This window comes from Candidatus Velamenicoccus archaeovorus (assembly GCF_004102945.1).
Taxonomy (GTDB): Bacteria; Omnitrophota; Gorgyraeia; order Velamenicoccales; family Velamenicoccaceae; genus Velamenicoccus; species Velamenicoccus archaeovorus.
This window is the reverse complement of record NZ_CP019384.1, coordinates 1,093,626-1,554,998: the sequence shown is the minus strand read 5'-3', so window position 1 is coordinate 1,554,998 and position 461,373 is coordinate 1,093,626. Positions and strand designations below refer to the sequence as shown.

General features: G+C 54.2%; 446 protein-coding genes, 12 tRNA genes and 3 rRNA genes (2 of these 461 running past the window's edge). 438 read left to right on the top strand and 23 right to left on the bottom strand.

What is annotated here, in order from left to right; all coding sequences use genetic code 11:
- The 23 genes from BU251_RS07150 to BU251_RS09610 all read left to right on the top strand — a co-directional run.
- Positions 1-195, top strand: the 3' portion of a protein-coding gene (locus tag BU251_RS07150) for a TMEM165/GDT1 family protein (protein WP_128700371.1). Its footprint begins 78 nt before the window's first position; 195 of the gene's 273 nt are visible here — the last part of the coding sequence; the start codon falls outside the window, past its left edge; its stop codon occupies positions 193-195.
- Positions 192-971 carry an N-acetylmuramoyl-L-alanine amidase gene (locus BU251_RS07145; protein ID WP_128700369.1) on the top strand — a complete coding sequence of 260 codons (780 nt, stop codon included), beginning with the start codon at positions 192-194 and terminating at the stop codon, positions 969-971. The genes BU251_RS07150 and BU251_RS07145 overlap by 4 nt, the downstream gene beginning before the upstream one ends.
- 187 nt (positions 972-1,158) lie before the next feature.
- Positions 1,159-2,208: a 2-hydroxyacid dehydrogenase gene (locus BU251_RS07140; protein ID WP_128700367.1), complete on the top strand. Its 1,050-nt coding sequence runs from the start codon at positions 1,159-1,161 to the stop codon at positions 2,206-2,208.
- Positions 2,209-2,219: 11 nt separating this feature from the next.
- The gene (locus BU251_RS07135) at positions 2,220-2,531 is read left to right on the top strand and encodes a cupin domain-containing protein (protein WP_128700365.1); all 312 of its coding nucleotides are present in this window, start codon (positions 2,220-2,222) and stop codon (positions 2,529-2,531) included.
- A gap of 343 nt (positions 2,532-2,874) precedes the next feature.
- Positions 2,875-3,294, top strand: a complete 420-nt coding sequence (locus tag BU251_RS07130; protein WP_128700364.1) for an EamA family transporter — start codon at positions 2,875-2,877, stop codon at positions 3,292-3,294.
- Positions 3,291-3,806 (top strand): NUDIX hydrolase, encoded by a 516-nt coding sequence (locus tag BU251_RS07125; protein WP_128700362.1) that lies wholly within the window; start codon positions 3,291-3,293, stop codon positions 3,804-3,806. The genes BU251_RS07130 and BU251_RS07125 overlap by 4 nt, the downstream gene beginning before the upstream one ends.
- Positions 3,807-3,843: 37 nt before the next feature.
- The gene (locus BU251_RS07120; RefSeq protein ID WP_128700360.1) at positions 3,844-4,170 is read left to right on the top strand and encodes a hypothetical protein; all 327 of its coding nucleotides are present in this window, start codon (positions 3,844-3,846) and stop codon (positions 4,168-4,170) included.
- Positions 4,171-4,801: 631 nt separating this feature from the next.
- Positions 4,802-6,094, top strand: a complete 1,293-nt coding sequence (gene purB, locus BU251_RS07115) for an adenylosuccinate lyase (RefSeq protein WP_128700358.1) — start codon at positions 4,802-4,804, stop codon at positions 6,092-6,094.
- A 313-nt stretch (positions 6,095-6,407) separates the two neighbouring features.
- Positions 6,408-9,323, top strand: a complete 2,916-nt coding sequence (gene purL / locus BU251_RS07110) for a phosphoribosylformylglycinamidine synthase subunit PurL (RefSeq protein WP_128700356.1) — start codon at positions 6,408-6,410, stop codon at positions 9,321-9,323.
- Positions 9,324-9,327: 4 nt separating this feature from the next.
- A complete protein-coding gene (locus tag BU251_RS07105) occupies positions 9,328-10,020 on the top strand; it encodes an LOG family protein (protein WP_228767795.1) in 693 nt (230 codons plus the stop codon).
- A gap of 149 nt (positions 10,021-10,169) precedes the next feature.
- On the top strand, positions 10,170-10,943 hold the full coding sequence (gene purQ / locus BU251_RS07100) for a phosphoribosylformylglycinamidine synthase I (RefSeq protein WP_128700355.1): 774 nt from the start codon (positions 10,170-10,172) through the stop codon (positions 10,941-10,943).
- Between the two features lie 9 nt (positions 10,944-10,952).
- A complete protein-coding gene (gene purF, locus BU251_RS07095) occupies positions 10,953-12,380 on the top strand; it encodes an amidophosphoribosyltransferase (RefSeq protein WP_128700354.1) in 1,428 nt (475 codons plus the stop codon).
- Between the two features lie 3 nt (positions 12,381-12,383).
- Positions 12,384-13,394 carry a phosphoribosylformylglycinamidine cyclo-ligase gene (gene purM, locus BU251_RS07090; RefSeq protein WP_128700353.1) on the top strand — a complete coding sequence of 337 codons (1,011 nt, stop codon included), beginning with the start codon at positions 12,384-12,386 and terminating at the stop codon, positions 13,392-13,394.
- A gap of 52 nt (positions 13,395-13,446) precedes the next feature.
- Entirely contained in the window at positions 13,447-14,730 is a 1,284-nt protein-coding gene (purD, locus tag BU251_RS07085; RefSeq protein ID WP_128700352.1) for a phosphoribosylamine--glycine ligase, read from the top strand.
- Positions 14,731-14,781: 51 nt separating this feature from the next.
- The gene (gene purE, locus BU251_RS07080; RefSeq protein WP_128700351.1) at positions 14,782-15,270 is read left to right on the top strand and encodes a 5-(carboxyamino)imidazole ribonucleotide mutase; all 489 of its coding nucleotides are present in this window, start codon (positions 14,782-14,784) and stop codon (positions 15,268-15,270) included.
- Entirely contained in the window at positions 15,267-16,328 is a 1,062-nt protein-coding gene (locus BU251_RS07075) for an L-threonylcarbamoyladenylate synthase (protein WP_128700350.1), read from the top strand. The genes purE and BU251_RS07075 overlap by 4 nt, the downstream gene beginning before the upstream one ends.
- Positions 16,325-16,789: a ribose 5-phosphate isomerase B gene (gene rpiB / locus BU251_RS07070; RefSeq protein WP_128700349.1), complete on the top strand. Its 465-nt coding sequence runs from the start codon at positions 16,325-16,327 to the stop codon at positions 16,787-16,789. The genes BU251_RS07075 and rpiB overlap by 4 nt, the downstream gene beginning before the upstream one ends.
- Before the next feature lie 86 nt (positions 16,790-16,875).
- On the top strand, positions 16,876-18,156 hold the full coding sequence (locus BU251_RS07065) for a serine hydroxymethyltransferase (RefSeq protein ID WP_128700348.1): 1,281 nt from the start codon (positions 16,876-16,878) through the stop codon (positions 18,154-18,156).
- Positions 18,156-18,611 (top strand): deoxycytidylate deaminase, encoded by a 456-nt coding sequence (locus tag BU251_RS07060; RefSeq protein ID WP_128700347.1) that lies wholly within the window; start codon positions 18,156-18,158, stop codon positions 18,609-18,611. The genes BU251_RS07065 and BU251_RS07060 overlap by 1 nt, the downstream gene beginning before the upstream one ends.
- 592 nt (positions 18,612-19,203) lie before the next feature.
- Positions 19,204-19,665, top strand: a complete 462-nt coding sequence (nrdR, locus tag BU251_RS07055; RefSeq protein ID WP_128700346.1) for a transcriptional regulator NrdR — start codon at positions 19,204-19,206, stop codon at positions 19,663-19,665.
- Between the two features lie 11 nt (positions 19,666-19,676).
- Entirely contained in the window at positions 19,677-20,105 is a 429-nt protein-coding gene (locus BU251_RS07050) for a bifunctional nuclease family protein (protein WP_228767794.1), read from the top strand.
- Positions 20,106-20,125: 20 nt separating this feature from the next.
- Positions 20,126-21,604 carry a tRNA nucleotidyltransferase/poly(A) polymerase-related protein gene (locus tag BU251_RS07045; RefSeq protein WP_128700345.1) on the top strand — a complete coding sequence of 493 codons (1,479 nt, stop codon included), beginning with the start codon at positions 20,126-20,128 and terminating at the stop codon, positions 21,602-21,604.
- On the top strand, positions 21,601-22,416 hold the full coding sequence (locus tag BU251_RS09610) for an NUDIX hydrolase (RefSeq protein WP_320416944.1): 816 nt from the start codon (positions 21,601-21,603) through the stop codon (positions 22,414-22,416). Before BU251_RS07045 ends, BU251_RS09610 begins: the two co-directional genes overlap by 4 nt.
- Positions 22,417-22,477: 61 nt before the next feature.
- Here the strand turns inward: BU251_RS09610 and BU251_RS07035 are convergent, their stop codons facing one another.
- Positions 22,478-23,095 carry a hypothetical protein gene (locus BU251_RS07035; RefSeq protein ID WP_128700344.1) on the bottom strand — a complete coding sequence of 206 codons (618 nt, stop codon included), beginning with the start codon at positions 23,093-23,095 and terminating at the stop codon, positions 22,478-22,480.
- Positions 23,096-23,121: 26 nt separating this feature from the next.
- Positions 23,122-24,090 carry a tRNA dihydrouridine synthase DusB gene (dusB, locus tag BU251_RS07030; RefSeq protein WP_128700343.1) on the bottom strand — a complete coding sequence of 323 codons (969 nt, stop codon included), beginning with the start codon at positions 24,088-24,090 and terminating at the stop codon, positions 23,122-23,124.
- A gap of 240 nt (positions 24,091-24,330) precedes the next feature.
- Here dusB and bamD point away from each other — a divergent pair, with 240 nt between their 5' ends.
- The 3 genes from bamD to BU251_RS07015 are packed head-to-tail and all read left to right on the top strand — an operon-like array spanning position 24,331 to position 26,521.
- Positions 24,331-25,278 carry an outer membrane protein assembly factor BamD gene (bamD, locus tag BU251_RS07025; protein WP_164908912.1) on the top strand — a complete coding sequence of 316 codons (948 nt, stop codon included), beginning with the start codon at positions 24,331-24,333 and terminating at the stop codon, positions 25,276-25,278.
- Entirely contained in the window at positions 25,275-25,823 is a 549-nt protein-coding gene (gene lptE / locus BU251_RS07020; protein WP_128700341.1) for an LPS assembly lipoprotein LptE, read from the top strand. The genes bamD and lptE overlap by 4 nt, the downstream gene beginning before the upstream one ends.
- Positions 25,817-26,521, top strand: a complete 705-nt coding sequence (locus BU251_RS07015; RefSeq protein WP_128700340.1) for a DNA polymerase III subunit delta — start codon at positions 25,817-25,819, stop codon at positions 26,519-26,521. Before lptE ends, BU251_RS07015 begins: the two co-directional genes overlap by 7 nt.
- Here the strand turns inward: BU251_RS07015 and rpsT are convergent.
- Positions 26,493-26,756 (bottom strand): 30S ribosomal protein S20, encoded by a 264-nt coding sequence (rpsT, locus tag BU251_RS07010; RefSeq protein ID WP_128700339.1) that lies wholly within the window; start codon positions 26,754-26,756, stop codon positions 26,493-26,495. The two genes, BU251_RS07015 and rpsT, sit on opposite strands and share 29 nt — an antisense overlap.
- Before the next feature lie 255 nt (positions 26,757-27,011).
- Between rpsT and murJ the strand changes: the two genes are divergently transcribed.
- The 16 genes from murJ to BU251_RS06930 all read left to right on the top strand — a co-directional run bounded on the left by murJ (position 27,012) and on the right by BU251_RS06930 (position 46,636).
- The gene (gene murJ / locus BU251_RS07005; RefSeq protein WP_164908911.1) at positions 27,012-28,586 is read left to right on the top strand and encodes a murein biosynthesis integral membrane protein MurJ; all 1,575 of its coding nucleotides are present in this window, start codon (positions 27,012-27,014) and stop codon (positions 28,584-28,586) included.
- Entirely contained in the window at positions 28,565-29,815 is a 1,251-nt protein-coding gene (locus BU251_RS07000) for an excinuclease ABC subunit UvrC (protein WP_128700337.1), read from the top strand. Before murJ ends, BU251_RS07000 begins: the two co-directional genes overlap by 22 nt.
- Before the next feature lie 125 nt (positions 29,816-29,940).
- A complete protein-coding gene (locus BU251_RS06995) occupies positions 29,941-30,240 on the top strand; it encodes a methylated-DNA--[protein]-cysteine S-methyltransferase (protein ID WP_128700336.1) in 300 nt (99 codons plus the stop codon).
- 150 nt (positions 30,241-30,390) lie between these two features.
- Positions 30,391-31,512: a type IV pilus twitching motility protein PilT gene (locus BU251_RS06990; RefSeq protein WP_128700335.1), complete on the top strand. Its 1,122-nt coding sequence runs from the start codon at positions 30,391-30,393 to the stop codon at positions 31,510-31,512.
- A gap of 98 nt (positions 31,513-31,610) precedes the next feature.
- Complete coding sequence (prfB, locus tag BU251_RS06985; RefSeq protein ID WP_128700334.1) at positions 31,611-32,684, top strand: peptide chain release factor 2; 1,074 nt, start codon at positions 31,611-31,613, stop codon at positions 32,682-32,684.
- Positions 32,677-35,526, top strand: a complete 2,850-nt coding sequence (gene secA / locus BU251_RS06980) for a preprotein translocase subunit SecA (RefSeq protein ID WP_128700333.1) — start codon at positions 32,677-32,679, stop codon at positions 35,524-35,526. Before prfB ends, secA begins: the two co-directional genes overlap by 8 nt.
- Positions 35,527-35,592: 66 nt before the next feature.
- Positions 35,593-37,089, top strand: coding sequence for an apolipoprotein N-acyltransferase (gene lnt / locus BU251_RS06975; RefSeq protein ID WP_164908910.1), 1,497 nt, complete (start codon positions 35,593-35,595; stop codon positions 37,087-37,089).
- Positions 37,090-37,330: 241 nt separating this feature from the next.
- Positions 37,331-38,530, top strand: a complete 1,200-nt coding sequence (locus BU251_RS06970) for a tetratricopeptide repeat protein (protein ID WP_128700331.1) — start codon at positions 37,331-37,333, stop codon at positions 38,528-38,530.
- A 345-nt stretch (positions 38,531-38,875) separates the two neighbouring features.
- A complete protein-coding gene (locus BU251_RS06965) occupies positions 38,876-40,204 on the top strand; it encodes a hypothetical protein (RefSeq protein ID WP_128700330.1) in 1,329 nt (442 codons plus the stop codon).
- 249 nt (positions 40,205-40,453) lie between these two features.
- Positions 40,454-40,945: an adenosine-specific kinase gene (locus BU251_RS06960; protein WP_128700329.1), complete on the top strand. Its 492-nt coding sequence runs from the start codon at positions 40,454-40,456 to the stop codon at positions 40,943-40,945.
- A 56-nt stretch (positions 40,946-41,001) separates the two neighbouring features.
- On the top strand, positions 41,002-41,970 hold the full coding sequence (locus BU251_RS06955) for a lysophospholipid acyltransferase family protein (RefSeq protein WP_128700328.1): 969 nt from the start codon (positions 41,002-41,004) through the stop codon (positions 41,968-41,970).
- A 22-nt stretch (positions 41,971-41,992) separates the two neighbouring features.
- Entirely contained in the window at positions 41,993-42,547 is a 555-nt protein-coding gene (locus tag BU251_RS06950; RefSeq protein ID WP_128700327.1) for a biotin transporter BioY, read from the top strand.
- A 182-nt stretch (positions 42,548-42,729) separates the two neighbouring features.
- Positions 42,730-43,170: a CBS domain-containing protein gene (locus BU251_RS06945; RefSeq protein WP_128700326.1), complete on the top strand. Its 441-nt coding sequence runs from the start codon at positions 42,730-42,732 to the stop codon at positions 43,168-43,170.
- A complete protein-coding gene (locus tag BU251_RS06940) occupies positions 43,167-44,570 on the top strand; it encodes an ArsB/NhaD family transporter (protein ID WP_128700325.1) in 1,404 nt (467 codons plus the stop codon). Before BU251_RS06945 ends, BU251_RS06940 begins: the two co-directional genes overlap by 4 nt.
- A gap of 15 nt (positions 44,571-44,585) precedes the next feature.
- On the top strand, positions 44,586-45,977 hold the full coding sequence (locus BU251_RS06935; RefSeq protein ID WP_128700324.1) for an ArsB/NhaD family transporter: 1,392 nt from the start codon (positions 44,586-44,588) through the stop codon (positions 45,975-45,977).
- A gap of 17 nt (positions 45,978-45,994) precedes the next feature.
- Positions 45,995-46,636 (top strand): DUF502 domain-containing protein, encoded by a 642-nt coding sequence (locus tag BU251_RS06930; RefSeq protein WP_128700323.1) that lies wholly within the window; start codon positions 45,995-45,997, stop codon positions 46,634-46,636.
- 19 nt (positions 46,637-46,655) lie between these two features.
- Here the strand turns inward: BU251_RS06930 and BU251_RS06925 are convergent, their stop codons facing one another.
- Together BU251_RS06925 and BU251_RS06920 are read right to left on the bottom strand one after the other, a co-directional pair.
- Positions 46,656-48,893 carry a spermine/spermidine synthase domain-containing protein gene (locus BU251_RS06925; protein ID WP_164908909.1) on the bottom strand — a complete coding sequence of 746 codons (2,238 nt, stop codon included), beginning with the start codon at positions 48,891-48,893 and terminating at the stop codon, positions 46,656-46,658.
- A 439-nt stretch (positions 48,894-49,332) separates the two neighbouring features.
- On the bottom strand, positions 49,333-49,647 hold the full coding sequence (locus BU251_RS06920) for a hypothetical protein (protein WP_128700321.1): 315 nt from the start codon (positions 49,645-49,647) through the stop codon (positions 49,333-49,335).
- Here BU251_RS06920 and BU251_RS06915 point away from each other — a divergent pair.
- The 51 genes from BU251_RS06915 to BU251_RS06675 all read left to right on the top strand — a co-directional run bounded on the left by BU251_RS06915 (position 49,646) and on the right by BU251_RS06675 (position 100,926).
- Positions 49,646-51,949, top strand: a complete 2,304-nt coding sequence (locus tag BU251_RS06915; RefSeq protein ID WP_128700320.1) for a vitamin B12-dependent ribonucleotide reductase — start codon at positions 49,646-49,648, stop codon at positions 51,947-51,949. The two genes, BU251_RS06920 and BU251_RS06915, sit on opposite strands and share 2 nt — an antisense overlap.
- A 567-nt stretch (positions 51,950-52,516) precedes the next feature.
- Positions 52,517-53,176 (top strand): hypothetical protein, encoded by a 660-nt coding sequence (locus tag BU251_RS06910; RefSeq protein ID WP_128700319.1) that lies wholly within the window; start codon positions 52,517-52,519, stop codon positions 53,174-53,176.
- An 88-nt stretch (positions 53,177-53,264) separates the two neighbouring features.
- Complete coding sequence (locus BU251_RS06905) at positions 53,265-54,005, top strand: hypothetical protein (RefSeq protein WP_128700318.1); 741 nt, start codon at positions 53,265-53,267, stop codon at positions 54,003-54,005.
- A gap of 118 nt (positions 54,006-54,123) precedes the next feature.
- Positions 54,124-54,966 carry a hypothetical protein gene (locus BU251_RS06900; protein WP_128700317.1) on the top strand — a complete coding sequence of 281 codons (843 nt, stop codon included), beginning with the start codon at positions 54,124-54,126 and terminating at the stop codon, positions 54,964-54,966.
- Between the two features lie 344 nt (positions 54,967-55,310).
- On the top strand, positions 55,311-55,598 hold the full coding sequence (locus tag BU251_RS09540) for a zinc ribbon domain-containing protein (RefSeq protein WP_228767792.1): 288 nt from the start codon (positions 55,311-55,313) through the stop codon (positions 55,596-55,598).
- Positions 55,598-55,939 (top strand): DUF2085 domain-containing protein, encoded by a 342-nt coding sequence (locus tag BU251_RS09640; RefSeq protein ID WP_128700316.1) that lies wholly within the window; start codon positions 55,598-55,600, stop codon positions 55,937-55,939. The genes BU251_RS09540 and BU251_RS09640 overlap by 1 nt, the downstream gene beginning before the upstream one ends.
- A 201-nt stretch (positions 55,940-56,140) precedes the next feature.
- The gene (locus tag BU251_RS06885; protein WP_128700315.1) at positions 56,141-56,674 is read left to right on the top strand and encodes an HNH endonuclease; all 534 of its coding nucleotides are present in this window, start codon (positions 56,141-56,143) and stop codon (positions 56,672-56,674) included.
- Between the two features lie 68 nt (positions 56,675-56,742).
- Entirely contained in the window at positions 56,743-57,204 is a 462-nt protein-coding gene (locus BU251_RS06880) for a hypothetical protein (RefSeq protein ID WP_128700314.1), read from the top strand.
- A 67-nt stretch (positions 57,205-57,271) separates the two neighbouring features.
- Positions 57,272-58,174, top strand: coding sequence for a lipase family protein (locus BU251_RS06875; protein WP_128700313.1), 903 nt, complete (start codon positions 57,272-57,274; stop codon positions 58,172-58,174).
- Positions 58,175-58,202: 28 nt separating this feature from the next.
- Complete coding sequence (locus tag BU251_RS06870; RefSeq protein WP_128700312.1) at positions 58,203-58,691, top strand: hypothetical protein; 489 nt, start codon at positions 58,203-58,205, stop codon at positions 58,689-58,691.
- Positions 58,692-58,743: 52 nt separating this feature from the next.
- The gene (locus tag BU251_RS06865) at positions 58,744-59,220 is read left to right on the top strand and encodes a hypothetical protein (RefSeq protein ID WP_128700311.1); all 477 of its coding nucleotides are present in this window, start codon (positions 58,744-58,746) and stop codon (positions 59,218-59,220) included.
- Positions 59,221-59,501: 281 nt separating this feature from the next.
- Positions 59,502-60,401 (top strand): class I SAM-dependent methyltransferase, encoded by a 900-nt coding sequence (locus BU251_RS06860; protein WP_128700310.1) that lies wholly within the window; start codon positions 59,502-59,504, stop codon positions 60,399-60,401.
- A gap of 29 nt (positions 60,402-60,430) precedes the next feature.
- The gene (locus BU251_RS06855) at positions 60,431-60,985 is read left to right on the top strand and encodes a DUF488 domain-containing protein (RefSeq protein ID WP_128700309.1); all 555 of its coding nucleotides are present in this window, start codon (positions 60,431-60,433) and stop codon (positions 60,983-60,985) included.
- Positions 60,985-61,449: a pyridoxamine 5'-phosphate oxidase family protein gene (locus tag BU251_RS06850; protein WP_128700308.1), complete on the top strand. Its 465-nt coding sequence runs from the start codon at positions 60,985-60,987 to the stop codon at positions 61,447-61,449. Before BU251_RS06855 ends, BU251_RS06850 begins: the two co-directional genes overlap by 1 nt.
- A gap of 61 nt (positions 61,450-61,510) precedes the next feature.
- Positions 61,511-61,672: a hypothetical protein gene (locus BU251_RS09450; protein WP_164908908.1), complete on the top strand. Its 162-nt coding sequence runs from the start codon at positions 61,511-61,513 to the stop codon at positions 61,670-61,672.
- Positions 61,673-61,747: 75 nt separating this feature from the next.
- Positions 61,748-62,428, top strand: a complete 681-nt coding sequence (locus BU251_RS06845) for a hypothetical protein (RefSeq protein WP_128700307.1) — start codon at positions 61,748-61,750, stop codon at positions 62,426-62,428.
- Positions 62,429-62,434: 6 nt separating this feature from the next.
- Entirely contained in the window at positions 62,435-63,133 is a 699-nt protein-coding gene (locus tag BU251_RS06840) for a DUF6498-containing protein (protein WP_128700306.1), read from the top strand.
- 5 nt (positions 63,134-63,138) lie between these two features.
- Positions 63,139-63,900 (top strand): hypothetical protein, encoded by a 762-nt coding sequence (locus tag BU251_RS06835; RefSeq protein WP_128700305.1) that lies wholly within the window; start codon positions 63,139-63,141, stop codon positions 63,898-63,900.
- Between the two features lie 36 nt (positions 63,901-63,936).
- Entirely contained in the window at positions 63,937-64,419 is a 483-nt protein-coding gene (locus BU251_RS06830; protein WP_128700304.1) for a hypothetical protein, read from the top strand.
- 125 nt (positions 64,420-64,544) lie between these two features.
- Entirely contained in the window at positions 64,545-65,003 is a 459-nt protein-coding gene (locus BU251_RS06825) for a hypothetical protein (RefSeq protein WP_128700303.1), read from the top strand.
- A gap of 19 nt (positions 65,004-65,022) precedes the next feature.
- Positions 65,023-65,601, top strand: coding sequence for a flavodoxin family protein (locus tag BU251_RS06820; RefSeq protein ID WP_128700302.1), 579 nt, complete (start codon positions 65,023-65,025; stop codon positions 65,599-65,601).
- A 216-nt stretch (positions 65,602-65,817) separates the two neighbouring features.
- Positions 65,818-66,309: a hypothetical protein gene (locus BU251_RS06815; RefSeq protein WP_128700301.1), complete on the top strand. Its 492-nt coding sequence runs from the start codon at positions 65,818-65,820 to the stop codon at positions 66,307-66,309.
- A gap of 25 nt (positions 66,310-66,334) precedes the next feature.
- Positions 66,335-66,826: a hypothetical protein gene (locus tag BU251_RS06810; protein WP_128700300.1), complete on the top strand. Its 492-nt coding sequence runs from the start codon at positions 66,335-66,337 to the stop codon at positions 66,824-66,826.
- 22 nt (positions 66,827-66,848) lie between these two features.
- A complete protein-coding gene (locus BU251_RS06805; protein ID WP_128700299.1) occupies positions 66,849-67,499 on the top strand; it encodes a SagB/ThcOx family dehydrogenase in 651 nt (216 codons plus the stop codon).
- A gap of 122 nt (positions 67,500-67,621) precedes the next feature.
- Positions 67,622-68,419, top strand: coding sequence for a cache domain-containing protein (locus tag BU251_RS06800; RefSeq protein ID WP_128700298.1), 798 nt, complete (start codon positions 67,622-67,624; stop codon positions 68,417-68,419).
- A gap of 9 nt (positions 68,420-68,428) precedes the next feature.
- Positions 68,429-69,109: a hypothetical protein gene (locus tag BU251_RS06795; RefSeq protein ID WP_164908907.1), complete on the top strand. Its 681-nt coding sequence runs from the start codon at positions 68,429-68,431 to the stop codon at positions 69,107-69,109.
- 281 nt (positions 69,110-69,390) lie between these two features.
- Positions 69,391-69,918 (top strand): hypothetical protein, encoded by a 528-nt coding sequence (locus BU251_RS06790; RefSeq protein ID WP_128700296.1) that lies wholly within the window; start codon positions 69,391-69,393, stop codon positions 69,916-69,918.
- Positions 69,919-70,224: 306 nt separating this feature from the next.
- Positions 70,225-71,466 carry a cation:proton antiporter gene (locus BU251_RS06785; RefSeq protein ID WP_128700980.1) on the top strand — a complete coding sequence of 414 codons (1,242 nt, stop codon included), beginning with the start codon at positions 70,225-70,227 and terminating at the stop codon, positions 71,464-71,466.
- A gap of 22 nt (positions 71,467-71,488) precedes the next feature.
- Complete coding sequence (locus BU251_RS09445) at positions 71,489-71,644, top strand: hypothetical protein (RefSeq protein ID WP_164908906.1); 156 nt, start codon at positions 71,489-71,491, stop codon at positions 71,642-71,644.
- A gap of 119 nt (positions 71,645-71,763) precedes the next feature.
- On the top strand, positions 71,764-72,246 hold the full coding sequence (locus BU251_RS06780; protein ID WP_128700295.1) for a flavodoxin family protein: 483 nt from the start codon (positions 71,764-71,766) through the stop codon (positions 72,244-72,246).
- Between the two features lie 96 nt (positions 72,247-72,342).
- Positions 72,343-73,446, top strand: a complete 1,104-nt coding sequence (locus BU251_RS06775) for a hypothetical protein (protein ID WP_128700294.1) — start codon at positions 72,343-72,345, stop codon at positions 73,444-73,446.
- Positions 73,430-73,909 (top strand): nucleoside deaminase, encoded by a 480-nt coding sequence (locus BU251_RS06770; RefSeq protein WP_228767791.1) that lies wholly within the window; start codon positions 73,430-73,432, stop codon positions 73,907-73,909. The genes BU251_RS06775 and BU251_RS06770 overlap by 17 nt, the downstream gene beginning before the upstream one ends.
- A gap of 14 nt (positions 73,910-73,923) precedes the next feature.
- A complete protein-coding gene (locus BU251_RS06765) occupies positions 73,924-74,847 on the top strand; it encodes an extracellular catalytic domain type 1 short-chain-length polyhydroxyalkanoate depolymerase (protein WP_228767790.1) in 924 nt (307 codons plus the stop codon).
- Positions 74,848-75,151: 304 nt separating this feature from the next.
- The gene (gene apgM / locus BU251_RS06760; RefSeq protein WP_128700292.1) at positions 75,152-76,435 is read left to right on the top strand and encodes a BPG-independent phosphoglycerate mutase family protein; all 1,284 of its coding nucleotides are present in this window, start codon (positions 75,152-75,154) and stop codon (positions 76,433-76,435) included.
- Positions 76,436-76,721: 286 nt separating this feature from the next.
- The gene (gene mnmG / locus BU251_RS06755; protein WP_228767789.1) at positions 76,722-78,617 is read left to right on the top strand and encodes a tRNA uridine-5-carboxymethylaminomethyl(34) synthesis enzyme MnmG; all 1,896 of its coding nucleotides are present in this window, start codon (positions 76,722-76,724) and stop codon (positions 78,615-78,617) included.
- Positions 78,598-79,260, top strand: a complete 663-nt coding sequence (locus BU251_RS06750; RefSeq protein WP_128700290.1) for a methyltransferase family protein — start codon at positions 78,598-78,600, stop codon at positions 79,258-79,260. The genes mnmG and BU251_RS06750 overlap by 20 nt, the downstream gene beginning before the upstream one ends.
- 83 nt (positions 79,261-79,343) lie before the next feature.
- Positions 79,344-79,811: a prepilin-type N-terminal cleavage/methylation domain-containing protein gene (locus BU251_RS06745; RefSeq protein WP_128700289.1), complete on the top strand. Its 468-nt coding sequence runs from the start codon at positions 79,344-79,346 to the stop codon at positions 79,809-79,811.
- Positions 79,812-79,821: 10 nt separating this feature from the next.
- Complete coding sequence (locus BU251_RS06740) at positions 79,822-80,565, top strand: hypothetical protein (protein ID WP_228767788.1); 744 nt, start codon at positions 79,822-79,824, stop codon at positions 80,563-80,565.
- Complete coding sequence (locus tag BU251_RS06735; RefSeq protein ID WP_128700287.1) at positions 80,492-81,187, top strand: GAF and ANTAR domain-containing protein; 696 nt, start codon at positions 80,492-80,494, stop codon at positions 81,185-81,187. Before BU251_RS06740 ends, BU251_RS06735 begins: the two co-directional genes overlap by 74 nt.
- Before the next feature lie 25 nt (positions 81,188-81,212).
- A complete protein-coding gene (locus tag BU251_RS06730) occupies positions 81,213-82,892 on the top strand; it encodes an NAD+ synthase (RefSeq protein WP_128700286.1) in 1,680 nt (559 codons plus the stop codon).
- A gap of 142 nt (positions 82,893-83,034) precedes the next feature.
- Positions 83,035-83,730, top strand: a complete 696-nt coding sequence (locus tag BU251_RS06725; RefSeq protein WP_164908905.1) for a type 1 glutamine amidotransferase — start codon at positions 83,035-83,037, stop codon at positions 83,728-83,730.
- Positions 83,731-84,030: 300 nt separating this feature from the next.
- Positions 84,031-84,516, top strand: coding sequence for an Lrp/AsnC family transcriptional regulator (locus BU251_RS06720; RefSeq protein ID WP_128700284.1), 486 nt, complete (start codon positions 84,031-84,033; stop codon positions 84,514-84,516).
- Positions 84,517-84,768: 252 nt separating this feature from the next.
- Entirely contained in the window at positions 84,769-85,917 is a 1,149-nt protein-coding gene (locus BU251_RS06715) for a pyridoxal phosphate-dependent aminotransferase (protein WP_228767787.1), read from the top strand.
- Positions 85,918-86,190: 273 nt separating this feature from the next.
- On the top strand, positions 86,191-88,386 hold the full coding sequence (locus BU251_RS06710; RefSeq protein ID WP_128700282.1) for a glutamine synthetase III family protein: 2,196 nt from the start codon (positions 86,191-86,193) through the stop codon (positions 88,384-88,386).
- A 144-nt stretch (positions 88,387-88,530) separates the two neighbouring features.
- Positions 88,531-90,003: a glucose-6-phosphate isomerase gene (locus BU251_RS06705; protein ID WP_164908904.1), complete on the top strand. Its 1,473-nt coding sequence runs from the start codon at positions 88,531-88,533 to the stop codon at positions 90,001-90,003.
- A 23-nt stretch (positions 90,004-90,026) separates the two neighbouring features.
- A complete protein-coding gene (locus BU251_RS06700) occupies positions 90,027-91,280 on the top strand; it encodes a glucose-1-phosphate adenylyltransferase (RefSeq protein WP_128700280.1) in 1,254 nt (417 codons plus the stop codon).
- A gap of 262 nt (positions 91,281-91,542) precedes the next feature.
- Positions 91,543-92,100 carry a LemA family protein gene (locus BU251_RS06695; RefSeq protein WP_194946675.1) on the top strand — a complete coding sequence of 186 codons (558 nt, stop codon included), beginning with the start codon at positions 91,543-91,545 and terminating at the stop codon, positions 92,098-92,100.
- A gap of 126 nt (positions 92,101-92,226) precedes the next feature.
- Positions 92,227-93,870 (top strand): zinc metalloprotease HtpX, encoded by a 1,644-nt coding sequence (locus tag BU251_RS06690; RefSeq protein ID WP_128700279.1) that lies wholly within the window; start codon positions 92,227-92,229, stop codon positions 93,868-93,870.
- A 27-nt stretch (positions 93,871-93,897) separates the two neighbouring features.
- Positions 93,898-94,524: a phosphoribosyltransferase gene (locus tag BU251_RS06685; RefSeq protein WP_128700278.1), complete on the top strand. Its 627-nt coding sequence runs from the start codon at positions 93,898-93,900 to the stop codon at positions 94,522-94,524.
- Between the two features lie 279 nt (positions 94,525-94,803).
- Entirely contained in the window at positions 94,804-99,351 is a 4,548-nt protein-coding gene (gene gltB, locus BU251_RS06680; RefSeq protein WP_128700277.1) for a glutamate synthase large subunit, read from the top strand.
- A gap of 162 nt (positions 99,352-99,513) precedes the next feature.
- Complete coding sequence (locus tag BU251_RS06675; RefSeq protein ID WP_128700276.1) at positions 99,514-100,926, top strand: glutamate synthase subunit beta; 1,413 nt, start codon at positions 99,514-99,516, stop codon at positions 100,924-100,926.
- 136 nt (positions 100,927-101,062) lie between these two features.
- Here the strand turns inward: BU251_RS06675 and BU251_RS06670 are convergent, their stop codons facing one another.
- Positions 101,063-101,452, bottom strand: a complete 390-nt coding sequence (locus tag BU251_RS06670; RefSeq protein ID WP_164908903.1) for a PilZ domain-containing protein — start codon at positions 101,450-101,452, stop codon at positions 101,063-101,065.
- A 157-nt stretch (positions 101,453-101,609) separates the two neighbouring features.
- On the opposite strand from BU251_RS06670, the gene BU251_RS06665 reads away from it, so the two are divergent.
- The 49 genes from BU251_RS06665 (at position 101,610) to BU251_RS06430 (ending at position 144,404) form a co-directional block, all read left to right on the top strand.
- The gene (locus tag BU251_RS06665; protein WP_164908902.1) at positions 101,610-102,134 is read left to right on the top strand and encodes a cob(I)yrinic acid a,c-diamide adenosyltransferase; all 525 of its coding nucleotides are present in this window, start codon (positions 101,610-101,612) and stop codon (positions 102,132-102,134) included.
- Entirely contained in the window at positions 102,121-102,759 is a 639-nt protein-coding gene (gene pncA, locus BU251_RS06660; protein WP_128700273.1) for a bifunctional nicotinamidase/pyrazinamidase, read from the top strand. The genes BU251_RS06665 and pncA overlap by 14 nt, the downstream gene beginning before the upstream one ends.
- 47 nt (positions 102,760-102,806) lie before the next feature.
- On the top strand, positions 102,807-103,475 hold the full coding sequence (locus BU251_RS06655) for an HAD family hydrolase (protein WP_128700272.1): 669 nt from the start codon (positions 102,807-102,809) through the stop codon (positions 103,473-103,475).
- 342 nt (positions 103,476-103,817) lie between these two features.
- Entirely contained in the window at positions 103,818-104,243 is a 426-nt protein-coding gene (locus BU251_RS06650; protein ID WP_128700271.1) for an archease, read from the top strand.
- 14 nt (positions 104,244-104,257) lie between these two features.
- The gene (locus tag BU251_RS06645; RefSeq protein WP_128700270.1) at positions 104,258-105,718 is read left to right on the top strand and encodes an RtcB family protein; all 1,461 of its coding nucleotides are present in this window, start codon (positions 104,258-104,260) and stop codon (positions 105,716-105,718) included.
- 60 nt (positions 105,719-105,778) lie between these two features.
- The gene (locus tag BU251_RS06640; protein WP_128700269.1) at positions 105,779-106,339 is read left to right on the top strand and encodes a PH domain-containing protein; all 561 of its coding nucleotides are present in this window, start codon (positions 105,779-105,781) and stop codon (positions 106,337-106,339) included.
- On the top strand, positions 106,340-107,611 hold the full coding sequence (gene serS, locus BU251_RS06635) for a serine--tRNA ligase (RefSeq protein ID WP_128700268.1): 1,272 nt from the start codon (positions 106,340-106,342) through the stop codon (positions 107,609-107,611).
- Positions 107,612-107,792: 181 nt separating this feature from the next.
- On the top strand, positions 107,793-108,410 hold the full coding sequence (locus BU251_RS06630) for a hypothetical protein (RefSeq protein ID WP_128700267.1): 618 nt from the start codon (positions 107,793-107,795) through the stop codon (positions 108,408-108,410).
- Between the two features lie 312 nt (positions 108,411-108,722).
- Positions 108,723-108,812: transfer RNA gene (locus BU251_RS06625), tRNA-Ser, on the top strand.
- Positions 108,813-109,085: 273 nt separating this feature from the next.
- On the top strand, positions 109,086-110,456 hold the full coding sequence (locus BU251_RS06620) for an ATPase, T2SS/T4P/T4SS family (protein ID WP_128700266.1): 1,371 nt from the start codon (positions 109,086-109,088) through the stop codon (positions 110,454-110,456).
- Positions 110,457-110,950: 494 nt separating this feature from the next.
- Positions 110,951-111,040: transfer RNA gene (locus BU251_RS06615), tRNA-Ser, on the top strand.
- Between the two features lie 116 nt (positions 111,041-111,156).
- Positions 111,157-111,381: a four helix bundle protein gene (locus tag BU251_RS09635; RefSeq protein WP_420885794.1), complete on the top strand. Its 225-nt coding sequence runs from the start codon at positions 111,157-111,159 to the stop codon at positions 111,379-111,381.
- Positions 111,382-111,730: 349 nt separating this feature from the next.
- Complete coding sequence (locus BU251_RS06605) at positions 111,731-113,068, top strand: NCS2 family permease (RefSeq protein WP_128700264.1); 1,338 nt, start codon at positions 111,731-111,733, stop codon at positions 113,066-113,068.
- A gap of 19 nt (positions 113,069-113,087) precedes the next feature.
- On the top strand, positions 113,088-114,044 hold the full coding sequence (locus BU251_RS06600; RefSeq protein ID WP_128700263.1) for a radical SAM/SPASM domain-containing protein: 957 nt from the start codon (positions 113,088-113,090) through the stop codon (positions 114,042-114,044).
- Positions 114,025-114,948 (top strand): bile acid:sodium symporter family protein, encoded by a 924-nt coding sequence (locus BU251_RS06595; RefSeq protein WP_164908901.1) that lies wholly within the window; start codon positions 114,025-114,027, stop codon positions 114,946-114,948. Before BU251_RS06600 ends, BU251_RS06595 begins: the two co-directional genes overlap by 20 nt.
- On the top strand, positions 114,949-115,869 hold the full coding sequence (locus BU251_RS06590) for a tetratricopeptide repeat protein (protein ID WP_128700261.1): 921 nt from the start codon (positions 114,949-114,951) through the stop codon (positions 115,867-115,869).
- Between the two features lie 113 nt (positions 115,870-115,982).
- A complete protein-coding gene (locus tag BU251_RS06585) occupies positions 115,983-116,846 on the top strand; it encodes a tetratricopeptide repeat protein (protein WP_128700260.1) in 864 nt (287 codons plus the stop codon).
- A complete protein-coding gene (mutY, locus tag BU251_RS06580) occupies positions 116,846-117,907 on the top strand; it encodes an A/G-specific adenine glycosylase (protein ID WP_128700259.1) in 1,062 nt (353 codons plus the stop codon). Before BU251_RS06585 ends, mutY begins: the two co-directional genes overlap by 1 nt.
- Positions 117,908-117,975: 68 nt before the next feature.
- Positions 117,976-118,668, top strand: coding sequence for a response regulator (locus BU251_RS06575; RefSeq protein ID WP_128700258.1), 693 nt, complete (start codon positions 117,976-117,978; stop codon positions 118,666-118,668).
- On the top strand, positions 118,665-119,852 hold the full coding sequence (pnpS, locus tag BU251_RS06570; RefSeq protein ID WP_128700257.1) for a two-component system histidine kinase PnpS: 1,188 nt from the start codon (positions 118,665-118,667) through the stop codon (positions 119,850-119,852). The genes BU251_RS06575 and pnpS overlap by 4 nt, the downstream gene beginning before the upstream one ends.
- Positions 119,853-120,191: 339 nt before the next feature.
- Positions 120,192-120,356, top strand: a complete 165-nt coding sequence (locus BU251_RS09440; protein ID WP_164908900.1) for a hypothetical protein — start codon at positions 120,192-120,194, stop codon at positions 120,354-120,356.
- A gap of 23 nt (positions 120,357-120,379) precedes the next feature.
- Entirely contained in the window at positions 120,380-120,571 is a 192-nt protein-coding gene (locus BU251_RS06565; RefSeq protein ID WP_128700256.1) for a hypothetical protein, read from the top strand.
- A gap of 128 nt (positions 120,572-120,699) precedes the next feature.
- Positions 120,700-121,989 (top strand): putative porin, encoded by a 1,290-nt coding sequence (locus tag BU251_RS06560; protein WP_164908899.1) that lies wholly within the window; start codon positions 120,700-120,702, stop codon positions 121,987-121,989.
- Between the two features lie 36 nt (positions 121,990-122,025).
- Positions 122,026-123,057, top strand: a complete 1,032-nt coding sequence (gene pstS, locus BU251_RS06555; RefSeq protein WP_128700254.1) for a phosphate ABC transporter substrate-binding protein PstS — start codon at positions 122,026-122,028, stop codon at positions 123,055-123,057.
- Positions 123,058-123,073: 16 nt separating this feature from the next.
- Entirely contained in the window at positions 123,074-124,000 is a 927-nt protein-coding gene (pstC, locus tag BU251_RS06550) for a phosphate ABC transporter permease subunit PstC (RefSeq protein WP_128700253.1), read from the top strand.
- The gene (gene pstA, locus BU251_RS06545; protein WP_128700252.1) at positions 123,997-124,845 is read left to right on the top strand and encodes a phosphate ABC transporter permease PstA; all 849 of its coding nucleotides are present in this window, start codon (positions 123,997-123,999) and stop codon (positions 124,843-124,845) included. The genes pstC (BU251_RS06550) and pstA (BU251_RS06545) overlap by 4 nt, the downstream gene beginning before the upstream one ends.
- A 9-nt stretch (positions 124,846-124,854) precedes the next feature.
- The gene (gene pstB / locus BU251_RS06540) at positions 124,855-125,613 is read left to right on the top strand and encodes a phosphate ABC transporter ATP-binding protein PstB (RefSeq protein WP_128700251.1); all 759 of its coding nucleotides are present in this window, start codon (positions 124,855-124,857) and stop codon (positions 125,611-125,613) included.
- Positions 125,613-126,323: a phosphate signaling complex protein PhoU gene (gene phoU, locus BU251_RS06535; RefSeq protein WP_228767786.1), complete on the top strand. Its 711-nt coding sequence runs from the start codon at positions 125,613-125,615 to the stop codon at positions 126,321-126,323. The genes pstB (BU251_RS06540) and phoU (BU251_RS06535) overlap by 1 nt, the downstream gene beginning before the upstream one ends.
- 190 nt (positions 126,324-126,513) lie before the next feature.
- Positions 126,514-127,371, top strand: a complete 858-nt coding sequence (locus BU251_RS06530; protein WP_128700250.1) for a PstS family phosphate ABC transporter substrate-binding protein — start codon at positions 126,514-126,516, stop codon at positions 127,369-127,371.
- 117 nt (positions 127,372-127,488) lie between these two features.
- A complete protein-coding gene (pstC, locus tag BU251_RS06525) occupies positions 127,489-128,358 on the top strand; it encodes a phosphate ABC transporter permease subunit PstC (RefSeq protein ID WP_128700249.1) in 870 nt (289 codons plus the stop codon).
- Positions 128,355-129,218 carry a phosphate ABC transporter permease PstA gene (gene pstA / locus BU251_RS06520; protein WP_128700248.1) on the top strand — a complete coding sequence of 288 codons (864 nt, stop codon included), beginning with the start codon at positions 128,355-128,357 and terminating at the stop codon, positions 129,216-129,218. The genes pstC (BU251_RS06525) and pstA (BU251_RS06520) overlap by 4 nt, the downstream gene beginning before the upstream one ends.
- A 66-nt stretch (positions 129,219-129,284) precedes the next feature.
- On the top strand, positions 129,285-130,043 hold the full coding sequence (locus BU251_RS06515; protein ID WP_128700247.1) for a phosphate ABC transporter ATP-binding protein: 759 nt from the start codon (positions 129,285-129,287) through the stop codon (positions 130,041-130,043).
- Between the two features lies 1 nt (position 130,044).
- Positions 130,045-130,800 (top strand): phosphate ABC transporter ATP-binding protein PstB, encoded by a 756-nt coding sequence (pstB, locus tag BU251_RS06510; protein WP_128700246.1) that lies wholly within the window; start codon positions 130,045-130,047, stop codon positions 130,798-130,800.
- 98 nt (positions 130,801-130,898) lie between these two features.
- Positions 130,899-131,588, top strand: a complete 690-nt coding sequence (gene phoU / locus BU251_RS06505; protein ID WP_128700245.1) for a phosphate signaling complex protein PhoU — start codon at positions 130,899-130,901, stop codon at positions 131,586-131,588.
- 104 nt (positions 131,589-131,692) lie between these two features.
- On the top strand, positions 131,693-132,133 hold the full coding sequence (locus BU251_RS06500; protein WP_128700244.1) for an RrF2 family transcriptional regulator: 441 nt from the start codon (positions 131,693-131,695) through the stop codon (positions 132,131-132,133).
- A gap of 193 nt (positions 132,134-132,326) precedes the next feature.
- The gene (locus tag BU251_RS06495; protein WP_128700243.1) at positions 132,327-132,515 is read left to right on the top strand and encodes a YezD family protein; all 189 of its coding nucleotides are present in this window, start codon (positions 132,327-132,329) and stop codon (positions 132,513-132,515) included.
- A gap of 130 nt (positions 132,516-132,645) precedes the next feature.
- A complete protein-coding gene (locus BU251_RS06490) occupies positions 132,646-133,494 on the top strand; it encodes a DUF3034 family protein (protein WP_128700242.1) in 849 nt (282 codons plus the stop codon).
- Positions 133,495-133,589: 95 nt separating this feature from the next.
- A complete protein-coding gene (locus BU251_RS06485) occupies positions 133,590-134,888 on the top strand; it encodes an O-acetylhomoserine aminocarboxypropyltransferase/cysteine synthase family protein (protein ID WP_128700241.1) in 1,299 nt (432 codons plus the stop codon).
- A gap of 98 nt (positions 134,889-134,986) precedes the next feature.
- Positions 134,987-135,913: a cysteine synthase A gene (gene cysK, locus BU251_RS06480; protein ID WP_128700240.1), complete on the top strand. Its 927-nt coding sequence runs from the start codon at positions 134,987-134,989 to the stop codon at positions 135,911-135,913.
- Between the two features lie 17 nt (positions 135,914-135,930).
- Complete coding sequence (gene metX, locus BU251_RS06475) at positions 135,931-137,067, top strand: homoserine O-acetyltransferase MetX (RefSeq protein ID WP_128700239.1); 1,137 nt, start codon at positions 135,931-135,933, stop codon at positions 137,065-137,067.
- A complete protein-coding gene (gene metW / locus BU251_RS06470; RefSeq protein WP_128700238.1) occupies positions 137,064-137,663 on the top strand; it encodes a methionine biosynthesis protein MetW in 600 nt (199 codons plus the stop codon). Before metX ends, metW begins: the two co-directional genes overlap by 4 nt.
- 136 nt (positions 137,664-137,799) lie before the next feature.
- The gene (locus BU251_RS06465) at positions 137,800-137,976 is read left to right on the top strand and encodes a tautomerase family protein (RefSeq protein WP_128700237.1); all 177 of its coding nucleotides are present in this window, start codon (positions 137,800-137,802) and stop codon (positions 137,974-137,976) included.
- A gap of 216 nt (positions 137,977-138,192) precedes the next feature.
- On the top strand, positions 138,193-139,929 hold the full coding sequence (locus BU251_RS06460) for a 2-oxoacid:acceptor oxidoreductase subunit alpha (RefSeq protein WP_164908898.1): 1,737 nt from the start codon (positions 138,193-138,195) through the stop codon (positions 139,927-139,929).
- Complete coding sequence (locus tag BU251_RS06455) at positions 139,929-140,777, top strand: 2-oxoacid:ferredoxin oxidoreductase subunit beta (RefSeq protein WP_128700235.1); 849 nt, start codon at positions 139,929-139,931, stop codon at positions 140,775-140,777. Before BU251_RS06460 ends, BU251_RS06455 begins: the two co-directional genes overlap by 1 nt.
- A 98-nt stretch (positions 140,778-140,875) precedes the next feature.
- The gene (gene tal, locus BU251_RS06450; protein WP_164908897.1) at positions 140,876-142,051 is read left to right on the top strand and encodes a transaldolase; all 1,176 of its coding nucleotides are present in this window, start codon (positions 140,876-140,878) and stop codon (positions 142,049-142,051) included.
- 139 nt (positions 142,052-142,190) lie between these two features.
- Positions 142,191-142,282: transfer RNA gene (locus BU251_RS06445), tRNA-Ser, on the top strand.
- Between the two features lie 236 nt (positions 142,283-142,518).
- Positions 142,519-142,782, top strand: a complete 264-nt coding sequence (locus tag BU251_RS06440; RefSeq protein WP_128700233.1) for a hypothetical protein — start codon at positions 142,519-142,521, stop codon at positions 142,780-142,782.
- A gap of 84 nt (positions 142,783-142,866) precedes the next feature.
- Complete coding sequence (locus BU251_RS09530) at positions 142,867-143,094, top strand: hypothetical protein (protein WP_128700232.1); 228 nt, start codon at positions 142,867-142,869, stop codon at positions 143,092-143,094.
- Complete coding sequence (locus BU251_RS06430) at positions 143,070-144,404, top strand: spermidine synthase (protein ID WP_228767785.1); 1,335 nt, start codon at positions 143,070-143,072, stop codon at positions 144,402-144,404. Before BU251_RS09530 ends, BU251_RS06430 begins: the two co-directional genes overlap by 25 nt.
- A gap of 74 nt (positions 144,405-144,478) precedes the next feature.
- On the opposite strand, the gene BU251_RS06425 is transcribed toward BU251_RS06430, so the two are convergent.
- Complete coding sequence (locus tag BU251_RS06425; RefSeq protein WP_128700230.1) at positions 144,479-145,486, bottom strand: serine hydrolase; 1,008 nt, start codon at positions 145,484-145,486, stop codon at positions 144,479-144,481.
- Positions 145,487-145,703: 217 nt separating this feature from the next.
- Between BU251_RS06425 and BU251_RS06420 the strand changes: the two genes are divergently transcribed.
- The 5 genes from BU251_RS06420 (at position 145,704) to BU251_RS06400 (ending at position 147,724) form a co-directional block, all read left to right on the top strand.
- Positions 145,704-145,777 (top strand) — tRNA-Arg (locus BU251_RS06420).
- A gap of 425 nt (positions 145,778-146,202) precedes the next feature.
- Positions 146,203-146,643, top strand: a complete 441-nt coding sequence (gene tadA / locus BU251_RS06415; protein WP_228767784.1) for a tRNA adenosine(34) deaminase TadA — start codon at positions 146,203-146,205, stop codon at positions 146,641-146,643.
- 17 nt (positions 146,644-146,660) lie between these two features.
- Positions 146,661-147,089, top strand: a complete 429-nt coding sequence (locus BU251_RS06410; protein ID WP_128700228.1) for a hypothetical protein — start codon at positions 146,661-146,663, stop codon at positions 147,087-147,089.
- 31 nt (positions 147,090-147,120) lie between these two features.
- Positions 147,121-147,209: transfer RNA gene (locus BU251_RS06405), tRNA-Ser, on the top strand.
- Positions 147,210-147,481: 272 nt separating this feature from the next.
- The gene (locus tag BU251_RS06400; RefSeq protein WP_128700227.1) at positions 147,482-147,724 is read left to right on the top strand and encodes a hypothetical protein; all 243 of its coding nucleotides are present in this window, start codon (positions 147,482-147,484) and stop codon (positions 147,722-147,724) included.
- Here BU251_RS06400 and BU251_RS06395 read toward each other — a convergent pair.
- Positions 147,696-148,091 (bottom strand): response regulator, encoded by a 396-nt coding sequence (locus tag BU251_RS06395; RefSeq protein ID WP_128700226.1) that lies wholly within the window; start codon positions 148,089-148,091, stop codon positions 147,696-147,698. The two genes, BU251_RS06400 and BU251_RS06395, sit on opposite strands and share 29 nt — an antisense overlap.
- A gap of 410 nt (positions 148,092-148,501) precedes the next feature.
- On the opposite strand from BU251_RS06395, the gene dnaX reads away from it, so the two are divergent.
- Positions 148,502-150,166, top strand: coding sequence for a DNA polymerase III subunit gamma/tau (gene dnaX / locus BU251_RS06390; RefSeq protein WP_128700225.1), 1,665 nt, complete (start codon positions 148,502-148,504; stop codon positions 150,164-150,166).
- Between the two features lie 2 nt (positions 150,167-150,168).
- Complete coding sequence (gene recR, locus BU251_RS06385) at positions 150,169-150,771, top strand: recombination mediator RecR (RefSeq protein WP_128700224.1); 603 nt, start codon at positions 150,169-150,171, stop codon at positions 150,769-150,771.
- Positions 150,772-150,797: 26 nt separating this feature from the next.
- Here the strand turns inward: recR and BU251_RS06380 are convergent, their stop codons facing one another.
- Positions 150,798-152,015: a glycoside hydrolase family 1 protein gene (locus BU251_RS06380; RefSeq protein ID WP_128700223.1), complete on the bottom strand. Its 1,218-nt coding sequence runs from the start codon at positions 152,013-152,015 to the stop codon at positions 150,798-150,800.
- Between the two features lie 58 nt (positions 152,016-152,073).
- Here BU251_RS06380 and BU251_RS06375 point away from each other — a divergent pair, with 58 nt between their 5' ends.
- From BU251_RS06375 to BU251_RS06360, 5 genes are all read left to right on the top strand, one after another.
- Positions 152,074-153,357, top strand: coding sequence for a flippase (locus BU251_RS06375; RefSeq protein ID WP_128700222.1), 1,284 nt, complete (start codon positions 152,074-152,076; stop codon positions 153,355-153,357).
- A gap of 40 nt (positions 153,358-153,397) precedes the next feature.
- Positions 153,398-153,562, top strand: coding sequence for a hypothetical protein (locus BU251_RS09630; RefSeq protein ID WP_420885786.1), 165 nt, complete (start codon positions 153,398-153,400; stop codon positions 153,560-153,562).
- A gap of 254 nt (positions 153,563-153,816) precedes the next feature.
- Positions 153,817-153,904: transfer RNA gene (locus BU251_RS06370), tRNA-Asn, on the top strand.
- Between the two features lie 473 nt (positions 153,905-154,377).
- Positions 154,378-154,647: a toxin gene (locus tag BU251_RS06365; RefSeq protein WP_128700221.1), complete on the top strand. Its 270-nt coding sequence runs from the start codon at positions 154,378-154,380 to the stop codon at positions 154,645-154,647.
- On the top strand, positions 154,634-154,882 hold the full coding sequence (locus BU251_RS06360; protein ID WP_128700220.1) for an antitoxin: 249 nt from the start codon (positions 154,634-154,636) through the stop codon (positions 154,880-154,882). Before BU251_RS06365 ends, BU251_RS06360 begins: the two co-directional genes overlap by 14 nt.
- 122 nt (positions 154,883-155,004) lie before the next feature.
- On the opposite strand, the gene BU251_RS06355 is transcribed toward BU251_RS06360, so the two are convergent.
- Positions 155,005-155,727 (bottom strand): RluA family pseudouridine synthase, encoded by a 723-nt coding sequence (locus tag BU251_RS06355; RefSeq protein ID WP_320416943.1) that lies wholly within the window; start codon positions 155,725-155,727, stop codon positions 155,005-155,007.
- A 488-nt stretch (positions 155,728-156,215) separates the two neighbouring features.
- Here BU251_RS06355 and BU251_RS06350 point away from each other — a divergent pair, with 488 nt between their 5' ends.
- Genes BU251_RS06350 through BU251_RS06340 form a run of 3 tightly spaced genes read left to right on the top strand, consistent with a single transcriptional unit; the run spans position 156,216 to position 158,477 of the window.
- Positions 156,216-157,373 carry an alpha/beta hydrolase gene (locus BU251_RS06350; RefSeq protein WP_164908896.1) on the top strand — a complete coding sequence of 386 codons (1,158 nt, stop codon included), beginning with the start codon at positions 156,216-156,218 and terminating at the stop codon, positions 157,371-157,373.
- 20 nt (positions 157,374-157,393) lie between these two features.
- Positions 157,394-158,005: a hypothetical protein gene (locus tag BU251_RS06345; protein ID WP_128700218.1), complete on the top strand. Its 612-nt coding sequence runs from the start codon at positions 157,394-157,396 to the stop codon at positions 158,003-158,005.
- Between the two features lie 4 nt (positions 158,006-158,009).
- The gene (locus BU251_RS06340; protein ID WP_164908895.1) at positions 158,010-158,477 is read left to right on the top strand and encodes a pyridoxamine 5'-phosphate oxidase family protein; all 468 of its coding nucleotides are present in this window, start codon (positions 158,010-158,012) and stop codon (positions 158,475-158,477) included.
- 79 nt (positions 158,478-158,556) lie between these two features.
- Here the strand turns inward: BU251_RS06340 and BU251_RS06335 are convergent, their stop codons facing one another.
- A complete protein-coding gene (locus BU251_RS06335) occupies positions 158,557-159,339 on the bottom strand; it encodes an SDR family NAD(P)-dependent oxidoreductase (RefSeq protein WP_128700216.1) in 783 nt (260 codons plus the stop codon).
- Positions 159,340-160,045: 706 nt separating this feature from the next.
- Here BU251_RS06335 and BU251_RS06330 point away from each other — a divergent pair.
- The 8 genes from BU251_RS06330 (at position 160,046) to BU251_RS06295 (ending at position 165,525) form a co-directional block, all read left to right on the top strand.
- Complete coding sequence (locus BU251_RS06330; RefSeq protein ID WP_128700215.1) at positions 160,046-160,666, top strand: Hsp20/alpha crystallin family protein; 621 nt, start codon at positions 160,046-160,048, stop codon at positions 160,664-160,666.
- Between the two features lie 100 nt (positions 160,667-160,766).
- Positions 160,767-161,015: a hypothetical protein gene (locus BU251_RS06325; RefSeq protein WP_128700214.1), complete on the top strand. Its 249-nt coding sequence runs from the start codon at positions 160,767-160,769 to the stop codon at positions 161,013-161,015.
- A gap of 27 nt (positions 161,016-161,042) precedes the next feature.
- The gene (locus BU251_RS06320; RefSeq protein ID WP_128700213.1) at positions 161,043-161,459 is read left to right on the top strand and encodes a hypothetical protein; all 417 of its coding nucleotides are present in this window, start codon (positions 161,043-161,045) and stop codon (positions 161,457-161,459) included.
- A 52-nt stretch (positions 161,460-161,511) separates the two neighbouring features.
- Positions 161,512-162,618 carry a glycoside hydrolase family 10-like protein gene (locus BU251_RS06315; RefSeq protein ID WP_164908894.1) on the top strand — a complete coding sequence of 369 codons (1,107 nt, stop codon included), beginning with the start codon at positions 161,512-161,514 and terminating at the stop codon, positions 162,616-162,618.
- A gap of 12 nt (positions 162,619-162,630) precedes the next feature.
- Positions 162,631-163,023: a septal ring lytic transglycosylase RlpA family protein gene (locus tag BU251_RS06310; protein ID WP_128700211.1), complete on the top strand. Its 393-nt coding sequence runs from the start codon at positions 162,631-162,633 to the stop codon at positions 163,021-163,023.
- Positions 163,024-163,134: 111 nt separating this feature from the next.
- On the top strand, positions 163,135-163,989 hold the full coding sequence (locus tag BU251_RS06305) for a hypothetical protein (RefSeq protein WP_128700210.1): 855 nt from the start codon (positions 163,135-163,137) through the stop codon (positions 163,987-163,989).
- Positions 163,990-164,157: 168 nt separating this feature from the next.
- Positions 164,158-165,024, top strand: coding sequence for a VIT1/CCC1 transporter family protein (locus BU251_RS06300; protein ID WP_128700209.1), 867 nt, complete (start codon positions 164,158-164,160; stop codon positions 165,022-165,024).
- Positions 165,025-165,051: 27 nt separating this feature from the next.
- Positions 165,052-165,525: a hypothetical protein gene (locus BU251_RS06295; RefSeq protein ID WP_128700208.1), complete on the top strand. Its 474-nt coding sequence runs from the start codon at positions 165,052-165,054 to the stop codon at positions 165,523-165,525.
- Between the two features lie 79 nt (positions 165,526-165,604).
- Here BU251_RS06295 and BU251_RS06290 read toward each other — a convergent pair whose 3' ends face one another.
- Positions 165,605-166,159, bottom strand: coding sequence for a Spy/CpxP family protein refolding chaperone (locus BU251_RS06290; RefSeq protein WP_128700207.1), 555 nt, complete (start codon positions 166,157-166,159; stop codon positions 165,605-165,607).
- Between the two features lie 395 nt (positions 166,160-166,554).
- On the opposite strand from BU251_RS06290, the gene BU251_RS06285 reads away from it, so the two are divergent.
- From BU251_RS06285 to BU251_RS06235, 12 genes are all read left to right on the top strand, one after another.
- Entirely contained in the window at positions 166,555-166,926 is a 372-nt protein-coding gene (locus BU251_RS06285) for an ArsR/SmtB family transcription factor (RefSeq protein ID WP_128700206.1), read from the top strand.
- Complete coding sequence (locus BU251_RS09435; RefSeq protein WP_164908893.1) at positions 166,910-167,059, top strand: hypothetical protein; 150 nt, start codon at positions 166,910-166,912, stop codon at positions 167,057-167,059. The genes BU251_RS06285 and BU251_RS09435 overlap by 17 nt, the downstream gene beginning before the upstream one ends.
- A complete protein-coding gene (locus BU251_RS06280; protein WP_128700205.1) occupies positions 167,050-168,009 on the top strand; it encodes a permease in 960 nt (319 codons plus the stop codon). The genes BU251_RS09435 and BU251_RS06280 overlap by 10 nt, the downstream gene beginning before the upstream one ends.
- Positions 168,010-168,154: 145 nt before the next feature.
- Complete coding sequence (gene corA / locus BU251_RS06275; RefSeq protein WP_128700204.1) at positions 168,155-169,129, top strand: magnesium/cobalt transporter CorA; 975 nt, start codon at positions 168,155-168,157, stop codon at positions 169,127-169,129.
- Positions 169,130-169,168: 39 nt separating this feature from the next.
- Entirely contained in the window at positions 169,169-169,555 is a 387-nt protein-coding gene (locus BU251_RS06270) for a DUF3568 family protein (protein ID WP_128700203.1), read from the top strand.
- 467 nt (positions 169,556-170,022) lie between these two features.
- Entirely contained in the window at positions 170,023-170,409 is a 387-nt protein-coding gene (locus BU251_RS06265; protein ID WP_128700202.1) for a DoxX family protein, read from the top strand.
- 36 nt (positions 170,410-170,445) lie between these two features.
- Entirely contained in the window at positions 170,446-170,691 is a 246-nt protein-coding gene (locus tag BU251_RS06260; RefSeq protein WP_128700201.1) for a bacteriophage holin, read from the top strand.
- A gap of 98 nt (positions 170,692-170,789) precedes the next feature.
- A complete protein-coding gene (locus BU251_RS06255) occupies positions 170,790-171,809 on the top strand; it encodes a hypothetical protein (protein WP_128700200.1) in 1,020 nt (339 codons plus the stop codon).
- 210 nt (positions 171,810-172,019) lie between these two features.
- Positions 172,020-172,697 carry a prepilin-type N-terminal cleavage/methylation domain-containing protein gene (locus BU251_RS06250; protein ID WP_128700199.1) on the top strand — a complete coding sequence of 226 codons (678 nt, stop codon included), beginning with the start codon at positions 172,020-172,022 and terminating at the stop codon, positions 172,695-172,697.
- Positions 172,684-173,301 carry a type II secretion system protein gene (locus BU251_RS06245; RefSeq protein ID WP_128700198.1) on the top strand — a complete coding sequence of 206 codons (618 nt, stop codon included), beginning with the start codon at positions 172,684-172,686 and terminating at the stop codon, positions 173,299-173,301. The genes BU251_RS06250 and BU251_RS06245 overlap by 14 nt, the downstream gene beginning before the upstream one ends.
- Before the next feature lie 8 nt (positions 173,302-173,309).
- Positions 173,310-175,040 (top strand): DUF4900 domain-containing protein, encoded by a 1,731-nt coding sequence (locus BU251_RS06240; protein WP_128700197.1) that lies wholly within the window; start codon positions 173,310-173,312, stop codon positions 175,038-175,040.
- Between the two features lies 1 nt (position 175,041).
- Positions 175,042-175,335 carry a hypothetical protein gene (locus BU251_RS06235; RefSeq protein ID WP_128700196.1) on the top strand — a complete coding sequence of 98 codons (294 nt, stop codon included), beginning with the start codon at positions 175,042-175,044 and terminating at the stop codon, positions 175,333-175,335.
- Positions 175,336-175,410: 75 nt separating this feature from the next.
- On the opposite strand, the gene BU251_RS06230 is transcribed toward BU251_RS06235, so the two are convergent.
- Positions 175,411-176,181, bottom strand: a complete 771-nt coding sequence (locus tag BU251_RS06230; RefSeq protein ID WP_128700975.1) for a sulfide-dependent adenosine diphosphate thiazole synthase — start codon at positions 176,179-176,181, stop codon at positions 175,411-175,413.
- A 275-nt stretch (positions 176,182-176,456) separates the two neighbouring features.
- Between BU251_RS06230 and BU251_RS06225 the strand changes: the two genes are divergently transcribed.
- The 7 genes from BU251_RS06225 (at position 176,457) to BU251_RS06195 (ending at position 188,436) form a co-directional block, all read left to right on the top strand.
- Positions 176,457-177,212, top strand: coding sequence for a polysaccharide deacetylase family protein (locus tag BU251_RS06225; RefSeq protein ID WP_128700195.1), 756 nt, complete (start codon positions 176,457-176,459; stop codon positions 177,210-177,212).
- Positions 177,187-178,866, top strand: coding sequence for a phospholipid carrier-dependent glycosyltransferase (locus BU251_RS06220; RefSeq protein WP_128700194.1), 1,680 nt, complete (start codon positions 177,187-177,189; stop codon positions 178,864-178,866). Before BU251_RS06225 ends, BU251_RS06220 begins: the two co-directional genes overlap by 26 nt.
- On the top strand, positions 178,863-180,263 hold the full coding sequence (locus BU251_RS06215; RefSeq protein ID WP_128700193.1) for a PIG-L deacetylase family protein: 1,401 nt from the start codon (positions 178,863-178,865) through the stop codon (positions 180,261-180,263). The genes BU251_RS06220 and BU251_RS06215 overlap by 4 nt, the downstream gene beginning before the upstream one ends.
- A 273-nt stretch (positions 180,264-180,536) precedes the next feature.
- Entirely contained in the window at positions 180,537-180,737 is a 201-nt protein-coding gene (locus BU251_RS06210; protein ID WP_128700192.1) for a cold-shock protein, read from the top strand.
- Positions 180,738-181,060: 323 nt separating this feature from the next.
- Positions 181,061-184,186, top strand: a complete 3,126-nt coding sequence (locus tag BU251_RS06205) for a UvrD-helicase domain-containing protein (protein ID WP_128700191.1) — start codon at positions 181,061-181,063, stop codon at positions 184,184-184,186.
- On the top strand, positions 184,183-187,014 hold the full coding sequence (locus tag BU251_RS06200) for a PD-(D/E)XK nuclease family protein (RefSeq protein ID WP_128700190.1): 2,832 nt from the start codon (positions 184,183-184,185) through the stop codon (positions 187,012-187,014). The genes BU251_RS06205 and BU251_RS06200 overlap by 4 nt, the downstream gene beginning before the upstream one ends.
- 147 nt (positions 187,015-187,161) lie before the next feature.
- Positions 187,162-188,436 carry a translocation/assembly module TamB domain-containing protein gene (locus tag BU251_RS06195; RefSeq protein WP_128700189.1) on the top strand — a complete coding sequence of 425 codons (1,275 nt, stop codon included), beginning with the start codon at positions 187,162-187,164 and terminating at the stop codon, positions 188,434-188,436.
- Positions 188,437-188,459: 23 nt separating this feature from the next.
- Here the strand turns inward: BU251_RS06195 and ispH are convergent, their stop codons facing one another.
- Positions 188,460-189,308 (bottom strand): 4-hydroxy-3-methylbut-2-enyl diphosphate reductase, encoded by an 849-nt coding sequence (ispH, locus tag BU251_RS06190; protein ID WP_128700188.1) that lies wholly within the window; start codon positions 189,306-189,308, stop codon positions 188,460-188,462.
- 308 nt (positions 189,309-189,616) lie between these two features.
- On the opposite strand from ispH, the gene BU251_RS06185 reads away from it, so the two are divergent.
- The 8 genes from BU251_RS06185 to BU251_RS06150 all read left to right on the top strand — a co-directional run bounded on the left by BU251_RS06185 (position 189,617) and on the right by BU251_RS06150 (position 198,873).
- A complete protein-coding gene (locus tag BU251_RS06185; RefSeq protein ID WP_128700187.1) occupies positions 189,617-190,480 on the top strand; it encodes a tetratricopeptide repeat protein in 864 nt (287 codons plus the stop codon).
- Between the two features lie 645 nt (positions 190,481-191,125).
- The gene (locus tag BU251_RS06180) at positions 191,126-191,932 is read left to right on the top strand and encodes a sulfide-dependent adenosine diphosphate thiazole synthase (RefSeq protein ID WP_128700186.1); all 807 of its coding nucleotides are present in this window, start codon (positions 191,126-191,128) and stop codon (positions 191,930-191,932) included.
- A 142-nt stretch (positions 191,933-192,074) separates the two neighbouring features.
- Positions 192,075-192,821 (top strand): ZIP family metal transporter, encoded by a 747-nt coding sequence (locus BU251_RS06175; protein WP_128700185.1) that lies wholly within the window; start codon positions 192,075-192,077, stop codon positions 192,819-192,821.
- Positions 192,822-192,824: 3 nt separating this feature from the next.
- A complete protein-coding gene (locus tag BU251_RS06170; protein WP_128700184.1) occupies positions 192,825-193,751 on the top strand; it encodes a cation diffusion facilitator family transporter in 927 nt (308 codons plus the stop codon).
- Positions 193,752-193,753: 2 nt separating this feature from the next.
- Positions 193,754-194,470: a cytochrome c biogenesis CcdA family protein gene (locus tag BU251_RS06165; RefSeq protein WP_128700183.1), complete on the top strand. Its 717-nt coding sequence runs from the start codon at positions 193,754-193,756 to the stop codon at positions 194,468-194,470.
- On the top strand, positions 194,467-195,624 hold the full coding sequence (locus BU251_RS06160) for a redoxin domain-containing protein (protein ID WP_128700182.1): 1,158 nt from the start codon (positions 194,467-194,469) through the stop codon (positions 195,622-195,624). The genes BU251_RS06165 and BU251_RS06160 overlap by 4 nt, the downstream gene beginning before the upstream one ends.
- A 113-nt stretch (positions 195,625-195,737) precedes the next feature.
- Entirely contained in the window at positions 195,738-197,990 is a 2,253-nt protein-coding gene (locus BU251_RS06155) for a sensor histidine kinase (RefSeq protein ID WP_128700181.1), read from the top strand.
- Positions 197,980-198,873, top strand: coding sequence for a DUF192 domain-containing protein (locus BU251_RS06150; protein ID WP_128700180.1), 894 nt, complete (start codon positions 197,980-197,982; stop codon positions 198,871-198,873). The genes BU251_RS06155 and BU251_RS06150 overlap by 11 nt, the downstream gene beginning before the upstream one ends.
- An 89-nt stretch (positions 198,874-198,962) precedes the next feature.
- Here BU251_RS06150 and BU251_RS06145 read toward each other — a convergent pair whose 3' ends face one another.
- A complete protein-coding gene (locus BU251_RS06145) occupies positions 198,963-200,870 on the bottom strand; it encodes a DEAD/DEAH box helicase (RefSeq protein WP_128700179.1) in 1,908 nt (635 codons plus the stop codon).
- 159 nt (positions 200,871-201,029) lie between these two features.
- Between BU251_RS06145 and BU251_RS06140 the strand changes: the two genes are divergently transcribed.
- From BU251_RS06140 to alr, 37 genes are all read left to right on the top strand, one after another.
- A complete protein-coding gene (locus tag BU251_RS06140; RefSeq protein WP_128700178.1) occupies positions 201,030-201,614 on the top strand; it encodes a hypothetical protein in 585 nt (194 codons plus the stop codon).
- Between the two features lie 70 nt (positions 201,615-201,684).
- Positions 201,685-202,290 carry an acyloxyacyl hydrolase gene (locus BU251_RS06135; RefSeq protein WP_128700177.1) on the top strand — a complete coding sequence of 202 codons (606 nt, stop codon included), beginning with the start codon at positions 201,685-201,687 and terminating at the stop codon, positions 202,288-202,290.
- 146 nt (positions 202,291-202,436) lie between these two features.
- Entirely contained in the window at positions 202,437-202,892 is a 456-nt protein-coding gene (locus BU251_RS06130) for a GatB/YqeY domain-containing protein (RefSeq protein WP_128700176.1), read from the top strand.
- Positions 202,893-202,995: 103 nt separating this feature from the next.
- Entirely contained in the window at positions 202,996-203,682 is a 687-nt protein-coding gene (locus BU251_RS06125) for a Crp/Fnr family transcriptional regulator (RefSeq protein WP_128700175.1), read from the top strand.
- A gap of 95 nt (positions 203,683-203,777) precedes the next feature.
- Complete coding sequence (locus tag BU251_RS06120; RefSeq protein ID WP_128700174.1) at positions 203,778-204,554, top strand: 4Fe-4S binding protein; 777 nt, start codon at positions 203,778-203,780, stop codon at positions 204,552-204,554.
- Positions 204,555-204,610: 56 nt separating this feature from the next.
- Positions 204,611-205,897 carry a hydroxylamine reductase gene (gene hcp / locus BU251_RS06115; protein ID WP_128700974.1) on the top strand — a complete coding sequence of 429 codons (1,287 nt, stop codon included), beginning with the start codon at positions 204,611-204,613 and terminating at the stop codon, positions 205,895-205,897.
- Between the two features lie 285 nt (positions 205,898-206,182).
- A complete protein-coding gene (gene nspC / locus BU251_RS06110; RefSeq protein WP_128700173.1) occupies positions 206,183-207,286 on the top strand; it encodes a carboxynorspermidine decarboxylase in 1,104 nt (367 codons plus the stop codon).
- 35 nt (positions 207,287-207,321) lie between these two features.
- Complete coding sequence (locus BU251_RS06105) at positions 207,322-208,569, top strand: saccharopine dehydrogenase family protein (protein WP_128700172.1); 1,248 nt, start codon at positions 207,322-207,324, stop codon at positions 208,567-208,569.
- 252 nt (positions 208,570-208,821) lie between these two features.
- On the top strand, positions 208,822-209,202 hold the full coding sequence (locus tag BU251_RS06100; RefSeq protein WP_128700171.1) for an S-adenosylmethionine decarboxylase family protein: 381 nt from the start codon (positions 208,822-208,824) through the stop codon (positions 209,200-209,202).
- A 346-nt stretch (positions 209,203-209,548) separates the two neighbouring features.
- Complete coding sequence (gene lysS / locus BU251_RS06095) at positions 209,549-211,012, top strand: lysine--tRNA ligase (RefSeq protein WP_128700170.1); 1,464 nt, start codon at positions 209,549-209,551, stop codon at positions 211,010-211,012.
- Positions 211,013-211,015: 3 nt separating this feature from the next.
- Positions 211,016-212,197, top strand: coding sequence for a lipoprotein-releasing ABC transporter permease subunit (locus BU251_RS06090; protein ID WP_128700169.1), 1,182 nt, complete (start codon positions 211,016-211,018; stop codon positions 212,195-212,197).
- A 56-nt stretch (positions 212,198-212,253) separates the two neighbouring features.
- Positions 212,254-212,871, top strand: coding sequence for an ABC transporter ATP-binding protein (locus BU251_RS06085; protein ID WP_228767783.1), 618 nt, complete (start codon positions 212,254-212,256; stop codon positions 212,869-212,871).
- A 99-nt stretch (positions 212,872-212,970) separates the two neighbouring features.
- Entirely contained in the window at positions 212,971-213,843 is an 873-nt protein-coding gene (ilvE, locus tag BU251_RS06080; protein ID WP_128700167.1) for a branched-chain-amino-acid transaminase, read from the top strand.
- Entirely contained in the window at positions 213,833-214,384 is a 552-nt protein-coding gene (locus BU251_RS06075) for a UvrB/UvrC motif-containing protein (RefSeq protein ID WP_128700166.1), read from the top strand. Before ilvE ends, BU251_RS06075 begins: the two co-directional genes overlap by 11 nt.
- A 135-nt stretch (positions 214,385-214,519) precedes the next feature.
- Positions 214,520-215,569 carry a protein arginine kinase gene (locus BU251_RS06070; RefSeq protein WP_128700165.1) on the top strand — a complete coding sequence of 350 codons (1,050 nt, stop codon included), beginning with the start codon at positions 214,520-214,522 and terminating at the stop codon, positions 215,567-215,569.
- 24 nt (positions 215,570-215,593) lie between these two features.
- Positions 215,594-218,020, top strand: coding sequence for an ATP-dependent Clp protease ATP-binding subunit (locus tag BU251_RS06065; RefSeq protein ID WP_128700164.1), 2,427 nt, complete (start codon positions 215,594-215,596; stop codon positions 218,018-218,020).
- A 126-nt stretch (positions 218,021-218,146) separates the two neighbouring features.
- Positions 218,147-218,941 carry an MlaE family ABC transporter permease gene (locus BU251_RS06060; RefSeq protein ID WP_128700163.1) on the top strand — a complete coding sequence of 265 codons (795 nt, stop codon included), beginning with the start codon at positions 218,147-218,149 and terminating at the stop codon, positions 218,939-218,941.
- 122 nt (positions 218,942-219,063) lie between these two features.
- Positions 219,064-219,843 carry an ABC transporter ATP-binding protein gene (locus BU251_RS06055; RefSeq protein WP_320416942.1) on the top strand — a complete coding sequence of 260 codons (780 nt, stop codon included), beginning with the start codon at positions 219,064-219,066 and terminating at the stop codon, positions 219,841-219,843.
- Between the two features lie 274 nt (positions 219,844-220,117).
- The gene (locus tag BU251_RS06050) at positions 220,118-220,750 is read left to right on the top strand and encodes an MlaD family protein (protein WP_128700162.1); all 633 of its coding nucleotides are present in this window, start codon (positions 220,118-220,120) and stop codon (positions 220,748-220,750) included.
- A gap of 149 nt (positions 220,751-220,899) precedes the next feature.
- On the top strand, positions 220,900-222,273 hold the full coding sequence (radA, locus tag BU251_RS06045; protein ID WP_194946673.1) for a DNA repair protein RadA: 1,374 nt from the start codon (positions 220,900-220,902) through the stop codon (positions 222,271-222,273).
- A gap of 65 nt (positions 222,274-222,338) precedes the next feature.
- Positions 222,339-223,349 (top strand): PIN/TRAM domain-containing protein, encoded by a 1,011-nt coding sequence (locus BU251_RS06040; RefSeq protein ID WP_128700161.1) that lies wholly within the window; start codon positions 222,339-222,341, stop codon positions 223,347-223,349.
- Between the two features lie 340 nt (positions 223,350-223,689).
- The gene (ispD, locus tag BU251_RS06035; protein ID WP_128700160.1) at positions 223,690-224,388 is read left to right on the top strand and encodes a 2-C-methyl-D-erythritol 4-phosphate cytidylyltransferase; all 699 of its coding nucleotides are present in this window, start codon (positions 223,690-223,692) and stop codon (positions 224,386-224,388) included.
- A 70-nt stretch (positions 224,389-224,458) separates the two neighbouring features.
- Complete coding sequence (ispF, locus tag BU251_RS06030; RefSeq protein ID WP_128700159.1) at positions 224,459-224,941, top strand: 2-C-methyl-D-erythritol 2,4-cyclodiphosphate synthase; 483 nt, start codon at positions 224,459-224,461, stop codon at positions 224,939-224,941.
- Positions 224,942-225,025: 84 nt separating this feature from the next.
- Positions 225,026-225,712 carry a serine O-acetyltransferase EpsC gene (gene epsC, locus BU251_RS06025; RefSeq protein WP_128700158.1) on the top strand — a complete coding sequence of 229 codons (687 nt, stop codon included), beginning with the start codon at positions 225,026-225,028 and terminating at the stop codon, positions 225,710-225,712.
- A gap of 1 nt (position 225,713) precedes the next feature.
- On the top strand, positions 225,714-227,162 hold the full coding sequence (gene cysS / locus BU251_RS06020; RefSeq protein WP_128700157.1) for a cysteine--tRNA ligase: 1,449 nt from the start codon (positions 225,714-225,716) through the stop codon (positions 227,160-227,162).
- Between the two features lie 17 nt (positions 227,163-227,179).
- Positions 227,180-227,821: a dTMP kinase gene (gene tmk, locus BU251_RS06015; protein WP_164908892.1), complete on the top strand. Its 642-nt coding sequence runs from the start codon at positions 227,180-227,182 to the stop codon at positions 227,819-227,821.
- On the top strand, positions 227,773-228,756 hold the full coding sequence (locus BU251_RS06010) for a DNA polymerase III subunit (protein ID WP_128700155.1): 984 nt from the start codon (positions 227,773-227,775) through the stop codon (positions 228,754-228,756). Before tmk ends, BU251_RS06010 begins: the two co-directional genes overlap by 49 nt.
- Before the next feature lie 102 nt (positions 228,757-228,858).
- Positions 228,859-229,641 (top strand): PSP1 domain-containing protein, encoded by a 783-nt coding sequence (locus BU251_RS06005; protein ID WP_128700154.1) that lies wholly within the window; start codon positions 228,859-228,861, stop codon positions 229,639-229,641.
- A complete protein-coding gene (metG, locus tag BU251_RS06000) occupies positions 229,638-231,131 on the top strand; it encodes a methionine--tRNA ligase (RefSeq protein WP_128700153.1) in 1,494 nt (497 codons plus the stop codon). The genes BU251_RS06005 and metG overlap by 4 nt, the downstream gene beginning before the upstream one ends.
- A 117-nt stretch (positions 231,132-231,248) precedes the next feature.
- Complete coding sequence (locus BU251_RS05995; protein ID WP_128700152.1) at positions 231,249-232,019, top strand: TatD family hydrolase; 771 nt, start codon at positions 231,249-231,251, stop codon at positions 232,017-232,019.
- A gap of 2 nt (positions 232,020-232,021) precedes the next feature.
- Positions 232,022-233,176, top strand: coding sequence for a DUF362 domain-containing protein (locus tag BU251_RS05990; RefSeq protein ID WP_128700151.1), 1,155 nt, complete (start codon positions 232,022-232,024; stop codon positions 233,174-233,176).
- 5 nt (positions 233,177-233,181) lie between these two features.
- A complete protein-coding gene (gene mtnA, locus BU251_RS05985) occupies positions 233,182-234,240 on the top strand; it encodes an S-methyl-5-thioribose-1-phosphate isomerase (RefSeq protein WP_420885793.1) in 1,059 nt (352 codons plus the stop codon).
- Positions 234,215-235,129: a thiamine-phosphate kinase gene (thiL, locus tag BU251_RS05980; protein ID WP_128700149.1), complete on the top strand. Its 915-nt coding sequence runs from the start codon at positions 234,215-234,217 to the stop codon at positions 235,127-235,129. The genes mtnA and thiL overlap by 26 nt, the downstream gene beginning before the upstream one ends.
- A 329-nt stretch (positions 235,130-235,458) precedes the next feature.
- On the top strand, positions 235,459-235,923 hold the full coding sequence (tsaE, locus tag BU251_RS05975; protein ID WP_128700148.1) for a tRNA (adenosine(37)-N6)-threonylcarbamoyltransferase complex ATPase subunit type 1 TsaE: 465 nt from the start codon (positions 235,459-235,461) through the stop codon (positions 235,921-235,923).
- A complete protein-coding gene (locus tag BU251_RS05970; RefSeq protein ID WP_128700147.1) occupies positions 235,920-236,453 on the top strand; it encodes a hypothetical protein in 534 nt (177 codons plus the stop codon). The genes tsaE and BU251_RS05970 overlap by 4 nt, the downstream gene beginning before the upstream one ends.
- Positions 236,450-237,136, top strand: a complete 687-nt coding sequence (gene tsaB, locus BU251_RS05965) for a tRNA (adenosine(37)-N6)-threonylcarbamoyltransferase complex dimerization subunit type 1 TsaB (RefSeq protein WP_128700146.1) — start codon at positions 236,450-236,452, stop codon at positions 237,134-237,136. Before BU251_RS05970 ends, tsaB begins: the two co-directional genes overlap by 4 nt.
- A 224-nt stretch (positions 237,137-237,360) precedes the next feature.
- Positions 237,361-238,494, top strand: coding sequence for an alanine racemase (gene alr, locus BU251_RS05960; RefSeq protein WP_128700145.1), 1,134 nt, complete (start codon positions 237,361-237,363; stop codon positions 238,492-238,494).
- A gap of 171 nt (positions 238,495-238,665) precedes the next feature.
- Here alr and lptG read toward each other — a convergent pair whose 3' ends face one another.
- The 3 genes from lptG to BU251_RS05945 are packed head-to-tail and all read right to left on the bottom strand — an operon-like array spanning position 238,666 to position 241,582.
- Positions 238,666-239,760 carry an LPS export ABC transporter permease LptG gene (gene lptG, locus BU251_RS05955; protein WP_128700144.1) on the bottom strand — a complete coding sequence of 365 codons (1,095 nt, stop codon included), beginning with the start codon at positions 239,758-239,760 and terminating at the stop codon, positions 238,666-238,668.
- Positions 239,748-240,842: an LptF/LptG family permease gene (locus BU251_RS05950; RefSeq protein WP_128700143.1), complete on the bottom strand. Its 1,095-nt coding sequence runs from the start codon at positions 240,840-240,842 to the stop codon at positions 239,748-239,750. Before BU251_RS05950 ends, lptG begins: the two co-directional genes overlap by 13 nt.
- A gap of 2 nt (positions 240,843-240,844) precedes the next feature.
- Positions 240,845-241,582, bottom strand: a complete 738-nt coding sequence (locus BU251_RS05945; RefSeq protein WP_128700142.1) for a ComF family protein — start codon at positions 241,580-241,582, stop codon at positions 240,845-240,847.
- Between the two features lie 111 nt (positions 241,583-241,693).
- Here BU251_RS05945 and pyrE point away from each other — a divergent pair, with 111 nt between their 5' ends.
- The 14 genes from pyrE (at position 241,694) to recJ (ending at position 257,101) form a co-directional block, all read left to right on the top strand.
- On the top strand, positions 241,694-242,281 hold the full coding sequence (pyrE, locus tag BU251_RS05940) for an orotate phosphoribosyltransferase (RefSeq protein ID WP_128700141.1): 588 nt from the start codon (positions 241,694-241,696) through the stop codon (positions 242,279-242,281).
- A gap of 267 nt (positions 242,282-242,548) precedes the next feature.
- A complete protein-coding gene (locus BU251_RS05935) occupies positions 242,549-243,799 on the top strand; it encodes a BaiN/RdsA family NAD(P)/FAD-dependent oxidoreductase (protein WP_128700140.1) in 1,251 nt (416 codons plus the stop codon).
- Between the two features lie 32 nt (positions 243,800-243,831).
- Complete coding sequence (locus BU251_RS05930; RefSeq protein ID WP_164908891.1) at positions 243,832-245,154, top strand: Maf and M48 domain-containing protein; 1,323 nt, start codon at positions 243,832-243,834, stop codon at positions 245,152-245,154.
- Between the two features lie 2 nt (positions 245,155-245,156).
- Positions 245,157-247,715: a magnesium-translocating P-type ATPase gene (gene mgtA / locus BU251_RS05925; RefSeq protein ID WP_128700138.1), complete on the top strand. Its 2,559-nt coding sequence runs from the start codon at positions 245,157-245,159 to the stop codon at positions 247,713-247,715.
- Between the two features lie 188 nt (positions 247,716-247,903).
- Positions 247,904-247,987: transfer RNA gene (locus tag BU251_RS05920), tRNA-Leu, on the top strand.
- Between the two features lie 338 nt (positions 247,988-248,325).
- A tRNA-Phe gene (locus tag BU251_RS05915) sits at positions 248,326-248,398 on the top strand.
- 362 nt (positions 248,399-248,760) lie between these two features.
- Entirely contained in the window at positions 248,761-249,447 is a 687-nt protein-coding gene (locus tag BU251_RS05910) for a hypothetical protein (RefSeq protein WP_128700137.1), read from the top strand.
- Positions 249,448-249,502: 55 nt separating this feature from the next.
- Entirely contained in the window at positions 249,503-250,690 is a 1,188-nt protein-coding gene (gene trpB / locus BU251_RS05905) for a tryptophan synthase subunit beta (RefSeq protein WP_128700136.1), read from the top strand.
- A complete protein-coding gene (gene trpA / locus BU251_RS05900) occupies positions 250,677-251,474 on the top strand; it encodes a tryptophan synthase subunit alpha (protein WP_128700135.1) in 798 nt (265 codons plus the stop codon). The genes trpB and trpA overlap by 14 nt, the downstream gene beginning before the upstream one ends.
- Complete coding sequence (locus tag BU251_RS05895; RefSeq protein ID WP_164908890.1) at positions 251,467-252,738, top strand: M16 family metallopeptidase; 1,272 nt, start codon at positions 251,467-251,469, stop codon at positions 252,736-252,738. The genes trpA and BU251_RS05895 overlap by 8 nt, the downstream gene beginning before the upstream one ends.
- A gap of 200 nt (positions 252,739-252,938) precedes the next feature.
- Positions 252,939-253,079, top strand: coding sequence for a DUF5679 domain-containing protein (locus BU251_RS09430; RefSeq protein WP_164908889.1), 141 nt, complete (start codon positions 252,939-252,941; stop codon positions 253,077-253,079).
- Positions 253,080-253,145: 66 nt separating this feature from the next.
- Positions 253,146-253,493 carry a ribosome silencing factor gene (gene rsfS, locus BU251_RS05890; RefSeq protein WP_164908888.1) on the top strand — a complete coding sequence of 116 codons (348 nt, stop codon included), beginning with the start codon at positions 253,146-253,148 and terminating at the stop codon, positions 253,491-253,493.
- Entirely contained in the window at positions 253,453-255,147 is a 1,695-nt protein-coding gene (argS, locus tag BU251_RS05885) for an arginine--tRNA ligase (protein WP_128700132.1), read from the top strand. Before rsfS ends, argS begins: the two co-directional genes overlap by 41 nt.
- A 262-nt stretch (positions 255,148-255,409) precedes the next feature.
- On the top strand, positions 255,410-257,101 hold the full coding sequence (gene recJ / locus BU251_RS05880) for a single-stranded-DNA-specific exonuclease RecJ (protein WP_128700130.1): 1,692 nt from the start codon (positions 255,410-255,412) through the stop codon (positions 257,099-257,101).
- Positions 257,102-257,245: 144 nt separating this feature from the next.
- On the opposite strand, the gene BU251_RS05875 is transcribed toward recJ, so the two are convergent.
- The gene (locus BU251_RS05875) at positions 257,246-257,479 is read right to left on the bottom strand and encodes a large ribosomal subunit protein bL28 (RefSeq protein ID WP_128700128.1); all 234 of its coding nucleotides are present in this window, start codon (positions 257,477-257,479) and stop codon (positions 257,246-257,248) included.
- A gap of 261 nt (positions 257,480-257,740) precedes the next feature.
- Here BU251_RS05875 and BU251_RS05870 point away from each other — a divergent pair, with 261 nt between their 5' ends.
- The 14 genes from BU251_RS05870 (at position 257,741) to BU251_RS05805 (ending at position 273,250) form a co-directional block, all read left to right on the top strand.
- On the top strand, positions 257,741-258,076 hold the full coding sequence (locus BU251_RS05870; RefSeq protein ID WP_128700126.1) for a peptide chain release factor family protein: 336 nt from the start codon (positions 257,741-257,743) through the stop codon (positions 258,074-258,076).
- Positions 258,077-258,154: 78 nt separating this feature from the next.
- Positions 258,155-258,433, top strand: a complete 279-nt coding sequence (locus BU251_RS05865; RefSeq protein WP_128700125.1) for a hypothetical protein — start codon at positions 258,155-258,157, stop codon at positions 258,431-258,433.
- A gap of 155 nt (positions 258,434-258,588) precedes the next feature.
- Positions 258,589-260,760 (top strand): Tex family protein, encoded by a 2,172-nt coding sequence (locus BU251_RS05860; protein WP_128700123.1) that lies wholly within the window; start codon positions 258,589-258,591, stop codon positions 260,758-260,760.
- Positions 260,761-260,846: 86 nt separating this feature from the next.
- Positions 260,847-261,947: an aminopeptidase gene (locus BU251_RS05855; protein WP_128700122.1), complete on the top strand. Its 1,101-nt coding sequence runs from the start codon at positions 260,847-260,849 to the stop codon at positions 261,945-261,947.
- Between the two features lie 39 nt (positions 261,948-261,986).
- Positions 261,987-262,655, top strand: coding sequence for a hypothetical protein (locus BU251_RS05850; RefSeq protein WP_128700120.1), 669 nt, complete (start codon positions 261,987-261,989; stop codon positions 262,653-262,655).
- Positions 262,656-262,804: 149 nt separating this feature from the next.
- Positions 262,805-263,071 carry a 30S ribosomal protein S15 gene (rpsO, locus tag BU251_RS05845; RefSeq protein WP_128700118.1) on the top strand — a complete coding sequence of 89 codons (267 nt, stop codon included), beginning with the start codon at positions 262,805-262,807 and terminating at the stop codon, positions 263,069-263,071.
- A gap of 8 nt (positions 263,072-263,079) precedes the next feature.
- The gene (pnp, locus tag BU251_RS05840) at positions 263,080-265,182 is read left to right on the top strand and encodes a polyribonucleotide nucleotidyltransferase (protein ID WP_128700116.1); all 2,103 of its coding nucleotides are present in this window, start codon (positions 263,080-263,082) and stop codon (positions 265,180-265,182) included.
- Positions 265,183-265,448: 266 nt separating this feature from the next.
- Entirely contained in the window at positions 265,449-267,668 is a 2,220-nt protein-coding gene (locus BU251_RS05835; RefSeq protein WP_228767782.1) for a DNA translocase FtsK, read from the top strand.
- A complete protein-coding gene (locus tag BU251_RS05830) occupies positions 267,655-268,506 on the top strand; it encodes a helix-turn-helix domain-containing protein (protein ID WP_164908887.1) in 852 nt (283 codons plus the stop codon). Before BU251_RS05835 ends, BU251_RS05830 begins: the two co-directional genes overlap by 14 nt.
- 60 nt (positions 268,507-268,566) lie before the next feature.
- Positions 268,567-269,886 (top strand): MiaB/RimO family radical SAM methylthiotransferase, encoded by a 1,320-nt coding sequence (locus BU251_RS05825; protein ID WP_128700112.1) that lies wholly within the window; start codon positions 268,567-268,569, stop codon positions 269,884-269,886.
- The gene (gene pgsA / locus BU251_RS05820) at positions 269,883-270,461 is read left to right on the top strand and encodes a CDP-diacylglycerol--glycerol-3-phosphate 3-phosphatidyltransferase (protein WP_128700110.1); all 579 of its coding nucleotides are present in this window, start codon (positions 269,883-269,885) and stop codon (positions 270,459-270,461) included. The genes BU251_RS05825 and pgsA overlap by 4 nt, the downstream gene beginning before the upstream one ends.
- The gene (locus BU251_RS05815) at positions 270,458-270,913 is read left to right on the top strand and encodes a phosphatidylglycerophosphatase A family protein (RefSeq protein ID WP_128700108.1); all 456 of its coding nucleotides are present in this window, start codon (positions 270,458-270,460) and stop codon (positions 270,911-270,913) included. Before pgsA ends, BU251_RS05815 begins: the two co-directional genes overlap by 4 nt.
- A gap of 593 nt (positions 270,914-271,506) precedes the next feature.
- The gene (locus BU251_RS05810) at positions 271,507-272,655 is read left to right on the top strand and encodes a GspE/PulE family protein (protein WP_128700106.1); all 1,149 of its coding nucleotides are present in this window, start codon (positions 271,507-271,509) and stop codon (positions 272,653-272,655) included.
- Between the two features lie 7 nt (positions 272,656-272,662).
- Positions 272,663-273,250, top strand: a complete 588-nt coding sequence (locus tag BU251_RS05805; RefSeq protein ID WP_128700104.1) for a cyclic di-GMP-binding domain-containing protein, MshE-related — start codon at positions 272,663-272,665, stop codon at positions 273,248-273,250.
- A 158-nt stretch (positions 273,251-273,408) separates the two neighbouring features.
- Here the strand turns inward: BU251_RS05805 and thpR are convergent, their stop codons facing one another.
- Positions 273,409-273,975, bottom strand: coding sequence for an RNA 2',3'-cyclic phosphodiesterase (thpR, locus tag BU251_RS05800; protein WP_164908886.1), 567 nt, complete (start codon positions 273,973-273,975; stop codon positions 273,409-273,411).
- Positions 273,972-274,436, bottom strand: a complete 465-nt coding sequence (locus BU251_RS05795; RefSeq protein WP_128700100.1) for a CinA family protein — start codon at positions 274,434-274,436, stop codon at positions 273,972-273,974. The genes thpR and BU251_RS05795 overlap by 4 nt, the downstream gene beginning before the upstream one ends.
- A gap of 440 nt (positions 274,437-274,876) precedes the next feature.
- Between BU251_RS05795 and BU251_RS05790 the strand changes: the two genes are divergently transcribed.
- From BU251_RS05790 to BU251_RS05435, 72 genes are all read left to right on the top strand, one after another.
- Positions 274,877-276,100, top strand: a complete 1,224-nt coding sequence (locus BU251_RS05790; protein ID WP_128700099.1) for a bifunctional 3,4-dihydroxy-2-butanone-4-phosphate synthase/GTP cyclohydrolase II — start codon at positions 274,877-274,879, stop codon at positions 276,098-276,100.
- A 195-nt stretch (positions 276,101-276,295) separates the two neighbouring features.
- On the top strand, positions 276,296-276,760 hold the full coding sequence (gene ribH / locus BU251_RS05785; RefSeq protein ID WP_128700097.1) for a 6,7-dimethyl-8-ribityllumazine synthase: 465 nt from the start codon (positions 276,296-276,298) through the stop codon (positions 276,758-276,760).
- Positions 276,761-276,967: 207 nt separating this feature from the next.
- A complete protein-coding gene (gene nusB / locus BU251_RS05780) occupies positions 276,968-277,396 on the top strand; it encodes a transcription antitermination factor NusB (protein ID WP_128700095.1) in 429 nt (142 codons plus the stop codon).
- Between the two features lie 54 nt (positions 277,397-277,450).
- Positions 277,451-278,278, top strand: coding sequence for a PHP domain-containing protein (locus tag BU251_RS05775; protein WP_128700094.1), 828 nt, complete (start codon positions 277,451-277,453; stop codon positions 278,276-278,278).
- On the top strand, positions 278,260-279,348 hold the full coding sequence (gene ribD, locus BU251_RS05770) for a bifunctional diaminohydroxyphosphoribosylaminopyrimidine deaminase/5-amino-6-(5-phosphoribosylamino)uracil reductase RibD (protein ID WP_128700092.1): 1,089 nt from the start codon (positions 278,260-278,262) through the stop codon (positions 279,346-279,348). The genes BU251_RS05775 and ribD overlap by 19 nt, the downstream gene beginning before the upstream one ends.
- 9 nt (positions 279,349-279,357) lie before the next feature.
- Positions 279,358-279,951: a riboflavin synthase gene (locus BU251_RS05765; RefSeq protein WP_128700090.1), complete on the top strand. Its 594-nt coding sequence runs from the start codon at positions 279,358-279,360 to the stop codon at positions 279,949-279,951.
- Between the two features lie 229 nt (positions 279,952-280,180).
- Positions 280,181-280,255 (top strand) — tRNA-Pro (locus BU251_RS05760).
- A gap of 319 nt (positions 280,256-280,574) precedes the next feature.
- A complete protein-coding gene (locus tag BU251_RS05755; RefSeq protein ID WP_128700088.1) occupies positions 280,575-280,847 on the top strand; it encodes an acylphosphatase in 273 nt (90 codons plus the stop codon).
- Positions 280,848-280,850: 3 nt separating this feature from the next.
- The gene (locus BU251_RS05750) at positions 280,851-281,579 is read left to right on the top strand and encodes a metallophosphoesterase family protein (RefSeq protein ID WP_128700087.1); all 729 of its coding nucleotides are present in this window, start codon (positions 280,851-280,853) and stop codon (positions 281,577-281,579) included.
- A 10-nt stretch (positions 281,580-281,589) separates the two neighbouring features.
- Positions 281,590-283,593: an NAD-dependent DNA ligase LigA gene (gene ligA / locus BU251_RS05745; protein ID WP_128700085.1), complete on the top strand. Its 2,004-nt coding sequence runs from the start codon at positions 281,590-281,592 to the stop codon at positions 283,591-283,593.
- The gene (locus BU251_RS05740) at positions 283,590-284,105 is read left to right on the top strand and encodes a hypothetical protein (protein WP_128700083.1); all 516 of its coding nucleotides are present in this window, start codon (positions 283,590-283,592) and stop codon (positions 284,103-284,105) included. Before ligA ends, BU251_RS05740 begins: the two co-directional genes overlap by 4 nt.
- Positions 284,102-284,686 (top strand): MBL fold metallo-hydrolase, encoded by a 585-nt coding sequence (locus BU251_RS05735; protein WP_128700081.1) that lies wholly within the window; start codon positions 284,102-284,104, stop codon positions 284,684-284,686. The genes BU251_RS05740 and BU251_RS05735 overlap by 4 nt, the downstream gene beginning before the upstream one ends.
- 2 nt (positions 284,687-284,688) lie before the next feature.
- Positions 284,689-285,573, top strand: coding sequence for a site-specific tyrosine recombinase XerD (xerD, locus tag BU251_RS05730; RefSeq protein WP_128700079.1), 885 nt, complete (start codon positions 284,689-284,691; stop codon positions 285,571-285,573).
- Between the two features lie 49 nt (positions 285,574-285,622).
- A complete protein-coding gene (locus BU251_RS05725; RefSeq protein WP_128700077.1) occupies positions 285,623-286,933 on the top strand; it encodes a CCA tRNA nucleotidyltransferase in 1,311 nt (436 codons plus the stop codon).
- Positions 286,934-287,413: 480 nt separating this feature from the next.
- The gene (gene rbfA / locus BU251_RS05720; RefSeq protein ID WP_128700075.1) at positions 287,414-287,830 is read left to right on the top strand and encodes a 30S ribosome-binding factor RbfA; all 417 of its coding nucleotides are present in this window, start codon (positions 287,414-287,416) and stop codon (positions 287,828-287,830) included.
- Complete coding sequence (locus BU251_RS05715; protein WP_128700073.1) at positions 287,784-288,749, top strand: DHH family phosphoesterase; 966 nt, start codon at positions 287,784-287,786, stop codon at positions 288,747-288,749. Before rbfA ends, BU251_RS05715 begins: the two co-directional genes overlap by 47 nt.
- Positions 288,746-289,438 carry a tRNA pseudouridine(55) synthase TruB gene (truB, locus tag BU251_RS05710; protein WP_128700071.1) on the top strand — a complete coding sequence of 231 codons (693 nt, stop codon included), beginning with the start codon at positions 288,746-288,748 and terminating at the stop codon, positions 289,436-289,438. Before BU251_RS05715 ends, truB begins: the two co-directional genes overlap by 4 nt.
- The gene (gene ribF / locus BU251_RS05705) at positions 289,380-290,345 is read left to right on the top strand and encodes a riboflavin biosynthesis protein RibF (RefSeq protein ID WP_164908885.1); all 966 of its coding nucleotides are present in this window, start codon (positions 289,380-289,382) and stop codon (positions 290,343-290,345) included. The genes truB and ribF overlap by 59 nt, the downstream gene beginning before the upstream one ends.
- Positions 290,346-291,099: 754 nt before the next feature.
- Positions 291,100-291,540 (top strand): division/cell wall cluster transcriptional repressor MraZ, encoded by a 441-nt coding sequence (gene mraZ, locus BU251_RS05700; RefSeq protein ID WP_128700067.1) that lies wholly within the window; start codon positions 291,100-291,102, stop codon positions 291,538-291,540.
- Positions 291,541-291,563: 23 nt separating this feature from the next.
- Complete coding sequence (locus tag BU251_RS05695) at positions 291,564-291,926, top strand: PilZ domain-containing protein (protein WP_128700065.1); 363 nt, start codon at positions 291,564-291,566, stop codon at positions 291,924-291,926.
- A 96-nt stretch (positions 291,927-292,022) separates the two neighbouring features.
- Positions 292,023-292,919, top strand: coding sequence for a 16S rRNA (cytosine(1402)-N(4))-methyltransferase RsmH (gene rsmH, locus BU251_RS05690; RefSeq protein ID WP_128700970.1), 897 nt, complete (start codon positions 292,023-292,025; stop codon positions 292,917-292,919).
- A gap of 85 nt (positions 292,920-293,004) precedes the next feature.
- Entirely contained in the window at positions 293,005-293,400 is a 396-nt protein-coding gene (locus BU251_RS05685; RefSeq protein WP_128700063.1) for a hypothetical protein, read from the top strand.
- 66 nt (positions 293,401-293,466) lie between these two features.
- Positions 293,467-295,179, top strand: coding sequence for a peptidoglycan D,D-transpeptidase FtsI family protein (locus tag BU251_RS05680; RefSeq protein WP_128700061.1), 1,713 nt, complete (start codon positions 293,467-293,469; stop codon positions 295,177-295,179).
- Positions 295,172-296,626 (top strand): UDP-N-acetylmuramoyl-L-alanyl-D-glutamate--2,6-diaminopimelate ligase, encoded by a 1,455-nt coding sequence (locus BU251_RS05675; RefSeq protein WP_128700059.1) that lies wholly within the window; start codon positions 295,172-295,174, stop codon positions 296,624-296,626. Before BU251_RS05680 ends, BU251_RS05675 begins: the two co-directional genes overlap by 8 nt.
- Before the next feature lie 44 nt (positions 296,627-296,670).
- The gene (locus BU251_RS05670) at positions 296,671-298,044 is read left to right on the top strand and encodes a UDP-N-acetylmuramoyl-tripeptide--D-alanyl-D-alanine ligase (RefSeq protein ID WP_164908884.1); all 1,374 of its coding nucleotides are present in this window, start codon (positions 296,671-296,673) and stop codon (positions 298,042-298,044) included.
- Positions 298,045-299,136: a phospho-N-acetylmuramoyl-pentapeptide-transferase gene (gene mraY, locus BU251_RS05665; protein ID WP_128700055.1), complete on the top strand. Its 1,092-nt coding sequence runs from the start codon at positions 298,045-298,047 to the stop codon at positions 299,134-299,136.
- The gene (locus tag BU251_RS05660) at positions 299,133-300,389 is read left to right on the top strand and encodes a Mur ligase family protein (protein WP_128700054.1); all 1,257 of its coding nucleotides are present in this window, start codon (positions 299,133-299,135) and stop codon (positions 300,387-300,389) included. The genes mraY and BU251_RS05660 overlap by 4 nt, the downstream gene beginning before the upstream one ends.
- Before the next feature lie 149 nt (positions 300,390-300,538).
- The gene (gene ftsW / locus BU251_RS05655; protein WP_128700053.1) at positions 300,539-301,633 is read left to right on the top strand and encodes a putative lipid II flippase FtsW; all 1,095 of its coding nucleotides are present in this window, start codon (positions 300,539-300,541) and stop codon (positions 301,631-301,633) included.
- A complete protein-coding gene (locus BU251_RS05650; RefSeq protein ID WP_128700051.1) occupies positions 301,630-302,700 on the top strand; it encodes a UDP-N-acetylglucosamine--N-acetylmuramyl-(pentapeptide) pyrophosphoryl-undecaprenol N-acetylglucosamine transferase in 1,071 nt (356 codons plus the stop codon). Before ftsW ends, BU251_RS05650 begins: the two co-directional genes overlap by 4 nt.
- Entirely contained in the window at positions 302,697-303,509 is an 813-nt protein-coding gene (locus BU251_RS05645; protein ID WP_128700049.1) for a peptidase MA family metallohydrolase, read from the top strand. Before BU251_RS05650 ends, BU251_RS05645 begins: the two co-directional genes overlap by 4 nt.
- Positions 303,506-304,867: a UDP-N-acetylmuramate--L-alanine ligase gene (murC, locus tag BU251_RS05640; protein WP_128700047.1), complete on the top strand. Its 1,362-nt coding sequence runs from the start codon at positions 303,506-303,508 to the stop codon at positions 304,865-304,867. The genes BU251_RS05645 and murC overlap by 4 nt, the downstream gene beginning before the upstream one ends.
- Positions 304,839-305,741 (top strand): UDP-N-acetylmuramate dehydrogenase, encoded by a 903-nt coding sequence (gene murB / locus BU251_RS05635; protein ID WP_128700045.1) that lies wholly within the window; start codon positions 304,839-304,841, stop codon positions 305,739-305,741. The genes murC and murB overlap by 29 nt, the downstream gene beginning before the upstream one ends.
- Positions 305,731-306,684 (top strand): D-alanine--D-alanine ligase family protein, encoded by a 954-nt coding sequence (locus tag BU251_RS05630; protein ID WP_128700043.1) that lies wholly within the window; start codon positions 305,731-305,733, stop codon positions 306,682-306,684. Before murB ends, BU251_RS05630 begins: the two co-directional genes overlap by 11 nt.
- A 7-nt stretch (positions 306,685-306,691) precedes the next feature.
- On the top strand, positions 306,692-307,492 hold the full coding sequence (locus BU251_RS05625) for a cell division protein FtsQ/DivIB (protein WP_128700041.1): 801 nt from the start codon (positions 306,692-306,694) through the stop codon (positions 307,490-307,492).
- Between the two features lie 7 nt (positions 307,493-307,499).
- Positions 307,500-308,762, top strand: coding sequence for a cell division protein FtsA (ftsA, locus tag BU251_RS05620; RefSeq protein ID WP_128700040.1), 1,263 nt, complete (start codon positions 307,500-307,502; stop codon positions 308,760-308,762).
- Positions 308,763-309,243: 481 nt separating this feature from the next.
- On the top strand, positions 309,244-309,954 hold the full coding sequence (locus BU251_RS05615) for a YggS family pyridoxal phosphate-dependent enzyme (RefSeq protein ID WP_164908883.1): 711 nt from the start codon (positions 309,244-309,246) through the stop codon (positions 309,952-309,954).
- Positions 309,951-310,778, top strand: a complete 828-nt coding sequence (gene proC / locus BU251_RS05610; RefSeq protein ID WP_128700036.1) for a pyrroline-5-carboxylate reductase — start codon at positions 309,951-309,953, stop codon at positions 310,776-310,778. The genes BU251_RS05615 and proC overlap by 4 nt, the downstream gene beginning before the upstream one ends.
- A gap of 22 nt (positions 310,779-310,800) precedes the next feature.
- On the top strand, positions 310,801-311,661 hold the full coding sequence (gene mtnP / locus BU251_RS05605; protein WP_128700034.1) for an S-methyl-5'-thioadenosine phosphorylase: 861 nt from the start codon (positions 310,801-310,803) through the stop codon (positions 311,659-311,661).
- 25 nt (positions 311,662-311,686) lie between these two features.
- The gene (gene ileS / locus BU251_RS05600) at positions 311,687-314,476 is read left to right on the top strand and encodes an isoleucine--tRNA ligase (protein WP_128700032.1); all 2,790 of its coding nucleotides are present in this window, start codon (positions 311,687-311,689) and stop codon (positions 314,474-314,476) included.
- A gap of 539 nt (positions 314,477-315,015) precedes the next feature.
- Positions 315,016-315,420, top strand: a complete 405-nt coding sequence (locus tag BU251_RS05595) for a TraR/DksA family transcriptional regulator (RefSeq protein ID WP_128700030.1) — start codon at positions 315,016-315,018, stop codon at positions 315,418-315,420.
- A gap of 111 nt (positions 315,421-315,531) precedes the next feature.
- Positions 315,532-316,029 carry a signal peptidase II gene (lspA, locus tag BU251_RS05590; protein ID WP_128700029.1) on the top strand — a complete coding sequence of 166 codons (498 nt, stop codon included), beginning with the start codon at positions 315,532-315,534 and terminating at the stop codon, positions 316,027-316,029.
- On the top strand, positions 316,010-316,756 hold the full coding sequence (locus BU251_RS05585; protein WP_128700027.1) for a prolipoprotein diacylglyceryl transferase: 747 nt from the start codon (positions 316,010-316,012) through the stop codon (positions 316,754-316,756). The genes lspA and BU251_RS05585 overlap by 20 nt, the downstream gene beginning before the upstream one ends.
- A gap of 24 nt (positions 316,757-316,780) precedes the next feature.
- Positions 316,781-317,686, top strand: coding sequence for an RluA family pseudouridine synthase (locus BU251_RS05580; RefSeq protein WP_128700025.1), 906 nt, complete (start codon positions 316,781-316,783; stop codon positions 317,684-317,686).
- A 164-nt stretch (positions 317,687-317,850) separates the two neighbouring features.
- Positions 317,851-319,146, top strand: a complete 1,296-nt coding sequence (gene aroA, locus BU251_RS05575; RefSeq protein WP_228767780.1) for a 3-phosphoshikimate 1-carboxyvinyltransferase — start codon at positions 317,851-317,853, stop codon at positions 319,144-319,146.
- Between the two features lie 133 nt (positions 319,147-319,279).
- A complete protein-coding gene (locus BU251_RS05570) occupies positions 319,280-320,362 on the top strand; it encodes a rod shape-determining protein (protein WP_128700021.1) in 1,083 nt (360 codons plus the stop codon).
- Positions 320,363-320,423: 61 nt separating this feature from the next.
- On the top strand, positions 320,424-321,221 hold the full coding sequence (mreC, locus tag BU251_RS05565; RefSeq protein WP_128700019.1) for a rod shape-determining protein MreC: 798 nt from the start codon (positions 320,424-320,426) through the stop codon (positions 321,219-321,221).
- Positions 321,214-321,699: a hypothetical protein gene (locus BU251_RS05560; protein WP_128700017.1), complete on the top strand. Its 486-nt coding sequence runs from the start codon at positions 321,214-321,216 to the stop codon at positions 321,697-321,699. Before mreC ends, BU251_RS05560 begins: the two co-directional genes overlap by 8 nt.
- A gap of 5 nt (positions 321,700-321,704) precedes the next feature.
- Positions 321,705-323,390 carry a penicillin-binding protein 2 gene (mrdA, locus tag BU251_RS05555; RefSeq protein WP_164908882.1) on the top strand — a complete coding sequence of 562 codons (1,686 nt, stop codon included), beginning with the start codon at positions 321,705-321,707 and terminating at the stop codon, positions 323,388-323,390.
- A complete protein-coding gene (rodA, locus tag BU251_RS05550; protein WP_128700013.1) occupies positions 323,387-324,487 on the top strand; it encodes a rod shape-determining protein RodA in 1,101 nt (366 codons plus the stop codon). The genes mrdA and rodA overlap by 4 nt, the downstream gene beginning before the upstream one ends.
- Before the next feature lie 365 nt (positions 324,488-324,852).
- Positions 324,853-326,604, top strand: coding sequence for a TIGR03960 family B12-binding radical SAM protein (locus BU251_RS05545; protein WP_128700012.1), 1,752 nt, complete (start codon positions 324,853-324,855; stop codon positions 326,602-326,604).
- Between the two features lie 137 nt (positions 326,605-326,741).
- Entirely contained in the window at positions 326,742-328,115 is a 1,374-nt protein-coding gene (locus BU251_RS05540; RefSeq protein ID WP_128700010.1) for a sensor domain-containing diguanylate cyclase, read from the top strand.
- A gap of 60 nt (positions 328,116-328,175) precedes the next feature.
- Positions 328,176-328,625 carry a GspE/PulE/PilB domain-containing protein gene (locus tag BU251_RS05535; protein WP_128700008.1) on the top strand — a complete coding sequence of 150 codons (450 nt, stop codon included), beginning with the start codon at positions 328,176-328,178 and terminating at the stop codon, positions 328,623-328,625.
- Between the two features lie 95 nt (positions 328,626-328,720).
- On the top strand, positions 328,721-330,454 hold the full coding sequence (locus BU251_RS05530) for a GspE/PulE family protein (RefSeq protein WP_128700006.1): 1,734 nt from the start codon (positions 328,721-328,723) through the stop codon (positions 330,452-330,454).
- 178 nt (positions 330,455-330,632) lie between these two features.
- Positions 330,633-332,324, top strand: coding sequence for a GspE/PulE family protein (locus tag BU251_RS05525; protein WP_164908881.1), 1,692 nt, complete (start codon positions 330,633-330,635; stop codon positions 332,322-332,324).
- Between the two features lie 190 nt (positions 332,325-332,514).
- On the top strand, positions 332,515-333,582 hold the full coding sequence (locus BU251_RS05520) for an HD domain-containing phosphohydrolase (protein WP_164908880.1): 1,068 nt from the start codon (positions 332,515-332,517) through the stop codon (positions 333,580-333,582).
- Positions 333,583-333,612: 30 nt separating this feature from the next.
- The gene (locus BU251_RS05515; protein WP_128700000.1) at positions 333,613-334,806 is read left to right on the top strand and encodes a type II secretion system F family protein; all 1,194 of its coding nucleotides are present in this window, start codon (positions 333,613-333,615) and stop codon (positions 334,804-334,806) included.
- A 585-nt stretch (positions 334,807-335,391) separates the two neighbouring features.
- Entirely contained in the window at positions 335,392-335,814 is a 423-nt protein-coding gene (locus tag BU251_RS05510; RefSeq protein ID WP_128699998.1) for a type IV pilin protein, read from the top strand.
- A gap of 275 nt (positions 335,815-336,089) precedes the next feature.
- Positions 336,090-337,178, top strand: a complete 1,089-nt coding sequence (pilM, locus tag BU251_RS05505) for a type IV pilus assembly protein PilM (protein WP_128699996.1) — start codon at positions 336,090-336,092, stop codon at positions 337,176-337,178.
- Positions 337,175-337,732, top strand: coding sequence for a PilN domain-containing protein (locus BU251_RS05500; protein WP_128699995.1), 558 nt, complete (start codon positions 337,175-337,177; stop codon positions 337,730-337,732). Before pilM (BU251_RS05505) ends, BU251_RS05500 begins: the two co-directional genes overlap by 4 nt.
- A gap of 37 nt (positions 337,733-337,769) precedes the next feature.
- On the top strand, positions 337,770-338,381 hold the full coding sequence (pilO, locus tag BU251_RS05495) for a type 4a pilus biogenesis protein PilO (RefSeq protein WP_128699993.1): 612 nt from the start codon (positions 337,770-337,772) through the stop codon (positions 338,379-338,381).
- 3 nt (positions 338,382-338,384) lie between these two features.
- On the top strand, positions 338,385-338,756 hold the full coding sequence (locus BU251_RS05490; protein WP_128699991.1) for a hypothetical protein: 372 nt from the start codon (positions 338,385-338,387) through the stop codon (positions 338,754-338,756).
- Complete coding sequence (gene pilQ / locus BU251_RS05485; RefSeq protein WP_128699989.1) at positions 338,757-340,352, top strand: type IV pilus secretin PilQ; 1,596 nt, start codon at positions 338,757-338,759, stop codon at positions 340,350-340,352.
- Between the two features lie 118 nt (positions 340,353-340,470).
- A complete protein-coding gene (locus BU251_RS05480; protein WP_128699987.1) occupies positions 340,471-340,785 on the top strand; it encodes a TIGR03936 family radical SAM-associated protein in 315 nt (104 codons plus the stop codon).
- 51 nt (positions 340,786-340,836) lie between these two features.
- Positions 340,837-342,321, top strand: coding sequence for an Rne/Rng family ribonuclease (locus BU251_RS05475; RefSeq protein WP_128699985.1), 1,485 nt, complete (start codon positions 340,837-340,839; stop codon positions 342,319-342,321).
- Between the two features lie 273 nt (positions 342,322-342,594).
- Positions 342,595-342,903 (top strand): 50S ribosomal protein L21, encoded by a 309-nt coding sequence (rplU, locus tag BU251_RS05470; protein WP_128699983.1) that lies wholly within the window; start codon positions 342,595-342,597, stop codon positions 342,901-342,903.
- Positions 342,904-342,998: 95 nt separating this feature from the next.
- The gene (gene obgE / locus BU251_RS05465; protein ID WP_128699981.1) at positions 342,999-343,973 is read left to right on the top strand and encodes a GTPase ObgE; all 975 of its coding nucleotides are present in this window, start codon (positions 342,999-343,001) and stop codon (positions 343,971-343,973) included.
- Positions 343,933-345,024, top strand: a complete 1,092-nt coding sequence (gene proB, locus BU251_RS05460) for a glutamate 5-kinase (protein WP_128699979.1) — start codon at positions 343,933-343,935, stop codon at positions 345,022-345,024. Before obgE ends, proB begins: the two co-directional genes overlap by 41 nt.
- A gap of 2 nt (positions 345,025-345,026) precedes the next feature.
- Positions 345,027-346,310: a glutamate-5-semialdehyde dehydrogenase gene (locus tag BU251_RS05455; RefSeq protein ID WP_128699977.1), complete on the top strand. Its 1,284-nt coding sequence runs from the start codon at positions 345,027-345,029 to the stop codon at positions 346,308-346,310.
- A 116-nt stretch (positions 346,311-346,426) separates the two neighbouring features.
- Entirely contained in the window at positions 346,427-346,996 is a 570-nt protein-coding gene (gene nadD / locus BU251_RS05450) for a nicotinate-nucleotide adenylyltransferase (RefSeq protein ID WP_128699975.1), read from the top strand.
- Positions 346,993-347,655, top strand: a complete 663-nt coding sequence (gene rpe, locus BU251_RS05445; RefSeq protein ID WP_128699973.1) for a ribulose-phosphate 3-epimerase — start codon at positions 346,993-346,995, stop codon at positions 347,653-347,655. Before nadD ends, rpe begins: the two co-directional genes overlap by 4 nt.
- Positions 347,645-349,102: a phosphoglucomutase/phosphomannomutase family protein gene (locus tag BU251_RS05440; protein WP_128699971.1), complete on the top strand. Its 1,458-nt coding sequence runs from the start codon at positions 347,645-347,647 to the stop codon at positions 349,100-349,102. The genes rpe and BU251_RS05440 overlap by 11 nt, the downstream gene beginning before the upstream one ends.
- 82 nt (positions 349,103-349,184) lie before the next feature.
- The gene (locus tag BU251_RS05435) at positions 349,185-349,793 is read left to right on the top strand and encodes a lysophospholipid acyltransferase family protein (RefSeq protein WP_128699969.1); all 609 of its coding nucleotides are present in this window, start codon (positions 349,185-349,187) and stop codon (positions 349,791-349,793) included.
- 27 nt (positions 349,794-349,820) lie between these two features.
- Here BU251_RS05435 and BU251_RS05430 read toward each other — a convergent pair whose 3' ends face one another.
- On the bottom strand, positions 349,821-350,024 hold the full coding sequence (locus BU251_RS05430; RefSeq protein ID WP_128699967.1) for a hypothetical protein: 204 nt from the start codon (positions 350,022-350,024) through the stop codon (positions 349,821-349,823).
- 113 nt (positions 350,025-350,137) lie between these two features.
- On the opposite strand from BU251_RS05430, the gene BU251_RS05425 reads away from it, so the two are divergent.
- The 81 genes from BU251_RS05425 to BU251_RS05025 all read left to right on the top strand — a co-directional run bounded on the left by BU251_RS05425 (position 350,138) and on the right by BU251_RS05025 (position 432,725).
- A complete protein-coding gene (locus tag BU251_RS05425; protein WP_128699965.1) occupies positions 350,138-351,685 on the top strand; it encodes a 30S ribosomal protein S1 in 1,548 nt (515 codons plus the stop codon).
- Positions 351,686-351,770: 85 nt separating this feature from the next.
- Entirely contained in the window at positions 351,771-352,976 is a 1,206-nt protein-coding gene (tyrS, locus tag BU251_RS05420; RefSeq protein WP_128699964.1) for a tyrosine--tRNA ligase, read from the top strand.
- A gap of 655 nt (positions 352,977-353,631) precedes the next feature.
- Positions 353,632-355,224, top strand: a 16S ribosomal RNA gene (locus BU251_RS05415).
- Positions 355,225-355,538: 314 nt separating this feature from the next.
- Positions 355,539-355,611, top strand: a tRNA-Ile gene (locus BU251_RS05410).
- Positions 355,612-355,636: 25 nt separating this feature from the next.
- Positions 355,637-355,712 (top strand) — tRNA-Ala (locus BU251_RS05405).
- A gap of 289 nt (positions 355,713-356,001) precedes the next feature.
- Positions 356,002-359,738, top strand: a 23S ribosomal RNA gene (locus BU251_RS05400).
- Positions 359,739-359,922: 184 nt separating this feature from the next.
- Positions 359,923-360,039: ribosomal RNA gene (gene rrf / locus BU251_RS05395) — 5S ribosomal RNA — on the top strand.
- Together the 16S, 23S and 5S rRNA genes with 2 tRNA genes alongside form the textbook arrangement of a ribosomal RNA operon.
- A gap of 138 nt (positions 360,040-360,177) precedes the next feature.
- A complete protein-coding gene (locus BU251_RS05390) occupies positions 360,178-360,576 on the top strand; it encodes a type IV pilin protein (RefSeq protein ID WP_128699962.1) in 399 nt (132 codons plus the stop codon).
- A gap of 10 nt (positions 360,577-360,586) precedes the next feature.
- Positions 360,587-360,970 carry a type IV pilin protein gene (locus tag BU251_RS05385; protein WP_128699959.1) on the top strand — a complete coding sequence of 128 codons (384 nt, stop codon included), beginning with the start codon at positions 360,587-360,589 and terminating at the stop codon, positions 360,968-360,970.
- Positions 360,971-360,983: 13 nt separating this feature from the next.
- Positions 360,984-363,086, top strand: a complete 2,103-nt coding sequence (recG, locus tag BU251_RS05380; protein WP_164908879.1) for an ATP-dependent DNA helicase RecG — start codon at positions 360,984-360,986, stop codon at positions 363,084-363,086.
- Between the two features lie 593 nt (positions 363,087-363,679).
- On the top strand, positions 363,680-364,081 hold the full coding sequence (locus BU251_RS05375; RefSeq protein ID WP_128699955.1) for a hypothetical protein: 402 nt from the start codon (positions 363,680-363,682) through the stop codon (positions 364,079-364,081).
- A 374-nt stretch (positions 364,082-364,455) separates the two neighbouring features.
- Positions 364,456-364,872 (top strand): pyridoxamine 5'-phosphate oxidase family protein, encoded by a 417-nt coding sequence (locus tag BU251_RS05370; RefSeq protein ID WP_128699953.1) that lies wholly within the window; start codon positions 364,456-364,458, stop codon positions 364,870-364,872.
- Positions 364,873-364,884: 12 nt separating this feature from the next.
- Positions 364,885-365,562 (top strand): class I SAM-dependent methyltransferase, encoded by a 678-nt coding sequence (locus tag BU251_RS05365; protein ID WP_128699951.1) that lies wholly within the window; start codon positions 364,885-364,887, stop codon positions 365,560-365,562.
- Between the two features lie 201 nt (positions 365,563-365,763).
- Positions 365,764-365,979 carry a hypothetical protein gene (locus tag BU251_RS05360; protein ID WP_128699949.1) on the top strand — a complete coding sequence of 72 codons (216 nt, stop codon included), beginning with the start codon at positions 365,764-365,766 and terminating at the stop codon, positions 365,977-365,979.
- A 118-nt stretch (positions 365,980-366,097) separates the two neighbouring features.
- The gene (locus BU251_RS05355) at positions 366,098-367,231 is read left to right on the top strand and encodes a hypothetical protein (protein ID WP_128699947.1); all 1,134 of its coding nucleotides are present in this window, start codon (positions 366,098-366,100) and stop codon (positions 367,229-367,231) included.
- 12 nt (positions 367,232-367,243) lie between these two features.
- On the top strand, positions 367,244-367,804 hold the full coding sequence (rsmD, locus tag BU251_RS05350; protein WP_128699945.1) for a 16S rRNA (guanine(966)-N(2))-methyltransferase RsmD: 561 nt from the start codon (positions 367,244-367,246) through the stop codon (positions 367,802-367,804).
- A 246-nt stretch (positions 367,805-368,050) separates the two neighbouring features.
- A complete protein-coding gene (gene coaD, locus BU251_RS05345; protein ID WP_128699943.1) occupies positions 368,051-368,536 on the top strand; it encodes a pantetheine-phosphate adenylyltransferase in 486 nt (161 codons plus the stop codon).
- A gap of 26 nt (positions 368,537-368,562) precedes the next feature.
- On the top strand, positions 368,563-368,976 hold the full coding sequence (locus tag BU251_RS05340) for a YceD family protein (protein WP_128699941.1): 414 nt from the start codon (positions 368,563-368,565) through the stop codon (positions 368,974-368,976).
- A gap of 132 nt (positions 368,977-369,108) precedes the next feature.
- Complete coding sequence (gene rpmF / locus BU251_RS05335; RefSeq protein WP_128699939.1) at positions 369,109-369,330, top strand: 50S ribosomal protein L32; 222 nt, start codon at positions 369,109-369,111, stop codon at positions 369,328-369,330.
- Between the two features lie 3 nt (positions 369,331-369,333).
- On the top strand, positions 369,334-370,341 hold the full coding sequence (gene plsX / locus BU251_RS05330) for a phosphate acyltransferase PlsX (protein ID WP_128699937.1): 1,008 nt from the start codon (positions 369,334-369,336) through the stop codon (positions 370,339-370,341).
- Between the two features lie 4 nt (positions 370,342-370,345).
- A complete protein-coding gene (locus BU251_RS05325; protein ID WP_128699935.1) occupies positions 370,346-371,341 on the top strand; it encodes a beta-ketoacyl-ACP synthase III in 996 nt (331 codons plus the stop codon).
- Between the two features lie 33 nt (positions 371,342-371,374).
- Entirely contained in the window at positions 371,375-372,307 is a 933-nt protein-coding gene (gene fabD, locus BU251_RS05320) for an ACP S-malonyltransferase (RefSeq protein WP_128699933.1), read from the top strand.
- Between the two features lie 61 nt (positions 372,308-372,368).
- A complete protein-coding gene (gene fabG / locus BU251_RS05315) occupies positions 372,369-373,109 on the top strand; it encodes a 3-oxoacyl-[acyl-carrier-protein] reductase (RefSeq protein ID WP_128699932.1) in 741 nt (246 codons plus the stop codon).
- Between the two features lie 60 nt (positions 373,110-373,169).
- On the top strand, positions 373,170-373,412 hold the full coding sequence (acpP, locus tag BU251_RS05310) for an acyl carrier protein (protein WP_128699931.1): 243 nt from the start codon (positions 373,170-373,172) through the stop codon (positions 373,410-373,412).
- 233 nt (positions 373,413-373,645) lie between these two features.
- A complete protein-coding gene (fabF, locus tag BU251_RS05305) occupies positions 373,646-374,887 on the top strand; it encodes a beta-ketoacyl-ACP synthase II (protein WP_128699929.1) in 1,242 nt (413 codons plus the stop codon).
- An 89-nt stretch (positions 374,888-374,976) separates the two neighbouring features.
- Complete coding sequence (leuC, locus tag BU251_RS05300) at positions 374,977-376,272, top strand: 3-isopropylmalate dehydratase large subunit (protein ID WP_128699927.1); 1,296 nt, start codon at positions 374,977-374,979, stop codon at positions 376,270-376,272.
- A 27-nt stretch (positions 376,273-376,299) separates the two neighbouring features.
- The gene (locus BU251_RS05295) at positions 376,300-376,806 is read left to right on the top strand and encodes a 3-isopropylmalate dehydratase small subunit (RefSeq protein WP_128700969.1); all 507 of its coding nucleotides are present in this window, start codon (positions 376,300-376,302) and stop codon (positions 376,804-376,806) included.
- A 190-nt stretch (positions 376,807-376,996) separates the two neighbouring features.
- Positions 376,997-378,046: a 3-isopropylmalate dehydrogenase gene (locus BU251_RS05290; RefSeq protein WP_128699925.1), complete on the top strand. Its 1,050-nt coding sequence runs from the start codon at positions 376,997-376,999 to the stop codon at positions 378,044-378,046.
- A 133-nt stretch (positions 378,047-378,179) separates the two neighbouring features.
- Positions 378,180-378,680, top strand: a complete 501-nt coding sequence (locus BU251_RS05285) for a hypothetical protein (protein WP_128699923.1) — start codon at positions 378,180-378,182, stop codon at positions 378,678-378,680.
- Positions 378,667-379,677 (top strand): aspartate-semialdehyde dehydrogenase, encoded by a 1,011-nt coding sequence (locus BU251_RS05280; protein ID WP_128699921.1) that lies wholly within the window; start codon positions 378,667-378,669, stop codon positions 379,675-379,677. Before BU251_RS05285 ends, BU251_RS05280 begins: the two co-directional genes overlap by 14 nt.
- Positions 379,678-379,808: 131 nt before the next feature.
- The gene (gene truA, locus BU251_RS05275) at positions 379,809-380,612 is read left to right on the top strand and encodes a tRNA pseudouridine(38-40) synthase TruA (RefSeq protein ID WP_128699919.1); all 804 of its coding nucleotides are present in this window, start codon (positions 379,809-379,811) and stop codon (positions 380,610-380,612) included.
- On the top strand, positions 380,605-382,179 hold the full coding sequence (locus BU251_RS05270; RefSeq protein WP_128699918.1) for a hypothetical protein: 1,575 nt from the start codon (positions 380,605-380,607) through the stop codon (positions 382,177-382,179). The genes truA and BU251_RS05270 overlap by 8 nt, the downstream gene beginning before the upstream one ends.
- Positions 382,180-382,225: 46 nt before the next feature.
- The gene (rplM, locus tag BU251_RS05265) at positions 382,226-382,654 is read left to right on the top strand and encodes a 50S ribosomal protein L13 (RefSeq protein WP_320416940.1); all 429 of its coding nucleotides are present in this window, start codon (positions 382,226-382,228) and stop codon (positions 382,652-382,654) included.
- A gap of 199 nt (positions 382,655-382,853) precedes the next feature.
- Positions 382,854-383,252, top strand: coding sequence for a 30S ribosomal protein S9 (rpsI, locus tag BU251_RS05260; RefSeq protein WP_128699916.1), 399 nt, complete (start codon positions 382,854-382,856; stop codon positions 383,250-383,252).
- Positions 383,253-383,671: 419 nt separating this feature from the next.
- Complete coding sequence (gene argC, locus BU251_RS05255; protein ID WP_128699914.1) at positions 383,672-384,694, top strand: N-acetyl-gamma-glutamyl-phosphate reductase; 1,023 nt, start codon at positions 383,672-383,674, stop codon at positions 384,692-384,694.
- On the top strand, positions 384,691-385,887 hold the full coding sequence (argJ, locus tag BU251_RS05250) for a bifunctional glutamate N-acetyltransferase/amino-acid acetyltransferase ArgJ (RefSeq protein WP_128699912.1): 1,197 nt from the start codon (positions 384,691-384,693) through the stop codon (positions 385,885-385,887). Before argC ends, argJ begins: the two co-directional genes overlap by 4 nt.
- A gap of 108 nt (positions 385,888-385,995) precedes the next feature.
- The gene (gene argB, locus BU251_RS05245; RefSeq protein WP_128699911.1) at positions 385,996-386,850 is read left to right on the top strand and encodes an acetylglutamate kinase; all 855 of its coding nucleotides are present in this window, start codon (positions 385,996-385,998) and stop codon (positions 386,848-386,850) included.
- A gap of 35 nt (positions 386,851-386,885) precedes the next feature.
- On the top strand, positions 386,886-388,079 hold the full coding sequence (locus BU251_RS05240) for an aspartate aminotransferase family protein (RefSeq protein WP_128699909.1): 1,194 nt from the start codon (positions 386,886-386,888) through the stop codon (positions 388,077-388,079).
- Positions 388,080-388,253: 174 nt separating this feature from the next.
- Positions 388,254-389,219: an ornithine carbamoyltransferase gene (gene argF, locus BU251_RS05235; protein ID WP_128699907.1), complete on the top strand. Its 966-nt coding sequence runs from the start codon at positions 388,254-388,256 to the stop codon at positions 389,217-389,219.
- A 74-nt stretch (positions 389,220-389,293) separates the two neighbouring features.
- Entirely contained in the window at positions 389,294-390,469 is a 1,176-nt protein-coding gene (locus tag BU251_RS05230; protein ID WP_128699905.1) for an argininosuccinate synthase, read from the top strand.
- A 375-nt stretch (positions 390,470-390,844) separates the two neighbouring features.
- On the top strand, positions 390,845-392,212 hold the full coding sequence (gene argH / locus BU251_RS05225) for an argininosuccinate lyase (RefSeq protein ID WP_128699903.1): 1,368 nt from the start codon (positions 390,845-390,847) through the stop codon (positions 392,210-392,212).
- The gene (lysA, locus tag BU251_RS05220; RefSeq protein WP_128699901.1) at positions 392,205-393,467 is read left to right on the top strand and encodes a diaminopimelate decarboxylase; all 1,263 of its coding nucleotides are present in this window, start codon (positions 392,205-392,207) and stop codon (positions 393,465-393,467) included. Before argH ends, lysA begins: the two co-directional genes overlap by 8 nt.
- On the top strand, positions 393,464-394,294 hold the full coding sequence (gene dapF / locus BU251_RS05215) for a diaminopimelate epimerase (RefSeq protein ID WP_128699899.1): 831 nt from the start codon (positions 393,464-393,466) through the stop codon (positions 394,292-394,294). Before lysA ends, dapF begins: the two co-directional genes overlap by 4 nt.
- A gap of 82 nt (positions 394,295-394,376) precedes the next feature.
- Positions 394,377-395,255, top strand: a complete 879-nt coding sequence (gene dapA, locus BU251_RS05210; protein ID WP_128699898.1) for a 4-hydroxy-tetrahydrodipicolinate synthase — start codon at positions 394,377-394,379, stop codon at positions 395,253-395,255.
- A 188-nt stretch (positions 395,256-395,443) separates the two neighbouring features.
- Entirely contained in the window at positions 395,444-396,166 is a 723-nt protein-coding gene (gene dapB, locus BU251_RS05205; protein WP_128699896.1) for a 4-hydroxy-tetrahydrodipicolinate reductase, read from the top strand.
- A 6-nt stretch (positions 396,167-396,172) separates the two neighbouring features.
- Positions 396,173-397,351 (top strand): LL-diaminopimelate aminotransferase, encoded by a 1,179-nt coding sequence (locus BU251_RS05200; protein ID WP_164908878.1) that lies wholly within the window; start codon positions 396,173-396,175, stop codon positions 397,349-397,351.
- 10 nt (positions 397,352-397,361) lie between these two features.
- A complete protein-coding gene (gene folK / locus BU251_RS05195; protein WP_128699894.1) occupies positions 397,362-397,859 on the top strand; it encodes a 2-amino-4-hydroxy-6-hydroxymethyldihydropteridine diphosphokinase in 498 nt (165 codons plus the stop codon).
- On the top strand, positions 397,843-398,037 hold the full coding sequence (locus tag BU251_RS05190; RefSeq protein ID WP_128699892.1) for a PspC domain-containing protein: 195 nt from the start codon (positions 397,843-397,845) through the stop codon (positions 398,035-398,037). Before folK ends, BU251_RS05190 begins: the two co-directional genes overlap by 17 nt.
- A 12-nt stretch (positions 398,038-398,049) precedes the next feature.
- A complete protein-coding gene (gene panC, locus BU251_RS05185; protein ID WP_128699890.1) occupies positions 398,050-398,907 on the top strand; it encodes a pantoate--beta-alanine ligase in 858 nt (285 codons plus the stop codon).
- Between the two features lie 33 nt (positions 398,908-398,940).
- Positions 398,941-399,753 (top strand): aspartate dehydrogenase domain-containing protein, encoded by an 813-nt coding sequence (locus tag BU251_RS05180; protein ID WP_128699888.1) that lies wholly within the window; start codon positions 398,941-398,943, stop codon positions 399,751-399,753.
- Positions 399,754-399,787: 34 nt separating this feature from the next.
- Positions 399,788-400,033 (top strand): hypothetical protein, encoded by a 246-nt coding sequence (locus BU251_RS05175; RefSeq protein WP_128699886.1) that lies wholly within the window; start codon positions 399,788-399,790, stop codon positions 400,031-400,033.
- A 290-nt stretch (positions 400,034-400,323) separates the two neighbouring features.
- On the top strand, positions 400,324-403,167 hold the full coding sequence (gene uvrA / locus BU251_RS05170) for an excinuclease ABC subunit UvrA (RefSeq protein WP_128700966.1): 2,844 nt from the start codon (positions 400,324-400,326) through the stop codon (positions 403,165-403,167).
- The gene (locus tag BU251_RS05165) at positions 403,164-405,647 is read left to right on the top strand and encodes a tetratricopeptide repeat protein (RefSeq protein ID WP_128699884.1); all 2,484 of its coding nucleotides are present in this window, start codon (positions 403,164-403,166) and stop codon (positions 405,645-405,647) included. The genes uvrA and BU251_RS05165 overlap by 4 nt, the downstream gene beginning before the upstream one ends.
- A gap of 77 nt (positions 405,648-405,724) precedes the next feature.
- On the top strand, positions 405,725-406,420 hold the full coding sequence (locus BU251_RS05160) for a MotA/TolQ/ExbB proton channel family protein (RefSeq protein ID WP_128699882.1): 696 nt from the start codon (positions 405,725-405,727) through the stop codon (positions 406,418-406,420).
- Positions 406,417-406,821, top strand: a complete 405-nt coding sequence (locus tag BU251_RS05155) for an ExbD/TolR family protein (RefSeq protein ID WP_128699881.1) — start codon at positions 406,417-406,419, stop codon at positions 406,819-406,821. Before BU251_RS05160 ends, BU251_RS05155 begins: the two co-directional genes overlap by 4 nt.
- Positions 406,814-407,467, top strand: a complete 654-nt coding sequence (locus BU251_RS05150; protein WP_128699879.1) for a hypothetical protein — start codon at positions 406,814-406,816, stop codon at positions 407,465-407,467. The genes BU251_RS05155 and BU251_RS05150 overlap by 8 nt, the downstream gene beginning before the upstream one ends.
- A 572-nt stretch (positions 407,468-408,039) precedes the next feature.
- The gene (locus BU251_RS05145) at positions 408,040-408,240 is read left to right on the top strand and encodes a winged helix-turn-helix domain-containing protein (RefSeq protein WP_128699877.1); all 201 of its coding nucleotides are present in this window, start codon (positions 408,040-408,042) and stop codon (positions 408,238-408,240) included.
- Between the two features lie 95 nt (positions 408,241-408,335).
- The gene (locus tag BU251_RS05140; RefSeq protein ID WP_128699875.1) at positions 408,336-408,725 is read left to right on the top strand and encodes a hypothetical protein; all 390 of its coding nucleotides are present in this window, start codon (positions 408,336-408,338) and stop codon (positions 408,723-408,725) included.
- A gap of 260 nt (positions 408,726-408,985) precedes the next feature.
- Positions 408,986-409,168, top strand: a complete 183-nt coding sequence (locus BU251_RS05135; protein WP_128699873.1) for a helix-turn-helix domain-containing protein — start codon at positions 408,986-408,988, stop codon at positions 409,166-409,168.
- A 12-nt stretch (positions 409,169-409,180) separates the two neighbouring features.
- Positions 409,181-410,770 (top strand): type IV pilus biogenesis protein PilM, encoded by a 1,590-nt coding sequence (pilM, locus tag BU251_RS05130; RefSeq protein ID WP_128699871.1) that lies wholly within the window; start codon positions 409,181-409,183, stop codon positions 410,768-410,770.
- 61 nt (positions 410,771-410,831) lie between these two features.
- Positions 410,832-411,395, top strand: a complete 564-nt coding sequence (gene pilO / locus BU251_RS05125; RefSeq protein WP_128699869.1) for a type 4a pilus biogenesis protein PilO — start codon at positions 410,832-410,834, stop codon at positions 411,393-411,395.
- Positions 411,396-411,426: 31 nt separating this feature from the next.
- Complete coding sequence (locus tag BU251_RS05120; RefSeq protein WP_128699867.1) at positions 411,427-411,912, top strand: hypothetical protein; 486 nt, start codon at positions 411,427-411,429, stop codon at positions 411,910-411,912.
- Positions 411,909-413,453, top strand: coding sequence for a secretin N-terminal domain-containing protein (locus BU251_RS05115; protein WP_128699865.1), 1,545 nt, complete (start codon positions 411,909-411,911; stop codon positions 413,451-413,453). Before BU251_RS05120 ends, BU251_RS05115 begins: the two co-directional genes overlap by 4 nt.
- A 4-nt stretch (positions 413,454-413,457) precedes the next feature.
- On the top strand, positions 413,458-415,170 hold the full coding sequence (locus BU251_RS05110; RefSeq protein ID WP_128699863.1) for a GspE/PulE family protein: 1,713 nt from the start codon (positions 413,458-413,460) through the stop codon (positions 415,168-415,170).
- Entirely contained in the window at positions 415,170-416,411 is a 1,242-nt protein-coding gene (locus BU251_RS05105) for a type II secretion system F family protein (RefSeq protein ID WP_128699861.1), read from the top strand. The genes BU251_RS05110 and BU251_RS05105 overlap by 1 nt, the downstream gene beginning before the upstream one ends.
- A 117-nt stretch (positions 416,412-416,528) precedes the next feature.
- Positions 416,529-416,957, top strand: a complete 429-nt coding sequence (locus BU251_RS05100) for a type IV pilin protein (RefSeq protein WP_128699859.1) — start codon at positions 416,529-416,531, stop codon at positions 416,955-416,957.
- A gap of 186 nt (positions 416,958-417,143) precedes the next feature.
- Complete coding sequence (locus tag BU251_RS05095; RefSeq protein ID WP_128699857.1) at positions 417,144-418,115, top strand: radical SAM protein; 972 nt, start codon at positions 417,144-417,146, stop codon at positions 418,113-418,115.
- Between the two features lie 28 nt (positions 418,116-418,143).
- Positions 418,144-418,671, top strand: a complete 528-nt coding sequence (locus BU251_RS05090; protein WP_128699855.1) for a type IV pilin protein — start codon at positions 418,144-418,146, stop codon at positions 418,669-418,671.
- A 133-nt stretch (positions 418,672-418,804) separates the two neighbouring features.
- Positions 418,805-419,332 (top strand): type IV pilin protein, encoded by a 528-nt coding sequence (locus BU251_RS05085; protein ID WP_128699853.1) that lies wholly within the window; start codon positions 418,805-418,807, stop codon positions 419,330-419,332.
- A gap of 28 nt (positions 419,333-419,360) precedes the next feature.
- Positions 419,361-419,765 (top strand): type IV pilus modification PilV family protein, encoded by a 405-nt coding sequence (locus tag BU251_RS05080; RefSeq protein ID WP_164908877.1) that lies wholly within the window; start codon positions 419,361-419,363, stop codon positions 419,763-419,765.
- Positions 419,766-419,787: 22 nt separating this feature from the next.
- Positions 419,788-420,306: a hypothetical protein gene (locus BU251_RS05075; RefSeq protein ID WP_128699849.1), complete on the top strand. Its 519-nt coding sequence runs from the start codon at positions 419,788-419,790 to the stop codon at positions 420,304-420,306.
- 76 nt (positions 420,307-420,382) lie between these two features.
- Positions 420,383-420,458, top strand: a tRNA-Ala gene (locus BU251_RS05070).
- A gap of 356 nt (positions 420,459-420,814) precedes the next feature.
- Positions 420,815-421,966, top strand: a complete 1,152-nt coding sequence (gene amrS / locus BU251_RS05065; RefSeq protein ID WP_228767779.1) for an AmmeMemoRadiSam system radical SAM enzyme — start codon at positions 420,815-420,817, stop codon at positions 421,964-421,966.
- A 31-nt stretch (positions 421,967-421,997) separates the two neighbouring features.
- Complete coding sequence (amrB, locus tag BU251_RS05060; protein ID WP_164908876.1) at positions 421,998-423,542, top strand: AmmeMemoRadiSam system protein B; 1,545 nt, start codon at positions 421,998-422,000, stop codon at positions 423,540-423,542.
- A 2-nt stretch (positions 423,543-423,544) separates the two neighbouring features.
- Positions 423,545-424,198: a sulfite exporter TauE/SafE family protein gene (locus BU251_RS05055; protein WP_128699845.1), complete on the top strand. Its 654-nt coding sequence runs from the start codon at positions 423,545-423,547 to the stop codon at positions 424,196-424,198.
- Positions 424,199-424,206: 8 nt separating this feature from the next.
- On the top strand, positions 424,207-424,953 hold the full coding sequence (locus tag BU251_RS05050) for an RsmE family RNA methyltransferase (RefSeq protein ID WP_128699843.1): 747 nt from the start codon (positions 424,207-424,209) through the stop codon (positions 424,951-424,953).
- Positions 424,950-426,320, top strand: coding sequence for a tRNA (N(6)-L-threonylcarbamoyladenosine(37)-C(2))-methylthiotransferase MtaB (gene mtaB, locus BU251_RS05045; protein WP_164908875.1), 1,371 nt, complete (start codon positions 424,950-424,952; stop codon positions 426,318-426,320). The genes BU251_RS05050 and mtaB overlap by 4 nt, the downstream gene beginning before the upstream one ends.
- A 160-nt stretch (positions 426,321-426,480) precedes the next feature.
- The gene (locus tag BU251_RS05040; RefSeq protein WP_128699839.1) at positions 426,481-427,926 is read left to right on the top strand and encodes a hypothetical protein; all 1,446 of its coding nucleotides are present in this window, start codon (positions 426,481-426,483) and stop codon (positions 427,924-427,926) included.
- A 100-nt stretch (positions 427,927-428,026) separates the two neighbouring features.
- A complete protein-coding gene (locus BU251_RS05035; protein ID WP_128699837.1) occupies positions 428,027-428,767 on the top strand; it encodes a hypothetical protein in 741 nt (246 codons plus the stop codon).
- Between the two features lie 146 nt (positions 428,768-428,913).
- Complete coding sequence (locus tag BU251_RS05030) at positions 428,914-429,753, top strand: fimbrial biogenesis chaperone (protein ID WP_128699835.1); 840 nt, start codon at positions 428,914-428,916, stop codon at positions 429,751-429,753.
- 50 nt (positions 429,754-429,803) lie between these two features.
- Positions 429,804-432,725 (top strand): SdrD B-like domain-containing protein, encoded by a 2,922-nt coding sequence (locus BU251_RS05025; protein ID WP_164908874.1) that lies wholly within the window; start codon positions 429,804-429,806, stop codon positions 432,723-432,725.
- A 195-nt stretch (positions 432,726-432,920) separates the two neighbouring features.
- Here the strand turns inward: BU251_RS05025 and BU251_RS05020 are convergent, their stop codons facing one another.
- Complete coding sequence (locus BU251_RS05020; RefSeq protein ID WP_128699832.1) at positions 432,921-433,238, bottom strand: hypothetical protein; 318 nt, start codon at positions 433,236-433,238, stop codon at positions 432,921-432,923.
- Positions 433,239-433,804: 566 nt separating this feature from the next.
- On the opposite strand from BU251_RS05020, the gene recA reads away from it, so the two are divergent.
- The 28 genes from recA to larC2 all read left to right on the top strand — a co-directional run.
- Positions 433,805-434,881, top strand: a complete 1,077-nt coding sequence (recA, locus tag BU251_RS05015) for a recombinase RecA (RefSeq protein ID WP_128699831.1) — start codon at positions 433,805-433,807, stop codon at positions 434,879-434,881.
- An 18-nt stretch (positions 434,882-434,899) separates the two neighbouring features.
- Positions 434,900-435,370: a regulatory protein RecX gene (locus BU251_RS05010; protein WP_128699829.1), complete on the top strand. Its 471-nt coding sequence runs from the start codon at positions 434,900-434,902 to the stop codon at positions 435,368-435,370.
- The gene (alaS, locus tag BU251_RS05005) at positions 435,367-437,952 is read left to right on the top strand and encodes an alanine--tRNA ligase (protein ID WP_128699827.1); all 2,586 of its coding nucleotides are present in this window, start codon (positions 435,367-435,369) and stop codon (positions 437,950-437,952) included. The genes BU251_RS05010 and alaS overlap by 4 nt, the downstream gene beginning before the upstream one ends.
- Entirely contained in the window at positions 437,949-439,181 is a 1,233-nt protein-coding gene (gene hisD / locus BU251_RS05000; protein WP_128699825.1) for a histidinol dehydrogenase, read from the top strand. Before alaS ends, hisD begins: the two co-directional genes overlap by 4 nt.
- 48 nt (positions 439,182-439,229) lie before the next feature.
- Positions 439,230-439,829, top strand: a complete 600-nt coding sequence (locus tag BU251_RS04995; RefSeq protein WP_128699823.1) for an imidazoleglycerol-phosphate dehydratase — start codon at positions 439,230-439,232, stop codon at positions 439,827-439,829.
- Positions 439,822-440,436, top strand: a complete 615-nt coding sequence (gene hisH / locus BU251_RS04990) for an imidazole glycerol phosphate synthase subunit HisH (protein WP_228767778.1) — start codon at positions 439,822-439,824, stop codon at positions 440,434-440,436. The genes BU251_RS04995 and hisH overlap by 8 nt, the downstream gene beginning before the upstream one ends.
- Positions 440,430-441,206: a 1-(5-phosphoribosyl)-5-[(5-phosphoribosylamino)methylideneamino]imidazole-4-carboxamide isomerase gene (locus tag BU251_RS04985; RefSeq protein WP_128699821.1), complete on the top strand. Its 777-nt coding sequence runs from the start codon at positions 440,430-440,432 to the stop codon at positions 441,204-441,206. Before hisH ends, BU251_RS04985 begins: the two co-directional genes overlap by 7 nt.
- Before the next feature lie 167 nt (positions 441,207-441,373).
- Positions 441,374-442,138 (top strand): imidazole glycerol phosphate synthase subunit HisF, encoded by a 765-nt coding sequence (gene hisF / locus BU251_RS04980; protein WP_128699819.1) that lies wholly within the window; start codon positions 441,374-441,376, stop codon positions 442,136-442,138.
- Between the two features lie 13 nt (positions 442,139-442,151).
- Positions 442,152-442,502 (top strand): phosphoribosyl-AMP cyclohydrolase, encoded by a 351-nt coding sequence (gene hisI, locus BU251_RS04975; protein WP_128699818.1) that lies wholly within the window; start codon positions 442,152-442,154, stop codon positions 442,500-442,502.
- A 45-nt stretch (positions 442,503-442,547) separates the two neighbouring features.
- Positions 442,548-444,047 carry an anthranilate synthase component I gene (gene trpE / locus BU251_RS04970; protein WP_128699816.1) on the top strand — a complete coding sequence of 500 codons (1,500 nt, stop codon included), beginning with the start codon at positions 442,548-442,550 and terminating at the stop codon, positions 444,045-444,047.
- A gap of 274 nt (positions 444,048-444,321) precedes the next feature.
- Positions 444,322-444,564 carry a 30S ribosomal protein S16 gene (gene rpsP / locus BU251_RS04965; protein WP_128699814.1) on the top strand — a complete coding sequence of 81 codons (243 nt, stop codon included), beginning with the start codon at positions 444,322-444,324 and terminating at the stop codon, positions 444,562-444,564.
- 52 nt (positions 444,565-444,616) lie between these two features.
- Positions 444,617-444,898 carry a preprotein translocase subunit YajC gene (gene yajC / locus BU251_RS04960; RefSeq protein WP_128699812.1) on the top strand — a complete coding sequence of 94 codons (282 nt, stop codon included), beginning with the start codon at positions 444,617-444,619 and terminating at the stop codon, positions 444,896-444,898.
- A gap of 569 nt (positions 444,899-445,467) precedes the next feature.
- Positions 445,468-447,651 carry a protein translocase subunit SecD gene (gene secD, locus BU251_RS04955; protein WP_128699810.1) on the top strand — a complete coding sequence of 728 codons (2,184 nt, stop codon included), beginning with the start codon at positions 445,468-445,470 and terminating at the stop codon, positions 447,649-447,651.
- A gap of 28 nt (positions 447,652-447,679) precedes the next feature.
- Complete coding sequence (gene mfd, locus BU251_RS04950; RefSeq protein ID WP_128699808.1) at positions 447,680-449,575, top strand: transcription-repair coupling factor; 1,896 nt, start codon at positions 447,680-447,682, stop codon at positions 449,573-449,575.
- A 244-nt stretch (positions 449,576-449,819) separates the two neighbouring features.
- Positions 449,820-450,725: a peptidylprolyl isomerase gene (locus BU251_RS04945; RefSeq protein ID WP_128699806.1), complete on the top strand. Its 906-nt coding sequence runs from the start codon at positions 449,820-449,822 to the stop codon at positions 450,723-450,725.
- Positions 450,726-450,751: 26 nt separating this feature from the next.
- Positions 450,752-451,705: a 4-hydroxythreonine-4-phosphate dehydrogenase PdxA gene (pdxA, locus tag BU251_RS04940; protein ID WP_128699804.1), complete on the top strand. Its 954-nt coding sequence runs from the start codon at positions 450,752-450,754 to the stop codon at positions 451,703-451,705.
- On the top strand, positions 451,702-452,511 hold the full coding sequence (gene rsmA / locus BU251_RS04935) for a 16S rRNA (adenine(1518)-N(6)/adenine(1519)-N(6))-dimethyltransferase RsmA (protein ID WP_128699802.1): 810 nt from the start codon (positions 451,702-451,704) through the stop codon (positions 452,509-452,511). The genes pdxA and rsmA overlap by 4 nt, the downstream gene beginning before the upstream one ends.
- A 143-nt stretch (positions 452,512-452,654) precedes the next feature.
- On the top strand, positions 452,655-452,942 hold the full coding sequence (gatC, locus tag BU251_RS04930; protein ID WP_128699800.1) for an Asp-tRNA(Asn)/Glu-tRNA(Gln) amidotransferase subunit GatC: 288 nt from the start codon (positions 452,655-452,657) through the stop codon (positions 452,940-452,942).
- 199 nt (positions 452,943-453,141) lie between these two features.
- The gene (gatA, locus tag BU251_RS04925; protein ID WP_128699798.1) at positions 453,142-454,581 is read left to right on the top strand and encodes an Asp-tRNA(Asn)/Glu-tRNA(Gln) amidotransferase subunit GatA; all 1,440 of its coding nucleotides are present in this window, start codon (positions 453,142-453,144) and stop codon (positions 454,579-454,581) included.
- A 6-nt stretch (positions 454,582-454,587) separates the two neighbouring features.
- Positions 454,588-456,018 (top strand): Asp-tRNA(Asn)/Glu-tRNA(Gln) amidotransferase subunit GatB, encoded by a 1,431-nt coding sequence (gatB, locus tag BU251_RS04920; protein ID WP_128699796.1) that lies wholly within the window; start codon positions 454,588-454,590, stop codon positions 456,016-456,018.
- Positions 456,015-457,337, top strand: coding sequence for a S41 family peptidase (locus tag BU251_RS04915; protein ID WP_128699794.1), 1,323 nt, complete (start codon positions 456,015-456,017; stop codon positions 457,335-457,337). Before gatB ends, BU251_RS04915 begins: the two co-directional genes overlap by 4 nt.
- Complete coding sequence (locus tag BU251_RS04910; RefSeq protein ID WP_164908873.1) at positions 457,330-458,223, top strand: divergent polysaccharide deacetylase family protein; 894 nt, start codon at positions 457,330-457,332, stop codon at positions 458,221-458,223. Before BU251_RS04915 ends, BU251_RS04910 begins: the two co-directional genes overlap by 8 nt.
- A gap of 9 nt (positions 458,224-458,232) precedes the next feature.
- The gene (gene tsaD / locus BU251_RS04905) at positions 458,233-459,231 is read left to right on the top strand and encodes a tRNA (adenosine(37)-N6)-threonylcarbamoyltransferase complex transferase subunit TsaD (protein ID WP_128699791.1); all 999 of its coding nucleotides are present in this window, start codon (positions 458,233-458,235) and stop codon (positions 459,229-459,231) included.
- Between the two features lie 170 nt (positions 459,232-459,401).
- Positions 459,402-459,872 (top strand): MgtC/SapB family protein, encoded by a 471-nt coding sequence (locus BU251_RS04900; RefSeq protein WP_128699788.1) that lies wholly within the window; start codon positions 459,402-459,404, stop codon positions 459,870-459,872.
- Positions 459,841-460,350 carry a polymer-forming cytoskeletal protein gene (locus BU251_RS04895; protein ID WP_128699786.1) on the top strand — a complete coding sequence of 170 codons (510 nt, stop codon included), beginning with the start codon at positions 459,841-459,843 and terminating at the stop codon, positions 460,348-460,350. The genes BU251_RS04900 and BU251_RS04895 overlap by 32 nt, the downstream gene beginning before the upstream one ends.
- An 11-nt stretch (positions 460,351-460,361) precedes the next feature.
- Entirely contained in the window at positions 460,362-460,664 is a 303-nt protein-coding gene (locus BU251_RS04890; RefSeq protein ID WP_128699784.1) for a helix-turn-helix domain-containing protein, read from the top strand.
- Positions 460,661-461,335, top strand: a complete 675-nt coding sequence (gene larB / locus BU251_RS04885; protein ID WP_128699782.1) for a nickel pincer cofactor biosynthesis protein LarB — start codon at positions 460,661-460,663, stop codon at positions 461,333-461,335. Before BU251_RS04890 ends, larB begins: the two co-directional genes overlap by 4 nt.
- Positions 461,332-461,373 carry the 5' end (the start) of a nickel pincer cofactor biosynthesis protein LarC2 gene (gene larC2 / locus BU251_RS04880; RefSeq protein ID WP_128699780.1) on the top strand. The gene runs 1,089 nt beyond the window's last position, so 42 of the gene's 1,131 nt are visible here — the first part of the coding sequence; the start codon lies at positions 461,332-461,334; the stop codon falls past the right edge of the window. The genes larB and larC2 overlap by 4 nt, the downstream gene beginning before the upstream one ends.

Here is a 461,373-nt window from a genome sequence, read left to right as displayed (position 1 = left end):
CTGACCATGGCTGCAAAATCCCAGAGGCCCTGGGTGGTCTGGCTGGGTTCTGTCAGCGCCTACATCGTGGTGACGGCGATCTCCGTCTTTTTGGGGGCTATTTTGTCGCGGTTCCTTAAACCCGAATGGCTGAAGATGGCGGGCGGCTTTATTTTTGTGGTCATGGGTATTCTTTTGTTCTTCGATAAGATATGATGCGCATACGGACCCGTTTTTCTTCTTTATATTCCCTCTTCTATGGATGTGTCTGTGCCGGCCTGGCGCTGATTTTGTCCTCCTGCGCGACTGTTCCTCCGTCGACAGAGATGGTCTACAAGCCCGTTTTCGAGGCCGGCCCGCGTCAGGACCTGTATCATGTCATCGGCCCTGCGGAGACGGTTTACCGTATCGGCCGGATGTATGATGTTCCTGCGGACGCCATCTTGAGAGCCAATCACATCACCGACCCGCGCAGCCTCAAGATCGGCCAGAAGATTCTGATCCCCGGCGCCGCGCCTCTGCGGCCTGTTATTCCTCTGTTTAAGTCGTCGAAGTGGAAATATATCGTGATCCATCACAGCGTGACCGATGACGGCGATGCGACGTCCCTCGACAGAATCCACCGCCGCCGCGGGTTCGACAGAGGTTTGGGATACGATTTTGTGATCGATAACGGCACCAGGACGCGGCGGGACGGACAGATCGAGGCTTCGCCACGCTGGATCAAACAGATGGACGGCGCGCACTGCAAGGCCGGGGGCATGAACCAATGCGGCATCGGCATCTGTCTTGTCGGCGACTTCACACACGAGCAGCCCACAAAGGCGCAGATGGATTCCCTCGTTCTGCTCGTCGAGACCCTGAGGAATTATTATCGCATACCGTTGTCGCGCGTCATCCGGCACAAGGACGCTTCCGGCGCCAGGACCGAGTGTCCCGGCAACAGCTTCCCGTGGCATGAATTCAAAGAGCGGCTCAGGAAAGGCGAGTAACGAAGGGCGCTGGTCGGACGAATAAGTCCGACCGTTTAGCGCGGCCGCCGAGAATTTCCAAGATGTTTTATTTAGGTCGGTGAGGCGGCCCGGTGGCGCGCGCCTGTCTTGGACTGTCTCGCCTTCGGCAGGGCAAGGCCAGACAGGCAGGCGCCTAAACCAAGCTAAAGATGTCGAGAGAAAAGCCATGAAGTCTCCCAGGATCGCTTTTTTCGATACCAAGCCTTACGACAGGAAATTCTTCGACGCGGCCGGAAAAAAATTCGGTTTTCCTGTCACCTATTTTGAAGAGCATCTCGGTCCCGGGACGACGGCTTTGACGCGGGGCTTCGATACGGTCTGTATCTTTGTCAACGACGTCGTCAATGCCGACGTCATCAAGGCGCTCCATCGGAACGGCGTCCGTCTCATCGCCCTGCGGGCCTCGGGATATAACAACGTGGATTTCAGGGCGGCATTCGGCAAAATCCATGTCGTGCGCGTGCCGGCTTATTCGCCGCATGCCGTCGCAGAGCATGCCGTGGCGTTGATGCTGGCCTTGAACCGCAAGACACATCGGGCGTATCACAGGACCCGCGACAACAATTTTTCCATTCAGGGGCTTTTGGGATTCGACATGTTCGGCAAGACCGCGGGCGTCATCGGCACGGGCGCGATCGGCCGGGAGCTCATCCGGATCCTTAAAGGCTTCGGGATGCATGTCTTGGCTTATGACCCCGGTCCGGACGAGGCTTTTGCTGCGGAAGCGGGATTTTCCTATACGGATCTCAAGACCCTCTATAAAAAATCCGACGTCATCTCACTGCATTGTCCCCTGACCCGGCAGACATACCGTATGATCAACGCCAAAACTATCCAGACGATGAAGACAGGCGTCATGATCGTCAATACGGGCCGCGGCAAGCTGATCGATACCCGGGCCTTGATCGAGGCGCTCAAAAACAAAAAAGTCGGCTACGCGGGCCTCGATGTTTATGAAGAAGAGAACGAATATTTCTTCGAGGATTTCTCTTCGGATGTGATTTCGGACGACGTCCTGGCGAGACTGCTGACGTTTCCCAATGTCCTGGTGACGGCGCACCAGGGGTTTTTTACGCAGGAGGCCCTGACGAATATCGCCCGCACCACCTTACAGAATATCGATGATTTCGTGCGTGGTCGCCTTCTGACGCATGAGATCTGTTATCGTTGTTCCAGGAAGGTCTGCGTTAAAAAAACAAAAGGGAAGTGCTTCTAGGAGAAGACGGAATGCTTAGACATGTGATTGAATTGAAAGAAGACGTCGCCTACGCGTCTCAGGCCGTCGTCAGCAAGACCCTCGTCGATAAAGCGGCGGGGACCATGACGCTTTTTGCTTTTGATGCCGGGCAGAATCTAAGCGAGCATACGGCGCCTTTCGATGCCGTTGTCCAGGTCCTGGAGGGGCAGGCCAGGCTTTTGATCGGCGACGACGAAGTCGTGGCGTCGGCCGGAGGTCTCGTCATCATGCCGGCAGGCGTGCCTCACGCGGTATTTGCCAAAGAGCGCTTCAAGATGCTCTTGACGATGATCAGGGAATAGGATTACGCGGTTAAATTTCTAATAACCGATGCTGAAGGAATTTCTAATCCTTCACAGGCATCCCCGGCTTTAACCTGTGGGATGCCCGTCCCTAAAGATCGGCGGGTCCGCCTAAGCAGTGGTGGCGGGCGCTTGAAAATTTTTGCCAGGACTCGGCCAGCGAAGCTGGCCAGTCCGCAAAAACTTTTTTCGCAGGCCCGGAGTTGATTTTGCGCCGCAGAAAGCGGCGCACCGCCACAGAAGGTGGCGCACTTGCCAGTCCAATGAGGCAAGGTGCGGCCCTTTCCGATAGGGCCAGGTGCAAGGAATAGAAACCTTGTTATAGGCAAAATCAAGGAGACGCATGAAATCTTATTATTTTGCTTTGTTGACGGCTCTCGTCTGGGGTTTGGTGCCGGTTTTTGAAAAGATGGGGTTGTCGCGGCTGACGCCTGCGGCGGGCATCTTTGTCCGGTGCCTGGCGGTTTCTTCGGGAGCGATCGTTCTTCTCGTCGCGCGGCCTCAAATCCTGTCCGAGCTGGCGCATACGCCTTTGCGCAACATCGGCCTGATCGTCTTTGGCGGTTTTACCGCTAATTTTATCGGCCAGTTGTTGTTTTACAACGCGCTTAAAGGCGGCGATGTGTCCCGGGTCACTCCTATTGCAGGGGCCTATCCTTTGATCGCTTTTCTTATGGGGATCCTTGTCTTGGGAGAGGCATTGACGACGGCGAAGATGTTCGGGATCGGCTTCGTCCTTTTGGGGGTATTTTTGTTGCGATGAAAAATGATGCGAAAGCCCTGATTTACCGCGGCCGCGTCTTTGACCTCGTTCGGTGCCTGAGGAGGCTGCCGGATGGCCGTATGACAGACGTAGAGGTGATCGAGCATCCGGGGGCGGCCCTGATCGTTCCGTTCCTGGACAGGGATCGCGTGATCTTGCTCAGGCAGTTCAGGCCTGCCGTCGACACCTGGCTTTATGAGTTCCCTGCCGGCACGCGGGAAGGCCGCGAATCGCTCCTGGATTGCGCGCGCCGGGAGATCCAGGAAGAGACGGGATATGCCGCGTCCAGGATTTCTCTTTTGGGAAGGATTTATCCGGTTCCCGGTTACGCAACGGAAAGGATATCCATTTATAAAGCCGAGGGGCTCAAGGTCTCCCCCAGGGCCAAAGACCGGGATGAAGTCTTCGACTCAAAGATTTTTACGAGGCGCCAGATGCGGGAGCTTTGGCGGCGCGGCAAGATCCTGGATGCCAAGACGATCTGCGCGCTGGCCTTTTGCGGCTGGTTTTAAAAAGGACCGGCGGCATCCATAACATTTATTGAAAACCATGAAGATTTATTTCCATTCGGAGCGTTTTCAGCTTGGCGGTTGGCCGCAGAGGGTGGCGGCTTTTTTTATCATGCTGGGGGGCCTGGCGTTTTTGGCCGGCGGCCTTCTTCTGGTGGCCCTTTTGGTGCGATGGGCATTTGCGCAAGGGATCTTCTTCGGCTTTGTGTTCCTTTTCCTTGTTTTCCCCCTGATCGGTCGTTTTCTCTTTTTCCTCTTTTTGATCGGTCTGCCTGCTTTCTTGTCCTGGTTTTTTTCCTTGGGGAGCCCCAAGCGGGAGCCAAAAGATGACGATGTGATTGACGTTCCACACAAAATAGTAAAATGATGTAAATTATTATTTTACATATACTTAAGTTTGTTTATAGACAGATGCCCCCAGCGGCATCTTTTTTTATAGTTTTTTGCAACGAAGGTCCCTAATGGGATTGACTCTTGTCCTGAACTCTGCTATAGTAAGCCCCGTTAAGAGAATTGATTTTGAGAGAAATAAATGCCTGGTTATAGGCAAAAGAAGGAATAAACGTTACTCCTCGCCTAAGCGCTCGGAAATTTTCCACCAGGGGGGCTTCGCCACCCGGTGTAAAATTTCTCTCGCAGGCTCGGAGTTAATTTTGCAAGGGATAGAAACCCTGTTATAGACAAAATTAAGGAATAAGCGTTTACCCCTTGCCTAAACGCTTGAAAATTTTTGCCAGGATGGGTCGGCAAAAATTTTCTTCGCAGACTCGGGGTTGATTTTGCGCCGCAGAAAGCGGCGTACTGGCCCTTTCCGATAGGGCCAGGTGTAAGGAAAAGTTACCCTGTTATAGGCAAAATCAAGGAATAGACGTTACTCCTCGCCTAAGCGCTCGGAAATTTTCCACCAGGGTGGGCCGGTGTAAAATTTCTCTCGCAGGCTTGGAGTTAATTTTGCAAGGGATAGAAACTCTGTTATAGACAAAATTAAGAGGTGACGCATGATCGAACGCTATTGTCTGCCGAAGATGGCCAAGGTGTGGAGCGAAGAACACAAGTTCGATATCATGCTGGCTGTCGAGCTCTGTGTGTGCGAAGCTTGGCAAAAGCTGGGGCGCATTCCCAAAAAGTCCATCGCTGCCATCAAGGCCAAGGCCAAGATCGACATCCAGAAGATCAAGGAGATCGAAGAGAAGACCAAGCATGATGTCGTCGCCTTTGTCAATAACCTTTCCGAGAGTCTCGGGACGGACGCCAAATATATCCACATGGGGCTGACATCCAACGATGTGTTGGATACGACCCTGGCCCTGCAGATGCGGGATGCTTTTAATATCCTTATCGAAGACGTGGAGAGATTGCTGCCGATCCTGGCGAAAACAGCCAAAAAATATAAAGAGACCCCCTGCATCGGCCGGACGCACGGCGTGCACGCCGAACCGACGACCTTCGGTCTTAAAGTAGCCCTCTGGCACGACGAGATGAAGAGGAATCTCGAACGGCTACGGGCCACGCAGCACGGCATTGCCGTCGGCAAGCTTTCGGGGACCATCGGTACGTATTCCAACATCGAACCCGAGGTCGAAGAATATGTCTGTTCCAAACTGGGCCTCGGGGTTTCTTACGGCTCCACGCAGGTTGTCCCGCGCGACCGTCATGCCGCCTGCCTCATGAGCGTGGCGATGACAGGATCTTCTCTGGAGAAGTTTGCCATCGAGATCCGGCATCTGAGCCGCACCGAGGTCCAGGAAGCCGAGGAGCCGTTCGGTAAACACCAGAAAGGGTCTTCGGCCATGCCGCACAAGCGTAACCCCGTCATCTGCGAGCGGATTTGCGGTTTGAGCCGCCTCCTGCGCGCCAATGCCATGGCCGGCCTTGAGAATATCGCCCTGTGGCATGAGCGCGACATCAGCCATTCGTCGGTGGAGCGCGTGGTCCTGCCGGATTCGACGATCGCCTTGGACTATGTCCTCAATCTTTTTATCGAGGTGGCTGAGGGGCTCGATGTGTATCCTAAGAACATGCTCGTCAATCTGGGGCGGACCAACGGTCTGATCTATTCCCAGTGCGTGCTTCTGGCGTTGATGAAAAAAGGCCTGAGCCGGCCGGTGGCTTACGATATCGTCCAGAAGAATGCGTTTACGTCGCGTTCGCTCAACAGGGATTTTAAGGGCGTCCTATTGAGCGATCCGAAGGTCAAGCGTCACCTGAGCACCGGTGAGATCGAAGCGTGCTTCGACATCAGGTATTATCTGCGGCACATCAACAGGATCTTCAAGAACCTGGGTTTGTGACAGGCCGGATGGTCTACCGTTTTTGTCTCTGTTTGAGAGTACATTCTTGTGTGCGCCGGTTGTTTTGACCGGTATTCCACACGAAAAGTTCGGATGGAAACAGGGGATGGCCTTCGGAGGACCGTTGCGCCTGCGTTGGCCCCGTTAGAGACAGGCCTCGCCAAGAAATTCAATTTTTTTCAGATTGTTCGGAACCCGCTTATAGCGTTGGCCATATGTTAGGGCGAAACGGCGTCTCTGACAGGATTGATTTTTGTCGTTTTTTCTGCTATAGTAAATCTTCCGTTTTTCTCGAAAAAAAGGTCCTTCCACAATGTACTGGCGCGTAGAAATCAAGGAAAAAGAGGGGGTTTTCAGCGGTTTCTGTGAAGGCCTTCTGGCGGATATCGCCCACCTCGGGTATCAAGGCGTCACAGACGTCCGTCTCCACCACATCTATTTTCTCGTCGGGTCGCCGACAGAGACGGAAGCCCGGCGCATCGCCGCAGAGCTCCTGACCGACCAGGTCATTGAGGATTTCGAGGTCTATGCGCAGGACCAGACCCCTTTGACCCCCGCAGGATATACCCCTTTGCAGATTATTTATAATCCCGGCGTCATGGAGCCCGTGGAAGAATCCACGTTGAGGGGTATCCGTGATCTGGGGATCTCAAGCGTGAATGCCGTCCGCACGGCCAAGAGGTATTTTTTCAAAGGGACGGTGGGCCGCCGGGACCTCATGTCCATAGCCGAGAAGCTCCTCTACAATAAATTGATCCAATCCGTTCTGCCGGAAGACCAGCACAGCCTGCGCGATTTTTCGAATATCCCCGATTATGCGTTTTCCCTTAAGATCGTCGATATCGTGGATCTTTGCGATAAGGAACTGGAGCGCTTGAGCCGCACGGGCCAGCTTTATCTTAATATCGAGGAGATGCGCGCGATCCAGCGCCATTTCCGTTTGCTCAAGCGCAATCCCACGGACTGCGAGCTCGAGACCCTGGCGCAGACTTGGTCGGAGCATTGCGTCCACAAGACGTTCCGCGGCCGGATCGATTACCGCGAGAAGGCGAGCGGTTCCTGCCATGTCAGGAAGATCGGCAGCCGTGTCATCCCGAACCTTCTCAAAGAGACGATCGTGAAGGCGACGCAGCAGCTCAAAAAGCCCTATTGTGTTTCTGTTTTTAAGGACAACTCCGGTGTCATCCGTTTTGACGACCGCTTCAATCTTTGTTTCAAGGTCGAGACCCACAATCATCCCTCGGCCTTGGAGCCATATGGAGGCGCTAACACCGGTATCGGCGGCGTCATCCGCGATCCCCTCGGGACGGGTCTGGGGGCCAAGCCCATTTTGAACACTGACGTTTTCTGTTTCGGGCCCCTGGATTATCCGGCACAAAAGCTTCCTCAGGGGGCTTTGGCTCCCCGCCGCGTCATGAAAGGCGTGGTCAGCGGTGTCCGGGATTACGGCAACAGGATGGGGATTCCGACGGCCAACGGCGCGGTCCTTTTTGACGAGCGTTTTGTCGGCAATCCTCTGGTGTATTGCGGGACAGTCGGCATCCTGCCTAAAGACAGATCTTTCAAGAAGGTCTCTGCCGGCGAGGTGATCGTTGTCGTCGGCGGCAGGACCGGCCGTGACGGCATCCACGGCGCAACATTCTCCTCGGGCGAGCTGACGCACGAGTCCGAAAGCCTGTCTTCCGGGGCTGTCCAGATCGGCAATGCGATCACCGAAAAGAAGGTGCTCGATGTTCTCCTTCTGGCGCGTGATGAAGGGCTTTATGAGGCGATTACGGATTGCGGCGCCGGCGGCTTGTCCAGCGCCATTGGGGAGATGGGCGCGGAGTGCGGGGCGCGCGTCATGCTGGAGAAAGTGCCTTTGAAGTATCACGGGTTGAGTTATACCGAGATATGGATCTCCGAGGCCCAGGAGCGGATGGTTTTGGCTGTCGCCAAAGACAAGGTCGAGAGGCTCGTCGATCTCTTCCGCCGGCAGGATGTGGAGGCGACCGTTATCGGGGAATTCACGGATTCAGGCCGGCTTGAGCTTTTCTATGACGGACACAAGGTATGCGATCTGGACATGGCCTTCGTGCACGATGGCCTGCCGCGCACGACCAAACGCGCCTCCTGGCAGGCGCCGCGCATCAAAGAGAAAGCGCGCCGTCCCAAAAAAGACCTTACACAGGATTTGCTGGGGCTTTTGTCCATGCCCAATATCGCCTCCAAGGAATGGGTCATCCGTCAGTATGACCACGAGGTGCAGGGCGGTACGGTGGTCAAACCCCTCGTCGGCGCCGCCAATGACGGGCCGTCGGATGCCTGTGTCATTAAACCGCGTTTCGATTCTCTGCGCGGATTTGCAGTTTCCAACGGCATTAATTTTAAATATGGCGACCTGGATCCTTACTGGATGGCGGCCGGATGCATCGATGAGGCCTTGCGGCAGTTAGTGGCCGTCGGATGCCCCCTCGATGAAGTGGCGATCCTGGATAATTTCTGCTGGGGGAATCCCGATAAGCCGGACCGGCTGGGCGCCCTTGTGCGCGCCGCCTACGGATGTTATGACGCGGCCAAGGCCTTCGGCGTTCCATTCATCTCCGGCAAGGACAGTTTTTACAATGAATTCACGCATGGCAAAAGGACCATCGCGATCCCCGGGACGCTCTTGATTTCGGCGATAGGCGTCATGGCCGATGTCGGCCGCTGTGTCACGATGGATCTCAAGACGCCAGGAAACCTGATTTATGTCGTCGGAGAGACGCGGCCGGAGCTCGGCGGTTCGCATTATTACGAGCGGATCAAGGCCAGGGGCGGCCAGGTGCCCGTGGTCGATTTTGCCGGGGCGCGCAGGCTCATGCACCGTCTGGCGGCGGCCTCGGCCAAGGGGTTCGTGTGTTCCATCCATGACTGCTCCGAAGGCGGCCTGGGCGTTGCGTTGGCGGAGATGTGCCTGGCCGGCGGCCTGGGCGCAAATCTTTTCTTGAGCGACGTTGTTTGGAGCGGCCGTCAGAAGCGCAACGATTCCATTCTTTTTTCCGAGTCCCACTCGCGTTTTATCGTTGAAGTCGAGCGTCAGCACGGCAAGGTCTTTGAGCGCGCCCTCAAGGGTTCTATCTTTCGTCTGGCCGGCTGTGTCACCGAACATCCGGTCTTGAAGATTTTCGGGCTCAAGGGTGAAGGGTGCGTAGAAACTCCCGTGGTTTCTCTGAAAGCGGCCTGGCAGGAGCCTTTGAAATCCGTTTGATCCCATGAACAAGACAGGAAAACATAGATCAAAAACAGAGGCCATCAATTTCCATATGCGGATCGATGAATTCGAGGAAGGCGATCGCGCGCGGGTGCAGCGCATTGCTAAAGAGTTTGACAGGGGTTTTCGCGCCCTTTCAAAATTCAGGAATGCGGTTTCGATCTTTGGGTCTTCGCGATTGACGCCGAAGGATGAATACTATAAGCTTGCGGAGAAGACGGCGTATCTGTTGGGCAGGGCGGGCTATGAGATTATTTCCGGCGGGGGCCCCAGCATCATGGAGGCTGCCAATAAGGGCGCCTCGCGCGCCGGCAGCGCCTCCATCGGCCTCAATATCTATATTCCGACGGAACAAAAGGCCAATCCTTATATCAATACGCTTTTGGAGTTCCATTATTTCTTTGTGCGCAAGGTGATGTTCGTGCGTTACGCCAAGGCATTCGTCATCTTTCCGGGAGGATACGGGACCATGGACGAGTTGTTTGAGTCCGTGAACCTCATCCAGACGGGGCGCATCCCGCAGTTTCCCGTCATTTTGGTCGGCGGGCGCTACTGGCGGGGATTACTGCATTGGATCATGTCCGTGATGCTGCGCCGCGGCTGCATTGGCGAGAGCGACCTGAGCCTTTTTTCCCTGGTCGACAAACCCGAAGATGTGGTCCATATCATCAACAAGTTTTATCACAGACTGTAACATAATAACCAACTTCCAAGCTACAATAATCAAACAATGACCAATAACCAAATTTCAATAATCAAAGAGATGGCTTTTGGAAGATTGGTTATTGGTGTTTGGAATTTTTTTGATGATTGTATCCTGGTTATTGGTGATTGGCTCCTATTATGGTTAAACCTAAAGTTTTGATCCTCAAGACAGCCGGCACGAACTGCGATCTGGAGACGGCCTTTGCCTTTGAGACCGCCGGCGCGGCGCCGGAAGCGGTGCACATCAACGAACTGGCCCGCGGCGAACGCCGCCTGGCCGATTTTCAGATCCTGGCGATCTCAGGCGGTTTTTCCTACGGCGACGACATATCTGCTGGCAAGATCCTGGCAAACGAGTTAAAATATAAACTGTTTGATGACCTGCGCGCTTTCATCCAAAGGGAGCGCCTGATCATCGGTATCTGCAACGGCTTTCAGGTCCTGGTCAAGGCCGGACTGCTGCCGGGTCATGCGGCATGCGCCCAGGAAGCGACCCTCGCCCCCAATGATTGCGGTGTTTTTCAGGATAAGTGGGTGCATTTGAAGGTTGAGGAGAGCCGGTGTGTCTGGACACGGGGGTGTCCAGAGGTCATCTATCTGCCGATCGCGCACGGTGAAGGAAAGTTCATCCCCAAGAGCGAAGAGATTTTGACGCGCCTGCGGGAGAATCGTCAGGTCGTCTTTCGCTATGGCGACGATAAGGGGAAGACAGGAGATTATCCCGTCAATCCCAACGGTTCCATCGATGCCATCGCCGGCATCTGCGACGAAACAGGCCGTGTCTTCGGTCTCATGCCCCATCCGGAAAGGCACCTTATCAGTCTGCAGCATCCACGATGGACGCGTCTGGGCACCAAGAGGCACGGCGACGGGTTCCAGATATTTTTGAACGCAGTTAATTATTTCAAATGACGGCCTGCCATGAACGATCATCCTAAGCATTACTGCGGTCTTTTCGGTGTCTTTGGCGTTCCTAATGCCAGCTACCTGATTTATCTGGGACTCTACGCCCTTCAGCACCGGGGAGAAGAGTCCTGCGGGATCGTGACCAGCGACGGTGAGGAGCTCAGCATCCATAAGGACATGGGGTTGGTATCCGACGTCTTCAACGACGAGAATCTGCGTTTATTGAAAGGCGACAGGGGGATCGGCCATGTGCGTTATTCCACGACCGGTTCCAGTCTCGTTAAGAATGCCCAGCCGTTGTTCGTGGATTATCTGGGTAATTCGCTGGCCGTGGCGCATAACGGCAATCTTGTCAATAGCTCTTCTTTGCGCAAGGAATTGGAGCGGACCGGGTCGATCTTTCAGACGACATGTGACAGCGAGGTCATCGTTCATCTCATGGCCCGTTCCTCTTCGCGTAACGTCGTCACCAAGCTCAAGAGCGCCCTGAAGAAGATCAAGGGCGCCTATTCCCTGGTGCTCCTGACGGAAAAAGAGCTGATCGGCGTGCGGGACCCCGAAGGTTTTCGGCCGCTGTGTCTGGGCAAAAAGGGCGAGAGCTGGTGTTTGGCCTCCGAGACGTGCGCCTTCGACCTGATCGAGGCGAAGTTCGTGCGGGAGGTGGAACCCGGTGAGATCGTCGTCATCACCGACAAGGGCTTGACATCGGCGAGATTTGCCGCCCGGGCGAAGAGGAATTCCTGCTGTATCTTTGAACATATCTATTTTGCCAGGCCCGATTCCATTATTTTCGGAGAGACCGTGCATCTGGTGCGTCAGAAATTGGGTGAGACCCTCGCCAAAGAGCATCCGGTCGACGCTGATTACGTCATTCCCATCCCTGATTCCGGCACGTCCGCCGCTCTCGGTTTCAGCCATGCCTCGGGGATCCCTCTGGAATGGGGGGCGATCAGGAACCATTATGTCGGGCGCACGTTCATTCAGCCGCACCAGAAGATCCGCGACCTCGGCGTCAAAGTCAAGATCAACATCCTGCGCGAGGTGGTCGCCGGAAAAAAAGTCGTCATTGTCGACGATTCCATCGTGCGCGGCACGACTTCGCGCATCCGCGTCAAGAATTTCCGGGCCGCAGGCGCGCGAGAAGTGCACATGCGCATTTCCTGTCCGCCGCACCGTTTTCCATGCTTCTACGGTATCGACTTTCCTTCGCCGGACGAGTTGATCGCCAACCGCTATTCGGTGAATGAGATTCGCGACTACCTCGGGGTTGACAGCCTGGGTTATCTGAGCCTGGAAGGGATGCTTTCCGCCGTCAAGATGCCGGCGCACAAATACTGTGTCTCTTGCTGGGTTGGAAAATATCCTTTCAAGGGGGCCGGCACCCTCAAGAATGTCTTGGAAAAAAAATGCGTATGCCAGCGTATCGAAATAAAAGAAGGATGAGACATGAGCCTGAATTATAAACGAGCGGGTGTGGATATCGATAAGGCCAACCTTTTTGTGGATGGCATCAAGGGGTTGGTCCAAAAAAGCCAGCGGCGGGAGGTCATGGGGGGGATCGGCGGGTTCGGGGCGTTTTTTGATTTGGCGAAGACCAAATACAAGGATCCCGTGCTTGTCTCTTCCTGCGACGGCGTCGGCACGAAGCTTAAGATCGCCATCGCCGCCCGGATCCATCATACCGTCGGTATCGACCTGGTAGCCATGAGTGTCAATGACGTTTTGTGCAGCGGGGCGGAACCCTTGTTTTTTCTGGATTATATTGCGACGGGCAAGATCGAGCCCGGTGTCCTGAAAGACGTCGTGCGCGGTATCGCCGAGGGGTGCCGTCAGGCCCATTGCGCCCTTGTGGGCGGCGAGACTGCGGAGATGCCGGGGATGTATAAGTCGGGAGATTATGACCTCGCTGGATTTTGTGTCGGTATCGTCGAGAGGAAGAATATTCTCGGCAGCCCGCGCGTCGTCCTGGGGGATGCCGTGATCGGCCTGGAGTCTTCCGGGTTGCATTCCAACGGTTTTTCGCTCGTGCGCAAAGCCTTCACGCCCCTGGAATTGCGCGCGCGCGCGCAGGAATTCCTCAAGCCCACGCGTATCTATGTCAAGCCGGTTTTGTCCGTCTTGAAAGCTTTTAATTCTTCGTCCTGCAACATCAAGGCCCTGGCCCATATCACCGGCGGCGCGTTTTATGACAAGGCCGGCCGGGCCGTGCCTTCCAAGATGACGATGATCATTTACAAGAACGCCTGGGTGCGTTCTCCGATCTTTGAAGAATTGCAGCATTTGGGTAAGATCGACGAGAAAGAGATGTTCCGGACGTTCAATATGGGTATCGGCATGATCGCTGTTGTGCGGGACGCGGTCAAAATGGATATCGTGCGGGCATTTTCCAGGCATGGCGTCAAAGCCGCCATCATCGGCGAGATCGTCAGCGGCGTCGGCGGCGTCGCCGTTGTGTGATGGTCGTGCCATTTTCGCCGCGGGGGAAGGCTGGGCACGGGCAGGAGGTCGTGTGAAGGTTCTTGTGGTTGGATCCGGCGGCAGGGAACACGCCCTGGTATGGAAGATCACGCAGTCGCGTCACGTCAGCAAGATCTATTGCGCGCCGGGCAACGGCGGCATCGCCGGCCTTGCCGAGTGCGTGGCGATCAAGGCCGACGATATTGCCGGGCTTCTGGATTTTGCGCAGAGCCGCCTTGTCGACCTCGTCGTGGTCGGTCCTGAAGCGCCCCTTGTGGATGGCATTGTGGATGTGTTCCAGGATGCGGGGCTGAAGGTTTTCGGGCCGCGCCGCCGCCCGGCGCGTCTTGAGGCGAGCAAGCTCTTTGCCAAGGAGATCATGGCGAAGTATCGCGTCCCGACGGCCGCGTTCGCCGTCTGCCGCACGGCCGCGGAGGTCGTCTCGGCTGCAGGCCGTTTCGGATTCCCCGTCGTCCTGAAGGCCGACGGCCTGGCGGCAGGCAAGGGGGTTGTGATCTGCCGGTCTGGGGAAGAGGCGGCTGCAACCGCAGACGAGATGCTGGTCAAGAAGATTTTCGGCGCCTCGGGCGAGACCATCGTCGTCGAAGAATTCCTACAGGGTGAAGAAGTTTCCATCCTGGTGTTGACGGACGGCGAAGACGCGGTGCCCCTGGCGTCGTCGCAAGACCATAAAAGGGTTTTTGACCACGACCAGGGTCCTAATACCGGAGGCATGGGGGCTTATTCGCCGGCGCCGATCGTGACCCCGGGCGTGATGGATGAGATCATGAAAACTGTGGTCAAGCCGGTGATCTATGGCATGGCCAAGGAAGGCATGCCTTATACGGGCATTCTTTACGCCGGCCTCATGATGACGGCGAAGGGTCTGAAGGTCCTGGAGTTCAACGTGCGGTTCGGAGACCCTGAGACACAGGCCGTCCTGGCGCGGTTGCAGTCGGATATTATCGAAGCGGTCCTCTGGTCCGTCGACGGCGGGCAAGAAATCCCCTTGTTGCGCTGGGAGAGGCGTCCGTCTGTTTGCGTGGTCATGGCCTCCAAGGGATATCCAGGGTCTTATGAGACGGGCAAGGCGATCAGCGGTTTAGGCGAGGCGGCCCGCATGCAGGATATCGTTGTTTTTCATGCCGGGACCAAAGAAGACGGCGGCCGGATCGTCACCAGCGGCGGCCGCGTCCTGGGCGTGACCGGCCTCGGGAGTACGCTCAAGGAAGCCATCGCGCATACCTATGAAGCCGTCGGCAAGATCCGCTTCGAAGGCGCACATTACCGCACGGATATCGGCTGGCGGGCGCTGGAGAAAAAGCAGACAGGCTGATTTTACCGACTACCGACTACTGTCTACTGATTACTTAAATAAGGGGTATATATGAAGAAGCCTGAAGTTGCGATCGTCATGGGCAGCGTTTCTGATCTGGAAACAATGCAGGGCGCTATCGATATCCTGAAAGAATTTCGTGTTCCCATCATGGCCAAGGTGCTTTCGGCGCACCGTACCCCCAAGGAACTGGAAGCCTTTGTTGTGGCGATGGACCACTTGGGCGTCAAGGCGTTTATCGCGGGTGCGGGCGGCGCGGCCGCGCTTCCGGGCGTTATCGCGTCCTTGACGGCGGTGCCTGTTTTGGGCGTTCCCATCGAGACAAAAAGTTTGAAAGGGCTGGATTCGCTTCTGTCCATCGTGCAGATGCCGGCGGGGATCCCCGTCGCGACATTCGCCATAGGAAAGTCCGGCGCCAAAAATGCCGCTCTTTTTGCCGTGGCGCTCTTGAGCCAGGCATCCAAGACGGCATCGGGACGGCTGAAACGTTTCCGCAAGAAACAGGCGCAGGCCGTCAAGGCAACGAGGTTGAGCGTTTGACGAACACTAAAGTTTGCAAAATCGATCCGCTTCACATCGAGCCCCTCGTGATCCAGGAGGCGGCTGCCGTCCTCGAGAGGGGCGGTCTTGTCGTTTTCCCGACAGAGACGGTTTACGGCATCGGGGCCAACCTTCTGCATAAAGGGGCGATGGGAAGGCTTAAAAAAATCAAGGAGCGGCCTCAGGATAAACCATTCACCATCCATATATCCGACAGGAACGATGTTGAGAAGTATGCTGTCGATGTTTCACCGCGGGCCTGCAAGCTGATGGTGCGTTTTTGGCCTGGGCCGCTGACCCTTGTTTTGTGCGCCCCGCATGATAAGACCGTGGGTCTGAGGATGCCGAAGAATGCCATTGCGCTGGCTTTGTTGGGCAGCGTGGATTTTCCTGTTGTTGCTCCGTCGGCAAACAGGGCGGGCCAGCCGGCCCCCCGTGATGCCGCAGGTGTTTTGGCCGGCCTGGAGGGCCTGGTCGATCTTGTCCTGGACGGCGGCACGACCGAACTAGGCCGTGAATCGACGGTTGCAGATCTTTGCAGGCTTCCTGCCGCGATCTTGCGGGAGGGGATCCTGCCGGCAGACGCTGTCCTGCAGGAGGCTTCCAAGAAAACGGTGCTTTTTGTCTGCACGGGGAATTCCTGCCGGTCGGTGATGGCCGAATATCTTTTGAAGAAGTATCTTGTTGACCACGGCCGCAAGGACGTGGATGTCATCTCTGCGGGGACGTTTGCGTTCTTGGGGATGTTGCCGACGCACGAGACGGCCAAACTGATCCACGGCATCGGCCTCGATGCCTCCGAACACAGGGCTCGGCGCGTTACCGACGAGCTGGTGCGTCAGTCCGATATCATCCTGACCATGGAGCGCCGGCACCAGGAGGAGCTCATGAGGCAGTTTCCTTCCGAGGCCGGAAGGATCCATCTTTTGGGCGAGTATATCGGTCTGGAACCTTTCGAGGCGGAGATAGAGGATCCTATCGGCAAGTCCGAAGGGTTTTATGCGGATTGTTTTTCAACGATCAAGAATGCCGTCCAAAAATTAGGAGCTTTGCTATGAACTGCGTATCCAGGATTGCCGTCGGCTGCGATCACGGCGGCTATCGGCTCAAAGAAGCTATCGTCAGGCATCTCAGGAGAAAAGGTCTTTGTGTCCTGGATATGGGCGCGTTTTCCGAGGAGTCCATGGATTATCCCGATACGGCCTACAAGGTGGCCCGTGCGGTCGCCGGCAAGCGCGCGTACCGCGGGATCCTGATCTGCAAAAGCGGCATCGGCAATTGCATCGTGGCTAACAAGGTGGCAGGAGTGCGCGCCGCGCTCTGCCATCAGCTCCGGGCTGTCAGGCTTTCGCGGCAGCACAATGACGCCAACATCCTGGTTTTGGGTTCTTTTTTTGTCAAGGGGCCCATGGCCAAAAAGATGGTCGACGTGTGGCTCGCCACGCCTTTCGAAGGCGGCCGCCACGCCCGGCGCCTTAAAAAAATAGAAAAAATCGAACGGATGAATAGAAGCAGATGACAGGCGATCCGTGTAATCATTTCTAAAAATCTGTGTCATCGGACTCGCGGAGTTTTTTCGCGAGCCAAGGAAAGGATTGAAAAGTTATGCGTCCGACCATAGCCAGTTCTTTGAAAGACGTCGATCCGGAAGTCTACAAGATGATTGCGCGAGAACTCTATCGCCAGCATCGCAATATCGAGCTCATCGCCAGCGAGAATTTTACCTCCATGGCCGTCCTGGAGGCCCAGGGGTCTGTCTTGACCAACAAGTATGCCGAAGGATATCCCAAGGCCCGCTGGTACGGCGGTTGCGAGCATGTCGACGGCGTCGAAGACCTGGCGCGCGAACGCGCCAAACAACTGTTCGGCGCCGACCACGCCAATGTCCAGCCGCATTCGGGGACACAGGCGAACATGGCCGTTTATATGGCGGCGATCAATCCCGGCGATACGGTTTTGGCGATGGATTTGGCCTGCGGCGGCCACTTGTCGCACGGTTTGAGCCATAATTTTTCCGGCATGTTTTATAAGATCGTTTCTTACGGCGTCAGCCCCAAGACAGAGACGATCGATTACGACGAGGTGGCGGACCTCGCCTTGCGCCATAAGCCGCGCATGATCCTGGCGGGGGCTTCGGCATATCCCCGCATCATCGATTTCAAGAGGTTCCGCGAGATCGCGGATTCCGTCGGCGCTTATCTTTTTGTGGACATGGCCCATATCGCCGGCCTCGTCGCCGCCGGCCTGCATCCGTCGCCCGTTTCTTATGCGGAATTCGTGACGACCACGACGCATAAAACTTTACGCGGCCCGCGGGGCGGCATGATCCTCTGCCGCAAGGATTTTGCCAAAAAGATCGACAGCATCGTTTTTCCCGGCACCCAGGGCGGGCCGTTGATGCATGTGATCGCAGGAAAGGCCGTTGCCTTGAAAGAGGCCCTGGGCCCGGAGTTCAAGAAATACCAGCAGAAGATCGTCGTGAATGCCAAAGGCCTGGCGGATGAGCTGGCCCAGAAGGGCCTCAGGATCGTCTCCGGCGGAACGGACAACCATCTTCTCTTGGTCGATCTGACCAGCAAGGACCTTTCCGGAAAAGAAGCGGCGGCCATGCTGGATGCCGCGCGCATCACCGTCAACAAGAACCTGATTCCTTTTGATAAAAGAAGCCCGTTTCAGACGAGCGGCCTGCGGCTGGGGACGCCGGCTGTCACGACCAGGGGCATGGGCCTGCGTGAAATGCGCCAGATCGCCGCCATGATTTTTGAGGTGATCTCGGCCCGAGGCCAGGAAGAGGCGGTCGCCGCCGCAGCCAAAAAGGTAGAGGCCCTGATCAGGAAATTTCCGTTGTATCAACCATTATTGAAGAAATTCAAGGGAGCATTGTGATGAAAAAAAAGGACCGCAGGCCGGGGTGGGATGAGTATTTCATGGGGATCGCCGATCTGGTGGCCCAGCGCTCGACGTGCCTGCGCCGCAAGGTCGGGGCCCTTGTCGTCAAAGACAGGCGCATCCTGGCTACGGGCTACAACGGCACACCCTCGGGGATCAAGCATTGTTCGCAGGTGGGATGTTTGCGCGCTAAACTCAAGATCCCCTCAGGGGAAAGGCATGAACTCTGCCGCGGGCTGCACGCCGAGCAGAATGTCCTTCTTCAGGCCTCTTTGCATGGAGTTTCTCTGAAAGACAGCGCGATCTACGTGACGAACCAGCCTTGCATCATCTGCGCCAAGATGATCATCAATGCCGGCATCAAGGAAGTGGTGATGGCGGGTCATTATCCTGACCCGATGGCGCTGAGTTTCCTGAAAGAAGCCAGGATCAAGGTGAGAAAAGTAAAATAGTAAGCGGGTGCATGCGTAAACGGGTGCACGGGTTAAAAGAGAAAAGCTTGTTTTAGTTCTCGATTCGCTAACCCGCTTACCCGTCAACCCGCCAACCCGTTCATTTTTGTTTTTTGGAGCGAAGCGATTTCTCGCTACAGGCAAAATTAAGGAATAAGCGTTACTCCTCGCCTCGACGCTCGTAAATTTCACGCCAGGGTAGACCGGCGTGAAATTTCTTTCGCAGGCTCGGAGTTAACTTTGCAGGGAAAAATACCTCATTATAGGCAAAGTTAAGGAATAAACGTTGACTCCGCACTTGGGCGCTTGAAAATTTCCGCCAGGGTAGGCCGTCGGCCTGGGCGCAGCCGGCCAGGACGGCCATCCGGCGTAAATTTTCCTGGTCTGCTGTTTCAGCAGATCGAGTAAGTGCGGAGTTAACCCAGAAAGGGTAGGCCTCCGCATGCCGCAGAAAGCTGCACCCCGCTTTAATAGGATAAGCGGGTGCGTCCCGCTGGACGGCATACTGGCTCATCCGATTGAGCCAGGTAATACCAAGTAAGCGGAGGGCCTAATTTTGTAAGGAATTAATACCCGGTTATAGGCAAAATTAATGAAATGTCCCTACTGCGGTTGTGTTGACGATAAAGTGATTGATTCGCGCGCGAGCTCCGAAGGCAATGCCGTGCGCCGCAGGCGGGAATGCACCAAATGCGGCCGTCGCTTCACCACCTATGAGGTTGTTGAGGAGACGGCCCTGATGGTCGTCAAGAAGGATGGCCGCCGGGAGGCCTTCGACCGCAAAAAGATCCTCTCGGGGATATTGAAGGCCTGCGAGAAAAGACCTGTTTCCCTGGAGAAGATGGAAGAGGTGGTGACCGGTATCGAACGCGAGATCTCCAGGAAGTTCGACCGGGAGGTCCGCTCCAGGGATGTGGGCGAACTCGTTATGGACAGGCTGGCGTCTCTGGATGAAGTCGCTTACGTGCGCTTCGCCTCTGTCTATCGCCAGTTCAAGGACGTCAACCAGTTCATGTCGGAATTGCGCGATCTTTTGAAAAAGGCGGGGAAATAGGCGGCGCGCCTATGGAAGGGATGGCCATGATCGAGATGGAACTGAACAAGATCATTATCGACGAAAAGAGACCGGATCAGATCATCGTCTTGAAAGAGAAGAACGGCTCGCGGCTGATGCCTATCATCATCGGATATCTCGAGGCCAACGCGATCAAATTGAAAGTGAGCGGTGTTACGCCGCCAAGGCCCTTGACGCACGACCTTCTGTTTTCCGTCATAGAGGGGCTGGGGGCTTCTGTCGCCAAAATCTTGATCGACGCGCTCGAGAACAATACTTTCTATGCCAAACTCGTGCTGCGGCTTTCAGGCGAAGCGTCCGAGAAGATCATCGACGCCAGGCCCTCGGATGCTGTCGCCATGGCCGTGCGCGCCCATGCGCCTATTTTTGTCGAGGAGGAAGTCATCAAGCGTTCCGAGGTTTTTCATCAGCAACCCTGATTTCCCTCTCGGCATTTCCCATGAAAACCAGACCCAAGATTATCCCCGACCATCCGGTGTTTCGTTCCCGGGCCTTCCGGACCACGGCGGCACTGGCCGTTTCCCAAAAAAAAGAGGTCTATCTGGTCGGCGGCTTTCTGCGTGATCTTTTTGCCGGATACAAAAAGCCGTCTTTGGACCTCGATTTTTCCGTAGAAAGCGGCGCTATTGATTTCGGCAGGATGCTGGCCCGTCGCCTCAGGGCGGGTTTTGTCGTTTTGGACCGTGAGCATGGATGCTGCCGCCTCGTTTTCAAGGGGGGCGTAGCCGGGCCGGCCGCGACGTTTGATTTCGTTGATTTTCGGGGCCGCGATTTTGAGGCAGACCTGAAAAAAAGGGATTTTACGGTCAACACGCTGGCCGTGCGGCTGCCATTCAAGAGGACGGGGCTTCTGGACGTCTGCGGCGGCCTCAAAGATTTGCATGCCAAGACGGTCCGTATGGTCGGTCCGTCTTCTTTCGACGAAGACCCGCTGCGCATCCTGCGGGCCTTTTCTTTAAGCGCGACATTGGGTTTTGCCATCGAGCCTGCGACATTGAGGCTGGCACAACTCAAGAGGGAACAACTAAGGGGGGTCGCGGGCGAGAGATTACGCGATGAATTTTTCAAGGTCCTGGCTGCCGGCGATGCCTGGCGGCATATCCGCAAGATGGACCGCCGGCGCGTGCTGGAGAATGTTATCCCTCAGATCCGTGTGATGCATAACGTCAAACAGGGAGGGTACCATCATCTGGATGTTTGGGGCCATTCCTTGGAGACGGTGCGAAAGCTCGAGGAGCAATTAGGGCGTTTCAGGGGCGACCGGGACGTGGCACGCTACCTGGATGAACCGATGACGACGGGCCGCAGCCGCAGGCAGTTGATCAAACTGGCGGCGATGCTGCATGATATCGGCAAGCCCAAGGCCCATGAGGTAAAGGCAGGCAAGACGATGTTTCACGGTCATGAACGCATCGGCCGTATCATCTCGGACGCCGTTTCGGAGAGGCTCAGGCTTTCGACGCGCGAACGCTTCGCCCTGGATACGATCATTTTTTGGCATCTGCGGCCCGGCTACCTGGCCGACAATAAGGTCTTGACCAGGCGCGCGGTCCACCGGTTCTTCCGCGACACCAAAGAGGAGGCGGTGAGCGTCCTTTTGGTCTCCATTGCCGATCAGCGGGCGACGCGCGGGCCGTTGGCTACGCCGGAGAGCCGCAAGAGGCACGAAAAAGTGTCGTTTGCGCTCATCGGCGAGTATTTTGATTCTTTGAAGCAGAAGCCTTTCGTCAGGCTCATCAACGGGACGGACCTTATCCGGAGACTCAGGTTGGAACCGGGTCCGGTTTTTTCAACTATCCTTGATGCTGTCGAGGACGCCCAGGTGGAGGGCCGCGTGCGCACGAAGCCGCAAGCGATTGCCCTGGCCAAGATGATCGCGGAAAAAGAAGCCGGCCGTCCCGGGAGAAAGGAACGATGAACATCAGAGATATCGAAGTTGAAGTTGCCGTCCGCCTGCCGCACGGCCTGAAGGTCGATCGGATGGTCATTTCCGGCCAGGCGCCTTTGCATCGGAGCAAAACGGGTAACGTCGTCGTGTGGCCCCTGGATGAGGATCGGCCGGCAGGCCCTTTCGAGTTGAGGGTGGCTTATGCCTCTGTCCTTAAGAGATGTTCCACAGGGCGGGGCAGGACGGTTGTCCTGCCGTTTTATGCCGCCGGCCTTGAGCTTCCTGCCGCATCCAGGATCGCGGCGCAGGAGATTTTCCGTTTCATCCGCGCGACGGGGCAATCGCATCTGCCGGGGGCGATTATCTTATGGGTCAAGAGCCCCCGCGATGCCGCACGCGTGAAGGCGATCGTCGAGGGATATCTGGGGCATATCCGCAATGTCCTGGCATGGGGTCCTTTTGTGACGGTGGATACGATCATCGAGATTGGCCACGGCATCGTCCTGATCCGGCGCAAGAACCCGCCGTTCGGCTGGGCCCTGCCTGGAGGATTCGTTGATTACGGAGAGAGCCTTGAGGAGGCAGCGGCGCGTGAAGCCGCCGAAGAGACCAGGCTTCGTGTTTACGATTTACGGCAGATGCATACCTATTCGGCGCCGGGACGCGATCCGCGTTTCCAGACGGTGACCACTGTCTTTGTGGCAAAAGCCAAGGGCAGGCCGAAGGCCGCCTCCGATGCGGGGGCTGCTGGCGTTTTTTCCTCCAAGGAATGGAAAAAACTCGACCTTGCTTTTGACCACCGGCAAGTGTTGGAGGATTATTTGAGATTCAAGAAGGGCTAGAGGGATGCGAGGTTTTTTCTCTTGCTTCGACACTTTGATACTTTGACACCATGACACTTTTTTAAAACTCATCCTGCCAGATGTCTTTCTTTTCTCCCTGCTCTTTTTGCTCCAGTCGTTCCTGTCCGGCCACAATTTTTTGTTCCGTTTCTTTTTCTTTGTAGATCGTGTAGATCAAGACAAAGGCGATCAATCCCAGCATAAGCCAGATGCCGTAATTGGCGACTTCTTCCAGGATCCTGTCGATGAGCTTCAGGTGTTTCTTTCGTTCGGAGATGGCTTTGGCCTTGGCGTTGAGCATGGCTTTATATCTGGCTTCGTAATTTGGGACGGTGATGTCAGGAGGCTTGATGTCGACCAGGTTTTTCATCTCCGGCATGGCGGCCGGCCCTACGGGAGCGCCGAGGCCCGACGTCGGGAGGGCGGCGGGCACGACGACGGCCGGTGTCAATTCGGTGGACGCGGGTATCTTGGGCGCCTGCCACGGGTTTGACGAAGATGCCGGGGCCGGGACGGGAACGGATGTTGCTGCCGACGGGGCCTTGATCGGTGTTTTGGAAATTTCGTCCTGTGTGACGTAATCCGTAGATGCGTCGCCGAATTTAGCCGCCCCGGCGGACAGCATCATCGCATTCCATGCGAGGAACATCACAGCTATGGATGTGGCGTATCTCTTCATGTCACTCCAATTTTAGCATATCTTGTTCATGATGCCAACTGGCGCGCATGGGCGATCATGTCCAGGAATTCTTCGCGTGTTTTGATATTGTTGATCCGTTGGCGGACGGATCGCACGAATCTCCGGCCTTTCAGGTACCATCCGACGAATTTGCGCATCAGGGCGATGCCGTTCTTTTCTCCGTGTTCGGTGACCATCATCTCCATGTGCTGCTGCATGACGCTTAAAATTTCTTCGGTCTCCGGCGCCGGCAGGAGGCGTCCTTGTGAGAGATATTCTTCTATCTGGCGGAAGATCCACGGGTTGCCGAGGCCTCCGCGGGCCACGAGGATGCCGTCGCAGCCCGTTTCATCGAACATCTTTTTGGCATGGGCGGCAGACCAGATGTCGCCGCTGGCGATGACGGGGATCCGTACGTTTTTTTTGACAGCGGCGATGACGGCATAGTCCACAGTCCCTTTGTAAAACTGTTGACGATCGCGTCCGTGGATAAAGATGGCGGAAACGCCTGCGTCTTCGGCAGCGCAGGCGGCATCGGTCGCGTTGCGGCTGTTTATGTCCCAGCCGCTGCGGATTTTGACCGTTACGGGTTTTTTCCATGCCTTGACCATGGCCATGAGAATGTTTTTGAGCTTCGGGATGTTCTTGAGGAGGGCGGCGCCTTCCTGACGGCGGCATACCTTGCGGACGGGGCAGGCCGCGTTGAAATCCAAGAGGTCGAAATCGTAGGGAGCGATGACATCCATGGCCCGCAGAAGATAGGGGATCTCTGCGCCCAGAAGTTGGATGCCGATGGGTCTGTCCATGGGGTCTGTTTCGAGCATCTTTTTTGTTTTTTTGTTTTTATAGGAGATCGCGCGCGCGTTGATCATTTCGATGAAGGTGAAAGAGGCCCCAAACTGCCTGCAAAGCAGGCGAAAGGAAGAGTCGCTGATGCCGGCCAGGGGTGCCAATAGGACATTGGAGTGCAGGCGAAGGTCGCCGATTTTGAACATGGGGGTATTGTAACAGGCCTCCAGGGATAGTCAATAGCGGCTCCGGCGCCTGGGATGTCTGCCGCGCCGGCCGGGCTTCATGCGTTGACAAAGCCGATGGGCTATGATAAATTATAGCTTCTTGCGTGGTCTGGCGCCGGTCCCCGGACGGGTACCGGACGCAAGAATGGGTAGGCTGATCATGCCGGCGCGTCGCCGGCGGTAAATATAATAATAAACAGAATGGAGCTTTTAGGTAAGATGGCTATGATGAAAAAGGCGTGTGTGACGCTTATCCTTTTTTTTCTCTTTTCTCAAACTTCTTTTGGCTATTGGATTTGGACGCCTGAATCAAAGAAATGGACCAATCCCAAATACGCCCCGAAGGAGAGTCCCCAGGAGCAGTTGAAGTTTGCCCTCGGCTATCTTGAGATCAAGGATTACGAGACGGCCTATAATGAGTTTAAAAAGCTCGTGAAGTATTATCCGGACGCCCTGGAGGCCCCCGAGGCGCAGTTTTATATGGGGCGATGCCTCGAAGAAACGGGGAAATTTTACGAAGCTTTTCAGGCCTACCAGAAGGTCATCGACAAATATCCTTTTACGGAAAGGACCGACGATGTTCTCCAGCAGGAGTATATCCTTGCCCAGAGGCTGTTGGACTACCGCAAGAACGTCGCCGGGATCAGTTTCACGGGTGAAAATGCGGCCCTGGAGATATTCCACAAGGTCATTGAAAACGCCCCTTACGGTAAGTATGCCGCCGCCAGCCAGTACAAGATCGGCCTGACGTTGAAGGCCAAGGGGGATTTTACCGAGGCGACGGATGAATTTCAAAAGGTGCTGGATAATTATCCCACGAGTGAGTGGGCAGAGCCGGCCAAGTTCCAGATCGCCGTCTGCGCGGCCCGTTCGTCCTTGGACGCTTCTTATGACCAGAGCATGACCCAGGAAGCTGTGGATAAGTTCAAGGTTTTTTTGACGACGCACCCGGACGCCGAGCTTTCGGACCAGGCGGAACAGCGCATCGATGAGCTCCGGGATAAAGAGGCCCAGTCCAATTACGAGGTGGGCTTGTTTTATGAAAAACAGAAGGCTCCCGACAGCGCCAAGATTTATTATCAGTATGTCGTCGACAATTATCCCAGTTCCGCCTGGGCGAAAAAATCCGTGGAACGGCTGCAGGCCTTGGAGGAGAAGAAAAAATGAGACATCTATCTTTGATGGTCTGTGCCGCGGTCCTTGCTTTGACCAGCTGCGGATGCGGCTATACCACCCGCGGCTATATCACCGAGGCGGGTTATAAGACGGTTTATGTCGAACCTTTTATCAACAAGATCAACACGACCTCTGAATATGCCGAGGGTTCACGGTTCCGCACCTATTTTCCTTTGTTGGAAAATAAGATCACCAATGCCGTCGTGGACCGCTTTAATTTCGAGGGGTCCCTCAGGACCGCCCAGCGGGAGGAGGCGGATCTCGTGCTTTCCGGTTCCCTTGTCAATTACCGCCGGGAGACCCTGCGCACGGCCTCGGGCGACGACAATCCCGAAGAATACCGCGTGACGCTTTTCGTCAATATCAAGCTTGTCGAGAACAGGACCGGCAAGGTGCTCTGGGAGAAGAACGATTTCGCCGGCGATGCGACGTATTTCGTGAGCGGCACCATGGCTACCTCGGAATCCCAGGCTGTCCAGGATGCTTCGATCGACCTTGCCCGCAGGATCGTGGAGACCACCGTTGAAGCATGGTAGCGCCAGCCGCCTATCTATTTGTAGGCTCTGATGAGCTGCACAAACACGAGAAGCTTGAGCTCATCGCCAAAGAATTATTCCCGCCCGAACTTCGCGACCTGAACGCGACGCTTCTTTACGGCGACGACCATCAGATCTCCCCGCAAGACTTTAAGGAATGCCTCTCTCTTTTGCCGACGGAAGGTGCTCGCGCGCGTCTCCTGGTTTTGCGCATGGCGCACAAATTGGGGAAGTCTTTGCGCGAGGCCCTTGTCAGGAATATCGCCGCCAAACCGCAGAAGACCATTGTCGTCATCGATATTCCCGAGGCGCGCGGCGATATGTCTTCTGAGACGCAGGATTTCATCGAGGCGCTCGAAGGCGCCGGCGCGCGCCTCGTGCGTTTCAAGGAGGATGTGCCGCTGAACGTCTTTGATTTGGGCCGTTGCATCACGGAACAGCAGGCCGGCCGGGCCCTGCAGGTCCTGGAGGAATTGCTGCGTCATCGGGAGCGGGCAGAGAAGATCCTTGGAGGGCTTTCTTGGCAGTGGGAAAGATTTTTTTCTCAAAAAAAAATCGGGCCTAAGGGGTATGCACGGGGGGTCAAGCTCATGCTCGATGCGGACCGGAAGCTCAAGTCTTCCGTATCCGCATACGCGCGTAATCACGCGATCCTGGAGATTATGGTGGTTAAGCTTTCTTGTTTAGAACGCGGCTAAGATAGGATTTGCGACGGGAAGCCGTGTTCTTGTGCAGGATGCCCTTGCTGACAGCCCGGTCGAGCTTCGCGAAGACCGCTTTCAGCTGGGCCTTGGCTTCATCGATCTTTCCCTGCGTTACGAGGGAGCGGAAATTCTTGATCTCTTTCTTGATCTGCGACCTTTTCTCCGCGTTCGCCAGGGATCTTGTTTTATCGACTCTCAAGCGTTTTGATGCGCATTTTCTTTGTGGCATAGCTTTTCTCAGCTCCTTTGAATGACGGCAGGGCTTACGAAGCGTTTTTACGACGTAAGTCGTTTGCCGGAATTAATCCTGGGTTTCTTGCTTTGGAATTCCTGGATGGAGGACCTTTTTGGTCAAGTTTATCCAGGAATATCGGACGCCCCATTCGACGATCTGTTTTTGCGGCCGACGATAAGTAAGGGGTTTTATATCATAGAAGGCCGCCATTGTCAATAGTAGAAAACGCCGTTGGGCGCTGTCAAGGCCATGAGTGAACACAAGACGATATTCAAATCAGCCGCCGCCATCAGTGCGATGACGATTATCTCCCGTATCACGGGATTTGTGCGTGATGTCTTGATCGCGGGTGTTTTCGGGACAGGGCCGGCGGCCCAGGCTTTTTTCGTCGCCTTCCGCATCCCGAATATGTTCCGGGACATCCTGGGGGAGGGGGCGGGGAATGCCGCTTTTGTGCCTGTTTTTTGCGAATACCTGGCCGTCAGGAGCCGGCAGCACTTCCAGAGGCTTGTCAACAGCCTTTTTACGCTCGTTTTGTCCATTTCTTTGATCATTGCGGTCTCGGGGATCATTTTGGCCGATCCCTTGATACATGTGGTCGCGCCTGGCTTTGCAACAGACCCCGCCAAGCTCCATCTGACCATCCGTCTGACGCAGATCCTTTTTCCCTACCTTGTCCTTGTGGTTGTTTCGGCGTATTTGATGTCTGTCGCCAACGCCATGAAATCGTTTGCCGTCCCGGCGGCCTCTCCCGTTGTCTTTAATTGCGTCTTGATCGCCTGCCTGGCGCTTTTTATCAGACAGGATAGTTTTTTCCAGATTTACCTCTTGGCCTTGGCTACGCTTTTAGGAGGGACCGCTCAGGTCGCCATGCAGATGCCGTCTCTCATGCGCCGCGGCGTATCCCTGCGATGGCAGCCGGAGACGACGCGTTTCTGGAAAGAGGAAGGCGTTGTCAAGGTGGGCCGCCTGATCGTTCCGCGCCTCGTCGGCACGAGTATCTATCAGATGAATATTTTCATAGATACGATTTTTGCTTCGTTGTCCACCTATGCCGGCGAGGGGGCGATCGCGGCCATCTATTACGCCAACAGGATCATCCAGTTCCCTTTTGCCATTTTCGGCGTCGCCGTCTCGAATGCCGCGCTCCCTCAAATGTCCGCCCACGCAGCGCGTAAGGATGCCGCCGCCATGAACCAGACCCTGGATGTCTGTCTCAAGAGTCTCCTATTGGCGATGTTGCCTGTGGCGGTTGGGATCCTGGTTTTTGCCGGTCCGGTGGTGACGGCGGTCTTTGAGCGCGGCAGTTTCGGGGCCTATTCCGCCTCGATCACGACGACGGCGCTTTTCTTTTACGGTCTGGGTCTTGTGTCGTATGTGGGGGTGCGGTTTCTGTCACATTTTTTCTATGCGCTCCAGGATACGCTGACGCCGGTGAAGACGTCCGCGGCCGCACTGGTTTCCAATGTTGTCCTGAATGCACTTTTCATTTTCGTCTTCGGCATGAAGATCGCGGGGCTCGCTCTGGCCAGCAGCATCTCTGCATTTTTAAATTTTTATCTTTTGTATCGGCATGTCAGGCGGCGCACGGGGTACAGGATCCGTCCTCTCCTGGAAGGACTGTTCGTGCGCGTTCTGGCGGCTTCTGCGGGATGCGCGGCCGCCGCATTCTTTATCTGGCAGAATGTTTTTGCTTCCCGCGCCACCCTCGTTTCTCTGTGCGCGTCAGTCCTTGTGGCCTGTGTGGTCTACGCGGGATTGTTGTGGCTGCTCGGCGTCGGCGAACTTAAAAGGCTTGCGATATGGTTGATAAGGAAAAAATAAGAAGTTTTCCGGATTCCCCGGGCGTCTATTTCATGAAAGACCGCGCCGGCGAGATCATTTATGTCGGCAAGGCGGTTTCGCTCAAAAAAAGAGTGGCGTCCTATTTTAACCGCTGTCCCCCCGCCGCCGGTGCCGGCCTGAAGACGGACGTCATGATGTCCTATGTGGAAGACATTTCGTATCGGCAGGTGCCGACGGAACGAGAGGCGCTGCTTCTCGAAGCCGAGCTCATCAAGAAATACCAGCCTCGGTTCAATATCAGCTTAAAAGACGACAAGAGCTATCCGTATATCGTCGTGACGCGCGAAACTTTCCCTCGTGTTTTTATCGGCCGCAGGCGCGGCCGCCTGATGGACGAGGCGGATCTTTTCGGCCCTTATACGAGCGCGTCTCTTTTGCGTCGGGCGCTCAAGATCCTGCGCAGGAGTTTTCCGTTCTGCAGCTGCCGCAGGTTTCCCAAAAAACCCTGCCTGAATTTTGATCTGGGGTTGTGCCCCGGTCCCTGCCAGGGCAGGATCGGCCGCAGGCGTTATCGGACGATCATCCGGTCGCTGGAGGATTTTCTGACCCAGAAAGACACGGAACTGATTGAGGGGCTTTCGCGGCGCATGCAGGCGCTTGTGGCCCGCGAGCGTTTCGAGGAGGCGGCGAAACTGCGCGACCAGCTGGAGGCGTTAAGCATCCTTGTTTCCCTGAGAAAAAGTCCGCTCCGGGGGCCGCAGAAGGAGGACGACTGGATACGGCTGGGATTGAAGAGAGAGCCCCGCCGGATCGAAGCCTTCGATGTTTCCAATACCGCAGGGGGAGAGGCCGTGGGGTCCATGGTGTCTTTTTTTGAAGGCCGGCCGGACAAGGACAATTACCGCCGTTTCCGCATCAGGGCTGTCGTCGGGATCGACGATTATGCCATGATTCGCGAGGTCGTCGGCCGCAGGTATCGGCGGCTCCTGGAGGAACACCTGAGCCTGCCTGATCTTGTTGTTATCGACGGCGGCGCCGGCCACCTGGCGGCCGCCAGGGGGGCCTTACGGGAATGGGGGCCTGCGCTTCCCATCATTGCTATCGCCAAAGAGGAGGAATTGATTTATACTGGTATGCGTCCGAAGCCGCTGGCGTTGGAACGCTCCAGTCCTGTCCTGCGGCTGATCCAGGCGGTCCGCGACGAGGCGCACCGCTTCGCCAGAAAATATCACATTCTGCTGAGAAAGAAGAAGATGATGGAAGAATAACAGGCGAATGACCAGTGGCAAAATCCGAATGACGAATAAATGACCAAAGAACCGACGACAAAGTTCAGGCCTTGAAGCATTAGAGATTGATTGGTCGTTGGAAATTCGATATTGGAGTTTTAAAAATGCGCCAGAAACTGACTCCTTTTCAAAAAGCAGTTTATGCGGCGACCATGGAGATCCCGCTGGGTGAAACCAGGTCTTATGCCTGGATCGCGCGGCGCATCGGCTCACCCAAGAGCAGCCGCGCCGTGGGAAATGCGCTGAATAAAAATCCCTATGCGCCCTTTGTGCCGTGCCACCGCGTGATTTCTTCCGATGGGTCGCTCGGAGGGTTCAGGGGCGGCCTTGTCAAAAAATTGAGGCTTCTTAAGCAAGAAAGAAAATTCAGCAGGGCCAAGAAGTCAATGGTAGTGAGTAGATAGTCGTCAGTAAAAGAAGAAGACAAAAAAAGAAATGGGAAGAATAAAATATTTCTACACAACCTCAAGAATCACCCTCTCATTTTAAATACAAGATTTTAAAGACTTTTTTGGTTTTTTACCGGCTACTGAATACTTTTTCAAGGGGGGACCATGAAGATCAGGGATGTCTTAAGGGTGATGTGCGATCGGGATGCCTCGGATGTTTTTCTCAAGGTCGACAACGTTCCCTACCTGCGTATCTATGGAGAGTTGGTCCCTTTGACGGATATACCGGTCCTGGGGGCCGCAGATCTTCAGCACATTGTTGCCGAAATTGCGGATGAGACCCACAAAAAGATGCTCCAGAATGTCTTCGATACGGATTTTGCCATGGATGCCGAAGGTCTGGGTCCTTCCCTAAGCGGAACAGGGAGGCCCGCCCCTTGCGGATTGGACCGTTTTCGCGTCAGCATCTTCATGCAGCGCGGTGTACCGTCGATCGTCATGCGCCGCATTAAAAAAGCCGTCCCGGATTTCGACGCTCTCAATCTTCCCAAAGACGTCTTGGAGCGTCTCTCCCAAGAGAGGCGTGGGTTGATCCTTTTGACGGGCCCGGCGGGCCACGGCAAATCCACGACGATCGCCAGCATGATCGAATACATGAATACGACCCAGGCGAGACACGTCTTGACCGTCGAAGACCCTATTGAATTTACCTTTACGGACAACAAGAGCGTCATCAACCAGAGGGAACTTGGCCTGGATGTTTCGTCTTATCCCGTTGCTTTAAGGCAGGTGACGCTGCAGAGCCCTGACGTCATTTTTATCGGTACGATCCGCGACCTCGACACGATGTCCGCCGCCCTCAACGCCGCGGAAATGGGCATCCTTGTCTTGAGCACCGTGCACACGGTTAACGCCGCCCAGACCGCTCAGCGCATCCTGAATTTCTTCCCGCCGCACCAGCATGCGGAGATCCGCATGCAACTGTCGTTTTTGCTTAAAGGTGTTGTCTCTCTGCGCCTGGTGCCGCGCGCCGATGGTTCCGGCCGCATCCCCGCCTGCGAGACGATGCTCTTGACGCCGACCATCAGCCGTCTCCTGCGCGAAGGCGCTTTTGCCGACATTACCCGTTTTCTGGAAGAGGGCGCCTTGTTCGGTATGCAGAGCTTCAAGCAGTCTTTGGCCAAGCTCGTCAAAGAAGGCAAAATCGGAGTCGAGGAGGCCTATAAGTATGCCGACAGCCGCGAAGACCTGGATCTGGAAATAAAAGGCATTAAGAGGTTGATGTGAAGCGGGCTATGCGTTAAAATAAGTCTTCGTTTATAACTAAATGTAAGGACAGAGGTGAGTTTGACAGATGCGTGAAGATATTGCACAAAAGATAACGCTTGTCCAGGAAACCCTCGAAAGACTCCGGGGGTATCTTTGACATCGATGACAAAGACCGTCAGATCGCCGAGCTGCAGGCGAAGATGACGGATGAGGCTTTCTGGCAGAATCCCTCGGCAGCGAATCATGTCGTCCGGAACCTCAAGGCCCTCAAGAATATCTCGGAGTCCTGGCATAAGCTCGAGCGCCGCCTCAAGGAAACATCAGAGCTGTTCCATATTTCCGGAGATGAGGGAGAGGATTTCCTGGTCCATCTTGATGTTGATCTCAATGCCCTGAAAGAAGAGCTGGATCGTCTCGAATTTCTTACGCTTTTCAGCGGCGAATACGACGCCAACAACGCGATCGTCAGCATCAATGCCGGGGCCGGCGGCACGGAGTCCTGCGACTGGGTGTCGATGCTTTTGCGCATGTACACGCGCTGGGCCCAGGGGCACGGCTTTGAGGTGACGGTGACGGACATCCTGCCCGGGGAAGAGGCGGGAACCAAGAACGTGACTGTGATCGTGCGCGGCGCATACGCCTACGGATATTTGCGGCCGGAGGTGGGCGTCCACCGCCTGGTGAGGATCTCGCCTTTCGACGCCAACAAGCGGCGCCATACGTCGTTTGCGTCCGTCGATGTGATCCCGGAATTTGAAGGCGATGTCGAAGTGGACATCAGGCCCGAGGACCTGCGGATCGACGTCTACCGCGCCGGAGGCAAGGGCGGCCAGCACGTCAACACGACGGATTCGGCCGTTCGGATCACGCATCTGCCGACCGGTACCGTTGCGCAGTGCCAGAACGAACGTTCCCAGCACCAGAACAAACAGGTGGCCCTGGGGATCCTTAAGTCCCGGCTCTACGCACTCAAGCGCAGGGAACAAGACGAAAAGATGTCCCGGGAACACCAGGAGAAGAGGAAGATCGAATGGGGTTCGCAGATCCGTTCGTATGTCCTGCACCCCTATAACTTGGTCAAGGACCATCGCACGGACTACGAGACGGGTGACGCCAACGGCGTCCTCGACGGGAAGCTCGACCCGTTCATCGAGATTTACCTGCGGGACATGAAGACAAGACGTGATTAATTTTATCCTTTCAAAGATCATTGGCACCCAGAATGAGCGCATGCTGCGTACGCTCTCTTTGGTCGTCGAGGAGATCAATGTCCTTGAGCCGCAGATGAAGGCGCTGCCGGATGCCGGACTGAAGGCCAAAACTGCGGCTTTCAAAAAGAGGATCACCGACCAGATGCGCGCCGCCGGCTACGCAGAGGCGGAAGGCGAGCCGAAGAAAAAGATCCTCCGGGATATCCTGGATGAGATCCTGCCCGAGGCGTTCGCCGTCGTGCGCGAAGCGTCCGTGCGCACCATCGGCCTGCGCCATTTCGATGTGCAGCTGATCGGCGGCATCGTTCTGCACCGCGGCGGCATCGCCGAGATGGCGACGGGCGAAGGCAAAACCCTCGTCGCAACCCTGCCGGTGTATCTCAATGCCCTTGCCGGTCTCGGCGTCCACGTCGTGACCGTCAATGACTACCTGGCCCGGCGCGACCGCGAGTGGATGGGGCCGATCTATGAATTCCTGGGTCTTTCCGTCGGGGTCATCCAGCACGATCAGCCTTTCGAGGAAAAGATTTCCGCCTACAACTGCGATATCACCTACGGCACGAACAACGAATTCGGGTTTGATTATCTGCGCGACAACATGGTGACGCACCCCCGGCAGATGGTCCAGAGGCCGCTTCATTACGCCATTGTCGACGAGGTGGATTCCATCCTGATCGATGAGGCGAGGACCCCCCTCATCATTTCCGGCCCCACCGACGACTCGGTCGACAAATATTACACCATCAACCGCATCATCCCCGGGCTGAAGCGGCGCCTGATCCTTGAAAAAGACGAGATAGACGCCAAATACAAAGGGGAGGACCTTTCGGCGGGTTATGATGCCGTCGTCGATGAAAAGAACCATACCGTCAACCTGACGGAAAGCGGCATGGCCAAATGCGAGGAGCTTCTGGGGGTCAAGAGCCTCTATGACGATCTTTCCGGCGAATGGGCCCATCATATCATCCAGGCGATCAAGGCGCACGACCTTTTCAAGCGGGACGTGGATTACGTCGTCAAAGACGGCAAGGTCATCATCGTCGACGAATTCACGGGGCGCCTCATGCCGGGCCGCCGGTGGTCCGACGGCATGCACCAGGCCGTGGAGGCCAAGGAGAACCTGCGTATCGAGCGCGAGAACCAGACGTTGGCCACGATCACGCTGCAGAATTATTTCAGGATCTATGATAAGCTCGCCGGCATGACCGGCACCGCTTTCACCGAGGCCAACGAGTTCAAGCAGATCTACAAGCTCGATGTCGTCGTGATCCCGACGAACCGGCCGCTGTCGCGCACCAACTATTCCGACGCGGTCTTTAAGTCCGCCCGCGAGAAGTTTAACGCCGTCGTCGAAGATATCAAGACCTGCTATGCCAAGGGGCAGCCTGTCCTTGTCGGCACCATTTCCATCGAAAAATCCGAGACGCTTTCCAGCATGCTCAAAAAAATCGGCATCCCGCACAATGTCCTGAATGCCAAATACCACGAGATGGAGGCGCAGATCGTCGCCCAGGCGGGCCGCCACAAGGCTGTGACCATCGCGACCAACATGGCCGGCCGCGGCACGGACATTCTTTTGGGCGGCAATCCGCAGAACATGACCAGAAACATCCTCGCGGCCCAGAAGATAGAGCCGCATACGGACGCCTACAGGGAAGAATACGAAAAGATTTACGCGAAACTCAGGGAAGAGGCCCAGAAGGAGCATGACCGCGTCGTTGAAGCTGGCGGCCTGCATGTCATCGGCACCGAGCGTCATGAGGCCAGGCGTATCGACAACCAGCTGCGCGGCCGCTCGGGCCGCCAGGGCGACCCGGGGTCGTCGCGGTTTTATGTTTCTTTCGAAGACGACCTCATGCGGCTCTTCGGTTCAGACCGTCTCATCGGCATCATGGACAAGATGGGCGTCGAAGACGGGATGGTCATCGAGAACATCTTCATCACGCGGCGCATTGAGGACGCCCAACGCCGCGTCGAGGCCTACAACTTCGAGATTCGCAAGCACCTGTTGGAATACGACGACGTCATGAACAAACAGAGAGAGGTCGTCTATAGCGAACGTCGCTTGATCCTGGAAGGCGGCGCCGCGGCCCTCAAGGATTTCCTTTATGAAATGATAGGGGATTGTATTGGACGGAATATTCCCGCCTACTGCCCGGAAGGACAGATGCCTCAGGATTGGAACTGGGCCGGCCTGGATGCGTGGCTGAAACAGAAATTCGGTCCCGGCATCGCCGTCAATCCCGAGGAGCTCGCCGCCCTGGATCCCGCCGGCGTCAGAGAAGAACTGGCGGCCAAGGTCCAGGAGGTTTGGGAGAAGAAGGAACAGGAAGTTGGCGCAGACAAGCTTGAACCGATGCAGCGCATGGTCATGCTTCACGTGATCGACAGCCGCTGGAAGGACCATCTTTATGGCATGGACTGCCTCAAGGAGGGTATCGGCCTGAGGGCCTACGGCGCGCGCGATCCCCTGATCGAATATCAGAAAGAAGCCTACAACATGTTCATCGAGATGATGGAACGTATCAAAGATGAGGTTGTGGAACTCGTCTTCCGCATGCAGATCCTTGAGCAAAAAGAAGAACTCAGGGGGGTCTTTACCTCCTTACCCCAGAAGACGGAACACAGGGAGTTCGGCGGTTTATCAGCGACAAGCGCGCAGGTGCGCATGTCGCAGGAGGATGAGGGCGGGGCAGTCGGTGAGGAGGCGCCCGCCCCTTCCAGGACAGTCCGGCATGAAGGTCCCAAGGTCGGCCGCAACGACCCGTGTCCTTGCGGCAGCGGGAAGAAATACAAGAAGTGCTGCGGCGCCAACGGTTGAAGTTGACGGATTTGTTTCTGGCGTGATGGGAGGGACATGTTTTTTTCGCGCTGGCAAGAGGATTTCATGAAATCGAAATGGACGCCGTGGCTGTTGGCGTTGTTGAGCGCCGCCCTTCTGCGGCTATCGTTTCCCAGGCCGGGGATCTGGCTGTTGGCCTGGGTCGCCTTCGTGCCGCTCTTTTTTTCTCTCGAGCGCAGGGATACGGCGCAGGTTTTTTTCATGGGTCTTGGTGCCGGTTATGTCTATAATGTCGCGCTCCTTTTTTGGCTGATCCATGTGACGGTCACCGGTATGCTTGTCTTGTGCGCCTACCTGGCTTTGTATCCGGCCGTCTTCTGCCTGGCATGGGCCTATAGCCGCCGCTATTTTTCCTTCGGCATGCGTCTGGTGTTTGCGCCGGCCGTCTGGGTCGCCCTGGAATACGTGAGGGCGCACCTGTTTACGGGTTTCCCCTGGGCGCTTTTGAGCTATACGCAGACACCTGTCGTCATCGCCCTCCAGGTCGCCGACCTCTTCGGCAGCTGGGGCCTTTCGTTCCTCCTCGTCTTTGTGAATGTTTTCATTTTTGAAGGACTGGCGGCGCCGGGAGCCTTGCCCCTGCGTTCGAAACGGTTCCTTGTTCCTGCCGCCGTGATCGTCATGTGGTTTTCTTATGGTCTCTGGAGGATATCCCAGTCTCCCGTCGAGGCATGCCCGCTCCGCGTGGCCGTCATCCAGGGGAATATTCCCCAGGAGATCAAATGGGTGGAGCGTTTCAGCGACGGGATTTTCCGCAAGCATGCCCTTCTGAGCGAGTTGGCGGTCTTGAAGGAAGAACCGGGGCTGGTCGTCTGGCCGGAAACATCTTTTGCGGATTATCTTGATCCCGGCGTGAATGATCGTGAATTGAGCGATTTGGCCGCTGAGTTGCATGTGCCGCTTGTGATCGGCGCGGTCCGGCTTGAGAACATGCGTTATTACAACAGCGCCCTCCTTTATGATGCGCAGGGGCGCCTGGAGATGGTCCATGACAAATTGCACCTGGTCCCGTTCGGCGAATATCTCCCGACCCGCCGCTATCTGCATTTTCTGGAAGATGTCGTGCCGATCGAGGATTTTACGCCCGGCGATGATTTTCACCTGTTTTCCGTGCCCGCCGCCGGCTGTCAAGGATTACGGTTCGGCGTTCTCGTCTGTTTTGAAGATATCTTCCCTGAATTGAGCCGGGCGTTCGTTGTCCGGGGCGCCGATTTTCTTGTGAACATGACGAATGATGCCTGGTTCGGGGACACATCGAGTCCCTATCAGCATATGCAGGCGTCGGTGCTGAGGGCTGTCGAGAACAGGGTGTATGTCGTGCGGGCGGCCAATACGGGCGTCTCCTGCGTCATCGACGATGCCGGCCGCCCTGTCGCCGACGTCAGAGATGCCGGCGGCAAAGAGACATTTGTCTGCGGCGAGGCCGCGGCGGTCATCGGCGCGACCCGTCGAACGAGCCTGTATACGCACGTCGGCGATGCGTTGATTATCGTTGTCAGCTTCATAATTTTTGGTATGATAGTGTGGCGGAGGTCGAAATGACGGCATGACTTAGGCCCTTCCTTTATATGGTATAAGGAAGGCCTACCCTTTCTGGGTTAGCGAGCGGAGCGCTGCTAAGTTATCTGCCGGAATTCGACCCAGCACCAATTTTACCTACGAGCCAGAAGCATGGGAATATACGCCTGTTTCTTGGTATACGCCTATGGTTGTAAAAGGTTGTCAGTAAAATTAGTGCTGGGTTCAATTCGCGCATACCATTTACGTTCACATGGTTCCGTAAATGGTACGCTCATTGAAGGAGGCGGAGTTGAGAGACACCTTCAAAATAGCCGTCTTGCTGATGACCGGACTCTTTCTGGCGTTTTCAGGCATAGTTCGGGCGGCAAAGCCGGATGATGCGGATGTCCGCCGGGAGTTGGCTGTGCATTACTTCCGCGGCGTCGTGAATTACGAGGCCGGCCGCTTTGAAGACGCCCTGAATGAATTCAGGACGGTATCTTCCATAGACCCTTATTATAAGAACACGCAGAGATACATCACGGATTCCATGACCCATCTGGAGCAGTACCGTGAAGACCTGCTTTTGCCCAAGGATAATTCGTCCTACGAGGCCAAGGGCGTCGATCTGTATTTTCTGGGAAAGATGTATTACGAAAAACACGATTACGACCGGGCCCTGGAGGCATTCAAGGCCATTCTGGACCAGAACCCAAGCGATAAATTCGCCCTTTATTATGCCGAGCTTTGCGAGCAGGCGCTGGGCCCCAAGGCCAAGAAGGATTCTTCTATCTACGGACCCAGGAAGCGCGCCGAAGAAGTGATGGGGATGGAGAAGGAGGTCGCCTACATGAAGGAAGATATCTCCGCCCAGGAGGACATGGATACATTCCTGGAGGAGAAGGCCCAGAGTCGCGCGGACCTCGACGAGATGATCAGAAAAAAAGAGCGGCAGTTGAGCCGGCAGGAGGCGATCCTGGAAGAGGAGAAGCAGGGGTATCTCGCCGAGGCGAAGCTTGCCAAGAAAGCCAGGAAGCTCGATGCGGAGACGGAGAAGTGGCGGCGCAAGAAAGAAGAGGTTTCTGCAGGCAAGCCCGGGGTGCCGGCAGAGCTTATCGAATTCCCTATTTATTTGAACAAAGCGGCTGCCTATTACGAGAATATGAAAGATGCCTTGCGGACCAGTCGCTGGAATTCTGCGGGATTGAATGCCATCCAGGCATCTTTGTATTATTGTGACGCGCTCTTGATTTATTTTTACGGGATCAAAAGCGCTTATCCGGAACATGAGAATATTGTGTGGCTGATGGTGGACCATGTCAATCGTACGGATGCCGAAGAGAACATCCTGCGGTTGAGGGCGATCCTGAATATGAGAGATCTCATGGAAAATGAAGACAGGCCCCTGACGCGGTCGGAAGCCATCTTTCTTGCCGAGAAGGCGGAGCGGCTGATCGAATGGTGCCGCTCGATTTTGCCGTAAAAGAAGAAAACCTCGATATAGGCGAAATGAAGGAAAATAACGTTACTCTGCGCCTAGGCGCTCGTAAATTTCACGCCAGGGCAAGCCGGCGTGAAATTTCCTTCGCAGGCACAGAGTTAACCCCACAAGGGGGTAGGCCTACGCAATTCCGAATAAGCGGAGGGCCTAATTTTGTAAGGAAAGTTTACCCTGTTATAGGCAAAATTAAGGAAATAAACGTTGACTCCGCACTTGGGCACTTGAAAATTTCCGCCAAGGCGGGCCGGCGGAAATTTTCTGCGTAAGTGCGGAGTTCATTTTGTAAGGAAAGCTTACCCTGTTATAGGCAAAATTAAGGAGTTCGGAATGAAATCATTTTCTCGGTTCACGGTCTTGGTTGGATTGCTAGCGGTTTTCCTTTTTTCGGCGATGCGTCTGGAGGCGGCGGATCCGGTTGTCGTCGAGCTCCACTTCCAGAACGGCGTTAAATACTATAAACGCGGCCTCTATGACCGCGCCGCCGAAGAATTTGAAAAGACGCTGAGCATGGAACCCGGCCACGAGGAGGCCAAGATCTATCTGGAGAAGGTTCATTTGATCCAGAAGAACCAGACGAAGGTGGAGGCGAAGGCGAGCAAGAATGCCGAGCTCAAACAGCTCTATCAGGACAGCCGCCGGCTTTACGCGGCGCATAAATACCAGGAAGCGATCGAAGTATGCAACAAGATCCTTCAGATCAAGCCGATCGATGACTACGCGTCTTATTATCGGGAAGAGTGTGAGATCAAGATATCGCAGCAATTGAAGCGCGAGAAGAAGATCCAGGACAAAGAAAAGCTGAAGGCGGCTAGGAGACAGGCCAAGATCGACAGGGCAAACGAGAAGAAGGAGAAGGCGGCCGCACGCAAGGCTGCCCGCGAGGCCGCTCGCCGGCCGGTAGACAAGACGGACCATGAGGCGGTCGTTCAGCAGGATTTGGCGGCTTACGAGGTGGAAGCGACGCCGCGGGCCAAACCCGAAGGTGAGATAGAAAAGCCCATTGACAGGAAGATGCGTCTGCGCCAGGAGAAGCTGGCCGAGAAAGAGCGGCGGCGCCAGGAAAAACTTGAGGCCATAGCGGAGAAGAAGAAAGAAAAAGAGGAGCGTCTCGCCGCCAAGAAAGCGGCCGCCGAAGAACGCCGCGCCGCCAAGGAAGCGGCTGTTAAGGAGCGGCGCGCCGCCAAGGAAGCGGCCGTTGAAGAACGGCGTCAGGCCAAGATAGATGCCAGGGTGCGCAAGGCCCTGGAGAAGAACCAGGGGGTTTCCGGAAAAGAAACTGCTGAAGAGCGCCGGCAGGCCAAGATGGAAGCCGCTCAGCAGAAGCGGGCCAGAAAGCAGGCGGAGGCCGCTCAGCGCCGGCAAAACGCCATAGACCATAAACAGGATGTCCGCGTGGAAAAGGCGCTCAAGAAGGAATCGGCCAAGCAGTTGGACCAGGCGCGCAAAGACAATAAAGAGCTCTTTTTGAAGGGTGTTGATCAATACGGCAAGAGGAAGTACGGGGAGGCGATCGCCACCTTTGAGTCTCTGATCGCGGCCGAAAGCAGCACGACCGGATCCATCTACTCCGGTACGGCGAGACGCCTGATGGAAAAGGCGCAACAAAGGCTTAAAGGCGAAGGTAAGGACAAGCAGATTGAAAACAACGAGAATTAGCGGTTTGCGGGTTAGTGGGTAAACCCCGTTAAAGAACGAGTTCTCTAACGGGGTAAACGGGTTAATCCCGTTTGCCAGAATTCCCTGCCCGCTTGGGCGGGCGAGGCTGGGCCCGTGGATTGGTTTTGTCTTGCAGACAAAACCATGGCGGAGCGGGATGTCGCCCCACGGGCGAATCAAAAAGGACCACGGGCCTGCCCTTGGCCTTGAGGCCAGGCTGAGCCCGTGGGGCTCCAGAAAAGAAGGCCTATGGAACCTAAGATAGAGATTGTCAAGATCGAGAAGCCCGAGCAGGTCAATGTGATCCTGGGACAGTCCCATTTCATCAAGACCGTCGAGGATCTCTACGAGGCGTTGATCGGATCGGTGCCGGGCATCAAGTGCGGCATTGCGTTTTGCGAGGCGTCGGGCGCCTGCAAGGTGCGCGCCGAGGGTTCGGACGAAGCCATGAAGCGGCTGGCCGTGGATAACGCGCTGAAGCTGGGGTGCGGTCATTCCTTTATCATCTTTTTGGACGGTTCTTTTCCTATCAATGTCCTGAACGCCATCAAGTCTGTGCCGGAGGTCTGTGGTATTTTTGCCGCGACGGCCAATCCTCTTGAGGCGGTCGTCATGGAGACCGCCGCCGGCCGCGGCATCATGGGTGTCATCGATGGGGTGTGTCCGAAAGGCGTTGAAGATGAGGCGGACATCCGCTGGCGCAAGGATTTCCTAAGAAAGATCGGATATAAAATCCAATGAGGTCTCCAACGGCTCCATGATGCCGGTTGCCGGACTCGTTGTCAGAAGGAATTTTTATGACTCGTAAAGAATTCTGCCGTTGGATGGCTTATTCCTCCGGCCGCGTCGTCATCGGCTTCTGTGATTTTGTCGGCGGCATCGTGCCGCTTGGGCTTTTGTATGCCTTCGGCCGTTTTTTCGGTTGGGCGGGTTATGCGTTTGCCGTCAAACATAGGCGGATCGCCATCGAGAGCTTGACAATGGCCTTCGGCAAGACCAAGACGCCGCAGGAGATACGCCGCATCTGCCGGGAATGCTTCAATTCAATGGCCTGCCTGGCTGTTGAATTTTTCATGTTCATGAAACACCCCGAACGCATCAAAAAATTTGTGGATATCGAGGGCATTGACAATCTCAAAAAAGCCCTCGCTGAAGGCAAGGGGGTTGTCGCGATCAGCGCACATTTCGGCAGTTTTCCCCTGCTCTTGTCGCGGCTGGCCCAGGAGGAGTGCAAAGTCAACGCCGTCATGAGACATATGCGCGACCAGAAGCTCGACGAGCTTTTCGAGGACAAGAGGCGCCTGATGCGCGTCGGTTCTATTTACACCCAGCCCCGCCAGACGTGTGTCAGCCAGAGTCTTAAGGTCCTGCGGGACAATGAGGTTCTTTTCGTCCAGCTCGACCAGAATTTCGGCACCGGCGGCGTCTTTGTGGATTTCTTCGGCGTCAAGGCCGCGACAGCGACGGGGCCCATCGTCTTTTCCATGCGCACGGGCGCGCCGATCGTTCCCATGTTCATTTACCGTCTTGGCGGCCCGCGGCATCGTATCGTGATCGAGCCGCCGATCCATGTAGATGAGAGCGGCACCAAGAGTGAACGGCTCTTGCACGCAGTTGAGCGGCTGACGGCCTTGATCGAAAAATATATCCGTCAGCATCCCCATGAATGGGGATGGATCCATAAACGCTGGAAAGCCAGGCCCAAGGAGGAGAAACAAGGGGCCATGGCTGCCGCAGCGGGCGATGTTGATATAGATATAGCATAAACACCGATAAGGAGAATCAAAAATGACGACGTTCGATATGATGCTTTCAAAAAAGAGCGCCTTGGCTGTTTCCGCCCTGAAGATCGGCGGCCTGACGGTTCTTTTGTGTTTTTCGTCTTTCATCAAACTGCCCCTGTTTTTTACGCCTGTCCCGGTGACGCTCCAGACGTTTGTTATTTTTCTGGCCGGCGGCCTCTTGGGTCCTGTCGAGGCCTTTATTTCCGTTGCCGCCTACATCGCCATCGGCATTTTCGGCGCGCCCTTCTTTGCCAATGCCGGATGGGGAGTCCCGTATCTGTTGGGTCCGACGGGCGGTTATCTTTTGGGCTTCCTGGCTGCCGCCTGGATGATCAGCAAGGTCCGCAACTTATTCTCATTAAGGACGGTAGTTGCGAATTTCATTTGTATGGCATTCGGCATGGTCGTGATCCATGCCTGCGGCGCATTGTGGCTGATGGCAGGTTTGCGTATGATGACTTTGCAGGCTTTCTTTTTGGGAAGCATGCCTTTTATTTTGCCTGATCTGATGAAGGCGTGGATCGCGGCATGGATCTGCGTGAGGCTCTATAAACGATAAATCGTTTGGAATAGAGTCACCCCGCCAGAGGCGGAGTGAAGTTGGTAGAGTACTCCTTGCTTAATCGCGCATCAATTTTGTTCACATGCGCCTCGGCCTCGCCGGTGGCAGGCCAAGGCGTTCACAAAATTGATTGCGCAAGCATCGGAGTCATTCTGCCAGAGGCAGAATGAGGAGGTCGTATGAAGATCAGCGAGATCATGACCAGGGAAGTCAGGACGCTCTCATCCGATACGCCCGCCGTTGAAGCGCTCAAACATCTTTTTGAAAATAAGATCAGCGGCCTGCCGGTCGTGGACGGTGAAGGCAGGCTCATCGGGATGTTTACGGAAAAAGACATCCTGCGGGCTATCCTGCCTAGCTATGTTTCGCAGGTCGGCCGTTTCGTCTACGAAAACAGCCCCAAGACCATCAAATGCAAGGTGGCCAAGCTCGCCGGAGCCAAGGTCGGCGAGCTGATGCGCAAAGAGGTCGTGAAGGTTTCCGAAGAGGCCCCCGTGTGCGAGGTGGCCCATATCATGCTGACGCAGAACGTCCGCAGGGTTCCTGTTGTCGATGCCGAAGACAGGATCAAGGGGATTGTGGCGCGTTCCGACGTCCTGGACCAGCTGCTTAAAGGATGAAAAAAATCGTCCTCAAATTCGGCGGTCTTCTTTTTGTCTCCGTGGCCTCGGGCCTCATGAGCCACGCCTGTGGCCTGAATGCGCACCAGGCTCTTTCGCTCGCCATCTTCGTCGCGTCCATCATGGGGACGCTTTTTTTCTGGGAGTTCCGGCTCAGTTTCGCATTTTTGGGGTCCGGCCTGCTTCTGGTCGCCAAGGCGATCGACCTCGACAGTTTTCTGAAATTGACGTCCCTGGACGTGATCCTGTTTTTGGCGGGGATGATGATCGTCGTCAGCCTGCTCAAGGACGCCGGGTTTTTCGCGTGGCTGGTCGCGTTGATCCTCAGGGCCAAAAATCTTTCCGGTAAGAAGTTCACGTTTTTGGTCATGGTTATCTCGGGCCTGCTCGCCTGCGCCGTGGACGAAGTGACGTCCATCATCTTCATGGTCGCGGCGATCCTGGAGATCTGTGATTATTACGAGGTAACCCCGACGCCGTTCATTATCATTTCGGTCTTGGCGACCAATATCGGTTCGGCCGCGACGGTCATGGGCAACCCCATCGGTATCCTGATCGCGACCAAGGCGAACATGAGCTTCGAGGATTTTCTCCTGACGCCATTCCCTATTGCGCTCGTCGCTCTTCTGGTGACGATCCTGATCGTTTTTCGCTGGTACAACCGCGCCATCACGGAATTCGACCGGCATATCGACGAGATGAGGGCCGATGATATCCTTTTGAGGCTGATCTCCGTGCCCATGGACCGGCACCTGAAGTCGTCGTTGACCATCTTCGGCGTCATGATGGTCACGATCGTCCTCCATCGGCGCTTGGAGGTGCTCTTGGGCCTGACCGAGAACACGATCCTTCTGATCGCGCCGATGCTCACCGCCGGCGTCATCATGGTCTGGAAGCGGCACAAGGCGCGCGAATACGTCGAGCGCGGCATCGAATGGTGGACGCTTTTGTTCTTCATGCTCCTTTTTGCGCAGGCCGGGACCCTACGGCATACCGGCACGACCGACGTCTTTGCGCGGCTGTTCGCCGATTTTGCCAAAAACAACCCTGGAGGGCTCCTGGCGTTCGTCCTGTGGAGCTCCAGCATCGGTTCCAGCGTTCTGGACAATGTCATCATCGTCGTCACCTACGTGCCGATCATTAAGAGCTTTTTTACTTTGGGTTACGGCGCGCCGCCGCTCTGGTGGGCGCTTTTGTTGGGCGGATGCTTCGGCGGCAACATCACCCTGATCGGCTCGACGGCCAACATCGTGGCCATCGGCCTGTTGGAAAAGGAAAAAAACATCCGCATCAGGTTCAGGGACTGGTTCGGTATCGGCTTGACCGTCGGTCTGGTGACGACGATGGTCGCCTGGGCCATGTTGTTGCTGAAGAATTATTGCTGCACGTTTAAGATTTGACGTCGGAGTTCTTGCATGCGCACGGCATTCATTAAATTTCTTACGCTTATCGCCGCATCCATCCTGGTCAGTACGGTGAGCAGCCGGGCGGGCATGAGTCATGCGCAGGCGCTGTCTTTGGGGATTTTTACGGCGTCCATCTGCGGCACGCTTTTTTTCTGGGAGTTCCGCCTTAGTTTCGCCTTTCTGGGGACGTCCATCCTGATCTTGACCCGGACCATCGATATCGAGCACCTGGTCAGGTTCAGCTCGCTGGAAGTGATTCTTTTTCTGGTCGGCATGATGATCATCGTCGGATTGATGAAAGACGCCGGCTTCTTCGCCTGGGTCGTCGAGTTGATCTTAAAGATGCGCAACTTGACGGCCAGGAAGTTCGTGATCGCCATATCGCTTTTTTCGGCGGTGCTGTCGGCGACGACGGGTGAGGTGGTCTCCATTATCTTCATGGTCGCGGCCATCCTGGAGATATGCGATTATTTCGAGGTCGACCCTCTGCCGTACGTCATCATCTCGATCTTCACGACCAACATCGGCTCGGCCGCGACCGTCCTGGGTAATCCCATCGGTATCCTGATCGCGACCAAGTCCAGCCTGACCGCCGAGGATTTCCTGGTGAAGGCCCTGCCTTTGTCCGTCGTCTGCCTGGCTGTGACCATCATCGTTTTCGACTTCTGGTACAGGAAAAAACTCAATGAGTTCGACAAAAAGATCAAGGAGCTCGGCGCCAACGAGATCCTGATCCGTCTGATCTCCGTGCCCCTGGCGCGTGAGCTTAAGATCAGCCTCTTTATCTTGGGACTAACGGTCTTTCTGATCACCGTTAGCCACCGTATTGAGCTGTTCTTCCATCTGGAAAACAATGCGGTTTTGTTGACGATCCCGTTGATCATATCGGCTTTCATCATGATCTGGAAGTGGCACAAGGCGCGGGAATTCGTCGAAAAAGACGTCGAGTGGTGGTCGCTGTTGTTCTTTATGTTCCTTTTCGCCCAGGCCGGCACCCTTCAACACACCGGCGCTACCGATGTCTTTGCGCAGGGGATGATCCATCTGGCGCGCGGCAGCCATGATGTCCTCCTGGGCCTGATCCTTTGGTTTTCGTCCATCGGCTCCAGCATCATGGACAACGTCGTCATCGTTGTCGCCTTTATCCCCATCATCAACAGTTTTCATGCGCTGGGCAAGGGGATGGAGGCGTTTTGGTGGGCGCTTTTGTTCGGGGGGTGTCTGGGCGGCAACATCACCTTGATCGGTTCGACGGCCAACATCGTCGCCATCGGCATCCTGGAAAAAGAGAAACATATCAAGATCGGATTTTTGGATTGGCTCAAAATCGGCCTTGTGATCGGCCTACTCACGACAGGGTTGGTGTGGGCGATTCTCTTGTTTTTTCCGGTCTTCGGCTAAGACTTCGTGAGGTGCATATGAAACCACTTGGGAAGAGATATTTTTTGACGGGCCTTTTGATCGTCCTTCCGGTTTTGGCCACCGTCTATCTTTTTGTTTCGCTTTTTTTGTTTTTCGACAATATCCTCGGCCGTTATATCTCCAAGCTGACGGAGGCGTATCTTGGGTTTTCTATTCCCGGCCTCGGGCTGCTCGTCTTTATCATCCTGATCTTTTTGACGGGGCTCCTGGCGACCAATCTCATCGGCCGGCGTCTGATTACCTATTTCGAAGGCCTGTGGCTCAAATTTCCCCTCATCAAAAACATCTATCCGGCGTTCAAACAGATCTCGAAGTTCTTGTTTTCCCATAAGTTCGGCGAAGGCGTCCAGCGCGTGGCTCTCACAGAGTGGCCCCGCAAAGGCATGTATGTCCTGTGTTTCGTCACAAACCAGTCTATCCCTTATTTTGACGCGAAGCTGGGGAGGGAAGAGTATTGCAACGTCCTTATTCCGACGGTGCCGAACCCTGTTACGGGATTCTATGTGATCGTCGCCAAAAAAGAGCTGATCTTTCTTGATTTGACGGTCGAGGAGGCGGTGAGGCTGGTCATTTCCGGAGGCGTCTTGAATCCCAGGGATCTGTTGCGGCATGAAGCGTCTTCAGAAGGCGAACTGTGACCGGGCGCCGGTAGAGGCATCATCCCATCCGTTCCGCAGAGAGCACGATCCAGCCGTTTATCACCTTGATTACCCATAACAACAGAAGTGTCAGGTCGATGCCGCAGGCGGGAATAAGAAAAAGCGGCGTGGCAAGGGCGCCTATACTGGCGCCGGCGAGGTCCATGCCATAGATCCATCCGGCAGCGCGGCCGGGGCTTTGGTCTGATTCGTGCCGGAGACGGCAGAGGAGCTCATGGATCATGGGTAGTTCGATGCCGACCAGGAGGCCTGCGCAGGCGCTGAGGAGGCCAAAGAGTCCAGCGCCGCCGGGGGGCCCGACCCGGTATTCGACGGCCCGGATGATGAAAAAGGCGAGCAATGCAACGAGCGTTGCCGTCGCGCACTCGACGAGGGCCAGGCGCTTGAATGACAAGAGTTTTTCCTTGTTGCGCAGGGCGTAGAGCGCGCCGAGGGACGCGCCTGCCATGAAAGAGGCGGTCAGGACCGCCAGCCACTGGAAGATATACCCCAGGAAGCTCTGGAAAAGGAAGATGACGCTCACCTGGACGCCCATCGCAAAAAATCCGCTGGAGAAGACTGTGAATCCTAATAGAGAGCCGCGCCTGCGCGGCTTTTTTGATCCTACGGACCAGGCGAACAAGAAGAGCATGACAGTAAGGAATATCGTTTCAGGCGCGATGTGTCTAAAGCCGCTGAAGACCCGCGGCAGTTTTTTGCTGAATTGCGCATAATAGAGCGCCAGGCCGTCGTAGAGGCCGCAAGGCCGCAGGTCGGTGTTGATGCAGGCATTTTTGCGGGCGGCGGCAATGGTTTTTTCGAACCATGCCCGATAGGCTGGATCAAGCCGCAACGCCAGGTAGGCGGGTTCCAGGAGGCTGGCGGCGATGCCGAGTTGCCGCATCCGTTCGGCCATCTGGCCGGGGTTGAAGAGAATAGGTTTTTTTGAGGCGATAAAGATATTGTAGCCGTCGCCGGGAATGACAAAGACGTGTCCGAAGACATCCGCGGCCGTAGCCAGAAGCGAGGCGTTGATCGCGGCCAGTTCCCGGCTCAAGGCGGACAACGAACCCCAGGTTTTGAATACAGCCATGCCGTTGTCGTCAAGATGGTCTTTGAGCTCTTTGAAAAATTCTTTCGTGGCGTAGCGGTTGATGGACAAGGAGGTGGGGAGGCTTGTGTTGACAAAGATGGCGTCGAAGACGCCCTGCTTCTTTCTCAAATAGCTGCGGCCGTCAAGCAGCTCGATGAGGAGGCGTTTGTCGGAGAGTTCGCTGGCGACGGGTTCGATGCCAAGCGAGCGAAGAATGCCGATGAGGAGAGGGTCTATTTCGGCATAGACGATCTGCCTGAACGGATATTTTTCGGCTTCTTTGAGCAGCCCGCCCGCGGCATTGCCTAAAAAGAGGACGGAAGCCGTGCGGCCTGCGGCAAGCAAGGGAAGGTGGATGAAATCCTGCGTGAAATAGTCCTCGGGCGCAGGGACGTTGATCAACGGCAGGCCGTCGTAGTAAACCGTGCGCTGCTCCTCGTTCTGCACGACGGCGATATTGCCATAGACGGAATTTTCATAAGCGGTGAGGCGTTGCCCCTGCCATTGGAGTTCGAGCGTTTTTTTCTGCAATCCTGAAGCATGGATCAGCGCGGTCGTGCCGTAGCACAATATGAGAAATGAGAGGATCGCCGGTCCTTTCCTGCGTTTCTCCAAAAACAGCCCGAAGGCGACGGCCGCGGCAGCCACCCACACAAAGAGGGCGATCTGGATGCTGGTGAATATCCTGATGAGGACAAAACTGAACAGCCCGCCGGCCGCGAGCGCTCCCGCGCACTCCAGCGCATAGACGCGGCCGACGGACCTGACGCTGCGGAACGCCACGCTGAACATGGCGCCATCGCAGAAAGACGATACGGACAGCGCGGCAAAGGCGATGAGGACGATCTGCCCGAGACTGAGCACTTCGCCGAACGGCACAGACAAGAGGATTTTCGAGGAGCGCACAAGAATGACGGCGGCGGCGAGCCAGACGCCCGAGAGAAGCTGGAGCGTGGCGAAAAGCGGCTCCGGTTTGCTGATGCGCTGCAGATAGGCCGCAACAATACTGCCCAAGGCGCCGCAGAGGAGCCACGCGCTCAAGATGATGCCGAAGGTCAATTCGTTGCCGTAGAAGACGACAAGGAGCTCGCGCACCAAAAGCGCCTGGGCGATGACGGCGATGGCGCCGCGAAGAAGAATGGCGAAAGAAAAAAGGCGGTTCATGTTTGTATGATAACAAGGGGAATGATTTTTGACAATAGAGGGAATCATGGCCGGTCTTTTTCTCGCTCAACTGGTCCTCGCTTGCGCTGTGGTCCAATTCGCTCCAAAAAGACCGGCCATGATTTGGTGAAACATATTCTTTCGCTGTGCTTCGTTTCGCTCAAACCTGAATATGATGAGGTGCCCTAGTCGGCTCATTAAAAAAACAGGTTTGTCTGGTTGACAAAACAGTTTTTAGTTGTAGAATGAGGGACACATTGAAAAAATAAAGACAAAAAAGGGGATCATCCCTTGTTCCAGATAAACAGGAAGACAGGGACTCGGGATGGTTCGCCGGCAAAACAAATTTCGAGGGCGAACCATGGGCAAAGGCAGACGTAAAAGACTGGGCAAGTTGAACTGGCGTTCAAAAAAAGCTAACCACGGCCGCAAGCCGAATTTAGGTTAATGAGCGCCGTCGAATTTCCGCCGTAGGATTAGCGGCGGAATATAAAAAATCTCCTTCCAAAACAACCGCATTCATCGTCGAGAGCTCTAAAAACGAGGGGAGGGCATCCTCCAAAACATCAAAATGTTGGGGTATTTGAATAAAAAATACCAATATATGGTATTTTTCTATTGACAAAGCTCCCGACCAGCGGTAATCTGGAAAAGCGCTTTTCGAAAGAATAAAATAAACCGGCTCAAGAGATTTAAAAGATAGATTTCCACAAATTTCATCCCACCATCTGCAGCGAAAGGAGAGGCGACTCATGGCGCTAAAGCTTTCCGAAAACTCCCTCAAAGTCCTCGAAAAACGCTACCTTAAAAAAGACGAAAACGGCAAGGTGGTTGAGACCCCTCAGGAGATGTTCACCCGCGTGGCCAAGGCGATTGCGGCCGCCGACCGCCTCTATCGCAAGACCGAGGACGATATCGCCGCTCTGGAACACAAATTTTTCACGATGATGGAGAACCTGGAGTTTATGCCGAACTCCCCGACCCTGATGAACGCGGGCCGCGACCTCTCCCAGCTCTCCGCCTGTTTTGTCCTGCCCATTGAAGATTCGATGGACAGCATTTTCGATTCCATCAAGTTCACCGCGCTCATCCACAAGTCGGGCGGCGGCACGGGATTTTCCTTTTCGCGCCTGCGGGCGCGTTCTTCGACCGTGCGTTCCACGGGCGGCATCGCTTCCGGCCCGGTCTCCTTCATGAAAGTCTTTGACGCCGCCACCCAGGCGGTCAAGCAGGGCGGCACCAGGCGCGGCGCCAATATGGGCATCCTGCGCGTGGACCATCCGGATATCATGGACTTCATCGTCTGCAAGGAAAACGACAAGGAGATCAATAATTTCAACATTTCCGTCGCCGTGACGGAAGATTTCATGCGCAAGGTCACCAAAGACGAAGAATACGACTTGATCGACCCCAACACGCACAAGGCCGTCCACCGGCTCAAGGCCAAAGAGGTCTTCGAGCTCATGGTCAAAATGGCCCACAAGAACGGCGAACCCGGCATCATCTTTATCGACCGCATCAACAACAACAATCCCACCCCATTATTAGGTAAGATAGAATCCACCAATCCTTGCGGCGAACAGCCGCTGTTGCCTTTTGAGAGCTGTAACCTCGGCTCCATCAACCTTTACGCGCTCCTCAAAAAGGCTGACGGCAAGTTTGAGTTCGACTGGGACAGGTTGAAAGAGATCATCCATCTTTCCGTCCACTTCTTGGACAACGTCATCGACGTCAACAAGTATCCCCTTTCCCAGATCGACAAGATGACCAAGCAGACCCGCAAGATCGGCTTGGGCATCATGGGCTGGTCGAGCGCCCTGGCCAAGATGATGATCCCGTATGATTCCGACGAGGCCATTGCCCTGGCGGAAAAGGTCATGTCCTTCATCCAGGCCGAGGCCCGCAAGGAGTCTCTGGACTTGGCGCGCGCCAGGGGCACGTTCCCGGCGTATAAGGGCAGCATTTTTGAGGCCAGCAACCTGCGCCTGCGCAACGCGACGCTCACCACCATCGCGCCCACAGGCACGATCTCCATCATCGCCGGGCCGTGTTCTTCCGGCATTGAGCCGATGTTCGCGCTCTGTTATCAGCGCGCCAACGTCCTAGATAACGCCAGGATGATCGAGGTCGAGCCCGCGTTCAAGGACGTGATGGAGGAGAAGGGGCTTTACACGCGCAAGCTCATGGAAAAGATCGCCGAAAAAGGCTCTGTCCAGGAGATGAAGGAAGTTCCGGAGGATATCCGCCGCGCGTTCGTGACATCCCACGATATCACGCCCGAATGGCACATCAAGATGCAGGCCGTCTTCCAGAAATTCACGGATAATGCGGTCTCCAAGACCATCAATTTCCACGAAGACGCGTCGATCGACGACGTGCGCAAGGCCTACATGCTCGCCTACGAGATGGGCTGCAAGGGTTTGACCATCTACCGCGACAAGAGCCGTTCCGAGCAGGTCTTGAGCGTCGGCACAAAAGATACAAAGAAAGACAAACAGGTCGCCGAAGGCAAGATCGGCCCCAGGCCCAGGCCCGAGGTCGTCATGGGCACGACGACCAAGGTCTCGACCGGCTGCGGCAACCTGTATGTCACGATCAATACGGACGAGAACAGCCGTCCGTTCGAAGTCTTTATGTCGATGGGTAAGGCAGGCGGATGCGCGGCCTCCCAGCTGGAAGCCATCGGTCGCTTGGTGTCTTTGGCGCTGCGTTCCAGCGTTGACGTCAAGGTCATCATCGAACAGCTCCGTTCCATCCGCTGCCCGTCCCCATCGTGGGAAAAGGGCTGTCGCATCTTCTCCTGCGCGGACGCCATCGCCCGCGTCATCGAGCGCCGCCTGGTCAACGACAAGATAGAGACCAAGGCCGAAGCCAAGGTCGCTGCCGCCATCGACCAGATGAGCGAAGAGCTCTACAGTCAGGTCTCCAAGAGCGAAGAACAGCTTGAAAAGCACATCACGGGAAATATCGTCGGCGTCTGCCCCGATTGCGGCGGCGTGGTGAGGCACGAAGAAGGCTGCGTCAAGTGTTCGGCTTGCGGATATACGAAATGCTAATGAGCGCATCATTTACGGCAGCGCAACGCGCGACGTAAATGATTTGCGCAAATTAATCCCGAGCCCCCAGCAAATATTCTGATAAGGGGCGAGGGACTAATGAGAAATAAACCGATTTGGCCGAATTAATCCCGACCTTGCCGAAGGCAAGCGTCGGGATAATGACCTGACAATCTAACCCGGATTTTTTATGAAATCCGAATCTGACTAACGAATCCAAAAAACGCCCTGATAAATTCAGGGCGTTTTCTTTTACAGTATAGAATTATTCGGCTCGGATTGATTCACGCAGGAACGCTTGATTTGCCCCAGCGTGGCAAATCTGCGCTCGAGTTTCGGCCTCGCTCGTCCTCATCTTGCGCTTCGGACAACCACGCCCGCTCGGCCTGCAAACGTCCTGCTTTGAATCAATCCTCGCCTCATCCGTGATTTTCTTCGTGCCTCTGGGGAGAGGGAGGTAAATAAGGAATCGCTTCACTTCGTTTCGCTTAAACCTGTATAGGCGACAAAATTTGTTGAAAATAATTAGACACTATTTTTAAAAGCAAGATAGCTGGAGGTATATTTATGAAAGTTCGTATGAGATTGCCTAGGGTATTTGTAGGGCATCCATTTCGTCAAAGATTTCCAGTGAATAAGGTCAGGAAGCTATTTAAAGATTTGCCTTTTAATGTTGTCTATGCAAATACAGATATTGAAACCAAGCATTTATTGCAAATCCTCAAGAAGCATATTAATGAAGCAGACTATTCAATTTTTGATTTATCTAGTTGGAACCCAAATGTAACGCTTGAATTAGGGTTGAGCGAGGGGATAAGGAAAATCAGCAATAAAAAATATTACATTCTTCTGAATACAAAACGTGCCTTAGAAGTTCCAGCGGACATAAGAGGAATTCAGAGGTTAGAATATAGTCGTTACGATTATAGTATAGATAAGGGATTAGGGGATTGCTTGATAACTATTTTAAAATCTGAAGCTTGGGTAAAAAATATTCATCTTGGCCTAAAGAGAAAGTTGGGGGATGAAAGTAAAATTGAAAAAGCATTATATTTGAGTCTAAGAATTATTGCACATATGAGAGATTTTGAAAAGCTCACCCCGGATAATCTTAAATCTTTGTCTCGAGGCACAAGGCTGCGAGAAGAAGTTCGCAAAAAAAATACTAGAGTGTCTCCAGGATCTAGGTTTTATACGAAAGGAACTAAGATCAAATGTGTACTATAAACGGAAAACCTTTTTTAGTTAAGCCATAAATTGAAATTCAACTGATGCGAGACCTCGAGCTGTTAGCATAGATTTTGGAGGTTAAACAATGAAAGAAAGACTGCTTGTTTTTTTAGGGAATTGGAGCGCAGAGGTAGTTAAATATTTAATTCCTGCATTTTTTGCGTATTTGTTTTGGCGGAGACAGTATTTGGTTCAGAGAGAAAATGAGCAGATTGTTAAGCGATATTTGGAACATGGAATTGATATTCTGATTGAAAGAATTGAACATGCGCTTGGTATTTTTAGAGAAAACTTCGCTCATTCTTTGCGTATTTTAAAAATATTCAAAGAAAAACAGGCTACTGGGATAAAGTTATCATCAGACGATTATTCTCCCTTAAGATTTCTGAGAATGAAACAAGAGTCTTTATATTCTCTTCCTTTTTATAAGCTTTTTTCTTTAACAGGCGAAGATGGTAGGATATTTTACGAACAGGCACAGCATCTTTTTATTCTCGTGGAAGAATCAACTAATTTTTACGAGTATGATCTTTGTATAGCTATTAAAGAATTTGTAGAAGGTGATAAGATTAGAGCAGCGGCGACTGAAATATTCGATGAATATTTAAAACGAATTGAAAATTTCAATTCTAGATCTGAAAAATTTTACGCATTAATAGGCGAACTCCAAAAAATTGCTTATATTCTGGAGACAAATGCTATGAGCTATAAATTACTCATTGATTTCCATGATCGAAAGGAGATAAAAGAGTCGATAGGAAGAATTAAAGCACATTTTGATCAACGAGATAACGATGGACCGGGCACCAATAACCCTTTGACATAAATATTTATGAGAAATAAATGGTATTCAGATAATCACGATTTGGTTAAGTGGTCTGTGAGATTTGATTGAAGCCGAGCTTCGATCAAGAGATATAGCTCTGACTCAGGGGAGGCATGGCATGCTTCAATTTATAAAGAAGAAGATTGAAGAATGGAAACAGATTGCCGAGCAAAGAAAACAGGAAAAAGAAGCCCAACTGAAGAAGGAAGTAAATATTCAGTTATTGAAAGATGAGATGATACAGCTGGCATCGGACGGTAAATTAACAGCGGAAGAGATAAAACAAATTGAAAGCAGAAAATCAGAGCTATGCCTTAATGACGAAGATATAAAGGTTGCAAAGATTGATGCTTATATGGCCGCCTTTAATAAGGCAGTGGACGATTCAACTCTTACAGAAGAGGAAGAAAAAGAGCTGAACAATATTCAGAAAGAATTAAATCTGAGTGATGATTTAATCGAAGCTAAAAAGAAGATACTTGCTAGATATCGCCTGGTGAGAGAGATCCAGAACGGCAATATGCCAACCCTACAAATCGCAAATATCGTTCTAAAGAAGGGGGAACAGGTATATTGGTCAGAGCCCGCTTCTTTGTTGGAAGAAAAAGTTTTGAGCAGGCACTACGAAGGCGGGTACAGTGGGCTTAGCTTCAGAGTGATGAAAGGGGTTAGTTATCGCGTAGGCGGCTTCAGAGGATATCCTGTTGTGGAAAAAGGAAATGTTTCTACGAGTGACGGGGAATTAATATTTTCCAGCAAAAGACTTATATTTCGGGGTGATAGAAAATCTTTTGCGACTAACTTGGATAAAATTTTGGATATTCAGTTTTATGCCGACGGAATGCAGTTTTCAGAAAACAATCGATCAAAACCGAGGCTAATCCAGTTTAATGATAGAAATAATATGGATATTATTGGTTCCATCCTTTCCTATACTGTAAATCATTACAGTTCTAAATAATTGGTAAATGACTGGGTACCGCTAACCCTTTGACATAATTAGATTTCCGGTGGAGGTGTTCTCGTTTGGACAAAAATGGATTAAGGATTTCTCAGAGCTGTAAAAAGGAGGTATAAGGCAATGATTCCAATAATCGGGTTGATGATTGGGTTGTATATTTTGGCAAGATACAGTGAGATGTCGAAGAATGTCGGCATTGGAACAAAAATTATGCTGGCGATCTTTGGCTTAGTCACAATAGTCTGCTTATTCGGATTGCTTATTTCTTCTGCAAGTGTGCCAGCAATGTTTTAGCTATTTAATTCTCGACACTTTGCAAATAACCCTTTGATATAGAGGTTTCTATGAAAAAATGTCCTTTCTGTGCTGAAGAGATACAAGATGAAGCGATTAAATGTAAGCATTGTGGTGAAATACTGCCCAAAAAAGAAGCTAAGACCTCTGCTGCAACTTGTCCCAAATGCGGTTCCACATCAATTACAACGACCAAGAAAGGATATGATGCAGGAGGTGCATGTTGCGGAGCGATTCTTTTGGGTCCCCTTGGTCTTCTCTGCGGTGCTTCTGACGCAAATAAGTTATTTAATGTTTGTCAGAAATGTGGGTTTAGCTGGGAATTGAAAGCTTCCTAATGAATATTGCTTTAACGCTCTTGATTGCAAAGATGGGATGTCATAAGTTGCCGGAGAGGAGTTTTACATTTCGAGGCAAGCCTATGCCATTTTGTGCTCGTTGTTTCGGAGCGAGTCTCGGACATGTGTTTTCATTTTTTTTGTTTTTGATAGGATCATTACCATCTTTTCCCGTGTGTTTATTTTTTATGTTTTTGATCTTCCTGGATTGGTTTGCTCAAGAATGGTTTAGGATTATGTCGACGAACCCCCGGAGGTTTATAACTGGAATTATTGGCGGTATTGGCGTAGGCGCTGCGGGGTGGAGAATTATTATTAATTTAATTGGACGATTTATTTGAGATTTGATTGAAGCCGAGCTTCGATCAAGAGATAACGCGTTTCAAAAGAGAGACTATGTGGTTAATGATAGTCATCGTAATAATATGGGCAATCATTCTATTGTTCAATACATTTTATAGTTTGAGCTTTGATCGAAGCTCGGCTTCAATCAAGAGAGCTTCGATCAAGAGACAAGAGCTCCTCTCGTAAAATTCAATAATATGCCACCTAAAGCCGTTAAAACAATCCGTGATTTGATTTTTTGGGAATATGCGAAGCTAATTTCGGGGTCGGCGCTTGGCGACCGTAAGAATTATGGCTTTGTCATGAGCTCGTTCAAGAAGCTGCAGACAGGCGAGATGAAGTGGTCGCAGATCTTGCGTGAAGACCTGCATATGGACCAGACGAAGTGCATCTATTGCGGCGCGACGGTCGACTTGAGCAACGATCATATCGTCGCCAAGCGCGAATGTCACTTTGCGGAAATCCACAATATCGTCAAGTCGTGTAAGAAATGCAATTCTTCCAAGGGTGATAAAGACCTTCTGGAGTGGTGGGGTCTTGAAAATCGTTACGAAATTCCTCGCAATGTCATGGGCAAGTATCTTAAAATGCTCTATGTGTGCCATGAATGCCGCGGGACATTGGAGCGTTCTGATTTGAACATGGATGATGAGTTTAATCTGTTGGATTTAGGCGCGATCCTTCGTCAGCCCTGTGATCCCGAGAAAGTGAAGCAAAAAGCCGGACGATAATGAGACAAACAGGTCTGGCCTTAAAGTCTCATTAAGATGGTTGAGGCGGAGGTTGGAGGGGGTGGCCCATGTGCTATAAAACGTACGCTTTGGTTTTGGCGGCGGTTTTCTTGTGGGGCGCGGAGGTTGGCGCAGGAGAAGAAAAGACTGCTCCGGCGCCGCAAGAGAAACCCGTCGGTGCGCCGGCCAATACCGTGGTGTTCCGTGTGCCGAGCCCGACGCTGGTGGCGCCCGTGGGCGAGACCCTGGATATCAGCGGGCAGAAGACCGTGAAGTTCAGCTGGAAACCGGCCCATACGCCCTACGATGTTTATTGTTATCTTTTCCGTATTTACCTGGAGAACGAGACGTCCCAGAATGGCGCCATCTACCATGAGCAGGTTTCCGGTCTGCATACGGAGATTGAGGTGCCGGCCGATCTTTTCAGGGACGGCAAGACCTACACATGGTGCCTCAAGCAGGTCAACAGCGCGCAGCAGCTTCTGTTCAGCGACGCCGTGCATCACACCTTCCGGGTGATAAAAAAATAGGAATGAGCCTTGATCGAAGCTCGGCTTCGATCAAGGCTTCGATTTGATCGAGAAAGCGGAGAAAAAGATGTTGGCAAGAAGAGTTACGTTGCTGGAACCCCCTACGATGCGGGCCGCGTATAGCGACAGGATGGCCTGGCTTCTGGCAGAGATGTCCAGTCTTGCTTATCTTGAATTTGAGAATTCGGAAAAGATCCGAAAGAAGTTGGAAATGCATCTCGGCGAACTTGGATTTAAGCTAATCCGTCCTTTCAGCGAAAGCGAAACTCAAGGGTTTTTGGCAAGAAGGGAACAGGATAAGATCGCCGTATTGGCATTCAGGGGGACCGAGGTAAAGAAATGGTGGGATATTCTTACTGATTTGGATTTCAGGTTTTATAGGGCCGGGAAGGGGGCCAAGATCCATAATGGTTTTCAACGGGCCTTTGCATGCGCCCAGAAAATGTTAGAAGAGGAGGTGCGCAATCTGGAGAAAGAAAATTTTGCTATCTACATTACTGGCCATTCTTTAGGCGGGGCCTTGGCTCTCGTGGCGGCGAAATATCTAAGTTCGGACAATATCGCCGCCTGCTATACTTTCGGAAGTCCGCGGGTGGGAAATAGCGAGCTTGGAGACACGATAAAGCCTCCCATATATCGCATTGTGAACGCCAATGATTTGGTCCCTCGGGTGCCGTTTCCTTTCATCGTCGAGTTAATATACTGGATCAGTTTTTTTAAATCCTACAATATTTTGGAGCATTTTTTCAGTGAGCGGGGGTTTTACGCTCATCATGGCGACCAGCGCTACCTGACGCCTTGCCGCGATGATTTCATGGATTTAAGGCTGGTTCCTAACCCAGGTTTTATCGACGCCAGATGTCGTTATTTTAATCTTTGGAGGATCGGGCTTGGGATACAACATCATGCCTGTGATTTGTATTGCTGCAAACTTGCTAATTATGCCGTCTCGAGATTAGATAAAGAATAGATTTCAAAAATCCACGGGGGAGGGAACAATGAAAAGAGGTCTTTGGTCGGTGGTCGCAGGGTTCCTTTTGATGATGGCGGGCTGCGCCGGTATCGAGATTGCGAAGGTGACGGACAAGAACGCCGGGACGGGTGGCATTTATTTCTACCGGCCGTGGCCCTATTTGTTGGTTGTCAGCAACGCGGATGGCAAAGTGGATAGCAAGGTCGTCTATCTGCCCCGGATAAACGAAGAATACGTCATCAAGGTACACGGCGGGCTAGGGACGGTCAATGCGACGTTTGACCTGACCGATGGCTGGCAGCTTACCAAGATGGGCGATACCAGGGATTCCAAGATCCCGGAGACGATGAATGCCATTTCAGGTCTGGCGACGTCTGTCAGCGGGGTTCTGATGAAAGCCCAGGGAGTATCGCTGCAAGCTGAGCCGTTGCCGCCGGGTTTGTATCGTTTCGAGTTCGATGAAAAGACCGGCTTTGTCAAAGGATTGGCGCCGGTGTCTTTGTCGCAAGATTAATCCCGTTTGAGATTTGATCGAAGCTCGGCTTCGATCAAGAGATAGGGGCCTTATGGAAGACAAATACTACGAGGTGATGAGGAGCTACGCATGGAATTATTTTTCAATGCATGCCGACCAAAGACTCAAAACCTTTAATTTGTATGTAACGCTTGCGACTTTTATCATCGGCGCCTTTATTGCTTTTTCAAAAGACCCGGCGATGTCGTGTTCAAAATGGTCGTGTCTTCTTCCTTTTTTATTGGCATTTCTTTCTTTTGTTTTTTGGAAATTCGAAGCCAGAAATATGCGTCTCGTCAGGAACGGAGAAGCGGCATTAAAGTATCTCGATGAACAAATCGATCTGGGGGCGTATAAGGAAGGGCCGCATGTCCTGCGGATTTTTGCCAGGGATGATTATTTTTCAGGACAGTCGCAGAGCTCTCCCTACAAAAAGGGATGGACCTACTCCACGTGCTTTAAGGCCGTTTTTATTGTCTTTGGTTACGGGAGTTTTATCCTTGGGTTTCTTTGCCTGTTGACAAAGTGAAGCTTCGCCGGCACGTCTGCCTGCTTATCTTCGACAAGCAGGCAGACGGAGCGGCGGCTTCTTTTGTTTTTAGTGCATAGCGAAATCCTGCGCCGGACCTTCATTCCCAGACAGCCAGCCTGCCGGCAAGGCAGGGAATCCGGGGTTTTCTGATGCAGGGGTCAATCGGGCGTGCGACGATGGACCGTCAGGCAACATGCCGACCGGCTGATGGCATGAGCGAAGCCGGGATCCGTATAAGGAATATTTCCCGTCTCTCTTGTAAAAAGGACAAGCATTCCATGTCATCATATATAAGTTTGATCGAAAAAGGCATCCATGTTTCTGAAAAAAATGTTTGCGATCAGGACAAGATATGGTCGCGCTACAGCCATGACAAGGTGGATATAGGGGAGGAGCTTGCCCGGGTGATACGCACCCTCGACAAAGGCATGCCCCTGCATGCAGAGTTGCGCGCGCTCTCCATCGGTTCAAGCGACGAGCCGCAGTTCAGGATCCTGGAGACGGCTTTCCGCGGCGGGTTGTATCTCTTGGATATCAACGATTGCGCCCTCGGCATTGTTCAGGAGCGTATCAAGCGCCAGCGCACGGACCATGTGACGACCATCAAGTGCGATTTTAACAGGATATTTTTGGATCCGCAGAAAGCAAGGGATTTTTTCAGGGACAGGCTGGGGAAGAGGTGGGTCCACCTGGCCACCCTCCACCATTCGCTCTATTATTGCCGGCAATGTTGCTGGCTCGAGCTTTTTAAGAATTTGTACCGCGGTTTTCTGGCGCCTCGCGCAGCCATCCATGCGGTGCTCATGAGCTCAAAAAGCAAAGATCCCTCCACCACGACCTGGCTCTATAATCATTTCGCCGGGAAATTCTTCGGCGCCTATAACGACCAGGACCTGCGCCAGCTCAAAAAAGACCTGCAGAGGGAGACGGTTTTTAAAAAAGCGCAGGTATTGCTGCGGACAAACCGCGTCAATTTTTATGTCGATGATTTCGAGAAGTTCATGGCCGTGGTGTGGATGATCCTTCTCTATCCGCAGGTGCATCGCTACAGCCTCAAACAGAGAGAAGAGATCACGCAACATGTCTATCATCATTTTTGGCGCAAGAAAAAGCCCCTGACGCAGGAGCAGGACCATCTGGTGGTCTACAAGGGATTGGGGCGCAGAGGGTTGATTTGAAACGGATTGAAGCCAGGCGGAAGCCTTCCATGCCTGATAAAATTTTTACCATAGGCCACGGGACGCGCTCCGTGGAAGAGTTCGCGCGCATCCTTCAGGTCTTCGGTGTCCGCAAGCTCGTGGATGTCAGGACGATCCCCCGCTCCAGGCATAATCCTCAGTTCAACAAAGAGACCTTGCCTCAGGCCCTGAAAGCATTTAAGATAAGTTATCTCCATATGCCGACGCTGGGAGGGTTGCGCCGTCCCAAAAAAGATTCCATCAACGGCGCCTGGCAGAATGCGTCGTTTCGGGGGTTTGCCGATTACATGCAGACAAAAGGTTTTGACCGGGCGCTGGGGCGGTTGATGAGATTGGCAAAAGGCAGGACCGTTGCTTTCATGTGCGCCGAGAGCGTCCCGTGGCGCTGTCACCGGTCTTTGATCGGTGATGCGCTCGTCGCCCGCGGCTGGGATGTGGAGCATATTTATTCGGCGACAAATGCCAGGGTTCACCGGATGACGCCGTGGGCGAAAAAAAAGGGCGGGCGTATTTTTTATCCCGGCGCAAAGGCATCGGGAGCCGGGCTTCCGCGGGAGATGTGATGATGAAATTAGGCAGGGACGTCGTGCATTTTTTGCAGAACCAGGGTTTTGTGGTCGTTTCGACGATCGATGCCGCCGGTTATCCCCATAATTCCTGCAAGGGCATCGTTGAGATCGACGAGTCCGGCCGTGTGTATCTGCTGGACCTCTTCCGGGCCAGGACACGCAGGAACCTGGAAGCCAACCCTCTCATCAGCATCACGGCGGTTGACGAGCATAAATTCAGCGGTTATTGCCTGAAAGGCAGGGCCCGTATCGTTTCGCAGGAGGAGATCAAGCCGCACCTGACGCGCGCATGGGAGGAACGGATCACAAGCCGCTTGACCAAGCGCCTGATCAAAAATATCCACGGAGAGAAAGGGCACGCTTTGCATCCCGAGGCCCTTTTGCCCAAGCCGGAATATGTGATTGCCATGGATGTGGAAGAGGTTGTTGACCTCGCGCCGTATCCGGGAAGTAGGTGATTTAAGCACGTCAAGGAAAATTGGCATCCCATGGTTGATATTAAGTTAATGGGGGAGTTTTATGGCGCAAGCTAAAGAAAATAAATATATTATCTCGCGGAATGTTCTGCGGTGCCTGCAGAGTGGGATCATCAGCCGTAAACAAAAGGATTTGATCGACCGCGCCGTCAAAAAGACGGCTAAGGAATACGGCGAGACACTTGGACTTTTAGGCAGGGAGTGAGCCTGAGGAAAGGATTTAAATACAGGTGAGCGAGTTAACGGGTAAGCGGGTTGACGGGTTATTTGGGGGTGCAGTTTGATCGAGGTTCCGGCAGACATCGAAAAATATATCCCGGCTGCCGCCGGGGTCCTTGTTTTTTTGCTTCTGGCGCGGCTCCTGGCAGGGCGTAAGAGAGGAAACCCTTTGGCGGCCCTGGCGAAAAAGCTGGGGCTTTTGCTCCAGGAAGGCCATGACGATACCCTTGAGCATGAATTGAGGGTTTTTTCTTTCTCCGGCATGGGAAAGGTTTTCCCGCGGCTCTATTACGTCATGAGCTGCTCGTGGGACGGCGTGAGGATGAAGATATTCGATTATAACGGCAGCCGTTTTATTTTCGGCATGCCGCGTTTTCTTTTTCAGACGATGGGTTTCGGGGATGCGGCAGGCACGGCCCTGTCGCAATTTTTTATTTCGCCCAGGACATTCTACTGGCGCCTGGCGCCGTTGTTTTCAAAAGACGTCTTTGTGAGAGAGGGCATACCCGGGGAATTCCTGAAAAGGTATGTGATCGTTGTGAAAAAGGACACGCCCGTGCCGAAGTTCCGCCGGGAGCTTTTTGACAGGTTTCTTTCTTTGGGGAAGGCCTATTCTCTGGAGACGCGCGGCAGCTGCTTCGTTTTTTACCGCCGCGGCCTTGTCATTCCCCTGCGGCGCATGGAGATATTCTACAAGGATTTCCAGGGGGTCACCGGCGTTCTTCGCCAGGGTATTGGTTGAGCCGCCATGAATACGAACCGGCAGGTCCTTTTTGCGCAGGCCATGGCTAGGCCCTTTTTGGGGTGGGGCGAGCTTGCGGCATTGATGCGGGCGGACGCCACGGCCAGGAGCCTCGCCTTTTCAAACCTGGTGACGCTGGTCCTGGCCCTCGCCCAGCATTGGCCGCTCAAGACGATCATGTTCATCTATTGCGGCCAGAACGTCATCATCGGATTTTTCAACGTGATCCGCATCCTGGGGATCCGCAGGATGGACACCCCGCGCCAGCCCGATGCCGAGGTCCCGCGGGCCGTCACCTATTTTCTGGCCGGCTTTTTTACCTTTCACTACGGTTTTTTCAATTTCGGTTACTTTGAGTTCATCGGCAGGCCCGCTGTATCGGAGTGGGGGTGGATTTGGTTAAGCCTGGGGGCATTCTTTGTCCACCATCTTTTCTCTTTCCGGCAGCATTCACGCAAAAAGATCGATGGTGTGGGCATCGGCCGCCTGATGTTTTTCCCTTATCTGCGGATCGTCCCGATGCACCTGACTATTATCTTCGGCGGGTTTTTTATGCTCTTGTTCCATAACGGTCTCGCCGAAAAAGCCGTCCTGATTTTCTTTTTATTGTTGAAAACCAATGCCGACCTCAATATGCACAAGGTCGAGCACGCCGCAGAAGACCGGCCGCAGTCCGGGTCCGCCGACCCCTTACCGGAGAAATGACATATATGCGTAAAACTTTCGGGCAGGAGACGAGTGGCTTGAAGACGAAGGGGATCGCCCTGGCGGCCTGCCTGTTTTTTTTCTTCGGGGGCGCTGCCGGTGCCGCCTTTGACGTCGAGGTGACGGGTGTTGTCCTTGAGAAGAACGGCGAGCCCGTCGCCATCGTCAACGGCGAAATGGTCAAGGTCGGCGACAGGGTCGGTTCCGTCGAGGTCGTGGCCATTGACGGTGAATCGGTGACCGTGAGAGAGGATGGCAAGACCCGTGTCATGAAGATCGGCGAGGGCGCCCCCGATGTTAAAACCCCCGGGGCGGACGCCGCGGGGGCCCATGCGTCGGCAGACGCGGCAGGGGGCGTTTACGGGACCCAGGGCGCCATCGCTCCAGATGAGGTCGCATCATTGACGATGTCGCTGTTTTATGACGCCGGCGCCGTTGCCGGTTATATCGTATTCCGCGACATCAAAGGCGAAATGCGCGCCGTCAATTTCATCGAGCCGGCCTACATGGATATCCATAAATTGTCATATGTGGATCGGTCCGGGGCGCATTATGCCGGGCAGAGAGAGCGGCGTATTTCTATCGGCAGGATCGATACCTCTGATTTCAAATATTTCAGGACAAAGGACGGCGAAGTCCTCCTGGCGTATGTCCTTAAACCGTTTCATTACCAGCTTGGCACCGATAAAAGGGCCCTTGTTGTTTTTAATTGGGGCAAGTTGCGTGTCCAGTGCGAGATGGGTGATTTGACAAAGCAGTCCCGTTAGAGAATTTCGCTCTCTGGCGGGATAAAGAGGTGTCTCGTGAAAATATGGATTTATATAGCTGTTGGCTTGATGTTGTTGCGGCCTTCCGGTGTTGAGGCGGGCAGGGTGAGCGGCGATGTGGAGGTCGGCATAGGGACACGCAGCATCTTTGGAGCGGAGGATGTTCCGGTGCCGACGCTGTTGTCGCCCGTAGGGGAGACTGTGGATTTGACGGGTAAAGATACCCTGGAATTCAAGTGGAGCCCGTTCGAAGGCCGGATGTATAAAAGGCAGGGGTATGACTTCCGGCTGTATAAAGGACGCCAGACATACGCCGACAGTCAGATCTATAAAGAACAGGTGGGGCCGGGTGACTATCATGTGGTCCTGAAGGCGGACATGTTCGAGGACGGCCAGGTCTATACCTGGACCCTGCGCCAGCTTTATTTTGACAACAAGAGCGATGCGGCATACAATTCATTTAAGGTGGTGAAGAAGGGAGAAAAAGGAGAAAATTCTTCGTCAGGAGGGAGAAAATAGGGATGTTAACTTGACTCCTTGCCTAATCGCTTGTCAATTTTACTCGCGTACGCCAGAGGCGCTCGTAAAATTGATCTGCGCAGGCTGCGGAGTCATCCCGCCAGAGGCGGGATGAGGAGGGTCATATGTTAGCCAAGAAGTTTGCGTTGGGGTTCGGGATCGCGGTCATCTTTCCCATGATGATCCATTACGGCGTGGCGACGTTTGTGCCGGAACCGAAGTGGCAGGATTACCACCACATGGACGAAACGATGCAGATGAATCGTCAGAACATGACAGAGGCAGAGAGGCAGCAGGCCGCGGCCAAAAGGCAAAAACAGCAGGATGCCTGGAAGTATGACCAAAAGAGATTCCAGCGGGCGCTTTTTTCCGTCGCCGCTCCCCTTGGGATCGTGGCGATCATCATCGGTTCGCTGGTGACGATCCAGGCGATAGGCACCGGCTTGATGTTCGGCGGCATCTTCAGCGTCCTGGACGGTTATTGCAATTACTGGTCGGAATTGCCGGACGGCGCGCGCTTCGTGTCTCTCTTGATCGCGTTTGTCGTCTTGATCTATATCGGCTGGCGCAAGCTGGCGAAGTGAGATTGCGAGGAAAATCGCGATGAAGAAAATCCTTGTTCTTTCCGCCAGCCCTGTGAAGGACGGCAATACGACCACCCTCGTGAACTGGTTTGCCGAAGGGGCAAGGTCAGAAGGCGCAAGGGTGGATATCGTTGCCACCGCTTTCCTTAAATATAAAACCACAGGCTGTACGTCGTGCCGCAGGTGCCAGGCGATCAAGGAATATGCGTGCGTCGTCAAAGATGAGGCTTCGCCTGTGCTGGCGAAGATGGCCGAGGTGGATGTGATCGTCATGGCCTCGCCCCTGTATTTTTTCGGCGCCAGCGCCCAGCTCAAGCTCGTCATGGACCGGATGTTTTGTCTTTATAAGTGGGACAATGCAGCCGGGACCATGACGACACCTCTTAAAGGAAAAAGGCTCATCTTGATCGCCAGCGCCTATGAAGACGTGGGCCTGGATGCCTTGGAGAAGCCGTTCGTTCTGACGGCGGATTATTCAGGCATGAGCTTCGAATCCCTGCTTGTGCCCCATGCAGGAGAATCGGGCGACGTCAAAACACGGGCAGCTATCCGCGAGAGAGCTGTGGAGCTGGGCCGCCGGGCGGCGCAAGATGAGTGAAGTTTTTGTCGGACACCGGCTTTCGGCATTCCGCCCGGAAAACAGAAAAGCTGTTTTATCCGCTTTCGCGCAGCCGCCTTGGACGATCCAGAGCCTCTGGCGGGAAAACACGGGTGCATGAACTCGTGGATGCCCGCCGGCTGTCAGCCGGCGGGTTATCAAGGAACCACGGCTCGCCTCTCGGCGAAGCCGAGGGCTGTAAAGCCGCGGGGCTCCATGTTTTCCAGCCCCCACACCGAAATGATAAAAACGATCCGTTGGTTTTTGTTTTTTTGTTGTCTCGTTGCGCCGTTTTCTGCTGGGCCGGTTCCCTGCGGCGCCGGAGAAACGCAAGAGTTGGCGCCGGCTGTTGCCCGCAAGACAGGCAATCCTTCTGTTTCGCCTGTCCGCGTGCCGGAACCGACTTTACTTGAGCCGGCGGCCCGCGTCGTCGATATCAGCGACAAGCTTTTCGTTGCTTTTCGCTGGGAACCCAAGGGCAGTCCTTATCAGGTATGGTATTATATGTTCCGTCTCTACCGGGGACATGAAACGGCCGCGGTGAGGCAGATCTATGCGAAACAGGTGTCGGCGTTGACGCCGGCGGTCGCCATCTCCATCGATTATTTCAGGGATGGGGAGAGCTATACGTGGTCTGTCGTGCAGGTGGATGCGGGGCCGTTGTTCAGCGAACCGGCCTTCGCTACATTCAGGGTCGTCAAAAAATAAGATGCGTTCATCACAGGCAAAGCGAATGGGACAAAAGCGAAGATCCAGAGGCGTATCGTTGTCGGCGTGGCTCATGATCGTCATCAACGCATCCTCGCTTTTATCCGCGCTCGATACTAAGTATTATTCTGCGTGCTATGCTTCTTTTCCCGCCGTTCTTGTTTCTTTTCTTGCCGGTTATTCGTTTCTTTTCTCCGTCGTCGGCATCACGGCCGGCGCCGGGTTGCTGGCATTAAAAGAGGCTGCAAGAAAGGCCGCCATCTTCATCAACGCCGCCGATATTCTCGTGGGTCTGCCGGTGTTCATCCTGTCTTTCAGCAGCGTCCGTTCGCATATTTATGTCCTGACGGCCTCCCAGCTGGCGCAGGGGCCGCCTTCGCTTGACGCCGGGATGGTCGCGACGGCCGCCTTTGATTTTGTCGTTTTCATGAACCTGGCGGTTTTTGCCTTGAACGGCGCGTTCATTTTCTTTTTCACCCGTCGTAAGATCAAAGAACAGTTTGCGGCGGCGTCTTGATCGGCGGCCCAGAGGAGGCGTTATGAGGATTCTCGTCCTGATGATCGGCGTGCTGATGCTGTTTTCTTTTGTGCCGCCGGCGCCGGCGCTCAATGACGGCAGGATAGAGCTGCCGCCGCCGCAGACGGACGGCGGAATGCCTCTCATGCAGGCTTTAAAGGAAAGGCAGAGCAGGAGGGCGTTCAGCGACAGGGAGCTTTCTCTACAGACCCTCTCGGATCTTCTCTGGGCGGCGGCCGGCGTCAACCGTCCGGACACGGGCGGCCGCACAGCGCCTACCGCCATGAACAAGCAGGAGATCGATATTTACGTGGCTCTCAAGGATGGCCTGTTTTTGTATGACGCCAAAAACAACCTGCTTGTCTCTGTTCTCTCCCAGGATGTCAGGGCGATGACAGGCGAGCAGTCTTTTGTCAAGGATGCGCCGGTGGACCTTATCTTTGTCGCAGACCATCAGAAGATGGAGGGCATGACAGGCGAGCAGAAAGATTTTTACGGGGCGACGGATACGGGGTTTATCAGTGAGAACGTGTATCTTTTTTGCGCGTCAGCCGGTCTCGCCACGGTCGTGCGCGGCTGGTTCAACAAACTGACGTTGACCAAGACGATGAAATTGCGTCCTTCACAGACGATTGTCTTAGCGCAGACCGTTGGGTATCCGCGCAACGAATGAAGCGTCCGCCGATGAGTAAGACAAAAAGGATGCGTTGAGGCCGGCTGTGCATTGGACGGCGTCGGCGGACAGGTCGAGAACAGCAGGATCCGCGGGCGTTGCCATAAAAAGGGAGCCTTCAAATGAAAAAAGCCGTCCTGGCAGTGTTTCTTGTATTTTTTGCGTATCTGCCGGCGCAGAGTTTTTCGCAAGGGGTCGATCCACTGGCGAAACTGGAAGCATTGAAAAGCCGCCTCGAGGCGGTGGCCGGGATGCTCGGCGAAGAAACACGGACGGCGTCGGACAGGCTCTCCGAAGGCGATGTCCGCGAAGATGAGGTGCGCAGCGTCCTTTCGGACCTTTGCGGGGCCTTGGCTTACAGCGTGGATTGCACTTACGTCAATGAAAATGGCGTGATGACCTATGTTGAGCCTGAGGCCTACCGTATTTATGAAGGCAAGGATATCAGCAGCCAGCCCCAGTTTGTCAAGGCCAACGCATCGGGCCGCGCTGTTTTTAGCGGGGTCTTTCGCGCCGTGGAAGGTTTCGATGCCCTGGATTATGAATATCCTCTCGAAGACGGGTCCGGCCGCAAGAAGGGCACCTTGAGCGTCCTGATGAAGCCGGCGGATTTCATAAAGCTGGCCCTGGGGCCGGAGATGGACGGCCTGCCGTATGAAGCGATGGTCCTGCAGACGGACGGGCTGATTCTTTTTTCGGACGAATCGGAGATCGGCCGCAACGTGTTCACAGACCCGATGTATCGGGATTTCCCGTCGCTCCTGGAGCTTTGCCGCCGTGTCGTCAAGGACGCAACGGGCGAGGGCACCTATACGTTTGTCGGCAGGCGGTCGCAGGAGCCCGTGGAGAAAAAGGCTTACTGGACGACGGTTGATGTCGGCGGGAATGTGTGGCGGTTGCTCTTGATCGTTGAAGACTAGCTGGTTAAGATGGGGGAGAGACGCTTGAGAGAAAACAGAAAGAAGGCCTCCGCGATATTGAAGGTGCGCGCAGCGGTGATTGTCCTGTTTTTGACGGCGGGCGTCATGGCGGCGGCCGCCCCGCAGGAAATCCTTGAGAAACCGGCGATCTATCTTTATCCGGGCATCGAATCGGACGTGCAGGTGACCCTGGAAGTGAAAGGCGCGATTTTCCGTTCCGAGCCGGCTTATGACAACGGCTGGTTTGTCCATGTTACGCGCAAAGGCACCATCAATAACGAGCGCGACTATCTTTATTATGAAGCGGTGCTGGAGAAACCTCTCGTGTTTTTGCCGGGCAGCTGGGTCGTCAAGAGAGAAGACCTTCAGGGGTGGCTTGACGATCACCTGGCGGACCTGGGCCTCAATGTCCTGGAGATCCAGGATTTCAAGGAGTATTGGCTTAACAGGCTGACGCAGGGCGCCTATTACGAGATCGCCCTGGTTTCCCCGGATTTTCTTAATGAGAACGCCAAAATGGTGATCACGCCGATCCCGGATACCGTCATCCGGCGTATCTTGTATTTTATTCCGTTGAAAGAAGCCAAAAGGTACGCGCCGCCAGAGATCCAGACACCCCGCCGCAAGGGGTTTGCTGTCGTGGAATGGGGCGGGGTCCTGGCGGAGGAGAATGCCGAAAGGGTGAGGTAGGGCAACAATTATAAATGAACAATGAAAAATGAAAAATTTAATCGGAGTGCAGAAATCCCCGGTCCTGGCCTTGCCCTCGGCCTGCCCTTCGGGCAAGGCCAGGGGCAGGCCGAAACAGGGGCTGCCCGCCATCAAAGATCGGCGGGTCCGCCTAAGTTGTGGTGGCGGAAATGCACAACGATTATCCCGCCGGGAGTTTGCGTAGCAAACTGGCGGGATCATCTAGGAAAGAAACCCCGGGCCTGTCCTCGCTCGGGCGAGGGCGAAGCCCGGGGAGATTCATGAGGACACAAAGGAAGGCAGGGTATCGTTTCCGCGCGGGTCTTTGTTTTTTTTATTTGTTCATTTTTAATTTTTCATTGTTAATTGTTTCTTTTTCCGCGCAGGGAAATCCCCTCCGGGAAAAAGAAACAAAGGAGCCGGAGTTCATCGTGAAGAACGGCTATCATTTCGGCGTATGCGTGGGGTATTCCGATGCCGAACTTGTCATCGAGGGGCGGAAGGCCGCTTTCAAGAAGTCCAGCCAGCCGCCCGATTCCCGCTATCCGCCCGTCGAGGTCACGCGTTATTTATCGCCTTCCGAGTATAACATCCTCAAAAACCTCATCGAGGCGACGGAATTTGTGTCCGCGCAGGACAGATATGGATGCCCGGATTGCTATGATCAGGGTGCCGAATGGCTGGAGGTCACGACGCCCCGGTTGGAGAAGCGTATCGAGATGGAATATAATGCCCTGCCGCCTTCGATAGAGAGCCTTCTGATTTTTATGCGCAAGGTGCGCGCCAGGCTTGATGAAAACAGGCGTTAGCCGACGGTTGTGCTCCGGAGCCCGTGGTTGCAAAATGTGGATAAATGTCTTGATGTACTCTTTAGACATTGGTAAAGTGAAGCTCTATCGGTACGTCTGTCTGCGTGTCTGGCCTCGGCCTGCTCTTCGGGCAAGGCCAGGTGCAAGGCCAGGGCCGAGACAAGCGAGCAGGCCGGCGGTTTCTTTTCTGACGGTGTGCAGCGAAACCCTGCACCGCCATGAACCGATTGTGAAATATTTTCATGGAGCGTTCAGCCGGGTTCGGGGCTGGCGCAGGGCAAGAAAAACAAACATCCTCCTGTGCCCATGAACATTTCTTTGCCGTTAATCCTGGTTGCGGGCATCATCATTTTTCTTGGGCTTGTCTTCGGGGAGCTTGCGGTTCGCCTGAGGCTTCCCAAGATCACCGGCTATATCTTCGCCGGCATTCTCCTCAATCCCGGTTTTACGAATATCGTCCCCCAGAGCTTTGTCCGGCATGCCGAGATCATCACAGATGTAGCGCTGAGTTTCATCACGTTTTCCATCGGCGGCACGCTCTTCTATCCTCGTGTCAAAAGCCTCGGCAGGAGCATTCTTTTCATTACGCTTTTTGAGGCGGAGTGCGCTTTTTTTGTGGTCATCGCGGGGATGGCCGCCGTGGCGCCGTTCTTTTTGCCGTCGGCGCCGGGCCACAGCAGTTTTTGGGTCTACCTGCCGTTTGCCTTGCTGATGGGGGCGCTGGCTTCGCCGACGGACCCTTCGGCGACCCTCGCCGTCACCCATGAATATAAGGCTTCCGGAGAGGTGACGTCCACCATCATGGGCGTCGCCGCCCTCGATGACGTGACGGGGATCATGAATTACAGCATCGCGATGGTCGTAGCGCAGGCCATGGTTTTGCATGAGCATGTCAGCGCCCTCGCGACGTTTTTCGGTCCCGTGGGGGTTATTTTTGGTGCCGTCGGGCTTGGGATCTTGTTCGGCGTCATTTTTCTCTTCGTGATGCGACTTATTTATCGCGAAGGCGAGGGATTCATGATCGTCGCCGTCTTTGCCCTGACCATCCTTTGTTACGGTATGGCGCGTTTCCTTCATGTGGAAGAACTCCTGTCTACGATGACCATGGGGATGGTGGTCGTCAACTTCAGTCCTGTCAGGGAAGAGATCTTTTCTGTCCTGGAACGCTATACCGAAGAGCTGGTCTTCGTTATATTTTTTACCCTCAGCGGCATGTACTTGAATTTTTCGGTCCTCGGCGCGAGCCTCGTTTTGGTCCTTTTTTTCATTGTTTTCCGTTTTGCCGGAAAAGCAATGGGGGTCTATGCGGGCGCGCGCCTGGCGCGTTCGTCGGACAAGGTGCGCAAATACACCGCCGGCGGCCTCATCCCGCAAGGCGGCATCGTGATCGGCCTGGCGCTTCTCGTCAAGGCCAATACAGCCTTCAGTCACATATCCGATATGATTGTCAGCATCATCATCGGGGCCTGCGTGATCCACGAGCTGGTGGGGCCCATCCTGGCCCGTTTTTCGCTTTCCAGGGCGCAGGAGTTGCATAAGGACGCATGACGCACAAACAGGCAGGAGGTTGATGATGACGGAGACGATGTTTTCTTTTTTCTGGATGATCTTTCTTGTCCTGGGCGTGGCCCTCGGGATCGCCTGGCTTTTTCTGCCATGGTTCCTTATGTCCAAGATGGACAGGATGATCGAGCTATTGGAAAAGATGGCCCAGGAGAAACGTTAAGGCGTTAATCCCGCGGCCAGCCGATAAGATCATTTGGGGGATTGTTCCCAAGAAAAAAGGAGCTCTGGACTATAAAGTCCAGCGGGGGATTCTACTGGAGGCTGGGGACGGGGATCGAGATGAAGACGCTTGTTGTTTACTATTCGTTTGACGGCAATACGCGCCTGATCGCTCAAGCCATCGCTGAAACAGCGGGGGCGGATGTTCTGGAGCTGCGGACGCAGGACCAGCCGCAGAGCAAGGGGTTCTCCAAGTATTTCTGGGGAGGCCGTCAGGTATTCATGAAGGTCCGGCCGGCCTTGCTGCCCCTGGACAAGGACCCGGCCGTTTACGACCTTTTGTTCATAGGTACGCCGGTCTGGGCTTTTGCGCCTGCGCCGGCCATGAGTTCTTTTTTGGAAAAGACGGCGATCCGCGGCAAGAGGGTCGCCGTCTTTTGCTGTTCGGGAGGCGGGCCGGGCAGGACGCTGGGGCGTATGGCAGAAATTCTCGCGGCGGACAACGTGATTGCCGGCCGTATGCATTTCGTCGAACCCCGGCGTTCGCCGCAGGTATCGGCGGATAAAGCCCGTCAATGGGCGAAAGAGGTTTTGGTTTTATAGGTTGTCAAGCCGTGAGGCTCTACGAACGGCCTGGAAAGAAATTCCCGTCTTGGGAGGAAAATGGTCTCGAGACGGCTTGCAAGAAAAGGAGAGGATATGCGCAAGGCCCTTGTGTTTTTGTCGTGCTTGTTTTTGTGCGGCTGTCTGCAATCGAAAGAGCACCTTTCGTTCGCAAAGGACGGATCCGGGACCCTGGAGGTCCATCTGATGGTTCCGGAAGGAACGCTGGAGATGATCGATGCGACGATGGGGGCCATGGCCAAGGGCATGACGCAGGCCGTAGGAGGCAATCAAAAAGAGATGCCGCCGTCGCTTGCCGAAGAAATGTTTTCCAGCCAGGATGAAATGTTCAAGAAGGCCAAAGAAGCCGGTTTGAACATCCGTTTCCAGTCTTACGCCAAGGAGATCAGGGACAAGGATCTCTATGTAGATTATATGATCGCCTTCGATGACATCAATAAGCTGCTCCAGAGCGGTCTTGTGATGACGCATCTTGTGTTGGCCAAAGACGACCAGGGGCGGATGGTGGCATTTTTGAAGAAAGACAAACAAAAGGCCGAAGAGTCCAAGGGGCAGGTAACGGCAGGGGCGCAGCCGCAGCAAGGAGAGCAGGCCGAGACGCCGCAGCAGAAAGAGATGAGGGAAAAATTCATGAAGGCCCTGAGCCGGTTCGAGGTGGAATTCCGCCTGACGATGCCGACGCCCATCGAGGATGTTTCCGGCATGTTTGTCAAAGATGATGCGAATACTGTTTCCTTGTCTTTAAAGGGAGACCTCTTCAAGGACAAGACATTGATCGATAAGTTCTACGGCGACGGGGACGAAAAGACGCAGGCAGTGGCCTCGAGCGAAGGGATCGCCTTCGTCCTGCCGGCGCTTGCGGAGGCCATGGGCGAGGCGCCTGCGGCAGGGACTTCTTCCGCCGCTGCCGCACAGGATGACGGTAAGAATCTTTCTCTTGATCAAATCCTGGAGAAAACCGGACAGCCGGCCCCGGAAAGCAAGGGCCGGATAAAACAGCTGCCTGCGGGAACACAGGTAAAGATCACCATGAAAGACGGAGAGGTCATTGAGGGCAAGCTGGTGGAGCAGACCAAGGAGTGCGTGAGAGTGGACAGCGTCGGGCTTCCGATGACGTATTTTACGGAATTGATCTGGACGATGGACGAGACGGGGGGCGGCGATGCCAAGAACCGGTGACACCGCATGGATGCGCCTGGCGATCGCCAAGGCTGAAGAAGGTGTGCGGCATGGGCAGACGCCGTTTGGCGCCTGCATCGTCCGAAGGGGCCGCGTGGTCGCCGTGAGCCATAATCGGGTATGGAAAAACACGGACATTACGGCCCACGCCGAGATCTGCGCCATCCGGCAGGCCTGTCAAAAGCTGAAGACCATCGATCTCTCAGGCTGTATTTTGTATTCAACCTGTGAACCGTGCCCCATGTGTTTTTCCGCCTGCCATTGGGCGAATATTTCGCGGATCGTCTATGGCGCACATATCGCCGACGCCAAAAGGTTCGGTTTCCACGAATTGACGGTGTCCAATGCCGCCATGAAGACCATGGGCGGCTCCCGTGTCCGGATCCGCAAAGATTTTCTGCGTCAGGCCTGTCTTGGGCTTTTTTCTCTCTGGGCGGATCGGCCCGGCCACAAAACTTATTGAAGATGTTATTCTTTTTGCGCACTTTCCTGTTGTTCTGTCTCGTGGTTTTCCTCGGCGGTCCTGCTTGCGCTGAGGAAAAGACCGCCGGCAATCACGAGGGTTCCCTTGTTGTCGACGGCAGGACGCGGACGTATCTCTTGCATGTGCCGGCGGCCTATGACGGTTCGCATCCATGGGCGCTGGTCGTCGTCCTCCATGGCGGCGGAGGCAATGCCAAGAATGCCCAGCGCATGACGGGTTTTTCGGGCGAGGCGGACAAAAAAGGCTTTCTCGTTGTTTATCCCAACGGGACCGGACGGCTTCCGGACCGTTTCCTCACCTGGAACGCAGGGAATTGCTGTGGTTATGCCCTGGAGCACAACGTCGACGATGCGGCTTTCATCCGCGCCCTGATCGGCAAGCTCCGCAAGGAATATAATATCGACGCCAGGGCGGTATACGTGACCGGTATCTCCAACGGGGGCATGCTGGCGTATAAGCTGGGTTGCGAGCTTTCCGATCTGGTTGCCGCCATTGCGCCGGTCGCCGGCGCCATGAACGTCGACGTGTGCATGCCGATGGAACCTGTTTCCGTCATCGCTTTTCACGGAACGGAAGACAGGCATGTCCTGTACGAAGGGGGCTGGCCGCTTGTTTATTACGACCGCCATGAACGCAAGGATAATTCCGTGGTCCATGCCATGGATTATTGGGTGGAGAGGGACGCCTGCGACACCCGGCCCCAGGAGATGGAAAAGGGACTGGTGAAGATCAAAAGCTGGTCTTTCTGTCTGCAAGGGACATCGGTCTCTTTGTATTCCATCATTGGCGGCGGGCACGCCTGGCCCGGGGGGACGGCAGAACGGATGTGGGGCGATCCTCCGGAGATCGGGGGAATATCCGCAACAGAGATTATCTGGGATTTTTTTGACCGTCACCCGAAAGAGAAAAGAAAATAGAGACACGGTGCCGCAGCTCCTTGGATGAGGGAGGCGGTGTTGATTGTTGCGGCAGCTTCCAGGATAAGTCTTAAAGGCATGCCTCGCAGGATGGGGCGTGCTTTTTTTTGGTCTTATATGGCCTCGACCAGAAAATCCCTTGTCAGCCATCAGCAGGGGTGGTAAAATTCATCTTTTGGAAGCAAGGGGAGAGGTCTAAAAGAGTCCCATTTGACCTTAGGGTAAGTATCCTGATGGTTGATGGGCTGGAGTTCGTGAGGGATGAAACTCCTTGTTTTTGAATGACAAAGGGAGGTCTGACAGGATGAAAAAGATTCTTTACGTGGTATTAGATGGTTTGGGAGACACGCCGATCAAGGAACTTGGGGACAAGACCCCCTTGGAGGCGGCCCTGACGCCGCATATGGACAAACTCGCTCAGAAAGGCAAAAGCGGCGTCGTCCATACGGTGGCCAAAGGGGTGGCTCCGGAATCGGATATCGCGGTCATCAGCCTTTTGGGGTATGATGCCCATGAGTTCTATACGGGCAGGGGGCCTTTGGAGTCTTTTGCCGAAGGCCTGAAGGTGGCTGACGGTAATGTCGCCTTCCGCGTCAACTTTGCGACCGTACAGGATGACGGCCGCACTATCAAGGACCGCAGGGTCGGCCGGAATCTCACGACCGAAGAAGCCACGGTTTTGGCCAGGGAGATCAACAGCAAGGTCACCCTCACCAACGCCACGTTTGAATTCAAGAACACCATCGGCCACCGCGGCATCCTCGTCATCCGGTCGATGCACTCCCAGCTTTCCGCATGGATCACCAATACAGACCCCGCTTATGACCGCGAGGGCGTCTTTGGTCTCGCCAAGGAAACCTTTGAGCCTTATGTGGCGGAATCTCAGCCCATGCCGGGATACGAAAAGTCGCCGCAGGCGATCGAAGCAGCTGCACTATTGAACGAATTCACACAGAAATCGCACAAGGTCCTGCAGGAAGCGGCCATCAACAAGAAGCGCATTGCCGACGGCAAAGTGCCGGCCAATGCCATCCTTTCGCGCGACGCCGGCGACCATCTGCCGAAGTTTCCGCCGATGGCCGATTACTATCACTTGAAATTCGGGTCGTTCGTGGAGATGCCCGTGGAGAAGGGCATCGCGCTTTTGACGGGTTTGAGCATTGTGGATGTCCCTTCCCGCACCGGCCACGTCGACGTGGATTATTCCGTCTGGGCGAAGATCGCCCTCCAGAAGATCGCGGATTTCGACGGCCTCTATATCCACATCAAGGGCCCGGATGAGCCCGGCCACGACGGGGATTTTAAGGCCAAGAAGGCCTCCATCGAGGCGATTGACAAGCACTTCTTCGGCAATCTTCTGCCTCACCTCAATATGAAAGAAACCATCGTCGTCGTCACCGCGGACCATTCGACACCCTGCAAGCTTAAAGCGCACTCGCCGGACCCTGTTCCGCTCATCGTTACGGGCGGCGACATCAAATCCGACGGCACGGTGAGTTTCTCGGAGAAGGCGGCTGCTCACGGGTCGTTGGGAGAGCTTCTCGGCAAAGACCTCATGGGATTGTTCATCAAGCTGGCGAAGGAATAATCAAGGGATAATATAGTTAAATCCCAAATCCCAATTTCCAAATCCCAAACAAATTCCAATAACCAAAATTTCCAAACAAAAAGTTTGGCCATTGGCCGGTTGGAATTTGAATATTGTCTGGAGTTTGGTATTTGGTGTTTGGGATTTTTTCTGAGATTTAATTCCCCGGCCATGAAGGACGGTTGCCTCTGGGAGGGAGCCTTCCCGGCCAGCCGATAAGATCATTTGGGGAATTGTTCCCAAGAAAAAAGGAGCCCTGGGCTTTAAGTCCGGGGGGATTCCACCGATGAAGCATTATGATGTCATTATCGTCGGAGCGGGCCACGCGGGAGCAGAGGCGGCGCATGCCGCATCCCGCATGGGATGCCGCGTCCTGCTGGTGACGATGAACCTTGAGGCGATCGGCGCCATGTCGTGCAACCCGGCGATCGGCGGCATCGGCAAGTCCCAGCTGGTTCGCGAAGTCGATGCCCTGGGCGGCCTGATGGGGAAGGCTGCCGATGCCTGCGGTATGCAATTCCGCATGCTCAACGCCTCCAAGGGGCCTGCGGTACGCTCCTTGCGGGTCCAGGAAGATATGTTCCGTTACAAGGCTTATGTCAAGACGGAGCTTGAAAGACAAGGGCGTTTGGAGGTGCGGCAGGCCGAAGTCACCGGTTTTCTGACGGACGGCCCTGTTGTCGTCGGGGTCAAGACATCTTCAGGGGAATCGTTCGAGGCCAAGACTGTTGTCGTGACGCCGGGGACGTTTTTGAACGGTTTGATCCATATCGGCCTGACCCATTTTCCCGGCGGCCGCCTGGGCGAGGCGCCGTCGAGCGGCCTGTCGGACGATCTCAAACGCCTCGGTTTCCGGGTGAGCCGTTTCAAGACCGGTACCTGCCCGCGCCTGGACGCCCGCAGCATTGATTATGAAGCCCTCCAGCGCCAGGACGGCGACGAGCCCCCATCGCCTTTCTCTTTCCGGACGCCGTCGCTTGAGGTGATGCAGAAACCGTGCTATGTGACCTTTACGAATTCGCGGACGCATGAGATCATCCGTTGCGGGCTGGACCGTTCTCCACTTTATACGGGAAAAATCACGTCGACGGGCGTGCGCTATTGCCCCTCCATCGAAGACAAGGTCGTGCGGTTTGCCGACCGCGACAGGCACCAGATATTCCTGGAGCCCGAAGGGTTCGATACCGTTGAGGTCTATCCGAACGGCATCTCGACCAGCCTGCCCGTGGACGTCCAGATGGAGATGGTCCATTCGATCAAGGGGCTTGAGCGGGCGCGGATGATGAGGCCCGGCTACGGCATTGAATATGATTATGTCGACCCCACCCAATTGTTCCCGACGCTCGAGACAAAACTCTACCGCAATCTTTTTCTGGCTGGGCAGATCAATGGCACGACAGGATATGAAGAGGCGGCGGCCCAGGGGCTCGTCGCTGGCATCAACGCCGCCCTGCGGGTTCAGGGAAAGGGGGCTTTCATCCTTTCGAGGGATGAGGCCTATATCGGCGTTCTCATCGACGATCTGACGACCAAAGGCACCCAGGAGCCCTACCGGATGTTTACTTCACGTGTGGAGTATCGTCTCATTTTGCGCCAGGACAATGCCGACCTGCGCCTGTCGGCGCGCGGCCGCCGCATCGGCCTATTGGACGAGGCGGCCTATCAGGCCGTCGAGGACAAGAAGCGCCGGATCGGGGAGGCGATCGCCTACCTGCGTGCCACAAAGCTTGGGGCCGCCGAAGCCAATCCGTATCTTGAAACGCTGGGGACGTCGCCTTTGGAGGGCACGGTGAGCCTGGAAGAGCTGCTGCGGCGGCCGCAGATCACTTTTGCGCACGTCAGGAAGATGAACCATATCGACGACAACCTTCCGTTCCTGACGCCGCAGCTGGACGCGCAGGTCGAGACGGAAGTCAAATATGAAGGGTTCATCCGGCGCCAGGCGGATGAGGTGGAGCGTTTCAAGAAAACCGAGAACATACGTATCCCGCAGGATATGGATTATGCCGCGGTGAGGGGGCTTTCTACGGAGATCGTCGAGAAACTGAAGAAATTCAGGCCGGTCTCCCTTGGACAGGCTTCCCGTATCTCCGGTGTGACGCCGGCGGCTGTCTCGCTGTTGATGGTCATGATCGCCAAACTACAAAAAGAAAAGGACGCCCATGCAGAAGATCCGTTTTAAAAAATTGCGGCTGTGGCTGGTGTATCCCCTGTTCCTTGTGTATCCTTTTTTGGCCCGTATCACCGATGTGTCCCTGTGGGTAGGCATCGCCGTCGAGCTTGTGGGGCTCGGTGTGCGGTTCTGGGCGAGCGGCTACATTTCTAAATCCAGGGTTTTGACGACGGCCGGGCCTTATGCGTATGTGCGCAATCCGCTCTATCTGGGCAATTTTATCGTAGGATTGGGCGTTGTGATCGTTGCCAACAACATGTGGCTCTTGTTGTATTATTTCCTGGGTTTTTTGATTCTCTATGCCGGGACCATCCGGGAGGAACAACAAGTCCTGGAGGAGAAATTCGGCGCCGCCTATCGCGAGTATTTAAGGAGTGTGCCGATGATGTTCCCAGCCCCGCGCAGGTACAGCAAGGCCGACATCCGGCCTTTTGATATAAGGCAGTCTTTCAAGAACGGAGAGTTTATCCGTGTCTGCGGATTTTTGCTTTTGGCTGTTTTTCTCTTTTTGTGGTTTTCTTTATTTGTTAAAAGGGAAGGGGTTACGGCCGCAACTCTTTGGGGGATAATTCTTTTTGTGGTTTTTTCAGGCCTCTTGTGTTTTAATATTATCATTAGACGCAACAGCGAAAGAGAGGGTCGGACGGCATGATGGAGGTTTCGGGAATTCGGCACTTCGGAGGCCTTGTTCTGTCAGAGAGACAACGGCAAGTTTTGTGTATAATGCCGGAGTTTTTGGGGAGGCGTAAGAGCTTCATTCCCGGAGCGCCGCCGCAGCGTTCTCGGGTGGGGTTTACTCTCGTTGAGATCATGGTTGTTATCGCCGTGATCATCGTCATCGCCTCCATCGGTGTTCCAGGCATTCTGCGTCAACGCGTCAATGCCAACGAGGCGGCGGCGGTCGCGGCGCTCAAGACGTTGTCCGCGGCTTCGGTGACATACCGGGCGATACACACCTCTTACCCATCGAACCTCTCGGATCTTTACGATCCCGCGGGGGCCCAGTATATCGACAGCACGCTGGCGTCGGGCACAAAGCAGGGCTATAACTTCACGCTTTCGGGCGACGCAGACGGTTTTAATGCCACGGCGATACCCGCCAAGCCGAATATCACGGGCACCAGATATTTCCTGATTGATCTTGACGGCGTGATACGGTCTTCGGCCTCCGGTCCGGCCGATGAAAGCAGCCCGGCCATATAAAGATATTAACGTGTTTTCTGAAATCTGGAATTACCGTACTTTAAAAAAGTTCTGCCGCCTGCAGGGGGCGGATCTTTTTGGAGTGGCGGATGTCTCAAACATCAAAGACGAGTTTGAGCTCGTTGAGGATGTTAAAAAGGGACTAAACAAGGCCGTTTGTCTCGGGGTCGCGTTATCCGGCCCCATCCTCTCAGAAATCGAAGCGCAGCCAACCAAGTTGTATTTCCATCACTACCGGACAGCCAACATGTTTTTGGATCAGACGGCCTTTTCGGTATGCCGGTGGCTCCAGAACAAAGGGGCGGCGGCGCTTCCCATTCCGGCATCGCAGATCCTCGATTGGCAGAAACAGAGCGCGCACCTTTCGCACAAGAAAATCGGGCAATTGGCGGGGTTGGGGTGGATCGGAAGGAACAATCTTCTTGTTTCAGAGCGCTATGGTGCGCAGTTCAGATTAGTGACGATCCTGACGGATTTCCGGCTGAAGGCGGACCGTCCGCTGCGGCGCGGATGCGGGCCCTGCCGGGCCTGTGTCGCGGCCTGCCCGGTCGGAGCCATCCGGGACAATTGCGAAAATTTCGGCCATTTGGAATGTTTTGAGAAACTCAAGGGCTTCCAGCGCGAGAATGTCGTCGGACAATATATCTGCGGCATCTGCGTGAAAGCCTGTGGAGGAAAGCATGGCAAGAAAAACACTGCACTTAACGGCCCTGTCGAAGATCAGCAAGGCCATCACATCCGACCTTTATCTTGAAGACATCCTGAAATTGATCGTTTCCGTGACGGCGCAGAGCATGGGATCCAAGCTTTGTTCGCTCATGTTGTTGAACGACAAGGGAGAGCTGGTGATCCGCGCCACGCAGACGGTTTCCGAAGGCTACACAAAGAAACAACCCGTGAAGCTGGGCGAAGGCATCAGCGGCCGCGTGGCCAAGGAAAACAAGGCGGTTGCCGTCTACGACGTCCAGGCTGAGCCCCAGTACAAATACAAGGAGATCGCCAAGCAGGAGAATATTTGTTCCTATTTGTGCGTTCCTATGAATGTTAAGGGCAAGGTCATCGGCGTCCTGAACCTTTATACCTCCGAGCCCCATAAGTTCACCAAGGGCGAGATCGATCTTCTTTCGTCGGTCGCTGCCCAGGCGGCATTGGTCATCGAGAACACCGAACTCATGGTCAAGACCAAGGTCATCCAGGAAGAGCTCGAATCCCGCAAGATCGTTGAGAGGGCCAAGGGCATCCTGATGAAGGAACGGTCGCTGGGGGAGGCCGACGCTTACCGTCTGCTTCAAAAGTACAGCATGGATAACCGCAAGTCCATGCGTCAGGTCGCCGAGGCGATCGTCCTGAGCCACGACATGAAGAGCAAGATATAGCACTATTGATCTTGCGGGGCGTATCATGCCTGAAAAAACCCAGAAAATCCGGATAGCGCTGGCACAGGTCAATCCTGTCGTAGGCGATCTTGCGGGTAATGCCGCAAAAATAGCCGCCTGGATCCAAAAGGCCCTCAGGGCCGGGGCGGACATAGTTTCGTTTCCCGAGCTTTGCATCACCGGCTATCCGCCCGAAGATCTTCTTTTCAAATCCCAGTTTATCGACGACAACCTCGCGGCCCTCAAAGCCGCCGCCCGCGCGACGGGAGACATCACGGCAATCGTCGGATTTGTCGACCGGAAGAAAAACAGGATCTATAACGCAGCGGCCGTCCTTTCCCGCGGGCGGATCGTGGATGTCTATCACAAGGTTTTTCTGCCGAACTACGGCGTTTTCGATGAGATGCGTTATTTCGCCGCCGGCGACACATTCCCCGTCTTCGGGCTGGGCCGGACATCTTTCGGGGTCAATATCTGCGAAGACATCTGGCACTTGGACGGCCCGGCGGGGATCCAGGCCTATCGCGGGGCCAGGTTGATCGTCAACATCAACGCCTCGCCGTATCATATGGGCAAGGGCGAGATGCGCCGCCGGATCCTTAAAAAACAGGCCAGGCGCAACGGCGTTTTTATCGCCTACACCAACCTGGTCGGCGGCCAGGATGAGTTGGTTTTCGACGGCCAGAGCCTGATCGTCGACGATAAGGGGCGCGTGGTTGCGCAGGGCCGGGCGTTCGAAGAGGAGCTTCTTGTTCGCGACATTGAATTGCCTGTCGTTTCCAGAAAACCCGCCATCATGATCGCAGGAGCCGGGGAAGACAAGCCGCCGCTGGGACCGCATGTCGCTGTGCCGCCGAACACCATCGAAGAAGAAGTCTATGGGGCCCTTGTCCTGGGCTTGAAGGATTATGTGCTCAAGAACGGTTTTAAGAAAATCGTTTTGGGGTTAAGCGGCGGTATCGATTCGTCCCTTGTGGCGGCGATGGCCGCAGACGCCATCGGCAGCGAGAATGTTTTGGGTGTTTTGATGCCGTCGGCCTACACGTCACAGGAGTCCGGCGAAGATGCGCGGCTCCTGGCGCAGAATCTGAATATCAAGACCGCAGAGATTCCCATCCAGAAGATCCTCGAGGCCTATCTTGCGGAACTCGGCGGTGTTTTTGCCGGCAAGGCGCCGGACATCACAGAGGAGAACCTCCAGGCGCGCATCCGCGGCAACATCATTATGGCCATATCCAATAAATTCGGATATCTCGCCGTCAATACGGGGAATAAGTCGGAGGTCTCTTGCGGCTACTGCACGCTCTACGGCGATATGGCGGGCGGATTCGGCGCCATCAAAGACGTGCCCAAGACGCTCGTTTACCGTCTGGCGGAATACAAGAACAAAGCGGCCGGCCGGGGGGTGATCCCCGGGCGCGTTCTGACGAAAGCGCCGACAGCTGAACTCAGGCTTAACCAGAAAGATGCGGATACCTTGCCGCCGTACGACGTTCTGGATCCTGTCTTGAAGCTATATGTCGAGGAGGACAAGGGGATCCAGGAGATCGTCGCGGCAGGCATCGACGGGAAGCTGGCGGCAGGCGTCGTGCGTATGGTGGATTTCAACGAGTATAAGCGCAGGCAGTCGGCGCCCGGCATCAAGATCAGTCCCAAGGCGTTCGGCAAAGACCGGCGGATGCCTATAACAAATAAATACCGTTAAAAAATGGTATTGGTCATTGGTAATTAAAAATTAGAAATTCCCGAAGGGTAAAGATGCCCTCTTGTTGATTAAGGCAGTGATGCCTTGATGAATGAGAGGGTTTTTTGTAACAGGTTTTTTGGTGTTTCGCAGGGGAGGTTTTATGAAAAAAATTCTCATCATCAAGCACATCGACAACGAAGGCCCGGGCACGCTGGGGACTTACCTTTCCGAGAACAAAATCGGATATGATGTGGTGGATGTCTGGAAAGACAACGGAGCCGGCTTGTGCCCGCTGGATCTTTCGGATATAGGGGGCGTCGTCATCATGGGGGGCCTCATGAATGTCTACGAGGAAGAGAAATATCCTTTCCTGACCGTGGAGAGATATCTTATCCGGGAGCTCGTGATGCAAAAAATCCCGGTGTTAGGGATTTGTCTCGGCGCACAGCTTGTCGCCGTCAGTCTTGGAGGCCGCGTCAAAAAATCTCCGGCCAGGGAAATAGGTTGGTATGGCTTGGATTTGACCGGCGCTGCCAAAGACGACCCATTGATGAAAAACTTCGATGTCAGGACGAAAGTCTTTCAGTGGCATGAAGATACATTTGAATTGCCTGCGGGTGGCGTCTTACTGGCTCAAGGTAACGGTATTCATCAGGCATTTTCATTTCAGGATGCGGCATGGGGGTTCCAGTTTCATGTGGAAGTGGACGGGTCCATGCTTTCTTCGTGGTTCCGGGATGATCGGCCGGAGAGCCGACCGGGGATAAGGGAGACTTACGAACATTTAAAGGTTGCTTTTGACGCCCAGGCGAAGGATATCTACGAGGGGTTTGTCCGCTGCATGAGAAGCCTTTGATGCCCGAAAAAGGTGGGGAGCTATGCCGTATTTTCGTCTTCCAAAAATCGCTTGTAAGGCTTAAGAGCAGGTGTTAAAATTTGGAAGCCCCGTCAGAGAACGTGTTCTCTGATGGGTGCGCCCGCAAGGAAGGATTAACGCGCTTTTGAGGCTTAATCCCATTTATCATAGTTGTGTCTGCTGGTTTTAGCCGCAGACACAACTATGGTGGAGGGGGACGTTGCCCCTGCCCACCGTAAGCGGCGGGCGAGGGCTCCAGATAATGTATTTGTTGCATGTTGATGAGCCAAGGGGGATCGTATGGATGTAATCCTTGAATTGTTGCAGAAAGACGCCAGGATCACGCCTCAAGAAATATCAAAATTGGCCAGGATCAAGGTTGATGAGGTCAGAAAGCGCATCAAGAGATACGAGAAGGAGGGCATCCTTCTGGGATATCGCGCCGTCGTCAATAAAGAGCTGGTCAAGGACAAAGAGAGCGAGGTCCGCGCGCTCATCGAGGTCAAGGTGGCGCCGCAGAAAGACCTGGGATTCGATAAGGTTGCCGAGCGCATCTACAGTTTCCCGGAGGTCAAGAGCTGTTATCTTCTCTCGGGCAGTTACGATCTTCTTTTGGTGGTGGAAGGAAGGGACTTAAAGACCGTCTCGAGGTTCGTCTCCGAAAAGCTTTCGCCTATGGAGAACGTGCGGGGCACGGTGACTCATTTTCTGCTGAAAAAATACAAAGAAGACGGGATCATTTTGAAATGCGCCGAAGAAGACAGACGCTTGGCCATCTCGTATTAAGCGCCAAGATGTCTGTCTTTGTCCTCGGCCTGCCCCTGGCCTTGCCCGAAGGGCACAGGCCGAGGACAAGGCCAGGGAAGGTACTGGCTTTTGTTCAAGAAATAACCAAACACCAAGATACAATAACCAGGCAATGACCAATCACCAAAAGCCAATAACCAAACAATGTTTTTTGTTTGATGATTGGATATTGGGTATTGGTGATTGAACTATGATGAATTTAAAACTTCTCAAAAAAGCATGAAAAAAACAATGGTTTCCCATAAAGTGCAGGTGATGCCTCCGTCGGGGATCCGGGTCTTTTTTGACCTGGTTCTCGGCATGAAGGATGTTATTTCCCTGGGGGTGGGCGAGCCGGATTTTGTCACGCCTTGGCATATCCGCGAGAGCGCTATTTATTCCATAGAAGAAGGATATACGTCTTATACGTCCAATAAGGGATTGGTCAAGTTGCGGACGTATGTCTCCCAGGATTTGAAAAGGCGGTTCGGCCTTCATTACGGCGTGGAAGACGAGATTTTGATTACGGTCGGTGTCAGCGAGGCCGTTGATTTGGTCTTGCGAGCCCTGATCAATCCCGGCGATAAGGTCATCGTCTGCTCGCCCAGCTACGTCTCTTATGCCCCGGTTGCCGAGCTGGCGGGGGCAGAGGTCACCCGGATCGTCCTGAGGTCCGGCAACGGATTCAAGCTGACGCCCGACGACCTTAAAAAAGCGATCGAGCCGGGCACAAAAGCGATCATTTTCAATTACCCGTGTAATCCGACGGGTGTTTCCTATACGAAGACAGAGTTGTCTGCCATCAATCGTGTTTTGGAGAGGCATGGGGTCCTGGTCGTCTCCGACGAGGTTTATGACGAGCTGACTTATGATTTTACCCATACGCCTTTTGCCGCATTGCCGGGCGCAAAGGAGCGCACGGTGTATCTCAACGGCTTTTCCAAGGCCTACGCCATGACCGGCTGGCGCGTCGGCTATGCCTGCGGCCCGAAAGACATCATCGCCGCCATGACCAAGATCCACCAGTACACGATCATGTGCGTGCCGATCATGTCTCAGATGGCCGCCTGCGAGGCGGTTGTGGGTACACGCAAGCCTGTTGAAGACATGAGGCAGGAATACATGAGACGGCGCGAGTTTGTCGTGGGCCGCCTCAACGACATGGGACTTTCCTGCCACAAGCCCCAGGGGACTTTTTATGTGTTCCCTTCGGTCAAGAAGTCGAAAATGAACGGCATGGATTTCGCTTCGAAGCTCCTGAAAGAGAAGAAGGTCGCTGTTGTCCCGGGTACGGCCTTTGGTCCTGAATACGACGGCCATATCCGCATTTCTTTCGCGACGGGCTTTGATAAATTGAGAGAAGCCATGGACCGCATGGAAGAGTATATGAAGGGGTTGTGAGGAAGTAAAGAAAGACCCCGCCAGAGGCGGAAGGATTAAGGAAAGAAACGTTACTCCTCGTGTAAACAGCTAACCCACAAGGGGTAGGCCTCCGCAATACCGAATAAGCGGAGGGCCTGAAAATTTCTGTCTGCACCCAGCCTTCGCAGAGCTCAGACGGGCAACCAGAAATTTTTCAGCTGCACTCGGAGTTAACCCAGAAAGGGTAGGCCTCCGCATTCCACATAGCGGAGGGCCTAATTCCGCCAGAGGCGGAATTAAGGAGAATCAGTCATGAATATCAGACAAGAAATACTTAAGTCGATCGAGACGAAGCCTTTTCCCGAGGTCAAGAAATTCAAGAAGGTCTCCAGCTACTTCGGCGAAAACACCTTTAGCGTCCCGACGATGAAAAAGCATATATCCAAGAAGACCTTCGAGGCCTTCGAGGCGTGGATGGAAGAGGGTAAGCAGATATCGCTCGTCCAGGCCAATGAGATCGCCGATGCCATGAAGAGATGGGCGGTCGAGCGGGGGGCCACCTATTACACGCACTGGTTTCAGCCCATGACGGGCATGACGGCCGAGAAGCACGACAGTTTCATCTCTTTTGCTTCTTCGCCGGGCAAGGTGATTGAGACGTTTTCCGGAAGCAAGCTCATCAAGGGCGAGCCCGACGCCTCGAGTTTCCCTTCGGGCGGCATCCGCACGACTTTTGAGGCGCGCGGTTATACCGCGTGGGACCCGACGAGCCCGGCGTTCATCATCGAAAGCAAGCTGGGCAAGACATTGTGTATCCCGACGATTTTCGTCGCCTATCACGGCTATGCGTTGGATAAGAAACTGCCTCATCTGCGTTCCATCGAGGCCCTGAGCGCATCCGCCGTTCGCTTCCTCAAGCTCTTCGGCAGCAAGAATGTCAGGAAGGTTTTTTCCACGTGCGGCCCCGAGCAGGAATACTTCCTGATCGACAAGAACTTCTACAGGCTGCGTCAGGACCTGTTGTTGACCGGACGGACTCTTGTCGGCGCCCCTTCGCCCAAAGACCAGCAGATGGAAGATCAGTACTTCGGCTCGATCAAGGAGAGGGTCGTGAATTACATGTACGAGGTCGGCGAGGAGGCCTATAAGCTGGGCATCCCGGTCATGACGCGCCATAACGAAGTCGCGCCTCACCAGTATGAGTTTGCGCCGATCTTCGAGGAATCGAACTTGGCGGCGGACCACAACCAGCTCCTGATGGAGATCATGAAAAAGATGGCCCTGCGCCATGATATGGTCTGCCTGCTTCATGAGAAGCCCTTTGCCGGCATCAACGGCTCGGGGAAACATCTCAACTGGTCCATGTCCGACGATAAGGGCAATAACCTGTTGAATCCCGGCAAGACGCCCGAGGACAGCCTTCAGTTTTTGGCGATCCTGGTCGCCGTCCTGCGCGCCGTCGATACGCACGCGGACCTCCTGCGCGCCAGCGTGGCCTCCGCAGGCAACGAACACCGTCTGGGCGCCAATGAAGCGCCGCCGGCGATCATCTCCGTCTTTCTGGGCGACCAGTTGACACAGATCCTCGACACCGTTGAGAAGGGCAAGAAGACCCAGATCAGCCGCCAGGACATCATGGACCTGGGTGTCGCCCGTCTGCCCTTGGTCAATAAGGACATGACCGACAGGAACCGCACGTCGCCTTTTGCCTTCACCGGCAATAAGTTCGAGTTCCGCGCCGTGGGTTCGTCGCAGAATATCTCGACCGCCATTACGGTCATCAATACGATCGTTGCGGATTCCATGGATTATGTGCGTACCAAGATCGAAGCGGCGCAGAAATCCAAGGATTTCAATACGGCCGTGCTTGCCGTTTTGGCCGAGGTGATCCGCGAGACCAAAAAGATCCGTTTTGAAGGGAATAATTATTCCGAGGAGTGGAAGAAAGAGGCGGCCAAGAGAGGGTTGCCGAACGAGCCGTCGACCTCCGAGGCCCTCAAGGCGCTTGTAAAGGAAGAAAATGTCGCCCTTTTTGAGAAGTACAAGGTCTTTAACCGCGAGGAACTGAAGGCGCGTTACAAGATATGGCTGGAGATGTATATCAAGCTCCTGGAGATCGAGGCCAAGACCTTGAATGAGATGGTTAATTCCTGCATCGTGCCCAATGCCTTCGATTATCAGGGTCTGCTTTCGCAAAACCTGGAACATATCGTCCATCTGGAGAGTACGGCCGGCCTGAAATTCCTCGAGGAGTCCGTGGTCGACATGAAAGTGCATCTTTCCGAAGTGACGGAGATGATCTATTATGTCCGCAAGAACGCCAAGGCCATGATGCAGTTTTTGGAAGAGACCAAGGGTCTTGAGGAAGACGAGAAGGCCCACAGGTATTTTACGGATCTCAAGCCCATCATGGAGCATATCCGTAAGCATGCCGATCTTCTTGAAGGTGTTATTTCCGACGAGCATTGGGACCTGCCGAAGTACAGGGACATGCTTTTCGTCAAATGAGGCCCAAACTTGCAGAATGCAAGTTTGATGGCCGAATTTGATCCGCCGACGCTTTAGTGGCGGATGAAGATGAGGGATCTTTGCGTTTCACGTCGTGCGCACGATGTTAATTCAAGTGAGAAAACATGCGAACGAGGCAAAGGAATGAACGACATTAAGTTTGATTTCAACAACATGATGAGTTTCAACGTCGGTGGCCGCGACGGCGTAACGGAATACGATTTGAGGCGTTTGATGCCGCGTGTGAACAAGTGCCATAGGCATTTCCGCCGCCTTTCGGAAAATCCGGCCAGTCGCGTGCGCCTGAGCCTGGAGTGGCTGATGCTGCCGTTTCAGGACAAAAAGACAGTCGAAGAGATCCAAAGGCTTGGGGATGAGATCGGCCGCCAGTATGAGAATGTCCTGTCTCTGGGGATTGGCGGTTCCTATCTGGGCCTCAAGTCGGCCCAGGAAGCGTTGTGCGCCCCGTATTATAATGAGTTCCTTCAGCTGCGCCAGAAGCGCAGCCGCATCTATTTCGAAGGCAACAACCTCGACCCGACGCCGTTGGCCGTCCTTTTGCGCCAGCTCGATCCCAAAAAAACATTCGTGACGGTGATCTCCAAGTCCGGCGAGACGACGGAGACCAAGGCGGTTTTCGATGTCGTCGAGGAGTGGTTGAAGGCCGGCGTCGGCGCGCACTACGGCCGCCAGATCATCGCGATCACAGACCCCAAGTCGGGCACGCTGCGCAAGAAAGTCCTGGAGGAGCAAGCTAAGGACCCGTCGAACTTCCGCAGCCTGCCTTTATTGCCGGGTGTGGGAGGGCGATTCTCCGAATTCAATATGGGGCTCCTGCATTTGGCGATCGTGGGCGTTGATATCGCAGAGGTCTTTAGCGGCGCACAGGCCATGGCGCGACGATGTTCCTTGGAGGATATTTTTAAGAACCCGGCCTATATGTATGCAAGCCTTCATCATTTGGCGCATCTCAGGAAAGGCAAATCGATCGCCATCATGATGCCTTTTTCGGAAGGCCTGAAGTCTACGGCTGACTGGTATTGCCAGCTTTTGGCCGAGAGCATCGGAAAGAAATATCCGCGGCGGATCAAGGCGCTTGGAGACTCAGGCGAGGCCTGGGAGGCGGATACCCGCCGGCCGGTGCATGCCGGACGGACGCCCGTGGCCACCCGGGGAACGACGGACCTTCATTCCATCCAACAGAACAATGTGGAAGGTCCGAATGACAAGGCGGTCACGATGATCCGTATCGCTTCTTTTGCCGACGACGTGACCGTTCCGGCCGACAAGGGCTTTCTTTCGCAGAAAAGATTTTCGGAACTCCTGGCGCTGGCACAGGAAGCGACGGCATGGGCCCTGACATCGGCCAAGCGGCCGAATTGCACGATCACGCTTTCGCAATTGTCCCCCTGGACATGGGGTGGGCTTCTCTATTTTTTTGAGATGGCGACTGCCTTTGAAGGCGAACTTTTAAACGTCAATGCCTTCGATCAGCCCGGCGTAGAAAGTTACAAGAATTACATGTATTATAAGCTTCGCAAGCCCGATATCCCGGAAAAGATCGCGCAGGAAATCGAGAAGCATCCTGTGAAGAGCGACGTCAGGTTTATTTTGTAACCGAGACGGCAGGGAGGCTCAGTATGGTCAATGATGTCCTGTGTGTCATCCTCGGCGGAGGCAGGGGCACACGCCTCTACCCTTTGACCAAAGACAGGGCCAAGCCCGCCGTTCCCCTCTTCGGCAAATACCGCCTCATCGATATCCCCATCAGCAATTGTCTTAATTCAGGCCTCAACAAGATCAAGATCCTGACGCAGTTCAATTCCGAATCACTGAACAAGCATATCTCGCGCACCTACAAGTTCGAGGCTTTTTCTCATGGTTTTATCGAAGTCATCGCCGCCGATCAGACCATGGACCGGACGGACTGGTTTGAAGGGCCGGCGGATGCCGTGCGCAAGACGTTGAAGCATTTCAATAATCCCAAGATCAAGTATGTCTGCATCCTTTCCGGCGACCAGCTCTATAAGATGGACCTGCGCGCCTTCTATGATTTTCACGTCCAAAGGGAGGCGCAGGTGTCCGTCGCCTGCAACCTGATCGACCCCGGAGAAATTTCTTCTTATGGGATCATGGGTACGGATGAGGCATCAAAGGTCGGAGAGTTTGTGGAAAAGCCATCCCAGGAGGACCTTGTCAGGCATCTGCGCGTGATGCGCGGCGGCCGGCCGAAATACCTTTGTTCGATGGGGATCTATTTTTTCGACAAAGAGGCATTGCATGAGCTTTTGTCGCGCAGCAACAAGGCCGATTTCGGCAAAGAGATCATCCCCGAGGCGATCACCGATAAGGCCGTCTATGCCTATGAGTTCGACGGATATTGGAGGGATATCGGGACGATCAAATCTTTCTACACCGAGAACCTGCTGTTGACCCGGGAGGATGCGCCGTTGGATTTGTTTGATGAGGAATGGCAGCTTTATACGCGTTCGCGGTCCCTGCCGCCGGCCAAATACGCGGCCGCGCAGATCGAGAACAGCATCGTTGCCGACGGTTCGATCGTGGGCGAGGCGGCGGTCAGGAATTCCATCATCGGCCTGCGTTCCAGGATCGGCAAAAACGCCGTCATCGAAGATTCCATCATTATGGGCGCGGATTACTATGAGACTGCCGAGGAGATCCGTCAGCAAAGAAGGGGGACGATCCCGATCGGCATCGGGGAAGACAGCGTCGTGCGCCATGCGATCCTGGATAAGAATGCCCGTGTCGGCCGCCATGTCCGGATCGCCAATGAAGCCGGCGTCCAGGAGCACGCCACTCCGCAGTATATGATCCGCGACGGCATTGTCATTGTGTATAAGAACGCGACGATCCCGGACGGGACGGTGATTTGAGTGAGGGCATAAGTTATGGAGCCTTGCCGTTCTGCGGCAAACGAAACGACAAGGCGAACATAACTTATAGGCCCGAACTCACCCAGCACAAATTTTAAGATAATGGGTCTGTGTTTAAACGCAAGCTGCCTTGAATTAAGAGGAGATGTCAGTAAAATTTGTGCTGGGTTTAATTCGCAGACGTCCCGTAGAACGGGACTACAATTTACGCTCGCCCATGCATTCGTTCGCGTAAATTGTCTGCTCATTAAAGGAGGAAAGCATGGTTGTGATGCTGTTGGTATTGTTGGCCCTCATTATTCTGTTGTTGGGGTGGTTCTTCTTCGCCTATAATTCGCTCGTCCGCCTCAAGATTCGCGTGGACAACGCCTGGTCGCAAATCGACGTTCAGCTCAAGCGCCGGCATGACCTGATCCCCAATCTCGTGGAGTCGGTCAAGGGGTATATGGCATATGAAAAAGACACCTTGGAACGCGTCATCAAGGCCAGGACACAGGCAATCGATGCCGCCGGCATCAAGGATAAGGCCCAGGCGGAGAATCTCCTGACTCAGACCTTGCGCTCCCTGTTCGCCGTCGTCGAACGCTATCCGGACTTAAAAGCCAATCAGAACGTGCTGTCCCTTCAGGGAGAATTGACCTCGACGGAGAACAAGATTTCGTTTGCCCGCCAGTATTATAACGATGAGGTCGGCCGGTATAACACCCTGATCGAGGTTGTTCCGACAAACATCGTGGCAAGCGCCGCAGGGTTTGCCAAGCGCGACTTCTTCGAGATCGAAGATAAGACGGAGAGAGAAGCGCCGAAGGTCAAGCTTTAGGACAAGTCATCGGGTTGCCGGCCAAGCCCTGTTAGAGAGCTCGTTCTCTAACAGGGTAAGCGTGGGTTGGCGGCTGAGAAATTTTAGATCATGCAAGCGCCGGGCCGCGTGCGTTAACTTAAAACGATGCCTTTTTCATTCATCGATATCGAAGAAAAAAAGACGCGCCTGCTGGGTTTTCTTTTCTTTTTCGTCATCCTTTTTTATTTCCTCACCGCGTATCTCCTGCTTGTGATCCTGCGCAATGCCTTTGCGTCGAGAGAGGGCTTTTTCTGGCCGAGCGGCTCATCCGTCCTGGCAGCGTTCGGGGTCGCCTTGCTGGTAGCGCTTCTGCACTGGGCTACGTCGACGTCGCATCTGATTGAAAAATTATCTTTGTCCATCGGGGCCGCGGAGCTCGATACAAAGGATTTTTATCACAAGGGCCTCCAGAATATCATTGACGAGGTGAGCGTGGCCATCGGCGGCCGGCGCATCACGGGCATGGTCATTCCTTCGGTGAGCCTGAATGCATTTGCCCTCGAGGATTTTCAGGGTCAGGCGGTGATCGGCGTGACGGAAGGTCTTCTGACGCGTCTCAACAGGGCGCAGCTGGAGGCTGTCGTCGGCCACGAAGCGGGCCATATCGTCAGCGGCGATTGCCTGGCTACGACCGTGACGTGCGCCCTGGCTGAATTATACGATGAGCTGTTCTCTCGGCTGAAGGCCGGCATGCAGAGGTCTCGGGGGCGCGGTGCCCTCTTGGTCCTTGTGTTGCTTCTTATTATATTTTTCATGCGTTTTTTGAGCACGCTCCTGCGTTATTTCATTTCCCGCCAGAAGGAATACAGGGCTGATGCCGTGAGCGTACGCCTGACACGCAACCCTTTGAGCCTGGCGGAAGCGCTTTCTTTGATATCGACGAACTGGCGTGGAGGAGGCGCCATGGGCGAGCGGCTGGAATCCATTTTTATCGTCAATCCCAATTTTAGCCGCCTCGACGAAAAACAGGGGTTTTTCTCGGATGCTTTTTCTACGCATCCGCCCATTGCCGAGCGTATCCGGATATTGACGGACATGGCCCATGCGGACGCAAAAACCCTGGAGGAACATTTAAAAAAAGATGTGTGGGTTTCTCCGGTGGCGAAAGCGGAGTTTACGGAGACGAAGAGCGAAGCGCCGGTTGCATGGCGGGTTTTCGTAGATCAGGAGTGGAAGGGGCCGTTCGGCTTAGAGGAGCTTCAGAAATCCGGCTTGCTGACGCCGGAGACATGGGTGAAACCGGAGGATTCCGGGAAGATCGCGCACGCCTACGAGGATGAGGCGCTCATGCCGGTGCTCTCTCCACATCCGGCAGAAAAAAAGACGAAAGAAGAATTTGCGTGTCCTCATTGCCGCACGGCCCTCGGAGAGTTGTATTACGAAGGGGTCCCGGTCCAAAAGTGCCCCCATTGCGAAGGGGTCTTTGCCCCCAGCCGCAAGATTTCCCGCGTCCTGATCCGCAGAGACAAGACCTTTGATGCCGAAGTCGTCCGGCTGGCGGAGGTGGCCATCCGAGAGAGAGATAAGCGCATCGATGGTTTCTACAAACAGAAGCCGGTCAATGCCTGGGTCCTGGATTGTCCTCAATGCGGCCGCAAGATGCGGCGGCAGTTCTTTGTCTATTCCTATCCTGTCGAGATCGACCGCTGCGTTTATTGCGAAGGCATCTGGTTTGACAGCCACGAACTCGAGATCCTGCAGTACATCTACGAAAATAAAGAGCATTTTTTCGACGATGCTTCCTTTTAGGCATATCGGCGTGTCAGAAGGGATACGATGTTTGCCGATCGCAAAGACGCGGGGTTGAAGCTGGCCGCTGCCCTCCAGAGATTCAGGGGCGAGAAAGCCCTTGTTTTGGCTATCCCGAAGGGAGGGGTGGAGGTTGGTTTTTATGTGGCACAGGAACTGGAGCTGCCTTTGTCCGTCGTCGTGGCGCGCAAGCTTCCCTACCCCGACAATCCCGAGGCAGGATTCGGGGCTGTTGCCGAGGACGGCAGCACGTTCATTTTTGAGGACGCTGTGAGGTGGCTGACGCAAGAGGATATCGGCAAGATCAAACGGCAGCAGATTGCGGAGGCTAGGCGCAGGGTCGAGGTTTTTCGCGCAGGCAGACCCTTGCCTTCTTTGAATGGTAAGACCGTTATCCTGGTCGATGACGGCATTGCCATGGGCTCGACCATGCGGGTTTCGATCAAGCTGTGCCGTCACAAGCAGGCCGCCAGGGTCATCGTAGCCGTCCCTGTCAGCGGCAGGGAGATGGTCCGTGAAATGTCCCGCCTTGCCGATGAGGCCGTTATTCTGGAGACGCCTCCTTTTTTCAAGGCTGTGGCCCAAGTCTATGGCCGTTGGTATGACGTTTCGGACGAAGAGGCCGCCACATTCCTTAAAAAAGCCGGGCTTTAATTTTTTTTGGGGCATACTGTTTTTCGGGCTTTATATTGACACGGCCGCTTGCTTGTGGTATATTTTTTGTTAGCAAAAAAGAAAGTCCCTCATCGTTGAGGGCAAGAATAGCGCGCTGATCTTGTAGTGAAAAATAGTTAGAAGCAGCGCTCTCAAAAAAGAGAACCTAGGGATAAAGACGTCCAGTAGTGTGATGGACGTCTTTTTGTTTTATATAGGCCCGATAGGCCGATGGAGAACAGTAAGATAGAAACCTAAGCTGTTGGGGTACAAGGACAAATGAAAAAACCAGGATATCCGGACAAACAAGGTCTTTACGATCCGGCTTTCGAACACGATAGCTGCGGGGTGGGTTTTGTCGTCCATGTCAAGGGCAAGAAATCCCACGATATCGTTGTGCAGGGGTTGACGGTCCTCGACCACCTCAGCCATCGCGGCGCCCAGGGGGCCGATCCGAAAACCGGGGACGGCGCCGGCATCCTTATCCAGATGCCTCATGCATTTTTCGAGGCGGTGCTAGGAGAGAAAAAAGTGATGCTGCCGGCAAGCGGTTCTTATGCTGCGGCCATGCTGTTTATCCCGCGCAGAGAAGAGTCCTGTCTTTTTTGCGTATCTGTTTTTGAAAGGATCGCCAGGGAATGCGGCTTGCCGATCCTGGCGTGGCGGGATGTCCCTGTCAACGACGCGCATATCGGCGGGTCCGCCAGAGAGGTTGAGCCGTTGGTGAAACAGGTGTTCGTCGGGCGCCCTGAAGGGGTCTCAGATCACTTTGCCTTCGAGAGAAAACTTTATGTCGCGCGCCGCCTCATGGAAAAGGCGGTCGCGGATTCGGACCTTCCCGACAAGAAGTCGTTTTACTTCCTGAGTTTTTCGTCCCGCACCATCGTCTACAAGGGCTTGCTCATGTCCGGACAGCTCAGGGATTTTTATTCCGACCTCAATGACGGCAGGTTTGTCTCGGCCCTTGCGCTTGTCCATTCCCGCTATTCGACGAATACGTTCCCGACGTGGGATTTGAGCCAGCCGTTCAGGTATCTGGCCCATAACGGCGAGATCAACACTTTGCGCGGCAACATCAATTGGATGACGGCGCGGCGGACATCGCTGGCGTCGGAGTTATTCGGCGAGGATATGAAGAAGATTTTTCCCGTTATCGTCCCCGGCGGTTCGGATTCCGCGGCCCTGGATAATGTCGTTGAATTTCTGCTCTTGAGCGGCCGCAGCCTCGAACACGTCATGATGATGTTGATCCCGGAGGCATGGGAAAACAATAAGTTCCTGGAAGGCGACAGGAGGAAATTCTACGAGTATCATGCGGCATTGATGGAACCCTGGGACGGTCCGGCAGCCGTCGCTTTCACCGACGGGACGGCCATCGGCGCGATCTTGGACAGAAACGGGCTGCGTCCGGCGCGTTATTGGGTGACAGCCGATGATCTGGTCGTCATGGCGTCGGAGGTCGGCGTCCTGGATATCCCCCAGGATGAAATTGTCTCCAAGGGTCGCCTGCAGCCGGGCAAGATGTTTCTGGTCGATACGGCCAAGGGCCGCATCCTCGACGACGACGAGATCAAGCGGAAGGTCTGCTCGGCCCGTCCTTACGGCGCATGGGTCGATGAGAACCTTGTGCATCTTTCGGATCTGCCCGAGGCGCCGGAGCACAGGGCCGTGCCTGTTGACGATCTTCTTCGTCAGGAGCTGGCATTCGGCTATACAAAAGAAGACATAAAGGTCCTTCTGGTGCCTATGGCGGAGACCGGTCAGGAACCGACGGGGTCCATGGGGTCGGATATGCCGCTGGCGGTCCTGTCCAACCGGCCGCAGCCGCTCTATACCTATTTCAAACAGCTTTTTGCCCAGGTCACCAATCCTCCGATCGATTCTATCCGGGAAAAGATCGTCATGAGCCTGGAGGGTTTCCTCGGCCGCCAGCGCAATCTGTTGACTGAGACGCCGGAGCACTGCAGTCTCATTAAGTATTATCAGCCCGTGTTGAGCAACGGCGAGCTTGAAAGATTGCGCTATATCCGCAAAGAAGGTTTTCGCGCCAAAACGCTGTCTCTTTTGTTCGAGGTTTCCTCGGGGTCTCTTGCCGGGGCGTTGGAACGTCTCTGCCGGGAGGCCTCGGCGTGCATCGAAGAGGGCGTGAACCTGATCATCTTGAGCGATAAGGGGACGAATGAGCATATGGCGGCCATTCCGTCGCTGTTGGCCGTCGCGGCCGTCCATCATCACCTGGTCCGCCAGACGACGCGCATGCAGGCAAGCCTGATCGTCGAGACGGCAGATGCGCGGGAAATCATGCATTTTGCGCTCCTGTTGGGATACGGCGCCAATGCCGTCAATCCCTATCTGGCGTATGAGGTCCTTTTGGACTGCAAGCGTCAGGGGGAGTCGGCGCTGATCGGTTTAGAAGACGGGGAGGTCCTCAAGCATTACGTCAAGGCTGTCGATAAGGGGCTGTTGAAGATATTTTCCAAGATGGGCATTTCGACCTTGCAAAGTTATTGCGGCGCGCAGATCTTTGAAGCCCTCGGTTTGTCCCATTCGGTCATCGATAAATTTTTCACCGGAACGGTGTCGCGCATCGGCGGTGTCGACTTAGAGATCCTGCAGAAAGAAGTGCTTTTGGTGCACCAGCGGGCATATCCCAAGCGCGAGACCCAACCGCCCCTTTTGCCTGCCGGCGGATGGTATCAGTATCGCAAGGATGGAGAGTATCATCTCTGGAATCCGGATACGATTTCCGCGCTTCAGCAAGCCGTGCGTAACAGGGATTACAAAAAATTCAAGGAGTTTACGGGGATGATCAATGATCAGGCAGGCCACCTGACGACTCTGCGCAGTCTTTTGAAATTCAGGAAGTCCGGGACGCCCGTCCCTCTGGATGAGGTCGAGCCGGTCAGCGCCATCGTCAAGCGTTTTGCGACGGGCGCCATGTCGTTCGGTTCCATCTCCAAAGAGGCGCACGAGGCCATGGCCATCGCCATGAACAGGCTGGGGGCGATGTCCAACTCCGGCGAGGGCGGGGAAGACCCGGAACGTTACGTGCCGCTGTCGAACGGGGATTCCCGGCGCAGCCGGGTCAAACAGGTTGCTTCCGGACGTTTCGGCGTGACGAACCATTATCTGTTGAATGCCGATGAGCTTCAGATCAAAATGGCGCAAGGGGCCAAGCCCGGTGAAGGGGGCCAGCTGCCTGGCCATAAGGTGGACGTGATCGTCGCCAAGATCCGTCATTCGACGCCGGGCGTGACGCTCATTTCACCGCCTCCGCATCACGATATCTATTCGATCGAAGACCTGGCACAGCTTATTTTTGATTTGAAAAACGCCAATCCGCGTGCGCGTATCAGCGTCAAGCTCGTCTCCGAGGTCGGTGTAGGAACGATCGCTGCCGGCGTGGCCAAGGGGCACGCCGAGATGATCCTGATCTCCGGTTATGACGGCGGCACCGGCGCTTCTCCCTTGTCGTCTATCAAGCATGCAGGGCTTCCTTGGGAATTGGGATTATCGGAGACGCACCAGGTCCTGGTCATGAATAATTTACGCGGCCGCGTGCGCCTCCAGACCGACGGCCAGATGCGCACGGGAAAAGACGTCGTGGTGGCCGCGATGCTGGGCGCCGAGGAGTTCGGTTTTGCGACGTGCGCCCTGGTCGTGCTCGGCTGTGTCATGCTGAGACATTGTCACATGAACACTTGTTCTGTGGGTGTGGCCACACAGGACCCGGCCTTGCGCTGCCGCTTCCGCGGGACGCCGGAGCATCTGATCGCGTATTTTACGTTTCTGGCCCAGGAAGTGCGGGAGATCCTTGCCGAACTCGGTTTCAGGAAGATGGATGATCTGATCGGCCGGGTGGACCTGCTTGAGACCAACGACGCCATCCGCCACTGGAAATCCCGGGGAGTTGATTTTTCTAATATTCTTTTTAAACCGCCGGTGGATGGGGGAAGGGCGGTGCGTTGCGTGCAGCCGCAGGATTACGGTTTGGACAAAGCTATGGATTTGAAATTGATCGATCTCGCCCGGCCGGCGCTCGAAGAACGGAAACACGTCCGCATCGAGACGGAGATCAGGAATACGAACCGCACCGTAGGCGCGATGCTTTCCGGCGAGATCTCCAGGCGCTATGGCGAAAAAGGGCTTCCGGCCGATACGATCCAGGTTTTTTTCAAGGGTTCGGCTGGACAAAGTTTCGGCGCGTTCGGCGCCCCCGGCGTGAGCTTTCATCTCGAAGGCGACGCCAACGATTATCTCGGCAAAGGCTTGTCGGGGGCCAGGATTGTGGTCGTGCCGCCGCGCAATGCGACTTTTAAACCGGAAGAGAATATTATTGTGGGCAATACGCTTTTGTATGGCGCGACGGGAGGCGAAGTGTTCATCCGTGGCGTTGCCGGCGAACGTTTCGGTGTCCGCAATTCCGGGGCGCATGCTGTTGTCGAAGGTGTCGGCGACCACGGATGCGAATATATGACCGGCGGCCGCGTTGTCGTCATCGGCCGCGCAGGGCGGAACTTTGCCGCCGGCATGAGCGGAGGCATCGCTTATGTGTACGACAAGGACGGCGATTTCAAAAAACACTGCAACCTCGGCATGGTGGATTTAGAGCCTATCGTCCGCAAGGAGGATGTGGCGACGATCCGGGGTCTTCTCGAGAAACATGTCCAGTACACGGAGAGCGCCGCCGCCCTCGGGATCCTCGATAACTGGGCCCAGGAGCTTAAGAAATTCGTCAGGGTCATGCCGCTGGAGTATAAGCTTGTGATGGAGAAGGTCGAAGCAGAGCGTCTCAAGGCAGAGGAGGCGGAAGTCTCGGACGGATAAAGACGCGAATGGCCGCAAATCCTGTTATTCAAGACAAGGATACAAACGCGAATTTTCGCGAATATATCGGAAAAGATCAATCAAGAAAGACCCCTCGCTTCAGCAAACACAAGAGGGAAGCTCGGGGTGAAATTTTAAGATAGTGCGTAGAGGGAAAATTTCATGGGCGATGCAAAAGGATTCTTAAAAGTTAAGCGCAGGATGGCCGGCTACAGACCTGTAGCGGAGCGGCTGCGCGATTTCAAGGAAGTGGAACAGAGGCTGTCCCAGGAAGCGGTCCAGGAGCAGGGATCGCGTTGCATGGATTGCGGGGTGCCGTTCTGCCATCATGCCTGTCCGATGGGCAACGTCATCCCGGATTGGAACGATATGGTCTTCCGCGGACGCTGGAAGGAGGCCCTGGACGTCCTGCATTCTACGAATAACTTCCCCGAATTCACGGGCCGCGTCTGTCCGGCGTTGTGCGAATATGCCTGCACGCTGGGTATTAACGACGATCCCGTGACCATCCGGCAGAATGAGATTTCTCTCGTCGAGTGGGGGTTTGAGACGGGCGCCATCAGGCCTTTCATCCCGAAGCATGAGACTGGCAGGCGTGTGGCCGTGGTCGGGTCGGGTCCGGCGGGCATGGCCTGTGCCCAGCAGTTGACGCGCGCAGGGCACGAGGTGACGCTCTTTGAGGCCGACGAAAAATGCGGAGGCATCCTGCGTTATGGCATTCCTGACTTTAAACTGGAAAAATCGGTCATCGACCGAAGGCTCGGGCAGATGGCGGCCGAAGGATTAAAAATCAAAACCGGTGTCTGCGTGGGGAGGGATTTGCCGGCCAGCCGGTTGTCGAAAGATTTTGATGCCGCATGCCTGGCCCTGGGGGCGCGGCAGGCCAGGGATTTGACGGCAGAGGGCCGGGAGCTGACCGGTATCCATCAAGCCATGGATTATCTGGCCCAGATGAACAGAATCAATGCCGGGGTTAAGGTCTCGGCGGATGTGATGATCACAGCCAAGGGCAAGGATGTTATCGTGATCGGCGGCGGCGATACGGGCGCGGATTGCGTGGGGACGGCCAACAGACAGGGTGCTTTGTCGGTGACACAGCTCGAGCTTTTGCCTCAACCGCCGGAGTGCCGTACCCAGGACATGCCGTGGCCGGTCTATCCGAAGATCCTCAAGACGTCCACCTCTCACGAAGAGGGCGCCAGGAGGTTTTGGAGCGTCGCGACAAAGAAGTTTATCGGGGAGGCCGGTCGTATCAAGGAGATTTTGTGTGTGAAAGTCGATGGGGCGCTTAAAGAGATCCCGGGTTCGGAATTCGAGTTGAAGGCGGATCTTGTGATCTTGGCCATGGGCTTTGTGCATCCCGTGCACGAGGGCCTGGTCAAGGGCTTGGGGCTCCAGCTCAGTCCCAGAGGCAATGTTTCCGTCGACAAGAATTATGCGACGTCCCTTCCGGGAATCTATGCCGCCGGCGATGTCGGCCGCGGCGCTTCGCTTGTTGTCTGGGCAATTTATGAAGGCCGGGCCGCGGCCCGGGAGATCGACCGTTTCCTCATGGGCGAAACGAATCTTCCATAAAAACAGTTGACGAGTTTATCCCGTTAGAGAATTTTATTCTCTAACGGGATAAACGGGTTGGTGAGTCAATAAAGAGAAATCCAAAAACGCCGAAGATTTCTGTTTTTAACTCATGCACGCGTTTACCCGTGAACCGCTATGAACTGTAGCAGGGGAGTTTGTTTTCCTGGATAAATGAGGAGATGTCCGGCCTCAGGATGCTTCCGGTCTCTACGAATTCCAATCCTACCTTGTATTTTTCCGAATAAGGTTCCTGGGCTGACCACTGAACCCGCGCAATTCCGTAGAGTTCCTGAGGTTTGTTTTTGAGCCTTGCGTGGAAGTAGATGTGGCTGCCGATATCGATAGGGCCGTCCACAAGGAAGCTGACACCCCCTTCGCTGATATCGCAGGTGATGCTTTGGCTGTAGCGATTGCCGTTAAAAAACCTATATTCGACAGGGCAGTTGACCTTCAGCCTGCGGAATCTGCGCCGTTCCTCCCAGGCATTTTCCATGTCTGCGACTCTGTTAAATAAATCAGCCACGATAACCTCCTTTTTTGCGCCTTGCATGTGTCAGAGGCCCGTGGCTACCCAAAATTTAACATAAAAAGAAAGCGTTTTCAAGGGGAGGGGTTTCGTGTATAATATCACTACGCATGAAGCTTAACTTATTTATTTGCAAGATGTAAGGATGATGCCTATGGGAATCGTCACAAAAAAAGGCGACAAAGGAAAAACATCCCTGTATTTCGGAGGCATGGTCTCCAAAGACCACCCGCGTGTTGAGCTCTGCGGGGCCCTCGATGAGCTCTCTTCGTTTCTGGGCTTCGCCAAAAGCTTGTTAAGGGACAAGCAGGGCCGTGCCTGGATCGAGGGCGTGCAGAAAGACCTCGTGACGATAGCCGCAGAGGCGGCGACAGCCCCGGGTTTCCTTGTCAGACTCAAAAAACGCGTGCAGAAGGAAGATGTCGGCCGGCTTGAGCGTCAGATCGCGACCCTGGAGTCGCGCTCCAAAAGGAAAAATTTCTGTTTTTCCATTCCGGGCTCCTGCCTTGTCTCCAGCTGTCTGGATGTGGCGCGCACGATCGCGCGCCGCGCGGAACGCCGGGCCGTCAGTCTTTTGAGAAAGAGACAGATCGCCAACAAGGACGTCCTGGCTTATCTCAACAGGCTTTCAGATTTTCTGTATCTCTTGGCAAGGAAGAGTGAGAATGTTAAAGCTTAAAAAGGCCCTTTTGATCGCGGATCCGCAGATCGACTTTTGCCCCGGCGGGGCCCTGGGGATCAAGGACGGAGACAAGATCATCCCTGCCGTCAATGCCTATGTCAGGCGTTTTGCGCAGCGTCAGCTGCCCGTCTTTATCACGCGCGACTGGCATCCGCGAAGAACAAAACATTTCAAGGCATACGGCGGCGTCTGGCCCCGGCACTGTGTCCATGATACAAAAGGCGCCGCTTTTCATCCCAAGTTGAGACTGCCGAAGGAGGCGATCGTCCTCTCGAAGGGGATGGGTCCGGAGGAAGACAGCTACTCCGCATTCCATGCTTACGACAATAACCATAAGGGATTGCATCATCTCTTGCAGATATTCGGCGTGACAGAGCTTTATATCGGCGGCCTGGCAACGGATTATTGCGTCAAGTATTCCGTGCTGGATGCCTTGAAATACGGTTATAAGGTTTATGTCCTTCTGGATGCGACGAAAGGAGTGAATCTGAAGCCTCGGGATTCGGTGGAGGCGGTCCGCCAGATGCTGGCCGCCGGCGCCGGAACGATGACCCTTGCCGATATCGCACCGGTTCCCAAGAAACCGCAAAGGCAGGAAAAAAGCAAGCGCCCCAGGCATTAAGCGTCCCGGGCCCTCGCCGGAAAAACGCGCATCAGCCGTCTCGCCCCATGAAAACGATTAAAGTTAAAACAGTCATCTTCGATATGGATGGCGTTATTACGGATACCATGCTTTATCACTTCCGCGCCTGGCGCAGGATCTATGCGGCGCAGGGGTTTAAGGTGAGCCGGGAAGAGATATACCGGCGGGAAGGGCAGCCTGGATACAGGACGATCAAGGAAATCCTCGGTGAGCGCGGGATCCCTTTTGATGAGGCCAAGGCGAGGCGGATCCTTTCCGAGAAAGAGAGGCTTTTCAAAAAGATCGTCCATAAACGTTTTATCCGCGGCGTGAAAGATTTCCTGCGCCATCTGCATCACCGGGGTGTCGCCGCCGCCCTCGTGACAGGGACGGCGCGGCACGAAGCCGAAGAGATCCTCCCGAAGAATTTTTTGAAAAGGTTTGCCGTTTCCGTGACGGGGGATGAAGTGAGGCATGGCAAGCCGCACCCAGAACCCTATTTGCGGGCCCTCAAGAAATTGAACATCCGGCCTCAAGATGCGATCGTCATCGAGAACGCACCGTTCGGCATCCGTTCCGCAAAGAAAGCCCGCCTGGCGTGCATTGCACTCGAGACTTCCCTTTCCCGCGCCTATCTCAAGGACGCGGATTTCATCTTTTCGTCCTATCGCGATTTACGCAGGCACCTTGATTTCGAGGCCGACGGAGAGGATTGATCCCGTTAGGGCCGGGAGATACTCGCGAGCGCTCTCAATAAAAAGCGTTTCCGTCAATCACGGCACAAAACGATATCGTATCTTTTGGCTGCGGCTTTGAAGATAAATTCCCCGCGTTTTGTCTCTAACGGGATTGACGCCTCTTTGTTTTATTGATAAGATGAAACCGTCGCTTTTGTGACAGTCTCCGATAGCACAGATTAAAAATCGAGAGATCACATAGATTCATGCAAGAGTAGATACTGCAATGCCTTCGAAAAAGAAGTTTAAGGTTTTTATCATTGATTAAGTTTTGTTTTTTGTCTGTGTAATCTTGTTTCAAATCTGTGCGATCGCATTCCTATGAAAAGATATGAATTTTTAAAGCATACGGCAGATGTTGCCGTACGTCTTTTCGGCCGGTCTTTGAAAGACCTTTTTGAATCGGCGGCCTGGGCGATGTTTGCGGTTCTTCTGGAGAAGACCAAAAACAGGCCGGGGGCGGCATTGACGGAAAAAGAGATCTCCGTCTGCGGGGAGGCGCCCGAGGACCTGCTGAAGGCCTGGATGGACGAGCTCCTTTTCTGCTATAGCGTCGAGCATCTGGTCCTGGTCCGTATCAAGTCTATTGAGCTGGGCGACAGGGAGATGAAGGCCTTTGTCTTGTTCGACGCTTTTGACAGGGAACATTATACCGTCAAAGACGAGATCAAGGCCGTCACCTACCATGAGCTGGAAATCAAGAAGGTGCGGAACCGCTGGCAGGCCCATGTGATCTTCGACGTGTAACGGAGCCCTGTTTTATGTCTCAAATCTGGGACGGCCCTTTAGAGAAGATTGACGATTACCGCTGGCGGATCCCCAGGACCTATAAAGCCGGCATGCGCGTCGACGGCATCATCTATGCGGATGAGAAACTGTTGAAGGACATCCGCCACGACAAGGCCGCCGAGCAGGTGGCGAATGTTTCCTTTTTGCCCGGGATCGTCAAGGCGTCTTTCGGGATGCCGGACATCCATTGGGGTTACGGGTTTGCCATCGGCGGCGTCGCGGCCATGGATATCGAAAAAGGGGGCGTGGTGTCCCCGGGCGGCGTCGGCTATGATATCAACTGCGGGGTGCGGTTGGTAAGGACTGATCTTTTTGAGAAAGACGTCAGGCCGCATCTCAAGGAATTGGTCGCCGGTCTGTTCCATGCGGTGCCTTCAGGCGTCGGGTCCGAAGGAGATATCCGCGTGACCGCCAGGGAAGAAAAAGAGATCCTTGTCAAGGGCGCAGGATGGGCTGTCGCCAAGGGTTACGGCACCGAAGACGACTTGGAGGCCACCGAAGAGCGCGGAGCGATGGCCGGCGCGGACCCCGAGAAGGTCTCCGACCGGGCGTATGCGCGCGGCAAGCAGCAATCAGGCACCCTGGGTTCGGGCAACCATTTTTTGGAAGTCCAGGCCATCGACCAGCTTTACGACAGGGATGCAGCGGATGCCTTGGGCCTGGTTGAAGGCCAGGTCATGGTGATGATCCACTCCGGTTCCCGGGGGTTGGGATATCAGGTCTGCGATGATTCTTTGAAAACGATGAACACCTGTCTGGAGAAGTACCATATTCATGTGCCCGACAGGCAGTTGGCGTGCGCGCCCGTGGAGTCGCCCGAGGGGAAGGATTACCTGGCGGCGATGCGCGCGGCGGCGAATTATGCCTGGAACAACCGCCAATGCCTGATGCATCTGGCGCGTCAGGTTTTTGAGAAGGTTTTTGTTTCATCGTGGCAGAAGCTTGGGATGCGCCTCGTCTATGACGTGGCGCACAACATCGCCAAGATCGAGACGCACCGCGTCAAGGGCGAGGAACGCACGCTGTGCGTGCACCGTAAAGGAGCGACCCGCGCCTTCGGGCCAGGACATCCGGCTGTCCCCGAGAGATACAAGCGAATCGGCCAGCCGGTGATCATCCCCGGCGACATGGGGCGCAATTCTTATTTGCTCGTCGGGACACAGGCCGCGATGGACGAGACGTTCGGCTCGACCTGCCATGGTGCCGGCCGCCTCAGGTCCAGACACGAGGCCAAGAGGGTTGTGGATTTTCACGCATTGATGAAGGAACTTGAGGCCAAGGGTATCGTGGTCATGGCGTCGGGGCACGGGACGGTCGTGGAAGAGGCCCCTAGTGCGTACAAAGATGTCAATGACGTCGTCGGCGTTGTGCACAACGCCGGCATTGCCAGGCGCGTCTGCCGGATGCGACCATTGGGAGTTGTTAAAGGTTAGGGGAGTCCTGAGCGTAGCGAAGGGCGGCCTTTGGGGGTTGTTAAGGGGTAAGGAGGAGACATGGCTTTTGCGCTGCAGGAAGGCGAACAAGTTTTATGGGAAGGGAGGCCCGAGAAAAGGATCTATGTGATGTGGCTCCTGACGCGGGTGATCCTTATGTCTTTGGTTATCTGCGGCATCTTGGCTTATCTGTCCGTCATCGCCTGCGTGATCTATGCCGCTGCGCACCACATGAAAGAGCCGGTCTTTATCCTTGTTCCGTCTCTCCTCATTTTCTCGGCGCCGGTCGTTTTGGCCTGTGCTTTGTTTTATTACCGTCATCTTCTTGAGACGTTCCATTACACCGTGACGAATCAGCGGTGCGTTTTTGAGGGCGGGATCTTTGTGCGCCGGCGCCGCAGCGTGCCGTTTCATAAGATCACGGATGTTGAGGTCAATCAGAACATCATCGAACAGGGGCTGGGGATCTGGAGCCTGAAGGTTTTTACGCCGGGCACCGGGAGTGTGGGTGTCCCGGGCTTCGAGAAAGCCGAAATCGTCTTCTGCGGTCTCCTCGATGCCGACAAGCCGGCCTCCATCATCCAGGACGCCTTGAAGAAGTTCAAAGCCACAGGAGAATAAATGTTAGATATCCGTTTTATCCGGGATAACGCGGACCTTGTCAGGGCATCGCTGGAAAAGCGCGGCTCGAAATTGAGCTTGGACGAACTTTTGAAGCTCGATGAAGAGCGTCGCCGCATCCTGACCGAGCTCGACGACCTGCGTCGCCAGAAGAATGAAGCCAACGACGCCATCACCAGGCTCCTCAAGGAAAGGAAGGACCCTAAACCGACGATCGCCACGATGAAAGACGTTGCCGGCCGTATCGATGCCTGCGAGGCGGGCCTGCGTCAGACGGAAGAGTCCCTGGAGAAACTGCTTTTGGTCATCCCCAATATCGTCCATACATCGGTCCCTGCAGGTGATCCTTCGCACAACCAGATCGTCCGGCAATGGGGTCAGCCGAAGACCTTTGATTTTAAACCGCGCTCTCATACGGAGCTCTGCGAGTATCTGGATATTGTGGATTTTGCCCGGGGAGCCAAACTTTCGGGGTCGAACTTCGTCCTTTTTAAGGGGTTGGGGGCGAAGCTGGAGAGGGCGCTGATCAATTTTATGCTTGACCTGCATACGTCGAAACACGGCTACAGGGAGATGTGGCCGCCGGCGCTGGTCAACCGCGCCAGCATGACGGGGACGGGGCAGCTGCCCAAGCTTGAGGAGGACATGTACCGCCTTAAGGATGACGATCTTTTTCTTATCCCGACGGCTGAAGTCCCCGTCACCAACATTCACCGTGACGAGGTCCTCGAGGAGAGTGCTCTGCCCGTGTATTACACCGCCTATACGCCATGTTTCCGCAGGGAGGCGGGTTCCTACGGCAAGGATACAAAAGGCCTCGTGCGCGTGCACCAGTTCGACAAGGTCGAACTGGTGAAATTCGTCAGGCCGCAGGATTCTTTCGACGAGCTGGAAAAGCTCGTCGGCAATGCCGAGACCGTCCTGCAGGCGCTGGGGCTGCCGTATCGCGTCGTTTTGCTGGCGTCGGGCGACATCAGCTTTGCCGCGACCAAGTGCTATGACCTGGAGGCCTATGCCCCCGGCCTGGACAAGTGGCTGGAGGTGTCGAGCTGTTCGAATTTCTGCGACTTTCAGGCCCGGCGCGCCAATATCCGTTTCAGGAACAAAGAGACCAAGAAGCTTGAGTATCTCCATACGCTTAATGGTTCCGGCGTGGCCATGGCCAGGACCGTCATCGCGATCATTGAAAACCACCAGCAGAAGGACGGCAGCATCGTGATTCCCGACGCGTTGCGTCCGTATATGGGAGGCCTGGAGAGGATTGAACGATAGCCGGCTTTAGCAGCCGTGATTTCGGCAACGGCTACGGCAAGGTTGCCCGTTAAGGCAAGGTCGTTCGGTTATGGTTTAAAACGGAAGACGTCGCCGAACAATGGAATCTGCCTGGCGGTAAGCAAGCGGGCTACGTGACCGTTACCCAGAAACGTTGCCACAGCATGATAAAGGAAAGAAAATGAAAGAAAAAATATTAGCTGTCTTAAAATTGCTCTTGGCGATTTTGTTGCTGCCTTTCGTGATCGGCATCACGGCCGCTTTCTGGAACGCCTTGAGCCTGACGCCGGCGCCCATCCCGTCGACATTTGGATGGGGCGTCGTCATGTATCTCGTCTTGCACATTCTTCTCTATCAGCCGGCCCAGGTTTTCGATACGGGAAAGAAAATGGCGGAGACGGCCATCGGCTTTGTGGCGCCTTTTTTCAAAGTGGCGGGTTTCTGTATCCCGATCTTCACCATCCTGACTTTCGTCATCTATATGACGGCGCGCAAGGTTTGGCCGCAGCTCGAAGAATATTTCGGGTGCTTCGTCTTTGTCGCCGCTTTTGCGCTGACGATGCACTTGGTCATGACGGCCAATGCCCTCAAAGGCAAACAGGCCGGCTGGCTCAAGGAGAATTATTTTTTTGCGATATTCGCCATTTACATCATCAACATCATGATCGTCGGCGCCGCCTTCAATCTGTTGACGGCCGATTTTTATTTCACGGATTTCATGAAGTCTGCGGGACAGAAGGCCGGGGCGATCTATACGGCGTCGTTCAAGCAGCTGTTTGAGGTGCGGGCCGTCCGATAGCCGCAGTTTCTTTGTCGGAAAATTTTTCTAAAAGTCGCCTTGATGTGCGTCGGGACGCTATAAAATAGCAAAAAAGACACTACGCTCGTTACGACCCTTGTCAGGTCGTGGCGCTTATGCGCCTACACTCGCTTTAGTGTCCTCGAAATTTTCTTTGTCAGAAAATTTCTCGGAGGCGTGGCAGAGCGTCCGCCACCGGAGCTTCGGCGGACGCACGCCGACTTAGTGGTGGCGGGTGGTTGCCCCGTAAAGAAACGGGCTTTCACTGGATGATGACATCAAGGTGCTCAAAATGCACCGAGTTGGAATTTTGGAGGCGTGGCAGAGCGGTTGAATGCGGCGGTCTTGAAAACCGTTGTGGGCGCAAGTCCACCGAGGGTTCGAATCCTTCCGCCTCCGCCAAATTTTTCGGATAACGAAAAATTTGGCGGACACTTGAGCGAGCGACCGTGGCGCGGCAGAGCGCCACAGCGAGAACAGGTGTCCGCACCTTAATTTACGCTTTTCTTTATAGGGAAAAATTTTTAGCATCGGTTAAGTCAACGCATGATAAAAGATCCCTCGCCGTTTTAATGAGTTGCGGGCGGCTCGGGATCCATTCGCGCAAACGACTTATGTCGTCTCGCTGTTTTGTGACGGCTCCATAAGTTGTGCGCTCATGGAAAGGTGAGGCTTATGGAAAAGCGCAAGGTCGATATCGAAGCCAAGATTTTGGACAAGATCCTTGGCCGCATCAATCTTTTGCAGAATGATTCGGAAAAGAAGAATATCGTCAGCGACGTCATTTCCGAGCTCTACGGCGCGACAAAGGAAGATACTTTCCTGCAGAGCCAGACGTTGAGCGAGCTCTCCAACGACGCAGAAAGAGAAAATTTTATCGATAAGTTTTTCAGTTACGGGATCATTGAGGATTTGTTGAGAGATCCCGACGTGGAAGACATTGTCATTAATTCTTTGAGGCCTATTTACATCCATCACACCTATAAAGGGCTGACGCAGACGGACAAACGTTTCACGACTCCCAAGGAACTGGACGTTTTTATCAAGAAACTGGTTGTTTTTTCCGGCAGGACGTCGTTAAAGAAACTGAATAATCTGGAGCTGGCCAATGTCCAGGGCCGGGTGAATATCGCCATGTCCCCGTTCGGGCCGCAGATCACGATCACCAAGATCAAAGAAAATCCATTGAGCGTCATCGATCTGATCCGAAAGGGGGCCCTGAACTATGATATCGCGGCGCTGTTCTGGCTTTATATGGAAGGGATGTCCATCCGTCCCGCAAATATCCTTATTTTGGGTGCGCCGGGGGCGGGTAAGACGACGCTTTTGAACGCCCTGCTGAGTTTTGTGCCGAGTAAGGAGCGCTTGGTCATTATCGAAGACACGCTTGAGTTGAATACGCTGCGCGAAGACAGCTGGTCGCGCATGGAAAGCGATGAAGAAGTGACGCTGGCGGATCTCGTGAAGAATTCCCTACGTATGCGGCCGGAGCGTATCGTGGTCGGCGAGGTGAGAGGTGAGGAAGCCCAGGATCTGATGACGGCCATGAACATCGGCAAGTATTGCATGGGGACGATCCATGCGGCCGCTGCGCGCGAAGCCATCATCCGTCTCCAGAACGAACCCATGAATATCCCGGAGACCCTGGTGAATCTGGTGGATGTTTTCATCACCTTGGTCAAGTTCCATGTCAAGGACGAGGTGTTTCGCGTTGTCTCCGAGATCGCCGAGACGGCCGGGATGGAACAGAAGAAGGTGCTTTTGTCTGCGGTCTGGAGGTATGACTACGAGTCGCGCACTTTTATCGAAGATTCTCCGTCGTCCGTCTTCCGGGATAAGGTGGCGCGCGCCAGCGGCATGAATGCCCTGGACGTCATCAAGGAATTGAAAGTGCGCAGCGAGGTCCTCAAGATCCTCGACAATAAGGACGTTTCGGATATGGAGGATGCCTGTCGTTTCTTCCGGCTTTACAATAAGGATGCCGACGAGGCCTTGAAATCCATCGATCTCACGAAGGCCGAGATCATGAAGAATATCCATGTTTAGGTTTGTCGGGGTATCCGAAGGATAAGTTTGCTCAATAGACACTATGTTCGTTACGACCCTTGTCGGGTCGTGGCGCTTATGCGCCTACACTCGCTTTAGTGTCCTCGAAATTTTCTTTGTCAGAAAATTTCTCGGAGAGTTGCCGGAGCGTCCGCCACTGGAACGTCGGCGGACATGCTCCACTGAAGCATCGGAGCACGGCCGCCGACGTATTACTGGAGGCCGCCCGCCGAAGCAGTGGTGGCGGGCGGTTGTCCCGCTTTGCGGGATTTCGCTAAAATAGTAAATTTAGGTATTCAAAAAGCGCGTCTCGCGAAGCGAATGAAATGAGCGGAGTCCCGCGTAGTGGGAAAAGCGCGTCATTTATTTGGAGAGTTGCCGGAGCGGTTGTCCCGTAAAGAAACGGGATTTCACTGGATAAAACATCTAGGTGTTCAAAATAGGGCGGTCTCGCCCGCCGAAGGCGGGTCCGCCTCCGGCGGAAAAACAAATTTGGAGAGTTGGCTGAGTGGTTGAAAGCGCGCGCCTCGAAAGCGCGTTACTCCGCAAGGGGTACGAAGGTTCGAATCCTTCACTCTCCGCCATTTTTGCCCCAAGCAAAACTCTGGCAAAAATGGCAGAGAATCGAAAATCGAAATTTGAGATTTGATTGTGGAAGATTTTCATTCGGTCTATTTTCGATTATCGATTTTCAAAAGCTATGGCATTCTTATTCGAAAAACTAGATGTTTACAAGAAAGCAGTTGATTTTGCAGATAAGATTTGCGGATTAACGGAAGGTTTTACGAAGGGCAACTATTATCTGGCAGATCAACTTAATCGAGCTTCTTTATCGATATCGGCAAACATAGCCGAAGGCAACGGCAGATATCACAAGCCAGATCGTATAAATTTTTTTCGAATAGCAAGAGGCTCGGCGTTTTAATGTGTTCCTATTTTGGAGATATGTAAGCGAAAGAAGCTGATCACCGAAGAGTTGAATGAGTCACTCAAGAAGGGCATCGAAGATATTTCAAAAATGCTATCCGGGTTGATAAATATGTAGCCGGCTTGAATAGTGCGGAATGAAGAGGGTATTACCGGAGTCTCTGGCTCAGACGCCGCTCCTTGGTGTATTTTCCTGATAAAGGAAAATTTTACGGACACTTGAGCGAGCGACCGTGGCGCAGCAGAGCGCCACAGCGAGAACAGGTGTCCGCACCAAAGCGTTAGAGGATATCGGACCCACTGGCTTCGGCACAGCGGGTATTTAAATCCGCACGTTTCTAATTCCTATGCGATCATTTCTCGAAAAATTCTTCCATCTTCGGGAATCGAATACCACCGTCCGCACAGAGGTCATCGGGGGCCTGACGACCTTTATGACTATGGCGTACATCATTTTTGTCAATCCCGCCATGATCTCCCAAACGGGAATAGACTTCGGCTCGGCCATGATGGCGACGTGCATTGCGGCGGCGGTGGCGACGCTGATCATGGGGCTCTATGCCAATTATCCGATCGCCCAGGCGCCCGGCATGGGGGAGAATGCTTTTTTCACGTATACCGTCTGCCTGACCATGGGGATCTCCTGGCCCGTCGCTTTGGGCTGCGTCTTTATCGAAGGGCTTATCTTCATGATATTGACCGTGACGCGTCTGCGCCAGCGGCTCATCGATGCGATTCCGGTCTCTCTCAGGTATGGCACAGCCTGCGGCATCGGGTTCCTGATCGCTTTCATAGGCCTGATCGATGCCGGTATCGTCGTCGCGCATCCCTCGACGATCGTTTCCCTCGGCGATGTTGTGAATCCTGCGACGGTTCTCTCGGTTTTTGGTCTCATCGTGACAGGTGTCATGCTGGTCAAGGAAATCCGCGGGGCGATGTTGTGGGGAATTCTGCTCACGACGGCGCTCGGCGTCCTCATGGGGCTTGTCAAATACCAAGGGCTTGTTTCCTGGCCGCCTTCGATGGCGCCGACATTCATGAAGATGGACGTTGCAGGCGCTTTGCGGCTCGGCTTGTTTTCCATTGTTTTTATTTTTTTGTTCATGGATATCTTCGATACGGTCGGCACATTGGCAGGCGTCAGCGAGATCGGCGGATTCATGAAAGGGGGCAAGCTCCCGCGCGCAGGCCGCGCCATGATGAGCGATGCCGTCGGGACGTGCGTGGGCGCCATGTGCGGGACCCCCACGGTGACAAGCTATATCGAAAGCGCATCGGGGATCGCTTCCGGCGCGCGCACGGGCCTGGCCAGCGTCGTGACGGCCGCTGCGTTCCTGGCTGCCCTGTTTTTTTCTCCCTTGATCAAGATGATCGGAGGCGGGTACACGACGGCCGCAGGCGCTGTCCTGCATCCCGTAACGGCTCCGGCCCTGATCATCGTCGGCAGCATGATGCTGCGTTCTGTATCGCGGATCGAATGGAAGGATTATACCGAGAGCATTGCCGCCTTTCTCGTCATTGTGATCATGCCCTTTACGTTCAGCATCGCGACGGGGATCGCGTTCGGTTTCATCGCCTACGCGGCGTTGAAGCTCTTGACGGGGCGCGGCAGAGAAGTCTCCTGGCTGGTTTATTTCCTGGCCGTGCTTTTTATCCTGAGGTTCATTTATCTGAAGGCCATGTAAGGTGTTTCGGCACAAGGACATGATCGGACGCAAGGATATGCCGCAAAGTGTTTTTCTTGAAGCGTCAAGCAGGTGTCAGCTTCGCTGTCCTTTATGCGATACGCCCGGCCGGAAAAGAAGGCCGGGGATCATCGGATGGGGGCATTTGACATTGGCCCATTTTCGCCGTTTTCTCGACGGGCATCCGCAGATCGGACATATCGGGTTTTCTACCCACGGTGAACTATTTTTGAATCCGGAGCTGAGGAAGATCGTGGCGTACGCCTCGGATAAAGGAGTAGAACTGAGCGGCATCTCCAACCTCAATACGCTCAGTCCGTCGATGGCCGAATGCCTGGTGCGTTCGGGGTTCAGCCGGCTTACGGTGGCCATTGACGGAGCGGACCAGCGCACATATGAGAGATATCGGCGCGGGGGCAATCTTCTGCGTGTTATTAAGAATATCCGCCTCATCAATCATTTTAAGGAATCTTGCCGCTCAGACACTCCGGCCCTGACGTGGCAGTTTGTGATCTTCGGTCATAACGAGCACCAGATCGCCCGCGCCAGGGTCATGGCCTTTGGGCTAAAGATGGGTTTTTTGACGCGTTTGTCCTGGGGCGCCGATTATTCTCCTGTCAGGAACCGTCAGGATGTTGTCAGGGAATCCGGCCTGGGCGTTGCCTCGAGAAAGGAATTCCTCGAGACTTACGGGAAGTCGTATTTTGCGCCTTGTCTTCAGGTCTGGAATTCGCCCCAAATCAATTGGGATGGGAAGCTTCTTGGTTGTTGCATGAATCAGCGGACGGCTTTTGGAAACGTTTTCCATTCGGGTTTGCGCGATTGCATGGCTGATCCGTCTTACCGGGCATGGCAGGATGTTATCGTCGGGAAGAGGCGCCTTTCGCCGGCCGTGCCTTGTTTTGGTTGCGAAGCTTACGGCAGCCTGGCCGGAAAGATACGCAAAAGGAGGAAAGGTGTTCCAACGCATCTGTGAAAAATTTACGCGGCTTTTGGCGGTTTGGGTGGTGTTGGCGGGTGTCATCGCTTATTTTTTTCCGTGCGCCTTTATCGTCTGCCGTTTCGGGATGGAGTGGTTTTTCACGTTGACGATGCTGGGTATCGGTATGATCCTGGATGCCAGGGATTTCAAGCCCATCTTCATCCAGCCGCATCTTGTGCTTTTGGGGACGCTGGCGCAGTTCGCCATCATGCCCGCGGCCGGATTTGCGGTGGCGCGTCTGTTGCATTTGCCTCCGGCGCTGGCGCTCGGCGTCATCCTCACCGGGGCCGTTCCAGGGGCCATGGCCTCAAACGTCATATCGTATCTGGCGCGCGCAGATGTGGCGTATTCCATCGCCCTGACGTCGATGTCCACCTTTCTGGCTCCGGTCCTGACGCCGCTTTTGACGTATCTTTATGCGGGGACGTATTTCCATGTCCCATTCTGGCCGATGTTTTTGAGTATTTTCAAGATGGTCATCGTGCCTTTGGCGGCGGGGATGGGGTTGAAGCATATGCTGCGCGATAAGATCGGCAATTTCATCGCCGTTTTTCCTGCGCTCTCGACGTTGTTTATTGCATTTATCTGCGGCTTGGTCGTCGCCCTCAACAAGGATTATCTGGCCGGCGTCAGCGCAATCATTTTTGCCGCTGTTTTCCTGCATAACGCCCTGGGGTTGTCGTTGGGATACGGGGCGGCTGTTCTTTATCGGTTCGACACCAAGAGACGCCGTACCTTGTCTTTGGAGGTCGGCATGCAAAATGCGGGGCTGGGAGCTGTCTTGGCCCTTAAACATTTTTCCGACCAGGCCGCTTTGCCCAATGCGTTGTTTGCGACGTGGTGCATTGTGACGGCCGCCATCCTGGCTGAAATCTGGAGCCGGAGGAGCGCAGATTAAATGGATAAGGGCCGTTTGAGGGATTTGTTCGTTTTGGTTTCGTTGTTTTCATTTTTTGCGGCGTGCGGGCCGTGCCCTGCCGAGACGGTCATTTTGAAAAGCGGCAAGGTCCTTGAAGGGCGCATTGACGCCAAAACGGACAATATGGTCTGCATCGATCTCGACGGCCGCCCGCTTTATTACGAGACCCGCCTCATCGAGACCATCGACGGCAAGCCCCCGGCGGAATTCCAACTCCGGGCCATTTCGATCACTAAAGACGAGGTGAGCGGTGATTTTGAAGAAGGGCTTTTTCTGGCTTCCCAGGGGAAATTCCAGGATGCCGTCCGGGCCTTCGAGGCAAACCTCAAAAAGAATCCCGAAGACGGCAACACAGCGGAATCCCTCCATATCCTTGAAGACCTTCGGCAGGGGAGGATCAGCCCGGAATTCGCCCAGGCGTTGTTCGAGGGGACGCTTTTATTCCTGAAGATGCGCTATGAGGCCGCCACAAAGGCTTTCCAGCGCGCGCTCGACATCAAGCCCGATGCGATGGAGCTGTATTACAACCTCGGTACCCTTTATAATGCCAGGAAACTTTACCGTGAGGCCATTCCTTTTTTTGAGAAACTATTGAAAGCCAATCCCATGGACACAGAGGTCCTTTTCAGCCTCGGCTATTCTTATTTTTCTGCCCAGGAATTCCAGAAGGCCGCCGGCCTTTTCGAGAGATATTTGGCTCTTGATCCCTCTGATCCTGACGCCCACGGCTTTTTGGGCGCTTGTTATTATGCCCTCGGCCGCGAGAACGATGGCGTCGCGGAATTTCAGAAAGCCCAGCTTTATGCGGACGAAGCGGCAGAGGCTCGCGGCGAGAGGAGGCCGGCAGGCGGGTCGTCTTTCATGGAAGAGGGTATCCGGCAGGTCATTAATAAATTTTGATCGAGCCGCAGGATGCGGCGAAGATCAGATCCTTCCTTTGTGTGGAAGAAAAAAAGGGGGGCAATCCTCCGAGCCTCCCCGAGGGCAGACCGCAGGTTTCAAGAGGAGTATTGATGATGAAGATGAGAAAATGGCGCGGCATCGGCCTGCTGGTTATTTTTTATATCCTGTTTCTGTGCAGCGCGGCCATGGGCGAGGCACAATCCCAGGCCTCGCTTCACCTCGTCCGGGGGATGGAGCTGGCTTCACAGGGGGCATTCGATGAGGCCCGCAAGGAATTTGAGGAGAGCCTTAAAGAAGATCCTTCGAATGCGACGCTGTTGAGTTCGCTCAAGGTCATCGACGATCTTGATCGCAGGAGGATCGGTTCGACGTATGCGGCGCTTCTCTTCAAGGGGTTGAATTATCTGCGGCAGGGCATGCTGGAGCACGCCGCAGAAGAGCTCCGCAAGGCCATCATCATGGAGCCTTCTTATCCCCGAACGTATAATCTCCTGGGGATCGTTCACTCGCTGGGCGGCGATACACTTCAGGCCAGGACTGATTTCCAGAAGGCGCTGGACCTCGATCCGAACCTGAGCGAGGCCAGTTATAACCTTGCTTCGTTGTATTATGGTACGGGGGATTTTCAGAACGCAGCGACATATTTTGAAATGGCTGTCAAGAACGGCGCTTGCGGCGTCGATACTTATATGAACCTGGGGGCTTCGTATTCGTCTTTAAAAAAATATCCCGAGTCCATCAACGCTTATCTGAAAGCGACAAAGCTTGCGCCGCAGGATCCGAAGGCCTTTTATAGCCTGGGCGTGGCTTATTTCATGGACGAAGAATATTCCAAGTCCCGTTCCTGCCTTGTCGAAGCCAGGGATCTTTTTGAAAAGCGGGGCGACGACAAGAGCGTCAAGGAGATTAATATTTTTCTGGACAAGCTGAGCAATACGCAGAAGAACATGAAGACTTTCGAGATTCAGGACTGATGAGAAGCCTCAAGAAGACCTCCGGCTGGACGAGTAAGCTCACCCGTTGGTATCAAAAAAATCACCGCAGACTTCCCTGGCGCCGGACCTGTGATCCTTATAAGATATGGGTCTCCGAAGTGATGCTTCAGCAGACGACTGTCGGGACGGTCATTCCGTATTATGAACGGTGGTTGCATCGTTTTCCGTCCCTGCGCCACGTGGCCCGCGCCTCGCTGGAAGATGTGCTGGCATCATGGCAAGGGTTGGGATATTACAGCCGCGCCAGGAATTTGCATCAGGCGGCCGGGGTCATCGTGCGGGAATACGATGGTCGCCTACCGGCCGATCGGGAATCATTGAAGAAGCTTCCCGGTTTTGGGCCTTATACGACAGGCGCCGTTTTGAGCATCGCCTTTGGGCAGCGCCAGCCGGTTGTCGATGCCAACGTCCGCCGGGTGATTTGCCGCCTGCTGATGCTGAGAGGAAAAACCTCCGCCCTTGATCAGCGCATCTATTCATTTCTTCAGGAGGTCATGCCGGCCCGGCAGCCGGGAATTTTCAATCAGGCCTTGATGGAATTGGGCGCGCTGGTCTGCAAGCCCGAGGGCCCTGCCTGCCCCGCGTGTCCGATAAAAAGCGATTGCCGGGCTTGCGCAGAGGGTATCCCGGAAGAGTTTCCTCCAAAGACAAGAAAGACCACCCAAAGGATCGAAGCTGTCGTTGGCATCATCCGCCGCAAAAATGCGATTTTTTTGCAGAGACGTCCGTCGACGGGATTGCTTGCAGGTCTCTGGGAATTGCCCGGCGGAAAAGTAAGGAAAGGAGAGACGCCGCGCAAGGCCTTGGCGCGGGAGCTCAAAGAGGAATTGGGCGTCCGTGTCCTGGCCGCCCGTCCAGCGGCAACAGTCCGTCATGCCTACACGCGGTTCCAGGTTAGGCTCTTTGCCTGGGAGTGTGATGTGGCGCCTGTCCCGAGGCAGGACGCAAACCACCGGTGGGTGCAGCGAAAGAAACTGGACAAATATCCCATGCCTGCAGGAACGGTCAAGGTGCTGCGGCGGACCCCGGGGTTTTCTTGATGTATCAGTTTTTGAAGGGCGGTTTGTTGTTTTGGGATATAATATTCTTAAAGGTACGGAGCTGATTTATGACAAAAGCGCACATCTTGATCGTCGAAGACGATAAGAACATTTCCAAGCTTGTCAGATACAATCTGGAGAAAGCCGGCTACGATTGCCTTACGGCTTTTTCCGGCGAGGAGGCGTTGTCGGTTTTGCGCCAGTCGGCCGTAGACCTGATTGTTCTGGACGTCATGCTGCCCCGCATGGACGGATTTGAGGTTTGTCGCGCCCTCAAACAGGATGACCGCCTGAAGGGCATTGCCGTCATCATGTTGACAGCCAAGGGAGAAGAGGTCGACCGGATCGTCGGACTGGAACTTGGCGCGGATGATTATATCGTCAAGCCGTTCTCCCCGAGGGAATTGACGCTGAGGATCAGGGCGATCCTGAAGCGCGGCACGGTGCAGGAAACCCCCGGCGACATCTACACGGTCAAGAGTCTGGCCGTGGATGTGACGCGCCACAAGGTGACCGTCGGCAATAAAGAGGCCGCGTTGACGCCGATGGAGTTCAAGCTCCTTTTGACCCTCATCCAGCGCCAGGGCCGTGTCCAGACGCGCGAGCGTTTGCTTTCGGACGTTTGGGACATCGCGGCCGACGTGACGACGCGCACGATCGATACGCATATCAAGCGCCTGCGTAAAAAGATCGGCCCGATGGGCAGACACATCGAGACCGTCCGCGGCATCGGTTATCGATTCAGGGAGAATATCGGATGACGACTGTTTTTTTATGGATACTTTCCATCGCCGTTGCGGGGCTCCTCGCATACCTGTCCTGGATAAGCCGCCAGCATCGTCGTTTGCGCGTTCTCCTGCAGGAAGCCAAGACGAGTCTCGTCCAGGTCGAGGAAGCCGGAGGCGCCGGAGAGGCCAAATTGGGGGCGATCCTTTCGAGCATGGTCGAGGGGGTCTTGGTTGTGGATCGCCGGGGAGGGATCCTTCTCTTGAACCCTTCTTTACGCAAGAACTTCATGATCGAGGGGGCGGCTGACGGCAAGAAACCGCTTGAAGTTATCAGGAACGTCGCTGTCCAGGATATTGTTGACAGGACGCTGCAAGGCGCCGGCCAGGTCTTGATCTCTGAAGAGATCTCTCTGGTCGTGCCTCAGGAAAAGACTTTCCGGGTCAACGGCGTTCCCGTCGTGAGGAGCGGGGCCGTTGAAGGCGCGGTCCTTGTTTTTCATGATATTACGGAACTCCGGCGCCTGGAGAGGGTCAGGCAGGACCTTGTGGCGAATGTGTCCCACGAATTACGTACGCCATTGTCGAGCATCAAAGGTTATGCCGAAACGCTCCTGGAGGGGGCCCTGGAAGACGAGGCCCATGCCAGGGATTTCATCCAGATCATCTTGCGGGACAGCGAGCGTCTTAGTAAGCTTATCGACGATCTTTTGGATCTTTCCAAGATCGAGTCGGGCAAGATGAAGATGTCTTTTCTGCCGGTAAAGCTCTCCGCCGTCGTCCAGCGGTGCATGGCGGTACTCGATAATCCCGCCCGCGCCAAGTCCATCGTTGTCACATGTGTTGTCCCGCCGGATCTCCCGTTGGTTATGGCCGACGAGGCGCGTCTTTCCCAGGTCCTCTTGAATCTCATGGATAACGCCATCAAATATTCAGGCGAGAAAGCTTCCGTGGAGGTCTCGGCGTCTGTCTCGGATCGCTTTGTTCGCGTGGATGTCAAGGACACCGGCATAGGAATACCCGAAGAAGATCTGCCCCGCATTTTCGAAAGGTTTTACCGCGTCGACAAGGCCCGTTCCAGGGAATTGGGAGGGACAGGGCTGGGGTTATCCATCGTCAAACACATCATCCAGGCGCACGGCGGCCGCGTCTGGGTCCAGTCGGTCCATGGCCGCGGCTCGACGTTCAGCTTCACGCTTCCGATCGCCTCTCCCCAATAATGAAGTTCGCCGGCACGTCTGCCTGTTTGTTTGGCCTGACCTTGGCCTGGCCGTAGGCCAAGGTCAGGGCCGAATCAGGCCGAAACAGGCAGGTTGACCCGGCTGGCGGCTTCTTTTTTGTCTCTGCCCAGCGAAATCCCGCATCAAACCTTCATCTTTCTGTGCAATTGCCTGCCGGCAGGCAAGCCGGGGCTTTCTGGCGCGGGGTAACGCGCCGGCAGCCTCCCTGCAGGGCGGCTGTGGCCGTTTTTCCCACAAGACCTCACAGGTTTAGAGTTCACCCAAAGTTCACATTCCCTCCACACAATTGTCATCCGCATATTTTATATTTTGGGCGTGATGACGCCAGCAGATAACATCCAGAGATTCGCGAAACGCTTTTTATCCGTCGCAAAAATGAGCTATCCGCATGTCCTTCGGGCCTGGCGGCATATCAGCAGGATCTTGAGACTGCTGGTTGCCGAGGAAACGCGGATCCTGGATCTTTATTGCGGCCGGGCGTGAACGCAAGCAGCAGGGAGGACCTCATGTTTCAGAAGATGTCGAACATCCGCTCCGATTTCATTGCAAGCCATTTGAGGGCGCAGATCCGTGTCTTGGGAAGCCTTCTTGATCAGGTGGAACAGGATCACATGATCAGCGATAGTTGGGCGGAAGATAATTTAAAGAAGGTAGAGGCGAGCCTTCGGCAGGTCCGCAAGATATGGAAAGAAAATTGATCCCCTTTGCCAGACTTTTCCGCCCGCCCACGGCGGGCAGGAGCGAACAAAAAAAAGACCAACGGGATCCATTCAACAACGCCTGCCTGAGCGGGACAGGGCCCGCACGGCGGGGAAAAGGAGGAAAGATGAGGAAAACGGTATTTGTATTTTTAGCGAGCATGCTGCTGGGGTTGTCGTCTTTCCGCGCGGCATGGGCCGGCGAGGTGGATGTCTTGCTCCAGAAATTGGTGGAGAAAGGCGTTTTAAACGCCTCGGAGGCGCAGGAGATAAGGACGGAGACGAACGAAGAGATAGCCAAAACGGAAAAACAGAAACAGGAGGATTATAAGGAAATAGCCAAAGGCAGCATGCCCGATTGGGTCAAGAACATAAAATTGAAAGGTGATTTCCGGCTCAGGTACCAGTATAAGCATGAAAAAGCGACGAATGATGCGGCAAAAGACACCCACATCGGACGCATCCGTCTGCGCCTGGGATTGGACGCCAAGGTCAATGATAAGCTGATGGCAGGCGTGGGGATCGCAAGCGGTTCGGGGGATCCCCGCTCTACGAATATCACGCTGGGCGGCTACAATGAGAAAAAGACCGTCGTCCTTGATTACGCCTATGGCAAATACAGCCCGTCGGACTGGTTTACTGCCGTCGGCGGCAAGATGCTCTTGGGCGATGCGCTCTGGGAGCCGACCGACCTGATCTGGGATACGGACATAACGCCCGAGGGAGGGGTTTTTAGCCTTAACAAGAAGTTGGGATCCCGCGCTTCGGCATTCTTGAACACAGGGGTGTTGATCGTGGATGCCGACACCAGCTCGGACGCCGACTCGCCCATGGCCTATCTCGCCCAGGCAGGGGCTACCTATAAATTTAACAAAGACATGTCATTGAAGGGGAGCGTATCTTATCAATCTTTTGATAATGTCAAAGGGCATACCTCCAGCAAGTATTCTTCGGCCAGCAACACGGGCAATACGACAAAAGGGGCCTCGAGTTACATCTATGACTATCAGATGTTCAGTCCGGCCGTGGAGTTGACGATCAAAGAACCGTTCAGCGCCGTCGGTTCCAAGATCGAGATGGTGAAATTCTTCGGCGAATACGTCAATAATCTCGACGTATCCAAGGGGTCGAGCGGTTTTGCCGTGGGTTTCAAGCTGGGCCACGACAAGGTCTCCAAATGGGGCGATTGGCAGATCAAGTATATCTATGCCATGCTGGGCAAGGATGCGGTGCTCGACGTGTTGCCGGATTCGGACCGTTACGGCGGGGCGACAAACATGAGAAGCCATGAATGCGAATTCACCTACGGGTTGGGCAAGAATACGTTCCTCGGCGTCGATATCTATCGTTCGTGGAGCATATCGGATCCCAAGAATCCCGAGACCCTTGTCCAGGTCGATTGGAACATGAAATTCTAAGGATATGTGTTTAACAAGCAAAGGAGAGCTGTTGATATGAAAAGGATACTTTTAGGATGCATGACGGGGATCCTGGCCCTGAGCCTTGCGGCAGGGGCGGCCCTCGCAGGAAAACTGCTTTTGATCAACGGGGCGGGGGCGACTTTTCCTTATCCGCTCTATTCAAAGTGGTTCTATGAATACACCAAGGTCGACCCGACCGTGAATTTTAACTATCAGTCCATCGGTTCCGGCGGCGGCATAAAACAGATCACGGCCCAGACGGTGGATTTCGGCGCCTCCGACGGGGCCTTGACCGACGAACAGTTAAAGACGGCTCCGGGAGAACTGTTGCATATCCCGATGACGGCGGGGGCCGTTGTTATCACCTACAATCTGCCGCAGGTCAGCCAAAACTTAAAATTCAGCCCGGATGTGATCGCCGATATTTTCCTCGGCAAGATCTCCCGGTGGAATGATCCCCGGATCGCCCAGGACAACCCGGGGGTTGACCTGCCCGCTGAAAATATCATTGTGGCGCATCGTTCGGATGGCAGCGGGACGACAAATATCTTCACGGATTATCTTTCTTCTGTATCTGCTGTCTGGAAGTCCGAGGTCGGTAAGGGCACTTCCGTGAATTGGCCGGTGGGTTTAGGCGGTAAGGGCAATGAGGGAGTGGCGGGCCTGGTGAAGCAGACAGAGGGGGCGATCGGCTATGTGGAACTTGCCTATGCGGTCAAAAACGGCCTGCCGTATGCGGATGTCAGGAACAAATCGGGGAATTTTGTGACGCCGAGCATCGAAAGCACGACTGCAGCCGTCAACGGCAAGATCGATTCCATGCCGTCCGATTTCAGGGTTTCGTTGGTGAATCCCGACGGGGCGGATGCCTATCCGATCGCCGGCGTGACCTGGATCCTGGTTTATAAGCATCAGCCTGACAAGGTCAGGGGCGAAAAGATCGTGAAATTCCTGTACTGGGCCGTTTCGGACGGCCAAAGGTATGCGGCAGACCTTCTGTACGCCCCTTTGCCTCAGAGCATGGTCAAGAAGATCGAGAAGAGGCTCGGCGAGATAACTTATTAGCCGAGACGCATCGCCCATGAAGTTGACGTTAGCCGATAGGGGGTTTAGAAGGGCGGCCACGGTGCTAGCCTTGTCCGTGGTCGCCTTGACCTTCCTTTTGGCTTGCAGCATGGTGGTAAACGCCATGCCGTCCATCCAGAAATTCGGCTGGCGTTTTTTGTCGACAAGCACCTGGGATCCGGTCAAAGAGGTCTTTGGGGCGCTGCCGTTCATCTACGGGACGATCGTCTCGTCGATCCTGGCCCTCGCGATTGCTGTTCCTGTCTCACTGGGCATCGCGATCTATCTGGCGGAACTGGCGCCTTTCTGGATCCGGCAGCCGTTGAGTTTTCTTATCGAATTGCTGGCCGCCATTCCCAGCGTCGTCTATGGATTGTGGGGTATCTTTGTTCTGGCGCCGTTCTTGAGATATGCCATCCAGCCGTTTTTGTCTCGCCATTTAGGGTTTTTGCCGCTTTTCCAGGGGGCCTTTTACGGCGTCGGCATGCTGACGGCGGGCATCATCTTGAGCATCATGATTATTCCTACGATTTCTTCCGTGTCACGGGAGGTATTTTTGGCCGTGCCATTCGCCCAGCGGGAGGCGGCTTTAGGATTAGGGGCGACGCCGTGGGAGACCATCCGTTTGGGCGTCTTGGGGTCTGCCCGTTCAGGGGTGTTGGGCGCCATCATGCTCGGGCTGGGACGGGCGCTGGGTGAGACCATGGCCGTTACGATGGTCATCGGTAACAGGCCCCAGATCGCCGCTTCCCTGTTTGCGCCCGCCTACACCATGGCGTCGGTGATCGCCAATGAGTTCACCGAGGCCACCAGCGACCTCTATCTTTCGGCCCTCATCGAAATCGGGCTTATCCTGTTTTTTGTCACGCTGATCCTCAATATCGCGGCGCAGGCCTTGATATGGAAGGTATCAGGCAAGGCTGGAAGAGGGAGGGGGGCATGAAGGCTGTTTATAGAAGAAGGAAGGTCGTCAATGCGCTCATGTGTGCCGTCGTTTTTCTCTGCGCTTTTTTGACGCTCGCGCCCCTCATCAGCATCTTCGGCTATGTCGTCTCCAAAGGGATCGCGAGCGTCAATTTCGATTTCTTTACGCATTTGCCGAAACCCGTCGGAGAACCCGGCGGCGGCATGGGGAACGCGATCGTCGGCAGCCTTATTCTGGTCGGACTTTCCTGTCTTTGGGCCATCCCGCTGGGGATCGCGGGCGGGGTCTATCTGTCCGAGTTCGGCAATTCAAAGCTGGGGGCTGCGGTCCGGTTCACGACGGATGTTTTGAACGGTGTACCGTCTATCGTTATCGGGATCTTTGCTTATACGCTGTTCGTCGTTCCCATGAAGAGTTTTTCGGCGGTCAGCGGCGGTTTTGCCCTTGGGATCATCATGATCCCCACGGTCATGCGTACGACTGAAGAGATGCTGCGGCTTGTGCCGGCGACGCTGCGCGAGGCCGCGTTCGCCCTCGGGATCAACCAGTTCCGCACGACCATGAATATCGTTCTCAAGACCGCCCTGCCCGGGGTCCTGACGGGGATTTTATTGGCCATCGCGCGCATCGCCGGAGAGACGGCGCCGCTGTTGTTCACGGCCTTCGGCAATAGGTTCTGGCATCAGGGCCTTGATCAGCCTATGGCGGCCCTGCCGTTGCAAATATTCGTCTACGCCATCTCTCCGTTTGACGATTGGCACAGGCAGGCCTGGGCCGGCGCCCTCGTGTTGATCGCCATGGTATTCTTGATCAGCATCGTCAGCAGGATCGTGATTTATCTGCGCTACAGATCCTTCAAATAAGGATAGCCCATGAACGAACAAGTCAATGTCATTGATCTGAACGCCTATTTCGGGCACATCCACGTCTTAAAAGGTATAAATATAGCCATAGAACAGAAGCAAGTGACGGCTATCATCGGTCCCTCGGGCTGCGGGAAGTCGACATTCATTCGCTGCATCAACAGGCTGCATGAGGTCGTGCCGAGCGCACGGCTGTCGGGAGAGGTCTTTCTGGACGGTAAAAACATCTATGCACCCGATGTCGATCCCATCGAGATCAGACACAGGGTCGGTATGGTATTCCAGCGGCCCAATCCATTCCCCGTGCTTTCCATCTATGACAATGTCGCTGCAGGCCTGAAGCTTAACGGGGTCAGAAAGAGGGGTCAGCTTGACGGGATTGTCGAAGAATCCCTGAAGATGGCCGCTTTGTGGGATGAGGTCAAGGATAAGCTTGGCGCTTCGGGGGTCAGCCTTTCCGGGGGCCAGCAGCAGCGCCTTTGTATTGCCAGGGCCCTGGCCGTTAAGCCGGAGATCATCCTTTTCGACGAGCCTTGTTCCGCCTTGGACCCTATTTCGACAGGGAAGATCGAGGAGCTGATATTCAGGCTTAAGCAGGATTATACGATCATCATCGTGACGCATAACATGCAGCAGGCGGCCCGGGTGTCGGATCGCGCGGCATTTTTCCTCCTGGGGGAACTGATAGAATTCGACAGGACGGAGATGATGTTTGAAGCGCCGGCAGATAAAAGGACCGAGGATTACATTACGGGGAGATTTGGTTGATGACCAGCTTGATTTATTATCATCAATCCCAGAGGGAGAGACACATGGAGAGGCATTTTGACGAAGAATTGGCGGAGCTGAAACAGGAAATCCTGATCATGGGGACGATGGTGGAACAGGCCGTCGACAGGGCGCAAGAGGCGTTAAAAAACCTTGATGCGGAGGAGGCGCACCAAATCATACTCGAGGACAGGCGGATCGATGAGATGGAGCTGACCCTCGACGAGAAGACCCTGCGGCTCCTGGCCCTCATGCAGCCGTTGGCCGTCGACCTGCGGTTTGTCGCCATGGTCATGAAGATCACGACAGACTTGGAGCGGATGGCGGACCTGGCCGTTGATATTGCCCAGCGGGTCATCGAACTGGCGGGTCGGCCTTTGTTGAAACCTTTGCACGATATCCCCAGGCTGTCTTTGCTCGCCCAGCAGATGATCAGGGATGCCCTTGAGGCTTTTCTCAAGGAAGATACGGAGCAGGCGAAAAAAGTGATCCTGAAAGACAGCGAGGCCGATCAGCTGCGTAACCTTGTCCAGACAGAGTTGATCCGTGATTTTATGGAGAAAGACGTTTCCTGCGTCAGCCGCGCCTTGCCGTTATTGTTGGTCGCACGCCACCTGGAACGTATCTGTGATCATGCCACCAACATCGCCGAAGATGTCATCTATATGGTTTCTGCCAAGGTCGTCAAACACCGTCCCCGAACATTTTAATCCCGTTTGCCAGAATTCCCTGCCCGCTTGGGCAGGCGAGGCTGAGCCCGCGGGGCTCAGATTTTAGCGATTTTCCTCATCAACAGGCTCCGGACATCCGGACTGGCCCCTGTCTTTGCTTTCTTCCAGAATCCTTCTTGAAAACGAAAGAATATCTGATACACTAAGGGTTGTTTAAAATGGAGGAATCATGTTCAAAAAGATCATTTTTTCTTTTGTCCTGATATTGTCAACCGGCTTTCTGTGTTTGGCTGCGCATGGGGAAGAGCTCTCCGGTTCGATCCAGATCAAAGGGTCGGATACCATGGTGAACCTCGGCCAGGCTTGGGCTGAGACGTTCAGTAAGGAACATCCGGCGGTCAGCGTGGCTGTGACAGGCGGTGGGTCGGGAACAGGTTTTGCGGCATTGATTGGCGGGACCTGCGATATTGCCGAGGCCTCCCGGAACATCGAGGATAAGGAAAAGGCGCTCCTGGAAGAGAAGGGCGTGGAGCCCGTTGAGCTGACAGTGGCCTTGGACGGCGTGGCGATCGTGGTCAATCCCGAAAACCCCGTCTCCAAGCTGACTTTAGACCAACTGGCCGACATCTTTACCGGCAAGATCACCAACTGGAAAGACGTGGGCGGCCCCAACATGCCTATCGTCATTCTGTCGCGCGAGGTCAATTCCGGCACGCACATATATATTAAGGAACACGTCCTGAGCCGCGAGAAGGATTTCAACGAGTTTTCGCCGTCGGCGCTCCTTTTGCCTTCGTCCCAGGCGATCGCCGACGAGGTGGCCCAGAACGTCAACGCCATCGGCTATTACGGCATCGGTTATGTGACCGCTCAGCAAAAAGCGCTGGCTATTTCCAAGGACGCGTCTTCTGCGTACGTCGAGCCCACGATGGCAACCGTCAAGTCCGGGTCCTATCCGATCTCGCGGCCGCTCCTGATGTACACCTGCGGGGAACCGAAGGGGATTATCAAGGCTTTCCTTGATTTTGTCCTTTCTCCCGAAGGTCAGGCGATCGTGGTGAAGCTCGATTTTATCCCTGTAAAATGAAGCTCCGCGGGTTGAAACCCGCGGTTTCTTTGGAGTGAAATACTGAGCGGCTATCCTCTATTCATATCCTGAAGGGTGCGGTTTTGCGGCCGCGAACGTATCATCGGTCAGGAAGGCATGAGACGATTCAAGGAATTCATCATAGAGAAGCTTGTCTTTTTGAGCGGCATTCTCGTCATTCTCTTTGTTTGTCTGATCTTCGTTTTTCTGCTGAAGGAGGGCTTGTCCTTTTTTAAGGACGTCAAGCTTTCGGCCTTCCTTTTGGGAAAATACTGGTATCCTATCTCTGAGCCTCCGCGCTTCGGCATCCTGCCATTGATCCTTGGTTCCCTCTTCGTTACCTTGGGGGCTGTTCTTTTCGCCGTTCCGTTGAGTATCGGCGCGGCCTTTTATGTTGCGGAGATCGCGCCGGCGCGCATACGGGATTTCTTGAAGACCGGCATCGAGATCCTTGCTTCTATTCCCAGCGTCGTCCTCGGTTTCGTCGGCATGATCACGCTGGTGCCGTGGATCAAGGCCATCTTTCATGTCCCGACGGGGCTGACGGCCCTGGCGGGTTCCATCATGCTGGGGTTCATGGCTATGCCGACCATTATCAGTATCTCCGAGGATGCGATCACCGCCGTTCCCCGGCAATACAAGGAAGGGTCCATCGCCCTGGGCGCGACGCGATGGCAGACGATGTACCGCGTCACGATCCACGCGGCCAAGCCCGGCATCATCGCGGCCTGCATGCTGGGCGTGGGTCGGGTGATTGGCGAGACGATGGCGGTCATGATGATCACGGGCAATGCCGCCGTCATCCCGCGGACGTTCCTGCAGCCGGTCCGGACGCTGACGGCGACGATCGCCGCCGAAATGGGGGAGGTCGTTCACGGCAGCGCCCATTACCACGCCCTGTTTTCCATCGGCATTATCCTGTTCCTCATTACCTTTATGATCAATATCACGGCCGATTTCTTCCTGCACCGCGTGAGGACGAAATGAGATGGAATAACCTGATCAGTGTTGCAGCGAAGGAAAAGATTGCCTTTGGCGCCCTGTTCTTCATTACGCTTTTCATCCTGGCGCCTGTTGTCGTCGTCCTGTGGATTATTTTCAAGAACGGGATCTCAGCGATCAACTGGGAATTCCTGACGGCCATGCCTAAAGAGGGGATGCGCGCAGGGGGTATTTTTCCGGCGATCGTCGGCACGCTTTATCTCGTGGTGGGCGCCACGGTCTGTTCTCTGCCCCTGGGGATCCTGGCGGCGATTTACTTGAGCGAATACGCAAAGGAAAACGCCCTGACGAGGTTGATCAATCTCGCCATCGTCAACCTTTCGGGCGTGCCGTCCGTCGTCTATGGGCTTTTCGGCTTCAGTCTGTTCGTCGTCTTTTTGAAGTTCGGCGCCTCCATCGTGGCAGGCTCTCTGACATTGGCCATCATGAACCTGCCGGTCATTATCACTTCGACGCGGGAATCCCTCAAGGCCGTGCCGGATTATTTCCGCGAGGTCGGCCTGTCTCTGGGCGCCAGCCGCTGGCAGACCGTGCGTCATGCTGTTTTACCGTTCGCCCTGCCGGGCATCCTGACGGGGACCATTTTAAGCATTGCCCGGGCCGCAGGAGAGACTGCACCTATTCTTTTTACGGTCGCGGCGTTCTATATTCCCCATTTGCCGCATTCCGTTTTCGACCAGGCCATGGCCTTGCCGTATCACCTCTATATTATCGCGACGCAGATCCCGAATATCCCCAACAGCTACCGCTACGGCACGGCGCTTGTCCTGATCCTCATGGTGTTGTTGATGAATCTTGTGGCCATCATTATCCGCTCCAAATTCAGGAGAAAATATAAATGGTGAAATCGGGGATAATGCGGATGAGAAAAACAATGACTCGGAATGCGATGGCGGCGGTGGGGGCGGTTTATGGAACATAACGTTTGTTTTTCCGTCAGGGATCTGGATATCCGCTTTGGGGCGGTCCACGCCCTGCATCGCGTGAGTTGTGATATCGCCAGAAACGGGATCCTTGGCGCCATCGGCCCCGCCAATAGCGGCAAGACGACATTTTTGCGTGCCCTCAACAGGCTCAATGAGACGCAGGATAATTATAGGATGAGCGGGTCTATCCTCCTGGAAGGCAGGGATATCAATAAGGATTTTAAACCCGAAGGACTCAGGCGCCGGGTGGGAATGATCTTCGCGCTGCCCATGCCTCTGCCGCTTTCGATCTATGAGAATATCGCTTTTGGGCCCCGCAGGCAGGGGATCAACGACAAGAGGCGGCTGGACGCGGCCGTCGAAGAGAGCTTGAGGAGCGCCTTTTTGTGGGAGGAGGTCAAAGATCGTCTCAAGTCTGCAGCCACGAAGCTGTCCGGCGGCCAGCAGCAGCGCCTTTGCATCGCGCGCACCCTGGCTGTCAAGCCGGACGTCATCCTTTTCGACGAACCCTGCTCAGGCCTGGACCCGATCTCAACCGCCAAAGTCGAGGAATCCATGGTGGTCCTTAAAAAGAAGTATACGATTGTCCTCGTGACGAACAACACAAAACAGGCGGCGCGCGTTTCGGACCGCGTCGCGTTCTTCCTGATGGGCGACCTGATCGAAGAGGATGTGACCGACAGGATTTTCACGTCGCCGAAGGACAAGAGGACGGAAGATTATATCGTCGGAAAATTCGGATAATATGCCGATCATCGAAACGAAGAACCTCAACCTGTTTTACGACAAGTTCCACGCCTTGATCGATGTCAACATCGCGATCAAGGAAAAAGGGATCACGGCTATCATCGGTCCCTCGGGCTGCGGAAAGTCGACGCTCCTGCGCACCTTCAACCGGATGAACGACCTCATCGAAGGGGTTGCGATGACCGGCGAGATCCTCGTCGGCAGCGAGAACATCCTCGGGCCCGGCATAGACCTTGTGGGTCTGCGTAAAAAAGTCGGCATGGTCTTTCAGCGGCCGAACCCGTTTCCCCTGACGATATACGAGAATCTTGTCTATGGCCTGAAGGTCCATCATATGATCACAAGCAGGGATGAGCTTGGCGGCCTTGTGGAAGAGTCGCTCAAGGCCGTCCTCTTGTGGGATAAGCTCAAGGACAGGCTTTATGCCAGTGCCCTTTCTTTGTCATTGGAAGAGAAGCAGCGCCTCTGCATCGCGCGTACCCTGGCCGTCAAGCCGGACATCATCCTCATGGATGAGCCGTGCTCGGCTCTGGACCCGATCGCGACCCTCAAGATCGAGGAGACGGCGCGCGAGTTGAAGAAGGATTATACGATCGTCATCGTGACGCATAACATGCAGCAGGCGGCCCGCATTTCCGATGACGTGGGTTTCATGCTTTTGGGCAGGCTGGTCGAATTCGGCAAGACAGGAGACGTCTTTAACCGTCCGCAGGACAAGAAGACTGAAGAATACATTACGGGCAGATACGGATAAAAAGCTCAAGAAGGGCCCCTCGCCTTTTCTCTATACGCTGAAGAAGGCTCGGGGTCAATTTTTGACAAAAAATTCAGCGGGAAATTGAGAGGCATAAAATGCAGAGATTCTTTGATGAAGAGCTCAAGGCCTTGAACCAGAAGATCCTGAAGATGGCGCTTTTGACGCAAGAGTCGATCCATAAATCCATCGACGCCTTAAAAGAGCGTAACGCTGAGCTGGCCGGGAAGGTGATCACGGACGATGCCCAGATTGATTTTCTTGAGAACAGCATCGATGACGATGTTTTTAACATGATCGCCCTGCACCAGCCTGTTGCTTCAGATCTGCGTTTTCTGATGACGGCCCTCAAGGTCAATGCCGACCTGGAGCGTATCGCCGACCTGGCCGTGGATATCGCGCAGAGGGTGGTGGAGCTGGTTGGCCAGCCCTTGCTTAAACCCCTTATCGATATCCCCAAGCTTTCCGCTGTCGCCCAGAAGATGATCAAGGATGTCATCGACGCCTACATCAACAAGGACGTCGCCTTGGCCCGCCAGGTTTGTTTATCGGACACCGAAGCGGACAAGCTTAGGGATTTGATCCAGAACAAGCTGATCAACGATTATATGGCTAAAGACCCGAAGAGCGCCACGCGGGCCGTTCCGCTCCTCTTGATCGCCCGCTATCTTGAACGCATTTGCGATCACGCCACCAATATCGCAGAGGATGTCATCTATATGGTTGAGGCCAAGGTCGTCAAGCATCATCACGAGAAACTCAAGGGAGAAGAAGGAGCGCGGGAGTAGTAGCCATAATTTTTTAAAAAATAACTTGACAATTTTTTGTTGTGATATAAACTCTACTATGTTGATAGAGATTATATAAATTAGTTTTCCAGCAGAAAAAAGTCATGAAGATTACGTATCGAGGAGACTATGCGCTTAAAGCTGTTTTAGATCTGGCTATTCATTATGGAGAAGAGCTGGTGACGATCCATGAGATGGCCGGACGCATTGACGCCCCTGTCAAATTTTTAGAACAGGTCTTGATGGATTTAAAAAAAGGCGGTTTTGTGGAAAGCCGGCGAGGTAAGGTGGGAGGGTTTTTATTGGCGAAGGCCCCGGACAAGATCACGGTCGGGGATGTCGTCCGATTCATAGAAGGCCCTGTAGAACCTATTGCCTGCGTTCGGCATGAATACACGGCGTGCCTGGATGTGTATCGGTGTGTTTTTAGAAATATTTGGCAGGATGTCGCACAAGCCACGTCCGGCATTATCGATCATGTGACTTTTGAAGATCTGGCGTCAAGGGTTGACGTCCGCCGCCGGGCGCTTGAGTATGCGATTTAGGAGAGATGAAATGGCCATGTATCCGCAGGATATGATGTGTAGGATGATGCGTTGTCTCCGGGGTAGAGGGGGCCCGTTCGCGTAACCTGTTGTTACAATCCGGTGCGTAGGACGGGACAGCCCACTACCAAAAGAGACACAGGTGAGTGGGTTTTGTCTTTATATAGAGGTATGGGGGATGGAGGAGGAAGGGATGAGCGTAAAACAACAGCCGAATATCGTTAACGATGCGATTATTAAGGAAATCCATGACGCGGTGCGGTCTTTGACATACGGTACGGTGACGATCAAGATCCATGATGCCAGGATCATCCAGATTGAAGTGACAGAAAGAACGCGCTTTGATGATGCCTGGAAAATCGAGGAAGGAGGTGGGATATAAACAGTCCACAAAAATATGATTTTTCTTGCCGGATAGCCGGGAGACATTATTTAAAATATGAACGTGCCCCACAACCAGTCAGCTGGAAAAGCGCACAAAGAAAGATGGGGGTTTTAACGTGAGAAAGTTGATGATATTTGCAGTATTCTTTGCGCTGACTGTTGTGTTTTCCGTCCAAGACGTATCCGCGGGTCCGCCTTTCGTTAATCTGGAAGGTGTCGGCGGTGTTGCTTTTAACCCATTGGCTTATGTGGCCGATTCGGGCGAAGAGGGGGCCCATTACAAGGTTGGTAACGTTGAGGTCAGCGCACCGAGATTCGGCGGGTGGTATGTGAATCTGGGGGATGCCAAGATCGACTGGACCGCCTTCGGCGTGGCGACGACGGTGGCTAGGAGGCTGGAGATATCCTATGGATATGAAACGGTCGCCTGGGAGGACCACCCTACATTTCACAAGAACAACGTCGGGGTCAAGTTTTTGATACTTCCGGAGAATTCCTTTGATTCGAAGTTCGTTCCTGCTGTTTCTGTGGGAACGATATACAAGACCACGAGCGACAAGAGCGTCCATGAGCTGGGGTTCCCCTTAAGGACGAGCGGCCAGGATTGGTATCTTGTCGCGACGAAGACGATTGCCGGGGTTTTCCCGGTACCCGTTATTTTGTCCGGAGGCCTTCTTTCTTCTCAGGAATTTGTGACCGGGGTGCTCGGTTTTCATGACGACAGAAAACTGACGGGGTTTGCCAACATTGACCTTGTCCTTCCCCATGGTTTTGTGCTGGGGTATGAATTCAAGCAGGGAGAACAGTTTTCCAGCTATAAAAACGCCAATTATTGGAACGTGCATGCGGCGTGGATGCCGAATAAGAACCTGACCCTTATCGCGGCCTATGTGGATACAGCCAGCTATACCAAGTCCGGTAACACAAGACAGGGGTTGGGGGACGGTTTTGTGTTAAGCGCCCAGTACGCGTTCTAAGGACAAAAAGGGAGGTCGCCAAATGAAAATATATATTGTGGGGAATGTTTGTTTTAGGGATAATAGGAAAATCAGCAGAACGCGGGAGGTTTGCGATGGCGAAACATGAGGAAAGATTAAAAATCGAGACCCTGGCGCTCCATGGCGGGCAGGAATCCGACCCCACCACGGGCTCTAGGGCTGTCCCGATCTATCAGACGACGTCTTATCAATTCAAGAGCACGGAACACGCCGCTAATCTCTTTGCCTTAAAAGAGTTCGGCAATATCTACACGCGCCTCATGAATCCGACGACCGATGTCTTTGAAAAGCGCATTGCGCTCTTGGACGGCGGCGCCGGGGCCCTGGCTGTTGCCAGCGGCCAGTCAGCCATAACGCTGGCGCTCTTGAATATCGCCCAGACAGGGGATGAGATCGTTTCAGCCGATAACCTCTATGGCGGCACATACACGCTTTTCCACTACACCTTCAAGCGTCTCGGCATTATGGTTAAATTCGTCAAATCCAACGACCTGAAGGCGTTCGAGAAGGCGATCACGCCTAAGACCAAGGCCGTCTATGCGGAATCTGTCGGCAATCCGAAGCTGGATGTTACAGATCTTGAGGGTATTGCGGCCGTCGCGCACAAAAACGGCGTGCCTTTTGTCCTGGACAATACGGCGACGCCGTATCTGTTGCGTCCGATCGATTTCGGGGTGGATATCGTCGTCTATTCTGCGACCAAGTTTATCGGCGGACATGGGACTTCCCTCGGCGGCCTCATCGTTGATTCCGGAAAATTCGACTGGACCCGAGGCGGCAAATTCCCGCTGATCGCAGGTCCTGATCCGAGTTATCACGGGATCGATTTTGTTGAAGCGCTCAAACCCTTGGGGAATATTGCCTATATTATCAAGGCGCGCGTCACCTTGCTGCGGGACCTGGGACCGGCGATTTCGCCGTTCAACTCGTTTTTGCACCTGCAGGGCTTGGAGACCCTGCCCTTGCGGATGATCCGGCATTCGGAGAATGCGCTGGCCGTGGCGAAATTTTTGGAAAAACATCCCAGGGTTTCGTGGGTCAACTATCCGGGCCTCGACTCGAGCCCTGAAAAGGCACGCGCCAAAAAGTATCTGCCCAAGGGCGCGGGCGCGATCATCGGTTTCGGCATCAAGGGCGGGCTTGAGGCCGGAAAAAAGTTCATCAACAGTCTGGAGCTGATTTCACATCTGGCCAATATCGGGGACGCCAAGACCCTGGCGATCCATCCGGCAACGACGACGCACCAGCAGCTCAGCTCAGAAGAGCAGCTGGCGACGGGCGTGACCCCGGATTTCATCCGTCTTTCCATCGGCATCGAGCACATCGATGACATCTTGGCGGATATTGAACAAGCGCTGGAAAAAACCAGATAAAAAATAAATTGAAGAGCACAGAAAACGGAGGACAGAGTACAGATTTTTTTGTCTGTTCCCTGTGTTCTGTCCTCTGTTCTCTGAAGCAGGGGGCATTTATGTCTAGAATATACGATGATATCACCAAGACTATCGGCCACACGCCGCTGGTCCGCATCAATAAACTGGGCGCCGGCCTTGAAGCCGCGATCCTGGCGAAAGTAGAATCTTTTAATCCCCTTTCCAGCGTCAAGGACAGGATCGGCTGCGCCATGATCGAGGCCGCAGAGAAAGCAGGCAAGCTGAAGAAAGGTTCTGTTATCGTCGAGCCGACGAGCGGCAACACAGGGATCGCCCTGGCTTTTGTAGCGGCAGCCAAAGGATACCGGCTTATCTTGACCATGCCGGATACGATGAGTATCGAACGCCGGCAGATGCTCAAGATCCTTGGCGCAGAACTCGTATTGACTGACGGCGCAAAGGGCATGAAGGGCGCCATAGAAAAGGCCGAAGAGTTGGCCCGCACGCTAACCGACAGTTTTATGCCGCAGCAGTTCAATAATCCGGCGAACCCCGAGATCCATCGCCGCACGACGGCAGAAGAGATATGGAACGATACGGACGGGCAAGTCGATGTGTTCATTGCCGGCATCGGCACGGGGGGTACGGTCACGGGCGTCGGCGAGGTCTTGAAAAAAAGAAAACCATCTGTTAAAGTCATAGGATTGGAGCCTAAGGATTCGCCTGTCCTTTCCGGCGGAAAACCAGGGGCGCACAAGATCCAGGGGATCGGCGCCGGGTTTGTCCCGCAGGTGTTGGACAAGGAGATTATTGATGAGGTCATGACAGTCTCCCATGAGGAGGCCGGCGTTGTGGCCCGCCGCCTGGCAAAAGAAGAGGGGATTTTTGTCGGGATATCCAGCGGTGCCGCCATGTGGGCGGCATTGGAGGTTGCCAGGAGAAAAGAATCGAGAGGCAAGACGATCGTCGTGATCCTGCCTGATACGGGCGAAAGATATTTGTCGACGTGGTTGTTCCATGAATAAGAGCAGAAAGACAAAGGATGGATAAGAAGAAGAGCTTAGGGAACGTTGAGACTCGATATGCGACTTTTGCCGAATCGCCGCACGAGCTTTTGCTCGAAGGCGGTCAGAAGCTTGGGCCCATCACGTTGGCCTATGAGACTTACGGCAGGCTCGATGCCGACAAAAGCAACGCGGTCCTGATCTGCCATGCATTGTCGGGCGACGCCCATGCGGCCGGGTTCCATCCCGGAGACGAGGATCCGGGATGGTGGGATGCCATGATCGGTCCCGGCAAGGCCTTTGACACGGACAAATATTTCGTGATCTGTTCCAATGTCATCGGCGGCTGCAAAGGGTCCACGGGGCCGTCCTCGATCAACCCGGCCGCAGGCAAGCCTTACGGTCTTGATTTTCCCGTTATTACCATCGGCGACATGGTGAATGCCCAGCGGTATTTGATTGATCACCTTGGCATTGGCAGGCTTCTTTGTGTCTGCGGCGGTTCCATGGGAGGTATGCAGGTGCTTCAATGGGTCGCTTCCTACCCTGAACGCGTGCGATGTGCCATTCCGATAGCGACGGCCCTGAAGCATTCGCCGCAACAGATCGCCTTCGACGAGGTCGGCCGGCAGGCCGTCATGGCAGACCCTGAATGGCGGGAGGGCGACTATTACGGCCACGGACAGCCGGAGAGAGGGCTGGCTGTGGCCCGTATGATCGGTCACATCACGTATATGAGCGATAAGTCCATGGAGGAAAAATTTTCCCGTCGTCTCAAAGAGAAGGATTACAGCTTCCAGTTCAAGACGGATTTTGAGGTGGAAGGATATCTGCGGTATCGCGGGGATAACTTTGTCAAACGTTTTGATGCCAACTCGTATTTGTACATCACGAAGGCCATGGATTATTTCGATGTCGCGGGGGACTCGCTGATCCCGGCCGAGCGCCGGGCCGAGACGCGTTTCCTCGTGATTGCCTTTCGTTCGGACTGGCTCTATCCTTTATACCAGTCCCAGGAGATCGTTCGTCAGCTGAAGCGAAGGCATGCCGACGCCACGTATTGTGAGATCAATTCCACCTACGGCCACGATGCGTTCCTGCTTGAAATTGAGGAAGAGACGCATCTGATCAAGCACTTCCTGGACAAGACCTATAAGGGGTACAACGTCAGATGACATTCAATACCGTCCGTCTGGATCATAAGATCATTTATCAGATCGTGGAGCCCGGCTCGAGGGTCCTGGATTTGGGGTGCGGCGAGGGAGACCTTATTTATTTCCTGGCCAAGGAGAAGGGGGCGCATGTCCAGGGAATAGAGCTTTCGGAAGAGGCGATTTACAGGTGCGTCGAGAAGGGGCTGAGTGTCTTTCACAGCGATATCGACTCGGGTCTTATCGAATATCCCGACAAATCTTTCGACTACGTGATCCTGAACCAGAGCATGCAGGAGACCAGGAAAGTCGATTTTGTCCTCAAGGAGGCCCTGCGCGTCGGCAAGAACGTCATCGTCGGGTTTCCTAACTTCGCGTATGTCGGCGCGCGGCTGCGGCTTTTCTTCCTGGGGGAGACGCCGGTGACGCCCTCGTTGCCATATCGTTGGTATAACACGCCGAATCTTCATTTCTTGAGTATCAGCGATTTCAGGAATTTCTGCGACGAAAAGAACATCCGCATCCTCCACACCTACTATCTGGGCCGCCGTCGCCTGGTTCGGATCTGGCCGAACCTCTTTGCCCTGAGCGCTATTTTTGTTATCCACTCTTCGTCATAGGAGCGGTTCGATATCGGCGGGGTCCGGTTTTTCCTCCGCCATCGCGTTTGAGATATGCTATAAAGCAAGCAGGGACCGGGGCAGGCGCGCCTTTTTTGTCCACCCCCTGTGTTCTTGCAAATAAAGAGAGGACGCAATGCCGTACATCAACTTGAAGGTCGTCGGGAAGCTGTCCCGCGAACAGAAAGAAAAGATCGCCAAGGAGTTTTCGGATACACTCTTGCGCGTCGCCAACAAACCCAAGGAAGCCACATATCTTGTCATTGATGAGGTGGATGGTGCCAACTGGGCGCAAGGGGAAAAGTTCTTTTAATGAGGCCATAACTTACGGAGTCTGTCCGCAGGACGAGCGACGTAAGTTATCCGGCCGAATTAACCCCGTTCGCCAACGAAGTGAATTTTGAAAAAATTCACGAAGCGTCTTTGGCGAATCGGGGTAGAAAGAGGTAATTTTCAGGGAGGCCATAACTTACGGAGTCTGTCCGCTTGTGCGGGCGAGGTTATGTCCGTGGGGCTTCAGGGTTCATTTATGTCTAACGTCGACCTGACGATCAAGATTGCCGGCGAGGCGGGCCAGGGGCTCCAGGCCATCGGCGGCCTTCTGTCTCGTCTTTTCGCGCGTAAAGGTTATCATGTTTTTGCCAACCAGGTCGTCCAGTCCCGCGTCAGGGGCGGGCACAACTGGTTTGCGATCCGCATTGCGGATCATCCTGTCCATAGTCCTTCTCTCAAAACCGACATCCTCGTCGCCCTCGATACGGAAAGTTCCTGCCATTTAAAAGAGCTCGGCAAAGACTCTATCGTGATTTTTGATTCAAGACAGGCCGCGTTTCCCGCCGGGGCGGGCCGCATGCTGGATGTGCCCATGGCCGAGTTGGCATCGAAGGCCGGCGGCAATAAGCTCATGGTCAATACCGTTGCCGCGTCGCTGGTCCTGGGGCTCTTGAATTTTGACTCCGGGGAGTTTTTTGCGTTCTTGGTGCAGAGCTTCGGTAAAAAAGACAAAGAGACCGGAGAGACAAACGTCAAGGTTGCCCGCGCGGGGTATGATTTCGCGCGCAAGCTGACCCCTGCCGTAAAAACGACGGATGTCAGCCGGCCTGCCGGAAAGCCGAAGATGCTTGTCGGCGGAAGCGAGGCTGTTGCCCTTGGCGCCCTGACCGCGGGATGCCAGTTTATTTCTGCTTATCCCATGAGTCCATCGACGGGGATCATGACGTATCTGGCGTCCAAGGCGGAGTTGTGCCATATTGTCGTGGAGCAGTCTGAAGACGAGGTCGCATCGATCAATATGGCCGTCGGGGCCTCTTTTGCCGGCGTACGCGCCATGACCGCTTCCAGCGGCGGCGGTTTTGCCCTGATGATCGAGGGCCTGAGCCTGGCGGGCATGGTCGAGACGCCTATCGTCGTCGTTCTCGCCCAACGTCCGGCGCCTGCCACGGGTTTGCCGACAAGAACCGCGCAGGAAGACCTGCTTTTTGCCATCCACGCGGGCCACGGCGAGTTCCCGCGTGTGGTGATGGCGCCGGCGGACATTGAAGGATGTTTCTACGCGACGGCACGTGCTTTCAATCTCGCGGATAAATACCGCATTCCTGTCATCATACTCACAGATCAGCTTTTGGCGGATTCTTTTGCAGCGATCGACGCCTTGCATCCTGAGAAAATACGTATTCAGCGTTATCTTATGGCCGAAGGAGAGTTGGGGCAGGCCAAAGACTATAAGAGTTTTCTTCTGACGCCGTCCGGCGTCTCTCCACGCGCCCTGCCGGGGAATCCTTATTGTTTTGTTGCTGCCGACAGCGATGAACACGACGAGTACGGCCGGATCACGGAAGACTTAGACGAGATGCGGCCCCGTATGGTCGAGAAGAGAAATCGCAAGATGAAAGGTTTGTTGCGGGAGCTCAAGGGGCCTTCTTGGTACGGCCCCAGGAATGCCAAAGAAGTCCTGGTGGGATGGGGCTCGACATACGGCGCATTGAAGGAGGCTGTCGACGCCCTTCAGGCAGACGGCGTCAGCGTCGCCTTGGCGCATTTTGAGGATCTCTGGCCGATGGACAAGAGACATTTTGACTTTTTGAAAAAGGTGCGGCTGGCCGTTGTCGCGGAGAATAATTTTACAGGCCAGTTGGCGAACCTCATCACGCGCACAACCGGTGTCGTCATGGATCGGCGTATCTCCAAGTACAATGGGCTGCCGTTTACCGCGCGGGAGGTCGTTGACGCCTACAAGGATCTTCGCAAGAAAGGAGGGCGACGCTGATGCGCCCTGAAGACCTCGGAAATTTTGAAACAGCATGGTGTCCCGGATGCGGGAACTTTGGCATTCTCGACGCCTTAAAAGACGCCCTGGTCAAGCTGGATATCGATATGCATAAGACGGTTTTTGTCTCCGGTATCGGTCAGGCCGCCAAGGAGCCGCAATATCTGAATTGCAATTTTTTCAACGGACTGCACGGCCGCGCCATCCCCGCCGCTACAGGGATCAAGCTGGCGAACAAAGACCTCCATGTCATCGTGACCTCCGGAGACGGCGACATCTATGGCGAAGGCGGGAACCATTTCATCCACGCCATCAGGCGCAATATCGATATCACGGTGATCGTTCATGATAACCAGATCTATGGTTTGACAAAAGGGCAGGCTTCGCCGACCAGCGATCTTGGTTTTGTTACAAAGGTCCAGCCTCATGGCGTGATCAACGAACCCGTGCATCCTTTGGCGATGGCGATCGCCTTGGGCGCCGGGTTTGTGGCGCGCAGTTTTTCTGGGGACAAGGCTCATCTGTCTTCCATGATCCAGCAAGCTGTTGCCTTTAAAGGGTTTTCGCTCGTCGATGTGCTCCAGCCGTGCGTGACTTTCAATAAAAAGAATAACTTCGCCTGGTATAAACACAGGATCCAGCCGTTACCCCAGGATTACGATGCTCACAATAAGGCCCTGGCTTTTGAAAAGGCCCTCCAGTGGGGAGATGCCATTCCGGTGGGTGTCATCTACCGCGATGGCCGCCCGGCTTATGAGGACGCCTGCGGCCTGATGGCTGAAAAATCCATTCTTTCCCAGGGGCCCGATCCCTCCAAGCTCACTCAGATTCTCCAGGAATTTTTCTAAGTCTTTTTTGAAAAAAAACTTCAAAAAAACGCACCTCAGCAGTAAAATGGGATAGCTTTTAAGCCTATCCGCTTTGTCCTGCTTTCAGAATGCCTCTTGTGCGAAGGAAGGTATTCCGGCGGCTACGTCCTGCAGCCCCTATTTCGACCATGGAATATAAAAACGGCAAGTTGAGAAAACTTTACCAGATGGGCCAAAGCCCTTGGTATGACAACATCGACCGTCGTCTTATCGACGGCGGTGAGCTCAAAAGCCTCATTGACAGGGGGATCGTGGGTGTGACTTCTAATCCCACGATTTTTGAAAAGGCCGTCGGGTCGAGCGACATCTATGACGACAAGATCCGGCGCCTCAAAGACGCCGGCAAAGACCTTTATGCCATCTATGATGAGTTGACGACGGATGATGTCCGTGACGCCGCCGCCCTTTTGGCGGGCGTCTATGAGACGACGCAGGGCGTGGACGGCTATGTCAGCATCGAAGTCCTGCCGGAATACGCCCACGATGCCTACAAGACCATCGAATACGCCAGGCATATTTTTAAAAAGATCGGCCGGCAAAACATCATGATCAAGGTCCCCGGGACGGCATCGAGCCCCGATGCGATCCGTGCGCTTATTGCCGAGGGCATTAACGTCAATGTGACCCTTCTTTTTTCTCAGGAGCAATATGAACTCATAGCCCAGGCTTACCAGGACGGCCTGCGCGACAGGATACGGATGGGCGAAGATGTTTCGCGCGTCGCTTCCGTCGCCAGTGTTTTTGTGAGTCGGATCGACTCGAAGGTGGATAGTCTCTTGGACGTGATCATGGCCAGAGAGATGGATCTCGGCAGGAAAGACGCCATCAGGGATCTTAAAGGCAAGATTGCGATCGCAAACTGCAAACTGATCTACCAGCGGTTCAAGCAATTGTTTTCCGACGACAGATTTGGAGATATCAAGACCAGGGGGGGGCGGGTCCAAAGGCCTTTGTGGGCCTCCACAAGCACGAAGAACCCGGCTTATAGCGATTGTCTTTATGTGGATAACCTGATTGGTCCCCAGACGGTCAACACGATGCCGCACCAGACAGTCTTGGCTTATGAGGATCACGGCCGCCTGGGGCTTTCTTTGGAAAGCGAGCTGGAAGAGGTGGTTGTTTGGCTGGCCAAGGTGGCGCAATTCGGTGCGAATCTTGATGCGGTTTGTCGTGATACGCAGGTGGAAGGCCTCAAGGCTTTTGAGAATTCGTTCCGGTCGCTTTTGGACACGTTGAAAAAGAAGATGGGTTGAGTGTTCGCACCGTTAGCTCTTTGCGGCTTTGATATAATAAAAAGACGCTATCGCTCGCTGCGGCCCTTGCCGGGTCGCGGCGCTTATGCGTCGTGTTCGCTTTAGTGTCCTCGAAATTTTCCTTGTCGGAAAATTTCTCGGAGAGATGCCGGAGTGGTTGAACGGAGCTGCCTGCTAAGCAGTTGGCCTGGGCAACTGGGCCCCAGGGTTCGAATCCCTGTCTCTCCGCCATTGATACCAATTCGAACCCTTGGGGTTCGATTCGTGGTCCCTTGAGTTCTGTTGCAAATGGGTCCGCCAAAATTTGCTCTGCAAATTTTGGCGGAGCAATCGAGAATCGAAATTTGATCGTGGAAAATTCTCGACCGCGGTCAATTCTCGATTATCGATTTTCAAAAACTATGGCATTCATATTCGAAAAACTCGATGTCAGTCGTCCGCTAATTTTTTCAGCAAGGTAAACAAGCATGTCGTATGCGATTTTTAAAACCCTCTTGGTTGTTTTTTCGGCCTTAGCAACGGTCTTGAGCTTGATTTTCATGCTTTCGCCTCATCTCTTCCGCTCGATCGAAGAATTTCTTGGGTTGGAATTCAACTCGAGGATCTATGTGACCGTCCTGGAAGGCAAGGTCGATTTTATCAATGATTGGATCCACAGGAACCATTCCATTTTTGGTCCTCTCTTTGCGGTCTTGGCGGCCCTCAACACGCGGAACGCCTTTTTCTTTTGATTCTGAAAAGAACCGGTTGATTATTTGATGACGGGTCCATCTCTTCAGGTTGTCTCTCCGATACTTCTGCATATGAGATTTTTTTTGATTAAGGGCGTTGTCTTTATTGCCGGAGGCGTTCTCATGAGTCTGGAGATCGCCGCCAGCAGGGCTCTGGCGCCGTATTACGGCAGCACGATCTTTGTTTGGTCCAGCCTCATCAGTGTTTTATTGACGGCGTTGGCCTGCGGTTATTACGTGGGAGGCGTCTGGCGGACAGGAAACCTTCTTATGCCCTCTGGGCGGCCTTGCTGCTGGGGGCCGGGCTTTTGACCATTGCCGTCCCTTTTGTTTCCGGCCCCGTCAACAAGATGCTTCTTTTTCAGATCGGAGACAGGCTGGGGTCTTTGGTCTCTTCTTGCCTGATCTTCTTTTTGCCGAGTTTCATCTTGGGCATCATATCTCCCTTTGCCGTCAAATTCAGCGTCAAAAATATCGCCAACGTCGGTAACGTGACGGGGGAGCTTTACGCCTGGTCGACGGCCGGCAATGTCTTGGGCACGCTCTTTACGGCTTTTTTCCTGATCGGACACCTGGGAGTATTTTCTATTTTTATTGTATTGGGCTCTGTTCTGCTTTTGGTTTCCGCGGTCGTTTTTTTGACGATGCCGGCCCGCCCCGTGCGCCTGGCGTCTCTTTCCGTTTTTGCCCTGCCCTGGCTGTTTGTGACAGTCCCCTTGCCTCAGCTCGTCGAAACCTCCCCGGGCGAAGTGATTGTTTTCCAGAAAGGGTCCTTCTATAACCATCTTGTTGTTACCGATGAGCCGGCCGCGGGCATACGAAAGCTGCGTTTCGACAATCGGATTGAACAGTCGGGCATCACGTTGTCTGTTCCATACGGCTCCATCCACAACACGACAAGCCTGTTGCATCTTCCGGTGGCCTTCTCTCCGAAAATGAAAAGGGTGTTGTTTATCGGCTGCGGCGGGGGGATCGCGCCGAGGAATTATTTGTGCGATTATGCGGATGCCGAGATCGATGTCGTGGAGATCGATCCTTCGGTCATCAAGGCCAGCCGTGATTACTTTTTCTTTTTTCCCGCGCCCCGGCTTCGGACTTATGTCGATGACGGCAGGAGGTTCGTCCAGAAGACGAGAGAAAAATACGATGTCGTGGTCATCGACGTATTCAACGCGGGCGGCCACGTGCCTTTTCACCTTTTGACGAGGGAGTTTTTTTCGGAGGTAAATGAAAAGCTTGAAGAAGACGGCGCGGTTGCTTTTAATCTGATCAGCCCCCTGGAGGGGGCCGGTGGCGCGCTGTTCCGTTCCGTTTATAAAACCATGGCATCGGTGTTCGCGCAGGTGTATGTTTTTCCGGGCGTTCTTTCTGATCTTCCGCAGGACAAGGCCAGGCCTATGAACATCATTATGGTGGCGAGCCGCCAAAGGGAGAGATTGGAATTCCAGGAATTATACGATCTTCTCGACGGCCAAGCGCGCTCGGGACGCATCAAGGTGCCCCGCCTGGCGGAGTGCGCACGGTTTTCCCGTGATGTCTCAGAGGCCGAAAGGGAGGATGCCTGCCTTCTGACGGACGATTTTGCTCCCGTCGAACACCTGTATGCGAAATTTGTTTATTGATTGGCCGTGCATCAGCCGCCGCTTGCATGGGCTGACAGGATTCGATTTTTTCGCCGAGACAGAAGGAAAGAAGTTTAAGAGGCGGAGGCTTGCCTGTCCACTTCCTCATAGACAAGGCGCGAGATTTCCTGGATGATCTTGTCGAGGCTTTTCATGCTGCCCCCCTTTGTCATGATGCAGAGAAGATAGGGGTGGCGGGGATAATAAATAATGCCGCAGTCGTGCAGGTATAAGACCAGGCCTTCGCCGCGTTCGCCGAACTTGTGGGCGACCTTGATTTCTGCCGGGACCCCAGCCCTCAAGCCAAACGGAAACTGGGTTTCGCTCAAGAGCTCCAAGGCCTTCTCCGACAGGGCGGCATTGAGATATGAAGCGTTAAAGAGGACCCTGAAGAGAGAGGCGTAGGATCTGTCGCGCATCGTTCCTGGCGGCTGGTCGTATTCCCAGTATTCGATACCCAGGTTTTTTTGGACAGAGCTGAAGGTGGTCTTGTCGTTTTCAACCAGCAGGCTTGCTGCTTCATTGTCAGAATAAATGATCATTCTTCGGATCAATTCTTCTATGGTATACGACTCGCCCGACTTCAGTTTTTGGGCAGGCTCAAAGAATACCACGTTGTCTGTCGGCTTCGCTTGATACGTCAGCGTCTTTTTCAGGATATCCGGGTCGGTTTCCGCTTTTTTGAAGTAAGCCATCATGACCGGGATTTTCAACAGGCTTCCGGGAGAAAATCCTTTGTTTTCGTTGATGGAAAACGAGGGGCCGTTATTCAGGTCGCGAAAATAAATGCTGATATCGAGCGCTTCCTTGTTGTCCAGCAGCCTGCGCACGGCATCCGCTATCTTCTTCCTGAAATTGATAAGCTCCGGCATGACCTCCTGGGTTTCGCAGTCGATCAGCGGACTGATGAAGGCGTAGCCCCCTTTGCGGATTTCCTGGAAGGTTGGCCCTTTGTTCCGCAGGTATTTGTTGAGAAGGATTTGACCGGATATCCCGGACAATATCCCGACGATAAAAGAAAGGAGGAGGGCAAGATATTTGCCCCTCCTGTTATGGATGGGGTATTGAAGGCGCTGTTTCATAGATAGAAAGGTACCTTATTTCTGCGCTAAATGCAAGATAATAATTACTCCGACGCCAGAAGGTTCTCGGCTTCTGTCAGGGCCTTCTGGATCGGAGTGCCGGCATCCGAAGGATCGTCGGAGTTCCGCAGGCAAAAAAGTCGTCAGCCTCTGCCGTAGGAGCGTCACTTAAATTACGCTTGTCAGAAAAGCTTGTGGATATTAAAATAGTAACCCTGCGCCCATAGCTCAACTGGATAGAGCACTAGCCTACGGAGCTAGGTGTTAGAGGTTCAAATCCTCTTGGGCGCACTTTTTTCAAGAGGATTTGAACCGGAGGCCGCTGGTCGGACGAGTAAGTCCGACCGTTTAGCGGGGCCGCGAGAAGGTGAGCGGCCCGGTGTCGAGACCGGCCGAAGGCCGAAGCGAGACTCAAATCCTCTTGGGCGCACTTTTTTCAAGAGGATTTGAACCGGAGGCCGCTGGTCGGACGAGTAAGTCCGACCGTTTAGCGGGGCCGCGAGAAGGTGAGCGGCCCGGTGTCGAGACCGGCCGAAGGCCGAAGCGAGACTCAAATCCTCTTGGGCGCACTAAATTTTTGCGCAGCAAAGATTTGTCTTGAGCAAACCGAGGTTTGTTTTCCATAATTTTGCGAAGGATCAATATCGCGGTTGAAGCAGGGGCGGTTTCGGCTTCTTAACCTTCCTTTTTATTCCATGTTCTCCGATGAATATTTCATGAGGTATGCCTTGAAGGAAGCGGACAAAGCGGCCGATTCAGAGGATGTCCCTGTCGGGGCCATCGTCGTTCACAAAAATCATATCATCGGCCGGGGGTGGAACCAGGTGGAGCTTTTGAAGGATCCGACAGCCCATGCAGAGATGATCGCCGTGACGCAGGCCACCAATCATCTGGGTGCTAAATGGTTGAAAGATTGCGCCCTTTATGTGACGATAGAGCCATGCAGCATGTGTGCCGGGGCCCTTGTCCTTTCACGTATCGACCGCGTTGTTTTCGGCGCATCGGACCCAAAGACCGGCGCCGGCGGCTCGGTCCTTAATATCCTCCATCACGCAAAATTGAACCACCGGATCAGAGTGAAGAGAGGGGTCCTGGAGCAGGAATGCGCCGGTTTGCTGCAGGATTTTTTTAGGAAGCAGAGAGCGAAGAATAATTAATATCGTAAAATGGGGGGATGAATATTAAGCGTAAGTTCAGCAAAAGAGAGTTGTCTATTATCGGAGCCATATTATATTGTTGCGAGGGAACCCAATTACGCAAGGATAAGAGAAGAAAAAATGTTTACTATTGGGCTATTGAATTTACAAACAGTAATTTTAAAATTATCAGTCTGTTCGCAGAATTTTTAAACAAAATTATCAAGATTGACAGGGTCCGATTAAAGGGACAGCTTTTTATATACAACGATATTCATAAAATAAAGCTAGAGAAAAAGTGGTCGCGAATAAGCGGCATTCCTTTGGGAAATTTTAATAAAACGATTGTATTTCAAGCAAAGAATAGTAAATACAGGCCGAATCCAAACGGCACTTTTAAGTTGCGTTACCATAGCAAGGAAGCTTTTCAGAAGCTTGATGCTTTGATTAGAAGTTTTTTATATTGACTTGGAAAACTTTCGGGATGTGCAATTAAACGGAGAGGTCGCGTAGCCCGGTTTAGCGCGCGCGCCTGGAGAGCGCGTAACCCAAAAGGTTCGAGGGTTCGAATCCCTCCCTCTCCGCCATTTTGTCGCCCTTCGCGACAAAAGGCGGATGCCAGAGCCTCTGGCTCCGGCGCCGTACCTTAGTGTATGTTTTTTCCCGCCCTGGCCTACGGCCAAGGTCGAGGCCGAGGCGGCGAAAAGCTCGCCTGCCGTCCCTTTCAGTCAAGGCAGACAGGGATGCCGGAGCCAGGGGCTCCGGCGTTGCTTTTCATGGATGTTCCGATGTTCTTCTTCCGGCGAACGTCGGAAAGCCGCTGCTTGAATCCTGCCGTTCCTCATTTATAGGAGTTTCCTTGGACTTTGCCAGGATCATAGCGATCATTGCGCTCATCGTTATTTTTCTCGTCGTCTTGAAGTACGCCGTGCGCGTGGGGTGTTTGTTTTTTCTGATCGCCCTGGTCGCGCTCATCACGTATTTATGGACAACGGGAATCATCAGGCGCTTTGATTTTTTTAGAAAAAAGGATGGTCATAAGACGGTGGTATCTCTGGCGGTCTCAGGCGAAGTCAATGGTGGATGCCGCTGCGGCTGTTGAGGGTGTCCTGAACGATCTTCAAGAGCGCCATCGCATCAACCGGTTTGTTCACATAGCGATCGGCGCCTATCACGCGGCCGATGACGCGGTCTACATCCGAACATTTCGCCGTTACCATGATGATGGGGATGTTCTTGAATTTTTCGTTTTTTCTGATGATCTTGCAGACTATTTCGCCGGGAACCTCGGGAAGCCAGAGGTCGAGGATGATCAGATCGGGTTTCCTCTCGTCGATCCTTTCCAGCGCTTCTTTGCCGTCCATGGCAATGCAGGTCCGGCAGCCGTGCCGTTCCAGGATGGCTCTGAGCGCCTGGACAATGCCCGGATCGTCATCGACAATGAGGACCACCTTGCCGCCGGAAAACATACCCCTCCCTTGTTTCGTTTATACGCATAATAAAAAAACCTATTCTTCACCGTAGAATAGGTTATTGCGAAAAACGATCAACAATTTCTTTTACGACCCATCCTCACGAATGGCCCAGCTGCCTCCCGTTTTTCCTTTAATAAAAATATACCTTATAAATGTAACTGTTTCAAGGTTATGGCCTTATGGTTGTTTTCAGGGAAGGGCATGCATCATCGAGGCAGGTAGCGCAAGCTTCAAGGGGTTGTTTGTTGATTTTTCTGCGTTACGGCTGTTTTTTCTGCTGATTTTTCCTGAGAATCGCCTGGCAGGAGAGAAGCGTTTCTTGAAAAATCTTCGGAATCCTGTATAATGAACACTGGAAATACTTTTGACGCGGATCTCTTCCTCTTTTAGGATGCACATAAAAGATGTCTTACCTCGTTTTTGCCAGGAAGTGGCGGCCGAAAAATTTTGACGAAGTCATCGGCCAGGACCATATCACCAAAACCCTCAAGAGCGCCATCCAATCCAACAAACTGGCGCACGCGTATCTCTTCTCCGGGCCGCAGGGCGTCGGAAAGACCTCGTGCGCGCGCATTTTAGCCAAGGCTTTAAATTGCCAGCAAGGGCCGACCCAGCATCCTTGCGGGGTTTGCCCGGCCTGCCAAGAGATCGCCGAGGGCCGCAGCCTGGACGTCATCGAGATCGACGGCGCGTCCAACCGCGGCATCGACGAGATCCGGTCCCTGCGCGAGAACGTCAAATTTGCGCCCTTGAACGGCAAGTTCAAGGTCTATATCATCGATGAAGTCCACATGCTGACCCCGGAGGCCTTCAACGCGCTCTTGAAGACGCTTGAAGAGCCGCCGTCTTTCGTCACGTTCATTTTTGCCACGACCCAGCCCCAGAAAGTATTGCCGACGATCCTGTCGCGCTGCCAGCGGTTCGATTTCGTCCGCATCCCGAACCTCAAGGTCATCGAAAAACTCAAGGAGATCGCCGCCGATGAAAAGCTTCCCATCGGCGAAGACGTCTTTTTGGCCATCGCCAAGGCGGCCAACGGCTGCATGCGCGATGCCGAATCCATCCTCGATCAGTTGATCGCCTTTTCGCAGAAGGACATCAAGCTTGAGGATGTTATTTCGATCTTGGGCATCATCGAAGAGGACGTCTTTTTGAAATTTGTGGATGCCTGCCGCGCCGGCGACGCGCCGACGGCGCTACGCCTGATCGCGGAGATCAGCGCCAAAGGCAAAGACATGAATTATTTTCTTGATGGCCTCCTGGAGCATTACAGGAACCTGATGGTCGCCAAGATCATGAAGGAAGGCCGCGAGGAGCTCGTGGATCTGCCCGCGGAGCTGATCGCGCAGATCTCTTCCCAGGCGCAGCGCATGGAGTTGGCAGACATCATGGTGGCCATCAACCAGATCTTTGCGGCGCAGGAGATGTCGAGAAAGCTAAGCACCACGCGCATCCCGCTGGAAATACTGGCCGTCAAGCTGGCCGGCGGCAGCGCCAAAAAAGAGCAGCCTTTGCCGCGGCCGGTCAAAGAGAATGCCGGCCCGTCTGTCGTCAAGGCCGCAGCCCCGCCCGTCAAAAAGCCTCTTTCTGTTTTGAGGGAAGAGAGGGGTTCGGCGGATAACCGTTTGAGTTCATTCGTCCCGCCAGAGAAATCCGTCGGTCTTCACCTGCAGTCATCTTCCATGGAAGCCGGCGAAGTCTCCTCCGAAAAATCCTGCTCCCTGCAGGACGTGCAGAACAGCTGGGATAGGTTGATCCGCCACTTGGCGGGAGTCAAGATGTCGGTTTCGACATATCTGCGCGAAGCCTCGCCTGTGCGGTGCGAGGACGGCTTGTTGACGATAGGCTTTCCCAGGACCGCCGTATTTTTCAAGGAGACCCTGGAGCATAAAGATAATCTGAAGGTCCTCGAAGAAGCGATTGCGAGCGTCTGCGGCGCGCGCCTGCGTTTGAAGCTGGATATCGTGCAGGGGTTGGCGCCTGCGGCCAAAGAGGAAGCGCATTTTGAAGAGACGCCGTTTTTCAAATCGGCGATGGACCTTTTTAAAGGGAAGGTGGTCGGAAAATAGCCATGGCCGGATACAGTCTTGCGACGATAGAGAAGCTGATCGAAGAGTTGATGAAACTACCGGGTATCGGCCGCCGCAGCGCCCAGAGGATTGTCTATCACATGCTGGACACCTCCAAAGAAGATGTGACGCTCCTGACTGAGGCGATCACGAAGGTCAAGGAGAGCGTGCGGTTTTGCAGCGTCTGCAATAATTTCAGCGAGACGGACGTCTGCAGTATCTGCGGCGACTTGAGGCGCGACCAGACGATCGTCTGCGTCGTCGAAAGCCCCAAGGACGTCGAGAACATCGAGCGCAGCGCGAATTTCCATGGCACGTATCACGTGCTCTTGGGCGCGATTTCTCCTTTGGAAGGCCGGGGGCCGCACGACCTTAAAGTGGACGGCCTGATCGCGCGCGTCAAAAAAGGAGAGGTGCGTGAAGTCGTTATCGCCACGGATTCCGACACGGAAGGCGAGGCCACCGCTATCTTTCTGACGAAACTCCTGCGGCCCCTGGGCGTCAAGGTGATGCGCATCGGCATCGGCCTGCCCGTGGGTTCCAACCTGGAATACGCGGATCCCGCGACCCTGGCGCGGGCCATGGAAGGGCGCCGGGAGATATAAAGCCGGCTTTTTAGCTCCGACAGGACTTACTTTAAGATGCCCGTCTTATAAACCTCGGCGAGTTTTTTTGCGCTTTCCCTGACAGTTCTTTTGGATGAATTGTAGTCTATCTCGACCAATCCGAAGCGGGGCGCAAAACCTTTATCCCATTCAAAATTATCCATAAGCGACCAGTAAAGATAGCCGATGACAGGCGCACCTTTTTTCATGGCTTGGTGCACGCTTTCCAGATGAGAATGTATGAATTCCCAGCGCAGCCCATCGTCCTGCGTGCATATGCCGTTTTCCGTGATCATCACAGGGAGGCGGTATCTTTTCAGCTTTAGCAAAATGTCCGCCAATCCCTTCGGGTAAATATCCCAGCCGAGGGAATTTTTTTTGACTGGATAATGGTTGTTCTCGCAGGTGTCCATAAAAAGGTTATGGACACCCGGTCTTTTAATCTCCACTAATTGGCGTAAATAATAATTGACCCCTATAAAATCCATGGCTCTATGCTTTGCCAGCCTGTCAAGAAAGTTAAAATTGAATATTCTGTCTCTCAGGTATGCCGCAAACCTGTTTTTTAAGTCCAGCTTACACGGTACAAATGCCTGCGTATATTGCGAGATGCCCACGGCCGGATCTGCGTGCCCAGATTTTTTATATATTTTATGTATAAGCTGGTAGGCCTTGATATGCGCAAGCGAGAGGTTGTCGTAAACTCTTTTGGCCCTCAAGGTTGACTTTACCTGCGGCGGCCATGCGCCAAAAATATAGGCGTGGGATGCATATATCGTAGGTTCATTGATGGTGATCCAATAATGCACGCTATCGGCCAAGGCGCGCACGACGACTTCGCAATATCGCAGGAAGAGCTCGACAGACCGCTTGTCTTCCCATCCTCCTAAATCAGCAAACCATATGGGGTTGGTAAAATGGTGAAGTGTCGCAATCGGCTCGATATTGCGCGCCCTTAAAGAAAGCGCGACGTCGATATAATGCTGCAATGCTTCTTCCGAGAATTCCGAGCGCCTGGGTTCGATGCGGCCCCATTCTATAGAGAAGCGGTGGGCATTGTGTCCGAGGCTTTTTGCTAGGTCGAAATCCCTTTCATAAAATTCATAGTGGCGGCAGGCATGTCCGGAATTTTCTTTGCCGGCATCTTTTTCCCATTGCCACCAGTCGGAATGTATATTGTCGCCCTCGACCTGATAGGCCGATGCCGCAGCGCCCCATAAGAAGTTCTCGGGAAATTTGATCATGGCAAGATTATATCACAATATGTTGACCACCGCTGGTCAAGGGTGGTAGGTTAGACCTATGCTTTTCATAATAAGGATGATCAAGAAGGCGGCTAAATTGGTGGATCCGGAAGAATTCATGCTGGTCATGAGAAATTTTACTTCCTTATCCGTCCTCCAGGCCGTGACATATCTTTTGCCCGTCATTATTTTTCCCTACCTTTTTAGGGCCATAGGGCCGGCAAAGTTCGGCTTGATTTCTTTTGCGCAGGCCTTTGTCCAGTACTTCATGATCTTGACGGATTACGGGTTCAGCATCTCGGCCACGAAAGAGATCTCGCTCTGCCACGACGAGCACGCAAAGATATGTTCGGTTTTCTCGTCTGTGATGACGGCGAAGATAGCCCTGGCCTTTTTAAGCTTGTTGTTGATGACAGGCATCGTATTCGCCGTTCCCAAGTTCAGAAGCGACTGGATGGTCTACGTGTTCAGTTTCGGCACCGTAGCCGGCAGCACGCTTTTCCCCCTATGGTTCTTCCAGGGCACGGAAAGAATGAAGCACATCGCTGATTTGAATATACTCGGCGGCATATTATACACCGCTCTCATATTCTCGTTCGTAGCCGAACCGCAGGACTATCTTATGGTCCCGCTTATTAATTCCGCAGTATTTCTGGCGACAGGCATACTTGGACAATATAGGGTTTTCAGGCATTTCGGCGTGTCGTTCCATTTTCCGAAATATGCAAATTTTCGGCAACAGATGAAGGCAGGGTGGGACATCTTTATTTCCAACGTAGCGATAAATGCCTACACGACGACGCGTATTTTTTGTATCGGTCTTCTCACAAATAACACGATCACAGGGTTCTATTCCATCGCCGAGAAGATGGCCAATTTTGTTCAGACATTTCCGCTGTCTTCCTTTTCTCAGGCGCTTTTTCCACGTTTAAGCAAGATATTCAACCGGAACAAAAGAAAGGCGTATGAGATAATGTGGCACGTGCAGCAGATAACCATCAATATCTCTTTGATAACGTTGCCTTTGATATTTATATTCGCGCATTTTTTCGTGAGGATAGTCTGCGGCGGAGATTATCATGCGTCGGTATTCTCATTCAGGATGCTGCTTATTGCCGTATTTTTTATAAGCGCAAATGCCTTCCGCGTCCAGTTTCTTTTGGTGTGCGGCAAGACGCATATCTATTCAAGGATACACGTGGTCATGGCCATGATAGGCCTGCCGCTCATGTTCCTTTTGATATATTCCTTTTCTTATATCGGCGCCGCCTTATCGACGATCCTGATAGAGGCGGGGATTTTTACCGTCACGTATGTTACGGTAAAAAGGTTTAAATTTTAATCGGAGCGCAGAAATCCCCGGCCCTGGCCTCGGCCCGCCTGTGGGTTTCAACCTGGAATACACAGACCCCGCGACCCTGGCGCGGGCCATGGAAGGGGCACAGGGAGATATAAAGCGCTCCTTGACGCTCGTCTTTTTTTCGCATATAATCTTTCCACCCCTTCAGGGTGGATTTTCCGTTCTTTATAGCTTTATTCCCCCGTAGCTCAGTCGGTACCTGCCTGCCGGCAGGCAGGGAGCGAGTGGCATGGCTCTCTGACTTCCGGAAACAATGCCGACGTTAAATTCCGTCTGATTGACTTGGAGGCCCAGGAGTGGGTGACAAGGCGCAAGTCCTGTAAAAAAGGACAGCGTGAGAGACTAAGCGACGGAATGCCGTATTAAACGGCAAAGCGATAGTCCGAACTCCCGGCATGACTCGATAGAAAAGAAACGGGAGAGGTTGATCCCAATATCAACCCACCTGCGTACAGCAGGGAGCAACAAACTTAAGAGCGAGTGGCTGTTAACCACCAGGTCCGAGGTTCGAGTCCTCGCGGGGGAGCCAAATAAAAAGGCCCACTGAAGTTTAGTGGGCCTTTTTATTTGGCTTTCTGGGAGACGAATCGAGGACCTAAAAAGGGGATTATTAAGGGGAAAAGACCGTTTTCCCCTTAAGCATATCGTTTGGATGCTAGGGAGGGGGTGACAGGAGCCTGCCTTGGCTGAAGGCCGAGGCGGGCGACGCCAAAGGGGGAACCATTGGGTTCCCCTATGGGGAGCGACCGAGCTGCCGACATCCTTAATGAATAAATTTAGTAGGCAGGCGAGGAGCGACAGGTCCGAGGTTCGAGTTTTTGAGCGAGGCAGGCAACCGAGCGACGACCCGAGCGGGGGAGCCAAAAAAAACATCAGTAGCCGAGTCCTCGCGGGGGAGCCATCTTTAGCATAGCCCTATTCAAATGAGTAGGGCTATTTTTTTAGAAATTTTCTTGACTTATTTATTTTTTATAATACAATTTGTATATACAAAAGGTATTTATGAAAGAGCTTAAATGGAATGCGCTTAAAAGTGAACGACTGAAACGGACGAGAGGTATTTCATTTGAAGAAATTGTAGCTTCGAAACTCATTGATATTATTAAGCATCCTCGCAGACAAGATCAGAAAATCTTTGTATATGAGCATAAAGGCTATTTATGGGCTGTGCCGTATATTATAGAGGGAGATGCAATATTTTTAAAAACGATATATCCAAGCAGAAAACTAATGAAACTTTATAAAAAGGGGAAACGCCATGAGAAAGATTAAATTAACCAGAGAAGAGCAGGCTATTGAAGATAGTCTTGAAGAATTCGTTCCTGTGGACCGCAATGAGTATGAGCAGATTGTTCAAGCTATAGCTGCAAGAAAAAAAGATACTGTTTTAAATATCCGAGTGAATAGTCACGACCTTGCAAACATCAAACATAAGGCCCAGCGCTTAGGTATTAAGTATCAGACTTTTCTATCCGAATTGATTCATAGAATAGCACAGGCACAGTAGTTAATATTTTTTCCGCTTCCTTTGTTTTTAGCCAGTTGCGAAATCGTCATGCAGGGGGAGTTTTTATGAGAAGGCCCGCCAAAATAGGCGGGCCTTTTTGTTGAGCTAACGAGAGGCTGTTCCTAAAGAGTGAAATCTCCTACAAGTTCCGTGAAATACGCCGGGACGGGCGTCTTTAATATCATTCTCCTGCCGTTCCAGGGATGAAGGAAAGAGATCGAATAGGCGTGGAGCGCCATGCGCTTGTGCATGGCGTCTCTTCCACCATATTTGCGGTCACCCACGATGGGGTGGCCCTTTTCGGCGAAATGGACGCGGATCTGGTTTTTTCTCCCTGTTGCCAGATCGACCTCCAGAAGGCTGAATCCTTTTGTCTCTTTGAGGGTTTTATAAATGGTCGTGGAAAGCTTTCCGATAGACCGGTCACGGGTGGAAAAGACAATGTGCGCGGCATTTTCGGCCAGATAGGACGTGATCTCTCCGGATTTTTGCGGGAAGCTGCCGTAAACGACGGCCAGATACTTTTTTTCGGTCTGGTCCCATTGTTGCTGAAGGGAGTTTTTCGCTCTTTCGTTTTTGGCGAAGATGACGATTCCCGACGTGTCCCGGTCCAGGCGATGGACGATAAAGATGCGGTTGCGCGATGCGGCGCAGCCTTTGCGCACATAATCGGTCAGGATGTGGTAGGCGGTTCTTTCTTTTTCCGTGTTCGAGGCCATCGTCAGGAGTTTGGGCGGCTTATCGACAACGAGGATATCGCGGTCTTCGTAAACGATCTTTATTCCTTTCAGATGGTCTTTTTGCATGGCGCTTTCGTTGATATTGCGGGAACGTTTTCTCCGCAAGGACGCTCCGTCCGGATTTGACTCTGCGCGGCCTAAAGCTCCACCCTTCAGGGCGCAAGAGTGTTGTGGCCGCTTAGAGGTACCCGAAACAAGCCCCGGCCTGCCCGGGGAATATGGGTTGACTATAGCATAAAGAGGCGATAAGGGATATATTGAAAACAGGCTGTCGCGGCCCGGCAAAAAACGGACTTTAGTCCGCGAGGCCCCATCTTTGTGATACAATATTTCAGAGGTTTTAATCAAGCCGCAGAATGCGGCGAAGATCAGACCCTTCCTTTATGTGGAATGAGGAAGGTCTACCCTTTCTGGGTCACCCCGCGAGTATCGGAAAAATTTGGCGCCCGGCAGCCCTGGGCAAGAAATTTTTACGATATCTTACGATGCGGGGTCATCGAGGTAAGAAACCCCGTGCCTGCCCTGCTTTGGGCAGGGTGAGCAGGGGGAGATTCATAAGTAGCTGCCATCCGCGAAGAAGCCGGAAAGGTCTGATGCGAAAAATTTCAGCTGTAATTTTTTTGTTGCTGGCCGGGTGTTCGACCGTCCCTGTCAAGGATGATTCTGCCGATTGGCAGGAAAAACTTTATCACCGGCTTCCATACGAGATGCAGGGCGACTACAGGATCATCGAGTTGTTTTATGCGACGGACCGCCGGGCCGTGCAGGAGGGCGATGAACTGCGTTTTACGTCAAAGATGGAAGACCGCCTGACAACCGGGACGCTGAAGGCGAGTATCCGGCCCGGATTGGAAATAAGCAGGGTCGTCCCCAAGAGGCTCAAAAAACGCGGCGACGTCGGCGTGGAGGAAGTCGTGAAGTTCGGCGAAGAGGATTTTATGAAACGCCTTGCTTCTGCTGTCGAAAATTCTCCCCACCAGTCGCTGCTTGTGCTGGTGTTCGGCTATCAGGATAGCTTTGAGCTGACGGCCATCAAGGCCGCTTATTTTGCGTATTTTCTCGATGTGAATACGCCGATCTTGCTTTTTGATTGGCCCGGTGACTACCGGGGCGCCTTCAGGGGTTATGAGAGGGCCTGGGGATCCGCAACAGCTTCAGGACAGTATCTGGGGGAACTTTTGACAAGGATCATCCGGGAGGTCAAGCCGAAGAGGCTGTGGCTTGAATCTTCAAGCCTCGGCTGCCAGGTCGTCTCCAAGGCTTTTGAGAAAATGACCCAATACGGCGATCTCGCGGATGCCGAGGCGGAGCTGGCCCACGTTGTCATGGCAGCGCCGGATGTATCCAAAAATGAGTTTAACGAAAAGTTCAAGGAAGAGATCGCCTCTCTCGCCAGGCAGCTGACGGTCTATGTGGCTTCCAATGACAAGGCCTTATTGATGGCGCAGATCATCGACCGGGAGAAAAAGCTCGGCCGCCAGAGGGTCCAGACAGAGTCTTACGGTCAGTTTGAAGAGGCCCAGGACCTGCTTTATCTCAAGTCTTTGGACCCCGACAGGATCTCAATCGTCGATGTGACGCTGGTCAATAAGGCCGGAGGCGGCCATACCTATTACATCGAGACCCCGGAATTTTACGACGATTTTTACATGCGCCTCTTTGGGGATTCCGTGTCCCGCAACAGGCGCCTTTATCTGGTGAATGTCAAAGAGGGCGTTGATTACTGGGTGATACGCCCCAACAGGAAATAGATAAGGCATTCGATCCCGCCATGCCTGACGACATTATTCCGGCTAAATTCTCACAATGGACGGCGCATCTGGACTCGAAAGAGGCCCGGATATCCGTCTATGATCATATCCGCGACATACCCTATGCCATTGTCCCGGAATTGAGAGACCCGGCTTTGGGCCCGGCAGGGATGCTGGAGCTCGGCAAGGGGTCGTGCATCCCCAAGCATTTTCTTTTAGGCATGTTTTTTCAAAAGTTCGGTATCCCGGTCAGGTATTGCACGTATCTTTACAGCTGGGACGACCCGCGCATCAAATACCCGCCGGACCTGCGCAGCATCGTCAAAGAGTTGCCGATGGGGACACATCTGGCCTGCCGGGCCCATGTCGAAGGTCAATGGGTCCTGATAGACGCGACATGGGACAGCGGTCTTAAAAAAGCGGGTTTCCCTGTCAATGAGGATTGGGACGGTCTGCGTCCGACCAAGAATGCCGTCAAGCCGGTTCGAGAGATCATCCACGAGACGGTTGAGGACCGCGTGAAATATACGGCCGAGGCCAAAAAATCGTGGACAGAAGCTCAAATGCGGGCCTATGAGAAATTCCCGGCTGTTTTTAACGCATGGCTTGAGGCGTGCAGAAAAACGGGTTAACGCGATGAATATCATAGACAAAGCCTTGGAGTTTTTGAAAGCAAGGGAATTTGTTGCCGTGGCAACGGCTGATAAGGCGGGCAAACCTAACGCCGCTCCGAAATTATTATTGAAGATAGACGGCCGGACGGTTTATTTCATCGATTACAGCATCGGCAGGACTTTTGAAAACCTGAAAGTCCGTCCGGAAGCCTCCTTGACGTTAATGGATGTCAGGTCTTTGGCAGGATATATCCTGGATGGAACGGCGGAGATCATCGAAAAGGGCAGGATTTACGATGAGTGCGTCGAAGAATTGCGCAAAAGGGAAATCGAGCTTTCCGTGGAGCGCGTTGTGGCCGGGGTGCATATCGGCAAGCCCCATAAGGAATTTGAAGTAGATATTCCCGAGCGTTTTCTGGTGTATAAAATCAAGGTGGGGGAATGTTTCGAGATAAGCCCCCGGGGCGTCATCAGGCAGGAAGGCAGCTGACGCCGCGGCCCTGAGGATTCCGGAGTTTCGTGATGAAACCCGCCGCAAGAGGCGGTTTTTTATTTGCAGGAAAGTCCGGCTACCAGGCGATGCGGCGCCTGTGCTGGAAGAATTGTCCGGTGGGGCCGTTATCGGGCCGTGTGGCGAGCCAGACGATGTCTTTGGCGGCTTCTTCGGGTGATTGAGGGGCTTCGGGGCCGCCGAGGTCTGTGCGGGTCCAGCCGGGGCAGACGGAATTGACGGCGACGTTTGTGCCGCGGCAGGCGTCGGCAACCATCTTTGTGACGGCATTCAGAGCGGTTTTGGAGAGTTGGTAGGCCGGGACCTTTTCCTCGTCTGTCATGTCCTTCAATTGGCCCAGCGTCGAAGAGATGTTGATCACCCGTCCATAGCGGGCTTTCATCATCTGGGGGATGAACGCCTGGCACATTTTCAAAGCGCCCAGTGTATTGACTTCAAGGGTTGCGCGCATGACGTTCATGCCGGCCTCAAGAATGCCCGGTCCTTCGCCGTAGTCCATTTTTCTGGGCGTCTTTTTGATCCTGCGCCGCAGAAGGCCTTCAACTTTGCTCATTCCTGCGTCCAAAGAAATGCCGGCATTGTTGACGAGGACGTCCACGCGGCCGAATTTTTTCATCACGAAGGAGCGAAGGGCGACTGTCTGTCTGTCGTTCAGAAGGTCGAGGACGCGATAGACGACGGCGAGGCCCATGTTTTTGAGTTTTTCAGCCGCGGCTTTGCCTTGTCCGGGGTCGGGCGAGGTGAGCACGACCTGAAATCCAAGCTCGCCCAGCTGCCGGCATATCTGGAACCCGATCCCCCGGTCGGCGCCGGTCACAATAGCGACCCTTCTGGTTCTCATATTCTTTTTCATACGACAATTGTAGCTCGCAGCGGCTTTATTGACAAACGGAATATGCCGAAGAAGCGCAAGAAGGCTGCATTCAAAATTTTGTTGCCAAAATTTTAGCGGTTTTATAAAATTAGAGAAAGGAAATTAACGTTACTCCTCGTGTAAGCATCTTGACAATTTATGTCTGCAACCAGTCCTCACAGAGCTCGGACGGGCCCCGTTACAAATTCCATTTGTAACGGGGCGGGTTCCGCAGGAAGCGGAACACCGCCACAGGAAGTGGCGCACTTGCCGGTCAGATAAGGCAAGGTGTGGCCCTTCAGATGGGGCCAGGTGCAGCCATAAATTCTCAAGATACGCTGCCGCAGAAAGCGGCACACCGGCCTATCCGATTAGGCCGGGTGGAGGAGTTAACCCAGAAAGGGTAGGCCTCCGCATGCCGCAGAAAGCGGCATACTGGCTCATCCGATTGAGCCAGGTAATACCACATAGCGGAGGGCCTAATCCCACCAGAGGTGGAAGGTTAAAGGAAATAAACGTTACTCCTTGCGTAAACAGCTAAAAATTTCTGTCTGCACCCAGTCCTCGCAGGGCTCGGACGGGCAGCCAGAAATTGTTTAGCTACGCTGCGGAGTTAACCCAGAAAGGGTAGGCCTCCGCAATACCACATAGCGGAGGGCCTAATTCCGCCAGAGGCGGAATTAAGGAGGTTCGCATGAAAAACAAAATCATTTTAGGGGCGGTTATTGTGCTGGCGGCGGCTTTTCTCCTTGAGAACGCTTATTTGATGGGCAGGCACAGCGGAGAAAAAGCCCAGCAAAAGAACGTCGTCGTGCAATATCAACCGTTTCCCATGCCGAGCTCTCTTGAGAACAATCCCGCTTTCATGATGGACATGCGGGCCCGGGAGCCGTTTGATGAGATGAACAGGATGCAGGAGATAATGCGGGAACGGATGCAGCGCATGCAGGACACCGGTTTTTATTCGGGGCCGGAACAGAAAGATTTTCTGAACCTTCCTGCGCCGGCCGCTTCAGGCCAGAGTTTTCGCGATAAGAACAAGGCGTACATCATCAATATCAGCATGCCTGGTTTTGAGAAGAAAGACATCCATGTCCGCACAGAAGGCAGGCAGCTGATCGTGTCCGGAGAGACCGCAAAGGGCGGAACAGAGAAGGGCCGCAATTTCTATGCCCAGGAATCGCGGTCCGGCAATTTTACGAGCACGTTTCTATTGCCGCAGGACGCCAGGATCAACCAGATGACGACGGAATACAAAGACGGCATCTTGACGATCACGATCCCGAAAAACAAGGCCTCAAGTCCGCGCAGATAAAAGATAGGCGCGATCCCTGTCTTCGACCCCCTATGGCATCATGCTGTAGGGGGTTTTGAATCCTTGTGGTATAATAACCCCCAACTAAAAAGGAGGGAGTATGCATATTGTCAGCGGGATCAATGCACTTCTTTGCGGCATCATCTGGGTCGTCGGCCTTATTGTTTACCGCAAGAGCAAGATCAAGGCGTCTTTTTATATCGGTATTGCTTTCGGGCTTTTCGGCATCTCGCATCTTTTGAGTGCCGTCGTATTCCCGGGCAGCTTGGTTGTCATCTTAACCGCCAGGCTTGTGGCTTATGCCATGGTCGGAGTTTCTCTCTGCAAGTTGGCATGTACATGTAAATGACGGCGGACATTTCTTGAGGTTGCCCCCATGAAAAAAATAATAATGACGACAAACGCCCGCAAAGACCTGCTTTTTCTTTTTTTCTTCGCCTTTTTGGTCTTTATCCTTTCGTATTATTTCGATATCTTCATCTTTATCGTGAGATTCCTGGAAAGACACCCCCGGCATATCATCTATGTGGACGAGGTCGTCATGACCCTCTTGTCCATCAGCATCGGGTTCGCCGTCTATTCCTGGCGCCGGTGGATCGAGTTAAAGAAAGAAACGGGCGAGAGAATCAGATTACAGGAAGAGCTTCTTAAGGTGGCCGAGACGAGGGCAGAAGCAGAGAGTATCATCTGCAAACAGCTACATGTCGAGATCGAACAGCGCAAACAGGGAGAGAGGAACATTCTGCCACGGGGCACAAAGACAAAGGGGCCGTTCAGACGACACCCTTCGTGATCAGCAGGAGTTTGTGACAGGCAGGGTCCGGGGCGTTACAGGTAGGCCTCCAATGAGACAAAAATTTTTGTTATTTACTTTCTGTGTCTTTTTTCTTTGCCCGTCTTTTGCGGCCGGCGAAGATGCCTTTCAGCGCTGTCTTTTTGTCACTGTCTTGCAAGACCCGCCTGTTCTTTCCAGCCGCCAGGAGATAACCCGTCTCATCGATTTTGCCAAAGAGGCACGCACGGATATCCTCTTTGTGCAGATTTACCGCGCCAACCAAGCCTGGTTTCCCTCGACCATAGCAGATCCTGCTCCTTATGACGATGCCAGACGCCGCCTTTCCGAAGATCCTCTTAAACTCTTGATGAAACAGGCCCATCGAGCCGGTATCCGTGTGTATGCGTGGCTTAATATGCTGAGCCTCAGCAATAATAAGAACGCCAGGCTCCTCAACAAGTATGGGCCCGAGATCCTCACGAGGAACCTCAATGCCAAGAAGAAGCTGCAGGATTACAGGATCGACAGCCAGTATTTCCTGGAGCCGGGAGACCTGAGGGTCCGCCGGGAGCTTGCGGGAATCGTCGGGGAGATCTTGACCGCCTACCCCGAGCTGGATGGCATCCTTTTTGATTATGTGCGCTATCCCGATCCCAGCCCTGATTATGGCTATACGCCTATGAATATGGAGCGTTTTCGCAAGGCGACCGGGCGCGAAATCGCGGGAAAAAACGATCCGGCCTGGCAGGCGTGGAAGCGGACTCAGGTGACGGAGCTGTTGCGGGAGCTCGTTGAAAAAACGCGCGCGATGCGGCCGGGCATCGGCGTGGCTGCCACGGGTTGCGCCCCCTATATCCGGGCATACGCCGAGGCTTTCCAGGATTGGCCGTCGTGGGTGAAGACAGGGCTTGTGGATTTCGTGACATTCATGAGTTATTCTCCGGATGCGGAGGAGTTCGAAAAATCCGTCCGCAACGCCAAAAGCAAGGTTGCTGATTTCACGAAGGTCATGGTGGGGGTGCCGGCATATAAATTAGCGGCCTCGCCCTGGATCCTTGTCCGCCAGATGCGGTTTTGCGCGGAGTCGGGCAGCGGCGGCTTTTGTGTTTTTCACTACGGCAGCGTGGAGGAACATCCAGCCCTTGGCCGCGCCGTTATCGGCAGTAAAAATCCATAGGGTCATGGGGCTATGATTTTTATCCGTTTTTCCGAAGAGCAGAAGATTGTTTTTGTGACGACGGCTGTTGTCCTCTTTGTCTACGGCCTCATGGAGTTCCACGATCTTTACAGCATGACCGGCATCGCCTCATGGTATGGGAAGCGTTTTATGGGCAAGAAGACGGCCGACGGCGAGGTTTTTGATCCGGAGAAGATGACGGCAGCCCACAGACGCTTGGCCATGGGCACCCTTGTCAGGGTCACAAACCTGAGAAACGGCCGCCAAGTGACCGTGAGGATCAACGATCGTGGGCCCTATATCCCCGGCCGCGTCATAGATTTGTCCCGGGCTGCGGCCCGGCAGATGGGCATGCTTGAGAAGGGGTTGGCCCCCGTCAAAATGGAGATCGTCGCAAAAGAATAGCCTGTTTTTCGATAAGGATTTCCGCAGGCGACAGGACCCCGTCAGAAAATAATGTTTCTGACGGGGTAAACTTTTTTTGGGGTCCGACGTCTAAGGGGATGAGGAGGATTTATGAGATATGTTATGGTCGTTATGCTGGTTTTTGCCTGCATCCTGGAATTGTCCTTGCCGGCGCCAGGTTATTGCATCCGGGAGGGGGAGCGGAATTCTCGAGAGTTGCGTGAAGATATCCAGATCCTTAACCTTTTGAATGGTCTGGAGCTGTCCAGGGACCAGGCGGCATTTATTATCTCAAAGGCCAGGGAAGCCCAACAGCTTCGCGACAGCGCGCAACAGAAAATGGCATCGGCCGAGGCAGGCCTGACGGATTCTTATGCCGCCATCAAGGAACAGGTCCAGGAGGGCCGTGTCGTCATAGAAAAGGAAGACGCCAGGCATTTTCATAAGATCAAGACGGAAGCAGAGGGCGCGCTTCGTCAGGCGCAGGCCCGGGTTGAGGAGATTGCCGCGGAAGTGGAAGGGCGGCTGGAACCCTATCAGCTTGCGGCCCTGGATGCTTACCGTCCTTGCGTCATCCCTATTGTTTCGCAGGGCCGTATCGGCCAGGCGAGTTCTTCGGACGGCGTCTGCCGTTTGCTGGAACGTGCGCAACGCATGTCTTCCGAGACTTTCCAGCGCAGGAAAAATGAATTGGCCGCGCGCGCCATCGGACAGTTGAAAAACAGGAGGGCTGTCACCGGTGAAGAAGAGGCGGTTTTGCGGTTTAAGGTTTTAGAGGCATTCGAAGAAGCCCGGCGGATGGATGCCGCCGATTTCGCCCTTCAGAAAGATCTGCTTGCCGACAGACTTTCCCAAGAACTCTTGCCAAAAAGGCACGAGCTTTCCCGCAGCGACAAGATCAAGACATTCCTGCTTTCCGGCAACGTCATACCCCTTCTCGAGGAAAGATTAAGCCGTCAGGCGTGAATGTCCTGTTTTCCGCCGTTTTGTCCCAGCGTCCTTGCCTGGATGTCATGTGTTGACATGCGTCTTTTTCTGCGTTAAATAGAAAGAGAGGCGCAGGCCGTTTTTACCCCTATCCCCGTGGGGACAGAAAATTTGCAGCATGACGGCAAAGGAAGGCGGTACGAAAAGATGTTGACTGCGGTTTTACAGGCGAAGGTAAAGAAGGCTCAGTCCAACGAGATGACGGAGCACGTCATCTACAGCCGGCTGGCTTCGGCCGCGGCCCCGGCCCACAGGGCGGTGTTGGAGAAGATCGCAGCCGAAGAATTGAGGCACCACGATTTTTTCAAGGGTCTGACAGGGGAAGGCGTCGAGCCGAACCGGACGAAGGCCCTCTTTTTTGTTTTCCTGGCCCGTACCCTCGGTTTAAATTTCGCCCTGAGGTTGTTGGAATCGGGAGAGGATGCCGCCCAGGATTATTACGGGGAATTGCGGAGCGTCTCTTGCGAGATCGACGGGATCATCCGGGACGAGAAAGACCACGAAGAACGGCTCCTGGGCATGATCGACGAGGAACGGCTGCAGTATGTCAGCTCGATGGTCCTGGGTCTCAATGATGCCCTCGTGGAATTGACGGGCGCCCTGGTAGGCTTTACGCTGGCGCTGCAAAAGACCCGGCTCGTCGCCATTGTCGGGTTGATCACGGGTATTGCAGCGTCTTTGTCCATGGCCTCTGCGGAATATCTTTCCACCAAGCATGAAAAGACGTCGAAGAGTCCGCTGAAGGCCAGCATCTACACGGGCCTGACCTATGTCGCGACGGTCACCATCCTCGTCTTGCCCTATTTCATCTTTTCCAATATTTATGCCTGCCTGAGCTGGGTTGTGTTGGGCGCCCTCTTGATCGTCTTTTTGTTCACCTTTTATATCTCCGTCGCCAAAAACCTCGATTTTAAAAAGAGGTTCCTGGAGATGGCGGGCTTGAGCCTGACTATCGCTGCGCTTAATTTCGCCATCGGCCTGGTCATCAGAAAAGTCTTCGGCATCGATGTCTAGCGTTTTCAAACAATAAGGAGGTTTTTTGTGAATATTCCCCTGGCGCTGACCCACAGGCGGACCATTATTTTTTTGAACGGCCTTCTGTTTTTCATCACCCTCGGGGTGGTCTATGATGCGTTTATCCTTTTTTTCCGGGCCGGTAATGATGCGCTCTCTATTGAAAATCTCCTCGACGGGATCGCGACGATTTTTGTGGCTTACGGCGTGGCCCTGGAAGAGAGGGATACGTTGATGAAGTTCTTCAAGCTTTATCCGCAATATCTGGATGACGGGCAGAAGAGGACCGATGCCGTCTGCCATTTTTACGGCTTGAACTACTTGCTGATCGGGCTTTTCATGGAGGTGGCGATCGAAACGATCAAGCTGCCGCACAAGGTGTTCAATACCCTCGTGGCCGAAGAGGTTGTTTTTGGCATCGGACTCGTTTTCTGCCTGACGGGGTGCGTCCTTCTTTTGAAGAACATGTATCTTTTGTTAAGGCTTCCCAAAGCGGCCTGATGCCTTCCGTAGGCTTGGAGAACGGATAAAAGAAAAAATCCGGGTCAAAGGCCCGGATTTTTTCTTTGTTCGGGATAGATCATTGTTCGGTTTCTTGCCCTATCATGCCGGCGTCTTCCTTGGGGGCGCCGCCGCCCATCTTCATCATGCCCATGGTTTTCATCCCGCCCATCATGGAGGCAGGTTTTATTTTTTTCATTTTGTCCCGTTGGTCTTTCGTCAAGATGTCCCGAAGGTCGATGTATCCTTGAATGATCTCTTTTGTCCTTTGCTTCTTCAGGTCGTATTTTTTGTCCACAAGGCCGTCGATCTTCTTGGCGTCCAGCTGGTCTTGCCTGAGGGCGTCGGCGATATCGAGCGCCAGCGTTTCGATTTGCGCGTCTTCCATGATCAGGCTCTTCTTGATCTTCAGCTTGAGGGCCCCGATCTTTTCGAGCTGGTCGTCGCTAAGTCCGATCTCATCGGCATGGGACAAAAGGAAAAAGGCCCTGAGATAGAATTCCTCTTCCGGTCCCATCTTGTCCATTTTCTGCATCATGGGACATCCGCCCATCTTGTTGCCGGCGGCAAATGCAAGGGGCGCGACAAGAAAACCGACACAACACAGCAGGATGACCAAGGCATGCTTTTTCATGTTTCCTCCTTTATGACCGTCTTTTGCCATGTACCCGAAAGCCCCGGATTCTAGGCTGTCCGGGGACGAAGGTTTGGCGCAGGTTTTCGCTATCCAACGAGAAAAAAGAAGCCGCCGACCGGATCTGCCTGCTTGTCTTGAGACGAACAGGCAGGCGTGCCGCAGGAGCTTCGCAAATATCATATCGCTTGGCTGCCGTCTGCGCCAGAGGAGATTCCCATTTTTTTGACTCTGCGCGGCCTAAAGCTCCGTCCTTTAGTCCGGGGAATATGGGTTTACTGTTTTTCCGTCCAGGGGAGGAAGCCGGATGCGCCGTGTCTTTTTTTATCCTTGACGGCCGGCGCGGGCGTGTTATAATTATATAACAAAATGGTTATGCAATTTATGGGGACCCCATGAAAGACCTGGAGAAGATGTTCAAGGCCCTGGCCGACAAAAACCGCATCCGGATCATCAAGCTGTTGCAGAGGCGCCCCATGTGCGTCTGCGAGCTGGCCTATATCCTCGGCGTGACCCAGCCGGCCGTTTCCAGGCATTTGAAGAAACTCGGCGCGGCGGGCTTGGTGGCGAGCGCGCAGGATGGTTTTTGGACGAACTATCATTTGAGGAAGGCGGACGGGTATGCCGGGAGACTGTTGAAGGATCTCCAGGGCAGGCTGGATGACGATACCGACATTGTCCGGGACGCCGGGAAAATAAAACATGTCAACCGTACGGAGTTGTGCCGTTGCAAGAGGAAGGAGAGGCGTTATGGAAGAAAAAAATAAACAGCCCGAGGCAAAAAAGAAAGGATTCTGGTCGCGATGGTTCGAGGCCATGGACAATAAACTCCAGCAAAAGGCCCGGGCCGGCTGCTGCTGCCGCAAGGGCGACGCTAAGAAAGGCCCATCGTGCTGCTGAAGCTGGTGGATGTCGTGGTTTACGGGATCCTGGGGTTGGATCCGGCGACGCGCCTGGGAGGCGCGGCGCACTTCTTTGTGTATGATGCCGCAAAGATCCTGATCCTTCTTTTTTTCCTGATTTTTGTCGTCGGCGTCCTGAGGACATATCTGCCGCAGAAAAAGATCCGCCGCTGGATGGACAGAGAGGGCATAGGGGGGCATTTTTTTGCCGCGCTCTTCGGTGCGGTGACGCCGTTTTGCTCGTGTTCTTCCATCCCGTTGTTTTTGGGTTTTATGGAGGCGGGCCTGCCTCTCGGAGTCGCCCTTTCATTTTTGATCACCTCGCCTCTGGTCAACGAATATCTGGTCGTGTTGATGCTGGGCTTTTTCGGTTGGAAGATAACGCTGCTCTATGTGGCCAGTGGGTTGGCCATCGGCACAGTCACGGGTTTCATTCTTGGGAGGATGGGCCTTGAAAAATACCTCGTCAGCGACCTGGCCAGGCGCCGCGCCGAATGCGCCGAAGATCCTCCCTGTATTGTCTTCAGGGATAGGCTGGCCTACGGCTGGCGGGAATCGTCGACCATTGTCCACAAGATCTGGTTGTGGGTGTTGGCGGGAGTGGCGCTGGGGGCCTTGATCCATAATTATGTGCCCCAGGAGGCGGTCCATTCGATCATGGCCCGGACGGGATTTTTTTCCGTCCCCGTCGCGACCCTCCTGGGCGTGCCCATGTACGGCAGTTGTGCGGCGATCGTGCCGGTTGCCATCGTCCTTTTCCAGAAAGGCATTCCCCTGGGGACGGCATTGGCTTTTATGATGGCCATCGCGGCTTTAAGTCTGCCGGAGGCCGTCATGCTCAGACGGGCCATGCGGCTTCATCTCATCCTTGTCTTTTTCGGCCTGACCACCATCGCGATCATCGTTACGGGTTATCTGTTTAATTTCCTCCAGGGCGTTGTGTTATAAAGATGAAAGACGGGCTTGTCTTTGTGTAACGGCGCACAGCAGTTTCTCGCGCACAAATTTTTTCCATCGTTCCGTGATATCGCTTGACTCCCATTATCTTTGAGATTAGACTAAAAAAGAATCACAACCCCCGCGAGAGGTCGATATGTTCGAAGTCTTTGCTTATCATCCGGACAAAGGGCTGCAGACGGACTTGACGGCTGAAGGAGTGGCAGAAGTTATCAAGGACAGCCGGACGCTTTTGTGGCTGGATCTGATGGACCTCGACGACGCGGACGTGGACCTGTTGACTTCCGTTTTTAATCTGCACCCTTTGACCGTCGAAGACCTGATTATGCCGAGCGCGCGGACCAAGGTCGAGAAATTCGCAGACTATATGTTTCTCGTCATGTTCGCCCTTGAGTCCCATGATGCGGGCTTGCACGGCAAGGTCAAGACTCTGGAGCTGGATTGCTGTCTCGGCAAGAACTATCTCATCACCTGCCATATGCAGCCCGTTCCGTCTTTGTCCGTCTGCAAAGACCGTATCAGGAAACAATCCCCGATCCTTCTGCAGGGCGCGGACATGCTGTTGTATTCGATCCTTGATTCTTGCGTGGATAGCTATTTTCCTGTGATCAATGATTTCGACAACTTGGTGGATGAGATGAGCGACGAGCTTTTCCGCGACCCGACCCAGGAGACGCTCAAGAAGATTTATCATCTCAAGAACGACGTCATATCGTTGCGCCGCACGATCGGCCCGCAAGCCGATGTCATCAGCCTGCTCCAGCGGGGCGATTTCGAATGGATATCGCCGTCCAATTCCGTTTATTTCCGCAACATCTACGACAACCTTATCCGTCTCAATGATATCGTGGGCACGTCGCGCGAGGTCATTGCGGGCGCGATGGAAGCCTATGTGTCGGTCGTCTCCAACCGTCTCAACGAGATCATGAAGACGCTGACGGTGATCGCGACCATCATGATGCCTCTGACCTTGATCGCCAGCATCTACGGCATGAATTTCAAGCATATGCCGGAGCTGAACCATCCTCTGGGGTATTACAGCGTTTTGGGCTTCATGGCCCTCGTCGGTATCTCGATGGTGGCGTATTTCAAACGCAAAAACTGGTTTTAGGCCGTTTTCTCTTTGTGCCGTCTTAAGAAAGGAGTTTTTATGTTTAAGAGGATATGGGGGATGTTGATCGTCGGCGTGGTTTCGGCACATCTGGCCGGATGCGTGGCTGTCGTTGCCGGAGCCGCAGGAGGGGCCGGGACAGCCACATGGCTCGGCGGCAAGCTTACCCAGCAGGTCAATGCTTCGTTCGCGAAGACTCAGAAGGCGACCAAGTCCGCCCTGGCCGCGATGAGACTGTTGGTCACCAAGGAAACCGTCAAGGAGGATGTCGTCCAGTTCGTGGGAGATTATACGGACGGAAGATCCTTCTGGATCGACATCCGTCCTGTGTCGACGACGGAGTCGCGCCTGGACATCCGTGTCGGCGTGCCCGGCGACAAAGATGCTTCGCGCAAGGTGCTCGACAAGATCCTGACGTATTTGTAAGGAGGAGCGCTTCGGTATAGGGCTTAACCCAGAAAGGGTAGGTCTCCGCATTCCACATAGAGGAGGACCTAACCCAGAAAGGGTAGGTCTCCGCATTCCACATAGAGGAGGACCTAACCCAGAAAGGGTAGGTCTCCGCATGCCGCAGAAAGCGGCATACCGACTCATCCGATAGAGTCGGGTAACCACATAGCGGAGGGTCTAACCCAGAAAGGGTAGGCCTTCGCAATACCAAATAAGCGAAGGGCCTAATTTTGCCGGAGGCGGAAGGATTTTTAAAAGAAAGACCCCTGGCCAAAACGTCCGCCACTAGTTCTTCGGCGGACGCCCGCCGACGCAGTGGTGGCGGGCGCTTGTCCATTTCACTCACAAACGCCAGAGGCGTTCATGAAATGGACTGGCGCAGGCTCGCCTGCCCGGCGGGCAGGCAGGGGTTAATCCGCCAGAGGCGGAATTAAGGAGGTTTTATGGAAATGGTCAAGAAACAGGCCCATTGGTTTTTGCGGTTGGCCATTGCCGCTGTTTTTCTGTTTCACGGTTTGACCAAATTCCCGACTATCTCCATATTTGCTTCTATGATGAAGCTCCCATGGCTTATCGCCCTGGCTGTTCCCGTATGCGAAACCATGGGATCGGTTTTGATCCTTATCGGCGGTTGCGTCAACGACCGGGGGTGGACGACGCGCGTGGGGAGTCTCCTCATTATTCCCGTGATGGCGGCCGCTATCTACATGATCCATTGGGGACAATGGAGTTTTTTGCCTTCATCATCCCATCCGATGGGCGGCATTGAATTTCAGACGGTGCTTCTGGCGGTGTTGTTCTATCTGTTGATCAAGGGGAAAGACGCATAACCTGGGCCGGTTGCATAGACCAAAAGGAGAAATGCCATGAAGCTTAATGTGAAAGCTTTCGGGTTAGCGGCGGGCATCGTCTGGGCCGTTGGGGTTTTTCTGATAGCGATCCTTTGTATGCTGACCGGCTGGGCCGTGGGGTTTGTGGCCCTTCTTTCCGGGGCCTATGTCGGTTATAATCCGACGATCCTGGGGAGTTTGGTGGGCGCCCTATGGGCATTTTTTGACGCCTTGATCGGCGGTCTGCTGTTTGCCTGGCTTTACAATAAACTCATAAAATGAAGGCTGTGGCCGCGGCTTTTTGTTTTGAAGCGACAGATGCCGTAAGCGGCAGAAGGGCCGTCCTCTTCCAAGGGCGGCCTTTTCTGTTTTGAAAATCCATGTCCAGGAGAGATTTTTCCCCTTCGCAGGAGGAGAGGCGCATAGCCGAAGATTTCCGCCGCATCGCCGCAACGGTCCCGTTGCCGGACAGCCACAAGCTTTTTATTTTGCAAGTCTACGGCGGATTGAAACCTTCGGGGACTTTTGACGGTTTGCCGCAGACGGATATGACGGCGATCAGGAACCTGGCGGTTCTTTTGAAGCGCCTATTTTTGTATTATCGGGTGCTCCGGCTTGGGAAGAATGTTAAGATCATTTTTTCCCGCAGGCGTCAAGACGTCGAAAGGTTGTTCGATATTCACGACGGAGTGTTTCGGCGGCGCCGGCATGTCCGTGAGTACGGCCGCCTCCTGGGATACCCGTCGTGTTGTGTCGCGAGGTTCAGGGCCCAGGGTAATCCCTGGTCTTTCATTTGCGATGTCGAAGACTATCTTGGGCGGTTCCCGTCTTCTTCTTATGCAAGCCGGCTTTATTGGCAGCCGGACGCACGCCTGAACCGTTACGCCGGCCACCCCTTGATATTTCACTGGCCCTGTCGTTTAGACTGTCCTTCTTCCATAGAGCTGGCAGATAAGGTTCTTTCCTTCTATGAGTCTTATCGGCCAGGCCTTGCGCAAAAACTCATGTCCGGTCTGGCAGCGCCTGTTCTTGTTTTCCGGTCAGGGAATTACGTCAGGTTTTCTGTCTCCATGCGCCGCGGCACGATCCGATACGCGGCCGTAAATTGTGTTACTCCGCTCTTGCTGGAAACAGGGGCCCTGGGGCCGGAAGATGAAAAAGTCCTCAGGATCATGCGGACCATCGAGGCAGGGAACAGGATTTCCTTCAACGGGCGCAGTTTTACGGTTTGTCTCAACGGCCGCTCCATCCTCGAAGTGAATTTTTCCGACAGGTTTTTCTGCTTTTTAGATTTTAATCCCCCGGCCGGAATTCCCCGGTCTCGGCGGCCTGCCCCGCCTTCGGCAGGGCAAGGCCAGGGCCGGAGATGCCCGCCGCTAAAGATCGGCGGGTCCGCCTAAGTTGTAGTGGCGGAAATGCGGTTGTCTTTGGGAGGGAATCCTCCGTGGGGTTCCAGGAGACTGGCAGGGGGGATGAGGCTTGTATGAGAATGCGCAGTTTTTTGCGGAGGCCCGCCGGGATCCCGGGTCTTCTTATGGAGATTATTCGAGAAGCGGGGCCTGCGGGCGATTGGCATTGTAACACAACGGCAAAAATTATATAATTTATATATGGAGAGAAAAGATTTTTTCGATAGGGCGGACTCTCCGGGATCGGGACTGGAGGGGCGCGGCGGCGATGAGCGCGGGGGAGCAGCCGCGGTCTCTTGCGTCGGTGCAGGACGGGAGAAAAGGCTTTCTTCCCCGGAGAAGAAGCTTCGGGTTCCGGGTTCTGTTTCAAGTTTTTTGTGCTTTTTGCCGATGTCTCGGAAGAAAACAGAGGCGTCGCGCCGTTATCCGGCAGGGTTCACTCTGATAGAGGTCGTCTTGGCGTTGGCGATCCTTGCCGTGACGTTGTCGGGTCTGCTGTTGACGTATGTCAGCATGTTCGTCCTGACGGACATGCAGCGGGACCATGCCTTGGCCAGCAACAGCCTCCTGGCCAGGCTTGAAGAGATCAGGGCGATGGATTTTGACAGCATTCCTGCGGCCGCAGGCCCTTTTAATTTGACCGATTACGGGTTTCCAGCCAATCGGTCCAGCCGCGGGCGCGTGGAGGTGACCACCAGTTTTTCCGGGTATCCGGCAACGCTGACAAAGGTGCGTCTTGTCGCGTCTTATGCGACGCGGCTCAACAGGACTGTCGGGGAAGATAGGAATTTCAACGGGGCTCTGGATGTCGGTGAGGACGTCAACAACAACAGCCGTCTCGATTCGTCCGCAGAGGTGGTGAGTCTTGTTGCGAAGTAAAGTCTTTTTTCAGATTTTAAAGCACCGTCGCGGCCATACGCTGATCGAGCTGGTCGTGGTTTTTTGTATTTTTCTTATCATGTTTTCCATGTTCGCTCTCATTTTGAGGAATGCCGACAGGGATTGGGAGATCGGCAGGGGCAAGATCATCGAGAGCCGGGAGGCCCGGCGGGCAGGCGACAAGTTGTCGGGGCTGGTCAGGGAGGCGAACCCCGACTGGGTGATCAACGGCACGCATTATCCGGTGTCGATCACCAATAACACGCGCATTGATTTTTACCGTCCCATCTTTAACGCCTCCGGCATCGTGACGTCTTTGCAGAAGGTCACCTTTAAGCTCGATCCTGCCAATGCGTCGCGCCTCTTGATGAAGGAAGGGACGGCCGCCGAAACCGTGGCGGCAACGTCCGTAGAAAACTTTTTTGTCGATTGCGGCTGTTCGGGGTGCGCCGCGGTGACCGATGCCTGCCCGCGCGTCTTGATGGAAATAGAAACCAGGCGAGAGGCCGGTTTTGATTGGGAATCCCGAATAACGCTGCGCAATTTGAACATGACGGTTTCAGCCGGCACAACGGTTGAGGAGCCGGCCGAAGGCGAGTTTTAGAAGGAAAGATGAAAGAGGGAAAGATTATGGGAAAATACAAGAATGAAAAAGGAGTTGCGCTGGCCGCTGTCCTGATGGGGGTGGCCGTGCTTTTGGTCCTGGCGAGCATATTTTTTTCAAGCGCGCTGACCCAGAAGACGTCGGTGGATATCCAGAAATATGCGATGCAATCCCTGGCCTTGGCTGAGGGAGGGGCTGCGCAGGCACGGGCAGAGCTTAAAAAGCGTATCCGCGTGGATTTGAAAGGGAGGGTGGAAGACGATACCCAGCATTGGACGTCCTCCACCTTTTCGACATATGTGACAGGGAATAATTCCTTGGGTTTCTTGCAGGATTTTGCCTACGCGACGGGGCAGCCGCAATTCTCCGTATCCGGCGATACCGCGACATTGACGTTGACCGCGCCTGATCTTAACACGGGGATCAGCGGTAACTATACCTCGACGCTCATGGTGTCGTCCAACGGCGCGCCTACGAATCCTGCCCAGGATATATTTATTTTCCCTTATCTTTATACGATCAGCTCCCAAGGGTCCGTTTCGGCCGTGAATCCCCCTGTGCTAAAAACCATCCGCTTATGGCAGGGACAGTTTACCTTGACGGTCCTTCGGGCCAACTTTGCCAAATTTGCATTATTCACAAGCCACCACACCACGCCTTCGGGCACGACCGTCTGGTTTACGGAGAACACCAATTTTACAGGGCCTGTCTCGACGAACGAACGTTTCAGTTTTGCCAATAATCCGTCGGGGCATTTCTCGGATGAAGTCACTCAGCATGAAACCAAGGCCAGGTTTTACAACGAAGGGGCGTCCATCCTGCTGGATGCGGATGCCAATGGCACGAAGGACGTGCCTATCTTTGATGTGGGGTTTACGCGCGGCTACAGTTTGATCAATCTTCCTTCTACCGTGACGCAGAACGATCTCAAAACCCAGGCCCTGGGAACGATGTCCAATCCAGGTTCCGACGGGATCTATGTGCCGGAAAGCGACGGCGCCCTCACCGGGGGCATCCTGATCAAGGGGGATGCCGGAGTGACGATGAGCGTCGACGCAAGCGATAACGCCGTCTATACCATCACGCAGGGGTCGACGACGAAAAATATCACGGTCAACCGCACGGCTAACCAGACCACGGTGCAGACCGTCGGCGGCAGCACGTCGACGTATACGGGCCTGCCGGACGGCGTCGGCAACGAAGGGACATTGATTTATTCCTTGGACGATATCACGTCATTTTCAGGGACCGTGCAAAAAGATTCTTCCGTGACGGTGTCGGCCGAACGGGATATTGTTGTTTCCAACAATGTACGCTATGAGAAATATACGGCCAGTCCTTTGAGCGGGATCAATCCGGACACGGGCACGGCTGCCGACAACATGCTGGGCATCATTGCCTGGGGAGGCGATGTGCGCATCGGGACGAGCGCGCCGAACAACGTCGAGATCCACGGCATCATCATGGCGCCTCACGGGGAATTTACGGTGGATAGTTACGACTCGGGCGCGCCGCGCGGCACGGCCACGCTTTTGGGCGGCGTCATCACGGATTTTTACGGCGCGTTCGGCCAGTTCTCCGGGACGACGCCCATCCACGGGTACGGCCGCAATTTTGTTTATGATCCGCGCGTCCTGAACGGCAAGACGCCGCCGTATTTTCCTTATCTGTCTGGTTTTACGGCCCAGGACGATCAGCATATGGATGACAGATTGATCTGGGAAGGAGAAGGGGTCTGACATGAAAAGAACGTCTTTCAATTTATTGTTGATAGCAGGATGTGTTTTGGCGGTGGTCGTCCTGGCCTTGGCGCTTATCGCCTTCTGGATGGAAAAAAAGACGGGATATTCCCCGGTTGTAGCGTCGCCGGCCGATGCCCCTGCAAACATTCCGGCACATGAGGTTCCGGCTGTTGGTTCGGCGCCGGCCCAAGGGCAGGAAGTTCCAGAGGCCGCGCAAAGTCCAGAACAAGAGGAGGAACAACAGAAGACTGTTGAATATGACGGTATTGTCCGCGGTCCGATGACGATGTGAGAAGAGAGGTTTTGGAAGAGGAGGGCTGCGGCGCCCCGCCGGATGAAAAGGATATCCGGCGGGGCGTTTTCGTTTCTAGAGTTTCTTGAGGAGTTCTTCTGCAGCTTTTTTTCCCGACAGAAGCATGCCTCCGAAGATGGGGCCCATGCGGGGTCCGCCGAAAGCGGCGTTGGCGCACATGCCGCAGACATAGAGGCCCGGAGCCACTTCGCCGGTATTTTTGACGGTTGTCGCCTCGGCGATCTCGGCCCACATGGAGCCTTCGCCGGCGGCCCTTCCGGTTTTTGTCTTGAGGCGTATCCCGGATTTATTTTCGACGATATGGACGATTTGCGCGTCGTGGCCTGTGCCGTCGACGACATAGGAGGCGCGCATCGTGATGGGGTCTACGTGGAGCCGCGCCATTTCGACGGCCGTCCAGTTGAGGACAAGTCCGCAGACGCGGTTTTTCCTGATCATGACATCTTCGGCGCTCATGCAATTGAAGATGGCCGCGCCGGCTTTGAGGGCCTGCGCGCACAGCGTCGCCGTGGCTTCGATGGAATCCGCCAGATAGTAGCCGTTCTCCCAGAGGCGGCTGCGGATGCCGAATTCATCGAGGATCTTTTTGGCCTGTGCCTGGACGACGATCTCGTTGAACATGATGCCGCCGCCCCACATGCCTCCACCGACGGATAGCTTACGTTCGAAGATGGCGACTTTTTTGCCTTTTTTGGCGAGATAGTAAGCGCAGACCATGCCGGAGGGGCCGGCGCCGGCAATCGCCACATCTACGGAAAGGTGGTCGATCAGTTTTTTGCTGTAAGTGTCGATGATGGCCCTGGAAATCTTGATTTCGTCGATCATGCTTTTTCCTTTCTTCAGACGGATGATGATGTCATGGGGCGCCAGGTCTCCAGAAAGCCCGCGGCGCATGTTTGCATTTTAGCAAATCGGGGCCGAATGTAAAGAAGGGGCCGGAAAAATTTGGTTGTACGGCAGGACGGCTTTTGGTAAAGTATCTTCAATCCCTCGGCAGGGAATGCGTGCTGTCTTGGGAGAGAACCTCTGGATTCGTCCTGTTCATGGCAGGCCCGGAGGATTCCACTGAATTTTAACCGGATGGACGCGGAGAAGCGACTATGAGACGCATCATCAGGATAGGGATTGTTCTTATATTTCTGGCCGCTTTGGCGACGGCGGTTTTTGTTGTTTTCTTTGACCAGGCCGTCCTTGTGCGCAAGGGGACGATCTATCATGAGCGGGTCAAAGAAAAGGTCGTCGCCCTGACGTTTGACGATGGTCCGTCTCCCCTGTGGACCCCCCGGATCCTTGACGTGCTCAAGGATGCCGGCGTCAAGGCGACGTTTTTCATGCTGGGTGAGCACGTCAAAAAGTATCCCGATGTCGCCAGGCGCGTGGCCCGTGAGGGGCACACGATCGGCAACCATACCTACGATCACCATGTCCTTCTGTATTATCACCCTCAAGAGCTGGAGAGCGAGATCCGCCGCACAGAAGATATCATTAAGGAGGTGACGGGCGTGCGGACGCAGTATTTCCGGCCGCCGAAAGCATGGATGACGCCGTCTGAAAAGCGCCTCGTGAGATCCATGGGCTATGAGATCATCCTTTGGTCCTTGAATTCCAAGGATTGGGTGACGTTTGACGATAAATATATGATCAAGTATTTGATGCATCACGTGCGGCCGGGAGATATCATCCTGTTTCACGACAGCGGCGGGGTTTTTAGCATCGAGGGGGGAGACAGGGACGAGACGGTCCTGGCGGTCATGAGGCTGATCGAACGTCTCAAGGAGAAGGGGTGGAGGTTCGTCACGGTCGATGAGCTGGTGAAGATGAGGTTAAACGATGCCCAAAATTCCGGTAAACATTAAATTTGTCTCGATTCTTTTGGTTTTAGGGTTTGTTTTTTTGATGGCAGGCAACGGGCTATTGAGCCTTACCAATCCCGACGAAGTTTTTTATGCCCAGACCGCCAGGGAAATGCAGCAGCAGCACAGCTGGATGACGCCGTATCTTTTCGGCTCGCCCCAGTTTGAAAAACCCATCATGACCTTCTGGCTCCTGCGTCTGAGCTTTGACGTTGCCGGAGCGACCCCTTTTGCTGCGAGGTTTTTCCCCGCGTTTTTCGGCATCGCCGGCGTCGTCGCACTTTATTATCTTGGATGGTTAGGTTTCCGTGATGGGCGCAAGGCCTTCGTGTCGGCCGTCGTCCTTATGTCCTGCGGCCTCTACGTCGGGCTTTCCCGCACGGTTTTTACGGATTTGATTTTTACGGTCTTTATTCTCTTGTCTCTTTTGGCGTTTTGGTGGGGATATGCGGTCGAAAAGAGGCGGCAGATAGGGTGGGTCCTGTTTTTTGCGTTTTCCGCTTTGGCGGTCCTTACCAAGGGCCCGCTGGGTCTTATCATTCCTTTGTCGGCCGTCTTGCTGTTCCTGATTTTGCGCAGGGAATTCCGCCTGGTTGCCGGCGGTGGATTCCCGCTGGGGTTGGCGCTCTTTTGCCTGTTGGCGCTGCCATGGTATGTCTTTATGCTCAAGACCTATGGCAATGTCTTTGTCCATGAATTTTTTTACAACGATCACTGGCGGCGCCTGGTCGAAGCCGAACATCCGGCGGCCGACAGATGGTATTATTATCCTCTTTCGACTGTCGGCAGCATGTTTCCCTGGAGCCTTTTTTTTGTCGCAGCGTTTGCCGGATTTGTCAAAAAGCTGCGCCAGGCGCCGCCGTTCTTCTGGTTCCTTTTGAGCTGGGTCGCTGTGGTCTTCGTTATCTTCCAGGTTGCGCATTCCAAACTGACGAGCTATGTCTTTCCTTATTTTCCGGCCCTGGCTTTGATGACGGGATGTTTCCTTGAGGAGACGCACTGCGTGCGTCTCCTCAAGGAGGTGCCGGCGCGCGGCCCGAAAGCCCTGTATCTTGCGACTGGCATTTTCTGTCTTGCATTTCCCGTGGGCATGGTTGTGGCATCGTCCAGGTTTCCGCAATATGTCACCGACCGTACGCCCGTCCTTATTTTCGCCGGCATCCTGGCGGCTTACCTGGTTGTCTACATAATCTCAAGCGCCCGTCGGCGTTTTTCGTGGAGTTTCTGGATGACCGCGGCCTTCCTGCCTCTTTTATTGGTTTTTGCCCTTTCCATGAGTCCGCATTTTGAGTCTTATGTCTCTTCGAGGGAGGCAGGCCGCTATCTGAGAGAGAAGGCCGATCCGGGCGCGCCTGTCCTTTGCTCGAAGTTCTTTGCGCGCGGCATACGGTTCTATACGGACAGGCAGATCGCCGTCATCGATATCAACGGCGATGGATATTTCAGCCCCCATCCGGTGGAATATCTCAACACCATCGAGGCCTTGCGGGATTATCTCAAAAAAAGGCCTGAGACTTACGCGGTTTTGCGCAAGGACTATGTGAACGGCCTTGGCCGCCTCATGGGCGATGAATACCGTCATGACGTTCTCTACGTGGCCGGCGACGAACATATCGTCCGGATTCAGCCGAAGGGACAAGGGGCAGGGAAGATATGATTCTTTTTCGCAAGGCATTCCTGGTTTTTTTCGTTTACCTGTGGACGTGTCTTCCGGCGGCGCCCATGGCCGCCGGCGCCTCATCCGAGGAAGCCCTCCCCCCATTTTTGCCCGTAGACAGGGTTTTGATCCTGGCGCCCCATCCGGACGATGAGGCCATCGCAACAAGCGGCGTTATTCAACGCTGCCTCCAGAACCATGTCCCCCTCAAGATCGTTTATTTCACCAACGGCGATAACAATGAGTTGTCCTTTGTTGTTTATGAGAAGCGCCTGGTGTTTCGCAAGAAGGCCTTTGTGTACATGGGCGAGGTGCGGCGCAAGGAGGCCGTCCGGGCCATGAAATATCTCGGCCTCGGCGAAGAGAACCTGACGTTTTTGGGATATCCCGATTTCGGGACGATGGAGATCTTTATGCGGTATTGGAATCCCGCCAAGCCGATGCGCAGCATGCTGACACGGGTGACGGCGGTGCCGTATAAAGACAGTTTTTCTTTCGGCGCGCCTTATGCGGGTCCCAGCGTGATCAAAGACCTTAAGAAAGTCATTATGGATTTCCGGCCGACAAAGATATTTGTCTCTCACCCTGCTGATACGAACAGGGACCATCGGGCCCTGAACCTATTTTTGCGCGTAGTTCTTTGGGACCTGGAGGGTACGATCGATCCGCCGCAGGTGGATACTTATCTGGTGCACGTCGTGCGCTGGCCGATGCCGAGAGGATTCCGTCCGTCGCTGGAACTCTCGCCGCCGGCAAACCTCGCAGACGTCGGCATCAAGTGGCAGAAATTGGCATTGACCGATAAGGAGGTTTGGAACAAGAGGCAGGCTATTTCTTGTTACAGGAGCCAGTTGGCCTACGCCCCGTCTTATCTCTATACATTTGCCAGGAAAAATGAACTTTTTGATGATCTTCCGGATATCCACGTTTCCTGCATAGATGCCTCGTCGATCCAATGGCAGGATGTGCGTATCTATCCGGAAATGGACGAGGCAGTTGAAGAAGAGAGAGAGATCTCAAGCCTGAGTTACGGCGTCAAGGGGCGGGATCTCATGGTCCGCCTGACGCTCCGGCACAGATTCAACAAGAACCGCGGCATCTTTCTGTATCTTTTCGGTTACCGCAAAAATGAGGATTTTGCCGAGATGCCGAAGATCCGGATCAGCGTGGGTATGCGGGGGGTCCAGGTCTGGGACAAGCTGAGGAGGCTGCGCACTAAAGATGTGACGCTGGCCTACGAAGGCAAGTCGCTGATCGTCAAGATCCCCTTGACCCTTTTGGGCGGCCCCGACCGTATTTTGGCTTGCGCCAAAACAAGTTCCAAGGATCTGCCGCTCGACAATACGGCCTGGCGGGTCGTCTTTTTGGATAACGGCGTCCCCGATCGCCGGTTTTAAAAAAGCGACCGGATCCCCAAGGGCATGCGAGACAAGATTTTCTTGACAGAGGGGATGTTCCGTCGTAATATTTTTCTGTTTACCCCGTTAGAGAAAGCCGCCGTCGGCAAGAGACCGCCAGAGAACAAAGTTCTTTAACGGGGTTTAGTAGTAAATAAAGGAGTGGAAGGTGTTGGAAAGCAGTTTTGCACGACCGTGTTCCCTGCCGTTATTTACTATCTATGAGCCGTAATGATCCAGGAAAAAATTTGTAAGAAAGGAGGGTAGTAGATAATGGCAAAAGGAAAAGTAAAATGGTTCAGCAACCAGAAGGGCTACGGATTCATCACTCCTGAATCTGGCAAGGATGTCTTCGTGCATTACAGCGCCATTCAAGGCGAAGGATATAAGACCCTCGAAGAAGGCCAGGAGGTTGAGTTCGAGATCGAGCAAGGTCCTAAGGGCGAGCAGGCCACAAACGTTCGCAAGGCTTAGCGTCGGTTCGGTAAATCCAGAGGGCCCGGTAGAAATACCGGGCCCTTTTTTTAATGAGGTCGTTGTTGCGGCGGATAAGCCGCAACACGTCTTGCGACGCCCGCCGAGATGGTGAGGCTCGCCGAGGTCGAAGCGCTTCCTTTGTTTTTTTATTTAGGTTAAGCGAGACGGGACATGCAGAAGGCGTAAGCTGAGTGAATATAAGTCGTCGGCCGTCCGCCGAAGAAGTGGTGGCGGACGCAGTAGTGGCGGGTGGATCAATCGGATCATATCCTTTATCTGTGTGCTTGCAGGTCGGCCCACAAGTGTCTATAATAAATCAAATGCCCATCCAAAATCCTCCCAAAGAACGTTTTCCAGAGGTTCGTATTGTCGAAGCTTCCGCAGGTTCCGGAAAGACGTATGCGCTGGCCGCCAGATATGTTGAGCTTCTTTTTTTGTCCGGCGGACGGCAAGAGATATTCCCCCTCAAGCACATCCTAGCGGTCACCTTTAGCAATAAGGCCGCCATCGAGATGAAGGAGAGGATCCTCCTTCTCCTGAAAAAGATCGCCCTCGGCCGGTTTGACAGCGAAGACGAGAAGAAGGCGCTTTTGTCTGGACTCGGCGTCGCCGAAGACGAGGCTTGCGTCCGTGCTTTTGCCGTCATGGATCAGATCATCAAAAATTATAATTTTTTCCAGATCCAGACCATCGATAGTTTCATTAATGCCATCCTTTGCGGATGCGCGTTCAGATTAGGGCTGTCGGCGCGCTTCAAGATCAAGACGGAGTTTGAAGACTACCTGGCTTACGGCGTCGACGCGCTCGTGGACCGCGCGTCCCACGACAAAAGGGTGGAGAAGGCCCTTCTGGATTTTCTTCATCAGTATCTTTATCTGGAGAACCGCAGCGGCTGGTTTCCCAAGAAGGACATCCTGGGTGTTGCCAGCGACCTCTATGCGAGGACCAACCGCACCGGCGGCACCTTTGCGCCCCTGAAAGGGGGTCTGGCGGATGTCGCCAGGCTTAAACAGGATATTCTGGCGGATATGCGCAAGCTGCACCGCAGCCTCCCGGAAGGCGTGCATGCGTTGTTTTCCAGGAAGTTAGAAGAATTTCTCGCCCGTCCCCGCTCGGGCTTTGCCATCCAGGAGTTGTCGGATTTCTTTGCGCGTGAAGATTTCCCGGCCAAGAAAGAGAGCCGTGTCCCGGCAACCGTCCAAAGATTATGGCAGAAAATACGGCAGGATATCCGGCGGGCGGCAGAAGCGGAGGCGATCCTTGTTTTCGGCCCCTATATTTCTATTTTTCATATGGTTTCGGAGGATGTCCGCGTCCTGGCCGCCAAGGAAGACATTCTTTTTTTGGAAGAGCTCAATCGGCAGGCCCATGTGCTTCTCGATGAAAGGAAGATCGATGTCCCGGAACTCTACTACCGGCTGGCCACGCGCCTGAAACATTATCTTGTCGATGAATTCCAGGACACGAGTCCCTTGCAGTGGGTCAACATCCGCGGGATGGTCCGCGAGTCTTTGTCGGTCGGCGGATCGCTCTTTTATGTTGGAGACAAAAAGCAGGCGATCTACCGTTTCCGCGGTGGCGATGTGTCGCTTTTCGACGCCGTGGCCCGCGAACTGGATGCTTTCGGTTCCCGCAAGGAATTTCTGCGGCACAATTTCCGGAGCCGGCGCCAGATCGTCCTTTTTGCCAACAGGATTTTTTCGGCGCAGAACCTCAAGCGTTTCTTGCAAGACCTCAGAAGCGGCAGGACGAAATTCCCCATGACGCAAGAGGGCGAAGAGGCGGTCTACCGGGTATTTGAAGAGGTTGAGCAATTCCCGGTTTCTTCCAGGGAGGGGGGGTGTGTGCGCGTATGGCATCTTGAGGTGTCTTCCCAAGATGAGAAAAACGAGCGCACGGCCGAAAAACTTATCGCGCTTCTTGTTGATCTTGAGAAACGCTTTGCCCGCTCCGATATCGCGATCCTGGTGCGTGAAAATGAAGATGTCGAGACGATCTCCGAATGGTTGATCGCCGCGGACATCCCCGTCGAGTCGGAGAAGACCCTGGATATCCGCAACAACGCCCTGATCAAGGAGCTCGTTTCGTTCCTGAAATTCCTCCAGTCTCCGATCGACAATCTTTCCTTCGCGTCTTTTATTCTCGGCCGGATATTTCAGGCGGTAAGCGGGATAGGGGAAGTGGCCCTTCACGATTTCTTTTTCCGTCTCCGCGAGGCACGTGAAAAAAGGGCCGGGATCTATTTTTACAGGGAGTTCCGGGAGCGTTTCCCGGAGGCGTGGGAGGATTTTATCGAGGAATTCTTCCGCAATGTCGGTTATGTGCCTTTGTACGAGCTTGTCATCAGCATCCTGCGCAGGTTCCGTTGCTTGGAGATTTTTGGCGACGAACAGGCGTTTTTTATGAGATTTTTGGAATTGATCAAAGAGGCGGAAGAAGACCACGGTCCATTGGCTTCTTTTCTGGAATTCTTCGAAACGGGCCGGGCAGAGGTTTTCTACGTGCGTCCGCCCAAGACGGATGCGGTCAAGGTGCTCACCATCCACAAGGCCAAGGGGTTGGGGTTCCGGGTGTGCATTTTGCCATTCCTGGAGATGGCGGTCAAGGTACCAGGCGTCTTGGCATCCGCTGGCGATGACAAGATGAGCTTGATCCGCCTTACGGAGAAGTCGCGGATGTTTTCGCCTCTTCTGGAGGAGGCGTTTTGCGGGGAATACGGCCGTTGTTTTATCGACGAATTGGACAGTGTTTATGTGGCGTTGACGCGGGCGAAGGATGAGCTCTATATTTTTGTCCCCCGCGTCGGCCGCCGTCCCAATTTTGCGGCGGGTCTCCTGGGAAACGCCGATGTTGAAGAAGGGGAGCCTTTGCCGGAGACAAGGGTTGAGGCCGCGACGAAGGCTGGGTTTCCCGAAGACATTCCGCCGACTCCCTACCAGGATTGGATCCATTACTTGAAAGACGAATTTGTGGATAGTGCCATGATCCGGCGCCGCCGCGTGCTGTTGAAAGGCGAGGTCGTCCATAAAATTCTTTCTTATATCGGGGATTTGAGCGGTAAGGATCCCAAGAAGATCCTGGATTTGGCCGTGCGCAAGGCGAGCCTGGAGTTTCCTGATTTCGATGAGATGGAGGCATGCGGTTCGCTTGCGGCCCGCCTGGTCGAGGCCGCCGCGTGCCGGCCTGTTTTTTATCCTCAAGGGCGCGAAGTCCTGGTTGAAAAAGAAGTGATCGACCGCCTGGGGCGCACCAGGCGCATTGATCGCCTCTTGGCCGGGCCGGACGAGTGCTGGGTCGTCGATTACAAGATGTCTGACGAAGAGGTGGAAAAAGGGCGCCAGCAGGTTAGCGAGTATATGGGGCTTGTTTCTGAGATTTTCAGCGGCCGGCGCATCAGGGGGTTTTTGGTTTTTTGCGACACCGCGAGCATAGAAGAGGTTTTATGAAGAATGTGATCACCTATGATTTGGGCGATCGTTTCATCGACAAGCTGGCCGATGATATCGTCGCCGCCTATGCGCCGGCCGCCTGGCCCCGCCTGGCCTTTGTCTTCGGCGGGCGCCGGCCGCAGCTTTTCTTCCAAAAGGCGTTGGCTGAACGCGTCGGCCAGGCGAGCTTTTCGCCGCGGTTCTTCACCATCGATGAATTTATGGAACATCTCGTATCCCGGGATGAAGGGTTCAGCCGTTTGAACGATCTGGAGGCGTGTTTTGAGATCTATAGGACTGCTCAAAAAGAATCCCCGTTCCTTTTGGAGGGGCGCAACGAATTCTGGCGTTTTCTGCCGTGGGCCGGCGAGGTCCTCGGCTTCTTCGAGCAACTTGATCTGGAGGACATTCAGAATCCTTCTTTGAAGGATGTGGCCGCCCATGCAGATATCGGTTACGACGTCCCCGAGAGCATCAATAAGCTTTTGGGACAGCTTTATCTCCTGCGGGAAGATTTTCACCGGAAGATGAAAGAGGCCCGGGCCTACAGCCGCGGGTTTGTTTATCTTCTGGCGGCGCGCAAGGCGGCAGGGGCGCGGCTGGATGATTTCGAGAGGATCTTTTTCTGCAATTTCTTTTATCTCCACCGGACCGAAGAAATAGTGATGCGCGCCCTCCATGAGCAAGGACGTTCGACAATGGTCTTTCAGGGCCGGGCCGGCGAATGGAGTGTTCTGGAAAGGCTTTCATCGGTTTTCGGCGTCCCCATTGAACCTCCAGTGGCCCCGGCCCGCAGGCCTCAGGTCAGGATCAGCTGCGGTTTTGACCTGCATTCGCAGATCGGCATGGCGCGTCAGGCATTAAAAGAATGCGGCGACTACCGCCATGCCCTTGTCGTGCTTCCCGAGCCAGCGACCCTTGTGCCGTTCCTTTCCGAGATCGCTTCTTTTGTCGGCGATTTCAATGTGTCCATGGGGTATCCGGTCTCCCGCAGTTCCCTTTATTTCCTTCTTGACCTGATTTTCCGCGCCCAGGAGACCCGTAAGGGCGAGGGCTATTACGTTAAGGATTATCTTGGCGTGTTAGGCCATCCTTTGGTCAAGAACCTCCAATGGGGCATTGAAGCGGCTGCAACGCGCGTCCTGGTCCATAAAGCCGAAGAGATACTGGCAGGCACGATCCAGACGTCTCTGGGCGGAAGCCTGTTTATCGATCCTAAAGACCTCTTTGATGAAGAGGGGCTTTATGCGGGCGCCGCGGCGATGCTCGAAAGGATGGATTCCGGCACCAAGAAAGCCGATCTCAAAAAGGCCTTCGCCGGCCTGCACAAGCTCCTTTTCGGCAACTGGGAACATGTAGCGACGTTTGCGGATTTCGCAGCCGTCCTTGAGGATTTTCTCGACGCCCTCCTGGAAAAGAGCCCCCTGGAAAAATATCCCCTTAATCTCAAGATCGTCGAGCAGCTGCACGCCATGTGCCGCCAGATGGCCGGGGCTGCATTCTGTCGCGAGCATTTCCCCCGGGAGGAGATCCTCCGTATTTTTAAAGCGCGTCTGCAAGAGCAGATGGTTTCTTTTTCCGGATCTCCTTTGAAAGGTCTGCAGATCCTGGGGCTCTTTGAAACGCGCTCCCTGGGTTTTGACGATGTCTTTATCCTGGACGCCAATGAGTCCGTCCTGCCCAAACTCAAAGTATACGAACCTTTGATCCCCAGGGATGTCATGATCCAGTTGGGATTGAACCGGCTGGAGAAGGAAGAGGAGATCCAGCGTTACCAGTTCATGCGCCTGGTGGCTTCGGCAAGACGGGCCCACATTTTTTATCAGGAGCGGGACACCTGCGAAAAAAGCCGTTTTGTGGAGGCCCTGGTCTGGGAAAAGGAGAAGGAGGAAAAGGACATCGGCGTCCTTCGGCCTTCGGCCGGGGCATTCCGCATCAGGGTGACGCCGCTTGAGGCGCATGCCAAGAAACAGAAGGCCCATACAGCTTTTCTTAAAGAAATGTGCTTTTCCGCCTCAAGCATCAACACCTACATGAACTGTCCTTTGCGGTTTTATTACCAGTATGTGCTGGGGCTGCAGGAAAAGGAAGGGGTTTCAGAGGAGCTGGAGGCCTCCGATATCGGCACCTTCCTGCATTCTTTTCTGGAGAGGGTCTTTGCACCCTTTGTCGGCCGCAAGCCTGTGGTGAACAGTGCGTTCCGCAAGATTTTTTTTGAAGAGCTTGACAGGAGTTTTGAGGCCGAATTGCGCAAAAGAATGCGCTCGGACGCTTTTCTCGTCCAGGAGGTCATCCGTTTCCGTATGGAGCGGTTCCTTGAAAATGAGGCCAAGAGAGGGATAAAAGAAATCGTCGCCTTGGAGAAAGAAGTGGCCGGCGATGTCCGGCTGGATGGCGAGGGTTTTCGTTTCAAAGCCCGGATCGACCGGGTGGATCGACTCGATGACTCAAGCCTTCTCGTCGTCGATTATAAGACGGGTTCCGTAGACCGGATGCCGGCCAATCCCGGAAAACTTGAGAATTTTCCTTTTGAGCGCAGGGCCATTCGCAAGGCCGTCAAATCGTTCCAACTGCCGATTTATTTTTATCTCATCCAAAACGCAGCCGGCGCCGAAGCGCTGAATGCCGGTCTCTACCATTTGAGGGATGCGTCGAAAGACGGCGGGATCAGGACCCTTTTTGACGAAACGGAAACCATGGAAGATCGGGCGCGCGGGATGTCTTTCTACCTAAAGGCCCTGGAGGCCGTCATGCGGGAATTGTTGGATCCCGTCGTCAATTTTGAAGCAGATCCGTCCGATGCTCCTTATTGCCGGATGTGCCCGTTTTCCTATTTGTGCCGCTAGGCTTAATGTGCAACGAGCGCAGTCTTGGGGTAACGGCTGCCAAATGATCAAACACGGTTTTTATTTTTTGTTGGGTGATTGGATTTTGGTGCTTGGTTATTGCTTGGTGATTGTTTCTTGGAGTTTGCTTATTCCGTTTGGAGTTCTATGAGAAAGAAAATATTTACGATATTGGGGATTTTTACATCCGTGCTTGTCGTTTTTTCTGTTGTATGCCTTTGGTGGCTCTTGTTGACGCGCTGGGGCGCTTCTTTTGTTGTCCGGAGAGTCGTCCGGGACATCATGGGCGCCGCCGACTATAAGATCGCCGGAATCGACGGTTCGCTCGGCAGACACCTGGTGATCAAAGATCTGGAAATCAGCCGTTTCAAAGGGCGCCTGCCGCAGGATCTCATCGTGAGGATTTCCAAGATCGATGTGTTTTTCAGCGTTCCGTTTCCGAAAGGGCTCAATGTCGAGATCCATAACGGCCGCCTGATCCTTCCTGATTCCGGGAATGTCGTCCTCGATGGCGCGTTGCAGGATGGCGTTTTTGAGGGGGATGTTTTTGGTAAGGACATCCATCTGGGAGATGTGCGCCGTTTTGCGCCCGCCGTCAAGGAGCTGGCGGATCTGCGGGGTCTTGTGGACCGCCTGGAATGCCGCCTGAAGGTTTCAGCGCAACGGTTCGCCGTCGAAGGAAAAGCCCATGTGGCGGAAATCCAGGGGAGCCGTTTTGTCCTTCAGAATTGTCCTTTGGGATTTCTGTGGGAATATGCGAAATCGAACGGATCTTGGGCTTCTGTCGGTATTTATGGCGGGCAACTCGAGCTGCCTCATGCCGCTATTGTCCTGAAACCCGGCCGCATCATCCTGGCCGACGGCCCGCGGGATGTGCGGTTGGATCTTAGAGGTTTTTCGCAGGTGGAAAATGTTTCCATCTCGATTCGTCTTCAGGGGACCCTCAAAGAACCGAAGCTCAGGTTTGATTCAGATCCTTCCATGCCCCAGGAGCGGCTTCTGGTGATGCTTTTGACAGGCAAAAGCTGGCAAAGCGCCGAGAAGTCTTTGTCCGAGGGAGGGGTGTCTGCAGATTTGATCAAAGATACGCTGGATTTCTTGTTTTTCGGCGGGAAGGTGACTGATTTGGCCCATGCCTTGGGGGTAAGCGATATCCATCTGGAGATCGACCAGAACAAGAAAGGGGTCGGCCTGGGGACGCAAATAACGACGCGAGCCAGGTTGAATTATACCGTTTCACAGGAAGACGGCAGCAGCGGCAATGTTTCCATGACCCAAAAGGCGGCATTGGTCTATAAGGTGGCCGATCATCTGTCCGTTGAGGGTGAAAAGGAGATGCGTTCCCAGGAGAGTGTCACGAATACGACGCAGCTGCCAGAAACTAACGACGCCGTCTTTTTGAAGTACAAGCAGAATTTTTGAGAAGAAGACCGCAAGGGCCTAGTTCAGGCAGAGAGGGCGCGGAGGCGCGTGATCACTTGTTGAGTCGTTGAGTCCGGTGTCGATGCCCCTGTCGTGATCCCGATGGATGAAATACCTTTCAGCCAGCGGGGACGGATGTCTCCGGCGGACCTGACCCAATAGGTGCGCGGGTTGAGTTTCCTGGCGATCTCAAAAAGACGCCGCGTGTTGGCGCTCGCGCCGGAACCAATGATGATCGCGACATCGTTCTTCAAGGGGATGGCCTTGATTTCTGCTTGTTTGACCCTGGTCGGCGCGCAGATGGTGTTGAAGAATTTCAAATCCCGCACTTTCGAGGCGATCAGCTGCAATATGCCGAGCGCGTTTTCTTCGTCTTGCGTGGATTGAATGACCACCGCGGCTTTTTTGATCTTTGGAAAAGGCAGGCGGGCCGCGGCCCCGACAGAAGAGACGACAAAGGCCTTTGTCTTGAGCTGGCCCTTGATGCCGCGGACTTCGTCATGTTTTTTATCTCCAATGATGATGATCCTGCGCTTTTCCTGCTCCATCCTGCGCGCAATCCTGTGAATCTCCTTGACCATGGGGCATGTCGCATCCACGACGATGTAGCCGAGTTTTTGAGCGCGCTTAAAGACGGATGCCGACAGCCCGTGGGCGCGGATCACGAGCGTCTGTCCGCGGTTTTTGCGCAGCGTCCTGATCTTTTTTACTCCGGTTCTCTCCATCATGGCGATGACGTCTTCGTTATGGACGATATCGCCGAGCATCCGCACGTCCTTGTGTTTTGCCGTGGTCTTGAGGGCGATGGTGATGGCCCGGCGTACGCCGAAACAGAAGCCGGCTGATTTGGCAAGATTGATCTTTATGGCCATAGCTGGCTCTCCATATGCCTTGTTGCAGGTCGCATGAACAATAAACCTATCATATCATCTCACAGTGCTGGAAACAACACATGTCCGAAGGAAGACGTGTGAGGCATGCGACGATTTATCTATTGTCCATCGCCTGGTATTTGTTACAATGGGTTCAATCCCTCGGCAGGAAATGCAGCACTGTCTCGGGAGGGAACCCCCGGGAAGGCGCTGTGAGGATCATTCAGGAGACTGTTTGAAACAAGAAGGGAGAGTCCGGCTCGCCTTGGCTAAGGCAGGCCCGGAGGATTCCACAAAGAGAGGATGGAATGACGAAGCGTATCCTATCGGTTGTGTCTGCGGCTGTTTTTATATCGCTATGCGGATCTGCCGCGGCGACGGACTGGAAGGATATTCATGAAAAGGCCGACAAGACTTCTCTCCCCGAAGCCGTCGCTTATCAACAGAAGAATCCGCAATCCCAGGAGGCCCTGTATCTTTTGGGTATCGTTCTTCTGAATGAATACAAGGTCGATGAGGCCGAAAGCGTCTTTAAGCGGATGCTTCAGGCCGATCCCCAGAGTATCGAGGCCCGCTGGGGACAGGCCGAGGTGTTGCGCCGGCGCCATGAGGTGGATAAGGCCGAAAAGATCCTTGAAGAGATCATCCAAAAGGATCCTGAATTTTCTCCGGCCTACATCACGCTGGCCTATATGATTTTCGACAAGCGGGAATATGGCCGCTCGATTTCTTTGGCCTCGAAGGTCATCAGACAGGGGCGACAGAAAGTAGACCTGACGAATTATGCGCGGGCCTACCTGACGATCGGAGGCGCCAAGGCGATGCTGGCCGACGAAGGAGGGATCTTCTCCAAGCTTTTCCAGGGCACGCAGATATTGGGGTATCTCAAGAAGGCGCAGGAGCTTACGCCCCATTCCGCCGGCGTCCTCTTCGGATTGGGGAGCTTTTATGCGCTGGCGCCCGGCATTGCCGGCGGCGACGCCGAGAAGGGGCTGGCGCTCCTCAAAGAGACGATCGAGGTCGATCCGCGTTTCGCCGATGCCTATGCGCGCCTGGCGCAGATCTATTTCCGCCGTAACGAGGAAGACCTGGCCAAAAAATATCTGGCGGATGCCCAGCGGCTCGATCCTTTGAACCCATTGACCCAGCGCGTAGCGCGCGAACATAAATGAAGAGGTTATTTGTTGGCGCTTTCCTTGACAAAGGCGTCGTCCTTTGATAAGGTAAAGACACAATTCGGACGAGGGAGGTCGTGTATCGGCCTGAGAGTTCCGCAGGCTGTCGAAGCGTGCTTCGACGGCGCAGCGGATGACCTCATGAACCTGATTCCTGTTGCGCCCCGCTTCTAAAGGGGCCACGCAGGAATCCTGCGAAGCTAAAACGAAAGTGTTTTAGCGAAGCAGGACTGGGTAATGCCAGCGAAGGGAGGTAGACATGGACCATGTCTTTTGAGGACCCTGTTGCGCTTGGCAGCAGGGTTTTTTGTTTGTGAAGAGTGTTCGATGATGAGAAGGACAACTTAAGGAATAGGCGCTTATCCCTCGTCTCAACGTCCGCCACTAGTTCTTCGGCGGACGCCCGCCGACGCAGTGGTGGCGGGCGCTTGAAAATTTTTGCCAGGGTAGGCCGTCGGACGGCCATCCGGCAAAAATTTCCTTCGCAGACTCGGGATTAACCCTACAAGGGGGTAGGCCTTCGCAATACCAAATAAGCGAAGGGCCTAATTTTGTAACCCACAAGGGGTAGGCCTTCCCCATACCCCTAAGGGGAGGGCCTAAGGAAAGGGCCTGGTTATAGGCAAAATTAAGGAGACTCGTATGACATTTTATCCTGTGAATGAAGCGCGTATCACGCGTGCCATATCGTCGGAATTCCTGCAGGAATTCGACGGACATATCGAAAGCGATGTTGTGATCGTCGGAGCCGGCCCCAGCGGTCTTGTGGCGGCGCGGGACCTGGCGCGGAGCGGCTTGAAGACCCTGGTGGTCGAGAGCAACAATTATCTCGGCGGCGGTTTCTGGATCGGCGGGTATTTTATGAATACCCTGACATTCCGCAGTCCCGGAGAAGAGATGCTGGATGAGTTAGGTGTCGGATACAAAAAAATCGAAGAGGGGTTGTATGCGGCCAAAGGTCCTGAGGCGTGTTCCAAGCTGATTGCCGCGGCATGCGACGCAGGGGTGAAATTCCTCCAAATGACGAAGTGCGACGATGTGGTTTGTCGTCAGGGACGCGTGGAGGGCGTGGTCGTCAACTGGGCGGCCGTATCGGCCCTGCCGCGGGCGATCACCTGTGTCGATCCTGTCGCCTTGGAGGCGAGGGTTGTCGTAGATGCGACCGGGCACGATGCGCGTGTCTGTCAGGCTTTGCAGAAGAGAGGGATTCTGTCCTACGGCGAGTGCGGGGCCATGGATATCGTCGCTTCCGAAGATGCGCTCGTGGAAAAGACAGGAGAGGTCTATCCGGGTCTTTATGTCTGCGGTATGAGCGTGGCCACAGTTTTTGCCATTCCCCGTATGGGACCGACGTTCTCCGGGATGCTGTATTCAGGAAGGAAGGTTGCCGGGCTCATTAAGGATAAGATTGCGGCCGGGGCGGCAGACGTTTGTACCGTTAAGGCCTGATCCGCAGGTTTGTATCGGTTATCAATGAAAACCAGGCGCCGATGTCCAGGCGCCTGGTTTTCTTATTGGTTGACAAAGCGCGCTTCTTAGACTAATCTTTAAGAAAGAAAATCTACCATAACCTGTGGAAAACATGGATATTATGAAGACCTGGCTTTACACCTTGGTGAGCGTTTTTCTGGTCAGCCTCATCTCTTTGGTTGGCATCGTGACTTTGGCCATGGACGAGAACCGTCTGAAAAGGGCCCTGCTTTTTCTGGTCAGCTTTGCTGTCGGCGGGTTGTTCGGGGACGTTTTTATCCATATCCTTCCAGAGGCTTTTGAAAAGGCCGCCTCGCCTTTGCGCGTCTCCTTCGGCGTCATGGCCGGCATCCTCGTGTTCTTCATCCTTGAAAAATTCATCTATTGGCGGCACTGCCATTCGGGCATCTGCGACATGCACAGCAAGCCCGTTGTCTGGCTCAATCTGATCGGCGACGGCTTCCATAATTTTATCGACGGCATTATTATCGGCGCCAGCTATTCGGTCAGTTTTCCTATCGGCTTGACGACGACGCTGGCCGTCATTTTGCATGAGATTCCCCAAGAGATTGGCGATTACGGGATCCTTGTCAACGGCGGTTTGGGCCGTTTCCGGGCGCTGTTTATGAATTTTTTGTGTGCGCTGGTGGCGGTCATAGGATCGGTGACAGCGCTCCTCGTCGGCCCGCATATTAAAGATTTTGCGGATTATGCGCTGCCTCTGACGGCGGGAGGTTTTATCTATTTGGCCGGATCGGATCTGATCCCCGAACTTCATCGCGAAGTACGTTTTTCGCGTTCTGTTTTTCAGTTGTTGTCCATCATCCTGGGCGTCGCAGTCATGGCGCTCCTTCTACTGGTGGGATAATCCATGTCTCTGCACCATCATGAACATGCCTTTCATGCCCCGGCGGGAGAAAAGGGCTACGTGCGCGCCGTCCGGCGGATCCTTGTTGTTATCCTGGGATTGAACTGGCTGGTGGCGATCCTGAAATTGGTCTTCGGCTACCTGATCAACAGCACCAGCATGGTGGCCGACGGGTATCATTCCTTTGCGGACGGCGCTTCCAATATCGTCGGTCTCCTGGGCATGAGGATCGCCGGGCAACCCATGGACGAAGACCATCCTTACGGCCACAAGAAATACGAGACCCTCGCTTCGCTTGTCATCGCTTTCCTGTTGTTTTTGGTCTGTTTGAATCTTATCCACAGCGGCTGGGAGAGACTGCGGACGAAGAGCGCGCCGGAAGTCAATATCTGGGGTTTTGTCGTTCTCGGCTTGACGATGCTGATAAATACGGCCGTCATGTTCTATGAGAGCCGCCGCGGCCGCGCCCTCGGCAGCGATATCCTTGTCGCGGATGCCATGCATACGCGGGCGGATCTTCTGACATCCTGTTCCGTCGCCGTTGCCCTGATCGGCGTCAAGATCGGATTTCCCATCCTGGACCCTCTTGTGGCCATGGTCATCGCCGTTTTTATCGCCATTTCGGGCTTGGAGATCCTTAAAGGGTCTTCGGCCATTCTGTGCGATACGGCGGCCATCGATCGCCGCGCCATCGAACGCCTCGTGATGGCGATTCCCGAGGTCAAAAAATGCCACAAGATCAGGACGCGCGGCCGTCACGACGATATCTTTATCGACCTGCATCTCCTGGTAGATGACAACATGAAGGTGGTCCGGGCCCATGATCTGACCGTCAAGATCGAGGATCTTATTAAAAAGGAATTTTGCGGGGTCAGCGATATCGTCGTTCATGTCGAGCCTTTGAGCAGCGAAGCGCATCACGATGATTAACGGTGGATAGAGTCTCTTTCGCCATAGCGTTCGGCGCCGGTTTATTGTCTTTTTTGAATCCCTGCGTTTTGCCTCTTATTCCCGGTTTCCTGGGATATCTTTCCGGCGTTTCTTTGGCACAAGCCTCTGCGGGGCGCCGCAGGATTTTTTTATGCTCCTGTTTTTTTGTGCTGGGATTCGCCTCGGTCTTTGCCCTCCTCGGCGTCTTGCTCAATACCATCCTTCAGCAGGTCTCTTTCGCGGCCAAAGAATGGCTGGGGCGTATCGGCGGCATCGTCATTATTGTTTTCGGCCTGAATCTTCTGGGGCTTCTGGAGATTCCTTGGCTCCAGAGAGAGCATAAGGTCCGGCTGAGGACAGGGGCCCGGCTGCCTCCTTATGTTTTTTCCTTCGTCTTCGGAGCGGCTTTTGCGGTCGGCTGGACCCCCTGCGTCGGAGCCATCCTGGGCAGCATCTTGGCCCTGGCCGCCAGCCGGCCGGCGGCAAGCTTCTGGCTTTTGCTCGGCTATGCCCTCGGTCTTGGCGTTCCGTTCCTTTTGACGGGGTTATTTGCGTCTTTTGCCGTGAAATGGACCGGCCGGCTGGCCCGTTATTTGTGGATCATCAACCGCTTGATGGGTATTTTTCTGATTCTTCTGGGCATCCTTGTTTTTACAGATGATCTGGCGGCGGTTGTGAACGGCACCTTTTTGAATAAAGCATTGTTGAAACGGATATGACAAAGAGACCTTTTTTATTGTTTGTTGCCGTTGCGGCGATCGTCGCGGCTATATATGTCCTGGAGCCCCGTAAAGAGAAAGAATTGTCCGGCGTTCCTGCGTCTGTCGCCGCCAGCCAGGAGATCGCGGCGCCTGTCGCGCAAGGGGTGGCGAATACAAAACGGATCGCGGAGAAAAAAATGAAATACGAACGCGCCAAAGAATTCATTTCACCCGACGGCTACATCAATACGAAACCTTTCCGTCTTTCCGATGCGATCGGCAAGAAGGTCATCCTCATCGACTTCTGGACCTATAGCTGTATCAACTGTCAAAGGACGCTGCCCTATTTGACCGCATGGGACGCCCAATACGGATCCGAAGGACTTCTGATCATCGGCGTGCACGCCCCGGAATTCGGTTTTGAGAAGGTCTATGACAATGTCGCCGTGGCCGTCAAGAAAGCGGGGATCCATTATCCGGTGATCCTGGACAATGCCCATGCCAACATGCGTCTCTACGATACCCTTTACTGGCCTACGAAATACCTGATCGATATCGACGGCTTCATCGTTTACAAACATGTGGGCGAAGGCGGCTACGGCCAGACCGAACAGGTGATCCGTCGTCTCCTGGAAGAACGCCGGCGTGTCCTGCATATCGCAGAGGGCGCGTCTTCTCTTGGCGCCGTCCGGCCCGGAAAGATTGATGAGGTTGATTTTGGTTCGATCGGCACGCCGGAGATTTATCTCGGGGCCGAGACGACGCGCGGTAACTTCGGCAGCCCCGAAGGATTTGAAGAGGGCAGGGTCATCCGCTATGTCCTGCCGGATACGCTGGCGCCTAACCAGGTCTATTTGGAAGGGGAGTGGTTCAATGATGCCGATCATCTCCGTCTGCAGTCGGCTACAGGGAAGATCGTCCTCATCTATAAGGCCAAGTCCGTCAATCTCGTCGCCGGTGCCCCTGGAGCCGGTGCGAGGCTCATGATTAAGGTAGATGGCAGATATATCGGTCAGTCGTATAGCTGCGAAGACGCGGGGGATGGGGGCATGGTCAAGGTCTCCGGCCATGATATGTACCACATTATCTGCGGTCCGGGATATGGCCAGCACAAGCTCGAGATCGAGGTGGACGGGCCCGGTTTGTCGATCTACGCCCTTACCTTCGGATAGGTCAGGAGCTCGCCGGAAAAGCCGGGGCGATCCTGCGGGTTTAAGCGCCACATTCACCTTGCCATTTGCCGTAAAGCACGTTATGATAGAAATGTTTCCTATCGATTGTCCCTATGTCTGAAAAATCAGCGTTATACAGAGAAGTCTTTAAGTCCTTCTTCCTCGCCTTCAAAAGGCTTTCGCTCTATGTCTCCCAGCATTCCCTGTCCCGTGAGACTTTGCACAGCCTTTTTTCCATCTTCGATACGATTCTTAAAGAAAAAACAGAGATAATTTTTGCCGCAGGCCTCCCGGGCGGCCGGATGCTTCTGAATGAGGAGCCGATGGACGCAGATGTCACGGGGGTCCGGGAGATTTACGACCGGTTCGTGAACTTTGGGCTTGAAGCTGTTGTTTTCTTGCGGGGAGTGGAACCCGGCGAGTTAATTGATTTTATCAAGGCATTGGCGTCTTCCAGGGATACGGATACCGGTGAGGGCCGTTCGACGCCGGCAATTCTGTTGAGCGGCTCCAGGCATATCCAGGTCCGCAGGCTGTCTCCTGAGAGATTGCGTGAGGCAGGCGCGGTGCTTTCCGATGTGCGGCCCGAAGGCCAGGCGGAGTCTGAGGGGATGGCCGGGCATATCCAGGATTTCTTGAGCGGCAGGAGGGGGGATTTGTCGCAGCCCCCTGAAGGCATTTTTGAGAAGCTTGAGCGGGATCCGGGGTCTATCGTCGACGTGATCATCCGGAGCGCCAAAGAGACCGGGAATTTTGAGGCCGTCATCAAGAAATTCATCGCCTGGATGGCCGAACATATCGCGCCCATTATCCTGAAACGCAAGCCGGATCCGTCGGGTTTTATGGAGCGCGTCTTCGATTCATTCCGCAAGAAAAATACGGTTTTTATTTTTTTGACTGCCGAAGATGCAATCCGGTCCTGTACAGACGATATCAAGATGGCCATGGCATTTTATGCGTTTTCGTCTTTTGAAAACGCACCCGGGGAATCTGTCAGCCTGGGGGCCCGCATCTTCAACGAAGAGAGGGATGGGGAGAGGCTGGTGCCCAGGCTCCAGGATTATTTCGTGGGGCGCGGGGCGGCCCGCGACAAGGCCGCCTTGTTTGTCGAAAAGCTTAAAGCGGAGCTTGCCCAGGACAAGGAAGTGGCCGTTTCCAAGAAGAGACTCGACAGGCTTATGCGGATAGCCGAAAGGTTCGACGAGGAACTTGAGAAAGAGGTTCGCCGGGAGACGGAAGATCTGACCTCTCTCAATAAGAGGCTGGCCGATGAGAAAGAGAGGACGGATGCCATTATGCGCCATGTGGCCGAGGGCGTTGTCGTCGTCGACCGGGAAGGCCGCATCGTGATGATGAACCCGGCGGCCGAGAAGCTCCTCGACAGCCGGGCCAAGGAGTCTCTCGGCAGGTATCTCGTCGAGAGCTTGAAAAATGAGCATCTCTTGGCCGTCGCCAAAGATCTGGACGCCGAAATGGGGACCCAGGTGACGAAGGAGATTGAACTCGACAGTAAAGACGAGACGACCAAGAAAGTCCTGAGGGCGTCTACGGCTGTCGTCGAGAACGAGGATGGCGATACCGTCGGGATGGTGTCGGTTTTGAGCGATATCACGCACGAGAAACAGATCGAAGAGATCAAGTCGCAATTTGTCTCTCTGGTGACGCACGAACTGCGCACGCCTGTGGTGGCGATCCAGAAGTCCCTGGAACTCATCGACAGCGGCGTCACCGGCGCCATCAATGACGACCAGAAGCGGTTTCTGGCCATTTCCAAGCTCAACCTGGCGCGTCTCAACAGCCTCATCAACGATCTTCTGGATATGTCCAAGCTCGAGGCCGGCAAATTTGTCCTCCTGCCGTCTTCTTTCGATATCCGGGGCGTCATCCAGGAGGTCAAGGTGTCTCTTTCAAGCTGGGTGAGCGACAAGGAGATCGTGCTGAAGATCGACCTGCCGGAGGCGCCCGTGACGGTCAATGCGGATAGGGACCGCATGGTGCAGGTCATGGTGAACCTTGTCGGCAACGCTTTGAAGTTCACGCCGAAAAAAGGAGAAGTCCATATCAAGCTCAAGCCATTGGATCTGAAAGAAAAGATATGCCAGGAGCCGTGCGTGGAGATCGCGGTCCATGATTCGGGCATCGGCATCGACCCGAAAGATTTCAAGAGGATATTCAACAAATTCGAACAGGTCAGCCTCGTTTCGCCTGTCGGCACAGGCGGAACGGGATTGGGTTTGTCCATTGCCAAAGAGATCATCAATCTTCACGGGGGAGATATCTGGGTGGAGAGCCAGATCGGTCACGGCAGCACGTTCACCTTTGTCGTCCCCAGGGCGTTCCGCGGAGGGAAAATAGATGTCCAATAAGCCGATGAATCAGCCCCAGGATTCCAAGAGCGACTTTTACATCATGATCGTCGACGATGAGAAGGATTTTCTCGATTCGATCAGGTACTGGTTTACCTCTCAGGGGTACCGTATCGAGGCCCTTATGTCCGGCGCCGAGGCCATTGAAATGATCAAGAGCAAGAAACCGGGGATCGTTTTCCTCAATCTGCAGATGCCCCGTCAGGAGGGTATCGAGACGCTGAGGGCGATCAGGGAAGTGGATGACCGGCTTCCTGTGGTCATGCTTTCGGCGTTCGGCGAGGAAGAGATGAGCGTGGACGCCTACAAGCTCGGCGTCAACGGGTTTTTTGACAAATCGAGTAATTTTTACAAGGCCGAGCATCTGATCAATACCCTTGTGCGGGTGATCGCTCGCCGGCACGGGACGTCGCCCCATCCTGTTACCCCCCGGATGTCCATGAAGCGCCGCCTTCTCTGGGCGTTGATAGGTTTTCTGGCGGTTTGCAGTCTTGTGTTGTTCGCGGCCCAAAGACAAGCTTCACCGCAGGTGTGTTTTGGGCCCAGCGTTTGTCTGCGCGTGGAGGTGGCTGACACCGATGCCGCAAGGCAAAAAGGCCTGATGTACCGGCGTTTTCTGCCGCAGGACCGCGGGATGCTTTTTGTTTTTTCTCAGGAAGGCATATGGGGGTTCTGGATGAAGAACACGAGGATCCCGCTGGATGTTATCTGGATGGATTCTTCAGGCAGGATCGTCGATATGGCACGCAATGTCGAGCCTTCCGGCCCAGGCCAGCCGCCCGTTTTTAGCAACAGTCGCCCCGCCAGATATGTTCTTGAAGCCAACGCCGGGTTTGCCGATCGCAACAAGATTGCTGTCGGGGATCAGGCGGAGATTCGTTAAGGCTTCATGGCCGGATCCAGACTTTGACTGTGCCGTTTATCCTTCCCGTAATCGAGCCGCAGAATGCGGGGTCATCCAGGAAAGAAACCTCAGGTCTGCCCTGTCTCGGGCGGGGCGAGCACGGGGAGATTTATTTGTTTTTCCGCGTCCACTTCGTTGCGGTTGATGAGACGGATGGCCTTTTCGATCTTTTCTTTCATCTCTGTCGGCAGGTTTTTGATCTCGCGCATCTCGTTCAAGATCTGCAGGGCCATGCGGAAATACCTGACAATCTCTCCTTCGTCCGTATCCGTCAGCGTCGCCACCCGTCCGAAGTCTTCGCCTTTCATCCATGCTTCCATCGCCGGCGAAAGGTGCCACCAGAGTTTTTTTGAGACGGGATAAATCCTGCATCTTTGTTCTTTGGCCCGCAGGGCTTCGTAGAGTTTGTCGCTTGCCTGTTTGATCTGACGGCATCCTTGGGGCAGGCGGGCGGGAGGTTGCTGGTATTTTCTCGGCTCGAAGACGGCCGCGGCCGCAAGCATCCCCAGGCTTGCGACGTCCAGAGACTGCAGGATACGTTTGTCGTAGAGCTCGGAAATGATCAACTCGTAGCCGTAGATCGCCTTGGCGAAATCCCCTTTGTCCGTCAGGGCGCTGTCTTTGATGAAGCCGAGCTCCTTGAGCAGGCTCATTTTTGCCGCCAGGAGCCGCGCGGCTTCTTTTTGTTCATTCTTGCGCGAGCCATAGAAGTGGAACGAGAGCGGGTAGATGTCCAGGAGCCTGTCTTTGAGCTGCCCGAAAAGATTCAGGAGCGTCGCGTAGGAGGTATTGAACTGGCTTTTGACTTCCTCCGGCCGTCCGAAGACGATGCGCCGGACCTCTTCAGGCCTGATCTTGGCAGGATGGACGCGGCAGTAGACGAAACCCTCTTTATCCATGCCGCGCCGGCCGGCGCGGCCGGCCATCTGGTAGAAATCCCTGGTTTTGAGGTTGCGGGCATAGCGGCCGTAGATTTTTCTTAAATCGTCGAAGATCACCGAACGGCTCGGCATGTTGATGCCGAGGGCGAACGTCTCTGTGGTGAAGATGAGTTTCAAAAGGTGGCTGGTGAAAAGCTGTTCGATGATTTCCTTGAGCGTCGGCAGCATCCCGGCGTGATGGAAGGCGATGCCGCGCCGCACGAGAGGGAAGATATCTTTGGCGGATGCATTATCCTGGAGACCGTATTTCCGGCAGAGGGAGTCAAAGAGTTCTGAGATCCGCATTTCTTCCCCGGGCGCCAGAAAGCGGTGGCCGCGCGATTCATACGCCAACTCTTCCGTTTTTCTCCTGCTGAAGGCAAAATAGATGGCCGGCAGTCCTCCCTGGGATTCCAGGCGTTCGATCAGGGTGTCGAGCCGGTTGGGTCTGCCGGGATGATAGGCAGAGGCGTCAATTTTGTCCGTGACGCGGTCGTGGCACTGGAAGAAGATATGAAGAGGGACAGGCCGGTTGTTTTCGATGACGACCCTGACGTCTTTGTGATGGATGGTTTTGAGCCAGGAGGCAAACGCGTCGATATTGGGGATCGTCGCGGAAAGTCCGAGAAAATTCATGTGTTCCGGCAGGAGGATCAAGGATTCTTCCCAGACGGTGCCGCGTTCGGGGTTGTCGATATAATGGATCTCGTCGTAAATGACCCAGGAGTATTGTTTGAGCGATCCGGGGTCGTCGAGGATCCTGTTGCGGAATATCTCCGTCGTCATGATGAGGACGGGCGCGTGCGGATTGATGGAGATGTCGCCGGTCACGATGCCGATGGCACTTCCATAGAGCCGGCGAAAGTCCCTGAATTTCTGGTTGGAGAGGGCCTTGATGGGCGCCGTGTAGATGACGCCTTTCTGTTGGGCGATGGAGGCGGTGATGACATGCTCGGCAATAGCTGTTTTTCCTGCGCCCGTCGGCGCCGAGACGACGACAGAGCAACCTTGATTGATAAAATCGATGGCTTCTTGTTGGAAGCGGTCGTAAATCATAAAGCTATTATAGACAATATCGCCATAAAATCAAAGGGCGGGATGCCTGCGTCCGTGTCATCGGCGAAAAGATTTTTAAAGTAGATTTTTTTATCAGATTAGATATAATAAAGGCATATTATTCAGGAAATGGTGCGGACGGTCTTATAGCGGGACGATATGAATACGCGTCGGACACGGGTGCAGGACAAATCGCAAGGGCTTGGGGCCCTTGTCCTGCACCAAAAAGCCCCGGACTCTCGTCTGGAGATGAAGGTTTGGTGCAGGATTTCGCCATGCACCGAGAGAAAAGAAGCTGCTGCCTCGTCTCTTCTGCGGACGTGCTGGCGGGGCTTCGCTTTTTTTTGCCTGAGCGCCGTTGTTCTGTGCAGCGGATGCGCCCATCTCAAGGAATTCGGGAAAGAGGTATGGGGAACGTCCATGACCCATCTGGAACGGGCGCGCGCGGACGCTAAGATCGTTATTGTCAAGAAGCCCAAGCATGATGCTTTTATGCGCGCCGATGAAATTCTCAAGGCCAAGGGCGCGAATATTTATCTGAGGGGCGAGAATGACGCTTATCTGGCCGCAATGAAATTTGCCGGGTTTGTGGATACGACGCAGGTGGGATTGTTCTTTACCCCGGTGGACGAAGGGTCCACGAAGATCGAGGTGGCGTCCCTAAGCCCGTGGTTGGCGCAGACCGTGGCGGACATGCTGACGGAGGGTTTCCAGGAAAAGCCGAAAGAGACGGTGTCCGCCTAAGGGAGTTTCGCGCGTTTGTGCGGTGGATATAGATCTTTTTAAACACGCCCCATTAACAAAGGAGCAGGGCATGAAAAAATCAGCACGTGGCTTTGCGGTAGCGGGTCTGATCGTTCTTTTAGCCTTATCTTGCCTTGTGACTCCGGCCTTTGCCGAGAGACCGCAGGAGGGCATCGGCAAGTGGCTGCAGGAGATCGGTTTCTTCACCGGCTATATCCAGGCAGACTTGAAGAACCAAGACGACGAACAGGCCATTCCTTTGGGTGTGCGCTTCGGTTTTGACCTCAAGCCGTTCACCAAAAAATTCGGCTTCGAACCCAAGGGGATGCTGGAGCTGATCTATGAGATATTTGCAGGCAACATCTTTCAACCAGAGAACAACGCGGAAATGGGCGCGGGTTTCTATTTGCGCTATTCCTATCCTCTGACAAAGAAACTCTATCCTTATATAGAGGGAGGAACGGGGTTGTACTATATGACGTTGCACACCTATGAACAGTCGACGCAGTTCAATTTCGCCTCGGCCGGCGGCGCAGGCCTGACATATTTCATAAAGGATAATGTAGCTGTCAATGTCGGCTACAGGATGCGTCATGTGTCCAATGCGTCCATCAAGGAACCGAACGGCGGCATCAACGCCAATATGTATCTTGTCGGCATGTCGTGGTATTTTTAATGAGGACATTATTTGCGGAACCGCCGCGGCGCGGCAGGTGAACGTAAATGATCCGTCCGAATTAGATCCCTGACGTTTTCCTGTGAATATTGTTCAGGTAGGCGTCAAGGATCTGGTTTTAGATAGAGAAGGTCAGGAGGCGGGATATGACACTTGAAGATAAGATCATGGCCGATTTCAAGGACGCCATGAAAACCAAAGACCAACTGCGCACGCAGACGATCAGCTTTTTGCGTTCGCAGATGAAATACTGCGCTATCGAGAAGAGAACCGAGAAGCTCGATGACGCCGATGTTATAGGTGTCATCAAAAAGCTCGTCAAGCAGCGTCAGGAATCCATCGCCCAGTTTGAGAAGGGCGGACGCCAGGACCTAGTCGATAAAGAGAAGAAAGAGCTGGAGATCCTCAAGGGCTATTTGCCTCAAGAGATGTCCGCGCAGGAACTGGAGAAGATCGTTCGCGCCGTGATGGCCGAGACCCAGGCTTCATCGCTTAAAGACATGGGCCGCGTGATGAAGGAGGTCCTGATCAGGACCGGAGGCCGCTGCGATAACAAGACGGTGAGCGACTTGGTCAAAAGCAGCCTGGCCGGCCCGGCGTAAATTTTTTTGACAGCTCCGTCTCCGAATGTTACCGTAAGAGGGCTCGGAATCGCCTTCTTGTGACCCCGCTGCAAATCACGTGTCGGATTTTAAAGTTTATCGCATGGCCGTATCTCATAGCCTTTCTCTCCACAGATGTTTTTTATTTTGCCGCATCGACCCCCGTTATCTGGGCGCCATCAGGAATTTTTCCATTCGGCGCAAGTTTGCCGCCGGCGAGACGGTCTTCCGTGAAGGGGAGCCTGCCGCCGGATTCTTCGTCGTCCTCAACGGCAGGGTCAAGGTCTATAAACTTTCCGTCTCCGGTGAAGAGAGGATCCTTCATGTCATCTCCGAAGGCGGCTCCGTCGCCGAAGCGGTCCTTGTCGGCGGGATTGAAAGATATCCGGCCTTTGCCGAAACGTTGACGGACAGCGAGTTATTGTATGTTCCCAAGAGACAGTTTTTGGATTTGATGAGAAGGCATTTTGATCTTTCCCTGTCTGTCTTGGCTTCCTTGAGCGAGAAGCTCCGTTTTTTCAACAGTCTCATCGAGGAGTTGTCCCTTAAAAGCGCTTCGTCCCGGATGGCTAAATATTTTCTGGATACGGCTGTCCAGCGTAACAGTGACCAGTTTGAACTGGATATCAGGAAGAATGAGCTGGCCGCCAGGCTTGGGATCGTTCCCGAGACCTTTTCCCGCATTGCCCGCAAGATGTCCCTCCGCCGCATCCTCCAACTCCGCAAAAAACATGTCCGCCTCCTGGACCGATCCAAACTCGAACGCTTGAGCAGCGGCGAACCGCTTTGAGCATCCCCTATTTTCATATTTTGAAAACTTGACTTGAGTCAAGGACGTTTTTTTCTTCCTGCGTTATGCTTGTTTCCTGGAAAGGAGAAGAGGCCATGAGATCAGCGATACGGACAATCAGGAAGATCATCGAGATCGACGAAGAGAAGTGCAACGGCTGCGGCCGATGCATTCCGAATTGCCGCGAAGGGGCGTTAAGGCTTGTCAACGGCAAGGTAAAACTGGTAAATGATCGTTATTGCGACGGCCTCGGCGCGTGTCTCGGCCATTGTCCTCAAGGGGCCATCCGCTTGGTTGAACGTCCACCAGAAGCCCTTGAGGAACAGCCGGCAGCGGCGCAGGAAGCAGGCTGTGCTTGTGGTGCGGATGCCTCCCAAAAGGCTGTTGACGGTTGTCCGGCCAGCCGGGCTATCGATTTGAAAGGCCGCCTGCGGCAGAAAGAGGCCCCGGCGGCAGGCGGTGGGGCAAAAGAAAAGGCTGCTTCGGCGCTGGCAAATTGGCCGGTGCAGCTGGCGCTTGTCCCCGTCAATGCGCCTTATCTGCGGGGCGCCGATATCCTGCTTGCGGCCGATTGCGCGGGGTTCAGCTGTCCGGATTTCCACGGCAGCCTGCTTTTTGGAAAAATCCTTCTGGTCGCCTGTCCCAAACTGGACGATGCGCAGGCTTATGTCGAGAAACTGGCGCTCATATTCCGGAAGAACGAGATACGGTCTTTAACGATCGTCCACATGGAGGTTCCGTGCTGCTCGGGTCTCAAGATGGTCGTGGCTGAGGCCATGGACCGCGCAGGGGCCCATATACCGGTTGAGGATGTTGTTGTGGGCATTGAAGGAGAGATGAAAGACAATATCGATAGCCGCCGCATTTTCTAAAAAATCATCGGTGTCCGGCGGAGGTGCGGTTAAACAGGAGGGGTGAGGCCATGAGTATGTTTTGTTATCAGTGTGAACAAACAGCCGGCGGGACGGGGTGCACGGTTAAAGGTGTCTGCGGCAAGAATGAGGACATTGCATCTTTGCAGGATACCTTGATTTTCGGTTTAAAGGGCATCGGCGCCTACGCCTACCATGCCCGCGAGCTGGGAGCCAAAGACGACGAGATAGACGCTTTTATGCACGAGGCCATGTTCGCGACGTTGACCAATGTCGATTTCGATGTCGAGCGATTCCTGTCTTTGGTTTTGACCTGCGGCCGGATGAATCTGCGCGTGATGGAGTTATTGAATCAGGCGCACGTCAAGCGTTTCGGCGAACCCCGTCCTGCCGAGGTTGAAACGGGAACGAAGGCAGGCAAGGGGATCCTTGTGACGGGGCACGACCTCCTGGACCTTTACGAGCTTTTGAAACAGACGGAAGGCCAGGGCATTTATATCTATACGCACGGCGAAATGCTGCCGGCCCACGGTTATCCGGAACTGCGCAAGTTCAAACACCTCGTCGGCAATTACGGCAACGCCTGGCAGGAGCAGAGGAAGGATTTTGACGCATTTCCAGGGGCGATCCTCGTGACGACCAACTGTGTCATGATTCCCAAGGATTCTTACCGCCGTCGGCTCTTTACGACCGGCATCGCAGGCGTGGAAGGGGTGAGGCATATCCAGGGACGTGATTTTTCGGCGGTCATCGCCGCAGCGCGGGAACTTCCTTCGTTGCCGGAGGCGCCGGGCAAAAAAATCGCGACAGGATTTCACTACACGGCGGTGCTCGGTCTTTTGGATAAGATCGCGGCGGCGGTCAAGGCCGGCAGGATCCGTCGTTTCTTTGTGATCGGCGGCTGCGACGGCGCCAAGCCAGGGAGGAATTATTATACGCGCCTGGCGGAGCTCGTTCCCAAAGACTGCGGGATCCTGACCGTGGCCTGCGGCAAATACCGTTTTAACAAGATGGAATTCGGCGCGATCGACGGCATCCCGCGTCTCATCGACGTCGGCCAGTGTAATGATGCCTATTCCGTCATCCAGATCGCCCTCGCTTTAAGCAAGGCTTTCGGGCTTCCTGTCAACGAGCTGCCGTTGTCGATCGTTTTGTCCTGGTTTGAACAAAAGGCGGTGGCCATCCTTTTGACTTTATTGTCTCTCGGCATCCAAGGCATGCGCATCGGGCCGACGCCACCCGCTTTTCTTACGCCGGGAGTTTTTAAAATCCTTCAGGAAAAATTCGACCTGAAGCTGATCACGACACCCGAGGATGATATGAAGGCCATGTTGGGTTCATAGCCGCCCTGCCGGGCGCCCTGTCGGGCTGAAAAATCAGGGAAATTCAAAGAATTTTCTTGATTCGTAAAATAATTTCATATAAGATAACACCCATAAGGCCGAACCCCGTCAGAAAGAGCTGTTTCTGGCGGGGTTCAGGTTTTTCCGACGAAAGTGGTCGAAGGAGGCTTTGATAGAGGAAATGGAAAACAGCAAGAGAGACATTCGGTATATTCAGGGGCTTGACCGCGGCAAGGGAGGATGTCATGGGCCGGGTCAGGCTTATTTTTTTGCGGTCTTTTTAAAATGATTTTGAAAACACCCTATTACTTGATCGATGAGAAGAAGCTGCTGGGGAATTTGAGGATTATCCGGCATATCCGGGAGACGTCCGGGGCCAAGTCCGTCTTGGCGTTGAAATGCTTTGCCGCATGGTCCGTCTTCGACCTCATGAAGCGCTATATGGACGGAACGACCTCCAGCTCGGTCTACGAAGCGCGCCTCGGCCATGAAAAATTCGGCAAGGAGGTCCACGCCTATTGCGTCGGTTTCTCCAGGGAGGATGTCCGCCAGGTCGCCGCTTTTTCGGACAAGATTATTTTTAATTCTCTTTCCCAGCTTGAGGCGTTCAGCGGCCTGGCGGGAAGTTGTGCGGTCGGCGTCAGAGTGAACCCCGGCATCAGTTTTTCCCATTTCGACCTTGCGAATCCGGCGAGGAAATATTCGCGGCTCGGCGTGACGGACAGGGCGGCCTTGAAAAAAGCTCTGCCGCGTCTCAGCGGCGTCATGTTCCATTACAATTGCGAGAACGATGATTTCGGTCATTTTGCGCGGCACCTCGAGCATATCGGCCGCGCTTACGGAGATGTGCTGGGGCGGCTGAAGTGGGTCAGTCTCGGCGGAGGACTTTATTTTACCAAGAAGGGGTATCCGGTCGCAAAGTTTTGCAGAACATTGGAGGCCTTCAGCCGCGCCTTCGGCATCCAGGTTTATCTGGAGCCCGGGGAATCCGCCGTCACGCAGGCGGCGCAGCTGGTGACGCGGGTCGTCGATATCGTCCGCAACGGGATGGACATTGCGATCGTGGATGCATCCACCGAGGCCCATATGCTGGACCTGCTCATTTACCGCCAGAACGCCAAGCTCCAGGAAAAGCGGAGAGGGCGTTTTACCTATATGATCGCCGGCCGCTCATGTCTGGCGGGAGACATCTTCGGGACCTATCGCCTGGGCCGGCGGCTCAAGGTCGGCAGCGAGATCAGGTTTCTGGACGCCGCCGGCTATACGATGGTCAAGAAGAACTGGTTCAACGGCCTTCAGATGCCGTCGATCGTCGTCAGAAGGCTTGGCGGGTCGCTGGATGTGGTGCGCCGTTTTTCCTACGGGGATTTTGTCAGCAGCCTGTCGTAGGGAGCTTATCCAAGAGAGAGAAGGAGGCCGCTCATATGAAGAAAAATGTTTTGATCGTCGGGGCCGGCGGCGTGGCTCATGTGGCGGCGCATAAGTGCGCCGAGCACAATGACGTTCTGGGCGACATCTGCATCGCGTCGAGGACCCAGGGCAAGTGCGAGGCCATCATCGAGAGCGTCAATAGAAAAAGTCACCTCAAGGATAAGTCGAAGAAGATTTATTCCCGCAGGATCGACGCCTTGGATGTCCCCTCGACAGTCAAGTTGATCAGGGAGACGGATTCACAGATCGTCATCAACCTGGCCCAGGCTTACGTCAACATGTCTCTTCTGGAGGCTTGTATCCAGGCCGGAGTCGCTTACATGGATACGGCGATCCATGAAGATCCGAACAAGGTCTGCGAAGACCCGCCGTGGTACGCCAACTATGAATGGAAACGCAAAGACCGCTGCAAGGAACACGGCATCACGGCCATCCTCGGCGCAGGGTTCGATCCCGGCGTGGTCAACGCCTATTGCGCCCTGGCCGCGAAGCATTATTTCGATAAGATCGATACGATCGACATCCTTGACGTGAATGCCGGCAGCCACGGCAAGTATTTTGCGACGAACTTCGATCCGGAGATCAACTTCAGGGAGTTCAAAAAGGTCTGGACGTGGATCGACCGCAAGTGGGTCTGTGAAAAGGTCCATGCCGTCAAGATGGTCTATGATTTTCCCGTGGTCGGCAAGATGCCGGTCTATCTGAACGGCCACGATGAATTGCATTCCTTGTCGAAGAACATCGATGCCGATTCCATCCGTTTCTGGATGGGGTTCGGCGACCACTATATCAATGTCTTTACGGTGTTGACCAACCTGGGGTTGACGTCCGAGAAGCCCGTCAGGACCGCCGAGGGCGTTGAGGTCGTGCCGTTAAAGGTCCTCAAGGCCATTTTGCCGGATCCGTCGTCTCTGGCCCCGAACTATACGGGGAAGACCTGTATCGGGAATTACGTCAAAGGCACCAAAAACGGCAAGCGCAGGGAAATATTTATTTATAACATCTGCGATCATGCCGTCTGCTACAAGGAAGTCGAATCTCAGGCGATTTCTTATACGGCGGGTGTGCCTCCGGTGGCCGCCGCGATCCTGATCGCCCGGGGCATCTGGGATCCGAAGACGATGGTGAATGTCGAAGAGCTGGATCCGGACCCGTTCATCGAATTATTGGGCCCGATGGGCCTGCCGACCGTAGTCGAGGAGCATCCGGCGCTCTTGCCGTCGAGCGAAAGGGTGAAATAGGGGGAATATTTTTTTAAAGATATCTTGTGTTGACAGACGCGTGTAGTATAATATCACCCAAGAGCGATGTCCCTGGGTTGTGTCGTCGTCAAAAAAACAATTCCAGGGACAATACATTGAGGGCGCTGAAACAACCGGCGCCCTCTGATGACGCAGATTCATAAACCGATTACACAGATTAAAACTCGAACTTAATCTGTGTAATCTTTTTTAGAAATCTGTGTTATCAAACAACGGGAGGTAAGTAAGGGGATGCCTAAGAACGTCACGATGCCTGCGGGTAGTTTTGGTCTGGAAGTTGTTCTGGATCTTTACGGTTGCGATCCTCAAACGATCCGTTCGGCCAAAAAGCTTTCTGAGTTCACCACCAAGCTCTGCAAGCTGTTGAAGATGAAAAAATACGGCAAGACGCTCCTGCCGCATTTCGGTTACGATAAGGCGCATACCGCGGGTTATTCGATGCTGCAGTTCATTGAGACCAGCTCGATCACGGGGCATTTTTCCGAGCTCTGGAATTCCGCTTACATCAATATCTTTTCCTGCAGGGAATTCGACGCGCACAAGGCTGCGGATTTCACGGTCAAGTTCTTTGGGGCCAGGAAGGCCACCAGGAGGGTGCTTTTAAGGAAGTAAGGCAAGCTATCAGCATCACGATGGCCCTTGGTTGGAATGAGACCAGGGGCCATTTTATTTTTGGGCGGCCCGGTCGTTTTGCAGCACGCTGACCCCGAATAGGCGTTGACAGGGCTTTTTGCGTCGGTTATAATAAAGCACAGATTTTTCTTAAGTTATTTGTTTTTTAGGAGTTAAAGTTAAAAGGATAATGTTTACTCCTTGCCTGAACGCTCGTAAATTTCACGCCAGGGGGGCTCTGGCTATCTTCGCTAGCCGAGCCATCCGGCGTGAAATTTCCTTCGCAGGCTCGGAGTTAATTTTGCAAGGAATAGAAACCCTGTTATAGGCAAAATTAAGGAGCATCATGGAACTCAATGAAATCATACAACAGCGTATCGACAAGCTTTCTGCCTTTAAGGAAGCGGGCATGCGGCCTTACGGTCAGAAATTCGATAAGACGTGTGCCGTCAAGGACTTATTGTCTTCGTTCGAGGACGGCAAAGACATCGTCATCGCCGGCCGGCTGATGGCGAAACGAAAGCACGGCAAGGTCTGTTTTGCCGATTTGCGGGATGAGGGCGCCAGGATTCAGCTCTACGTCCGCAAAGACGATCCTTTGGCGGAAAAAGATTTCGAGCTTTTTAACAAGCTGGATATCGGCGATATCGTCGGGATCGAAGGGGAGACTTTTAAGACGCACACAGGCGAGCCGACCGTCAAGGTCAAGGCCTTCCGGCTTCTGGCGAAGTCGCTGCGCCCCTTGCCGGAGAAGTGGCACGGCCTCAAGGACGTTCAGATCCGCTACCGGCAGCGCTATGTCGATCTCATCGCCAGCCCTGAAGTCCGGGACATCTTTGCCATGCGTTCGAAGATCATGAGTTCTATGAGGTCTTTTTTGAACTCCCGGGGGTTTTTGGAAGTCGAGACGCCCATGATGCACCTGATCCCTGGCGGCGCGGCCGGCAGGCCTTTTGAGACGCACCACAACGAATACGACATGGACCTTTTTCTGCGTATCGCGCCCGAGCTTTACCTCAAGCGTCTGATTGTCGGCGGTTTTGAGAAGATCTATGAGATCAACAGGTCTTTCCGTAACGAGGGGGTTTCGACGCGCCACAATCCTGAATTCACGATGCTGGAGCTTTATGCGGCCTATTGTAATTACGAAGACATGATGAAGATCACCGAGGAGATCTTCGCGCATGTCGCCCAGGAGGTCCTCGGGAAGCTGGAGATCGAGTATCAGGGGCAGAAGATCAATCTGACGCCGCCGTGGCCGCGGCGCTCTTTCGCCCAGGCGGTCAAAGAGCATTTCGATATCAACCCCGAAGATGAGACGGCAGTCATGGTGCAAAAGCTCAGGGCCAAAGGCCGGCCCGTAGAAGACCGGCTTTCCAGGTCCCAGGTCGTGCGCCTTGTCGAGGAGATCCTGACGGCTGATGCCCCGACACAACCTGTTTTTTTTACCGACTATTTCAGCATCCTTTGTCCTTTGGCGAAAAACAAACCGGAGAACCCTTTGATCTCGGAGCGTTTTGAGCTTTATATGGCCGGCATGGAAGTCGCGAACGCCTATTCCGAGCTTAATGATCCTATCGAGCAGAAACAGCGCCTTCAGGAGGAACTCAAGGAAGAGGCCGGATCGGGCCAACGCTGTCTGGATGAGGATTTTGTCGAGGCCCTGGAATACGGCATGCCGCCGACGGGCGGGCTAGGGATCGGCATCGACAGGCTGTGCATGCTGTTTTTGAATCAGCCTTCGATCCGCGACGTCATCCTGTTCCCTTTGCTGCGTCCGGAAAAGGGGACGGAAGGCGCGGAAGGTTAAGCGATGAATCTTGCTTTTTTTATCAGCCGGCGTTATTTCTTGACTCTGCAGAAAGAACGGTTCATTTCCGTCATCAGCCTGATCTCGTGTCTTGGGATCGCCATCGGCGTGATGGCCCTTATCATTGTCATCGCCGTCATGACGGGTTTTGATAACGATCTCAAGGATAAGATCATCGGCGCCAATCCCCATATCATCATCCAGAGCGAAGACGGGATCGCCGATTTTCAACAAGTTAAGTCTTTGATCGAAGGCCTCAGGGGTGTGCGGGATGTTGCGCCGTATGTCAGCGGCCAGGCCTTTCTCTATTACAAAGACAAGGTGTTGAGCCTGAATCTCAAGGGGGTGGATCAGGCGTCCGAGAGCCGCGTGACGCGTATTCTCGGTTATATGGAGGGCGGCCGGCTGAACCTGCCTCCGGGAGGCATCGTCCTCGGCAAGGAGCTGGCGGCTGTGCTGGGTCTTTCCGTCGGCGACGAGGTGGTCTTGTCGTCGCCGGTCGTGGGATTGAATACGCCGTTCAAGGTGAGCGGGATCTTCCATACCGGCATGTACGATTATGACCTTAATTTGGCGTTCTTGAACATTAAAGACGCCCAGCAATTTTTCGGCGTCGGGACATTGGTGACCCAGGTGGGTGTCCGTCTGGATAATCCTTATTTGGCGCCGCAGGTCAAGAAAGAATTGAACCGTGTCCTGCCCGCCGGTCTTCATAGCCGCACATGGATGGATATCAACAAGAATTTTTTCTCCGCTCTGGCGCTGGAAAAGCTGGCGATGTTCATTATCCTGACATTGATCGTGCTCGTGGCCTGTTTTAACATCGTCAGCACGCTCATCGTCATGGTTGTCGAAAAGACAAAGGATATCGGTATTTTAAAGGCCGTGGGCGTATCTCAAGGGCAGGTGAGAAGGATCTTTACATGGGGCGGCCTAATTATTGGCACAGGAGGTATCCTTTTTGGTATAATAGGAGGGATTATTTTGTGTCTTTTGCTTAAAAAATATCAGTTCATCCAGCTCCCCCAGGATATTTATTATATCGACCATTTGCCTGTGGCGCTGCGCGGGCTCGATGTGGCCATGATCGCAGGCTCAGCTCTTTTAATTTGTTTTCTGGCAACGATTTACCCGGCGTCCAAGGCGGCGCGCCTCGTGCCGGCAGATGCCCTGAGGTATGAATAGTGCTTAAAGCGCTCCATCTTCAAAAAACATATCGTCAGGGCCCGAAGGCGCTGACCGTGCTTAAAGACGTAAGCTTAGAGGTCAAGCGGTCTGAAATGTTGAGCATCGTGGGTCCTTCGGGGGCGGGAAAGTCGACCCTGTTGCATATTCTCGGAGGATTGGATACGCCGACGCATGGTGAGGTTTTTGTCGACGGCGCGCGCCTGACGACGATGGATGAGCGGCGGCAGGCCGCGATCCGCAACAAGATGTTCGGTTTTGTTTTTCAGTTTTACCATCTTTTGAGGGAGTTCACGGCGCTGGAAAATGTGATGCTGCCGGGTTGCGTCGGGCGGGGATCGCAGGGCGTATCCGACGTCAGGAAAAAGGCCGAAGGGCTCCTGGATTTTCTGGGTTTGTCGCAACGGCTGAAACACAGGCCTTCGGAGCTGTCCGGCGGCGAACAGCAGCGCGTGGCCGTGGCGCGGGCGCTCATCAACGACCCGGAAATCCTTTTTTGCGATGAGCCGACGGGGAACCTGGATTTCGAGTCCGGCAGGCACATCCAGGAATTGTTGATGCGCCTCAATAAAGAAAAGGGGACGACGGTCGTCCTGGTGACGCACAGCCCCGAGCTGGCGCACGGCAGCCACAGGACATTGAAAATTTTCGATGGAAGGCTTGTTACAGGATAGCAGGCAGGTTGACAAGGTCCCTCGTTTCTAGGAGAAACGCTGACGGAGACTCGGGATCAATTTCAGACAAAACGATTCAGCGGGAGATTGAGAGGCACGATGTTGATTTATTTTAACGGAAAGCTGGTCAAAAAAGAAGACGCGAAGGTGTCGGTGTTCGATCACGGTCTGCTTTACGGCGATGGAGTGTTCGAGGGGATCCGTTCCTATGATTGCCTTGTTTTTAAACTGCGCGAGCATATCGACCGTCTTTATGCCTCGGCCCAGGGCATCTCTTTGAAGATCCCGATGCAGAAAAGAGAGATGGAGAAGGCGATCGTCGGCACCCTGAAGGCCAATAAGCTTAAAGATGCCTATATCCGCGTGGTGGTGACGAGAGGCGAGGGCGACCTCGGCCTGGATCCGCGCAACTGCCGTCATGCCACGGTCTTCATCATCACGGACAAGATCGCTCTCTATGCGGCGGAATTGTATCACAAGGGGCTCAAGATCGTGACGGTGCCGACCCGGCGCAATATCCCGGAGGCCCTGAATCCCCAGATCAAATCCCTGAATTATCTCAATAACATCCTGGGAAAGATCGAGGCGATCAACGCCGGCGTGCCCGAGGCATTGATGCTGGACCAGAACGGATTCGTGACGGAGTGCACGGGCGATAATATCTTCATGATCAAGGACGATGTCCTGGTGACGCCGCCTGTTTCCGTGGGCGTCTTGAACGGTATCACGCGCGGGGCCGTGCTGGAGGTGGCCGCGAAGGCGGGCCTCAAGACTTGTGAACGCATGGTGACGCGTTTCGAATTGTATGTCGCCGACGAGATGTTCTTGACGGGGACGGCTGCGGAGCTTATCCCGGTCGTCATGATCGACGGCCGTCTGATCGGGGCGGGGAACGTCGGCAAGCACACGTCGGCTTTGATCGGCGTTTTTAAGAAGATCACGAAAAAGGACGGCGTCCGCTATGCTCTGTAATATCTGCAATAAAAATCAGGCGACGGTGCATCTGACCGAGATCGTCGATAACCAGATGACCGAGTTGCATCTTTGTGATGACTGCGCCAAGAAAAAAAGCATCCAGATGGAGCAGCAGTTCGGTCTCTCGGATCTTCTGGCGGGCCTTGTGGATTATTCGAAGCAGCTGGGCGGCTCGGAGAAATCGGCTGTCGGGACGCAATGTCCTTTTTGCGGCCTGACCTACGAGGATTTCCGCAAGATCGGCCGCCTGGGTTGCAGCGAATGTTACACGGCCTTCGGGCGCTATTTGGGGCCTCTCTTGAAGCGCATCCACGGCGCCAGCCAGCATGTCGGCAAAACGCCGCTGTCTTTGTCCCAGGAGGAGGCGAAATCTGCCGTCAGGTCCCGCGGGTCTTCGGTGGCGGAGCTGAAGGCGAAGCTGCAGGAGGCCGTCGACCGCGAGGAATTTGAGGAGGCCGCGCGCCTGCGCGACGCGATCAAGGAAGCCGAGAAGACGGAGAAGAAGAAAAAATCCAAGACGGAAGAAACGGGGCAATAGCACAGCTCCCTCAATACCAAATTTTTAATGACGAATGCCGAATTAATTTCTAATTTTTCAAGACGGAAAATATTTGTTATTGGGCATTAGAATTTTATTCGGCATTGGAACGTAGAAATTAGGAATTTGATTACGATGAATCTTAATGATCTGATCAATCAGGTTTCCAGCTGGCTGAAAGGCACGGGACCTCATTCCGATATCGTGATCTCTTCGAGGATCCGGTTGGCGAGGAACCTGGATAAGACGCCTTTCCCGCATTGGGCCAAGAAAAATGACGCCGAGCAGGTCCTGGTCACGACCAAGGCTGCGTTCGAGCGGACGGCCGAATTGAAGAGCGCGGTTTTCCTGCGGTTAGAGGAACTCGACAATATCGACAAGCAGTTTTTGGTGGAACGTCATCTGATGTCGAACGAACACGCGGTCCGCAGCAACCAGAAAGCGCTATGCGTGACACCGCGGGAAGATGTCGCCATCATGGTCAACGAAGAAGACCACCTGCGTATCCAGGTGATGGAATCCGGGTTCGACCTGGACAAGACCTGGGACGTCATCAACTCCATCGACGACCAGCTTTCCGGTTTTCTGTCTTATGCCTTTAGCCGGGAATGGGGTTATCTGACAGCCTGCCCCACGAATACAGGCACGGGCATGCGGGGGTCCGTGATGCTTCATTTGCCGGCACTCGTCATGTCGCGTCAGATCAATAAGGTGCTGGAGGCTATCGCTAAGTTAAGCTTTACGACGCGCGGTCTCTATGGGGAAGGCACGCAGGCATCGGGAAATTTTTTCCAGATCTCCAACCAGGTTTCTTTGGGATTGAGAGAGGAGGAGATCCTCGGCAACATCAAGGGCGTCATCGGTCAGATCATCGAGCAGGAACAGAAGGCGCGGGAAGTCCTTTTGGCCGAGCACCGGGAGATGCTCGAAGACAGGATCTGGCGTTCGTACGGCACACTCAAGAACGCCCACATCATTTCAAGCGGCGAGACCGTTGAACTTTTGTCCATGCTGCGGCTGGGCAACGACCTTGGGCTCGTCGAGAACATGGAGCGCGGCCTGATCAATGAGCTTTTCATCCTGACGCAGCCCGCGCACCTGCAGAAGCTCGAGAACAAAAAGTTATCCGCCAATGAGCGCGATATCAAACGGGCGCAAATTATCCGTGAGCGCCTGAAAGTGTAGTCCATAGACAAGTCGGAGGTGAATGTGTTCAATCGTTTTACGGAAAGAGCCAGAAAGGTCATTGTCTTGGCCAAGGAAGAGGCCAGGCGTTTTAATCACGATTATATCGGCACCGAACATCTGCTGTTGGGGCTGATCCGGGAAGGCGAAGGGGTCGCGGCTGCCGTTTTGCAGAAACTGGGTTTGAGCCTGGAGAGCATCCGCTTGGAAGTGGAAAAACTCGTCCAGCCGGGTCCGACGACGCAGATCCAGGGGGACGTGCCATTTACGCCGCGTTCCAAAAAAGCGCTGGAATTGGCGGCAGAGGAGGCGCGCGCCCTCGGGCATAACTATATCGGCACCGAACATCTGCTGTTGGGGCTGATCCGGGAAGGTGAAGGCGTTGCTTCCCAGGTTCTTTTGAATCTTGGGCTTGATCTGAACCGGGTGCGCAGCGAGATCATGGAGCTTCTGGGGTCCGCAACGCCGGGCTTTGGCACGCAGGCCCAGAGCAAATCCAAGACGCCGGCCCTAGATGCCTTTGGCCGCGACTTGACGGCCTTGGCGCGTGAAGGCAAACTCGACCCCGTCATCGGCAGGAAAAACGAGATCGAGCGTGTGATCCAGATCTTGGCCAGGCGGACAAAGAATAACCCGGTTCTTCTCGGTGAAGCGGGCGTCGGCAAGACCGCGATCGTCGAGGGCCTCGCCCAGCAGATCGTCATGTCGAACGTTCCCGAAGTTCTGATCGGCAAGCGTATCGTGGCGCTGGATTTGGCGCTCATGATCGCCGGGACAAAATACCGCGGCCAGTTTGAAGAGAGGATCAAGGCCGTCATGGACGAGATCAAGCGCTCGCGCGACGTCATGATCTTTATCGACGAGCTGCATATGCTCGTCGGGGCAGGCGCCGCGGAAGGGGCGATCGACGCCTCCAACATCCTCAAGCCCGCCTTGTCGCGCGGGGAAATTCAGTGCATCGGCGCCACGACGCCGGATGAATACCGTAAATACATCGAAAAGGACGCCGCACTGGAGCGCCGGTTCCAGACCATCATGGTGGACCCGCCTTCCGTCGATGAGACGGTGGAGATCCTTAAAGGGCTGCGTGATAAATACGAACGTCACCATAATGTCGAATATCTCGATGAGGCCATTGCGGCGGCTGCAAAGTTCTCCGATCGTTACATCAGCGGCCGTTTTCTTCCCGACAAGGCGATCGATCTTCTGGATGAGTCCGGATCCCGCGCCCGTCTCGCTACGCTGATCGTCCCTCCGGGCATCAAACAGCTGGAGATGAACGTCGAAGAGCTCAAGAAGGAAAAAGAGATTTTCATCAAGAATCAGGATTTTGAAAAGGCGGCTTCTTTGCGGGACCAGGAGCGCCAGGCCCGCCAGAATCTTGAGGATGAAAGGAAGAAGTGGCAGGAGGAGCGCGCCAAGTCCAGGCCCAAGATCACGGAAGAAGATATCGCGACCATCGTTTCCAAGATCACGGGTATCCCGGTCGTGAGGCTCGAGCAGAAAGAGAGCGAAAAGCTTCTCAAGATCGAAGAAGAACTGCGCCAGAGGGTCGTCGGACAGGATGAGGCTTTGGCGGCGATCGGCCGTTCGGTCAGGAGATCCCGCGCGGGGATCAAGGATCCGCGCCGGCCCATCGGCTCTTTCGTCTTTTTGGGGCCCACCGGCGTCGGAAAGACGTTGCTGGCCCGTGCGCTCGCAGAATTCATGTTCGGGGATGAAAATGCCCTCGTGCAGCTGGACATGTCGGAATATATGGAGAAGTTCAATGTCTCGCGCCTCGTGGGCGCGCCGCCGGGATATGTGGGGTACGAAGAGGGCGGTCAGCTGACGGAGAAAATCCGGCGCCGCCCGTACGCGGTCATCCTTTTGGATGAGATCGAAAAGGCGCACCCGGATGTCTTCAATATCCTCCTGCAAGTCCTGGAGGACGGGCGTCTTACCGATAGTTTCGGCCGCAAGGTCGATTTCCGCAATTGCATCATCATCATGACCTCCAACGTCGGGGCGGAGCTTCTGCGCAAGCAGGGCGCTTTGGGGTTTAAGGCGCAGAGCGGGGACATGTCGTATCAGCAGATGAAGGAGCGGCTCCTGGAGGAGGTCAAGAGGACCTTCAAGCCGGAATTTCTCAACAGGATCGACGACGTCATCGTCTTCCGTCCTTTGGAGAAGAACGACCTTTATAAGATCGTTGAGATCGAGATCGGCGAGGTCCAGGGGCGCCTGAACGAACGGCACGTGACGCTGGCCCTGGACCAGGAGGCGAAGGATTTCCTGATCGAAAAAGGCTTCGATCCTGTTTTCGGCGCGCGTCCTTTAAAGCGCACGATCCAGCGTTATATCGAAGATCCCCTGGCTGAAGAGATCATCGGCGGCAGGATCAAAGAGGGGAGCATGGTCAAGATCGGCAAGAAAAAAGACAGGGAAGAATTGTCTTTTGAGCAGAAGTGAACCCTGCCGGGAACCAAGGATTTCGCCGGAGAAAAACAACGCTGATATTTTTACGCGGCGGCCGGGAGGTTGAAGTCATTTGGTCGGGTGTGCAGAGGATGAGTGTTATTGTAACATGAGGAGCATATGTTTCTTTTCAAGAGGGCGTTTTATATAGCCCTGGGCGCCAAGGTCCTGTCTTTCATCCATTTTTTCGGGGGCGTAGTGAGCCTGGGTGCCCAGGCGGCCGTTCTTATTCCCGCCAGACCTCTGGGAGGAGGCCGGATCCTTGAGCAGGCCAAGAAGGTAGGCGTCGACAGCCTGCCGATAGTCGCCCTCGTCTCGTTCTTTATCGGCGTCATCCTGGCGTTGCAGATTGCCTACATCATGCTGAAGATGTCGAGCGAGATCTACATCGCCAGCATCGTCGCCGTGGCTTTGACGCGCGAGCTGGGGCCTGTGATCACGGCCTTGATCGTCGCCGGCCGCAGCGGCGCCGGCATCACCGCGGAGCTCGGGACGATGGCCGTGACCGAGCAGGTCGACGCCCTGGTGACGCTCGGCTCCAATCCCATCAAATACCTCGTTGTTCCCAGGCTTCTAAGCATGAGCATCATGCTGCCGGTCTTGACCATCTTTGCCGACGCCATCGGTATTTTCGGCGGTTACCTCATCGGTGTTTATAATTTGAGCATCCGTTCCAGCCTTTATATGAACATGACTTTTCAAACCCTTGTGTACAAGGACCTTTTCACGGGACTGATAAAAACCATTGTGTTCGGTATGATCATAGCGCTGGTCGCCTGTTACGAAGGCCTGAATGTGCGCGGCGGGGCGGAAGGCGTCGGCAAGGCAACGACCATGTCGGTCGTCAACACCTTCATCATGATCATTGCAGCAGACTGTTTCTTTACGGCTTTGTTTTATTTCTTTGTGAAATAAGCTTCGTTAGGGATCAAGATTTCTAGCGGGACCATCTCTGACGTTTAAGATTATGGCTGAACAATCGGTTCTATCGGCAAGGAAGGCCCTTGTTTTTAAGATGGTGCGCCAGGCAGGTTACTATGGCAATGATTGAGTTGATAGACGTTTCAAAAAACCTCGGCGGAAAGCAGGTCTTGGACCATATGAGCCTGAGCGTCGAAGAAGGAGAGACTAAGGTCATCATCGGCCGTTCGGGTGTGGGCAAGAGCGTCACGCTTAAGCACATCGTCCGTCTCATGGAGCCGGACGAGGGGGGCGTGCGTGTGGAAGGCAAGGATGTCCTTGCCCTGCAGGGTAAGGAGCTCAATGAGCTCCATATGGAGATTGGCCTGGTCTTTCAGGGCGGCGCCCTTTTTGATTCGCTGACAGTGGGGGAGAACGTCGGATTCATCTTGCGCGAACACATGAGCATGGCCCAGTCCGAGATCGACAAACGCGTCAGGGAATCCCTGGCGCTTGTCGGGCTTTATGATGTGGAGCATTATATGCCGGCGGACCTGAGCGGCGGCATGAAGAAACGCGTGGCTTTGGCGCGGGCGATCTGTACGCGCCCCAAGATCATCCTGTATGACGAGCCGACGACGGGCGTGGACCCCATCACGGCAGATGCCATCAACCAGCTGATCGACGAGCTGCATGACAAGCTGAAGGTGACCTCTATCGTCGTGACGCATGATATGAGGAGCGCCTATAAGGTGGCGGACCGCATCGCGATGCTTTATGAGGGCAAGATCATCGCCGAGGGCACGCCGGACGAAATCCGTTATTCCCATGATCCTTACGTTCACCAGTTCATTACAGGTGCGGCCCATGGGCCGATCACGGACGGCCAGAATTCGAACGGGAGGAACGGGGGATAGGGAGATTTTAATTTTTAGGCCTCCGTATTCCTGAATAAGCGGAGGGTTTCATTTTGCAGGGAAGAATGCCTGGTTATAGGCAAAATTAAGGAAGTTAATATCATCCCTTGCGTTTACATTTTGAAAGTATCTATCTGCAGCCAGCCTCCACAGAGTGTCGAGGGGCAGACAGATATTTTCAAGATACGCTTCGGGATTAACCCGGAAAGGGTAGACCTCCGCATTCCATATAGCGGAGGGTCTAATCCGCCGGAGGCGGATTAAGGAGACTTGCATGGCGCAAAATACGAAATCCCTGGAGTTTAAAGTCGGTATTTTTGTCTTTCTCGGCATCCTGATCCTGTCCTGGTTTATTTTCAGGATCGGCGATGTCAAACTGACCGCCAGCGGCTATAATCTGCGCGTCATGTTTGGTTTTGCCAACGGCATTAAGATCGGCGCGCCCGTGCGCGTGGCCGGCGTCGACAAGGGTGAGGTTAAGGAGATTAAGCTGACGCACAGCACCGACGGCAAGCCGGCGGTTTTTATCCGCATATGGCTGGAGGGTGATACGCAGGTCCCGGTCGATTCCCGGGCGTGGGTCAATACGCTGGGGCTCCTGGGGGAAAAATATCTGGAGATCATCCCCGGCAGGGATTACAACAAGGTCCTTGTGGCCGATGGCCTTTTGGTCGGCGAAGACCCGACGAGCGTCCAGGAGGTGACGGACCTGGCCAAGGATATCGCCTTGAAGACGAAAGATACCCTTGACGCGTTGAACAGTATCCTGACCGACATGCATGAAGGCCGCGGCACGATCGGGAAGCTTTTTACGGACGACAGGCTTTATGCGGACATCGAAGAGATGTTCGCTGATTTGAAGAAGCACCCCTGGAAACTGCTCTATCGTCCCAAGGGTGCGGAGTAATTTTAATAACCAAATTCCAAGAAACGATCATCAAACAATAATCAATAACCAGATCTGAATAACCAAATAATGCTTTTTTAGTCATTGGTGATTGGATATTGGGATGTGCTTGATTTTTGTGTCTTGGTTATTGGTCATCTATCTTTTCTATGCCTAAGATTTCAAAAACAAAGGCGGCTTTTGTCTGCCAGAATTGCGGTTTCAGTTCGCCGAAATGGCTCGGCCGTTGCCCGGATTGCTCAAGCTGGAATTCGTTTGTCGAGGAAGAAACGGTTGTCCGGCCGGCCTCCCGCGGCGTTTCCTACCGTGAGCCTGTCCTTCTGCATACGGTTGAATCCCTGGAACAGGAACGCATGAAGGTCGGCATGCAGGAACTTGATCGCGTCCTGGGCGGCGGCGTGGTGCGCGGGTCCGTGGTCTTGGTAGGCGGGGACCCCGGTATCGGCAAGTCGACGATATCGCTCCAGCTGTGTCAAAAGCTGGCGCACTCGGGCAAGAAGATCCTTTATGTCAGCGGTGAAGAGTCCATCCAGCAGACCAAGATGCGCGCCGATCGGCTGGGGGCCGGTCCTCAGGATTCCTTTTTCATCGTCAATGTGACGGATCTGGACGCCGTCATAGATGCCGTCAAAAAATTTCTGCCGGACCTTGTGGTCGTCGATTCGATCCAAGTCGTCTATTCCCCCGGTCTGTCGTCTAGCGCCGGAAGCGTCAGTCAGGTGCGCGAGTGCGCCGGTATCCTGACGCAGCTGGCCAAGCAGACGGGGATTTCGATCGTCCTGATCGGCCATGTCACCAAAGAGGGAATGATCGCCGGCCCGCGCGTGTTGGAACACATCGTGGATACGGTCTTGTATTTTGAAGGAGAGCGTTTTTCGAGCTACCGCATCTTGAGGGCCATCAAGAATAGGTTCGGCTCCACCAATGAGATCGGCGTCTTCGAGATGGGCGCCAGGGGGCTGGAGGAAGTCGGCAATCCGTCGCAGATCTTTCTGGCGGAACGGCCCAAAGAAGTCTCGGGCAGCGCCGTCGTACCCGTTCTGGAGGGGACGCGTCCGATCCTGATCGAGGTCCAGGCCCTGGTCTCCAAGGCGAATTTCGGGGTGACGCGCCGCAAGACCCAGGGCATTGATTACAACCGGCTGAGCCTGCTGGCCGCGGTTTTAGAGAAGCGGCTGTCGCTTAAATTGTTCGATAAGGATATTTTCGTGAACGTCGTCGGCGGCATGAAGATCGATGATCCGGCGATCGACCTGGCCGTCTGCCTGGCGGTCGCCTCAAGCATCGAAGACAAGGTCATCGGTTTCGACACGGTCCTCCTTGGCGAGGTCGGGTTGGGCTCGGAAGTGCGCAGCGTCGCCAACATCGCTTTGAGGGTCAATGAGGCGCAGAAGCTCGGATTTAAGAAATGTATCCTCCCCCGGAGCAATGCGCAGGCATTGAAGGAGTGGAAGGATGCGGGCATGAAGCTCATAGCCGTATCCGATCTCTCGGAAGCCATGAAGGCGCTCTGGAAAGGGTGATCCGGATTCATTTTTTATCTCATAGATGCGACACCGACCGGTGTCCGTGAAGAGGGGAGTTTTTTATGAATATGACCATGTTGTTCATCAGGATCCTGTTTTTGATCTGTTCGACGCTCGTCGGCTACCAGATCGGGGAGGTCAATGATTTCAATATCTACTGGACATCTCTGAGCGGTTTCGGCTTCGGTCTTCTCATCATCATACTGGAGGCCGGCATGCGCGGTATTTCAGTCAGGGGGCTGTCCAGCGCCGTCTTCGGCTTGATCCTGGGCCTGATCATTTCGCGCCTGATGACCTCGGCGCTCTTTACGCTTTTTCCCCTGGATAAATCCATGAAGGACATTTCCGCTTATCTCTTGACGTTGTCTTTCGCCTATCTGGGCATGGCGATCGCCCTCAGGGGGCGGGATGAGTTCAACCTCATCATTCCTTATGTCAAGTTCAGGCGGCAGGACGAGAAGGCCGACACCGTCGTCCTGGACACAAGCGCCATCATCGACGGGCGTGTTGTCGATATCCTCAAAACTTCTTTTGTCGAAGCTCGTCTCGTCGTGCCGCGTTTTGTCTTGAAAGAATTGCAGACGATCGCCGATTCGGCGGATGCGGTCAAACGCCAGCGGGGACGCAGGGGGCTGGAGATCCTGCACATGATCCGCAGCGATGCACGCTTCAATCTTGTCGTTCACGAGGAGGATTTTCCCGACACGCGCGACGTGGATGGAAAACTGGTCAAACTGGCCAAACTGCTTGAGGCCAAGATTTTTACGGTGGATTTCAATCTCAACCGTATTTCAGAACTCCAGGGCGTCAAGGTCCTGAATATCAATGAGTTGGCCAATGCCCTCAAAAGCGTCGTTCTGCCGGGAGAGGCCTTGGAGGTGAAACCCATCAAGGAAGGCAAAGAACATAACCAGGCGATCGCTTATCTCGACGACGGCACGATGGTCGTCGTGGAGGACGCCCGCCGGTTTATCGGCCAGTCTGTCCGCGTGTCCATCACGTCGGTTTTGCAGACACAGGCCGGCCGTATGGTCTTCGCCAAGCCTGAAGGTCCGTCCCGTCAGGCATCGTGATGGTTGGCGGGACCTGTTTTTTGGCATGACGGCCCACCGGAAAACCCGGGATTTCCATCTAGCCCTAAAGGCTTTAGGTGCGGAGTTTCACCGAGCGCCGAGAAAGTGGAAGCCAGCGGTTTGCCTCTCGGACAGATGCGCCGTTGAGCTTTGCCCGGCCCCCAAATGTCCTAGCTGTCAAGAGGGATTGGCGGTGTCTTTAGGCACCGCCACGGGTATTCGGGCAGGCAAGCGACCATGAGAACCCGGGAATACAAAGAGGTCGCGGTACGCCTGACGGCTCGTCCGTCTGCTTGTCGAAGACAAGCGGGCGGGCAGGCCGTGGGCCCCACGCTAAGTTATGTCTGAAGGATGCAAGATCACAGCCCTGATTCCCGCCGCCGGACTCGGCTCCAGGATGCACCTTAATCTGGCCAAGCCGCTGATCGAGATCAAGGATAAGCCGATCATCGTCTATACGCTGGAGGTTTTTCAGGCCCATCCCTTGGTCGATGAGATCGTATTGATCTTTCATCCCGATGGTCTGGAGGAGGCGCGTTCTTTTGTCAGGAAGTTCAAATTGACCAAAGTCGCCCGCGTGATCGCCGGCGGCGCCTCGCGTAAAGAATCGGTCAGGAACGGCCTGGAGGTTGTGGACATGAGAACGAAGTTTGTTTTGGTCCATGACGGCGTGAGGCCCTTTGTGGATGAAGGGGGCATCACGCGTGTGATCGAAGAAGCCAAGGTGTGCGGGGCGGCCGTGCTGGGCGTTCCCGTTAAGCCGACCATCAAGAGGCTGAACCACCGCATGGAAGTTGATGAGACGCTCAAGCGGGATTATCTCTGGGAGATACAGACGCCCCAGGTCTTTGAGAGAGAATTGATCCAGAAGGCTTACTTGCGTTCAAGCAAGCTTGGCGTTCCCGACGACGCTTCACTGGTCGAAAAGATGGGAAAAAGGGTCAAGGTTGTCATGGGGTCTTATTTCAATATCAAGATCACGACGCAGGAAGATCTTGTTTTTGCCGATGCTATTGCGGGCATCAGGGCGTTGGAATAGTTTTTTTGAGTCTTTTGAGTTCATAGAGTTTGTTGAGTTAAGCTCTATGGAGACAACAAATCTTTTTGATATGAATTATAGAGTCGGCATCGGTTACGATATCCATCGGTTCGCGCCGAAAAGAAAACTTGTTCTCGGGGGCGTGGTGGTTCCTTTTGGGAAGGGGCTTCTGGGGCATTCCGATGCGGATGTCGTCCTGCATGCCCTTTGCGATGCCTTCTTGGGTGCCATGGGGGCGGGCGATATCGGGCACCACTTTCCGCCGGGAGATCCCGCTTGCCGCAACGTTTCCAGCCTTGACTTTCTTGAGCAGGTTGTCCGGCTTCTGAGACGCAGGCATTTTGCCGTTTCGAATGCCGATGTGATGGTGATCCTGGAGAGGCCGAAAATCGCGCCTTTTGTTCCGGAGATGAAGGCAAAGATCGGTGCCGTGCTCGGCGTGGGGATAGAAAACATTTCCATCAAGGCGACGACCCACGAGGGCGTCGGCGAGATCGGGCGCGGGCGCGCTGCTGCGGCCTATGCCGTCGCCCTGATCAAAAAGACCAGATGATTTTTTTCCATATTCGGCCCCTCGTGCATAAAGGCGGGAGCCGGTAAAACTTTTCGGGGCAGACGAGGGAGGGGAGAAGACATCATGACCATCTTTTTGCATATCGTCGGAACGCTTGTGATCCTGTTGTTGGCATGGATTGTTTTTGTTTTGATCATTTTCAAGAAGGAGGTCGATGCCGTCTTCGACAGGGATCCGGCCGCGCGCAGTTACCTTGAGGTGGTCCTTTTGTATGCCGGGCTCCAGGCGTTGGTGATGCACCGGATCGCCCACGCCCTCTACCGGATGAGGGTCCCGTTTTTGCCGCGGTTGTTGTCGCAGGTTTCCCGGTTTTTTACCGGTGTCGAGATACATCCGGCCGCGCAGATCGGCGATGGGCTTTTTATCGATCACGGGATGGGCGTGGTGATCGGGGAGACCTCTGTAGTCGGCAAGAATGTGACGCTCTATCAGGGCGTGACTCTCGGGGGGACCGGCAAGGAGAAGGGCAAGCGGCATCCGAATATCGGCGACAATGTTGTCATCGGCACAGGCGCCAAGGTCCTGGGGAACATCACGGTGGGCGACAATTCCTATATCGGCGCCAACGCCGTTGTCCTGAAGGATGTCCCGCCGAATGCGACGGTGGTGGGTGTCCCCGGGCGCATCACAAGGCAGGATGGCAAAAAGATCGACAGGCTCCTCGACCACATCCATGTCCTCGACCCTTTGATGCAGTCTCTGGAAGATCTGGAAGAACGCGTCAAAGACCTGGAAAAAAAACTCAAATAAGATAATGGTCTCTGTTTATAATTCGCTTTCAAGAAAAAAGGAAGATCTGGTCCCTTGCGTCCCCGGCAAGATCAAGATGTATACCTGCGGAGTGACGGTGTACGACGACTGCCATGTCGGCCACGCGCGCAGCCTTTATATCTTCGACGTCATCAAGAAATACCTTGAGTATCGCGGTTTCCGTGTCACCCTGGTCAGGAACATCACTGATGTCGACGATAAGATCATCAATCGCGCCCGCCAGGACGGCGTTGCGTTTGACGAGATCCGCGTCCGTTATATCGGGAATTATGAAAGGGATCTGGCGGCCCTGGGGATCGCCAGAGCCGATGTGGAACCTTTGGCCACTGAGAATATCCCCGGGATGATCGCGCATATCGGCAAGTTGATCGCCAAAGGGGCCGCCTACGTCATTGACGGCGATGTGTATTTCTCCGTCAGGCTCTTCAAGGATTACGGCAAGCTTTCGGGTCAGACCCTTGATGAGATGATGACGGCCGTCAGGATCGAGAAGGACGAAAAGAAGAAAGACCCCCTGGATTTCGCTCTCTGGAAGAAGTCCAAAGAAGGGGAGCCTAGTTGGCCGAGCCCCTGGGGGCCGGGCCGTCCCGGATGGCACATCGAGTGTTCCACGATGAGCATGCATTATCTCAAGACCGAGAGCTTGGACATTCATGCGGGAGGGCTGGATCTTATTTTTCCTCACCACGAGAACGAGATCGCGCAGGCCGAGGCTTTGACAGGCAAGCCTTTTGCCAAATACTGGATCCACCACGGACTTTTGACCATCGACGGCCGCAAGATGTCGAAATCCCTTGGGAATTTCTATACGATCCAGGATGTCCTCAAGCAATTTTCGCCGGATATCCTCAAGCTCTTTTTTCTTTCGGCCCACTACCGCTCCCCGATCGATTTCACTTTTGACGGGCTGAAGAACAGCCGCAAGGCTCTGGATAAGATGGCGGAATTCGTGGACAAGGCGCATGCGGCGCGCCGCGGCATCGCTAAGATCAGGCCTTTGGTGAGATACCCTGTTGAACTCCAGGAGTTCCGCCGGCGTTTCGAAGAGGCCATGGACGATGATTTCAATACGGCGCAGGGTCTGGCCGTTCTTTTTGATATCGTCAACAGCGGCAACAAGCTTTTGTCGTCTTCCCGCTCCAGGGGTGTCGCCCTTCAGGCCTGCCGTCTCCTTTTGGAGCTGGCGGAAGTCTTTGGTCTCAAGATCGAATCCGCTTCGCACGCGCAGGTGATCGACGCCTCCGTCAGGCTTAAAACGGCGCCGCAGGCAGGGCCGGAGGCGGCGGCGCTTTTGCCGGAAGATGTCAAGAGGCTGGTCCAGGAACGCCAGGTGGCGCGGCAGAAGAAAGATTTCAAGCGGGCAGATGAGATCCGTGATTATCTTAAGGTCCACGGCGTGACCATCGAAGATACGAGGAAGGCGGGGTAAGGATGTATTCTCGAGGGATGTTTATCACATTCGAAGGCTGCGAAAAGAGCGGCAAGAGCACGCAGGCAAGGCTTCTCAGCCGTTACCTGAAGGCATGCGGTTTCAAAACTCTCTTTATCCGCGAGCCGGGTTCGACGGTCTTGGGCGAAAAGATACGCAGGATCCTTTTGGACAAAAGAAACGACCGGATGTCATTGGCGACGGAGATGCTTTTGTATATGGCGGCGCGCGCCCAGCTTATCGAAGAGGTGATCCGGCCCGCCCTGGCGCGCGGCGCGGTCGTTCTTTGCGACAGGTTCCAGGATTCGACGCTCGCCTATCAGGGTTACGGCTGCGGGCTGGAGATCGCGGTTTTAGAGAAGGTGGGGCGTTGGGCAACGGCAGGATTGACCCCTGATCTGACATTGCTCCTTGATTCATGGCAGAGCAGGGACAAGCTCAGAAACACATCTTTACCCGACAGGATCGAATCGAGACCGGATGCCTTTCATAACCGCGTCAAAAAAGGTTATCGGGCCCTGGCCAGAAAATATCCGGCAAGGATCAAGACGATCCGTGTCCAGCCGTCTATCCTCCAGACCCAGGCGAAGATAAGGGAGATCGTAGAGTCGTGTCTTTTAAAGAAATCCTCGGACAAGAAAAGGCCGTCGCGCTCCTGAAGGGCGCCTTTTTGCGGGGCCGTGTGAGCCACGCGTATATCTTTGTCGGCCCTGCGGGCGTCGGCAGGTCAAAAGCCGCGATAAACTTCGCCAAGCTTCTGCTGTGCGAGGCTCCATGTCAGGCCGAGCCTTGCGATGTTTGTCCGTCTTGCCGGAAGGCGGACGCCGCCAATCACCCCGATATTCGGGTCCTTTCAGCCGACGGCCAATTTATCAAGATCGACGCCGTCCGTGAGGCCTGCCGCAGGCTCGCCCTTAAAGGTTTTGAATCTTCAAAGAAAGTCCTTATCATCTCGGACGGCGCCGCCTTGAACGACGAGTCTTCCAACGCGCTTTTAAAGACGCTGGAAGAGCCGTCGCCGGATACGGTCATCGTTATTCTGGCGACGAGCCTTAAGGCGATGGTGCCGACGATCGTCTCGCGTTGCCAGCGGATTGTCTTCAGTAGTCTGGAGGGGTCCGTGGTTTTTGAGATCCTTCGCAGGGATCACGGGGTCGGCGAAGACGAGGCCTTTTATCTTTCGCGTATTTCCGATGGTTGCATGGAAGCGGCGCTTCAGTTTCACGAGGGAAAGGTTTTCGCGCAGAGGAACCGTCTTGTCGCCGGATGGTTGAGGGGGGGGGCGGGGCTGTTCGGAGACGAGGCCGGCGGGGCCTCGGAAAAAAAAGAGCCGAGACAGGCGACGGAGATGGCGCTCTATCTGCTGGCGGGCTGGCTGCGCGATATCCTCGTCGGTAAAATTGTGGCCGATAAAAAATATTTCATAAATGCAGATAGGATTGATGATATAATACACCTCTCCCGGAAGCTGGATGCCGAGGTATTGGAGGGTGCATTGAAGCTTGTGGCCCAGACGGCAGCCGATCTGAAGGCCAACGTTAACACGAGGCTGGCCTTGGCCCGCTTGAATACGGAGCTGCAAAAGATCGCCTGACCCGGTTTCCCATGCTCGCCGCGGGAAAATCCATGACGAATGCGTCCTGGGCGATTTGTGTTTTTGGCTGTTTTGCGGCGGTTTGCGTAAGAGGTTTTATCTATGGAAGTCATTGCACAAGTAAGATTAAGAGAAATGGGGTCCGTCTCCTGCTATCACGCCGAGGGGGTGCAGATCAAGAACGGCGATCTGGTGATCGCGGAGGTGGAACGGGGCATTGATTACGGCCAAGTCGTTACCGACCCTGTATTGACGGAAAAGGTCGATGAATCCGTCAAGAAGGTCCTGAGGATCGCGACGGATGCCGATCTTAAACAGATCCAGGACAATAGGAAAAAGGCCCAGGAAGCGTCGGTCACCTGTTCCAAAAAGATCGAAGAGCATAAGCTTGACATGAAGCTGGTCGGCGCCGAGTACGCCTTTGACCGTTCCAAGATCCTTTTTTATTTCACGGCCGAAGGACGGGTGGATTTCCGCGAACTGGTGAAGGAGCTGGCCAAGATCTTCAAGGCGCGTATCGAGCTGCGTCAGATCGGCGTCAGGGACGAGGCCAAGATCCTTGGAGGCTTCGGGCCGTGCGGCAAGGAACTGTGTTGCTGCAGATTTTTAAAAGATTTCGAGCCTGTGACGATCCGGATGGCCAAAGACCAGAATCTGCCGCTTAACCCTCCGAAGATCTCCGGTCTCTGCGGCCGTCTTATGTGTTGTCTTTCCTTCGAGCACAAGCACTATAAGGAGATGTGCAAGGGGCTTCCCCGGGAAGGAGAACGCGTCGAGACGCCGGAAGGCAAGGGGAAAGTGATCTCTGTCAATATCCTGAAACGAAAAGCCAGCATTCTCCTGGAAGACGGCAAGCTGGTTGAAATGACCTACAAGATAAAATGAACAAAACGTTCTACGTCACGACACCCATATACTACGTCAACGGCGTGCCGCATATCGGTCATTCCTATACGACGATCGCCGCCGACGTCCTCTCCCGCCACAAGCGACAGCGCGGATGGGATGTGTATTTTCTGACGGGAACCGACGAACACGGCCAGAAGGTGCTGCGCGCCGCCGAGAAAGAGGGCAAGACGCCGCAGGCGTTCGTGGACGGCATCATTCCCCGTTTTAAAGAGGTCTGGAAAAAGCTGGACATCAGCTATGACGACTTCATCCGTACGACCGAACCCCGTCATGGCCGGGCCGTCGGGCATTTCTTGCAGCTCCTGTATGACAAAGGAGAGCTGGTGCTTGGCGATTACGAGGGTCTTTACTGCGTGCCTTGCGAGGTTTTCTGGACGGAAAAGCAGGCCGAAGGGGGCTTGTGTCCTGATTGCAGGAGGCCGGTCGAACGCCTCAAGGAATCGAATTATTTTTTTAAGCTCTCGGCCCATCAGGCGTGGCTTATCCAGCATATCAAGGACAATCCTGATTTTATCCGGCCGGAATCGCGCCGCAACGAGGTCTTGAGTTTTCTGGAAGAGAATGTCCTCACCGACCTGTGCGTTTCCCGTCCCAAGAGCCGCCTGAGCTGGGGGATTCCCTTGCCTTTTTCGCCGGACCATGTGACGTATGTATGGTTTGACGCCTTGATCAACTATATCAGTGCGCTGGGATATCCGGAAGACTTTACGAAATTCGACGCCTTCTGGCCGTCAGCCCTCCACTTGATCGGCAAGGACATCCTGCGTCAGCATGCGGTCATCTGGCCGATCATGCTTCATGCGGCCGGGCTGCCGGCCCCGCACAGGATCTTTGCGCACGGATGGTGGCAGGTCGGCGTCGAGAAGATGTCCAAGAGCCTGGGCAACGTCGTCAACCCCCTCGACGTCATCGATGAGTTTGGCATCGATGTTTACCGCTATTTTCTGTTGCGCGACGTCCCCTTTGGGCTGGACGGCGTTTTTTCGCGGGAGGCGCTCATCAAGCGTTTCAACGGGGATCTGGCCAATGACCTGGGCAATCTCGTCTACAGGACGCTGACAATGTCGGAGAAGTATGTCGACGGCCGCATTCCCGCCGTGCGCGAGAACAGAGTTTTGCCGGCATCGGGTGCATCGATCCTGTCCAAGCTTGAAAGGCTTGCTGAGTCCATCGACACGGCTTTGGACAAATTGGATTTTATCGCAGCCCTCCAGTCCATCTGGGAGGTGATCGGCGACGCCAATAGGTTCGTGGAGGAGACAAAGCCGTGGAACTTGAAGAAAGAAGGCAAGACAGAAGAACTGGAGGATTTTCTTTCCGTCATGTTCCGGGTGCTGCGTCAGACGGCCGCTGAATTGGCGCCTTTCATGCCGCAGACATCCGCCAAGATCTTGTCCCAGCTCAAGGAGGACCGCGTCGCCAAAGGCGATCCGCTGTTCCCGAGGATCATCGAGGAAAAGAAATGAGCGAACCCCGTTAGAAAACATGGTTTTCTGGCGGGGTCAATGAGTTGACGAGTAAACGAGTCGGCGAGTTGATACGGCAGGAGGCACTCGTTTACTCATACGCTCGTCAATTTTTTTATGTTGATCGATACGCATTGCCATCTGGATTTTTCCGAGTTCGATGTCGACCGGCCGCAGGTGCTGGCGGCGGCAAAGGCCGCCGGCGTCGAGGCCCTGATCGATGTCGGCTCAAGCCTGGAAGGGAGCCGCCGCGCCGTGGCCTTGAGCCGGGCATGCCCCGAGGTGTTCGCGACCGTCGGCATCCATCCCCATGATGCCAAGGCGTGCGATGAGGCGGCCTTTGCCGAAATCGAAAAGCTCGCCCGGGAGCCGAAGGTCGTCGCTATCGGCGAAGTGGGCCTGGATTATTACCGCAATCTTTCGGAGCCGGCGGCCCAGCGCGAGGTGTTCGGCCGTTTTCTGGCCCTTGCCGGCCGGGCCGCCAAACCCCTTGTGGTCCACTGCCGCAACGCCGAATCCGATATGCTCCAGATACTGACGTCCGCCGGGACAAAAGACATCCCCGGCGTCGTCGTCCATTGTTTTTCAGGAAGCGCGGAATTTTTGTCGGCGTGCCTGGAGAGGGGTTTCTGCGTGTCTTTTACGGCGAACATCACTTATAAGAAAGCCGAAGGCCTGCGTGATCTCGTCCGTTCTGTTCCCCTGGAGAGGATGTTTTTGGAGACGGACGCACCGTATCTTTCGCCCGAAGGCAAGAGGGGCAGGCGTAATGAGCCGGCCAATGTCGTCGAGGTCGCCCGTGAGATCAGCCGGATCAAAGGCGTGGATATCGCCGCGGTCTGCGCCGAGACGACGAAGAATGCCCGGCGGTTCTTTAAAATAACGTGACGATGGATCATAAGGTTTCGCTGGTGAGATGTAGGAATTACGATACGGCGCAGGTGCAGACGGCAGTGGCAGAAGCTGTCCGTCTTCTGGGCGGTATCGAGCGTTTCGTGAAACCGAAAGAAAAAGTGTTGCTCAAGCCTAACCTCCTGACGGATGCCGCGCCGGAAAAAGGGGTGGATACGCATCCTGAAGTCGTGCGCGCCGTCATCCGTCTTCTTCGTCCGCTCACAACCAACATTTTTTGCGGAGATTCGCCGAGCGTGTGGGGAGAAAAAAAGGACGTCGGCAGGGTCTATGAGGTTTCGGGCATCAAAAAGATCTGTGAAGAGGAGGGGGTTGAGCTCGTCTATTTTTCGAGGAGCCGACTTGTCGGGGGTTATCCCTTGACGCCATGGGCTTTTTCATGCGATCGGCTGATCAATATCCCGAAGTTCAAGACGCATGGATTTACGATCCTGACCGCCTGCCTCAAGAACCTTTTCGGCCTGGTCGTCGGCATGCACAAGATGAAGATCCATTTTGACCATCCGAGAGCCTTGGATTTGAGCCGGGTGATCGTCGATATCTATGAGGCACGCCGGCCCGATTTGAATATTGTCGATGGGATTACGGCCATGGAAGGCGACGGCCCGGGTTCGGCAGGCACGCTCAAGCATATGGGGCTGGTTGCGGCCGGAGGCGACGGCGTATGTGTGGATATGATCTTGGCGCACCTGATGCGTCTTGACGGTTTTGCTGTCCCGACAAGCAGGGAGGCTTCAAGACGCGGTCTTGGCCCCGGACGTTTTCAGGACATTGAAGTCCTCGGCGGGCCTTTGGGTGATTTTACGGCGGAGTCTTTCAGGCTCCCGAAAGCAAGCATCTTGGCAAGACTCCCGCGGATGCCGAAAGCCTTAAGCCGGCTTTTGACCGCCTTTTTATCGTTGAAACCCTATGCGGAGGCGTCCCATTGCAAGCTTTGCGGCATATGCGCGAAGAGTTGTCCGGCGGAAGCAATCCGCCTTGACGCCGGACGCGTCCGTTTTCGCCGGTCGCGGTGCATCCTGTGTTTGTGTTGTCAGGAAGTCTGTCCCCATGGGGCGATAGACGTGCGCAAGAATTCTTTTTTGAAACTGCTCAAGTGGTGCAAGAACGCCGGAAAGCGAGCCCGACGATGAAAAACATCTTCGTGAATCCTATTTTTTGGGAAGGCGATCATATCTGTATTATCGACCAGACAAAGTTGCCGGTGGAACTGGTCTATGAAGGCTGCAGGGATATCTCGAGCGTCTGGCGGGCGGTCAAAAAACTTAAAGTGAGAGGTGCGCCTCTGATCGGCATTGCCGCAGCCATGGGTTTTGTCCTCGGCCTGAGAAGGTCTAAAGTCAAAACGTGGCCGGGTCTCCTGCAAGAAGCCCGGAAGATCAGCAGGTATCTGGCTTCTGCCAGGCCGACAGCCGTCAATCTCTTTTGGGCCCTGGGCCGCATGGTCCGTGTCGTCGAAGCGCATGAGGGGGAGGATAAAAAAAGGCTTCTTCTGTTCCTTAAAAAGGAAGCAGATGCTATTTTAAGCGAGGACATCCGGATGTGTTTCCAGATGAGCCGTCATGCCGCTTGCCTCGTCAAGAACGGCGACAGTCTTTTGACCGTTTGTAACGCCGGCGGCCTGGCGACGAGCGGTTACGGCACGGCCCTGGGCGTTTTTTACCGCGCCCACGAAGAAGGCAAATCCATCAAGGTCTATGCCTGTGAGACGCGGCCGCTCCTGCAGGGGGCGCGGTTGACGACATGGGAACTCTTGCATAACAAGATCGACGTGACATTGATCTGCGATAATATGGCGGCCGACCTGATGCGCCTGGGCCGGATCGATGCCGTCTTTGTTGGAGCAGACCGCATTGCGGCCAACGGCGATTTCGCCAATAAGATCGGCACCTACAGCCTTGCCGTCCTGGCTTATTATCACAAGATTCCGTTTTATTGCGTGGCGCCGTCTTCGACGCTGGACTTGTCTTTGGGGAGCGGCAAAGAGATCCCTATCGAGCAGAGGGATCCCCTGGAAGTGACTTCGTTCTATTTTAAGAAGCCTATTGCCCCGACGGGGGTGCATGTGTTCAATCCGGCTTTTGATATCACGCCCGCTTCTTTCATTTCTGCCATCATCACGGAGAAAGGTCTGATCCGTAAGCCCTTTGGCCGCAACCTGAGAAGATTACATGGACGCCTATCTCAAAAACATTAAAGAATGGGCCCTTGTCGCTCAAGCCGTCCGCCGGTTCAGGACAGCCGACCCTTCAGTCGTTGTCGGGCCGGGCGATGACGCGGCTGTCATCCGGGGGCCGAAAGAGCTCTACGGTCTCCTGACGGTTGACATGCTCGTGGAATCTGTGCATTTTAAGAAAGGGGAAGATCTGAGAAGGGTCGGCTATAAGGCCGTCGCCGTCTCAGTAAGCGACATCGCCGCTATGGGCGGCGAGCCGAGATTCGCCCTCGTTTCTGCGGGTTTGCCCCGCAAAGACCTGGCGCGCCGCGCCCAGGCCTTGTTTGCCGGGCTCGGGCAATGCGCCCGCAGATACGGCGTCAGCGTCATCGGCGGAGACATAAACCGCAGCGACCGTCTCGTGATCGACGTATTCATGACGGGGGAGGTCAAGAAGAAGAACCTTGTCTTACGCAGCGGCGCCAAAGACGGCGACACTATTTTTGTCTCCGGCCCCTTGGGCGGTTCCCAGAGAAGCGGCCGCCATCTGTTTTTTGTTCCCCGGGTCAAAGAGGCCCGTTTTTTGGTGAAAAATTTCAAGGTCAACGCCATGATGGATCTCTCGGACGGCTTGGGCATGGACCTTTCCCGTTTGTGCGAAGCCAGCCGCCTGGGGGCCGAGATCTTCGAGGATGATATCCCAAGGAATCCGGGCGTCAAGACGATGGCAGCAGCCCTGGGTGATGGCGAGGATTACGAATTGCTCTTTACGCTTGCGCCTGCGCAGGCACGCCGCCTGTCGGCGTATTCAGCCGGCCGGTTCCATTTCTATCCCATCGGCCGTATGACGACTGCTTTTAAAGGGGTGCGGATATGTACCCGCGGCGGCCTTTTGAAAAAACTGCCGCCGCCGAAATTCAGACATTTTTAATGAGGCCATAACTTACGGAGTCTGTCCGCAGGACGAGCGACGTAAGTTATCCGGCCGAATTAACCCCGTTCGCCAGCGAAGTAAATTTCTGAAAGAAATTTACGACGCGTCTTAGGCGAATCGGGGTAGAAAGAGGTGATTTTTCAGGGAGGCCATAACTTACGGAGTCTGTCCGCAGGACGAACGACGTAAGTTATCCGGCCGCCTGCCTTTGACCAGGGCAGGCAGGTGTGAAGGATTAACCCCGTTTGCCAACGAAGTGTCCGCCGCCACTGCTTCGGCAGGCATCCGCTGACGCGGTAGCGGTGGATGGAAAAATAAGATCACCGATGAAAAAGAAGATTTATGTGACTCGGTCCGCCGAAGAGACCATGAGGCTGGCGGAAAAACTGGCCCACAGCCTGAAGGCCGGCGATTGCCTGGCCTTGATGGGAGAGCTCGGCAGCGGCAAGACGACATTCGTCAAAGGGCTGGCTTATGGCCTCGGCTTCAAAAAAAAGGACTATGTGTCGAGTCCCACGTTTGTTATACTGAAAACCTATCCGGCCAGAATTCCCATTTACCATTTCGATGTATACCGGCTTTCGACACTGGATGAATTCCAGGGGATAGGCCTCGAAGAATTTATCGGGTCGCAGGGGATCTGCGTCATCGAGTGGGCGGATAAGCTCGAGGGTCTGCTGCCGCCGGATCATATGCGCGTCGAATTTTCCACGGCAGGCTCAGGGGATAGGTTGCGTAAGATCGTCGTGCATCATCTGTCGAAGAGGCGGGGAAAGAGAAAAAGCCCGTGAAACAGCCGATCATTTTTTTTAAGGGTGCGGTCAGCGGGACGGATCAATATCTCTGGCTGACGTTCGGCATCGCGCTCGGAGGTTTCATCATCTGGTGGCTGGCGCGGACAACGCTGGTCATCGGGCATTTTTTAAAGGCGGGCCGGGAGGTCCTGGGGGTGGAAGATGCGCGCCGGCCGCCTTGGTTGGATTTTTTGGCCAGCCGCGAGATCCGCGGCGTCTATAAAGGACGGGATATCTACATCGGCGTGAGTTATTCCGGCATCAAAAACATTTTTCTTCCGCTGCCGCGTGTTTGCATGACCCTCAAAGAAACGACGGGGTACAATACCGGCAGGCTGACCCAGTATGCCGCGATTGAGAATAACACCCTTGTGTTCCTTCCCAAGGTCAGCCTGGCCCTGGGTGTCTTCGACAAGGGCTTCGAGAAGGTGTTCAGCAAGAATTATCTGATCATGGCGCTGGAGAAGATGATTGCGACCGCCGAAGACCTGGAGCGGGGGCATCCGCTCAAAGAGGTCTTTTCATGAATTTCCTTTGCCTGGATACTTCCACGGTTTATTCGGTGGTCGCTGTCTCCGATGAAAAAAAAGTGCTGGTAGGGGCGAGGCGCCAGTTTGAAAAGGGAAGGGCCGAAGGGGTCTTCGAACTGATCGAGACGTGTCTGCAGCAATCGGGCCTGGCCTTGAAGGACATGGATGCCTTTGGCGTGGGCGTTGGTCCAGGTTCTTTCACCGGTTTGCGCGTAGGTTTGAGCGCGGTCAAGGGGTTTGCATTCGCTTTTTCGCGGCCGGTCTATCCATTTTCAAGCCTGGCCGCTATCGCTTTTAATGCCGTCCATATCCCCGCGCGCCGTCTGGCCGTGGCTGTGGATGCCAGGCGTTCGCATGTCTACGCCGCGGAATTCAAACAGGACGGCAAAAAGGGATTTGTGCCGTTGCGCAAAGACGCGTTGCTTGACGTTGAGCGATGGCTTGGCCGGCTTGATGGGCATACGGTCCTGGCCGGAGACGCCGTCAAGATGTACGCACCAGCGATCCAGGAGCGCCTGGGGGTTGCCGGATGTCTCGAGGAAGACATGTGGTATCCAGCGCCAGAAGGCATTGCGGCCCTGACGCGCAAGGCCTTCCGTCAGAGACGCAAAACGGATGCGCAGGGGCTCGAAGCCGTGTATCTGTATTCCAGGGACTGTCAGGTCAGGAAGGCATGTTAGATTTAACGGGAATGAATAACCAAATCCCAAGAAACCTGCCTTCGCGGGCTACGCCCGCAGGGCAGGCAAACAATGACCAAAAAACAAAAATTCAATAACTAGGTAAAAAATAAAAACCGTGTTTGATCATTTGGCCGTTGGTTATTGGGATTTATTTGGATCTTGTATCTTGCCTGCCTGCCGGCAGGCAGGGTTATTGGTTATTTCTTAAGGTTTTCCGTCGCATGGAAAAATCCCTTTTTTATCGTCAAACTTGGGTTGAGATCGACCTGTCCGCCGTAGGACGTAATTACCGGACCCTGAAAAAGGCCCTTCCGGAAGGCACGAAGATGATGGTGGCGGTCAAGGCCAACGCCTACGGGCACGGCATCGTCGAGGTTTCGCGTAAGCTTGTCGCCTGCGGGGCGGATTATCTGGGTGTCGCCTGTCTGGACGAGGCCCTGACGCTAAGAAAGAACCTTATCCACGTGCCGATCCTGAATCTGGGCGCTTTTCTCAAAAGCGACGCAGCGGCGTTGATCGATAATGATGTGACGGCGACGGTCACGGATTATCCGATGGCGCTGGAGCTGAATAAGGTCGCCGGCGCCTTAAAGAAGAAAGCCAAGATCCATGTGAAGATCGATACGGGCATGGGCCGGCTGGGTGTGTGGCATTCCGAGGCGGACGATTTTATCCTGAAGCTCTGCGCCTTGCCGCATCTCTCCATCGAAGGTCTCTACACCCATTTTCCCAGCGCCGATACCGACGAGGCTTTTACGCGTTCGCAGATCACGATGTTCTGCGCTTTGGTGACAAAGCTCGAGATCAAGGGTGTCAAGATCCCCCTCAAGCATTCCGCCAATACCATGGCTCTTGTCGGCTATAAAGACGCCCATTTTAACCTCGTCCGTCCAGGCCTGGCCATCTACGGCCTGCATCCGACAGAGGCGTTGATCGGAAAAGTGGACCTGGCGCCGGTCCTTTCTTTCAAGACCAGGATCGTCTATCTCAAGAATGTCGCCAAGGGCCGTTCCATCAGTTATGGACGGACGCACATCACCAAAAACGATACGGTGATCGCGACCCTGCCTGTCGGATACGGCGACGGATATAACCGCCTTCTATCGAACAAGGGCCGGGTCCTGGTGAACGGGGAATTTTGTCCGGTTGTCGGCGTGGTCTGCATGGACCAGACGATGATCGATGTCGGCCACCTCAAGAGCGTCCGGCTGGAAGACGAGGTGGTGCTGGCCGGAACGCAAAAAGATAAGATCATCCGCATCGAAGAGCTCGCCCATCTGTGTCACACCATTCCTTACGAAGTCGTCTGTTGGATCTCTCCTCGCGTGCCGCGCGTCTATATCGATAAAGAATAGTTCTCCTCTGCGATAAGGCGTCATTTCGCGACTTCAAGTTTAATCCCACGGCCATGAATGGCGGTTGCCTCTGGGAGGGAATCCCCAGGGGATAGCCGATAGGATTATCCAGAGAATTGTTCCAAAGAAAAAAGGAGTCTCGAACTTAAAGTCCGGGGGGATTCCGCGATATTATTGGGTATGCGCGATCAGATAGAGGGCCGTGCCGCCGAAGATGATGTGGCTGCCCCAGGCAGCCAGAAGGGGCGGCAGGACCCCGGCTTTTCCCAGGGCCGTCAGGACGGCGAAGAGGACATAGAAGAGGAAGCTGATGCCCATGCATATGCCGATGGAAGAAAAGGCAACCGCCCGTCGGCGCACGATGATGGCCGAAGGGATGCCCAGAAGGATGATGATGAAGCTGGTGAAGGGCGACGACGTCTTCTGAAAAAGATCGACCTTCATGCGGATGATCGTATTCTGCGCGCCGCTCTCCGGGAGCCTCGCGATGTAGTTGGCGAGGTCCTTGGTGTTCATGTTTTCTACAGGGATGTTTTGCCTCATAAAGTCTTCCGGCGTTTCCTCTATCCTGTAAACCTTGTCTGAAAAATACAAAGGCTCCCCGCGTATCCTTTGGCCTTCTCCCAGATAGTAAATGAAGCACTGGTAAAGGACCCACCTGTTGTTTCTCCAGACGGCCTTTTCCGCATAGACCTTGGAACGGACGTTTTGCTGGGCATCGTGCTCCAGGATCGTCAGTCCTTCGATGGTGTTTGTTTTCGGATAGAATTTATTAAGGAAATAGAGGCGGTTATCGTAACCGTAGATGGCGACATTTTCCAGCGGGACATCCTGGGTGGATCCGTAGGCCTTGTCGACATAATAGCGCTTGATGAATTTGCTCATCTTTTGCGCATAGGGGGTGATGGTTTCGTTCATGACGAAGATCGACAGGCTCAGGATGAAACCGAAGAGAACGAAGGGGCGCACGATATGCCAGATGCTCAGGCCCGAAGACCTCATGGCGATGATCTCGTTGGCCTGGTTCATCTGTCCCAGGGTGAAGAGCGTGGCCAGGAGGGCGGCGATGGGCGCCGTCTGGCCGATGATGACCGGGACGGCATAGAGATAAAGCTCGAGGATCTTCAGGATCGAGGGGTGGTTGTTCAGGATTTCCTGGAGACTGCCGAAGATGTCGACGATGATGAATAGAAAAATAAAGACAATGAGACAGAAAATAAAGCTTTTGAGGAACGATCGAAAGAGATAGCGGTCTAGGATAAGCATGTTTTGTAGAACATCCCTGCGCCGAGAACGCCGAAAATGATGTTCGGCATGCTCATGGCCAACCAAGGCGTCATGATGCCTTCGGAGCTCATCGTTTCGAAACCGATCAGCAAGAGATAATAAAGGGCCATGATGAGGAAGGCGAAGCCGAAATTCAGGGATTTCTCCCTGCGCCTCGTGATCATGGCGAACGGCGCCCCGGCGAAGATGAAGACAATGCAGGAGAACGCCAGGGCGCTGCGTTTATAGATCTCCGTCAAGAGGGGGGCGGTGTCGATGCCGGTGGATTTGAATTTGTTGATCTGCCGGCGCAGTTCCTGGAGCGTCATGTCCTTGGCTTTCTTGTCGACCTTGGCCGCGGCCTGCTTTTTGAAATCGATGTTCATGAAATATGTCTTGAAATTGAGTTTGTAAAAATTTTCGGGGTCGTTCGGATTGATCTCGTCGGACGTGCCGTCGATCAGCTTGAGCTTGAGCAATTGTTTGTCCGGCAGGACGATGAATTCCCCCTTTTTGGCGATGATGGTGCGGGGAGGCTTGTCTGCCCCTTGGGGTTCATAGATACGGATGTTGGAAAATTTGTTACCGTCGATACGGTAGATGAAGATGATGTACTTATCAAAGGCCGTGATAAAGGTTCCGGCTTCCAGCGCCGCCGTAGGGTTCTGGGAACCGAGCTCGATCAGCGTCTCGCGCGATTTATGGTGGGAGACGGGGATGATCTCGTTATTCAGGATGACGGCAAACAGGCTGAGGATCACGCCGACGATGATGACCGGCGAGAGGATCTTGAAGAGGCCGATGCCGCTGGAGCGGATTGCGATCAGCTCATTGTCGCCGGAAAGCCGGCCGATGGACAGCAGAACGGCGGTCAGGGTTGAGACCGGCAGGATGAAGCTGAAGAGAAAGGGGATGAGGTATAGAAAAAGCTTGCCGGCCACCAAAATCGAGATCCCCTTGGAGATGATCAGGTCGGCGAGCTTGATCATGTTGCCCAAGAGCATGACGAAGGTCAAAATGAACAGCGACAGAAAGAAGGCGCCGAAGAATTCCTTTAAGACGTAATTCCTAAGGATACGCATGATTAACTTTTGGCGAACGCAAGCACCGTGACCTGGCAGCAGCCGCCTTCGTCCATAAGCAGGCGGCTGGCTTGGCGCGCCGTCGCCGTTGTGGTGACGATATCGTCTACAAGCAGGATGCGGCGCCGGCTCATGAGGGAACTGCACTTTTCGTCCAGCCGGAAGGCATGGTTGAGGACGCGCATGCGCCCCTGTTTTTTTAAATCCGCCAGCGCCGGCGTGTTTTTTGACCTTTGGAGCGCCGGGATCACAGGCAGGGATGTAGTGCCGGCCAGATGCCGCGCGATCGCCTCCGCCTGGTTGAATTCCCGTTCCCTGGCGCGCGCCGCATGAAGCGGCACAGGCACGAGGGCATCGAATAGATCCAGCCACTTGTCCGGCAGGGCTGCCGCGATCAACCTGGCGATGGTGGAAGCCAGATAGGCCCGGCCTTCATATTTCATCTTATGGATCAACAGCCGGACAGGCCCTTCATAGGCGTAGCAAGTCATGAGGCGGTGGTATGCCGGCTTGTCGTTGCGGCACCTGCGACAGAAAAATTCCTCTTTTTCCCTTTCTTCGGTCAGGGGCGACCCGCACCAGCGGCAGGAGATGGCGTTACAGCGCTTCATGGAGGCAAAACAGTCCGCGCAGAGATGGTCGTCAAACCTGGCTGTCGCCCCGCAGAGAAGCCGGGAGCAGATGTGGCAGCTCCTCGGAAAGAGAAGGTCGCAACATGCCTGTGCATAACTTTTCAACATGGGAAACATCGTAACATCCTAATAGGTAAAAGTCAATGAACCCTTTGTTCTGTGTCGGGGGCGCATAACGCCAGTTGACATCTATGCCCTTTGCCAGTACAATAAGCGCCTATGGAGCCCGCCCTTCTTAAAAAACAGTTGTTCGCATTGATGAAAGAAAAGGCCTATCATGAGGGCGAGATCAAGCTCGCCAGCGGCAAGATGAGTCATTATTACATCGACGCGCGCGCCGTAACCTTAAGCGCTCAAGGGGCTTACCTGGTCGGCCATATTGTCTTCGACATGATCCGCGAGCTTGAGGTGCATGCGGCCGGCGGCCCGACGCTTGGGGCTGATCCTATTGTCGGGGCGCTGGCGCTGGTCAGTTTTCAGAGTGATCTTCCTATCAACACCTTCCTTATCCGTAAAAATCCCAAGAGCCACGGCCGGATGCTCCAGGTCGAAGGGCCCACCCTGAAGGCCGGCGATGAGGTCGTTCTTCTGGATGACGTGGCGACGACCGGCGGCTCCCTCATCGACGCCATCGAGGTCTTGAAAAAGATGGATATCCCGGTCCGCAAGGCCATCGTGATCGTCGACAGGGAAGAAGGGGCGCAAGAGAACCTGGCCAAGCTCGGCTGTGAGCTTGTGTCCGTCTTCAAGGCCAGCGAATTCTTCTCTGAAAAATACAGACCGGTCAAAGACCAGAAACGGTCTTGATGACACAGATTTTAAAATGCGATTACACCGATAGTGACAAAATTTTATCAGTGTAATCTTTTTTAATCTTTATAATCAGCGGGTGCCGGCTACGCCGGCAGCCGCTAAAAAACCCTCCGCCTAAACCAAATCCGTTACTTATTTACTCTGCGCGGCCTAAGGCTCCGCCCTTTAGGGCTGAGAATTTTGTGGCCGCTTAGAGGTACCCGAAACAAGCCCCGGCATTTGGGCCTTTGGGCCGGGGAATATGGGTTGACTAGAGACGCCATGGATTATCATCCGATCGTGATCATTGGAGGTGGTCCAGCCGGCATCATGGCTGCCTGCCGCGCGGCAGACTTGAAAGTGCCTGCGGTGGTCTTGCTTGAAAGGAACGCCAGCCTTGCCCGCAAGCTCGGTCTGACGGGCAAGGGCCGCTGCAATCTGACGAACGAGGCGCCCGTCGATGAATTTTGCCGCCGTTTCGGGGCCAACGGCCTGTTTTTGCGCAATGCCTTCGGCCGTTTTTTCTCGGAGGACCTGACGGCGTTTTTTGAGGACCGCGGCCTCAAGCTCAAAAAGGAGCGTCAGGGCCGTGTTTTCCCGACCACCGATTCTTCCTCCAGCATCATCGCCGTCCTGTCCTCTGAATTGAAGAAGCTGTCTGTGGATGTCCGCCTGGGGCGTCATGTCCGGAAGGTCGGGCTTGACGGCGGCACAAAGACCGTTATTTTCGACGATGGATCGTCTTTGGAGTGCCGCCTGTTGATCATCGCCACAGGCGGCGCCTCCTATCCTCAGACGGGTTCGACCGGAGACGGTTTTACCTGGGCCGGAGACCTGGGGCATACCGTGGTGCCGTTGAGGGCCGGCCTTGTCCCTTTGGAGACGCGCGAAGGGTTTGTCAAAGACCTTCAGGGATTGACGCTCAAAAATATCCGGCTTATATTCTCACAAGGGTCTTGCAAGCTCGAAACACCTGTCGGCGAACTCCTTTTTACGCATTTCGGGGTCTCGGGCCCCCTCGTCCTGGATCATAGCGTTTCTGTCGTGGCCTGGCTGGAAAAAGGAGGCGTCGGGGTTTTACTGGATCTCAAGCCGGGCCTGGCCCTCGGAGAGTTGGATAAGAAATTGCAGGCGGAGTTGCGCGCGGCCGCCAATACCGGCGTCGGAAATTATCTCAAGAATCTGCTGCCGCAACGGATGGTCGGCGTTGTCGCGGCACAGGCCGCTGTGGATGCCGGCAAGAAGTGTCATCAGGTGACGGTGCAGGAGCGCCGGCGCCTGGCCGCGTCCCTGAAAGGTTTTTCTTTTACGGTCCATCGGGCCAGGCCCATCGACGAGGCGATGGTGACCTGTGGCGGCGTGTCCTTGAAAGAGATCAATCCCAAGACGATGGAGTCGCGCCTCGTGCCGGGGTTGTATTTTTGCGGAGAGGTGCTGGATCTGGCGGCTTCCAGCGGCGGCTACAATCTTCAGGCGGCGTTTTCAACGGGTTTTGTGGCCGGCGAATCCGCGGCGTTGAACGCGAAATACTGACGCGATAATTCTGAGTTTTGGAGGCGATGGTTATGTTGATCCTTGCTTCGAAATCCAAGGCCAGGAAAAAATTGCTCGAGGCTCTCGGCGTGAAATTCAGGGTGATGCCTGCGCGCGTCAAAGAGCATGCGGACGCTGTGCGGCATCCGGCGCGGACGGTGGCGGCCAATGCCTTGCTGAAAGCACGCGACGCGGCTCGGCGCGTCAAGAAGGGGATTGTCGTCGGATGCGATACCCTTGTCTGGCAGGATGGCAGGGCTTTCGGCAAGCCCGCGTCATTGAAAGAGGCGCGCGCGATGCTCAAGAGACTCTCGCATAGGCCCCATGTCCTTTATACCGGCATCGCCGTCATCGATGCCGCCAGCGGGCGGGAGATGACGGAAGTAGAAGAGACGCGCATCGAGATGGAGCCTTTGAGCGACCGGGAGATCGCGCAGTATTTCCGCAAGGTCTCGCCTTTGGACAAGGCGGGAGGTTTCGATGTCCAGGGCCTGGGAGGGTCGTTCATCCGTCGTATCCGCGGATGCTATTTCAATGTGGTGGGTCTGCCGATCGCCCGGCTGCGCGTAATGCTCAAGAAATTCGGCGTTTCTCTTTTGCTGGTATTGTGCGGTTTTGCCGTCAATGGCTGCTCGACGGAATACAACCTGGCGACGCACAAAGAAGATACGATGATGTATTCGACGGAAAGGGAGGTGGCCATCGGCGATTCCCTGGCCGCGCAGGTCGAGAAGAATTATACGGTCGTCCAGGATCCCCAGATGAACGAGCGCCTGGATCGCGTCGGCGCCAAGGTCGCCCAGGCCAGCGACCGCCACGACCTGACATACCGCTTCCGCATCATCGAGGACCCGAAGGACAAAGACCTCGTGAACGCGGTTTCTCTGCCGGGCGGCTACATCTATATTTTCAAGAATCTGATGACGGTGGCGGATACGGACGATGAGCTGGCCGCTGTCGTCGCCCACGAGGTGGCGCATATCGTGGCGCGCCACAGCATCAAGCGCCTCCAGGCGATCTGGGGCTATAATATCCTGACGATCCTCGCCGGCGCGACGAAAAATGCGGAAGCGGCGCAGGGCGTGCAGATGGCCTACGCTTTTTTGCTTTCCGGCTATTCCCAGGAAGACGAGCTTACGGCCGACGGGATGGGCGCGATTTACGCCAAGAGGGCGGGATATAACCCCCAGGGGATGATTGAGTTTCTGGACAAACTCCGCAAGAGGCAGAAGAAGGAGCCCCCGCAGGCCCTGTCTTATTTTAAGACCCATCCCGGCTACGGTCGCAGGATCCGGGCGACCAAAGAAGCCCTCGGCGAGAATATCGATTTTGACGATTTTATCGATACCCTTTAAGCATGGACAACAAACTATCTCTTATCTCCGGCCTTTCCGATTTCGATTACGCCCGTTGCGCCCACGAAGCGCTTTTCGAGAAGTTCGCCACGTCCCAAAAAGGGCTGACGGATCATGAGGCCCGGGAGCGTCTGTCGGTCTACGGTTACAACGAACCCGCCAAAAAGAAAAAGAGGGCCGTTCTTTTCGAGATCCTTTCCAGGTTTTTAAATCCTCTCGTCATCGTCCTTCTGGTGATTGCCGGTTTTTCCCTGTTTTTCGGAGAGAAGATCAGCGCTCTTCTTGTCGTCCTGATGGCGTTGATCAGCGTCCTTTTGTCTTTTGTGCAGGAGCACCGCGCAGGCCGCGAGGCGGAAAAATTGAGCGAGATGGTCCGCGCCACGGCAACGGTCTATCGTAACGGCCGGGCGCGGGAGATCCCGATCAGGGAGATCGTCCCCGGCGATATCGTGGATCTTTTTGCCGGCGACATGATCCCGGCGGACCTGCGGATCATCTTCTGCAAGGATCTTTTCATCAATCAGGCGTCTTTGACGGGAGAGTCCTTTCCCGTCGAGAAGACGGCGGGCCCCGCTGATCCGAAAACGCAATCTCCGGTGGACATGACGAACATCGCTTTCATGGGTTCCAGCGTCGTCAGCGGCACCGGCCTCGGGGTCGCGGTGAAGACCGGGGTCGCCACCCAGTTCGGCGAGCTCTCCCGGCGGTTGGCTTCCATCCAGATCGAGAGCAGTTTCGACAAAGGTATTCGCAGTTTTACGTGGCTGATGATCCGTTTCATGCTCATCTTGGTCGTCGTCATATTTGCCGTCAACGCTTTCCTAAGAGGCAACATCGTTCAGGCCCTGCTTTTTTCTCTGGCCGTTGCCGTAGGTCTCACGCCCGAGATGCTGCCGATGCTCGTCGCCATCAATCTGTCCAAAGGCGCCCTGGCGATGTCCAAAAAAGACGTTATCGTCAAGAGGCTGAACTCCATCCAGAATTTCGGGGCCATGAATGTCTTGTGCACGGACAAGACCGGCACGCTCACACTCGACAGGATCGTCCTGGAGAAACACTGCGATGTGGTCAGGCAGGAAGACGACGAGGTCCTTAAGCTGGCCTTCATCAACAGCTATTACCAGACGGGCCTTAAAAACATCCTTGACCGGGCTATCTTGAAGCATGAGAAGTTGAAGATCGAGGATTATGCCAAGATCGACGAGATCCCGTTTGATTTTTCCAGGAAGATGATGTCGGTTGTCGTGGGCTCCGAAGGCAGGCATACGTTGATCTCCAAGGGTGCTCCCGAGGAGATATTCAAGCGGTGCGCGACCTACGAGTTGGAAGGCGAGACCCTCGAGATCAACCAGATGATCCTGACGGACCTTAAGGAAGAATGCGACCGTCTTAGCGCCGAAGGGTTCAGGGTCCTGGCTGTCGCTTACAGGAGTATGGACATCTCCAAAGAACGCTATACGAAAGACGACGAGCAGGGGCTGGTGCTCAAGGGGTACATCGCTTTCCTGGATCCGCCAAAGCCGACCACCAAGAAGACCATCGAGGCCTTGCGGCGTCTGGGGATAGAATTAAAGGTGCTGACAGGAGACAATGAGCTGGTGACGCGCAAGATTTGTATCGACGTCGGCATCAGTGTCATGGGCCTGGCTACGGGCGACGCGATCGACAAGATCAGCGACGAGGAATTGGCGGAGCTGGTGGAGGTGACTTCTGTCTTTGCGCGGCTATCGCCTTTGCAAAAAGAGAGGGTCATCCGGGCGCTTCACAGAAACAAGCACGTCGTCGGCTATCTGGGGGACGGTATCAATGACGCGGCGGCGCTGAAGGCGGCCGATGTCGGCATTTCCGTCAACAATGCGGTGGATATCGCCAAGGAATCGGCGGATATCATTCTGTTGAAAAAGAGTCTCATTGTCCTGGCCGAGGGGGTGACTGAAGGCCGCAGGACGTTCGGCAACATCCTCAAATACATCAAGATGGGGTCGAGCTCCAATTTCGGCAACATGATCAGTATGACGGGCGCCAGCCTTTGCTTGCCTTTCCTGCCGATGCTGCCGATCCAGATCCTCTTGAACAATTTTCTTTACGACCTGTCACAGATCGCCGTTCCCACCGACGAGGTCGATGATGAGTATCTGCTGCGGTCCCGGCCCTGGAATGTGGGTTATATCAAGAAGTTCATGCTTTTTTTCGGACCCATCAGTTCCGTATTCGATTTTGTGACCTTCGGCGTCCTTTTGTTCCTTTTTAACGCATCGCCGAAGCTTTTTCATACAGGGTGGTTTTTGGAATCGCTGATCACCCAGACCCTGGTCATCTACGTCATCCGCACGGGCAAGATCCCGTTTGTCGAAAGCAGGCCCAGTCCGTTCTTGATGTTTTCGTCGATTTATATCGTTACGATCGGCCTCTTGATCCCCTTCACGCCCTTGTCCAAATATTTCGGTTTCGTCCAGCCGCCGCCGTTGTATTTTGCGGCCCTTGTCTGCATTGTGGCCGCGTATTTATGGGTCGTCCAGACGGTGAAGAGCAAATTTATAGATAAATACGGGTATGAATAGGCCTTGGCTTTTTTCCGGGCAGCGCGCTTCTATACTTGTGCGGCCAAAGACCGCGGCCCTTAGGCCACGGATGGCTTTGGCCGCTCAAGTATGTCGCTGGAGCGGGAACCCCTTGCTTCAGCACGGGCGGGACCCCATAAACAATTTGACAGTCGGGGCGCAACGGGTTATACTTTTTGCTGCTTAACGCCGGGATGGTGAAATTGGCAAACACATAGCGTTCAGGGCGCTACGCTCGTAAGGGCTTGAGGGTTCAACTCCCTCTCCCGGCATTTTTTTAGCTATAGTATTTGTGTTCGACGAAAAGGATAGATTACAGCAGAACGGGAGTTGAAGGCGACCCTGAGCGCCACTGGTTCGAGCGAGGGGCGCCCGGTTCCGGTGGAGCCGAGCGAATGCGAGGCGGGGGAGGAAAACTCCCTCTCCCGGCATAAATTTTTTCTTCGAAAAAATTTTAGCGCATATTTTGGCAATGTCCTGCCCAGATAGCTCCCAGCCGTAGGCTGGTCCGCCCTGGCCTTGCCCGAAGGGCAGGCCGAGGGCAAGGCCGAGGCGGAAGTCGGTCCCGACCGACATAGATTTTGATATAAGTCTGTTTTTTGTGATCATCGCCCAGATAGCTCAGTCGGTAGAGCGATGGACTGAAAATCCATGCGTCGGGGGTTCAATTCCCTCTCTGGGCACTTTTATTTTCTCGACGTATTGGTTCAAGACGAGTTTGAATCATAGACGCATGAAGGGAGTTTGAGGGAAACCTTCCCTCAATTCCATATTTTTGAGGGAAAGAGGTGACAGTCCGCCTTCAGTGTTAAGGCGGACGCCATAGGAGAAAACCGTAGGTTGTCTCCTATGGGGAGCGCAAGCGACGCGTCGGGGGTTCAATTCCCTCTCTGGGCATTAAATTTTTGCTCTGCAAAAATTTAATGCAGAGCAATCGAGAATCGAAAATCGAGATGAGATATTAGGAAGTTTTTCTCGATTGCGGTCTATTTTCGATTGTCGATTTTCGTTTTTCTTTTTTTGGTTTCCTGCCTCCTTGACGACAATGCCCGAAAAACCTGAAAAGACTGCGGAGATTGAAGAGCATATCAAGGATATTCAGGAGATATCCATTGCGATTGATTCCTGGGACGACGTATTCTCCGACTTCGACCCCAGCCCCATCGACCAGCGCATCCTTTCCGAGGATTTTCTCTCGGAATTAAAAAAGAGATATCGCGAGACGCAGAGGGGCGAGTTTGTCATCACGATCTACGCGCCGGCTTCTTTGAAGGACGAGGTGACCGAGAAGCTGGTGAACAAGCGTCTCAAGCAGTATTTTAAGTTCCGTCACCTGTCGCTTCAGAAAGAGATCGCGCTGGCGATCCGCAAAGGGTCTTTGTTTGTCGTCGGGGGTATTGCATCTTTGTCATCCCTGACCATGCTGACATATTTTCAGATGCTCGATAAACTGGCCCTGGAGCTGATCGCCATCATCCTGATGCCCTTGGGATGGTTTGGCGTCTGGGAGGGTTTTTCGCGTATCATCGAACCGGCGCCGCTCCTCAAGCAGGACCTGGAGCTTTTCGGCAAGCTTTCCAAGGCGGCATTTAAGTTCAAGTATGCCGGCAGCCAGGAAGAGGCCGCCGTAGTCCCTGCAGCAAAACAGGAAGCAAGGCATGAGACTAAGAGTGCGGGGACCGTCGTCCAGGAAGCAAAGACAGAATCTAAAGAGGAAAAAGAGGTCAAATGAGGCCATGATTTACGGAATATAATGACGTAAATAATGCGCTCATTGAAGAGGCAAAATGAAACCATTATTACCAGACAAAAACGGACATTACGGGGTCTTCGGCGGACAATACATGCCGGAGACGCTGATGACGCCTCTAAGAGACCTGGAGGCGGCTTACCGGCGGTTGCGCCGGGACGCGTCCTTTAAGCGCGAGGTGGAATATTATTTGCGTCATTATGCCGGCCGGCCGACGCCGTTGTATTTTTGCAAACAATTGAGTTCGGTCCTGGGCCGTGGAAGGATTTATCTCAAGCGCGAAGACCTCCTCCATACGGGATCGCATAAGATCAATAATGCCCTGGCTCAAGGGTTGCTCGCCCGGCGCATGGGCAAGAAGAGGATCGTTGCCGAGACCGGCGCCGGCCAGCACGGGGTCGCGACGGCGACGGTGTGCGCGCTTTTCGGCCTGGAATGCCACGTCTATATGGGCACCGAGGACATGGAACGCCAGGCGCTGAACGTTTACCGTATGAAACTGCTGGGCGCCCGCGTCGTGCCCGTGACCAGCGGATCCAGGACCCTTAAAGACGCCATGTCCGAGGCCATCCGCGACTGGGTGACGAACGTCAAGACGACATATTATCTTTTGGGTTCCGTAGGCGGGCCGCATCCCTATCCGGAAATGGTCCGCGATTTCCAGACCGTCATCGGCAAGGAGGCCAGGCAGCAGGTCCTGAAGATCGAAGGCCGCCTGCCGAAATATCTCGTGGCCTGCGTCGGCGGCGGCAGTAATTCCATCGGGCTTTTTCATCCGTTTTATAACGACAGGTCCGTCAGGTTTCTGGGCGTCGAGGCCGCGGGTTTCGGTCTCAAGACGGGGCGTCATTCCGCAACCCTGGTCGCGGGGCGCGTCGGCGTCCTGCATGGCGCCAAGAGTTTTCTCCTCCAGGACAAGGACGGGCAGGTCAAGATTGCGCATTCCGTGGCCGCGGGCCTGGATTATCCGGGCGTCGGGCCGGAACATGCTTATTACCGCCAGACAGGCCGCGCGCAATATGCGGCCGTTACGGACCGCGAAGCTATCGAGGCCTTTGGGCTCCTGTCGAAGACGGAAGGGATCATTCCGGCGCTTGAGTCTTCGCACGCGCTGGCCTATCTGCCGAAGCTGGCAAAGCATTTAAAGAAGAACGATATCGTGATTGTCTGTCTTTCGGGTCGCGGCGATAAGGACGCCAATACATTGAGCCATGAATCGCATTGATGCGACGTTCAGAAAACTGAAAAAAAGAGGCCGGCGGGCGCTGATCCCGTTTGTAACGGCGGGTTATCCCGGTCTTGGCGCAACGGAGAAGATCGTCCTGGGGTTGGAGTCTGCCGGCGCCGACGTGGTCGAGCTGGGCGTGCCGTTTTCAGACCCCATTGCCGACGGGCCCGTCATCCAGATGTCTTCTTTTGAGGCGCTCAAAAAAGGTGTGACCCTTAAAGATGTCCTGGGTCTTGTCGGACGGCTGCGCCGCCGCACGCAGATCCCGTTGGTCGCCATGACGTATTTCAACCCCGTGCTGCAATACGGGCCCAGACGTTTTGTCACCGATGCGCTGAAGGCGGGGCTTGACGGTGTTATCATCCCGGATTTGCCCCCGCAGGAAGAAAAGGATTTTCAGGCCGAAGCCCGCAGGAAGGGGTTGGCCGTGGTGCTTTTTATTTCTCCTACGACGCCGCCGGCGCGCGCCCGGACCATCGCCGCCCAAGCCAGGGGTTTTATCTATTTTGTTTCTCTCGTCGGCGTTACCGGGGCGCGGCGCAAACTGCCGCCCGACCTCAAGGCACGCCTTGCGGCTGCAAAAAGGATCGCAGGGGAGACGCCTGTGTGCGTGGGTTTCGGAGTTTCTTCGCCGAAACAGGTCAGGGAGCTTGGGCGTTATTGTGACGGCGTCATCGTAGGCAGCGCCGTGGTGAACAAAATCCGTGAAGGCCTGAGGTTAAAGGATTATGCCGCGCGGACCGCGGCTTTTGTCAGGAGTCTTAAGGGAACCCATGTATAAGATCCGCGAGTACGGCAACGGTGTGCGGCTGGTGTATCGCAAGATGGAGGGGGTTTCTTCCGTCGCCCTCGGTTTCTGGGTCAATGCAGGGTCGCGCAACGAACCTGCGGCCACGAACGGCGTCAGCCATTTTCTGGAACACCTCCTGTTCAAGGGGTCCAAAAAATATACCGGCGACCAGATCAAGGAATCCATCGAGGGCCTGGGAGGGGCCCTCAATGCCTTCACTTCCGAAGAAAACACCTGCTATTACGCCAAATTCCTCGGCCGCCATCTCAAGAAAGTCTTCGGCGTCCTCTCGGATATGGTTCTCCATCCTGTATTGAAGGAGTCCGACATCGAGAAGGAGAGGACCGTTATCATCGAAGAGATCAAGATGTATAAGGACCTGCCGCAGTTCCAGGTCGCGGAGGTCTTTGACGAGCTTTTGTGGCCGCATCACCCCTTGGGACGCAATATCGCCGGTTCCATCGAGACCGTGAAGGCGATCAGCTCAAACATCCTCTCGGCGTATCACGGACAGTGGTACAGCCCGGCCAATATCGTGATCGCCTGCGCCGGCGCCCTGGATGAGGAGCTCCTGGAGGATGCTGTCGAGAGGCTGTATGCCGGTCTCAAGATTGCGGCCGTCGGCCGCGTCGAGCCTTTTGCGGCGCATCATCAGGGGCCGCAGATCAAGCTGGTCGCCAAGGATATCGAGCAGACGCATATCCATATCGGTTTTCCTTCTTTATGGCGCGCTCACCGCGACCGCTTCGCCCAAGGGCTTATCCACGTCATCCTTGGCGGCAATATGTCCAGCCGCCTGTTTAACGAGGTCCGGGAGAAAAAGGGGCTGGCTTACGAGATCGCCAGCCACGTCAAAAGGTTGAGGGATACCGGCGTCTTCTTTGTCCATGCCGGAATCGACAGCCGCAACCTCTTGGAGGCCTCCCGGGTGATCTTCCAGGAGCTCGACCGTATCAGGCAACAGAAGGTTTCTGCGGCCGAACTGCGCCGGGCCAAGGATTTCCTGACCGCCCAGTCGGAAATGGCGCTGGACGACACCATGGAGCATATGCTTTGGGTCGGAGATTCCCTGATGAACCTGGGTTTCCTTCAGACCAAGGAGGAGATCAGGCGGCAGATCGAGCGCACCACTGCGGCGGATATCCTCCGCGTTGCCGAAGAGATGATCTCCTGGCGCCGCCTGCACGTGGCAGCGGTCGGGCCGGGCGTCGACGCCTGCCAGGAGAAGATACGCCAGATGGCGGCCGAACGGTAAAATACCTCCGCCCGGCCTGCGGCAGGCTAAAACAATTTGACATGACTTTTGAGTTATGGTAAAAATAAACAAGGCATAGTTATCCGTTTATCCCTTTTGCCAGAATTCCGCAGGGAAAGCCGCGGCATCATCATGGCGGATAGGGACGTCGCCCCAGGCGAACACGGGCCTATGGGGCTCCAGACAACAGGAGGCAGAATATGGAAGGTTATTGCGTCAAATGCAAGTCGAAGAGGGAAATGAAGGATACCAAAGAGCAGACCATGAAGAACGGCCGCAAAGCCATGAAGGGAAAATGCGCCAATTGCGGTACGTCCATGTTTAAGATCCTTGGTAAGTAATATCCTCTAGACCCCGGGTATTTTTCAACAGGAGGGTGTCACATAGAAGCCAGAAAAAAGGCTCTCTTGGCGGCCAGGCTCGCAGAAGAGAGGAAAGCAGAAGACGTCGTTGTGCTTGATATGAGGAAGGTGGCAAACTTCTGCGATTATTTTGTCATCTGCAGCGCCGCTTCGCAACGGCGGGCGGCGGCGATCGCGGAGCTCATCGAAGAGACGTTCGACCAGCACGGCCTGGTGCTGAAATCGGTCGAAGGAAAACGCGAAGGCGTGTGGATACTGTTGGATTATTCCGACATAGTTATCCACATTTTTTTTAAAGACGTCCGTGACTACTACAGCTTAGACAGATTGTGGGCGGACGCGAAGAAAGTAAATGTTCGAGGAAGTCGAAAAACAACTCCTGTCACTCCTTAAAAGAAGCGTCGCAGCCGTCTGTAGCGTTTCTTCCGCCGGACATCAAGTTCCCCAACATATCCTCGATGCTGCAATTTTGGAGATCCCCAAGGAGAAATCCTTCGGGGATCTTTCTTGCAGCATCGCCATGAAGCTCTCGTCTTTCCTGCGCACAAAACCCCAGGCGGTCGCCGCTGCGATCATCGAGGAACTCGAACGCCTGGCCCGCAAGGAGGGCGCGACGCTCATCCATCACACCGAAATCAAGGGCGCCGGCTTCATCAATATCTTCCTGTCGGACCGGGTCTATCAGGACCTTTTGCGTTCGATCAATGAAGAGGAGGAGGGGTTCGGCAGGACGGATGCGGGCGGCAGGGGCCGGCTTCTTCTGGAATTCGTCAGCGCCAATCCTACGGGCGCTCTTTCGATCGCGCATGCGCGTCAGGCCGCGGTAGGCGACGCTCTGGCCAACGTTCTCGGCGCCGTGGGCTACGAGGTGACGCGGGAATACTATCTTAATGACGAAGGCAACCAGATCCGCATCCTCGGCCGTTCCATCTGGCTGCGTTATTGCGAGAAGAAGGGCGAGACGGTCGATTTTCCAGAGGACCATTATCAGGGCGATTATATCGGGGACCTGGCCGCCGAACTCTTCAACGATCCCGCCATGCGCGGCAAGATAGACGGGATGTCCGAGGAAGTCCGGGATTCCTTTTTTATGGAATACGGCACGCAGAAGATCATGGCTGTTATCCGCAAGGAATTGGATGATTTCGGGGTCTCTTTTGACGTCTGGTACAGTCAGAAGGCGCTCGGCGCATCGGGAAAAGTCGAGGAGGCCTTAGAGGAGCTGAAGGCCAAGGGATATATTTATGAGTCCGAGGGGGCCGTCTGGTTTAAATCGACGGCCTTCGGCGACGACAAGGACAGGGTCGTACGCAAATCGGACGGCGCCTATACGTACCTGACGCCGGATATCGCTTATCACAAGGATAAATTTCAAAGAGGGTTCGCGCATCTGGTCAACATCTGGGGGCCGGACCACCACGGTTACATCCCCCGCATGAAGGCGGCGATCCAGGCCCTGGGCCACGACGAAGAGGCCATGGATGTCATCATCGTCCAGCTGGCGACGCTCTTCCGCGGCGGCGTGCCCGTGCCCATGTCGACGCGAAAAGGGCAATATGTGACGTTGACAGAGCTCCTGGAAGAGGTGGGCCGGGATGCCGGCCGCTTCTTCTTTTTGATGCGCAAGACCGACAGCCATCTGGATTTCGACCTGGAGCTGGCGAAGAAACAGACGTCCGAGAACCCCGTTTATTACGTCCAATACGCCCATGCGCGCATCTCGGGTATCTTGAACAGCGCGGACAAAAGACAGGATGCAGGGCTCGACCTGGCGCTCCTGGGCCAGCCCGAAGAAAAAGACCTGATGCGCTCGCTTTTGGAATATCCGTTCTGCCTTTTGGTGTGCGCCAAACAGCTCGACCCTTACAGTCTGACTGTTTATCTGCAGTCCCTGGCTTCGTCTTTCCATCGTTTCTACGACCGTCACAAGGTCCTTTCCGATGATGCGGCGCTGACCGCCGCCCGTCTTTATCTCATCCGGGCGGTCAAGATCGTCTTGGCCTGCGGCCTGAAGATGCTCGGCGTGACAGCCCCCGAGAGGATGTGAAAAACGGCACAGCCGTTTTTCACTCTGCGCGGCCTAAAGCTCCGCCCTTTAGGGCGCAAGAATGTTGTGGCCGCTTAGAGTAACCCGAAACAAGCTCCGGCCCTGGCCTTGCCCGAAGGGCAGGCCGAGGCCGGGGAATATGGGTTGACTCTGAGGCTTACCTGGATCTATTTTGAGGTTGCCGAAGGGTTTTCTTATGAACATGTTCTCGGCGCATCTGTCCTGAGGCCTTCCTTGATTTTGTTCCGGAACTCTTTCAAACATGCAAAAAACATGGAAGATCAAAGAACCCGATATTGCGCTTAAGAACTCTTTAAGCCGCGATTTATCCACGAGCGGGCTTTTTGCCCAGATCCTGATCAACAGGGGATTGACGGACAAGGCCAAGGCGGAGGCCTTTTTGCGTTCCAGCCTTGCCGATCTCCACGATCCTTTCCTGATGAAGGGGATGAAGGAGGCGGCCGGGCGTCTGCGCCGGGCCGTCGAAAAAAAAGAAAAGGTCTTTATTGCGACGGATTTCGACGTCGACGGCGTCACCTCCTGCACGATCCTGGAGAGCGAGCTGCGGCGGCTGGGCGTGAGCGTCGGCCATTATTTGCCTCACAGGGTTCGGGACGGATACGGCCTGAACCCGGAAGCCGTCGAAGAAGCCGGGGCTTTCGGCGCCTCCGTCTTTGTTTCGCTTGACTGCGGTATTACGGCTTTTGCGGAAACAGATGCCTTGAATAAGAAAGGCATTGATGTCATCATCGTCGACCATCATGAGCCCCCTGCTGAAGGCCTGCCTGCCGCCTTGGCGATCGTCAATCCCAAACAGGCAGGATGTCCTTATCCGTTCAGGGACTTGGCGAGCGTGGGCCTTGCGTTTAAGCTGGTGCAGGCTTTGTCGGCCGGAGGCGAGCGTCAGTATCTGGACCTGGCGGCGCTGGGCACGGTCGCCGACGTTGTCCCCCTGCAGGGAGAGAACAGGATCCTTGTTAAGCATGGTTTGGATGCCCTCAACAATACTAAGCGCCATGGGCTGACGTCCCTCATGGAGGCGGCGGGCCTTGATGCGCAGGCCAAAAAGCTTTCGACGCATTCCATCAGTTTTGTGCTGGCGCCGCGGCTCAATGCGAGCGGCCGCATGGATTCGGCGCACGCGTCCCTGGACCTGCTGTTGACGCAGGACAGCCGCGAGGCCCAGCGTTTGGCAGGCACCTTGAACGACCACAACCGTATGCGCCAGAAAACAGAGGAGAAGGTTTTTCAACAGGCGATGGATTTGATCGAACGGGACGTGGATTTCGACAAGGATTTTATCATCGTTCTGTGCCACGAGGACTGGCATCCGGGCGTTTTGGGGATCGTCGCCTCCAAGATCGTCGACCGATTTTATCGTCCCGCCGTGATTATTTCCCTTCAGGATGATATCGGCCGCGGTTCGGCGCGCTCTGTCCATAATTTCCATATCTATGAGGCCCTCGTTCAATGCGCCTCATGCCTCAAGGAATACGGAGGACACAAGTATGCCGCTGGTCTTTCGTTGGCACGGCAGGATATCGGAAAATTCAAAGGTCTCCTGAACGATATTGCCAGGAAATCCCTTGGCCGGGGACGTCTGGCGCCGGTCCTGGAGATCGACGCCCAGATCCCTCTGTCTTTGGTCACAAAAGACCTGATGCGCCAGATCGATTTTTTGAGCCCTTACGGCGAGGGCAATCACAGGCCGATTTTTGCAAGCTTCAATCTTTTGGTCAAGAGCAAACCCATTCTCGTCGGCAAGAACTCGATCAAGTTTTGGGTGAGCGACGGAGAGGTAACTTATGAGGCCATTGGTTTCGGCATGGGGGATTTTCTTGGCCTTGTGAGCGCGTCAAACCGCGTGGATGCGGCGTATAGCCTGGGTTGGGACGAATGGAATCCCCATACACCGCTGCAGATGGAGCTTAAAGACCTCAGGCCTTCGAGTTAGAAAATTCTTTACGCCGTCAGAGGACTCTGTTCTGCAGCGGTGTTGGTTTCTCCGGAAAATGGAATCCTGAGATCCCATGAATAAAAAAATGACCACATTTTCGTGGTCATTTTTTTAAGTCTTTTTTCTTCGGAGTTATGGAACCTATCGCGCCTTTTTTACCTTTCCTGCTTTCAGGCATTTGGCGCACACATAAGCCGAGGTGACGCGGCCCTTGGCGTCAACGATCTTGATCTTGTGGACGTTTGTCTTAAACGCCCTCTTGGAGCGGCCTGTGATCTTGCGGCCTGCGCCGCCTTTGATCCTGGCCATACCGCGCCTGGCCGTGTGCCCGCCGATGACGCTGCGTTTTTCGCAAACTACGCATACTTTTGACATGGCTTCCTCTTGTTGATCCTTCGTGTTCGTAAGACTCTCAAATTATACTGATGGACGCTCCCTTGTCAAGAAAAACTTACCACGAGGATGCACGAGAGTATTCGCGCCGAGGAAAATAGAACGGCCTTCGCCTCCATTGCCTCCGCCAGATCGGAGTGCACAGTAGATAGTAGAGGTAGACAGTAAATTTTGAAATGTTATTTAAGGATGGAGCCTTTCTAACGGGGTTGACTATTGACCGTGGACTGCTAAAATACCCCCATGCGGATACAAATCAGGCGCCAAGATATCGCTTTTGAGGTTTTTAAAAGCTCAGGACCGGGCGGCCAGCATAAGAACAAGCGTTTTACGGCCGTGCGGCTGACGCATATGCCAAGCGGCATCGTCGTTGTGGCCCAGAAGCGGCGGTCTCTGGCCGCCAATAAGGCCTTGGCGCTTGAACAGTTGGTCCATAAATTGGATATCCTCCATCGGCCGGCCAAAGAGAGGGTGGCGACGCATAAGACGCGGGCGGCCAAGGAACGGACGCTGGAGTGGAAGAAAAGACGCGCCCGGAAGAAATCATTGCGTTGCCAGAAGTATGACGAAGAGGGATGAGGGAAGTGTTGCTTTTGGCAGACTTGTCATGCTATCGGAAGCTTTTAACGTGGGATGCACGGCGAAAATGGAGGGCTTATGGTTAAGAAGTTGCTTTACGTCGTTTTAGGTTTTATGGCGGGCGTCTTATTTACCGTCGCCGGTGTCGGCGAATTGAGGGCCCAGTATAGTTTTGACTCTGATTCCAATTATGCCGAGAGTGTCATGAAACCGTCCTTGCCGGCCAGATACGGCAAACTCGTTGCTGTTTCCGATATGAATCTGTACTTCGCCGCTGAGGACGGGACCGTGACCATCGTTCGGCCGAAGACCAACGGGCAGTTGGATACGACCGTCACTGTGATCAAGCGCTTTTAATCGAGACGCAGAAATCCCCAGCTTTCAAGCCGGGGATGAATGCGGCGAAGATTATCCCGCCGGAAGTTTGCGAAGCAAACTGGCGGGATCATGCAGGAAAGAAACCCCGGGCTTCAGCCCGGGGAGTAGGTTCATTATCTGAATGGAAGATCTGTATGTTGGACATCCCCCGCATCCTTGAGAAAGAGTTTAAGCTCACGACGGAGCACACGCGGAACATCCTGAAGCTGTTTCATGAAAAGGCGACAGTCCCATTCATCGCCCGTTACCGCAAAGACCAGACCGGAAATTGCGATGAGGTGGTCTTGCGTGCATTCGCCGAGAGATTCAGCTATCTGGTAGCCCTGGAGGAGCGCAAAGGTACCGTCTTAAAGACGATCGCCGAACTGAATAAGCTGACGCCGGAGCTTAAGGAAAAGATCGAACAGTGCCTGTCTTCGGTCGAGCTCGAAGACCTGTATCTGCCGTTCAAGCCCAAGAGGCGCACGCGAGCGACCGTGGCGCGGGAAAAGGGTCTGCAGGCGCTGGCGGACGAGATCAGGATGCTCACAGATCCGGAGGCCGACCTCCCGGCGATGGCCGTCAGATATATTTGCGCCGAAAAAGGCGTTTTGAATGCCGAAGAGGCCCTTGCCGGCGCCTCGGACATTATCGCCGAGGAAGTCAGCGAGAGGCCTGAGCACCGGGATTTTGTCCGGAAGTTCTTTTCTGAGAACGGACGCTTTCATTCACGGCCGCGCGTGGGTTTCGAAGGCAAGAAGACAAAGTTCGAGATGTATTATAATTTCGAGGCGTCCGTCAAATCCATCTCGTCTCATAACTTGCTTGCGATCATGCGCGGGGAGACGGAGGAGGTTTTGGCGATGCAGCTGGTTGTTGACAAGACGCCCATTCTCAATGAGCTATGGAATAAAGAAGTCCGGCTTCCGCCGGGGGCTGTCGCCGATTTTCTCAAAAATGCCTGCGATGACGCCTATGAGCGGTTGATGCGTGCGTCACTGTCTGCCGATGTGCGCGTCGCCTGCAAAGAGGCGGCGGATGACGTGGCTATTCATATTTTTGAGAAGAACCTGCGGGAATTACTTTTAAGCCCTCCGGCGGGCATGAGGCCTGTCTTGGCCGTCGATCCCGGTTTTGTCACAGGTTGCAAGGTGGCTGCGCTCGACAAAACGGGTAAGTTCAAGGAGTATCAGACGATCTTCCCCAATGCTCCGCAGCACGAAAAAGAGAAAGCTGGCCGCACAGTCGTTGAGATGTGCCAGAAACATGACATTGAGCTTATTGCCGTCGGCAACGGCACCGCGGGCCGTGAGACCGAGGCATTTGTCCGCGAGGCCCTCGAGGCGCACAAGGGGGATCTCAAACCTGTTCCTGTCTGCGTCGTTGTCAATGAATCCGGGGCTTCCGTCTATTCCGCCAGCCCCGTGGCTGCCGAGGAGTTTCCCGAGCAGGATGTGACGGTGCGCGGCGCCATCAGCATCGGCCGCCGCCTCCAAGACCCGTTGGCCGAACTCGTCAAGATCGACCCAAAATCCATCGGCGTCGGGCAGTACCAGCATGACGTGGACCAGAAAAAGCTTAAACAAAAGCTTGAGGATGTTGTTGAAAGTTGCGTCAATTACGTCGGCGTGGAGCTGAATTTGGCGTCCAAGGAGCTTTTGTCGCGCGTATCGGGCATCAATGCCCGCGCCGCGCGCGATATTGTGGCTTACCGGCAGGCCCGTGGGAGCTTCAAGTCCCGGCAGGAGCTGATGCAGGTCAGTAACTTTGGAGAGAAGACTTTTGAGCAGGCCGCTGGGTTCTTGCGGATCCGCGGGGCGCAAAATCCTCTGGATACGACGGCGATCCATCCGGAGAGTTATCTTATCGTCGAGAAGATGTGCGCCGATCTGAAGATGACGGTGGATGATTGCATCCGTCACCCGGAACGTCTCTCCGGGCTGAGGGTCTCGGATTATACCGGCGGGATGGCCGGCGATATCACGGTCAAGGATATCATCGCCGAGTTGAAAAAGCCCGCGCGCGATCCGCGCGCGACTTTTGTCTACGCGACATTTAAGGACGCCGTGCGTGAGATCAAAGATTTGAAGACAGGTATGAAGCTGGAGGGTGTGGTCACGAACGTCACCCGTTTTGGCGCTTTTGTCGATATCGGCGTCCATCAGGACGGCCTCGTGCATATCTCGCAGCTTAGCGACCGTTACGTGCGCGAGCCTTCCGATATCGTTCATGTCGGCCAGGTCGTGCGCGTGACCGTCCTGGAGACGGACCCCGAGCTTAAACGCATCAGCTTGTCCATGAAGACCAAGCCCGAATTAAAAAAGTGAACCGGCTGACCATAAAAAGTTTCTTGAGTTGATGGAGTTTGTTGAGTTCATATGTTCACGTTTTGTTTCCATCTTATGGAGGCATCATGAAAGATCCTAGAGTGGATAAACTGGCGGATATCCTCGTGGATTATTCCGCCGCGGTCAAGAAAGGCGACATCGTCATCATCGATTTCTCGGGGGTCAGGGCCCTGCCTTTGGTCGAGGCCGTCTATGAGAAATGCCTGCGCAGGGGGGCCCGTTATGTCGAGTATCATTTTTCGACGGAAGAACTGACGCGTATTTTCTACGAGACGGCCGGCGAGGCGCAGTTGTCTTATTTTCCGAAACACCGCCTGGACGCCATGAAGAAGGCAAACGCCTATATCGGCATCAGCGCGACGGAGAACACGCAGAGCTATGCGGCCCTGGAGATGGCCAAGATGGTCCGCCGCCAGCAGGTTATGCGTCCTATTTCCGACCGGCGCGTAGACCATACGCGCTGGGTCGTGACGCGCTACCCGACGGCGGGGCTGGCCCAGGATGCGCGCATGAGCTTGCCGGCTTTCGAGGATTTGTATTTTATGGCCTGTAATATCGACTGGCCGGATTTTGCCAAAAAGATCACACGGCTCTGGCATATGGTCCGGCGGGCCCGCGAGGTCAGGATCATCTCTTCGGACACGGATCTGAGGTTTTCCAAGAAGGGTATCCCGGCCGTCAAGAGCGAAGGCCTGAGGAATATGCCCGACGGCGAAGTGTTCACCGCTCCTGTCAAGGATTCGATCGAGGGCTATATCACTTATAATGTCCCCAGCCTCTATCACGGCAAGGAGTTTGACGGCGTCAGGTTTGAGTTTAAGAAAGGCAGGATCGTGGATGCTTCGTGCCGTTTCGGCTCGCAAAAGGAACTGGAGAAGATCCTGGATGCCGATGCCGGCGCCCGCTATATCGGGGAGTTTTCCTTCGGCCTCAACAAGAACATCAAGGCCCCCATGAAGAATATCCTTTTTGACGAAAAAATCTGCGGCTCGATCCACCTGACACCGGGTCATGCCTACAAAGATGCGGACAATGGCAACCGTTCCAGCGTGCACTGGGACCTCGTGAAGATGCTCAGGGGCGACGGCGAGGTGTATCTGGACGGCAGGCTCATTCAGAAAGACGGCAGGTTTGTCGCCGGGGAATTGAAAGGATTAAATCCATAGATCGGCGGTTTGCGCCTGTCTCAAGATAGAGAGGTTGCCATGTCGGACTTAAAAAGCAAATCTATCATGAATTTAGAGCAGAAGATGAAGGGGCTGGAGCCTGGTTCGTTGCGTTACCAGGTCCTGGAAGCCGCCAAGAACTTCAAATCTTCGTGGATAGGCCTCGGTCAGATCCTTTATACGGTTTACAAGGATAAGATGTATAAGGAATGGGGGTGCATGAGTTTTGAGGCATACTGTAAGGGTGAGATCGGTATCCATCAGCAAACCGCTTCCAAGCTGCTCCATTCCTATTATTTCCTTGAGAAGAACGAGCCTGAATTCCTCAAAGACGTCCAGTCCCAGGAGACCCCGGATCCCCGCAATATCCCGGCATTCGATGCGGTCAATGTTCTTCGCCTGGCCGCCAAGCAAAAGGAGCTGACAGAAGAGGACTACCAGGAATTCAAAAAAAGCGTTTTTGAGGACGGAAAGGAAGGCAAGGAGGTCAAGAAGCAGATGGGTCTGAGGCTGCGTTCCATCCGCGAGGAAGAGGACCCCCAGAAGGCGCAGGCCGAACGCCGGGTCAGGACCTTGAAGCGCCTGATGGCGACTGTCAGGACGCTGCAGAAAGAGGCGGTTTACGGCCACCTGGTATCGGACAAGACGGCCAAAGAGATCGAGAAGCTGATCGGTTTTCTTGACCAGGAGATCGGGATAGAGGCATAGCATTGCTTAGTCAGGAAAACTCCTTGACTTACAGGGGACTCGAATGTATACTGGGAACCTGTTAAATTCAACCTACATAAATAAGCCTATGGAAAAATAGGCAAAACAGCCTGCCAAAGGAGCGGGCTAGCGCAGGAGGAAAGGACCGGATGTTAGAGAGCACGAAGAAGAAGGAAATCATCGGCAATTATAAGGTTCATGAGAAGGATACGGGTTCTGCATTCGTGCAGATCGCCCTTTTGACTGAACGGATCAATGAGCTTTCCAAGCACTTTGAAATCCACAAGAAAGATCATCACTCCCGCCAGGGCCTGCTGAAGATGGTCAGCACGCGCCGCCGCCTGCTCTCATACCTTAAAAAACACGACACCAAAAAGTATGAAGAGCTCCTTTCAAAGCTGGGACTGCGTAAATAATCATGACTATGAATCCAAAAATCGAAAAAGTGGAAGCCCCATTTGGGGACAAGAATTTGATTTTATCGACGGGAAAACTGGCCAAGCAGGCTGACGGCGCCGTGACCGTGCAGATGGGCGATTCGGTGGTCCTCGTGACGGCCTGTGTGTCCAAGGACATCAGGGAAGGGATCGATTTTTTTCCTTTGACCGTCGAATACCAGGAAAAGACTTATGCCGCAGGCAGGATCCCCGGAGGGTTCTTCAAGCGCGAAGGCCGTCCATCGGAGAGCGAGATCCTGATCTCGCGCCTCATCGACAGGCCGGTCCGTCCCTTATTTCCATGCGGTTTCAGGAATGACGTCCAGGTGATCGCTCTGGTCCTTTCCAGCGACGCAGAGAATGATCCCGACGTCCTGGCTGTTATCGGCGCCTCCGCGGCCCTGGGGATCTCGCAGATTCCTTTTGAAGGGCCGATTGGCGCCGTCCGTATCGGACGCGTGGATGGTAAGCTGGTCGTTAATCCGACGTATGCCCAGCGCGAAGCGAGCGACTTGGACTTGGTCGTTGTGGGCAACCGTAAAAAAGTCATCATGATCGAAGGAGAGGCCAAGGGGCTGGAAGAAGCGGTGGTGTATGAAGCCTTGAAATTCGGCCACGAGCAGCTTCAGGTTTCCATTAAGATCCAGGAGGATTTGATTAAGGCGTGCGGCCGGGAAAAGATGAGCTATGAAGACCGCGCCGTCAGCCCGGAGCTCGTCAAGAGCATCAAAGCCGCTTATATGAATCGCGTGAAAGAGAATTGCAAGATCGCTCAGAAAGAAGCGCGTATGGAAGCGGTCCAGATGCTTTATAAAGATGTGACGGAACGTTTTTGCGTTGAGAAAGAGGGGGAAGACCAGATCAGCGAGAAGGATATTAAGGCAGCCCTGGATGAGATAGAAAGCGAAGAGATCCGTAAGCTTGCGCTGGAAGAGAATCGCCGCGTAGACGGCCGCAAATTCGACGAGGTCCGTGCCATCAGTTGTGAGGTCGGTAATTTGCCGCGGACGCACGGTTCGGGATTGTTTACCCGTGGACAGACACAAAGCCTGGCGGTGACCACTCTGGGCACGCGTGCGGATGAACAACTCATCGAAGCCCTGGAAGGCAAGAGCTATAAGAAGTTTATGCTCCATTATAATTTTCCTCCGTTTTCTGTCGGCGAAGTCAAGCCTGTCAGGGGGGCCGGCCGGCGTGAAATCGGCCACGGCGCCCTGGCGGAAAAGTCCTTGAAGGCGGTCATGCCGACGCCGGAAGAATTCCCTTACACCGTGCGCGTCGTTTCCGAGATCCTGGAGTCCAATGGGTCTTCGAGCATGGCGACGGTCTGTGCATCGTCTTTGTCTTTGATGGATGCGGGCGTGCCGATCAAAGAACCTGTCGCAGGGATCGCTATGGGGCTGGTGCAAGAGGATTCCAAGCATCTCCTTTTGACGGATATCGCCGGCCTGGAAGATCATCACGGGGACATGGATTTCAAGATCGCCGGTACCCGCAAGGGGATCACGGCGATCCAGCTGGACCTGAAGATCAGCGGCATTGATTTTGATATCATCCGCGAAGTGCTGGAGCGTTCCAGAACCGCACGTCATTTTATCCTTGATAAGATGACGGCCGTCCTGGAGGCGCCGCGCAAGGAGCTTTCGGAATACGCGCCGCGGATCATCCACCTGAAGATCAATCAGGAGCGGATCGGCGATTTGATCGGGCCGGGCGGCAAGAATATCCGCAAGATCATCGAGCTGACGGGCGTCGCCATCGACGTCGAGGATGACGGTTCGGTCCTCGTGGCATCGACGGACAGCGCCGCATCCCAGAGGGCCGTCGACATGATCAAGGGCCTCACCGAAGACGCCGAGATCGGCAAGATCTACAGGGGCAAGGTCAAGCGCATCATGAATTTCGGGGCGTTTGTCGAGATCCTGCCCAACAAGGAAGGGCTTTGCCACGTCAAGGAACTCGACGATAAATACGTCAAGAACGTCGAGGATGTCGTCAAGATCGGCGACGAGATCGATGTGAAGGTCATCAGTATCGATGAGCTCGGCCGCATCAATCTGAGCAAAAAACAGGCCAAGTCCGAAAAATAAACTCTAAGTCCTAAATCCCTGCCTACCGGCTTGCCTCGCAGCGAAGCCGCGGGCAGACAGACTAAACTCTACCCGCAAGGGGTGGGCCTCCGCATACCTCTTTAAGGAGGGCCCTAAACAAATCCGAAACACCCCAAACCTAAAATCCAAAATTTTTTCTTTGGGTATTTGAGTTTTGTGTTTTGTGTTTGTTTAGGATTTAGAGTTTAGGGTTTAGAGTTTTGTGTTTCACTGATCCCTCAGGGACGGGGCTCCGGGGATATGGGATGAAAAGGGAACACGTTTTAGAGATCATCGGCATATTCATCTTTGCCCTGACGGTTCTCGTCTTCTTGAGCTTCGTTTCCTACCATCCGACCGACCTGTCTTTTTACACCTCCAACCCGAATATCCCTCCGAAGAACCTGATCAATGTCTTCGGGGCATATCTGTCGGGTTTCTTTTTTTTCATCTTCGGCTGGGCATCATACCTTTTTCCCGTTTTTCTCTTTCTCTGGGGTCTGAAGTTCGTTCGGGCCGAGGAGATCCGCACCAATGTCGTCAAACTCCTCGGGATCCTGATCTTGGCCGTTTCCCTATCTTCGTTTCTGGCGCTTTTCTTTGTGGACCAGGCGACGGCGCGTTTCGGCCGCGGCGGCATCGTGGGTTTGGTCTTTTCCGATTTCCTGATGCATTATTTCGGACGGGCCGGCGCCTACGTCATTCTTCTCATGCTCGGATTACTCTCCTTGCCTTTGATCGGCGAGATCCTTGTTATCCCGTTTTTTGCCGCCTTTTTTGACCGGTTGCTGGAACGTTTCGAGGCCTGGAGGGATGCGAGGGCCGCATCAGGCGGCAGGAAGGAACGGGCGAAGACGGCTGCGCGTCTGTCACGCGGCATCGTGAAAGAAAAATCCTTGCCGCAGGAAAAGCCGGCGATCAAGGATTTTACGGAAAACCGCGACGCCGCGCAGGAAAAGAAAGAATTCGATGCGCCGCTTAACATCAAGATCGCCAAGCCTAAGCCTGAGACCATGAAAGACAAGGAACCTATCCGCGAGGTTTCCGACGAAGACTACGTCTTGCCGTCCATAGATCTTTTGGAGTCGCCGCCGCCCGTCTCTGTGCGCCAGATGAAGGAAGATTTGGCGGAAAACGCCAAGATCCTTGAGGATACCTTAAGCGACTTCGGGCTTTCCGTGCGTGTGGCTGATATCGAGCGCGGCCCCGTGATCACGCGCTATGAGCTGGAGCCTGCCCCCGGCGTCAAGATCCAGAGGATTGTTAATCTTTCCGACGACATTGCGATGACGATGAAGGCGCCTTCCGTGCGTATCGAGGCGCCCATTCCCGGCAAGAACCGGGTGGGTGTCGAGGTCCCCAATACGCAGACGAGCATGGTTTTTTTAAAAGAGGTCTTGGCGAGCGATGATTTTCGCCGCGCCGATTCGAAGCTGACCCTGGCCATCGGCAAGGATACGGCGGGCAAGCCGATCGTGACGGATCTGGGCGCCATGCCGCATCTCTTGATCGCAGGGACCACGGGTTCCGGCAAGACGGTCTGCGTTAACGGTATCATCATGTCTATCCTTTTTAATGCGACACCGTCGGATGTGAAGTTTCTGATGGTGGATCCGAAGATGGTGGAATTGGCCCCCTATAACGGCCTGCCGCACATGCTGTGCCCCGTTGTGACGGATCCCAAGAAAGTGGCGACGGCCTTGATGTGGGTCACCTCCGAGATGGACGAGCGCTACCAGCTTCTGGCCAAAGAAGGGGTGCGCAACATCGAGACCTATAACCAGCGCAAACAGAAGCTTCCCTATATCATCGTGTTTATCGACGAGTTGGCGGATCTGATGATGGTGGTCCGCGACCAGGTGGAGAGCGCCATCGCCAGGCTCGCCCAGCTGTCCAGGGCCGTCGGCATCCATCTGGTCCTGGCGACGCAGAGGCCTTCGGTGGACGTCATCACGGGCGTGATCAAGGCGAACTTTCCGGCGCGCATTTCTTTTAAGGTAGCTTCCAAAGTGGACTCCCGCACGGTCCTGGACATGAATGGCGCCGACAAGCTTTTGGGTCGCGGCGATCTTTTATTCCTGGAGCCGGGTCAGGCCAAGCCGATCCGCGCGCAAAGCTCTTACGTGAAGGATGCGGAAATCGAAAAAGTCCTGGAATTTATCAAGAAACAGGCCCAGCCTGTTTACGACGAAACGATCCTGAAGATCCAGGACCAGGCGCAGGTGGGCGGCATGCTGGAAAAAGATGAATTATACGACACGGCGGCGAAATTGGTGATCGAGACAGGGCAGGCGTCCGTTTCCATCATCCAGAGGCGCCTGCGCCTGGGCTATACGCGCGCCGCGCGCCTGATCGATATGATGGAGCAGGAAGGGTTGGTCGGGCCCTATGTGGGCTCCAAGCCCAGGGATATCCTTGTGGACAGGGAACAATGGCTTAAAGACCAGATGGCCAAAGAGAGAGTGGATTCAGATGCCGGACAGTAAATTCATAAAATCCGCCGGAGCGATGCTCAAAGAGACGCGCGAAGCCAAGGGGATCTCCCTGGAGGAAGCGAGCCGCTCGACGCATATTCACGTCAATGTGCTTAAAAAGATCGAGGCGGACGATTTTGCTTCCATGGACATGGTGTATGCCAAGGGGTTCTTGAAGATCTACGCGGAATTTCTGAGTTTGGACAAGAGCGATATCATCGAGCGTTTCGCCGGAACTGCCCCTGCGTCCCAGCGGGTCCGGGGCGTCCCGAAGGTGGTCATCCCCGGGGCGGCGGCGCAGGCGGATGGAACAAATCTTTTTTCTGCTGTCTTGCGGGGCGCGGTTGCCGGCATCAAGAAAATAGATATCAAGATCGTCGTGATCGTCGTGCTGTGTGCGGTTGTTTTTTGGGGTTTCAAAACCCTTTTTCAGGTGATGGGCCGCAAGAAATCCCAGAAGCCGTCCGTGCAGGCGCAAGTCAAATTTTCCGAAAAAGCGCAAAAGAAGAGCGTCGTTGGGTCCCAAAAGAAGACAACGTCCGCTGTTTCGCAAAAAACAGCGGTAAACGCCTCGGCCCCGGCAATTTTTGAGAAGGTCGTTCTTGTCGTGCGCGCCAGGGCCAAGACATGGCTCCAGGTGAAGGTGGACGGCAGGGTTGTTTTTCAGAATGTCCTGGCGCGCGGCGCCGCGGAGAGCTGGACGGCGGCCAAGAAGATCGAGATGATGATCGGCAACGCGGGTGCCGTTGAGCTGGAATTGAACGGCAGGATCTTAGAGAGGATCGGCCGGCCGGGGCAGACGCTCAAGCATGTCGTTGTCACGCGGGACGGGCTCACCGTCGACAAATAATCCTTCCTTATCCGAATCCGGCCACCGGCCACGTCCTCACGCGATTAAAAAATATCCGGCATGAAGAGCGATTCTTTTGAGCATTTTGATTTTAGGGGCAAGAAGACGGCCATCGTGAGTCTGGGGTGCGCCCGCAATACCGTTGATTCACAGGTTTTTCTTCAGGAGGCCAGGAAGAGGGGCGCCGTTATTTCGTCTGCGCAGGATGCCCGCGTGGTCTTGATCAATACCTGCGGCTTCACCCGGGAGGCCAAAGAGGAATCGCTGGGCGTCATCGCGGAGTGGCTCGATCGCAAGAAAAAGGGGAGGATCGAGAGCATCCTTGTTTTAGGGTGTTTGGCCGAACGGTACAGGAAAGATATCCGCCAAGGCTATGAGGATATTGATGTCGTCGGAGGGCTCGTGCCGGAAACGGATGCGCGGTCGCCGGGCGGTCCGCCCGTCCTGTTGACGCCTCGTCATTATGCGTATCTGAAAATATCCGAAGGCTGCAATAACCGTTGCACATATTGCGCGATCCCCTTGATCAAAGGGCGTTCCAGGAGCCGTTCGGAGGCTGAGCTTATTGAAGAGGCTGTCCGTCTGGAGAGATGCGGTGTCAGGGAGTTGAATATCGTCGGACAGGACATCACCCTTTACGGTTGCGACGACCGCAGAAAGCGGCCCGGCCGCTCGTCGCGGCCAGGCCTGCCGCTGGTGGGGTTGGTGAAAAAGATCCTGCATGAAACCTCCATCCCCTGGATCAGGCTGATGTATCTTCATCCTCAGGGGATCGGAGAGGATGTGATGGAGCTTTTGGGCCAGCAGGGCCGCCTGTGTCCTTACGTTGATCTGCCGCTGCAACATATCAATGATCGCATTCTCAGGCGCATGGGGCGGCCGACGCCGCGGCGGGAGATCGTTCGCCTGATCTCGGCGTTACGCGACAGAGTCTCGTCGATTGCGCTTCGCACGACATTCATCGTGGGTTTTCCCGGCGAGACGAAGAAAGAATTCCGGGAACTTCTGGATTTCGTCCGCGAGATGCATTTTGACAAGCTCGGCGCATTCATGTTTTCCCGGGAAGAGGGCACGCGGGCTTACGGCTATCGCGGGCAGGTGCCCAGCAAGGAAAAAGAGAGGCGCTATCACGAACTGATGGAGGCGCAGAAAGGCATTTCCCTCTCTTTGCTTGAAAAAAAGATCGGCAGGACGACGCCGGTCCTGGTGGAAGAGGTCACGCGGGACCGCCGGATGTATCTGGCGCGTACGCCATGGGACGCGCCGGAGGTCGACGGATTGGTGTATTTAGCCTCGCCGAACAAGCTTGGGCCGGGACAGATCGTCAGATGCCGTATCACGGATGCCTTTGAATATGACTTGGCGGGAGAGACCATATGAATTTGCCTAATTATTTGACCTTATCTCGCATTGTTTTGACTTTTGTGATCATGGCGTTTCTCTTCGCGAAAAATTTTGCCATGACCTGCGCGGCTTTCCTGTTGTTTCTTGCGGCTTGTGCGACGGACTTTCTGGATGGATGGGTGGCCCGCAAAAAAGGCCTTATTTCCGATTTCGGCAAAATCATGGACCCCTTGGCGGATAAAGTCTTGGTGGTGGGGTTGTTTTTGACTTTTGTGCAGTTGCAGCTGATGGGGGCATGGGTGGTCGTCGTCATCGTCGTGCGTGAATTCCTGATCACCGGGATGAGAATTTTTGCGCTGCGGCGGGGTGTTGTCCTCGCTGCAGAAAGCGCCGGCAAGCATAAGACCGTCTCCCAGATGGGAGCGATCATCTGCATCCTTATCTTTCTTATCCTTAGAGAGTCGGGATCTTACTTTTCTTTTTGGAACGAGACGTTTGAATCTTCCTTCCGCATGGGTATCCATGTCATGGTCGGCCTAGCTGTGTTTTTTACGGTTTATTCAGGGTTGGTTTATCTCTGGCGAAACCGTCATCTCATCAGGACGTTATGAAGAGACATCTGATCAAACTTCTGGCCACTTTTTTTTATCTTGGAGAAATGCCGTTTGCGCCGGGGACATGGGGGAGCGCGGGGGGGATGTTGTTGTATTTGGCTATCGGTGCTGAGACGACGATCGGACATGTGTGCGCCTTTGCGGCCGTAACCCTCATTGGATTTCTGGTCGCCGGTCGTGCCGAGGGTGTTTTCGGGACAAGGGACCCTAAGCCTGTCGTCATCGATGAGGTTGCAGGGATATTTTTGGTATTTTTAGGCTTGAGGCTGACCTGGCCCGTCATCCTCTTGGGGTTCATTCTGTACCGCCTCTTCGATATCCTGAAGCCGCCGCCGGCCCGGCGGCTTGAGCGGTTGGCGGGCAGTGCAGGCATTATGCTTGATGATCTTCTGTGCGGTCTCTACGCCCAGGCGGTTTTGCGCCTGGTCGGGTTGCTGGTAAAGCTATAGGGCCATGCAGGCAATCAAAAATGACTTGCTCTGAAAATTCCTTTTGGTTACAATGGTATTACTTTACCCCGTTAGAAATATAATTTCTAACGGGGTAAATGCGAGCCAAGAGGTGTTCTTAAAGCCTCTGTTGTGTCCTGGCGGAGGAAAGAGGGAATTTTTTATCCGCCTTCGCACAGCCGCCTTGGACGAGCCAGAGAGCCTCTGGCGGGAAAACCACGGGTGTGAACCCGTGGATGCCCGCCGGCTTTTAGCCGGCGAGGCCTCGCCAAAAGGCGGAAATGCAGGATAGGTGCGCTACGGCCCGCCACCCTGTGGCGGGCGAGGTCCCGCCGAAGGCCGGATGAGATGTCGTTCGATCGCTGGAAGGCAGACAGGCACCACGGCTCGCCTCTCGGCGAAGCCGAGGGCTGTAAGGCCGTGGGGCTCCATATATTTGTCATTTAAAACCCTGTTTGAAGCGGGAATAAAATGGCTCGACATCAACCCGCGTAGCAAACTTCGTCTTTCCGAGAAGGCAGGAGTTGATCGTTTAAACAAGGCAGGTTTTGCCCGGATGGGCACAACAAGAAGGCGCCGCAGAGAAAGGGCTTATGGCTTTTGAACAAGATAGGGGTGGCATAGAGCGCAGGCAGGAGGTCCGCCAGGAAACGCTGGATATGGTCTATAGTTTTATCCAGCGGGGCATCAAGGAACGGGCGACCGATATCCATTGGGAACCTATCGTGAACTCGGGAGAGGAAGAAATCGTCGTCCGTTTTAGGGTCGACGGTATTTTAAAAGACGCCGAGCGCATCAGCCACGAGAAGACCCGGCTGGGATCTTTGATCAACGCCATCAAGATCATGGCGATGATGGACCCCACCAAGAGGCGGCGGGAACAGGACGGCAGGTTTTCGTTCCTGTTTGAAAATGTGGAATACGACATCAGGGTGGCGACCATGCCGACCATCCTTGGCGAGAAGATCGTCATGAGGCTCATGGACCGCAACAAATATTGCATGAATTTGGATGATCTGGGGATGCCCCATGAGATCCAGCAGAGCCTCGATGACATGATTTACAAGCCCGAAGGATTTGTCGTGATCAGCGGTCCGACGGGTTCCGGCAAGACGACGACTTTGTATTCGATCCTGAAACACATCTACACGCGCGAAAAGAACATCTGCACGATCGAGGATCCCGTGGAGGTGAAGTTCTTGGGGGTCAATCAGATCCAGGTGGACCATGAGTTTGGCATGACGTTTGTTTCGGGGCTGCGCGCCATCATGCGTCAGGACCCGAATATCATCGCTGTCGGCGAGATCCGGGACGTCGAGACCGTACGCACGGCGCTTCAGGCGGCTTTGGCGGGTTCGTTGATTTTTTCGACATTGCATGCCCGCGATGCCGTCAATACGATCGTGCGCCTCCTGGATATGGGTGTCGAGTCTTTTTTCCTGGCGACAGCCCTGACGGGTGTCGTGACACAGCGTCTGGTGAGGCTTGTGTGCAAGATCTGCAAGGGAAAAGGATGCGTGCAGTGTGCCAATACCGGCTACAAGAGGCGCACCGGGATCTTTGAGGTATTGCGTATCAACGAGCCCTTGCGTCAGCTGATCCTTCAAAAGGCCTCGTCGAATGAGTTGAAGACGGCCGCCCTGGAACAAGGGATGATTTCATTTTCCAGGTCAATTGAGCCGCTTATCGCGCAGGGGTTGACGACCCAGGACGAAGTAGACCGCGTGCTTGCATTGGAGTAGGTTATCTATGGCAAAAATCCCGAGAAAATTAGGCGACCTTCTTGTTGAAAACGGTTTATTGACCGAGAGCCAGCTTTTGGAGGCCCTGGAGACCCAGAGGCGCGAAAAAAAACTTTTGGGCGAGATCATTGTTGATTTGGGTTTTACGACAAAAGAGAAGCTTGACAGCGCGCTTGCCCGCCAATATGGTTCCCGTTTGGGCGAGTTTTTGATCGGCCGCAGGCTGATCACTTTCGATCAGCTTCATTCGGCCATGGACGAACAGAGGAATTCCATGAAGTCCCTCGGGGAGATATTGATCGATAAGGGCTATATTGCCGAGTCCGACCTGATGGAAGGGCTCTCTTTGCAGTACAGTATCCCGTATGTGCGCCTGGTGGAACAGGATATCTCTCCGGAGGCTGTTTCGTGTGTTCCGATGGACGCCTTGAGAAAATATTGCGTTTTTCCGATCCGGGTGGAAAATAATATGCTCGTCGTGGCCACAACCAATCCGGAGGATTTCATCGCCGAATCCGACCTGAAGTTCCTCTCCGGCATGTACATCAAGTTCGTGCTTTCTTCGAAGTCCGAGATCCTTTCTTTTTTAGAATAGCCTTCTGTCTCGCCTAACCAAATCCCAAGAACCAATCACGGAACAATAACCAAATAATTCTCAATGACCAATGATCAAACAGAGAACTTTGTTTGGCCATTGGGACTCGGGTATTCCTTGGTTATTGCCTCTCGGAGAGAGAGTTATTGCTTATTTGTTTAAGTATTAAGCTTGATTTGCTCGATGATAGAATAGGCGGGACCTTTGGGGCCGAGAACGCTTTCAAACAATGTGATATTGTCTATTTTGAAAGCGGGATGTTCCAGGACCGCCTGGAATTTCCGGGCAGCCTCGGTCAGGCTCAGGCGGTTGCGGGAGGAGCGCAGCCTGGCCAGGGTGATATGGGCTTTGAAGGGCCTGTTTTCTTTGGCAAATCCGACGGCCGAGAGAGAGTCTTCCAGTTCCCGGACGATGCGTTCCAGATGTTTTTCCTTATCGGTAAGCGAGACCCACAAGACTCGCGGCGCCGAAAGAGAAGGAAAGCCTCCGAATGTCTCCAGGGATGTCGGCACGGCGCGTGCGTTATCCGTGACAGCCGTCATGGCCCTGCGGATGGCGGGGATCGTCTCTACCGGGGTAGCGCCGAGGAATTTCAGGGTTAAATGGATGTTTTTGGACTCCACCCATTTGGCATCTGCGCCCGTTTCCTGAAGCGTCCGGACGGCGCTGCCGAGATATTCCTTGATCTCTTTGGGGAGCTCGACCGCGATGAAGAGGCGTTTCAACTGAGACATTCTTTTAGGAGCCCAAGAGCGGCGTTTTTGGCGAGTTTTTTAATCTCAAGACGGGTGCCATGGAACTGGTATTTTTTGAAATATGTCCGGCGGCCCAGGCTGACAGAGATGAAAACCGTCCCAACAGGTTTGGCTGTTGACCCGCCGCCGGGACCGGCGATGCCCGTAACGGCCAGGCCTATGTGGGCGCCGAAGAGGTGGCGGACGTTCTGGGCCATGGCCATGGCCGTCTGACGCGAAACGGCGCCGAATTTTCTGATCGTTTCATGGTCGATTCCCAGGGTTTTGATCTTGGCTTCGTTGGCGTAGGCCACGATGCCGGCGACAAAATAGCCGGAGCTGCCCGGGATGTCCGTGAGCCGGGAGGCGATCAGTCCTCCCGTGCAGGATTCGGCCACGGCGAGGGTCAGGTGTTTGTGTCGCAGGATTCCGGCAACGGTCTTTTCGATCATGGCAGTATTATACACCGAAACGAACCGCTTGACAATTTGGCATAAGATGATATATTTATAAAACGATCTTCGGGATAGTCCATCGCGCAAATGCCGATGGATACGGGTGGAAGTCCCGGCTGGCAGTTAGTCTCGTCAGAAGCGCCCTGTAGAGCTTTCCGGCGAAACAAGCCTGCGAGGTTCGATGTTAAAGTCGGACCAGACCAAGTGAGATTCTTGGGCCAATAGTTGCCCGGTTTTTTCGGGTGATCCTGAGCGGTTATTGTAAGATGGATGGCCGTGAAGGATTTAAAGCCTAGATGAGAGAAGATCAGGACGACCGGTTGTCAGGGTTTTGTCTACTATCCCGAAGTCTGTTTTTGGCTTCGGGATTTTTTTCGGCCTCTGCGAGGCCGTCGATGGCACAGATTAAAAAAACCAGATTACACAGATGGTAAACCATGAGCCTGAATACTATTGAAGAGATTCTGGAAGATTTGAAGCAGGGCAAGATGGTCATTGTGGTTGATGACGAGGACCGCGAGAACGAGGGCGATCTGGTCATGGCCGCGGAGTTTGCGAAGCCGGCGCACATTAATTTCATGACCAAGCACGGCCGCGGATTGGTGTGCGTGACCATGGAAGAAGAGCGGCTGAATGCGCTTGAGATCTTTCCGATGGTCTTCGCGAAGGGGGCGGTGCCCCAGCGCGATCCTTACGCGACGGCATGGATGATCTCCGTCGACGCAAGGGAAGGCGTGACCACAGGCATTTCCGCCCACGACCGCGCCCATACGATCGCCAGGCTTATTGCATCCGATGCCAGGCCTTCGGATTTTATCAGGCCGGGGCATCTTTTTCCTTTGCGCGCGCGCGCAGGCGGTGTCCTGGTCCGCGCCGGCCACACGGAGGCTTCTGTCGATCTGGCCAGGCTTGCGGGGTTGTATCCGGCCGGCGTCATCTGCGAGATCATGAATGAGGACGGCACCATGGCGCGGCTGCCGGATCTCATGGCATTTTCAAAGAAACACGGCCTCAAGATCTGTTCGATCGAGAATCTGATCGAATACCGGCGCAAGAAAGAGGTCTTCATCAAGAGGATCGCTGCGACGAAGCTTCCGACGCCTTACGGCCTGTTTCAGATGATCCTTTATGAATCCCTTCTGGACCGGACGCATCACTTGGCCCTGTGTATGGGGTTGGAGGGCGGCCTGAAACCGGAAGATGCGGCAGTCCTCGTTCGGGTCCATTCGGAATGTTTGACCGGAGACGTTTTCGGCTCTTTACGCTGCGACTGCGGGGCGCAGCTCAAAAAAGCGATGCAGCTCGTTTCGGCCGAGAAGAGGGGTATTATCCTGTATATGAAACAGGAGGGCCGCGGCATCGGCCTGGCCAATAAATTAAAAGCTTATGCGCTCCAGGATAGCGGCCTGGATACGGTGGAAGCCAACGAGGCCTTGGGGTTTGCGCCCGATCTGCGCGATTACGGGATCGGAGCTCAGATCCTTTCGGACCTAGGCGCCAGAAAGATCCGGCTGTTGACGAATAATCCGCGTAAGATCGTCGGCCTGGAAGGATATGGGCTTCATATCGTCGAGCGTGTGCCGATCCATACGGAGCGGTCCGAAACGAACAGGAAATATCTCGAGACGAAAAAGGAGAAGCTGGGTCATTGGCTGGATTAGTCCACAAAGGATAGGCCTCCGCAATACCGCATAGCGGAGGGCCTAATCTCGCCTCCGGCGAGATTAACTCCAAGCGTATCTTGAAAATATTTATCTTCCCGCCGAACCTTTGGTGAGGCTGGATGAAGATAAATATTTTCAAGATGTAAACGCGAGGAGTAGGGTTGGAGCAAAGCTAAAGAAAGAGGTGCTGCAATGTACAAAGTAAACGAAGGAAGTTTGGTGGTCAAGGCCAAGAAATTCGGCATCGTGGTTTCTCGTTTCAATGATTTTGTGACGAAGGCGCTTCTGGAGGGGTGTTGTGATACGCTCAAAAGGCACGGCGCCAAAGAAACGGATGTCGAGGTCTACTGGGTACCGGGGGCTTTTGAGATCCCGACGGTCGCCATGCACGTAGTCAAATCGAAAAAGTTCGATGCCGTTGTCTGCCTGGGGACGGTCATCCGCGGGGACACGCCGCACTTCGATTTCATCGCTTCCGAGGCCGCCAAGGGTATCGCATCGGTCTCCATGCAGACGGGGGTCCCCGTCATCTTCGGCGTCATCACCGCCGATACGATGGAGCAGGCGATCGAACGTGCCGGCACCAAGGGCGGTAACAAAGGCAAGGACGCGGCATTAAATGCTATTGAAATGGTGAATCTGCTGGATATAATATAAATGAGGACACAACTTGCAAGGGTTATGCCATTGTAAGTTGTACGTCCGAATTTATCCGCCAATGCACCAGTGGCGGATAATCATTTTTTACTCTGCGCGGCCTAAAGCTCCGCCCTTTAGGGCGGAGAGTGTTGTGGCCGCTTAGAGGTACCCGGAACAGGCCGAGGGCAAAGCCGGGAAATATGGGTTGACTATTTTATTCTTTTTATGCGCAAGCGCACAAAAGCCAGGGAATTGGTGCTGCAACTTTTGTACCAGGCCGACGTCAGCGGTGTGACCGCTACCGATCTGGCGGATGATTTTTTTGCTATGAATGCAGCAGACGAGGACCTTTCTGTTAAGACGTTCGCCGCGGCCTTGAGCCGTGATATCAGCTCTCACTTGGCCGAGTTGGACGGCAAGATCTCGGAATGCGCCACCAACTGGCAGATCGAGCGCATGGCGACCGTCGACAGGAATGTCCTGCGGCTGGCGACTTTTGAACTGCTTTTCAGGCCTGATATCCCTCCTAAAGTGGCCATCAATGAAGCGGTCGATCTTGCCAAGAAGTTCGGCGACCTGGAATCCGGAAAATTCGTCAACGGTATCCTGGACAAGATCAACAAGACCAAGGGGGCCGCTGCGCCCGAAAAATAAGGGTCGATCCCCGTCCGGCCCCTTGAGGCCGGGCCTTCCTTCAACCATGGTCTCATGATGAGATTTGCCGATCTTCACATCCACACCCATTTTTCAGACGGTACGTATTCTCCCGAGCGGCTTGTCGAAGAAGCTATCGGCGCCGACCTTTCCTGCATTGCCATCACCGACCATGATAATATATCCGGCATCGCGCCGGCGATCCGGGCGGCCGGTGGCCGGCTGGAAGTCCTTTCGGGGATCGAGATGACGGCGGAACGCGACGGCGTTGAGATCCACGTCCTGGGGTATCTCATCGATGATACGCACAAGCCGTTTTTGGCGATGCTCAAAAAGATGCAGGAGGTGCGGGTCCGCCGTATCCACGAGATGTGCCGCAAACTTCAACATCTGCATATGCCCGTGGATCCCCAGGAGATCTTCGATTTGGCGGAGCCGGGAAGCGTGGGGCGTCTGCACGTGGCGCGCGTGCTCGTGAACAAAGGGTATGTGGCGACGACGGGCGAGGCTTTTGTGAGGTTTATCGGCGACAAAGGGCCGGCTTATGTGGCGAAATTCAAGATGACGCCTAAAGAAGCCATCCAGTGGATCAGGCGCGTGGGCGGCATCCCGGTCCTGGCCCACCCGTATCTTTTGCCCTCCAATATTGTTATCGAAGATTTTGTCAAAGACGGGATCATGGGGATTGAGGCTTACTATTCGGAGCATACCGAGTCCCAGCGTAACGAATTCGAGAAGATGGCGGATAAGTTCGGTCTCCTGGTGACCGGCGGGTCGGATTGCCACGGGGAGGCCAAGAACGAAGCCAAGATCGGACGCGTGCATCTTCCGTATGTTTATGTGGAAAAATTAAAAGAGGTCCAATGCAGGCTCAAGTCCTGAACGCTTATATGCGCCGGGCGCTGGAGCTTGCGGCCCGCGCCAGGGGAAAGACATTTCCGAACCCTCTTGTGGGCGCCGTGGTTGTTAAAAACGGCCATGTCGTCGGCGAGGGGTTTCATCATAAGGCCGGAGCTCCGCATGCCGAGGTCCTGGCGCTTAAAGAGGCCTCAGGGAAGGCGCGCGGCGCCGCATTATTCTGTACCTTTGAGCCCTGTTTTCATTTCGGCCGGACAGCCCCTTGCGTCGATGCCGTTATCTCTTCGGGAATCCGGGAGGTTTATATCGGCTCCAAGGACCCTAATCCGTTGACCTGCGGTAAAAGCATCCGTCTGCTGCGCCGCCGGGGCATTCGTGTGGCCGTCGGGATCATGAAAAAGGAGGTTTTCCGCCTGAATGAGCCTTTCTTTTGCGCCATGCGCCGTCAGCGGCCGCTCGTGACCCTGAAGGTCGCCGCATCTCTCGACGGCAAGATCGCCACCAGAAGCGGCCGCTCGCAATGGATCACCTCTCGCGCCGCGCGCCGCCATGCGCACAACATGAGAAAATATTACGATGCGATCATGGTCGGTATTGGGACGGTTCTAAAAGACGATCCAGGCCTTGAGGCTGGCGGCGGCCACCGCCTGACGAAGATCGTCGTGGATTCATCCCTGAGGTTGCCGTTATCAGCCCGGCTGCTTAAGACGCGCCAACCTGTGGTTGTCGCGACGGCCACACACAATAAGGTCAAAGAGAAAGCCCTTTTGATGCGCGGGGTCAAAGTTCTCCATACGAAAAGAAACTCCGGAGGCGTCGATCTGGCCGATCTTTTGAGGCGTTTGCATGCCATGGATATCCGCCATCTTCTTGTCGAAGGCGGAGCGGCCCTGACAGGCGCCTTCCTGGATGCGCGGCTCGCAGATAAGATTGTGTTTTATTGGGCGCCGTTGATCATTGGGGGCCGCCAGGCGCTGGGGGCATTGGGAGGGCGCGGAGTGGATACACCGCAGAAGGCTGTGAGTCTTAAAAGAATGACCATGGAACGGATCGGCAGGGACTTTTTAATCGAAGGCGAATTGGTTTATTCTTAAAGGGTTTCCATGTTTACAGGGATCATAGAAGAGATTGGGACTGTCGTTGGTGTTCAGAAGAAGGCCGGATGCATCCGTTTGGGCGTTGAGGCCGCCTTGGTTGGTCAGGACGCCAAGGTGGGAGACAGCGTGAGCGTCGACGGTGTCTGTCTGACGGTCGTCGAAACAAGCTCCGGCAGGCTTGATTTTGACATCATGCCGCAGACCATCAGCCTTTCGACGCTGAAAGCCGCGCGGCCCGGTGTGCGCGTCAACCTCGAACGCGCCATGAAAGCCCAGGACAGGATCGGAGGCCACATTGTCAGCGGCCATGTGGACGGCGTGGGCGTGATCAGATCCAGAAGGGTGACGGCCGGCCAGAAGACCCTTTGGATAGCCGTTCCTCCTTCATTGCTGAAGTATATCTTTTTGAGAGGATCCATAGCCGTGGATGGCGTCAGCCTGACGGTCTCCGGAAAGAGAGGCGGGTGTTTTTCTGTTTCTCTTATCCCGCATACGGCAGGGGCGACGACCTTGGGGAAGAAGACATCGGGCTCTCAGGTCAATATCGAGGTCGATATGGTGGCCAGGATGAGTCTTGATAGCGGCCGGAAAGTGAGCTAGGAACCTACGTTCGCCGCCATTGTCAGCAATCAACCTTTGTGTTAAAATATTTTGATTTAAAATAGACCTTTGATGTTCCAGAGACAAAATTTTCCGGGGAGTAGCGCAGTCTGCCACTAACGCTTTGGCGGATTTCGCTGGATAAAATATTAATGTGCTCAACTTGGCATGGACCCATAGGGTTGAGAGTTCTGTTAATGCGTGGGTTTTGTAGGATAAGCGTTTATTTCGGGGAGTAGCGCAGCTTGGCTAGCGCGTTTGGTTCGGGACCAAAAGGTCGTGGGTTCAAATCCCACCTCCCCGACAATTTTTTCCGATAAGGAAAAAATTGTCGAGTACTTGTGAGGCCGTCGCGAGCCGATAAGGCGAGCAGGCCGAACAAGTGCCGACAACCTTAGCGTATCTCTTGATAAAGAAAAATTTGTCGAGTACGGAATTCACTGCAAGACTCTGCCGTCTTGCATCGTGAATTCCGGTGCCGACAACCTTAGCGTATTTTCCGACAAGGAAAAAATTGTCGAGTACTTGTGAGGCCGTCGCGAGCCGAGTGCGCAAGCCTCCTCGAAGAGGACAAGGCGGGCAGGCCGACTCGGCTCCGGCGCCGCAACATTTTTTCCGACACCATGACAAAACGGCTGCATGCCATATTTCGCGGCCAAGTCCAGGGGATCGGTTTCCGCTATACAGCCAGGTCCCTGGCACAGCCGTCTCACATTGCCGGCTGGGTCAAGAATTTAAGTTCCGGCGATGTGGAGATTGTCGCCGAAGCGGACGAAGAGTTGCTTAAAGATTTCTTGCGTCATATTGAGGATCATCTTTCCGGCTATATATCCGACAAGACAGTTGATTGGCAGTCTGCCACGGGCGAGTTTAAAGGTTTTGAGATTGCTTTCTGAGACATGCGTTATGCTATTTTTTCGGATGTTCACGCGAATCTCGAAGCCCTTGAAGTTGTGTTGGACCATTTGGCAGGCGTGGATATCGGCCGGTATTTTTTTGTCGGAGACATCGTCGGTTACGGCGCTGACCCGTCGGCCTGCATAAGGCTTTTGGCATCGCTGGGCGCCGTCATGGTTTGCGGTAACCATGACTGGGCTGTTTCCGGAGATTTGACGACTGATTATTTTAACGAAGCGGCGGCCGCAGCTGTTGAGTGGACGAAAGAAAGGCTTTCTTCGTCGGAAAAAAAGTTTTTGCACGGTCTTGCGCTCGTGCAGGAAGAAAGCGATTTCTGTCTTGTGCACGGGACGCTGGATCATCCAGAGGCCTTCGATTACATGACGGACCGGCATCGCGCCGCCAAGACTTTTTATACCCTGAAAAAAAGCATTTGTTTTGTGGGACATCTGCACCAGGCCGGGATTTTTGCCGAGACCTCCGATGGCGTCGTTGGTATTCCGGCGTCCGGCAGCAAGAAGCTTGATAAACGCGAACGCTATATCGTCAATGTCGGCAGCGTCGGTCAGCCGCGTGATGGGGATCCCAGGGCCTGCTTCTGTATCTTTGACGGCGCCGACCGCACCCTTGAATTCCAGCGGCTGGATTACGATGTGAAAAGGGCCGCAGATAAAATTAGGGCGGCCGGCCTTCCGCAAACCCTGGCCAGCCGTCTTTACGCCGGCAGGTAATCTTTTTCTTATGGAAGCCAAGAAAGAAATAGAAAAACTGCGTCGAGAGATCCGGCACCACGAGTACCAGTATTACGTGCTCGACCAGCCGGAAATATCCGACAAGGAATACGATGACCTTTTGAAGAAGCTGGGGGATCTGGAGGCGAAGCATCCTCAGTGGGCGGCGCCGGATTCCCCGACCCGGCGCGTCGGCGGCGAGCCGGTGGCCGGCTTTGCGACCGTCCGGCATCGCCGGAAGATGTATTCCCTGGACAACGCCTATACGTTCGATGAAATCATGGAGTGGCGCCAGCGCGTCGCCAAAGCGCTCGGGGCGGCCGGCACGAAGGTCGAATTTCTGGCGGAGCTCAAGATTGACGGCGTCAGCGTGAATCTAACCTATGAGAACGGCGCTTTGGCCATCGGGGCCTTGCGCGGGGACGGTGAGACGGGGGAGGATGTGACGTCGAACATCAAGACGATCCGCGCCATCCCGCTTGTCCTCATGGACGGCCCAAAATCGCTCATCGAGGTCCGCGGGGAGGCGTTTATGTCCCGCAAGGATTTCCTGGATATGAACAGCGAGCGCAAGGATAGCGAGCTGCCTCTGTTTGCCAATCCGAGGAACGCCACGGCGGGGACGCTTAAAACCCTTGATCCGAAGGTCGTTTCCCGGCGCAGGCTCCTGTTTTATGCGCATTCCCTGGGAGATTGCGCGCCAGGGATATTTGTTTCCCAGAAAGATTTTATCGACAAGGTGCGGTCCTGGGGCGTTCCGGTCAATCCGCAGTCGAGGGTTTGCGCGGACATCGAAGAGGTCATGGATTTTTGCCGCACGTGGCAGGAGAAACGCAATACCCTGGATTACGAGATTGACGGTATCGTGATCAAGGTCAATGCCTTGGATCAGCAGCAGCGGCTCGGTGAAACCTTGAAAAGTCCCCGCTGGGCCATGGCCTATAAATTTCCCGCCCAGCAGGCGACGACGAAGATCAGGCGTATTGCCGTCAGCGTCGGCAGGACGGGCGTCCTGACGCCTGTGGCCGAGCTGGAACCCGTCGCTTGCGCCGGCGTGACCATCAGCAACGCCACCCTGCATAATTTCGACGAGATCGTGCGCCTGGGGGTTCATGAAGGCGACCGGGTGCTTTTGGAGCGCGCCGGCGACGTCATCCCGAAGGTCGTCAAAGTCGTTGCGCAGGCGCATACGGGCGCAAAGAAAAGTTCTTATGTTCCGGTCAAGTGCCCTTCCTGCGGCGCCGCCGTCATCAAGGAGAAAGAAGAAGAGGTGGCTTATCGTTGCGTTAATCCCTTATGTCCGGCGCAGGTGGAGCGTCGTCTCATCCATTTTGCGTCCCGCGCCGCCATGGATATCGAAGGCATGGGGGAGGCTGTTGTCCAGCAACTTGTGCGTCAAAAGCTCGTCAGGGATTTTTCCGATATCTATCACTTGGCAAAAAACGATTTTTTGAAGCTGGAGCTTTTTAAGGAGAAAAAAGCACAGAACCTTTATGAGGGCATTCAGCAGAGCAAGGGCCGGCCGCTCTCCCGTCTCCTTTTTGGTCTAGGCATCCGTCATGTCGGGGAAAAGGCTGCAGAGGTCCTGGCGCGGACATTCGGCACCGTGGATCGCCTTGCAGAAGCGACCCTTGATGATCTTCTCAATATCCATGAAGTGGGGGAGGCGATCGCCTCATCCGTCCATGATTTTTTCCACAGAAAAGAGACATCCATCCTGATCGGCAAATTCCGCCACGCGGGTCTCAATATGAAAGAGCCGGGCAGGCAGGTGTCTGCCGCGCTGGCCGGCAAGGCCTTCGTTTTTACCGGCGAACTGAAACACCTGACGCGGCGCGCCGCCGAAGAGCTCGTGACCTCCCGGGGGGGTACGGTCACTTCGTCCGTCAGCAAAAAAACAAGCTTTGTTGTCGTCGGAGAAAACCCGGGTTCAAAATATGACCAAGCCCGAAAACTCAATGTTTCCATTCTTGATGAAGAGGCGTTTCGCCATATGACAGGAGAGAAGAGATGAGATTATTGATCAGGGGTATGACGGTGTGTCTGGTTTTGATGTTTATCCTGCAGGCTTCCGGCTGCGAGACCCTGCGCAAGAAATTCACGCGCAAACGCAAGACGCAGACTTCCAATGAGGTCATGGTCGTCTCACCGAGGGATTATGGCGCCCATCCGTTTCCGAACAACGTGATGTACAAGCAGTATTTCGCGTATTGGAAGTCGTGGAACCAGGAATTGGTGACGGCGCTCAACGACAGGGCATCGGACAAGAAAGTCCTGGAGTGTGTCAACCAGTCGCTCATCAATCTCGAGAAGATGATGACGTACCTGAAGGACGATCAGGCCGCCGCGTTGTCCGTTTATGCCAAGCAGACGCAGGCCCTTCAGAGGCAGATCCAGTCGAAGCCTGGGTTGTCGACGGAGGATGCGCGCCGTTTCCGCTATACGGCCGAGAGGATCTTGAGCTGCGTCAACAGGGAATTCGACTCGACAAAGATGAAAGCGCATCTTAAACCTGATCCATCATGAAGGTTTTTTCCGTTGTTGTCGGCGAGCTGAAGGCGAACTGTTACATCGTGTCAAACAGCCACGGCCGCGCTTTTGTGATCGATCCCGGAGATGACGCCGGCAAGATCAGGCGTTGCCTTGAAGACAATGGTCTTGAGGCCCGTTTCATCGTGAATACCCACGGTCATATCGACCATATCAAGGCGGATGTCGCCCTGGGGCTCCCTGTCTATATTCACGAGGAAGACCTGGAGATTGTGTCGGATCCGGCGAAGAACATAACGACGATTTTTTTCGGCACCTTTGAGCCCGTCGCCCAGGCGCGTCTTTTGCGCGACGGCGATAAAGTGACATTGGATGAGTTGACGTTCACCGTGATCCATACGCCGGGACACACGCGAGGGTCGGTGTGTCTTTTCGGGCACGGTGTCCTGTTTTCGGGGGACACGCTTTTCCGCAACGGTATTGGAAGGACGGATTATCCCGGAGCCAGCAGCCGTAAGATCGAGGAATCCCTGGTGCGTTTGAGCCGGCTCGCGGCCGAGACGATCGTTTATCCCGGCCACGGCCCGCAGACGACCATCGGCCGTGAACTTGGGTGAATATGGACAAACATGTTGAGCTTTTTTTGGATTACCTGAGCGTTGAGCGCGGACTATCGAAGAATACGATCCTGGCCTATCGCAGCGATCTCAAGGATTACACCGGTTTTCTGGAGGCTGTCTCAAAAAAGAGCGTCTCCGCTTCTTCCCGCGAGGACATCCGCGATTTCATGCTTCATCAGAAAGACAAAGGTCTTTGCGTGAATTCGATCTCGCGCGCCCTGGCCGCCCTGCGCATGTTCTATCGTTTCTTGGCACGGGAGAAGCTGATCAAAAGCGATGTCTCCAGCTATATCGATTCCCCGAAACTTTGGAAGAAGATCCCCGATGTCCTGAACCTCGACGAGGTCGAGCGCCTCATTGAAGCCCCGGACCTCAACACGCCGCAGGGGGTCAGGGACCGGGCTATCCTGGAGGTGATGTATGCGACGGGGATGAGGGTTTCTGAGGTGGCCGGCCTTCGTCTGACGGACCTTAATGCGGATGTCGGTTTCGTGCGTTGCCTGGGAAAAGGGAAAAAAGAAAGGATCGTCCCCCTGGGGACAAAAGCTGTGGCTTCGGTGGCGCGCTATCTGGAAAAGGTGAGGCCGCGGCTGGCCAAGAGCGGCGCCCAGGAGCTTTTCCTAAACCGTTCAGGCAGGCGGATCTCGCGGGTGTCGCTTTGGAAATTGATCAAAAGGTATGCCAGGAAGGCGCGCATCAAAAAGCCCATCCGGCCGCACATCCTGAGGCATTCATTTGCCACACACCTTCTGGAGCGGGGGGCGGACCTGCGCTCCGTTCAGGAGATGCTGGGGCATGCGAACATTTCGACGACGCAGATCTATACCCACGTCAACAAGGACTGGCTGAGGTCGATCCATAAGACGTACCATCCGAGAGGGTAAGGATAGCTTTAAGCGGCAAGTTTTAAGCCCTAAGCCGAAAAATAAGGACATGAAGAATGTGCTGACTCAAAAACTTAAAACATTGCCGGCGCCTATGGCCGGTTTTATCTCGCAGGCGGGAGATCTCGCGGATGAGATGGGGCTTCGGGCTTATCTTGTCGGCGGTTTTGTCAGGGATCTTCTGCTGGGTAGCGGTCATTTCGATATCGATCTTGTTGTCGAAGGCGACGGCATCCGTTTTGCCCAGGAGTGCGGCCGCCGGCTTTCACTTAAAGTTGTCGCGCACGGTCATTTTGGAACGGCGACCCTGCACGGATTGGAGGGTTTCAAGGCGGATATTGCGTCAGCGAGAAAAGAGATTTACGAGAAGCCCGCCGCACTGCCGTGTGTTTCGAAAGGCGGGATCAAAGATGACCTTTTTCGGCGGGATTTTACCATCAATGCCATGGCTATCGGCATCAACCGGCATTGTTACGGCGAGATTTTCGATTTTTACGGCGGCCGCCGGGATTTAGAGAGCAAAACGATCCGCGCCATGCATCCGTTGAGTTTTATCGATGATCCAACGAGGATCTTGCGGGCGGTGCGCTTTGAGAAGAGGTTTTCGTTCCGCTTGGAGTCCCGCACCCTTTTGTGGATCCGCCAGGCCCTGGCGCGCCGGATGCTTTTTTGCGTCCAGAAGCACCGTCTGCGCGATGAATTGATCTTGATCTTCAAAGAACGCCGGCCTGTGCCTGTCCTTAAACGGCTTTGGGGGCTTTGCGGATATTCTTTTATATCGCCGGGGCTGGTGTATCGGGAGGGCTGGAATGCGGCGCACACAAGGATGCAGAAGGCGGCATGCTGGTTCGCCGCGCATGCGGCCCATAAAAGGTCTCTTGATACCTATGTGATGTTGATGTGTCTCTTTTTTGAGGGTTTGGCATTGAGGCGTCTCAAAGAGACGATGCTGGCGTTTGCTTTTCGTAAGGGCGAGAGCCGCAGGGTCCTGTCCTACAGAAAGGACGCCGCCGTTTTGGAGCGCCGGTTGGCGAAACAGGACCTTAGGCCCAGCGAGGCCTATCGTCTCTTGGAACCGCTGGCTTACGAGGTTGTCGTTCTGGTCTATGCTTTGAGCGCGAAGAAACGGGTTAAAGACCGGATCCGGGATTATCTTGTTGTCCATCACGGCACGCGGCTGCACGTGCGCGGGGAAGACCTGGCATTCCTGGGGTTCAGGCCGGGGCCGCATTTCAAGAAGATCCTGATGGCTATCCTTTACGCAAAAGTGGATGGAAAGCTAGAAGGAAAAAACGAGGAGCTCGCCCTGGCCAAGAAGATGATGGTGCGTTTATCCCGATGTGCCCCTGTTTGCCGGTAGGCAGGGTTATGTCCGTGGGGCTCCAGGGAAAAGCGCAGGGTCCTGGCGCATGTCGTCACATGTTGCGGGCGAATATCACGAATGCACCATTCTCAACTATGAAACGGAGTTTTACTGAGCCTCCGATAAATAATGGGCACATTTGGAGGCCCAGATTTGAGACTGATGTAAGGCGCGACGACGAAGGCGTGTCCTCTGCGACACGTCGAGGAGGAGCAACGCAGCAGCAGGCCAAAGATGGGCCTCCCCCTCGGGGCTGGATCCTCTTTAAAATGGAATGCGGAGATCCTTCCCTTCTGGGCTGGACCCTCCTTGAAATGGAGTGCGGAGGTCCGCTCTTTCTGGGCTGGACGCTTTTGGGCTACGACGGCGTCGTTCGTCCTTGGCGTAGTGCTGCGACTACGCCGGCGTCCTCGCTCCTTGTCTCGCTCCAAAATCGTCGCAGCCAAATGGTCCATTATTTATCGGAGGTTCAGTAACATGAGCAGAAAAGACAAAGTGGCCGGGGAGATCAAGAAAATCGTCAGCACCACGATCCAAGAGGAGATACGAGATCCCCGTTTGGGATTTACTACGATCACGCGCGTCGAGGTGACGCCCGATTTAAGTTTTGCGCGTATTTATTTCAGCGTCTACGGCAGCCCGGAGCAGTGGGAGGAGACCCTCAAGGGCCTCGAGCATGCCAGCGGTTATATCCGCCGTGCCTTGGGACAGGAATTGAGCCTGAGATTTGTGCCCGAGATCGCCTTCAAGGCCGACCACTCGCCGGAATACAGCATCATGATCGAACAGCAATTACAGGAGATCAAAAAACTGGAACAAGAAACCGCTCAACCGAGGAAAAAAGCCCGTGGTCCCCAAAAAACTCATCGCAGAACTAAAGAAAAAGAATCTTAAAGTTTTTGTCGTCTCCGCCCATGTCCACCTCGAAGGGGATGCCTTGGGGTCTGAGCTCGCCGTCGCCAGCCTCCTGCGGCGGATGGGCAAGACGGTCTATTGTATCAACGACGATGAAGCACCGGCGGAATATCTTTTTATGCCGGGCATCCGGACGATCAGGCGCGGGACCGTTTTTCCTCCTTATGACGCCGCGGTCCTTGTAGATTGTTCCGATGCATCGCGTATCGGAAAGCTTTCGAGATCCATCCGGAAGGATAAGCCGCTCATCAATATCGACCATCATATCAGCAATACTCGTTTCGGAAGCATGAATTGGGTGAATCCAAAGGCATCGTGCGCATCGGAGATGGTCTACCAGCTTTTTGAGGCGCTCGACGTACGGCTTAGCAGGCCGGAGGCTATTCTGCTCTACACGGGTATCCTGGCCGATACGGGCTCTTTCCGTTACGCCTCGACGTCCGCCGAAACCCACCGGGTGGCCGCTCATCTTCTGGAGTTTGGTGTGGATGTTTACGGCATCTACCAGAGGCTCTATGAGAATTTTTCCTACGAGACTGTCAAGGCTTTAGGCGGTATCGTGCGGGGGATGCGCCGCGACCGTACCGGCAAGGTCGCCTGGGTTCAGGTGCCGGCGGCCCTCGGCAAAAAATATCCCGTTTTATCGGAGCAGACAGATGAGATCATCCGTTTTGCGCGGGCCGTCTCCGGCGTCGAGGTGGCTCTTCTTTTTAAAGAGATCGAGCGGGGCCGGGAGGTGCGCGTGAATTTCCGTTCGCGGGGGCGCGTCGACGTCAATGCCCTGGCGCACGGATTCGGCGGCGGCGGCCACAGGATGGCCAGCGGCTGCACATTGAGGGGCGCTCTCAAGGGCGTTATCGCAAAGGTCGTCGCCGCGGCGGCCAGGCGGTGTCCATGAAGAACGGCATCCTCGTCATCGACAAGCCGTCAGGCGTGACGTCGCACGATGTCGTTGATATGGTACGGCGCAAGCTCAATACCAAGCGCGTGGGGCACAGCGGGACCCTGGATCCCGTCGCAACAGGGATTCTTGTCATTCTCGTCGGTAGCGCGACGAAGCTTTTTTCGAAGTTTGTCCATTTTGACAAGGCCTATGAGGCGACGCTGCATCTGGGTGAGGTGACGTCGACAGGGGATACCGAAGGGCGCCTCTTGTCCCAGAAAGACCCGTCGCATATTACCGAGGAGGAGGTCCGTCGCGTGTTCGCTTCATTCATCGGCGAACGCCTGCAGGTGCCGCCCATGGTTTCCGCGATCAAGCACAAAGGCCGCCGGCTTTATGAGCTGGCGCGCAGAGGTATTGAAGTCGAGCGCAAGGCCAGGCCGATCCGTATCTACGATTTGCAGATCGTCCGGATGAAATTGCCGGATATCGATTTTTTCGTCAAGTGTTCCAAAGGGACCTATATCAGGCGGCTGGGCGAGGAGATCGGCGAAGTCCTGGGTGTCGGAGGCGTGATTTCCCGGATCCGCCGCGTGGCCCTCGGTCCTTTTCATATCCAGGATGCGATCACGACCGGAGAGATCAATGAGGATCGTTTACGGGATTGGCCCGGGCTTCAGACAGACAGCGCCGCGGCGCGATAAAGTCATTACCGTCGGCGTCTTCGACGGCGTCCATCGCGGGCACCAGTATATCCTGGGCCGTGTTGTTGCCGAGGCGCGCGCCCGCGGCCTGAAGAGTGCGGTCGTGACATTTTCTCTTCATCCTTCCCACCTGGTGCGCCGCCATGAAAAAACCCCTCACTTGATGTCTCTGCGGCATAAACTGCATTACTTGGCCGAGGCCGGGATCGATATCTGTTATGTCTTGGATTTCAACAGGTCTTTGGCCGCCATGCCCCCCGAGGATTTCGTGGCGAAAATCCTGATTGGGCGCATGGGCATGGCCTCTCTTTATGTGGGCGAAGATTTCGTTTTTGGGAGGGGGGGGCGGGGCAGCGTGGATGACCTCAGGCGTTTTTGCCGCAGGATGGATTTTTCCCTTCACGTGATAAAACCGCACAGGATTTCCGGCGGTGTTGTCAGCAGCACCGTCATCCGTTCTCAGATCCGCCGGGGGGATCTTGTTGCGGCACAAAAGTTTCTCGGCCGTCCCGTCGCGCTCTTGGGGCGCGTGATCAAAGGAGACGGCCGCGGCAGGCTTCTTGGTTTTCCGACGGCAAATATCTTGGCGGAACACGAAGTCCTCGTCCCGGATGGGATCTATGCCGCCTGGGCCCTATGCGGCGGCCGCGCCTATGCGGCGGCCGTCTATCTGGGAACGCGGCCGACATTCTACGCAGGAGACAAGCGCCATATCGAAGTGTTTCTGATCGGGGCCCGGCGCAACGTTTACGGAAAGATGATGGAAGTCCGTTTTGCGCGCAGAGTCCGGCCGGACCGCAGGTTCCCGGATGCGGGCAGGCTTATAAGCCAGATCAAAAAAGATATTCAACAGGTCAGAGGCATTCTTTCCTCGAGTTCCAAACCCCGGATGTTCGCATCGTTCTGAAACGCTCCTCTTAATCCCTGCGCCAGAATTCCCTGCCCGCTTGGGCGGGCGAGGCTATGCCCGTGGATTGGCTTTGTCTTGCAGACAAAGCCATGGCGGAACAGGGACGTCACCCCACGGCCGCCCCTGATTGGAAGTCAGGGGCAGGCCCGAAGGGCGGACCGTGGAAACAAAAAGGCCAACAGGCCTGCCTTTGGCCTCAGGCCAGGGCGAGCCCTTGGGGCTCCAGAAACACCCCATCCAGCTGTCTATATCCAGTTCTTTTTTTCTTCAGCGCGGATCCTGCGCTCCTCCAATCCAACATCTTGTAACATAATAACTTTATCCGCCTTCGCACAGCCGCCTTGGACGAGCCAGAGAGCCTCTGGCTGGAAAACCACGGGTGTGAACCCGTGGATGCCCTCCGGCTTTTAGCCGGCGAGGCCTCGCCAAAAGGCGGAAATGCAGGATAGGTGCGCTACGGCCCGCCACCCTGCGGCGGGCGAGGTCCCGCCGAAGGCCGGATGAGATGTCGTTCGATCGCTGGAAGGCGGACAGATACTACGGCTCGCCTCTCGGCGAAGCCGAGGGCTGTAAAGCCGCGGGATTCCATAAAAAATTAAATTGAATATTTCTTGACAAAGTGGGGGATTTTTTCTATACTTTGGTTACGAGTGGAGGAGAGTGGAGGGAAGTGGGAATCCATTTATATTTTTATTTATTTCAGTTTCATTTTTTGCGCACAGCGCATTAACAGAATCGAACAAGGATAGATATGTTTTACGGCGAATACGCTCATGGGATCGATAACAAAGGACGGCTGATCCTTCCGTCGCGCATCCGGGAGGTGGCAAAGGCGCACTTCGTCGAGAAATTCTATTTGACCCGCGGTCTCGATAAATGTTTGTTTATGTTTTCCGAAGAAGAGTGGCGTTCCGTCGAGACCAAGTTCAAGGCGCTGCCTTTTACGCGCCAGGATTCCCGGAAATTCAACCGTTTGTATTTTTCCGGCGCGATCGAGGTTGCTCCCGACAAACAAGGCAGGATCCTTATCCCGGGTTATCTCAAAGATTTCGCCGGCATCAAGAAAGACGTCGTGATCATCGGCGTCTCCAGCCGCGTTGAGATCTGGGCCAAGGAAGCATGGAATGAATTCTATCAGGCGAACCTGGATTCTTTTGAAGAGACGGCGGAAAAGCTGATCGAGAGCCAGTAGGTTTATCACGAAAGGGCGTGACGATGAAGACGCAAACCATGGTTTCCCGCATGGAAACCGCTGCCGGCAGCGATAACAGGATTTTTTACCGTAATTCCCTGTTCAACGTCAAGACGCAGGTCAAGAACGTCAATACCGGCGAGAGGCTTGAGGCGTTTGTCAAAGATGTCAGCGGTTCTGGGATGGGGCTTGCGACATCCCGCGTTTTTCTTCCAGGGACGATCTTCGAGATCGCCCTGGAGATCCCCGACGGTTTCGGTCCTTTGAAACTCCTGGGGCGCGTCGTCTGGTCCAGAGAAATGGATGCCCTCGGCTGCAGGACGGGCGTCGTCGTTTTGAATCCCAGGTTTATGTCGGTGTCGCGGATCCTTAAACTGTTTTTCTGATTTGCATCTTGGAGAGACCCCATGATGTGGTCTCGTCACAGCGGATGTGTCGGCGTGTTGGAGAGAGAAGCTCGTCCAGAAGGAGGCGATGAAGCCATGCAGGAGTCGCTTCATAAGCCGGTGATGGAAGAAGAGGTCCTGAGGTTTATCCACCCCAGGGACGGCATGGTTGTCGTGGATGCCACCCTTGGTCTGGGCGGACACGCCGCCGCCCTGGCCGCGCGCCTGCAACCGTCCGGCCGGCTGATCATGATCGACAAAGACGAGGAATCCATCGCCGCGGCCAAAGAGCGTCTCCAAAAGAGCCGCCCGCGCTGTGATTTCGTCCATGACGATTTCCGTCGCATCGACAGGATCCTGGATCGGCTCGGTATCGAAGGGGCCGATGCGTTTCTGTTCGATCTCGGCATCTCGTCTTTTCAGCTGGATAATCCTGTCAGGGGTTTTAGCATCAGGGCCGAAGGCCCTCTGGATATGCGCATGGACCGCAGCGGTTTTATCTCGGCGTATGATCTCTTGAACAATTTGACGGAAGAGGAGATCGCCTCTATTCTTTGGAAGTTCGGAGAAGAGAGATTCTCCCGCAGGATCGCCCGCAGCATCGTCAGGGTCAGACAGGATGGCCCTATCACATCGACAAAGGAGCTGGTAGACGCCGTCCTGCGGGCCCTGCCGTACAGATCCCATTTTCAACGTATCCATCCGGCGACGCGGACCTTTCAGGCCCTGCGGATTGCCGTCAACAGGGAATTGGATTCTTTGGATGAGGCCCTCAAGAAAGCGGCGCTTTACCTTAACAAGGGCGGCCGTATCTGTGTCATTTCGTTCCATTCCCTTGAGGACAGGATCGTCAAAGAAAATTTTCGCGAATTGGTGAGGACGGAGCGGTTCCGTCTGGTATTTAAAAAGATCATGCGGCCGACTCCGGAGGAGATCGGCCGTAATCCGCGCAGCCGCAGCGCAAGAATGAGGGTCATTGAGAGGATTAAATGAGGCGCGCCGCGGCGCCCGCGGCATGCCTTATGATGAAGCGGCCCCTGATCCGCGCCGAAGGACGCGGGATACTTCACTGAGACACATGAGAACATCACGCTGCATCCTTTATACCGCCATCGTCACGGTCCTGAGCCTTTTTTATGTCTTTCAGCAGACGGAAATCGTCAAGCTGGGGTACAGGATCACGCGTGCCGAAAATGTGCTGGAGTCGATGCGGGATCGCCGGACATCCTTGGAATTCACGCTCACAAGCCTCGAGTCGCCCTCGAATCTGGACAAGAGCCTTTTTATGAACAATAATAACCAATACGAGATGGCGCAGAGCTTTAAGTTGGTCAGGGTCGCGCCTTCCAGAGCTCAAGGGATGCGGGTAGCCGCCGGTACAAAAAGGGGGTTTGCGCCGTTTTCCTTCCTGAAGCGTCTGGCCAGGCAGAATATATTCGCACCCAGCCAGGCCGAGGCCAAGACGGTTAAGTGATCCGGAGTTTTTGTCTTGTTAAATTTTTAAACTTATTGCCTTTGCCGGCCCTTTTGGTCCGTATACGTGTTTTTAAAAATCAAATCTTCGCGAATCGCGCTCGTCTTCGTCGTCTTTCTAGGGCTGCTTGTTTTTTTCCTCATCCAGCTGATCTCGATCCATCTCTTCCGTTCCGCTTTTTTGCTTAAACTCGCGGCTAAACAACAGACATATTACGTGGAGCTTGAACCCAAGCGCGGCGATATCTTTGACCGCAACATGAGGCCGATGGCCGTTAATGTCGCCACGTTTTCCCTTTACGGCGTCCCTCCTCAAGTCAAAGACAAGGCGCGCACGGCCCGCATGCTGCATGAGGCCTTGGGGTTGGATGAAGGTTTTGTCCTGGAGAGACTGAACCGGCCCAAGCAGTTCGTCTGGATTGCCCGTAAGCTCGACTGGCAGGTCATGGAGAAGGTGCGGGCGTTGGATATCGACGGTCTCCACTTTCTCAAGGAGAGCAAGCGTTCCTATCCCCATGCGAAGATGGCCAGTCAGGTGATCGGCTTTGCCGGCCTCGACAACCAGGGGCTTGATGGTTTGGAGATGAAGTTCGATTCCTATCTTAAAGGGACGCCCGGTTGGACATTTGTTCTACGCGACGCCCGCCAGAGGGATTTGACGATCGCCGATGCCCTGCAGCCTCCTGCAGACGGCTATTCGCTGGTTTTGACCATCGATGAGGTCGTGCAGTATATTGCAGAGAGGGAAGTGGACAAGATATTCCAGAAATACCGCGCCAAGGGAGCGATGGCTGTTGTGTTGGATGTCAAAACAGGCGAGATCCTGGCGCTCGTCAACAGGCCCGCTTACGATCTGAACGCTCCTTCGTCTTATCCGGTGGAGGCCAGGCGCGACAGGGCCGTCACGGACTATTTCGAGCCGGGGTCTGTTTTCAAGATCGTCACGGCCTCGGCGGCTCTCGATGAAGGCAGGTTTACGGAGGAAGACAGGATTTTTTGTGAGAATGGGGAATACCGCGTGGCCAATCATACGTTGCACGATGTGCATCCTTACGGCAGCCTGGCTTTCCGTGAGGTGATCGCCCAGTCCAGTAATATCGGCACAACAAAGATCGCCCAGAAGATCGGGCCGGCGGCGGTTTACAAATATGCCAAGAATTTCGGCTTTGGGGCCACGACGGCCAGCGGTCTGCCGGGGGAGGTGGGCGGCGTGCTTAAACCTGTTTCTGTCTGGTCGAAGACGTCTATCGGAGCGGTCCCGATCGGCCAGGAGGTTTGCGTCACGGCCATACAGTTGGCGGCCGCCATAGCCGCCATCGCCAACGATGGCCGTTATATGAGGCCGTATGTGGTTCAGGCTATCGTTGACAGACATGGGGAAGTCATCAAGGAATATGGTCCTGAGGAAGCCCGGCAGGTTATTTCGCCAGAGACATCGAAGAGGATGCGTCAGATCCTGGCCAGTGTCGTTGAAGCGGGGACGGGAAAGATGGCGCAGTCAAAGCTTTACCGGTTTGCCGGCAAGACGGGCACGGCCCAAAAGGTGGAAGCCAACGGTACATATTCCCATTCGAAGTTCGTCGCATCTTTCATCGGTTTTGCGCCGGTGGATGATCCGCAGATCGCCGTTGCCGTCATCGTCGACGAGCCCAGGCCTTATTATTACGGCGGCGTCGTCTCGGCACCCGCTTTTAAGATGATCGCCGAAGATGTGTTGAAATACAGGCAGATGACCCAAGAGGATAAGATCATTTCTTCTATGGATAAATCCGATGCGTGATCGAGAGCTTTTTAGAAATGTCGCGGTCAAAGCCGTTATCGGCCGCCTGGACGATGTTGATATCAACGATATCGTTTCGGATTCGCGCCGTGTTCACAAAGGCGCGCTTTTTGTGGCCTTGCGGGGACCCCGGCAGGATGGACATGTCTTTGTCGAAGAGGCCGTCCGCCGTCAGGCTGCCGCTATTGTTCTGGAGGACAGGGCCCAGGTTCCGCCGGTCCCTCAGGTGCCGTGCGTCGTGGTAGGGGATTCTTTGAATGCCTTGGTCGTCCTGGCCAAGAATTTCTTCGGAGATCCCTGCCGTCACCTGAAGCTGGTCGGCATCACGGGGACGAACGGCAAGACAACTGTTTCCTATCTCATCAAGAGCGTCCTGGAGGCCGCAGCCAGGCCATGCGGCCTCATCGGGACGATCGGCTATCAAGCGCGCGACAAGAATGTTGCCTTGGGGAATACGACGCCGGGCCCCCTGGACCTGCAGAGGATCTTTAAGGAGATGGAAGCAGCGGGGGATGTCTATGTCGCCATGGAGGTGTCTTCCCATGCCCTTCATCAGGGCCGCGTGGCCGGCCTTTCTTTTTGCGCAGGCGTTTTCACGAACCTGACACAGGACCACCTGGATTACCACAAGGACTTGGAGGATTATTTTCATGCCAAAGGGAAGCTCTTCAGGGAATCCTTGAGCGCCGGCGGCTGGTCGATCGTCAATGCAGACGATGCCTACGGCGCCAGGCTTATCGTTGTTTCCCGGGGCCGCGTCTTGCGATATGGCTTGTCGAAGGGCCTCGATGTGCAGGCGACAGGTTATGAACTTTCGGCGCAGGGTTCAAGGGTCTCTGTCTCTAGCCCTGCGGGTGCCCTGGAATTGGAAACGAAGCTGATCGGAAAACACAATATCTATAATATCCTCGCCGCCATTTCTCTCGGTGTCTCGCAGGGTGTAAGGATGGAAGATATCCGCCGCGGGATAGAAGCGGTGACGCGGGTCCCGGGCCGCCTGGAGAGGGTCACGAGCCCGCGGGGTTTCCATGTTTTTGTCGATTACGCCCATACGGAAGATGCATTGAAAAATGTTCTTGAATCTTTGCGCGCTATCGCCCATAATGGCAGAATTATCACCGTCTTTGGCTGCGGAGGGGACCGTGACCGCACGAAACGGCCGAAGATGGGGCGTGTGGCGAGCACGCTGTCCGATTATTGCGTGGTGACCTCCGATAATTCCCGCAGTGAAGACCCCCAGGCTATTATCCGGGATATTTTGAAAGGGATGGGACGGGATAATTATCTTGTGGAACCGGACCGCTTGGAGGCGATCCGTCGTGCCATGGATCTGGCCAGGCCCGGAGACCTCGTTTTGGTCGCAGGCAAAGGGCACGAGGCTTATCAGATCACGGGCGATAACGTCGTTGCTTTCGACGATATGGAAGCGGTCCGCAAGAACCTTTAGGGGGTCTCCCTGCGGGTCCGATGGCAGGCACAGCAGGATTTCCGATGTTCAATTTAAAAGATATTCTGGAGGCGACAGGAGGGACACTGCAGAGCGGAACGCCAAAGATGCGTTTTGCGGGCGTTTCCATCGATAGCCGTACACTCAAGCCTAAAGAGATATTCCTGGCGATCCGGGGGCAGAATTTTGACGGTCATGACTTCATTCCCCAGGCGCTCAAGCAGGGCGCCGCAGGCGTCATTTATTCTGCAGCAGAAAAGACCCCCAAGGTTAAGAAGGATGTCGCCAGCGTTTATGTTCCCAACACCGTGATGGCCCTCGGTGCCCTTGCCCGTTACCACAGGGAGCGTTTTGATATTCCTGTCATCGCCATCACGGGTTCCAGCGGCAAGACGACCACCAAAGAAATGGTGGCCTGGGTGCTGTCGGCCAAATACAAGGTTCACAAGAATCATGGGACGCAAAATAACCTGATCGGCGTCCCCTTGACGCTCTTGAGCATTCAGTCCCAGCATGACCTCTGCGTCATCGAGCTGGGGACCAATCGCAAGGGCGAGATCCACCGCTTGACACAGATCGCCCAGCCAAATCTCGGCATCATCACGAACATCGGGCCGGCTCACCTGGAGTTTCTTGAAAATATCAAAGGGGTTTATAAAGAGAAGATCGAACTGGTGCGTAACCTCGTTTCGCCCGGCATTGCCCTTTTGAACAAGTCGGATATCGCGCTGGCGAGGCTCAGCCGTGTCAAGACGCGTCCTATCTTTTTCTATGGCATCAACCGGGATTGTGAATTCAACGCGACAGAAATCAACTACAAGCCGGACGGGATTTCTTTTCTGTTCAACAACAGCCATTTCATGGAGATCAGGCACTGCGCCCTGCATAACGTCAGCAATGCCATGGCCGCTATCGCCTGCGGATTGTTTTTTGGGCTGGAGATCGGCGCTATCCGTGAGCGCATCAGGAGCTTCGATTCTCCGGAGATGCGTCTCAAGGAGATACGCCTCGGCCGTTGCACCGTGATCGACGATTCCTATAATTCCAACCCTCAATCGCTCAAGCAGGCTATTGATGTGTTGTGCCGCCACAGCCAGGAGGGAGGGCGCAAAATCCTGGTCATGGGGGATATGATGGAGCTCGGGAGCAAATCTCAGGAGTTCCATGCTTATTTCGGGAATTACATTTCTAAGAAACCCATCGATATTTTGGTGACGATGGGGTCTTTTTCCAAGTGGACGTCGGAAAGCGCCCGCAAGAGCGGCATGCGGACGGAGGCGATCGTCCATTGCGATGATTATCCGAAGGTCCTGGAGTTCCTCGGGGCGAATGTCAGAGAAGGCGACATCCTTTTGATCAAAGGGTCGCGCGCCATGAAGATGGAGAGGATCGTTTCATTCATGAAGGAGCGAGGATAGATGCTATATTACCTGCTTTATCCCCTCAAAGATTATTTTCCAGCCCTGAATGTGTTCAAATACATCACCTTCCGGGCCAGCATGGCGGCGATGACGACCTTTTTCTTCTGTCTGATCTTCGGCAGCCGCATCATCCGTAAACTTGCCGAGCTCCATGTCTGCGAGCATGTCCGTCAGAAACAGGAGGTCCACGCCCTCTACGACCTGCATCATCACAAACAGGGGACCCCGACCATGGGTGGCATCCTGATGGTCTTGTCGACCATTGTGGCGACCCTCCTGTGGGGAGATCTTCAGAATAATTATGTGCTCTTGAGTTTGCTGGCGCTTCTCTGGTTGGGTTTTGTGGGATTTGCCGATGACTATATCAAGCTTAAATACAAGCGTTCCCAGGGATTGAGCGCCAGGGCCAAGCTTGTCGGACAGCTTCTTTTGGGGGTCATTGTCGGTGTCGTCATTTATCTGAATCCCGATCTTTCGACAAGCATCGACGTGCCTTTTTTGAAGAACGTCTCTTTCGAGCTGGGTGTGTTTTATATTTTTTTCGTCATCCTGGTAATCGTGGGAACATCCAACGCGGTCAATCTCACAGACGGGCTTGACGGCCTGGCGACGGGGTGTGTCTTGATGGTCGTTTTTTCTTATGGGATCCTCACCTATTTGACAGGACACCTGCGTTTCAGCCAGTATTTGTTTATCCCCTATATCGAAGGCGTCGGAGAATTGACGGTGCTCTGCGCCGCCATCCTGGGCGCCTGCATGGGGTTTTTGTGGTTCAATTGCTATCCGGCATCCGTCTTTATGGGGGATGTCGGTTCGCTGGCCCTGGGCGGATTTATCGGTCTGACCGCCGTCCTCATCAAAAAAGAGCTTCTCTTGGTGATCGTCGGCGGCGTTTTCGTGATCGAGGCGCTCTCGGTGATCCTGCAGGTCGGGTCTTTCAAGCTGCGGAAAAAACGCATCTTTAAAATGGCGCCGTTGCACCACCATTTTCAGATGATGGGATGGTCGGAATCCAAAGTGATCGTGCGGTTCTGGATCATCTCGGCCATCCTGGCGCTTTTTACCCTCACGACCCTTAAGATCAGATGATATCCTATCAGGACAAAAAAGTGACGGTCGTCGGCCTGGCCCGCAGCGGCCTGGCAGCCGCCAGGCTTTTGAAAAAACTTGGGGCGGATGTCACGGTAACGGAGGCGAAGCGTTCGGAGCAGTACGAATGCCTGGCCCGCGAGCTTGGCGAAGAAGGCGTCGTTGTCGAGCTGGGGGGGCATAGCCGGGCGGCTGTCGCAGGCCGCGATCTTTTGGTGTTAAGTCCCGGCGCTAGACTGGATGCCTTGCCTGTTGTCTGGGCCGGTGAGGAACATATCGAGATTGTCAGCGAGCTGGAGTTGGCTGCAAGTGTCTGTCCGGCGACCATCATTGCCATCACGGGAACCAACGGCAAAACGACGACAACAACGCTTGTGGGAGATGTCCTCAAAGCGGCCGGGCGCAGGGCCTTTGTCCTTGGGAATATCGGCATGCCTTTTTCGGCCAAAGTCCTCGAGATGAAGAAGGAGGACTATGTTTCCCTTGAGGTCAGCTCTTTTCAACTGGAGACCATCCATGCATTCCATCCTCGCGTCGCCGTTATCCTCAACTTGACGCCGGACCATCTGGACCGGTATCGCGATGTCGCCGACTACCTGGAAGCCAAAAAACGTGTTTATATGAATCAGGATCGCGCCGATTGGCTTATCCTGAATGAGACCGATGCGGCCCTTCGGGCCCTTGCGGCCGAGGCGCCTGCGCGCGTGTTGTTCTTCGGCAAAAATGCTCAGGATGCCGAATTCGACCAGAACCAGCAGGCGGTGTTGGCTGTGGCTGCGGCGCTTGGGTTGGACCGCCGCGCGTGTCTTGAGGTTTTTAAGAATTTCAAAGGCGTAGAGCACCGCATAGAATTCGTCAGGGTTCTTGACGGCGTGGAATATCTCAATGATTCCAAGGCGACGAACATCGATTCGACCGTTTGGGCGTTGCGCAATATCAAAAAGCCTGTCGTCCTGATTGCGGGCGGCCGCGACAAAGGGAGCGATTTCGCATCTATCGGCGAGCTGGTGCGCCAAAAGGTGAAATTCGTTGTTCTGACCGGGGAGGCCAGCGACCGCATTGCGGCCGCCTGGCATGATGTTGTGCTCCTGGAACAGGTGACGACATTTGAGCAGGCGGTGCGGCGCGCCCGTCAGCATGCGCGCACGGGCGATTGCGTCCTGTTTTCGCCGATGTGCAAAAGTTTTGACATGTTCACCGACTACGAGCATCGCGGCCGTACCTTTAAAGAGATCGTCGGCCGATTGAGATAGACTATTTCTCCGGCCTTGGAAGCGGCTGTTTTTGGCCGCGAATGTATAAATGAGGAGTTCAGGTATCGCTTGTTTCGGGTATGCGCATGCATGAGCTTGAGGATTTCAACTCGCCAACCCGTTAACCCGCTACCCGTCAACTTAGAAAAATGCGAAACGCACGCATTTCTGTTTTCGTCACGATGCTCGTCTTGATCTGCATCGGCATCGTCATGATCTATAGTGCCAGTTCGATCTTCACCTGGCAGGCGAGCGGTGAAAGTTACGGCTTGCTGAAAAAACAGTGCCTTTATCTCTTTATCGGTTGTATCGCGATGGTCTGCACAATGGCCGTGGATTATCATCTCCTGCGCCGCATCGCTAAACCCCTCCTTATTTTTTCCGTCATTCCCCTTGTTTTGGTTTTGGTGCCCGGCATTTCCAGGGAAGTTGGCGGAGCCAAGCGCTGGCTGCATATTGCCGGGTTCAATTATCAGCCGACGGAATTCGTGAAGGTCGCCTTGATCGTTTATCTTGCCGATTATCTGAACAGGAAGGCGGCTTATCTCAAGGAGTTCTGGAGAGGATTCGTGCCGCCCATCTGCGTTCTGGGGGTTATCACGCTCCTGGTCCTTCTGCAGCCGGACCTGGGGACGGCAGTATCTTTTGTCGTTTTGACATTCACGATGCTGTTTGTGTCCGGCATCAGGCTGTCTCATATGGTTATCAGCGCCGTCTCGGCCCTGCCGGTTTTGTATTTGTTGGTGTTCCGCGTGCCGTACCGCCGGGCGAGGATCCTGGCTTTTTTGAATCCTTGGCTGGATCCGCAGGGAACGGGTTTCCAGATCATCCAGTCGCAGATCGCCCTCGGATCCGGAGGTATTTTCGGCCTGGGCCTGGGGCAGGGCCGTCAGAAGCTGTTTTATCTGCCGGCGGCGCATACGGATTTTATTTTTTCGATCATCACCGAAGAACTCGGTCTGGTCGGCGCCTGCGCCGTCATCCTTTTATTTATTTTCCTCATTTGGCAGATGGGGAGGATCATCCGGAAGGTCAACGATCCTTTTGGAAAGCTCGTTTGCGTCGGCGTCATGACCCTGATCGCTTTTTCGGCGGTCGTCAACATAGGCGTTTCTATCGGCGCCCTTCCCACAAAAGGTCTGCCTTTGCCGTTTATCAGCTACGGAGGTTCCTCGCTCGTGTTTTACATGGTTGCCGTTGGACTTTTGCTCAATGTGTCTAAATCCGAGGAGGTCGCCCTGTGAGCCGGAAGGGGGCAGCAAAGATCATGGTCATCGCCGGCGGTTCCGGGGGGCATATCCTGCCGGCTATCGCTTTTTGTGAGGCCTTGGCAGAAATGAATCGGCCGGTTCCCGCGGTCGTCTTCGTGACGTCGCGCAGCAAAGGGTTGGAAGATCTTGTTTCGCCGACCGTCAGGACATATGTTCTTTCTGGCCGTCGCAGCGCGGGAGGGGTTTGCAGGTTGTTCTTCCAGGCGATAGGGCTTTTGATGAAAGAGCGGCCCGATATCGTCGTAGGATTTGGAGGTTATCTTACTGTGCCTTTCGTGTCCCTGGGCAGACTCTTGGGCGCAAAGGCCATGATTCATGAACAGAATGTTCTTCCGGGGAGGGCCAACAGGCTCTTGGGCGCCCTCGTCGTCCATAGGATCATCGTTTCTTTCGATCGCAGCAGGGCGTACTTCAGGAGGAGGGGGAACAAGGTGTTTCTGGCGCGTTATCCCTTGCGGCGGGCGCTGCAACCCGTGGCGCGGCATGAAGCTCTCGCCCAACTGGGTTTGCGCGAAGGGCTTTTCACGATCCTGGTCATTGGCGGCAGCCAGGGCGCCCACCGCCTGAATCAGGCGTTCACGGATGCCGTGCGCCTGAACAAGGACAGGGGGCGGTGGCAGATCATCCATTGCAGCGGCGCCGCCGACCTGGATTTCGTGCGGCGTGTTTATGAGGAGCTCGGCGTGAAAAGCAAAGTGTTTGCTTTCCTTACCCAGATGCACTATGCTTATTCTGTGGCGGATTTGGTTGTGGCGCGTTCAGGCGCCGGCTGTGTCCATGAGATGATGCATTTCGGTCTTCCTTCTGTCCTGGTGCCGTATCCGCATGCAGGCCAGCACCAGCTGGAAAACGCCAAGGTCCTGGCGGAAAAAGGCGCGGCCCTTCTTTTGGAAGAGAAACGCCTGACCCCAGAATTATTGAGCGGCCTGCTTGACCTTTTTGCGGAGGATGCGTTCAGGCGCAAGACGATGGCGGCGATCGCACGCTCCCTGGGCGAGGTTTCTGAAAACATGTCTGTGGCGGAGGCGGTCTTGGCATGAAGAAAGCATGGGCTATCTTATTGTTTTTGTTATCGGGTTTTTTGTGTCTCGCCCCTGCGGCGCACGCCTATGATTTTCTTGAGGAGAAGAGCACGCACTTCATTGTTTATTATGACAAGGGTGTCTCAAAAGATTTCGTGCGTACGGTCATTGATTATTCCGAGCGTTATTACGATGAACTGACGCAGAGACTGGGCCTGGTCCGGTTCGATTACTGGACGTGGGACGAGCGGGCCAAGATATATCTCTATCCCGACCAGGAGACGTATATGAAAGAATCGGGTCAACCGAACTGGTCGGGCGGCGCCGCAGCTTATGAACAGAAGTCGATCTGGACGTTCCCGCGCGAAGCCGGATTTTTCGATTCTCTCCTGCCGCATGAGATCGGCCACATCATCCTGCGCGACGCGATCGGTTCCCGCCGCGTCCCCCTCTGGTTCGAAGAGGGGATTGCGTCTTACCTGGAGCAGGCCAAGAGATATGGCGCGGAAAAGACCGTATTGAATGCTATGCGCGACCAGACGTTCGTTTCTCTTAAAAACCTTTCGGCCATCGACGCCTCCAGCCTTCAGGCGCCCGGCGCCGCCAATTTGTTTTATGCCGAGTCCGTCAGCGTCGTCAATTACCTGATTGAAAAGTTCGGGGTGGAGCGTTTCAGTTATCTGTTGCGCAAGATCAAGGAAGGGATGGATTTTAACGACGCCTTGGCCTATGCCTTTTTCGATGTTCGCAGCGTAGACGATCTTGGGAAATCCTGGGAAGAATCTTTGAGGAAGAAACTTAAAGGGGCCCCGCAGGCCATCTTATGACACCACGGCATATCCATTTCATCGGCATCGGGGGCATCGGCGTCAGCGGGATCGCGCAATTGGCCATCAAGCATGGTCATGTGGTTTCCGGTTGCGACCTTAAATCTTCGGCGATCACGCAGAAGCTTTCGCAGATGGGCGCCAAAATTTCCATAGGCCACGAGGCTTCTCATGTTGCCGGGGCCGATCTTGTCGTTTATTCCTCCGCCATCCGGCAGGAAAATCCGGAAATGGAGGAGGCTCGCCGCCGCGGTGTCCCCACGAAGAGGCGCGCCGAGTTCTTGAGCGACCTGATGGCCGACAAGACGGTCGTTACGGTGACGGGCGCCCATGGAAAGACGACGACCTCTTCCTTGGCCGCGAAACTGTTGTTGACGGCGGGCTTGAGGCCGACGGTGGCCGTGGGCGGCATCCTGCGCGAGGATGGCGACAACATGAAATTCGGCGACAGCCCTTTCTTTGTGGCCGAGGCCGATGAAAGCGACGGGACATTTTTGTGCTACACCCCGACATATTCGATCATCACCAATATTGACAGGGAGCATCTGGACCATTATGGGACGTACGAGCATTTGGTTGAGGCGTTTGAGGTTTTTGTGGGCCAGACAAAACCCGAGGGATGCGTGATTTATTTTCAGGAGGATCCTGTTTTGGATATGATCGTCTCCAGGAGCGGCGTCAGGGCCGTCACGTACGGTTTTTCGCCGGAAGCCGATTTTTATCCCTTAAATATCTCTCTGGCCCGTTGCCGGATCTCTTTCGATTGCGCCACAGGTTCCGAAGTCCTTGGGCCCGTGGTCATGGACCTGGCCGGCAGGCATAATATCGCCAATGCCCTGGCCGTCGTGGCGCTGGGGCGGAGACTGGGGCTGGATTTTAAGGTTATCCAAAAGGCGCTGGAAGGGTTCAAGGGCGTCGAACGCCGTTTTCAGGTCAAATATGAAACAACAGAACTTTCCGTGGTGGATGATTACGCCCATCATCCGACGGAAATTGCCGCGACGATCGAGGCTGCGAGATTATGCGCGCGTAACCGCGTCGTCGTTGTTTTCCAGCCCCACCGTTTCACCCGCACCAAACTTCTTTTGGACATGTTCCCGGGGAGCTTTGAAAAGAGCGACTATCTGGTGGTGACGGACATTTACGGCGCCGGCGAAGATCCGCTGGAGGGGGTCTCAGCCCAGGGTTTGGCTGATCGCGTCAGGAGCGCGACACGCCTGTCCGTGGATTATGTCAGCAGGGAAAAGGTCGTTGAACATCTTAAAGGGCGCATCCAGAAGGACGATCTCGTGCTTTTTCTGGGGGCCGGCGATATCACCAGGTTGAGCGATGAATTTGCCAAGAGCCTTCAAAAATAAGGTCAAGAAAGGCGAGCCTCTGCGGCGCCACACGACATTCGGCATCGGCGGGGAGGCGCTGGGGTGGTATGAACCCTCAGATGCCAGGGAACTTTCGGATTTTTTAAGGCTCCTGCCGAAGCGGGCGGATGTTTTTGCCATCGGCGCCGGCAGCAATCTTCTCGTCAAGGACGGCCTGGTCAGGAAAATATTCATATGTTTTTCACGGCCCCCTTTTCGCAGGATCGTTGTTTCCGGCGATCGGGTGAGGGCGGGGGCCGGCGTTTCGTTGGGAGCGCTGGTCAGGACGCTGGCGGCCGAAGGCCTGACAGGGCATGAATTTTTGACGGGCATCCCCGGGACTCTCGGAGGGGCGGTGGCGATGAACGCAGGCGCCAGGACCGTATTCGACGATTCGCGCAGTTACTGCGAGATGAAAGATATCGTGCAAGACGTTGACGTCATGGACCGGCGCGGCCGGATAAGGACGCTGGGGAAAGACAGGATAAAATTTTCTTATCGGCATTCTTCGCTGGGGCCGCTGTTTATTCTGGGGGTGTCTTTGAAGCTCCGCCGCGGCTCATCTGCCCGGAGCCGGAAAATGGCCGCAGAGATCCGCGCGGAGAGGCGGGGGCGCCAGGAATGGTCTTACCCGAGCGCCGGAAGTTTTTTTAAGAATCCGCGCGGCGCTGCCGCCGGTCGCCTCATCGATCTCTGCGGGCTCAAAGGTGCCTCTGTGGGAGGTGCCAGTGTCAGCTCCAAGCATGCGAATTTCATCGTGAATAAAGGCGGCGCGACATACGGCGATGTCATGAAGCTCATGGAAATTGTCCGTAAAACCGTGTATAATCGTTACAAAATTCGTTTGCAGCCAGAGGTAAAAATTGTCTCTTGATCCAGGGCGTATCGGTGTCATGATGGGGGGGTGTTCTTCCGAGAGGGAGATATCCTTGAAGTCCGGCCGCGCCGTTGTCGGCGCCTTGCAGGAAGGTCGGTTTGATGTCGTCGCTCTGGACGTGCAGAGCGAGACGCAAGAGGATGTCCTCCGGTTGGTCCGCGAGAATATGGTGGATGTCGTTTTTGTCGCCATGCACGGCGGATTCGGCGAGGACGGTCGTCTTCAGGAGATCCTTGAAAAGATCCCCGTCCGCTATACCGGCCCCGGCGCACAGGCCAGCCGTATGGCGATGGACAAGACCGTTTCCCGCCGCCGTTTTGCGCAGGCGGGTTTGCATGTGCCCCGTTCGGTTGTTGTCAGGAAGGGCCGGAGATATCTTTTGATGGCCGGGTGGCTCAGGAAACCATTTGTGGTCAAACCATCGGCGCAGGGTTCCAGCATCGGCATCAGCTTTGTGGCCGGCCGCAAAGGCCTGCCGGACGCGATCGCCGAAGCGCACCGTTACGGCGAGGATGTCCTCGTCGAGGAATTTATCCGCGGCCGCGAGCTGACGGTGGCTATCGTGAATGATCGGCCCCTGCCGGTGGTGGAGATCCGGCCCAAAAAAGGCTTTTTTGATTTTGAGGCCAAATATCACAAGGGGCTGACGGATTATATCGTCCCGGCCCAGCTGGATCGGCGTCTGGCCGCGCGCATCCAGGCCGACGCGCTTAAAGCTTATCGGGCGCTGGGGTGCCGACACCTTTCCCGCGTCGACGTGATCCTAAAAGACGAGAAGACCCCTTATATCCTTGAAGTCAATACGATTCCCGGCATGACGGAAACGAGCCTGCTGCCCAAAGCGGCGGCCGCGGCGGGAATGAACTTTGTCCAATTGTGCCGTTCTCTTGTCGAGATGGCCTGTGCGCAAGCAGTGGAACCGGCAACAGCGTCCTGTTGATCAGCTTATGGCGAAGAAAAAAAAGAATAGCAGCAATGGCGGGCCGTTTTTCCTTCTTGTGGTCCTGCCTTTGGCGGCCATCGTTCTTTCCGGCTGGGCGATCGTCAAAGGCATCCATCATTATGTGACCACTTCTCATTATTTCAAGATCCGGGAACTGCGTGCCGAAGGGGTTGGCGACCAGCGGTATCTGGAAATGATCAAGAATGACGTGGTGGGTGTCAATATTTTCCGCCTGGATGTGACAGACCTGGCGGAGAGGACGCGCCGGCGTTTCCCCAATTTTTATTCTGTCAGCGTCCGCCGCATCCTGCCGTCGCAGCTTCTGATCGTCGCCAAGGAACGCCTGCCGGTTGTCTGGATCAAGAGAGACGTTTATTACATGATGGATGCCAACGGTGTCGTTGTCGGGTCGGCGTCCCTGGGTGAGACGCCGACTTTGCCGCTTTTGACCGGCATGGACAGCAAGCTGGCCAGGCTTAAAACGGGCGCGACTTATTCTTCCGCGGCCCTGCACAGGGCCTTGGTTTTGGCCAAAATCCTGAAAGCGCGTGCCGCAGATATCCGCGAAGCCATCCCCGGCATGTCTCTGTCCGTGATAAGCCTGGATGCGGCGGATCCGGATGAATTGTCTTTTTATCTGAACCCGGCTATCGAGGTGAAGGTCGGAGACAGGAATTTTGACAGCCGTATTTCGCTCTTGCCGGCGATTTTGAGGACGATCTCAAGCGATATGAGCCGCATCAAATATATCGACCTGCGCCCCAAGGAACCCGTAGTGGCCACAAAGGACACACCTAAACGATAGGCATCCCATGACACTTTTAAAGAAGGACAAAAAGAGGGCACAGCGCAATGTCTTTTATGCTCTCGATATCGGTTCGCAGAAGATAACGCTCAGCAGTGCGCGCGTAGCGGCTGACCATGAACATCTCGAAGACGTTGTTTTGGAGAGCATGCCGGCCAAGGGAATTTTTAAGGGGGTCGTCAATGACTTGGCGCTTCTTTCGGACAGCATCCGTCAGGTCGCAAAGCGCATGGAAGCCCGCCAGGGACAGAAGATCTCGCGTCTGGCCATCAGCATCAATGGGAATTATATCCAGGCCAGGCACAGCACGGCGGCCGTCGCTTTGGCGGAACGCGGCACGCGCACCATCACCAAAAGGGATGTGGATCGTCTCAATCAGCAGGCGCGCACGCTGGGACTGGAGCTCGATGAGTACCTTTTGCACGAGTATCCGCAGGGGTATTCCGTTGATCGCCATAACATGACGCTTAATCCGCTTGGTCTTCACGGCCGCAAGCTTCAGGAGGATCTGTTGTTGGTCTGCACGCCCGCCTCTTATGTGGAGAATATCGTCCGTGCCGTCGAGCATGCCGGTTGCGATGTCACGATGATCGCTTATTCCGGGATCGCGGCGGCCCAGGCCGTTCTCTCTTTGGATGAAAGGGATAAGGGGGCGATTTTGGTGGACGTGGGAGAGACGTTGACGGGCGTCGTGATTTACCGGGAAGGGGTCGCGCGGCATCTGGGTATCCTTTCGTTCGGCGGAAAGAATATCACGGAGATCATCGCAAATTTTTGCCATGTTCCCTTGGCTTCTGCAGACGAGATCAAGAGGACGTCTTTGGAGCTGACGGCAGAAGGCGAGGAATCTGAAGAAGTGATGGTCAAGTCGGATGATGTCTACCGTTCCGTCAAGAAGACGGAGCTCGCCGGAGCCATAGCACCTGAGATCGATAAATTCCTGGAACTCCTCAAGAAAGCGATCCTCGATAGCGGTGTCGAGAATGTTTCTTCTTTCGGTGTCGTCGTGGTGGGAGGTCTGAGCCTCTTGGAGGGATTGCTGGAGAGGATGGAACGGACGCTGGGGCTTTCGGTCCGGCTGGGTCTGCCGGGGGGAGAGGCGGGCCAACTGGCTCTGTCTCAGGCACCTCTCTATGCTTCAGCCGTGGGATTGCTGGAGATGCAACTCGAAGATTACCGTAATTCCTGTTTTTTCCTTCAGGCCCGGCAAAAGGGTCCCTGGCGTAAACTCGCCGATTACCTGGCAGACCTCTATCACGATTATTTTTAATGAGGCCATAACTTACGCCTGCCTTTGGCTTTCGGCCAAGGCAGGCAGGGAACCGTTGCGTTGCTTCTGGTGACGTAAGTTATAAGGCCGAATTTCAGCCTCGGCCTGTCCTCTTTGGGACAGGCCAGGGCTGATCCGCCTCCGGCGGAAATCCGTCGAAGTATTAGTGGCGGATGGAATCACGGCATGGCTTAGCGGGCCGATGGCCGTAGGCGGTGAAGCTAAGTCATAGGCCCGAATTTTGAGTACCGAAATTTTCTATCTAGCGAAATCCCGCCAAAGGCAGGGAAACCCGCCAACGTTCTTATGGCGGATGCATCAAAGACGGGGGCGGTGTTTGTGCTCATGCAGCCGCGCCCTCATTGACACTCCGCCGGATTTGTGTTACCCTGCACCAGTCCGCAGGACGGTAACGGTATAGAATTCCGCCGTGTTTCAGAGTCAGATGCAAGGGCGGCCAGATGGTGGATGTTTTAAGAAGATGATCCGCGAGAACATCTCTGAGGTCAAAGAGAGGATAATCCGGGCTGCGCAACGCGCAGCGACGGATCCCTCCGAAATCACGCTTGTTGCGGTGACTAAGAATGTTAGTGTGGAAGATATGTGCCGGGCCGTGGACGCCGGAACCACGCATATCGGCGAAAGCAGGGTTCAGGAAGCCCTTTCGAAATACGACCATGTCCGGGCTTATGCTTCGGCAAGAGGCATCGCCTTAGTTTGGCATATGATCGGCCACCTGCAGACCAATAAGACCAGGGAAGCTGTCCGTCTTTTTGATTTGATTCACTCTGTGGATAGTGTCCGTCTGGCGCGGCAGATCGATAAGCAGGCCGCCGCTATCGGCAAGGTCCAGAATGTCCTCATGGAGGTCAAGACATCTCCTGAGGCTGCGAAATATGGATTCATGCCGGATGACGTTGCCGGCGCTTTAAAGGAGATGGCATCTTTGGATCATCTGTCCGTGAAGGGGCTGATGACGGTGGCGCCGGCTGTGCATGATCCCGGAGAGGCGCGTCCTTATTTCAGGACGCTGAAGGAGTTATTGATCAGGGTTAACGAATTACGAGTTACGAATTACGAGTTACGAATATTATCCATGGGCATGACGGATGATTTCGAGGCTGCCGTAGAGGAAGGGGCTACCCTTGTTCGTGTCGGCCGCGGGATCTTCGGCGGCAGGAAAGAAAGATGAGCCATCATTCGGCCGTAGGGATCATTGGATGCGGGAACATGGGAGCGGCCCTCACGGAAAATCTTGTGAAGTCGTGGGGGGCCGATCGCATTTTTGTTTTTGACAATGACACGCAGAAACAAAACGCCCTTGAGAGGCATTTTCGTGTCCGCGGCGTTTCCGGCCTTGATGATCTTGTCGATTCCTGCGAGACGATCATCATCGCCGTCAAACCGCAGGATATTGATACGGTCCTCGATGTTTTAAAAGGCCGGTGGGACAAGCTGGTCGTTTCTATTGCCGCCGGCATGACGCTTCGGTATCTTTCGGCCAGGATAGGTTCCCGCGTGCCTCTGGTGCGCGCCATGCCTAATCTGAATGCCGTTGTCGGCGCCAGCATGACGGCGATTTCCTGCAACGGCGCTGTTGCGGAGCCCCAGAAGGAAACGGCCGCCAGGGTCTTTGAGTCCGTCGGCAGTGTTGTTTTTATCAAAGAAGAGTTGATGAATGCCTTTACGGCGGTCGCGGGCAGCGGCCCGGCTTTCATCGCCTATCTGATGGACGATATGGATTCAGAGACCGTCAGGGATATTTTTGTGAAGGAAGCCCTGGCATTTGGTTTTGATCCGGCAGCCGCGGAATTCATTGTGGACAAGACGATGGCAGGCACACAGAAGATATTGCAGAATTTCGACAGGGATATTTTTATCAAAAGGGTTTGTTCCAAAGGGGGGACGACGGAGGCCGGCATGGAGGCGTTTGTGACCAGGCACAAGACCGCCGAGGGGCTCTCCGAGGCGATCCGCGCGGCTTGCCGCCGGGCGGGCGAATTGGCAAAGATATAGACGGGTTTAAAGAGGGGGAGATATGCCCAAAATCGGCATCATCGGCGGAAGCGGCATTTATAAGATCGAGGGGATGAAGGCATTGAAAGAGGTCCGGGTCAAGACGCCATTCGGCGATCCTTCCGATTGTTACAGGACAGGGCAGCTTGCGGGAGTGGATGTCGTATTCCTGCCGCGCCACGGTTCGTCCCATACGATCAATCCGTCGCAGATCAATTACAGGGCCAATGTTTTCGGCATGAAGAAGCTGGGTGTTGAAAAACTGATCTCTGTCTCTGCTTGCGGCTCGCTAAAGAAAGAACACAAGCCTCTTGATTTCGTTCTTCCCGATCAGTTTGTCGATAGGACCACCGGCGGCCGCTGCATGACGTTTTTCAGCGACGGCATCGTCGCCCACGTGGGTTTCGGCCAGCCCGTCTGCCCGGAGCTTCTGGACCTTATCTGGGGTGCGGCGCAGGCCCTGAACCTCAGCGTCCACAAGGGTGGGACTTATTTGAATATGGAGGGCCCGGCGTTTTCGACAAAGGCCGAGTCTCATCTTTACCGTTCCTGGGGCATGGACATCATCGGCATGACAAATATGGCTGAGGCGAGGCTGGCCCGCGAGGCAGAGATGTGCTACGCCACGATCGCCGCCGTCACGGATTACGACTGCTGGTATGAATCAGAGGAGTCGGTGACCGTGGAGATGATCGTGGCGAACCTTAGGAAAAATGCCGAGAATTCCAAGAAACTTGTCGGTGAGGTCGTCAGGAGGCTGGGATCGGCCCCATCGTCCTGTGCATGCTCGGAATCCTTAAAATACGCGATCGTCACGGACAAGAAGGCGATTTCCGCAAAAATCAAAAAGGACCTCAAGCCCATTATAGGTAAATATATCTAAAGCTTCAGGCTTATAACTTAAAACCATGGATTATAAATCGACATTAAACTTGCCTCAGACGGACTTTTCCATGAAGGCCAACCTGAGCGCAAGGGAACCTGAGACCCTCGCCCGGTGGGAGGAAATGGGATTATATGGAAAGATCCGCCGTGCCTTCCAGGGCCGCGAACTCTTCATCCTTCACGACGGGCCGCCTTACGCTAACGGCCACATCCATATCGGCCATGCCTTGAACAAGATCCTCAAGGACGTTATCGTCAGGTATAAGACGCTGCGCGGCTACGACGCGCCGTATATCCCCGGATGGGATTGCCACGGCTTGCCTGTGGAGCACCAGCTTTTCAAGGACCTCAAAAAAAATAAAGACCAGATCGACCGGGTGGCCTTCCGCATGATGGCCTACGATTACGCCATGAAATACGTCGCCATCCAGAGGGACGAATTCAAGAGATTGGGGATCATCGGCGACTGGGAACATCCTTATCTGACCCTTGACAGGAAATATGAGGAGGCGATCCTGAAGTCTTTTGGACGCCTCGTCGAGGAAGGCTACATCTATCGCGGCCTCAAACCCGTGCACTGGTGTTTCCGCTGCGAAACGGCCCTGGCCGAGGCCGAGGTGGAATACGAGAATCATGAATCGGATTCCATCTACGTGAAATTCGAACTAAAAAACGAGGAACATGCGCAGAATTTGGGTATTTCTTTTGAAGGAAAAAAGCCGCCGACCATCTGTATCTGGACGACGACGCCGTGGACGCTTATCGCCAATGTGGCCGTCGCCGTGCATCCGGATATGGAATATGTTCTTGTGGATTTTAAGATAGGCGAGCATATGATTGTGGCGCGCGATCTTTTTGAGACTTCGCTGAGAGAAAAATTTGAATCGGACGGCGAACCGCGCGTCGTTAAGCGTTTTCTTGGCAAAGAGCTTGAAGGTCTTGTGTATCGCCATCCTTTCGGGCTGCGGGAAGGCCGCGTTGTCTTGGCGGATTATGTCTCCAGGGAGGATGGTACTGGATGCGTGCATACCGCGCCGGGCCACGGCCAGGAAGATTTTATGACGGGGCAGAAGTATCATCTCGACGTCGTCATGCCCGTTGACGAGCGCGGCCGTTTCCTGCCGGATGTAGCGGATTTTTCAGGTCAGCGCGTTTTTGACGCCAATGCCGGCATCATTCAGAAACTTTCGGATCTTGGATACCTGAAGTTGGCGTCCAAGATCACGCATACCTATCCGCATTGTTGGCGGTGCAAACAGCCGGTCATCTTCCGCGCGACACAGCAGTGGTTTCTCAAGATCGATCATAAGGGCCTCAGGCAGGATCTGCTCGGCGTGATCCGCGACCAGGTCGCCTGGGTGCCGGCGTCGGGGCGTGAGCGCATCTCGGCCATGGTCGAGAACAGGCCTGATTGGTGCCTGTCGCGCCAGCGTTACTGGGGCGTGCCTATCCCGGCCGTTGTCTGCCGCGTTTGTCGTAACCATATCCTGGATGCGCGCCTGATCGAAAAGCTCGCGGCCCGCGTCGCTGCCGAGGGGACGGACATCTGGTTCAAGAGCGACGTCGCAGAATTCTTGCCGAAGGATCTGCGTTGTGCCTGCGGCTCTTCGGCCTTTGACAAATCGACGGACATCCTCGACGTGTGGTTCGATTCCGGGGTCAGCCATCAGGCGGTTCTCAAGAATGCGCCGGGCCTCAAGCTGCCGGCAGACCTGTATCTGGAAGGGTCCGACCAGCACCGCGGCTGGTTCCAGGCGTCCTTGATCCCGTCGCAAGCCATCGACCGCCAGCCGCCTTTCAAAACCGTCTTGACTCACGGATTTGTCGTCGATGCGCAAGGCCGCAAGATGTCCAAGTCTTTGGGCAATGTGATCTCCCCGCAGGAGATCATCAAGGACTTTGGCGCCGATATCCTGAGGCTCTGGGTCCTGTCGAGCGACTATAACGAGGATGTGCGTATCTCCAAGGAGATCCTGAATTTCACCGCCGATGCTTATCGCAAGATCCGCAATACGGCGCGCTTTATCCTCGGTAATCTGAACGATTTCGATCCGGATGCAGACCGCCTGGGCCGTCAGGAGCTTTGCGACATCGACCGATGGGCGCTTTCGCGCCTGTCGCAGCTGGTCGACGGCGTCACGCGGGCCTACGACAGCTATCTCTTTTATCATGTGTTCCAGAAGCTCTTTGCTTTTTGCAATGAGGAGATGTCGTCGGTGTATCTCGACATCCTCAAGGACAGGCTGTATACGGCGGGCAGGCGCTCGAAAGAGCGGCGTTCGGCGCAGACGGTGATCTATGACATTCTCGACGCTTTGACGAGGATGCTGGCGCCGGTGTTGCCTTTTACGAGCGAGGAGATTTATCGCTCCATGCGTCATCGCAAAGGCGAAGTTGCGGAGAGCGTACATTTGTCTTCCTGGCCGGCCTTCGACGGCGCAGAGACAGAAAACGGCACAAACAAAGACATCGACAAAATTTTGGAGATACGGCCGGCTGTCCTTAAATCGCTGGAAGAGGAAAGGACAAAGGGCAAGATCGGAAGCTCTCTTGAAGCCAAGGTCATCCTGACCTTTAAAGACAAGCAGGCGTCCGAGGTTTTCTTCCGTTTTGCGCAGCAGCTGCGTTATTTTTTCATCGTCTCATGCGTTGAGCTCAAAACCGATGCGTCTCTGGGAGCTCCGTTTGCCATCAGCGTTGTGCATGCTGAAGGGAAAAAGTGCAGCCGCTGCTGGAATTATACCCAGGACACCGACGTTGATGCGGCCTATCCGGGCATCTGCGGCCGTTGCGTGCAGGCAATCCGGGGATGAGGCGCGGAAGGGCGCGGGTTTGTATTTTATAAAGTCATGCCTCAGTGATCCACCCGCCACTAAAACGTCCACTATCACTTCTTCGGCGGACGGCCGATGACGCTCTGATAGCGGCCGTCGGCGGGTTTTCCCGCCGAGCGGGATTTCGCTAGATAGAAAATTTCGGTGCTCAAAATTCGGGCTTATGACTTAGCTTCGCCGCCTACGGCCATCGGCTCCCTAAGTCATGCCCTCATTCCCTCGGCAGGAATCCCCGGCTTTTCCTGCCTTGCGGGATCCCGCTGGACAAACGATTATGGAGCGGGAAAAGCCGGGGAGGAATACGGTGCTGCCTCGGGAGGGAGCCCCCGGGAAGGCGCTGCCGGGGGGATTAATTCGGGCTTATGACTTAGCTTCGCCGCCTACGGCCATCGGCTCGCTAAGTCATGCCCTCATTAAAAAAAGATTGCCATTTGTTTTTATTCAATATATAATTGAACAGTTTTCAAAAGACATCGCAACGTAAACTCTGCCTGCCGGTGAAACAGGGAGCCACAGACATGCAAAAGAGAAAGACTGCCAAGCAAGGTAAAATGGACAAAAAGACCTCTGAGTTCTATAAGAAGCTCCTTTTGGAAAAGCGCGAAGACATCCTTGGCGACATCTCGCAAATTTCAGAAGAGACGCTTAAGAAATCCCAGAAGGATGCCTCCGGCGATATCTCCGGCTACACCTTCCACATGGCCGACGTGGCCACGGATAATTATGACCGCGAATTCTCGCTGGGGCTGGCTTCCAAGGAGCGCGGCGTCCTCATGGAAATCAACTATGCCCTCCAGAAACTTCAGGAAGGCCGTTTTGGTTTGTGCGAATCCTGCAAGAAACCCATCTCCAAGGTTCGGCTCAAGGCCGTTCCTTACACGACGTTGTGCCTGAAGTGTCAGCAAGCCAAAGAAAAAAGGTGAAGCTCCGCCGATAAGCCTGTGTTGCAAACAGGTCGGCGATCCCTTTTCATTTCGCTTGGCACCGAAGAAGAAACCGCAGACTTTTTTTAGCGGAACTTCACTTTTCGCCGGATGCCTATTCTCCAAGTGATCCTCATCGCTGTCGGAGTTGTCGCGCTGGACCGGCTTACCAAGTCGGCCGCCGAGACGTACCTCTGTGCCATCGATACCCATCCGGTCATTCCCCAGGTTTTTCATCTGACCCTTGTCCACAATACGGGCGCGGCTTTCGGCTTGTGGAAGGGCGGCGCTGTTTTTCTTATCCTGACGACTGTTTTTTGCATGGCGATGATCGTTGCGATGCTAAAAAGCAAACGCCTGTTGAATAAGGTTTTCGGCCTTTCCGCGATCGACGGCTGGCTATGCCTCTCGTTCGGCCTGATCCTCGGAGGGGCTGTCGGTAACCTGATAGACCGGTTACGCTATTCCTATGTGATCGATTTCCTGGATTTTCGTATCTGGCCTGTTTTTAACGTGGCGGATTCCGCCATTACGGCCGGCGGGGCGGTTTTGTTTCTGAAGATTTTTCTTCACGAGAAAGGCAAGCAGCATGGCTCCAGTCATCTATAGCTGCCGGTTATTCACGATCTATACCTACGGCGTTTTCGTGGCGATCGCGTTTCTTGTGGCGACATGGTTAGTGACGCGTCAGGCGGCGCGTCTGGGTTTCGATCCTGAAGTCATCGGAAATTTTTTGATTTTTACGTTGGTGTGCGGGATCCTGAGCGCGCGCATTTTTTACGTTGTCCTCAACTGGAGCGAATTCTCGCCGGATCCCCTGGAAGTCGTTAGGTTGTATCACGGCGGCCTGGTATGGTACGGCGGCTTGATAGGAGCGATGCTGTGTGGTGTTTTATTTTTGAAGAAAAAACATCTCTCGATTCCCGCCGTGGCCGATCTTTGCGCGCCGTATCTGGCTCTGGCGCAGGCCATCGGCCGCATCGGCTGTTTTTTTAACGGCTGTTGTTACGGCAAACCGTCCGTGCATGGTCTTTTTTTTCCTGCCCACGGCCGCGTGCTTTTTCCTTCCCAGATCGTCGATGCCCTGAGTCTTCTTTTCGTCTATGCGGCCTTGCGGCTTATCCGGGGGCAGAAGCCGGGACAGCTGTTCGGTCTCTATCTGTTTCTGGCGGCCCTCCAGCGATTTCTTATGGAATTCCTGCGTGGGGATGAGAGGCCTTTCTACAGCGGTTTAAGCATTTACCAGTGGATAAGCCTGGGTCTTGCGACCGCGGGTATCCTTGTGTATACGTTGGCTTTTGCCAGGCATAAAAAGCCTTCGACAAAAAATGCATGACAAGTCCCGCCAAGGGGAGGGCATATGACCCTGAAACAGGCAGCGATCTCGGAAGAGGCCGTGAATACACGGCTGGATATTTTTCTGGCAAAATCCGAGCCTGATTTCTCCAGGACTTTTATCAAAGACTGGATCCTTAAGGGGAAGGTTTTTGTCAACGGTCAGGCCGCCAAGCCGCATTACCGGCTCAAGGCCAGGGATGAACTTTCGTGGGAGACGCCGCAAGTTCAGCAGACACAGATCCTGGGCCAAGACATTCCGCTGGATATTCTCTATGAAGACAACGATGTCATTGTGATCAATAAACCGACGGGCATGGTCGTGCATCCCGGCGCTGGTCAGGAAACCCATACATTGGTCCATGCCCTCTTGTACCATTGCGGTGAACTTTCAAGCATCAGCAAGGAACGGCCCGGCATCGTGCATCGCCTCGACAAGGAAACGTCCGGCGTCATGGTTGCGGCGAAAAACAATCAGGCGCATCTGAATCTGGTCAGGCAGTTCAAGAAGCATTCGATCCGCCGGCGCTACATCGCCCTTGTGGAAGGCAGCGTTCCTTTTGACGAAGGCATCGTCGACGTGCCCCTCAAGCGGCATGCCATTGACCGCCAGAAGATGTCCGTCAGTTTTTCCGATGAGGCCAAGGAGGCCCGCACCTTCTATCGTGTGCTGGGGCGGTTCAAGGATTATACGGCCGTCGAGCTTCTCCCGGAAACGGGCCGGACGCACCAATTGCGTGTGCACATGTCCTACCTGGGGCACCCTATCCTTGGTGACACCGTTTACGGCCGCAAAAAGAATTTCTCCCGCCTGGCCCTGCATGCCAAAGATCTCGGTTTCGAGCATCCGGCAACAAAAGAGCCCGTCGAGTTCTCTTCCCCTTTGCCCCCGGAAATGAAAAAAGCCATGCCCGGCTTGAAGGTCGACTAGCGCGGTCTGGTGCCGGCAGATCCTGTTTTTATGGTCTTTCCTTGGCGTCATTGTCTGTCATCTGTGCGCTGTTTTCTGTTATCTGTGATGCGTGTTTTGCCCTTTTCTACTAGATATAGACTGGCCGTCCTTTTTCGTGTTATAATTCTAGCTCAATGAAAACCATGATCATCAAACCTTGTAAGGCGATCCACGGGACCGCAGAGCTTCCCGGAGACAAGTCTATTTCCCACCGCGCGGCGATCCTGTCGTCTCTCGCCAAGGGAAGGACGGAGATCCGCCGGTTCCTTTTTTCCGACGATTGTCTTGTGACCTTGAGTGCCTTAAAGGCCATGGGGGTCGGCGTCAGGATATTCAGGCGCGAGCATCGCGTGGTCATCGATTCCTCTGGTGTGTTGTGTCCGCCGATGGGTTCCTTGAACATGAACGAATCCGGGACGAGCGCGCGCATGCTTATGGGGCTTTTGGCAGGTCAGGGGTTTGCTTCACGCCTGACAGGCGCGCCTTCGCTTTTGAAGCGGCCGATGGCGCGTGTCATCAAGCCTTTAAGCTTGATGGGGGCCGGGATCCAGGCCCGTCGTAAAGGAGGGAAAGATTATCTGCCGGTCTCGATCCGGCCGTCTGTTCTTCACGGCATATGTTGGAGACAGGAAGTGGCCAGCGCCCAGGTTAAGTCGGCGCTTCTTTTGGCAGGATTATTTGCCCAGGGAGAAACATGCGTCCATGAGGCCGTGATGACACGGGATCATACCGAACGGATGCTGAGATTTTTCGGGGCCGATCTTCGCATGTCCGGTGGCGGCATCGTGGTCAAGGGGGGAGAATTGACCTCTCCGGGTTTTGTGATTGTGCCTGGCGATATTTCGAGCGCCGCATTTTTTATCGTAGCTGCGTTAGTGCTTAAAGGGTCGCGCCTTGTCTTAAAGCACGTGGGTGTCAATCCTACGCGCACAGGTGCTATCCGGGTTTTGCAGAGGATGGGAGGGCGTATCCGTCTCGTCTCCAGACAGAAGGGCTATGAGCCGGCGGCAGACCTGGATATCCGTTTCAGCAGGCTTTGCGGAACGAGGATCAGGTCTGCGGAGATACCGAGCCTGATCGATGAATTGCCTGTCCTTATGGTTGCTGCTTCTTTGGCCGAAGGCCGGACTGTCATTGAAGGGGCGGGAGAGCTGCGCGTCAAAGAGACGGACCGCATTCGGTCCATGAGCTGGAATCTTAAAAGGGCGGGCGTTAAGATTGGCACGAAAGTCGCTGCAGGCAGAGAAGATATCGTGATTACAGGGTCAGGCGGAATTAAAGGGGCACATTTCAGGAGTTTTGGCGATCACAGAACAGCCATGAGCATGTATGTGGCGGCTTTGGCTGCCTCCGGAGTCTCTTCCCTGGACGATCCTGCGTGCGTCGGTAAGTCTTTTCCGGAATATTTCAGCGTATTTAAACATCTGATTGCCAGATAAGAAGTTTGATTCCTGTTACAGAGGATTTTGGGCAGGATTTTCGCTGGGTCTTGTGGGGGAAATATTTATTGACAGCCCCTGTCGCCTCTGTTAATATTTAAAAAATCGACCCAAACCACCAACCCTATTAAACATGACACAATTATCCAAATTACCCAAGAGGACGTTTAATTACGTATCTGGTTTGTTTTCCAATGATATGGGCATCGATTTGGGGACGGCTACGACCCTTGTGTATGTGAAGAACGAAGGGATCGTTTTGTGCGAGCCGTCGGTTGTGGCCCTCAAGAAGGGAGCTACTGTTAACCGCGTCCTGGCGGTTGGTGATGAGGCCAAGAAGATGTTGGGCCGTACGCCAGGAAATATCCTGGCCATCAGACCCATGAAGGACGGCGTCATAGCAGATTTCGATATCACCGAGGCGATGCTGCGGTATTTCATCAAGAAGATCCATCGCCGCCGCGTGCTGGTTTCTCCGCGCATGGTGATCGCAATTCCTTCCGGCATCACCGAGGTCGAGCGTCGGGCTGTCAAAGATTCGGCTCTGCGCGCCGGCGCCAGGGAGGTCCATTTGGTCGAGGAGCCTCTGGCGGCGGCCATCGGCGTGGGCCTGCCTATTCATGAGCCGGCAGGCAACATGATCGTGGACATCGGCGGGGGAACGACCGAGGTGGCCGTGATCTCGCTGTCGGGCATCGTCTTTTCGAAGTCCATCAGGATCGCCGGAGATGAGCTGGACACGGCGGTCGTGGAATATCTCAAAAAAAATTATAACCTGATGATCGGTGAGCGCACGGCTGAAGAGATCAAGATAAAGATCGGTTCGGCGTATCCCCTGGAAGAAGAGTTGAGCCTTGAGGTCCGCGGCCGCGACCTTGTCGCGGGGTTGCCGAAGATGGTGACGATCACGTCCGAAGAGGTGAGGGATGCGATCGCCGAGCCCGTGAGGGCGATCGTGGATTCGGCAAAGATCGCGCTCGAGAGGACGCCGCCAGAGCTGGCGGCCGATCTGATCGATCGCGGTATTGTCCTGGCCGGAGGCGGGTCTCAATTGCGCGGCCTGGACCGCCTGATCGCCGAAGAGACGGGCCTTCCCGTCCATATCGCCGACGATCCTGTGACAGCCGTGGCCCAGGGAACAGGCAAAATCCTTGAGCTTGAGAGCCGCTACTTGCGCGACGTGACCGTCGTGACCAAGACGGAAAGCGCCTTATAAATGCCGTCCCTGAAGCGGGCAGAGACCGTTTGATCTCTCCCGCTGTAACGTTGACACGGATGTGTTTCTCGCCAATAGAAAGTTCATAGGCTATTTCTTCATCGTCGTCCTTCTGTCCCTTCTTGTTTTTCTCTCGTTCCGCCATTCGCCTTATGTGATGCGTCAGATCTTTTCGGACGCGGCCAAGCTTCCTCTCATGGCTTTGGATGCCGCAGGCCAGGAGGCCAGGGCGTTGTTGCTTTTCCATAAAAGTTATTGGGACGGCAAAAAACTTGTCCGTGAGAACGGCGGTCTCAAAAAGGCATTGCTCGAATCCGAAGAGCTTCGCAAGGAAAATACGCGCCTGCGCGACTTGCTGGATCTGCGGCAGAAGCTCGATTATGAGACGACCCCCGCATCCGTTATCGGACGCGATTTCGGCGTTTTCCGGTCTTATCTTGTCTTAGACAAGGGGCGGGCGGCAGGTGTCAAGACGTATGCGCCGGTCATAACCGCCGCCGGGCTGGTAGGCAAGGTCCTTGAGACCGGGCAATTCTCCTGTAAGGTCATCCTCTTAAACGACCCCGATCTGTCGGTACCCGCGAAAGACGCGCGCAGCGGCGAACAGGGGCTGGTTTCCGGAAGCCTGGACGGCAAATGCAAGCTGCGCTTCTTGGATGTGAACAGCGATGTGGTCGAGGGAGACCTTATCGTGACAAGCGGCCTGAATATGACATACCCGGCCGGCATCCCGATCGGCCGCGTCAAGATGGTCGGCATGGAGTCCAGCGGTCTGAGTAAGTTTGCGGTCATCGAGCCCGTCCTGAACCTTTCCTGCCTGGACGAGGTGCTCATCGTCACGTCTTTCAAACATGATTAAATTTCTTGTCATTCCTGTCTTGGTCCTGGCGGAATTCGCATGGCATCGTTTTCTGTGCCTGCCCTGGCTGTTGTCTGATCCTTTGTTGGCCGCCGCCATGGTCTATACTTTTTTGCATCATTTCGACGCCCGGGGCTGCGTGGGTTACGCCTTGTGGTGCGGTTTCTGGAGGGACGCTTTCGGGACAGATGTCTTCGGTGTCTATATGATGTCCTACGTCCTGACGGTTTTCGGCGTGGCCTTCCTGGTCCGCGTTCTGTATCGCCACAACTGGAAGATTGTCTTTCCCGTGGTTTTTGCGGGCCAGCTTTTGAATAACCACCTGGTTTTTATCCTGCGTCCTTTTCTGGGCGCAGGCCCTTTGGTGTCATATGCCCGTTTTTTCGGCCGGACCTTCCTGCAGGCGCTCGGCACGACGCTCCTGGGCTATCCATTTCTCCTCTTTTTTAAAAAATGCGAACCCGAATCTACGGAATAACGCTTTTGGTTTGTTTTTTTCTTTTGCTCTGCGGCCTCTTGGTCGTTCAGCTGATCGGCGGCGGCCGCTATTATGAGTTGAGTCTGCGCAATACCATCCGCCTTATCCCTGAGGAACCTTACAGGGGCCGTATCCTGGATCGTCATCAACAGGTGATCGTGGACAACGTGTTGTCGTTCGACGCCGTCATCATGCCGCAGGAGCTGAAAGACAAAAACGATGTGTTCAGCCGTCTGGCGCCTATCCTGTCTTTGGATCCTTCGGAAATCGAGGAACGTTATGCCAGGGGCTATCTTAATCCTTTTACGCCCGTCGTCATCGCCGAAGGGATCCCCAAATCGACGGCCATCATGCTGGAAGAGAAAAAGCTGGACCTGCGGGGCGTCGCCGTCGAGCTCAACAGCCGCCGGCATTATCCTTTCGGCACGACGGCGGCCCATGTGCTGGGCTATCTGGGCGAGATCGACAAAAGCCGCATCACGCGCCTCAAGGATTACGGCTATGACATCAAGGATAACGTCGGATACAGCGGCGTTGAGGAGCGCTTGGACATCTATATGCGGGGCCAGAAAGGCGGACGCCAGATCGAGGTGGACAATAGGGGCCGCCAGGTCAGGCTTCTGGGGTATAAACCGCCCGTGGCCGGCGAAGATGTGACGTTGACGATCGATCTGGAGCTTCAGCAGATCGCGGACAACCTCCTTCAGGGTAAAAAGGGCGCCGTGATCGTCATGGACGCCCAGACAGGGGAGGTGCTGGTGCTCAGCAGCGCCCCGGCTTTTGATCCCAACGTGTTCGTGGATCGCAGCGACCGGCGCGCCATGAATTATTATTTGACCAGCGACGATGCGCCGTTGTTCAACCGCGTGACGAGCGGTCAGTTTCCCCCGGGGTCCATTTTTAAGGTCGTCACGGCCTCCGCCGCCCTGCAGGCCGACAAAGGTGTTTCGCTTGTCACGGCATATGTGTGCCAGGGCCAGATGAGGATCGGCAACCGTTTTTTTAAGTGCTGGTCGACGCACGGCGCGCAGGATTTCAATGCCGCCATAGCTCATTCCTGCGACGTTTATTTTTATCAACTGGGGTTGTTGGCAGGTCCGGATCTTCTGTCGCATACGGCGCAGGAATTCGGTCTTTCGCAGCCGACAGGGATCGATTTGACCCACGAGGCATCGGGTTTTATCCCCAGTCGTCTTTGGAAGCGCCTGACGAAGTTCGAGGGCTGGTATGACGGCGACACGGCAAACTTTTCCATTGGTCAGGGTTTTGTCCTTACGACACCTCTGCAGTTGGCGCGCATGATGGCCGCTGTCGGCAACGGAGGATATCTGCCTGTTCCCCATGTGACCAAGGCCGTTGCGGGCAGGGAAGTCTCTGTGGCAGCGCCCAAGCCCGTCAGGATATCCCCGGAGTATCTGGATATGGTGCGCAAGGCCCTGCGTTATCCTGTGTCGCTTGAGAGCGGCACGGCGCACGTGCTGGAAATCCCCGGCCTTGAGATCTGCGCCAAGACGGGGACAGCTCAGGTTTACGGAAAAGAGTCGCATGGCTGGGTGGCCGGATTTTTTCCGCTGAGCCGGCCCCGCTACGCGTTCTGCGTGCTTCTGGAGAATGTCGGCAGCAGCCATTATGCCTGCGTCTTGGCGCGCGACCTGTTTGAAGAGGCCCAAAAGAGAGGGAAACTGTCATGATGACGGCCAGGCCGCAGAAGGTCATCGTTATCGTCGTGTTTTTGATTTTGTTTTTCGGCATCCTTTGCCTTTTTTCGAGCTGCCATCAAAAAGGGGAGTTTGTCAAAAAAGATATCTTCGTCAAACAGCTGCTGTGGGTCGGCGTGGGCTGGGGAGTTCTGCTTTTGGCTTCACGTCATGACTACAGGTCGTTCAAGGGGTGGGGCGTGCCTTTGTATGTCGTCAGCGTGGTGACGTTGGCCCATGTCCTTTTTTCCGGCAGGGCGATCATGGGCGCCCAACGCTGGATATCCCTGGGGGAATTCTCTTTTCAGCCGTCGGAGCTAGGGAAGTTTGCGCTCATTTTGGTCTTGGCCGGCTATTTCAGCATCAAGACAGGCGAGGAGCTGCAGGCCCAGCCGCAGTCGCTGGGATGCTTTCGGGGCTTGCTTCTGCCGCTCGGCATCACGCTGCTACCGACGGGTCTGGTCCTTTTGCAGCCCGATCTGGGTACGGCGATCGTCTATCTCTTCATTTTTGCTACGATCGCTTTCCTGGCCGAGGTCCGCCTGCGTTATTTGGCAGGCGCGGCTGTTGCCGGCTTGGCCTCTTTGCCGCTTTTCTGGCATGTGCTGAAAGACTATCAAAGATCCCGCCTTTTGGTGTTTTTGAATCCGAATATCGATCCTTTGGGCGCGGGATACACGATCATTCAGTCGAAGATCGCCATCGGCTCCGGCCGTTTTTTCGGAAAAGGATGGATGAGCGGCACCCAAAGCCAGCTTAATTTCCTGGCGGAACGGCACACGGATTTCATTTTTTCCGTATGGGGGGAGGAGTGGGGGTTTTTGGGCAGTTTTTTTCTTGTGGTGATGTATGCGATCCTCATCATCATGATCCTGAGGGTTGCCGCCCTTTCGCGCGACATCTTCGGCCGTCTCCTGGCGGCGGGCGTGGCTGCGCTCATCTTTTTCCATGCCTTCATCAATGTCGCGATGAACATCGGCATGTCTCCGGTCGTCGGCCTGCCTTTGCCTTTTATGAGTTACGGCGGCTCGTCGCTCGTTATTAATATGGCGGCGATCGGTATCGTCTTAAATATAGCGCGGCAGAAGTAGGCGTGAAACGTGTAGTCGCACATCATGCGAGGCATTCGCACAACCCTCTGATAGACCGACGAAATTTTTTGCCGTCTGCTGCGGTTTGCATTTTTGCTGTTACGCTCCATAGAAGATTGTCGCTACAGCAAAAATGCAACTCCTTGCAGACAAAACTGAAATGATGTGCCAAAAAATTTCTGATTGTCGGCCTATCAGAGGGTTGTGCATATAAGACCGGCCTGCGCGACGAGCCTTGGGGAGAGAGGGCCAAGAGGAATCACCCGCCTTCGGCTCGCTCAAACCTGGAAGGTAATCTTGTGTCCGTCAACTCGTTCATCCTTTAACCGACAACCGGTAAGGACTGACTTTTTAGTGAAATCCGTATGACTCAACCCGTTCAACTCGATAAAGAGCTGTTATTGTCCGTCATGAAGCCTGCCCGATATATCGGCGGGGAAGTCGGCTGCGCGCAGAAGGACTTTTCAAAGGCCGATGTCCGCGTCTGTCTGGCCTTCCCTGACATCTATGAGATCGGCATGAGCCACTTGGGCATGAGGATCCTCTATGATGTCGTCAATAAACAATCATGGTGCATTGCCGACAGGGTGTTTTCTCCCTGGGCGGACATGGAGGAGAAGCTTAAAGCGCTCGAGATCCCGCTCTTCGGCCTGGAGTCCCGGATGCCGCTCAAGGCATTCGATATTTTGGGATTTTCGCTCCAGTATGAGTTGAGCTATGCCAATGTGCTGAATATTCTGGCTTTGAGCGGCATCCCTCTGGAGTCGCGCCAGCGCGATGGCGGCTGGCCTCTGGTGATTGCCGGCGGAGTGTGCTGTCTGAATCCGGAGCCTCTGGCGGATTTTGTCGACCTTTTTGTCATCGGCGAGGCCGAGGAGGCCATTGTTGAAATCCTCAAGATTTATCGCGTCTGCAAGAAGCGTCGCTTTGACAAAGCGAGGATGCTCTTGGCGCTCTCGCGCCTTAAAGGCGTCTATGTTCCTGCCTTGTACCGGGGGGTCGCCAAGGACGGCGCATTGGAACCAGCCGTCGACAAGAGGGCGCCCCGGACGATCGTCAAACGATTCGTGCGCGACCTCGAGCGCTCCACGGATTTTTCTTATTGGATCGTTCCTGCCATCGAGATCGTGCACGACCGCATCGGCATCGAGATCATGCGGGGATGTCCACACGGATGCCGGTTTTGCCAGGCCTACGCTTCGTTTTATCCGCTGCGCGTTGTCCGTAAAGAGAAAGTCCTCGCGCTGGCGCGCCGCCTTTACCGCATGACCGGTTATGAAGAAATATCCCTTCTGTCTTTGTCGAGTTCGGACCATCCGCAGTTAAAAGAGATCGTCGAAGCGCTTGTCGCCGGATTCAGGGATAAAGGCGTCAGCATCTCTTTGCCGTCTCTGCGCGCCTCCAGTCTCGTCGGAGAGCTGTCCCATGTTTTTGCGACGATGCGCAAGACGACCCTGACGTTCGCTCCTGAGGCCGGCAGCCAGAGGTTGAGGGATGTCCTTGGGAAAAAGGTCGGGCCTGAGGATATCTTTGATGCGGCCCGCCAGGCCTTCCGCGCAGGCTACAGGACGCTCAAGCTGTATTTCATGATCGGCCTTCCGACGGAGACAGAAGAGGACTTGCGCGCCATCGTCTCTTTCTGCCTGGCCATCTCGGCTTTGAAAAAAGAAGTGGACGGCCATCCGGCGCGCCTCAACGTGACCATATCGAATTTTGTGCCAAAACCTCACACGCCGTTCGAGAGGGCGGCTATGTGCAGCATCGAGGACCTGTCCGCCAGGCAGGAGTTTTTAAAGAAGGCCCTGGGGCACAAGAGGGGATTGATCCAGTTGAAGTTTTACGACCCGCACATGAGTTGGCTTGAAGCGGTTTTGGCGCAAGGGGGCCGTGAATGCGGCCGGGCCATTGCCGCCGCCCATGCCGCCGGAGCCAGGTTCGACGCCTGGAGCGATCATTTCAATCCGGCCATCTGGAAAGAGGCCCTGGCCGCAAATAATATCGATACGGCTTTTTTGACGGCAGGCAAGGAAGAATTTCTTGCTTCTCCATGGGCTTTTATCGAAACAGGCGTTCCCTCCTCACGCAAGCAAACCCCGCCCGCCTCCTTGGTTCCCTGAGGCCCGGCCGCAAGCCCTCATTTTAAGTTGTCCGGCGCAGGAAAACGTTGACGCGCCGTGCCAATTATGTTACCTTATATTACATAAATATTTACAGCAAGAAGACAGGATCTCGTTGGTTAAAATGGAGAGAGGCCATGGCCAATTTATCTAAAAAATTGTCGATCGCATCCAGGTCCCTCAGGCCGCAGCTCATCATCGCATTTTGCCTCATGTCCATCATTCCCATCCTTGCGCTTCTGAATTTTGTTTTTCCCAGCCTTCTGCCGAAAAATTACCTTCTCGTCATCATTTTTTCTGTTGTGATCATGTCTCTTTTGGGTTTTATCGTTGTCAAGCGCATCGTTGATCCTATCATAGAGATTAACTCTGAAGTCAAGGTCATCGCGTCCGGCGAACTCAGCCACCAGATCAACATTGCCCGCGAGGACGAAATCGGCGAATTGAGCCATTCTTTGAATCAGCTGACGCAGCGCATCAAAAGCAACATGGATGAGCTCAAGATCTACGGTGAGCGCACCAAGGATATCAATCTCCAGATCAACCGCCAGGTGATCGCCTTGAACGGCCTGTTGCAGATCAGCAACCTGATCACCAAGAATGCTCACCTCAAAGACGTCTATGAGGTCACGATTTCCAAGCTTGCCCAGATGGCGGATTCGGCTTTGGCGATCCTGATTTTTAAGAAAGACGAGAGTTTTGAAGTTTCGGCACAGTACGGTCTTGGGGAGGAGACGATCAGTTGTCTGATGACGGCTTCCAGCAGCGGCTTGTTGTTTCATCTTTTGGCGGCCTCCAAGCCGTTCTTGAAGGTGGACGATACGACCCAGGGCGGTATCAGTGAAGAGTTCATGAAAATCCTCGGGGCACGCAACCTCCTGGTGTATCCGGTCTTGATGCAGGGCAAGCCCCATGGGATCATCGCGATCGGCAACTTGATGGATAAATTCAAGTTTTCCAACGATGACATCGAGCTGATGGGTATCTTTGCCAAGCAGTTGTCGATCGCCGTCGAGAATGACTACCTGACGCACAAGGTCCGGGACCTGGAGGTGAAGGATGCCCTGACAGGGCTTTTTAATAAGCGTTATATCACGGTCAGATTCGAAGAAGAGATCCTGCGTGCCATCTCCCTGCAGGAGCCGTGTTCTTTTGTGGCTGTCGTGGTGAATAATATGCCGGATTACCGCCGGGCTTATGGCGACGCGGCAGCGGATGATGTCCAGGCGAGGATTGCGGTATTGTTGAAGTCTTCGATCCGGGAGATCGACCGCGCGGGGCGGCTGGAGGATGGCGTGTTCGGCGTCGTCCTGCCCCAAAAGAACAAACGGCAGGCGGAACACGTGGCCGAACAGTTCAAGGATAAGCTTCGGGCGACGTTCCAGAATGCCGACGTCAAAAGGAAAATACAATTCAGTCTCAGCATTGTCGAGAACCCTATCGACGGTGCCGATTCCGTCGAGTTGTTGCACAAGGCGATGGGACTGGCAGGGGCGGAGATCGCGCTGTAACCCTTCCGGCGGATTTTCCCTGTTTTTTGCTGAAAGCAGGGGTTCCGAGCAGAGGAGAGAATGTCATCTTTTAAGAGAGTCACAACGAAACAGCTGGGTGAGCTTCTCATAGAGAGGAAGATCATTACTGCCGAGCAGCTGCAGAAAGCGCTGGAATATCAGCGCGTCAACGGCGGACTTGTCGGTGAGATCCTCGTCCAGCTTGGTTTTTCGAGAGAAGAAGATATCGCCCAGGTCTTGACGGCGCAATACGGATTCCCTTATCTGCCCCTGGCCAATTACGATATTGATGCGGAGGTTGCGCGCGTCATTCCCGAGCAGGTCGCGCGCCAGTATTGTCTTATCCCGATCGACAAAATCGCCAACAATCTTACTGTTGCCATGTCGAATCCTCTCAATACGCAGGCCATTGAAGACGTGGAAATGATCACTCAGTGTGTGGTTCAGGCGTTCGTCAGCACCACGACTGACATCAAGAAGGCCATTGAGAGGAGTTACGCCAAAAGGTAGGCCTTTGCAGAGATGATTTCTTTCAAGAGACCGGTCCTGAGTTTCACGGTTCCACGCCGAGGCTTCGTCCTAATCTCCTTCCACAGGAAAGACCAATGAGTTCCCTAAGAGAACGCCTGCAGGACATTCTCATTAAGAACAAGCTGATATCCGAAGACGACCTTAAGCTGGCCCTGCAGGTCCAGAAGGAGCATGGCGGCCGGCTGAGCGATTGTCTGGTGAAATTGAATCTCATCAGCGAAAAAGACCTTCTTGTGGCGCTCAGCGAAGGTCTCGGATTCCCGCCCATTTCCCTGGCGCGTTTTAAGATCGACCCCGAAATCATCAAACTTATCCCCAAAGATATGGCCAAGCATTACCTGATCGTCCCCGTCGGCAAAATGGGGCATGCGCTGACCGTGGCCATGGCCGACCCCTTGAATGTGTTCGCCATTGATGATGTCAAGGCCTTGACGGGTTTTGAGATCAATCCCATTATCGCCGAGCAGAAAGAGATCCTGATGGCCATCGAAAAGTATTATGAAGAGCCGGCGACCCAGGTCTTGGATGAGATCATCAAGGATATTTCCGATATGGATATCGAGGTGGTCCGGGCCGCGCACGAAGGCGGCCCCGACACCCAGGAACTCGTGCGTTTGACAAAAGAAGCGCCGGTCATTAAGATCACGAACCTGCTTTTGGAAAAAGGCATCGAGATGAATGCCAGCGATATCTTGATCGAGCCCTGGGAGCATTCTATGCGCGTGCGGGTGCGGGTGGACGGGATGCTGCGCGAGATCGAAGGCCCGCCCTTGAAGTTTCATGCCCCGATCGTTTCGCGCATCAAGGTCATGTCGGAATTGGACATTGCCGAACACCGCCTGCCGCAGGACGGCCGCTTCAAAGTCAAGATACAGGACCGTTTTATCGATTTCCGCGTCTCGATCCTTCCATCTTTTTTCGGCGAGAAGGTGGCGCTGCGCATTTTGGACAAGAGCATGGCGACCCTTGATTTGGATCGTCTGGGATTCGACGCCGAGACGCTGGCCACCATCAAGTCGGGCGCCGACCGGCCTCACGGCATGATTCTCGTCTGCGGCCCGACGGGGTCCGGGAAGACGACAACGCTTTATTCTGTTTTGAAATACGTCGATACGCCGGAAGACAACATCGTGACCGTCGAAGACCCTGTGGAGTATCAGCTGGAAGGCATTAACCAGGTAAGCGTGCGTCCCGAGATCGGCCTGACCTTCGCCGGCTGTCTGCGTTCGATCCTCAGGCAGGACCCGGATACGATCATGGTCGGCGAGATCCGTGATTTCGAGACCGTGGACATCGCCATCAAAAGCGCCTTGACCGGCCATCTGGTTTTAAGCACGCTCCATACGACGACTGCCGCAGGCACCATTGTCCGGCTTGTCAATATGGGCGTCGAACCTTTTCTGATCACTTCTTCTGTTATCTGTCTGATCAACCAGCGCCTGGTCCGCAAGGTGTGCGACTCCTGTAAAGAAGGTTATGAATTGACGCCGGAAGCGGCGGCATCTTTGGGGATCTCTGCGGCCAAGAAGGGCATTACCGTGTTTCGCGGGAGAGGGTGCAAAAGATGTTTCGGTATCGGTTATGCAGGCCGTCTGGTTATCGGCGAAGCCTTGGTGCTGACGCCGAAGATCAAAGATCTGATCATCCAGAGGGCGCAAGAGTATGAAATCAAAGCGGCCGCCCGCAGAGAAGGTATGAAGACGCTGCGGGAGAACGGCATTAAAAAGGTCCTGGAAGGCGCGACATCCCTGGAGGAAGTCCTGCGCGTCACGGCACCGGATGAACCGATTGAGAAGAATGAAAAATGAAAAATTGAGAATGAACAATGGAAACAAGCACGAGGGCGGGGCGTTTGAGTGTCAGCCATCGGCCTTTTGGCGGTCGGTGAATGAGAAACAGATTTGCTTCTTTGAGGATTTTTAATTCTTCATTTTTCATTGTTAATTTTTAATTAATTTTTCTATGGCAACTCTTAAAAAAAGACTCATGGATGCCCTTCTGCAGGCGAAATTGTTGACTCCTCAGGATTTGGAGAAGGCGGAGCAGATCCAGGCCAAGACAGGGGAAAACCTGAAGGATATTTTGGTCAAGCAGGGTTTCGTAAAAGAAAAAGACCTGATCGCCGCGCTTGCCAAGGAGCTTTTCATCCCTTATCTCGAGTTGGCGAAATACAAAATCGATGCCCAGGTTGTCGAAATGCTCCCGGAAAAAGTGGCACGGCAATATAAGGCGATCCCCTTGTCCAAGATCGGCAATGTCCTGAGTGTCGCGATGAGCGATCCCTTGAATGTTTTTGCGATTGACGACCTTAAGGCGATCACCGGCCATGATGTCGACATCGTCCTTGCCAGCGAGAAAGACATCATCAAAGCCCTCGACAGGTTCTTTAAGGGGACGACGGGCAGCGAGGAGATGGCCGCCGCCGCAGAAGAGGTGGGAGGAGAGGTCGAGGTCGTCAAGACCGATGGGACGATTGAGCTGGGGGTTGTTGTTGAGGAGAGCGAGAAGGCCCCGATCGTCAAGATCGTCGATTTGATGTTGACAGAGGCCTTGAAAAAACGCGCCTCCGATATCCATGTGGAGCCCATGGAGCACGACCTGAGGATACGTTACCGCATCGATGGCCATCTTTTTGATGTCTTCCGGCTGCCGAAGAAAAACCAGAACGCGGTTTTGGCGCGTCTGAAGATCATCTCCGGTCTCGATATCACAGAGGCCCGCCTGCCGCAGGATGGGCGGTTCAAGGTCAAGCTGAAGGATCGGGAGATCGATTTCCGCGTCTCGGCGCTCCCAACAACCTTCGGACAGAAGTTCGTCTTGCGCACACTTGATAAGTCCAAGCTCTCCGTCGGATTTGACTCCCTGGGCATGACGGAGGAGCCGCGCCGGCTGTTCGAGGAGGCGATCATCAAACCTTACGGCATGATCTTGATCACCGGTCCGACGGGTTGCGGGAAGTCGACGACGCTGTATTCCATCCTTAACAAGCTGAATAAACCGGAGTCCAACATCGTGACGATCGAGGATCCTGTGGAATACCAGGTGGAAGGCATCACGCAGATTGCCGTGAGACCCGAGATCGGCCTGACTTTTGCCTCCGGTTTAAGGTCGGTCTTGAGACAGAGCCCGGACGTCGTCATGGTCGGCGAGATCAGGGATTCCGAGACCGCCGATATCGCGATCAAGGCATCATTGACAGGGCAGGTGGTTTTGTCGACGCTCCACACTAACGACGCCGTCGGAGCCATCACGCGTCTCATCGATATGGGTATTGAGCCGTTCCTGGTCGCTTCCAGCCTCATTGTGACGTCGGCCAAGCGCCTCTGCCGGCGTATCTGCCAGCATTGCAAGGAGCCCATCGATATCCCCAGGGAGACATGGAAGAAACTCGGATTGGAGCGGGTGCTCGGCGCCGGAGAGAAACCGACGTTTTTTAAAGGCAAGGGGTGTCATGTTTGTAATAACTCCGGCTACTTCGAGCGTATCGGGATCCACGAGGTGCTGATGATTGACGATGCGGTCCGCGGGTTGATCATCCAAAGGGCTTCCAGCGGCCACATCAAAGAGTTTGCCATGAAAGAAAAGGGGATGAGGACCTTGAGGGATGACGCCATGTTGTTGGTGGCACGGGGAATCACGACCATCGAAGAGGCCCTGCGCGCGACGACAGAGGAATAAAACTTTCTGATTTTTGTAGGCAAGGCCGTTAAGCCTTGTATAATAGGATTCAATCCCTCGGCAGGAATCCCCGGCTTTTCTTGCCTTGCGGGATCCCGCCGGACAAAAGATAATGGAGCGGGAAAAACCGGGGAGGAATGCGGTGCTGCCTCGGGAGCGAACCCCGGGAGATTCCACCAAAGGTGTCCGAATGAGCGAACAGAAGGTTTTGGTGATCGATAGTGATGAAGCAAGCTGCGCCTTGATCAAAACGGCGCTGACGACGCGGGGTTATCAGGTGACGGTGGCGCTGACGGCGCGCGTAGGCCTGCAGTTTTATGAGCAAGACACGCCGGGTGCCGTTTTTATCGATCTCGGCCTTAAAGACCTCGATGTCCGCTATCTCGTGCGTGAATTTCACCACAGGGATGAAGCCATGGTTATCATCATCATGGGCTATACCGAGACGGCCAATCTTGTCCAGGAGTCTCTGGCATTGGGCGCTACCGATTATCTTTACAAGCCGCTCAGGTCCGAGGAGGTTTACTTCAAGGCCAAGCAGGCATTTGAGATCAGGAAATTCGTCGTTAACAACAGCCGCGCCCTCAAGGGGATCGAAGAGCGCAATATAGCGCTGCAGAAACAGAATCTTCTTTTGGCGCGCCGCATCGAAGAGAGCACGAAGAATTTGACGCGTCTCTATGAGGATCTCAAAGAGACATATATGCGCACGATCAAGGCGTTGGCGCACGCGATCGATGCGCGCGATCATTACACCTTTTCGCATTCGGACAACGTGACGCGTTATGCGGAAGCGATTGCGCGGCAGATGAACGTGGACCCCTCCTATATCAATGATATCAGGGACGCATGTCAGTTGCACGATCTGGGCAAGATCGGCGTCCACGATAATGTGCTCAGCAAACCTTCGGCCCTCACGGATGATGAATTCAACCAGATCAAGCAGCACGCCGAGAAAGGCGCCCAGATCCTGGAGCCGCTAAAATTCCTGGAAAGCGTCATCACGATCGTCAAACACCATCATGAGCGTTGGGACGGCAAGGGCTATCCCGACGGGCTTAAAGGCGAAGAGATCCCGCTGGGCGCACGCATCATGACCGTCGCCGACAGCTACGACGCGATGGTGTCGGCCCGGCCGTATCGCAAGGTGGGCTTGATGAAGTCAGAGGCTGTCGAGGAGATCAAGAAGAACAGCGGTTCGCAGTTCGATCCCAAAGTCGTCGAGGCATTTTTGAAAGTCGTCGATACATTCGTGTAAGAGACGGTTGCGTCTTATGAGGAGAAGGGCATGGCGCTCTACAGCTATGTCGCAAAAGACAGTCAGGGAATAAGATTGACGGGGATCCTTGAGGCCGCGGGCGAACAGGACGCCATTGCCACGCTGCACAAGAGAAACCTGGTCGTTATTTCCGTCAAGGAAGAGAGGGTCAGAAAGATGGTCGAGAAGGCGGTTAAGCTCGACGATCTGGTTATTTTTTCTCGTCAATTGGCGACCATGGTTGAAAGCGGCATCACCCTTGTCCAGGCGCTCAGTATTTTGAGCGAGCAGGCTGAAAGCAAAACCCTTTCGGATGTGACGCTCAAGATCAAGGAAGATATCGAGAGCGGTTCCAGTCTTCACGAGGCGCTGAATAAGCACCCCAAGATTTTTTCGAATCTCTATGTCAACATGGTGAAGGCCGGGGAGGCCTCCGGCTTGCTCGACGAGATCCTTGATCGGTTGGCCGGTTATCTGGAAAAATCAAGCGCCCTCCAGAGGAAGGTAAAGTCTTCGCTCGTCTATCCCATCGTCGTCATTTCCATGGCGGTATTGATCACGATCGTTCTTTTGGTCAAGGTGGTCCCGACGTTCAAGGGTATTTTTGCGTCCCTCGGCGGCACCCTGCCTCTGCCCACGCAGGTCTTGATCTTGATCTCCGATACGCTGCGTCATTTTTTCCCTTTCGTTGTCGTCGGATTTGTCGTTTTCGGTTTCGTTTTTAAAAAATACATCGATACGCCCAGAGGGCGCTATCAACTGGACAGCAGTCTGTTGCGCATGCCGCTGTTCGGACCCCTCTTGCGAAAGGTTGTCGTTGCCAAGTTCTCGCGGACGCTCTCGACCTTGGTCCGGAGCGGTGTCCCCATCCTCAATGCGCTGGAGATCGTCGGAAAGACCGCCGGCAATCTTGTCGTCGAAGAGGCGGTCATGAATGCGCGGACATCCATCAAGGAAGGCGAGCCCATCGCCGACCCCTTGTCCAAAAGCGGGGTTTTCCCGCCCATGGTCGTGCGCATGATTTCCGTCGGTGAACAGACGGGGCAGTTGGAGAAGATGTTGACCAAGATCGCCGATTTTTATGATGAGCAGGTCGATGCGGCGGTTTCAGGTTTGACCTCCATGATCGAGCCTGTGGTTATCGGTTTTCTGGGGATCGTTATCGGCGGCATCGTTATAGCGCTCTTCATGCCCATCTTTAAGATCACCGAGCTTATCAGATAGCCCTATCCTGCATTCTGGCTTGGATTTTGGGGCATGGGTTGTCGGGCGCGCCTCCGCTTCCCCGGTGCGTCCTGCCTGACAGGCGTTCTCTTGAATCCCGCCGAAGCAATGTTATACTTATAATAGAAACCGGCCAAACGAGTAAACCATTCCGCGCCCAGGGCGCGGAACCTCTTCTTTACAGGAAGGGCTCGAAAGAGTGGGGCACAAAGCTACAGGGCCTAATCGTATTTTATAAACGATGGCAGCCAGCCCAAGAGGGGCGGACCTCCGCATCCATGCTAAGGAGGGTCCAGCCCAGGAAGGGCGGACCTCCGCATCCATGCTAAGGAGGGTCCAGCTGTCGAAGCAAGGCGCATGTGCACCTATTCCCAAGGACTTCTTGGAAGAAGGGAATAGGTTTTTTTATGCCCTGTTGTCGCAAGACATTATTATAAATATTTATTGACAATGAGGAAGGGGGTGAGATAAAATTGTTGTAACTTGTTGGCAGGCTTTACGCTTTCGAAAACAGTAAGGTCTAGTTGTATCATCTTTTAGAGTTGAGCGTAGAGTCAATCCATGCCGAGAAAGGAGGAAAGAAATATGCGCTCCAGAAAAGGTTTCACGCTTGTTGAAATCATGATCGTTGTGGCCATCATCGTCCTTTTGGCTGCGATCGCAATCCCGAACCTCTTGAGGGCCAGATTAAGCGCCAACGAGGCGACGGCAATTGCGGCGATGAGGACATTGAGCACCGCCATGGAATCATACAGGGCGGCCCAGTCTCCACCGGCCTATCCGACGGCTTTGACAAACCTGAACGCCTCCAATCCGCCCTACATAGATTCTGTTTTGGCGGGCGGCAATAAGTCTGGTTATACGTTCACGTTGAGCGGCGGCGGCAATACATATGGCATCGTTGCTACGCCCCAGACGGAGAACGTGACGGGTGTCAGGTCGTTCTTTGTCGATCAGTCGGGTGTTGTGAGAGTTGGCAATACCACTGCCGGCACACCGATCGAGTAATCTGTTCAGGAAGAAAAAAGCGGCTGCTTCGCGCAGCCGCTTTTTTTTATGCCTGCTTATGCCTGTTTATGCAGGCATAAGTCTGCACCGCCCTTTCCTCGGAATCTTCTCTCCTGCCGGCCCTTCGGGCCTGAAAAGTGAGTAAATTCCGTTGACTTTTACAGTAATGCCATTAATATAGATTTATTAATATTTTATATGGCGGCTAGACTAGATTTTGCCACTGCCGAAAGGTTGCCGAAGCGTCCATACCTCGTTCCGAAAAGAAGGAATATATGAAGATGGATTTGCAACAGTTGAAGAAGCAGCTTAACGGTTTCCCGATGGCCGCGAAGGGGTTGCTGAGCCAGAAGATGCTTGCGGCTAAGGTTGAGAGCGGTACCTGGGGGGTTGATGTTGGTACGAATGCCGTTAAGATCTGCCGCCTGGATGTGTCGAAACAGCCTCCCGTGCTTTCGGCTTATGTTGTCGAAAAGGTAGAGAACAAGAATTATCGGGATGCCCTGAGCCGGGCATTGGCGAGGGATCGCACTATTCAAAATGGGGTCTGTGTGTTTTCTGTCAGCGGACAGGGAGCCGTTTCGCGTTACATCGAATTACCTTCCATGAACAAGACGGAGCTCGAATCTTCGATGAAATTTGAGATAGAGAAATACGTCCCGTTTCCCCTGGCCGATGTCGCCACGGATTATATGCTTTTGGGCGAGATGAAGGGGAAGGCCAAGATGAACATCCTGATAGCGGCCGCTAAAAATGAGCTCATCCAGAAAAAATTCACCCTGGCCCAGGAGCTTGGCCTGAAGGTCAAGGCGATGGAACTGGATTCCCTGGCCCTGGCAAATTTTTACACGGAGATCATCGGGAATGTGAAAAACGACGCCTGTTGCGCGGTCATCAACATGGGGAAGACGTGCTGCAATATGGACATTCTTGTCGACGGCCAGCCGTTCCTGAGCCGAGATATCTTTGTCGGCGGGGATGATTTCACCAAAAAGACCGCAGAGACGCTCAGCCTTGATATCCCTGAAGCCGAAAAATTAAAATGCACTCCGCAAGGCCGCGAAAATGAACTCTTTTCCATCTGGGAGCCTGTCTTGAGCAACTTGACGTCCGAGATCCGCGTCTCTCTTGATTATTTCGAATCGCGGGGCGGCAAGGCCGCGGATCTGGTTCTGATCACGGGGGGCGCAAGCCGTCTTGCCGGCATCAGGGAATATATGGAGCGTGCCTTGGCCGTGGAGGTCAAATTCCTCGACTATGCAGATCGTCTCGCGCTGGGCGAAGGCATCGACCGCCAGGCGTTCGCGGCGGACAGCGACCTTTTGGCGGTCTCTCTGGGATTGGCGTTGAGGGATGCGGCATGATCACGATCAATCTTCTTCCCAGACAGTTGCGCAAGACGGAAAACAAGGCGGTCGTCCCCTATAAGGTGTACTTGCTTTTAGGAGTGACGGGTCTTGTCCTTCTTCATCTTTTGCTTTTCGGCGTCGCCGCGATGAAGAAAATACAGGTGATTGCTCTCCATGGCAGCATCAATAAGATCGCCGTTTCGGCCAAGGAAGCGGCCAAGACGAAGTCGGAGATCAAAGAGCTGGAAACGCGGACCAATACACTCAAGGGTGTTTTGTCCCGCCGGGTCAGTTTCACGGAACTTCTGTCCGGGTTGAGCGATGCTGTTCCCAGGGGGTTGTGGATCGACCGCTTCTCTCTTTCGGGCCATAGTCTTATCATTCAGGGAACGGTTATCTCCCTGACCCAGAACGAAATGACGATCATTGGAAGATTTCTTCAGAATCTTAAAAGCAATAAGACATTCTCCACGGCATTCCCCAGGCTGGAGCTGGGTTCTGTGCAGAGGCGGTCCATCAAGACCTATGATGTCGTTGATTATGTCCTGAACGGAGAGATGAAGAAGTGAAAGGTTCTTGCCCTGGAGAGGGCGGAGTCGGAGAGAAATGAAAACGCCTTCGAATGAAGAGTTGTTTGCGTTCTTCAGGAACCTGAAACACAATCCCAGGGCGATCATGGCGATCGCCGCTTGCGTGTTTCTTCTCGATGCAGCTTTTCTGCTGCGCGGCCAATTGTCGCAGGTGGTGCGGCTTTTTTCCGAGGCGCGGACGCTGAGGAATGAATACAAGAACGATGTGCTTGACGTGAAGTTCGGGGGGACATATAAGACGCGGTTGGAGACCTTGAAGTCGGAAGAAGCCGCGCTTGAAAAACAGATTCCTCCGGAAGAGAATGTCCCGGCGCTTTTGGAAACGGTGTCCAAGTATGCCGACGTCAGCAGCGTGAAGCTGACGAGGATCAAGCCTATCCCCGAGGTGCAGAGCTTGACGAATACCGTTGTGGTTTCTGTCGCTGGTAAAGGCGAAACGAAGATCTTCCGTGAGAAAATCGCCATCTCGGCCACGGCCGGCTTCCATCAGCTTGGCCGTTTTATCGCTTTCTTGGAAAATGCGGCGAATTTTTTTGACATCAGTTCCCTGGAGATCCGGACGGATGACCGGGATTACATGCACCACGTGATCACAATGGTTATTGAAGTTGTCGTGAATAAGGGTTAAAATATGAAACATTGGCGTTTGTTCTACGGGGTGGCGGGGGTTCTTGCCGTGGTTGCTTTGGCGGTGTCTGAATGCCATCTTGCGGCGCAGGAGCAGAAATATATCTACACGCCCGAGGGCAAGCGCGATCCTTTTGTCCCCTTGGTGTCGCCGGCAGGGTACCTTATCAATCTGGAAGAAGAGGAGAATGCGACGATCCGGCTGGAGGGCATCATGTATGACCCCAGCGGTAATTCGATGGCTATCATTAACGGAGAGCTCCTGAAGGTGGGAGAGAGCATTAATGGTGCCGTTGTCAGCAAGATAGAGCCGGCCAAGATTGTCGTGATCAAGGACAACCAGAAGATCGAGATTGAATTGAGAAGGGAGGAATAAATGAGAGGGCCGAGATTTTGCCGGATGCTTCTGGGCGTTCTTTTTGTTTTTGCGATCGGCGCCATCGGTGTTGCGCAGGAGCCGGGGGCGATGAACGAGGAGACGACCGGCAACCAGGAGGCTGCGATTCAGGGGGCTGTGTCCGCCGCGGCGGCCCCGTCGATCGAGATGATCGCGGCACCCCCGGAGGAAGAACAGGTCAAGACCGACCTGATCACGCTGGATTTTAAAGAAGCCAATATCCGCGATGTCTTGAAGGTCATTTCGTACAAGAGCGGGGTGAATATCGTTGCGAGCCCCGAGGTGACGGGGACGGTGAATGTGCGCATCACCGATGTCCCATGGGAAAAGGCCCTGGATGTCATCTTGAAGACCTACGGGTATGCGTATGATAAGCAGGAAAATATCATCATGGTGGCCCCTTTGGAGAAGCTGACGGCCCAGCGCAAGATGGAGCAGGACCTGGCGCAGGTCCAGCCGGTTGCGACAGAGGTTGTTGTCCTGCAGTATATCGATGCCATTGACGCGCAGAAGGCTATCGAGCCGCAATTGTCGCCGCGGGGCAAGATCACAAACCTGGAGATCACGGGGCAGGCAGGCTGGGGTTTCGGCGGCGCATTTTCTGAAAAGAGGAGCCGGGCAGTCTCTACGACCAGCCGTTCAAAAACGTTGATCATTTCAGACATTCCCCCGGTCCTGGAGCGCATCAAGGAGGTTTTGAAGTCCATCGATGTCAAGCCCAAGCTGGTTCTGATCGAGACGCGTATCGTCGAGGTGAGTCTCGATAAACTCAGGGACATCGGTGTTGATTTTGCGACGGGCGGCGCAGGGTCTTCTTCCAGCACGACGGTGACGACCGATTCCATCACCCAGAGCCTTAAAGCCGGCGGCCATTCGTTCGGCGGTGTCGGTGTCACGCCGGCGGCCTTTGCTCCTCAGGCGACAGCCATCACGACGGCCAATACCGGCATGAATTTCGTGTTCCAAAAACTCAGCGGTTCGGAGTTTGAGGTCACGATCCATGCGCTGGAGGAGAATGTGGCGGCCAATATCCTGTCGGCCCCCAGCATCCTTACTCTTGATAACCAGGAAGCGACGATCCTCGTGGGCGAACAGTTCCCCATCGTCGCGACGACCAAGAGTTCGGACACATCCACGACGGTCGATGTGTCGCTGGAGTCCTATAAGGACATCGGGATCCAGCTCAACGTGATCCCCCAGGTTTCGGGTAAAGACCGGGATTATATCAACATGATCGTCCATCCGGCGGTCACGGACGAAGGGACGCTGATCGAGAACAGATATCCTCGTATCACGACCCGTGAAGCGCAGACCCAGCTGTTGATGAAATCGGGCGAGACGGTTGTCATCGGCGGTTTGATCAAGGACCAAAAAGAAGAGAGTGTGCAGGGGGTTCCTTTCTTGAGGAAGATCCCTTTTGTCGGAAAACTTTTTGAAAGAACGACTGTCGACACGCAGAAGATCGAGCTTTTGATTTTTATCACAGCCCATATCGTTGACGACAGGGAATTGACGGGTGATGAACTGGCGACGTTGGAACGGAGTTTGGGGTTTAAACAAGTCAACCAGAAGTAGTCCGCCGGTTTTTCATCAAGGATCCGATTAAAAGAGGGAGACCCCGCAGATGGACAGGAGGCGTGCGGGGTTTTGTCTTTGCGGGGCCCGAAGAACTTGAGGAACGCACGGCAGGCATATGGGGCAGGTGAAATATACGTATCGTTTCGATTTTGCCAAGGGCGGGCCGAGCATTTATATCTCGCACTTGGATCTTCTGCGGCTTTTGGGCCGCGCAGCCCGGAGGGCGGAGCTTCCCGTGGTCCTGACGGAAGGGTTTCACCCGCGCATGAAGATCAAACTTTTTCGCGCCGTCAAGTTGGGCGTGGAGGCAGATTGCGAGACAGGAGAGATTGTTCTTAAAGAACGCCGCAACGAAAACGACATCCGCAAGAGCTGGCAGAAGGAACTGCCGGCCGGTATCGTCATCCAGCGGCTTACATTTATCCCGTAAGAGAACAATGTTCTCTAAAGGGGGCCATACAGAACTGTTAGGAGGCATCAGGTGAAAAAGAAAGAAATACTTATTAATTTTGAACATCAGGAAAGGCGCGTAGCCATCCTCGAAGACGGGAAACTGGAGAATTATTTCGTGGAGCGCGCGCAGGACCGCACGATCTTGGGGAATATCTACAAAGGGCGCGTGGAGACGATTGTTCCATCCGTCGGGGCGGCGTTTGTCAATGTCGGCATGGAGAAGAACGGTTTTTTGTATTTGAACGATACGCTGGCCATGGCCATGGAGACGGAAGACATCGACCTCAAAGAGGGCGCCAATGGCGGCGGCAGGCGGCCGGAACACGTCCAGCTCAAGGAAGGCCAGGAATTGCTTGTCCAGGTGACCAAGGAGCCTTTTGGGACTAAGGGGCCGCGGCTGACGACGCACATCAGCTTGCCGGGGCGGTATCTTGTGCTCATGCCTTTTGAGCGTCATTTCGGCATTTCCAAAAAGATATCAGATGACGCCGAAAGGCATCGCCTGCGTGCGATCTTGGGCGCGCTGAAGGTCCCGGAGCACATGGGTGTTATTATGCGGACGGTCGCTTGGGGAGCTACGGAGAAAGAAGTCCAGCGCGATTTCCAATTGCTCCTGCGTCTCTGGGACCGCATCGACAAGGCCGGCCACAAGCGTAACGCCCCGTTTTTGATCTACGAGGATTATGACCTGGCCCTGCGGATGCTGCGCGATTATTTCAACGAAGAGATCGATTCCATCTGGGTGGATTCCAAGGATGAGTTCAGGAGGGTTTTGCGTTTTGTCAGGTCGTATATGGCGCGGTTGAGCAATGCCGTCAAATTCTACAGGGAGAATACGCCTCTTTTTGAAAAGAAGGGGATCGAGGGCGAGATTGAAAAACTGTATGCCATCAAGGTTTTCCTCAGGAGCGGCGCCTATATCGTCATCGAGCCGACGGAGGGCCTGACCGTTATCGACGTCAACTCCGGGAAATTCCGCAAGAAGAATATTTCGCAGGAACAGATGGCGTTTTCCGTGAATTGCGAGTCCGCCCGGGAGATCGCCCGGCAATTGAGGCTGCGCGATGTCGGCGGCATCATCGTCATCGATTTCATCGACATGATGGAAGAGAAGCACCGGCGCGAACTGATCAATGTCTTCAAGTCCGCCTTGTCCAGCGACCGCGCCAAGACCGACGTCCTTGGGATTTCCAAGCTCGGGCTGATCCAGATGACGCGCGAGCGCACCCACCGGACGCTGGAGAGCATCTCTTATAAGGATTGTCCTTATTGCCAGGGGAAAGGGAAGGTCAAATCCGCCTTTTCCATCGCCCTGACAGCCTTGAGGGAACTCAAGACGTATATTTTGAAGAGCAAGGCCAGAAAGGCCACGATTGAGGTCCATCCGGATGTTGCAGTGAGCCTCAATAACGAGAATTTCCAGGCCTTGCGCAGTCTCTGCCGCCGTTTTGGAGTGAGGGCTGACGTCAAAGCCAACACAGATTTTCATATTGAAAAGGTCGTGATCAGCTAGAAACGCTAATCAACGTTGATCCTTCGCACCTGCCTGCCGGCAAGGCAGGGAGTTCGGGGTTCTCTGGTGCGGGATAATATTGGCGGCCGTCCGTTCTTCTAAGTAAAATATTGACGAATCCGCCCTGGGTGTGTTATATTACTCCTCTTTCAGAGCTTGCTTTGGGACCCTTTTTTACAACAAAAGCTCTTGGAGATATTGAACTTCTGTCAAACTGTCAGTATTTTACTGACTACTATCTACTAACTACTGACTACTTAAAAGGGGTGGGTTATGTACGCAGTGATACAAACAGGCGGCAAGCAGTATAAGGTGAGCGCTGGCGATGTGTTGGCGGTCGAGTGCATCGATAACAAGAAGGATGTGACATTCCATGAGGTGCTTTTGATCTGCGACGGCGAGAAGGTGGCCGTCGGGCAACCGTATCTCAAGGGGGCCAAGGTGACGGCTGACGTTTTGGGCGGCATCCGCGGGCCCAAGCTTATTTCTTTCAAGTACAGGCGCCGCAAGAGCTCGCGCCGCCTGCACGGTCATCGGCAGGACTTAACGCAGATTCGCATCAAAGAAATCGCGGCAGCGTAAATATTACACAGAGGACAGGAGACAGGGAGCGGAGGGCAGGGGCAGACAGGATTTTTTGTCCTCTGTGTTCTGTTCTCCGTTATCTGTTTGAGCAGATGTTTATCGACACAGCCAAGATCCATGTCAAGGCCGGCGACGGCGGAAACGGCTGCCAGAGTTATTTCCGGGATACAAGGGTTGAACATGGCAAGCCCAACGGCGGCGACGGCGGCGACGGCGGCGGCGTGGTTTTGAAGGCCGACAAGGGCATTTACACGCTTTTGGATTTTCAGTACCAGAGGCATTTCAAGGCCCAGAACGGCAAACACGGTTCCAGCAATGATAAGGCCGGCGCCAGGGGCGATGATTGCCTGATCCGTGTCCCGGTGGGGACCGTCGTGACGGACCTGGATACGGATTGCATGATCCGCGATCTGGACCACGACGGCATCGAGGTTGTCGTCGCCCGCGGAGGGCGCGGAGGCCGGGGCAATAGCCGCCGGCATGATGCCGAGACCGGGGAGTCAGGCGAAGAAAAAAACATCGGCTTTGACCTGAAATTGATCGCCGATGTGGGCATCGTTGGTTTCCCTAACGCCGGCAAATCGACGTTGATATCGAAGATTTCGAACGCTACTCCCAAGATTGCGAGCTATCCTTTTACCACCAAAGCCCCGACGCTGGGTGTGGTGAAGTTTGAAGATCGTGATGATGACGTTATCGTGGCGGACATCCCGGGCTTGATCGAAGGGGCTCACAAGGGCAAGGGGCTAGGCGATAAGTTTTTGAAGCATGTGGAGAGGACAAAAATCCTTGTCCACCTGATCGACATGGCGGGCGTGGACGGCCGCGACCCTTGGGATGATTTTCGCATTATCAATGAAGAGTTGGAAGCGTTTTTCGGGGAACTCGCAGACAAGAAACAGATCATCGTCGCCAATAAGATGGACCTTGAAGCGGCCCCGGTGCATCTGAAGGCCTTTCGGACCCGTTGCCGCAAGAAGATCATGGCTGTCTCCGCCCTGCAGGGTGAGGGCTTAAAGGAGCTCCTTGAAGAAATCAGCAAACACCTCTCAAAAGATCGTCATTAAGATCGGCGCCAGCCTTCTGACGGGCGGGCAGACGGCGATCGTTCCCGAGAACCTGGAACGGCTTGTCCGCCTGATCGCCGGATGCTATGGTGACGGCCGCAAGGTGATCCTTGTGACGTCAGGGGCTGTGGCGAGCGGCCTGGCGGTTTTGGGGTTTAAGAAACGCCCGACCGTGCTGGCCGAGCTCCAGGCTGCTGCTGCCGCCGGACAGAATATCCTCATGCAGGCTTACGCTTCCGAATTCGCAAAGCACGGCCTGAAGTGCGCACAGATCCTGGTCACCCGTGAAGATTTCCATGATCGGCAGCGTTATCTAAATGCCCGCAGCACGATCAATACCCTTTTGCATCATGGGGTGATTCCGGTCATCAATGAGAACGATGCGATCTCGACAGAAGAGATCAAATTCGGCGATAATGATACGCTCTCAGCCAGGGTCGCGGCCGCTGTGGAGGCCGACGGGCTTCTGATCCTTTCGGATATCGACGGATTATTCGGGAGTTTTGATGCCAAGAGCGGGACGGGCAAGGACCTTTTGACCGAGGTCGCGGCGATCACGCCCGATATCGAGCGTCTGGCCTGCGGCACCGATAAGATCGGATGCGTCGGCGGTATGTCGACTAAGATCGCTGCGGCGCGCATCGCGACAAATGCCGGCGTTCCCGTACTTTTAGCCAATGGTCTCAAGAGTTTTCTAAAGATCGCTTTTTCATCATCGCAAGGGCATGACGGTACGCTTTTTTCCGTTGGCGCATGCATCGGCAGCAAAAAGCACTGGATCGGCTTCGAAGCTGAAGTCAAAGGCAGGATCGTTGTTGATGACGGTGCTAAGACGGCTTTGATAACCGGCGGACGCAGTCTTTTGGCGCCGGGCGTCAAGGGTGTCGAAGGCGATTTCCGGGCTGGTCATGTGGTCGATATCTGTGACATTAAAGGGTTATGCTTCGCCAGGGGGAAGGTCAATTTTTCTTCTTCGGAATTGAACGAGGTCAAACAAAAAAAGGCAAAAAAAGAGGTTGTCCACAGGGACGATCTTGCTATCTTGGATTAGCGATGAGAAGAACAAAAAAAACAAAGAGTCCGGCGCTTGAAAGGAACCTGGCCAGAATGGCATTTCGTGCCAGAGAGGCTTCGAGAGTCCTTGCGTCTTTGAGTACCAAGAAAAAGAACGAAGTCTTATGCGCGATGGGATCGGCGCTCCTGGAACATATGGGGGCGATCCTTGAGGCCAACAAAAAGGACGTTGCCCGCGCGGCCAAGAAAGGTCTGTCCAAGGCTTTTCTTGAGCGTCTGACGCTGAATGAGAAGCGTGTCTGCGAGATGGCGGAATCTTTGGGCGAGGTTTCCAAACTTGAGGATCCCGTTGGGGCAGAGATCAAGACCTGGAGCCGGCCGAACGGCCTGTTGATTTCCAAGGTCCGCGTTCCCATTGGCGTTATTCTTGTGATTTACGAATCGCGGCCGAACGTCACGTCGGATTGCATCGGGTTGTGTTTTAAATCCGGAAACGCCGTGATTTTGAAGGGCGGCAGCGATGCGATCGGGTCGAATGCGGCCATTTTTGGGATCCTGCAGAAGGTTGTCGAGCGCGAGGGGATTCCGGCGGATGCGATTAATTTTGTTAAGACAACTGACCGCAGGGCCGTGGATATGCTTTTGCAGATGGACCAACAGATCAATCTCGTCATGCCTCGCGGCGGCGAAGCCCTTATCCGGGAGGTCAGGGATAAATCAAAAATCCCGGTGATCAAGCATTACAAGGGCGTTTGCCATATCTTTGTGGACAAGAGCGCCGATGCAGCCATGGCCCAAAAGATCGTTTTGAACGCCAAGGTCCAGCGGCCGGCCGTCTGCAATGCCGTTGAGACCCTTTTGGTGCATCAGGATATCGCCGGGAGCTTTCTGCCCGTGATGGCTGAGGCGCTCCAACGGGCGGGTGTCGAGATCAGGGGGTGCCGCCGAACGCGTCAGATCGTCCGCGGCATTGGCCGGGCGACGGAAGCGGATTGGTATGCCGAATATCTCGATCTGATTCTTTCGGTCAAAGTGGTCAAAGATGTGCGGGAGGCTATCGATCACATCAACCGCTACGGCTCTTCCCATTCCGATGCCATCGTCACGCAGGACCAACAGAATGCGGAGCTCTTTTTGAAGGATGTGGATTCCGCCTGCGTTTATGTCAATGCCTCCACCCGTTTTACGGACGGTTACCAGTTCGGCCTGGGGGCGGAGATTGGGATCTCGACGGACCGTCTGCATGCCCGGGGACCGATGGGCCTCGAGGAATTGACGACCTATAAATACGAGATACGAGGCACGGGACAGATCCGCGAATAATTCCAAATGTCAAATGACAAATGCCCAATTAAATCCCAATGTCGAAGGAAGGTAAAACTGGGTATTGAATTTTTTGGTATTAATTTGTCATTTGGATTTTGACATTCGTCATTAAAATGATGAAGATAGGTATCCTGGGCGGCACTTTTAATCCGGTACATTTCGGGCACTTGATCCTCGCGGAACAGGTGAGAGGGCAGTTGGGGCTCGACAAGGTGATTTTTGTGCCTACGTTCATGCCGCCGCACAAAAGCAACAGCGACGTTATTCCGGCAAGATATCGTTTTGAGATGCTCGGGTTGGCTATAGGCAATAACAAGGCTTTTTCCGTTTCCGACATTGAGATCCGGCGCAGAGGCAAGTCCTATACGGTGGACACGCTGCGGCAGATCAAGGAACGGTATCCGCACGCAAAGCTTTTTTTTATCTGCGGTTCGGACCTGGTTTCGGAAATCCCGAGCTGGAAAAACGTCGATGAGATTTATGCGCTTGCTGCTTTTGTCTTGGCCCGGCGGCCGGGATACGGCAGGCGTCTGAGCGGACGGCCTTTTATCAAGATCAACGTCGCGCAGGTGGATATTTCTTCTTCCTTGATCCGCAAGCTCAGGCGCGAAGGGCGTTCGATCCGTTATCTGACGCCTAACAGCGTGGTGAAATATATCGAAAGGCATGGGCTCTACCAATGAAGATCAAGATTGGACCGTCCATATTGGCTGCGGATTTTGCGAATCTAGCCCAGGAGGCCAGGCGCGCTAAAGAAGCGGGCGCTGATTTTCTGCACGTGGACGTCATGGATGGCCATTTTGTTCCCAACATCACCATCGGTCCAGCCGTCGTCGCCGCCCTGCGCAAGACGACAGACCTGCCGATCCACTCGCATTTAATGATCGAGGCCCCTGAAGATTATATCGCCCCGTTTGCCAGGAGCGGTTCCGACATCATCAGTTTCCATATCGAGGCCCTGGGTAAGACAAGGCATGCACGTCTCAAAAAAGCCCATCTCATCATTCAGGAACTCAAAAAGATCAATGTCCGTCCGGCGGTCGCCCTGAATCCCTCGACGCCGCTGGCGGACATCAAGGGTCTTTTGGAGAAGGTGGATTGGGTGTTGGTGATGAGTGTTAATCCAGGTTTCGGAGGTCAGGAGTTCATCACAGCTGTTTTGCCGAAGATTTCTGATCTGAGACGGATGTTCGCCGGAGATATCGAGGTGGATGGGGGCATTAACGACAAGACGGCCCGCCAGGCGGTGCGCAGCGGCGCAAATCTTCTGGCCGCCGGGACGTATCTTTTTAAAGCTCATAACATGGAAGACGCCATAAGGAGATTGAAGAATGACGAATAAAGAGGCACAGGAACAGGTCAAGGCGATCAAGTTCGGAACGGACGGCTGGCGGGCCGTGATTGCCGACGATTTCACGTTTGTGAATCTGCGCAAGGTGGCGCAGGCGACGGCCTGCTATCTCAAGGATGATTTTCCCAAACAGCAGGAAGGCAAGGTGCGTGTCTGCGTCGGCTATGACACGCGTTTTCTTTCGGCGAAATTCGCCCAGACGGTTGCGGAGGTCTTTGCCGCCAACGATATCGAGACCATCCTTTCCGACAGGGCCGTCCCTACCCCGGCGTTGAGTTTTGCGGTCAAAAATAGAAAGCTCGACCTCGGCATCATGATTACGGCCAGCCACAACCCGCCGGAATTCAACGGATACAAGATCAAGAACGCACAGGGCGGGGCGGCTGATGTGACGGTGACGCGCCGCGTCGAGTCGTTGATCGGGCAGGCGGAAAGCAAAGTCAAAAAAATCGACTCGGCCATTGCGGACGGCTCGATCAAGGTTGCCGACATCTCCAAGGAATACGTTTCTTTTTTGCGTTCTTATATCGACAGAAAGGCGTTTAAAAAAGCCAAATTCAGGGTTTTGATGGATGCGATGTACGGCAGCGGCAACAGCTATATCGCCGACGTCTTGAAAGGGACTTCGATCCGGTTGGAATTGATGCGCAATGAAGTCAATCCGTGGTTTGAGGGCCGCGGGCCTGAGCCCGTGGAAGACAATGTGCAGAAGATCATCCGCCGCATGAAAGAGGGCAAACACGATATCGGTTTGATCCTTGACGGTGACGCGGACCGTATCGCCGCCGTAGATTCCAAGGGCGAGTATATCCCTCCTCAGAAGATCCTGGGGCTTTTGGCCCTGCATCTGCGCGAGGATAAAGGCTGGGACGGCGGTATTGTGACGACCATCGCCGGGACGACGATGCTCGAGCATATTGCCCGGGACCTCGGGGTCGAGCTTCATGAGACGCCGGTCGGGTTCAAATATATTTCCAACCTGATGGAAACCAAAAATATCCTCGTGGGCGGAGAGGAGGCCGGCGGCATGGGGCTGAAGAACTATATCCCGGAGCGCGACGGCACATTGGCGGGTCTCATGCTTGTCGAGATGATGATCCATCGCAAGAAAAAAATAGCCCAGATCCTTCGTGAGATGGAAAAAAAGTACGGTCGTTATTACTATCTGCGCAGTGACATGAGATTGAAATCGAAAGATTATGCTTTGGACATGAAGACGCTCTGTGTGAATTCTCTTTTGGGAAAGAAGGTCGTTAAAGTCAAGGATTACGACGGAACGAAGCTGATTTGCGAGGATGAAAGTTGGCTCATGTTCCGGGCCTCCGGCACCGAACCGAAGATGCGCGTTTATTCCGAAGCCAAGAGTTACGCCAGGGCCAGAGACCTCATCAAGTTGGGCAACGAGATGGTGAAAGAGAAGATTCGTTATACGGCCTGATCCGGCCCTCGTGGTCGTCTCCCCGGCGCTTTAAGGCATTCGAAAACGCGTCTCTCCCTTTTGAAAGAGCAGGTGCCGACCCATGATTTATGCCATAGGCAGATTTTTATTTTTTTCTGTCTTTAAATTGTTCTTTCGTTTCAAGGTTTTCGGCAGACAGAATATTCCCCGCCGCGGCGGTTTTCTTTTGGCTTGCAACCATGTCAGCTACCTCGATCCTATCGTTTTCGGCTGCGCCTGCCCGAGATTTTTGAGTTTCATGGCCAGGGATACGTTGTTCAAGGCCCGTTTTTTCGGCTGGTTGCTGATGCGTGTGCGTGCTTTTCCTCTGAAACGCAACGCCGCAGATCTGGGGGCCATGAAAGAAGCCCTGAGGCGTTTAAGGCATCAGGAAGGGTTGCTGCTGTTTCCCGAAGGGACGCGTACGGTGGGCGGCAAGATCGGCCGCGGACGCGCCGGCGTCGGTTTCCTTGCACGCAAAAGCGGCGTCCCGGTCGTGCCGGCTTTTGTCCGGGGGACAGACGCTGCTTTGTCTAAGACGGACAAGCGGCTCAGAAGGGCGCCGATCACAGTCTGGTTCGGAGAGTCGATGACGCTGTCCGCCGGGTCGGGAGAGTCAGACGAGGCGTTCGCCGGCCGGGTGATGGAACGGGTCAGTGCTCTCAAGGCGGCGGCTGATGCCGGCGTCTGAACATTTTAGCTTGACAAATTCCTGTTTTTAAGGATAATTATGCTCTACCCGCGTACCAGTCTTGAACCTGTCGCGGTTCAGGACGGTGTGGGGTTTACGCTTGGCGCCTAAGTATTTTGGACGCGAGGCCTTATCCAGAAAGGATAGGTCTGCGCCTTCCTTAGAGCGCAGGACCTTATCCAGAAAGGATAGGTCTGCGCTTTCCTTGAAGCGCAGGATCTTATCCTTCATCCAGAATGTTATGGAGGGGTGTCGCCCTGCAGCTTTATCGCCGCGGGGCTCCAACATGCAAATAGACGCGGCCATATGCGCGCTATTAATACACCGTAAAGGGGGAATTTTTTGTGAGTGAAGAAAAGAACGCAGCGTTAACGCAACTCTACGAACAGAGTTTCAAAGAGATCAAGGAAGGGGAGATCGTCAAGGGCAAGATCGTCAGGATCGGCGTCAAAGATGTCCTGATCGACGTGGGTTACAAGTCCGAAGGGGCTGTGGCGCGCGAAGAATTCACGGGCCTGCCTGACCTGGCTGTTGGCCAGGAAGTGGAAGTCTACGTGGATTCGATAGAAGATGATAATGGCATGATCGTCCTTTCCCGCGACAAGGCCAGACGTCTTCACGGCTGGGACAAGATCAACCAGGGATTCAAAGAAGGGGACTTGGTCGACGGCTTTGTGCGCAAGAAAGTCAAGGGCGGCTTTATCGTCGATGTCTACGGCCTGGAAGGATTCCTGCCTGCGAGCCTCGCCATGTTCAGGAATGTCAGCGAGAAGGATATTGTCGGGCATTCTTTCAAATTCAAGATCATCAAGATCAACTCCCTGCGCAAGAGCTTGATCGTTTCGCGCAAGGAAGCCGTGGCTAAGGAAAAAGAGGACAACCGTCTGCGTTTCTGGGAGACCCACAAGTCCGGAGACGTCGTCAACGGCTTGGTCAAAAATATCACGGACTTCGGCGCCTTCATCGATCTGGGCGGCGTAGACGGCCTGTTGCATATCACGGACATGAGTTGGTCGCGCATTTCGCATCCTTCGGAGATGCTGGCCGTCGGCGATAGGATCGAGGTTGTGATTCTGAACATGAACAAGGAGACGTCCAAGGTGTCCCTTGGTCTCAAGCAGCGCATGGCCGATCCCTGGACGGATGTCGACAAGAAGTTCCCGGTCGGCACAAGATTGAAAGGCAAGGTTGTCAATATCGTTCCTTACGGCGTGTTTGTCGAGCTGGAAAAGGGCATCGAGGGGCTGATCCACGTTTCCGAGATTTCCTGGCAGAAGAGGAACATCAATACGCAGGAGATGTTTGCCGTTGGCGATACTGTTGAAGTCCAGGTGTTGACTATCGACAAGGACAGCCGCAGGATCTCTTTGAGCATCAAACAGCTCGAGGGCAATCCCTGGCTGGAGGCGGAGAACAAATTTTCTGTCGGATCGAAGGTGTCTGGCAAGATCAGCGGCTTCACGGATTTCGGGGCCTTTGTGGAGCTGGACGGTAATCTGGACGGCATGATCCACGTCTCGGACATGTCCTGGACGAGACGCGTCATGAATCCTCAGGAAATCCTCAAAAAAGGCCAGAAGGTCGACGTCGTCATCTTGTCGGTCGATGCCCAGAACAAGAAGATATCCTTGGGCTTGAAGCAGGCGATGGAGAGCCCCTGGCCTAAGATCGCTGAAACCTATCCCATCGGCACGGAACGCGAGGGTGAGGTGACGTCCAAGAACAACTTCGGCGTTTTTGTCCGTTTCGATGCTGATTTTGAGGGGCTGCTTTATATCAATGAGATCCCGAAGGACCAATTCGAGAAGGTCAATATCGGCGATAAGATCAAGATCAAGATCATCAAGGTGGACACCGACCAGATGCGTATCGGTCTGGGGCTGGCGTCTTAACATGTGAGGTGCCCCGGCATTCTCGTGATCCAGGATCCCGATTTCTGCGGGAGGCGGACGCGTGCGATGCCGGGGCGTTCATTTAATGAGCATCGAAGATCAATTAAAGGTCATTAAGCGGGGCACAAGCGAGATCATCGCGGAAGAAGAGCTTGTGGCGCGCCTGAGGTGGTCTGAAAAATCCGGCAAACCCTTGAAGGTGAAGGCGGGGTTCGATCCGACCGCCCCGGATATCCACCTCGGTCATACGGTCCTTTTGAGGAAACTTAAAACCTTTCAGGACCTCGGACACATCGTTTATTTTCTGATCGGTGATTTTACGGGGCGCATCGGCGATCCTTCGGGCGTCTCTGAGGTCCGCAAACAGCTGTCGCGGGAAGAGGTGATCAGGAATGCCGCGACATATAAGAAGCAGATTTTCAAGATCTTGGACCCCCGCCGCACGCGCGTCGTGTTCAACAGCCGCTGGTATGAGCGCATGAAGTTCCAGGATGTCATCGCCCTCTCGAGCAAGTATACGGTGGCACGCATGCTGGAACGCGACGATTTTTCCAAGCGATTCAAGGAGAACCGGCCGATCAGCATCCTGGAATTTATGTATCCTTTGATCCAGGGCTACGATTCCGTCGTCCTGAGGGCGGATGTGGAGCTGGGAGGGACGGACCAGAAATTCAACCTTTTGGTTGGGCGCGAGCTGCAGAGGGAATACGGCCAGATGCCCCAGGTCGTCATCACCATGCCTCTCTTGGAGGGCACGGACGGCACCAACAAGATGTCCAAATCCCTCGGGAATTATGTCGGCATCAACGAATCTCCTAAGGAGATGTTCGGTAAACTCATGTCCATCAACGATACGCTCATGATGAGATATTATGAGCTCCTGACGGATGAGGACTTGGCGGCTGTGTCTGCCATGCATCCGCGGGACGCCAAGATGAAGCTGGCTTCTTTTATCGTCACACACTATCACGGTCTCAATGCGGCGCGCGACGCCCGTAAGGAATTTGAAACGGTCTTCCGCGAGAAAAACGTGCCGAAGCACGTGCCCGTGAAAAAAGTTTCAAGCGACAAAGAAACGATCGGCATCCTGCAGCTTTTGGACCTCGGCGTCGATCTGTTGTACACCAATAACACCAAGAATGAGTTCAGGCGCATGATCCAGCAGGGGGCCGTAAAGGTCAACGGCGAAAAGATCGACTCCGTGAATTATGAATTGAAAAACCCCGGAGAATACCTGATCCAGGTGGCTAAGCGCAGCTTCGTCAAAATCGTCGTCGAAAGAAAAGCTTAAGATTCGTTCCTAGCGTGAGTTACGTTCTTTAATGAACGTGTGACTTATGGAATGCAATGAACATAAGTCACGGCGTGAATTAGATCCTTGACACCTACCTTGTTGTGATTTATGAGAAAGTCTCAAGGATAAATTCGCACCCATAACTTATGTAATTCTTTGAATTACATAAGTTATGTGCTCATTTAAAATTTTTAAAATAATCCTTGACACTTTATGGGTGTTCTGATATAACTTACAGCTACACCTTAGGGTGCGAAATATTCTTTTACAGATTGGCGCAAGCCGCCAAGGTGACAAGAGATTTGAAGACCGACAGAAGGGCCCCGCGCAGGGGAACATAACCAAAAGTTCTGTTTGTCGAGATGCTGGATTTTTCGAAAAAGGCATCATCTCGATGCCTTTTTTATTTGCGCAGAAGGCGCAACACCCGCGCAATACTTCGCCAGAAAGGCGAACACTGGTCCAATTCCTTATAAGGACCAGGTGCCAATAAGCGCAGGGTATGACGCAGAAGGCGCGAAGACAATAATCCGCCGAAGATTTGATGGCGGATGTTTGATAGAGAAAAATAGATATCTTATCGCGCAAGCGATATTCGTTCTTTGATAAATAGCCAAGAAGTCGTTGACCGTAAAAAGTCAACAACCGTTTTTTTTCGGAGAGTTTGATCCTGGCTCAGAGTGAACGCTGGCGGCGTGGATTAGGCATGCAAGTCGAGCGATGCGGATTTATGAGTAAGGCCGACCGCAAGGAAGGTTTTACAAGTGGATTTGCATAGCGGCAAACGGGTGAGTAACACGTGAGCAATCTACCCCTAGGACTGGAATAGCCCGGAGAAATCCGGGGTAATGACAGATGTGACTACGATCTCTCATGAGGACGTAGTAAAAGACGGGGACTTGTCGCAAGACAGGCCCGTCACCAAGGGAGGAGCTCGCGGCCTATCAGCTTGTTGGTGAGGTAATGGCCCACCAAGGCGAAGACGGGTAGCTAGTCTGAGAGGATGTTTAGCCACACTGGAACTGAGACACTGTCCAGACTCCTACGGGAGGCTGCAGTCGAGAATCTTTAGCAATGGGGGAAACCCTGACTATGCGACGCCGCGTGAGGGATGAAGGTCTTCGGATTGTAAACCTCTTTCGACCGGAAAGAATATCCTGACGGGTAATATCCGTCAGGACTGACGGTACCGGGAGAAGAAGCCACGGCCAACTCCGTGCCAGCAGCCGCGGTAATACGGAGGTGGCGAGCGTTACTCGGATTTATTGGGTGTAAAGGGCAGGTAGGCGGCCTGACAAGTGGGGAGTGAAATCCTGCGGCTTAATCGCAGAACTGCTTTCCAAACTATCGGGCTTGAGTGTGGGAGAGGAGAATGGAACTCCTGGTGTAAGGGTGAAATCTGTAGAGATCAGGAGGAACACCATTGGCGAAGGCGATTCTCTGGACCACAACTGACGCTGAACTGCGAAAGCTAGGGGAGAGAACAGGATTAGATACCCTGGTATTCCTAGCCGTAAACGATGAGTACTGGGTGTTTCGGGTTAAACCGAAGCGCCGAAGTTAACACATTAAGTACTCCACCTGGGGACTACGGCCGCAAGGTTGAAACTCAAAGGAATTGACGGGGGCCCGCACAAGCAGTGGAACATGTGGTTCAATTCGACGCTACGCGAAGAACCTCACCAGGGTTTGACATATAGGTAGTAGGAACCTGAAAGGGGGACGACTCGTTAAGCCGAGTGCCTATACAGGTGTTGCATGGCTGTCGTCAGCTCGTGCCGTGAGGTGTTGGGTTAAGTCCCGCAACGAGCGCAACCATCATCCTTAGTTGCTACCGAAGGATCCGAAAGGGTTCTGGCGAGCACTCTAAGGAGACTGCCCGTGATAAACGGGAGGAAGGTGGAGATGACGTCAAGTCCGTATGGCCCTTATACCCTGGGCTACACACGTGTTACAATGGGATGTACAGAGCGTTGCCAAACCGCGAGGTGGAGCTAATCGCAAAAAGCATCCCCCAGTTCAGATTGGAGTCTGCAACCCGACTCCATGAAGTTGGAATTGCTAGTAACGGCGGATCAGCTACGCCGCCGTGAATACGTTCCCGGGCCTTGTACACACCGCCCGTCAAGCGATGGGAGCCGGTAGTACCCGAAGTGGCGACAACGCCCCTAAGGTAAGACTGGTGACTGGCGCTAAGTCGTAACAAGGTAGCCGTATCGGAAGGTGCGGCTGGATCACCTCCTTTCTATTTTTTCTCACGACAAAATAGAGAGAACCTCCGACGTCATGTCGGAGAGCATCACAAAGGTTAAGTCACGAGCTAGTCAACCGACTTAACGCTCCGAACTTGGCTATTTATAAATTTGAGACACAGACGATATACGTAGCGAGATGCCGCCCGGCGAATTGATGCGCTAAGAAAGGCGTGCAGGTAGAGAGAAGGGAAGTGAAAGCTTCATTCCTCGCTACCCTCATCTCGCGACGTAAACATCTGTGTGGATGAGAGGGAAACGGATCCTATGGGTCTTGGACATAACGTCTGTGACTTGTGATGTTTTTGGGCCCATAGCTCAGCTGGTAGAGCACCGTGCTGATAACGCGGGGGTGAGAGGTTCAAGTCCTCTTGGGCCCACTGAAATTTGCTCCGCAAGAGTTTCGGGGCAGTAGCTCAGTTGGGAGAGCGCGTGCTTTGCAAGCATGAGGTCGGGAGTTCGATTCTCCTCTGCTCCACCATTTTTTTGTGACAGAGTAAAGATGGGTCGGCAGTGTTCTTTTTGATAATTTGATTTTTTGATGGAAACTTAGCAGCCACCGAATCGTTAAACTAAGAAGGCTAGCGCAAGGACCATCATTTAATTTTTATCGCCGCATATGTTCGCGGCGATTCTGTTCTTTGACAATTCTTATCGGTTTTTTTCGAAAAGTGCATCCCGAAGAGCGCCTCTGGCGCCGTTCGGGACGCAACGTCGAGAAATTCTCTCATACTGCCGGGCCGTTAAGGCCCGGCGAAGACCATTAATGTGGTCAAGCTACAAAGAGCCTATGAGGAATGACTTGGTCAGTTCAGGCGAAGAAGGACGTGGTAAGCGGCGATACTCCTGGGGGAGTCGCAAACAGGCTTTGATCCCAGGGTTTCCGAATGGGGCAACCCTTCCTGAGTCATGTCAGGAAACATCTCCGTAAATCAAATAGCGGAGGATGAGCCAAACCGGGGGAAGTGAAACATCTCAGTACCCCGAGGAAAAGAAACCGCATGGTATTCCCTTAGTAGCGGCGAGCGAAGCGGGAAAAGCCTAAATCCCGGTGACGCAATAGTCTGCATGCGTTGTCATCGGGAAGTTGTGGGACTATCCGGACGGACATGCAGGTCCGTCGGAGAGTTACAAAATTCTTGTTTAGCAGAAAGACCTGGAATGGTCTGCCAAAGAGGGTGAAAGCCCCGTATGCGAAAAGCAAGGATCTCTCTGGGATGGTATCCCAAGTACTACGGGGCACGTGGAATCCCGTAGGAATCCGCCCTGACCACAGGGTAAGGCTAAATACTAGAACTGGACCGATAGTGGACAAGTACCGTGAGGGAAAGTTGAAAAGAACCCCGGGAGGGGAGTGAAATAGAACCTGAATTCATAGGCTTACAAGCGGTCGGAGCCCTATGCTCTTGCGCAAGCGAGAGAACGGGTTACGGCGTGCCTTTTGCATAATGAACCGGCGAGTTATACTAGTAAGCAAGCTTAATCCTTTCTAAGGGGAGGAGGCGCAGGGAAACCGAGTCCGAATAGGGCGACAAGTTTGCTGGTATAGACCCGAAGCTGAGTGATCTACCCATGGCCAGTGCGAAGTCTGCCGAAAGGCAGATGGAGGTACGAACCCATGACTGTTGAAAAAGTCCGGGATGAGCTGTGGGTCGGAGTGAAAGGCTAATCAAACTCAGTAATAGCTGGTTCTCCTCGAAACGTCTTTAGGGACGGCCTTGAGTCAATGAGCGATGAGGGTAGAGTGCTGAATGGGCTAGGGACCCCACCAGGTTGCCAAACCCAACCAAACTCCGAATATCATCGTTTCTTATCTCAGGAGACAGACAGTGCGGGCTAAGCTGCATTGTCAAAAGGGAGACAGCCCAGACCGCCAGTTAAGGTCCCAAAGGATAGGCTAAGTGGTAAAGGATGTGGGACAACACGGACAACCAGGATGTTGGCTCAGAGGCAGCCATCATTTAAAGAGTGCGTAACAGCTCACTGGTCGAGTTGCCCTGCGCCCAAGATAATCGGGGCTCAAGCCTATTACCGAAACTGCGGAAATGTTTCGGCCTGCGTGCCGGAACGTTTGGTAGAGGAGCGTACTGTTGTAGGTTGAAGGTGGATCGAGAGGACCACTGGACGAAGCAGTAGTGATTATGTCGGTATGAGTAGCGAAAATCACGGCGAGAAACCGTGAGGCCGAAAGTCTAAGGTTTCCTGGGGAAGGTTAATCCGCCCAGGGTGAGTCGATCCTAAGCCGAGGCTGTTGAACGCGTAGGCGATGGAAATCCGGTTAATATTCCGGAACTGGTCAAGGGCGTTATCACCTTGATGTTGACGCAGGAGGTTGGGGTCAGCGGACTGTTGGATGTGTCCGTCTAAGCTCGTAGTCCTGTCCGCAAGGGCAGGATGAGAGGCGAATGCGAGGCCGATCTACGGAAAGGCCGAAGTGATCTTAAACCACGCTGCCGAGAAAATTCATCAAGGGAGTTCTTGGCCAATCGTACCGCAATCCGACACAGGTAGACCTCCAAAATATGGTAAGGCCCTCGAGAGAACCCTCGTTAAGGAACTCGGCAATCTAGCCCCGTAAGTTAGCAATAAGGGGTGCCTTGCGATGTGTAGTCCTTTACGGATGAAGCATGGCAGGGTTTCAATGAAGTGGCTCGGGTGACTGTTTAGCAAAAACCAAGCACTCTGCAAACTCGAAAGAGGACGTATAGGGTGTGACACCTGCCCGGTGCTGGAAGGTTAAGGAGAGAGGTTATCCCCGCAAGGGGAGAAGCTTCGAACCGAAGCCCCAGTGAACGGCGGCCGTAACTATTGTTTGGACCATCCCGTGAAGTTCCGGGACACACAGTAGTTGTAAAATCTGGCTATATGCTGGAAAATCCCGTTAAGTCAACAGTACTTTCATCTTCAAGGTGAAATGTGACAATCTGTTGAATAGGGACAATCAGCAGGAAAGACCTGAAGAAGGAGGTCTTTATGAAACCAGAAATCGGCTACTACTTGGCGGGTTTTGCCGACGGAGAAGGAAGTTTTAATATATCCTTCAGACAACGGCAAGACTACAAGTCACCGTGGAAAGTTTCTCTTTGTTTCAACATCTCCCAGAAAGACAAAGTTATCCTTGCATTGTTCAAGCATCATTTAGGTTGCGGAACGTTACGAAGCCGCCCCGATGGTGTTTGGTATTTTGAAGTGAATAACTTTAGGGCAATCTGTGAGGATGTGATTCCTTTCTTTAAGCGATTCCGTTTTCTTTCTGCAAAGAAAAAACGGGATTTTGCGAAATTCTGCGAACTGGCAGAAATGATAAAGAAGGGGGAACATCTTAAGAGTAGCGGTATTCGAAAGATTCTTGAGATCAGAAGAGAAATGAACGACGGTGGCAAGCGCAAGTATAGCGAAGCTGAAATACTGGTGAAATATCAGGAATCCTCAGAGACTATACGCCAGACAGACGATCAGAAGTTATCGTCCGATGATATAGTCCGGTCTTCCGAGAAATCGGAAGTTAACACAAACGAACGGTCCTAAGGTAGCGAAATTCCTTGTGGGGTAAGTTCCCACGCGCACGAATGGTGTAACAACTTGAGCGCTGTCTCAACGAGGGACTCGGCGAAATTGTGGTGACAGTGAAGACGCTGTCTACCCGCACTTGGACGAAAAGACCCCGGAACCTTTACTCTACTCTGGTATTGAATTTTGATCCGATCTGTGTAGGATAGGTGGGAGACTTTGAAGTCCGGGCGTTAGCCCGGATGGAGTCGTCGGTGAAATACCACCCTTATTGTATTAAGATTCTAACCTTCTGCCGTGAATCCGGCGAAGGAACATTGCCAGACGGGGAGTTTGACTGGGGCGGTTTCCTCCTAAAATATAACGGCGGAGCCCAAAGCTTACCTCAAGACGGTCGGCAATCGTCTGTTGAGTGTAAAGGCATATGGTAGGTTGACTGTGATCCCGATAGGGAGAACAGATGCGAAAGCAGGGCTTAGTGATCCGGTACTAGATAGTGGGATTGGTATCGCTCAACAAATAAAAGGTACTCTGGGGATAACAGGCTTATCGCGCTCGAGAGTTCATATCGACAGCGCGGTTTGGCACCTCGATGTCGGCTCATCCTATCCTGGGGCTGGAGAAGGTCCCAAGGGTCCGGCTGTTCGCCGGTTAAAAGGGTACGTGAGTTGGGTTCAGAACGTCGTGAGACAGTTCGGTCTCTATCCAGTGTGGGCGCAAGGAAGTTTGATGGGAGTTGTCCTTAGTACGAGAGGACCAGGACAAACGAACCTCTGGTGTTCCAGCTGTCCTGCCAAGGGCAAGGGCTGGGTAGTCATGTTCGGAAGAGATAAGCGCTGAAGGCATATAAGCGCCAAGCTCGCCCAAAGAATAGACTTCCCGTTCGTGGCAACACGGACATAGACACCCGGAAGACTACCGGGTCAATAGGTCCTAAGTGTAAGATCCGTCAAGGATTTAAGCTTAAAGGATACTAATTGTCGATCGGCTTGACCGCTTTTTTGTCTTTTTGATGGAGAAGAATCGACGCTTTTCGAGAAAAGCTGATAAGAATTGTCATTGTGTTTTTTCAGAGAAAAAACACAATGATCCTGAGGAACGAAGGATCATCTCAAGAAAGATTCTTCGGCCTTGATAAAAAATCAAGGTTGCCTCAGAATCAAAATTTGCTCCGCAAATTTTGAGGCGTCCATACTGAGGAGGAAACACCCGTTCCCATTCCGAATACGGTAGTTAAGCTCCTCAAGGTCGATGGTACTTGGTTCGCAAGGATCCGGGAGAGTAGATAGGCGCCTCTTAATTTCAAGCCCCCGCTGGTGATGCCACGGGGGTTTCTTTTTTGGGAGAGCCCCGCACCTTTTGTCCGCAAGTTCTTTTGGAAATAAAGATGTCCGAATATGTTGCAATAAGACCATTTTTATATTAAAATCCCTTGTATGAAGATATTCCATAGATGGGGTTACTCATTGATGGAAATTATGCTGGTTGTCATTGTGATCGGCATTCTGGCAGGTATTTCTGTCCCGCGTATGTTAGCTATTGTCGAGCGTTCCAGGGGGGCGGAAGCCAGGGAAATACTTTATAAGGCATATGCCGGTTATCAGAGGTATGTTGACGACAATACCTCGACCCTTCCCGCAGCCGATAACAACAAATGGAGCAGGCTGGGGATGGGCAATCCTAACAGTTTGAGCGGCAGGTTTTTTAATTATACGTTTTCTCCCGGTAGCAGCGCTAACCCGACGACGGTTACAGCAACGCGCCAGGGGATCGCGGCAAACCAGATTTCCATCAATTTGTTGACAGGCGCTGTCACCAATACATCTCCCTATTGAGGGGGCAGCCATGAAGAAAAAAATATCAGGATTTACTCTGGTGGAATTGATCGTGACCGTTGTTATTCTGGGCATTGTCAGTTCCATCACATATATCAATTATAATTTCCAGCGCCGCAAAAACGAACTCAGGGGCGCGACGGCCCAAGTGCAGGTGATCGCGGCTGCCGAACGGCTCTATTATTTGAATACCAGGGCGTTTTGGTCGACGACGGATACGGCCAATACCAATACGCGCCTCGGCCTGCATATCCGGGACACCTATTTCGATAATTACCGCGTGACGGCGTCCGGCGGCACATTCACCATACGCGTGGATGGGGGTGCCGCGACATACACATTCAACGCTCAAGGGGTGCGGACGGCTTGCGCGGGGACCGATTGCATCCCGTGATCGGCCGCCTGCGATGATCCCTATTTTAAGTTCGCCGGTTCAGTATCTCAAAGGCATTGGGCCGAAGCGGGCCCAGGATTTGGGCCGCACCGGCATCAACCTCCTCGAAGACCTCCTTTATTATTTTCCCAGGCGTTATGAAGACAGGTCGCAGTTTAAGCCCATCGGCTCTGTCGATATCGGTTCGACCGTGACCGTTAAAGGGGAAGTTATTTCCAAGAAGGGTCGGCCCGCTTACCTGCGCCGCGGCATCGACATCTTCGAGATCTCTGTCGCTGACGGGACGGGGCGCATCTTTGCGGTCTGGTTCAATCAGCCGTTTCTCCATAAATACTTCAATGTCGGCGACCAGGTGATCCTTTATGGCAAGGCGGATCTCTACCGCGATAAGATCCAGATGTCTTCGCCGGATTTTGAGATCATCGAAGACAAGGAGGCGGGCCTGGATGTCGGCCGTATCGTCCCGATTTACCGCCTCCCTCAGGGGTTTTCTCAAAGGGTCCTGCGTAAGCTGATCAAGTCTGTTCTTGAGAGCCAGATAACCCGCCTGCAGGAGCTCCTGCCCTACGACGTCCGTGCCCGGCATAGCCTGCTCAATATCGCGCAAAGCCTTTTGAACATCCATTTTCCTCAAAACGAGAAAATGCGGCTTCGCGCCTACCAGCGGCTTGCTTTCGAGGAATTTTTTCTCTACCAAATCCCGCTTATCCTGCGCAAGCTCAAACGCAGAGACAAGGCGGGGATCGTTTTCGACGTCAAGGAGAGCGCTCTTGAGAGTTTCTTCGGCAAACTTCCTTTTGCATTGACCGATTCGCAAAAGAAATGTCTTCAGGAGATCGTCTCGGACATGCGCTCGCCGCGCCCCATGCAGCGGCTCCTGCAAGGGGACGTGGGGTGCGGCAAGACGGTCGTCGCGCTTCTGGCCGCGCTTGGGGCCGTGACGTGCGGCTGGCAGGCGGCGTTCATGGTGCCGACGGAGATTCTCGCCCAACAGCATGTCGAAAAAATATGCCAGCTGTTGACAGGATTACAGATTGCAGAGCACAGAGAACAGAAAAAGCCTAAGATCGGGGTGTTGACGAGCAGCCTGGATGACGAAGAAAAGAAAGCGACGCTCGCAGGGATCAAGAACGGCAGTGTCGATATCGTCATCGGTACGCACGCGCTCCTCGAAGAGGGCGTTGTGTTCCATAAACTGGGGTTGATCGTGATCGATGAGCAGCATAAATTTGGTGTTTCCCAGCGGGCATTGTTGCCCCGCAAGGGTGTCAATCCCGATTGCCTTATCATGACGGCGACGCCTATCCCCCGGACGCTGTCCTTGACCCTTTACGGGGACCTGGATCTGTCGACGATCACCCAGATGCCGGCGGGCCGTGGAAAAATAATGACGCAGGCGCTTGCCATCGAGGAGCGGCAGAAGGCCTATGATTTCGTGAGAGAAGAAGTCAAAAAGGGGCGTCAGGCCTATCTGATCTATCCTCTTGTCGAGGAGAGCGAAAAGCTTGAATTGCGCGCGGCCAAGTCGATGTATAAAGAGTTCAAAGATGAAATCTTTAAAGACCTGAAGGTCGGCCTGGTTTACGGCAAGATGAAGAGGGATGAGCAGGAAAAGACCATGAAAAAGTTCCGTGACGGCAAGGTCGATGTCCTGGTCGCGACGACCGTCCTCGAGGTGGGTATCGACGTGGCCAATGCCACGGTCATGGTCATCGAGCATGCCGAGCGCTTCGGCTTGTCCCAGCTTCATCAGATGCGCGGCCGCATCGGTCGCGGCGTACATGAATCCCATTGTCTTCTTGTCGCCGACCCGAAGTCCGAAGACGCGCAGGCGCGCATCAAAGCCTTTGTGGCGACGACAGATGGGTTTAAAATAGCCGAAGAGGATTTAAAGATCAGGGGGCCGGGAGAGTTCTTTGGCGAGCGCCAGCACGGCCTGGCGGATTTAAAGATCGCCGATCCCCTGGCGCAGATGCATCTTCTTAAGGCCGCGCGCGAAGACGCGCACAAACTTATCGAGCGCGATCCCAAGCTCGCTGACCCGAAGAATGCGGAGCTCAAGCGCCAGCTTTACAGGCGGTTTCCGGAGTTTGAGAGGTTTGTCGAAGTGGGATAGCAGCTTTATTGGCGGTTTGCGCAAGGCCCTGTTCGCAGACGAAATTTTTTGCCGTTGGCTGCGGTTTACGCCAAGGGTATGACGCTCCATAGAGGATTGTCGCTATACCCTTGTCGTAAATCCTTGCCAACCTTTGCCAAAAAATTTCTGATTGTCTGCTTCGCAGGGCCTTGCGCTTTTCTTGAATATAGCCGGTGGGCTATCCGCTTCTTTTGGGTGGGGCGGGGAGAAGAAGCAGAACATTTGCCTCAAAGATAGTTGTGATACAATAGGATATGTCGTTCCAACTTGCTTCAAAAAGGCCGGCCCTGGCTCTTGTAACGTCGGTCTTTTCCTGCAGCGAGGAAGGAAGAAGAAATGACCCCTTGCCAAAGATGCTCGTAAATCTCATGCGCAAGCACCAGAGGTGCACATGAGTTTTACTTCGCTGGCTGCGGGATGATTTCGCCGGAGGCGAAATCAAATCGCTCGCCTTCGTCTCGCTCAAACCTGAACTGTCGCTCACATTCGTTCGCGACAGCAAGAGAAGCATGGAAGGTTTTTTGATACAATAATTTGTTAGACAAGAAGATAGGTCAGGAAGAAGGGTAACTATGAAATCTGAAGAAAAACAGATTAGAGTCAGCATTAAGCGTATGCACAGTTTTTATAAAGAATGGTATTGGGAGAAGTCTTTGGCGAGTAAATTACTGAGATCAATATTTTATTTTTTAGGTTTTTCTCAATGTAGATATTGTATATATTTTGAACCAAAAGAAGGAAAGCATCAGTCGATTCGAGAATCCCCGTTTTTGTTACAAGGTTCTTGTAAATGGTCAAATTTACCCGGAGCTGTTCTCGGTGCAAGTGATTTCAGTGCTTTTAAAACATGTCAGGCATTTTTGCCTGTCTTATACAATGTTAAAGGATACGATTTTCCAGAAGATAAAGTACACAAGATTTTTTCGCGTAGAAGATATGTTTTTTTCAAACACTTACAATTATGGTTGCGATAATTGCGGCAACTATCTCATGGACACAAGTTCAAGAAGTGAAGAGGGAAAGAGTAAAAGCAGAGAGGGCCCTGAAAAGAGCGCATGAGGTATTTGAAGTAGGTTCCAACGCCGCGAGCAGAATGGATAGTGGCTATAGATGACAAGCGAGATTTATGATTGGCGTTTGGCTGTTGTGTTGTAAGTCTAGTGTCTGGGGGGGTAAGTTCTCGATTTAAGGATGGAGTGTTTTTGAATGGAGAGACGATGAAACCTGACGTGTATATTTTTTGGATATTTTTGGCGGGGTTTGGGGTAGTCCTCTATGTCGGCTATCTGATGGACAAGAAGCGCCGGGGGAGCCATTACGCGTATTAGCGTGAGATACGGAGGATTGCATGGATAAACAAGAGATCATTGATTTCATCAAACGGAATCCGATTGTCTATCTGGCGACGGTTGAAGGCAAGAGGCCGCACGTACGGGGAATGATGTTGTATCTCGTGGATGAAAATGGCATTATTTTTCATACGGGCAGGACAAAAGATCTTCAGAAGCAGCTTGAGCGCAATCCCGAGGTAGAGCTGTGCTGCTTTAGCCAGACGGAGAATAAGCAGGTCAGGATCGCCGGTAAGGTTGAGGCGGTGAGGGATGAGGCACTCAAAAAGGAGATCGTGAAGAACAGGCCGTTTTTGAAGCCGTGGATCGAAGAGCGCGGCCTGGATTTTTTGACTGTCTGGCGGATCAAGGGCGGGGTGGCTACCATCTGGACCATGGAGACAAACCTGGAGCCCAAGGAATATATCAAACTTTAAAGGGGAGATGGAATGATCGATCGCGTGAAGAAACATTTTCAGGACGAAGCGGGCACCTTCGATGCGAGGGTCGTCAAGTCGGTGCCGTTCTATGCGGATATGCTGGAGGCCTTGGTGTCGGCGCTGCCTTTTAAGAAAAATGATGCCAAAAGGATCCTGGATCTAGGATGTGGGACAGGGTCGATCTCCAAAAAGATCAAGGAGCATTTCCCGAAGGCCCGGATCACCTGCGTTGATTTTTCGGAGAACATGCTGGAGATCGCCAAAAACAAACTCCGGGATTTTCGCGATATCCGTTATGTCGTTTCCGACGTGCGCACATTTGATTATTCCGGTTTTGACGCGGTCGTGTCTTCTTTGACTCTGCATCATCTGCGCCGCGGAGGGGAAAAACTGAAACTTTACGCAAAGATCCGCCGCGGCCTCAGGAAGGGAGGCGTTTTGTATCTGGCGGATCTGGTGCTTGGTGAGACGGATTGTTTGCAGCGCCTAAACCTTGAGATGTGGAAGAGGTTTTTGTCCCGGCACATGTCCGAAAAGGATATGAACGAGCGCCGGCGGCGATATGAAAGGGAGGATCATCCTTTTAAGATTTCCGACGAGATGGCGTGGTTGAAGGGGGCCGGTTTCCGGCATATCGATGTCGTATGGAAATATTATCACTTTGCTGTTTTCGGCGGCCAAAAATAGTTTGTTCGATGGAAAGAGGCCCGGGTACGATGTGGGGGGGGCGTCGGGGCGACGGCAGAGGGCTGTGACGCAGAGCTGTGAGAAAGAAAAGGCTGTTTATAGATGTGGGTATGTTATGACTTGGCTGGACGCCGGCGGCCAGCATGCTTTTTCGATTATTTTATCCGCTGAAATTATGGGATATATCGCCAGGAGGCAGACATGAAACGAGTTGTCTTTAGCGTCATTGTGATTGCGGGGCTTCTGTTGTTTGTGTACAGCGGCCGCGTGCAGAAGGCGGTCGCCGTGACCAGGGTGAGACTTCAAGCCAGGATGATTATCGGCGAGATCACGCAGCGGCAGTACGAAGAAGCCATAAAAAAGGCTTCTTTCGGTTCGATGTTTTGGGATCCAAGGGCGGTTTTGGCTGTCGACTGAAAGATAGGCGATTATATCCGGCAAGGCCGACCGCAGAAGGGCTGTGGAAATGAGGCGTTTCGTTTTGAGCGACAGGGACAAAAGAGAGCGCGATATTTCTTTTTGTACGAAGAGAAAAATGGATTTATTCATTTCATTGCTTTTGGCAGGTTGTATTCTGGCCGCAGATCATGTCTCGGCCGTCGGCAACGATCGAGGTTCTGAAAAAATCAATATCGTCGGAGAAGATTCTTTGTTGGGGGCATATGATCCTTCTGTTGAATATGATGATAGCGGCATAGGTTGGTTGGCGTACTCCGCAATTAATGTCAAGTTGAACATACCCTTTTATATTGAAACGCATTTGGCGAAAAGTCTTGACCATGGGAGGACGTGGACAAAAATCAGCGAGGCCAATCATGCTTACGATAAAATTCTTGTTATAAACGGAAAAGCCGTTGAGGGTTTCTGCAGGGAGGAAACCCCGACTTTACTTTTTGATCCTACCGACCCAGTTGCCGCCAGGAGATGGAAATTATTCACTGCGGTGGGATTTTCCAAAAAACCCAAGAAATTTGGCGAGTTGAGGAGAGCTACTTCTTGGCCGCAAGTCTACATCGCTTATAGATATGCCGCTACTCCCGAGGCTCTTTCTTCGGCGCAAGAAATTCCTTTATTCGGTTCAAAATATTGCAAATTGCCGGTCTGCAGCGCAAAGCATGACCTGAATGATTTTTCTGCGGACCTCAAAAATGTGGTTTTTTACGAAGAACCAGGGTCGCTGGTTCATGACGGCGTTATTTATCTGACCTTGAGCGCCATAATAAAGCACCAGGGCCAGAAGACGATTTTGTTGTCTTCCGCAGACCACGGTGAGACCTGGAAATATATTGGTGTCCTTACGTCCATAGCGGACGCCAAGAAGTTGGGTTTCGATTCCTTTACATCTTCGAGCTTGGCTGAACAGAACGGCAGGCTGTTCCTTCTGGTTTCTCCCATAAGGCAGAGATGGTTGCTGCCTCATTTGGAGTATGGCGGAATTTACATCTTCGAATTTGAGGATATCTCAAAAGGCTTGTTAAAGAAGGGGGCCGGTGGCAACCTGTTAGTTCACAAATATGTTCCGCCGCTTTCGACTAGGAGCGTCGGCGGTGGACAGAGCGAATATAACGAGCAGAATACTTACGGCGGCATCATTATGGCCCAGTCGGATATAAAGGAGTCTTCCGAGCGCTTTAAGATCTTTAACACTGGTCAAGATATTGCAGAATAATATCATAATCCTGTGCGAATAATAGCAGGGAAATACAGGGGAAGGCGGATATCGTTTCCGGCCCACATCAGGCCTACGCAGGACAAGGTGCGTCAGGCGATCTTTGACGTCTTGGCCGGGGCCGTGGCCAAGGCACGGGTTTTGGAGCTTTTTGCGGGAAGCGGCGCCATGGGGCTTGAAAGCCTTTCCCGCGGCGCCGCTTCGGCATGCCTCATTGATTCCGATAGGCGCTCCACGAATGCCATCATGCGGAACCTGGAGGCCCTTGGGCTCAGCGAGGAGGGGCGAGAGGGTGTCAGAGTCTACACAAACGATGCTTTTCGGGCCCTGAAGGTCCTTGAGAAGAAGGGGGAACGGTTTGATCTCGTTTTTCTGGACCCTCCGTATCATAAGGGTTTGGCAAAAAAAGCCTTGAAAACGATTGCGTCAAGTGGTATATTAGCACCTCGTAGTTTTGTGATAGTCGAGCATGCCGGGACGGATGACTTGGGGGATGTCCCGGAGAATATAACCCGGTTCAAAGAAGCCGATTACGGAGACATCAAAGTCTCCTTTTTTCAAATGAGGACATAACTTACGGATAGGCATAGTGTTGTAAGCCGTAAGTTATAAGTCCGAATTTGATCTGCCGACGCTCTAGCGGCGGGTGGATCATGAGGCAGTAACTTACGTCAACGCAAGCTGTCCGGGCGCCTATCCCTGTTTACCGATAGGCAGACCGGAATTTAACCCCCACCGTTTTGTTTCGCTTTTGGTGAAGTAGAACGAACCAAAACGAAACAGTGGGGGTGATTTGCAGGATGGAAGCGAGGGCAAATCATGTGCCAAAAAGCCATCTATCCGGGGACCTTCGACCCCGTCACATACGGCCATATTGACGTGATCAAAAGGGCGGTCCGGCTTTTTGGGCAAGTTGTTGTGGCGGTGGCGCAGAACCCTTCCAAGAATACTCTTTTTTCCATCAAGGAGAGGGTATCGCTGCTCAGGGAGGCGCTGAAGGATGTTGCCGGAGTGGAAGTTGTGGCCTTCAGCGGCTTGTTTGTGACGTTCGCCCGCCGCCAGAAGGCCGCTATCGTTATTCGGGGTCTGCGTATGCTTTCAGACTTCGAGTATGAATTTCAAATGGCCTTGACGAACAGGAAACTGGATGATAGTATTGAGACCATTTTTCTGATGCCGTCCGAATCTTACAGCTATGTTTCGTCCAAGCTTTTGAAAGAGGCCGGCAGCCTCGGAGCAGACCTCGGGGTATTTGTGCCGTCGTGCGTGGAAAAGGCGTTGAAGAAAAAATTTAAGGCCCAGTAACACCGCGGCCTTTTTGGCTCGTTCTTATGATGAGGATCGATCTCGCCAGGCTTTCGGAAGAGCGGCCCATGCTGCTTTCCGTCTCCTGGGATGCTAAAGGCCGGGAGCTGGATGCTCCAGGCATTCGCTTTGAGGAGCCGGTCAAGATTGCGGTATCGGCAAAACGCGACAGCGGCCTGGCCGTGGCGCAGGTGGACGTCAGGTCCAAGGCAACGATGACATGCGCGCGCTGCCTGTGTGATTTCGCCGTCAAAATCGAGAGGTCTTTCAAGCTGGCGTATGCGCTGGATATCTCAGAGCCTGTCGTTGAGCTGGACGACGATATCCGCCAGGAATTGATCCTGACCTATCCCCAGAAGGTGTTGTGCCGCGAGGATTGCCGGGGCATATGTCCCAGGTGCGGGGTGGATTTAAATAAAGAAAGATGTAAGTGTCAATGAGGGAATGTTGCTCCTCGTGTAAGCGCTTGTAAATTTCTGCCAGCAAGTATTGGGCAGAAATTTACGGCGCACACGTCGGAGTTAACTTTGTAGGGAAATAACCCAAAAATTGCAAAGTTAAGGAGTGAACACATGCCAAATCCAAGACGAAGACACTCAAAGGCCAGAGGACGCAGGAGAAGGACGCATTGGAAATTGGAGGCGGTTGAATTGATGAAGTGCAGCCAGTGCAAGTCTCCGAAGCTGCCGCACCGCATCTGTCCTGTTTGCGGTTATTACGACGGCCGGCTGGTGATTGATTTCGAGGCCAAACGGGCCAAAAAAGAAGCCAAAAAGAAACCGACGGAAAGGTAAGCAATGGTCAAGGTTGCCGTAGACGCCATGGGCGGCGATTACGCCCCCAAGGTTGTTATCGAAGGTGTGATCGAAGCGATCCGCAGGTTTGATGTTTTTGTTTATCTTGTCGGCCCGTCCGATCTTTTGAAGGCCGAGCTCGCCAAGCGCAAGAAATTCGATCATTCCAGGGTTGAGATCGTTCACGCCGACGAGATCGTGGAGATGTGCGAGCCGCCGGCAGCGGCGATCCGCAAAAAAAGGAATTCCTCGATCAATATCGGTATCAGCCTTTGCAAAGAGGGCAAGGCCGACGCTTTCTTTAGCGCAGGCAATACCGGCGCTGCCGTGTGCGGCGCGACGCTGAAGCTGGGGCTGCTCGAAGGGATCGAGCGTCCCGGCATCGCCATCGTCTTGCCGAATTTGGTCGGCGTGTCCCTGATTATCGACGCGGGCGCCAATATCGATCCCAAGCCGATGCATCTGCTTCAGTACGGCCTGATGGGCAGCGCCTATTATGAGCAGATCCTTGGCAAGGCCAAACCAAGTGTCGGACTCCTCAATGTCGGCGAAGAGGAATCAAAAGGCACGGAATTCATGAAGGAGGCCTACCAGCTTCTGGAACAGAGTTCGGTCAATTTCATCGGGAACGTCGAAGGCAAGGATATTTTTTCCGGCAATTGCGATGTGATCGTCTGTGATGGATTTGTCGGCAACGTGACATTGAAAGTCTCCGAGAGCATCTCGGAGACGATTGCATATTTTTTGAGGAAAGAGCTTTTGTCGAGCATCTGGGGTAAGCTGGGGTATCTTTTGGCCCGTCCTTGTTTTAAGCGCTTTAAGAAGCAGATCGATTATTCGGAATACGGCGGGGCGCCCCTTCTCGGCGTGGACGGCGTCGTGATCATCGGTCATGGCCGATCGAACGCCAAGGCCGTCATGAACGCCATCCGCTTCGCCAAAGAGGAAGTGGAGCGCCACATCAACGAGAGCATCACCGAACAGGCCAAAAAACTTCTGGTGAAAGCCTGATCTTATGAAAAAATCCAAAAAAAACATCGGTATTATCGGCCTCGGTTTCTATGTGCCTAAAAAGGTTTTGACCAACAAGGACCTGGAGGGGATGGTGGAGACGAGCGACGAATGGATCACCACCCGCACCGGGATCAAGGAACGCAGGATTTCATCTTCGACGGAATCGACGAGTACGCTCGCCTTTAATGCCGCAAGAGAAGCGCTTAAAAACGCCAATCTGGAACCGCTGGACCTTGAGCTGATCATTGTGGCGACGATTACGCCGGATATGCCATTTCCGGCGACAGCCTGTTTTCTCCAGGAGATGCTGGGAGCCAAGAACGCCGCTTGCTTTGATGTGAGCGCGGCCTGCGCTGGATTTGTCTATGGCCTTGTGATCGCCCAGCAATTCTTGAGAAGCGGGGTCTATAAAAATGCCCTGGTGATCGGCGCCGAAAAATTGTCCAGTGTTACCGATTGGCAGGACCGCAACACATGCGTTCTTTTTGGCGACGGCGCAGGTGCGGCGGTGCTGGCGCCCGTTGACAATGGCGGAATCCTGGCCAGTTATATGGGGTGTGACGGCTCGATGACGGAATTATTGATGCAGCCCGCCGGCGGCAGCAGGATGCCGGCGTCCCGCGAGACGGTGGACAAGAGGATGCATTTTATCAAGATGCGCGGCAATGAGGTTTTTAAGCTTGCCGTCAAGATCATGTCGGATGCCGCCTGCCGCGCGCTCAAGAAATGCAAGCTGGGTGTTGACGACATTGATTGTTTTATTCCCCATCAGGCGAATCTGCGTATCTTGGATGCTGTGGCGCGTAAGATGAAGCTGCCTTTGGAAAAGATTTATTTCAACGTGGCCAAATACGGCAACATGTCGAGCGCTTCGACGGCCGTGGCATTGTGCGAGGCGTATCAGTCTGGCCGTATCAAAGGAGGCAATATCGTTGTCCTGGATGCATTCGGTGCCGGTCTTGTTTGGGGGGCGGTCGTCATCCAGTGGCAGAAATAGTCCGTAAGGTTCCGCGATTTTAGCTGATCGAAAATGAAAAAAGCATTTCTTTTTCCAGGTCAGGGGGCCCAGTTGGTAGGCATGGGGCTCGACCTTTATCAGAATTCCAACGTCGGCCGCGCCGTCTTTGATGAAGCGGATCAGGTTTTGGGTTTTCCTTTGTCGCAGCTTTGTTTCGAAGGACCGTTTGAGGAATTGACGAAGACGGAGAATTGCCAGCCGGCCATTTTGACGGCCAGCGTCGCCGCTCTTGCCGTCATGCAGACGTTCCGTCCGGATCTCAAACCGGATTATGTGGCCGGCCTGAGTCTCGGCGAATACTCTGCGTTGGTCGCGGCGCACGTCATCGTTTTCGCCGAAGCGCTCCGGCTGGTGAGACGCCGCGGAGAGTTGATGGAAGAGGCCTCCGGAAAGAACCCCGGCGTCATGCTTTGTGTTCTTGGTCTAGAGAAGGACGTTGTCGCTCAGATCAGCAGGTCTGCCGGCGGGGAGGTCGCCAACCTCAACAGCCCGGGCCAGGTGATCGTCTCTGTTGCAAAACAGCGCGCACAATTATTGACGGATGCGGTCATGGTGCAGGGCGCCAAGCGCGTGATCCCTCTGGATGTCAGCGGCGCTTTTCATTGTTCATTGATGAATGGGGCGCGCGACGGCTTGACGCCAGAGATCGAGAAGATTTCTTTCAAGCCTGCGGATGTTCCCCTGGTGAGCAATGTCGATGCCAAGGAACAGAGGGATCCGGTGATCATAAAGGTGAACCTGGTGAATCAGGTGAATTCTACGACTTACTGGGAAGCCTCCATGCGTTACCTTCTGGAAAGGGGCGTTTCAGAGTTCTACGAGGTGGGGCCCGGGTCGGTTTTAAAAGGACTCATGAGAAAGATAGATTCAGGCGCCAAGGTCGTCAGCGCTGGGACCTGGGAAGATATGAAGGCCTTGGTTTCGGAATCAGGAGAGACTGCTTAGCGATGGGCCTTCGCCAGGGATCATTTTGCTGGGGCATGGTCCAAGCGGATGGAGGAGCAAGATGAAGCTGCAAGGCAAAGTGGCGTTGGTGACGGGCGGGGCCAGAGGGATCGGCCGCGAGATTGCCATGCTTTTCGCCCAGGAAGGGGCGGACGTGGTTATCTGTGACGTCAACCTGGAGTCAGCCCAGGCGACCCAGAAGGAGATCGAGGCGAAGGGCGTCAGAAGCATGAGTTTTTCGACGGATGTCACTGCCTTTAAAGAAGTTGAAGGCATGGTGAATTTAGTGCTTGACAATTTTAAGCATCTTGATATATTAGTTAACAATGCCGGCATCACGAAGGACAATTTACTGCTTCGGATGAGCGAAGAGGATTGGGATAAGGTGCTGGCGGTCAACTTGAAGGGCGTTTTTAACTGCACGAAGGCCGTCTCCAAGGTGATGATCAAACAGAGGAGCGGCAAGATCATCAGCATCGCTTCGATCATTGGCATCATGGGGAATGCCGGTCAGGCCAATTACGCAGCCTCTAAAGGCGGCATCATCAGCTTTACTAAATCAGTGGCCAGAGAACTGGCATCCCGGAACATCAATGCGAACGCCGTTGCGCCAGGATTTATCCAGACGGCCATGACGGATAAACTCAGCGAAGAACAGCGCAAGGCGATGCTGGCCACTATCCCTTTAAATAGATTGGGTGTTCCCCGCGATGTCGCGTGTGCCTGTCTTTTTCTAGCGTCTTCGGATGCGGACTATATCACGGGCCAAACGATTGTGGTGGACGGGGGAATGAGCATGTAGGTGGAGTGGGACAGAAGTGCCGACACGAAAAGATTTTTGCAGGTAAACAGGAGGAGAAGAATGACAGATGCGGTCAATAAGGTAAAGTCAATCATCGCAGAACAGCTGGGCGTTAAGCCTGAAGAGGTGACGCCGGAAGCTTCTTTTGTCGAAGATCTCGGCGCAGATTCCCTTGATACGGTAGAACTCGTTATGGCCTTGGAAGAGGAATTCGGGATCGAGATCCCGGACGAGGACGCCGAGAAGATGACAACTGTGGGGGATGCGGTAAAATATATCGAAGAAAAAATCGCAAAAAAGTAACTGGGCGGTTTTTGGTGGCTTCATTAAGAAATATATACCCCGACTGGACACTTCAAGGTCGGGGTATTTGTTAGGAGGCCGTCGGGGCAGAGTGCCCAAAGAGGATAGGGCCCGGCGAATGGGTGTATATCATAAACCAGAAAGTAACGACGCATCAGAGGGGTGCGGCCCCTTGCCTGGACGCAGTGAGCGTCTGGGTGATTTGCTAATGCACAGACACTGAGGGCAAATTAATGAGACGTAGAGTCGTTGTGACAGGTTTGGGAGCTGTAACGCCCCTGGGAAACAACGTCGCGGAATTCTGGGAGGGGTTGAAGACCGGTGTCAGCGGGGTCGATACGATTACGTATTTTGACCCTACCGATTATGATGCCAGGATCGCCGGTCAGGTGAAGAATTTTGATCCTGAGATTTTCATGGGTAAGAAAGAGGTCAAGCATACCGAAAAGTTCGTGCATTATGCCATGGCCGCCGCCGTCGAGGCGGTTGCCGACGCGGGGTTCGATCTTGCGAAGCTGGACCTGGAACGTTGCGGTGTTTTGATCGGTTCCGGTATCGGATCCCTGAGGATCATCGAGGAACAGCATAAGATTCTGCTTGAACGCGGACCTTCCCGGTTGACGCCGTTTTTGATCCCCATGCTGATTGTCAATGAAGCGTCGGGGCATGTTTCTATGAAGTTTGGTTTCAAGGGACCCAATAGCTGTGTCGCCACTGCGTGTGCGACAGGCAACCATGCCATCGGCGATGCGATGCGGATCATTCAGTACGGCGATGCGGACGTCATGATCGCCGGTGGGACTGAAGGCGCGGTCACGCCTATGGGGATCGGCGGTTTTTGCGCTTTGAAGAGTCTCTCGTGCCGCAATGACGAACCCCAGAGGGCCTCCCGGCCTTTTGACAAAGAACGCGATGGGTTTGTCATGGGGGAGGGGTCAGGCCTTGTTATTCTAGAGGAGATGGAACACGCCCTGAAACGCAATGCCAGGATTTACTGTGAGGTGGCGGGTTACGGCATGTCAGGAGATGCCTATCATATTACGGCGCCGGATCCTTCGGGCGACGGCTGTGTCCGAGCCATGCGTGCGTCTTTGAAAGATGCGGGGTTGAAACCGGAGAACATCGATTATATCAATGCCCACGGCACATCCACGCTGTTGAATGATAAGATCGAGACCCTGGCCATGAAAAAGGCGTTCGGGGATCATGTCCACAAGGTTGCCATCAGCTCGACCAAATCGATGACCGGCCACCTCTTGGGGGCCGCCGGCGGCGTGGAGTTTATCGTCTGCTGCCTGACGATGAAGCATAGCGTTGTGCCTCCGACGATCAACCTGGAGAATAAGGATCCGGATTGCGACCTGGATTATACGCCCAACAAGGCCAGGGGGCTCAAGATCAAGACGACCATGTCGAACGCCTTGGGTTTCGGCGGCCATAATGCGACTGTCGTCGCAAAAGAATTCAAGGGTTAGAATTCGTTATTGCGTTATAGGGTTATAGAGTTATTGTGTAAACGCTATGACTCCATAACGCTATAACTCTATAACGCTATAACAAGACCATGGGTCAGACGATAACACAAAAAATACTGGCAAGGCATTGCGGCAAGAAAGAAGTTGTGCCGGGTGAGTTTATCTGGGCCAAGGTGGATTTCACGCTGGGCAACGATATCACGGCGCCCATTGCCATCGACGAGTTTGAGAAATCCGGTTTTACAAAAGTATTCGACCGCCACCGTATCGCATTGATCCCGGACCACTTCACGCCTGCCAAGGACATCAAGAGCGCCCAGCAGGTCAAACGCCTCAAGGATTTCGCCTCCAGGCATAAGATCACGCATTACTATGAAGTCGGCAGAATGGGCATTGAGCACGCCCTTTTGCCGCAAATGGGGCTTGTCAAAACGGGGGATCTGGTGATCGGAGCGGATTCCCATACGTGCACCTACGGGGCCCTCGGCGCTTTTTCAAGCGGCGTCGGCTCCACAGACCTGGCTGTGTCCTGGATGACGGGGCATGCATGGCTCAGGGTGCCGGAATCCATGAAGTTCGTTTTTAACGGCAAGCTCCCTAAGTGGGTGAGCGGGAAAGATTTTATTCTAAATGTGATCGGCGATATCGGCGTAGAGGGAGCGGCTTACCGAGCCATGGAATTCTACGGTCCCGCTATCGGAAAGCTGTCTATGGATGACCGTTTTGCCATGTGCAATATGGCGATTGAGGCCGGTGGCAAAAACGGCATCATCGCACCCGACGAGACGACGCTGGATTATGTGCAGCAGGCGGCATCCGGCCGGAAGTATTCTGCGGCGCAGATCAAGGCGTGGAGGGCGCTGCAAAGCGATCCCGACGCGTCTTACGCCGCCGTGCGGACATACGACGTCTCGTCGTGGGAGCCCGTAGTGGCGTGCCCTCATTTGCCGAGCAACATCAAGCCTGTCGGCAAGGTGGGCCGTGTCAAGGTGGACCAGGTGGTCATCGGTTCCTGCACAAACGGCCGCATCTCGGATTTGAGGATTTCGGCAAAGATCTTGAAAGGCAGGAAGGTCGCTTCCGGCGTGCGCCTTGTTGTCATCCCGGCGACACAGGAGATTTACCTGCAGGCCATGAAGGAAGGGCTCCTGGAGATATTCGTCAAGGCCGGCGGCGTTGTGTCGACGCCTACGTGCGGGCCGTGCCTGGGAGGGCATATGGGGATCCTTGCCGAGGGCGAGGCGTGCCTGGCCACGACCAACAGGAATTTCATGGGCCGCATGGGCGCCAAAGGCAGCTATGTCTATCTGGCGAATCCTGCCGTTGCGGCGGCGAGTGCGATCACGGGATATATCACGCATCCAAACGAAGTAGTCAGTAGATAGTAGTCAGTAAAGCCAATTTTAGTGATTATGGTGATTAAAGGGAAGGTCCATAAATTCGGCAATGACGTCAATACCGACGATATCATTTCGGCTCGGTATTTGAACACGATCGATCCCAAAGAACTGGCCGGCCATTGCATGGAGATCCTGGATCATGATTTTCCCAGGAAGGTGAAGACGGGGGATATCGTGGTTGCGGGAAATAATTTCGGCTGTGGATCGTCACGGGAGCATGCCCCGATCGCCATCAAGGGTTGCGGTGTGTCTTTGGTCATTGCCAAGAGCTTTGCCAGGATTTTTTATCGTAACGCCATCAATATCGGCTTGCCCATCATTGAAGTCAGGGAGGCCGACCAGATACAGCCGGGCGATGAGCTGGAGGTCGAGCTTGAAAAAGGCGCGGTCAGGAACCTCACGCAGGGCAAGACGTATCATGCCGCCCCTTTTGCGGATTTTGTATGCCAGATCGTCGAAAAGGGCGGATTGGTGAATTGGGTGAAGAGCAAGGAAGACCCCTTGCGTAAACGCTTGTGAAATTTAATCCCATAGCCAGAATTCCCTGCCCACCTGCGGCGGGCGAGGCTATGCCCAAGATAAATGGCGGAAGGGACGTCACCCCGCGGGCATACCCGCGGGGTTCTAGGCCATAAACCTTGTCTTAAATTTCATTAAGCACGCTTCGGAGTTAATTTCGATAGAAAAAACCTAAAAAAGGACGAAATTAATGTATAAAATAGCTGTCATACCCGGTGACGGGACAGGGCCGGAGGTTGTGCGCGAAGGTTTGAAGGTCCTGGACGCCGCCGCAAAAAAATTCAATTTCAAATTTGAGACAAAAGAATTCGATTTCAGCGGCAAGAGATATTTGAAGACGGGCAAGCTCGTCGATGATGCCGATGTCGCCGAGCTCAAGAAATACCACGCCATCTATCTGGGCGCTGTGGGCGACCCGGACGTCAAGCCCGGCATCATCGAGACGGGCGTCCTCTTGAAGCTCAGATTTGCCCTCGACCAGTATATCAATCTGCGGCCGGTGAAGCTTTACAGCTCCGCCTTTTGTCCTTTAAAAGACAAGAAACCGGAAGACATCGATTTTGTCGTTGTCCGCGAGAACAGTGAAGGCCTCTATAAGGGCATGGGGGAATTCCAGAAGAAGGGCGCAAAGGACGAAGTCGCCATCCAGATTTCCTATAACACGCGGGCCGGCGTGGAGCGTTGCGTGCGTTATGCGTTCGAATTAACGCGCAAAAGGAACAGGCGCAAGCAACTGACCCTTTGCGGCAAGACCAATGTCTTGACGTATGCCTGGGATTTGTGGCAGAGGACGTTCAACGAGGTGGCCAAAGAGTATCCGGACGTCAAGATCGATTATGCCCATGTGGATGCCACGACGATGTGGTTTGTCAAGAATCCCGAATGGTTCGACGTCATCGTCACCGACAATATGTTCGGCGACATCATCACGGACCTAGGCGCTATGATCCAGGGCGGCATGGGGATTGCGGCCGGCGGTAACATCAATCCTGCGGGGGTCTCGATGTTTGAGCCCATCGGAGGTTCCGCCCCCAAATACACGGGCAAGAATGTGATCAACCCGCTGGCGGCGATCTGCGCAGCCGGTATGATGATGGATTCCCTGGGTGAGGCCCAAGCGGCCAAGGCGATCGAGGACGCCGTCATCAAGATCGTACAGACGAAACTGAAATCCCTGGCGGCGGGCAAGATGGGGTATTCGACCACCGAGGTTGGGGATCTTGTGGTTGCTAACTTGTAGAAAGATCCTTGGCATCTATCTGGAAGTTCATTGTTGTAATGGGGTCCCTGACATCTGCCCGGATTTTTATTCACGCTATTTATGTATGCCCTGTTCGACTAGCTGCTCGGTCTTGTCTTTACATAGAGGGACAATGACTAAAAGAGCAGGCCTGTTGTTGAATTCAGCCATATTGTTTTTGTTCGTGTTCTTGTCTCCGGGTTATGTGAAGGCGGAGGATCTGAAGATAGAATCTATCGAGCTGAAAAGCTCAAACTGGGAGGCTCTGGGGTCCTATCTTGAAATCAAGGGCGATGGTCGTTATATCGCTTATACCGTGAGGGCCGGCAGAGAAGAGGGCGAAAGGAAAGCGGGACGGATTGATCCTGCGCGGATGAGCGAGCTGATAAGATACATTGAGAGCGCAGATTTTTATGCTTTTAAGGAAGAATATCGTTTTCCTCCCTATTCCAGGCAGGGGACTAATATCGAACTTACTATCGTGAGCGACAAAGGTATCAAGCGCATAAGATTTTATCTCCATAATGACGGCTCGCAAGAAGCTGTCCCGCAGGGGCTGATAGGCATAACTGAAAGGATATATCATTCTATAAATATGTCAAAATCCCAAAGGCTTTCTTATGAAAACATATAATATTGCGGTTGTGGGTGTAGGCGCTGTCGGCATCGAGATGCTGAAAGTTTTGAAATCGAGGAATTTTCCTGTCGGGGCCTTGAAGGTTCTGGCCCGCAGCGAAAGGGACATCACGGTCGACGGTCAGACTTATCATGTGAAGCAGATTTCTCCCGAGGCTTTTGAGGGGGTTGACATTGCTTTATTTGCCGGTACCGAAGGGGAGAAGGGTGCTGCCGTGACGTTTGCTCCCGAGGCGGTCAAGCGGGGCGCTGTCGTCATCGATAACGGGGCGGATTTCCGTATGGAAGAAGACGTGCCTCTCGTCGTTCCCGAAGTGAATCCCAAAGATGTCAAAAAAGCCAAAAAAGGACGCGGGATTATCGCTAACCCAAATTGCTCGACGATCCAGATGGTGGTGGCGCTGGCGCCTATTCACAAGCTTTATAAGATCAGGCGCGTGATCGTGTCTACTTATCAGGCCGCGTCTGGCGCCGGCAGCAAAGCGGTTGCGGAGCTCTTTGAGCAGACGAAAGCCATCCTTTCGGGCGTGGAGTCGAAGCCGGAAGCCATGCCGCAGAGGATCGCTTTCAATATCTTTCCTCACATCGGCGGTTTTGCGGAATGCGATTACACCTCCGAAGAGTGGAAGATGATCAAGGAAACCCATAAGATCATGCATACCGACAGGATCTTGGTTTCGGCGACGACGGTCCGTGTCCCCGTAAGGACGGGTCACAGCGAATCGATCTACATCGAAACGAAAAAACCTGTTGATATCGAAGAAGTCAAGAAGACGCTGGCGTCGTCTCCGGGCATCGTCGTGCTGGATGACACCAAGAGCTGCGTATATCCTTTGCCTGTTAACGCGGAAGGCAAAGACGAGGTATTTGTTGGGCGTCTCCGCAAGGATCCTTATAACGAGAAGGGAATGTGGATGTGGGTGGTGGCCGACAACCTTCGTAAGGGTGCTGCGACCAATGCCGTGCAGATTGCGGAGTTGTTGATTAAGAGATAATGTCGTTGGTTATCCCGTGAGAGCCGGTCAGCCAGTCAGCCAGTTAACGCAACAACCGGTTAACCGGCAAATAGGCTGACCGGTTCTTTTTTCCGACGGATATCTTTTCACGGGCAGCCCGCGGAGTTTCCATGCGTACGATCAAGATAGTTCTTCAATACGACGGCACGCAATACGCCGGCTGGCAGCGGCAGACCAGCCGTCAGCTTCCTTCTTCCGGCCGGCAGAAGAAACTGGTGACGGTTCAGGAAGAGGTTGAAAAGGCGCTCGAGAAGGTTGTCGGCCACCGCGTCCGCTTGACTGGTTCCGGCCGGACAGATGCGGGCGTTCATGCTGTCGCGCAGACCGCGCATTTTGCAACGGCGTCGGCGATCCCGGCAGACCGGCTCCGGCGGGCTTTGGATCACCATCTTCCGCGGGATATCGGCGCGGCAGGAGCCGAGGAGGCCGATCCGTGTTTTCATGCGCGGTTCTCCGCGAAGTCCAAATCTTATCGCTATGTCATTGTGCCCGCTTGTGAGAAATCGGTGTTCTTGGACCGGTTTGCCTTTGTGGTCAAATATTCCTTGTCTGTCGCTTGGATGCGCCGCGCCGCCCGCTGTCTTGTGGGCCGCCATGATTTTTCTTCTTTCCAGGCGTCGGACAGGGTCCGGCGGAAATCCGTGACGCGGATCGAAAAGATCGGGGTGTACCGCAGGAAAGGGGAGGATTCCCTGCCGTTTTTGAAGCAGACGGAGTTGATTGTCGTCGATATCGATGCGTCCGGATTTCTTCGGGGTATGGTCCGCAATATCGTCGGGACATTGATCGATATCGGCCGCGGCCGGCTGGCGCCGGAGGCGATGAGGGACATCTTGAGGCGCCGCGACCGGCGGCATGCCGGTTTCTGTGCCCCGGCCCGCGGGCTATACCTCAGGAGTGTGCGCTATGCATAGAGGAAAATTTTCTTTGTCTGGATCCTGGAATGTCCCGCGCTGGGATTTTTATTCGGGTGTCATTTTTCTGGCCGTCGTCATGTTCCAGGCGTTCAGTTGGTTTCGTTTCCCGCTTTTTCTGGACGGCTATTATCATCTTTCCGTTGTGCAGGGGTTTCGGGATGCAGGAGGGTGGGTGGGGCATGCTTTTTGGGAATACGCCCCGTTCGGCCGGCCGCATGTGTATCCGCCGCTTTTGCATATCCTGCAGCTTGTGCTTTACCGCGCCGGCCTTGACTTGATCAGCGTCGCCAGGCTTTCTGACGTCCTGATTTACCCCTGGTTTCTTTATTGCGGCTGGTCGGTGATCCGCCGTGCCCTCGGTTCTTTGGCTGCTTTCTGGTTTTTGTTTTTCGCGCTCAGCGCCACCTCGCTCTGTACGGCCGTCATCAACAATATCCCTTTCAGCCTGGCCTTCGGCCTGGGATTATTGTGCTATGGCGCCGTGATGCAGAATAGGCCTCTGCGTGCCTGCGTGCTGTTGACCTTAGCTTTTTATGCGCACAGCTTGGTGCCTTGGCTGTTTCTGGCAGCGCTTCTTTTATACACCATCCCGGAGCGTCAGAAACGCCAGATGATCTGGCGGATCGCTGCCGCGACTTTGATCCCGAGCTTTCCGATCCTCTATCATCAGGCCCGTTACCTGGCGTATGTCCGCCTTGTCAAGCCGCCCGATTTTTATTACTTGGCAATCCCGACGGTATTGACGTTATTCGTGGTCGCGGGGGTCGTGTTTGCCTGGCGCAGAAAAAAAGACTGTCAGTTTTTTATGATCCTGGCCAGCGTCATGTTTTCTCTTTTCTGGACGCATCGCAGCCGTCTGATCTCGGGGCAGGGTTTGTTCCTGTGGTGTTTCTATGCGGCCCTGGCGGTCAATGAGATCGTCACGCGTTTCCTGGCGAAGGCGCCGAGGGTCTATCAGGCGACGGCCATGGCCGTGATGGTGTTGGTTTTTCAGGTGTTCGGCTTTCAATATAACTGGAGCCCGAAGCCGGAGGAGCGGAGCTGGAAGATCTGCGAAACGCCGGCCATGATATGGATGGGTCTTGATGCCAATGATCCCGGCGTCAAGGCGACGACAATCTACTATCCCAAGTGGATCGGTCAGTGTGTTTGGATGGTCAAGGAGCTGTCTTCGGAGAGGCAGATCATCTTTTCGAATTATGACTATGCGGGAGGGATGGTGGCGGTTTTGAGCCATCGCGCGACATCCACGGCTATGCTTGCCGAGGTCCGGCCTTTCCGCGATTTCGATCCCGTCGCCTATGCCCACGCCGTGCTTTGGTTCAAGGACGTGGACGGCGAAGGGCTTCGGTATCTGTCGCTGGCGGCCGCCCGCTACGGCCTCCAGGTCGCCGGGGAAACACAGATAGCCTATCTTTTGGTCAATCCGTCCGCTGTGTGTCAGGAACGGGTGATCCCGGCCACCGTGCCCTTTTGGGCGTGTCTGGTGTTCTTGGTTTTGGCTTTTGCGGGGCTTTTGGTACCGGAGGACAAGGTGGGGTTCCTTGGAAGAAAAAAATGTTGACATCGTCAGGAGGTTGTGTTATATTTTCACCCTTATGAAAACTTACATGGCGAACAAGTCCAACATGGACGCATCCAAGAAGCAGTGGTTTTTGGTCGACGCCAAAGGCAAGGTCCTGGGGCGGCTTTCGGCAAAAGTGGCTTCGGTGATCCGCGGCAAGCATACGCCGAGGTATACTCCTAATTTTGACACCGGCGACCATGTCGTTGTTATCAATGCCAAGGCGGTCAAGGTAACAGGCAACAAGCTTAAAGAGAAGCAATATCTGAGCTTTTCAGGATATCCGGCCGGCCTTAAAAGGGCTACTTTAGAAGTCATGCTGGCGACCAAGCCGACAGAGGTCATCCGGAGCGCCGTCAGGAAGATGCTGCCGGCAGGCCCTTTGAGCCGCGACATGCTTAAGAAGCTCAGGGTTTATCCGGGTTCCGATCATCCTTATACGAAGACGAATTTCGTGAAATTAGAGGTCGAATGAGGCCACGGCTTAGGTCCTTCCTTTATATGGTATAAGGAAGACCTATCCTTTCTGGGTTAGCGAACAAAGTGAAGCTAAGCCGTCGGGCCGAATTTGACCCAGCACTAATTTTATGTAAAATTAGTGCTGGGTTTCATTCACGCAAAACAACTTATGTTCACTATCGTTCCATAAGTTGTGCGTTCATGAAAGGTCTAATATGTCCGCAGAAACATCTATTTCTACAGCAACCGGAAGACGCAAGGAAGCCATCGCCAGGGTCCGCCTGATCCAGGGCGAAGGGAAGATCGTTGTCAACAAGCGGGCCTTCGAAGATTATTTCGCCAGGGAGACGGACCGCATCATCGTCAACCAGCCGTTTGAGGCCACGAACACCAAGAATAAATACAATGTGACGGCGATTGTTGACGGCGGCGGCTTGACCGGGCAGGCCGGGGCTTTGAGGCATGGCATTTCGCGTGCGCTGGCCAGCATCGACACGGAGTTCCGTCATACGCTGCGCAAAGGGGGTTTTCTCACGCGCGATCCGCGCGCCAAGGAGCGCAAGAAATACGGGCAAAAGGGTGCCCGTAAGCGCTTCCAGTGGACAAAGAGGTAAGCGCTTTTTGACAGAGGCTTCAAGGATCCGCCGGAGAAAACCGGCGGATTTTTTTTGTGCAGAAGGCGGCACACCGGCCCCTCCGCTTGGGCCGGGTGTTTGCAGAAAGCACGACACGCCTTGCTCAAAAGGAAGAGCAAGCGTGCGCTTCGTGCGCTACCCGCGCCATTCTTCGCCAGAAAGGCGAACACTGGCCCGATTCCTTACAAGGGCCAGGTGCCGATAAGCGCGGGGTGTTGCCCCTAGGGGCCAAAAGTGTTTTTTTATCGTCGGTATCCCGGCGGATTTGTCTTGACGCGGGCGTATTTTTCGTCTAACATATTATAGATATTTTTTATTTTGCCCGGCGAGAAAATAGATGAAGATGGCCTGTTTGTGCATGAAACAGGCATCGCGCAAGCATCAAAAAAAGAGGGTATATGCTTAGAGTCGGCATTGTCGGTGCCCGGGGGTTTACGGGCGAAGAGTTGATCAAGATCCTGATGCGGCATCCGGGGGTGCGTCTGACGTATTTGTCGGCGACGCTGACGAAACCTGAGGAGATCGGTGAGATTTTTCCGGCCCTGCGGGACGTCGTCGGCCTGAAATGCGAACCGTTCAATGTCGATAAGGCAGCGGAGAAGTGCGATCTTTTGTTTCTGGCGCTGCCGCATACGGTTTCCATGGATTATGTCCCGAAGCTGTTGAAGCGGGGCAAAAAGGTCGTCGATTTAAGCGCGGATTACCGCCTCAAAAATCCGGCTGTCTACCGGCAGTGGTATCACAAGGCGCACAAGGATATCAAGCACCTCAAGGCGTTTGTGTACGGCCTGCCCGAGCTTTACCGGGAACGCATCAAGAAGACGGGGTGCGTGGCCAATCCCGGCTGTTATCCGACGGCGGCGATCCTCGGGATCGTGCCGGCCCTGGTCGCCGGTTTCGGCGACAAAGACGGCGTGATCATCGACGCCAAGTCCGGCGTGACGGGTGCCGGGAAAAAGGTGTCGCCGGAATATCTCTCTGTCCATGTGAACGAGAATTTTCGCGGATATAAGTTTAATATGCATCAGCATTCTCCGGAGATCAATCAGGAGCTTTCGCGGGCGACGCTTGCGCGGGTGGACGTGGTTTTTTGCCCGCATCTTCTGCCCGTCAACCGGGGGATCCTGGAAACGATCTATATCCGGCTCAAGAAATCCGTCCCTGCGCAACAGGTGGAGGCGGTCTACAAGAAGTTTTACAAAACTGAACCCTTCGTGCGCATGCGCGGCCTGGGCGTCCTGCCGCAATTGACGGACGTCACGTATACGAATTTTTGCGATATCGGTCTTGTCGTCGATGAGAAAAAGAAGCTTTTGATCGTTTCCAGCGCGATCGACAATCTTCTCAAGGGGGCTTCGGGCCAGGCCGTCCAGAATATGAATATCATGTATGGTTTTGATGAGAGAACGGCGTTAGCATGACATTGAAGACGGTTTCTAGCGTGCTTCCCCTTGGATTCAAGGCTTCCGGTTTGTCGGCGGGCATCAAACGGAGCGGTAAGCCCGACCTCGCCCTGTTCTTCTCGGAATCTCCTTGCGTGGCGTCTGCGATGATGACGGCCAATGCCTTTAAGGCGGCACCGCTTGTGGTGAGCGCTCAGCACCTGGCGGCATCCAAGACGCGCGCCCTGATCGCCAACAGCGGAAATGCCAACTGCATGACGGGCCGCAAGGGGCTCCGGGATGCCCGGGAGATGACGGCAAGCGTGGCCCGGCAGCTGGCCCTCAAGAAGGAAGAGGTTTTGGTGGCTTCAACGGGGATCATCGGCAAGCCGCTGGCGACGGATAAGATCAAAGCGGCCGTTCCCGGTTTAGTGTCGTCTTTAAGTGTCAAAGGATTTCCGTCTGCCGCCAAGGCCGTTATGACGACGGATACATTTGCCAAGACAGCGTCCTTGCAGGCCGTGATCGGCGGCAAAACCGTGACGGTGTGCGGTGTCTGTAAGGGCGCCGGCATGATCGCCCCGCGCATGAAGATGGCGACCATGCTTGCTTTTTGTTTTACGGATGCCCTGATCGAGAAGGCGGCCCTGAAGGACGCCCTGGCCTGCGCAGTCGACGATTCTTTTAACGCGGTCACGATCGACAATTGCATGAGCACGAATGATATGGTCGTGTTGATGGCGAACGGCCGCGCCGGCAATCGCATGATAAAAAAAGGCAGTCCCGAAGCAGTCCGGTTCAGCCGGCTCCTGCGGCAGGTCTGCATATGCCTGGCTAAGATGATCGTCGAAGACGCCGAAGGCGCGACGAAATTCATCGAGGTGCGCATTTCGGGCACGGCGACAAAGCCGCAGGCCAAAGACCTGGCTTTCGGCGTGGCCAATTCCAATCTTTTCAAATGCGCCATGTTCGGCAGCGATCCAAACTGGGGGCGCATCGCGGCGGCCCTGGGGGCGACGGACAGCCGCCTGAAACAGGAAGACCTGCGGATCAAGCTTAACGGCGTATACGTTTTCAATAACGGCAGGCCCGTGGCTGTCAAGGACCGCGGGCTTTTGAAAGGCCGCAACATCGTCGTGGATGTCGCCGTGGGCCGCGGGAAATCCGGCGCGACGGTCTATACGTCGGATTTGTCCTACGGATACGTCAGGATCAATGCGGATTATAACTAGGCACCCCTCGTCTAGGCATCGTGAATTTTCCGACGCTTCGAAAAATTCACGATAGACGTCGGGGTTGATTTTGCAAAGAATAGAAACCTTCAGAGGGGACAAAATCAAATGGATGAAGCCATCAAGAAAGCTGATGTATTAATAGAGGCGTTACCGTATATCAAGAAGTTCCGCAAGAAGACCTTTGTCATCAAGTACGGCGGCAGCATCCTGGGCGAAGAGACGATCCGCCGGGGCGTTCTGGAAGACATCGTGTTTTTGAGCTTTATGGGCATCAAGACCGTTCTCGTCCACGGCGGAGGCCCGAGCATCTCGGAGAAGATGCGCAAGCTCGGCAAGAAGAGCGAGTTTGTGGACGGGATGCGCGTGACGGACAAGGAGACCCTGCGGGTCGTCGAAGAGGAGCTGATGGAGCTCAATAAGCTCATCGTCGACGAGATCCACCAGATCGGCGGGACGGCCGTAGGCCTCAGCGGCAAGCACCACGGCCTTTTCCATGCCGAAAAGATCAAGGCCCGCGTGGACCTGGGTTTCGTCGGCATCGTCACAGGCGTTAAGACCGACCTGATCGAGAAAGACTTGAAGACGAGCGCCGTCATCGTCATCGCCCCGATGGGGGTCGATGGGCACGGCGTCGTCTATAATATCAACGCCGATGAGGCGGCGTCCAAGACGGCCTCGGCGCTGACGGCGGAAAAATTCGTATTATTGACGAATGTCCGAGGGGTCATGAGAAATCCCGAAGATCCGGAATCCCTGATTACAAGCCTGGACCTGACTGATATCAAGAGCCTCATCGAGCAGAATGTCATCCAGTCGGGCATGATCCCCAAGGTGAATGCCTGCATTGACGCCCTGGAAGGAAACGTCAATAAGACGCATATCATCGACGCGCGTATCCCGCACGCCCTGCTTCTGGAGATCTTTACGGACAAGGGCGTCGGCACGGAGATCGTAAAATAAAAGTGTCGAAGAGACAGAGTACGAGAGATGAAGATATGACGAAACAGGATGTTTTCGACGCTTATAACCATTTCATCATGCCGACCTATACGAAGATGCCTTATATCTTCGTCAAGGGCAAAGGGATGAAGCTTTATGATATCGACGGGCGGGAATATCTCGATTTTTTCCCGGGTTGGGGCGTGGGCAATGTTGGCCATTGTCATCCGGCGGTCTTGTCGGCCGTGCGGCACCAGCTGGGCAAACTGATCCATCTGCCGAACAATTATTATCATCCGGCGCAGGCCAAGCTCGCCTCCGAGATCATCCGCCACGCTTTCGACGGCAAGGTTTTCTTTTCCAATTCGGGGGCTGAGGCCAACGAGGCGGCGATCAAACTGTGCCGGGCGTACGGCGCGGCGGACGGCTCCAACCGCTACGAGATCCTGACGTTTGAGAATGCTTTCCACGGCCGGACGCTGGCGACGATCACGGCGACGGGCCAGGAGAAATACCAGAAAGGTTTTGAGCCTCTTGTGGAAGGTTTCCGGACAAACCTGCCCTTGAACGATATCGATGCCGTCCTGGCCGCCGTCACGGACAAGACCGTCGCAATCATGCTGGAGGTCGTGCAGGGGGAAGGCGGCATCAACGTCGCGGCGCCTGACTTTGTTCGCCGGTTGCGCCAGACCTGCGACGAGCGCAAGATGCTTCTGGTAGTTGACGAAGTCCAGACGGGCATCGGCCGGACGGGCAAAATGTTCGGCTATCAGCATTACGGCATCACGCCGGACATTATGACATTGGCCAAGTCGCTGGGCGGGGGATTGCCGATCGGTTGCATGGTGGCGCGGCGCGAGATCGCAGATACGCTTAAACCGGGGACGCACGCCTCGACCTTTGGCGGAAGTCCTGTCGTTTGCCGGGCAGCCTTGGGTGTTTTTCGCGCCATCCAGAAAGACAAGATGCTGCAGAATGCGACGCGAATAGGGGCATATCTTTTGGAAAAATTCGAGGAGATGAAAAAAGATTGCCCGTCCATCAAGGAGGTTCGCGGCCTGGGCCTCATGATCGGCCTGGAGCTTACCCGGCGCGGCAAGCCTGTGGTCGACCGGTGCCTCGCCAAGGGGCTTCTGATCAATTGCACGCACGATACGGTCTTGCGGCTGATGCCTGCTTTGAACGTGACGAAGAAGCAGGCGGACACGGCCTTAAAGATCCTGGGTTCCGTATTAAGGGAAGTGGTATAAACACCAGTGAATTGTTTCAGAGTCATCCCGCCGGAGGCGGAAGGATATTAAAAGAAAGACTCTTCGGCCTAAGCGCTTGTCAATTTCACTCACAAACGCCTGAGGCGTTCGTAAAATTGACTTAACGCAGGCCTCAGAGTCATCCCGCCGGAGGCGGGATGAGGAGGGTTTTGCATGAGTGCGTTTAATCCAGAAAAGATAGACCTCCGCATTCCACATAGCGGAGGGTCTAAACGGGATTTTCTCGCTGTTACGGATTTCAGCGCTGAAGAGGTGTTGGAGGTTTTTAAGAAGACAGAGGAGCTTAAGAAGGACCGCTTTCGGGAGTGTTTTAAAAACAAGGCTGTCGGGTTGATCTTTCAGAAGCCGTCGCTGCGGACGCGCGTCTCGTTCCAGGTGGGCGTATGGCAGCTGGGCGGGCAGTGCATGTCCTTGTCGCCGGCGGAGGTCAATATCGGCGTCCGTGAGTCCGTGAAAGACGCGGCGCAGACCTTGTCGCGTTATCTGGACCTTGTGGTCGCGCGCGTCTTCAAGCACAAAGATGTGGTGGATCTGGCGCGCTATGCCCATATCCCCGTCATTAACGGCTTGAGTGATCTGCATCATCCCTGTCAGGCGCTGGCGGATATTTTTACCGTCAAGGAGAAACGCGGCGCGCTCAAGGGGTTGACGCTGACGTATGTCGGGGACGGCAATAACGTGTGCCATTCCTTGTTGCAGATTACAAGTCTTATGGGGATGCATATGCGCGTGGCCGCCCCTAAAGGGTTTGCCCCGCAAAAGGATGTCCTCAATGAGGTCCAGGCGCTGGCTAAGAATGCCGGGTCTTCGATCGTCGTGACGCAGGACCCCAAAGAGGCCGCCCGCGGTACAGACGTCCTCTATACGGATGTATGGGCAAGCATGGGGCAAGAGAGGGAGGCGGCGCGCCGGGCCAGGATCTTTAAAAAATATCAGATCAATAAGGAGCTTTTGGCATTGGCCAAGAAAGATGCCTTGGTCATGCATTGCCTACCGGCGCATCGTGGCTCAGAGATCACCGATGAAGTGATGGATAGTTCGAATTCCGTCGTCTTCGATGAAGCCGAGAACCGTCTTCATGTCCAGAAGGCGATCATGATGAAACTGTTAAATAAGTAGCCAGTTAAAAATTTCTATCTGTCTCAAGTTTTAGATTTTTTACTGACTACTGACTACTAAAAAACGGGGCTGTTATGAAAAAGGTCGTACTTGCATACTCCGGAGGTTTGGATACGTCCTGCGCCATCAAATGGCTCAAGGATAAAGGGTGGGATGTCGTCGCCTATGTCGGCGATGTGGGGCAGGGGGAGGATTTTTCTCTTGTCGAGAAACGCGCGCTCAAGACAGGCGCTTCCAAGGTTTATGTCGGGGATCTTAAAGGAGAGTTTATCTCCGATTTTATCCTGCCGGCGCTGCAGGCACGCGCGGCCTATGAAGGCAAGTATCTCTTGGCCACGGCCCTGACGCGGCCCTTGATCGCCAAGCATCTGGTTGAGGTGGCCCATCGCGAAAAAGCCCAGGCCGTAGCACACGGATGCACGGGCAAAGGCAATGACCAAGTGCGTTTTGAGGTTACCTCCAGGATCCTCGATCCGAAACTGCAGATCGTCGCGCCGGTGCGGGAGTGGGAATTCAAATCGCGCGAGGAAGAGATCGATTATGCCAAGGCCAAGGGGATCCCTCTGACGGTCACGAAAAAGAAAGTGTACAGTATCGACAAGAATCTCTGGGGTATCAGTATCGAGTGCGGTGTGTTGGAAGATCCTTACGTTGAGCCGCCCAAGGATGCCTACCAGATGACGGTTGCGGCCGAGGATGCGCCGGACAAGCCGACGTATATCGAAATCGATTTTGAAAAGGGAATACCGGTGGGGATCAACGGAAAGAAATATGATTTGCAGGGTCTGATCGCCCATCTTCATGAGGTGGCCGGCAAGAACGGCGTGGGCCGCGTCGATATGGTTGAGAACCGTCTGGTGGGCATCAAGTCGCGCGAGATCTACGAGTTTCCGGCGGCCACATGCCTTTATACGGCGCATCGGGAATTGGAGGCCCTTGTCCTTGACCGCGAATTGCTGCATTTTAAGGAGAGCCTGGCGCCGAAATATGGGGAAATGGTGTATTATGGGCTCTGGTATTCGGAGTTGAAGAACGCGCTCGATGCCTTTATCAAGGAAACGCAGAAGAGGGTGACTGGGTCGGTGCGTCTCAAGCTGCACAAAGGTTCTTGCGTCGTCGTTGGCCGCAAGTCTGTGCATTCGTTGTATAAGGAAGACCTGGCGACGTATACCGAAAAGGATAAATTCGACCAGAAGCTGGCAGACGGCTTTATCCGTCTGTGGGGCTTGCCGTTTCAAATGAGGCCATAATTTACGCGAACGTAGCGAGCGTAAATTATATGGCCGAATTTGACCCGCCGATGCTTTAGTGGCGGGTGAAAACCAACAGTTTAATATCGTCCTGGTTTGTTTTTAAGCAGGGCGTTTGCAGGCCGAGCGGGCCGGTTCCTCAAAGCGGACAGCCTTGAGGAGAGCGAGGCCGAAAGCCAGGCGCAGATTTATCCGCTGGGATAAATCAAGCGTCCTTGCAAAAAACAAGCCAGGACGATAACTCAATCCCCTGGATATCAAAGGCAGACTGGGTTGGGGAGAGGAATGGGACAAGGAATCACTCCACTTCGTTTCGCTCAAGCCCGGATTTATTAAATGATGCATAAAATATAAGAATTGAAGCAGGAGAGACCAATGGCTAAGAAATTATGGGGAGGGCGGTTCGCAAAAAAGACCGATCCTTATTTCGAGCGGTTCAGCTCTTCGATCCAGACAGACTGGCGGCTGGCGGCGTGTGACCTCATCGGCTCTTTTCTGCATATCCATGTGCTCAAAGGGGCGCATCTGTTGACGGCCCAAGAGTTTTCGCGTCTCAAGAGCGGCATCTCTGTCCTCTTGAGTCAGGCCCAGAACGGGACTTTTCCTTTTGACTTCGAGAGTGAGGACATCCATACCAACATCCAGAACGCCCTTTTGAAGAAAGCCGGTCCGGCGGCGCTGAAGCTGCAGACGTGCCGTTCGCGAAACGACCAGGTGGTCTTTGCCACCAAGCTCTATTGCTTGTTTGCGGGCGAAGAGATCCAGGATCTCTTGTTTCAACTCCAAAAGAGTTTTCTGGAATCGGGGACATTGCATTCATCGCTGGTGATGCCGGGATATACGCACCTTCAGCATGCCCAGCCTGTTTATTTTAAGGATTATCTGGGGGCGTATGCGGCGATGTTTGCCCGCGATGCCGGAAGATTGGAAGATTGTCTTTTGCGGTTGGATATTTCGATGGGTTCAGGCGCTTTGGCCGGCACGCCCATTGCGTCCTCCATTTATACGCATCAGATCAAGGCGGCCCTGACGGCGCTGAAGATGCCCGGCCTGGTTCAATTGATCGCGCCGCCCAAGAATTCGATCAGTGCGGTCAGCGATCGGGATTTTGTGATCGAATTGTTGAGCGTCCTGGCCGTGATCGGCATGCATATATCGCGTCTCGCCGAAGATTTGATTCTGTGGTCGACGCGCGAGTTCGGTTTTATCGAGGCGGGGGACGAGTATTGCACGGGCAGTTCGCTCATGCCGCAGAAGAAAAACCCCGACGCCCTGGAGCTTTTGAGGGGTTCTGCCGCGTTGTTGGCGGGCGACCTTGTTTCGGTCTTGTCTTTGATGAAAGGACTGCCGTTGACGTATAACCGCGACATGCAGTGGGACAAGGAGCCGTTGTTCCATTCTCTGGAATTGGTCGAGGACGGGCTGGTCATTCTTTCAGGGCTTGTGCCGACCATTAAGGTCAAAAAAGAAGCTATTGCGCGTCAGGCGGATGACGAGTCGCTTTGCGCGACAGACTTGGCAGATTATCTGGTCCTGCAGGGCGTGCCGTTCGCCTCGGCGCATGAGATTATCGGCAAGCTGGTGCGTTATGCGGCCCAGAAAGACAAAAAGATCGCCCAGATGTCACAGAAAGAGCTTGACGTTTTTTCGAAAAAGCTCGTCCGGGCCGAGGTCGTCAAGCGTCTGCATCCGGTTTTCTGCGCTTCTGCCAAGAAATCCGTCAGAGGTCAGCATTATGCATGAATTCCGCTATGTCGGAGACGAATTTTACTGCGAAGACGTCCGCGTCGGCGATTTGGCGCGCCGTTACGGCACGCCGTTGTATGTCTACAGCCACAAGACGCTGTTGGACCATTTCCATAAGCTGAGACGGGCATTTGCGCCCGCGGCGCCGCTTATCTGTTTTTCGGTCAAATCCAACTCCAGTCTTTCGTTGATGAAGGCCTTGACGGACGACGGGGCGGGGCTCGACATCGTCTCCGGCGGCGAACTGCACCGGGCGATGAGGATCAAGGCCGACCCCCGCAAGATCGTCTATGCCAGCGTCGGCAAGACAAGAGAAGAAATTGTCGCCGCCATCCGTTACGGGATTTTGTATTTCAATGTCGAATCGATCCAGGAGCTCGGCGTGATCAGCGCGGTCGCCCAGGAGTTGCGGCGCGATACACGCGTCTGCATCCGCATCAACCCCAATATCGATCCCCATACGCACCGCTACATCACGACCGGGACCGTAGAGAGCAAGTTTGGGGTCGATCTCGAGACGGCGCGCGTCATCTTTTTGAACCGGCCCAATTTTAAAAGGGTCTCCGTGGAAGGCGTGCATGTGCACATCGGATCGCAGATCACGCAGGCCGCCCCGTTTGTGGCCGCCCTCAAGCGTGTATTAAGGTTTATCGACCATCTCAAAAAAGCGGGGATAACGGTCAGGACGCTCAATATCGGGGGTGGGCTTGGGATCATTTATAAACAGGAGGATCCCCAGACGGCCCAGGAATATGCGGAAGAGATCCTGCCGCTTTTGACATCCAGAAGGTTGCGGTTGATCCTTGAGCCGGGGCGCTTTATCGTCGGGAACGCTGGCGTCCTTCTGACCCAGGTGCTTTACGTCAAAGACAGCCCGAAAAAAAGGTTTGTGGTTGTGGATGCGGGGATGAACGATCTGGCCAGGCCGTCGCTTTACGGCGCCTACCATGAGGTCCATCCGGCTCAGGGCGCCCGGCCGGACAGCAAGACGACGTTGAAAAGATCGGATGTCGTCGGGCCGATTTGTGAGAGCGGCGATTTTTTGGCCCTCAATCGCATGATGCCTTTGTTCGATGCAGGCGAGCTGCTTGTGGTCATGGGTGCCGGGGCTTACGGGTTCTCCATGGCCTCCAACTATAACTCCAGGCGCCGGCCGGCGGAGGTTTTGGTGAAAGGCAGGACGGTCCGCGTGATCCGCCAGAGGGAAAGCTATGCGGATCTCCTGCGGCACGAAAAGGTCGTTGAGCTATGAGAAGTATTCCTTTTGTCAAATTACAGGGATCGGGAAATGATTTCATCCTTTTGGAGCCGAACTCCAGGTCCAGGATCCCGATGTCCAAGCCGTTTATCGAAAAGATATGCGACCGGAGGTTCGGCGTTGGCGCGGACGGCGTCCTTTTGATGGAGGCATCTCAAAAAGCCGACGTGCGCATGCGGATCTTCAATGCCGATGGTTCCGAGGCCGAGATGTGCGGCAACGGCGCCCGTTGTCTGGCCCTGTATTTTTTTCATTCGTCGGGCCGCAAGGCGTTTTCTATCGAGACGGGGGCCGGATTGCTTGCCGCCAGTATCACGGAGGACGGCATCAAGATCAGGATGACAGATCCGAAGGATATCCGCCTGGACCTTTGCGTCAAGGCCGCCGGCAAAGAATACAATGTCGACTTTGTCGATACCGGCGTTCCTCATGCGGTCATCGAAGTGTCTGATGTGGCCAAGGTGCCGGTGACGCGTCTCGGGCGGCTCCTGCGTTCCCACGATATTTTTTCTCCGGCGGGCACGAATGTCGATTTTATCCAGCGGCAGGCGGATGGAAGCGTCAATATCCGTACATATGAACGGGGCGTGGAGGACGAGACACTGGCCTGCGGGACCGGTTCTGTGGCCGCCGCGGTCATCTCGGTCATCAACCATGAGGGATGCGGGACGAAACCTCACATGAAGCATCGCGTCTGCGTCAAGACGAAGAGCGGCGATGTTTTGTGCGTTTATTTTACGATGTCGAAAAAGAAAATCTTTGATGTCTGGCTTGAGGGTCAGGCCAGGGTTGTGTTTAGAGGAAAATACCTGTCAGGGTAGATAGCGGCAAGCGAAAGAAAGCAAAATACAAGACAACGTTTATTCTTTTGTTTTAGCTGACGACTCATTAAGAGGGGGTAACATGTTCAGGGGTTCAGTTGTAGCATTGGTGACGCCTTTTGCCAAAGACGGCTCCGTTGATGAAAGGGTCTTAAGAGACCTGGTCGCCTTTCATATCAAAAACGGATCGGACGGGATCGTCCCATGCGGGACGACGGGGGAGTCTGCGACGCTGGATTACGATGAGCACGAGAAGGTGATTGAGGTTTGTATCCAGGCGGCCAAAGGCAGGATCCCCGTCATCGCGGGCACAGGATCGAATTCAACTCAGGAAGCCGTCATGATGAGCCGCAAGGCCGAGAGGGCCGGCGCCGACGGTCTCTTGCTTGTTTCTCCGTATTACAACAAACCGACACAAAAAGGGCTGTATCTGCATTTCAGGGAGATCGCCGGGAGTGTCAAGATTCCGATCATGCTTTATAACATTGCTTCCCGGACGGCCGTCAATATCGAGCCTGAGACCATTGCGCGGCTGGCTGCGGACTGCAAGAATATCGTTGCCGTCAAAGAGGCCAGCGGTTCGCTGGATCAGATGTCGCGGGTCATCGCCCTGTGCGGGGAAAAGTTCACCGTGACATCGGGAGATGATTCGCTGACCCTGCCGCTCATGGCGATCGGCGGGGCCGGGATCGTTTCCGTCGTCGCCAATATCGTCCCGAAGGACGTCAAGGAGATGGTGACGGCCTTCGCTTCAGGCGATAGCGCAAAAGCGCAGCGCCTGCATTACCGGCTTGCGCCTTTAGTGAAGGCGATGTTTATCGAAACAAACCCGATCCCGGTCAAAACGGCGATGGGGCTTTTAGGCATGTGCGAGCCGTCTTTGCGGCTGCCGATGTGCGAGATGGCGCCGGAGAACCTGGCCCGGCTCGAGAAAGCACTGAAGGATTATGGATTGTTGTAGAGCAAGAGTCACCATGTCGCCCGTTAAATTTCCAAATAACCAATCACCCATGACCAATCAAAAAACAAATTACCAAGGAACAAATTGGATATTTGAGAATTGGGATTTCATTGGTAATTGGAAATTGGACATTGGTGATTTTCTTGCGTCCTGGTGTCTTGGTGACGGAAGGGCGGCCGGTCGTTAAAATGATTAAACTAGGCGTGGCAGGGGCCATGGGGAAGATGGGGCAGCGGATCCTTGAGCTGGCCGGAAACGATCCTGAGATGCGGATATCTCTGGCCTTGGAGAGGTTGACGCATCCGGAGATCGGCACCAAGATTGCCGGCGTCGAGGTCGTCTCCGATAAGGAGCTGATCCGCGACATCGACGGCCTGATCGATTTTTCTTCGGTGGAAGGGACGCTGGACCATTTGCGCCATTGCATGAAATTCAAAAAACCCATCGTCATCGGGACCACGGGTTTTTCCGAAGAGCAGAAAAAGGAGATTGCCGAGGCTTCTAGGACGATCGGGGTGGTCTTTTCTCCAAACATGTCGATCGGCGTCAATCTTCTTTTTGAATTGACCAGAGGGGCTGCGCGGACTTTGCCGCCGGATTATCGCGTGTCCATGACCGAGGCGCATCATGTTCACAAGAAGGACGCGCCGTCCGGGACGGCCAAGTTTTTGGCCGACATCGTCAAAGAGGAGCGCCGTCTTGACGAGGTCCAGATCCGGTCCATCCGGGAAGGGGAGATTGTCGGCGATCACCAGATCGTCTTTGAGAGCCCATGGGACACGATCACGATCTCCCATCACGCCAAGACGCGGGACATCTTTGCCAGGGGCGCTTTGGCGGCCTTGAGATTTGTCGTTAAGAAAAAACATGGTTTATATACCATGGCGGATGTTTTAGCGCAAAGGAGTTAGCTTTTTATGGATATCGTTGTCTCGAAGAAATTGGAGAGCCTGCCGCCTTATCTTTTTGCCGAGATCGACGCCGCAAAAAGGAAGGCGAAAGCTGAAGGACGCAACATCATCGATTTGGGCGTCGGAGACCCGGATATCCCGACCCCGTCTTTTGTCATTGAAAAACTTTATGAGGCCGCGCGCGACCCCAGGAACCATCGCTATGCGTTGGACCAGGGGATGCCTGAATTGAGAGAGGCGATCGCAGACTGGTACCGGCAGAGGTTTGGCGTGACGCTGGATCCTGCGACGGAGGTTTTGCCTCTTATCGGTTCCAAAGAGGGCATCGCCCACTTACCCATTGCGTTCCTCAACAAGGGCGATGTGACACTGGTGCCGGACCCGGGGTATCCGCCTTACCGCAATGCCACGATCCTTGCGGACGGCAAGCCTTATGCCATGCCCTTGAGGCAGTCGAACGGTTTTTTACCTGATCTGGATGCCGTTTCGCCCGCTGTTGCCGACAAGGCCAGGTTGATGTTTCTGAATTATCCGAACAACCCGACAGGCGCTGTCGCCGACAGCGCCTTCTTCGAGAAGGTCGTGGCTTTTGCGCAGGCGCATCAGGTGGTCATCTGCCATGACGCGGCGTATTCGGAGGTCGCTTTCGACGGTTTCAGGGCCGTCAGCTTTCTCGAGACGCCGGGCGCCAAAGAAGTGGGCGTCGAATTTCACTCCCTTTCCAAGACGTACAACATGACCGGTTGGCGGCTGGGCTGGGTCTGCGGTCATGCGGGGGTGGTGGCGGCTTTGGCGAGAGTGAAATCCAATATCGACTCCGGCATTTTCCAGGCCATCCAGGTGGCGGGCCTTGCGGCGCTGCGGGAGGGTTCGTCTGTGGTCGAGCAGAACAACAAGATTTACGGGGAGCGGTGCCAGGTCTTTGTGGACGGCTTGAACAGCCTCGGCTGGAAGGCGCAAAAGCCCAAAGCCAGTTTTTACGTATGGGTCAAGCTTCCCAAAAAAGCCAAGTCTTCCGTTGAGTTCGCCCGGATCCTCTTGGAGAGGGCCAATATTGTGGCCACGCCGGGCGTGGGGTTCGGCAAGTACGGGGAAGGGTATGTGCGGTTTGCCATGACGCTGGACAAGGCCAGGCTGCAGGAAGCCGTCGAGCGGATGAAGGTGTATCTCGTTGACCAGTTCTGATCGGGCTCCGATGATCTGTTATATCGGCTTGGGTTCTAATCTCGGCGACAGGCTCGAGAATATCCGCCGCGCCGTTGATCTTTTAAAGGCATCCCCGGGAGTCGGTATCCTGCGTCTTTCGGCCGTTTATGAGACAGCGCCGTGGGATACGGACACAAAGCAGCCGGATTATCTGAATCTGGTTGCCGAGGTGGAAACGACGATTGACCCGCTTGGTCTCTTGGGGCTTCTCGGCGAAATCGAGCGGGCGTTGGGGCGTAAAAGGCTGGAGCCGAAGGGGCCGAGGACCATTGATCTCGACATTCTTTATTGCGGCTCGCAGATCGTCAAGAGGGCAGGCCTGACGATACCGCATCCGGGGGCTCGCGCGCGTTTTTTTGTGCTTAAACCCCTGGCAGACTTGGTCCCGGATTTTGTCGATCCGCAGACCCAAAAGACGGTGGCCCGGATGCTCGGCGGGATCGGCGATCAGGGTCGATGGAGGAAGTTCTGTGAAAAGATTGTATAGAGTGGCGGAGAATAAGAAGATCGCCGGAGTCTGCGCCGGTCTCGGCGAGTATTTCAACGTCGATCCGACGTTGATCAGGATCATCTTTTTGGTCGGTATTTTTTTATGGGGCTTCACCATCGTCCTTTATTTCATATGTTGGTTCGCGATGCCGACGAAAGAAGAAATCAAGGATTGACACGTTAAGCGCATGAAGCTTATCACAACAATCGCCGCATTGCGTCTGGAACTCGGCCGGTGCCGCAAGAGGGGCCGCCGCATCGGTTTTGTCCCGACCATGGGTTTTTTGCATGAAGGGCATTTGAGCCTTGTTTGTCAGGCGCGCAAGGACAACGACGTCGTTGTGGTCAGCATCTTCGTGAATCCGATCCAGTTCGGCCCCAGGGAAGATTTCAAAACGTATCCGCGAGACCTTAAAAGAGACATGGGGCTTTTAAGGGGTTTCGCGGATTTTGTTTTTGCGCCGTCCGCCCGCGAGCTTTACCCGGAAGGTTTCTGTACTTTTGTCGAGGTGCGCGGCCTTTCGGACGAATATTGCGGCCGGATCCGCCCCGGACACTTTACCGGTGTCGCGACAGTCGTCACCAAGCTGTTGAATATTGTCGCACCTGATGCGGCTTATTTCGGGCAAAAAGACGCCCAGCAGGCAGCTGTCATCCGCAGGATGGTAGAAGACCTGAACGTGCCCGCGGATATTAAGGTCATGCCGACCGTACGTGAGTCCGACGGTCTGGCCATGAGTTCGCGCAACACCTATCTTTCGTCCAAAGAGAGGCAGGAGGCGGTTGTTCTGTTTCAGGCGTTGAAGTCGGCAGAGCATGCCGTGGACACCGGTTTGCGCGACGCCCAGAAGATCCGCGGGATGCTGGAAGATTTTATTGCGCATACGCCGTCGGCGCGGATAGACTACATCGAGATTGTCGACAAAAAGACTTTTGAGCGCGTCAAGACGGTCGGCCGCGACGCTTTGTTGCTGCTGGCCGTATATATCGGAAAGACACGCCTGATCGACAATGTCCTTTTGAAGGCACGGCAGGGCCGGGGATAGATTTTGCGGTCCGGTTTTACAGAGGTATTGTCCATGAAAAAGATCAAAATAGGCATCATCGGTTGCGGGGCGATCGGCACGAGCCTGGCCAGGATCATCGAGGAACGGCTGTCTGAAAAGTTTTCTATCGTTGCCGTCTGCGATGCCTGTCAGGAGAAGGCGGAAGCCCTTCTGCGCATATGCCGCCGGGCGAAGATCCTGGATGCCGCGCACTTGATTGCCGCCTCCGACCTTGTCGTGGAGGCGGCATCTGCCGCTGTTTCCTATTCTATCGCGCGCCGGAGCCTTTCAGCAGGCAAGGGCATCCTTGCGATGAGCATCGGCGGCATCCTGGGCAGAGAGAAAGAATTGATTTCGATTTCAAGGAAGACCGGCGCCAGGTTTCTTTTGCCGAGCGGCGCCATCTGCGGGCTGGACGGCATCCGGGCCCTTTCTGCCGTCGGCATTTCTTCGCTGACGCTGAATACGAGCAAGCCTCCCAAGGCCCTGGCCGGCGCGGCTTTTTTTAAGACGCACAAGGTCGATCTCGCCGGGATCAGGAAAAAGACGCTGATCTTTTCGGGGCATGCGGCCCAGGCCGTCAGGTTCTTTCCTCAGAACATCAATGTGGTCGCGCTCCTGCAGCTGGCGACAGGACCGCGCGTGAAGGTCAAGGTCCAGATATGGGCCGATCCGGCCCTTCGCAGGAACGTCCACGAGATCGACGTCGTCTCGCCGGCGGCGCGTTTGAAGATCTCCTGCGAGAACACGGCAAGCCCCGACAATCCCAAGACCAGTTATCTGGCTATCCTCTCTGCGGCGGCATCTCTGGCGGGATTTTCGGATGCGGTGCGTATAGGTTCATGATTTAAAATACACAAAGGGGAGGGGGTGATCTTAGATGGCACAGAAAGTAGCGAAGGTCGGAGTGAAGAGGCAAAAGGGGTATCTTTACTTTATTGACAAGGCTGGCGACGTTTCTTGCGCCGTGATGGCCAGGGGCAAGAAGAAAGGCGGCAAGCCGAAAAAAGTCGCAAAAGTCGGCGTCGATAAGAAAGACGGTTACCTCTATTTTCTTGACAAGGCTGGCGATGTGGCCTGCGCCAAGTTGATCAGGGGCGGCAAGAAGAAATCGAAGAAGAAATAGCAGCGACCGGTAAACCCCGTTAGAGAGCGTCGTTCTCTAACGGGGTAAACGAGAACCCCCGCTGTTTTGCTTTGTTTCTTGATCGGCATCGAGACAAAACAAGACAGCGGGGGTGCCCGCCATGACGACACAACATTTGAGTTCTTTCCCAATTTTTTTGATGGGGAAAGAACTTGATAGCACAGATTGGGAATAGATGATTCAGATTTTCTTTCGGTAGGTTAATCTGTGCAATCAGAAGCTTTCCCGAGCGAATTTAATCTAGTTCAAAATTTTAGCTTAAATCAATGATGGATAATAGGCCAGAAGAGAGACTTGCCACAGATGCGGGAAAGCTTCAACAGTTAATCATTCAGGGTGCCCGCGAGCACAATCTTAAGAATGTCCATCTGGAAATCCCGCGCAACAAGCTTGTCGTGGTGACGGGGCTTTCCGGGTCGGGAAAGTCTTCTCTTGTTTTTGATACGATCTATGCCGAGGGCCAGCGCCGGTATGTCGAAAGCCTTTCGAGTTACGCCCGGCAGTTCTTGGAGCAGCTGCAGAAGCCGCATGTCGACGTGATCGAAGGATTGTCGCCGACGATCTCCATCGAGCAGAGGACGGCCGGAGGCAACCCCCGTTCGACCGTCGGCACGCAGACGGAGATTTATGACTATTTGAGGTTGTTGTTTGCCCGTGTGGGCATCCCGCATTGTCCGCAATGCGGCCGACGCATCTCCAAACAGAGCGCGCAGGAGATTGTCGAACAGCTGCTGCTTTTTAAAGAAGGCACAAAGCTCGAAATCCTCTCGCCCGTCGTGCGCGGCCGCAAAGGCGAATACCGCAAGATCCTGGCGCAGCTGCAGAAGCAGGGCTTCGTGAGGGCGCGCGTCGACGGCAAGGTTTATGAGCTTAATGAAGAAGTGCCCTTGGCGCGCTATAAGGCCCATCGTATCGAGGCCGTCGTGGACAGGGCTTCCGTCTCGCCGGGCTCAAAGACGCGGCTGACCGATTCCATCGAGACGGCCCTGCGTTTCGGCAACGGCCTTGTGGTCGTCGTGCAGGCCGGAGACCCGCAGGAGCCGCACGAGAAGACCTATAGCGAGAAGTATGCCTGCGTGGCCTGCGGCATCAACATCCCCGAGATTGAGCCGCGTATTTTTTCTTTCAATACCCCGTACGGGGCATGTCCTGCCTGCAACGGCCTGGGCATGAAAATGGAATTTGACGCGGATCTGATCGTTCCCGACAAGAGGAAATCCATCCTTGAAGGGGCGCTGGAGCCGTGGAAGCGGGGCGGCAAGGGGTATCTCTTATACTATCGGGCCTTATTGCGTGAATTATCGCGTCGTCTCGGATTTGATCTGGCGACGCCATTTTATCAATTACCCAAAGAGGTGCGCCATGCGATCCTTCACGGTTGCGATACTGTCATCTGGAATAGGCCTTTTGAGGGGTTGATCCCGCATTTAGAGAGGCTTTTCAGTCAGACGGACAGTCTGTTTTTGAAGGAAGAAATTTCCAAATTTATGTCGCAGATGCCCTGTCCGGTCTGCCGGGGTTCACGTCTGAAAAAAGAGAGTCTCGCCGTGACCATCCAGGAGCGTTCGATCTGGGACGTCACGCGCATGACGATCCAGGAAGCATATGTTTTTTTCGATACCCTGCCGTTGAGTCCACAAGAGAAGCAGATCGCCTCGCAGGCCCTTAAAGATGTGCGGGAAAAATTATCGTTTTGTCTGAATGTCGGTCTGGGTTATCTGACGCTGGACCGCAAGAGCGCCACGCTGTCGGGAGGGGAATTTCAGCGGATCCGTCTGGCAACCCAGGTGGGCTCCGGGCTCGTCGGCGTCCTCTACTGCCTGGATGAGCCGAGCATCGGTCTGCACGCCCGCGATAATGCCAAGCTCCTGGCGACGCTTCAGTCGTTGAGAGACTTGGGAAATACTTTGCTTGTCGTCGAGCACGACGAGGCGACGATGCGTGCAGCCGACCACATCATCGATTTGGGCCCAGGCGCCGGCAAATACGGCGGCGAGGTGCTGTTCAACGGGACATTCGAGGAGCTTTTGAAATCGAAAGAATCCCTGACGGCCAAGTTTTTGACGGGGCAGATGTCGATCCGCACGCCGCAAAAACGGCGCGACTACCGCAGGCGGCCCTGCCTGGAGATCAAGGGGGCCACGACCCACAATTTGAAGGGTATCGATGTCAAATTCCCTCTCGGCGTCTTTATCTGCGTCAGCGGCGTGTCGGGTTCCGGGAAATCGACGCTGATCGACGAGACGCTGTATAAGGCGCTCTCCCGCCGGCTCTACCGTTCCCGCGTCAAGGCAGGGGAGTTTAAAAAACTTACCGGCGCCGAACGCATCGACAAAGTGATCGTGGTCGACCAGTCTCCGATCGGCAGGACCCCGCGTTCCAATCCGGCGACCTATGTGGGCGTATTTTCTGTGATCCGCGATTTGTTTTCCAGGTTGCCGGAATCCAAGGCGCGCGGGTATCGGCCGGGGCGTTTCAGCTTTAATGTGAAGGGCGGCCGGTGCGAGGCGTGTTCGGGAGACGGCATCAAGAAGATCGAGATGCATTTTCTTCCGGACGTCTACGTGAAGTGCGAAGTCTGTCAGGGGGAGCGTTTTAACGAGGCGACGCTGGAGGTGAAATATAAGGGTTATTCCATCGCGCAGGTCCTGGATATGTCCGTTGAAGAGGCCTTGCGCCTTTTCGAGAATATCCCGCGGATCAAAGACACTCTGCAGACGCTTTACGATGTGGGCCTGGGATATATCCAGCTGGGCCAGTCGGCCACGACGCTTTCCGGCGGCGAGGCCCAGCGCGTCAAGCTGGCAAGCGAACTCTGCAAACGCTCGACCGGCCGGACGCTCTATATCCTTGATGAGCCGACGACAGGGCTTCACTTCGCCGACGTCGAGAAACTGCTGGGTGTTCTCCAGAGGTTGGTTGATCTGGGCAATACAGTGCTTGTCGTGGAACATAACCTGGATGTCATCAAGAGCGCAGATTATTGTATTGATCTCGGGCCTGAGGGCGGGGATCAGGGGGGCGAGGTTGTGGCCGCGGGGAGCCCTGAGGAGCTCGTCGCGCAACGCCGGTCGTATACAGGGCAGTATCTCAAGGAGATCCTTCGCAAATGAAAAGAATGGGGATGATCAGGAATGTTTTTGCGCTCATTTTTGTCGCGTGGGCCTGTTTGTTTTCTGCGGCGCACGGGGCGGAGCCTTCTGATTTCAATAAGAAAGAAGAAGATGCCTTTTATGTAGCCGCCAAGGCTTATCAGGACGGCTTTCATGATGTTTCCCTCGTCCTTTTTGATAAGTTCCTGCAGACCTATGTGCAGAGCGGCAAGAAGGTCGAGGCCATGATTTATATCGGTCAGAATTATTTCCAGCAGGAAAAATACCTCAAGGCCCTCGATCAGTTCGACGCACTCCTGAAGATGCCGGAGGCGGCAGGACAGAAGGATAAGATCCTCTATTGGCTGGGAGAGATCTACGCGCGGGGGCGGGATTACCGTCAGGCGTCTGAATATTACCAGCAGCTTGTCAATGACTATCCGGATTCATTTTATTTCCGTCCCGCCTATTCGTCTCTTGCCCGGGCTTTGTTGAATGATGGAAAGTTCAAGGAGGCCCAGGATATTTACCGCAGGATGCTGGAGCGTTTCAAGGACGCCGCAACGCAAGAGGAGGCATCGTTCGGTATCTGTGAAGCCTATTATCGTCAAAGGGATTTTACGCAGCTCAAGAAAGAGCTCGTAAAGTATTTGTCGGTTTTCTCCTCTTCGCCGAATTTGGGGAAGGCCTACTTTTACCTCGGGGAGGCGGAGTATTACCTGGAAGAGTATGCGGAGGCCATCCAGGCTTACCAGAAGTGCCTCGAACAAGCGCAGGCGCAGGATCAGATCCAGTCGGCGCAGATCGGCATCGGTTGGTCTTACCTGAAGATGAAGCGGTTTGACGATGCCGGAAGGGTTTTTTCCCGTTTTGGAGACGAGAATGAGGTGCCGGGTATCGTCCTGGGGAAGGCCGTCGTCGCTTCGGGGCAAGGGGAGTATCAGGATGCCATCGTCCTTTTCGATCGCGTTATTTCTCTCGACAAGAACGAGGAGTATGCGCCTTTGGCCTACTATGGCAAAGGAGAAGCCCTTTACCATCTGGAACATTTTGAAGAAGCGATCATCGCATATAGGATTTCTCTCGATAAGCTGCGGCTTTTGTCGCGGTGGTTGGGTGAACCAAGGGAGCTGCGCGACAGGATCCTCTACAGCTTGGGATGGGCCTACCTGAAGGTGGGGGATTTTGAGTCCGCCCAGCAGGAGTTCCAAAAAGTCGCCTCTTTTTCTTCGGACAAGATCTTCAAGCTGAGCGCCTTATGTCAACTGGGGGACGTCTATCAGGATTCCGGCGAATACGATAAGGCCGTCCAGACTTATCAGGACATTCTCAAGGAATATCCTGATAGCGTGTATAACGATTATATTCAATACCAGATTGGTCTGACATGGCTCAAATCGGAGAACATGGAGTCGGCGGCCCTGGCGCTCAAGAAATTGATCAAAGAGTTTCCGAATTCGAAACTGATCGACGACGCCAATTATTTCCTTGGCGTCATCTATTTCCAGAAGGGGGATTTTGGGGCGGCGCGCGGGCAGCTGGAAACGTTCCGTTCGGAATTCAAGGATTCTTCATATCGCCCGCAGGGCATCTTCCTTCTCGGCGAGACGTTATTGAATCTTGGAGAATTCAAGCAGGCGATCGAGGCCTTTCAATCCCTTGTGCGCGAAGCCGGCGCCGCGGGATCCCTGAAGCAGAAAGCGGAGTATGAGATTGCCAACGCCTACAGCCGTGCAGGGAACCAGGCCGAGGCCAATAAACGCTTCTCCGATTTTGTCACGCGATATCCCGATTCCCCCCTGACGCCGAACATTATCCTGGAATTAGGCCAGTCCTACGTATCTCTCCATGACGATCTTTCTGCAAGGAAATATTTTGAACGGCTTATCCGTAATTATCCCGATAACGAATTTGTCGGGGATGCTTATATAGCGATCGGCGAGACATATCTGCGCGAAGGGAACACGGCGGCCGCCTTGAAAAGCTTTGCCCAGGCCCGGGAGAGCGGACGGCTGGACGCAGCGGCGCGGGCTGCCATCTTGAACGGGGATGTGTATTTTCAGAAAGGGGACCACGCGGCCGCCATCAAGTCATATGAGGACGCGATCGGTCTGCAGACGCCATGGAGCCAGACAGCTTATATGAATCTGGCCGCGATCGCAAAGGAAGAAAAGAGATACGCCGAAGCGATTGATTTTCTGGAGAAAGCGTCGGCGATCCAGGGGACGCAGAAGACGGCGGACATCCAGTTCCAGATCGCCGAGCTCTGGGAGGAATCGGGGTCCTACGATCGGGCGCTGGAAGCCTATTTGAACGTGCATTATCTTTTTGAGAAGGATGAGGCGATTTCTGCCAAGGCGCTCCTGCGCGTCGCCAGGATTTACGAACGTATGGAGAATTGGGTTGAGCTGCGTCGAGTGCTGGAGAAGGTGGCTTCGCTGGATGTACCCGAAGCCAAATATGCCAGGGAGAAGCTTAAAAGTCTCAATGAAAAGGATTGACAGCTGCCTGCGGTGATGAGGGCGGTTGCAAGATGCGCCGGTTGAGTTTCTGACGTCCAAAAAAAGGAAGGTTTGCGATGAGAGAGAGATGGTTGCGGTTAGCCGTTTTATGCGCTTGTCTGGCTTCGTCGGTTATCTTGTATTTACAGAATCCCCTCTTGCGCCGCGGCGGCTGGGCCCTTGTCCCGGTTCTTTTTTGTTCTCTTTTTGGATTTACGGTGGTTTTTGCCAAGATCAGACAGTTTGCGGCCATCCGCATGGATGTTCCGACTTTCATGAGACAACTGTTTGAGAAGCTTGAGCGCCAGAGATTGAAAGAGGCCATCGATCTTTGTGAAGAGACGGATGTCCCTTTGTCCAGGGTCCTGCGAGCAGGGATCATCAAATATGACTACGGAAAAGAGGAGATCAAGGAATCCATGGACAATGCGCTCAGGTACGAAGAGCCGGCTTTGGGGCAGTATATGGCGCTTTTGTCAACGCTCCTGGACATCCTGCCGCTCCTGGGGTTTGTCGGGACCCTGCTGGGTGTTTCCGATATCTTCCATATCTTTGAGACGAAAGAAGCTGTTTCTCTGGCTGTTGGCCTGGGGGATGTCTCCGGCGGAGTCTGGCAAATGGTCCTCGCGCCGCTGTTGGCGCTGACAGTGCTCATTCCTCTTTATGTGGCTTTTCGTTTCTTTTCGACCCAGGTTAGGATTATTGAAGAGGATATCGATATATCCTGTCGTGAGCTTTTGAGCTTTCTTTTGGAGAGGAGAATGCAGTCGTGAAGGACTCCAGGTGTTCCGGCGCTGCTGTCCCGGGGCCGCGATTCCCTTATCTGATATTTTTTAACATTCTGCTGGTCGTTTTTTTTCTTTACGCGATGCTCAGCCGCATGCTGCCGCAAGGGGGTCTGGATATTTCTTTACCAAAGGTGATCACAAGCGCACCGGTGACTGCAAAAGGGCATGTTGTCGTTATCCGCCAAGACGGCGGGATTTTTCTGGATGCCTCCGGCCGCGCCGCCGGGACCAAAGACATGGATGCTTTCTTTCTTGGGGCCGCCCAGCTTGGAGGTCATGTCCTGATCAAGGCTGACCAGCGCGCCCATGTCAGCGATCTTGTCCGCGTCTGGGACGCTGCCAGAAAAGCGGGCGTGACACAGATCAGCATAGCTACCAATGAATAGTCCGAAGGCATCCGCCAGGTTTCTCTTGTTTGGAGTGTTCTTGTCTTTGCTGTGGCATTTTTTTTGGTGCATCGGCCTCGTCCCTGTCTTATCCCGCGGTCCTTACGAAAAGGCAAGGGGGCAGACGATCTACGCCGGCGCCTTTCTCAAGCTTTCTGATTTTTTTCCTCCTCCGTCGCAAGCAGCCCGATATAAAAGTGTCTTCAGTGCGCTTGACAGGCCCGAAGGCGTTCCCCGTCCCGCCTTGGAAAAGATCGAAGGGGATGCCCCTAAGCCGGAGATCCTCCTGGATGCTTCGCGGCCGTCTGCCAAGATATCTGGGGTGAACGTCGAACGTCCGGATTTGCAAAAAAGCGAGGGTGAGGCAGGGGATGTCGGGTTCGGCATGTCGGATTACGATCGTTATCTTTACCAGGCTGATTTTTCCGATATCCGGCGCGCCGCAAGCCGTGAGGCCTTGAGCCATGTCATTGTTTTTCAGGTTTTTTTGGATGACAAGGGGCGCGTGGCGCGCATAAAGAAGATATCGGGAAGCGGAGACCCGCCCCTTGATCTTTTCATCCAAAGTAAGATCGACAACGCTGTTTTTAAGCCTGATGCGGCTCCCCGCGGCCGGTGGGTTACGGTTCGTTTTTCCCTGCGTTAGAGGCAGGACGCTTTTTGTCATACGGGGCGTCCTGCAGGAAAAATAATGGCCATCTTCTAGAGGGACCAGATAGTAAAAAGAGATATAGGGCGGTCATGCTTCATGTTGATTTCTTTATTTTTATCTGTTATTATTTAAGTGCGGGGATTTTCTTAATCTTATTGTTATGGTTTGGGATACAGCGAAAGTCTGAGTATAGACCGAGGATTTCGGACAAACAGATTTGGCAGTGCAACATCTGTTTGTATGTTTATTTTGATCCAAAGGCGTCCAGAATCAGTACCTGTCCGCAATGCGGAAGCTTGAATCAAAGGGGTTAACCCAGAAAGGGTAGGCCTCCGCATGCCGCAGAAAGCGGCATACCGACTCATCCGATAGAGTCGGGTAACCACATAGCGGAGGGCCTAATCCGCCGGAGGCGGAAGGATTAAGGAATTAACTTTACTCCTTGCGTAACCATCTTGACAATTTATGTCTGCGACCAGCCTTCGCAGAGCTCAGGCGGGCAGCCATAAATTCTCAAGATACGCTCGGAGTTAATTCCGCCAGAGGCGGAATTAAGGAGGTGGGGAATGATTACGGAGATCGGGATCGTTGCAGGCGAGATATGGCACTATCTTGACGCCCACGGGGAATCTTTGCTTTCCGTCATGGTCAGGCATATTGATAAACCTCGCGATCTGATCCTCATGAGCGTAGGCTGGCTGGCAAGGGAAGGGCATGTGGTGCTTGTTTCTCAGAATGGGGACCATAAGATTTCTTTGCGCAAGTGAGTCCGGCCGGGAAAGTCGCGGGCACCGCAGGGGTTTTTGGTGTGTATTTTTCCGATGTTTCTAAAAGTTTTTATTGGGGGCTGACAGAGAAGGATATGAATAAAAAGAGGGAATCCATATCGCGCGGATTGGCTATGGTGAATATGTTGATTTTCGTTATCATGTTCACCGTTCTCTCGGGCGTTATGATGACTGTTGTTTCTTCCAGCAGTCGTTTGCTGGAACAACATGTCCGCAGGACCAAGGCCTATTATCAGGCTGAGGGCGCTGTTGTGTATGCAATGGATGCGGCACGCCGCAGCGGCTGGGCGGGTAATTGGGTGATCCGGCCAACGCCCATGAATGTTAATATGCCGTGGTCGTTCGATTCCTCCGGAAGCATTCTTACCGTCAAAACAGTCGCCGTGCAGAGTTCGGCGACACCCACGGGTCCTATTTCGACCTATGAGGTCAACGGGACCGTCAATTACCAGCTGAATTGGTAAATCGCCTTTTCCTCCTTATTTCTTGCCGAGCCATGTCTTCCATAATATAAGTAAATCTATTATAATTTGAGTAAATCAATAAATAACTTGGTAATAAAGATATAAAAAATAGTTGACAAAGTAAATATTTTATGTTTAGCTAAAAGCAAGGACTTTGCAGGTCATCTCATATATCTTGAAAGTATCGGATTTCGCAGACAAAGAATTCATTATAGCTTTGAGCCTGTAACCTTCTGTTAACGAAAAGACAAGGATAGATCATGTATAGCCTAATGGACGTGGAAGAACTGGCGAATTACCTTCGGCTTAAGCGGCAGACGATTTACAACTGGCTTCATGAAAGCAAGATCTCGGGAATCAAAGTGGGAGGTGTCTGGCGCTTTGACAAGAAAGAGATCGATAAGTGGCTGAAGGCAAACCATCGCGGCGCAAAGACCAGATGAGGCGGGTTTTTTATGCTGGGTAACCTATTGAGACGAGATTTTGCGGGGATTTATTTTGGGGCCAAAGGGGTTTCTTTCGTGCAGTTATCTTCCGGCAGGATCAGGAATTTTCTTGTCCAGCCTTATCCTGCGGCGGAAGGCACAGAGGCTTATCCCGCCGAGGACATCTTTGAATCTTTCAAGGACAGAGAGATGGAGTTGATCGCTTTTCTCCAGAAGGGTCTCAGGGACAGCAAGATGGAGGCGACGACGGCCGTCATCTCTCTGCCGCCCAAGGACCTCATCATCCGCTTTTTTGAGATGCCCAACATTCCCCGCAGCGAGATCGCCGCAGGCATCAATTTCGAGATCAAAAAGTATATCCCATTCAAGATCGAGGAGCTGGCCTTTGATTATCAGTATAATGTCAAGACAAAGGCCAATATCATCGAGGTCATCCTTTGCGGCATGAAACAGGCGCCGCTCGACAGCTACAGCAATCTCCTCCAGCAGGTGAATTTCACGGCACAGGCCTATGAACCGGGACTTTTCAGCCTTTTCCGTTTCCTGGTCGTCAAAGGCAAGATCAATAATCAAAAATCATACGTCATCCTGGAATTTAATAAGGAAGGCGCCAATATCCTGATCACGGAGAAGGGTTTTCCTTATTTCACGCGCGATATCCGCCTGGCCGTCAATCTCGGACAAATGACGCCTTCAGGGGACGTCGACGGTCAAATGTTCAAGCTGATCAATGAGGTCAGGGTTTCGCTGGATTATTATCGCCGCCAGTTTTTGAAGAAAGAAGTGGATGAGATGATCGTGATTTCTCATCTGGCGACCTCAAACCTCATCGATCATTTCAGCAAGGAGTTGGGACTTAAAGTGAATCTTTTGGATCTGGCGGAGTTGGTTCAAGTGGAAGGCGTCGCTCCGGAGGCGCTCCCGGATCTCGTGAAGGCTTACGGCGCAGCGCTCAGGCAGGAAAGGCCTTCTTTGATCACGCTGAATCTCGTCCGGCAGAGGGAGAAGGCGAAGGCCGGCGGTAGCGCCGCGCTGTCCAGTGAAAATATCCAGGAAGCGGCCGTGCTATTCCTGGCGGAGAATAAACCGGCCCTGGCCAAGGGGGGCATCATCGGTGTCGCGATCCTGATCCTGGGTTACGGCTTGGGTTTTTCCAAGCTTTTCCCCCTCGAAAAAGAAAGGTCGCTGGTAACGGTCCAGAATCCGCCTGTTTTGCCGGGGGTCGATCTTTCAAGCCTGGAGGGCGTCCAGGCCAGCGAGACGCAATATCTGGCGCAGGAACGGGATTTGAGGGGGTTGATCGACAAAAAGCCGATGCTTTACAAAAAACTCGTCGATATTTCCAGGCTGCTTCCCGAAGGCGTCTGGATCAGCAAAATAGCTTATATCGAAGACGGCACGATGGCGCTGGAGTGCCATGTCTATGCCCCCGACGACAAAATCAGGCAGGAGAAGATGAACAAGTTCGTTACAGATCTCAGGAACGACTCGGAATTCCAGAAGATATTTTCGACAATCCAGTTGAATTCATGGCGGGAAGGGACCCTGGAATATCCCACCATTGATTTTGATATCGTTTGCTATGTAAAAACGGCGTAGATCTTGAGGCAGGCAGCGGTACGACGGATACCGCCGCTGGCAATGTCAAGCGGGTGAATGCATGGATGCCATGAAACAGCAAGTCAACATCGGCGAATTGCTGACAAGATATAAGGAGTATGTCATCATCGCCGTCACGGTCGTCGTTTCTCTCATCGCGGCGAAGTATATTTACAACAAGCAGATGATGGAATATGAGCGCCTGAAAGAGGATATCAATGTTGAACAGGAGAAGTCCGGGGCGATCGAGAGGATCGTTGCCATCGACAATAAAATCAAGGATTTGAAAAAAGAGGGATGGGATACGACTGAATTCGACGCCATCAGCAGCCGTATCGGGGAGCTTGCCCGCAAGAGGGACATCAAGATTCTGAATGTCAATCCGATCGACAAGATCGTGGAATCCAATTATATCCGCATTCCTTTTAAGATCAATGCGGAGGGCAGGACCGAGGATGTCATAAAGTTCATGAGAGATATCGAAACCTATCCAAAGCTGACAAGGGTCCAAAGGGTGTCTTTGGACCCGTTGCGTTCAGGCGACGACACCGGTACCGCTTCGGATTCGACCCCGATCGACGCTTTGAGGGTGGATATGACAGTCACGGCCTACTATTTTAAATGACATGGAACGCGACCCTTCTGGAAAAATGCGTGTGAAAAAAAGCGGTATGGTCGTTTTGTTTTTATGGATGACCGCGATGCCGGCTTTTCCTGTTTTTGCCGCCGATATCATGGCCATGGCTAAGGAGGCGATAGGGACTTCTTCCGAGAACGGCGCTGAGCAGGCCCCGAAGGCCGTTCAGAATGTTGAAGAAGAGGAGTTTTCAGGGTTCACCGATTTTTTTCAACCCGCCGTCCCCAAAGGGGAGGCGTTGCCGGCCAACACAAGCGAAGGGGTGAAGCGGGAAGATGCCAATGTCACCTTGCCGGCCATGACCGTGACGGGCATTGTTTGGGGAACAAAACAGCCGAGGGCCATCATCAACAGCGAAGTCTACGGCGAAGGCGACATCGTGAAAGACACGGAGGCCCAGGTCAAGAAGATCAGCGAGGAGGGTATCCTTTTTCTTTATAAAAACAAAGAATTTCTTATGAAAAGATCGCAATTGGATCGCGCGGGGAGCGGGGAGGGCGCATGAAAATCATCAAAGGCGTGTTGAGCCGATCATTGTTGTTGTGGGTTTTTCTGGTTGTTTTTCTTGTGTTATCTGCCGGCGCAGGAAAAGCAGAGTTCGATTTTTATTCCAACGACCTGATTTCGAAGGAATCGTATCGCAGGATCTCCATGGATTTTCAGGATGCGAGCCTCAAGACGGTCCTGAAGGTTTTTTCGGAGCAATCCGGATTGAATTTCATTGCATCGCAAAACGTCCAGGACCGCACGGTGACCCTTTATCTGGTCGATGTGCCTTTGCAGGAGGCGCTGAACAAGATCATGTCGGCCAACAACCTGACCTACGAGCTTGACCCCGGCAGCAATATTTTTGTCGTCAAGGAATGGGGGCAGCCTGCCGTGGAGACGATCACTAAGATATTTTTCCTTAAATACGCCCGCCTCAAAGGGTCTAAGCTTCAACAGGCTATCGATGATGCGTCGACAGCCGGTGCCGGAGGCGGCGGCACGACAGGCGCAAGCACTTCATCGAGTTCGGGCAGCACGACAGGTGGCGAAGAAGAAGCCGGGACCCTGGAAGATTCCATCAAGGCCGTTCTGACGAGCAACGGCAAGGTGGTTTCCGACTCACGCACCAACAGCCTTGTGGTGACGGATATTCCTTCGCAGTTCAGCGTGATTGAAAAGGTCGTTGAGATCCTGGATACGCCGACGCCTCAGGTGATGATCGAGGTCGAGATGCTGGATGTCGACAAGACGACGATCGACGAATTGGGCATGGACCTGTCGGGTCAGATCCTTAGTTTTGTCGGTTCGAAAGGCGCGACAAAATTTCCAGGCTTTCTGGCACAGGGCACAAATCCGGGAACATCCGCTTTTACCTACGGTACCTTGAGTGCCGATGTTTTTACGGCGACATTCGAACTTTTGTCCACGGACACAAAGACCAAATTCCTGGCCAGGCCGAGGATATTGACGCTCAGCAATGAATCCGCAGAGATCAAGATCACGACAAACGAGGCCATCGGCCAGAACACCGTCATTTCGTCGAGCCAGAGCACCTCAGAGACGACATTAGAGGCCGAAAGAGTGGAGACCGGCGTGGCGTTGAAGGTGACGCCCCAGGTCGATGCAAACACAGGCTATGTCACGATGTTCGTCCAGCCGACGGTGTCCGTGGCTAAGACAGGGGCCACATTCGCCGGGACCACGTATAAGGACCCGGAGACCAGGACGTCCATAGGGACATTAAGGGTTAGGGACGGGGAGACCATTGTTGTGGGCGGCCTGATCCGTCAGACAGAAGAAACGACATTGAAGAAGATGCCTTTCTTGGGCGACATTCCTTTTGTCGGCGGTTTGTTCAGGCATAAAGACAAAAATGTGCAGGACCGGGAATTGATCGTTTTCATCACACCCCATATTGTCGGCTACAAAGAAGCCGTTCAGTTGGCCAAGGGCGATATCACATACGGATCCAGGGCGTCATTGCCATTCCGCGAGCAGTCTTCGCCGGTAGCGCGCAAGGAAGTCGTTGACAGCATGTTGGAAAGATGGGAAAATTGAGCGCATGCCAAGGCCGTATTTAAAATTAGGAGAAATCCTGGTCAAGGAGGGGATCGTCACGCAGGCCCAGCTTGAGGAGGTCATCAAGGTCCAGGCCAAAGAGGGCGGGCGTCTGGGAGAGCTCCTTTTGAGGCTGGGATTCGCGACCGAAGAAGACGTGGTCGTTGCCCTGGGAAAACAGCTCGGTCTGCCGTACGTGTCCATGGGCAGCGGATTGCTGAAGCCCGTGACCGATCAAAACCTGGATCTCCTGATCTCTAAAGAGTTTGCCATCAAGAACGCCGTCCTGCCGTTATCCAAGAACCTGAATTCCCTCACGTGCGCCCTGACCGATCCTCTCGACGTCATCCTTATTGACAACCTTAGCAAGGTGACGAATTGCGAGATCAACCCTGTCATCGCGACAAAAACCGAAATTTTAAAAGCGATTGAGGAGTTTTACGGAAAACGGGACATCCTGAAGGCCGCCGTCAAGGAATCGTATGCCATGACGGAAGAGTTTGAGACGTCGGTTGAGTTTGAAGCCGAGGAGCTGAGCATCGACCGTCTCATCGCCAGGGCCGAAGAGGCGCCGGTGGTCAAGCTTGTGGACTTGATCATCAAGCAGGCCATTGACGAACGTGCCTCCGATATCCATATCGAGCCTTTCAAGAGCAAGATCAGCCTCCGTTACAGGATCGACGGTGTGTTGCATGAAATTCCTCCTCCGGCCAAGCATCTGCAATTGCCGATCGTTTCCAGGATCAAAATCCTTTCCAAGCTGGATATCGCCGAGAAGCGCTTGCCTCAGGATGGGGGTTTTTCCGTGCGTTTCGAAGGCCGCACCATTGATTTGCGTATCTCGGTCATGCCGACCATCTACGGCGAAAAAATCGTCATGCGCATCCTGGACAAAGAAGGGGTGTCCATGGATCTGGCCGCGATGGGGTTTTTGTCATCACAGCTTGAGCTTTTTCGCAGGGCGATCCGTGCGCCTTACGGCTTGATCTTCATGACGGGGCCTACGGGCAGCGGTAAATCCACCAGTTTATATGCCGCGCTCAGCGAGATCAAATCGCCGACGAAAAATATCGTGACCGTCGAAGACCCCGTGGAGTATCATATTGAAGGCATCAATCAGGTCCAAATCAAGCCGGAGATCGGTCTGACATTTGCGTCTGCCTTGCGTTCTTTTCTGCGCCAGGACCCGGACATCATGATGGTCGGCGAGGTCAGAGATTTGGAGACGGCGCAGATCTGCGTGCGCTCCGCCTTGACAGGCCATCTCGTTTTGAGCACGCTTCATACCAACGACGCCCCCTCGGCCGTCACGCGCTTGATCGATATAGGAGTAGAGCCGTATCTTTTGATGCCTTCGTTGGTCCTTATCGTTGCCCAGCGTCTTGTGCGTCGCCTGTGCCCGGATTGCAAAGAAGCCTATGAGCCGAGCCAGGAAGAAAGAGAACGCTTTAATTTCCATTCCGACCTTATCTACCGCGCCAAGGGATGCGATAAATGCAATCATATCGGATACAAGAAAAGGACGTGTATCGCCGAGGTTCTTTATGTGGACGACGAGATCCGGGAACATATCACGTCGGGCGTGAACGCCCAACAGATCAAGAAGATCGCCATCTCCCAGGGGATGCAGACGCTCCACGAAAGCGGACTGAAAAAGGTGGAGGAGGGGACCACGTCCCTGGAAGAAGCCTTGAGCGCGACTATTGGAGTTGAGTGATGCCCAAATTTTCTTATATCTGCCGTAAAACCACGGGCGAGAAAGAAGTGGGCGTGATCGAAGGGGCCAGCCAGGACGAAGTGGTTGCGCAGCTCCAGCGCAAAGGCCTTTTCATCACCTCCATCATTCCTTTCGACGTGGGCCGCAAAGAGGCGGGGGCTCCCCAGGAATCCAGGACGGTCAAAAAACAATTCACGCACGCCGGTGTCAATTCCCATGACCTTGTGCTTTTTGCGCGCCAGCTGGCCATGCTCCTTGGGGCGGGCGTCAGTCTTTTGCGCTCCCTGGATGTCATCGCCAAACAGGTGGATTCCAAAAAATTAGCCACAATCGTCACCCAGGTAGCCTTGGACATGGAGGCCGGCCGGACGCTGCGGGATGCCTTGTCGAAATTCCCGGATATTTTTTCCGCTTTGTGGATCAACCTTATCGAGACCGGCGAGGCGAGCGGCAACCTCCCCATGGTTTTAGACAAGCTGGCCTATTATCTGGAGGAAGCGGCCAATTTTAAGCGAAAGATCGTTTCGGCTCTCCTTTATCCCGGCATCCTGTTGTTTGTTTCCGTGTCCGCCGTTTTCTTCTTCATCATCAAGATTGTGCCGACTTTTGCCAATATCCTTGTGAATTTCGGCGTGGAACTGCCCCTGCCGACGAAAATCCTTATCAACCTCAGCACGCTTTTGACAAAAAATCTCCTGTGGATCGTTCTCGGGGGCGCGGGCCTCGTGTTTTTGTTCCGTTACATCAAACGACGGCCGCCCTTTGACAGGATCATCGAGGACATTTCTTTCAAAGTGCCGATCTTCGGCGAATTTTTAAGGTTTATGTATCTGGAACGGTTTGCCACGACCATGTCCATCCTTATCGAAAGCGGCGTGCCCATCCTGTATGCCCTCGAGATCTCCGAGCGCAGCGCCGGATCCATCAGGATGACGGACGCCATCAGTTACATCAAGCGGAATGTCAAGGAAGGCCGCAGCATGGCTGTGCCTATGGAGAAAAGCGAATTCTTCACGCCTATGGTTGTCCAGATGATCGCCATCGGCGAGGAGATCGGTGAATTATCCAACATGCTCAAGCGCATCGCCAAATACTACCAGGATTATCTGGAAACTTTCGTCTCGCGTCTGGCGACGATTTTTGAGCCTTTGATGATCGTTTTTATCGGCGTCATCATCGGCGCGATGGTCATCTCCATCTTTCTGCCGATCTTCAGCATCGCATTCATGAAGACGGCATAAATTTTGCATAAGTTGCTTGACTCTATTGCTTTAAAATGCTACACTACTTTACAAATGTTGAAAGCAGACAAATAAGATAAAACGCATTTAACTTTTCAACCAAAAGGAGGGGAAAACATGTTCCAGAGGAGAAAAAGGAGATCCGGTTTTACGCTGTTGGAACTCATCATCGTCATCATAGTTATCGGTATTCTTGCTTCCATCGCGCTGCCGCGTTATATCAGGATCGCTGAAAAGGGAAGGGCCGCTGAAGCGAAAAACATCTTGTCCGCTATCAGAAGCGCCCAGATGAGATATGCGGCGCAATACGCCAGATACGCAACAGCCGTCGCTAACCTCGATCTGAACCTGCCTTCTGCGAAGTACTTTACCTATGTGACGACCTGCGCGACAGTGACAGACCTGAGCAGCACGACCGCTTGCTTGGCGACAGCGACTAGGTTGACGACTCCGGTGGCGGAAAACCCCAACATGGGAGCTTATACGCTGAACATCAGCATGGGCGGGTTGCTTAGCGGTTCCACGACTGGATTGACGGTTCTGTAATTGATATTTTTTGGGTGCCATTCGGTGCTCCGGTGCGGTGAGGGTTTTCAGAGACTGCGCCGGAGCATTTTTTTAATGAGGGCATAACTTAGGGAGTCTGTCTGCAGGACGAGCGACCTAAGTTATTGCCCGAATTAAATCCGCCGATGCACTAGTGGCGGATGGTGGATAAAGGGTGGTGGCTGTATGCTGAACCTTATCTTTGTGACGACAACGGATTGCCAGTTGCAATGCCGGCATTGCCTGCGGGGTGAGGCTTCGGGACAGCATCTGCCTTTTGAGCTTATTGAAAAGACGGTCGCGGGTGCAAAAAAATACGGCATTGAAAACATCCATTTGACCGGCGGCGAGCCGTTTTTATACCGGAACCTCGCTCAAGTGCTGGCATTGGCGCAGAAGGAGGGTCTAGACGTTACCTTTTCTACCAATGGCCTCCTTTTGCCTAGCCATCGGGAATTGTTGCGGACCTATCGTGAACAGATCCGCCTCCTGAGCATAAGCGCCGAAAGCCCCCGGCGGGAAATCTATGAGAGGATCAGAGGCGAAGGGCATTTTTCACAGTTGCTGTCTGCTTTTCAATTTTGTCGTAAAGAAGGTCTGCCTTTCGGGGTCCTGTGTTGTTTGAACAAGCTTAATGCCGCCGAGATCACGGATATCATCCGTTTTGCCCGTAAAGAAAAGGCTGCTCAGGTCCATTTCACGGCGGCCCTTCCGTGCCGCAGGTCTCAAGAGAACGGCCTCGTCCTTTCCGAAGAAGAACGCCGGGGCGCCCTTGAGACCCTGCAGAAAGCGCTTCGTTTTTCCCAGTTGGATTTCTTCAAGCTGGCTTACGTCCCCATGCGGATTGGCGAGCCCCTGTTGGCTTCGGATAATCTGGTGATGTGCGCCAATCAGTCATTGCGCTATGTCACGATCGACGTCGATGGACAGATACATTTTTGTTGTTTTTTGACGCAGTATGATATACCATGTGAACGGGAAAAACGCCTGAAGTTTGCGCGCCTGCAGGACGTTTCTTTTGATGAGGCGCTGGAGCGTTTTCAGGCGCGGATGGCTGAATTTTTGCACGGCCGGTTTTTGGATTACCGGGACGGCCAGTGGAAACACGACCTCGATTTCAACAGCTGTTTCTATTGCCACAAGAAGCTCATTCAGTAGACAGAAAGAGATACGAGCGGAGGCGCTTATGAAACGCAGGATCGGCTTTACCCCGTTAGAGGCGGGCTGTGTTGAGACAACTGTTTTGGCCCTTTTGACGCGATTCCGAAAATCTCGCCCCGCGAGCGTTGCTTCTTCGTTTGTCAAAAGGGCGTCTTCGTCTCTAAGGGGGTTTACCCTGCTTGAGATGATGATTGTTGTTGTCGTGATCGGCATTCTGGCTTCCATCGCCTTGCCGCGCTATACTCGTATTGTTGAAAAAGGCAGGTCTGCCGAAGCGCGGCATGTCCTGGGGCTTATCCGTGATGCGGAACTCGCCTATTACCTCGATTTCGACAGATATACGAACAGTTTGACGGCCCTTGGGGTGCAAGTCCCAGGCGCCTGCAATACCAGCTATTATTTCAGTTATGCCATTGCCGGGGCCCCGGCTTCCTTTACGGCGACCGCCACGCGTTGCACGGGGGGTACTGGAAAAACTCCCAGTGGCTCGACCACCTTTGTGCTTAACATAACCCCTGCCGGGTCGTTGGGGGGGTCAGTCGGTTTTGTGTGATTCCTCGGTAGAAAACGCCGGCTTTCCGCATGGGGAGGGATGTTTTTTCCGGCGGGAACAAGGGTTCGGCTGCGAATCCCCTCCCTTGGAGGCAGGACGTTTTGTTTTCTGAGGGAAGGATGGGGGGCTGTTCATGATTGAGAAACCGTTTGATCCATGTTACAATTTTAATATGAAAGAAAATCGCGGTCTTATCTTGCTACTGACAAGATTCGCCAAGGGGTGGTTATTAAGAAGCAGGCCCCAGGAAAGACGATGTCTGCCTCAGACAGAGCCGCCTTTTATGGGGTTTACCCTGGTAGAGTTGATGGTGGTCATCATCATTATCAGTATTTTGGCAGGAGTTTCAGTCGTCAGTTACAGCAATACCAAGGAAAAATCCTTGGATAAAGAGGCTACGTCTGCGCTTGTTTTGATCCGCAATGCTGAACGCCAGTACTTTGCCAGGTTCGAGAGGTTTTGGCCTTCAGGCACTACCGTTACGACGATCGCCCAGATCAACGGTAATTTGACTATCGATCTGAGCGCAGCCAATTGGGCTTTTGGCGTGACGGGCGGGGCCGCGGGCATCACGTATAATGCTTCGTGCACGCGAGCGGGCCGAACATGGCGCATTTCCGGCTTGACAGGCAATCCTACTTGTTCGGGGACCTGTTTTTAACTGTTAAACTATGATGCGGATGCGCAAGATGAAACGATTGGGTTTTACCCCTTTAGAGAAAGCGGGCGCTTCCAAGCGCCGGCTTTCCCTAAAGGGATTTACGCTCATGGAGGTCATTGTCGCGATCACCATTTTAAGTCTTTTGTCCGCCGGTTTTTTCAGCGTCGCTTTTTCGGCCCGCAATTTGACGTGGCGTTCCAGGATGCGTTTAAGAGGGGTTGAGATCGCCAGGCACCGCATCGAGGAGCTCAGGCGGTTTGTCCGCGCCGATACGTGGGACACGGGTTCGCTGCGCGTGATGGGGTGGACCGCATGGACGGCAGCTCCAGAAGACTCCCAATTTCAGACACGGTATATCGTGCAGGCCATCGGCGGAGGATATCAGTGCCGCAACGTGACCGTGCAGGTGAGGTGGAATGAATCGGGGATGTAGTCATAGACACAAGGGCATGACGATGGTTGAGTTGATCCTGGCATTGCTTTTGCTCAACGTCGTTATCTTGACGGGCATTTCGATGGAATTCGGGGCGCGAAGGATATTTTCATCGACCGATCTTGAATCGCTTCTTATGGGGGAATTGGCCCCTCTGGCGTCGGCCATCACCAGTGACATCAACCGCGGCATAGGAACGACAACCAGCCTTCCTTATTCGACGACCAATATCGCCGGATGCGCCAATACGTTGCGTATTCGGACGGATTCGGATAGCAGCGGCAATGTCACCCCTGGCGATATCTTCGTGGCCTATTGCCGCACAGCTTCCAATAATTTCCGTTACTACCCTAATGCCGCTTCAACCGGAACATATACGACGTTGTCAGACAGGATTACCCAGTTTAGCGTGAGCGCTTCAAATGATTGGATAACGTTTGTGCTTGCGGCAAGGGTCATTCCGGGGTCGGCTGTCAACTTGACGAACCCTCAGGTTGTCATAAATTCGAGCGCGCAATTTCGCAGTACTTCTTTCCAATAGAAAAGGCCCTTCGTTTTAACCTTGGAATGCATCAAGGTAACGCTCAGGGCCAAAATTTTTTCAGAGAAAAAATTTTGGGGCAGTAGCTCAGTTGGGAGAGCATCACGTTCGCAACGTGGGGGTCGGGAGTTCAAATCTCCTCTGCTCCACCAATTTTTTGCGGCAGAGCAAAAAATTGGTGGATGTCGGAACAAGCGTCGCCGAGCGATAAGTGAGGCAGCTTGTTCCGACGCCACAACCTTAATGTATTGCGGCAGAGCAAAAAATTGGTGGATGTCGGAACAAGCGTCGCCGAGCGATAAGTGAGGCAGCTTGTTCCGACGCCACAACCTTAATGTATTGCGGCAGAGCAAAAAATTTCGCCTGCATGGCCTTTGGCCAAGCAGGCAGGGATGTCCTGACGTAACGTCGGGACGCCACCACCTTCATGTAGTTGCGACAAAAGAAAATTGTGAATGTCTGGACGCAATGTCTTGACGTCACCACCAAAGTATCTAATGGTCATAATATGAAATCCCGCCTTACCGCTCATATCCTTATTTTTTGTCTTTCGTGGGTCGCTGCTTTTTCTCTTTCGGCCATGGAGTCGTCCAAGAGCGATCTTCATGAGGCCTCTTTTTATCATCAGCTTGAGAACGGCTTCGTCCAATGCGTATTGTGTCCCCGCCGTTGCACCATTTCAAAAGGCAACAGGGGGTTTTGCGGCGTCAGGGAGAACCAGGGCGGCCGTCTCTACAGCCTCGTCTACGGAAAACCCTGTTCATTGCATATCGACCCCATCGAGAAGAAACCGCTTTTCCATTTTTTGCCCGGCTCCGAAGCCTTTTCCCTGGCGACGGTCGGCTGTAACCTGAAGTGCAAATTCTGCCAGAACTGGCAGATTTCCCAGGCTGCCGTTGAAGATGTGGAGGCGGTTTCCCTGACTCCCGAGGAGGTCGTGCGGAAAGTCAAGGCGAGCGGCGCGCCCGTCATCGCCTACACCTATACGGAGCCGACCATCTATTATGAATACATGTATGATATTGCGCGTCTCGCCCGCGCCGCCGGCATCAAGAATGTCATGCATTCGGCCGGGTTCATCAACGAAGAACCCCTGCGTCAGCTTTGTCCTTATCTGGATGCGGCCAATATCGACGTCAAAGGGTTCAACGACCGTTTTTATTCGGAGATGACGCTGGGGAACCTGCAGGATGTCCTGCGTACGCTCAAGATCCTTAAAAGTGAAGGTGTATGGCTTGAGATCACGCACCTGATCATCCCGGGGATCAACGACGATCCTGAAGAGACGAGAAAGCTCTGCAGATGGATTAAGGAGAACCTTGGTCCCGAAACGCCTCTTCATCTCTCCCGTTTTTGGCCCATGTATCAGCTGGTGCATTTGTCTCCTACGCCTGTTTCGACGCTCCAGAAGGCCCGGCAGATCGCCCAGGAGGAAGGATTACAGTATGTTTATATCGGCAATGTGGCCGGCACGGAGGGCGAAGATACGTTTTGTCCGAAATGCAAGGCCAAGGTGATCGACAGGTCCGGTTATGTCATTACGGCGATCCATATCGTCAACGGCAAGTGTGCTTTCTGCGGCAACAAGATCGAAGGGGTGTGGAATGGAAACAAATATGAGGAAATCACCAATAACCAAGTTACAAATTCCAAACAATGACCAATATTCAATCGCCAAGAACCAGATGAGAATGTTGAAGAAGGATTTGTTTGGTTATTGGATTTTGGCCATTGGTTATTGTTTGGTTATTGTTTCTTGGAGTCTGGTTATTCCTATAGTTGTTTTCGCAAAAGATGCCAAGGAACCGAATGTGGCAGGTGCGTTCTACCCGAAGGATGCAGGGGAACTCGCCTCGGATGTGCGTTTGTATCTGGATAATGCCCGAGGCGTCAAGACAGAGGGTAAGCCCGCCGTTCTTATTGTGCCTCATGCCGGATATGTCTATTCCGGTCCGGTGGCCGCCTATGGGTTCAAGGCTGTCGAAGGGAAGACTTACGAGACCGTCGTGATCATGGGGCCGAGTCATTATTTTCCGTTTCATGGGGCCTCGGTCTATGCTCAAGGGGATTTTCGGACTCCGCTGGGATTGTTGGATATCGATGCGGCGGCGGCATCGACCCTTTTGGCATCCGGGAAAGGTCTTATCGTCGACGAAGAGAGTTATTTTGAACAGGAACATTCCATAGAAGTCGAACTTCCTTTTCTGCAAGCTGTTCTTAAACCAGGCTTTAAGATCTTGCCTGTCCTGGTCGGCGATATGAATTATGATGAATGCCTTAAACTGGCTTCGCTTCTGGCCGGCCTGTCAGCCGGCAGGAACATGCTGGTCGTGGTCAGCACGGACCTTTCGCACTACAAGACATACAGGGAGGCCGAGGATTATGATGCCCGTACGGCCGCTTTTCTAAAAGATTTCGACACCAAAGGGTTGTGGGATGCGGTCGCATATACCGGTTGGAATGTTTGCGGCATTCGCCCATTGATCGCGGGCATGGAGTATGCCAGGCAGATCGGCGCAAAGAAATGTTCTATCCTCAAACAGGCCAATTCCGGAGACACGGCTGGGGGCAAAGACAGGGTCGTAGGATATCTCAGCGCCGTTCTTGATATCCCTCGAAGCGAGCCAGGCGCAGAGGTGCAAGGGGTTTCTGCAACGCAAAATGACACAGGAGATTCCATGCTGACTCAGGCAGATAAGAAGAGATTGTTGGAAATAGCCCGGGAGACGATCGCGGCCCATGTGGCAGGCAAGCCTTTGCCTGTTTTCCATGAGTCAGACCCGGGATTGAATCTTAAACGCGGTTGTTTCGTTACATTAAGGGAAAACGGCAATCTGCGCGGCTGCATCGGTTTATTCTCTTCGGACGAGCCGTTGTATCGCAGCGTGCAGAGCATGGCCGTCGCATCTTCTTCTCAGGATTATCGTTTTTCACCTGTGCGGCCGCAGGAACTGAAAGATATCACCATAGAGATATCCGTGTTGTCCGACCCTGCCCTGGTCGACGACTGGAAGAAGGTCCGCCTGGGCACTGATGGCGTCATCGTCCGCCGGGGATATTCTTCGGGTGTCTTTTTACCTCAGGTGGCGACGGAGACCGGCTGGAATCTGGAGACATTTTTGGGCGAGCTTTGTTCGCAGAAGGCGGGACTCCCGTCGGACTGTTACAAGGATCCCGGAACGAAGATATACACATTTCAGGCCGAAGTCTTTTCCGAAGAAGAGTCCGCTCGTTGATCATGGTTATCAGGATTGTCTGGAGTTTGTTTTTGACGGGTTTGGTCCTGGGATATGGCCCTTGTCTTTTGAGCTGCGGGCCGTTCCTGGTGCCTTATATCTCGGCGACGCAAAGCGGGCCCGGGCAGGGATTGAAGATCTATCTGGTTTTTTCCCTGACCCGCATTTTCGTCTATGCCGTCTTCGGCATCCTCGCCGGACTTCTGGGGCAATGGGTCATCCAGAACTTTTTCGAAGGGCCGTGGCTGAAATGGATATTTATAGGCTTCGGCATTTTTCTTATATTGCTCGGCGTGCTTCTGTTGGTGCAGAAATTGCCTACGAAAGGCTGTTGCCCTTCCTGGGCCGTCAAGCGCGTGGGGAGCGGCGTGCGTCCCGCAGTGATCTTTTCTCTGATCATTGCCTTGTTTCCCTGTCTGCCTTTGTGGGGTGTTCTGGGTTATATCGCGCTGATCTCAGACACGTGGTTCAAGGGATTTTTATATATGCTGGCCTTTGGCCTGGGGACGGTCGTCAGCCCTATGATCATTTTTTGCGCGGCCGCGGGTTGGCTGGCTGCGTTCTCCAGGCGTTTTGAATTCTGGTTCATGATTTTGAGGGTCCTTTGCTGCGGGATCCTTATTTTTCTCGGGATAAATCTTCTCATGTCTTCCTAGGATTATCAATGAACAGATTTTTTGTGCCGAAAGAGGATTGCGCGGGTCCGCTGGTCCGCTTGACGGACCCGGATGATGTGCATCATCTGACCCGTGTCCTGCGTCTGCGTCCCGGCGAAGAGGTCATGATCAGCGACGGCGATGGAGGGAGTTTTCTGACGGTCCTTGAAGGATATGATAAGCACGGCGCCCGGCTCAAAGTGGTCAGGTCCCTGGCGCGGCGCCAGAGAGACGGGCAGCGATGGCGCCTGTCTTTGGCTGTTGCCGTGCCTAAAAACGCCCGTTTTGAAGATATGATCGATAAAACGACACAGTTGGGTGTCGACGAGATCATTCCGCTCGTCACGGAAAGGACACTGGTGCCGGTGGCGCAGGTAAGCAAGAAGATGGGGCGCTACAGGCGCGTCATCAAAGCGTCCGCCAAGCAGAGCGGTGTGCTTTTTCTTCCGTTCCTTCGCGACCCGATGACTTTTGAACAGCTTATTGGTTTGGCCGGCGGTTACGTTATGTGTTGCCTGCCGAATCTTTCTGAAGCCACAGTATCGTTGCCGCAGGCGCTGGCAGAGATCCACAAAGGCCGCATCCTTGTTTGTATTGGGCCGGAAGGAGATTTTTCTTTGCCAGAGATCCAGGCGGCCTTTGCAGTTGGATTTAAAGGCGTGTGTCTGGGGGATTCTGTCTTGAGGGTGGATACAGCGGCCATCGCCGTCGCGGCTTTCTTCAGGCTCTATGGAATGCAAGGAACGGTATCGTGAAGACATTCTGTATCAAAACCCTTGGTTGTAAGGTGAACCAGTGCGATGCCGACAGCGCCCGACGGGATCTCTTGGCGAAGGGATTCATGGAGGTTGGGGATGCCTTGAAAGCCGACCTGCGCATCGTTAATACGTGCTGCGTTACGGAGAAGGCGGCAGGGAAATCCCGACACGAGATTCGCAGCGCCCTGCGTGACAAGGGTCTTTATGCCGGCGAGGTTGTTGTCACGGGCTGTTATGCAGGATATGATCGGCAGCGCCTTGACAGGATGGAAGGGATCGACAGGATTTTCAGCAGGGAGGAAGACAAGCAGTTCCAGAATTGGCTCAACACCTTGCGTCCGGGCGCGAAGCCTTTGAGGTCCATCCGTCATATGTTTGCCGGCCGCACGAGAGCTTTTTTAAAGATCCAGGATGGATGTGATAATCGCTGCAGTTATTGCGTTGTGCCATTGATGAGGGGGCCTTCTCGGAGCGTGCCTTTGCGGGTTGTTTTGGCGCAGGCCAGGTCTTTGATTGATCGCGGCCACAAAGAGCTTGTCCTCACCGGTGTGAATATCGGGTCCTATGGCAAGAAGACAAGGGGTACAGACAGCCTTATCCGTCTTGTGGAGGCCCTGGACCGTATCGATGCGCTGGAGAGGATACGCCTCAGCTCGATCGAAGCCCATGACGTGACACCACAACTTTTGGATATGATGGCATCTTCCAGAAAATTCTGTCCGCATCTCCATATTCCTTTTCAAAGCGGCGACGATGCTGTTTTGTCCTCGATGAATAGGCGTTCCAGGGTCGCGGATTACCTGCGTGTGGTGGGCATGGCCAGGCAGCGGCTCGGGGATCCCGGAGTGACCTGCGATATGATCATCGGCTTTCCGACGGAGAGTGAGGCGTGTTTCCGCAATACTTTGTCTTTTTTGCGCCGCGTCCGGCCTCTGCGAGTCCACATTTTTCCTTTTAGCCCGCGCAAGGGAACGGCGGCGGCAACACTCTACCGTCCCCTGGCGCCGGATACAGTGAAAGAACGCACCGAAGCGCTCAGGCGGTTCGCCGATGAGCTTTCTCAAGAAGTGCGTCGTGATCATACCGGTTGCGTCGTCGATGTCCTCTTTGAATACAAAGAAGGCAGGGAGTGGACAGGGCATAGCCGGGAATACATACAGGTTTTTGCGGATCACCTTGGTGTATTGCGCAATAAAATCCGGCAGGTTCGGATCCTCGGGCTTAATGGAGATGGGGTCTATGGGAGCGTTCTATCCGCGGCGAGGCGTCTTAATCCCTACGCCAGAATTCCACGGGCCTGCCCTTGGCCTCAGGCCAGGGCGAGCCTGTGGGGCTCCAGTAAAAAGAGACCGGATCATTGCTAACTCTTTCTTGACAAAAAGCGCGATTAAGGTAATATATCTAAATAGTTTTAAAAAGTTTTAAATTATCCTGGAGATGAATGTTTGGTACAGGATTTCGCCATGCACCGGAAAAATAGAAGTTGCCGGTCCGGCGGAGCTTCACATCTGCAGAAAGCTGTCCATGCGAAAATTTTCCAGATATATTCTGTGCGCCGCATTTTGTTTGTCTGTCATTTCTTTCGTTCCGGCTACGGCCCAGGCTGTCTTTGATCTGTCCGTCACCCAGATGGAAGGCGGTTTTGATCTAAGGTTCGGCACCCTGCAACCGACGGATTTCAAGCTCGCCAGACAAATGACGGTCCGCGTCAATTCCGACATTGGTAAAGCCTACCGTGTTTTCCAGCAAATGACCCAGCCCTTGGCAACGCCGCAAGGACAGCCTTTGGATCCCTCCCAGTTCCAGATGTACGCCTTGCAGGGATCCAATACCCGGGGGACGCTTATTTATCGGCAGGAGGAACCTGTCGATGCGTACCAGGATCTCGTTTATACGTCGAACGCAACAGGTGAAAGCGATTCTTTTCAGCTTGTCTATACCATCACGCCTAAAAACGGGCAGATCCCCGGTTCTTACTATGGCCGGATGAGCCTCATCTTGGTTCCTGTCGATGCGGTATTGTCGCAGGTTGTGGTTAACGTCCAGGTCTACGTGGAGTTGGCGGCAGGAGGGTCGGCGACCGTCGAAATAGCGACCAGCAGCGGTTCCGACCGCCTTGTGATCGATACAAAAGATCTGCGGGTGACCAAAGAGGGGCTGGAAGGGACCTGGCCGCAGGTCCATATCAAGGTCTATGGCCCCTTGGGGACTTCTTATCGTATTTATCAGGCGCTTGAAGAAGGAGATATCTCTTCGGCTGACGGTTATAATTTTGATCTGGAGAAAGTTTCGGTCTTGTTTGATGGAGGCCGCCAGGGGATGATCAGCGCGCCTGCCACTTTGAAGGGGGCACGGCAAAGGCAGCTGGTCTATAGTTCCAATCCGCAGGGGGCATCAGACGAGATCACCATCACCTACAAACCGAGCCGTGATTTCCGGCTTGAGAGATCCGGCCTTTACCGGGGGCGATTGATCCTTTATGTCGAATCGGACCAGGTCAATGCGTCGCCTGAGCTGGCAAAAAAGACGCTTGACGTCGAGTTCAATATCGCGCCGATCTTTGATATCCATGTCTATTCCCAGGACACCGAAGGGGTTGCATTGAATTTCGGGAATGTGAGCTTCAAGAGCGGGCCCAAGAGTTCGGAGAATGAGATTTTTGTCGAGACGAATATGGGCAAGCCCTATACGATCGTCCAGAGGGTGTCGTCGCCCATGGTCGATGGGCAGGGTAATAAGATCCCTGCGGAAGATTTCGTCATGAAGGTGAAGGACGTGGAGACCGATGAAGTGCCCAAATCTTATATTCAGGAATTTGTCCCCGTCAAGGAGGGTGAGAATACCATTTTTTCGTCTGGGCCTTCTGGGGCGAGCGTCCACCTGAAAGTGGAATATCGTCTCACCATGAGGCCGGAATCCAAGGCGGGGAATTACAATACGCGGATTGGATATTCCGTCGTTTTAGATTAATCCTTTCAGGAGGAAGCCCCGGTCTTCAGACCAGGGAGGCTTCACTCAAGCCGCAGAATGCGGCGGTTCATTTAAAAATAAAAGAGGGGAGGTGAAGAGCATGAAGAAAGGTTCGATCATATGGGTAGTTGTGTGCGCGTTCCTGGCGTTGAACGTTGCGCCTTTGGCGACGGCGCAGACAACGGCTGTGGGGCCGAGCGGTTCGGCTTCGGCGACAGTGCAGTCTTTTCTGGAATTCAGTCTGGCACGGGTTGTCCAGATGAGTGTGGCGAACGGTGATACGGATCCCTTCACGCAAGGGACAATTCAGACGACGCCGTCATTCGATTTTGGAAAACTGAATCCCCAGACTGATAATACGGGGAAGTTCCTGTATATGCGCGGCGAGTACTTCTATTATGTTCTCATGATTGCAGCGAGTTCCGGTCGCAGGTACAAGATCACGGAAACCGGGTCGCAGTTGACGGGTCCGGGAGGAGCGACTATTCCGCGGGAATCGGTGCTTTTGGTTCCTGATTACCAGTGGCAGGACAAGCTGGGAGGCGTGTCGCAGGGGGCTCCGCCGGGAACGGCGCAGGTAGGTTCGGTCACGTCGGCCTGCAATACGGATTCTCTTGTTTACCAGAGCGATACGAGCGGCGGCTCAAGGCTCGTCCGGGCGATTATCGCTATTTCCGGTCCAGCTTCCGGATCGACATACCCGTTTAATTACAGCAGCGGTTATAACGGGTCTGTCGGCCAGGGCACCAAGCAGGAATATACGTCTTGGAAGGCCGTTGGAGCGGACCAGGCAGCAGGACGTTATACGGGAACTATCACGTTTACGCTGGTCCTGAATTAACGCAAAATACACACAGTCAGGATTCCCCGGGGCGCTCCTCGGGGAATCCTGACGTATGTTTTTAAAGACAGGTTTTATCCCGGCTCGCCCCTTTCTTCGCGGGCTACGCCCGCAGGGCAGGCAGGGGTAAGCCCATGGGGATTTTCATGAGATTCGTCCGATCGATCATCGCAGGCATCATTTTTTTATTCGGCGCTGTTTCTCTGGCTGCTGCGGGTATCCGCATTGACAGTCCCAAGATCAGGGTTTCTGCAAATCCGGGAAGCTATGCCTCCGGCGAGATCAAGGTAGACAATACGGGGCAACAGGAGATCTCCATCAAGGTTTATCTCGAAGACTGGGTTTATGCCCAGGCGGACGGCAGCAAAGATTTCATGCCTAAGGGGACGACCTCCTTGTCGTGCTCCAATTGGATTACATTTTACCCTGCCGATTTCAAACTGGCCGCCGGCAAATCGGAGACTGTTCATTACACCGTCAATATTCCTCCTGATGCCAAGGGTGGACATTTCTCCGTTATGTTTTTTGAGACCGAGGGTGGGGAGATGGAACAGAAACAGGAGGATGGCTCGACGGCTTTTGTGAAGGTCCTTAACCGCATCGGCGCCTTATTTTATGCGGAGGCGGAGGGGACCGTCGAAAAGAAAGCCGAAATCCGTTCCCTGGATATCCGGCAGCAACTCAACGATTTCATCGTGTCCGCCGCCTTCGTGAACATCGGCAATACGGACATCACAGCCTCCGGCACATTCGATGTCCTGGACAACAGCGGCTTTGTCTATGTCCGGGGATCGTTCGGCGACACATTCACCCTTCCAGGCGATAAAGCTGAATTGACCTCCACCGCTTCTTCCGTAAACCTGAAACAGGGCGTTTATGACATTCTCATCACGCTGGATTTTCAGAATGGCGGTTCTCTGGTTCAGGAAGCCTCCTTCACCATCGATGCCCAGGGAAACGCTTCCGGCATCACCCTGAAGTCTTGACGCACCCGATGAAAAAAATTTTCCATACTTTTTTAATCATTTTAATAAGCATGGGGCAGGGTCTTTTCGCCGTCGACGCGCGCGCCGTTGTCTCCGCTCAGATTGGCGATCTTCTTTGTCAGCAAGGGGTGGCGTATTTTGACAAGGACCAATACCCCGAAGCCCTTATTGAATTCAAAAAAGCCTTGTTGGCCAATCCTGAGTCTCAGGTTGCCAGGGAATATATTGCAACGATCGAAAGGGAACTCATGCGCCGGCAGGGATTATTGTCATGTACGCAGGTGAGCAAGAAGAACCTTGTCGATCTGTATTTGAGCGGCATGGAACAGAAAATGCCTCCTCAGACCGCAGAGAGCGCTTCTCTTGCGGTTCCTGTTTCCGGAGCTTCCCGGGCCGGAACAACAATGCGGCTTCCTTCGTCTGCCGCGCCGTCTGCAACGACAGGGGGTGCAGCCAGTCCCTCCGTTTCTTTCAAGAAGACCGTAGGATCGTCGACAGCGGCAGAGGGGCCCGCGGCTATGGCCTCAGGTCCTGCGGTTTTGGACCTGACGGCTTACGAAAGCTCGGATATCGAGCTTTATGTGGACGAGCCGGTTGTCCTTAAAGGGGGCGTGATCAATAGGTTCCTGGTGACACATCCGGCGATCCTGAAGGTGACACAGGTTGCAAGAGACGAGGTCCTCCTTGAGCCTCAGGAGATCGGTAATTGTTTCCTGCATTTGTGGGGGGAGAATAATGAACGCAGGAGCTATAAGGTCACAATCGGTCCCAGGCGTTTTGTAGAGGCCATGGCGCAAGAGACCCAGGAGAAGATTTACGAGGAAAGCCTGCCGCAATCTTTCAAATTCTCTTATTCGATATCCGGGGATACTTATTTGACGGGGCGGGGCGTGGGGGATCTTCATAGGACTTCTCATACCATGGCCTATACGTCTTCGGTGATAGGAGAGACGCCTTATGGCATGTTCGACACTTCTGTCCAGGGGAATCGTACCAACCTCGGCCAATACCGCGTTTCCAACGTCAGGATGGGATTGACAGATGCCCATTTCGACGAATTCAAAGATATAGATATCCGTATGTTCGATTACGGCCCGTCGTTCACCACCTTTGGTTTTCCTGTCTCGGATCTCAGGGGCGTCAAGGTGGATGCACCCATGTTCCAGAAGAAGCTCAACTATTCGGCGTTCTGGGGTGCTGTCCCCAAAGGGGACTTCACCTTCCTGACGCCCGACGCGGGTCTCTCCAAGACAAAGAGGGCCTGGCTTGAAGGTATCGGCATCAGTTATGATGTGTCGCGCTTCGCCAACTTCAAGACTTTCTACGCACATTCCTACGGGCCGGAAAGGAACGAGCCGGTGCTGACAAGCGATACGGCCGGCCTGCAGATGAAGTACGACCTGGGCGCATGGGATTTCGGGACGGGCATGGTTTCCGATATGACGCATAACTCATACACGGCTGAAACATCTTTCACTCTTCCCAGGCTGAGGGTCGGATTGAACATGACGGATAACAGCAAGAATTTCGCTTCTCTTTTGGGCGGCGTTCCTACGACAGGGTCGACCAGCGGGACTTTGTCGATCAATTATCGCCCGACGGATTCCTTGACCATCTATAATGCGTTTTCCGGGACGCATGACAAGGTCTTCAATAATCCTGACAATCCCGGCCGGCCGAATTACAACTCGACGACGCGCATCAACTGGGTTTTGGACATGCATACGGAGCTTGAGGCGGGTTATATCATGGACGACCAAATGGGATCCAACACTCCTTCTGTGACGGAAACCAAGGAGTTAATGCTCAGAAAGAAATTCTTTTTGATCCGGCGCCTGAGCACATATCTTTTGTATCAAAACAGGAAGTCCAAGAATTACACCTCGCCGGCCCAGAATTTCAATAACAACCGCCTCTTGGGCGGCATTAATTTCCGGCTATTGAGCGATGTGTATTTTTATTATAATCAGGAAGTCAACTATCTGCATAACACCTTTACCAAGGAGACGGCTTATCCGACGGCGCAGGAGTTCGGGCTGAATTATTACCACCAAATTTATGATACCCCGTTTTCTACGAACCTGAGGCTGTTTTACCGAGACGAACAGAACACGGAGTCGGTGTTGAGTTTCCTGAGCGGCGAGGACAGATTGGAGGGTGAGGTGGAACTGAGGTTCAAGCCGTCTGACGGTAATGAGACCTTTGTGAAATTGAGGATCGATAATGTCTGGGCAGAGCGCGAAGGGGTCGGCAAACACTTTGACGTGGACCTAAGCTGGGGTGTCCGGTTGCTGTGGGATACGGGGTTGCGGTGGCAGTCCGTCGGCGGTTTCTGCGGTTTTGTTTTCTATGACACCAATGGCGATGGCATCAAACAACCGCAGGAGGCGGGTGTTCCCGGCGCCAAGATCGTCGTCAACGGCAAGCAGATCGCCGCGACCGACCGCGACGGCTATTACCGTCTCAAAGGCGTGTCCGGCAAGACCGCGACACTTTCGCTTGATTTGTCGACTATACCGCCAGGATACAATCCGACTGTTTCCGCCGAGCGCAAGGTGGATATCGTGCACGGCGTCAACAAACGTTACGACTTTGGCTTGGCCACCCGCATGGAGATATCCGGGCTTGTCTTCTACGACAAGAACAAGAACGGCAGTTATGACGCGGGCGAAGAGACATTGAAAAGGATCGTGCTTGTCCTTGACGGGACGACAAAAACGGCCACCAACCTGCAGGGGACGTATATGTTCCGCAAATTTGCGCCGGGAGAACACGCGATCACCATCGACTTGAAGTCGGTACCCGTCAAGTATATACCCAAAGTCCCGATCCGTAAGACAGTCGATGTTCGCGAGGGCACGACATTCGTCTTCAATGTTCCGCTGGAACTGCAGGAAACGCCGCCTGCCTCTCCCAGGGATTCATCTCAAGAACAGGAAAAATACAACGTGACAGCCACGTTTGTCCGTTGAGTTTTTTGTCTGCCTGTTTTAGGTTTCGCCGCAGAACGGGCAAACGGCTGGTTTGTTTTTTAATCCGTGTAATCTTTTTGCTGTCTGTGTAATCAAAAGGGCATTGCCTTATAGGCAATGCCCTTTTTAAAAAACCCCTCAAGTGAATTGAGGGGGAAACCCCTGTTTTTTGTAGTTGGGGTTTTGTTTGATGTTTTATTTGGCGCAAACCGTATAGATCGTGACGGTTTGTTTTTGTCCCTGGTCGTTTTGTTTCGTGATCCTGGATTCCTCCGTCGTCATCTCTTCCGTCTTTGGTGGGCGGTTTTGCGTGGAGACGTCGTACGAACTTCCAGTCCCGACGGCAGAAGGCGGTTGTATGGTTGTTGTTCCAGAAACCGGCTGGGCCGTCTGCAGTTCCACGTGTTCCGGCATGGTGCAGCTCATGGTCCCGGAAATCGTTGTCTGGCCGGCCAGGCACGGCGTTGCGACCATCGTTACCATCATGATGACCACAAACTTCTTGGCGTCCATAGCGCCCCCCGGACACTTAAAGGGCAAGCCCGTCAGAAAACATGTTCCCTGGCGAGGCGTGGACGCTTGAAGCCGCCGTTCGAGGCGGGCAACAAAAAAGCCCATTCAAAGAAATGGGCTCCTTGAATTTGACGAGAACCAAGAGAGGATACATAAATTGGATCCTCGCTTGATTACGGCAGCCCGACTACCCCGTTTTGTGCGGGGTTCGCGGCTTTGCTCCGGCACGCAGCTTTTGCTGCGGTCGGAGTCCCGACTTCCCAGTGTTATGGGAACGTCGGGACGTCCTGAGGTTTCCCTCAGTTTGCCCTTTAAGTTTTTAAAGAACTTTGTAAATCTAGTGTAAATATACCATATCCGGGGCGGTTTTTCAAGGGGATGGCAAAATGATGGGAAGGCATGATTTCACGCTTTGGTTTTGTATTAAACTTATTGACTTGTAATGGGATAGGTTGTATAATTTAACCCCGTTAGAAAAGGATAATCTTCAAAAACCGCAATGCTTTCAGACAAGGCATTCCCTGTGTGATATCGGCAACGGAATTATGTTCCAAGGAGGCTGTTTTATGGTCAATAAAGATGCCGGAAAAGACAAAGATTTGAAGAAAAAAGAGGAGTCTTCCAACCGCCTGAAGGCCCTGGAGTTGGCTTTGAGCCAGATCGAGAAACAGTTCGGAAAAGGGTCCATTATGAAGCTGGGAGAGGATGTCAAGGCGGACGTGGATGTCATCCCGACAGGTTCTATCTCTCTGGACCTGGCTTTAGGTGTGGGCGGGATCCCCAGGGGCCGCGTGATCGAGATATTCGGGCCCGAAGCATCGGGAAAGACGACGCTCACCCTGAGCATCATCGCCCAGGTCCAGAAGCAGGGCGGGGTAGCCGCTTTTATCGACGCGGAACATGCTTTTGATTCTACGTATGCCAAGAAGATCGGCGTTAATCTCGACGACATGCTGATCTCCCAGCCGGATACAGGCGAGCAGGCCCTGGAGATCGCCGAGACCCTCGTGCGTTCCAATGCCGTCGATCTTATCGTCATCGATTCGGTCGCGGCGCTCACGCCAAAGGCCGAGATAGAAGGCGATATGGGCGACAGCCATATGGGGCTGCAGGCGCGTTTGATGTCGCAGGCGCTGCGCAAGCTGACAGGCACAATTTCCAAGTCCAAGACCTGCGTCATTTTCATCAATCAGATCCGTGAAAAGATCGGCGTCATGTTCGGCAATCCGGAAACGACGACGGGGGGTCGCGCCTTGAAATTTTACTCTTCTGTCCGGCTGGATCTGCGGCGTATCAGCTATCTTAAGTCCGGGGATGAAGTCATCGGCAGCCGTGTCAGGGTCCGGGTCGTCAAGAACAAAGTGGCTCCGCCGTTCAAGGAGACGGAAATCGATTTCCTGCATGCCGAAGGCATTTCCAAGGAAGCCGACCTGATCGATACGGGCGTGAATCTTAATATCCTGCAGAAATCAGGCGCCTGGGTCCTTATGGGCGAGGAGAAGCTCGGACAAGGCAGGGATGCGGCCAGGATGTTCTTGAAGGCCAATCCCAAGGTCGCATCCGAGGTCGACAAGCGGATCCGGCAGGAACACGCCAGAAAAGTCGCCGAGTCCCAGGCGCAGGCCTCTGCGCCGAAGAAATGACGGCAGGGAAATCCCTATATGGTTCCCGATCAGGATGAGAAAGAAAAGGCCAGGGCGTGCGCTCTGCGTCTTTTGAAATTCCGCCTCAGAAGCGAGCGGGAGATCCGCGACAAGCTGTCGCAGAAAGAGTTTGCCAAGGGCGTGATCGATGAAACCCTTGCGTCCCTGAAAAAATCGGGTTTGGTTGATGACGAGACTTTCGCGCGCTTGTGGGTGGAGACCCGCATGAAGCGGCCCCTGGGGCGCAATCGCCTGCGCCGGGAGCTCAAAAAAAAGGGCGTGGACGAGAAATGGATCGAGGCGGCTTTCGAGAGGGCATGTCAGGGTTATGACGAAAAAGAGGTCGTGCGGGGCCTCGTGCGGCAAAAAATGAAACGGATGCAAGGCCTGGAGGAAGACAAGGTCAAGGCCAGGCTTTTCGGTTACCTGGTCAGACGCGGTTTTCCTCAAAACCTCGTCATTGAAACCATTCTGGAAGAAATCAGATGAAACGGCTCACAACACATCAATTGCGGCAGGCATACCTCGATTTTTTTGTGTCCAAGGGGCACAAGCTTTTTAAAAGCGATTCTCTTGTCCCGGCTAACGACCCCTCGGTCCTTTTTACCTCGGCAGGCATGAATCAGTTCAAGGACCGCTTTCTGGGCAAGGTGCGCGACGTCAAACGTGCCACGAGCTGCCAGAAGTGTTTCCGCACGGGAGACCTGGAAGAGGTGGGGCGCACGCCGTTCCATCATACGTTTTTTGAGATGCTGGGCAATTTTTCCTTCGGCGATTATTTCAAGAAGGAGGCGATCCAATGGGCCTGGGAATTTGTCACAGAGGTCATGGAGATCGATCCTGCGCGTCTGTGGGCTTCCGTCTACGAAGACGATGACGAAGCCATGGGTATTTGGCAGAAGATCGTCAAAGTTCCGGCGGATAAGATCCGCAAGTTCGGCCCAAAAGACAACTTTTGGCCCTCCAATGCGATCAAAGAGGGTCCGAACGGACCATGCGGTCCCTGTTCGGAGATCTATTATGAAAAAGAAGAGGGACAGTCGGTTGAGGTCTGGAATCTCGTCTTTACCCAGTTCAACCGCTGTGACGGCGGTATCTTGGAGCCCTTGCCGAACAAGAACATCGATACCGGCATGGGGCTGGAGAGGATGAGCTCCGTTTTGCAGGGCGTGGATACGAATTTTAAGATCGACGTGTTTGTGCCGATCGTCGAGGCGGTGCGTCAAAACGCGCAGGATGCTGAAGATTCAGCGGTCTATACGGTCGCCGACCATGTCAGGGCCGTTGCTTTTTGCATCGGCGACGGGGTTCTGCCGTCCAACGACGGCCGCGGATACGTCGTACGCAAGTTGATCCGTCGGTGCCTCTATTTGACGCAGGCGTCTCATCACACAAAACCTTTTGTATATAAGCTGATCTCCAGCGTCGCCGCCTCCATGAAGGAGGCTTATCCCGAGATTCTCGAGCGCAGGGACAATATCGCCCAGATCGTCCGGGCCGAGGAAGAGAAATACATTAAGAATATCTTGGAGGGCGGCTCGGAAAAGCTTGCCGTGATCCTGGAGTCCCTGAAAGCCTGCGGACAGAAAGAGCTTGCACCGGAAACCGGCCTGGACCTGTATGTGACGTACGGCATTCAGCCTGATTTTACGAAGGATTATTTTGAGAAGGCCGGGATCGGCGTGGATATGGCGCGCATCGAGGCATTGATCCGGCAGGAGCAGGACAAGTCCCGCATGACGAGCAAGATGGCCTGTTCGATTTTTTCCGGCGAGGGGATCGTCCTGAAGCCTTCGCGTTTTGTGGGATATGAAACAGACACCTGTCCCGCCAAGGTTGTTCAGATCATTAAAGACGTCCGGGAGGTCTCCGAGGCGCGCGCCGGCGACAAGGTGGGTATCGTTCTCGACCAGACGCCGTTTTACGGGGAAGCGGGCGGGCAGGTCGGCGATACGGGAGAGATTAGGAATGAAGGGGTTCATGGTTATGTTTCCGATACCAAAAAACAAGATGGCTCGATAGTTCATTTGGTAACCATATCCGGTGAGTCGAAAGGGCCACTTAACGTCGGTGATGCTGTTACTGCGAGAGTGGATCCGATCCATCGCGAAGCCGTCAAGCGCGCGCACACGGCGACCCATATCCTGCAGGCTGTCTTGCGCCAGGTCCTGGGCGTTCATGTGCAGCAGGCCGGTTCTTTTGTCGAACCCGACAGATTCCGTTTTGATTTTACGCATTTCAAGGATATTTCGGCCGAAGAGATGGAGGATGTTCAGGAGAAGCTCAACGCCTACATTATCCGTAATGACAAGATAGACGCCAGGACGATGTCCAAGTCTGAGGCCCAGAAGACCGGCGCCATTGCCCTGTTCGGCGAGAAGTACGAAGACACCGTCCGGGTCGTGAGCGTCGGGGATTACAGCAAGGAGTTTTGCGGCGGTACTCATGCCCAAGAGACGGGCCGTATCGGCCTGGTCCTGATCACGGCGGAATCTTCCGTCGGCAGCGGGTTGAGGCGTATCGAAGCCCTGACCGGAAAACTTGCGTTTAACCATTTGATGGACGCCAGGCGTACGCTGGAAGAGGCCTCGGAGAAACTCAAGACCAAGCCTGAACGGCTCCTGTCTAGTCTGGATGCGCAGGCCCAAAAGTTTAAAGCCCTGGAAAAGGACTTGATTCGTCTGCAGGAGAAGACGCTCGGCCAGGACGTGGAGGGGATGGTCGGCTGCGCCAAACATATTAAGGACGTCGTTGTCGTTGAGCACGCGTTTAAGAACGCCGATATCGCCTTCTTGAGGCGTTGCGCAGACCTGCTCAAGGCCAAGATCCCGCAGGCCGGCGTATTTTTTTTGAGCGGTCAGAAGGACGAGGATATTTACTTTGTCTGCGCCCTGACGCCCGCCTTGTCCCGCAAAGAGATTGCGGCGGATGCACTTCTTAAGAAGATCCTTTCGGCCTTCGACGGCTCCGGCGGCGGCCGCCGCGACTTTGCCCAGGGCGGACTCAAAGATGCGTCGAAGCTGGAGGCCGTTTTTAAGGAATTTGAACGCACGATCCGGGAGGTCCTGTGAGGATCATCAAGCCGCAGAGCCGGGAATTTGAAAAGCTCGTCAACAGGGCGAGCTTCATGCAGAAACGGCGCATCCAGTCGTCCGTCGAGAAGATCATCCGCGGCGTGCGCATGGGCGGAGACGAGGCCGTCCTGAAATATACGCATCGCTTTGACGGCGTCAAGTTCTCGCCCAGGCAGATGCGCGTCAGCGAGGCGGAAAAGAGCGCGGCCTTCCAGGACATGAAGCCGGAATTTATCGCGACGCTCAAGAAGATCATCGCCAACGTCAGCGCCTTCTATACGACACAGGACAAGAAATTTCGCAGAAAGACCGGGCGCGACGGCGTCTTTTTAGGAGAAAAGATCGACCCATTGGGCCGGGTCGGGGTCTATGTGCCGGCGGGCACGGCGCCCCTGGTTTCCTGCGTTTATATGAGCGTATTGCCGGCGCGCATTGCGGGCGTGCAGGACATCGTGCTTGTGACGCCGCCGGACGCGTCCGGTCACGTCAATCCTAACATCCTTGTTATCGCCGACCTCCTGAAGGTCAACGAGATCTACAAGATCGGCGGGGCGCAGGCTATCGCGGCGCTGGCTTATGGGACAAAGACGATCCGGCGCGTGGACAAGATCGTGGGTCCGGGTAATCTTTATGTGACAGAAGCCAAGCGGCAGGTCTTCGGATTCGTGGATATCGATATGCTGGCAGGGCCGACAGAGCTTGTCGTGATCGCCAACAGGAATTGCAACGTGCAGTACGTCTTGGCGGACCTCGCGGCGCAGGCGGAGCACGCCGGGGGGCTGGCGATCCTGGTCACGCCTTCGAAGTCCCTGGCTAAACAGGTGCGTCATGCGCTGCCGGGCCGGGACGACGGATATGTCGTCCTCGTCAAAAACATGGACGAGGCGGTCGACGTCAGCAACCTGATCGCTCCGGAACACCTGGAGATTTTGACCAACAATCCGAGAAAATTCATCAAGAGGATCAAAAACACCGGCGCGGCGTTCCTGGGGCCTTTTAGTCCCGTGGCGCTGGGCGATTATTATGCGGGTCCTAGCCACGTCTTGCCGACGGCAGGTTCTGCAAGGTTTTTCTCCGGGCTCTGCACAAAGGATTTTTTAAGGTCCACGCATATCATTTCTTATTCGAGGAAGGCCCTGGAGGAATCCAAGCCCCACATCGAGAAGCTCTGCCAGATCGAGGGATTGAGCAAGCATTTTGAAAGCGTAAAAAAGAGATTTGAGTGAATGGAGAGAACAGTTAACGGAGAATAGATGTCCAGAAGAGGATGCTCCATGAAAAAAAGAACGGCGACGGAATCCAGGAAGTCAACGGAGACGAACATCACGGTCAAATTGAATATTGACGGCGAGGGAAAAGCCAAGATCGATACGGGGATCGGCTTTCTGGACCACATGCTGGAATTGTTTGCTTTTTGGGGGTTGTTTGATTTGGAGATCAGGACCATTTCTGCAGACCTGAAGGTGGATAGCCACCACACAAACGAGGACCTGGGCATCGTTTTGGGTAAGGCGTTTAAAAAGGCGCTTGGGAACAAGGCCGGCATCAACAGGATCGGCTTTGCCGCGGCACCCATGGAAAACGTGACGGCCAACGTCAATGTGGACTTAAGCGGGAGGGGTTCTTTCCAATGGGATCTGCCTTCGTTTTGCGCGGCGCAAAAAGGCTACAAGGCCCAATATGCCGAGCATTTTTTTGAGGCGTTTGCCAAACAGCTGGGGATGAACCTGAACGTCAAGATTGATAATCCCAGCAAGGATTTGCACGCGACCTTAGAGCCGGTTTTTAAGGCCTTGGGCATCGCGTTGGACAAGGCCACGCAGATTGATCCGCGCAGGAAAGGCGTCCCTTCCACGAAAGGCATCATTGATTAAGAAGACCGCCATCATCGATTACGGGATGGGGAACCTTTACAGCGTCCGTAACAGTTTCGCGGCGCTCGGTATGGACACGGATACGGTTGGGCGCGGCTGCGACCTTGGGCGCTACGAGAAATTGATCCTTCCCGGCGTCGGGGCGTTCGGCGACGCGATGAAAGAGTTGAAGAAGAGGGGCTTGATCGCACCTGTCAGGGATTTTGTCGCATCGGGGCGGCCTTTGATCGGGATATGCCTGGGGATGCAGTTGTTGCTCGATGAAAGCGAGGAGTCGCCCGGCGTGGAGGGTCTGGGGATCATCCCCGGCCGGGTCAGGAAATTTTCGGGCAAGCTTAAAGTTCCCCATATGGGTTGGAACAAGATCGCCAAGACCGTCGGGCGTTGCCGGATCTTCCGCGGCCTGAAGGGAAATATCTATGCCTATTTCTGCCATTCGTATTATGCAGTCCCGAAGGATAAAAAGGTTGTCATCGGCGAGACGGAATATGGCGTCAGGTTTGCCTCGATGATAGAGAAGGGTCGTGTTTACGGCATGCAATTCCACCCGGAGAAGAGTCAGGATATCGGGTTAACGTTGCTGAGGAATTTCATCGAATCATGCTGATCGTGCCTGCGATTGATATCATGGCCGGCCGCGTCGTCCGGCTGGAACAGGGGGATTTCGATAAGCCGATCCATTACGAGCGCACGCCTTTGTCGTTTGCGCAGTTGTGGAAGCTTCAGGGGGCGCAGTTCCTGCATCTGGTCGATCTGGACGGTGCCCGCTGGGGGGAGCCGAGGAATTTCGAGATTGCCCGCGATATCGCCCAGATCACGGGGATCAAGGTCGAGGTCGGCGGCGGCATCCGCAGCGTTGAGACCATCAGAAAATATCTGGATGCCGGCATCGAGAGGGTTGTTTTGAGCACCAAGATCCTGGGAGATGCGACTTTTTTGCTGAGCAAAGATATCCAGAAGTATCTGGATCGCGTGGCCGTCAGCATCGACATTAAGCATATGGGCAACGATGAGTCTTCGAGGTTGGTGACGGCGACGACCGGCGGGTGGCTTGAAAGCGGCGATATGACGATAGACCTTTCCGCTTTCGTACAGACCATGGCTCATGTAGGCATCCGCTACCTCAATTTTTCCGATATCAGCAAAGACGGCATGCTCTCGGGCCTCGACACAGGCAAGATCTCGCGCTTTCTTGAAATGGTCCGCCGCGCGGCCGGCGAGATGCTGTATTTTACGTATGCCGGAGGCATATCTTCCCTTGAGGATATCCGCCAACTCAAGGCCTTGGGCGTCCACGGGGTGGACGCGGTGATCATCGGCCGCGCATTGTATGAAAAGAAATTCGACGTCGCCGAGGCGATCGAAGCAGCGCGCTAAGATAAGTTTATGCGACGAAACGAAATGACCAATTTCCAGGCTGCAATTTTCAAATAAATCCCAATATCCAAGAACCGATCCGTATGTTTGGATGGGTGTTTGATCATTGGTCATTATCCGGTTATTGGGCTTTGAGGATTGGATATTCGCCGGTTAAAATTTTAGATATGTTGACCAAACGTATCATTCCCTGTCTGGATGTCAAAGACGGCCGGGTCGTCAAGGGCGTCAAGTTCGTTGCGCTTAGGGACGCCGGAGACCCGGTCGAAACCGCCAGACAGTATGAGAAGCAGAAAGCCGACGAGCTGGTTTTCCTGGATATTACGGCAAGCCATGAAGGCCGCCGGACGATGGTCGAGGTGGTGCGCCGCGTCGCCGCCAATATTTTCATGCCTTTTACGGTCGGCGGCGGCATCCGCGGCATTAACGATATCCGCAATCTGCTGAATGCGGGCGCCGACAAGGTGTCTTTGAATACAGCGGCTGTCCAGCGGCCGCAGCTCATCCGGCAGGCGGCCAAGCGTTTCGGCAGCCAGTGCATTGTCGTCGCCATCGATGCCAGAAAGAAAGCCGGACGCAAGGCATCCTGGGAAGTCGTGACTCACGGCGGCCGGAAAGCGACGGGCCTGGACGCCGTGGCATGGGCCAGGCGCGCCGAAAAGCTGGGGGCCGGCGAGATCTTGTTGACGAGTATGGATTTCGACGGGACAAAGGACGGGTTTGATATCGCGCTGACGCGGGCCGTCTCCGGGGCGGTGACGATACCCGTTATCGCTTCCGGCGGCGCAGGAAGCAGGGAACATTTTTTTAAGGTTTTGCGCAACGGCAGGGCCGATGCGGCGCTGGCGGCATCGATCTTTCACTACGGCCAGTTCACGGTTGGGGACGTCAAAACGTATCTTAAGAAAAAAGGTATCGCGGTGCGCATGTGACGGGAAGGGGCGTATGAATAAAGACGAGAAGAAGCTGATCAAAAGTCCGAAAGAATTGAAATTCGACCACAAGGGATTGATCCCGGCCATCATTCAGGAGGCCAAGACAGGCGAAGTCCTGATGCTGGCGTATATGAATGTCGTGTCCATCAAGAAAATGCTGCAGATCAAGAAGACGTGCTTTTGGTCTCGGTCGCGCAACACCTATTGGGTGAAGGGGGAGACGTCCGGGCATTATCAGTTCGTCAAGTCCATTGCCTATGATTGTGACAGAGACACGCTTCTCATCAAAGTCAGACAGGTGGGTGCGGCGTGCCATACGGGCAAGAGGAGCTGTTTCTACCGCAAGCTGAAATTAAAATGAGCTCTACCGGCGCGGGTATCCGTATCGGAGCATAGAAAAACCGACATGATTTATCCTGATTTCAAAGAATTCAAAAAGCTGGCTAAAAAAGGGAACGTGATCCCTGTCTACCGCGAGATCCTCGCGGACTTAGAGACGCCTGTCTCGACCTTTCTCAAGATCGATGACGGTTCCTATGCGTTCCTCCTGGAGTCTGTCGAGTCCCAGGAAAACGTGGGGCGTTATTCTTTTTTGGCGTCCGGGCCTTCGCTTGTCTTTGAGGCCAAGAATGGGACAGCGACCTGCACACGGTTGAACGGCGGACGCAAATCCTCGCGGTCTTATGCGTGTTGCGGCAATCCTCTCGATGAGCTTAAAGGCATGCTTCATGCTTTTCGGTATGTCCCCGTCAAGGGACTGCCGCGTTTCTGCGGCGGATTCGTCGGGTATGTAGGGTATGATATGGTCCGGTTTTTCGAGGACATACCGGACAAGAACCCGGATGATCTGCAGGTTCCGGACTGCGTGTTGATGTTGGCGGAAACCCTTATCGTCTTCGACCATGTCAACCGCAGGATCAAGATCGTTGCCAACTGCGTCTTGGATGCAAAGACGCCCCGGGCTCTCCGGCGCGCTTACAAGAACGCTTTAAACAGGATCGACGCGCTCGTCGTTAAGCTGGGCCGGCCCCTTAAGATGGACGCAGAACCGGCCAAAGGATTACAGAAGCCGGCCATCGTGTCTAATGTCGGCAGGGCCGGATTCCAGGAGGGTGTCCGCAGGGCCAAGGAGTATATCCGGTGCGGCGACATCATCCAGACTGTCTTGTCGCAGCGTTTTCATATGAAGCTTCACCAGAAGCCTTTCAACATCTATCGTTCCTTGAGGGGCATTAACCCATCGCCGTATATGTTTTATTTGAAGCTCGGGGGTCTTGTGCTGGTGGGGTCATCGCCGGAGCTTCTGGTGCGCTGCGAAAACGGCATCGTCGAGACCAGGCCGATCGCCGGGACCAGGCCCAGAGGGACCAATGAGCAGGAAGACGCAAAGCTGGCTAAAGAATTGTTGAACGACGCCAAGGAGAAGGCGGAGCACCTGATGCTGGTCGATCTGGGCCGCAACGACCTGGGTCGTGTCTGCGATTACGGTTCGGTGAAGGTCGACGAGTTTATGACTGTTGAAAAATATTCCCATGTCATGCATATCGTCAGCAACGTCACCGGCAGGCTTAAGAAGGGCAAAAGCGCCCTGGATGCCCTGATCGCCTGTTTCCCCGCAGGGACACTGTCGGGCGCGCCCAAGATCCGCGCCATGGAGATCATCGATGAGATCGAGACGACGCGCCGGGGGCCTTACGGCGGCGCCGTTTGTTATTTCAGCTTTTCAGGAAATCTCGACTCTTGTATAATAATCCGCACCATGCTGATCAAAAATAACGACCTGTATATCCAGGCGGGGGCGGGCATCGTCAGCGATTCCGATCCTGCCAAAGAATATCAAGAGACTGTCAATAAGGCCAAGGCGCTGTTGGAGGCCGCGGCCTATGTTTACCCCGTTAGAAAATAATATGGCGAACGGGGGAAGGGATCATTTTATATGAGGCAACACGTTAGGTTTGTGGTGCGCAAGGACGCAGCATTATTTTCTAACGTGGTTTACTCTGCGCGGCCTAAAGCTCCGCCCTTTAGGGCGGTGAGTGTTGGGACCGCTTAGAGGTACCCGGAACAAGCCCCGGCCTGACCCTGGCCTTGCCCGAAGGGCAGGCCGAGGACAAGGCCAGGGTCAGGCCTGGGAATATGGGTTGACTAAGGGTATAAAAGCAAGAGAGGAGATAAGCGACATGTCAGTAAAGATCAGATTGCGTAGAATCTCGGATACGGCTAAAAAGCGTTTCAACTTCCGCGTCGTCGTCATAGACGAGCGTCAACCGCGCGACGGGCGCGTCATCGAAGAGATCGGTTATTATGACCCTTCCAAGACGCCCGCCAGCCTCAAGATCGACAAGCAGAAGTTCGAGGATTGGCAGAAAAAAGGCGCCGTGGCAAGCCAGACGCTCAAGAGTTTGATCAAGAAGGTAAAATAGCGTTTTTAGGATTTAGACACTCTACAATCAATACTTTTCCGGAGGTCCTCTCATGAATACGGCACAGGCCGGTATGCTGGCCAATCTGTTTCCCCTAGCGCTGATCTTCCTTATTTTTTATTTTATCCTCATCCGTCCCCAGCAGAAACAGCAGAAGGATTTCAAAAAGATGCTGGAAGCCCTGAAAAAAAATGACCAGATCGTGACGGTCGGCGGCATCCACGGGACGATCATCAACGTCAAAGACAAGACGCTGGTCGTCAGGATCGACGATAACACGCGCATCGAGATCGACAAGAGCGCCATCGGACGCCTGGAGAAAGCCGGCGCTTGATTTTGTAACCCACAAGGGGTAGGCCTTCCCCATACCACATAAGGGAAGGGCCTAAGGAAATATACGTCACTCCTTGCGTAAACATCTTGTCAATATCTGTCTGCGACCAGTCCTCGCAGAACTCGGACGGGCCCCGTTACAAATGCAATTTGTAACGGGGCGGGTTCCGCAGGAAGCGGAACACTGGCCCTTCAGATGGGGCCAGGTGCAGCCAGATATTTCCAAGATACGCTTTGCCTGCCATAGCAGGCAAGCAGAAAGCGGCACACCGCCACAGAAGGTGGCGCACTTGCCGTCCGAATGAGGCAAGGTGCGGCCATCCGATGAGGCCGGGTGGAGGAGTTAACCCCACAAGGGGGTAGACCTTCGCAATACCAAATAAGCGAAGGGTCTAATCCCGCCGGAGGCAGGATTAAGGAATAACTGTTTATCCCTCGTCTCAACGCTTGTAAATTTTTGCCACGACTCGGCCAGCGAAGCTGGCCGGTCGGCAAAAATTTCCTGCGCAGACTCGGGATTGATTTTGTAAGGAAAAGACCTGGTTATAGGCAAAATCAAGGAGTTTTGATATGCAAAAAAGTCTGTTGTATCGGGGTCTGTTGATTCTCGGCGTCATCCTGGTGACCGCCTTGTTGGCCTTTCCGTTGAACAAACGGATCAGCCTTGGTCTCGACCTTCAGGGAGGAATGTATCTGATCCTGAAGGTGGATACCAGCAAGTTGAGCGATAAGGCCAAAGAAGACGCCGTGGAGCGCGCTTTGGAGATCATCCGTAACAGGATCGATCAATTTGGGGTCCGCGAACCCTTGATCCAGATCCAAGGGGCGGACCAGATCGTCGTCCAGCTCCCTGGTATGACGGATAGGAAACGCGCGCTGGAATTGATCGGCCGTACGGCCCTGCTTGAATTCAAGCTTGTCAGCAACGATACAAAGGCCATCTCCGACGCTATCGCGGGAAATGTCCCAGAGGGATTCGAACTCAAAGAGCTCGAAGGCGAAAAGCTTCTGTTGAGCAAGACACCGGCGGTCACGGGAGAATATCTTGAGACGGCAGATGTCAAATTCGACCAGAGCGCTTTCGGTCAGCCGATCGTCAGCATGAAGCTGAAGGGCGACGGTATCAAAAAGTTTGCCGATTTGACGAAGAATAACGTCGGGCGGCGCCTGGCGATCGTCCTGGACGGCAACATATATTCGGCGCCGAGGATCGATGAGCCTATTCCGACGGGCGAGGCCGTCATCTCGGGCCGTTTTACTCCCGATGAGGCCAAGGACCTTGCCATTGTCTTGCGCTCGGGTTCCCTTCCGGCGCCCTTGATCATCGAGGAAGAGCGGACGGTGGGGCCGCTCCTGGGACAGGATTCGATCCGCAAGGGGTTGTTCGCGTGTCTGGTCGGCGCGGCCCTCGTCTTCCTTTTTATGGTTTTTTACTACGGCGCGACGGGGTTGATTGCGGATTTCGCCCTTTTATTCAACGTTTTTATCATCCTGGGTGGTTTGGGCCTTTTTCATGCCACGTTGACCTTGCCGGGCATCGCCGGTATCATCTTGACCATCGGTATGGCTGTTGACGCCAATGTCCTGATCAATGAGCGCATGAGGGACGAGCTGGCGCTCGGACGACCTTTGCGCACAGCGGTCGCCAACGGTTACGACAAGGCGTTTTCGGCGATATTCGATTCCAATGTGACGACGCTGATCGCGGCATTTTTCCTTTTCCAGTTCGGGACAGGTCCCATTCGCGGTTTTGCCGTGACATTGACGATCGGTTTGGTGGCAAGCATGTTTACGGCGATTGTCGTCACGAGGCTCATCTTTGACTTTTTGCTCTACAAGAACGCCATCAAGGGTCTGTCTTTCCGTTCGTTCATTAAAAAGGAGACGCATTTTGATTTTATCAAGAGACGTTATTGGGCCTATGCGCTTTCAGGGTTGATTTTTGTCGTCGGCATCGTCTCTTTTGTCAAGAAAGGGAATACGGCCTACGGCGTCGAGTTTTCCGGAGGGCAGCTCCAGGAATACAGGTTCCAGACGGCCGTGCCGATCGAACAGTTGCGCACCGCGATGAAGGACATGGGGTTACCCGACGCCAATATCCAGCAGGTGAAGGAAGACCCGCGCCAGGTGATCATCCGCTCCGGAGAGGATTCGGCGGATGCCGTGCAGGCGGAATTCAAAAAGATATTCGGTAACAATCCTTTTGAGGTGATGAGGATCGAGAAGATCGGCCCTACCGTCGGCAGGGAACTGAAGAAGAAAGCGACGCTTGCCATCGTCTATTCGCTGATCGGCATTCTTCTATATGTCGCGATCCGTTTCAAGCATTTTGATTTTGCGGTGGGCGGCGTGTTCGCGCTTCTTCACGACGTGGTGCTGACGGCCGGTTTTCTCGTGTTCATGAACCGCCAGATCGATCTTTTGATCGTGACGGCCCTCTTGACGATCGCCGGTTATTCGATCAACGACACGATCGTCATTTACGACAGGGTCCGCGAGCTCATGCGCACGAAATTCAAGGTGGGATTGCGGGATGTTATTAATCTGGCCTTGAACCAGACGCTGGCGAGGACGATTCTGACATCATTGGCGACGCTTCTGGTCGTTGTCTCCATGTATGTCCTGGGCGGCGAGATCCTGAATTCTTTTGCGCTGTCCCTTTTGTTCGGTTTTATCATCGGCTGCTATTCGACGATCTTTATCGCCAGTCCCATTGTCCTGGCTTGTCGAGGTTTGATGAAGCCGGGACGGTAACGACCGGGGCGCGAGGGGATGACGGGGCATGTTCAGGTCTTTTAAGTTTTTCGAAGGACAACAGCTATCCCCAGAGATCTTCAACCGCACACTGGCGGAGTTCGGCTATAAGCGGCAGGCCCAGGTGTCTGAAGAGGGGGAGTTTGCCCGTCGCGGAGGCATCATCGATGTCTTCCCGACGACCTTCGAATACCCCCTGCGTATCGAATGGGACGGCGAGCTCATCCGTTCCATTGACAGCTATAGCCTGACGACAGGCGCACCTTTTTGGAAACACAAGATCGTCATTCTCCTGCCCAAGAAGGCGCAAAGCCGGCCTTTAAAGATCGCTGCTCTCTCTCAGGAAACGCCGCTCAATGCCTTTGTGGACATCAAGAAGGGCGATTATGTCGTCCATCCCGAGCACGGCATCGGGGTCTATCAGGGCATGGACAATGTCCGTCTGGGAGGGCAGGACCGTCCGCACATGGTCATCCGCTACCAGGGCGAAGACCGTCTCTTTGTGCCCGTGGAACAGATGCACGTGGTGCAGAAGTATGTGGGTTTCGGAAACCGTAAGCCCAAGATCTATCGCATGGGGTCGGGGGAGTGGAAGCGGACAAAGCTGCGCGCCCAGAAGGCCACCGTGAGAGTGGCGTGCGATCTTTTGAAGATCCAGGCCATGCGCAAGGCGCTCGGAGGCCACCCCTTTGGTAAAGACGTGCCGTGGCAGGCCGATTTTGAAAAGGCTTTTCCCTACGCGCAGACGCCGGACCAGGCCCAGGCTGTTTTAGACACTAAACGCGACATGGAAGCGACGTTTGCCATGGACAGGCTGCTTTGCGGGGATGTCGGTTACGGCAAGACCGAAGTCGCCATGCGCGCAGCGTTCAAATGCGTTATGGACAATAAACAAGCGGCCTTTTTGGTGCCGACGACGATTTTGGCCGAGCAGCATTATCAGAATTTCAAGAAACGTCTCAAGGATTTTCCCGTGCGGGCCGAGATGCTCTCACGGTTCAGGACAAAGGCGCAGCAGGCCGGGATCATCAAGGATACGGCCGAAGGGCGCATCGACATTTTGATCGGCACGCACCGCTTGTTGTCGGCCGACATCCGCTTCCGGGAACTGGGGCTTGTCATCATCGATGAGGAGCAGCGGTTCGGCGTCAAGGACAAGGAAAAGCTCAAAGAGATGCGTTCCCTGGTGGATGTCCTGACGTTGACGGCGACGCCTATCCCGCGGACGCTTTACATGTCGCTGATGGGGGCCAGGGACATTTCGGTCATCAATACGCCGCCGGAGAACCGCATCGCCATCGAGACGCACGTAGTGGCCTATGACAAGACCCTTTTGTCCCAGGCGTTGGAGCGGGAATTGAAGCGAGGCGGCCAGGTTTATTTCGTGCATAACCGCGTCGAGGACATTGAAGAGATCAGGGATGATGTGGTGTCCCTGGCGCCTGCGGGGGCGCGCGTGGCCTTCGCCCACGGCCAGATGCCGTCGCATGTGCTCGAGAAGATCATGGTGGATTTTCTCAACAACCGGATCGATGTTCTGGTGTCCACGACGATCATTGAATCGGGTATCGACGTGCCCAATGCCAACACCATCATCATCAATAATGCCGAAAATTTCGGTCTGGCGGACCTGCATCAGATGAGGGGCAGGGTGGGGCGTTTTACCAAGAAGGCTTATGCCTATTTTGTGGTGCATCCGCGCAAGGCGCTATCGACGGAGGCGCGCAAGCGCCTGGAGGCGATCCATGAATATGCCCATCTGGGGGCGGGTTTCAGGATCGCAATGGAAGACCTTGAGATCCGCGGTGCGGGTAATCTTTTGGGTGTTCAACAGCACGGTCATATCACGGCAGTCGGCTTCGATCTTTATTGCCGTCTTTTGAGGGAATCTGTGGCGGCCTTGCAGGAGACGTTAGCGCGTTAATCAAATGAGGCCGCAACTTTGCGAGCAAGATGAAGCAAAGTTGCATGGCCGAATTTGACCCGGCACTAATTTTAGCGGAGAGATCAGATGTCTAAACTCAAGGTTCGTGTTCAAGATAAAAACATCGGTAAAATTTGTGCTGGGTTTAATTCACGGACGGCCGGCCGCAAGAAGTAAAGCAGGCCTATGATTTATGGAATCTATATATAGATTCCATAAATCATCCGTTCATTAAAGGAGGCGTATGCGTATCAAGGCGATGGTAGTTTTGGCCGGTTTTGTGTGGATGGCCATATGGGGGGCGGTCTCTGCGCGCGCAGAGAGGATCGATCGCATTGTCGCTATTGTCAACGGCGACGTGATCACGCAGGACGAACTGGATATGTTCACCAAGATGTCGCTCTTGGACGGCGAAGCCGAGCCGGCCATGAAGGACGAGACGCAGAGATTCAGGTATTTTCTGGACCGTTTGATCGAAGACCGCCTTATCCTCCAGGAGGCGAAAAAAATGCAGCTCAAGGCCGACGAGAAGATCATTGAGGATAGGATCAAGGACATCCGGTTCCGCGCCGGCAGCGAAATGGCATTTCAACAAGCGCTGGCCAGCCAGGGGATATCCCTGACGGAATTGAGAGAGAAGCTTAAAAACCAGCTGTTGATCTATATGGCCGTGCAAAAGGAAATTAAGAATAAAACGCAGGTTTCTCCGCGGGAAGTCACCGAGTACTACGAGCAGCACAAAGACCGTTTCATGGTTCCGGAGTCCGTCGTGGTGCAGTCTATTTTTGTTGAAGATAAGGATGTCCTTAAGGAGGTCATGCAGAAGCTTACGGCGGGAGAGGATTTTTCGGCATTGTCCAAGACATATTCAAAGCGGAGCGATCTGGGTACGGTATCGCGGGGACAGCTGAAGAAGGAGCTTGAGGATTTTCTTTTTGCCTGTGAAATAGGCAAGCCGTCAAAACCTTTTGCTTTTGATAACGGATATTACATTTTTCTGGTGAAGGAAAAGATGCCCCCGGTGGAAAAAAGCCTTGATGAGGTCAAGGGTAAGATTGAGTCTATACTTACGAACGAAAAATCCGAAAAGCTGCTGAAAGCCTGGATTGAAGATCTGAAAGACAAGGCCTATATTTCCATTCGACAATAGACATTCTCTTTTACAAGGTAAGGTTAATGAAAACGCGGATAGCTGTGACCATGGGGGATCCTGCAGGTATCGGCGCGGAGGTCCTTGTCAAGGCCTTGCGGCGCCTGAAGCCGCAGGCGGATACGGAGTTCCATCTGATTGGTGATGCCTGCATTTTGCGGCGTCATGGTTTTCGGCCTGCGGCCCGTGTTTGTCTGCATGATATGGCCCATGCGGGTCTGGGGCATTTGCATCCCGGGAAGCCGTCGCGTGCCGGCGCAAAAGCCGCCTACGGATATCTTAAAGAAGCCGTCCGTATGGTCCGCGCGGGCCAGGCCGACGGGCTTGTGACTGCCCCGATCTCCAAGGAAGTCTTGCGTTCTGTCGGATTTCGATGGGCCGGCCATACGGAATTCCTGGCTCATGCCCTGGGTGCGTCCCAGGTGGAGATGGTATTTGTCTCGTCGCGCCTGCGCGTCGTTTTGGTCACCCGGCACATGAGCCTGGCGTGCGCGGTGCGTGCCGTAAAAAAGGACAGGATTGTCGCCTGCGGCCTTTTGATCTATGATTTTTTGCGCCGCACGTGCGGGTTGGCGTCTCCGCGCATTGCCGTCTGCGGATTGAATCCGCACGCCGGCGAGAAAGGGTTGTTCGGGAAAGAAGAGATTACCCAGATCGCCCCGGCCGTCAAACAACTCAACCGTTTATGCCGCGGCGCTTTCAGCGGACCTGCGGCGGCGGACGCCCTGTTTCACCGGGCCTGGGACGGGGCCTGCGATATGGTCATGGCGATGTATCACGACCAGGGTTTGATTCCTTTCAAGATGACGGAATTCAGCCGCGGCGTCCATGTGACGGCAGGGCTGCCTGTTGTGCGGACGTCTCCGGTCCACGGCACGGCTTATGATATCGCCGGAAAGAATAAGGCCGATGAAGGCTCGATGCTTGCGGCGTTGGAGCTTGCTTGCGACCTTGCCGGGCTCCGGCGCGCCGACAGATGAAATATTCTTCTCTGAGACCCCTCAAACGCTTCGGACAGAATTTTCTCGTTGACCCTAATATTAAAAGAAAGATCCTTGCCGCTGTGCATCCCGGTACGGGAGATCGTATTCTGGAGATCGGGCCGGGCGACGGCGCATTGACGCTTGAGCTGGCCTTTGCTTCGAGATGGGTTTACGCCGTCGAGATCGACAAAAAGCGGTGCGCGTGTCTTTCTTCACAGACAGCGGGAATTTCTCGCCTGACCCTGATCTGTGCCGACATCCTCAAGTTTGATCTGGAGGATTTCTTGCGGCGGGAAAAGGTGGATCGCGTGAGGGTCGTCTCAAATCTGCCGTATTACATTACCACCCCGGTCGTCGAATATCTTTTTAGGAGGATCGACCTCATCGATGATATCTTCTTGACGGTCCAGAGGGAAGTCGCACAACGCCTGATCGCCAAGGCCGGTGACCCGTCTTACGGGTCTTTGTCGTGCTTCGTCGATTATTACTGCGAGGCGGCTGTGTTGTTTGCCATTGCGCCTGCATGTTTCAGGCCTAAGCCGAAGGTAGATTCCGCTTTCATCCACTTGGTGCCGCGTCGTGACCGTAAGGAACGTCTATGTTTGCGCTCATCGGAAGAAGAGTTCTTCAGGCTGATCCGGGCGTCATTCGGACAGAGGCGCAAGACGCTCAGGGCGAGTCTGTCGCGTTTGCTGGGCAGGACATTTCTTAGACGTCTTGGCGAAGACGATCTCCTGGAGCGGAGGCCCCAAACAGTGCCGGTGCAGGAGTTTGCGCGTCTGAGTAATCGCATCTTTGGGTAGCTTTAAGAGGCCGTGTTCCATGCCAGCGGCGTCGCAAGCCGTTACAGAACGAAATTCTCTAACGGGGTTTACTTTTTCCGGCGTCAATGATAATATAAATCTTTCTGTGTTTGTTTCGCGAAGGTTAAAACCGAGAGGGAGAAATGCCCATATCCCGTGATGACGTCAAGCACATAGCCCATCTGGCAAGGCTGGGATTGACAGAGGAAGAAATATCGCATTTTCAGGGTCAGCTGGAAAGCATTCTGGAATATGTGGATAAGCTTAAAACCGTAGATGTCAGTCGTGTTGATCCGATGACGCACGTTCTTGACTTGAAGAACGTCTATCGGAAAGACAGCGTGTCGCCATCCATCGATCCACAGGCGGTCCTGAAGATCGCGCCGGCCGCGCAGGGGCAGTTCTATAAAGTGCCCAAGGTGATTGAATGAATCCCGTTAGGCCCTCCTTAGTGTGCGGTATGCGGAGGCCTGCCTTTTCTCGGTTAGGTCCTCCTCTAATATGGTATGCGGAGACCTACCCTTTCTGGGTTAGACCTTGCGTCTGACGTTTTGATGTAACTCAAGCATAAAATGCCGTGAAGAAAACGATTTTTGTTGGAAGATCCGCATACTCGGGAGGTCTAACGGGATGAATCTGCATACATTGACGGCCCTGGAATTGAGGTCGCGGCTGGACCGCGGTTCAGTCAAACCGCAGGATATCCTGGCGGACCTTCGCGGCCGTTATGAAGCCGTTGAGAAAAAAGTCATGGCCTTTGCGCGTCCGCCGTCTTTCGAATATCGCGATGGGGCCGCGGCCGGCGCCCTCAAAGGCATCCCTGTCGTCATCAAAGACAACATCTGCAGCCAGGGAGACCTGACAGAATGCTGTTCGAAGATCCTTAAAGGGTTTGTCGCGCCCTATGACGCGACAGTGGTCGAGAGGCTTAAAAAAAGCGGGGCTTCGATCATGGGGAAGGCCAATATGGACGAGTTTGCTTTCGGTTCTTCCTGCGAAACGTCCTGTTTTCATCCGACGAGAAATCCGTGGAACCTGGATTGCGTCCCCGGCGGTTCGAGCGGCGGCTCCTGTGCCTGCGTGGTGGCTGACGAAGCGATCGTCGCGCTGGGGTCGGATACGGGCGGTTCCATCCGTCAGCCGGCGTCGTTGTGCGGCGTCGTCGGCATGAAACCGACCTACGGTCGTGTGTCGCGCTACGGCCTGGTTGCTTTTGCATCCAGTCTCGACCAGATCGGCCCTATCACCAAGGACGTTCGGGATAACGCCCTGGTCCTGGGTGTTATTGCCGGGCATGACGATCGCGACGCGACATCGGCCCACATGGATGTCCCGGATTATCTGGCCGAGATGGAGAAAGACATCCGCGGTTTGCGCGTCGCCATCCCGCGGGAGTATTTTGTTGAAGGCATGGACGCCGATGTCCGGCAGGCGATGATGGAGGCGAAAGCAAAGCTGGAATCTCTTGGGGCGCGTTTCGGTGAAGTCCGCCTGCCCCACACGGATTATGCGGTGGCGGTGTATTACATCATTGCGACGGCTGAAGCGTCTTCGAATTTGGCGCGTTTCGACGGCGTCCAATACGGTCTAAGGCAGACAGGAGGGTCTAAGGACGAATCGGCCCTTGTGGGCATGTATAAGGAAACGCGCGATAAAGGATTCGGGGCGGAAGCCAAGCGCCGCCTGATCCTCGGGACATATGTTCTCTCCAGCGGTTATTATGACGCTTATTATCTGCGTGCTTCGAGGGTCAGGAGGCTGATCAGGGAAGATTTCGACAAGGTCTTTAAGGAATACGACGTGGTGCTGACGCCGACGTCTCCGACGCCGGCCTTCAGGATCGGCGAAAAGATGGATAACCCCTTGAGCATGTATCTGTCCGACATCTATACGATTTCCGTCAATCTGGCAGGCGTCCCCGCGATATCCGTTCCTTGCGGTTTTACCGGATCCGGCCTGCCGGTAGGCATGCAGCTGATCGGCCGGCCTTTTGGGGAGACAGACCTTTACCGGGCGGCCTTCCATTATGAGCAGGGCACTTCCTGGCATAAACAAAAACCGAAACTATAAGAAAATATGAAATATGAACCTGTCATAGGCCTGGAAGTCCACGTGCAGCTTAAAACCGCGACTAAGGCATTTTGCGGCTGTGCCAACGTTTTCGGATCGAAAGAAAATTCGAATATCTGTCCGGTTTGCCTGGGTTTGCCGGGGTCGCTGCCCGTCTTGAACGAAAAGGCCTTGAAGGCTGCGTTGAAAGTCGCCCTCGCCCTGGGGTGTCAGGTGCGGTCATTCACGAAATTCGACCGCAAGAATTATTATTATCCTGACCTGCCGAAAAATTTTCAGATTTCCCAATATGATATGCCGTTCTCCGAGCACGGAAGCCTTGATATTTCTCTGGAGGACGGCACGAAACATATCAGGATCAAGCGCGTGCATCTGGAAGAGGATGCCGGCAAATTGATCCATCCCGAGGAAGGCGCGGATAGTCTCGTGGATTACAACCGGGCCGGCACGCCGCTTCTGGAGATCGTCAGCGAGCCCGACCTTCACTCTCCTGATGAAGCTTATGCTTACCTGACAGACCTGAAGCTGATCCTGCAGTATCTGGATATTTCCGACTGCGATATGGAGAAGGGGAGCCTGCGTTGCGATGCGAACGTCTCTTTGAGGCCGGCCGGGACCACGGGCCTCGGCGTCAAATCGGAACTTAAAAACATGAATTCTTTCCGCGCCGTGCGTCTCGCCCTCGATTATGAGATCAGGCGTCAGGAGGCCGAGCTGGGCGACGGCAGGCTTGTCGTTCAGGAGACGCGGCTGTGGAATGAAAAGAAACAGATGACGTTACCGATGAGGTCCAAGGAAGAGGCGCATGATTACCGCTATTTCCCGGAGCCCGACCTGCCGCCTTTTGTGATCTCGGCTTCCGAGATCGAAGAAGCGAGGCAGGGGTTGCCGGAGCTGCCCAAAGAAAAGCGCGGTCGTTTTGTCGCGTCTTTCGGTTTTTCCGACAAGGATGCCGCGACGTTGACGGCCGCCAAAAGCCTTGCGGATTTCTTTGAGGCATGCCTGAAGCTTTATGATAACCCTAAAAAAATCGCCCATTGGTTGATCGGGCCTGTTTCGTTCCAGATGAATTCCCGCGGGCAGGATATCGCAGGATTGCGTCTGAGCCCCGCTTTTCTCACAGAGCTTATTGATCTTGTTGAAACCGGCAAGATCAGTCAACTCGCCGGCAAAGAGGTCCTGCAGGAAATGCTTGAGAGCGGCAAGCCCGCCGCCAAGATCGTGGAAGAAGAGAATCTTGCCCAGGTTTCGGATGCGGGGAGCCTGTCGGCCGTGATTGAAGAGGTTATTGCCGCCAACAAGAAATCCGTCGATGACTTCAAGGCCGGTAAGGAAAACGCCGTGATGTTTCTGGTCGGCCAGGTGATGCGTCTGTCCAGGGGCAAAGCCAATCCGAAGACGGCCAGAGAGATGCTGATCGAAAGGTTGAAGGCATGAAAAGGGTCCTCAGGGTCTGTGTGTGGATCATGGCTGTATTTCTTGCGCTGGCGGTGGCGAATTTCGGCATGACAGCCATCAACCAGGCCCGCCGAAATGAGACGTATAAGGAACTGGAAATTTTTGCTGACGCCCTCGCTTTTGTGGAGGCGCATTATGTGGACGAGGTGCCGCCCAAAGATCTGATTTACGGAGCGCTGGCGGGGTTGCTGGGAAACCTGGATCCTCATAGCCAGTTTTTGACGCCTGAAGAATATGAGGATTTGATGGCGGACACGTCGGGGCATTTCGGGGGCATCGGCATCGAAATCACGCTCAAGGACCACCTGGTTACCGTCATTACGCCGATCGAAGGAACGCCGGCATGGGAGGCAGGATTGCAGCCCAATGACCGTATCGTCAAGATCGACGACACCGTGTTGAGGGACGTCACGCTCAATCAGGCCGTCAAGATGCTCCGCGGCAAGCCGGGGACGGGGGTGACTTTGGCGGTCTGGCGCGAAAAAGAAGCGAAGCTTTTGACATTCAAGATCACGAGGGCGACCATCGAGATCAGGGATATCAAGGAAACCCAGCTTCTCGAACAGGGTGTCGCTTATATCAAACTCGTCGAATTCAGCGAAGAGACGCCTCGTCATTTCGACCGGGCTTTGGCGGATCTCAAGTCAAAAGGGATGAATGCGCTGATCCTCGACCTCCGCAATAATCCGGGAGGCCTTTTGGATAAGGCCGTGGAAGTGACTGAGCGTTTTGTCCCCAAGGGAGAGGTGATCGTTTCCATCAAGGGCCGCGATCCTTCGCAGGACGAGGTTTTTACATCCCGTTCGGGGCCGCTCTATAAAGACATGCCTCTGGTGGTTTTGGTCAACGAAGGGAGTGCTTCCGGTAGCGAGATATTGGCCGGTTGCCTCCAGGACCAGAAAAGGGCCATCATTGTCGGTTCCCAGACATTCGGTAAGGGATCGGTCCAGACGGTCCTGCCTTTGCGTGACGGTTCGGCATTGAAGCTGACGACAAGCCGCTATTACACGCCCCTGGGCGCTTCGATCCATGAAAAGGGCGTTACGCCCGACGTGATCGTTCCCGAGGTATCTTCTGCAGAGATGGATGCCCCGGAAAAAGAAACCACGCTGGAAGAGATTTTTGAAGGCGTTGAGAAGAAAACGGATTCTACCGCTTTGGCCAAGCTTTACCAGCACGATCAGGCTTTATCGCGCGCTGTCGACATCATCAAGGGGATCAAGGTTTACCAGCAGATGCTGAAGCCTGCGGCATCTGCTGGCCCGGATGCTGCAGGGAAGAAAGCGTCTCATGAATAACGCCAAGAATTTTGTCATTCTGCTTCTTTCCATCCTCGTCATTCTTCAGTCACTCATTCTTTTTTATCTTCTGCGACGGCCGGCCCCTGCGGTAAGGAGGCCTTCGGCGGTGACGCGCACAGCCGCCAAGCCCGGCGGGAAGTTTCCTGCAGTCTTTCCTGGAGAAGTGAAACCCCTGCCACCCGCTGGAGAGGAAGCGCCGGTCCCGGTTCCGGCTGTCGGCAAGATCGCTCTGATCATCGATGATTGGGGATACAGCCTGAAAAACAAAAGCATCATAACGGATAATAATTATCATCTGACCTTGGCTATTTTGCCTTTCCAGGAATATTCCAAAAAAGTGGCCGAATTGGCCCATTTTCACGGCAAGGAAGTGATTATTCATATGCCCATGGAGCCTCTTCACAAGGAACAGTACGGCCTGGAGGCGAATACGCTTCTGACGACGATGAATGCCTCCCAGATCGTCCATATCCTGGACAAGGCCTTTTCAGAGATTCCTTACGCCAAAGGGATCAATAACCATATGGGTTCCAAGGCGACGGGGGATGCGCGCATGATGCGTATCGTCCTGGGATATCTTAAAGACCGTGATTTATTTTTTGTGGACAGCATGACGGCGCCCAAGAGTATTGCTCGTTCGGTCGCCAAAACCTTGCATGAGAAATTCGCCAGCCGGGACGTTTTCCTCGATAACAGCACTGATCCGGCATCGATCCGTGAACAGCTGATGAAATTGGCGCATTTGGCCCGGCAGAACGGCGTGGCCGTCGGCATCGGGCACGACCGTCCCAATACTATCGCTGTTTTGAAGGAAATGATCCCTTTTCTGCAGAGACAAGGGTATGAATTTATAGAAGTATCGGATGCCGTCAAAAACCCTTGAGGGGGGGCATTGTTGAACGTTTTGGGTATCGAAACATCCTGCGATGAGACAGGCGCTTCTGTGGTGCGGGGCGCCGGAGATGTCGTTTCCAATGTAGTCGCCTCAAGCTTGGCGCAACATGCGCCCTATGGCGGGATCATCCCGGAGATCGCTTCGCGCGCCCAGATGGAATTTATCTGCGCGGTCGTGCGCGAAGCGATGGAAAAGGCCCGCCTGAAGGCCGGCGAGATGGATGCTATTGCCGTCACTCAGGGGCCCGGCCTGATCGGTTCTCTGCTTGTGGGGTTGTCTTTTGCGCGGGCACTCAGCCTGGCCTGGCGGGTTCCGCTCATCGGCATCAATCATTTACAGGCCCATCTTTACGCCGCTTTTATCGGAAGCGGGATATCTTTCCCCTTCACGGGTCTTGTTGTTTCAGGCGGGCATACCAGTCTTTACGAGGTCACAGGTATCGGCCGCGAGAAACTGGTAGGGTCGACCCGCGACGATGCCGCCGGCGAGGCCTTTGATAAAGTGGCCAAGATTCTCGGCCTGGGGTATCCCGGAGGACCGGCCATCGAGGCGGCAGCCCGCAAGGGCTCCAGTGAAGCATTCCGGTTCCGCTGCGATTGCGGGCCGGGGTTTGATTTCAGTTTCAGCGGCATCAAGACAGCCGTTCTTTATAAAGCCCGGGATTTAAAAAAGCTGTATGGCAGGCTTTCTCCGGCGACGGTCGCGGACCTGACCGCGTCATTCCAGTCTGCAGTCGTCGAAGACCTAGTCGGCAAGGCCTGCCGCTTGGCGCAAAAAAGCCACAGCAGGCTTTTGGCTGTGGGCGGAGGGGTCGCGTTCAACACGGCATTGCGTTCCCGGCTTCAGGAAGAGACGCGCCAGAGGAATATAGAGCTTCGGCTGGCGCCGAAAGCATATTGTCTGGACAACGCTGCCATGGTGGCGAGCCTTGGCGTTCGTCTGCTTGAGGCCGGCAAAAGCAGCAAGCGGGCGTGCCTGGATACGTTGATGGGGTAGGGATAAAGACATATGAGAATTAAGGAAATCTAAAGAGACGTTGTTCCCCGTGTAAGCATCTTGACAATTTATGCCTGCGACCAGTCCTCGCAGAGCTCGGACGGGCAACCAGAAATTTTTCAGCTACACTCGGAGTTAATTCCGCCAGAGGCGGAATTAAGGAGGATTGCATGATCACAGACAATGAAATGGTACTCAGGATTTTGATCGCTTTTGTGTTAAGCGGCCTGATCGGGCTGGAACGCCAAATTTGCCGTCACCAAGCGGGGTTGCGTACGCACATCCTTGTTTGCGTCGGGTCGTGCCTCATTATGTTGACATCGCTGCATGTTTTTGATATATATAAATCTGTAGCAAATATGGATCCGACGCGGATTGCCGCCGGTGTCATCACGGGCATCGGGTTTCTCGGCGCCGGCACGATCATCCGCTCCCCCGAGGGGATCCGGGGATTGACAACAGCATCGAGCCTGTGGGTTGTGGCAGCGTTGGGTTTGAGCATCGGATGCGGGTTCTTCAAGGTCTCCGTCGTTGTGACCTTGTTGGTTCTTTTGGTTCTCTTGTTTTTAAGAGGATTCGAGAGGGTGATGCTAAATAAGGGGGTGCCGCATGGCCATAAGAGACAGGAAGAAGGAGATTGAGGACAAGGTGATCACTGTCGATTCAGCTATGCAGGGCAGCCTTTCTTTCAAGGAGCCCGTGCACCTGCGTATCAACGGCAAGTTTGAGGGGACCCTTGAGGTTCGGGGTGTTCTTGAGATCGGGGAGGAGGCGGTGGTGGATGCCGCCATATCCGGTGACGACATTGAGGTTGCCGGCCGCGTCAAGGGCGAAGTGACCGCGACCAAAAGGATCCATTTAAAGGAGCATGCCGTTATCGAGGGCAATATCAAGACGCCATCGTTGCACATTAACGAAGGGGCTGTCTTTCAGGGGCGGTGTACCATGCTGGGAGATATTTTCGACACAGAAACCTTGGCCCGTTATCTGGAGGTGGACCTCAATACCATCCTCGAGTGGGCCAACAGCGGTAAGATCCCCGCGTTCAAGGAATCGAACGATTGGAAGTTCGAGCGTAAAAAGATAGACGAGTGGATATCCGCCGGAAAGATCGGTTAAGGCATTAGTCCATGGCAACCCATAAACTGCTGACCATCCGTGAGGTGGCCAGCTATCTCAATATCACGGAAAAAGAAGTCGTCGAACTGGCTGAGAGCGGGGTGATCCCCGCCTATAAAGTCGGCGGCGTCTATCTGCGGTTCAAAAAAGAGCAATTGGACCAGGTCCGGCCCGGCATCAAGCCCAACCAGTCGCTCGTCACCATCGAGGGGACTTTGATCGAGAAAGTCAGAGATTTTATCTATCATAACGATTTTTATATCCTGTCCCTGATCGTCATCTTCTTCCTCCTTTATTTTATCGTCAAATTATGAAGAAACAGGCCTACGTGGACCTTGGTTTTGCCTGCGTGGATACGGGCAGGCAAACGAGACGGGGGTTCCCGGAGGTCATCTTTTGTCAAAAGAAGACAAAAGAGGAGATCTTCAAGATCGCGCGCGAGCTCGATCGGGACCGGGAAACTCCGCTTTTGTTGACGCGCCTGGAACCCCGGGCTTACGCTTTCCTGAAACCGAAATTAAAAGGTCTTTCTTACAACGAGAAGGCCCGGGCGGCTTTCCGCAAGGGGCTCCGGTCCCCGGCAGCCGCCAAAGGCGAGGTTCTTGTTGTGACGGCAGGGACGAGTGATATCCCTGTTGCAGAAGAGGCGGCGTTGACCCTGGAGCTCATGGGTGTATCCGTGCGCAAGCTTTATGACGTTGGCGTTGCCGGCGTGCACCGCGTGATGGACAGGATGGATGTTCTGCACCGGGCCGCCGTCATCATCGTCGTCGCAGGGATGGAGGGTGCGCTGGCGAGCCTCGTGAGCGGTTTGGTCAGCTGTCCGGTCGTCGCCGTTCCGACGAGCTGCGGTTATGGATCGAGCTTCGAAGGTCTGTCGGCTCTACTGACGATGCTCAACAGCTGTTCTCCGGGGATCGCGGTCATGAATATCGACAACGGTTTCGGCGCCGGCTATTTTGCCGGATTGGTGGTTCGCAGATGAAAACGGTCTATTTCGATCTCTTGGGAGGAGTCAGCGGC

Excerpts from the sequence above, each read along its gene's own strand:
- BU251_RS09540 (WP_228767792.1), top strand. The coding sequence starts at position 55,311 with ATGAAAAAATGTCCTTTCTGTGCTGAAGAGATACAAGATGAAGCGATT.
- murJ (WP_164908911.1), top strand. The coding sequence starts at position 27,012 with ATGAGTGAACACAAGACGATATTCAAATCAGCCGCCGCCATCAGTGCG.
- BU251_RS06690 (WP_128700279.1), top strand. The coding sequence starts at position 92,227 with ATGCCTTTTTCATTCATCGATATCGAAGAAAAAAAGACGCGCCTGCTG.
- BU251_RS06790 (WP_128700296.1), top strand. The coding sequence starts at position 69,391 with ATGAGGACACAAAGGAAGGCAGGGTATCGTTTCCGCGCGGGTCTTTGT.
- mraZ (WP_128700067.1), top strand. The coding sequence starts at position 291,100 with ATGTTTTACGGCGAATACGCTCATGGGATCGATAACAAAGGACGGCTG.
- BU251_RS04900 (WP_128699788.1), top strand. The coding sequence starts at position 459,402 with ATGATCACAGACAATGAAATGGTACTCAGGATTTTGATCGCTTTTGTG.
- BU251_RS09635 (WP_420885794.1), top strand. The coding sequence starts at position 111,157 with ATGGCATTCTTATTCGAAAAACTAGATGTTTACAAGAAAGCAGTTGAT.
- BU251_RS05875 (WP_128700128.1), bottom strand. The coding sequence starts at position 257,479 with ATGTCAAAAGTATGCGTAGTTTGCGAAAAACGCAGCGTCATCGGCGGG.
- argJ (WP_128699912.1), top strand. The coding sequence starts at position 384,691 with ATGACATTGAAGACGGTTTCTAGCGTGCTTCCCCTTGGATTCAAGGCT.
- BU251_RS06105 (WP_128700172.1), top strand. The coding sequence starts at position 207,322 with ATGAAGAAAAATGTTTTGATCGTCGGGGCCGGCGGCGTGGCTCATGTG.
- corA (WP_128700204.1), top strand. The coding sequence starts at position 168,155 with ATGTTCGAAGTCTTTGCTTATCATCCGGACAAAGGGCTGCAGACGGAC.
- BU251_RS06440 (WP_128700233.1), top strand. The coding sequence starts at position 142,519 with ATGTCGTATGCGATTTTTAAAACCCTCTTGGTTGTTTTTTCGGCCTTA.
- BU251_RS06100 (WP_128700171.1), top strand. The coding sequence starts at position 208,822 with ATGCCTAAGAACGTCACGATGCCTGCGGGTAGTTTTGGTCTGGAAGTT.
- BU251_RS05480 (WP_128699987.1), top strand. The coding sequence starts at position 340,471 with ATGGGGCAGGTGAAATATACGTATCGTTTCGATTTTGCCAAGGGCGGG.
- pncA (WP_128700273.1), top strand. The coding sequence starts at position 102,121 with ATGTTAAAGCTTAAAAAGGCCCTTTTGATCGCGGATCCGCAGATCGAC.
- pstA (WP_128700248.1), top strand. The coding sequence starts at position 128,355 with ATGAGATGGAATAACCTGATCAGTGTTGCAGCGAAGGAAAAGATTGCC.
- ftsA (WP_128700040.1), top strand. The coding sequence starts at position 307,500 with ATGACACTTTTAAAGAAGGACAAAAAGAGGGCACAGCGCAATGTCTTT.
- nadD (WP_128699975.1), top strand. The coding sequence starts at position 346,427 with ATGATGAAGATAGGTATCCTGGGCGGCACTTTTAATCCGGTACATTTC.
- secD (WP_128699810.1), top strand. The coding sequence starts at position 445,468 with ATGCAAAAAAGTCTGTTGTATCGGGGTCTGTTGATTCTCGGCGTCATC.
- BU251_RS07065 (WP_128700348.1), top strand. The coding sequence starts at position 16,876 with ATGCGTCCGACCATAGCCAGTTCTTTGAAAGACGTCGATCCGGAAGTC.
- ribH (WP_128700097.1), top strand. The coding sequence starts at position 276,296 with ATGTACAAAGTAAACGAAGGAAGTTTGGTGGTCAAGGCCAAGAAATTC.
- BU251_RS06865 (WP_128700311.1), top strand. The coding sequence starts at position 58,744 with ATGGAAGACAAATACTACGAGGTGATGAGGAGCTACGCATGGAATTAT.
- BU251_RS07045 (WP_128700345.1), top strand. The coding sequence starts at position 20,126 with ATGAAAACCAGACCCAAGATTATCCCCGACCATCCGGTGTTTCGTTCC.
- amrS (WP_228767779.1), top strand. The coding sequence starts at position 420,815 with ATGAAATCCCGCCTTACCGCTCATATCCTTATTTTTTGTCTTTCGTGG.
- pilM (WP_128699996.1), top strand. The coding sequence starts at position 336,090 with ATGAAGATGGATTTGCAACAGTTGAAGAAGCAGCTTAACGGTTTCCCG.
- pilO (WP_128699869.1), top strand. The coding sequence starts at position 410,832 with ATGGATGCCATGAAACAGCAAGTCAACATCGGCGAATTGCTGACAAGA.
- pstB (WP_128700251.1), top strand. The coding sequence starts at position 124,855 with ATGAACGAACAAGTCAATGTCATTGATCTGAACGCCTATTTCGGGCAC.
- BU251_RS06850 (WP_128700308.1), top strand. The coding sequence starts at position 60,985 with ATGATGAAATTAGGCAGGGACGTCGTGCATTTTTTGCAGAACCAGGGT.
- BU251_RS06735 (WP_128700287.1), top strand. The coding sequence starts at position 80,492 with ATGGCAAGAAAAACACTGCACTTAACGGCCCTGTCGAAGATCAGCAAG.
- BU251_RS05805 (WP_128700104.1), top strand. The coding sequence starts at position 272,663 with ATGGCAAAAATCCCGAGAAAATTAGGCGACCTTCTTGTTGAAAACGGT.
- pyrE (WP_128700141.1), top strand. The coding sequence starts at position 241,694 with ATGGAGCCCGCCCTTCTTAAAAAACAGTTGTTCGCATTGATGAAAGAA.
- BU251_RS06825 (WP_128700303.1), top strand. The coding sequence starts at position 64,545 with ATGTTAGCCAAGAAGTTTGCGTTGGGGTTCGGGATCGCGGTCATCTTT.
- pnpS (WP_128700257.1), top strand. The coding sequence starts at position 118,665 with ATGACGACTGTTTTTTTATGGATACTTTCCATCGCCGTTGCGGGGCTC.
- BU251_RS06380 (WP_128700223.1), bottom strand. The coding sequence starts at position 152,015 with ATGATCAAATTTCCCGAGAACTTCTTATGGGGCGCTGCGGCATCGGCC.
- radA (WP_194946673.1), top strand. The coding sequence starts at position 220,900 with ATGCCTAAGATTTCAAAAACAAAGGCGGCTTTTGTCTGCCAGAATTGC.
- BU251_RS06220 (WP_128700194.1), top strand. The coding sequence starts at position 177,187 with ATGCCCAAAATTCCGGTAAACATTAAATTTGTCTCGATTCTTTTGGTT.
- BU251_RS06325 (WP_128700214.1), top strand. The coding sequence starts at position 160,767 with ATGCATATTGTCAGCGGGATCAATGCACTTCTTTGCGGCATCATCTGG.
- tsaB (WP_128700146.1), top strand. The coding sequence starts at position 236,450 with ATGAATTTCCTTTGCCTGGATACTTCCACGGTTTATTCGGTGGTCGCT.
- BU251_RS06240 (WP_128700197.1), top strand. The coding sequence starts at position 173,310 with ATGAAAGAGGGAAAGATTATGGGAAAATACAAGAATGAAAAAGGAGTT.
- BU251_RS06900 (WP_128700317.1), top strand. The coding sequence starts at position 54,124 with ATGCTTCAATTTATAAAGAAGAAGATTGAAGAATGGAAACAGATTGCC.
- BU251_RS05030 (WP_128699835.1), top strand. The coding sequence starts at position 428,914 with ATGAGATTCGTCCGATCGATCATCGCAGGCATCATTTTTTTATTCGGC.
- BU251_RS06310 (WP_128700211.1), top strand. The coding sequence starts at position 162,631 with ATGATTTTTATCCGTTTTTCCGAAGAGCAGAAGATTGTTTTTGTGACG.
- BU251_RS06185 (WP_128700187.1), top strand. The coding sequence starts at position 189,617 with ATGACGAAGCGTATCCTATCGGTTGTGTCTGCGGCTGTTTTTATATCG.
- BU251_RS07060 (WP_128700347.1), top strand. The coding sequence starts at position 18,156 with ATGAAAAAAAAGGACCGCAGGCCGGGGTGGGATGAGTATTTCATGGGG.
- BU251_RS05740 (WP_128700083.1), top strand. The coding sequence starts at position 283,590 with ATGAGATTATTGATCAGGGGTATGACGGTGTGTCTGGTTTTGATGTTT.
- BU251_RS05810 (WP_128700106.1), top strand. The coding sequence starts at position 271,507 with ATGGCTTTTGAACAAGATAGGGGTGGCATAGAGCGCAGGCAGGAGGTC.
- BU251_RS06990 (WP_128700335.1), top strand. The coding sequence starts at position 30,391 with ATGAAGATCAGGGATGTCTTAAGGGTGATGTGCGATCGGGATGCCTCG.
- BU251_RS06330 (WP_128700215.1), top strand. The coding sequence starts at position 160,046 with ATGAAAAACAAAATCATTTTAGGGGCGGTTATTGTGCTGGCGGCGGCT.
- BU251_RS05035 (WP_128699837.1), top strand. The coding sequence starts at position 428,027 with ATGAAGAAAGGTTCGATCATATGGGTAGTTGTGTGCGCGTTCCTGGCG.
- BU251_RS06175 (WP_128700185.1), top strand. The coding sequence starts at position 192,075 with ATGAAGACCTGGCTTTACACCTTGGTGAGCGTTTTTCTGGTCAGCCTC.
- BU251_RS07135 (WP_128700365.1), top strand. The coding sequence starts at position 2,220 with ATGCTTAGACATGTGATTGAATTGAAAGAAGACGTCGCCTACGCGTCT.
- BU251_RS06750 (WP_128700290.1), top strand. The coding sequence starts at position 78,598 with ATGCAGAAGATCCGTTTTAAAAAATTGCGGCTGTGGCTGGTGTATCCC.
- BU251_RS06600 (WP_128700263.1), top strand. The coding sequence starts at position 113,088 with ATGATCGGACGCAAGGATATGCCGCAAAGTGTTTTTCTTGAAGCGTCA.
- phoU (WP_128700245.1), top strand. The coding sequence starts at position 130,899 with ATGCAGAGATTCTTTGATGAAGAGCTCAAGGCCTTGAACCAGAAGATC.
- BU251_RS06590 (WP_128700261.1), top strand. The coding sequence starts at position 114,949 with ATGGATAAGGGCCGTTTGAGGGATTTGTTCGTTTTGGTTTCGTTGTTT.
- recJ (WP_128700130.1), top strand. The coding sequence starts at position 255,410 with ATGCAAAAAACATGGAAGATCAAAGAACCCGATATTGCGCTTAAGAAC.
- truA (WP_128699919.1), top strand. The coding sequence starts at position 379,809 with ATGCGTACGATCAAGATAGTTCTTCAATACGACGGCACGCAATACGCC.
- BU251_RS06285 (WP_128700206.1), top strand. The coding sequence starts at position 166,555 with ATGAAAGACCTGGAGAAGATGTTCAAGGCCCTGGCCGACAAAAACCGC.
- pilQ (WP_128699989.1), top strand. The coding sequence starts at position 338,757 with ATGAGAGGGCCGAGATTTTGCCGGATGCTTCTGGGCGTTCTTTTTGTT.
- BU251_RS05295 (WP_128700969.1), top strand. The coding sequence starts at position 376,300 with ATGGTGATTAAAGGGAAGGTCCATAAATTCGGCAATGACGTCAATACC.
- dapB (WP_128699896.1), top strand. The coding sequence starts at position 395,444 with ATGATTAAACTAGGCGTGGCAGGGGCCATGGGGAAGATGGGGCAGCGG.
- BU251_RS05560 (WP_128700017.1), top strand. The coding sequence starts at position 321,214 with ATGATTAAATTTCTTGTCATTCCTGTCTTGGTCCTGGCGGAATTCGCA.
- BU251_RS05230 (WP_128699905.1), top strand. The coding sequence starts at position 389,294 with ATGAAAAAGGTCGTACTTGCATACTCCGGAGGTTTGGATACGTCCTGC.
- BU251_RS06050 (WP_128700162.1), top strand. The coding sequence starts at position 220,118 with ATGGCGCAAAATACGAAATCCCTGGAGTTTAAAGTCGGTATTTTTGTC.
- thiL (WP_128700149.1), top strand. The coding sequence starts at position 234,215 with ATGGACGCCTATCTCAAAAACATTAAAGAATGGGCCCTTGTCGCTCAA.
- BU251_RS06620 (WP_128700266.1), top strand. The coding sequence starts at position 109,086 with ATGGAAAAGCGCAAGGTCGATATCGAAGCCAAGATTTTGGACAAGATC.
- ligA (WP_128700085.1), top strand. The coding sequence starts at position 281,590 with ATGGAAGCCAAGAAAGAAATAGAAAAACTGCGTCGAGAGATCCGGCAC.
- BU251_RS06560 (WP_164908899.1), top strand. The coding sequence starts at position 120,700 with ATGAGGAAAACGGTATTTGTATTTTTAGCGAGCATGCTGCTGGGGTTG.
- lptG (WP_128700144.1), bottom strand. The coding sequence starts at position 239,760 with ATGCTTATCCTAGACCGCTATCTCTTTCGATCGTTCCTCAAAAGCTTT.
- BU251_RS05020 (WP_128699832.1), bottom strand. The coding sequence starts at position 433,238 with ATGGACGCCAAGAAGTTTGTGGTCATCATGATGGTAACGATGGTCGCA.
- BU251_RS05285 (WP_128699923.1), top strand. The coding sequence starts at position 378,180 with ATGACTAAAAGAGCAGGCCTGTTGTTGAATTCAGCCATATTGTTTTTG.
- lspA (WP_128700029.1), top strand. The coding sequence starts at position 315,532 with ATGCCTATTCTCCAAGTGATCCTCATCGCTGTCGGAGTTGTCGCGCTG.
- pstB (WP_128700246.1), top strand. The coding sequence starts at position 130,045 with ATGCCGATCATCGAAACGAAGAACCTCAACCTGTTTTACGACAAGTTC.
- BU251_RS05175 (WP_128699886.1), top strand. The coding sequence starts at position 399,788 with ATGGCACAGAAAGTAGCGAAGGTCGGAGTGAAGAGGCAAAAGGGGTAT.
- BU251_RS06650 (WP_128700271.1), top strand. The coding sequence starts at position 103,818 with ATGAAAAGATATGAATTTTTAAAGCATACGGCAGATGTTGCCGTACGT.
- BU251_RS06910 (WP_128700319.1), top strand. The coding sequence starts at position 52,517 with ATGAAAGTTCGTATGAGATTGCCTAGGGTATTTGTAGGGCATCCATTT.
- mtnP (WP_128700034.1), top strand. The coding sequence starts at position 310,801 with ATGCCCAAAATCGGCATCATCGGCGGAAGCGGCATTTATAAGATCGAG.
- mutY (WP_128700259.1), top strand. The coding sequence starts at position 116,846 with ATGAGAAGCCTCAAGAAGACCTCCGGCTGGACGAGTAAGCTCACCCGT.
- argF (WP_128699907.1), top strand. The coding sequence starts at position 388,254 with ATGAGTGCGTTTAATCCAGAAAAGATAGACCTCCGCATTCCACATAGC.
- rbfA (WP_128700075.1), top strand. The coding sequence starts at position 287,414 with ATGAGCAGAAAAGACAAAGTGGCCGGGGAGATCAAGAAAATCGTCAGC.
- BU251_RS04910 (WP_164908873.1), top strand. The coding sequence starts at position 457,330 with ATGAATAACGCCAAGAATTTTGTCATTCTGCTTCTTTCCATCCTCGTC.
- BU251_RS05160 (WP_128699882.1), top strand. The coding sequence starts at position 405,725 with ATGAGAGAGAGATGGTTGCGGTTAGCCGTTTTATGCGCTTGTCTGGCT.
- BU251_RS06490 (WP_128700242.1), top strand. The coding sequence starts at position 132,646 with ATGATATTTGCAGTATTCTTTGCGCTGACTGTTGTGTTTTCCGTCCAA.
- BU251_RS06410 (WP_128700228.1), top strand. The coding sequence starts at position 146,661 with ATGAATATTAAGCGTAAGTTCAGCAAAAGAGAGTTGTCTATTATCGGA.
- BU251_RS05050 (WP_128699843.1), top strand. The coding sequence starts at position 424,207 with ATGAACAGATTTTTTGTGCCGAAAGAGGATTGCGCGGGTCCGCTGGTC.
- BU251_RS05510 (WP_128699998.1), top strand. The coding sequence starts at position 335,392 with ATGCGCTCCAGAAAAGGTTTCACGCTTGTTGAAATCATGATCGTTGTG.
- BU251_RS06230 (WP_128700975.1), bottom strand. The coding sequence starts at position 176,181 with ATGATCGACGAAATCAAGATTTCCAGGGCCATCATCGACACTTACAGC.
- BU251_RS05240 (WP_128699909.1), top strand. The coding sequence starts at position 386,886 with ATGACGAAACAGGATGTTTTCGACGCTTATAACCATTTCATCATGCCG.
- pilO (WP_128699993.1), top strand. The coding sequence starts at position 337,770 with ATGAAAACGCCTTCGAATGAAGAGTTGTTTGCGTTCTTCAGGAACCTG.
- BU251_RS05695 (WP_128700065.1), top strand. The coding sequence starts at position 291,564 with ATGAAGACGCAAACCATGGTTTCCCGCATGGAAACCGCTGCCGGCAGC.
- recA (WP_128699831.1), top strand. The coding sequence starts at position 433,805 with ATGGTCAATAAAGATGCCGGAAAAGACAAAGATTTGAAGAAAAAAGAG.
- BU251_RS06805 (WP_128700299.1), top strand. The coding sequence starts at position 66,849 with ATGAGGATTCTCGTCCTGATGATCGGCGTGCTGATGCTGTTTTCTTTT.
- BU251_RS06040 (WP_128700161.1), top strand. The coding sequence starts at position 222,339 with ATGAATATGACCATGTTGTTCATCAGGATCCTGTTTTTGATCTGTTCG.
- rplU (WP_128699983.1), top strand. The coding sequence starts at position 342,595 with ATGTACGCAGTGATACAAACAGGCGGCAAGCAGTATAAGGTGAGCGCT.
- truB (WP_128700071.1), top strand. The coding sequence starts at position 288,746 with ATGAAGAACGGCATCCTCGTCATCGACAAGCCGTCAGGCGTGACGTCG.
- BU251_RS05440 (WP_128699971.1), top strand. The coding sequence starts at position 347,645 with ATGACGAATAAAGAGGCACAGGAACAGGTCAAGGCGATCAAGTTCGGA.
- BU251_RS06070 (WP_128700165.1), top strand. The coding sequence starts at position 214,520 with ATGAATCTTAATGATCTGATCAATCAGGTTTCCAGCTGGCTGAAAGGC.
- BU251_RS05865 (WP_128700125.1), top strand. The coding sequence starts at position 258,155 with ATGGTTAAGAAGTTGCTTTACGTCGTTTTAGGTTTTATGGCGGGCGTC.
- pstS (WP_128700254.1), top strand. The coding sequence starts at position 122,026 with ATGAAAAGGATACTTTTAGGATGCATGACGGGGATCCTGGCCCTGAGC.
- BU251_RS05660 (WP_128700054.1), top strand. The coding sequence starts at position 299,133 with ATGATATCCTATCAGGACAAAAAAGTGACGGTCGTCGGCCTGGCCCGC.
- BU251_RS04895 (WP_128699786.1), top strand. The coding sequence starts at position 459,841 with ATGGCCATAAGAGACAGGAAGAAGGAGATTGAGGACAAGGTGATCACT.
- BU251_RS06485 (WP_128700241.1), top strand. The coding sequence starts at position 133,590 with ATGGCGAAACATGAGGAAAGATTAAAAATCGAGACCCTGGCGCTCCAT.
- BU251_RS06500 (WP_128700244.1), top strand. The coding sequence starts at position 131,693 with ATGAAGATTACGTATCGAGGAGACTATGCGCTTAAAGCTGTTTTAGAT.
- hisF (WP_128699819.1), top strand. The coding sequence starts at position 441,374 with ATGTTGACCAAACGTATCATTCCCTGTCTGGATGTCAAAGACGGCCGG.
- BU251_RS06715 (WP_228767787.1), top strand. The coding sequence starts at position 84,769 with ATGGTTTCCCATAAAGTGCAGGTGATGCCTCCGTCGGGGATCCGGGTC.
- BU251_RS05270 (WP_128699918.1), top strand. The coding sequence starts at position 380,605 with ATGCATAGAGGAAAATTTTCTTTGTCTGGATCCTGGAATGTCCCGCGC.
- dapF (WP_128699899.1), top strand. The coding sequence starts at position 393,464 with ATGAGAAGTATTCCTTTTGTCAAATTACAGGGATCGGGAAATGATTTC.
- BU251_RS06725 (WP_164908905.1), top strand. The coding sequence starts at position 83,035 with ATGAAAAAAATTCTCATCATCAAGCACATCGACAACGAAGGCCCGGGC.
- BU251_RS06915 (WP_128700320.1), top strand. The coding sequence starts at position 49,646 with ATGGCGCTAAAGCTTTCCGAAAACTCCCTCAAAGTCCTCGAAAAACGC.
- BU251_RS07125 (WP_128700362.1), top strand. The coding sequence starts at position 3,291 with ATGAAAAATGATGCGAAAGCCCTGATTTACCGCGGCCGCGTCTTTGAC.
- metW (WP_128700238.1), top strand. The coding sequence starts at position 137,064 with ATGACATTCAATACCGTCCGTCTGGATCATAAGATCATTTATCAGATC.
- BU251_RS06800 (WP_128700298.1), top strand. The coding sequence starts at position 67,622 with ATGAAAAAAGCCGTCCTGGCAGTGTTTCTTGTATTTTTTGCGTATCTG.
- lysS (WP_128700170.1), top strand. The coding sequence starts at position 209,549 with ATGGAACTCAATGAAATCATACAACAGCGTATCGACAAGCTTTCTGCC.
- BU251_RS06360 (WP_128700220.1), top strand. The coding sequence starts at position 154,634 with ATGAGAAAGATTAAATTAACCAGAGAAGAGCAGGCTATTGAAGATAGT.
- BU251_RS06665 (WP_164908902.1), top strand. The coding sequence starts at position 101,610 with ATGGGAATCGTCACAAAAAAAGGCGACAAAGGAAAAACATCCCTGTAT.
- BU251_RS06885 (WP_128700315.1), top strand. The coding sequence starts at position 56,141 with ATGCCACCTAAAGCCGTTAAAACAATCCGTGATTTGATTTTTTGGGAA.
- BU251_RS06290 (WP_128700207.1), bottom strand. The coding sequence starts at position 166,159 with ATGAAAAAGCATGCCTTGGTCATCCTGCTGTGTTGTGTCGGTTTTCTT.
- BU251_RS07145 (WP_128700369.1), top strand. The coding sequence starts at position 192 with ATGATGCGCATACGGACCCGTTTTTCTTCTTTATATTCCCTCTTCTAT.
- BU251_RS06005 (WP_128700154.1), top strand. The coding sequence starts at position 228,859 with ATGGAAGTCATTGCACAAGTAAGATTAAGAGAAATGGGGTCCGTCTCC.
- ribD (WP_128700092.1), top strand. The coding sequence starts at position 278,260 with ATGCAGGCTCAAGTCCTGAACGCTTATATGCGCCGGGCGCTGGAGCTT.
- BU251_RS05795 (WP_128700100.1), bottom strand. The coding sequence starts at position 274,436 with ATGATCGAAAAGACCGTTGCCGGAATCCTGCGACACAAACACCTGACC.
- BU251_RS05670 (WP_164908884.1), top strand. The coding sequence starts at position 296,671 with ATGTTCAATTTAAAAGATATTCTGGAGGCGACAGGAGGGACACTGCAG.
- pnp (WP_128700116.1), top strand. The coding sequence starts at position 263,080 with ATGAATCCAAAAATCGAAAAAGTGGAAGCCCCATTTGGGGACAAGAAT.
- BU251_RS06320 (WP_128700213.1), top strand. The coding sequence starts at position 161,043 with ATGAAAAAAATAATAATGACGACAAACGCCCGCAAAGACCTGCTTTTT.
- alr (WP_128700145.1), top strand. The coding sequence starts at position 237,361 with ATGGAAAAATCCCTTTTTTATCGTCAAACTTGGGTTGAGATCGACCTG.
- rpmF (WP_128699939.1), top strand. The coding sequence starts at position 369,109 with ATGCCAAATCCAAGACGAAGACACTCAAAGGCCAGAGGACGCAGGAGA.
- BU251_RS06455 (WP_128700235.1), top strand. The coding sequence starts at position 139,929 with ATGCGCCCTGAAGACCTCGGAAATTTTGAAACAGCATGGTGTCCCGGA.
- trpE (WP_128699816.1), top strand. The coding sequence starts at position 442,548 with ATGATTTATCCTGATTTCAAAGAATTCAAAAAGCTGGCTAAAAAAGGG.
- BU251_RS05010 (WP_128699829.1), top strand. The coding sequence starts at position 434,900 with ATGGTTCCCGATCAGGATGAGAAAGAAAAGGCCAGGGCGTGCGCTCTG.
- BU251_RS05165 (WP_128699884.1), top strand. The coding sequence starts at position 403,164 with ATGAAAAGAATGGGGATGATCAGGAATGTTTTTGCGCTCATTTTTGTC.
- BU251_RS06815 (WP_128700301.1), top strand. The coding sequence starts at position 65,818 with ATGTTTTCCAGCCCCCACACCGAAATGATAAAAACGATCCGTTGGTTT.
- BU251_RS06920 (WP_128700321.1), bottom strand. The coding sequence starts at position 49,647 with ATGAGTCGCCTCTCCTTTCGCTGCAGATGGTGGGATGAAATTTGTGGA.
- BU251_RS06575 (WP_128700258.1), top strand. The coding sequence starts at position 117,976 with ATGACAAAAGCGCACATCTTGATCGTCGAAGACGATAAGAACATTTCC.
- purB (WP_128700358.1), top strand. The coding sequence starts at position 4,802 with ATGATCGAACGCTATTGTCTGCCGAAGATGGCCAAGGTGTGGAGCGAA.
- metX (WP_128700239.1), top strand. The coding sequence starts at position 135,931 with ATGGATAAGAAGAAGAGCTTAGGGAACGTTGAGACTCGATATGCGACT.
- BU251_RS07120 (WP_128700360.1), top strand. The coding sequence starts at position 3,844 with ATGAAGATTTATTTCCATTCGGAGCGTTTTCAGCTTGGCGGTTGGCCG.
- BU251_RS05515 (WP_128700000.1), top strand. The coding sequence starts at position 333,613 with ATGGCGCTCTACAGCTATGTCGCAAAAGACAGTCAGGGAATAAGATTG.
- BU251_RS05595 (WP_128700030.1), top strand. The coding sequence starts at position 315,016 with ATGCAAAAGAGAAAGACTGCCAAGCAAGGTAAAATGGACAAAAAGACC.
- BU251_RS05280 (WP_128699921.1), top strand. The coding sequence starts at position 378,667 with ATGAAAACATATAATATTGCGGTTGTGGGTGTAGGCGCTGTCGGCATC.
- alaS (WP_128699827.1), top strand. The coding sequence starts at position 435,367 with ATGAAACGGCTCACAACACATCAATTGCGGCAGGCATACCTCGATTTT.
- BU251_RS06905 (WP_128700318.1), top strand. The coding sequence starts at position 53,265 with ATGAAAGAAAGACTGCTTGTTTTTTTAGGGAATTGGAGCGCAGAGGTA.
- BU251_RS05145 (WP_128699877.1), top strand. The coding sequence starts at position 408,040 with ATGATTACGGAGATCGGGATCGTTGCAGGCGAGATATGGCACTATCTT.
- BU251_RS06075 (WP_128700166.1), top strand. The coding sequence starts at position 213,833 with ATGCTCTGTAATATCTGCAATAAAAATCAGGCGACGGTGCATCTGACC.
- BU251_RS05545 (WP_128700012.1), top strand. The coding sequence starts at position 324,853 with ATGACTCAACCCGTTCAACTCGATAAAGAGCTGTTATTGTCCGTCATG.
- BU251_RS05455 (WP_128699977.1), top strand. The coding sequence starts at position 345,027 with ATGAGAAGAACAAAAAAAACAAAGAGTCCGGCGCTTGAAAGGAACCTG.
- BU251_RS04945 (WP_128699806.1), top strand. The coding sequence starts at position 449,820 with ATGCGTATCAAGGCGATGGTAGTTTTGGCCGGTTTTGTGTGGATGGCC.
- BU251_RS05895 (WP_164908890.1), top strand. The coding sequence starts at position 251,467 with ATGTATAAGATCCGCGAGTACGGCAACGGTGTGCGGCTGGTGTATCGC.
- panC (WP_128699890.1), top strand. The coding sequence starts at position 398,050 with ATGAAGCTTATCACAACAATCGCCGCATTGCGTCTGGAACTCGGCCGG.
- pilM (WP_128699871.1), top strand. The coding sequence starts at position 409,181 with ATGCTGGGTAACCTATTGAGACGAGATTTTGCGGGGATTTATTTTGGG.
- gatC (WP_128699800.1), top strand. The coding sequence starts at position 452,655 with ATGCCCATATCCCGTGATGACGTCAAGCACATAGCCCATCTGGCAAGG.
- purL (WP_128700356.1), top strand. The coding sequence starts at position 6,408 with ATGTACTGGCGCGTAGAAATCAAGGAAAAAGAGGGGGTTTTCAGCGGT.
- rpsO (WP_128700118.1), top strand. The coding sequence starts at position 262,805 with ATGTTAGAGAGCACGAAGAAGAAGGAAATCATCGGCAATTATAAGGTT.
- BU251_RS05490 (WP_128699991.1), top strand. The coding sequence starts at position 338,385 with ATGAAACATTGGCGTTTGTTCTACGGGGTGGCGGGGGTTCTTGCCGTG.
- BU251_RS05735 (WP_128700081.1), top strand. The coding sequence starts at position 284,102 with ATGAAGGTTTTTTCCGTTGTTGTCGGCGAGCTGAAGGCGAACTGTTAC.
- BU251_RS06780 (WP_128700295.1), top strand. The coding sequence starts at position 71,764 with ATGAAGACGCTTGTTGTTTACTATTCGTTTGACGGCAATACGCGCCTG.
- BU251_RS05570 (WP_128700021.1), top strand. The coding sequence starts at position 319,280 with ATGACACAATTATCCAAATTACCCAAGAGGACGTTTAATTACGTATCT.
- BU251_RS05585 (WP_128700027.1), top strand. The coding sequence starts at position 316,010 with ATGGCTCCAGTCATCTATAGCTGCCGGTTATTCACGATCTATACCTAC.
- BU251_RS05360 (WP_128699949.1), top strand. The coding sequence starts at position 365,764 with ATGAAACGAGTTGTCTTTAGCGTCATTGTGATTGCGGGGCTTCTGTTG.
- BU251_RS06995 (WP_128700336.1), top strand. The coding sequence starts at position 29,941 with ATGCGCCAGAAACTGACTCCTTTTCAAAAAGCAGTTTATGCGGCGACC.
- BU251_RS09450 (WP_164908908.1), top strand. The coding sequence starts at position 61,511 with ATGGCGCAAGCTAAAGAAAATAAATATATTATCTCGCGGAATGTTCTG.
- BU251_RS06345 (WP_128700218.1), top strand. The coding sequence starts at position 157,394 with ATGCCTGACGACATTATTCCGGCTAAATTCTCACAATGGACGGCGCAT.
- BU251_RS06160 (WP_128700182.1), top strand. The coding sequence starts at position 194,467 with ATGACAAAGAGACCTTTTTTATTGTTTGTTGCCGTTGCGGCGATCGTC.
- BU251_RS06120 (WP_128700174.1), top strand. The coding sequence starts at position 203,778 with ATGAGATCAGCGATACGGACAATCAGGAAGATCATCGAGATCGACGAA.
- pstA (WP_128700252.1), top strand. The coding sequence starts at position 123,997 with ATGAAGGCTGTTTATAGAAGAAGGAAGGTCGTCAATGCGCTCATGTGT.
- BU251_RS07050 (WP_228767794.1), top strand. The coding sequence starts at position 19,677 with ATGGAAGGGATGGCCATGATCGAGATGGAACTGAACAAGATCATTATC.
- BU251_RS06340 (WP_164908895.1), top strand. The coding sequence starts at position 158,010 with ATGAATATCATAGACAAAGCCTTGGAGTTTTTGAAAGCAAGGGAATTT.
- BU251_RS06055 (WP_320416942.1), top strand. The coding sequence starts at position 219,064 with ATGGCAATGATTGAGTTGATAGACGTTTCAAAAAACCTCGGCGGAAAG.
- BU251_RS05825 (WP_128700112.1), top strand. The coding sequence starts at position 268,567 with ATGAAGAGCGATTCTTTTGAGCATTTTGATTTTAGGGGCAAGAAGACG.
- BU251_RS05325 (WP_128699935.1), top strand. The coding sequence starts at position 370,346 with ATGAAAAAATCCAAAAAAAACATCGGTATTATCGGCCTCGGTTTCTAT.
- ispH (WP_128700188.1), bottom strand. The coding sequence starts at position 189,308 with ATGGCCATAAAGATCAATCTTGCCAAATCAGCCGGCTTCTGTTTCGGC.
- rodA (WP_128700013.1), top strand. The coding sequence starts at position 323,387 with ATGATGACGGCCAGGCCGCAGAAGGTCATCGTTATCGTCGTGTTTTTG.
- murB (WP_128700045.1), top strand. The coding sequence starts at position 304,839 with ATGAATTTGCCAAGAGCCTTCAAAAATAAGGTCAAGAAAGGCGAGCCT.
- BU251_RS06695 (WP_194946675.1), top strand. The coding sequence starts at position 91,543 with ATGGTTGTGATGCTGTTGGTATTGTTGGCCCTCATTATTCTGTTGTTG.
- BU251_RS05375 (WP_128699955.1), top strand. The coding sequence starts at position 363,680 with ATGAAATCTGAAGAAAAACAGATTAGAGTCAGCATTAAGCGTATGCAC.
- dusB (WP_128700343.1), bottom strand. The coding sequence starts at position 24,090 with ATGTTCAAAATCGGCGACCTTCGCCTGCACTCCAATGTCCTATTGGCA.
- BU251_RS06090 (WP_128700169.1), top strand. The coding sequence starts at position 211,016 with ATGAATCTTGCTTTTTTTATCAGCCGGCGTTATTTCTTGACTCTGCAG.
- BU251_RS05075 (WP_128699849.1), top strand. The coding sequence starts at position 419,788 with ATGGTTGAGTTGATCCTGGCATTGCTTTTGCTCAACGTCGTTATCTTG.
- tsaE (WP_128700148.1), top strand. The coding sequence starts at position 235,459 with ATGAAAAAGAAGATTTATGTGACTCGGTCCGCCGAAGAGACCATGAGG.
- BU251_RS06255 (WP_128700200.1), top strand. The coding sequence starts at position 170,790 with ATGTCCAGGAGAGATTTTTCCCCTTCGCAGGAGGAGAGGCGCATAGCC.
- BU251_RS06530 (WP_128700250.1), top strand. The coding sequence starts at position 126,514 with ATGTTCAAAAAGATCATTTTTTCTTTTGTCCTGATATTGTCAACCGGC.
- BU251_RS05765 (WP_128700090.1), top strand. The coding sequence starts at position 279,358 with ATGTTTACAGGGATCATAGAAGAGATTGGGACTGTCGTTGGTGTTCAG.
- BU251_RS06770 (WP_228767791.1), top strand. The coding sequence starts at position 73,430 with ATGCCAAGAACCGGTGACACCGCATGGATGCGCCTGGCGATCGCCAAG.
- BU251_RS05945 (WP_128700142.1), bottom strand. The coding sequence starts at position 241,582 with ATGTTGAAAAGTTATGCACAGGCATGTTGCGACCTTCTCTTTCCGAGG.
- BU251_RS06840 (WP_128700306.1), top strand. The coding sequence starts at position 62,435 with ATGAATACGAACCGGCAGGTCCTTTTTGCGCAGGCCATGGCTAGGCCC.
- BU251_RS06955 (WP_128700328.1), top strand. The coding sequence starts at position 41,002 with ATGACTCGTAAAGAATTCTGCCGTTGGATGGCTTATTCCTCCGGCCGC.
- BU251_RS06350 (WP_164908896.1), top strand. The coding sequence starts at position 156,216 with ATGCGAAAAATTTCAGCTGTAATTTTTTTGTTGCTGGCCGGGTGTTCG.
- BU251_RS06215 (WP_128700193.1), top strand. The coding sequence starts at position 178,863 with ATGATTCTTTTTCGCAAGGCATTCCTGGTTTTTTTCGTTTACCTGTGG.
- rsmH (WP_128700970.1), top strand. The coding sequence starts at position 292,023 with ATGCAGGAGTCGCTTCATAAGCCGGTGATGGAAGAAGAGGTCCTGAGG.
- BU251_RS05180 (WP_128699888.1), top strand. The coding sequence starts at position 398,941 with ATGAAAAAGATCAAAATAGGCATCATCGGTTGCGGGGCGATCGGCACG.
- BU251_RS06930 (WP_128700323.1), top strand. The coding sequence starts at position 45,995 with ATGAAACCACTTGGGAAGAGATATTTTTTGACGGGCCTTTTGATCGTC.
- BU251_RS05370 (WP_128699953.1), top strand. The coding sequence starts at position 364,456 with ATGGATAAACAAGAGATCATTGATTTCATCAAACGGAATCCGATTGTC.
- BU251_RS06720 (WP_128700284.1), top strand. The coding sequence starts at position 84,031 with ATGGATGTAATCCTTGAATTGTTGCAGAAAGACGCCAGGATCACGCCT.
- BU251_RS06140 (WP_128700178.1), top strand. The coding sequence starts at position 201,030 with ATGAATACGCGTCGGACACGGGTGCAGGACAAATCGCAAGGGCTTGGG.
- nusB (WP_128700095.1), top strand. The coding sequence starts at position 276,968 with ATGCGCAAGCGCACAAAAGCCAGGGAATTGGTGCTGCAACTTTTGTAC.
- BU251_RS06465 (WP_128700237.1), top strand. The coding sequence starts at position 137,800 with ATGCCGTACATCAACTTGAAGGTCGTCGGGAAGCTGTCCCGCGAACAG.
- BU251_RS05815 (WP_128700108.1), top strand. The coding sequence starts at position 270,458 with ATGAAGAGACATCTGATCAAACTTCTGGCCACTTTTTTTTATCTTGGA.
- BU251_RS05930 (WP_164908891.1), top strand. The coding sequence starts at position 243,832 with ATGTTGATCCTTGCTTCGAAATCCAAGGCCAGGAAAAAATTGCTCGAG.
- pstC (WP_128700249.1), top strand. The coding sequence starts at position 127,489 with ATGAGACGATTCAAGGAATTCATCATAGAGAAGCTTGTCTTTTTGAGC.
- BU251_RS05055 (WP_128699845.1), top strand. The coding sequence starts at position 423,545 with ATGGTTATCAGGATTGTCTGGAGTTTGTTTTTGACGGGTTTGGTCCTG.
- hisI (WP_128699818.1), top strand. The coding sequence starts at position 442,152 with ATGAATAAAGACGAGAAGAAGCTGATCAAAAGTCCGAAAGAATTGAAA.
- BU251_RS05910 (WP_128700137.1), top strand. The coding sequence starts at position 248,761 with ATGCCCGAAAAACCTGAAAAGACTGCGGAGATTGAAGAGCATATCAAG.
- purF (WP_128700354.1), top strand. The coding sequence starts at position 10,953 with ATGAACGATCATCCTAAGCATTACTGCGGTCTTTTCGGTGTCTTTGGC.
- BU251_RS05835 (WP_228767782.1), top strand. The coding sequence starts at position 265,449 with ATGAAAAGGGAACACGTTTTAGAGATCATCGGCATATTCATCTTTGCC.
- BU251_RS09640 (WP_128700316.1), top strand. The coding sequence starts at position 55,598 with ATGAATATTGCTTTAACGCTCTTGATTGCAAAGATGGGATGTCATAAG.
- BU251_RS06495 (WP_128700243.1), top strand. The coding sequence starts at position 132,327 with ATGAGCGTAAAACAACAGCCGAATATCGTTAACGATGCGATTATTAAG.
- BU251_RS05095 (WP_128699857.1), top strand. The coding sequence starts at position 417,144 with ATGCTGAACCTTATCTTTGTGACGACAACGGATTGCCAGTTGCAATGC.
- BU251_RS05200 (WP_164908878.1), top strand. The coding sequence starts at position 396,173 with ATGGATATCGTTGTCTCGAAGAAATTGGAGAGCCTGCCGCCTTATCTT.
- cysK (WP_128700240.1), top strand. The coding sequence starts at position 134,987 with ATGTCTAGAATATACGATGATATCACCAAGACTATCGGCCACACGCCG.
- BU251_RS05435 (WP_128699969.1), top strand. The coding sequence starts at position 349,185 with ATGATTTATGCCATAGGCAGATTTTTATTTTTTTCTGTCTTTAAATTG.
- BU251_RS05870 (WP_128700126.1), top strand. The coding sequence starts at position 257,741 with ATGCGGATACAAATCAGGCGCCAAGATATCGCTTTTGAGGTTTTTAAA.
- BU251_RS05105 (WP_128699861.1), top strand. The coding sequence starts at position 415,170 with ATGCCCAAATTTTCTTATATCTGCCGTAAAACCACGGGCGAGAAAGAA.
- mraY (WP_128700055.1), top strand. The coding sequence starts at position 298,045 with ATGCTATATTACCTGCTTTATCCCCTCAAAGATTATTTTCCAGCCCTG.
- BU251_RS05995 (WP_128700152.1), top strand. The coding sequence starts at position 231,249 with ATGTTGATCGATACGCATTGCCATCTGGATTTTTCCGAGTTCGATGTC.
- BU251_RS06195 (WP_128700189.1), top strand. The coding sequence starts at position 187,162 with ATGAGAAAGAAAATATTTACGATATTGGGGATTTTTACATCCGTGCTT.
- BU251_RS05755 (WP_128700088.1), top strand. The coding sequence starts at position 280,575 with ATGACAAAACGGCTGCATGCCATATTTCGCGGCCAAGTCCAGGGGATC.
- BU251_RS06705 (WP_164908904.1), top strand. The coding sequence starts at position 88,531 with ATGAACGACATTAAGTTTGATTTCAACAACATGATGAGTTTCAACGTC.
- fabD (WP_128699933.1), top strand. The coding sequence starts at position 371,375 with ATGAAAAAAGCATTTCTTTTTCCAGGTCAGGGGGCCCAGTTGGTAGGC.
- BU251_RS06965 (WP_128700330.1), top strand. The coding sequence starts at position 38,876 with ATGAAATCATTTTCTCGGTTCACGGTCTTGGTTGGATTGCTAGCGGTT.
- ribF (WP_164908885.1), top strand. The coding sequence starts at position 289,380 with ATGAGGATCGTTTACGGGATTGGCCCGGGCTTCAGACAGACAGCGCCG.
- BU251_RS05140 (WP_128699875.1), top strand. The coding sequence starts at position 408,336 with ATGAATAAAAAGAGGGAATCCATATCGCGCGGATTGGCTATGGTGAAT.
- epsC (WP_128700158.1), top strand. The coding sequence starts at position 225,026 with ATGACCATCTTTTTGCATATCGTCGGAACGCTTGTGATCCTGTTGTTG.
- mgtA (WP_128700138.1), top strand. The coding sequence starts at position 245,157 with ATGGACAACAAACTATCTCTTATCTCCGGCCTTTCCGATTTCGATTAC.
- trpA (WP_128700135.1), top strand. The coding sequence starts at position 250,677 with ATGAATCGCATTGATGCGACGTTCAGAAAACTGAAAAAAAGAGGCCGG.
- BU251_RS07130 (WP_128700364.1), top strand. The coding sequence starts at position 2,875 with ATGAAATCTTATTATTTTGCTTTGTTGACGGCTCTCGTCTGGGGTTTG.
- aroA (WP_228767780.1), top strand. The coding sequence starts at position 317,851 with ATGATCATCAAACCTTGTAAGGCGATCCACGGGACCGCAGAGCTTCCC.
- BU251_RS06970 (WP_128700331.1), top strand. The coding sequence starts at position 37,331 with ATGGTACGCTCATTGAAGGAGGCGGAGTTGAGAGACACCTTCAAAATA.
- BU251_RS06940 (WP_128700325.1), top strand. The coding sequence starts at position 43,167 with ATGAAAAAAATCGTCCTCAAATTCGGCGGTCTTCTTTTTGTCTCCGTG.
- BU251_RS05525 (WP_164908881.1), top strand. The coding sequence starts at position 330,633 with ATGGATGCCCTTCTGCAGGCGAAATTGTTGACTCCTCAGGATTTGGAG.
- folK (WP_128699894.1), top strand. The coding sequence starts at position 397,362 with ATGATCTGTTATATCGGCTTGGGTTCTAATCTCGGCGACAGGCTCGAG.
- BU251_RS04985 (WP_128699821.1), top strand. The coding sequence starts at position 440,430 with ATGCTGATCGTGCCTGCGATTGATATCATGGCCGGCCGCGTCGTCCGG.
- BU251_RS06260 (WP_128700201.1), top strand. The coding sequence starts at position 170,446 with ATGAAGCTTAATGTGAAAGCTTTCGGGTTAGCGGCGGGCATCGTCTGG.
- lnt (WP_164908910.1), top strand. The coding sequence starts at position 35,593 with ATGAAATCGAAATGGACGCCGTGGCTGTTGGCGTTGTTGAGCGCCGCC.
- BU251_RS06395 (WP_128700226.1), bottom strand. The coding sequence starts at position 148,091 with ATGTTTTCCGGCGGCAAGGTGGTCCTCATTGTCGATGACGATCCGGGC.
- ispD (WP_128700160.1), top strand. The coding sequence starts at position 223,690 with ATGTCTGAAGGATGCAAGATCACAGCCCTGATTCCCGCCGCCGGACTC.
- BU251_RS07035 (WP_128700344.1), bottom strand. The coding sequence starts at position 23,095 with ATGAAGAGATACGCCACATCCATAGCTGTGATGTTCCTCGCATGGAAT.
- BU251_RS05990 (WP_128700151.1), top strand. The coding sequence starts at position 232,022 with ATGGATCATAAGGTTTCGCTGGTGAGATGTAGGAATTACGATACGGCG.
- BU251_RS05750 (WP_128700087.1), top strand. The coding sequence starts at position 280,851 with ATGCGTTATGCTATTTTTTCGGATGTTCACGCGAATCTCGAAGCCCTT.
- tyrS (WP_128699964.1), top strand. The coding sequence starts at position 351,771 with ATGAGCATCGAAGATCAATTAAAGGTCATTAAGCGGGGCACAAGCGAG.
- BU251_RS06210 (WP_128700192.1), top strand. The coding sequence starts at position 180,537 with ATGGCAAAAGGAAAAGTAAAATGGTTCAGCAACCAGAAGGGCTACGGA.
- BU251_RS09610 (WP_320416944.1), top strand. The coding sequence starts at position 21,601 with ATGAACATCAGAGATATCGAAGTTGAAGTTGCCGTCCGCCTGCCGCAC.
- amrB (WP_164908876.1), top strand. The coding sequence starts at position 421,998 with ATGTTGAAGAAGGATTTGTTTGGTTATTGGATTTTGGCCATTGGTTAT.
- BU251_RS05365 (WP_128699951.1), top strand. The coding sequence starts at position 364,885 with ATGATCGATCGCGTGAAGAAACATTTTCAGGACGAAGCGGGCACCTTC.
- pstC (WP_128700253.1), top strand. The coding sequence starts at position 123,074 with ATGAAGTTGACGTTAGCCGATAGGGGGTTTAGAAGGGCGGCCACGGTG.
- BU251_RS06935 (WP_128700324.1), top strand. The coding sequence starts at position 44,586 with ATGCGCACGGCATTCATTAAATTTCTTACGCTTATCGCCGCATCCATC.
- BU251_RS06730 (WP_128700286.1), top strand. The coding sequence starts at position 81,213 with ATGCCTGAAAAAACCCAGAAAATCCGGATAGCGCTGGCACAGGTCAAT.
- BU251_RS06130 (WP_128700176.1), top strand. The coding sequence starts at position 202,437 with ATGACACTTGAAGATAAGATCATGGCCGATTTCAAGGACGCCATGAAA.
- BU251_RS06795 (WP_164908907.1), top strand. The coding sequence starts at position 68,429 with ATGGGGGAGAGACGCTTGAGAGAAAACAGAAAGAAGGCCTCCGCGATA.
- BU251_RS06925 (WP_164908909.1), bottom strand. The coding sequence starts at position 48,893 with ATGAACCGCCTTTTTTCTTTCGCCATTCTTCTTCGCGGCGCCATCGCC.
- BU251_RS05625 (WP_128700041.1), top strand. The coding sequence starts at position 306,692 with ATGGCGAAGAAAAAAAAGAATAGCAGCAATGGCGGGCCGTTTTTCCTT.
- BU251_RS06155 (WP_128700181.1), top strand. The coding sequence starts at position 195,738 with ATGTCTGAAAAATCAGCGTTATACAGAGAAGTCTTTAAGTCCTTCTTC.
- BU251_RS06630 (WP_128700267.1), top strand. The coding sequence starts at position 107,793 with ATGAAAGAAAAAATATTAGCTGTCTTAAAATTGCTCTTGGCGATTTTG.
- pdxA (WP_128699804.1), top strand. The coding sequence starts at position 450,752 with ATGAAAACGCGGATAGCTGTGACCATGGGGGATCCTGCAGGTATCGGC.
- bamD (WP_164908912.1), top strand. The coding sequence starts at position 24,331 with ATGGCTATGATGAAAAAGGCGTGTGTGACGCTTATCCTTTTTTTTCTC.
- pgsA (WP_128700110.1), top strand. The coding sequence starts at position 269,883 with ATGAATTTGCCTAATTATTTGACCTTATCTCGCATTGTTTTGACTTTT.
- BU251_RS07140 (WP_128700367.1), top strand. The coding sequence starts at position 1,159 with ATGAAGTCTCCCAGGATCGCTTTTTTCGATACCAAGCCTTACGACAGG.
- BU251_RS06125 (WP_128700175.1), top strand. The coding sequence starts at position 202,996 with ATGGCCGTATCTCATAGCCTTTCTCTCCACAGATGTTTTTTATTTTGC.
- BU251_RS06960 (WP_128700329.1), top strand. The coding sequence starts at position 40,454 with ATGGAACCTAAGATAGAGATTGTCAAGATCGAGAAGCCCGAGCAGGTC.
- BU251_RS06860 (WP_128700310.1), top strand. The coding sequence starts at position 59,502 with ATGTCATCATATATAAGTTTGATCGAAAAAGGCATCCATGTTTCTGAA.
- BU251_RS06335 (WP_128700216.1), bottom strand. The coding sequence starts at position 159,339 with ATGAGAACCAGAAGGGTCGCTATTGTGACCGGCGCCGACCGGGGGATC.
- BU251_RS05520 (WP_164908880.1), top strand. The coding sequence starts at position 332,515 with ATGAGCGAACAGAAGGTTTTGGTGATCGATAGTGATGAAGCAAGCTGC.
- BU251_RS05115 (WP_128699865.1), top strand. The coding sequence starts at position 411,909 with ATGAAAATCATCAAAGGCGTGTTGAGCCGATCATTGTTGTTGTGGGTT.
- rpsP (WP_128699814.1), top strand. The coding sequence starts at position 444,322 with ATGTCAGTAAAGATCAGATTGCGTAGAATCTCGGATACGGCTAAAAAG.
- apgM (WP_128700292.1), top strand. The coding sequence starts at position 75,152 with ATGAAAAAGATTCTTTACGTGGTATTAGATGGTTTGGGAGACACGCCG.
- BU251_RS05385 (WP_128699959.1), top strand. The coding sequence starts at position 360,587 with ATGAAGAAAAAAATATCAGGATTTACTCTGGTGGAATTGATCGTGACC.
- BU251_RS06135 (WP_128700177.1), top strand. The coding sequence starts at position 201,685 with ATGAAAAAATCAGCACGTGGCTTTGCGGTAGCGGGTCTGATCGTTCTT.
- BU251_RS09445 (WP_164908906.1), top strand. The coding sequence starts at position 71,489 with ATGATGACGGAGACGATGTTTTCTTTTTTCTGGATGATCTTTCTTGTC.
- BU251_RS05150 (WP_128699879.1), top strand. The coding sequence starts at position 406,814 with ATGAATAGTCCGAAGGCATCCGCCAGGTTTCTCTTGTTTGGAGTGTTC.
- BU251_RS06675 (WP_128700276.1), top strand. The coding sequence starts at position 99,514 with ATGGGCGATGCAAAAGGATTCTTAAAAGTTAAGCGCAGGATGGCCGGC.
- fabF (WP_128699929.1), top strand. The coding sequence starts at position 373,646 with ATGAGACGTAGAGTCGTTGTGACAGGTTTGGGAGCTGTAACGCCCCTG.
- nspC (WP_128700173.1), top strand. The coding sequence starts at position 206,183 with ATGATTTTGAAAACACCCTATTACTTGATCGATGAGAAGAAGCTGCTG.
- BU251_RS06170 (WP_128700184.1), top strand. The coding sequence starts at position 192,825 with ATGTCTCTGCACCATCATGAACATGCCTTTCATGCCCCGGCGGGAGAA.
- BU251_RS06300 (WP_128700209.1), top strand. The coding sequence starts at position 164,158 with ATGTTGACTGCGGTTTTACAGGCGAAGGTAAAGAAGGCTCAGTCCAAC.
- BU251_RS06785 (WP_128700980.1), top strand. The coding sequence starts at position 70,225 with ATGAACATTTCTTTGCCGTTAATCCTGGTTGCGGGCATCATCATTTTT.
- gatB (WP_128699796.1), top strand. The coding sequence starts at position 454,588 with ATGAAATATGAACCTGTCATAGGCCTGGAAGTCCACGTGCAGCTTAAA.
- BU251_RS06180 (WP_128700186.1), top strand. The coding sequence starts at position 191,126 with ATGACATTTTATCCTGTGAATGAAGCGCGTATCACGCGTGCCATATCG.
- mnmG (WP_228767789.1), top strand. The coding sequence starts at position 76,722 with ATGAAGCATTATGATGTCATTATCGTCGGAGCGGGCCACGCGGGAGCA.
- BU251_RS05775 (WP_128700094.1), top strand. The coding sequence starts at position 277,451 with ATGATGAGATTTGCCGATCTTCACATCCACACCCATTTTTCAGACGGT.
- BU251_RS06060 (WP_128700163.1), top strand. The coding sequence starts at position 218,147 with ATGTTTCTTTTCAAGAGGGCGTTTTATATAGCCCTGGGCGCCAAGGTC.
- rplM (WP_320416940.1), top strand. The coding sequence starts at position 382,226 with ATGGCGAACAAGTCCAACATGGACGCATCCAAGAAGCAGTGGTTTTTG.
- BU251_RS05430 (WP_128699967.1), bottom strand. The coding sequence starts at position 350,024 with ATGAAGGATAAGATCCTGCGCTTCAAGGAAAGCGCAGACCTATCCTTT.
- lysA (WP_128699901.1), top strand. The coding sequence starts at position 392,205 with ATGCATGAATTCCGCTATGTCGGAGACGAATTTTACTGCGAAGACGTC.
- metG (WP_128700153.1), top strand. The coding sequence starts at position 229,638 with ATGAACAAAACGTTCTACGTCACGACACCCATATACTACGTCAACGGC.
- BU251_RS05500 (WP_128699995.1), top strand. The coding sequence starts at position 337,175 with ATGATCACGATCAATCTTCTTCCCAGACAGTTGCGCAAGACGGAAAAC.
- BU251_RS06270 (WP_128700203.1), top strand. The coding sequence starts at position 169,169 with ATGTTTAAGAGGATATGGGGGATGTTGATCGTCGGCGTGGTTTCGGCA.
- BU251_RS06585 (WP_128700260.1), top strand. The coding sequence starts at position 115,983 with ATGATGAAGATGAGAAAATGGCGCGGCATCGGCCTGCTGGTTATTTTT.
- BU251_RS05100 (WP_128699859.1), top strand. The coding sequence starts at position 416,529 with ATGTTCCAGAGGAGAAAAAGGAGATCCGGTTTTACGCTGTTGGAACTC.
- rpe (WP_128699973.1), top strand. The coding sequence starts at position 346,993 with ATGAAGATCAAGATTGGACCGTCCATATTGGCTGCGGATTTTGCGAAT.
- BU251_RS05790 (WP_128700099.1), top strand. The coding sequence starts at position 274,877 with ATGAGCCTGAATACTATTGAAGAGATTCTGGAAGATTTGAAGCAGGGC.
- ilvE (WP_128700167.1), top strand. The coding sequence starts at position 212,971 with ATGTTGATTTATTTTAACGGAAAGCTGGTCAAAAAAGAAGACGCGAAG.
- BU251_RS05085 (WP_128699853.1), top strand. The coding sequence starts at position 418,805 with ATGATTGAGAAACCGTTTGATCCATGTTACAATTTTAATATGAAAGAA.
- BU251_RS06150 (WP_128700180.1), top strand. The coding sequence starts at position 197,980 with ATGTCCAATAAGCCGATGAATCAGCCCCAGGATTCCAAGAGCGACTTT.
- BU251_RS06835 (WP_128700305.1), top strand. The coding sequence starts at position 63,139 with ATGCGTAAAACTTTCGGGCAGGAGACGAGTGGCTTGAAGACGAAGGGG.
- BU251_RS06655 (WP_128700272.1), top strand. The coding sequence starts at position 102,807 with ATGAAAACGATTAAAGTTAAAACAGTCATCTTCGATATGGATGGCGTT.
- rsmA (WP_128699802.1), top strand. The coding sequence starts at position 451,702 with ATGAAATATTCTTCTCTGAGACCCCTCAAACGCTTCGGACAGAATTTT.
- BU251_RS06685 (WP_128700278.1), top strand. The coding sequence starts at position 93,898 with ATGTTTGCCGATCGCAAAGACGCGGGGTTGAAGCTGGCCGCTGCCCTC.
- BU251_RS06565 (WP_128700256.1), top strand. The coding sequence starts at position 120,380 with ATGTTTCAGAAGATGTCGAACATCCGCTCCGATTTCATTGCAAGCCAT.
- BU251_RS06710 (WP_128700282.1), top strand. The coding sequence starts at position 86,191 with ATGAATATCAGACAAGAAATACTTAAGTCGATCGAGACGAAGCCTTTT.
- BU251_RS06810 (WP_128700300.1), top strand. The coding sequence starts at position 66,335 with ATGGGACAAAAGCGAAGATCCAGAGGCGTATCGTTGTCGGCGTGGCTC.
- rpsI (WP_128699916.1), top strand. The coding sequence starts at position 382,854 with ATGTCCGCAGAAACATCTATTTCTACAGCAACCGGAAGACGCAAGGAA.
- BU251_RS09435 (WP_164908893.1), top strand. The coding sequence starts at position 166,910 with ATGGAAGAAAAAAATAAACAGCCCGAGGCAAAAAAGAAAGGATTCTGG.
- BU251_RS06880 (WP_128700314.1), top strand. The coding sequence starts at position 56,743 with ATGTGCTATAAAACGTACGCTTTGGTTTTGGCGGCGGTTTTCTTGTGG.
- BU251_RS05390 (WP_128699962.1), top strand. The coding sequence starts at position 360,178 with ATGAAGATATTCCATAGATGGGGTTACTCATTGATGGAAATTATGCTG.
- BU251_RS06425 (WP_128700230.1), bottom strand. The coding sequence starts at position 145,486 with ATGAAACAGCGCCTTCAATACCCCATCCATAACAGGAGGGGCAAATAT.
- lptE (WP_128700341.1), top strand. The coding sequence starts at position 25,275 with ATGAGACATCTATCTTTGATGGTCTGTGCCGCGGTCCTTGCTTTGACC.
- BU251_RS05830 (WP_164908887.1), top strand. The coding sequence starts at position 267,655 with ATGCCGGACAGTAAATTCATAAAATCCGCCGGAGCGATGCTCAAAGAG.
- BU251_RS06145 (WP_128700179.1), bottom strand. The coding sequence starts at position 200,870 with ATGATTTACGACCGCTTCCAACAAGAAGCCATCGATTTTATCAATCAA.
- fabG (WP_128699932.1), top strand. The coding sequence starts at position 372,369 with ATGAAGCTGCAAGGCAAAGTGGCGTTGGTGACGGGCGGGGCCAGAGGG.
- BU251_RS05950 (WP_128700143.1), bottom strand. The coding sequence starts at position 240,842 with ATGCGTATCCTTAGGAATTACGTCTTAAAGGAATTCTTCGGCGCCTTC.
- BU251_RS05340 (WP_128699941.1), top strand. The coding sequence starts at position 368,563 with ATGATGAGGATCGATCTCGCCAGGCTTTCGGAAGAGCGGCCCATGCTG.
- mfd (WP_128699808.1), top strand. The coding sequence starts at position 447,680 with ATGTTCAGGTCTTTTAAGTTTTTCGAAGGACAACAGCTATCCCCAGAG.
- BU251_RS05135 (WP_128699873.1), top strand. The coding sequence starts at position 408,986 with ATGTATAGCCTAATGGACGTGGAAGAACTGGCGAATTACCTTCGGCTT.
- BU251_RS06315 (WP_164908894.1), top strand. The coding sequence starts at position 161,512 with ATGAGACAAAAATTTTTGTTATTTACTTTCTGTGTCTTTTTTCTTTGC.
- dnaX (WP_128700225.1), top strand. The coding sequence starts at position 148,502 with ATGTCTTACCTCGTTTTTGCCAGGAAGTGGCGGCCGAAAAATTTTGAC.
- BU251_RS05090 (WP_128699855.1), top strand. The coding sequence starts at position 418,144 with ATGAAACGCAGGATCGGCTTTACCCCGTTAGAGGCGGGCTGTGTTGAG.
- BU251_RS05290 (WP_128699925.1), top strand. The coding sequence starts at position 376,997 with ATGTATAAAATAGCTGTCATACCCGGTGACGGGACAGGGCCGGAGGTT.
- purQ (WP_128700355.1), top strand. The coding sequence starts at position 10,170 with ATGGTTAAACCTAAAGTTTTGATCCTCAAGACAGCCGGCACGAACTGC.
- coaD (WP_128699943.1), top strand. The coding sequence starts at position 368,051 with ATGTGCCAAAAAGCCATCTATCCGGGGACCTTCGACCCCGTCACATAC.
- BU251_RS05935 (WP_128700140.1), top strand. The coding sequence starts at position 242,549 with ATGGATTATCATCCGATCGTGATCATTGGAGGTGGTCCAGCCGGCATC.
- BU251_RS09440 (WP_164908900.1), top strand. The coding sequence starts at position 120,192 with ATGACGCCAGCAGATAACATCCAGAGATTCGCGAAACGCTTTTTATCC.
- BU251_RS05535 (WP_128700008.1), top strand. The coding sequence starts at position 328,176 with ATGTCATCTTTTAAGAGAGTCACAACGAAACAGCTGGGTGAGCTTCTC.
- BU251_RS06305 (WP_128700210.1), top strand. The coding sequence starts at position 163,135 with ATGAGATATGTTATGGTCGTTATGCTGGTTTTTGCCTGCATCCTGGAA.
- ftsW (WP_128700053.1), top strand. The coding sequence starts at position 300,539 with ATGCGAAACGCACGCATTTCTGTTTTCGTCACGATGCTCGTCTTGATC.
- BU251_RS05645 (WP_128700049.1), top strand. The coding sequence starts at position 302,697 with ATGAAGAAAGCATGGGCTATCTTATTGTTTTTGTTATCGGGTTTTTTG.
- BU251_RS06375 (WP_128700222.1), top strand. The coding sequence starts at position 152,074 with ATGCTTTTCATAATAAGGATGATCAAGAAGGCGGCTAAATTGGTGGAT.
- BU251_RS06265 (WP_128700202.1), top strand. The coding sequence starts at position 170,023 with ATGGAAATGGTCAAGAAACAGGCCCATTGGTTTTTGCGGTTGGCCATT.
- BU251_RS05040 (WP_128699839.1), top strand. The coding sequence starts at position 426,481 with ATGCGAAAATTTTCCAGATATATTCTGTGCGCCGCATTTTGTTTGTCT.
- recR (WP_128700224.1), top strand. The coding sequence starts at position 150,169 with ATGGCCGGATACAGTCTTGCGACGATAGAGAAGCTGATCGAAGAGTTG.
- BU251_RS06950 (WP_128700327.1), top strand. The coding sequence starts at position 41,993 with ATGACGACGTTCGATATGATGCTTTCAAAAAAGAGCGCCTTGGCTGTT.
- phoU (WP_228767786.1), top strand. The coding sequence starts at position 125,613 with ATGACCAGCTTGATTTATTATCATCAATCCCAGAGGGAGAGACACATG.
- BU251_RS06870 (WP_128700312.1), top strand. The coding sequence starts at position 58,203 with ATGAAAAGAGGTCTTTGGTCGGTGGTCGCAGGGTTCCTTTTGATGATG.
- BU251_RS05580 (WP_128700025.1), top strand. The coding sequence starts at position 316,781 with ATGACCCTGAAACAGGCAGCGATCTCGGAAGAGGCCGTGAATACACGG.
- argC (WP_128699914.1), top strand. The coding sequence starts at position 383,672 with ATGCTTAGAGTCGGCATTGTCGGTGCCCGGGGGTTTACGGGCGAAGAG.
- BU251_RS07015 (WP_128700340.1), top strand. The coding sequence starts at position 25,817 with ATGGTAGCGCCAGCCGCCTATCTATTTGTAGGCTCTGATGAGCTGCAC.
- BU251_RS05860 (WP_128700123.1), top strand. The coding sequence starts at position 258,589 with ATGTTGGACATCCCCCGCATCCTTGAGAAAGAGTTTAAGCTCACGACG.
- argH (WP_128699903.1), top strand. The coding sequence starts at position 390,845 with ATGGCTAAGAAATTATGGGGAGGGCGGTTCGCAAAAAAGACCGATCCT.
- BU251_RS07000 (WP_128700337.1), top strand. The coding sequence starts at position 28,565 with ATGGTTGATAAGGAAAAAATAAGAAGTTTTCCGGATTCCCCGGGCGTC.
- gltB (WP_128700277.1), top strand. The coding sequence starts at position 94,804 with ATGAAAAAACCAGGATATCCGGACAAACAAGGTCTTTACGATCCGGCT.
- BU251_RS06645 (WP_128700270.1), top strand. The coding sequence starts at position 104,258 with ATGTCTCAAATCTGGGACGGCCCTTTAGAGAAGATTGACGATTACCGC.
- BU251_RS05675 (WP_128700059.1), top strand. The coding sequence starts at position 295,172 with ATGCGTGATCGAGAGCTTTTTAGAAATGTCGCGGTCAAAGCCGTTATC.
- BU251_RS05725 (WP_128700077.1), top strand. The coding sequence starts at position 285,623 with ATGAAGAATGTGCTGACTCAAAAACTTAAAACATTGCCGGCGCCTATG.
- BU251_RS05080 (WP_164908877.1), top strand. The coding sequence starts at position 419,361 with ATGAAACGATTGGGTTTTACCCCTTTAGAGAAAGCGGGCGCTTCCAAG.
- BU251_RS06205 (WP_128700191.1), top strand. The coding sequence starts at position 181,061 with ATGCCCATCCAAAATCCTCCCAAAGAACGTTTTCCAGAGGTTCGTATT.
- BU251_RS04890 (WP_128699784.1), top strand. The coding sequence starts at position 460,362 with ATGGCAACCCATAAACTGCTGACCATCCGTGAGGTGGCCAGCTATCTC.
- argS (WP_128700132.1), top strand. The coding sequence starts at position 253,453 with ATGTTCGAGGAAGTCGAAAAACAACTCCTGTCACTCCTTAAAAGAAGC.
- plsX (WP_128699937.1), top strand. The coding sequence starts at position 369,334 with ATGGTCAAGGTTGCCGTAGACGCCATGGGCGGCGATTACGCCCCCAAG.
- serS (WP_128700268.1), top strand. The coding sequence starts at position 106,340 with ATGTTAGATATCCGTTTTATCCGGGATAACGCGGACCTTGTCAGGGCA.
- BU251_RS06235 (WP_128700196.1), top strand. The coding sequence starts at position 175,042 with ATGAAAAGAACGTCTTTCAATTTATTGTTGATAGCAGGATGTGTTTTG.
- BU251_RS06945 (WP_128700326.1), top strand. The coding sequence starts at position 42,730 with ATGAAGATCAGCGAGATCATGACCAGGGAAGTCAGGACGCTCTCATCC.
- BU251_RS04995 (WP_128699823.1), top strand. The coding sequence starts at position 439,230 with ATGAAAAAAAGAACGGCGACGGAATCCAGGAAGTCAACGGAGACGAAC.
- BU251_RS05025 (WP_164908874.1), top strand. The coding sequence starts at position 429,804 with ATGGGGCAGGGTCTTTTCGCCGTCGACGCGCGCGCCGTTGTCTCCGCT.
- xerD (WP_128700079.1), top strand. The coding sequence starts at position 284,689 with ATGGACAAACATGTTGAGCTTTTTTTGGATTACCTGAGCGTTGAGCGC.
- BU251_RS06640 (WP_128700269.1), top strand. The coding sequence starts at position 105,779 with ATGGCTTTTGCGCTGCAGGAAGGCGAACAAGTTTTATGGGAAGGGAGG.
- BU251_RS05540 (WP_128700010.1), top strand. The coding sequence starts at position 326,742 with ATGGCCAATTTATCTAAAAAATTGTCGATCGCATCCAGGTCCCTCAGG.
- murC (WP_128700047.1), top strand. The coding sequence starts at position 303,506 with ATGACACCACGGCATATCCATTTCATCGGCATCGGGGGCATCGGCGTC.
- BU251_RS05530 (WP_128700006.1), top strand. The coding sequence starts at position 328,721 with ATGAGTTCCCTAAGAGAACGCCTGCAGGACATTCTCATTAAGAACAAG.
- BU251_RS06250 (WP_128700199.1), top strand. The coding sequence starts at position 172,020 with ATGGAGAGAAAAGATTTTTTCGATAGGGCGGACTCTCCGGGATCGGGA.
- BU251_RS06775 (WP_128700294.1), top strand. The coding sequence starts at position 72,343 with ATGCGCAAGGCCCTTGTGTTTTTGTCGTGCTTGTTTTTGTGCGGCTGT.
- proC (WP_128700036.1), top strand. The coding sequence starts at position 309,951 with ATGAGCCATCATTCGGCCGTAGGGATCATTGGATGCGGGAACATGGGA.
- BU251_RS06875 (WP_128700313.1), top strand. The coding sequence starts at position 57,272 with ATGTTGGCAAGAAGAGTTACGTTGCTGGAACCCCCTACGATGCGGGCC.
- BU251_RS07105 (WP_228767795.1), top strand. The coding sequence starts at position 9,328 with ATGAACAAGACAGGAAAACATAGATCAAAAACAGAGGCCATCAATTTC.
- hcp (WP_128700974.1), top strand. The coding sequence starts at position 204,611 with ATGTTTTGTTATCAGTGTGAACAAACAGCCGGCGGGACGGGGTGCACG.
- acpP (WP_128699931.1), top strand. The coding sequence starts at position 373,170 with ATGACAGATGCGGTCAATAAGGTAAAGTCAATCATCGCAGAACAGCTG.
- BU251_RS05110 (WP_128699863.1), top strand. The coding sequence starts at position 413,458 with ATGCCAAGGCCGTATTTAAAATTAGGAGAAATCCTGGTCAAGGAGGGG.
- BU251_RS06460 (WP_164908898.1), top strand. The coding sequence starts at position 138,193 with ATGTCTAACGTCGACCTGACGATCAAGATTGCCGGCGAGGCGGGCCAG.
- BU251_RS05355 (WP_128699947.1), top strand. The coding sequence starts at position 366,098 with ATGGATTTATTCATTTCATTGCTTTTGGCAGGTTGTATTCTGGCCGCA.
- argB (WP_128699911.1), top strand. The coding sequence starts at position 385,996 with ATGGATGAAGCCATCAAGAAAGCTGATGTATTAATAGAGGCGTTACCG.
- trpB (WP_128700136.1), top strand. The coding sequence starts at position 249,503 with ATGAAACCATTATTACCAGACAAAAACGGACATTACGGGGTCTTCGGC.
- ispF (WP_128700159.1), top strand. The coding sequence starts at position 224,459 with ATGAATTATAGAGTCGGCATCGGTTACGATATCCATCGGTTCGCGCCG.
- BU251_RS06225 (WP_128700195.1), top strand. The coding sequence starts at position 176,457 with ATGAGACGCATCATCAGGATAGGGATTGTTCTTATATTTCTGGCCGCT.
- yajC (WP_128699812.1), top strand. The coding sequence starts at position 444,617 with ATGAATACGGCACAGGCCGGTATGCTGGCCAATCTGTTTCCCCTAGCG.
- larB (WP_128699782.1), top strand. The coding sequence starts at position 460,661 with ATGAAGAAACAGGCCTACGTGGACCTTGGTTTTGCCTGCGTGGATACG.
- BU251_RS05615 (WP_164908883.1), top strand. The coding sequence starts at position 309,244 with ATGATCCGCGAGAACATCTCTGAGGTCAAAGAGAGGATAATCCGGGCT.
- uvrA (WP_128700966.1), top strand. The coding sequence starts at position 400,324 with ATGGATAATAGGCCAGAAGAGAGACTTGCCACAGATGCGGGAAAGCTT.
- BU251_RS05685 (WP_128700063.1), top strand. The coding sequence starts at position 293,005 with ATGAGAACATCACGCTGCATCCTTTATACCGCCATCGTCACGGTCCTG.
- tmk (WP_164908892.1), top strand. The coding sequence starts at position 227,180 with ATGTTTATCACATTCGAAGGCTGCGAAAAGAGCGGCAAGAGCACGCAG.
- BU251_RS06365 (WP_128700221.1), top strand. The coding sequence starts at position 154,378 with ATGAAAGAGCTTAAATGGAATGCGCTTAAAAGTGAACGACTGAAACGG.
- leuC (WP_128699927.1), top strand. The coding sequence starts at position 374,977 with ATGGGTCAGACGATAACACAAAAAATACTGGCAAGGCATTGCGGCAAG.
- BU251_RS06200 (WP_128700190.1), top strand. The coding sequence starts at position 184,183 with ATGAAGAATGTGATCACCTATGATTTGGGCGATCGTTTCATCGACAAG.
- BU251_RS06855 (WP_128700309.1), top strand. The coding sequence starts at position 60,431 with ATGCCTGATAAAATTTTTACCATAGGCCACGGGACGCGCTCCGTGGAA.
- gatA (WP_128699798.1), top strand. The coding sequence starts at position 453,142 with ATGAATCTGCATACATTGACGGCCCTGGAATTGAGGTCGCGGCTGGAC.
- BU251_RS09430 (WP_164908889.1), top strand. The coding sequence starts at position 252,939 with ATGGAAGGTTATTGCGTCAAATGCAAGTCGAAGAGGGAAATGAAGGAT.
- tadA (WP_228767784.1), top strand. The coding sequence starts at position 146,203 with ATGAGGTATGCCTTGAAGGAAGCGGACAAAGCGGCCGATTCAGAGGAT.
- BU251_RS06820 (WP_128700302.1), top strand. The coding sequence starts at position 65,023 with ATGAAGAAAATCCTTGTTCTTTCCGCCAGCCCTGTGAAGGACGGCAAT.
- rpsT (WP_128700339.1), bottom strand. The coding sequence starts at position 26,756 with ATGCCACAAAGAAAATGCGCATCAAAACGCTTGAGAGTCGATAAAACA.
- BU251_RS06700 (WP_128700280.1), top strand. The coding sequence starts at position 90,027 with ATGGTCAATGATGTCCTGTGTGTCATCCTCGGCGGAGGCAGGGGCACA.
- BU251_RS05850 (WP_128700120.1), top strand. The coding sequence starts at position 261,987 with ATGTCGGACTTAAAAAGCAAATCTATCATGAATTTAGAGCAGAAGATG.
- obgE (WP_128699981.1), top strand. The coding sequence starts at position 342,999 with ATGTTTATCGACACAGCCAAGATCCATGTCAAGGCCGGCGACGGCGGA.
- BU251_RS06515 (WP_128700247.1), top strand. The coding sequence starts at position 129,285 with ATGGAACATAACGTTTGTTTTTCCGTCAGGGATCTGGATATCCGCTTT.
- rpiB (WP_128700349.1), top strand. The coding sequence starts at position 16,325 with ATGAACTGCGTATCCAGGATTGCCGTCGGCTGCGATCACGGCGGCTAT.
- BU251_RS04915 (WP_128699794.1), top strand. The coding sequence starts at position 456,015 with ATGAAAAGGGTCCTCAGGGTCTGTGTGTGGATCATGGCTGTATTTCTT.
- recG (WP_164908879.1), top strand. The coding sequence starts at position 360,984 with ATGATCCCTATTTTAAGTTCGCCGGTTCAGTATCTCAAAGGCATTGGG.
- dapA (WP_128699898.1), top strand. The coding sequence starts at position 394,377 with ATGTTCAGGGGTTCAGTTGTAGCATTGGTGACGCCTTTTGCCAAAGAC.
- ileS (WP_128700032.1), top strand. The coding sequence starts at position 311,687 with ATGGATTATAAATCGACATTAAACTTGCCTCAGACGGACTTTTCCATG.
- BU251_RS06605 (WP_128700264.1), top strand. The coding sequence starts at position 111,731 with ATGCGATCATTTCTCGAAAAATTCTTCCATCTTCGGGAATCGAATACC.
- purM (WP_128700353.1), top strand. The coding sequence starts at position 12,384 with ATGAGCCTGAATTATAAACGAGCGGGTGTGGATATCGATAAGGCCAAC.
- nrdR (WP_128700346.1), top strand. The coding sequence starts at position 19,204 with ATGAAATGTCCCTACTGCGGTTGTGTTGACGATAAAGTGATTGATTCG.
- BU251_RS05855 (WP_128700122.1), top strand. The coding sequence starts at position 260,847 with ATGAAAGATCCTAGAGTGGATAAACTGGCGGATATCCTCGTGGATTAT.
- purE (WP_128700351.1), top strand. The coding sequence starts at position 14,782 with ATGAAGAAGCCTGAAGTTGCGATCGTCATGGGCAGCGTTTCTGATCTG.